The sequence below is a fragment of the Rhodococcus sp. GA1 genome, from assembly GCF_024321955.1.
Lineage (GTDB): Bacteria > Actinomycetota > Actinomycetes > Mycobacteriales > Mycobacteriaceae > Rhodococcus > Rhodococcus pyridinivorans.
On record NZ_CP097186.1, the window covers coordinates 1,895,703 to 2,357,075 of the forward strand.

410 protein-coding genes, 7 tRNA genes, 6 rRNA genes, 1 other RNA gene, 11 pseudogenes and 1 riboswitch (1 of these 436 cut by a window edge) are annotated in these 461,373 nt (G+C 67.5%); of the genes and pseudogenes, 179 read left to right on the forward strand and 256 right to left on the reverse strand.

Annotated elements, in window-relative coordinates:
- On the reverse strand, positions 1-686 hold the 5' portion of the coding sequence (locus M3330_RS08855) for an SDR family oxidoreductase (RefSeq protein ID WP_006551924.1). Its footprint begins 91 nt before the window's first position; the window shows 686 of its 777 coding nt (coding positions 1-686); the start codon lies at positions 684-686; its stop codon lies off the left edge, out of view.
- Positions 687-880: 194 nt separating this feature from the next.
- Between M3330_RS08855 and M3330_RS08860 the strand changes: the two genes are divergently transcribed.
- The 6 genes from M3330_RS08860 to M3330_RS08885 are packed head-to-tail and all read left to right on the forward strand — an operon-like array spanning position 881 to position 5,831.
- Complete coding sequence (locus tag M3330_RS08860; protein WP_255028539.1) at positions 881-1,435, forward strand: MaoC family dehydratase N-terminal domain-containing protein; 555 nt, start codon at positions 881-883, stop codon at positions 1,433-1,435.
- On the forward strand, positions 1,432-1,839 hold the full coding sequence (locus M3330_RS08865) for a Zn-ribbon domain-containing OB-fold protein (RefSeq protein WP_024102932.1): 408 nt from the start codon (positions 1,432-1,434) through the stop codon (positions 1,837-1,839). Before M3330_RS08860 ends, M3330_RS08865 begins: the two co-directional genes overlap by 4 nt.
- A complete protein-coding gene (locus tag M3330_RS08870) occupies positions 1,836-2,246 on the forward strand; it encodes a MaoC/PaaZ C-terminal domain-containing protein (protein ID WP_200359366.1) in 411 nt (136 codons plus the stop codon). Before M3330_RS08865 ends, M3330_RS08870 begins: the two co-directional genes overlap by 4 nt.
- Entirely contained in the window at positions 2,243-3,427 is a 1,185-nt protein-coding gene (locus M3330_RS08875) for a lipid-transfer protein (RefSeq protein ID WP_033096887.1), read from the forward strand. Before M3330_RS08870 ends, M3330_RS08875 begins: the two co-directional genes overlap by 4 nt.
- A gap of 39 nt (positions 3,428-3,466) precedes the next feature.
- Positions 3,467-4,699 carry an acyl-CoA dehydrogenase family protein gene (locus tag M3330_RS08880; protein WP_033096888.1) on the forward strand — a complete coding sequence of 411 codons (1,233 nt, stop codon included), beginning with the start codon at positions 3,467-3,469 and terminating at the stop codon, positions 4,697-4,699.
- 1 nt (position 4,700) lies between these two features.
- The gene (locus M3330_RS08885; protein WP_039585801.1) at positions 4,701-5,831 is read left to right on the forward strand and encodes an acyl-CoA dehydrogenase family protein; all 1,131 of its coding nucleotides are present in this window, start codon (positions 4,701-4,703) and stop codon (positions 5,829-5,831) included.
- Between the two features lie 70 nt (positions 5,832-5,901).
- On the opposite strand, the gene M3330_RS08890 is transcribed toward M3330_RS08885, so the two are convergent.
- Positions 5,902-6,507 (reverse strand): TetR family transcriptional regulator, encoded by a 606-nt coding sequence (locus tag M3330_RS08890; protein WP_039585798.1) that lies wholly within the window; start codon positions 6,505-6,507, stop codon positions 5,902-5,904.
- A 247-nt stretch (positions 6,508-6,754) separates the two neighbouring features.
- Here M3330_RS08890 and M3330_RS08895 point away from each other — a divergent pair, with 247 nt between their 5' ends.
- The gene (locus M3330_RS08895) at positions 6,755-7,273 is read left to right on the forward strand and encodes a flavin reductase family protein (protein ID WP_006551933.1); all 519 of its coding nucleotides are present in this window, start codon (positions 6,755-6,757) and stop codon (positions 7,271-7,273) included.
- Positions 7,274-7,326: 53 nt separating this feature from the next.
- On the opposite strand, the pseudogene M3330_RS08900 reads toward M3330_RS08895, so the two are convergent.
- The 8 genes and pseudogenes from M3330_RS08900 to M3330_RS08935 form a co-directional block, all read right to left on the reverse strand.
- Positions 7,327-8,013: pseudogene (locus tag M3330_RS08900) on the reverse strand (MFS transporter); the annotation flags it as partial.
- Positions 8,014-8,249: 236 nt separating this feature from the next.
- Complete coding sequence (locus tag M3330_RS08905) at positions 8,250-10,145, reverse strand: ATP-binding protein (protein WP_230809649.1); 1,896 nt, start codon at positions 10,143-10,145, stop codon at positions 8,250-8,252.
- 681 nt (positions 10,146-10,826) lie between these two features.
- Positions 10,827-11,336 (reverse strand): annotated as a pseudogene (locus M3330_RS08910) (FAD-binding protein); the annotation flags it as partial.
- Between the two features lie 138 nt (positions 11,337-11,474).
- Positions 11,475-11,873 (reverse strand): MmgE/PrpD family protein, encoded by a 399-nt coding sequence (locus M3330_RS08915; protein ID WP_006551937.1) that lies wholly within the window; start codon positions 11,871-11,873, stop codon positions 11,475-11,477.
- Between the two features lie 233 nt (positions 11,874-12,106).
- The gene (locus M3330_RS08920; protein ID WP_019290121.1) at positions 12,107-13,030 is read right to left on the reverse strand and encodes a VOC family protein; all 924 of its coding nucleotides are present in this window, start codon (positions 13,028-13,030) and stop codon (positions 12,107-12,109) included.
- A gap of 34 nt (positions 13,031-13,064) precedes the next feature.
- Positions 13,065-14,243, reverse strand: a complete 1,179-nt coding sequence (locus M3330_RS08925; protein WP_006551939.1) for an acyl-CoA dehydrogenase family protein — start codon at positions 14,241-14,243, stop codon at positions 13,065-13,067.
- A 192-nt stretch (positions 14,244-14,435) separates the two neighbouring features.
- A complete protein-coding gene (locus M3330_RS08930; protein ID WP_247848458.1) occupies positions 14,436-15,302 on the reverse strand; it encodes an alpha/beta fold hydrolase in 867 nt (288 codons plus the stop codon).
- Between the two features lie 105 nt (positions 15,303-15,407).
- On the reverse strand, positions 15,408-16,295 hold the full coding sequence (locus tag M3330_RS08935; RefSeq protein ID WP_039958031.1) for an IclR family transcriptional regulator: 888 nt from the start codon (positions 16,293-16,295) through the stop codon (positions 15,408-15,410).
- 280 nt (positions 16,296-16,575) lie between these two features.
- On the opposite strand from M3330_RS08935, the gene M3330_RS08940 reads away from it, so the two are divergent.
- The 3 genes from M3330_RS08940 (at position 16,576) to M3330_RS08950 (ending at position 20,463) form a co-directional block, all read left to right on the forward strand.
- On the forward strand, positions 16,576-17,721 hold the full coding sequence (locus tag M3330_RS08940) for a 12-oxophytodienoate reductase (protein ID WP_019290124.1): 1,146 nt from the start codon (positions 16,576-16,578) through the stop codon (positions 17,719-17,721).
- 226 nt (positions 17,722-17,947) lie between these two features.
- Positions 17,948-19,294: an MFS transporter gene (locus M3330_RS08945; protein WP_219130426.1), complete on the forward strand. Its 1,347-nt coding sequence runs from the start codon at positions 17,948-17,950 to the stop codon at positions 19,292-19,294.
- A 116-nt stretch (positions 19,295-19,410) separates the two neighbouring features.
- A complete protein-coding gene (locus M3330_RS08950) occupies positions 19,411-20,463 on the forward strand; it encodes a ferredoxin--NADP reductase (protein ID WP_255028540.1) in 1,053 nt (350 codons plus the stop codon).
- Positions 20,464-20,533: 70 nt separating this feature from the next.
- Here M3330_RS08950 and M3330_RS08955 read toward each other — a convergent pair whose 3' ends face one another.
- The 5 genes from M3330_RS08955 to M3330_RS08975 form a co-directional block, all read right to left on the reverse strand.
- Positions 20,534-21,337: an SDR family oxidoreductase gene (locus M3330_RS08955; protein ID WP_255028541.1), complete on the reverse strand. Its 804-nt coding sequence runs from the start codon at positions 21,335-21,337 to the stop codon at positions 20,534-20,536.
- 37 nt (positions 21,338-21,374) lie between these two features.
- Positions 21,375-21,644, reverse strand: a complete 270-nt coding sequence (locus M3330_RS08960) for a hypothetical protein (protein WP_006551945.1) — start codon at positions 21,642-21,644, stop codon at positions 21,375-21,377.
- A gap of 11 nt (positions 21,645-21,655) precedes the next feature.
- Positions 21,656-22,834, reverse strand: coding sequence for a Rieske 2Fe-2S domain-containing protein (locus tag M3330_RS08965; protein WP_255028542.1), 1,179 nt, complete (start codon positions 22,832-22,834; stop codon positions 21,656-21,658).
- A 167-nt stretch (positions 22,835-23,001) separates the two neighbouring features.
- Positions 23,002-24,681: an AMP-binding protein gene (locus M3330_RS08970; protein WP_255028543.1), complete on the reverse strand. Its 1,680-nt coding sequence runs from the start codon at positions 24,679-24,681 to the stop codon at positions 23,002-23,004.
- 26 nt (positions 24,682-24,707) lie between these two features.
- The gene (locus tag M3330_RS08975) at positions 24,708-25,517 is read right to left on the reverse strand and encodes a MaoC/PaaZ C-terminal domain-containing protein (RefSeq protein ID WP_024102911.1); all 810 of its coding nucleotides are present in this window, start codon (positions 25,515-25,517) and stop codon (positions 24,708-24,710) included.
- Between the two features lie 236 nt (positions 25,518-25,753).
- Here M3330_RS08975 and M3330_RS08980 point away from each other — a divergent pair, with 236 nt between their 5' ends.
- On the forward strand, positions 25,754-27,433 hold the full coding sequence (locus M3330_RS08980) for a class I adenylate-forming enzyme family protein (RefSeq protein WP_006550411.1): 1,680 nt from the start codon (positions 25,754-25,756) through the stop codon (positions 27,431-27,433).
- Between the two features lie 16 nt (positions 27,434-27,449).
- Here M3330_RS08980 and M3330_RS08985 read toward each other — a convergent pair whose 3' ends face one another.
- Complete coding sequence (locus M3330_RS08985; RefSeq protein ID WP_255028544.1) at positions 27,450-28,043, reverse strand: TetR/AcrR family transcriptional regulator; 594 nt, start codon at positions 28,041-28,043, stop codon at positions 27,450-27,452.
- A gap of 52 nt (positions 28,044-28,095) precedes the next feature.
- On the opposite strand from M3330_RS08985, the gene M3330_RS08990 reads away from it, so the two are divergent.
- Positions 28,096-28,803 (forward strand): hypothetical protein, encoded by a 708-nt coding sequence (locus M3330_RS08990; RefSeq protein WP_024102908.1) that lies wholly within the window; start codon positions 28,096-28,098, stop codon positions 28,801-28,803.
- 2 nt (positions 28,804-28,805) lie between these two features.
- Here the strand turns inward: M3330_RS08990 and M3330_RS08995 are convergent, their stop codons facing one another.
- On the reverse strand, positions 28,806-30,023 hold the full coding sequence (locus tag M3330_RS08995; protein WP_219129894.1) for an acetyl-CoA C-acetyltransferase: 1,218 nt from the start codon (positions 30,021-30,023) through the stop codon (positions 28,806-28,808).
- Positions 30,024-30,147: 124 nt separating this feature from the next.
- Between M3330_RS08995 and echA20 the strand changes: the two genes are divergently transcribed.
- Genes echA20 through M3330_RS09015 form a run of 4 tightly spaced genes read left to right on the forward strand, consistent with a single transcriptional unit; the run spans position 30,148 to position 33,649 of the window.
- Positions 30,148-30,909, forward strand: a complete 762-nt coding sequence (echA20, locus tag M3330_RS09000; RefSeq protein ID WP_024102907.1) for a (7aS)-7a-methyl-1,5-dioxo-2,3,5,6,7,7a-hexahydro-1H-indene-carboxyl-CoA hydrolase — start codon at positions 30,148-30,150, stop codon at positions 30,907-30,909.
- Between the two features lie 30 nt (positions 30,910-30,939).
- Entirely contained in the window at positions 30,940-31,818 is an 879-nt protein-coding gene (locus M3330_RS09005; protein WP_024102906.1) for a CoA transferase subunit A, read from the forward strand.
- A complete protein-coding gene (gene ipdB / locus M3330_RS09010) occupies positions 31,815-32,573 on the forward strand; it encodes a cholesterol ring-cleaving hydrolase subunit IpdB (protein ID WP_024102905.1) in 759 nt (252 codons plus the stop codon). Before M3330_RS09005 ends, ipdB begins: the two co-directional genes overlap by 4 nt.
- Complete coding sequence (locus M3330_RS09015; protein WP_006550419.1) at positions 32,570-33,649, forward strand: nitronate monooxygenase family protein; 1,080 nt, start codon at positions 32,570-32,572, stop codon at positions 33,647-33,649. Before ipdB ends, M3330_RS09015 begins: the two co-directional genes overlap by 4 nt.
- 240 nt (positions 33,650-33,889) lie before the next feature.
- Here M3330_RS09015 and M3330_RS09020 read toward each other — a convergent pair whose 3' ends face one another.
- Complete coding sequence (locus M3330_RS09020) at positions 33,890-34,588, reverse strand: ABC transporter ATP-binding protein (protein WP_019290135.1); 699 nt, start codon at positions 34,586-34,588, stop codon at positions 33,890-33,892.
- Positions 34,589-34,617: 29 nt separating this feature from the next.
- The gene (locus M3330_RS09025) at positions 34,618-35,685 is read right to left on the reverse strand and encodes an ABC transporter permease (protein ID WP_255028867.1); all 1,068 of its coding nucleotides are present in this window, start codon (positions 35,683-35,685) and stop codon (positions 34,618-34,620) included.
- A 126-nt stretch (positions 35,686-35,811) separates the two neighbouring features.
- On the opposite strand from M3330_RS09025, the gene M3330_RS09030 reads away from it, so the two are divergent.
- Both M3330_RS09030 and M3330_RS09035 read left to right on the forward strand, forming a co-directional pair.
- Positions 35,812-37,026 carry a sensor histidine kinase gene (locus M3330_RS09030; RefSeq protein ID WP_200359349.1) on the forward strand — a complete coding sequence of 405 codons (1,215 nt, stop codon included), beginning with the start codon at positions 35,812-35,814 and terminating at the stop codon, positions 37,024-37,026.
- Entirely contained in the window at positions 37,023-37,649 is a 627-nt protein-coding gene (locus M3330_RS09035; RefSeq protein WP_039583869.1) for a response regulator transcription factor, read from the forward strand. Before M3330_RS09030 ends, M3330_RS09035 begins: the two co-directional genes overlap by 4 nt.
- Positions 37,650-37,743: 94 nt before the next feature.
- On the opposite strand, the gene M3330_RS09040 is transcribed toward M3330_RS09035, so the two are convergent.
- The 7 genes from M3330_RS09040 to M3330_RS09070 all read right to left on the reverse strand — a co-directional run bounded on the left by M3330_RS09040 (position 37,744) and on the right by M3330_RS09070 (position 44,578).
- Entirely contained in the window at positions 37,744-37,926 is a 183-nt protein-coding gene (locus M3330_RS09040) for a YbdD/YjiX family protein (protein WP_019290138.1), read from the reverse strand.
- Positions 37,923-40,241, reverse strand: a complete 2,319-nt coding sequence (locus tag M3330_RS09045) for a carbon starvation CstA family protein (protein WP_024102900.1) — start codon at positions 40,239-40,241, stop codon at positions 37,923-37,925. Before M3330_RS09045 ends, M3330_RS09040 begins: the two co-directional genes overlap by 4 nt.
- A 118-nt stretch (positions 40,242-40,359) precedes the next feature.
- On the reverse strand, positions 40,360-40,629 hold the full coding sequence (locus M3330_RS09050; protein ID WP_006550426.1) for a DUF2277 domain-containing protein: 270 nt from the start codon (positions 40,627-40,629) through the stop codon (positions 40,360-40,362).
- Positions 40,630-40,753: 124 nt separating this feature from the next.
- A complete protein-coding gene (locus tag M3330_RS09055; RefSeq protein ID WP_033096893.1) occupies positions 40,754-41,902 on the reverse strand; it encodes an acetyl-CoA C-acetyltransferase in 1,149 nt (382 codons plus the stop codon).
- Between the two features lie 9 nt (positions 41,903-41,911).
- Positions 41,912-42,523, reverse strand: coding sequence for a TetR/AcrR family transcriptional regulator (locus tag M3330_RS09060; protein ID WP_006550428.1), 612 nt, complete (start codon positions 42,521-42,523; stop codon positions 41,912-41,914).
- A gap of 34 nt (positions 42,524-42,557) precedes the next feature.
- Positions 42,558-43,373 (reverse strand): SDR family oxidoreductase, encoded by an 816-nt coding sequence (locus tag M3330_RS09065; RefSeq protein ID WP_255028545.1) that lies wholly within the window; start codon positions 43,371-43,373, stop codon positions 42,558-42,560.
- A complete protein-coding gene (locus tag M3330_RS09070; RefSeq protein WP_219129892.1) occupies positions 43,370-44,578 on the reverse strand; it encodes an acyl-CoA dehydrogenase family protein in 1,209 nt (402 codons plus the stop codon). Before M3330_RS09070 ends, M3330_RS09065 begins: the two co-directional genes overlap by 4 nt.
- A 44-nt stretch (positions 44,579-44,622) precedes the next feature.
- Here M3330_RS09070 and M3330_RS09075 point away from each other — a divergent pair, with 44 nt between their 5' ends.
- From M3330_RS09075 to M3330_RS09110, 8 genes are all read left to right on the forward strand, one after another.
- Positions 44,623-46,170: a FadD3 family acyl-CoA ligase gene (locus M3330_RS09075; protein ID WP_219129891.1), complete on the forward strand. Its 1,548-nt coding sequence runs from the start codon at positions 44,623-44,625 to the stop codon at positions 46,168-46,170.
- Positions 46,167-47,036, forward strand: a complete 870-nt coding sequence (locus M3330_RS09080) for an enoyl-CoA hydratase (RefSeq protein ID WP_019290144.1) — start codon at positions 46,167-46,169, stop codon at positions 47,034-47,036. The genes M3330_RS09075 and M3330_RS09080 overlap by 4 nt, the downstream gene beginning before the upstream one ends.
- The gene (locus M3330_RS09085) at positions 47,036-48,196 is read left to right on the forward strand and encodes an acyl-CoA dehydrogenase family protein (RefSeq protein WP_006550432.1); all 1,161 of its coding nucleotides are present in this window, start codon (positions 47,036-47,038) and stop codon (positions 48,194-48,196) included. The genes M3330_RS09080 and M3330_RS09085 overlap by 1 nt, the downstream gene beginning before the upstream one ends.
- Positions 48,193-49,164 (forward strand): acyl-CoA dehydrogenase family protein, encoded by a 972-nt coding sequence (locus M3330_RS09090; RefSeq protein WP_064061674.1) that lies wholly within the window; start codon positions 48,193-48,195, stop codon positions 49,162-49,164. Before M3330_RS09085 ends, M3330_RS09090 begins: the two co-directional genes overlap by 4 nt.
- The gene (locus M3330_RS09095) at positions 49,161-50,210 is read left to right on the forward strand and encodes an acyl-CoA dehydrogenase family protein (RefSeq protein WP_255028546.1); all 1,050 of its coding nucleotides are present in this window, start codon (positions 49,161-49,163) and stop codon (positions 50,208-50,210) included. Before M3330_RS09090 ends, M3330_RS09095 begins: the two co-directional genes overlap by 4 nt.
- Before the next feature lie 38 nt (positions 50,211-50,248).
- Positions 50,249-50,473: a hypothetical protein gene (locus M3330_RS09100; protein ID WP_138841562.1), complete on the forward strand. Its 225-nt coding sequence runs from the start codon at positions 50,249-50,251 to the stop codon at positions 50,471-50,473.
- 94 nt (positions 50,474-50,567) lie between these two features.
- Complete coding sequence (locus M3330_RS09105; RefSeq protein ID WP_024102892.1) at positions 50,568-51,443, forward strand: aldo/keto reductase; 876 nt, start codon at positions 50,568-50,570, stop codon at positions 51,441-51,443.
- A 70-nt stretch (positions 51,444-51,513) separates the two neighbouring features.
- Positions 51,514-52,251, forward strand: coding sequence for an acetoacetate decarboxylase family protein (locus M3330_RS09110; protein WP_006550436.1), 738 nt, complete (start codon positions 51,514-51,516; stop codon positions 52,249-52,251).
- 13 nt (positions 52,252-52,264) lie between these two features.
- Here the strand turns inward: M3330_RS09110 and M3330_RS09115 are convergent, their stop codons facing one another.
- A complete protein-coding gene (locus tag M3330_RS09115; RefSeq protein WP_006550437.1) occupies positions 52,265-52,888 on the reverse strand; it encodes a hypothetical protein in 624 nt (207 codons plus the stop codon).
- 83 nt (positions 52,889-52,971) lie between these two features.
- Here M3330_RS09115 and M3330_RS09120 point away from each other — a divergent pair, with 83 nt between their 5' ends.
- Positions 52,972-53,577, forward strand: a complete 606-nt coding sequence (locus M3330_RS09120) for a TetR/AcrR family transcriptional regulator (RefSeq protein ID WP_033096904.1) — start codon at positions 52,972-52,974, stop codon at positions 53,575-53,577.
- A 6-nt stretch (positions 53,578-53,583) separates the two neighbouring features.
- Here the strand turns inward: M3330_RS09120 and M3330_RS09125 are convergent, their stop codons facing one another.
- The 3 genes from M3330_RS09125 to M3330_RS09135 are packed head-to-tail and all read right to left on the reverse strand — an operon-like array spanning position 53,584 to position 55,747.
- Positions 53,584-54,279, reverse strand: a complete 696-nt coding sequence (locus M3330_RS09125) for a GntR family transcriptional regulator (RefSeq protein ID WP_033096905.1) — start codon at positions 54,277-54,279, stop codon at positions 53,584-53,586.
- Positions 54,266-55,006, reverse strand: a complete 741-nt coding sequence (locus tag M3330_RS09130; RefSeq protein ID WP_255028547.1) for a maleate cis-trans isomerase — start codon at positions 55,004-55,006, stop codon at positions 54,266-54,268. Before M3330_RS09130 ends, M3330_RS09125 begins: the two co-directional genes overlap by 14 nt.
- The gene (locus tag M3330_RS09135) at positions 55,007-55,747 is read right to left on the reverse strand and encodes an Asp/Glu/hydantoin racemase (RefSeq protein ID WP_006550441.1); all 741 of its coding nucleotides are present in this window, start codon (positions 55,745-55,747) and stop codon (positions 55,007-55,009) included. It lies immediately after the preceding gene.
- Positions 55,748-55,828: 81 nt separating this feature from the next.
- On the opposite strand from M3330_RS09135, the gene M3330_RS09140 reads away from it, so the two are divergent.
- On the forward strand, positions 55,829-56,803 hold the full coding sequence (locus M3330_RS09140) for a D-2-hydroxyacid dehydrogenase (RefSeq protein WP_200359329.1): 975 nt from the start codon (positions 55,829-55,831) through the stop codon (positions 56,801-56,803).
- A gap of 32 nt (positions 56,804-56,835) precedes the next feature.
- Complete coding sequence (locus tag M3330_RS09145; RefSeq protein ID WP_033096908.1) at positions 56,836-58,206, forward strand: amidase; 1,371 nt, start codon at positions 56,836-56,838, stop codon at positions 58,204-58,206.
- A gap of 65 nt (positions 58,207-58,271) precedes the next feature.
- On the opposite strand, the gene M3330_RS09150 is transcribed toward M3330_RS09145, so the two are convergent.
- Both M3330_RS09150 and M3330_RS09155 read right to left on the reverse strand, forming a co-directional pair.
- Positions 58,272-58,766, reverse strand: coding sequence for a DUF3830 family protein (locus M3330_RS09150; protein WP_255028548.1), 495 nt, complete (start codon positions 58,764-58,766; stop codon positions 58,272-58,274).
- 22 nt (positions 58,767-58,788) lie between these two features.
- A complete protein-coding gene (locus M3330_RS09155; RefSeq protein WP_200359327.1) occupies positions 58,789-60,030 on the reverse strand; it encodes an aspartate aminotransferase family protein in 1,242 nt (413 codons plus the stop codon).
- Between the two features lie 181 nt (positions 60,031-60,211).
- Here M3330_RS09155 and M3330_RS09160 point away from each other — a divergent pair, with 181 nt between their 5' ends.
- Positions 60,212-61,219 carry a PRC-barrel domain-containing protein gene (locus M3330_RS09160; protein WP_255028549.1) on the forward strand — a complete coding sequence of 336 codons (1,008 nt, stop codon included), beginning with the start codon at positions 60,212-60,214 and terminating at the stop codon, positions 61,217-61,219.
- 90 nt (positions 61,220-61,309) lie between these two features.
- Here the strand turns inward: M3330_RS09160 and hsaB are convergent, their stop codons facing one another.
- Genes hsaB through hsaA form a run of 4 tightly spaced genes read right to left on the reverse strand, consistent with a single transcriptional unit; the run spans position 61,310 to position 64,856 of the window.
- Positions 61,310-61,897: a 3-hydroxy-9,10-secoandrosta-1,3,5(10)-triene-9,17-dione monooxygenase reductase subunit gene (hsaB, locus tag M3330_RS09165; protein WP_019290157.1), complete on the reverse strand. Its 588-nt coding sequence runs from the start codon at positions 61,895-61,897 to the stop codon at positions 61,310-61,312.
- Entirely contained in the window at positions 61,897-62,796 is a 900-nt protein-coding gene (gene hsaC, locus M3330_RS09170) for an iron-dependent extradiol dioxygenase HsaC (RefSeq protein ID WP_019290158.1), read from the reverse strand. The genes hsaB and hsaC overlap by 1 nt, the downstream gene beginning before the upstream one ends.
- On the reverse strand, positions 62,797-63,672 hold the full coding sequence (gene hsaD / locus M3330_RS09175) for a 4,5:9,10-diseco-3-hydroxy-5,9,17-trioxoandrosta-1(10),2-diene-4-oate hydrolase (RefSeq protein ID WP_006550449.1): 876 nt from the start codon (positions 63,670-63,672) through the stop codon (positions 62,797-62,799).
- Between the two features lie 8 nt (positions 63,673-63,680).
- Positions 63,681-64,856 (reverse strand): 3-hydroxy-9,10-secoandrosta-1,3,5(10)-triene-9,17-dione monooxygenase oxygenase subunit, encoded by a 1,176-nt coding sequence (hsaA, locus tag M3330_RS09180; RefSeq protein WP_006550450.1) that lies wholly within the window; start codon positions 64,854-64,856, stop codon positions 63,681-63,683.
- Positions 64,857-65,047: 191 nt separating this feature from the next.
- Here hsaA and M3330_RS09185 point away from each other — a divergent pair, with 191 nt between their 5' ends.
- From M3330_RS09185 to M3330_RS09215, 7 genes are all read left to right on the forward strand, one after another.
- On the forward strand, positions 65,048-66,196 hold the full coding sequence (locus tag M3330_RS09185) for a Rieske 2Fe-2S domain-containing protein (protein WP_006550451.1): 1,149 nt from the start codon (positions 65,048-65,050) through the stop codon (positions 66,194-66,196).
- Between the two features lie 2 nt (positions 66,197-66,198).
- Positions 66,199-66,561 (forward strand): hypothetical protein, encoded by a 363-nt coding sequence (locus M3330_RS09190; RefSeq protein WP_033096911.1) that lies wholly within the window; start codon positions 66,199-66,201, stop codon positions 66,559-66,561.
- Positions 66,562-66,739: 178 nt separating this feature from the next.
- Positions 66,740-68,452: a 3-oxosteroid 1-dehydrogenase gene (gene kstD / locus M3330_RS09195; protein ID WP_255028550.1), complete on the forward strand. Its 1,713-nt coding sequence runs from the start codon at positions 66,740-66,742 to the stop codon at positions 68,450-68,452.
- 40 nt (positions 68,453-68,492) lie between these two features.
- The gene (locus M3330_RS09200; protein ID WP_255028551.1) at positions 68,493-69,353 is read left to right on the forward strand and encodes a MaoC/PaaZ C-terminal domain-containing protein; all 861 of its coding nucleotides are present in this window, start codon (positions 68,493-68,495) and stop codon (positions 69,351-69,353) included.
- A 34-nt stretch (positions 69,354-69,387) separates the two neighbouring features.
- The gene (locus M3330_RS09205; RefSeq protein WP_255028552.1) at positions 69,388-71,133 is read left to right on the forward strand and encodes a cholesterol oxidase substrate-binding domain-containing protein; all 1,746 of its coding nucleotides are present in this window, start codon (positions 69,388-69,390) and stop codon (positions 71,131-71,133) included.
- A gap of 61 nt (positions 71,134-71,194) precedes the next feature.
- Positions 71,195-72,253 carry a S9 family peptidase gene (locus M3330_RS09210; RefSeq protein ID WP_228044839.1) on the forward strand — a complete coding sequence of 353 codons (1,059 nt, stop codon included), beginning with the start codon at positions 71,195-71,197 and terminating at the stop codon, positions 72,251-72,253.
- Positions 72,254-72,303: 50 nt separating this feature from the next.
- The gene (locus M3330_RS09215; RefSeq protein WP_019290163.1) at positions 72,304-72,918 is read left to right on the forward strand and encodes a flavodoxin family protein; all 615 of its coding nucleotides are present in this window, start codon (positions 72,304-72,306) and stop codon (positions 72,916-72,918) included.
- A gap of 27 nt (positions 72,919-72,945) precedes the next feature.
- Here the strand turns inward: M3330_RS09215 and M3330_RS09220 are convergent, their stop codons facing one another.
- From M3330_RS09220 to M3330_RS09265, 10 genes are all read right to left on the reverse strand, one after another.
- Positions 72,946-73,734: an ABC transporter permease gene (locus tag M3330_RS09220; protein ID WP_170318477.1), complete on the reverse strand. Its 789-nt coding sequence runs from the start codon at positions 73,732-73,734 to the stop codon at positions 72,946-72,948.
- 11 nt (positions 73,735-73,745) lie between these two features.
- Positions 73,746-74,723 carry a daunorubicin resistance protein DrrA family ABC transporter ATP-binding protein gene (locus tag M3330_RS09225; RefSeq protein WP_024102877.1) on the reverse strand — a complete coding sequence of 326 codons (978 nt, stop codon included), beginning with the start codon at positions 74,721-74,723 and terminating at the stop codon, positions 73,746-73,748.
- A gap of 94 nt (positions 74,724-74,817) precedes the next feature.
- Entirely contained in the window at positions 74,818-75,654 is an 837-nt protein-coding gene (locus M3330_RS09230; RefSeq protein ID WP_197481867.1) for a mycofactocin-coupled SDR family oxidoreductase, read from the reverse strand.
- 115 nt (positions 75,655-75,769) lie between these two features.
- Complete coding sequence (locus M3330_RS09235) at positions 75,770-77,176, reverse strand: DUF2252 domain-containing protein (RefSeq protein ID WP_064256763.1); 1,407 nt, start codon at positions 77,174-77,176, stop codon at positions 75,770-75,772.
- A 79-nt stretch (positions 77,177-77,255) separates the two neighbouring features.
- Positions 77,256-78,425, reverse strand: a complete 1,170-nt coding sequence (locus tag M3330_RS09240; RefSeq protein ID WP_019290166.1) for a lipid-transfer protein — start codon at positions 78,423-78,425, stop codon at positions 77,256-77,258.
- On the reverse strand, positions 78,422-78,826 hold the full coding sequence (locus M3330_RS09245) for a MaoC family dehydratase (RefSeq protein WP_255028553.1): 405 nt from the start codon (positions 78,824-78,826) through the stop codon (positions 78,422-78,424). Before M3330_RS09245 ends, M3330_RS09240 begins: the two co-directional genes overlap by 4 nt.
- A complete protein-coding gene (locus M3330_RS09250) occupies positions 78,823-79,842 on the reverse strand; it encodes a bifunctional MaoC family dehydratase N-terminal/OB-fold nucleic acid binding domain-containing protein (RefSeq protein ID WP_006550464.1) in 1,020 nt (339 codons plus the stop codon). Before M3330_RS09250 ends, M3330_RS09245 begins: the two co-directional genes overlap by 4 nt.
- Before the next feature lie 44 nt (positions 79,843-79,886).
- A complete protein-coding gene (locus tag M3330_RS09255; protein ID WP_006550465.1) occupies positions 79,887-81,038 on the reverse strand; it encodes an acyl-CoA dehydrogenase family protein in 1,152 nt (383 codons plus the stop codon).
- On the reverse strand, positions 81,023-82,066 hold the full coding sequence (locus tag M3330_RS09260; RefSeq protein WP_255028554.1) for an acyl-CoA dehydrogenase family protein: 1,044 nt from the start codon (positions 82,064-82,066) through the stop codon (positions 81,023-81,025). Before M3330_RS09260 ends, M3330_RS09255 begins: the two co-directional genes overlap by 16 nt.
- 67 nt (positions 82,067-82,133) lie before the next feature.
- Positions 82,134-84,281, reverse strand: coding sequence for an acyl-CoA dehydrogenase (locus M3330_RS09265; protein ID WP_255028555.1), 2,148 nt, complete (start codon positions 84,279-84,281; stop codon positions 82,134-82,136).
- A gap of 89 nt (positions 84,282-84,370) precedes the next feature.
- Between M3330_RS09265 and kstR the strand changes: the two genes are divergently transcribed.
- Both kstR and otsB read left to right on the forward strand, forming a co-directional pair.
- On the forward strand, positions 84,371-85,030 hold the full coding sequence (kstR, locus tag M3330_RS09270; RefSeq protein ID WP_006550468.1) for a cholesterol catabolism transcriptional regulator KstR: 660 nt from the start codon (positions 84,371-84,373) through the stop codon (positions 85,028-85,030).
- A 161-nt stretch (positions 85,031-85,191) separates the two neighbouring features.
- Positions 85,192-87,768 (forward strand): trehalose-phosphatase, encoded by a 2,577-nt coding sequence (gene otsB / locus M3330_RS09275; RefSeq protein WP_255028556.1) that lies wholly within the window; start codon positions 85,192-85,194, stop codon positions 87,766-87,768.
- A 21-nt stretch (positions 87,769-87,789) separates the two neighbouring features.
- Here otsB and M3330_RS09280 read toward each other — a convergent pair whose 3' ends face one another.
- Positions 87,790-88,896, reverse strand: coding sequence for a LacI family DNA-binding transcriptional regulator (locus M3330_RS09280; RefSeq protein WP_033096920.1), 1,107 nt, complete (start codon positions 88,894-88,896; stop codon positions 87,790-87,792).
- 169 nt (positions 88,897-89,065) lie between these two features.
- On the opposite strand from M3330_RS09280, the gene M3330_RS09285 reads away from it, so the two are divergent.
- From M3330_RS09285 to M3330_RS09310, 6 genes and pseudogenes are all read left to right on the forward strand, one after another.
- Positions 89,066-90,127, forward strand: coding sequence for a metal ABC transporter solute-binding protein, Zn/Mn family (locus M3330_RS09285; RefSeq protein ID WP_255028557.1), 1,062 nt, complete (start codon positions 89,066-89,068; stop codon positions 90,125-90,127).
- 26 nt (positions 90,128-90,153) lie between these two features.
- The gene (locus tag M3330_RS09290) at positions 90,154-91,017 is read left to right on the forward strand and encodes a metal ABC transporter ATP-binding protein (protein WP_006550472.1); all 864 of its coding nucleotides are present in this window, start codon (positions 90,154-90,156) and stop codon (positions 91,015-91,017) included.
- A complete protein-coding gene (locus M3330_RS09295) occupies positions 91,014-91,898 on the forward strand; it encodes a metal ABC transporter permease (RefSeq protein WP_006550474.1) in 885 nt (294 codons plus the stop codon). The genes M3330_RS09290 and M3330_RS09295 overlap by 4 nt, the downstream gene beginning before the upstream one ends.
- A 137-nt stretch (positions 91,899-92,035) precedes the next feature.
- Positions 92,036-92,838: pseudogene (locus M3330_RS09300) on the forward strand (hypothetical protein); the annotation flags it as partial.
- Between the two features lie 19 nt (positions 92,839-92,857).
- A complete protein-coding gene (locus tag M3330_RS09305) occupies positions 92,858-93,616 on the forward strand; it encodes a LamB/YcsF family protein (RefSeq protein WP_019290174.1) in 759 nt (252 codons plus the stop codon).
- A 25-nt stretch (positions 93,617-93,641) separates the two neighbouring features.
- Entirely contained in the window at positions 93,642-94,250 is a 609-nt protein-coding gene (locus tag M3330_RS09310) for an allophanate hydrolase subunit 1 (protein WP_006550478.1), read from the forward strand.
- A 30-nt stretch (positions 94,251-94,280) separates the two neighbouring features.
- Here the strand turns inward: M3330_RS09310 and mgtE are convergent, their stop codons facing one another.
- Positions 94,281-95,633 (reverse strand): magnesium transporter, encoded by a 1,353-nt coding sequence (mgtE, locus tag M3330_RS09315; protein ID WP_024102862.1) that lies wholly within the window; start codon positions 95,631-95,633, stop codon positions 94,281-94,283.
- A gap of 86 nt (positions 95,634-95,719) precedes the next feature.
- Between mgtE and M3330_RS09320 the strand changes: the two genes are divergently transcribed.
- Positions 95,720-96,592: a biotin-dependent carboxyltransferase family protein gene (locus M3330_RS09320; protein WP_039583836.1), complete on the forward strand. Its 873-nt coding sequence runs from the start codon at positions 95,720-95,722 to the stop codon at positions 96,590-96,592.
- Positions 96,593-96,609: 17 nt separating this feature from the next.
- On the opposite strand, the gene M3330_RS09325 is transcribed toward M3330_RS09320, so the two are convergent.
- The 6 genes from M3330_RS09325 to carD are packed head-to-tail and all read right to left on the reverse strand — an operon-like array spanning position 96,610 to position 101,775.
- Positions 96,610-97,653: an alpha/beta hydrolase gene (locus tag M3330_RS09325; protein WP_006550481.1), complete on the reverse strand. Its 1,044-nt coding sequence runs from the start codon at positions 97,651-97,653 to the stop codon at positions 96,610-96,612.
- Positions 97,654-97,697: 44 nt separating this feature from the next.
- Complete coding sequence (gene rlmB / locus M3330_RS09330; RefSeq protein ID WP_006550482.1) at positions 97,698-98,666, reverse strand: 23S rRNA (guanosine(2251)-2'-O)-methyltransferase RlmB; 969 nt, start codon at positions 98,664-98,666, stop codon at positions 97,698-97,700.
- Positions 98,666-100,060 carry a cysteine--tRNA ligase gene (gene cysS, locus M3330_RS09335; protein WP_006550483.1) on the reverse strand — a complete coding sequence of 465 codons (1,395 nt, stop codon included), beginning with the start codon at positions 100,058-100,060 and terminating at the stop codon, positions 98,666-98,668. Before cysS ends, rlmB begins: the two co-directional genes overlap by 1 nt.
- 11 nt (positions 100,061-100,071) lie before the next feature.
- Positions 100,072-100,548, reverse strand: a complete 477-nt coding sequence (ispF, locus tag M3330_RS09340) for a 2-C-methyl-D-erythritol 2,4-cyclodiphosphate synthase (protein ID WP_024102859.1) — start codon at positions 100,546-100,548, stop codon at positions 100,072-100,074.
- 5 nt (positions 100,549-100,553) lie between these two features.
- Positions 100,554-101,261, reverse strand: a complete 708-nt coding sequence (gene ispD, locus M3330_RS09345) for a 2-C-methyl-D-erythritol 4-phosphate cytidylyltransferase (RefSeq protein WP_039583832.1) — start codon at positions 101,259-101,261, stop codon at positions 100,554-100,556.
- A gap of 25 nt (positions 101,262-101,286) precedes the next feature.
- A complete protein-coding gene (carD, locus tag M3330_RS09350; RefSeq protein WP_006550486.1) occupies positions 101,287-101,775 on the reverse strand; it encodes an RNA polymerase-binding transcription factor CarD in 489 nt (162 codons plus the stop codon).
- Positions 101,776-102,051: 276 nt separating this feature from the next.
- On the opposite strand from carD, the gene M3330_RS09355 reads away from it, so the two are divergent.
- From M3330_RS09355 to dinB, 3 genes are all read left to right on the forward strand, one after another.
- On the forward strand, positions 102,052-102,684 hold the full coding sequence (locus M3330_RS09355) for a hypothetical protein (RefSeq protein WP_247848439.1): 633 nt from the start codon (positions 102,052-102,054) through the stop codon (positions 102,682-102,684).
- 91 nt (positions 102,685-102,775) lie between these two features.
- Positions 102,776-104,167, forward strand: coding sequence for a DNA repair protein RadA (gene radA, locus M3330_RS09360; protein WP_006550487.1), 1,392 nt, complete (start codon positions 102,776-102,778; stop codon positions 104,165-104,167).
- A 57-nt stretch (positions 104,168-104,224) separates the two neighbouring features.
- Positions 104,225-105,481: a DNA polymerase IV gene (dinB, locus tag M3330_RS09365; RefSeq protein ID WP_247849674.1), complete on the forward strand. Its 1,257-nt coding sequence runs from the start codon at positions 104,225-104,227 to the stop codon at positions 105,479-105,481.
- Between the two features lie 26 nt (positions 105,482-105,507).
- On the opposite strand, the gene M3330_RS09370 is transcribed toward dinB, so the two are convergent.
- A complete protein-coding gene (locus tag M3330_RS09370) occupies positions 105,508-106,071 on the reverse strand; it encodes a PaaI family thioesterase (RefSeq protein ID WP_006550489.1) in 564 nt (187 codons plus the stop codon).
- A 93-nt stretch (positions 106,072-106,164) separates the two neighbouring features.
- On the opposite strand from M3330_RS09370, the gene disA reads away from it, so the two are divergent.
- The gene (disA, locus tag M3330_RS09375) at positions 106,165-107,247 is read left to right on the forward strand and encodes a DNA integrity scanning diadenylate cyclase DisA (RefSeq protein ID WP_006550490.1); all 1,083 of its coding nucleotides are present in this window, start codon (positions 106,165-106,167) and stop codon (positions 107,245-107,247) included.
- Between the two features lie 23 nt (positions 107,248-107,270).
- Here disA and M3330_RS09380 read toward each other — a convergent pair whose 3' ends face one another.
- Positions 107,271-108,017 (reverse strand): hypothetical protein, encoded by a 747-nt coding sequence (locus M3330_RS09380; RefSeq protein ID WP_006550491.1) that lies wholly within the window; start codon positions 108,015-108,017, stop codon positions 107,271-107,273.
- 101 nt (positions 108,018-108,118) lie between these two features.
- On the reverse strand, positions 108,119-108,748 hold the full coding sequence (locus M3330_RS09385) for a carbonic anhydrase (RefSeq protein WP_019290184.1): 630 nt from the start codon (positions 108,746-108,748) through the stop codon (positions 108,119-108,121).
- A gap of 93 nt (positions 108,749-108,841) precedes the next feature.
- Here M3330_RS09385 and M3330_RS09390 point away from each other — a divergent pair, with 93 nt between their 5' ends.
- Positions 108,842-109,726 carry an A/G-specific adenine glycosylase gene (locus tag M3330_RS09390; protein WP_019290185.1) on the forward strand — a complete coding sequence of 295 codons (885 nt, stop codon included), beginning with the start codon at positions 108,842-108,844 and terminating at the stop codon, positions 109,724-109,726.
- 97 nt (positions 109,727-109,823) lie between these two features.
- Here M3330_RS09390 and M3330_RS09395 read toward each other — a convergent pair whose 3' ends face one another.
- A complete protein-coding gene (locus M3330_RS09395) occupies positions 109,824-110,582 on the reverse strand; it encodes an alpha/beta fold hydrolase (protein ID WP_006550494.1) in 759 nt (252 codons plus the stop codon).
- 33 nt (positions 110,583-110,615) lie between these two features.
- On the opposite strand from M3330_RS09395, the gene M3330_RS09400 reads away from it, so the two are divergent.
- Together M3330_RS09400 and M3330_RS09405 are read left to right on the forward strand one after the other, a co-directional pair.
- The gene (locus tag M3330_RS09400; RefSeq protein WP_006550495.1) at positions 110,616-110,921 is read left to right on the forward strand and encodes an antibiotic biosynthesis monooxygenase; all 306 of its coding nucleotides are present in this window, start codon (positions 110,616-110,618) and stop codon (positions 110,919-110,921) included.
- A 1-nt stretch (position 110,922) separates the two neighbouring features.
- Positions 110,923-111,453, forward strand: a complete 531-nt coding sequence (locus M3330_RS09405; RefSeq protein ID WP_219129873.1) for a DUF1990 family protein — start codon at positions 110,923-110,925, stop codon at positions 111,451-111,453.
- Here the strand turns inward: M3330_RS09405 and M3330_RS09410 are convergent.
- The 3 genes from M3330_RS09410 to M3330_RS09420 form a co-directional block, all read right to left on the reverse strand.
- Entirely contained in the window at positions 111,443-112,129 is a 687-nt protein-coding gene (locus M3330_RS09410) for a DsbA family protein (RefSeq protein ID WP_024102852.1), read from the reverse strand. The genes M3330_RS09405 and M3330_RS09410 overlap by 11 nt on opposite strands.
- 59 nt (positions 112,130-112,188) lie before the next feature.
- Positions 112,189-112,629 (reverse strand): OsmC family protein, encoded by a 441-nt coding sequence (locus M3330_RS09415; RefSeq protein ID WP_006550498.1) that lies wholly within the window; start codon positions 112,627-112,629, stop codon positions 112,189-112,191.
- Between the two features lie 132 nt (positions 112,630-112,761).
- Positions 112,762-113,106: a hypothetical protein gene (locus M3330_RS09420; RefSeq protein WP_219129872.1), complete on the reverse strand. Its 345-nt coding sequence runs from the start codon at positions 113,104-113,106 to the stop codon at positions 112,762-112,764.
- Positions 113,107-113,296: 190 nt separating this feature from the next.
- On the opposite strand from M3330_RS09420, the gene M3330_RS09425 reads away from it, so the two are divergent.
- On the forward strand, positions 113,297-113,923 hold the full coding sequence (locus M3330_RS09425) for a TetR/AcrR family transcriptional regulator (RefSeq protein WP_024102849.1): 627 nt from the start codon (positions 113,297-113,299) through the stop codon (positions 113,921-113,923).
- 62 nt (positions 113,924-113,985) lie between these two features.
- Here the strand turns inward: M3330_RS09425 and M3330_RS09430 are convergent, their stop codons facing one another.
- From M3330_RS09430 to dacB, 21 genes are all read right to left on the reverse strand, one after another.
- Positions 113,986-114,630 (reverse strand): MBL fold metallo-hydrolase, encoded by a 645-nt coding sequence (locus tag M3330_RS09430; RefSeq protein ID WP_006550501.1) that lies wholly within the window; start codon positions 114,628-114,630, stop codon positions 113,986-113,988.
- 178 nt (positions 114,631-114,808) lie between these two features.
- Entirely contained in the window at positions 114,809-117,352 is a 2,544-nt protein-coding gene (locus tag M3330_RS09435) for an ATP-dependent Clp protease ATP-binding subunit (protein ID WP_006550502.1), read from the reverse strand.
- A gap of 269 nt (positions 117,353-117,621) precedes the next feature.
- Positions 117,622-119,052: a phospholipase D-like domain-containing protein gene (locus M3330_RS09440; RefSeq protein WP_255028558.1), complete on the reverse strand. Its 1,431-nt coding sequence runs from the start codon at positions 119,050-119,052 to the stop codon at positions 117,622-117,624.
- Between the two features lie 149 nt (positions 119,053-119,201).
- Complete coding sequence (locus M3330_RS09445) at positions 119,202-119,561, reverse strand: Lsr2 family protein (RefSeq protein ID WP_006550504.1); 360 nt, start codon at positions 119,559-119,561, stop codon at positions 119,202-119,204.
- A gap of 95 nt (positions 119,562-119,656) precedes the next feature.
- Positions 119,657-121,123, reverse strand: coding sequence for a lysine--tRNA ligase (lysS, locus tag M3330_RS09450; protein WP_232333457.1), 1,467 nt, complete (start codon positions 121,121-121,123; stop codon positions 119,657-119,659).
- A 98-nt stretch (positions 121,124-121,221) separates the two neighbouring features.
- Complete coding sequence (locus M3330_RS09455) at positions 121,222-121,707, reverse strand: rhodanese-like domain-containing protein (protein WP_247848434.1); 486 nt, start codon at positions 121,705-121,707, stop codon at positions 121,222-121,224.
- A gap of 93 nt (positions 121,708-121,800) precedes the next feature.
- Positions 121,801-122,634 (reverse strand): type III pantothenate kinase, encoded by an 834-nt coding sequence (locus M3330_RS09460; protein WP_255028559.1) that lies wholly within the window; start codon positions 122,632-122,634, stop codon positions 121,801-121,803.
- Between the two features lie 2 nt (positions 122,635-122,636).
- Positions 122,637-123,074: an aspartate 1-decarboxylase gene (gene panD, locus M3330_RS09465; RefSeq protein WP_006550510.1), complete on the reverse strand. Its 438-nt coding sequence runs from the start codon at positions 123,072-123,074 to the stop codon at positions 122,637-122,639.
- A gap of 44 nt (positions 123,075-123,118) precedes the next feature.
- The gene (gene panC / locus M3330_RS09470) at positions 123,119-124,057 is read right to left on the reverse strand and encodes a pantoate--beta-alanine ligase (protein WP_006550511.1); all 939 of its coding nucleotides are present in this window, start codon (positions 124,055-124,057) and stop codon (positions 123,119-123,121) included.
- Positions 124,050-124,985: a Rossmann-like and DUF2520 domain-containing protein gene (locus M3330_RS09475; protein ID WP_024102843.1), complete on the reverse strand. Its 936-nt coding sequence runs from the start codon at positions 124,983-124,985 to the stop codon at positions 124,050-124,052. The genes panC and M3330_RS09475 overlap by 8 nt, the downstream gene beginning before the upstream one ends.
- A 159-nt stretch (positions 124,986-125,144) precedes the next feature.
- Positions 125,145-126,266 carry a DUF6779 domain-containing protein gene (locus M3330_RS09480; RefSeq protein ID WP_255028560.1) on the reverse strand — a complete coding sequence of 374 codons (1,122 nt, stop codon included), beginning with the start codon at positions 126,264-126,266 and terminating at the stop codon, positions 125,145-125,147.
- A gap of 74 nt (positions 126,267-126,340) precedes the next feature.
- Entirely contained in the window at positions 126,341-126,817 is a 477-nt protein-coding gene (locus M3330_RS09485; protein WP_019290198.1) for a DUF3180 domain-containing protein, read from the reverse strand.
- Positions 126,811-127,353: a 2-amino-4-hydroxy-6-hydroxymethyldihydropteridine diphosphokinase gene (gene folK, locus M3330_RS09490; RefSeq protein ID WP_006550515.1), complete on the reverse strand. Its 543-nt coding sequence runs from the start codon at positions 127,351-127,353 to the stop codon at positions 126,811-126,813. Before folK ends, M3330_RS09485 begins: the two co-directional genes overlap by 7 nt.
- Entirely contained in the window at positions 127,353-127,733 is a 381-nt protein-coding gene (gene folB, locus M3330_RS09495; RefSeq protein WP_006550516.1) for a dihydroneopterin aldolase, read from the reverse strand. Before folB ends, folK begins: the two co-directional genes overlap by 1 nt.
- A complete protein-coding gene (gene folP, locus M3330_RS09500) occupies positions 127,730-128,551 on the reverse strand; it encodes a dihydropteroate synthase (protein WP_170318478.1) in 822 nt (273 codons plus the stop codon). The genes folB and folP overlap by 4 nt, the downstream gene beginning before the upstream one ends.
- Before the next feature lie 32 nt (positions 128,552-128,583).
- Positions 128,584-129,249 (reverse strand): GTP cyclohydrolase I FolE, encoded by a 666-nt coding sequence (folE, locus tag M3330_RS09505; RefSeq protein WP_006550518.1) that lies wholly within the window; start codon positions 129,247-129,249, stop codon positions 128,584-128,586.
- A 70-nt stretch (positions 129,250-129,319) separates the two neighbouring features.
- Positions 129,320-131,878, reverse strand: coding sequence for an ATP-dependent zinc metalloprotease FtsH (gene ftsH / locus M3330_RS09510; RefSeq protein ID WP_019290199.1), 2,559 nt, complete (start codon positions 131,876-131,878; stop codon positions 129,320-129,322).
- 251 nt (positions 131,879-132,129) lie between these two features.
- Positions 132,130-132,684 (reverse strand): hypoxanthine phosphoribosyltransferase, encoded by a 555-nt coding sequence (gene hpt, locus M3330_RS09515; protein ID WP_255028561.1) that lies wholly within the window; start codon positions 132,682-132,684, stop codon positions 132,130-132,132.
- Between the two features lie 12 nt (positions 132,685-132,696).
- A complete protein-coding gene (tilS, locus tag M3330_RS09520) occupies positions 132,697-133,746 on the reverse strand; it encodes a tRNA lysidine(34) synthetase TilS (RefSeq protein ID WP_051424879.1) in 1,050 nt (349 codons plus the stop codon).
- Positions 133,722-134,771 carry a zinc-dependent metalloprotease gene (locus tag M3330_RS09525; RefSeq protein ID WP_033096982.1) on the reverse strand — a complete coding sequence of 350 codons (1,050 nt, stop codon included), beginning with the start codon at positions 134,769-134,771 and terminating at the stop codon, positions 133,722-133,724. The genes tilS and M3330_RS09525 overlap by 25 nt, the downstream gene beginning before the upstream one ends.
- Positions 134,768-136,111 (reverse strand): D-alanyl-D-alanine carboxypeptidase/D-alanyl-D-alanine-endopeptidase, encoded by a 1,344-nt coding sequence (gene dacB, locus M3330_RS09530; protein WP_052227210.1) that lies wholly within the window; start codon positions 136,109-136,111, stop codon positions 134,768-134,770. The genes M3330_RS09525 and dacB overlap by 4 nt, the downstream gene beginning before the upstream one ends.
- Before the next feature lie 262 nt (positions 136,112-136,373).
- On the opposite strand from dacB, the gene M3330_RS09535 reads away from it, so the two are divergent.
- Positions 136,374-136,865: an inorganic diphosphatase gene (locus M3330_RS09535; RefSeq protein WP_006550524.1), complete on the forward strand. Its 492-nt coding sequence runs from the start codon at positions 136,374-136,376 to the stop codon at positions 136,863-136,865.
- A 68-nt stretch (positions 136,866-136,933) separates the two neighbouring features.
- Here the strand turns inward: M3330_RS09535 and M3330_RS09540 are convergent, their stop codons facing one another.
- On the reverse strand, positions 136,934-137,764 hold the full coding sequence (locus M3330_RS09540; RefSeq protein WP_255028562.1) for a crotonase/enoyl-CoA hydratase family protein: 831 nt from the start codon (positions 137,762-137,764) through the stop codon (positions 136,934-136,936).
- A gap of 113 nt (positions 137,765-137,877) precedes the next feature.
- Here M3330_RS09540 and M3330_RS09545 point away from each other — a divergent pair, with 113 nt between their 5' ends.
- Positions 137,878-138,351, forward strand: coding sequence for a YbaK/EbsC family protein (locus M3330_RS09545; RefSeq protein WP_006550527.1), 474 nt, complete (start codon positions 137,878-137,880; stop codon positions 138,349-138,351).
- 219 nt (positions 138,352-138,570) lie between these two features.
- Positions 138,571-139,101: a winged helix-turn-helix domain-containing protein gene (locus M3330_RS09550; protein ID WP_006550528.1), complete on the forward strand. Its 531-nt coding sequence runs from the start codon at positions 138,571-138,573 to the stop codon at positions 139,099-139,101.
- A gap of 62 nt (positions 139,102-139,163) precedes the next feature.
- Here the strand turns inward: M3330_RS09550 and M3330_RS09555 are convergent, their stop codons facing one another.
- Positions 139,164-139,781 carry an LLM class flavin-dependent oxidoreductase gene (locus M3330_RS09555; protein WP_083543709.1) on the reverse strand — a complete coding sequence of 206 codons (618 nt, stop codon included), beginning with the start codon at positions 139,779-139,781 and terminating at the stop codon, positions 139,164-139,166.
- Positions 139,782-139,989: 208 nt separating this feature from the next.
- Positions 139,990-141,303, reverse strand: a complete 1,314-nt coding sequence (locus tag M3330_RS09560) for an aminotransferase class V-fold PLP-dependent enzyme (protein ID WP_039957820.1) — start codon at positions 141,301-141,303, stop codon at positions 139,990-139,992.
- A gap of 68 nt (positions 141,304-141,371) precedes the next feature.
- Positions 141,372-141,489: riboswitch (SAM riboswitch) on the reverse strand.
- Positions 141,490-141,654: 165 nt separating this feature from the next.
- Between M3330_RS09560 and M3330_RS09565 the strand changes: the two genes are divergently transcribed.
- From M3330_RS09565 to M3330_RS09575, 3 genes and pseudogenes are all read left to right on the forward strand, one after another.
- A complete protein-coding gene (locus M3330_RS09565) occupies positions 141,655-145,560 on the forward strand; it encodes a Pls/PosA family non-ribosomal peptide synthetase (protein WP_255028563.1) in 3,906 nt (1,301 codons plus the stop codon).
- Positions 145,545-146,906, forward strand: coding sequence for a M1 family metallopeptidase (locus tag M3330_RS09570; RefSeq protein WP_170318479.1), 1,362 nt, complete (start codon positions 145,545-145,547; stop codon positions 146,904-146,906). The genes M3330_RS09565 and M3330_RS09570 overlap by 16 nt, the downstream gene beginning before the upstream one ends.
- A 158-nt stretch (positions 146,907-147,064) precedes the next feature.
- Positions 147,065-148,433: pseudogene (locus tag M3330_RS09575) on the forward strand (ISL3 family transposase).
- On the opposite strand, the gene M3330_RS09580 reads toward M3330_RS09575, so the two are convergent.
- The 11 genes from M3330_RS09580 to M3330_RS09630 all read right to left on the reverse strand — a co-directional run bounded on the left by M3330_RS09580 (position 148,430) and on the right by M3330_RS09630 (position 161,261).
- Entirely contained in the window at positions 148,430-148,876 is a 447-nt protein-coding gene (locus M3330_RS09580) for a putative immunity protein (RefSeq protein ID WP_255028877.1), read from the reverse strand. The pseudogene M3330_RS09575 and the gene M3330_RS09580 overlap by 4 nt on opposite strands.
- A 167-nt stretch (positions 148,877-149,043) precedes the next feature.
- Positions 149,044-149,160 (reverse strand): 5S ribosomal RNA (gene rrf, locus M3330_RS09585).
- A gap of 109 nt (positions 149,161-149,269) precedes the next feature.
- A 23S ribosomal RNA gene (locus M3330_RS09590) occupies positions 149,270-152,404 on the reverse strand.
- Positions 152,405-152,702: 298 nt separating this feature from the next.
- Positions 152,703-154,224: ribosomal RNA gene (locus M3330_RS09595) — 16S ribosomal RNA — on the reverse strand.
- The 16S, 23S and 5S rRNA genes sit together here, the layout of an rRNA operon.
- Positions 154,225-154,716: 492 nt before the next feature.
- Positions 154,717-154,914, reverse strand: a complete 198-nt coding sequence (locus tag M3330_RS09600) for a hypothetical protein (RefSeq protein ID WP_006552400.1) — start codon at positions 154,912-154,914, stop codon at positions 154,717-154,719.
- A 265-nt stretch (positions 154,915-155,179) separates the two neighbouring features.
- Positions 155,180-155,255 (reverse strand) — tRNA-Thr (locus tag M3330_RS09605).
- Positions 155,256-155,317: 62 nt separating this feature from the next.
- Positions 155,318-156,505: a DNA polymerase III subunit delta' gene (locus M3330_RS09610; protein WP_255028564.1), complete on the reverse strand. Its 1,188-nt coding sequence runs from the start codon at positions 156,503-156,505 to the stop codon at positions 155,318-155,320.
- Positions 156,506-156,558: 53 nt separating this feature from the next.
- Positions 156,559-157,191, reverse strand: a complete 633-nt coding sequence (locus M3330_RS09615; RefSeq protein WP_255028565.1) for a DUF6597 domain-containing transcriptional factor — start codon at positions 157,189-157,191, stop codon at positions 156,559-156,561.
- A 35-nt stretch (positions 157,192-157,226) separates the two neighbouring features.
- On the reverse strand, positions 157,227-160,172 hold the full coding sequence (gene topA / locus M3330_RS09620) for a type I DNA topoisomerase (RefSeq protein WP_255028566.1): 2,946 nt from the start codon (positions 160,170-160,172) through the stop codon (positions 157,227-157,229).
- 117 nt (positions 160,173-160,289) lie between these two features.
- Positions 160,290-160,895 (reverse strand): hypothetical protein, encoded by a 606-nt coding sequence (locus M3330_RS09625; protein WP_255028567.1) that lies wholly within the window; start codon positions 160,893-160,895, stop codon positions 160,290-160,292.
- 162 nt (positions 160,896-161,057) lie between these two features.
- Positions 161,058-161,261, reverse strand: coding sequence for a cold-shock protein (locus M3330_RS09630; RefSeq protein ID WP_003935252.1), 204 nt, complete (start codon positions 161,259-161,261; stop codon positions 161,058-161,060).
- A 435-nt stretch (positions 161,262-161,696) separates the two neighbouring features.
- Between M3330_RS09630 and M3330_RS09635 the strand changes: the two genes are divergently transcribed.
- Positions 161,697-164,045 (forward strand): DEAD/DEAH box helicase, encoded by a 2,349-nt coding sequence (locus M3330_RS09635; protein ID WP_255028568.1) that lies wholly within the window; start codon positions 161,697-161,699, stop codon positions 164,043-164,045.
- 164 nt (positions 164,046-164,209) lie between these two features.
- On the opposite strand, the gene M3330_RS09640 is transcribed toward M3330_RS09635, so the two are convergent.
- The 8 genes from M3330_RS09640 to ssd form a co-directional block, all read right to left on the reverse strand.
- Positions 164,210-164,569: an Rv3654c family TadE-like protein gene (locus M3330_RS09640; RefSeq protein WP_039586570.1), complete on the reverse strand. Its 360-nt coding sequence runs from the start codon at positions 164,567-164,569 to the stop codon at positions 164,210-164,212.
- Entirely contained in the window at positions 164,566-164,940 is a 375-nt protein-coding gene (locus M3330_RS09645; RefSeq protein ID WP_100167921.1) for a TadE family type IV pilus minor pilin, read from the reverse strand. The genes M3330_RS09640 and M3330_RS09645 overlap by 4 nt, the downstream gene beginning before the upstream one ends.
- Positions 164,941-164,949: 9 nt before the next feature.
- Positions 164,950-165,168, reverse strand: a complete 219-nt coding sequence (locus M3330_RS09650) for a DUF4244 domain-containing protein (protein WP_051424877.1) — start codon at positions 165,166-165,168, stop codon at positions 164,950-164,952.
- Positions 165,169-165,214: 46 nt separating this feature from the next.
- Entirely contained in the window at positions 165,215-165,790 is a 576-nt protein-coding gene (locus M3330_RS09655; RefSeq protein ID WP_037217247.1) for a type II secretion system F family protein, read from the reverse strand.
- The gene (locus M3330_RS09660) at positions 165,787-166,443 is read right to left on the reverse strand and encodes a type II secretion system F family protein (RefSeq protein WP_255028569.1); all 657 of its coding nucleotides are present in this window, start codon (positions 166,441-166,443) and stop codon (positions 165,787-165,789) included. The genes M3330_RS09655 and M3330_RS09660 overlap by 4 nt, the downstream gene beginning before the upstream one ends.
- A gap of 123 nt (positions 166,444-166,566) precedes the next feature.
- A complete protein-coding gene (locus M3330_RS09665; protein WP_006554210.1) occupies positions 166,567-167,823 on the reverse strand; it encodes an IS701 family transposase in 1,257 nt (418 codons plus the stop codon).
- A gap of 191 nt (positions 167,824-168,014) precedes the next feature.
- Complete coding sequence (locus tag M3330_RS09670; protein ID WP_019290219.1) at positions 168,015-169,187, reverse strand: TadA family conjugal transfer-associated ATPase; 1,173 nt, start codon at positions 169,185-169,187, stop codon at positions 168,015-168,017.
- Positions 169,184-170,254 carry a septum site-determining protein Ssd gene (ssd, locus tag M3330_RS09675; protein WP_019290220.1) on the reverse strand — a complete coding sequence of 357 codons (1,071 nt, stop codon included), beginning with the start codon at positions 170,252-170,254 and terminating at the stop codon, positions 169,184-169,186. The genes M3330_RS09670 and ssd overlap by 4 nt, the downstream gene beginning before the upstream one ends.
- 363 nt (positions 170,255-170,617) lie before the next feature.
- Between ssd and M3330_RS09680 the strand changes: the two genes are divergently transcribed.
- Positions 170,618-171,451 carry an HAD family phosphatase gene (locus M3330_RS09680; protein WP_039586756.1) on the forward strand — a complete coding sequence of 278 codons (834 nt, stop codon included), beginning with the start codon at positions 170,618-170,620 and terminating at the stop codon, positions 171,449-171,451.
- Between the two features lie 448 nt (positions 171,452-171,899).
- Here the strand turns inward: M3330_RS09680 and M3330_RS09685 are convergent, their stop codons facing one another.
- Complete coding sequence (locus M3330_RS09685) at positions 171,900-172,649, reverse strand: hypothetical protein (RefSeq protein WP_033097956.1); 750 nt, start codon at positions 172,647-172,649, stop codon at positions 171,900-171,902.
- Positions 172,650-172,847: 198 nt separating this feature from the next.
- On the opposite strand from M3330_RS09685, the gene acs reads away from it, so the two are divergent.
- On the forward strand, positions 172,848-174,779 hold the full coding sequence (acs, locus tag M3330_RS09690) for an acetate--CoA ligase (protein WP_006552416.1): 1,932 nt from the start codon (positions 172,848-172,850) through the stop codon (positions 174,777-174,779).
- Positions 174,780-174,839: 60 nt separating this feature from the next.
- Here the strand turns inward: acs and M3330_RS09695 are convergent, their stop codons facing one another.
- Positions 174,840-176,210, reverse strand: a complete 1,371-nt coding sequence (locus M3330_RS09695) for an MFS transporter (RefSeq protein ID WP_006552417.1) — start codon at positions 176,208-176,210, stop codon at positions 174,840-174,842.
- A gap of 200 nt (positions 176,211-176,410) precedes the next feature.
- On the opposite strand from M3330_RS09695, the gene nhaA reads away from it, so the two are divergent.
- The 3 genes from nhaA to M3330_RS09710 are packed head-to-tail and all read left to right on the forward strand — an operon-like array spanning position 176,411 to position 179,104.
- Positions 176,411-177,637 (forward strand): Na+/H+ antiporter NhaA, encoded by a 1,227-nt coding sequence (gene nhaA, locus M3330_RS09700; protein WP_006552418.1) that lies wholly within the window; start codon positions 176,411-176,413, stop codon positions 177,635-177,637.
- Positions 177,637-178,152 carry a phage holin family protein gene (locus M3330_RS09705; protein ID WP_006552419.1) on the forward strand — a complete coding sequence of 172 codons (516 nt, stop codon included), beginning with the start codon at positions 177,637-177,639 and terminating at the stop codon, positions 178,150-178,152. Before nhaA ends, M3330_RS09705 begins: the two co-directional genes overlap by 1 nt.
- Before the next feature lie 16 nt (positions 178,153-178,168).
- Positions 178,169-179,104, forward strand: coding sequence for an alpha/beta fold hydrolase (locus M3330_RS09710; protein WP_024102813.1), 936 nt, complete (start codon positions 178,169-178,171; stop codon positions 179,102-179,104).
- A gap of 27 nt (positions 179,105-179,131) precedes the next feature.
- Here M3330_RS09710 and M3330_RS09715 read toward each other — a convergent pair whose 3' ends face one another.
- The 4 genes from M3330_RS09715 to nth are packed head-to-tail and all read right to left on the reverse strand — an operon-like array spanning position 179,132 to position 182,481.
- On the reverse strand, positions 179,132-180,319 hold the full coding sequence (locus M3330_RS09715; RefSeq protein ID WP_255028573.1) for a MarP family serine protease: 1,188 nt from the start codon (positions 180,317-180,319) through the stop codon (positions 179,132-179,134).
- Complete coding sequence (locus M3330_RS09720; protein ID WP_039586635.1) at positions 180,316-181,014, reverse strand: CoA pyrophosphatase; 699 nt, start codon at positions 181,012-181,014, stop codon at positions 180,316-180,318. The genes M3330_RS09715 and M3330_RS09720 overlap by 4 nt, the downstream gene beginning before the upstream one ends.
- Positions 181,011-181,682, reverse strand: a complete 672-nt coding sequence (locus M3330_RS09725; protein ID WP_255028574.1) for a TlpA disulfide reductase family protein — start codon at positions 181,680-181,682, stop codon at positions 181,011-181,013. Before M3330_RS09725 ends, M3330_RS09720 begins: the two co-directional genes overlap by 4 nt.
- Positions 181,683-181,686: 4 nt before the next feature.
- Complete coding sequence (nth, locus tag M3330_RS09730) at positions 181,687-182,481, reverse strand: endonuclease III (RefSeq protein WP_006552424.1); 795 nt, start codon at positions 182,479-182,481, stop codon at positions 181,687-181,689.
- A 72-nt stretch (positions 182,482-182,553) separates the two neighbouring features.
- Between nth and M3330_RS09735 the strand changes: the two genes are divergently transcribed.
- Both M3330_RS09735 and M3330_RS09740 read left to right on the forward strand, forming a co-directional pair.
- Complete coding sequence (locus M3330_RS09735) at positions 182,554-182,826, forward strand: hypothetical protein (RefSeq protein ID WP_033097906.1); 273 nt, start codon at positions 182,554-182,556, stop codon at positions 182,824-182,826.
- A 191-nt stretch (positions 182,827-183,017) separates the two neighbouring features.
- The gene (locus M3330_RS09740; RefSeq protein WP_006552426.1) at positions 183,018-183,692 is read left to right on the forward strand and encodes a Crp/Fnr family transcriptional regulator; all 675 of its coding nucleotides are present in this window, start codon (positions 183,018-183,020) and stop codon (positions 183,690-183,692) included.
- 103 nt (positions 183,693-183,795) lie between these two features.
- On the opposite strand, the gene M3330_RS09745 is transcribed toward M3330_RS09740, so the two are convergent.
- The 3 genes from M3330_RS09745 to M3330_RS09755 are packed head-to-tail and all read right to left on the reverse strand — an operon-like array spanning position 183,796 to position 185,274.
- A complete protein-coding gene (locus tag M3330_RS09745) occupies positions 183,796-184,584 on the reverse strand; it encodes an MBL fold metallo-hydrolase (protein ID WP_019290225.1) in 789 nt (262 codons plus the stop codon).
- Positions 184,585-184,641: 57 nt separating this feature from the next.
- Positions 184,642-185,106: a RidA family protein gene (locus M3330_RS09750; RefSeq protein WP_006552428.1), complete on the reverse strand. Its 465-nt coding sequence runs from the start codon at positions 185,104-185,106 to the stop codon at positions 184,642-184,644.
- A gap of 3 nt (positions 185,107-185,109) precedes the next feature.
- On the reverse strand, positions 185,110-185,274 hold the full coding sequence (locus M3330_RS09755; RefSeq protein WP_006552429.1) for a DUF4177 domain-containing protein: 165 nt from the start codon (positions 185,272-185,274) through the stop codon (positions 185,110-185,112).
- Between the two features lie 53 nt (positions 185,275-185,327).
- Between M3330_RS09755 and M3330_RS09760 the strand changes: the two genes are divergently transcribed.
- Both M3330_RS09760 and M3330_RS09765 read left to right on the forward strand, forming a co-directional pair.
- On the forward strand, positions 185,328-186,341 hold the full coding sequence (locus tag M3330_RS09760; protein ID WP_037217256.1) for an ArsA-related P-loop ATPase: 1,014 nt from the start codon (positions 185,328-185,330) through the stop codon (positions 186,339-186,341).
- The gene (locus M3330_RS09765) at positions 186,338-187,468 is read left to right on the forward strand and encodes an ArsA family ATPase (protein ID WP_006552431.1); all 1,131 of its coding nucleotides are present in this window, start codon (positions 186,338-186,340) and stop codon (positions 187,466-187,468) included. The genes M3330_RS09760 and M3330_RS09765 overlap by 4 nt, the downstream gene beginning before the upstream one ends.
- Positions 187,469-187,517: 49 nt before the next feature.
- Here M3330_RS09765 and M3330_RS09770 read toward each other — a convergent pair whose 3' ends face one another.
- Positions 187,518-187,841, reverse strand: a complete 324-nt coding sequence (locus M3330_RS09770; protein WP_006552432.1) for a WhiB family transcriptional regulator — start codon at positions 187,839-187,841, stop codon at positions 187,518-187,520.
- 293 nt (positions 187,842-188,134) lie between these two features.
- Here M3330_RS09770 and M3330_RS09775 point away from each other — a divergent pair, with 293 nt between their 5' ends.
- Positions 188,135-190,564: a transglycosylase domain-containing protein gene (locus tag M3330_RS09775; RefSeq protein ID WP_303627230.1), complete on the forward strand. Its 2,430-nt coding sequence runs from the start codon at positions 188,135-188,137 to the stop codon at positions 190,562-190,564.
- A 23-nt stretch (positions 190,565-190,587) separates the two neighbouring features.
- On the opposite strand, the gene M3330_RS09780 is transcribed toward M3330_RS09775, so the two are convergent.
- Positions 190,588-191,064 carry a GatB/YqeY domain-containing protein gene (locus tag M3330_RS09780; RefSeq protein ID WP_255028587.1) on the reverse strand — a complete coding sequence of 159 codons (477 nt, stop codon included), beginning with the start codon at positions 191,062-191,064 and terminating at the stop codon, positions 190,588-190,590.
- Positions 191,065-191,130: 66 nt separating this feature from the next.
- On the opposite strand from M3330_RS09780, the gene M3330_RS24435 reads away from it, so the two are divergent.
- The 3 genes from M3330_RS24435 (at position 191,131) to M3330_RS09795 (ending at position 193,065) form a co-directional block, all read left to right on the forward strand.
- Complete coding sequence (locus M3330_RS24435; protein ID WP_064852438.1) at positions 191,131-192,084, forward strand: metallophosphoesterase; 954 nt, start codon at positions 191,131-191,133, stop codon at positions 192,082-192,084.
- A 54-nt stretch (positions 192,085-192,138) separates the two neighbouring features.
- Positions 192,139-192,212: transfer RNA gene (locus tag M3330_RS09790), tRNA-Pro, on the forward strand.
- A 331-nt stretch (positions 192,213-192,543) separates the two neighbouring features.
- The gene (locus M3330_RS09795; protein WP_006552436.1) at positions 192,544-193,065 is read left to right on the forward strand and encodes a YdcF family protein; all 522 of its coding nucleotides are present in this window, start codon (positions 192,544-192,546) and stop codon (positions 193,063-193,065) included.
- Positions 193,066-193,074: 9 nt separating this feature from the next.
- Here M3330_RS09795 and M3330_RS09800 read toward each other — a convergent pair whose 3' ends face one another.
- Positions 193,075-194,823 (reverse strand): cholesterol oxidase substrate-binding domain-containing protein, encoded by a 1,749-nt coding sequence (locus M3330_RS09800; RefSeq protein ID WP_255028589.1) that lies wholly within the window; start codon positions 194,821-194,823, stop codon positions 193,075-193,077.
- 76 nt (positions 194,824-194,899) lie between these two features.
- Positions 194,900-195,733 (reverse strand): metal-dependent hydrolase, encoded by an 834-nt coding sequence (locus M3330_RS09805; protein WP_024102807.1) that lies wholly within the window; start codon positions 195,731-195,733, stop codon positions 194,900-194,902.
- 160 nt (positions 195,734-195,893) lie between these two features.
- Here M3330_RS09805 and M3330_RS09810 point away from each other — a divergent pair, with 160 nt between their 5' ends.
- Positions 195,894-196,037, forward strand: a complete 144-nt coding sequence (locus M3330_RS09810; protein ID WP_019290230.1) for a hypothetical protein — start codon at positions 195,894-195,896, stop codon at positions 196,035-196,037.
- Positions 196,038-196,064: 27 nt separating this feature from the next.
- Here M3330_RS09810 and M3330_RS09815 read toward each other — a convergent pair whose 3' ends face one another.
- The 10 genes from M3330_RS09815 to M3330_RS09860 form a co-directional block, all read right to left on the reverse strand.
- Positions 196,065-197,525, reverse strand: a complete 1,461-nt coding sequence (locus M3330_RS09815) for a catalase (RefSeq protein WP_019290231.1) — start codon at positions 197,523-197,525, stop codon at positions 196,065-196,067.
- A 94-nt stretch (positions 197,526-197,619) separates the two neighbouring features.
- A complete protein-coding gene (locus tag M3330_RS09820; RefSeq protein WP_024102806.1) occupies positions 197,620-198,054 on the reverse strand; it encodes a Fur family transcriptional regulator in 435 nt (144 codons plus the stop codon).
- Between the two features lie 186 nt (positions 198,055-198,240).
- Positions 198,241-198,450 carry an SDR family NAD(P)-dependent oxidoreductase gene (locus M3330_RS09825; protein ID WP_255028600.1) on the reverse strand — a complete coding sequence of 70 codons (210 nt, stop codon included), beginning with the start codon at positions 198,448-198,450 and terminating at the stop codon, positions 198,241-198,243.
- Between the two features lie 105 nt (positions 198,451-198,555).
- Positions 198,556-199,188: a hypothetical protein gene (locus tag M3330_RS09830; protein ID WP_024102804.1), complete on the reverse strand. Its 633-nt coding sequence runs from the start codon at positions 199,186-199,188 to the stop codon at positions 198,556-198,558.
- Positions 199,181-200,893: an FAD-dependent oxidoreductase gene (locus M3330_RS09835; RefSeq protein WP_064256730.1), complete on the reverse strand. Its 1,713-nt coding sequence runs from the start codon at positions 200,891-200,893 to the stop codon at positions 199,181-199,183. Before M3330_RS09835 ends, M3330_RS09830 begins: the two co-directional genes overlap by 8 nt.
- Positions 200,894-200,919: 26 nt before the next feature.
- Positions 200,920-202,425 (reverse strand): NAD(P)/FAD-dependent oxidoreductase, encoded by a 1,506-nt coding sequence (locus tag M3330_RS09840; protein ID WP_024102802.1) that lies wholly within the window; start codon positions 202,423-202,425, stop codon positions 200,920-200,922.
- The gene (locus tag M3330_RS09845) at positions 202,422-203,000 is read right to left on the reverse strand and encodes a TetR/AcrR family transcriptional regulator (RefSeq protein ID WP_064061142.1); all 579 of its coding nucleotides are present in this window, start codon (positions 202,998-203,000) and stop codon (positions 202,422-202,424) included. Before M3330_RS09845 ends, M3330_RS09840 begins: the two co-directional genes overlap by 4 nt.
- A 143-nt stretch (positions 203,001-203,143) precedes the next feature.
- Positions 203,144-204,127 carry an aspartate-semialdehyde dehydrogenase gene (locus M3330_RS09850; protein WP_016693204.1) on the reverse strand — a complete coding sequence of 328 codons (984 nt, stop codon included), beginning with the start codon at positions 204,125-204,127 and terminating at the stop codon, positions 203,144-203,146.
- 80 nt (positions 204,128-204,207) lie between these two features.
- The gene (locus M3330_RS09855) at positions 204,208-205,473 is read right to left on the reverse strand and encodes an aspartate kinase (RefSeq protein ID WP_255028602.1); all 1,266 of its coding nucleotides are present in this window, start codon (positions 205,471-205,473) and stop codon (positions 204,208-204,210) included.
- Between the two features lie 78 nt (positions 205,474-205,551).
- Entirely contained in the window at positions 205,552-206,820 is a 1,269-nt protein-coding gene (locus M3330_RS09860) for a DUF4185 domain-containing protein (protein ID WP_019290242.1), read from the reverse strand.
- A 345-nt stretch (positions 206,821-207,165) separates the two neighbouring features.
- Between M3330_RS09860 and leuA the strand changes: the two genes are divergently transcribed.
- Both leuA and M3330_RS09870 read left to right on the forward strand, forming a co-directional pair.
- Positions 207,166-208,977, forward strand: a complete 1,812-nt coding sequence (leuA, locus tag M3330_RS09865) for a 2-isopropylmalate synthase (RefSeq protein WP_255028604.1) — start codon at positions 207,166-207,168, stop codon at positions 208,975-208,977.
- A gap of 233 nt (positions 208,978-209,210) precedes the next feature.
- Complete coding sequence (locus tag M3330_RS09870; RefSeq protein ID WP_006552449.1) at positions 209,211-209,585, forward strand: SHOCT domain-containing protein; 375 nt, start codon at positions 209,211-209,213, stop codon at positions 209,583-209,585.
- Positions 209,586-209,607: 22 nt separating this feature from the next.
- Here the strand turns inward: M3330_RS09870 and M3330_RS09875 are convergent, their stop codons facing one another.
- Positions 209,608-210,504 (reverse strand): LysR family transcriptional regulator, encoded by an 897-nt coding sequence (locus M3330_RS09875; protein ID WP_255028605.1) that lies wholly within the window; start codon positions 210,502-210,504, stop codon positions 209,608-209,610.
- 72 nt (positions 210,505-210,576) lie between these two features.
- Between M3330_RS09875 and M3330_RS09880 the strand changes: the two genes are divergently transcribed.
- The 3 genes from M3330_RS09880 to M3330_RS09890 are packed head-to-tail and all read left to right on the forward strand — an operon-like array spanning position 210,577 to position 213,465.
- A complete protein-coding gene (locus M3330_RS09880) occupies positions 210,577-211,614 on the forward strand; it encodes an EamA family transporter (RefSeq protein ID WP_255028607.1) in 1,038 nt (345 codons plus the stop codon).
- Positions 211,509-212,762: a Mur ligase family protein gene (locus M3330_RS09885; protein ID WP_024102795.1), complete on the forward strand. Its 1,254-nt coding sequence runs from the start codon at positions 211,509-211,511 to the stop codon at positions 212,760-212,762. Before M3330_RS09880 ends, M3330_RS09885 begins: the two co-directional genes overlap by 106 nt.
- Positions 212,755-213,465: a type 1 glutamine amidotransferase gene (locus tag M3330_RS09890; protein ID WP_006552453.1), complete on the forward strand. Its 711-nt coding sequence runs from the start codon at positions 212,755-212,757 to the stop codon at positions 213,463-213,465. The genes M3330_RS09885 and M3330_RS09890 overlap by 8 nt, the downstream gene beginning before the upstream one ends.
- 4 nt (positions 213,466-213,469) lie before the next feature.
- On the opposite strand, the gene M3330_RS24475 is transcribed toward M3330_RS09890, so the two are convergent.
- From M3330_RS24475 to M3330_RS09905, 4 genes and pseudogenes are all read right to left on the reverse strand, one after another.
- Positions 213,470-213,721, reverse strand: a complete 252-nt coding sequence (locus M3330_RS24475) for a hypothetical protein (RefSeq protein WP_369683113.1) — start codon at positions 213,719-213,721, stop codon at positions 213,470-213,472.
- Positions 213,613-213,984: pseudogene (locus tag M3330_RS09895) on the reverse strand (alpha/beta fold hydrolase); the annotation flags it as partial. The gene M3330_RS24475 and the pseudogene M3330_RS09895, both read right to left, overlap by 109 nt.
- A 143-nt stretch (positions 213,985-214,127) precedes the next feature.
- A complete protein-coding gene (locus M3330_RS09900; protein ID WP_006552455.1) occupies positions 214,128-214,607 on the reverse strand; it encodes a rhodanese-like domain-containing protein in 480 nt (159 codons plus the stop codon).
- Positions 214,604-215,263: a TetR/AcrR family transcriptional regulator gene (locus tag M3330_RS09905; RefSeq protein WP_033097919.1), complete on the reverse strand. Its 660-nt coding sequence runs from the start codon at positions 215,261-215,263 to the stop codon at positions 214,604-214,606. The genes M3330_RS09900 and M3330_RS09905 overlap by 4 nt, the downstream gene beginning before the upstream one ends.
- Before the next feature lie 233 nt (positions 215,264-215,496).
- On the opposite strand from M3330_RS09905, the gene M3330_RS09910 reads away from it, so the two are divergent.
- Both M3330_RS09910 and M3330_RS09915 read left to right on the forward strand, forming a co-directional pair.
- Positions 215,497-216,432 carry a metal-dependent hydrolase gene (locus tag M3330_RS09910; protein WP_255028609.1) on the forward strand — a complete coding sequence of 312 codons (936 nt, stop codon included), beginning with the start codon at positions 215,497-215,499 and terminating at the stop codon, positions 216,430-216,432.
- Entirely contained in the window at positions 216,432-217,580 is a 1,149-nt protein-coding gene (locus tag M3330_RS09915; protein WP_006552458.1) for a hypothetical protein, read from the forward strand. Before M3330_RS09910 ends, M3330_RS09915 begins: the two co-directional genes overlap by 1 nt.
- Positions 217,581-217,790: 210 nt before the next feature.
- On the opposite strand, the gene fadD5 is transcribed toward M3330_RS09915, so the two are convergent.
- From fadD5 to M3330_RS09930, 3 genes are all read right to left on the reverse strand, one after another.
- The gene (gene fadD5, locus M3330_RS09920; protein ID WP_255028610.1) at positions 217,791-219,389 is read right to left on the reverse strand and encodes a fatty-acid--CoA ligase FadD5; all 1,599 of its coding nucleotides are present in this window, start codon (positions 219,387-219,389) and stop codon (positions 217,791-217,793) included.
- Positions 219,390-219,695: 306 nt separating this feature from the next.
- Complete coding sequence (locus M3330_RS09925) at positions 219,696-220,475, reverse strand: enoyl-CoA hydratase (protein ID WP_039586665.1); 780 nt, start codon at positions 220,473-220,475, stop codon at positions 219,696-219,698.
- Positions 220,472-221,461 (reverse strand): nitronate monooxygenase family protein, encoded by a 990-nt coding sequence (locus M3330_RS09930; protein ID WP_006552461.1) that lies wholly within the window; start codon positions 221,459-221,461, stop codon positions 220,472-220,474. The genes M3330_RS09925 and M3330_RS09930 overlap by 4 nt, the downstream gene beginning before the upstream one ends.
- Before the next feature lie 255 nt (positions 221,462-221,716).
- Here M3330_RS09930 and M3330_RS09935 point away from each other — a divergent pair, with 255 nt between their 5' ends.
- The 3 genes from M3330_RS09935 to M3330_RS09945 all read left to right on the forward strand — a co-directional run bounded on the left by M3330_RS09935 (position 221,717) and on the right by M3330_RS09945 (position 224,124).
- The gene (locus M3330_RS09935) at positions 221,717-222,994 is read left to right on the forward strand and encodes a TetR/AcrR family transcriptional regulator (protein ID WP_039586666.1); all 1,278 of its coding nucleotides are present in this window, start codon (positions 221,717-221,719) and stop codon (positions 222,992-222,994) included.
- Entirely contained in the window at positions 222,991-223,452 is a 462-nt protein-coding gene (locus tag M3330_RS09940; RefSeq protein ID WP_037217266.1) for an alcohol dehydrogenase catalytic domain-containing protein, read from the forward strand. Before M3330_RS09935 ends, M3330_RS09940 begins: the two co-directional genes overlap by 4 nt.
- 195 nt (positions 223,453-223,647) lie before the next feature.
- The gene (locus tag M3330_RS09945; protein WP_255028613.1) at positions 223,648-224,124 is read left to right on the forward strand and encodes a DUF4334 domain-containing protein; all 477 of its coding nucleotides are present in this window, start codon (positions 223,648-223,650) and stop codon (positions 224,122-224,124) included.
- A 66-nt stretch (positions 224,125-224,190) separates the two neighbouring features.
- Here M3330_RS09945 and M3330_RS09950 read toward each other — a convergent pair whose 3' ends face one another.
- Both M3330_RS09950 and M3330_RS09955 read right to left on the reverse strand, forming a co-directional pair.
- Positions 224,191-225,048 carry an oxygenase MpaB family protein gene (locus M3330_RS09950; RefSeq protein WP_255028614.1) on the reverse strand — a complete coding sequence of 286 codons (858 nt, stop codon included), beginning with the start codon at positions 225,046-225,048 and terminating at the stop codon, positions 224,191-224,193.
- An 81-nt stretch (positions 225,049-225,129) separates the two neighbouring features.
- Positions 225,130-225,750, reverse strand: a complete 621-nt coding sequence (locus M3330_RS09955; protein ID WP_235367235.1) for a GntR family transcriptional regulator — start codon at positions 225,748-225,750, stop codon at positions 225,130-225,132.
- A 259-nt stretch (positions 225,751-226,009) separates the two neighbouring features.
- Here M3330_RS09955 and M3330_RS09960 point away from each other — a divergent pair, with 259 nt between their 5' ends.
- Positions 226,010-227,545 carry an aldehyde dehydrogenase family protein gene (locus M3330_RS09960; RefSeq protein ID WP_064061161.1) on the forward strand — a complete coding sequence of 512 codons (1,536 nt, stop codon included), beginning with the start codon at positions 226,010-226,012 and terminating at the stop codon, positions 227,543-227,545.
- A gap of 4 nt (positions 227,546-227,549) precedes the next feature.
- Positions 227,550-228,515, forward strand: a complete 966-nt coding sequence (locus M3330_RS09965; RefSeq protein ID WP_006552468.1) for an oxygenase MpaB family protein — start codon at positions 227,550-227,552, stop codon at positions 228,513-228,515.
- A 97-nt stretch (positions 228,516-228,612) separates the two neighbouring features.
- Here the strand turns inward: M3330_RS09965 and M3330_RS09970 are convergent, their stop codons facing one another.
- From M3330_RS09970 to M3330_RS09990, 5 genes are all read right to left on the reverse strand, one after another.
- Positions 228,613-230,025, reverse strand: a complete 1,413-nt coding sequence (locus M3330_RS09970; protein WP_033097962.1) for an MFS transporter — start codon at positions 230,023-230,025, stop codon at positions 228,613-228,615.
- Between the two features lie 180 nt (positions 230,026-230,205).
- The gene (locus tag M3330_RS09975; protein WP_006552470.1) at positions 230,206-230,805 is read right to left on the reverse strand and encodes a TetR family transcriptional regulator; all 600 of its coding nucleotides are present in this window, start codon (positions 230,803-230,805) and stop codon (positions 230,206-230,208) included.
- Positions 230,802-231,410 (reverse strand): recombination mediator RecR, encoded by a 609-nt coding sequence (recR, locus tag M3330_RS09980; protein WP_019290261.1) that lies wholly within the window; start codon positions 231,408-231,410, stop codon positions 230,802-230,804. Before recR ends, M3330_RS09975 begins: the two co-directional genes overlap by 4 nt.
- Before the next feature lie 9 nt (positions 231,411-231,419).
- Positions 231,420-231,743 carry a YbaB/EbfC family nucleoid-associated protein gene (locus M3330_RS09985; protein ID WP_019290262.1) on the reverse strand — a complete coding sequence of 108 codons (324 nt, stop codon included), beginning with the start codon at positions 231,741-231,743 and terminating at the stop codon, positions 231,420-231,422.
- 104 nt (positions 231,744-231,847) lie between these two features.
- Complete coding sequence (locus M3330_RS09990; RefSeq protein ID WP_006552473.1) at positions 231,848-232,282, reverse strand: SRPBCC family protein; 435 nt, start codon at positions 232,280-232,282, stop codon at positions 231,848-231,850.
- 148 nt (positions 232,283-232,430) lie between these two features.
- Here M3330_RS09990 and M3330_RS09995 point away from each other — a divergent pair, with 148 nt between their 5' ends.
- Complete coding sequence (locus tag M3330_RS09995; protein ID WP_033097925.1) at positions 232,431-233,891, forward strand: FAD-binding oxidoreductase; 1,461 nt, start codon at positions 232,431-232,433, stop codon at positions 233,889-233,891.
- On the forward strand, positions 233,888-235,195 hold the full coding sequence (locus M3330_RS10000; protein ID WP_019290265.1) for a class I SAM-dependent methyltransferase: 1,308 nt from the start codon (positions 233,888-233,890) through the stop codon (positions 235,193-235,195). The genes M3330_RS09995 and M3330_RS10000 overlap by 4 nt, the downstream gene beginning before the upstream one ends.
- A gap of 93 nt (positions 235,196-235,288) precedes the next feature.
- Here M3330_RS10000 and M3330_RS10005 read toward each other — a convergent pair whose 3' ends face one another.
- From M3330_RS10005 to M3330_RS10020, 4 genes and pseudogenes are all read right to left on the reverse strand, one after another.
- Positions 235,289-237,424 carry a 3-hydroxyacyl-CoA dehydrogenase NAD-binding domain-containing protein gene (locus M3330_RS10005; protein ID WP_033097963.1) on the reverse strand — a complete coding sequence of 712 codons (2,136 nt, stop codon included), beginning with the start codon at positions 237,422-237,424 and terminating at the stop codon, positions 235,289-235,291.
- A 35-nt stretch (positions 237,425-237,459) separates the two neighbouring features.
- The gene (locus M3330_RS10010) at positions 237,460-238,674 is read right to left on the reverse strand and encodes an acetyl-CoA C-acetyltransferase (protein WP_006552477.1); all 1,215 of its coding nucleotides are present in this window, start codon (positions 238,672-238,674) and stop codon (positions 237,460-237,462) included.
- Positions 238,675-238,996: 322 nt separating this feature from the next.
- Positions 238,997-239,203: pseudogene (locus M3330_RS10015) on the reverse strand (HAD family hydrolase); the annotation flags it as partial.
- A 71-nt stretch (positions 239,204-239,274) separates the two neighbouring features.
- Positions 239,275-240,226 (reverse strand): annotated as a pseudogene (locus M3330_RS10020) (FAD-dependent oxidoreductase); the annotation flags it as partial.
- 64 nt (positions 240,227-240,290) lie between these two features.
- On the opposite strand from M3330_RS10020, the gene M3330_RS10025 reads away from it, so the two are divergent.
- The gene (locus M3330_RS10025) at positions 240,291-241,007 is read left to right on the forward strand and encodes a GntR family transcriptional regulator (RefSeq protein ID WP_006552480.1); all 717 of its coding nucleotides are present in this window, start codon (positions 240,291-240,293) and stop codon (positions 241,005-241,007) included.
- Between the two features lie 8 nt (positions 241,008-241,015).
- Here the strand turns inward: M3330_RS10025 and M3330_RS10030 are convergent, their stop codons facing one another.
- From M3330_RS10030 to M3330_RS10040, 3 genes are all read right to left on the reverse strand, one after another.
- Entirely contained in the window at positions 241,016-241,666 is a 651-nt protein-coding gene (locus M3330_RS10030) for a response regulator transcription factor (RefSeq protein ID WP_033097928.1), read from the reverse strand.
- Positions 241,663-243,594 (reverse strand): histidine kinase, encoded by a 1,932-nt coding sequence (locus M3330_RS10035; RefSeq protein WP_255028619.1) that lies wholly within the window; start codon positions 243,592-243,594, stop codon positions 241,663-241,665. Before M3330_RS10035 ends, M3330_RS10030 begins: the two co-directional genes overlap by 4 nt.
- A 70-nt stretch (positions 243,595-243,664) precedes the next feature.
- On the reverse strand, positions 243,665-244,360 hold the full coding sequence (locus M3330_RS10040) for a hypothetical protein (protein ID WP_217579246.1): 696 nt from the start codon (positions 244,358-244,360) through the stop codon (positions 243,665-243,667).
- A gap of 623 nt (positions 244,361-244,983) precedes the next feature.
- Between M3330_RS10040 and M3330_RS10045 the strand changes: the two genes are divergently transcribed.
- Positions 244,984-246,582, forward strand: coding sequence for an FUSC family protein (locus M3330_RS10045; protein ID WP_033097930.1), 1,599 nt, complete (start codon positions 244,984-244,986; stop codon positions 246,580-246,582).
- A 40-nt stretch (positions 246,583-246,622) separates the two neighbouring features.
- Here M3330_RS10045 and M3330_RS10050 read toward each other — a convergent pair whose 3' ends face one another.
- Entirely contained in the window at positions 246,623-248,221 is a 1,599-nt protein-coding gene (locus tag M3330_RS10050; RefSeq protein WP_064852193.1) for a hypothetical protein, read from the reverse strand.
- A 326-nt stretch (positions 248,222-248,547) separates the two neighbouring features.
- Between M3330_RS10050 and M3330_RS10055 the strand changes: the two genes are divergently transcribed.
- Entirely contained in the window at positions 248,548-250,020 is a 1,473-nt protein-coding gene (locus M3330_RS10055; protein WP_006552486.1) for an MFS transporter, read from the forward strand.
- Here M3330_RS10055 and M3330_RS10060 read toward each other — a convergent pair.
- On the reverse strand, positions 250,007-251,659 hold the full coding sequence (locus tag M3330_RS10060) for a CdaR family transcriptional regulator (protein WP_033097932.1): 1,653 nt from the start codon (positions 251,657-251,659) through the stop codon (positions 250,007-250,009). The genes M3330_RS10055 and M3330_RS10060 overlap by 14 nt on opposite strands.
- A gap of 329 nt (positions 251,660-251,988) precedes the next feature.
- Here M3330_RS10060 and M3330_RS10065 point away from each other — a divergent pair, with 329 nt between their 5' ends.
- From M3330_RS10065 to M3330_RS10100, 8 genes are all read left to right on the forward strand, one after another.
- On the forward strand, positions 251,989-252,438 hold the full coding sequence (locus M3330_RS10065; protein WP_006552488.1) for a heme-binding protein: 450 nt from the start codon (positions 251,989-251,991) through the stop codon (positions 252,436-252,438).
- A gap of 41 nt (positions 252,439-252,479) precedes the next feature.
- Positions 252,480-253,199: a TenA family transcriptional regulator gene (locus M3330_RS10070; RefSeq protein WP_006552489.1), complete on the forward strand. Its 720-nt coding sequence runs from the start codon at positions 252,480-252,482 to the stop codon at positions 253,197-253,199.
- Between the two features lie 84 nt (positions 253,200-253,283).
- Entirely contained in the window at positions 253,284-253,670 is a 387-nt protein-coding gene (locus M3330_RS10075; RefSeq protein WP_051121625.1) for a Rieske 2Fe-2S domain-containing protein, read from the forward strand.
- Positions 253,667-254,890, forward strand: coding sequence for an NAD(P)/FAD-dependent oxidoreductase (locus M3330_RS10080; RefSeq protein ID WP_219129845.1), 1,224 nt, complete (start codon positions 253,667-253,669; stop codon positions 254,888-254,890). The genes M3330_RS10075 and M3330_RS10080 overlap by 4 nt, the downstream gene beginning before the upstream one ends.
- The gene (locus M3330_RS10085; RefSeq protein ID WP_019290277.1) at positions 254,887-256,341 is read left to right on the forward strand and encodes an aldehyde dehydrogenase family protein; all 1,455 of its coding nucleotides are present in this window, start codon (positions 254,887-254,889) and stop codon (positions 256,339-256,341) included. The genes M3330_RS10080 and M3330_RS10085 overlap by 4 nt, the downstream gene beginning before the upstream one ends.
- 39 nt (positions 256,342-256,380) lie before the next feature.
- Positions 256,381-256,737, forward strand: a complete 357-nt coding sequence (locus M3330_RS10090; protein ID WP_006552493.1) for a non-heme iron oxygenase ferredoxin subunit — start codon at positions 256,381-256,383, stop codon at positions 256,735-256,737.
- Positions 256,734-258,332, forward strand: coding sequence for a gamma-glutamyltransferase family protein (locus M3330_RS10095; protein WP_219129844.1), 1,599 nt, complete (start codon positions 256,734-256,736; stop codon positions 258,330-258,332). Before M3330_RS10090 ends, M3330_RS10095 begins: the two co-directional genes overlap by 4 nt.
- Positions 258,333-258,360: 28 nt before the next feature.
- Positions 258,361-258,780, forward strand: a complete 420-nt coding sequence (locus M3330_RS10100) for a RidA family protein (RefSeq protein WP_084222369.1) — start codon at positions 258,361-258,363, stop codon at positions 258,778-258,780.
- 79 nt (positions 258,781-258,859) lie between these two features.
- Here M3330_RS10100 and M3330_RS10105 read toward each other — a convergent pair whose 3' ends face one another.
- Together M3330_RS10105 and M3330_RS10110 are read right to left on the reverse strand one after the other, a co-directional pair.
- Positions 258,860-259,438, reverse strand: a complete 579-nt coding sequence (locus tag M3330_RS10105; RefSeq protein ID WP_019290281.1) for a DUF2231 domain-containing protein — start codon at positions 259,436-259,438, stop codon at positions 258,860-258,862.
- A gap of 233 nt (positions 259,439-259,671) precedes the next feature.
- Positions 259,672-261,930, reverse strand: coding sequence for a DNA polymerase III subunit gamma and tau (locus tag M3330_RS10110; RefSeq protein ID WP_219129843.1), 2,259 nt, complete (start codon positions 261,928-261,930; stop codon positions 259,672-259,674).
- 131 nt (positions 261,931-262,061) lie between these two features.
- Between M3330_RS10110 and M3330_RS10115 the strand changes: the two genes are divergently transcribed.
- On the forward strand, positions 262,062-262,706 hold the full coding sequence (locus tag M3330_RS10115) for a PadR family transcriptional regulator (RefSeq protein ID WP_219129842.1): 645 nt from the start codon (positions 262,062-262,064) through the stop codon (positions 262,704-262,706).
- A 4-nt stretch (positions 262,707-262,710) separates the two neighbouring features.
- Here M3330_RS10115 and M3330_RS10120 read toward each other — a convergent pair whose 3' ends face one another.
- Positions 262,711-263,400: a GntR family transcriptional regulator gene (locus tag M3330_RS10120; RefSeq protein WP_006552499.1), complete on the reverse strand. Its 690-nt coding sequence runs from the start codon at positions 263,398-263,400 to the stop codon at positions 262,711-262,713.
- A gap of 124 nt (positions 263,401-263,524) precedes the next feature.
- Between M3330_RS10120 and M3330_RS10125 the strand changes: the two genes are divergently transcribed.
- From M3330_RS10125 to M3330_RS10135, 3 genes are read left to right on the forward strand one after another with little or no spacing between them, the layout of a single operon-like run.
- Positions 263,525-264,421 carry a sulfurtransferase gene (locus M3330_RS10125; RefSeq protein ID WP_033097937.1) on the forward strand — a complete coding sequence of 299 codons (897 nt, stop codon included), beginning with the start codon at positions 263,525-263,527 and terminating at the stop codon, positions 264,419-264,421.
- Between the two features lie 59 nt (positions 264,422-264,480).
- Complete coding sequence (thiM, locus tag M3330_RS10130; protein ID WP_006552501.1) at positions 264,481-265,326, forward strand: hydroxyethylthiazole kinase; 846 nt, start codon at positions 264,481-264,483, stop codon at positions 265,324-265,326.
- Positions 265,326-266,432, forward strand: coding sequence for an LLM class flavin-dependent oxidoreductase (locus tag M3330_RS10135; RefSeq protein ID WP_255028631.1), 1,107 nt, complete (start codon positions 265,326-265,328; stop codon positions 266,430-266,432). Before thiM ends, M3330_RS10135 begins: the two co-directional genes overlap by 1 nt.
- A gap of 21 nt (positions 266,433-266,453) precedes the next feature.
- Here the strand turns inward: M3330_RS10135 and M3330_RS10140 are convergent, their stop codons facing one another.
- The 5 genes from M3330_RS10140 to ffs form a co-directional block, all read right to left on the reverse strand.
- Positions 266,454-267,230, reverse strand: coding sequence for a trypsin-like peptidase domain-containing protein (locus M3330_RS10140; RefSeq protein WP_255028632.1), 777 nt, complete (start codon positions 267,228-267,230; stop codon positions 266,454-266,456).
- The gene (locus tag M3330_RS10145; RefSeq protein WP_006552504.1) at positions 267,227-267,799 is read right to left on the reverse strand and encodes an HhH-GPD-type base excision DNA repair protein; all 573 of its coding nucleotides are present in this window, start codon (positions 267,797-267,799) and stop codon (positions 267,227-267,229) included. The genes M3330_RS10140 and M3330_RS10145 overlap by 4 nt, the downstream gene beginning before the upstream one ends.
- A gap of 22 nt (positions 267,800-267,821) precedes the next feature.
- Positions 267,822-269,171: a hypothetical protein gene (locus M3330_RS10150; RefSeq protein ID WP_231912051.1), complete on the reverse strand. Its 1,350-nt coding sequence runs from the start codon at positions 269,169-269,171 to the stop codon at positions 267,822-267,824.
- 389 nt (positions 269,172-269,560) lie between these two features.
- On the reverse strand, positions 269,561-270,853 hold the full coding sequence (locus M3330_RS10155; protein ID WP_303627227.1) for an aminotransferase class I/II-fold pyridoxal phosphate-dependent enzyme: 1,293 nt from the start codon (positions 270,851-270,853) through the stop codon (positions 269,561-269,563).
- A 47-nt stretch (positions 270,854-270,900) separates the two neighbouring features.
- Positions 270,901-270,995, reverse strand: an RNA gene (ffs, locus tag M3330_RS10160) — signal recognition particle sRNA small type.
- Positions 270,996-271,112: 117 nt separating this feature from the next.
- Here ffs and M3330_RS10165 point away from each other — a divergent pair.
- A tRNA-Ser gene (locus M3330_RS10165) sits at positions 271,113-271,200 on the forward strand.
- An 85-nt stretch (positions 271,201-271,285) separates the two neighbouring features.
- The gene (locus M3330_RS10170; protein WP_255028635.1) at positions 271,286-271,549 is read left to right on the forward strand and encodes a hypothetical protein; all 264 of its coding nucleotides are present in this window, start codon (positions 271,286-271,288) and stop codon (positions 271,547-271,549) included.
- 44 nt (positions 271,550-271,593) lie between these two features.
- Here M3330_RS10170 and M3330_RS10175 read toward each other — a convergent pair whose 3' ends face one another.
- On the reverse strand, positions 271,594-272,643 hold the full coding sequence (locus M3330_RS10175; protein WP_041803950.1) for a DUF1524 domain-containing protein: 1,050 nt from the start codon (positions 272,641-272,643) through the stop codon (positions 271,594-271,596).
- A 139-nt stretch (positions 272,644-272,782) separates the two neighbouring features.
- Between M3330_RS10175 and M3330_RS10180 the strand changes: the two genes are divergently transcribed.
- Together M3330_RS10180 and M3330_RS10185 are read left to right on the forward strand one after the other, a co-directional pair.
- On the forward strand, positions 272,783-273,448 hold the full coding sequence (locus tag M3330_RS10180) for a YoaK family protein (protein ID WP_019290292.1): 666 nt from the start codon (positions 272,783-272,785) through the stop codon (positions 273,446-273,448).
- 53 nt (positions 273,449-273,501) lie between these two features.
- A complete protein-coding gene (locus M3330_RS10185) occupies positions 273,502-274,086 on the forward strand; it encodes a TetR/AcrR family transcriptional regulator (RefSeq protein WP_024102753.1) in 585 nt (194 codons plus the stop codon).
- Between the two features lie 53 nt (positions 274,087-274,139).
- Here the strand turns inward: M3330_RS10185 and M3330_RS10190 are convergent, their stop codons facing one another.
- Together M3330_RS10190 and M3330_RS10195 are read right to left on the reverse strand one after the other, a co-directional pair.
- Positions 274,140-274,877 (reverse strand): 3-hydroxybutyrate dehydrogenase, encoded by a 738-nt coding sequence (locus tag M3330_RS10190; RefSeq protein ID WP_006552511.1) that lies wholly within the window; start codon positions 274,875-274,877, stop codon positions 274,140-274,142.
- Positions 274,874-276,262, reverse strand: a complete 1,389-nt coding sequence (locus M3330_RS10195; protein ID WP_255028638.1) for an MFS transporter — start codon at positions 276,260-276,262, stop codon at positions 274,874-274,876. Before M3330_RS10195 ends, M3330_RS10190 begins: the two co-directional genes overlap by 4 nt.
- Before the next feature lie 123 nt (positions 276,263-276,385).
- Between M3330_RS10195 and M3330_RS10200 the strand changes: the two genes are divergently transcribed.
- The 5 genes from M3330_RS10200 (at position 276,386) to M3330_RS10220 (ending at position 280,960) form a co-directional block, all read left to right on the forward strand.
- Positions 276,386-277,285: a LysR family transcriptional regulator gene (locus M3330_RS10200; protein WP_006552513.1), complete on the forward strand. Its 900-nt coding sequence runs from the start codon at positions 276,386-276,388 to the stop codon at positions 277,283-277,285.
- A 9-nt stretch (positions 277,286-277,294) separates the two neighbouring features.
- Positions 277,295-278,227, forward strand: a complete 933-nt coding sequence (gluQRS, locus tag M3330_RS10205; protein ID WP_033097942.1) for a tRNA glutamyl-Q(34) synthetase GluQRS — start codon at positions 277,295-277,297, stop codon at positions 278,225-278,227.
- A gap of 86 nt (positions 278,228-278,313) precedes the next feature.
- Positions 278,314-279,240, forward strand: a complete 927-nt coding sequence (locus M3330_RS10210; RefSeq protein WP_006552514.1) for a hypothetical protein — start codon at positions 278,314-278,316, stop codon at positions 279,238-279,240.
- A 110-nt stretch (positions 279,241-279,350) separates the two neighbouring features.
- Entirely contained in the window at positions 279,351-280,103 is a 753-nt protein-coding gene (locus M3330_RS10215) for an RDD family protein (RefSeq protein WP_019290297.1), read from the forward strand.
- Between the two features lie 185 nt (positions 280,104-280,288).
- A complete protein-coding gene (locus tag M3330_RS10220) occupies positions 280,289-280,960 on the forward strand; it encodes a queuosine precursor transporter (RefSeq protein WP_230810485.1) in 672 nt (223 codons plus the stop codon).
- Positions 280,961-280,979: 19 nt separating this feature from the next.
- Here the strand turns inward: M3330_RS10220 and tgt are convergent, their stop codons facing one another.
- The 3 genes from tgt to M3330_RS10235 all read right to left on the reverse strand — a co-directional run bounded on the left by tgt (position 280,980) and on the right by M3330_RS10235 (position 286,378).
- On the reverse strand, positions 280,980-282,239 hold the full coding sequence (gene tgt, locus M3330_RS10225; protein WP_006552517.1) for a tRNA guanosine(34) transglycosylase Tgt: 1,260 nt from the start codon (positions 282,237-282,239) through the stop codon (positions 280,980-280,982).
- The gene (locus M3330_RS10230; RefSeq protein WP_255028892.1) at positions 282,236-283,396 is read right to left on the reverse strand and encodes an MFS transporter; all 1,161 of its coding nucleotides are present in this window, start codon (positions 283,394-283,396) and stop codon (positions 282,236-282,238) included. Before M3330_RS10230 ends, tgt begins: the two co-directional genes overlap by 4 nt.
- Positions 283,397-283,636: 240 nt before the next feature.
- Positions 283,637-286,378: a calcium-translocating P-type ATPase, PMCA-type gene (locus M3330_RS10235; protein ID WP_064061111.1), complete on the reverse strand. Its 2,742-nt coding sequence runs from the start codon at positions 286,376-286,378 to the stop codon at positions 283,637-283,639.
- Positions 286,379-286,526: 148 nt separating this feature from the next.
- Here M3330_RS10235 and M3330_RS10240 point away from each other — a divergent pair, with 148 nt between their 5' ends.
- Together M3330_RS10240 and M3330_RS10245 are read left to right on the forward strand one after the other, a co-directional pair.
- Positions 286,527-286,946: a pyridoxamine 5'-phosphate oxidase family protein gene (locus tag M3330_RS10240; RefSeq protein WP_006552520.1), complete on the forward strand. Its 420-nt coding sequence runs from the start codon at positions 286,527-286,529 to the stop codon at positions 286,944-286,946.
- Between the two features lie 36 nt (positions 286,947-286,982).
- The gene (locus M3330_RS10245) at positions 286,983-287,849 is read left to right on the forward strand and encodes a cation diffusion facilitator family transporter (protein WP_170318520.1); all 867 of its coding nucleotides are present in this window, start codon (positions 286,983-286,985) and stop codon (positions 287,847-287,849) included.
- Between the two features lie 4 nt (positions 287,850-287,853).
- On the opposite strand, the gene M3330_RS10250 is transcribed toward M3330_RS10245, so the two are convergent.
- Positions 287,854-288,456, reverse strand: coding sequence for a LysE/ArgO family amino acid transporter (locus tag M3330_RS10250; RefSeq protein WP_006552522.1), 603 nt, complete (start codon positions 288,454-288,456; stop codon positions 287,854-287,856).
- Positions 288,457-288,528: 72 nt separating this feature from the next.
- Here M3330_RS10250 and M3330_RS10255 point away from each other — a divergent pair, with 72 nt between their 5' ends.
- Positions 288,529-289,410 (forward strand): LysR family transcriptional regulator ArgP, encoded by an 882-nt coding sequence (locus M3330_RS10255; protein WP_024102747.1) that lies wholly within the window; start codon positions 288,529-288,531, stop codon positions 289,408-289,410.
- An 80-nt stretch (positions 289,411-289,490) separates the two neighbouring features.
- On the opposite strand, the gene M3330_RS10260 is transcribed toward M3330_RS10255, so the two are convergent.
- The 6 genes from M3330_RS10260 to M3330_RS10285 all read right to left on the reverse strand — a co-directional run bounded on the left by M3330_RS10260 (position 289,491) and on the right by M3330_RS10285 (position 297,938).
- Complete coding sequence (locus M3330_RS10260) at positions 289,491-290,528, reverse strand: helix-turn-helix domain-containing protein (protein WP_039958153.1); 1,038 nt, start codon at positions 290,526-290,528, stop codon at positions 289,491-289,493.
- A gap of 143 nt (positions 290,529-290,671) precedes the next feature.
- Positions 290,672-292,561, reverse strand: coding sequence for an ABC transporter ATP-binding protein (locus M3330_RS10265; RefSeq protein WP_255028663.1), 1,890 nt, complete (start codon positions 292,559-292,561; stop codon positions 290,672-290,674).
- A complete protein-coding gene (locus tag M3330_RS10270; protein WP_006552526.1) occupies positions 292,558-294,285 on the reverse strand; it encodes an ABC transporter ATP-binding protein in 1,728 nt (575 codons plus the stop codon). The genes M3330_RS10265 and M3330_RS10270 overlap by 4 nt, the downstream gene beginning before the upstream one ends.
- Before the next feature lie 94 nt (positions 294,286-294,379).
- Positions 294,380-296,716 carry an MMPL family transporter gene (locus tag M3330_RS10275; RefSeq protein ID WP_006552527.1) on the reverse strand — a complete coding sequence of 779 codons (2,337 nt, stop codon included), beginning with the start codon at positions 296,714-296,716 and terminating at the stop codon, positions 294,380-294,382.
- A gap of 67 nt (positions 296,717-296,783) precedes the next feature.
- On the reverse strand, positions 296,784-297,377 hold the full coding sequence (locus M3330_RS10280) for a TetR family transcriptional regulator (protein ID WP_006552528.1): 594 nt from the start codon (positions 297,375-297,377) through the stop codon (positions 296,784-296,786).
- 96 nt (positions 297,378-297,473) lie between these two features.
- The gene (locus tag M3330_RS10285) at positions 297,474-297,938 is read right to left on the reverse strand and encodes an Rrf2 family transcriptional regulator (protein ID WP_024102742.1); all 465 of its coding nucleotides are present in this window, start codon (positions 297,936-297,938) and stop codon (positions 297,474-297,476) included.
- Between the two features lie 197 nt (positions 297,939-298,135).
- On the opposite strand from M3330_RS10285, the gene M3330_RS10290 reads away from it, so the two are divergent.
- Positions 298,136-299,083, forward strand: coding sequence for a sterol desaturase family protein (locus M3330_RS10290; protein WP_006552530.1), 948 nt, complete (start codon positions 298,136-298,138; stop codon positions 299,081-299,083).
- Here the strand turns inward: M3330_RS10290 and M3330_RS10295 are convergent.
- Both M3330_RS10295 and M3330_RS10300 read right to left on the reverse strand, forming a co-directional pair.
- Positions 299,064-299,750 (reverse strand): YceI family protein, encoded by a 687-nt coding sequence (locus M3330_RS10295; protein ID WP_200359234.1) that lies wholly within the window; start codon positions 299,748-299,750, stop codon positions 299,064-299,066. The two genes, M3330_RS10290 and M3330_RS10295, sit on opposite strands and share 20 nt — an antisense overlap.
- Before the next feature lie 9 nt (positions 299,751-299,759).
- A complete protein-coding gene (locus tag M3330_RS10300) occupies positions 299,760-301,304 on the reverse strand; it encodes an MFS transporter (protein ID WP_219130420.1) in 1,545 nt (514 codons plus the stop codon).
- A gap of 98 nt (positions 301,305-301,402) precedes the next feature.
- Here M3330_RS10300 and M3330_RS10305 point away from each other — a divergent pair, with 98 nt between their 5' ends.
- On the forward strand, positions 301,403-301,945 hold the full coding sequence (locus tag M3330_RS10305) for a TetR/AcrR family transcriptional regulator (protein WP_219129831.1): 543 nt from the start codon (positions 301,403-301,405) through the stop codon (positions 301,943-301,945).
- 63 nt (positions 301,946-302,008) lie between these two features.
- On the opposite strand, the gene M3330_RS10310 is transcribed toward M3330_RS10305, so the two are convergent.
- A complete protein-coding gene (locus M3330_RS10310; protein ID WP_006552534.1) occupies positions 302,009-302,503 on the reverse strand; it encodes a metallophosphoesterase in 495 nt (164 codons plus the stop codon).
- A 77-nt stretch (positions 302,504-302,580) separates the two neighbouring features.
- Here M3330_RS10310 and M3330_RS10315 point away from each other — a divergent pair, with 77 nt between their 5' ends.
- Entirely contained in the window at positions 302,581-303,378 is a 798-nt protein-coding gene (locus tag M3330_RS10315; RefSeq protein ID WP_255028673.1) for an SDR family oxidoreductase, read from the forward strand.
- Positions 303,379-303,446: 68 nt separating this feature from the next.
- The gene (locus M3330_RS10320; protein ID WP_235367229.1) at positions 303,447-304,067 is read left to right on the forward strand and encodes a hypothetical protein; all 621 of its coding nucleotides are present in this window, start codon (positions 303,447-303,449) and stop codon (positions 304,065-304,067) included.
- Here M3330_RS10320 and M3330_RS10325 read toward each other — a convergent pair.
- The 4 genes from M3330_RS10325 to M3330_RS10340 all read right to left on the reverse strand — a co-directional run bounded on the left by M3330_RS10325 (position 304,021) and on the right by M3330_RS10340 (position 306,249).
- Complete coding sequence (locus M3330_RS10325; protein ID WP_041803945.1) at positions 304,021-304,824, reverse strand: alpha/beta fold hydrolase; 804 nt, start codon at positions 304,822-304,824, stop codon at positions 304,021-304,023. The two genes, M3330_RS10320 and M3330_RS10325, sit on opposite strands and share 47 nt — an antisense overlap.
- A gap of 250 nt (positions 304,825-305,074) precedes the next feature.
- Positions 305,075-305,165 (reverse strand) — tRNA-Ser (locus tag M3330_RS10330).
- A gap of 46 nt (positions 305,166-305,211) precedes the next feature.
- Entirely contained in the window at positions 305,212-305,688 is a 477-nt protein-coding gene (locus M3330_RS10335) for a nucleoside deaminase (RefSeq protein WP_019290311.1), read from the reverse strand.
- Positions 305,689-306,249 (reverse strand): tRNA adenosine deaminase-associated protein, encoded by a 561-nt coding sequence (locus M3330_RS10340; protein WP_255028676.1) that lies wholly within the window; start codon positions 306,247-306,249, stop codon positions 305,689-305,691.
- 66 nt (positions 306,250-306,315) lie between these two features.
- Here M3330_RS10340 and M3330_RS10345 point away from each other — a divergent pair, with 66 nt between their 5' ends.
- Both M3330_RS10345 and M3330_RS10350 read left to right on the forward strand, forming a co-directional pair.
- The gene (locus M3330_RS10345; RefSeq protein ID WP_019290313.1) at positions 306,316-307,260 is read left to right on the forward strand and encodes a prephenate dehydrogenase; all 945 of its coding nucleotides are present in this window, start codon (positions 306,316-306,318) and stop codon (positions 307,258-307,260) included.
- Positions 307,248-308,594, forward strand: a complete 1,347-nt coding sequence (locus M3330_RS10350; protein ID WP_255028677.1) for an amidase — start codon at positions 307,248-307,250, stop codon at positions 308,592-308,594. Before M3330_RS10345 ends, M3330_RS10350 begins: the two co-directional genes overlap by 13 nt.
- Here M3330_RS10350 and M3330_RS10355 read toward each other — a convergent pair.
- Both M3330_RS10355 and M3330_RS10360 read right to left on the reverse strand, forming a co-directional pair.
- Positions 308,591-309,106 (reverse strand): putative glycolipid-binding domain-containing protein, encoded by a 516-nt coding sequence (locus M3330_RS10355; protein ID WP_006552542.1) that lies wholly within the window; start codon positions 309,104-309,106, stop codon positions 308,591-308,593. The two genes, M3330_RS10350 and M3330_RS10355, sit on opposite strands and share 4 nt — an antisense overlap.
- A 169-nt stretch (positions 309,107-309,275) precedes the next feature.
- The gene (locus tag M3330_RS10360) at positions 309,276-310,295 is read right to left on the reverse strand and encodes a hypothetical protein (protein WP_033097952.1); all 1,020 of its coding nucleotides are present in this window, start codon (positions 310,293-310,295) and stop codon (positions 309,276-309,278) included.
- Positions 310,296-310,452: 157 nt separating this feature from the next.
- Here M3330_RS10360 and M3330_RS10365 point away from each other — a divergent pair, with 157 nt between their 5' ends.
- Positions 310,453-311,568, forward strand: coding sequence for a GIY-YIG nuclease family protein (locus M3330_RS10365; protein ID WP_231413647.1), 1,116 nt, complete (start codon positions 310,453-310,455; stop codon positions 311,566-311,568).
- 138 nt (positions 311,569-311,706) lie between these two features.
- On the opposite strand, the gene rrf (M3330_RS10370) is transcribed toward M3330_RS10365, so the two are convergent.
- From rrf (M3330_RS10370) to M3330_RS10380, 3 genes are all read right to left on the reverse strand, one after another.
- Positions 311,707-311,823 (reverse strand): 5S ribosomal RNA (rrf, locus tag M3330_RS10370).
- A 109-nt stretch (positions 311,824-311,932) separates the two neighbouring features.
- Positions 311,933-315,067: ribosomal RNA gene (locus tag M3330_RS10375) — 23S ribosomal RNA — on the reverse strand.
- 298 nt (positions 315,068-315,365) lie between these two features.
- A 16S ribosomal RNA gene (locus tag M3330_RS10380) occupies positions 315,366-316,887 on the reverse strand.
- Between the two features lie 618 nt (positions 316,888-317,505).
- Between M3330_RS10380 and M3330_RS10385 the strand changes: the two genes are divergently transcribed.
- Positions 317,506-318,669, forward strand: a complete 1,164-nt coding sequence (locus M3330_RS10385) for a DNA cytosine methyltransferase (protein WP_226950046.1) — start codon at positions 317,506-317,508, stop codon at positions 318,667-318,669.
- A 10-nt stretch (positions 318,670-318,679) separates the two neighbouring features.
- Entirely contained in the window at positions 318,680-319,129 is a 450-nt protein-coding gene (locus M3330_RS10390; protein ID WP_255028680.1) for a very short patch repair endonuclease, read from the forward strand.
- Positions 319,130-319,159: 30 nt separating this feature from the next.
- Here M3330_RS10390 and M3330_RS10395 read toward each other — a convergent pair whose 3' ends face one another.
- Positions 319,160-320,308 (reverse strand): acyl-CoA dehydrogenase family protein, encoded by a 1,149-nt coding sequence (locus M3330_RS10395; protein ID WP_255028682.1) that lies wholly within the window; start codon positions 320,306-320,308, stop codon positions 319,160-319,162.
- A complete protein-coding gene (locus M3330_RS10400) occupies positions 320,308-321,540 on the reverse strand; it encodes an acyl-CoA dehydrogenase family protein (protein ID WP_064853103.1) in 1,233 nt (410 codons plus the stop codon). Before M3330_RS10400 ends, M3330_RS10395 begins: the two co-directional genes overlap by 1 nt.
- A 753-nt stretch (positions 321,541-322,293) precedes the next feature.
- On the opposite strand from M3330_RS10400, the gene M3330_RS10405 reads away from it, so the two are divergent.
- Positions 322,294-322,422: a hypothetical protein gene (locus M3330_RS10405; protein ID WP_255028685.1), complete on the forward strand. Its 129-nt coding sequence runs from the start codon at positions 322,294-322,296 to the stop codon at positions 322,420-322,422.
- Positions 322,423-322,846: 424 nt separating this feature from the next.
- On the opposite strand, the gene M3330_RS10410 is transcribed toward M3330_RS10405, so the two are convergent.
- Both M3330_RS10410 and M3330_RS10415 read right to left on the reverse strand, forming a co-directional pair.
- Positions 322,847-322,919, reverse strand: a tRNA-Arg gene (locus M3330_RS10410).
- A 37-nt stretch (positions 322,920-322,956) separates the two neighbouring features.
- A tRNA-Ser gene (locus M3330_RS10415) sits at positions 322,957-323,048 on the reverse strand.
- 148 nt (positions 323,049-323,196) lie between these two features.
- Between M3330_RS10415 and hisC the strand changes: the two genes are divergently transcribed.
- Together hisC and M3330_RS10425 are read left to right on the forward strand one after the other, a co-directional pair.
- The gene (hisC, locus tag M3330_RS10420; protein ID WP_255028686.1) at positions 323,197-324,276 is read left to right on the forward strand and encodes a histidinol-phosphate transaminase; all 1,080 of its coding nucleotides are present in this window, start codon (positions 323,197-323,199) and stop codon (positions 324,274-324,276) included.
- A 100-nt stretch (positions 324,277-324,376) separates the two neighbouring features.
- Positions 324,377-326,074: a bifunctional UDP-sugar hydrolase/5'-nucleotidase gene (locus tag M3330_RS10425; protein ID WP_255028688.1), complete on the forward strand. Its 1,698-nt coding sequence runs from the start codon at positions 324,377-324,379 to the stop codon at positions 326,072-326,074.
- A gap of 21 nt (positions 326,075-326,095) precedes the next feature.
- On the opposite strand, the gene M3330_RS10430 is transcribed toward M3330_RS10425, so the two are convergent.
- The gene (locus M3330_RS10430) at positions 326,096-327,094 is read right to left on the reverse strand and encodes an alpha/beta hydrolase family protein (RefSeq protein ID WP_039584726.1); all 999 of its coding nucleotides are present in this window, start codon (positions 327,092-327,094) and stop codon (positions 326,096-326,098) included.
- A gap of 175 nt (positions 327,095-327,269) precedes the next feature.
- Positions 327,270-329,111: an NAD(P)/FAD-dependent oxidoreductase gene (locus M3330_RS10435; RefSeq protein ID WP_039584725.1), complete on the reverse strand. Its 1,842-nt coding sequence runs from the start codon at positions 329,109-329,111 to the stop codon at positions 327,270-327,272.
- A gap of 147 nt (positions 329,112-329,258) precedes the next feature.
- On the opposite strand from M3330_RS10435, the gene M3330_RS10440 reads away from it, so the two are divergent.
- The 5 genes from M3330_RS10440 to M3330_RS24480 all read left to right on the forward strand — a co-directional run bounded on the left by M3330_RS10440 (position 329,259) and on the right by M3330_RS24480 (position 333,276).
- Positions 329,259-330,521, forward strand: coding sequence for a GAF domain-containing protein (locus M3330_RS10440; RefSeq protein ID WP_019290322.1), 1,263 nt, complete (start codon positions 329,259-329,261; stop codon positions 330,519-330,521).
- A gap of 81 nt (positions 330,522-330,602) precedes the next feature.
- Positions 330,603-331,001 (forward strand): flavodoxin domain-containing protein, encoded by a 399-nt coding sequence (locus tag M3330_RS10445; protein WP_255028691.1) that lies wholly within the window; start codon positions 330,603-330,605, stop codon positions 330,999-331,001.
- A 31-nt stretch (positions 331,002-331,032) separates the two neighbouring features.
- Positions 331,033-331,776, forward strand: coding sequence for an MBL fold metallo-hydrolase (locus M3330_RS10450; protein WP_006553497.1), 744 nt, complete (start codon positions 331,033-331,035; stop codon positions 331,774-331,776).
- Positions 331,777-332,575: 799 nt separating this feature from the next.
- Complete coding sequence (locus tag M3330_RS10455) at positions 332,576-332,938, forward strand: hypothetical protein (protein ID WP_147430347.1); 363 nt, start codon at positions 332,576-332,578, stop codon at positions 332,936-332,938.
- 191 nt (positions 332,939-333,129) lie between these two features.
- A complete protein-coding gene (locus M3330_RS24480; protein WP_369683114.1) occupies positions 333,130-333,276 on the forward strand; it encodes a hypothetical protein in 147 nt (48 codons plus the stop codon).
- A 380-nt stretch (positions 333,277-333,656) separates the two neighbouring features.
- On the opposite strand, the pseudogene M3330_RS10460 reads toward M3330_RS24480, so the two are convergent.
- Positions 333,657-335,026: pseudogene (locus M3330_RS10460) on the reverse strand (ISL3 family transposase).
- 282 nt (positions 335,027-335,308) lie between these two features.
- Here M3330_RS10460 and M3330_RS10465 point away from each other — a divergent pair.
- Together M3330_RS10465 and M3330_RS10470 are read left to right on the forward strand one after the other, a co-directional pair.
- Positions 335,309-336,172 carry a hypothetical protein gene (locus tag M3330_RS10465; RefSeq protein ID WP_147430350.1) on the forward strand — a complete coding sequence of 288 codons (864 nt, stop codon included), beginning with the start codon at positions 335,309-335,311 and terminating at the stop codon, positions 336,170-336,172.
- Positions 336,173-336,179: 7 nt separating this feature from the next.
- Entirely contained in the window at positions 336,180-336,617 is a 438-nt protein-coding gene (locus M3330_RS10470) for a hypothetical protein (RefSeq protein ID WP_157741767.1), read from the forward strand.
- 444 nt (positions 336,618-337,061) lie between these two features.
- Here M3330_RS10470 and M3330_RS10475 read toward each other — a convergent pair whose 3' ends face one another.
- Positions 337,062-337,346 carry a hypothetical protein gene (locus M3330_RS10475; RefSeq protein WP_232512439.1) on the reverse strand — a complete coding sequence of 95 codons (285 nt, stop codon included), beginning with the start codon at positions 337,344-337,346 and terminating at the stop codon, positions 337,062-337,064.
- A gap of 258 nt (positions 337,347-337,604) precedes the next feature.
- Between M3330_RS10475 and M3330_RS10480 the strand changes: the two are divergent.
- From M3330_RS10480 to M3330_RS10490, 3 genes and pseudogenes are all read left to right on the forward strand, one after another.
- Positions 337,605-339,254, forward strand: a pseudogene (locus M3330_RS10480) (IS1634 family transposase).
- Positions 339,255-339,281: 27 nt separating this feature from the next.
- Positions 339,282-339,575 carry a transposase gene (locus tag M3330_RS10485; protein WP_006898371.1) on the forward strand — a complete coding sequence of 98 codons (294 nt, stop codon included), beginning with the start codon at positions 339,282-339,284 and terminating at the stop codon, positions 339,573-339,575.
- A complete protein-coding gene (locus tag M3330_RS10490; RefSeq protein ID WP_204650704.1) occupies positions 339,572-340,456 on the forward strand; it encodes an IS3 family transposase in 885 nt (294 codons plus the stop codon). The genes M3330_RS10485 and M3330_RS10490 overlap by 4 nt, the downstream gene beginning before the upstream one ends.
- A gap of 170 nt (positions 340,457-340,626) precedes the next feature.
- Here the strand turns inward: M3330_RS10490 and M3330_RS10495 are convergent, their stop codons facing one another.
- Together M3330_RS10495 and M3330_RS10500 are read right to left on the reverse strand one after the other, a co-directional pair.
- Positions 340,627-340,992 (reverse strand): hypothetical protein, encoded by a 366-nt coding sequence (locus tag M3330_RS10495; RefSeq protein ID WP_094979577.1) that lies wholly within the window; start codon positions 340,990-340,992, stop codon positions 340,627-340,629.
- Positions 340,993-340,996: 4 nt separating this feature from the next.
- Entirely contained in the window at positions 340,997-341,161 is a 165-nt protein-coding gene (locus tag M3330_RS10500; RefSeq protein WP_157741768.1) for a hypothetical protein, read from the reverse strand.
- A gap of 379 nt (positions 341,162-341,540) precedes the next feature.
- Between M3330_RS10500 and M3330_RS10505 the strand changes: the two genes are divergently transcribed.
- Entirely contained in the window at positions 341,541-342,761 is a 1,221-nt protein-coding gene (locus tag M3330_RS10505; protein WP_255028893.1) for a tyrosine-type recombinase/integrase, read from the forward strand.
- Here M3330_RS10505 and M3330_RS10510 read toward each other — a convergent pair.
- A tRNA-Ser gene (locus tag M3330_RS10510) sits at positions 342,743-342,827 on the reverse strand. The two genes, M3330_RS10505 and M3330_RS10510, sit on opposite strands and share 19 nt — an antisense overlap.
- 51 nt (positions 342,828-342,878) lie before the next feature.
- Positions 342,879-343,349 carry a MarR family winged helix-turn-helix transcriptional regulator gene (locus M3330_RS10515; protein WP_006553483.1) on the reverse strand — a complete coding sequence of 157 codons (471 nt, stop codon included), beginning with the start codon at positions 343,347-343,349 and terminating at the stop codon, positions 342,879-342,881.
- 119 nt (positions 343,350-343,468) lie between these two features.
- On the opposite strand from M3330_RS10515, the gene M3330_RS10520 reads away from it, so the two are divergent.
- Positions 343,469-344,455: an NAD(P)H-quinone oxidoreductase gene (locus M3330_RS10520; protein WP_255028698.1), complete on the forward strand. Its 987-nt coding sequence runs from the start codon at positions 343,469-343,471 to the stop codon at positions 344,453-344,455.
- Here the strand turns inward: M3330_RS10520 and M3330_RS10525 are convergent.
- On the reverse strand, positions 344,452-345,651 hold the full coding sequence (locus tag M3330_RS10525; protein WP_006553481.1) for a cysteine desulfurase-like protein: 1,200 nt from the start codon (positions 345,649-345,651) through the stop codon (positions 344,452-344,454). The two genes, M3330_RS10520 and M3330_RS10525, sit on opposite strands and share 4 nt — an antisense overlap.
- 146 nt (positions 345,652-345,797) lie before the next feature.
- Between M3330_RS10525 and M3330_RS10530 the strand changes: the two genes are divergently transcribed.
- From M3330_RS10530 to M3330_RS10540, 3 genes are all read left to right on the forward strand, one after another.
- The gene (locus tag M3330_RS10530) at positions 345,798-346,382 is read left to right on the forward strand and encodes a bacterial proteasome activator family protein (RefSeq protein ID WP_006553480.1); all 585 of its coding nucleotides are present in this window, start codon (positions 345,798-345,800) and stop codon (positions 346,380-346,382) included.
- A 77-nt stretch (positions 346,383-346,459) separates the two neighbouring features.
- Positions 346,460-347,311, forward strand: a complete 852-nt coding sequence (locus tag M3330_RS10535) for an ABC transporter ATP-binding protein (RefSeq protein WP_085989319.1) — start codon at positions 346,460-346,462, stop codon at positions 347,309-347,311.
- The gene (locus tag M3330_RS10540; protein ID WP_016692663.1) at positions 347,304-348,194 is read left to right on the forward strand and encodes a glycosyltransferase; all 891 of its coding nucleotides are present in this window, start codon (positions 347,304-347,306) and stop codon (positions 348,192-348,194) included. Before M3330_RS10535 ends, M3330_RS10540 begins: the two co-directional genes overlap by 8 nt.
- Positions 348,195-348,206: 12 nt before the next feature.
- Here M3330_RS10540 and M3330_RS10545 read toward each other — a convergent pair whose 3' ends face one another.
- Positions 348,207-348,695 (reverse strand): hypothetical protein, encoded by a 489-nt coding sequence (locus tag M3330_RS10545; protein ID WP_064257192.1) that lies wholly within the window; start codon positions 348,693-348,695, stop codon positions 348,207-348,209.
- Positions 348,692-351,151 carry a molybdopterin oxidoreductase family protein gene (locus tag M3330_RS10550; RefSeq protein ID WP_255028700.1) on the reverse strand — a complete coding sequence of 820 codons (2,460 nt, stop codon included), beginning with the start codon at positions 351,149-351,151 and terminating at the stop codon, positions 348,692-348,694. Before M3330_RS10550 ends, M3330_RS10545 begins: the two co-directional genes overlap by 4 nt.
- Before the next feature lie 143 nt (positions 351,152-351,294).
- Between M3330_RS10550 and M3330_RS10555 the strand changes: the two genes are divergently transcribed.
- Positions 351,295-353,073 carry a long-chain fatty acid--CoA ligase gene (locus M3330_RS10555; RefSeq protein WP_255028702.1) on the forward strand — a complete coding sequence of 593 codons (1,779 nt, stop codon included), beginning with the start codon at positions 351,295-351,297 and terminating at the stop codon, positions 353,071-353,073.
- Between the two features lie 6 nt (positions 353,074-353,079).
- Here the strand turns inward: M3330_RS10555 and M3330_RS10560 are convergent, their stop codons facing one another.
- Positions 353,080-355,572: a response regulator gene (locus tag M3330_RS10560; protein WP_255028703.1), complete on the reverse strand. Its 2,493-nt coding sequence runs from the start codon at positions 355,570-355,572 to the stop codon at positions 353,080-353,082.
- 176 nt (positions 355,573-355,748) lie between these two features.
- Between M3330_RS10560 and M3330_RS10565 the strand changes: the two genes are divergently transcribed.
- The gene (locus M3330_RS10565) at positions 355,749-356,093 is read left to right on the forward strand and encodes a spore germination protein GerW family protein (protein ID WP_255028705.1); all 345 of its coding nucleotides are present in this window, start codon (positions 355,749-355,751) and stop codon (positions 356,091-356,093) included.
- 4 nt (positions 356,094-356,097) lie between these two features.
- On the opposite strand, the gene M3330_RS10570 is transcribed toward M3330_RS10565, so the two are convergent.
- Together M3330_RS10570 and M3330_RS10575 are read right to left on the reverse strand one after the other, a co-directional pair.
- Entirely contained in the window at positions 356,098-357,387 is a 1,290-nt protein-coding gene (locus tag M3330_RS10570; protein ID WP_039584699.1) for a TerD family protein, read from the reverse strand.
- A gap of 195 nt (positions 357,388-357,582) precedes the next feature.
- Entirely contained in the window at positions 357,583-361,023 is a 3,441-nt protein-coding gene (locus tag M3330_RS10575) for a DEAD/DEAH box helicase family protein (RefSeq protein WP_255028707.1), read from the reverse strand.
- A 460-nt stretch (positions 361,024-361,483) separates the two neighbouring features.
- On the opposite strand from M3330_RS10575, the gene M3330_RS10580 reads away from it, so the two are divergent.
- A complete protein-coding gene (locus M3330_RS10580) occupies positions 361,484-362,533 on the forward strand; it encodes a Fic family protein (RefSeq protein ID WP_255028711.1) in 1,050 nt (349 codons plus the stop codon).
- Here M3330_RS10580 and M3330_RS10585 read toward each other — a convergent pair.
- From M3330_RS10585 to M3330_RS10595, 3 genes are all read right to left on the reverse strand, one after another.
- A complete protein-coding gene (locus M3330_RS10585; protein WP_255028712.1) occupies positions 362,506-363,681 on the reverse strand; it encodes an ATP-binding protein in 1,176 nt (391 codons plus the stop codon). The two genes, M3330_RS10580 and M3330_RS10585, sit on opposite strands and share 28 nt — an antisense overlap.
- Before the next feature lie 734 nt (positions 363,682-364,415).
- Positions 364,416-364,787, reverse strand: coding sequence for a hypothetical protein (locus M3330_RS10590; RefSeq protein WP_255028713.1), 372 nt, complete (start codon positions 364,785-364,787; stop codon positions 364,416-364,418).
- Between the two features lie 225 nt (positions 364,788-365,012).
- Positions 365,013-365,906, reverse strand: a complete 894-nt coding sequence (locus tag M3330_RS10595; RefSeq protein WP_369683115.1) for a restriction endonuclease — start codon at positions 365,904-365,906, stop codon at positions 365,013-365,015.
- A gap of 126 nt (positions 365,907-366,032) precedes the next feature.
- Between M3330_RS10595 and M3330_RS10600 the strand changes: the two genes are divergently transcribed.
- Positions 366,033-367,661 carry an IS1634 family transposase gene (locus tag M3330_RS10600; RefSeq protein WP_255027154.1) on the forward strand — a complete coding sequence of 543 codons (1,629 nt, stop codon included), beginning with the start codon at positions 366,033-366,035 and terminating at the stop codon, positions 367,659-367,661.
- 134 nt (positions 367,662-367,795) lie between these two features.
- Here the strand turns inward: M3330_RS10600 and M3330_RS10605 are convergent, their stop codons facing one another.
- Complete coding sequence (locus M3330_RS10605) at positions 367,796-369,010, reverse strand: restriction endonuclease subunit S (protein ID WP_369683116.1); 1,215 nt, start codon at positions 369,008-369,010, stop codon at positions 367,796-367,798.
- Complete coding sequence (locus M3330_RS10610) at positions 369,007-370,554, reverse strand: class I SAM-dependent DNA methyltransferase (RefSeq protein ID WP_255028715.1); 1,548 nt, start codon at positions 370,552-370,554, stop codon at positions 369,007-369,009. Before M3330_RS10610 ends, M3330_RS10605 begins: the two co-directional genes overlap by 4 nt.
- 313 nt (positions 370,555-370,867) lie before the next feature.
- Here M3330_RS10610 and M3330_RS10615 point away from each other — a divergent pair, with 313 nt between their 5' ends.
- Complete coding sequence (locus tag M3330_RS10615) at positions 370,868-371,281, forward strand: DUF2628 domain-containing protein (protein WP_255028717.1); 414 nt, start codon at positions 370,868-370,870, stop codon at positions 371,279-371,281.
- A 129-nt stretch (positions 371,282-371,410) separates the two neighbouring features.
- Positions 371,411-372,259, forward strand: a complete 849-nt coding sequence (locus tag M3330_RS10620; RefSeq protein WP_006553471.1) for an ABC transporter permease — start codon at positions 371,411-371,413, stop codon at positions 372,257-372,259.
- On the opposite strand, the gene M3330_RS10625 is transcribed toward M3330_RS10620, so the two are convergent.
- The 3 genes from M3330_RS10625 to rfbB all read right to left on the reverse strand — a co-directional run bounded on the left by M3330_RS10625 (position 372,247) and on the right by rfbB (position 376,811).
- Positions 372,247-373,752 carry a glycosyltransferase family 39 protein gene (locus tag M3330_RS10625; RefSeq protein WP_006553470.1) on the reverse strand — a complete coding sequence of 502 codons (1,506 nt, stop codon included), beginning with the start codon at positions 373,750-373,752 and terminating at the stop codon, positions 372,247-372,249. The genes M3330_RS10620 and M3330_RS10625 overlap by 13 nt on opposite strands.
- A gap of 3 nt (positions 373,753-373,755) precedes the next feature.
- A complete protein-coding gene (locus tag M3330_RS10630) occupies positions 373,756-375,660 on the reverse strand; it encodes a glycosyltransferase (RefSeq protein ID WP_006553469.1) in 1,905 nt (634 codons plus the stop codon).
- A 143-nt stretch (positions 375,661-375,803) separates the two neighbouring features.
- Entirely contained in the window at positions 375,804-376,811 is a 1,008-nt protein-coding gene (gene rfbB, locus M3330_RS10635; RefSeq protein ID WP_247848290.1) for a dTDP-glucose 4,6-dehydratase, read from the reverse strand.
- A 33-nt stretch (positions 376,812-376,844) separates the two neighbouring features.
- Here rfbB and rfbA point away from each other — a divergent pair, with 33 nt between their 5' ends.
- The 3 genes from rfbA (at position 376,845) to M3330_RS10650 (ending at position 379,278) form a co-directional block, all read left to right on the forward strand.
- Entirely contained in the window at positions 376,845-377,720 is an 876-nt protein-coding gene (gene rfbA, locus M3330_RS10640) for a glucose-1-phosphate thymidylyltransferase RfbA (RefSeq protein ID WP_019290334.1), read from the forward strand.
- Positions 377,721-378,302, forward strand: coding sequence for a dTDP-4-dehydrorhamnose 3,5-epimerase (gene rfbC / locus M3330_RS10645; protein ID WP_255028723.1), 582 nt, complete (start codon positions 377,721-377,723; stop codon positions 378,300-378,302).
- 94 nt (positions 378,303-378,396) lie between these two features.
- Positions 378,397-379,278 (forward strand): type IV toxin-antitoxin system AbiEi family antitoxin domain-containing protein, encoded by an 882-nt coding sequence (locus M3330_RS10650; protein ID WP_039583431.1) that lies wholly within the window; start codon positions 378,397-378,399, stop codon positions 379,276-379,278.
- A 31-nt stretch (positions 379,279-379,309) separates the two neighbouring features.
- Here M3330_RS10650 and M3330_RS10655 read toward each other — a convergent pair whose 3' ends face one another.
- A complete protein-coding gene (locus M3330_RS10655) occupies positions 379,310-379,843 on the reverse strand; it encodes a GtrA family protein (RefSeq protein WP_248846260.1) in 534 nt (177 codons plus the stop codon).
- 19 nt (positions 379,844-379,862) lie between these two features.
- Between M3330_RS10655 and M3330_RS10660 the strand changes: the two genes are divergently transcribed.
- Together M3330_RS10660 and M3330_RS10665 are read left to right on the forward strand one after the other, a co-directional pair.
- Positions 379,863-381,287: an FAD-binding oxidoreductase gene (locus M3330_RS10660; protein WP_019290337.1), complete on the forward strand. Its 1,425-nt coding sequence runs from the start codon at positions 379,863-379,865 to the stop codon at positions 381,285-381,287.
- Positions 381,287-382,048 (forward strand): decaprenylphospho-beta-D-erythro-pentofuranosid-2-ulose 2-reductase, encoded by a 762-nt coding sequence (locus M3330_RS10665; RefSeq protein WP_006553461.1) that lies wholly within the window; start codon positions 381,287-381,289, stop codon positions 382,046-382,048. The genes M3330_RS10660 and M3330_RS10665 overlap by 1 nt, the downstream gene beginning before the upstream one ends.
- A gap of 60 nt (positions 382,049-382,108) precedes the next feature.
- Here M3330_RS10665 and M3330_RS10670 read toward each other — a convergent pair whose 3' ends face one another.
- Positions 382,109-382,429, reverse strand: coding sequence for a hypothetical protein (locus M3330_RS10670; protein ID WP_024102694.1), 321 nt, complete (start codon positions 382,427-382,429; stop codon positions 382,109-382,111).
- A gap of 156 nt (positions 382,430-382,585) precedes the next feature.
- On the opposite strand from M3330_RS10670, the gene M3330_RS10675 reads away from it, so the two are divergent.
- Positions 382,586-384,514: an arabinofuranosyltransferase gene (locus M3330_RS10675; protein ID WP_255028724.1), complete on the forward strand. Its 1,929-nt coding sequence runs from the start codon at positions 382,586-382,588 to the stop codon at positions 384,512-384,514.
- On the opposite strand, the gene M3330_RS10680 is transcribed toward M3330_RS10675, so the two are convergent.
- The gene (locus M3330_RS10680) at positions 384,489-384,929 is read right to left on the reverse strand and encodes a DoxX family protein (RefSeq protein WP_033097834.1); all 441 of its coding nucleotides are present in this window, start codon (positions 384,927-384,929) and stop codon (positions 384,489-384,491) included. The two genes, M3330_RS10675 and M3330_RS10680, sit on opposite strands and share 26 nt — an antisense overlap.
- A gap of 128 nt (positions 384,930-385,057) precedes the next feature.
- Here M3330_RS10680 and M3330_RS10685 point away from each other — a divergent pair, with 128 nt between their 5' ends.
- The 6 genes from M3330_RS10685 to M3330_RS10710 are packed head-to-tail and all read left to right on the forward strand — an operon-like array spanning position 385,058 to position 388,769.
- On the forward strand, positions 385,058-385,360 hold the full coding sequence (locus M3330_RS10685; protein WP_255028725.1) for an SAV_915 family protein: 303 nt from the start codon (positions 385,058-385,060) through the stop codon (positions 385,358-385,360).
- Entirely contained in the window at positions 385,357-385,632 is a 276-nt protein-coding gene (locus tag M3330_RS10690; RefSeq protein WP_006553456.1) for a hypothetical protein, read from the forward strand. Before M3330_RS10685 ends, M3330_RS10690 begins: the two co-directional genes overlap by 4 nt.
- A complete protein-coding gene (locus tag M3330_RS10695) occupies positions 385,629-386,789 on the forward strand; it encodes a hypothetical protein (protein WP_255028726.1) in 1,161 nt (386 codons plus the stop codon). The genes M3330_RS10690 and M3330_RS10695 overlap by 4 nt, the downstream gene beginning before the upstream one ends.
- 8 nt (positions 386,790-386,797) lie before the next feature.
- A complete protein-coding gene (locus M3330_RS10700; protein WP_024102688.1) occupies positions 386,798-387,457 on the forward strand; it encodes a hypothetical protein in 660 nt (219 codons plus the stop codon).
- Positions 387,451-388,113, forward strand: a complete 663-nt coding sequence (locus tag M3330_RS10705) for a hypothetical protein (protein ID WP_006553453.1) — start codon at positions 387,451-387,453, stop codon at positions 388,111-388,113. The genes M3330_RS10700 and M3330_RS10705 overlap by 7 nt, the downstream gene beginning before the upstream one ends.
- Positions 388,110-388,769: a hypothetical protein gene (locus M3330_RS10710; protein WP_006553452.1), complete on the forward strand. Its 660-nt coding sequence runs from the start codon at positions 388,110-388,112 to the stop codon at positions 388,767-388,769. The genes M3330_RS10705 and M3330_RS10710 overlap by 4 nt, the downstream gene beginning before the upstream one ends.
- 14 nt (positions 388,770-388,783) lie before the next feature.
- Here the strand turns inward: M3330_RS10710 and M3330_RS10715 are convergent, their stop codons facing one another.
- Positions 388,784-391,561 (reverse strand): FAD-binding and (Fe-S)-binding domain-containing protein, encoded by a 2,778-nt coding sequence (locus tag M3330_RS10715; RefSeq protein WP_255028727.1) that lies wholly within the window; start codon positions 391,559-391,561, stop codon positions 388,784-388,786.
- Positions 391,562-391,691: 130 nt separating this feature from the next.
- Here M3330_RS10715 and M3330_RS10720 point away from each other — a divergent pair, with 130 nt between their 5' ends.
- From M3330_RS10720 to M3330_RS10730, 3 genes are read left to right on the forward strand one after another with little or no spacing between them, the layout of a single operon-like run.
- Positions 391,692-394,988, forward strand: a complete 3,297-nt coding sequence (locus M3330_RS10720) for an arabinosyltransferase domain-containing protein (RefSeq protein WP_033097839.1) — start codon at positions 391,692-391,694, stop codon at positions 394,986-394,988.
- Positions 394,989-395,032: 44 nt separating this feature from the next.
- Positions 395,033-398,341 (forward strand): arabinosyltransferase domain-containing protein, encoded by a 3,309-nt coding sequence (locus M3330_RS10725; protein ID WP_039583415.1) that lies wholly within the window; start codon positions 395,033-395,035, stop codon positions 398,339-398,341.
- A gap of 50 nt (positions 398,342-398,391) precedes the next feature.
- Positions 398,392-398,826, forward strand: a complete 435-nt coding sequence (locus tag M3330_RS10730) for a hypothetical protein (protein ID WP_033097841.1) — start codon at positions 398,392-398,394, stop codon at positions 398,824-398,826.
- 82 nt (positions 398,827-398,908) lie between these two features.
- Here M3330_RS10730 and M3330_RS10735 read toward each other — a convergent pair whose 3' ends face one another.
- The 14 genes from M3330_RS10735 to M3330_RS10800 form a co-directional block, all read right to left on the reverse strand.
- Positions 398,909-400,450, reverse strand: a complete 1,542-nt coding sequence (locus M3330_RS10735) for an acyl-CoA carboxylase subunit beta (protein WP_219129796.1) — start codon at positions 400,448-400,450, stop codon at positions 398,909-398,911.
- A gap of 8 nt (positions 400,451-400,458) precedes the next feature.
- Complete coding sequence (pks13, locus tag M3330_RS10740; RefSeq protein WP_303627231.1) at positions 400,459-405,375, reverse strand: polyketide synthase Pks13; 4,917 nt, start codon at positions 405,373-405,375, stop codon at positions 400,459-400,461.
- A gap of 53 nt (positions 405,376-405,428) precedes the next feature.
- Positions 405,429-407,318: a long-chain-fatty-acid--AMP ligase FadD32 gene (fadD32, locus tag M3330_RS10745; RefSeq protein ID WP_006553446.1), complete on the reverse strand. Its 1,890-nt coding sequence runs from the start codon at positions 407,316-407,318 to the stop codon at positions 405,429-405,431.
- A gap of 683 nt (positions 407,319-408,001) precedes the next feature.
- Positions 408,002-408,961 (reverse strand): cutinase family protein, encoded by a 960-nt coding sequence (locus tag M3330_RS10750; RefSeq protein WP_006553445.1) that lies wholly within the window; start codon positions 408,959-408,961, stop codon positions 408,002-408,004.
- 20 nt (positions 408,962-408,981) lie between these two features.
- Positions 408,982-409,542: a DUF732 domain-containing protein gene (locus M3330_RS10755; protein ID WP_033097843.1), complete on the reverse strand. Its 561-nt coding sequence runs from the start codon at positions 409,540-409,542 to the stop codon at positions 408,982-408,984.
- Positions 409,543-409,675: 133 nt separating this feature from the next.
- The gene (locus M3330_RS10760; RefSeq protein ID WP_039583649.1) at positions 409,676-411,592 is read right to left on the reverse strand and encodes an alpha/beta hydrolase-fold protein; all 1,917 of its coding nucleotides are present in this window, start codon (positions 411,590-411,592) and stop codon (positions 409,676-409,678) included.
- A gap of 258 nt (positions 411,593-411,850) precedes the next feature.
- Positions 411,851-412,861 (reverse strand): alpha/beta hydrolase family protein, encoded by a 1,011-nt coding sequence (locus M3330_RS10765; RefSeq protein WP_039583648.1) that lies wholly within the window; start codon positions 412,859-412,861, stop codon positions 411,851-411,853.
- 267 nt (positions 412,862-413,128) lie between these two features.
- Positions 413,129-415,075, reverse strand: coding sequence for a flagellar motor control protein ZomB (zomB, locus tag M3330_RS10770; RefSeq protein ID WP_282189489.1), 1,947 nt, complete (start codon positions 415,073-415,075; stop codon positions 413,129-413,131).
- A 4-nt stretch (positions 415,076-415,079) separates the two neighbouring features.
- Positions 415,080-415,985, reverse strand: a complete 906-nt coding sequence (locus M3330_RS10775; protein ID WP_019290355.1) for a decaprenyl-phosphate phosphoribosyltransferase — start codon at positions 415,983-415,985, stop codon at positions 415,080-415,082.
- Positions 415,982-416,479, reverse strand: coding sequence for a phosphatase PAP2 family protein (locus tag M3330_RS10780; RefSeq protein ID WP_024102673.1), 498 nt, complete (start codon positions 416,477-416,479; stop codon positions 415,982-415,984). Before M3330_RS10780 ends, M3330_RS10775 begins: the two co-directional genes overlap by 4 nt.
- Before the next feature lie 46 nt (positions 416,480-416,525).
- Positions 416,526-418,463, reverse strand: a complete 1,938-nt coding sequence (locus M3330_RS10785; protein WP_006553438.1) for a glycosyltransferase — start codon at positions 418,461-418,463, stop codon at positions 416,526-416,528.
- On the reverse strand, positions 418,460-419,680 hold the full coding sequence (gene glf / locus M3330_RS10790) for a UDP-galactopyranose mutase (RefSeq protein ID WP_006553437.1): 1,221 nt from the start codon (positions 419,678-419,680) through the stop codon (positions 418,460-418,462). Before glf ends, M3330_RS10785 begins: the two co-directional genes overlap by 4 nt.
- 72 nt (positions 419,681-419,752) lie before the next feature.
- The gene (locus M3330_RS10795; RefSeq protein ID WP_255028729.1) at positions 419,753-420,505 is read right to left on the reverse strand and encodes a MerR family transcriptional regulator; all 753 of its coding nucleotides are present in this window, start codon (positions 420,503-420,505) and stop codon (positions 419,753-419,755) included.
- A 141-nt stretch (positions 420,506-420,646) separates the two neighbouring features.
- Positions 420,647-422,206: a SpoIID/LytB domain-containing protein gene (locus M3330_RS10800; protein ID WP_024102671.1), complete on the reverse strand. Its 1,560-nt coding sequence runs from the start codon at positions 422,204-422,206 to the stop codon at positions 420,647-420,649.
- Between the two features lie 273 nt (positions 422,207-422,479).
- Between M3330_RS10800 and M3330_RS10805 the strand changes: the two genes are divergently transcribed.
- A complete protein-coding gene (locus M3330_RS10805) occupies positions 422,480-424,639 on the forward strand; it encodes an N-acetylmuramoyl-L-alanine amidase (protein WP_064853080.1) in 2,160 nt (719 codons plus the stop codon).
- A 25-nt stretch (positions 424,640-424,664) separates the two neighbouring features.
- Here the strand turns inward: M3330_RS10805 and M3330_RS10810 are convergent, their stop codons facing one another.
- The gene (locus tag M3330_RS10810; protein ID WP_255028896.1) at positions 424,665-425,618 is read right to left on the reverse strand and encodes an HAD family hydrolase; all 954 of its coding nucleotides are present in this window, start codon (positions 425,616-425,618) and stop codon (positions 424,665-424,667) included.
- Positions 425,581-426,396, reverse strand: a complete 816-nt coding sequence (locus tag M3330_RS10815; RefSeq protein WP_006553432.1) for a 1-acyl-sn-glycerol-3-phosphate acyltransferase — start codon at positions 426,394-426,396, stop codon at positions 425,581-425,583. Before M3330_RS10815 ends, M3330_RS10810 begins: the two co-directional genes overlap by 38 nt.
- Before the next feature lie 63 nt (positions 426,397-426,459).
- On the opposite strand from M3330_RS10815, the gene M3330_RS10820 reads away from it, so the two are divergent.
- A complete protein-coding gene (locus M3330_RS10820) occupies positions 426,460-427,272 on the forward strand; it encodes a hypothetical protein (protein ID WP_006553431.1) in 813 nt (270 codons plus the stop codon).
- Between the two features lie 52 nt (positions 427,273-427,324).
- Positions 427,325-428,908, forward strand: coding sequence for a Rieske 2Fe-2S domain-containing protein (locus tag M3330_RS10825; protein WP_255028730.1), 1,584 nt, complete (start codon positions 427,325-427,327; stop codon positions 428,906-428,908).
- A 14-nt stretch (positions 428,909-428,922) separates the two neighbouring features.
- Here M3330_RS10825 and M3330_RS10830 read toward each other — a convergent pair whose 3' ends face one another.
- The gene (locus M3330_RS10830) at positions 428,923-430,140 is read right to left on the reverse strand and encodes an MFS transporter (RefSeq protein ID WP_255028731.1); all 1,218 of its coding nucleotides are present in this window, start codon (positions 430,138-430,140) and stop codon (positions 428,923-428,925) included.
- Positions 430,141-430,233: 93 nt separating this feature from the next.
- Here M3330_RS10830 and M3330_RS10835 point away from each other — a divergent pair, with 93 nt between their 5' ends.
- Complete coding sequence (locus M3330_RS10835) at positions 430,234-430,734, forward strand: PaaI family thioesterase (RefSeq protein ID WP_006553428.1); 501 nt, start codon at positions 430,234-430,236, stop codon at positions 430,732-430,734.
- Positions 430,735-430,740: 6 nt separating this feature from the next.
- On the opposite strand, the gene serS is transcribed toward M3330_RS10835, so the two are convergent.
- Complete coding sequence (gene serS, locus M3330_RS10840; protein WP_255028732.1) at positions 430,741-432,003, reverse strand: serine--tRNA ligase; 1,263 nt, start codon at positions 432,001-432,003, stop codon at positions 430,741-430,743.
- Positions 432,004-432,014: 11 nt separating this feature from the next.
- Positions 432,015-432,407 carry an ankyrin repeat domain-containing protein gene (locus M3330_RS10845; RefSeq protein ID WP_006553426.1) on the reverse strand — a complete coding sequence of 131 codons (393 nt, stop codon included), beginning with the start codon at positions 432,405-432,407 and terminating at the stop codon, positions 432,015-432,017.
- Positions 432,408-432,452: 45 nt separating this feature from the next.
- Here M3330_RS10845 and M3330_RS10850 point away from each other — a divergent pair, with 45 nt between their 5' ends.
- Positions 432,453-433,502 carry a septum formation family protein gene (locus M3330_RS10850; protein WP_006553425.1) on the forward strand — a complete coding sequence of 350 codons (1,050 nt, stop codon included), beginning with the start codon at positions 432,453-432,455 and terminating at the stop codon, positions 433,500-433,502.
- A gap of 13 nt (positions 433,503-433,515) precedes the next feature.
- Positions 433,516-433,854: a metallopeptidase family protein gene (locus M3330_RS10855; RefSeq protein ID WP_033097890.1), complete on the forward strand. Its 339-nt coding sequence runs from the start codon at positions 433,516-433,518 to the stop codon at positions 433,852-433,854.
- A 27-nt stretch (positions 433,855-433,881) separates the two neighbouring features.
- Here the strand turns inward: M3330_RS10855 and M3330_RS10860 are convergent, their stop codons facing one another.
- The 10 genes and pseudogenes from M3330_RS10860 to M3330_RS10905 all read right to left on the reverse strand — a co-directional run bounded on the left by M3330_RS10860 (position 433,882) and on the right by M3330_RS10905 (position 441,982).
- A complete protein-coding gene (locus M3330_RS10860; protein ID WP_016933301.1) occupies positions 433,882-434,043 on the reverse strand; it encodes a hypothetical protein in 162 nt (53 codons plus the stop codon).
- Positions 434,044-434,166: 123 nt separating this feature from the next.
- Positions 434,167-434,454 carry a putative quinol monooxygenase gene (locus M3330_RS10865; protein ID WP_006553423.1) on the reverse strand — a complete coding sequence of 96 codons (288 nt, stop codon included), beginning with the start codon at positions 434,452-434,454 and terminating at the stop codon, positions 434,167-434,169.
- 85 nt (positions 434,455-434,539) lie between these two features.
- The gene (locus tag M3330_RS10870) at positions 434,540-434,938 is read right to left on the reverse strand and encodes an NUDIX domain-containing protein (protein ID WP_170318549.1); all 399 of its coding nucleotides are present in this window, start codon (positions 434,936-434,938) and stop codon (positions 434,540-434,542) included.
- 183 nt (positions 434,939-435,121) lie between these two features.
- Entirely contained in the window at positions 435,122-436,528 is a 1,407-nt protein-coding gene (locus tag M3330_RS10875) for an IS1380 family transposase (RefSeq protein WP_082908796.1), read from the reverse strand.
- Positions 436,529-436,659: 131 nt separating this feature from the next.
- Positions 436,660-437,342: pseudogene (locus M3330_RS10880) on the reverse strand (SDR family NAD(P)-dependent oxidoreductase).
- An 86-nt stretch (positions 437,343-437,428) separates the two neighbouring features.
- Entirely contained in the window at positions 437,429-438,259 is an 831-nt protein-coding gene (locus tag M3330_RS10885; protein WP_019290365.1) for an acyl-CoA dehydrogenase family protein, read from the reverse strand.
- A 6-nt stretch (positions 438,260-438,265) separates the two neighbouring features.
- On the reverse strand, positions 438,266-439,249 hold the full coding sequence (locus M3330_RS10890) for a nitronate monooxygenase family protein (RefSeq protein WP_019290366.1): 984 nt from the start codon (positions 439,247-439,249) through the stop codon (positions 438,266-438,268).
- Positions 439,250-439,287: 38 nt separating this feature from the next.
- Complete coding sequence (locus tag M3330_RS10895; RefSeq protein WP_006553419.1) at positions 439,288-439,941, reverse strand: TetR/AcrR family transcriptional regulator; 654 nt, start codon at positions 439,939-439,941, stop codon at positions 439,288-439,290.
- 31 nt (positions 439,942-439,972) lie between these two features.
- Complete coding sequence (locus M3330_RS10900) at positions 439,973-440,734, reverse strand: 3-hydroxyacyl-CoA dehydrogenase (protein ID WP_019290368.1); 762 nt, start codon at positions 440,732-440,734, stop codon at positions 439,973-439,975.
- 54 nt (positions 440,735-440,788) lie between these two features.
- Complete coding sequence (locus M3330_RS10905; protein WP_033097853.1) at positions 440,789-441,982, reverse strand: thiolase family protein; 1,194 nt, start codon at positions 441,980-441,982, stop codon at positions 440,789-440,791.
- 172 nt (positions 441,983-442,154) lie between these two features.
- Here M3330_RS10905 and M3330_RS10910 point away from each other — a divergent pair.
- Both M3330_RS10910 and M3330_RS10915 read left to right on the forward strand, forming a co-directional pair.
- Positions 442,155-442,890 (forward strand): annotated as a pseudogene (locus tag M3330_RS10910) (alcohol dehydrogenase catalytic domain-containing protein).
- 10 nt (positions 442,891-442,900) lie between these two features.
- Entirely contained in the window at positions 442,901-443,680 is a 780-nt protein-coding gene (locus M3330_RS10915; RefSeq protein ID WP_247848266.1) for an enoyl-CoA hydratase, read from the forward strand.
- Positions 443,681-443,741: 61 nt separating this feature from the next.
- Here M3330_RS10915 and M3330_RS10920 read toward each other — a convergent pair whose 3' ends face one another.
- Entirely contained in the window at positions 443,742-444,317 is a 576-nt protein-coding gene (locus M3330_RS10920) for a TetR/AcrR family transcriptional regulator (protein ID WP_033097855.1), read from the reverse strand.
- A 70-nt stretch (positions 444,318-444,387) separates the two neighbouring features.
- Here M3330_RS10920 and M3330_RS10925 point away from each other — a divergent pair, with 70 nt between their 5' ends.
- Positions 444,388-444,963: a dihydrofolate reductase family protein gene (locus M3330_RS10925; RefSeq protein ID WP_247848265.1), complete on the forward strand. Its 576-nt coding sequence runs from the start codon at positions 444,388-444,390 to the stop codon at positions 444,961-444,963.
- Positions 444,964-445,003: 40 nt separating this feature from the next.
- Here M3330_RS10925 and M3330_RS10930 read toward each other — a convergent pair whose 3' ends face one another.
- The 4 genes from M3330_RS10930 to M3330_RS10945 all read right to left on the reverse strand — a co-directional run bounded on the left by M3330_RS10930 (position 445,004) and on the right by M3330_RS10945 (position 448,059).
- Positions 445,004-445,639, reverse strand: a complete 636-nt coding sequence (locus tag M3330_RS10930; protein WP_006553412.1) for a TetR/AcrR family transcriptional regulator — start codon at positions 445,637-445,639, stop codon at positions 445,004-445,006.
- A gap of 92 nt (positions 445,640-445,731) precedes the next feature.
- The gene (locus tag M3330_RS10935) at positions 445,732-446,394 is read right to left on the reverse strand and encodes a histidine phosphatase family protein (protein WP_039583635.1); all 663 of its coding nucleotides are present in this window, start codon (positions 446,392-446,394) and stop codon (positions 445,732-445,734) included.
- 2 nt (positions 446,395-446,396) lie between these two features.
- Positions 446,397-447,323, reverse strand: a complete 927-nt coding sequence (pheA, locus tag M3330_RS10940) for a prephenate dehydratase (protein ID WP_006553410.1) — start codon at positions 447,321-447,323, stop codon at positions 446,397-446,399.
- A 73-nt stretch (positions 447,324-447,396) separates the two neighbouring features.
- Positions 447,397-448,059 carry a hypothetical protein gene (locus M3330_RS10945; RefSeq protein WP_019290373.1) on the reverse strand — a complete coding sequence of 221 codons (663 nt, stop codon included), beginning with the start codon at positions 448,057-448,059 and terminating at the stop codon, positions 447,397-447,399.
- A 108-nt stretch (positions 448,060-448,167) separates the two neighbouring features.
- On the opposite strand from M3330_RS10945, the gene M3330_RS10950 reads away from it, so the two are divergent.
- Positions 448,168-448,935, forward strand: a complete 768-nt coding sequence (locus M3330_RS10950) for a DUF2470 domain-containing protein (RefSeq protein ID WP_024102653.1) — start codon at positions 448,168-448,170, stop codon at positions 448,933-448,935.
- A gap of 32 nt (positions 448,936-448,967) precedes the next feature.
- Here the strand turns inward: M3330_RS10950 and M3330_RS10955 are convergent, their stop codons facing one another.
- Positions 448,968-450,269, reverse strand: a complete 1,302-nt coding sequence (locus M3330_RS10955) for an MFS transporter (protein WP_037217341.1) — start codon at positions 450,267-450,269, stop codon at positions 448,968-448,970.
- A 194-nt stretch (positions 450,270-450,463) separates the two neighbouring features.
- Here M3330_RS10955 and M3330_RS10960 point away from each other — a divergent pair, with 194 nt between their 5' ends.
- From M3330_RS10960 to M3330_RS10970, 3 genes are all read left to right on the forward strand, one after another.
- Positions 450,464-451,270 (forward strand): CPBP family intramembrane glutamic endopeptidase, encoded by an 807-nt coding sequence (locus M3330_RS10960; RefSeq protein ID WP_006553406.1) that lies wholly within the window; start codon positions 450,464-450,466, stop codon positions 451,268-451,270.
- 199 nt (positions 451,271-451,469) lie between these two features.
- Positions 451,470-452,699, forward strand: a complete 1,230-nt coding sequence (locus tag M3330_RS10965; protein ID WP_255028733.1) for an LCP family protein — start codon at positions 451,470-451,472, stop codon at positions 452,697-452,699.
- A 131-nt stretch (positions 452,700-452,830) separates the two neighbouring features.
- Positions 452,831-453,385 (forward strand): ferritin, encoded by a 555-nt coding sequence (locus M3330_RS10970; RefSeq protein ID WP_024102650.1) that lies wholly within the window; start codon positions 452,831-452,833, stop codon positions 453,383-453,385.
- Between the two features lie 84 nt (positions 453,386-453,469).
- Here the strand turns inward: M3330_RS10970 and M3330_RS10975 are convergent, their stop codons facing one another.
- The 4 genes from M3330_RS10975 to M3330_RS10990 all read right to left on the reverse strand — a co-directional run bounded on the left by M3330_RS10975 (position 453,470) and on the right by M3330_RS10990 (position 456,601).
- On the reverse strand, positions 453,470-454,387 hold the full coding sequence (locus tag M3330_RS10975) for a DUF5926 family protein (protein WP_033097860.1): 918 nt from the start codon (positions 454,385-454,387) through the stop codon (positions 453,470-453,472).
- A 62-nt stretch (positions 454,388-454,449) separates the two neighbouring features.
- Positions 454,450-455,223 (reverse strand): glycerophosphodiester phosphodiesterase, encoded by a 774-nt coding sequence (locus M3330_RS10980; protein WP_016694581.1) that lies wholly within the window; start codon positions 455,221-455,223, stop codon positions 454,450-454,452.
- On the reverse strand, positions 455,220-456,275 hold the full coding sequence (locus M3330_RS10985; protein WP_200359171.1) for a DUF4328 domain-containing protein: 1,056 nt from the start codon (positions 456,273-456,275) through the stop codon (positions 455,220-455,222). The genes M3330_RS10980 and M3330_RS10985 overlap by 4 nt, the downstream gene beginning before the upstream one ends.
- A complete protein-coding gene (locus M3330_RS10990; RefSeq protein WP_006553400.1) occupies positions 456,275-456,601 on the reverse strand; it encodes a rhodanese-like domain-containing protein in 327 nt (108 codons plus the stop codon). The genes M3330_RS10985 and M3330_RS10990 overlap by 1 nt, the downstream gene beginning before the upstream one ends.
- A 258-nt stretch (positions 456,602-456,859) precedes the next feature.
- Here M3330_RS10990 and M3330_RS10995 point away from each other — a divergent pair, with 258 nt between their 5' ends.
- Complete coding sequence (locus M3330_RS10995; protein WP_006553399.1) at positions 456,860-457,795, forward strand: LLM class F420-dependent oxidoreductase; 936 nt, start codon at positions 456,860-456,862, stop codon at positions 457,793-457,795.
- A 31-nt stretch (positions 457,796-457,826) separates the two neighbouring features.
- Here M3330_RS10995 and M3330_RS11000 read toward each other — a convergent pair whose 3' ends face one another.
- The 3 genes from M3330_RS11000 to M3330_RS11010 form a co-directional block, all read right to left on the reverse strand.
- Positions 457,827-458,354 carry a hypothetical protein gene (locus M3330_RS11000; protein WP_024102646.1) on the reverse strand — a complete coding sequence of 176 codons (528 nt, stop codon included), beginning with the start codon at positions 458,352-458,354 and terminating at the stop codon, positions 457,827-457,829.
- Between the two features lie 219 nt (positions 458,355-458,573).
- Positions 458,574-459,242 (reverse strand): peptide-methionine (S)-S-oxide reductase MsrA, encoded by a 669-nt coding sequence (gene msrA / locus M3330_RS11005; RefSeq protein WP_006553397.1) that lies wholly within the window; start codon positions 459,240-459,242, stop codon positions 458,574-458,576.
- A gap of 9 nt (positions 459,243-459,251) precedes the next feature.
- Positions 459,252-460,346, reverse strand: a complete 1,095-nt coding sequence (locus tag M3330_RS11010; protein WP_033097862.1) for an acyltransferase — start codon at positions 460,344-460,346, stop codon at positions 459,252-459,254.
- A 297-nt stretch (positions 460,347-460,643) separates the two neighbouring features.
- On the opposite strand from M3330_RS11010, the gene M3330_RS11015 reads away from it, so the two are divergent.
- Complete coding sequence (locus M3330_RS11015) at positions 460,644-461,267, forward strand: superoxide dismutase (protein WP_006553395.1); 624 nt, start codon at positions 460,644-460,646, stop codon at positions 461,265-461,267.
- Positions 461,268-461,373: the final 106 nt, after the last annotated feature.

Below are 461,373 nucleotides of genomic sequence, written 5' to 3' on the forward strand. Positions count from 1 at the left end.
GACAGCGGAGAGGCCAGGAATGCGGCGCAGTGGCCGATATCTTCGGGCTGGGCCAGCCGTCCCAGCGGAACGGTCTCGCCGACTGCGGCGACGCCGGCCTTGTCTCCGTAGAACAGGTGCGACTGTTCGGTTTCGACCAGGCCGACCACCACCGAGTTCACCCGTACCTTCGGGGCCCACTCGACGGCGAGCGACTGTGCGAGGCTGTCGACGCCTGCCTTGGCCGCACCATATGCCGCGGTGCCCGGCGAGGGGCGGGATCCGCTCACGCTCGAGATGTTGACGATCGAGCCGCCGGTGTCCTGCTTCTGCATCACCGCGTTGGCGGCCTGCGCGACCAGCAGCGGGGACAGCAGGTTCAGTTCCACGATCTTGGCGTGGAACTTCGGGCTGGCATCGGCTGCCAGCGCGTACGGTGACCCGCCGGCATTGTTCACCACGGCGTCGAGCCGCCCGTGGCGGTCGACGATGGTCTCGATCAGCGCGGCCACCTGATCGGCATCGCGGACGTCGCACGTCAGGAACTCCGCGGTCCGCCCGTCCACCTCGAGAGGCTGTTCGGGCTCGTTGCGAGCGCACGTCACGACGGTCGCACCGGCACGCAGGAACACCCTGGTGATGCCTGCACCGACTCCCCGTATTCCCCCGGTGACGAGCACGACCGCGCCGTCGAGTCCCAGATCCATTCGCTGCCTCCACGTCATTCATCCCGCGGGATGCGCGGGTCTCACGTCGACAACTTACCAAGCAATCGCTTGGTTTGGTACCGGCTCCCCCTCACCCCGCCACTGCTCCTGCTCAGTGGGAATCACGGGAACTCGCTTGTCGGCCCCACTTAGCGTGACGACGAACGCGCGCGTCGAAGAGGAGTGACTGGGCCATGCAGACCGTCGAGCAGGATTACGAGAAGTACGTCGGGCAGGTGGCCGAACCACCCCGCGTGGCCCGATACGCCGTCAACGACGCCATGATCCGCAACTGGGTCGAGGCCCACGACGACTTCAACCCGATCTACGTCGACGCCGAGGCCGCGCGCGAGACCGGACGCGACTCCGTCGTGTGCCCGCCCGCCATGATCTCCACCTGGATCATGGCCGGCTACCGCCGCTGGCGTGACGTGCAGCGCAAGCGCGCCGAGGACGTCGTGGAGGACTTCGCATACTCCCGGATGCTTGCCGACCTCGATCGGGAGGGTTTCACCTCCGTCGTCGCGACGAACGTCGAGCAGGACTACCACCGCGAACTCGTCCCGGGCGACCACATCACCGCCCACTACACGATCGAGTCCGTATCCGAGGTCAAGCGAACGGGTCTCGGCGACGGCCGATTCTTCACGCTGTACAAGCGCTACGAGGACCAGAACGGCGAAGTCGTCGCCGAGGAACGCTTCCGGATGCTCCGGTTCAACCCGAACACCGACAAGGAGACGCGATGACCGCCGTCCCCCGGCTCACCATCACCCAGGACAACCAGTTCTGGTTCGACGCCGTCCGTGAGGGCCGACTCGAGATCCAGCAGTGCAGCGAGTGCGGCACTCTGCGCCATCCTCCGGGCCCGGCATGCCCCGCGTGCCGCTCGTTCGAATGGAAGACCGTCGAATCCTCACGGCGCGGAACGCTTCACAGCTGGACGGTCATTCACCACCCGCAGGATCCGGCCTTCGAGTACCCGCTCGCCGTCGGACTGATCGACCTCGACGAGGGGATCCGCATCGTCGCCGACATCGCGGGCGTCGACCACGACACCCTCGAGATCGGCATGGAACTCGAGGTGGGATTCGCCGAGCACGCACACGGCGAGATCCTGCCTCAGCTGCGCAAGCCCGGAGGAGACGCATGAACCTCGCCGAATGCACTGTCGGACAGGAACTTCCCCAACTCGCCCTGCCTATGGATCGCACCACCATCGTGGCTACCGCGATCGCGTCGCAGGATTTCGAGGATGTGCACCACGACCCGGACGCCGCACTCGGACGCGGCACACCGGACGTCTTCATGAGTATCAATGCCACCAACGGTTTCGTCGACCGGTACGTCACCGACTGGACCGGACCGTCGGCGCGGGTGCGCCGCGCGTCGCTGCGCCTGGGCGTGCCCTGCTTCCCCGGCGACCCCATGCACATGAACGGTGAGGTGACCGCCGTCGACGGCGCGACCGTCACCCTGAAGGTGCAGGGCCGCAACAGCAGAGGCGTCCACGTCACCGCGGAGGTCGTGGTGGAGCCGTACGAGAGGAAGAGCCGATGACCGTCAAGGGCTTCTCCGGAGCCGCCGCCATCGCCGGTATCGGAGCCACCGAGTTCTCCAAGAACTCCGGCCGCAGCGAATGGCAACTCGCGTGCGAGTCGGTCCTCGCCGCTCTCGATGACGCGCAGATCGGCGTCGAAGAGGTCGACGGCTTCGCGCTGTTCACCATGGAGACCAACCCCGAGATCGCCGTCGCCCGCGCGCTCGGCATCCCGGAATTGAAGTTCTTCAGCCGGATCCCGCACGGCGGTGGCGGCGCCTGCGCACCCGTGCAGCAAGCCGCACTGGCCGTCTCGAGCGGTGTCGCCGACGTCGTGGTCGTCTACCGCGCCTTCAACGAGCGCTCGGGTCACCGTTTCGGCGCCGGGCCGCCGCCCTTCGCATACAACTCGAACACCGACCAGGAATACCGGAACTGGATCAACCCGTACGGCCTGCTCACTCCCGCTCAGCAGGAGGCCTTCCTGGCCCGCACCTACATGCACAAGTACGGGGCGACCAGCGCGGACTTCGGGCAGATCTCGGTGCTCTCGCGCAAGCACGCGGCGAACAACCCCAAGGCCTGGTTCTACGAGCGGCCCATCACTCTCGACGACCACCAGAACTCGCGGATGCTCGCCGACCCGCTGCGTCTGCTGGACTGCTGCCAGGAGAGCGACGGCGGACAGGCACTGGTCATCGTGAGTGCCGGACGCGCACGGGATCTTCCGCACCCGCCGGCGATCATCACCGCTGCAGCGCAGGGTGTCGGTCCTCAGCAGATCTCGATGAGCAGCTACTACCGCGAGGACATCGACGCGATGCCCGAGGTCGAACTCGTCGCCCGGCAGATGTGGGCACAGGCCGGCTTCGGTCCCGAAGGTATCGACGCCGCGATCCTGTACGACGCCTTCACCCCGATGGTCCTGCTCCAGCTCGAGGAGTACGGCTTCTGCGGTCACGGTGAGGCGAAGGACTTCATCGCCGACGGCAACCTCGAGGTGGACGGGCGACTGCCGATCAACACCCACGGCGGTCAGCTCGGCGAAGGCTACATCCACGGCGTCAACGGCATCGCCGAAGGCGTCCGGCTCATCCGCGGCACCTCCGTGAACCAGCCGGCGAAGACACTCGACAACGTGCTCGTCACGGGCGGATCGCCGGTGCCGCACAGCGCGATCGTCCTCTCGGCCGACCGTTAGGCCCGCAACCCGGGCCCCGACCACCTCTCAGGAGACCACATGCATCCCGAGCTGTCCGACAAGTCACGGCGGCTGCGCACCGAACTGCGGGAGTATTTCGCCCGCATCATCGACGACGACGATCGACGCGCCCTGGTCGATCAGACCGAGGGTGGACCGGTCTTCGACAAGATCTACCGGCAGATGGGCGCCGACGGCTGGCTCGGTCTGGGGTGGCCCGAGGAGTACGGCGGACGAGGGGAGGATCCCGAGGCGCTGTACGTCTTCTACGACGAGACGATCCGCGCCGGCGCGCCGGTCTCGCTGGTCACGCTCAACACCGTCGCCCCCGCACTGATGAAGTACGGCACGCAGGAGCAGAAGGACTTCTTCCTTCCCAAGATCCTCACGGGTGAACTGAAGTTCGCAATCGGGTACACCGAGCCCGGTGCCGGCACCGACCTCGCTGCACTTCAGACGCGGGCACGCATCTACGGTGACGAACTCGTCATCGACGGCAACAAGCTGTTCACGAGTTCGGCCATCTTCGCCGACTGGATCTGGCTCGCCGTGCGCACCGATCCGGACGCGCCTCGCCACAAGGGGATCTCGGTCGTGCTCGTGCCGACCTCGTCGCCGGGCTTCTCCGCCACCGAGATCCAGACCGTCGGCGGAATCAGCACAGCGGTCACGTACTACGAGAACATCCGCGTTCCGCTGAGCAACGTCGTCGGCGAGCTCAACGGCGGCTGGACCCTCATCACGAGCCAGCTCAACCACGAGCGTGTCGCGCTGGCCGCCCGCGGTGGCATCGCCAACGAGATGTACGACGAGGTCCTCGCCTGGGCGAAGCAGGAGCCCTTCGGCCCCGGTGTGCTGTTCGACGTCCCGTGGGTGCGTTCGACTCTCGCCGAGGTCTACGCGCTGCTGTCGGCAGCCGACCTCGTGAACCTGCGCCTGGTGTCGGACATCGCGGCCAACACCCTCGACGGTGGCGACTCCGCCGCAGCGAAGGTGTTCGGAACCGAGGGTGTCGTCGCGGCCTACGGAATGTTGCAGGAGGTGCTCGGCGCCCGCGGTCTGCTGCGTCCCGGTAGCCACGGCGCCGTGATCGAAGGCCGCGTCGAAGCGCTCGGTCGACGCGCGCAGAACAACACCTTCGGTGGTGGCAGCAACGAGGTGATGCGCGAGATCGTGGCGGCGAAGACCCTCGGAATGACCCTGGGCGCCCGTAGGCGCCCCGACGCGACGGCACAGGCTGCGGTGAAGACGCCGGCCGAGACGAGGAGCTGACATGGAATTCGAACTCGATGACGACCTGATCGCGGTCGAGGACCTCGCGTCGCAGGTCTTCGGTTCGCTGGCCAAGGTCGAGCGTGTGGTCGAGGTGGAGCGCAAGGAGGGCGGTTTCGACGCCACCCTGTGGCAGGCACTCGCCGACGCCGGGATCCTCGGACTCGCTCTGCCCGAGTCCGTCGGCGGCGCCGGCATGGGCATGCTCGGGCTCACGACGATCCTGCAGCAGCAGGGCCGCCGCGTCGCACCCGTTCCCGTGTGGTCCACCGTGGCCGGTGCGGCTCTTCCGCTCGCACAGTTCGGCACGGAAACCCAGGTCGAGCGTTACGTTCCGAAGCTCATCGACGGGTCGGTCGTCCTGACCGGCGCATTCGACGACACCCCCGGCGCGAGCCCCACGGTGACAGCGATCCGCAAGGGCGACGATCTCGTCATCAGCGGTGAGATTCCGTCCGTTCCGTGGGCTCCCATCATCGCCGGCGTCGTCGTCCCGGTCCGCTGCGACGACGACTCGGTCGCCGTGGTGGTCGCACCGGTGGACGCGACCGGCGTCGAGGCCGTCCCGGTCGCCGTGACCGGACGTGGCGCCGAAGCCGCGGTGCGCTTCACGGACGTGCACATCGGAGCCGAGGACGTCCTGCCCGGTGACGGTGAGGAGATCGCGACCTGGACCCGTCGTCGTATCCGCATCGCTCTGGCAGCCGTTCAGCTCGGGGTGTGCGAGGAGACGCTGCGGGCAACGGCGAAGTACACGTCCGCGCGCGTACAGTTCGGCCGCCCGCTGTCGACGAATCAGGCTGTCGCATTGCGCGCGGCCGATGCCTACCTCGACACCGAAGCGATCCGACTCACGGTGCGGAAGGCCGCGTGGTTGATCGACGTCGGACGCGAGGACGAAGCCGACTCCGCGGCCCTGGTCGCCAAGTGGTGGGCGTCCCGCGGCGGTGTGCGGGTGGGCTTGACCGGCCAGCACCTGCACGGCGGCATCGGCGCCGACATCGACTACCCCATCCACCGCTACTTCCTGTGGGGCCGGCAGCTTGCGTTCACCTTCGGCGGCGCCGACGCGACGGCAGCTGCCCTCGGGGACGTCCTGGACACCGCACCCCCGATCGGTGCGGCCGGATAGTCTTCTCGCACCGATGACGTGAGTCCTTCTCCGCAGACCGCGGAGGGGGACTCGCGTCGTTTCCGGTGCCCTACTCCGACAGGTGCGCGAGCAGCAGGTCGCAGCTCCTCCGCACATCGGCCTCGGTCTCCTCGAGGGTCGCTCCGCCGTTGAGATAGGTCACCAGCAGTCCGGACCACAACATCGACAGCAGCCGCACGGCGTTGCGATCCTCCTCTGTCGGCTCGTCGAGGCCTGCCCTCTCGAACAGGATTCGGTGGAACGTCCGCCTCACCTCGGTGGAGTCCGGAACCACCGAGGCCGGGGCGGTGCTGTTGGACAGCAACATCGCGGAGGCCAGGCGTGGTCGGTCGACGAACCGGCGGGTCATCTCGACGAGCGTCTCGGTGATCGCCTCGCGCGCGCTCGTCCCCGGTTTCCGTTCGGGCAACCGGTCGGCGCCGAGCTCGAGCCGGTGGAGCAGCAACGCCACGAACAGGTGCGTCTTCGACGGAAAGTACCGGTACAGGGTGCCGATCGCGACCTCGGCGTTCTTCGCCACCTCGGTCATCTGCACGCGGGCCAATTCGTGCTCGGACCCCAGCCGCGCTGCAGCCTCGAGGATCCGCACATGGCGTCGCCGTTGTTCGACCGAGGTCGGCTCGGCTCCGTCCCGCGCCTTACCGATTCTGGGCACCGGTCCCCCTTTCCACGATGACGACCCGTCGATTCTGCACCGAACCGCCCGGCAGATTGTCGCATCGCGGATCGTCCACGGTCCCGAACGGTGGGAGCACGGGCACCGGACGTCGTGCTGGGACGGCATCGGATCCGAGCGTCCACTGAGCGAGAAGCCGGTCCGTCCCGACTTTCTCGGGCCGTAACGTCGGAGTCGGAGAAGGACGGTCGGAGTCGACCTCCACGATCGAATCGGAGTGAGCCACATGCAGACCCGGATACCGACCCGCGACACCGACCACAGGATCGAACTGCCGGGCCCCGACGAGATGCGACGTGCCATGGGACGGTTCGCGAGCGGCGTCACCGTCGTGACCGGTCTCGACGAGGACGGGCCCACCGGCTTCGCATGCCAGTCGTTCGCGTCGGTCTCGCTCGAACCGCCCCTCGTGTTGTTCTGCGCGGATCACCGCGGGCGCGCGTGGCCGCGGATCCGCCGCGTCGGCCGGTTCACCGTCAACGTGCTCGGTGCCGACCAGAGTGATCTGTGCGCGCGTTTCGGGTCGAGCCGCGGTCCGAAGTTCGACGGTCTCCACTGGGAATTGTCCCGCTGGGACACTCCGTCGCTGCCGGATGTCCTGCTGCGGGTGCACGCATCGGTGGAGGACGTGCACGTCGCGGGTGATCACGACGTCGTCATCGGCCGGGTCGCCGAACTGGAGTGCGTCGGCGACCGGAGTCCGATGGTGTTCTACCGCGGGGCGTTCGGGCTCGACGCGCGGTAACTCCGCGGATACTTCCTCCGTCCGCCGCTACCGACGGGCGGAGGAAGTCGTCGTCACACCCTCACGGAGGGCGTCGCGCCGGCGGCAACCTTCGCGAGACGGGCCCGGCGCGACTGCGGACCGGCGACGGTGAGGACAGCCGCGAGAAGCGCGACGCCTGCGCCCGTCAGCAGGACGACCCGGAAGCCGGACTCCGTGGGAATGGTATGACCGGCGAACGGCACGCTCATCTGTGCGAGGACGACACCGACGACGGCGGAAGCGGAGGACGTGCCGACCGACCGCATGAGACTGTTCACGCTTTTGGCGGATGCCGTCTCCGTGGCAGGGACCTCCCCCATGATCAGGGCGGGCATCGCACCGTATGCGAACCCGACTCCCGTTCTGCAGATCGTGGCGACGACTGCCAGGCCCAGGACCGATCCCATCAACAGCAGCCCTGCCGTGTACCCCAGAGCGATGATCAAGCAGCCCACCAGCAGCGTGGTCTTCGGGCCGTGGCCAGCCGAGAGCTTTCCTCCGATGGGAGAGACCGCCATCATCATCAGACCACCCGGTGCCATGCACAGACCCATCATGATCATGGACTGGCCGAGTCCGTGACCGGTCTCTTCCGGCAGCTGCAGGATCTGCGGAAGAATCAGCGACTGGGCGTACATCGCGAAACCCACCACGATCGAAGCACTGTTGGTGAGCAGCACGGGCCGGCGGGCGGTGACGCGCAGATCCACCAACGGATCGCGAACCCCGGCTCGAACGCTTCAACAACGACATCGAACGCTTGACGGGGCATCCGTGGCCGCGCCCCCGGGTCCGCAGTGCATCTTCCCGACGGGTCCGTCGGGGGGATGTGAGCCGGGGGTACCGTGCGAACACGGTTCGGTGGCCGGCCGAGACCACCGGCAGACCGGAACACCCGCGGTACGAGTGATGCCACCGCCGTCGAGACGGCGGTGGCATCACTTCCGGTCACACGTCAACCACGATGCTTTCCGGGGGCAATACCTCCGGCAGGCGTCGTCGACGGCACCAAGGACGGAAGTTCCTCGGTCCTGAGCCGGCGGGGGCGTTCCGTCATCACGGTGGGCTGGACCGTGTGCACCTCGCTGAGGAGAGCGGCCGGGAAGTAGACCGACGCCGTGACACCGGCGTTCGTCTCGGTGTCGAAGGTCGGCCTCAGACGCACGCTCATGCCGTTGCGGGCCGCCAGACGCCCGATCACGAACAATCCCAGTTGACGCGGGGCGTCGACATCGGCATTCTCACCCGCCGCGAGACGGATATTGATCTCCTCCATGGTATCTCGGGGAATACCGATTCCGCGATCGGCGATATCGAGAAGCAGGCCACCCTCCACGGCGGAGGAGAACTCGAACCTGACGGGAGTGGTGGGCGGGGAAGCCCGCAGCGCGTTGTCGACGAGTTCGGCCACCAGATGCACCACGTCGTTCACCACCTTACCGACGAGATATCCGCGCGGGGTGTTCCCGATCTGCACCCGCTGGTAGTTCTCCACCTGGGACACCGCACCGCGGAGCACGTCGCCGAGCGGTGCGGGCCCGCTGCGAGTACGCGGGCGCGTGCCCGCGAGAACCAACAGGGATTCGCCGGTACGCCGCATGCGCGTCGCCAGATGATCGAGAGCGAACATGCTCTGCAACCGGGCGGGATCCTTCTCCTCGTATTCGAGAGATTCGATCAGCGAGAGTTGCTGTTCGACGAGAGTCTTGTTGCGGCGTGCCAGCGTCTCGAGCATCACGTTCACCTGTTTCCTCAGGTGGGCCTGCTCGCCGGCGAGACGCAGCGCCTGCGTGTTCATCGAATCCACCGCTCGGGAGAGTTCGCCGATCTCCTCGTCCGTATCGGTGCCGACGGGAGCGAGACGGACGGTGTCGATGTCGGCCCCGTCCTTGACCGCCGCGATGGCGGCGGGAAGCTCGGTGTTCGCCGCTGCGAGAGTGTTGTCTCGCAGACGTCCCAGGGGCACCGACAGGGAACGGATGACTGCTATCGCGAGGAGCAGGGCGAGTACGAGTGCTGCCGTGACGAAGAGCGCGTCGCGGGTGGCCGCGGTACGTGTCTCGTCCGCCAGTTCTTCGAGCGTCCCGATGATACGCGCGCTGGCGCTGTCGATCCCTTCCGCATAAGACCGGGACGCCGAAAGTACAGCGTTGCGAAGGTCTTCCCCGAATTGCCTGCTCGGCGTGAAGTTCTCGATCAACCTACGGCGCGCTTCGATACCGCCGAGCATCCCGTCGATCTGCCCGGTATCGAGCCCCGATCCTCGAAGGAGCCGCAGCGTCGACTCTTCGGTGTTCATGGCGCCGGTCGCCAGGATCCGGGCGGCTTCGGGGTTGGTGGCCAGCAGCCGGAAGGACTCCATCTGGTCGAGGAGGTTGAGCTGCGCGTCCCACATCAGGAGCAGGTTCGTGGCGTCGACGAGAGCGTCGTGGTTCTCGAACTGATCGAACAGATCTCGGAAGATATCCCTGCACCGCACCAGGAAGTCGGTGGTCATGCGACCGAACTCCTCGGCTCCGAGGGAGGAGTTCATGACCGCGGCGTAGAGCTGGTCGCCCTGCGCGAGCAGCGCATCGAGTTCTACGGCGACATCGGAGCTGAGATCGCTTCCTGCGGCGAGTTCCCTCAGAGTGTCCATGGACTGCGTCACATCGTCCGCGGCCACGCTCTTGGGCGTGAATCCGAGGCTCGTGGCGGCGGTAATGCTGATCACAGCGATGGAGAAGTCGAGCAGCGCCGGCGCGACAACGGTCTGCTCGGACAATGCGGCCGACCGCTGCGCCTCGTCGAGCTGAGTCGTGACGCGCACGGCACCGAGAGCGACAGCGAGGACGAGGGGAATCGACAGCACGGCCGCGAGTCTGTATTTGAGACGCCAGCGACCGATCTGCAGCGCACCTGTTCGGCTCGGCTCCAATTCTCGGATCTCCCTTTCACGGTGAAGAGAACGTGCTTTTCGGACATAAGTTTCATCTTTCCGAAACGTTCTACACCAGATCCTCGTTCGGGCACATACTTCGTCCCGGGCACGGAGACGAATTCCGTGCCGGTCGTCCTCGCCCGAGGACCGGCTCCCTACGAACCGGTCGGCCGAACCGTCGATCGCCGCAGGACGAACACCGCCGTCGAGGGCTGGACCGCACACTTCCGCACCGGAGACGACGAGGAATCCCGGCGGCAGCCCGCCCCCGCCGGCCCCCGACAACCGTGCCCAGTCCTGTGTTCGTTCATCGATGCCCCCTGTTCGCGGCGTCGAACATACACAATGCGTGCGGAGGACGGTGAGGAGGTCCGCCCTTTTCGCCTACGGCGACAACGCTCCTCGCGTGCTCGAATACCCGATCAGGCCGCGCACCCGGCACCGAGGTCCGGTCGCCGACCGCCGGCGCGAATTGCAGAGCCGGCGCACGGCAGGGGTCGCGAACCCGGCATCGCCCCGTGGCACGCTCGCACGACACGAGACGCGGAGCCCTCCTGGACCCGGATCCGGAATGCTCCGCTCATCGCATCCGAGGGGACATCCCGGTGCCACTCACTTCGCCGCCGCACGCATTCCCGCGCGCCGGCCGAAGAAGCTACCGTCACCGAGGGAGATGCCGCTGCAGTAGCCCCACGCCGAGAGGCCGGACGTACAACGGCCCGCCGCATACAGACCGGGAATCGGATCTCCGCCCACGTGAAGAACTTCCGAGTCCACCGAGGTCTGCAGTCCCCCAGGGTGAAACCTTCGGTCATGCCACGCAGATCGATCGCGGCGATCGGCGATCGGAGGGGCCGCACCCACTCCGCCTTCATTCCGAGGACCGGATCCGTCCCCGATTCGGCGTGCCGATTGTAGAGCCCCACCGTCGATCCGAGAGTTCCTGCGGGAAGACCCATTTCGGACTCGAGCTCCGACACCGTCTCACACCCAGGTCGGCTGGTGACGGAGTTGCGGACTCGAAGTTGGTGTGGCCATTCCTTCCTCGTAGGCCTGTTCGTCGATGACCAGGAACGCCTGATTGTCGTTCTGGTACATGGTGAGCTGGCCGGTCCGCCCGGGAGGTTGAAGGCTCCGTGGATCGCGGCACGATGGTCGGGTTCGATACTCGTTGCCGGCGTGTGGAACACCCGCTGGCTGTAGGCGCCGGGGTTGAGCCGAACCTCGATGTGTTCGATATCGTCCGGCCCCCGGCCGTGTTCACGGACGAGCGCGCGCAACGCATCGATGGAGGCACCCGTGTAGCAGCAAGGCCGGGCAGTACTTCACGGCACTGTCGAGTATCCACCACTTCATCTTTCCGTCGACGACCTCCATGAACGAGCATGCGAGGTTGAGCCGCGCGGTCATGTCGTAGCCGACAGCGACGGCACGGAGCAGGCTGTCGCCGGACGCATCGACGCGTTCGGCCTCGGCGCGGGCCGAGGAGACCACGATCGTCGCGAAGTGCGCCGAGTCGAAGAGTGTGTCGTCCGCGTCGAGCGCGTAGGTGATATCGGAGTTGAACGCAGCAGCAACGGCAGCAGGCGCTTTGGTCGAACGGCCGAACACCGTGGCCTCCTCGACCCCACCGAGGCGGTTGATCACCTTGTGTGCCATGCGAGTACGTTCCATGCGTAGGGACGGCCCGCGTCGAGATGCGTGAGGATCCGGCACGATCTGTAATCCACATCACTCTCCCCGAAGCCTGTGACGCACCGCCTTCCGGTCCCGCTCACCGGGAGCCGCCCTCCCGGGTGTACCGAGGCGATCGGACAGGGCCACCGACGCGACGATGCCACGGCGTCGTACGCCGTGGCATCGTCGGAAGGCATCCGGGTGGACGAACTCGATCAGCCCACCGGAGGCGAGAACGCCGCGAGCGGCTCGGAGCCCGACCAGTCGTGACCCCAGTAACTGTCCGCGGTGATTTCTTCTGCGGTGTAGAAGGTTTCGTCGACGAGCATGCCTTCGGTACCGAACTCGAGGTCCCATCCGCCGGGGGCACGCACGTAGAAGGAGACCATCTTGTCGTTGGTGTGCCGGCCCAGGGTCGACGAGATCGAGAAGCCCAACTTGTTCACCCGGTCCAGGGCCTGACCGACCGCGTCGAGCGTCTCGACCTCGAGCATCAGGTGCACGAGGCCGGGTTCGGCGGTGGGGGGAGCCGGGCACAACGCGAGGCTGTGGTGGCGGCGGTTGACGCCCAGGAACCGCACGCGTCGCACGGGCGGCGGTGCCGACAGGCCACCGAGCCGCGTCGCTCCGCGCGGCAGGAACCCGAGTACCTCGGTGTAGAACTCGTAGGACTCCGCGAACGCGGCGGTGGGCAGGACGACGTGGCCGAGTCCCTCCTCACCGGTGTGGAAGACACCGGCGAACGGCGTCACGAGGGGGCTGTGGTCGAGCACCGGACCGAAGAACACCTCGGTGCGGGTGCCGCCCGGATCGTCGAATGCGATGACCTGCTCGGCGTCGCGGTAGGTCGACTCCTCCTCGGAGAGGACCTCGACGGCGATGCCGGCCTTCTCGACCGCTTCGCGCACGCTACGCAGCGCGAACTCGTCGCGCACCTCCCAGCCCACGGCGAGTGCCTTGTCGACCTCACCGGGCAGCACGATCAGGCGTGCCCGCCGCTCGTCGACACGCAGGTACAGGCCGTCGGGTTCCGGGCCGGTACCGATCGCCATGCCGAGTCCGTCGACGACGAGTTCGCGCCATCGTGCGATGTCTGTGGTCTGGATCCTGAGATAACCCAGGCCCCGAATATCCGTCATATCCGAATGTTCCTTCGCCGTAATGGATGTGATGTCAGATCATCGACCGCATCATGCCCTGCGGCTCTTCGCCGAGCTGGGTGAGCGTCGCGGCGTGGAAGATCGAACCGGGGACGTGGATGGCGTGGCTCAGACCGGCGTGGGCGTCGCGCCAGAAGCGCTGCAGCGGATTGCTCAGCTGCAGCGCGCCGCCGCCGGCCCGCGAGAAGATCTCGTCGACGGCGCGCACGGCCCGCCATGCCGCGGCGACCTGGGTCCGGCGTCCGATCGCGCGTTGCTCGAAGGTGACCTCGATGCCCCGCTCGGTCAGATCCCAGAAGCGGTCGACGGTTTCGAGCAGGGCGGCGCGCGACGCGGCGATCTCCGCTGCGGCGTCACCGAGGTTCGACAGCACGTACGGGTCCTGCTTGATCGCGGTGCCGGACACCGTGACCCGCTCGCGCTGGGACTCGATGTAGCAGTTCAGCGCACCCTCGGCGATGCCGATGAGCGACGAGGTGATGCCGAGCGGGAAGATGCACGAGAAGGGGAACTTGTAGAGCGTCTCGTCGCGTCCGGCGTCCTGCCACGCCACCCCGCCCATGACGCGCTCGGCGCGCAGGGTCCGGTACTCGGGGAGGAAGGCGTTCTCGACGATGAGATCCTTCGAACCCGTGCCGCGCAGGCCGACGACGTTCCAGCTGTCGTGGTCGATCCGGTAGTCCGACCGCGGCAGCAACACGTGCAGGCTCTGTGGCGGGTTCAGGCGGTTGCCGTCCTTGTCGCCCACGGCCGCACCGATCATCACCCAGTCGCAGTGGTCGGTGCCCGACGAGAACGACCAGCGGCCGTTGAGGATGTATCCGCCGTCGACGGGGGTCGCCACACCCATCGGTGCGTACGGGGAGGCGATCCAGGTGTCGGGGTTCTCGCCCCACACCTCCTCCTGGGCCTTCGGGTCGAAGAAGGCCATCTCCCACGGGTGGACACCGACGATGCCGCTGACCCAGCCGGTCGCGCCGTCCATGGCTCCGATGGCCATGGCGGTCTCCGCGAACTCGCGCGGGTGCGCCTCGAGGCCCCCGAATTCCTTCGGTTGCAGGAGACGGATGACGCCGGCGTCGCGGAGCCTCTTCGCGCTGCGGTCGGTCAGCCGCATCAGCGTGTCGCCTTCGGCGCCGTCCGCGCGGATCTCGTCTGCGAACTCCGAAACGGAGTCGAGCACCTGTCCCATGATCTCTCCAGCTCTGTGAGGGTGACGCCCCCGATACGGCGTGGTGAGCGTCGGTTCCGTTGACGCCTACGGTCTCAGGTGGACCGCTCCCGTATCGTCGTTTTTCCACTGAGCGGGAGCGGTCGATGGGGCTGAGCGGGAGCGGTCGATGGGGCTGAGCGGGAGCAGGTTACGAGTCCGCGCGGACGGGGCCTACGCGTCGTCGCGGCGAAGGAACGCGAGCACCGCCGACAGCCACGCCTCGCGCGCCTCGATCATCGTCCAGTGGCCGCAGTTGGGGAAGACGTGGAGCTCGCCGCGGCGCAGTTCGCGCATGGGAAGCATCGCCATGTCGACGGGGCTGACACGGTCGTCGCGACCCCAGGTCAGCAGCACCGGCGCGGTGATCTTGTGGAGCTGCGCCCAGTACGGGGTGGCGTCGGAGGCGGCAGCGGCCTTCGCGCCCGCAGCGAAGGCCGCGGTGCTGTACATGCGTCGGGCGATCTCGAGGGTCTTCGGTTCGGTGGCCAGTGCCCACCGCTCCTCGATGAGTTCCTCGGTGACGATCGCGGGGTCGTAGACCATCGACCGCAGCCAACGGACGAGCTTGTCGCGCGTGGGGTCGTCCGTGAACTCCATGAGCAGCCGGATGCCCTCGCCCGGCGACGGCGCGAAGACCGAACGGCCGGCGCCTCCGATGGTGACGAGCTTCTTCACCCGCTCGGGCTGCGCGATCGCGAACTGCGTCCCGACGATGCCGCCCATCGAGTTCCCGATGATCGACACGCGGTCGAAGCCGAGTCCGTCGAGGAAGTCGGTCACCGCGACCGAGGCCATCGCCATCGGGTGTCCTTCGCACGGGTCGCTCACGCCGAAGCCGGGGAACTCCAGGACGAGGCACCGGTAGTGCTCGGCGAGATCGGCGAGCACACCGCGGTAGTTCCGCCAGCCGGTGACGCCCGGTCCGGAGCCGTGGAGCAGCAGGAGTGGTTCACCCTGACCGGCTTCGTGGTAGCGGAGGGTGCCGCGGTCGGTCGCGAGTTCTCTCGCCGTGTTCTCGAAAGTCGATTCCGTCGTCATGACGAGAAGGTTTCCAGTGATCCACCTCACGCGGCTCGAACGTTCCCGATCACCGGGATGTTCCGCCCGCCGCGGGGCGATGCGTGATGTTGCCGGCTCCGGCCGTCAGATCCAGCCGTTCGACTGCGTGGCGAGCATTCGCTCCATGACCTGCGGCGACCACGACGCTCCGGACGTGCGTGCGGCGCGATTGCGTCGAGGGGTGTCGAGTTCGGGATAGAGCGCGCGCGAGATCGTGCGGACCGCATCGGCGACCAGCGGCGCGATGCGTTCGAGGTGGCCGGGGCGGGTGGGACCGCACAGGGAGATCGCGGCGACCGGCGATGCAGGGCTGCGGATCGCGGCGCCCGCACAGGACATACCGGCGGTGGCCTCTCCGGTCTCGAAGGCCAGACCGTGGCGACGGCGGATACGGTTGAGTTCGAGGTGCAGGGTCGACAGATCGGTGATGGTCCGCTCGGTGCGACGCGGCAGTTGCGGGCCGGGGTAGAGGGCATCGACCTGCTCCGGCTCGAGTCCGGCGAGCAGCGCCTTGCCGCCGGCGGTGGCGTAGGCGGGGACACGTCCGCCGACCCGCGACGGCAGTGCCGCGGCGAGCTGGCCGCCGATCTTGTCGAGGTAGACGCAGTCGGGCCCGTCGAGCACGGACAGGTGCGCGACCATCCCGGTGGTCATGTGCAGTTCGTGGAGGAGCGGTGCCGCGGCCTCACGGACGCGGATGTGCCCACTGTCGCCCTCTCCCATGGACTTCGCACGACGGCCGAGGCAATACCCGAACGACGCGTGGTCGATCCAGTCGAGTCGCACCATCTGGTCGAGGATGCGGTGGACCGTCGAGCGCGGAAGCCGGGTGCGGCACGCGACTTCTTCCAGGGTGAGCCGCGACGAGAGATCGTCGAAGGCATCGAGGATGAGGGTCATTCGCTCGACCATCGATGCAGGCAGTTCGCGCTTCGGTGCCTGGGAGACCTGTGTACGTTGCGCCTCGGACATCGCCACCCTTTCTCCGGAATCCGATCACCCACGAAAGCAAGAATTGAAATTGATTCTTGTGAGTGATGCCCAGAGTACAAGGCGAGTGACCTGTCGCACAATTCCCGATCAGCGGACTCGATGCTCCCGCGATCTACGTCCCTCCCCTCGCGCTTCCGCCGGAACGTCTCACTGAGCAGGAGGTCCCTGTCCCGCGGACCGGGCGGTGGGTACAACCTCGGATGTGGGCCGAACCCGCCTGCACCCGTCGCCCGCACGAGCCGAAAGAGTCGAGACCACGATGCCGGATACCGAGTCCCCCCTCTTCCGTCCCCTGACGGTCCGTTCCCTCGAGCTCCGCAACCGCATCGTGATGTCGCCGATGACCCGCTCGCACTCGCCGGGTGGCGTGCCCGGCCCGGATGTCGTGGAGTACTACCGGCGACGCGCCGCGGGCGGCACCGCCCTGATCCTCACCGAGGGCGTCGCGATCGATCACCCGACAGCAGTCGACAATCCCCGCGTGCCACACATGCACGGCGAAGAAGCCCTCGACGGCTGGCGTCGCGTCGTCGACGCGGTTCACGCCGAGGGTGGACGCATCGTCCCCCAGCTCTGGCACGTCGGCCCCCTCTGGGGCGCGATGACCGCAGATGTCGACCCCGACCTCGTCCCCATGCGGCCGTCGGGAGTCTGGGGCGAGCTCGGCGTGACGTCCTACGGCGAGGACTACATCTCCCGGGCCTCAGCGCCCACGCGGGCCATGACCGTGGAGGACATCGAGCAGGTCGTCGCGGCCTATACCGACGCGGCGGCCGCCGCTGCCCGAGTCGGATTCGACGGCATCGCACTGCACGGTGGGCACGGCTATCTGCTCGACGCGTTCCTCTGGGAGGGAACGAATCTCCGCGACGACGAATGGGGCGGCGACCTCGAGCGCCGCACCCGTTTCCCCGCCGCGGTGGTCGCCGCCATCCGCGCGCGCATCGGCGACGACCTGCCGATTTTCTACCGGTTCTCGCAGCACAAGCAACAGAACTACGAAGCCCGGATCGCCCACACCCCGGACGAACTGAAAGCCGTCCTCACCCCATTGAAGGAAGCCGGCGTCGACGTCTTCGACGCGAGCATCCGCCGCTTCGACATGCCGGCCTTCGAAGACAGCGACCTGACACTCGCAGGCTGGGCCAAGAAGGTCACCGGCGCACATTCGATGGCCGTAGGCAGCGTCGGAATCGCAACGACGTTGCGGGAGAGCCGCCTCCAGGGCAGCGCACCTGTGCGCAACAACGTTCCCGAACTCGAACGACGCCTGGGCGACGACGAGTTCGATCTGATCGCCATCGGTCGGCTCCATCTCGCCGACCCGTCGCTCGCGACGACCCTTCGCAACGGCGCGGAACTGCCCGAGTTCGACCGCGCAGTACACGAGGCCGCGCTCATCTGACGCACCGAAATCGTTCTCGCTCAGCGAGATAGAACAGCGTGCCAGCCCTCACCTGCGATACCAAGTGATCCGAGCCACTCCCATTCGTGGGGCAGGAAACACGGCCCGCGATCGGGCCGCCGAGAGTCTGGAATGCGCTTTGACGTCCTACGCCAATGACCTCTCCCAGCCGGAATCCGCAACGCCGAAGGGGCGGAGCCGGTTCGACCGGCAGCAGCCGGTATGGGTGATCGTGTCGGTCCTGATCGCCGTCGAGATCATCAGTGCGTTCGAAACATCGATGATGTTCGCCGCGATCCCGACGTTGATCGTCGAATTCGACAGCAACGCATCGACGGTCGGATGGGCGGTGACGGCCTTCCTCCTCGTCTCGGCCGCCTCGGCCGCCGTGTGCGGCCGGCTCGGCGACATGTACGGCCGGGAACGGATCCTGATGGTCCTGCTCGCCGTCGCGGCGCTCGGCTCGATGGTCAGCGCCCTCGGTGACAGCCTCACCAGCATCATCATCGGCCGCGCGATCCAAGGTGTGGCCGGTGCGATCCTGCCGCTGTGCATCGGGCTGGCGCGCGAGCATCTTCCCGCTTCCCGCGTTCCCGTTGCCGTCGCACTGATCTCCGGCTCGGCGGTCGCCGCCGGTTCGGCGTCGCTGCTCGTCGCCGGTCTGCTGATCGACAACGCCAGCTGGCACATGATCTTCGTCGTCGCCGCCGTGTACGCGATCTTCGCCCTGCTGCTCGTCTGGTTCGTCCTCCCGTGGCGCCGGCCCACCGGGACCTCCGAGAAGATCGACTACATTGGTGCGGTCACCTTCGCCGGCGCGGTCGCCGCGATCCTGCTCGGCGTCAACAAGTCCCAGTCATGGGGCTGGTCGGACCCGCCGACCCTCGGTCTCATCCTGGGCGGGGCCGTCGCTCTGGTCCTGCTCGTGCGGTGGGAACTGCGCACACCCTCCCCCATCATCAACGTGCGCCTGTTCGCCGACCGCAAATTCTCGCTCACGATGCTGGCCACCGTCGCGATCGCGGTGGGACCGCTGGGCGTGGTCACCATGATCATTCCGATCATCATGCAGACGCCGTCCACCGGCGACTTCGGCCTGGGCCTGAGCGCGACGCACGCGGGTTGGCTCTCGTTCATCGGCTCCCTGTTCGGATTCGTCTGCACTCCGCTGAGCGGCCGGATCTCCGCCGCGGTGGGTTCACGCGCGTCGATGCTGCTCGGTACCGCCCTGTTCATCGTCGGCGTCGTCGTCATGCTCACCGCGCACCACTCCGTGGTGGCCATGACCGCGATGGTCGTCGTGGTGTCGGTCGCGACCGCCTTCGCCTACACGGCGATTCCGAACCTGATCGTCGAGTCCGTGCCCGAGCACAACACCAGCGAGACGACCGGCACGAACGCCGTGCTGCGTACCGCGGGTCAGGGTGTCGGAACGTCGATCGCGACCATGCTGCTCGCGTTCGCTGCGACCCCACTCGCGGGAATCAACATGGTCGGCGGCATGCTCATCGCGCTCTCCGTGGTGACCATCGGGATCACCTTGCTGATCCCACGCAGCGTGCGCACCGCCTGATCCGAACGCCCGTCTCCTCCCGTGTCCCGATTACCGGGAGGAGACGGGCGTCGGCGTCCGTCGGCGTTCTACGGTGATCCGATCGAGAAGTATTCGTATCGAAGGGAACCACTGCGATGACAGCCGTTGAGACACCGGTCGGTTCACGCTCCGTCGTACTGACCGTCGGTGCAGTCGTCCAGGAAACCGCCGACGCCGTTTCGCTGGTTTTCGACGTGCCAGAAGAGCGCCGCGCGGGCTTCGCCTACAAACCGGGACAGTTCCTCACCCTGCGCATCCCGAGCGATCGGACCGGTTCCGTGGCACGGTGCTACTCGCTCGCGAGCTCCCCCCACACCGGCGAGCCTCTCAAGGTCACCGTCAAGCGCACCGCCGACGGATACGGATCGAACTGGCTGTGCGACAACATCACTGCAGGGCAAACCCTCGAGGTGCTGCCCCCGGCGGGCGTGTTCACTCCGGTCGATCTCACCGAGAAACTCGCACTGTTCGCCGGAGGCAGCGGTATCACGCCGGTGTTGTCCATCCTCGAGTCGGCTCTCCACAGCGGCAATCGCAACGTGGTGCTCGTCTACGGCAACCGCGACGAGAAGTCCGTCATCTTCGCCGAGAGGCTGCGCGAACTCGCCGCCCGGCACGCCACTGCCCTCACCGTCGTGCACTGGCTCGAGAGCGTGCAGGGCCTGCCGACGCCGCAGCAGCTCGCGACCCTGGTCTCTACCTTCGCCGATCACCGCGCGTACATGTGCGGACCCGGGCCGTTCATGGATACCGTCCGCGAAGGCCTGCTGCTGGCCGGCGTCCCGAAGGACCGCATCCACGCCGAGGTCTTCACCTCCCTGTCCGGCGATCCGTTCGCCGACGTACCTGCCGTCGAGATCGACGAGTCGGACACCGACGCCGCCTCCGTGACGGTGCAGCTCGACGGCGAGGAACACGACCTCGTCTGGCCGCGCAGCGCGACTCTCGTGGACATCATGCTCTCGAAGGGCCTGGACGTGCCCTACTCGTGCCGGGAAGGCGAGTGCGGGTCGTGCGCGTGCACCGTCGTCGAAGGCGACGTCGACACCCCGCCGTCCGCGATCCTCGACGAGGAGGACGTCGCCAAGGGATACGTCCTCGCGTGCCAGGCCAAGCCGAAAAGCAAGCACGTGCGCATCGACTTCTGACCCCCGACAATGAAGCGTCCCCGGCTGCCGTTCCGCAGCCGGGGACGAGTCGTAGAGGAAGCGGCAGAGCTCAGCGGTTCAGGAGCGCTCGCATCGCGGCAGCCGCGCCTCGGACGAGCTTGCCGCGCGGGAATCCGCTGCGCTTGACCGCAGCCTCGTAGTTGCCGCCGGCGACCCACACGGGACCGTCCTGGAGGCGTTCGAGACCTTCACGCGCAACGTCTTCCGGCTCGGCGACGAGCATCCCCGGGATGTCGAAGTTCAGGCCCGCGCGCACCATCGCCGGGGTGCGGGTGACACCGAGTACCAGTTCGACCACGTGCACGCCGTGCGGTGCGAGCTCGAGCCACAGACTTTCGGCGAAGACGCGGCTGAACGCCTTCGAGGCCGCGTAGATGCTCTGGTGTTCGGCACCCATGTAGCCGGAGAGCGACCCGAGCAGCATGATGCCACCGCGCCCGCGCTCTTTCATCGGTCCACCGAACAGGTGCGACAACTCGATCTGCCGGTGGACGTTGAGTTCGATCACGCCGCGGAACCCATCGAGGTCGCCGGTGACGAACTCGTGGCCGTAGCTGTTCGCGCCGGCGTTGAAGATGAACAGGCCGACCTCGATGTCCTCGGTCGCCTTGCGGATCTCTTCCACGGCATCGTCGTCGAGCAGATCCAGCGCGAGGGTGCGCACCTGCACCCCGTTGCTCCGTGCCTTGTCCGCCGTCTCCTGCAGTGGGCCCGGCTTACGCGCGATGAGCACGAGATCGAAACCCGCGCGGCTCAATTCGTCGGCGAATGCCGCGCCGACGCCTTCGGAGCCACCGGCGATGACGGCCCACGGGCCATAGTACGAGCGGTCGAGATCGAGGGTTTCGGCCATCACTGGTCCTTCGGGAGGTAGTCGGAAGCTGAAGAGGTCACTGCACGATGGGGGCTCGGATCGGAGTGTCGTCGAAGACCTCGATGACCCCGGAAGCAGCCGCCTTGGCGATCGCGGCGTCGAGATGCGAACACGACATCCAGGGCGCGCCGGGTCGCCCGTCGCGCCCGTCGTCGTCCTGCACGACAGGGCAACGACGGCGCGCATCGGTGTTCCACTGGATGGACGTATGCTCCCAGCTGTTCTTCTGGACGAGCACCTGCGCGGCGCATTCGCCGCAGCGCAACGGTTCCATCCGGTTCTGCATGTCTTTGGCTCCTAGCCCGTCGTGGTGGACTGCTGCGCGCCTGCCTGCTCGTCGAGGGCTGCCTTGCGGGCAAGGTTCTCCTCGACCTGCTTCATCCACGCGGCCACCGGGCGAGTGGTGTCCATCTCGAACTCGAAGCGGTCGGTCATCTCCTGCGCAACGTCCTCGACATCGACATAGAACTGCTCGTACCAGCGCCGCAGCTGGTAGACGGGGCCGTCCTCCTCGCACAGGAGCGGGTTGTCGATGCGGGTCTTGTTGCGCCAGATTTCGATGTCCTGCTCGAAGCCCTTCGCGATGAAGTTCCCGAACTGCTGGGCGGTCTGCAGCGCCTCCTCCCCCTCGAGGCGGTCGGACTTCTTGACGATCATGCCGTACATCAGGACGAACTTGTCCTGGGACACCGGGTAGTGGCAGTTGATGAGGACCGACTCGACGTCGTAACCCTCGTACTGGTAAACGAGATCGTCGATCATGAAGGACGGTCCGAAGTAGCTCGCGTCGGAGCGGCTTCCGAGCATCTTCGGCTGTCCGTCCGCGTGCGGACGAGCGTCCATACGAGCCTGACCCCGCATGAACTGGCTGGCCACGTGGCCTTCGAAGACGTTCTTGAAGTAGACCGGGAAGGAGTAGTGCACGTAGAAGAAGTGCGCCATGTCGACGATGTTGTCGATGATCTCGCGGCAGTTCGTATCGACCTCGGTGGTGTACCAGACCCAGTCGGTCCACTCGTCGCTCGTGGCGCCCTCGATGTGCGGGATGGTCACGTCCGCGGGCGGCGGGTTCCGCTGGGGGTCGTGCCACACGAAGAGCATGCCGTCCTGGTCGAGAGTGTGCCACGCGCGGGTCTTGGCGATCGGAGGAACACGCCGCGCGTACGGGATGTTCTTGCAGCGCCCGTTGCCGCCCCAGCGCCAGTCGTGGAACGGACACGCGATCTCGTCGCCCTTGACCGTGCCCTGGCTGAGATCCCCACCCATGTGCCGGCAGTACGCGTCGAGGATCTTGATCTCGTCGTTGCTGTCGGCCCACACCACGAGCTTGGTCCCGAATGCCTCGATCGAGTGCGGCTTGCCGTCCTTGAAGTCCTTCGACAGGCCGAGGCAGTGCCAGCCCCGGGCGAAGCGGGCGGGAGCCGACCCGGCGACGATCTCGCGGATCTCGGATTGTTCGGAAGTGCCGATGCTCACGGTCGTCCGTCCTTTCGGGAGGGAAGCGTTGAGGAGGTCAGGCGGCGGAGTCCGCTGGAGCATTCCGTCGCGATACGACCGAAACGCTAGGTGATCGGTATCACCCCTGATGAGGCCATCTCACTGGTCGAGACCTTCCGATGTCGTGAGACCGGGCCGGACCGCGATCATGCGACCGGCGCAGGTTCGGGGGTCGGCAACAGGGCCGCCCGGCCGTTGGCCACGAACTCCCGCTCGATGCGTGTGCGTTCCGCGTCGCCGAGCAGGACGTACTCGGAGGTCCGTCGGACACGCACGTAGACCGTGTCTGGGGTGTTCCACGCGACCGCCCGCAGCGGGGCTTTGTTCACCTTGTTGCTGCCCGTCAGCGGGATCTGCGCGGTGACGCGCACGAATCGCGGCCACCACTTGTCTCCCATGTCGGGCTGCTCGGCGAGGGTCGCCCCGAACACCGCCGGGTCGAACTCCGCGCCGGGCTCGAGTTCGACGGCGCACATGACCTGATCCCCGGTCGTGGGATCGGGCACGGCGAAGACCGGGGCGGACAGGATGCCCGGCACCCGCAGGATGATGCGCTCGACGGGAGTGGCGGAGAAGTTCTCGCTGTCGACGCGAAGCCAGTCGGAGGATCTTCCGGCGAAGTAGAAGAAGCCGTTCTCGTCGCGGTACCCGAGGTCCCCCGACCAGAAGTCGTCGCCCTTGACCCGATCGGCCATCGCCTCGGGATTCTTGTAGTAGCCCTCGAAGGTGTGGGCGGCACCGCACGCGACGATCTGTCCGACGGCGTCACTGTTGAGGAGGCGACCGGTCTCGTCGAAACGGGCGCGGGGGCACTCCTGCCCGGTGTCCTCGTCGAAGATCCGGACATCGACGCCTCCGACGGCGACCCCGAGCGATCCGGTCGGGGTGTCGGGGGTGCGGTTGATGCGGAAGACGCCTTCGCTCATCCCGTAGCCTTCGACGACCGTGCAGCCGAAGCGTTCGGAAAAGCGGGCCACGTCGGCTTCGGATGCCTCGGTGCCGAACGCGAGTTCGAGGGTGCTCGCGCGGTCGCGGGGGTCTTCCGGCCGGCTGAGGATGTACGACAGGGCCCGGCCCACGTAGTTGACGAAAGTGGCGCCGTAGCGGTGGATGTCGTCGGAGAACCGGCTCGCGGAGAACCTCCGGATCATGCAGACGGTCGCGCCGGCCCGCATGGCCGTGCCGAGGTTGAGCATGAGTGCGTTTCCGTGGAAGAGCGGCATGCACAGATAGGCGACCGAATCCTCGCGCATGCCAACACGTTCGGTGAGCGGACCGAGGAGGCGCGCGAGCCGGCCCTGGCCGACGATCACGGCCTTCGGAGCGCCGGTCGAACCGGAACTGAACAGCAACAATGCGATGTCGTCGGTGGACGGGATCGTCTCCGGCAGATCCGCACCGCGGAACGGCGCGAGGAACTCCGCGTAGCGATCGTCGTCGATATCGAGGATGCGGTCGGCCGTCAGTCCGTGGCCGGTGTCCTCGAGCAGATGGGCGAGGCGGGATTCGGTGACGACGAGGTCGATGTCCGCGTGCGCGATGTCGCGGGCGATCTCGGGGCCGCTGCGGCTGGCGTTGATGCCCACGACGGCTGCTCCGGCCAGGGCACCGGCGCCGATCCAGAAGACGAAGTCCGGGACGTTCTCGAGCAGCACCCCGATGTGGCGCTGCCGATCTGCGGGAGCAGGCACGGTCGCGACGATCGCGGCGGCACGATCGGCGCTTTCCTGAACCACCTCGCCCCAGGTCCACTGCTGGTCCTCGAAACGCAACCCCACCTTCGGGTCACCGTGACGAGCGCGCACTACTTCTGCGAACGTGTCCAAGTCTTTCCTCCAGACGGTTGTGGCGATCAAGCGAAAACGGCGCGACCGCCGGACAGGACGGCGCCGGTCTCCGTGACGACGTCGAACCGAACATCCGCTGCGTCACCCCAGGCGCGGACCTGTGCCGCATCGCCGGGGAAGACGGGGGCCGCGAAGCGCCCGAACAGCGTCTTCAGGTCGGCGGGGTGCCCTCCGAGCATGTCGGCCAGAGGCAGGGTCGCGGCCGCCAGCGTGCACAGGCCGTGCAGGATGGGGCGGGGTTGTCCGATGCGCGCCGCAGCCTCGGGATCGATGTGGATGTGGTGCCGGTCGCCGGTCAGCCGGTAAAGCGCCGCCTGGTCGGCGCGTGTGGCGAGCGTGCCGACCACGTCGGCATCCCCCTCCGGCGCGGACGGCGCCGACGGTCCGCGCTCGCCGCCGAAACCTCCCGCTCCCGGTGCGAACAACGACCACGTCGCGATGAAGAACTCGCTCTCGACGACGACCTCGAACACCGCTGCCCGGCCCTTGTCCCAGACCTCACCGACGCGCGCCGACATCGCGATCTCCCCGGAGCGTGGCAACGGTGCGAGCACCTCGAGGCTCTGGGAACCGTGGAGCGCGGTGGCAGTGTCGAAGGCACCGAGCGCACCGAGCGCATCCGGTGCCCACTGGGCCAGCGTCAGGGCGAACGTCGGCAACACCCGCAGCCGGTCCTCGAACACGAGATCGAGGTCCGCCGCGCCGGCGCCCACCGCGAGCGCGTACAGGATCGCGTCCCGCTCGTCGTAGCGGATCGTGCGGGCACCCAGGTCGTGGCCTCGCCACTGCGCGGGCGTCGGCGTCGTTGCGGTCATTCGTCTTCGGTCCTTTCTCACAGGGGCGCCGGGCGGCGGCCCGACGGAGACAGGACCTCGCTTTTCCACAGACGCCCAGGTCACAGGCTAGGGAGAGCGATGGTGACCGTCACCGCCCGTCCCACTCACCGGTACATTCGAAGTCGGGGTGACCCGTCGTGAGATTCTGGCGGTACGCACTCGATGGAGGAGGGGACGTCCGTGAAGCGTGCAGGGGCACCGGTGGGATACAGGCGATGACCATCCCCTCCGATCCCTCCCATTTCCTCGATCAGCTGGTATCGCGACTCACCGGTCCGGGTGGCGAGTTCGAGATCGTCGTGCAGGACGTCCTGGGCACCGAGATACCCGTCATGCGCAGACGCGACGTCGCCGTGGCGGATCTGCTCTCGCAGTCCCTCGCCTGGGGCGACCGCGAGTATCTGGTCACGACCGATCAGCGGATCACCTTCGCCCGGAACGCGCGTATGTCGTACGCCCTCGCCGCGGCGCTCCACGAGCGGTACGGGGTGGGCGTGGGCGACCGGGTCGCGATCCTGTCGGCGAACCGGCCCGAGTGGGTCACCGCCTTCTGGGCGACGCAGGCCCTCGGTGCGATCTCGGTGGGCCTGAACGCGTGGTGGGTGCAACCGGAACTCGAATTCGGTATCCGTCATTCGCGACCCCGGGTGCTCTTCGTCGACGGTCCGCGCGCTGCGGCCGTGGCCGGCATCGACCGTGCGCAGACGGTGGTGCTGTCGATCGAGGAGGATCTACCGCGCCTCATCGCCGAATTCGACGGCGCGCAGCCGCCGCCCCCGAGAGTCGCCGAGGACGATCCGGCCGTCCTCCTGTACACCTCGGGCACGAGCGGGGATCCGAAGGGTGCGTTGCACTCGCAGCGGAATCTGCTGGCAGTGGTCGACTACCACCGGTACCTCGACGCGATCGCGACGATCTGGACCGGCGGCACATACGACCGGTCCGCACCATCGGACTCCCGCTATCTGCTGACCTCCTCACTGTTCCACATCACGAGCCTGCACAACACGATCGTGCCGCGCCTGGCCACCGGCAGCACCGTGGTGATGAACCAGGGCTGGTACGGCGTGCGTCCCGTGCTCGAACTCATCGAGGCGGAACAGGTCACCCACTGGATGGCCGTGCCGTCGATGGCGGCGCGGATGCTCGAGGACGAAGATCTCGACAGATACGACCTCACCTCGCTGAGCCGGTTCACCCTGTCCTCGGAACCTTCGACGCCGGAATTCAAACAACTTCTGCGCGAAGGGCTTCCGTTCGGCAAGCACGCCATGGTCGACAGTTACACCATCACCGAGTGCAGCACGTCGATCGCTGTGGCCTCCGCCGCCGAACTCGAGGAGTTCCCCGGCACGGTGGGCGCGCCGATCATCACGGTGAGCCTCGAGATCCGGGATCAGAGCGGCGCCTGGCTGCCCGACGGCCGCGTGGGCGAGGTGTGTGTGCGCAGCCCCTTCGTCATGCTCGGCTACTGGGACGACGAGGCGGCGACCGCCGAGGCGATCACTCCCGACCGCTGGTTGCGCACAGGTGATTTCGGCGTGGTCGAGAACGGCCGTCTGCGTCTGGTGGGCCGGCGCGCCGACCTCATCCACCAGAACGGCGAGAACGTCTACCCGTCGGAGGTCGAGCGCGTCCTGGCCCTGCACCCGGCGGTCCGCGAATGCATGGTGACCGGCGCGCCCCACCCGGAATGGGGCCAGGAGGTGGCTGCGGTGGTCGTGCTCGTCGAAGGCTCCACGGTCACCGTCGAGGAATTGACGACCTTCGCATCCGAGCGTCTCGCCTACTTCAAGGTGCCGACGCAATGGACGCTGACGTGCAACCTGTTGCCGCGCAACGCCACCGGGAAGATCATCCGCAAGGGCTGGCGCGACACCCACGGCCACTGGTGACGACGGATCTGCACACCTACGGCCGGAGCAGGCGCTGCAGGGCGTCGCGGAGCGTTTCCTGTTCGAGCACGGGGTCGAAGGACGTCTCGGCGGCGACGACGCCGAGGTAGCCGTCGAGCAAAGCCTGTAGCCAGGTGACGAGCCGATCCGCGGGCAGGTCGGTCCGGATCTCTCCGGCCTGCTGCGCGAGCCGCACCCAGGGAAACAATCCGTCGCGCAGCGCGCGGGCGTCGCGGTCGAGAGCAGCCGCGATCTCCGGCCGGGTCATCACAGCCCCGACCGCTCGGACGAAGCCGGCCGTACGGGGATCCGACGCATCCTCTGCTGCCCGAACGGCGTATTCGTCGAGTACACGGGTGGCGTCGGTTCGCCCGCTCTGCGCCTCGAACCACGCCACGCTTTCGGTTGTGCCCAGTTCGAGAACGGCCACCATCAGCGACAGTTTCGTGGGGAAGTAGTGGAAGAAGGTTCCGGACCCGATGCGGGCCTCGCGGCAGATCGCGGCCGTGGTCGTGCCGTCGTAGCCGTGTCGGGCGAAGCAGGTCAGAGCTGCGTCGATGATCCCGAGGCGGCGCGCCTCGTGCCGGACCGGATCGACCGTACGTGCCAAGTCCTCGGCTCCCTGGATGCCATTGATGGAGTGTCCGCTCTATTATTACTGTATGCCGAAGACTCCGGAGCGCTGGCTGCTCACCTGGGAGAGCGCCGAGCACGCCGTGGAAATCGACGATGCCGGGCTGGGCCGCAGGATCACCTGGACGATCGACGGCGAGGAGATCGCCACGAAGAAGACCTCCGACGACAAGGTCGTCCTCGACGGGCACGAACGCGGCGCGATCGCCGTCAGGCTCCCCACCTTCATCGGACCGGCCCGACGAGTCACCTGGTGGGACGGCGACACCGAACTCGGTGCGGCAGCAGCCGCCCTCACCGGCATCGGCGGGGTCGACCTCGACCCCGAGCCTGGATCCAAGGCGGCTGTTCGCGAGGAATGGATCCGGGCGCACCCCCGGAAATACGCCGCTCAGCGCACGGCGGTCGCCGTAGCCGGGGTCGCCGTGCCGCTGATCGTGCTCTGGCTGCTCGCACAGATCCCGATCCCCGAAATCGATTGGCCAGACTGGGATATCAACATTCCCTGGCCGGACATTCCGTGGCCCGACATTCCGTGGCCGACCATCTCCCTGCCGGAATTCTCCCTGTTCGACTTCACCGTGCCCGAGTGGGTGAAGGCCGTCGCAGACAAGGCGAAGTACGTCTGGCCGGTCGTGCTCGCGGCCGTCCTCGCGAACCGGGAGGTCGCGCGCCGCCGGCGCCAGGACGAGCGCAAGCGGCAGACCGACGACCCCCCGACCGACTCGGAGGACTGAGCTCAGCTGAGGCGTTCGAGCACCATCGCCATGCCCTGACCCCCACCGACGCACATCGTCTCGACGCCGAACTGCTTGTCGTGGGTCTGCAGGTTGTTGATGAGTGTCGCGGTGATGCGGGCACCGGTCATCCCGAAGGGGTGACCGAGCGCGATCGCACCGCCCGAGACGTTGAGCTTGTCCTCGTCGATCTTCAGCTCACGCGCCGAACCGAGCACCTGCACGGCGAACGCCTCGTTGATCTCGAACAGGTCGATGTCGTCGATGCCCATGTTCGCGTTGGCGAGAGCCTTGCGGGTCGCGTCGATCGGTCCGAGACCCATGATCTCCGGCGACAAGCCCGAGACACCGGTGGAGACGATGCGCGCGAGCGGGGTCAGTCCGAGTTCCTTCGCCTTCGTGTCGGACATGATCACCAGAGCGGCCGCACCGTCGTTGAGCGGGCACGCGTTGCCGGCGGTCACCGTGCCGTCCGGGCGGAAGACCGGCTTGAGCTGACTGACGGCCTCGTAGTTGGTGCCCGGACGCGGACCGTCGTCGGTGCTGACGACCGTGCCGTCGGCGAGGGTCACCGGAGTGATCTCCCGCTCGAAGAAGCCGCTCTTGATGGCTTCCTCGGCGCGGTTGTGCGAGCGCACGCCCCAGCGGTCCTGGTCCTCGCGCGAGATGCCGGTGTGGGACGCGACGTTCTCGGCGGTCTGTCCCATCGCGACGTAGACGTCGGGGAGCAGACCCTCGGTGCGCGGGTCGGTCCACGACACTCCGCCTTCGGCGAGCTTGGCGGTACGCGCCTGGGCGTCGTCGAACAGCGGGTTCTTGGTGTCGGGCAGACCGTCGGCGTTGCCGGTCACGAAGCTCGACACCGATTCGACGCCGGCGGAGACGAACACGTCGCCCTCGCCGGCCTTGATGGCGTGCAGCGCCATGCGGGTGGTCTGCAGCGACGACGAGCAGTACCGGTTGACGGTCACGCCGGGAAGGAAGTCGTAGCCGAGTTGCACCGCGACCACGCGGGCGATGTTGAAGCCGGACTGTCCGGCGGGCTGGCCGCAGCCGAGCATGAGGTCGTCGATCTCGGTGGGATCGAGATCGGGGACCTTCGCGAGCGCTGCAGCGACCATCTGGGTCGCCAGGTCGTCCGGGCGGATCGACGCGAGCGAGCCCTTGCGTGCTCGCCCGATCGGCGACCGTACTGCGGACACGATTACTGCTTCGGGCATCTTCTCTCCTCGATGATCGGTCGTACTTCAACCCTACGGCCCTTCGACCCTCTGGGTCCGGCGGCTATCCTGTGCTAACTTACCAAGCAATCGCTTGGTTCGGTACAGACGTTAGGAACATGCCATGGGCATCACCTCGACCTCCGACAGCGCCGGTATCACCACGGTCACCGTCGACTTCCCGCCCGTGAACGCTCTCCCCTCACAGGCCTGGTTCGACCTGGCCGAGGCCGTGACCACGGCCGGGCGCAGTCTCGACACCCACGCGGTGATCCTGCGCGCCGAGGGCAGAGGCTTCAACGCGGGTGTGGACATCAAGGAAATGCAGGCCACCGAAGGGTTCGACGCCCTGATCGCCGCCAACCACGGGTGTGCCGCGGCATTCGCCGCCGTCTACGACTGCGAGGTACCGGTCATCGTCGCCGTCAACGGCTTCTGCGTCGGAGGCGGCATCGGCCTCGTCGGCAACGCGGACGTCATCGTCGCCTCCGACGACGCCGTCTTCGGCCTGCCCGAGGTCGACCGCGGTGCACTGGGCGCCGCAACGCATCTCGCGCGCCTCGTCCCCCAGCACATGATGCGCACCCTCTACTACACGGCGCAGAACGTCACCGCGCAGCAGCTCGAGCACTTCGGCTCGGTGTACAAGGTCGTGCCGCGCAGCGAACTCGACGCCGCCGCACGCGAGGTCGCCGAGATGATCGCCGCGAAGGACACCCGCGTCATCCGCCGTGCGAAGGAAGCCATCAACCGCATCGACCCCGTCGACGTGAAGACGAGCTACCGCCTCGAGCAGGGCTTCACCTTCGAGTTGAATCTCGCCGGCATCGCCGACGAGCACCGCGACGAGTTCGTCGCAACAGGAAAGCCGCGCAGCAACAGCTGACGCCTCACACCACCAGGAGTTCGGAACACCATGCGTGACAAGAGAATGTCGCTCGACGACGTGGTCGGCGAGCTGCGCAGCGGAATGACCATCGGCCTCGGCGGCTGGGGATCGCGCCGCAAGCCCATGGCCCTCGTGCGGGCCATCCTCCGTTCGGACGTGAAGGATCTGACCGTCGTCACCTACGGCGGTCCCGATCTGGGCCTGCTGTGTTCGGCGGGCAAGGTGAAGAAGGCGTACTACGGATTCGTCTCGCTCGACTCGGCACCGTTCTACGACCCGTGGTTCTCCAAGGCCCGCACGGGCGGCGAGATCATCGCCCGTGAAATGGACGAGGGCATGATCAAGTGCGGCCTGGAAGCCGCCGCCGCGCGCCTGCCGTTCCTGCCCCTCCGCGCGGGCCTGGGTTCGGCCGTGGTCGACTTCTGGGAGGGTGAACTGAAGACCGTCACCTCGCCGTATCCCGGACCGGACGGCACCGAGACCCTCATCGCCATGCCGGCGCTGAACCTCGACGCGTCGTTCGTGCACCTCAACATCGGCGACAAGCACGGCAACTCCGGTTACCAGGGCGTGGACCCCTACTTCGACGACCTCTACTGCATGGCCGCCGAACGTCGCTACGTCTCCGTCGAGAAGATCGTCGAGACCGAGCAGCTCGTGAAAGAGGTTCCGCTGCAGCAGCTCCTGCTCAACCGCATGATGGTCGACGGAATCGTCGAAGCACCGAACGGGGCGCACTTCACCCTCGCGGGCGACAGCTACGGCCGCGACGAGAAGTTCCAGCGCCACTACGCCGAGTCCGCCAAGGACCCCGAGGCATGGCAGGCATTCGTCGACCGCTTCCTCTCGGGCAGCGAGGACGACTACCAGGCCGCAGTCCAGAAGTTCGCACAGGAGCAGGCATGACCACCACCGAGACCGTGACCCGCGCCGAGTACTGCGCGATCGCATGCGCCGACATCTTCTCGGGTGCCGGCGAGATCATGGCGAGCCCGATGGCGACACTGCCGCAGATCGGTGCACGCCTGGCCAAGCTCACCACCGAGCCCGACCTGCTGATCACCGACGGTGAAGCACTCATCCTCGCCGACGTCCCGGCCCTCGGCGCGAAGGCACCGATCGAAGGCTGGATGCCTTTCCGCAAGGTGTTCGACGTCGTCGCCTCGGGCCGCCGCCACGTGGTGATGGGCGCCAACCAGATCGACCGGTACGGCAACCAGAACCTGTCGGCCTTCGGCCCACTCCAGCAGCCGACACGCCAGATGTTCGGTGTGCGCGGCGCTCCCGGCAACACGATCAACCACGCGACCAGCTACTGGGTCGGCAAGCACTCCTCGCGCGTCTTCGTCGACACGGTCGATATCGTCTCGGGTGTCGGATACGACAAGGTCGATCCCGAGAACCCGGCGTACCGCTTCCTGGACATCGCGCGGGTCGTCACCAACCTCGGTGTCTTCGACTTCGGCGGTCCCGACCACACCTTCCGGGCGCTCTCGTTGCACCCGGGTGTCGAGGCGTCCACCGTCGCGGAGAACACCTCCTTCGAGGTCGCCGGCCTGGACGAGGCGGGCGTGACCCGCGAGCCGACCTTCGAGGAACTGCGTCTGATCCGCGAGGTGATCGACCCCAAGGGTCTGCGCGACCGCGAGGTCTCGCTGTGACCGTCCTGCGCACCGCTCTGACCGACCTGGTGGGGATCGAGCACCCGATCGTTCAGACGGGCATGGGATGGGTCTCCGGTCCCCGCCTGACCGCCGCGACGTCGAACGCCGGTGGTCTCGGCATCCTCGCCTCGGCGACGATGACCTACGCCGAACTCGAAGCGGCGGTCGCGAAGACCAAGTCGCTGACCGGCAAGCCGTTCGGCGTCAACATCCGCGCCGACGCCTCGGACGCCGGTGAGCGCATCGACCTGCTGATCCGCGAGAAGGTCAAGGTCGCGTCGTTCGCCCTCGCACCGAAGAAGGAGCTGATCGCCAAGCTCAAGGATCACGGCATCGTCGTCGTGCCGTCGATCGGTGCTGCCAAGCACGCCGTGAAGGTCGCCTCGTGGGGCGCCGACGCGGTGATCGTGCAGGGCGGCGAGGGCGGTGGCCACACCGGTCCCGTCGCGACAACCCTGCTGCTGCCGAGCGTCCTCGACGCCGTCGACATCCCCGTCGTCGCCGCCGGTGGCTTCTTCGACGGTCGTGGGCTCGCCGCCGCGCTGTCCTACGGCGCGGCCGGCATCGCGATGGGCACTCGGTTCCTGCTCACGAGCGACAGTGCTGTTCCCGATTCGGTGAAGCAGCAGTACCTTTCGCGGGGACTGCAGGACACCACGGTGTCACTCAAGGTCGACGGCATGCCGCACCGGGTCCTGAACACCGACCTGGTGAACAGCCTCGAGAAGTCCACCTACGCGAAGGGACTGCTCGCGGCCGCGCGGAACGCGACGAAGTTCAAGTCGATGACGGGCATGAAGTGGTCGACCATCGTCAAGGACGGCCTCGCCATGAAGAAGGCGAGCGACCGCACCTGGCAGCAGATCATCATGGCCGCCAACACCCCCATGCTCCTCAAGGCCGGTCTCGTGGAAGGCAACACCGAAGCCGGTGTGCTCGCCTCGGGCCAGGTCGTCGGCATGCTCGACGACCTGCCGAGCTGCCAGGAACTGATCGACCGCATCGTCGCCGAGGCAGTCGAGCGCATCGACGCCCTCTCCGCCCTGCGCGATCAGGGGCGTCCCGCCGCCTGATTCCGATTCCCAGCAGATCGAGACCGGTGTTGTTGTCGAGTTTCCGCGAGAAATCGACAACAACACCGGTCTCGATCGGTTCCGACGTGCGCAGACTCCGCCGCGCGTCGCCGGACACAGGCGCTGGGTCGTTCACGATGCCTCCCGCGGTCCGGAAAATCGACCCCACTCCGCCGAAGCCCAAGCCACGGCCCGGTCAGGAAGATTCCCGATACCGCGTGACAACAGTTCGCCGCTGTTTCAGTGAATTGCGCTCGGCACGGAGCCAGGCAGGGGTATCAGTGTCCCGTTGCGCACGGCACAGGCGCGGTCGACGAGAGTCAGCCGGCTCAGGTCGTGAGTGACCATCACGATCGCCACATCCCGATCCCGGCTCAGATCGGCGAGCAGGGCCACGACCTCGCGGCTGCGGTTCTCGTCGAGGGCCGAGGTGGGCTCGTCGACGAGCAACACCGAGGGGTCGTTCATCAGTCCTCGCGCGATCGCAACCCGTTGCCGTTGCCCTCCCGACAGTTGGTGGGGACGCCGGTCCAGGTGCCCGTCGAGACCCAATGAACACAACAGGTCCGTGGCACGGGCACGACTCTCGCGGACCGAGTCGCCCGCGAGATGGGACATCATCTGCAGTTGTTCGACTGCGGTCAACGAGGGCAGCAGGTTCGACTGCTGGAACACGAATCCGAGCTTCTCGCGTCGCACGGTCGTGCGCTCGTCACGGTCCAGTCCCGTCATGTCGCTGCCGTCGATAACGACACGACCCGAATCGGGGGTGATGAGAAGGCCGGCGACAGCGAGCAGGCTCGATTTGCCGGACCCGGACGGACCGGTCACAGCCACGAATTCGCCGCGTCTGACCTCGAAATCCACGTCGTCGAGGACGCGTCGATGCCCGTCACCGTCGGGATAGCTGAGGACGATGTTGCGTAAGCAGATACTCATGTCGAAGTCCTTCGTTCTCGGTAGATGACTCATCGAGCGGCTGCAAGGGCAGCGAGCGGGTCGACCTTGGCGATACGGACCAGGGAAACAGCCGCGCCGATCATGCCCGTCGCAACGAGGGCGAGGAACGGAACCACGGTGGTGGACATCGTGAGCGAGAACGGAACCGACTGCGAGGCTGCCGTTCCGAGACCGGCTGCGGCCAGGGTTCCAAGTCCGGATCCGAGTACCAGCACGATCGAGCTCTGCCCGAGTGCGTCCTGGAGCAGATAGCGGGTGGAGGCACCGACAGCCTTGAGCACAGCGAGGTCCTGGCCGCGCTGGATGGTCCATACCGTGAAGAAGGCCCCGACGACCAAGGCGCTGACGATCATCAGCATCGTCTGCATCAACAGCAGCGATCCACGCTCGGAGGTGTACGACCCGATCGCGTTCAGCGCGCCGCGGCCGTCGGTGACGGCCGTCCCGGTCGCCTCACCGACAGAATCGGCGTCGAACCCTGCGGAGGTACGCAATGCAACGACGGTGCCGTCACTGCCCCCGGCCGACGGCAGTGACATCCATGCGTCGTGGTCCATCCAGACCACGGGCTGATGACTGTAGAACGAGTCGTCGACCAGAGCGGTGATGGTGAATACCTTTCCGCTCATCGAAATCCGGGTTCCGTTCGTCCATCCGTTGTCATTGGCGAGGTCGGCGTCCACGGCTACCGAGCCGGCACCGAGCACGACCGGAGCGGCGAAAGAATGCCCGTCGACGCCGAACGCAGAAGCGGCGACTTCTCGACCGTCGACGCTGATCCGAGCGGGCGCCACCCCGATGATCGACGCAGCATCGACACCGTCGGCCTTTGCAAGTTCCGCATACTGCCGCGTCGTCACGGTCGACTCGGCGAACGAGACCGAGCGGCCATCGGGGGGAGCACCGAAGGCGAAGTGGTCGGCGCCGATGTTCTCGATCGCAGCGATGGACCGATTACCCAGTCCGGAGGTCAGCCCCGACAGCATGACCACCATCAGCGAAATGAGGAACAGGGCCGAGGTCATCAGCGTGAAGCGACCTTTGGCGAATCGGAGATCACGGAAAGCGAGGAACATGCATCTCAGCGTCGTGCAAGGGAGCATTCCCGGCATCGCGCATTGGTTGGGTTCGCTGATCCATCGAAAGTTGGAGATCTTCGATCGGTGCGGTCGACGGCATAGTGCGGTATTAGAGTGGGCGAAATGCGGAATTCCGATGGGTCTCACTCGGGCGGGGCCGTGCCGGTGCTACGCGCCATGCAATTCGGCGCCCATCTGCTGTTCTTCCTGCTCCTCGCGGTGGGTGTCGTGCGCACGGTTACCGACAGTGCTCATCCCGTTCCGATCGTCGCGTTCGCTGTCGTGGTAGCCGGGTGGTATCTCTTCGGGATCTGGTTCGCGCGGCGTGAGGGCTTCGAGAACGGGGAGCCGGTACAGCGCCGATCGGGGCAGATCTGGTTCGCGGCGCTCGGGCTGGGCTGGCTGGCTCTCGTGGTGGCGGATGTCAACTTCGTCTGGTTAGCGTTCGCCCTGTTTTTCTTGTGCTTTCCCCTGTTCTCCACTCCGGTCGCGTTGACGGTGACGATCATGCTGACCGCGATAGCGATCGCAGCGACGCTGTGGCACGGCACCACGAACACGGTTGCCTCGATTCTCGGACCGGTGTTCGGGGCGGCAGCTGCCGCCGGAATGGCCGTCGTCTATCAACAGTTGGTGCGGCAGTCCGCGCAGCGACAGCAGTTGGTGGACGAACTCACCGAGGCGCACCGAGAGTTGCTCGGGGCGCAGGACGAATTGGTCGCGCTGCAACGGGAAGCGGGCGCACTGACCGAACGTTCCCGCCTCGCGCGTGACATCCACGACACTCTGGCGCAAGGATTTTCGTCCATTCTGCTGCTCTCTCGAGCCGGGCAGCGCGCTCCCGACAATTCCGCGGCGATCTTCGCGCAGATCGCGGACACCGCGCAGCAGAATCTGATCGAGGCCCGCCGGGTGGTCGACGCGCTCGCGCCGGTTGCGCTCGAGTCCGCACCGCTCGAATCCGCGTTGCGGCGCCTGCTCGACCAACTCGAACAGCAGACCGGGATCACCGGTGACCTACTCACCGACAGCGATCCGATCCCGCTGGTGACGGACTGCGACGTCGCCTTGCTCCGCGTCGCCCAGAGTGCTCTCGCCAACGTGCGGTTGCATTCGCGGGCGCGTCGGGTACGGGTGACATTGAGCTACGCATCCGACGAAGTACGGCTCGATATCGTCGACGACGGTATCGGCTTCGATCAACGTCAGGACGGTGGATTCGGCTTACGGTCGATGAGGGAACGACTGGCCGAACTGGGTGGCACACTCGTCGTGGAATCGGCACCCGGAGACGGAACCGCGGTTGCCGCAACCCTTCCGGTCGGGCGGGTCGCATGAGTGCGGTACGTGTACTGCTCGTCGACGATCACCCGGTGGTACGGGCGGGACTACGCGCGTTGCTGGCGTCGCACGATGACATCGTGGTGGTGGCCGAAGCATCGTCGGGTGAGGAAGCCGTGGCTTCGGCGGCGGCCGCGAAACCCGATGTGGTGCTGATGGATCTGCGTCTGGGATCGGGGATCGACGGGGCGCAGGCGACCGCCCGGATCCTGACGGCGGCCGATCCGCCGAGGGTCGTCGTACTCACCACCTACGACACGGACGCGGACATTCTGCGCGCGGTCGAAGCCGGTGCGGCAGGCTACCTCCTCAAGGACACCGACCCGAAAGTGCTGATCGAATCGGTGTTCGCGGCGGCCCGTGGGGAGACCGTCCTGGACCCGGACGTGGCCCAGCGCCTTTACCGCCGCATGCAGCAGCCCCGCACCGACCTCAGCGCCCGCGAAATCGAAGTGCTGTCGCTGGTCGCCGAAGGGTTGTCCAATCGCGCGATCGCCAAACAGCTCTTCGTCAGCGAGGCAACCGTGAAATCCCATCTGGTGCACGCTTTCACCAAGTTGGACGTGGACAATCGCACCGCCGCAGTGGTCGCGGCGCGCGAGCGGGGCCTGATCGCGTGATCGGTGTCGAGGATCGGGCCATGATCACAGTCGTTACCCGATCGCGCGTCTCGACGCGGATCGATTCGTACGGCGTCATGCCCGACCTCCCCGCTCAACAGCATCGGCTTCCCGGGTTCGCATCCGCTGCAGCGTGCCGCTCACGCCAGTAGTCGCGTTCGCTCAGCGGTGGTCGATCCGGATGCTGCCGGCGGTGCAGTTCGACGTACCTCGCGTAGTCGTGGTCGCCCATGACGGCACCGATCCACCACCACGCCCGACGCAGTGCTGTGATCACGACCCACCTCCGTCCCCGTCGCGATGCCGCGAGGCATGGGTGTGTGCGGCGCCCGGGGCGCGGACCTTGCCCGATGCGATCAGTTCGTCCCACTCCTTCTGCAGTTCCCTCTCGGCCGGGGTCGGCACGAAGCCCGCGGGCGCGAATATCTTCGACGGCACGTCGGGTGTTTCGGTGGTGGGCATACCTCCGGCCCGGACCGATCTGGTACACACCACTACTCCTGCGGCGACCACGATGAGCACGAGCACTGCGAACACGATCGACAACGTGCCCTGGATGAATGTGTTGCGGATGACGGCATCGATCTCGTCGGCAGTCTTCGCCGAACCGAATGTGGTTGCGCCGGAGTTCTTCGCGTCGACGAAAGCTCGGTGCTGGGCCCAGTACCCCACCGCGCGGTCGCCGGAGAAGATCTTCTGCCACGACGCCGTCATGGTCACGATCAGATCCCACACCAACGGCACGCCGGGGATCCACGCCCACTTCACCAGTCCCTTCTTCACGACGACGGTGAGCACGACGGTCAGAGCGATCGCGGCGAGCAACTGGTTGGCGATGCCGAACAGTGGGAAGAGCGTGTTGATGCCGCCCAGCGGGTCGGTGACGCCCATCAGCAGGATCGCACCCCACAGGCCGACGACGACCGCGGAGCACAACCAGGCGCCGGGACGCCAGGACGGATCCTTGAAGCGACGAGCGGGACCGCCGAAGTTGCCGAGCGAGTCCGAAAGCATGAACCGCGCGACACGCGTTCCCGCGTCGACGGTGGTGAGGATGAACAGCGCCTCGAACATGATCGCGAAGTGGTACCAGAACGATTTGAGGCTGTCGCCGCCGAACAGGTCGCTGAGCACCTGGGACATGCCGAACGCGAGCGTCGGGGCACCACCGGTACGGGAGATGATCGACTCCTCCCCGACGGATTCGGCTGCCGCCGAGATCTGTTCGGGAGTGATGTCGGGCGACCCCAGCCCGAGACCGTTGACGTAGGCGGCGGCGGTCTCCGGGGTGCCGCCGGTGAGGGCGGCCGGAGCGTTGAGCGTGAAGTACAGGTGCTGGTCGATGATGCAGGCGGTGACCAGCGCCATGATCGCGACGAACGACTCGGTGAGCATGCCGCCGTAGCCGATCAGCCGGATCTGTTTCTCCTTCTCGAGCAGTTTCGGGGTGGTGCCCGAGGAGATGAGCGCGTGGAATCCAGACAGTGCGCCACATGCGATGGTGATGAACAGGAACGGGAACAGCGACCCCGCGAAGGCCGGGCCGTCACCGTCGATGGCGAACGACGTGATGTCGGGCATCTCCAGGTTCGGTCGTGCGACGAGGATCCCGATCGCGAGCAGGACGATCGTGCCGACCTTCATGAAGGTCGACAGATAGTCGCGCGGGGCGAGCAGCAACCACACCGGCAGCACCGACGCCGCGAATCCGTAGGCGATCATCAGCCACGAAATCGTCACCGGGGACAGGGTGAACCAGTTCGTTCCCCAGTCGGTCTCGGCGACCCAGCCACCCGCGATGATCGCGACGAGCAGCAGAACGACGCCGATCAGCGACACCTCCGCGACCCTGCCGGGTCGCAGGTAGCGCAGATAGACGCCCATGAACAGTGCGATGGGAATGGTCATCGCGATGGAGAACAGGCCCCACGGGCTGTCGGCGAGCGCGTTCACGACCACCAATGCCAGCACCGCGATCAGGATGATCATGATGACGAAGACCGCGATGAGCGCCGCGACGCCGCCGATCGGCCCGAGTTCCTCGCGGGCCATCTGGCCGAGGCTGCGTCCGCGGCGGCGCGAGGAGATCCACAGGACGAGGAAGTCCTGGACCGCACCGGCGAAGACGACGCCGACGATGATCCAGATCGTGCCGGGCAGATAACCCATCTGGGCGGCGAGCACCGGGCCGACGAGCGGGCCCGCGCCGGCAATGGCGGCGAAGTGGTGGCCGAACAACACCCGACGGTCCGTCGGCATGTAGTCCTTGCCGTTCTCGAGTTCCTCGGCAGGTGTCGCACGGTCGTCGCGTGGCTGCACGATCTTGCGTTCGATGAACTTCGCGTAGAAGCGATAGGCGACGAGATAGGTGCACACGGCGGCAATGACGAACCAGACCGCGTTGATCTCCTCGCCGCGGACCAGCGCGATGATCGACCAGGCGACCGCCCCCAGAATCGCGAGCACGAGAAAGACGATCCTCGCGGTGGGTGATATCGGTGTCCGGTCGACGACACCGACCGGTGGAAGATCGGGGTCGGTCCGGAGATATTCCACCTCGCTGCTGGTCGGCGGCGCCGGGTCCACAGCCATATCGGCTCCTCACCAGGCTCGCCCGCAGACCCGCGGAGGTCGCGACGGGCCTCGAACGTGCTCGAATCTCGACCAGCGTCACGCTACCCGCGCGCGTCGACGAACGAACCGGAATCGATCAGCCGCGTGCGGCGATCCGGGCTTGCACCTCGGGCCGACGTAGCGGCGGCACCGACGGCGGTGGTTGCCGCCGCTCGGGAAGGGCCGCGAGCAATCTCGTCGTCGTCGCGGTCACTTCGGCGACGGCCTGTTCGAACGGCTCCCGGGTGGCGTCGGAGAGTTTGTGGATCCCGCTGACCTTACGGACGTACTGCCGTGCGGCCGCTTCGATCTCCTCGGCGGTCGCAGCCGGCTCGAGCCCCCGCAGCTCCGTGATGTTCCGGCACATGCTTCGAGGGTAGACGTCACCTCCGGACCGGACCATACGTTCGCTTCCGCGCGCCCGCTGTCCGTCCGCTGCGGCGATCGCAGCAGCGGATGACGAACGGGCGCGCGGATGTGAAGGGGGTGGGTCAGACGCGTTCGATGATGGTCGCGTTGGCGGTCCCGCCACCCTCGCAGATGGTGAGCAGGCCGTAGCGACCACCGGTGCGCTCGAGCTCGTTGAGCAGCGTCGCCATCAGCTTGGTGCCGGTCGCGCCGAGCGGGTGGCCGAGGGCGATCGCGCCGCCGTTGACGTTGACCTTCGACGGGTCTGCGCCGATCTCCTTGATCCACGCCAGGACGACGGGCGCGAAGGCCTCGTTGATCTCGATGAGGTCGATGTCGTCGATCGTCAGGCCGGCCTTCTCGAGGGCGTACTGCGTGGCGGGGATCGGGGCGGTGAGCATGAAGATCGGGTCGTCGCCGCGGGCGCTGAGGTGGTGGATGCGCGCGCGGGGCTTCAGGCCGTACTTCTTCACGGCCTCGTCGGAGGCGAGCAGCACCGCGGATGCGCCGTCGGAGATCTGGCTGGCGACGGCGGCGGTCAGGCGTCCGCCCTCGACGAGGGTCTGCAGCGACGCCATCTTCTCGAGGCTGGTCTCGCGCGGGCCTTCGTCGACGGTGGCGTCACCGAAGGGGACGATCTCGTTCTCGAAGCGTCCCTCGGCGATGGCGGCCTTGGCGCGCTCGTGGCTCTGCAGCGCCCACTTCTCGAGTTCCTCGCGGCTGAGGTCCCACTTCTCGGCGATCATCTCGGCACCCTTGAACTGCGACACCTCGTCGCTGCCGTAGCGCTCCGTCCAGCCCTTCGACCCACCGAAGGGGGTGTCGAAGCCGTACTGCTGCCCGACGATCATGGCCGCGGAGATCGGGATCTGCGTCATGTTCTGCACGCCACCGGCGACGATGAGATCCGCGGTGTCGCTGAGGATCGCCTGGGCACCGAAGTGCAGGGCCTGCTGGCTCGACCCGCACTGACGGTCGACGGTCACGCCGGGCACGTGCTGCGGGTAGCCGGCGGCCAGCCACGCGGTGCGGGCGATGTTGCCGGCCTGGCCGCCGATGGCGTCGACGCAACCGAACACCACGTCGTCGACGTCGGCGGGGTCGATGCCCGTGCGCTCGACGAGCGCCTTGATCACGTGCGCGCCCAGGTCGGCCGGGTGCACGTCCGCGAGCCCACCCTTCTTCTTGCCGATGGGGGTGCGCACCGCGTCGACGATGTAGGCCTCGGTCATGATGTCTCCTTACGAAGAATTCTGGTTCGACAGTCCGTCGAGAACGATGGAAAGGTATTGCTGGGCAACCTGATCGATACTGAGGGAGCCTCCGGGCCGGTACCAGCGCACGGCCACCCACACGGTGTCGCGCAGGAACCGGAAGACCAGTTCGACGTCGACGTCGGGCCGGAACGAACCGTCCGCGACGCCGCGTTCGATCACGCCCACCCACAGGTCGCGGAACTCGGTGTTGAGTTCGCCGATGTAGGCGAAGCGGTCGCCCTCGAGATGCTTGGCCTCACCCTGGTAGATCGCCACCGCGGCGTGCGACCGGTCGATCGCCTCGTAGGAGGTGGTGACGAGTGCCGCGAGGGTTTTGCGGGACGGCAGACCCGACGCGACGATCTTGCGGTACCGGTCGAACAGGTCGTCGAGGAAGGCCCGCAGGATCTCGTCCACCATCGACTCCTTGGAATCGAAGTGGTGGTAGAGGCTGCCGGAGAGGATTCCCGCCGCGTCGGCGATGTCGCGCACGGTCGTGGCCCGCACACCGCGCGACGCGAACAGGTCGGCTGCGATGTCGAGCAGTTCCGCGCGGCGTCCGGACTTGCTGGAGGTGTCGTCGCGTGAGGGAGTCATGACGGACATCCTTTCAAGCCGACCGAGAGCGGGTTCATGCGCGCTGGGAGGAGACCGACACGACCTCGCCGGTCAGATAGGTCGTGTAGTCGCTCGCGAGCATCGCGATGGTCGCCGCGACCTCCCAGACCTCGGCGGCGCGGCCGTAGGCCTCACCGGCGGCGAGGTTGTCGAGCAGTTCCTCGCTGGTGACCTTCGCGAGGAAGGGGTGTCGGGCGATGGACGGGGCGACGGCGTTGATGCGCACGCCGTATTCGGCGGCCTCGATCGCGGAGCAGCGGGTCAGGGCCATGACGCCGGCCTTCGCCGCCGCGTAGTGCGCCTGCGAGTGCTGGGCGCGCCAGCCGAGTACCGACGCGTTGTTGACGAGCACGCCGTTGTGGTCGACCGAGCGGAAGTAGCGCAGTGCCGCGCGGGTCGCGCGGAAGGTGCTGGTGAGGGTGATGTCGAGGACGCGATCCCATTCCTCGTCGGTCATCTCGACGACGGGCGTCTCCCCACCGAGTCCGGCATTGTTGACGAGCACGTCGATGCGCCCTAGCCGGTCGGCGGCGCCGGTGATGAGGGCGTCGACCTGTTCGGTGGACGACACGTCGCACACGATCGTCGCGACCTGCTGTTCGGGGAACTCGGCCGCGAGCTTCTCCGCGGACTCGCCGAGCCGGCGCTCGTGGAAGTCGGAGACGAGCACGTCGGCGCCCTCGAGCAGCACGCGACGCGCGGTGGCGAATCCGATGCCGGTACCGGCGGCGGCGGTGACCACGACCTTCTTGTCGCGGAGCAGTCCGTGGCCGGGGGTCTCGACCGGCGGGGTCGCGAGTGGGGATGCGGGACGGGGTGTTGCGGTCACGGACGTGCCTCCCGGGGAAGGCCGAGCACGCGCTCGGCGATGATGTTGCGCTGGATCTCGTTGGATCCGCCGTAGATGGTGTCGGCGCGGGTGAACAGGAACAGCCGCTGCCATTCCGCGAGCTCGAGATGTTCGGGATCGGTGATGTCGGAGGGATTTCCGGCATGGTCGTGCTCGGGGCCGACGAGCGATGACGATCCCTGCACGTCCATGGCGAGTTGCCCCAGGTCGCGATGCCAGTTCGCCCACAGCAGTTTCGCGACCGAGGCCTGACCCGGGTCGGCGTCGCCGAGGGTGCGCAGGGCGTGGGCACGCATGACCCGCAGTTCGATCCGCGCGCGGGCGATGCGTTCGCGGAGGTGCGGATCGTCGATCGCACCGTTGCTCTCGGCGACGGAGACGATGCCGTCGAGTTCGCGGGCGAAGCCGATCTGCTGCCCGAGGGTGGAGACGCCGCGTTCGAAGGTCAGCAGACCCATCGCGACCTTCCACCCGTCGCCGGGGGCACCGACGACGAGGTCGGCGTCGGTGACGGCGTCGTCGAAGAAGACCTCGTTGAACTCGGAGGTGCCCGTGAGCTGCTGAATGGGCCGCACCGTGACGCCGGGCTGGTCGAGGGGCACGAGCAGGAAGCTCAGGCCGTGATGGCGGGTCGAACCGGGTTCCGTCCGCGCGACGACGAAGGCCCATTGTGCGACGTGTGCGAGCGACGTCCAGACCTTCTGACCGTTGATCACCCACTTGTCGCCCTCGAGGCGGGCGGTGGTGGAGACGTTGGCGAGGTCGGAGCCGGCTCCCGGTTCCGAGTAGCCCTGCGCCCACAGTTCGGTGACGTTACGGATCCCGGGCAGGAAGCGCTGCTTCTGTTCCTCGGTCCCGAACGCGATGAGGGTGGGGCCGAGCAGTTCCTCACCGAGGTGGTTGACGCGCGCGGGCGCGTTCGCCTTCGCGTACTCCTCGTGGAAGATCACGCGCTGATCCATGCTCGCGCCGCGCCCGCCGTACTCGGTGGGCCAGCCGATGCAGGTCCATCCGGCAGCGGCCAGATGCCGGTCCCACGCGAGTCGCTGTTCGAAGAACTCGTGTTCGCTTCCGGGTCCGCCCTTGCCTCTGAGCTCGGCGAATTCGCCGGTCAGGTTGTCTCCGAGCCACTGTCGGACGGTGGCTGCGAACTCCGCATTTTCCTGGCTCTCGCTCTCGTGCACATCCGTACGATAACCTACCAAGCAATTGCTAGGTAGGGAGCTCTGTGAACACACGACCGAGAACCACTCCGGCCGCACTCGTACGTGCCGCCGACACCTGGCCGGACCTGCTCGCGATCGCCGATGGCGACACCCGGCTGACCTTCGCACAACTGCGCGACCACGTCCGCGATGTCGCCGCGGCGCTCGTCTCCCGCGGCGTCGAACGCGGTGCGCGCGTCGTCATCTGGTCGCCCAACACGTTCCACTGGGTGATCGCTGCCCTGGGTACACATTGGGCCGGCGGGGTCGTCGTACCCCTCAACACCCGCTACACCGGAAACGAGGCCGCCGACGTCGTCGAGCGCGTCCGCCCCGAGGCCCTCGTCGTGGTCGGCGACTTCCTCGGTACCGACCGCTACACCGAACTGTGCAAGGTCGCTCCGGAACTGTCGATCCCGACGACCGTGCGGGTCCCGCTGGGCGGGAACGACGCGCCGATCGACGGGGTCGTCGAGTGGGCGGACTTCCTGTCCTCCGCCACCGACGCCGCCCGCACCGAGGCCGACGCGCGCGCCGCGGCCGTGACCCCCGACGACGTCTCCGACATCCTGTTCACCTCGGGCACGACCGGCCGCAGCAAGGGCGTGCTCAGCGCCCACCGTCAGTGCATCGGTGTCGCGCAGGCGTGGGCCGAGTGCGCCGAACTGACGATCGACGACAACTACCTGATCATCAACCCGTTCTTCCACAGCTTCGGGTACAAGGCCGGCTTCGTCGCCGCACTGCTCGAGGGCTCCACCGTCATCCCCCTCGCGACCTTCGACGTAGAGAAGGTCATGGCGATGGTCGCGGCCGAGCGCATCAGCGTCCTCCCGGGCGCCCCGACGATCTACCAGTCCATCCTCGACCACCCGCGGCGCGGCGAGTACGACCTGAGCAACCTGCGCATCGCCGTCACCGGCGCCGCACCCGTGCCCGTCTCCCTCGTCGAGCGCATGCAGAACGAACTGAGCTTCGACGCGGTGCTCACCGCCTACGGGCAGACCGAGGCGGTCGTCGCGACGATGTGCCGCACCGACGACGATCCCGTCACCGTCTCCACCTCGTCCGGACGCGCCACCGCGGAGTTCGAGGTGCGCATCGGCGACAAGGGCGAGATCCTGCTGCGCGGCCCGAACGTCATGCTCGGTTATCTCGACGATCCCGAGGCCACGGCCAAGACGATCGACGAGGACGGGTGGCTGCACACCGGCGATGTCGGGACCGTCGACGAACGCGGCTATCTCGACATCACCGATCGTCTCAAGGACATGTACATCAGCGGCGGATTCAACGTCTATCCGGCGGAGGTCGAAGCGGCACTGCTGCGCCTGCCTGGAGTCCACGAGGTCGGGGTGATCGGTGTCCCCGACGAGCGCATGGGTGAGGTCGGCCGGGCGTTCGTGGTCCCGCTGGACGGACATCCGCTCACCGAGGACGACGTGATCGCGTACGCCCGAGAGAAACTCGCCAACTTCAAAGCGCCGCGATCGGTTCGGTTCATCGATGCGCTGCCCCGAAACCCGTCCGGCAAGGTACTGAAGAACGTTCTGCGTGAGGAGAAGTCATGACCGTCCCGTTCGAGCCCGATGTCGTCACCTACGAGGTGCGCGACGGCGTCGCGATCGTCACTCTCAACCGACCCGATTACCGCAACGCCCAGAACTCGGTCATGACCTACGCGCTCGACGCCGCCTTCGAGAGGGCCGTCGAGGACGACGAGGTCAAGGTGATCGTGCTGGCCGGCAACGGCAAGCACTTCTCCGCCGGCCACGATCTGGGCACCCCGGGCCGCGACCACCACGTCCACTACGACAACAAGGCCGTGATGTGGTGGGATCACGTCGACAAGCCCGGCGGCGACCAGCGCTACGCCCGTGAGATGGAGGTCTACCTGGGGATGTGCCGCCGCTGGCGCGAGATCCCCAAGCCCACCATCGCGTCGGTGCAGGGCGCCTGCATCGCCGGTGGTCTCATGCTGGCGTGGGTGTGCGACCTGATCGTCGCGTCCGAGGATGCCTTCTTCTCCGATCCCGTGGTCCGCATGGGCATCCCGGGTGTCGAGTACTTCGCGCACCCGTGGATCCTCGGAACGCGCTTCGCGAAGGAGATCCTCTACACCGGTGATCGTTTCAGTGCCCAGCGCGCCTACGAGGTGGGCATGGTCAGCCGCGTCGTGCCGCGTGAGGAACTCGAGAACGAGACCCTCGCCCTCGCCGCCCGCATCGCGGAGATGCCCCGCTTCGGGCTCGCGCTCACCAAGCGCGCCGTCAACCAGTGCGAGGACCAGATGGGCATGCGCAACGGCATGGACTCGGTCTTCGGCCTGCACCACTTCGCGCACGCGCACAACGCCGAGGTCGGCGCCGACTCGCTCGGCGGCATGAACGCCAAGTCGATGGCCGCGAGCGCTCGTCCGGTGGAAGGAGCGAAGTAGTGGATCTGCAGCTCGACGACGCCACCCTCGCGTTCCGCGACGAGGTACGCGCCTTCCTCGCCGAGAACGTCCCCACGACGCCGCTCGAGTCGATGGACACGGCCGAGGGCTTCGAGGAACACCGGCAGTGGGAACGGACCCTCGCCGATGCACGCCTGTCGGTCGTCTCCTGGCCCGAGGAACTCGGCGGCCGCGACGCGACCCTCGAGCAGTGGGTCGTGTTCGAGGAGGAGTACTACCGCGCCGGTGCGCCCGGCCGGGTGAGCCAGAACGGCATCTTCCTGCTCGCCCCCACCCTGTTCGAGCACGCCCACCCCGAGCAGCTCGCCCGCATCATGCCGCGCATGGCCCGGGCCGACGACATCTGGGCCCAGGCCTGGTCGGAACCCGAGTCCGGCTCCGACCTCGCGTCGCTGCGCTCGACCGCCACGAAAGTCGACGGCGGCTGGCTGCTCAACGGCCAGAAGACATGGAGCTCGCGGGCGTCCTACGCCGACATGGGTTTCGGTCTGTTCCGCTCCGACCCGGAGGCCCAGCGGCACAAGGGCATCACCTACTTCATGTTCGACCTGCGGGCCGAGGGCGTCACCGTGCGACCGATCCCGCAGCTCGACGGTGAGCCGGGCTTCGCGGAGATCTTCCTCGAGGATGTCTTCGTCCCCGACGACCCGGAGCGTCCCGGTGAGTCCGGTGTGATCGGTGCGGTGAACGAAGGATGGCGGGTCGCGATGAGCACCGCCTCCAACGAGCGCGGTCTGTCGCTGCGTGCGCCGGGCCGATTCCTCGCGGCCACCGACCGGTTGCTGCGCGCCTACGGCGAATCCGACCTCCACGGCGACACCGCGCTCCGCAACCGCGTCGCCGACGCGTGGATCGGGGCCCGCGCCTACGAGCTGTCGACCTGGGCCACCGTCACGCGCCTGACCGCGGGCGGGCAGCTCGGCGCCGAATCGTCGATCAACAAGGTGTTCTGGTCCGAGTGGGACATCGCCGCGCACGAGACGGCGCTCGACCTGCAGGGTGCGGACGCCGAACTCGTCGACGGCTGGACCGACGGTTATCTGTTCTCGCTGTCGGGCCCGATCTACGCCGGTACCAACGAAATCCAGAAGAACGTCATTGCCGAGCGGCTGCTCGGCCTTCCGAGGGGTGATCGATGAGATTCGCACTCGACGAGTCCCATGAGGACTTCGCGTCCAGTATCGACGCCCTGCTCACCAAGTCGGATATGCCGCAGGTGATCCGTGCGTGGAACAGCGGCGACACGGCACCGGGTCTGCAGGTGTGGGAGCGACTGGCCGAGACCGGCGTCAACGGTCTGCTCGTTGCCGAGGAGCACGACGGCCTCGGGGCCGACGCGGTCGATCTCGTCGTCGCCGTCGAACAGCTCGGTCGCCACGCTGTGCCCGGTCCGGTGGTCGAAACCGTCGCGGTGGCACCGGTTCTTCTCGCCGCCGTGGCACCCGAGCGTCTCGGCCCGCTTGCCGCCGGATCGCTCGCCACCGTCGCGATGCTCCCCCACGCGCCGTACGCGGTCGACGCGCACGTCGCCGACCTCGCGCTGCACGTCGCCGACGGCACCGTCTCGATGGGCACCGCCGGGGACACGCGCGAGTCGGTCGACCGGTCGCGCACGCTCGCCTCGCTCACCGTCGGCGAGTCGCTCGGATCCACAGATACCGCTGCGGCTTTCGACATCGGTGTCCTCGCGTCTGCAGCTCAGCTCCAAGGCCTGGGCCGGACTCTGCTCGACACCACCGTCGAGTACGCGCAGCAGCGCAAGCAGTTCGGCCGCGCGATCGGCTCCTTCCAGGCGGTCAAGCACCACCTCGCCGAGGTGGCGGTCGCGCTGGAGATGGCACGTCCGCTGCTGCACGGTGCGGCCATCGCCGTCCGCGACGAGCTGTCCACCGCGTCCCGGGACGTCTCGGCGGCCAAGGTCGCGTGCGGCGACGCCGCCTATCTCGCCGCGCGCACGGCACTGCAGGTGCACGGCGCCATCGGCTACACCCAGGAATACGATCTGTCGCTGTGGATCACGAAGGTCCGCGCGCTCGTCACCGCGTGGGGCACCCCCGACGAGCACCGGGCACGCGTGGTCGCGGCACTCGAGAGCGAGGCGTCATGACGTTCGAGACGGAAGATCGTGCCGCACTGCGGGACTCGGTGCGTACCCTGCTCGCCAAGCACTCCGATTCGGCTGCCGTCCGGCGGGCGATCACGACCGGCAGCGGGTACGACGACGAACTGTGGACGATGCTCGTCGAACAGGTCGGGGTCGCAGCCCTCGCCGTTCCGGAGGAGTACGACGGTGTGGGCGCCTCGTGGGTCGAGACCCACGTGGTCCTCGAGGAACTCGGCCGCACGCTCACCCCGTCACCGTTCCTGGGGTCGGCGGTACTCGCGGCGCAGACCGTGCTGCTGTCCGGTGATGCCGACGCGGCGGCGCGTCTGCTCCCCGGCATCGCGGCCGGCGAGGTCGTCGCGGTGTGCTGGGCGTCGGCCACCGGCTGGCAGCGTCCCGGCGTGAGCGCCGAGGGCAACGTGCTGACCGGAACCGCGCACTACGTGCTCGGCGGCGACATCGCGTCCACCCTGCTCGTGCTCGCCACCGACGGCGACACGGTCGGCCTGTTCGAAATCGACCCGGAGACCGACGGGGTGTCGCGGCGCCGCGTGCCCACGATGGATCCCACGCGTTCCCTCGCGGAGGTGTCGTTCTCGGCGGTGACCGGTCGTCGCCTGTCATCGTCCGACGATCTCGTCGACCGGTTGCGGGCGTCCGCGGCGATCGCCCTGTCGGCCGAGCAGGTGGGTGCCGCGCAGGCCGTGCTCGACCTGACCGTCGACTATGCGAAGAACCGCAAGCAGTTCGGTCGCGCAATCGGGTCGTTCCAGGCGCTCAAGCACCGCATGGCCGACATGTACGCGCTCGTGGAGACGGCGCGGTCGATGTCGTATGCGGCTGCGTTGTCGCAGGATCCGCAGGACGCGTACGCAGCGAAGATCTACTGTTCGGAGGCCTTCCAGCAGGTCGCCTCGGAGGCCGTGCAGTTGCACGGCGGGATCGCGATCACCTGGGAGCACGACGCGCAATTGTTCTTCAAGCGGGCGCACGGCAGCGCCCAGTTGTTCGGGCAACCGCGCGAATACCTGAGCGCGGTCTCCGCCTGAGCAATATCGTCGGCGGCGATCCCTGCGAAAGATCGGTGATGCGCCTCCTCGATTCCTCGGTTCCACTCCCCGTGCGTCCCCGCCGCGTCCTCGTGGCGGGGACGTCGAGGAGTTCACCGCGCACCCACGGTGGGTACCGCGACCGCGTCCTCACCGCGCTCGCACAACGTCCCGATCTGCCGGTCGTGCGGCTGACGGGCCGACGGGAGGTCGATACGTGGGCGGCGCTGCTCGCCTGCCGTCCCCCGGCGTCCGGCGGATGAACTCGACACCCGTCCTCGGAGCCCGCGGGCCGGAGAGCACCCGATCGTCCGGGATCACTCGCGCCCGCCGCGGCGGCTCGCTAACGTCGGAGAGATGACACCTCCCACGATCACGCTGAATTCCGGAACGACGATCCCGCAGCTGGGCCTGGGAGTCTGGCAGGCCACCAACGACGAGACCGAACACGCGGTCCGATACGCGATCGACGAGGCCGGTTACCGGCACATCGACACGGCCGCGGCCTACGGCAACGAGGAAGGCGTCGGCCGCGCGCTCACCGCGTCGTCGGTGCCGCGCGAGGACATCTTCGTCACCACCAAGCTGTGGAACGCCGATCAGGGTTACGAGCCGGCACTGAAGGCATTCGACACGAGCCTGAAGAAGCTGGGCACCGAGTACGTCGACCTCTACCTGATCCACTGGCCGCTGCAGGACCGCGAACGGATCCTGCGCACCTGGGACGCCCTCGAGAAGATCGCCGAGTCCGGGCGCGCGAAGGCGGTCGGGGTGTGCAACTTCGAACCGCACCACCTGCAGTTGCTCGTCGATCGTGGCGGGTTGTTGCCTGCGGTGGATCAGGTGGAGTTGCATCCGCACCTGCCGCAGCAGGAGATCCGCCGGTTCGCGTCCGAGCACGGCATCGCCGTCGAGTCGTGGAGCCCGCTCGGTGGCACGAGCAACTCGGGGTGGGGTCCGAACTCGAAGCCGAACACCCTGCTCGTCGACCCGATCGTCACCCGCATCGCCGATCGTCACAGCAAGTCGGCCGCGCAGGTGCTGATCCGCTGGCATCTGCAGAACGGGCTGATCGTCATCCCGAAGTCGGTGCACGAGCAGCGCATCTCCCAGAACATCGACGTCTTCGACTTCGAACTCGACGAGCTCGACCTCAGCGAACTCGACACGCTCGACGACGGCACGCGGGTGGGCGCGCATCCCGACGAGATGAACATCGGCGCTCCTTCCTAGTCCCTTCCCCCCGGAACTGGAACGTGTTCTCATTGTCGGGGTACGCACGTCCGACTTCCGGAAGGCAGCGATGAGCGAGACGACGACGCATGTGGTGCTGGGCAAGCCGGTCACCATGCCCGTGCAGGTCCGAACGGCCACGGCGTTCATGGGGATGTTCTCGGTTCCCGTGCGCCCCGCGCAGGAACTCGTCGCCCGCACCGGGCTCGAGATCCTGCAGTACCGCCCGGGCCACGGGATCTGCACGCTCGTCTTCGTGGACTACGTCGACGGGGACCTCGGCCCGTACAACGAGTTCGGGGTGTGCTTCCTCGTCCGCAACCATCACAACCGCGGCGACGGCATCGTCGGCGACTGGCGGAGCCTGGTCGGCGGGCAGGCCGGTGCGCTCATCCACCATCTGCCCGTCGACGGCGACTTCACTCTTGCGGCGGGACGCGGCATTTGGGGTTTCCCGAAGACCCTCGCCGACTTCGACGCCGACCACGACAGCAGCACCAAGCGCGGTTCGGTCTCCGCCGACGGAGTGCTGATCGCCGAACTGGCGGTGGCGCCCGGATTTCCGGTGCCGGGCAACGGCCTTGCAGCCTCGCTCGCCGCCTACTCGCACATCGACGACGTCACCCGTTGCACGACCTGGGAGATGAATCCGAGCGGCGTGCGCACCCGGCTCGGCGGCGCGACCCTACGGTTGGGGACGCATCCGATCGCCGACGAACTGCGGTCGCTCGGTCTGCCCCGACGCGCACTGACCTCGTCGTCGATCGCCGATCTGCGGATGATCTTCGGCAACGCGACCGTCGTCTGAGGCTCTCCCGGACTCAGGAGAGCGCGCCCGAGACGGCGAGGACGATCACCGCGACACCCAGCAGGGTGTCGAGCACACCGCAGAACTCCGCGAGCGAGCGGGCGACCACGGTGTTCCGGCGGAAATGAAGGTAGTCCCACGCGGCGTGACCGAGCAGTCCGAGCCCGACGATCACGCCCGCCGGGACGGGGGTGACCGTCACCGCGGCCACCGCGACGGCACCGAAACCCAGCATGGCCACGGTCGACGGCCCGACGAGCATCGCCCGGCCGGCCGGGGTGCGCGCGAGTCCGTAGACGGCGCCCGCGGCACCGAGCGCAACCATCACCACGGTGATCTCGACCGGCACCCCGAACGCGACGACGGCGACCTTGCCGACGCCGATCAGCGCGACGGCGCCGAGGAACAGCGGCCAAGCCGCGCTGCGACGACCCAGCACGGCGGCACCGAGATAGACCAGTGCCGCGCCGGTGAGGATCGCCGGGAAGTCGGTGCCCCCGTCCGCGAGGACGAACGCGGCGAGGGCGACTGCGACGAGGCTCGGCCACCGGCGCAGCACCCCTCGTAGCAGCGCCTTCGGGTCGATGCCGGTCGCAGGTCGATCGACGGGGACGATGGTGATGTCGGAGCTCGTCATGAGGATCCGCCTAAGTTGAACAGTGATGTTCGAGTTGATGGTCAGCGTAACCTGAACATCAGTGTTCGACAAGAGGAGGATCCGTGACCACCCACGAGACATCCCGCCGTCCCGTATCGCTTCACACCAGGAAACGTGCGGACGCCGAGCGGAACATCGAGGCGATCCTCGACGCCGCGCGCATCGCACTGAGTCGTGACCCCGACGCGAGCATCGGGGAGATCGCCAAGGCGGCCGGCGTCGGGCGTGTCACCCTCTACGGCCACTTCCCCACTCGCGCAGAACTCGTCACCGCCGTGGTGCAGCGCGCGCTCGCCGAGGCGGAACAGACCGTGGACCGGATCGACCTCACGGGCGACCCCCGCGACGCCCTTCACCGCCTCATCGCGGGCTCGTGGTCGCTGACCGCCGACGCGGGGGCACTGCTCGCGGCGGCCGAACAAGCACTTCCCGCCGAGGACGTACGCGCCGCACACGACGGCCTGCTCGCCCGCGCGACCGCCCTCATCGAGCGCGGTCGCGCCGAAGGGGCGTTCCGCACCGACCTGTCGTCGTCCTGGCTGGCGTCGGTCCTGCACAGCCTGGTCCATTGTGCCGCAACCGAAGTCGCGGCAGGACGGTTGGCGTCGGAGGACGCCGGCGGCAACATCGCCGCAACGGCCCTGTCGTCGTTCACCCCTCCCGGCTGAGCCGTATCAGCCGGACGCGATCACGCCGTCGACGTTCTGACGCTCGCGGAGCCGGGTGACCGTGTCGTGCAGGTGCTCGTCGAGCAGACGCCGCACCTCCTCCCGGTCGGCGGTGCGGATCGCCTCCCGCAGCACGACGTGCTCGTCCACCTGCACGTGCAGGTCGGGATAGGTGGTCTGCAACGCGCCGAGGCACATCCGCGTCTCGACGAGCAGCGTGCGGGCTGCCCGCACGAGCCGCGGACTGTCGGCACTGGCCACGAGGATCTCGTGGAAACGCCGGTCGCCGTCCGAGACACCGGTGGCGTCCTCGCGTTCGGCGGCGGTGCGCATCTCCTCGATCGCCGGTTCGAGGGCCTTCCACGTCTGTTCGCGACGGCCCTCCAGCACCAGGTCGAGGGCACCGCCCTCGATGACCCAGCGGCTGCGGTAGATGTCGACGACGTCGTCGAAGGTGAGCTCGGTGACGAAGATGCCCCGGTTGCGGATGCTGTAGAGCAGACCTTCGGACAGCAACCGCTGCATGGCTTCTCGCAGCGGGCCCCGGGAGACCTGGAAGTGCGCCGCGAGTTCGGCCTCCCCCAGCTGTTCCCCGGGACCGAGCGCACCCCGGACGATGGCCGACCGGATCTGTTCGGCGATGAGCTCGGCCGTGGACGGCCGGGTGACAGGACGTAGATCTTCCAGATCACCGAGCACCATGATCGGTATCCTCCTCGAACAGTGAGCCCAGCTCCGGGCATTCCACTGTATATCCGGCCAGTTCCAGGCCGTGCCACACGGTGACCTGATTGGCGGTCAGCACCGGCTTGCCGGTCTCCTTCCCGAGTTCCCGCATGATCCGCAGCGTGTGCATCGCGGTGTCGGGCACGAGGACCGCCTGTGCGTCGGGATGATCGTTGGTCCTCACGAATTCGAGGACGGCCTCGTCGGTCAGGGTGCCGACCTCGGCGGCGGTGTCGATGCCGGCGTCGGCGAGCGAGACGACCTCGACATCGGCGTCCGCGAGGAAGGCGACGAACAGTTCGGCGACGTCCCGCGGATAACTCGCCGACACGGCCACCCGGCCGACTCCGAGCGCCCGTAGTGCGGCGACGAACGCGATGCTCGTGCTGGTCGTGGGCACGCCTCCCGCGTCCCGGGAGAGCTGCTCGACCTGGGTGCGTGCCCCCTCGGGTCCGTACACGAAGCTGCCCGACGTGCACGCCCACACGAGAGCGTCGAGGGGCTCGTCCGCGAACTGCGCCGCTCCCCCGGCGAGCTTGGCCGGGCTCCCGAGGTCGAGGAGTTCGGGAACGGCGTGCAGATCGGTTCCGTAGATGTGGGCGACGGGCAGATTCACCCCCAGGAGTTCGGTGGCGAACGGGTAGTCGTCCTCGGCGGCATGATCCGGGTAGACGATCCCGATGGTCGGACGGTCACGATGCATTCAGAACACTCCTCTCAACCACTTTCCCGGCCCGGTCATGGGCAACTTCATCCGTCCCAGGCACGCCCAGATGGTGAGCTGGTTGGCCGTGAGGACCGGCTTGCCGAGTTCCCGTTCGAGCGGCGCGATCAGGTCGTAGGTCGGCAGGTTGGTGCAACTGACGAAGATCGCCTGCGACTCGGGGGTATCGGCCCCGATGATGTGTTCGGCGATGGTGCGGTAGTTGACCTTCCAGATGCCGCCGCCGAGCCCGAGATGCGACGACCGGACGACATCGGTTCCGGCCTCGTTCAGGAAGTCGCGCAGTAGGTCGGTGAGCTCCCGGTCGTAGGGGGTGATCACCGAGATGCGGGTCAGGTCGAGTGCGCGGAGAGCTTCGAGCAGCGCTCCGGAGGTCGTGACCGCGCACGGTGCGCCCGCCCCGCAGATCGCGTCGCACAGGGCCTTCTCGTAGGCCACCCCGTTGACGAAACTGCCCGAGGTACACAGATACGCAACGACTTCCGGTTCCACCGACAGCACGTCGCGGGTCGCGACCATCAGGTGCCGCCGGTCGGAGACCATCTCGGCCATGGCACGGCTGACCGGCACCGGCTCGTAGGGGGTTCGAGCGAGGTGCAGACTGACCTCGAGCGGCGCCCATCGCCACAGTTCTCGTTCCAAGGCGAGATCGAAGGGTGCGATCACACCGATGCCCCGCTGAGCCAGAGGACCTTCGAACTCGGGAATGTTCAGTTCCATACGGTCCCTCGGCTTCGTCAAAGAGTTCCCTCAGCCTTGAGGATTGTTGACAATAATACGAGGCGCTCTTACGGTGTCAACGTGGATGCCCAGCCGGTCGTTGCAGTGCTTCATGCCGAAGCCGTGCCGGATCGTGCGTGGATGGCCCCGGTGGCCGAACACGCCACGGTGCGCTACACCGACGCCGCCGGTCTGGCCGACGCACTCGACGGCGCCGACATCCTCTTCGCGTACGACTTCCTCACCGACGCCCTGCCCGCGGCCTGGCACGCCGCGACCTCCTTGAAGTGGATCCATGTCGCCGCGGCCGGGGTCGACGCCCTCATGTTCCCCGACCTGCGCGACAGCGACGTGGTCGTCACCAATTCCCGCGGAGTCTTCGACGGGGCGATCGCCGAATACGTGCTCGCCCAGATACTTTCCTTCGCCAAGGACATCCCCGAATCCCTGCGGCTCCAGCGCGAGCACATCTGGAAGCACCGCGAGTCCGAACGCATCGCCGGTCGCTCCGTGCTCGTCGTCGGCACCGGTCCGATCGGCCGCGCGATCGCACGCCTGCTCTCGGCCGTGGGGATGACGGTCCGAGGCTCGGGCCGGCGCGCTCGCGACGACGACCCCGATTTCGGCACCGTCACCACGACCGCGGATCTACCCGGCGCCCTCGCCGACGCCGATTTCGTCGTCGTGGCCGCGCCTCTCACCGAGCAGACCCGGCACCTGTTCGACGCCCGGATGTTCGCCGCGATGAAGTCGCAGGCCCGCTTCGTCAACGTCGGGCGGGGCGAACTCGTGCGCACCGACGACCTCGTCGAGGCACTGCGGTCGGGCGCCATCGCCGGTGCCGCACTGGATGTGCTCGACGTCGAGCCGCTCCCCGAGGACCATCTGCTCTGGGACATGCCGAACGTCTCGATCACCCCGCACAATTCGGGGGATTTCGTGGGCTGGCGCGATGCGCTGGTGGACGTCTTCATCGACAATTTCCACCGTCACCGCAGTGGCGAACCTCTTCGGAACGTGGTGGACAAGAAGCTGGGTTACGTGCCCGGCGCGTGAGAGTCGGCATCGTCCGACGAGAAGGAGGCACGATGGAGCCCACAGACATGACCGCCGTCGAACTCGTGTCGGCGTTCTCCTCGGGCGAGTTGTCTCCCGTCGAGGTGACACGGGCCGTGCTCGATCGGATCGCGGCGCACGATCGCGAGATCAACTCGTTCTGCCTCGTCGACGAGGAGAAGGCCCTCGACCAGGCACGCCGCTCCGAGGAGCGGTGGCGGACCGGCTATTCGAAGGGTCTGCTCGACGGGGTCCCCATCTCGATCAAGGACGTCTTCCTCACCGACGGATGGCCGACCCTGCGGGGCTCGCAGGCCATCGACGAGAACCAGGACTGGAACGTCGACAGCCCGGTCGCGGCCCGGCTGCGCGAGGACGGAATGGTGCTGGTGGGCAAGACCACCACCCCGGAGATCGCGTGGAAGGCGGTGACCGATTCGGCCCTGTACGGGGTGACCACGAATCCCGTCGATACGACGAAGACTGCCGGTGGCTCGTCCGGTGGCAGCGCGGCGGCGGTCGCGGCCGGCTTCGGTCCGTGCTCCGTCGGCACCGACGGTGGGGGCAGTATCCGCATCCCCGCATCGTTCTGCGGCGTGGTGGGTTTCAAGCCCACTCACGGCCGGATCCCGATCTTCCCCGCCAGCCCGTTCGGGCCGCTCGCGCACGCCGGGCCGATCACCCGGACGGTCGAGGACGCGGCGCTGCTCACCGACATCCTCGCGCTGCCCGATCCCCGGGACCCGACGGCCCTTGCGCCGCCGCTGACGACCTTCCGCGGTGGCCTCAACCGCGAGGTGGTGGGGATGGACGTCGCCTATTCCAAGACCCTCGGCTACGTCGACGTTGACCCCGAGGTCGGTGAGATCGTCGACCGGGCGGTCCGCGTCCTCGACGAAACCGGGCTGCGCGTGACCGCCGCCGATCCCGGTTTCCCCGATCCGCTCGATGCCTTCGAGAACCTTTGGGCGGCAGGCGCAGCGACGATGCTGAAGACCTTCCCCGAGGGCACGCGCGACAAGGTGGATCCCGGTCTCGGACGCGTGTGGTCCCACGGCGAACAACTCGGTGCCGTGGACTATCTCGAGGCCCGTGCGGTCGCGGCGGCGGTCGGCATCACGATGGGGATCTTCCACCAGAAGTACAACGTGCTGATCACCCCGACGATGCCGATCCCCGCCTTCGAGGCCGGCCACGACGTGCCTCCGGATTCGTCGCTGACCTCGTGGCCGCAGTGGACCCCGTTCACCTATCCCTTCAATCTCACGCAGCAGCCGGCCATCAGCATCCCTGTGGGCACCACCTCGGCGGGTCTGCCCGTGGGTCTGCAGATCGTCGGGCCGCGGCACTCGGACGACCTGCTGCTCGCCGTCGCGCGATTCGCCGAGTACGCGTTGAGCTGAAGAAGCGGTCTGCACGGGAACGGCACCGCACAGACTGTGCGGTGCCGTTCCCGTGCGGTGCCCGTCTATGCGCGTGCGAAGCTCAGCGTCTCCCCCACGACCCCCTGGATCCACAGGTCGTTGCACGCGACGGCGAGTTCGGGCAGGCCATCCTCGATCGTCGCGAAGACGTTGCCCGGCACCCAGCCCACATCGCCGTTGAGCAACAGATTGTTCCGGCCGTAGAACAACGCGAGATCGGTCGCTCCCTGCTGCGCATGGGCCTGCGAGCCGGGTTCGTAACCGTATGCGGGATTACCGATCTCCCACGGTTCGAAGTCGAACAGGCACACATCCCCCGGGATCGGTGTCACCGTCGGGTTCTCCCGGTGCGGTGCCGCGGTGATCCTCGGGACGAGGGTGTAGAGCTCGTTGCGGGCGTACTTGGCGTGGAACGCCGAGCCGCTCTGCGGCAGGGCGTCCCACACCGCCGTGCAGGTGAGCGGTGCCTCGTCGTCGAGAAGCCTTGCTCTGCACGTGATGTCGCGCTTGTCGAGAGTGATCGTGATGTATCGGGTCACGCGGACTCCCTCGTTCGACGGATTATCGGACCTCGGCGAGGACCTCGGACCAGATCCCGAGCGCATCCTCGATCTGCCGGGTGGTGACGATCAGCGGCGGGATCATGCGCACCACGTTCATGTGCGCACCGCAGGTCAACAGCAGCACCCCCTTCTGCGCGGCGAGCTGCTGCGCTGCGGACGCCCGCTCCCGGTCGGGTGCTCCGTCGGTGGTGAACTCGAGGCCCACCATGAGGCCGAGGCCGCGCACGTCGCCGATGGCGTCGATCGTGTTCTCCCGTGCACCGGAGAGCAGTTCACGTCCACGTGCGGCGGCGTTGTCGACGAGCCCCTCCTTCTCGATCACGTCGAGAGTGGCCACGGCCGCCGCGCAGGAGACCGCATTAGCTCCGTACGTGCCGCCCTGCGATCCCGGACGGGCGCGCTCCATGAGTTCCTCGGAGGCGGCGATACCCGACAGCGGGAAACCGCTCGCGAGGCCCTTGGCGATGGTGATGATGTCGGGTCGCACGTCGAAGTGCTGATGCCCGAAGAACTTTCCGGTCCGCCCGAATCCGGTCTGGATCTCGTCGAAGACGAGCAGGATGCCGTGTTCGTCGGCCCGCTGCCGCAGTCCCTGGAAGAACCTGGTGTTGCCGGGGACGTAACCGCCCTCGCCCAGGACCGGTTCGACGACGAAGGCTGCGATCTCGTCCGGCGCCACGAGGGTCGCGAACAGGTAGTCCAGTTCCTGCAGGGCGAAATCGGTCGCTTCCTCCTCCGACCAGCCGTAGCGATAGGCCGTGGGGAAGGGAGCGACGTGTACACCGCCCATGAGCGGCGAGAACCCTGCGGAGAAACGGGTTCCGGAGGTGGTCATCGTGGCGGCGGCGACGGTACGGCCGTGGAAACCGCCGTGGAAGACGACGATTCCGGGTCGTCCTGTCGCCTGGCGGGCCAGACGCAGCGCCGCCTCGACTGCCTCGCTGCCCGAATTGGCGAAGAACAGCGAGTCGAGTCCTTCGGGGAGCACCGTGCCCAGACGTTCGGTGAGTTCGAGCAGGGGCCGGTGCATCACGGTCGTGTACTGCCCGTGGATCAGCGAGCCGATCTGCCGGCGGGCGGCCTCGACGACGTGCGGGTGACAGTGGCCGGTACTCGTGACGCCGATGCCGGCGGTGAAGTCGAGATACCGACGTCCGTCGGTGCCGTGGATGTAGCACCCCTCGGCGTGGTCGACGGTGACGGGCGTTGCCTGCAGCAGGCGGGGTGAAAGACGGGTCATGACGATCCCTCCGAACAGCCGAGGGCGCGAACCCTCGTGCCGGTTGTCGGATTGTTGACAATATGGATAACACGCGGGGATGGTCGACGCAACGGCGAGCGGTGTAACGGCAGCGTTTCGTCACTCGCACCGGAGGGCATCCGCACAGCAGGAAGCCGCATCGCCCACGGATGAGGACATCATGATCAGCAACGACGACATCGACACCCTCGCTCGCGCCACCGCGTACGGGCCGGACGGTGACAAGCTCGGACGCGTCGGAGAGGTCTACCTGGACAACGACACGGGCCGACCCGCCTGGATCACCGTCGTCACGGGTCTGTTCGGAACGCGCCGGCACTTCGCCCCGATCGACGAAGCCGTGCTCGACAGCACCGGAGTGCGCCTGCCCTTCGACAAGGACACGATCACCGGCGCCCCGAACATCGACGAGAACGGTGAGCTGACCCCGCTCGAGGAGGACGAGCTGTACCGCTACTACCGCCGGTTCGGGGACACCCCTGCAGGGGGTGGATCAACCGGCGATCAGGGCGGATTCACGGACGATCGGGCCGGGTTCACCGACGACCGCAGCGGCCTCGGCGAGCGGAGCGCAGCCGGTGGTGGCCTCGTCGGTGGCGCGGCCGGCGGACCGGGAGGCACCGGGACGCCGCACACCGGCGAGACGTACGGCACCACCACGTCGGCGGGAACCGGGCCCTCACCGACACCGCCCGACGTCGCGCGTGAGGAGATCGCCGGCAACTACCGGCCGAGCGAGGGCCAGCGGGACGAATCGCTCGAGCACTCGATGCCGGGGCATACCGCGTCGACGCCGTCCACACCGTCCGGGACCGCGGACTCGTCCACACCGTCCGGGACCGCGGACTCGTCCACACCGTCCGGGACCGCGGACTCGTCCACACCGTCCGGGACCGCGGACTCGGCGGCGGACACCGCCCGCCACGCAGCTCCCGGCAGCGACAGCGGCAGCGGCAGCGATCAGGAGATCGTCGGTCCGGGACCGACGGGGCCGGCGCACTTCACGCCGCCGCCGTCGGCCGACACGAGCACGGCCGATGCGAAGACGGACACGGCAGGCGGCGAGGACGCCGACCGGCCGCGCAAGCCGCGCCTGGTGCGCCGCGTCGTGACCACGGAGTACTACGAGGAGGAACCGGACGACGCGACCGGCGCCGACCGTTCCTGATCCACACACGAAGCCGGGACGACCACAATCGATGTGGTCGTCCCGGCTTCGTCGTGCGGTACCACGTGTCGCGCGGTACGGTCCTGCGATCTACAACCAGGTGTCCTCCGTGACAGAGGTGAGGAACGCTTCGAGGTCGTCGCGCCAGGGCGCCGGCGTCGTCTTCTCCGGTTCGATCCCGGTGTACTGCCCGCGGTAGAAGAGCAGCGGGCGTTCCTTCTCGTCGCGCACCTCGCTCAGCGACGACACGCGACCGAAGACCACCCAGTGGTCTCCCCCGTCGTGCACCGTCTCGACCGTGCAATCGATGTGCGCAAGCGATCCCGTCAGGACGGGTGAGCCCAACGGGGAGGGCGTCCAGTCGAGTCCGGCGAACTTGTCGGGTTCGCGAGAACCGAACCGCGCGCAGGTCTCCTGCTGTTCCTCGGCAAGGACGTTGACGCAGAAGCGGCCCGCTCGTTCGATGGCCGCCCACGACCGCGACTGCTTCGTGGGGCAGAACAATACGAGCGGCGGGTCGAGCGACAACGCTGCGAACGACTGGCACGCGAATCCTACAGGCGTTCCGTCGTCCTCGGTGGTGGTGATGACGGTGACGCCGGTGCAGAACTGCCCGAGCACGGTGCGGAAGGCCTGTGGGTCGATCGCACCGTTCTCTCCGGCCTCCGGCGCGGTCATTACTGCATTCCCACCGAGAAGTCGTGGCCCCACAGGCTCACGGCCGTGGATTCACGGGCGATCCAGTCGTCGTCCTCGACCTGCAGCCCCTCGCAACCGAATTCGACGTCGAATCCGCCGGGGGTCTTCATGTAGAAGGACAGCATCTTGTCGTTGACGTGGCGTCCGAGCGTCGCCGACATCTTGACCTTCTTCCGCAGTGCGCGGTCGAGGGCGAGACCGACGTCGTCGGAGTTCTCCACCTCGATCATCAGGTGCACGATGCCCGACGGGGTGGGCATGGGCAGGAAGGCGAGGCTGTGGTGGCGCGGGTTGCATCCGAAGAACCTCAGCCAGGCCGGTTTTCCGTCGGCGGGCCGGCCGACCATCTGCGGAGGCATCCGCATGGAGTCGCGCAGGCGGAAACCGAGCACGTCGCGGTAGAAGCGCAGCGATTCCTCGTCGTCGCGGGTCGAGAGCACCACGTGCCCGAGACCCTGCTCGCCGGTGACGAACTTGTGCCCGTACGGGCTGACGACGCGGCGGTGTTCGAGGGCGGCACCGTGGAACGCCTCGAGGGTGTTGCCCGACGGATCCTGGAAGACGATCAGTTCGTCGACGCGACGATCGGCGAGTTGCTCGGCGGTGCCCTCCTTGAACGGGACGCCTGCCGCGGAGAGACTGTCGCGAACCGACTGGAGATCGGCGGCGTTCGCGGTCTCCCAGCCCGAGACGAGCAGCGTGTCGGACTCGTGCGGCTCGATGACGAGCCGGGCCGGGAAGTCGTCCATCCGCAGGTACAACGCGTCGGCGTGGGTGCCCTTGCCCTCGATCATGCCGAGGACCTTGAGTCCGTACTCGCGCCAGGCCGGGACGTCGGTGGCGCCGATCCGGAGATATGCCAGCGACCGGATACTCATCTATTCGACTCCATCCGTGAGGAAATCCGCTGTCAGGCGGTTGAATTCGTCGAACTTCTCGAGCTGGGCCCAGTGGCCGCATCCACCGAACACGTGCAACTGTGCACGCGGGATCATCTTCAGCGCGACGAGTGCACCGTCGAGCGGGTTGACGCGGTCCTCGCGACCCCAGATCAGCAGTACCCGCTGACGGAGTTTGTAGGCGTCGCGCCAGAGCATCCCCTTCTCGAATTCGGCGCTGGAGAACGACTTCCCCATCGCCTTCGCCGCAGCGAGCGACTCGGGGGTGCTCGCCGACGCGAACCGCTCCTCGACTAGCTCGGGGGTGATCAGCGACTGGTCGAACACCATGATCCGCAGGAACGCCTCGAGATTTTCGCGGGTGGGCTCGTACGAGAACCGACCGAGATTCTTGACGCCCTCGGTGGGGTCGGGTGCGAACAGGTTGACGCTCAGCCCACCCGGCCCCATGAGGACGAGTCGCCCTGCGCGCTCGGGGTAGTCGAGCGCGAACCGCACGGCGGCACCACCACCGAGCGAGTTGCCGAGGAGGTGGACGCGGTCGGTGATCCCGAGCGTGTCGAGCAGGTCCTTCAGCGCGGACGCGCTGTGCACGAAGTACTGCGGATGCTCGGTCGGCTTGTCGGACCTGCCGTAGCCGGGCTGGTCGACGGCGAGCACGTGGAACCGTTGTGCCAGCACCGGAATGTTCCTGGCGAAGTTCGACCACGACGACGCGCCCGGGCCACCGCCGTGGAGCAGGACGATCGTGGTGTCGTTGCCGACGCCGGCCTCGTGGTAGTGCAGGCGAAGGTCGTCGCGGACCTGCGCGAAACGGGAGGTCGACTCGTAGGTGATCTCGTCGATTGCGGTCACATCCACCCCTAGACCATCGTGTCGGTGATCGGCAGACCGAACTCGGCGGCACCGAACATCACGTAGGCGCGCTCGGCGTCATTGGCGGCGTGCACACGACCGGCGTGCGCGTCGCGCCAGAAACGCTGGATGGGTGTGCCGTCCGCGAGTGCGGTGGCACCCGAGTTCTCGAAGAGACGGTCGATCGACGTGATTGCACGGCCGGTCGCGCGGACCTGGTCGCGACGCGCCCGCAGCCGCAGTTCCATCGGAACCTCCTCGCCGGCGAGGAGGTGGGCGTACTCGTCGGCGACGTTGCCCGACAGCTGACGCCAGGCCGCGTCGATGTCGCTGGAGGCCTCGGCGATGCGCACCTTGGCGAACGGATCGTCCTTGGCCTTCTCGCCGGCGTACGCCGCACGGACACGCTTGCCCTGGTGTTCGACGTGCGCCTCGTACGCGCCGTAGGCCATGCCGACGATGGGCGTCGAGATGGTCGTGGGATGGATGGTGCCCCACGGCATCTTGTAGACGGGTGCGGTGTTGCGCTCGAGCCCGGGCGAGGCGAGGTCGTTCATGGCCTTGAAGCTGAGGAAGCGGTGGCGCGGGACGAAGACGTCCTTCACCTTGATCGTGTTGGATCCGGTGCCGCGCAGGCCGACCACGTGCCACACGTCGTCGATCTCGTACTCGGAACGAGGGATCAGGAAGCTGCCGAAGTCGACGGGGCGGCCGTCCTTGATGACCGGGCCACCGACGACGACCCAGCTCGCGTGGTCGCATCCGGACGACCAGGCCCACGCACCGTTGACCTTGTATCCGCCGTCGACGACCTCACCGGCACCCATGGGCGCGTAGGACGAGGAGATGCGGACGTCGGTGTCGTCGCCCCAGACCTCTTCCTGGGCCTGCTGGTCGAAGAGTGCGAGGTGCCAGTTGTGGACGCCGATGATGCCGGAGACCCATCCGGTCGAGCCGCACGCGCTCGCGATGTTGCGCACCGCGGTGAAGAAGGTGACGGGATCGGCCTCGTATCCACCCCACTGGGCCGGTTGCAGAAGTTTGAAGAAGCCGGCCTCCTGGAGTTCCTTGATCGAGTCGTCGGGCACCCGGCGCAGATTCTCGGCCTCCTGCGCACGTTCTCGCAGCGTGGGCAGCAGAGCGTCGATCCGCTGCAGTACCTCGTGGCTGTCGTGGTCACCCACTGGACGCTCCCGTCTGTTCAGGAATTGATCGCTTGTACCGAGACTAGAACATGTTCTTATTCGTGTCGAGACGCGCCGCACCCGCAGGTAGACAATCCCTATGGCGGGACCAAAGTCCCCGAACCCTTCCCCTCGGGACGCGACTTCTATAACGTGTTCTAGAAGAGATTTCCGGAAGGAAGTGAGCGGACATGGCACAGATTCGCGAGATCGACGTCGGAGAGGTCCGGACGCGTTTCGCGCGAGGCTGGCACTGCCTCGGCCTCAGTCGCACGTTCAAGGACGGCAAGCCTCACGCCGTCGAGGCCTTCGGCACGAAACTCGTGGTGTGGGCCGACAGCAACGGCGACGCGAAGGTGCTCGACGCGTACTGCCGCCACATGGGCGGCGACCTGTCACAGGGCGAGATCAAGGGCGATTCGGTTGCGTGCCCGTTCCACGACTGGCGCTGGGGCGGCAACGGCAAGTGCACGGACATCCCGTACGCCAAGCGTGTTCCCCCGCTGGCCCGCACCCGTTCGTGGATCACGATGGAGAAGCACGGCCAGCTGTTCGTGTGGAACGACCCCGAGGGCAACACCCCGCCTCCGGAGGTCACCATCCCCGAGATCGAGCAGTACGGCTCGGACGAGTGGACGGACTGGACCTGGAACCAGATCCGGATCGAAGGTTCCAACTGTCGCGAGATCATCGACAACGTCGTCGACATGGCGCACTTCTTCTACATCCACTACGCCTTCCCCACGTTCTTCAAGAACGTCTTCGAGGGGCACATCGCGGAGCAGTACCTCAACACCCGCGGCCGGCCGGACAAGGGTATGGCGACGCAGTACGGGCTGGAGTCGACGCTCGAGTCGTACGCGGCCTATTACGGCCCCTCCTACATGATCAATCCGCTGAAGAACAACTACGGTGGGTACCAGACCGAATCCGTGCTGATCAACTGCCACTACCCGATCACGCACGATTCGTTCATGCTGCAGTACGGCATCATCGTCAAGAAGCCGCAGGGCATGTCACCCGAGCAGTCCGACGTGCTGGCCGCCAAGCTCACCGAGGGTGTCGGCGAGGGCTTCCTGCAGGACGTCGAGATCTGGAAGAACAAGACAAAGATCGACAATCCCCTGCTGTGCGATGAGGACGGTCCGGTCTACCAGCTCCGCCGCTGGTACGAGCAGTTCTACGTCGACGTCGCCGACGTGACGGAGAAGATGACGGGCCGCTTCGAGTTCGAGGTCGACACCGCCAAGGCCAACGAGGCCTGGGAGAAGGAGGTCGCCGAGAATCTCGAACGTAAGAAGCGCGAGGAAGAACAGGGCAAGCAGGAAGCGGAGGTGTGACGATGAGTGCCTCGACCCGGCGGAGCAGATGGGCGAAGTCCCCGGACTTCTCCCAGTGGCCCGAGCGGGCCGAGGCCGTCGCCGCCCAGACCGCGATCGACAAGATCAACTATCTGGATTCGGGTCAGCACGAGGTGCAGTGCCGCGAGTGCGGCACCTGCGTGCTGGTGCGCAAGAACAGCCTGTCGCACACGAGCGTGCAGTGGCAGGAGGATCCGGACACCGTGTGCCCGACCTTCCGCGAGACCGCCTCGCTCCGAGGCTCGTCCATCACACCGCGCGAAGGGTGTCCGCGGCTCCGGGAGAGCATCGACCGGGCCGTGCTCGACGGCACCCTTCCCGTACCGGACGGATCACCCACCTGACCGATTCCGACCCCGATCGACCCCGCGACGGCACCGTCCCTATCGGACGGTGCCGTCGCTCGTCGTCGGCCGGCGATATCGCGTTCCAGTGTCGGCGTCACCGCGTCTTCGCTTCACGTCCAGGACTCTTCACATTCGGGGATGGACTCGGCACCGCCATTTCTATAACGTGTTCTACATGACGAAGCAGGAGTACGACATCGTTGTCGTCGGCAGCGGTGCCGGCGGAATGACCGCCGCCCTCACCGCAGCCCGCAAGGGCGCCGACGTGGTCCTGATCGAGAAGGCGTCGCGCTACGGCGGGTCGAGCGCCCGATCGGGCGGCGGTGTGTGGATTCCCAACAACGAGGCGCTGAAGTCCGCCGGGGTGGACGACACCCCCGAAGAAGCCCGGAAGTACCTCCACAGCATCATCGGCGACGGCGTACCTGCCGAGAAGATCGACACCTACATCGATCGCGGACCGGAGATGCTCTCCTTCGTCCTGAAGAACAGCGCCCTCGAACTGCAATGGGTACCGAGCTATTCCGACTACTACCCCGAGGCGCCGGGCGGACGTCCCAGTGGCCGTTCGGTCGAACCGACGCCCTTCGACGGCCGCCGTCTCGGCGAGGATCTCGCTCTCCTCGAACCCGACTACGCCCGAGCTCCCAAGAACTTCGTCATCACCCAGGCCGACTACAAGTGGCTGAACCTGCTCATGCGGAATCCGCGCGGACCGGTTCGCGCCATGCGGGTCGGCGCTCGGTTCGTCTGGGCGAACATCACCAAGAAGCACCTGCTCGTCCGAGGCCAGGCACTCATGGCCGGGCTGCGGATCGGTCTGCGCGACGCCGGTGTGCCCCTGCTACTGGAGACGGCGCTCACCGACCTCGTCGTCGAGGACGGGGTCGTGCGCGGCGTCGAGGTGGTCGCGAACGGCGAGAAGTGCGTCATCCGTGCCCGCAAGGGCGTGATCCTCGCAAGCGGCGGTTTCGAGCACAACGCCGAGATGCGGGCGCAGTACCAGCGTCAGCCGATCGGCACCGAGTGGACCGTGGGCGCGAAGGCGAACACCGGAGACGGCATCCGCGCCGGACAGAAGCTGGGCGCCGCAGTCGATTTCATGGACGATGCCTGGTGGGGACCGTCCTTCACTCTCACCGGCGGCCCGTGGTTCGCACTGTCGGAACGCAGCCTCCCCGGGTGCCTCATGGTCAACGCCGCAGGCAAGCGTTTCGTCAACGAGTCGGCGCCCTACGTCGAAGCGACGCATGCGATGTACGGCGGCAAGCACGGCCGCGGCGAGGGACCGGGCGAGAACATCCCCAGCTGGCTGATCCTCGATCAGCGCTACCGCGACCGCTACACCTTCGCCGGCATCACCCCCCGCACTCCCTTCCCCCGCCGGTGGCTCGAGGCCGGGGTGCTCGTCAAGGCCGGTTCCGTCGCCGAACTCGCCGAGAAGATCGGGGTACCGGCCGACGCCCTCACCGAGACGGTGCAGCGGTTCAACGGCTTCGCCCGGGCCGGCAAGGACGAGGACTTCGGCCGCGGCGAATCCCACTACGACCACTACTACGGGGATCCGCGCAACAAGCCGAATCCGAGCCTCGGCGTGGTCGACAAGGCCCCGTTCTACGCGTTCAAGGTGGTCCCCGGCGATCTCGGCACCAAGGGCGGGCTCGTCACCGATGTCCATGGCCGGGTGGTGCGCGAGGACGGCAGCGTGATCGACGGCCTGTACGCGACCGGTAACGCCAGCTCCCCGGTCATGGGTCACACCTACGCCGGGCCCGGCGCCACCATCGGACCGGCGATGACCTTCGGCTATCTCGCGGCCCTGGACATCCTGGACCGCACGCGTGACGAACGTGCCGAAGAGCTGCGAGAATCCGCCGACACCGTGTGACCCGATCGACTCGCGTTCGAGCCGTAGAAAGGAAGTACCCGTGCCCATCGATCCCTCGGTTGCCGTCGGAGCCGAACTGCCCGCTCAGGAGTTCGAGTGGAGCAGCACCGATGTCCAGCTCTACAACCTCGGCATCGGTGCCGGGTCCCATCCCACCGACGCGGGTGAACTGCGTTACCTCCGGGACAGGGGTCCCCAGGTACTCCCCACCTTCGCGACCGTCGCCGCGACCTTCCACCAGGTCGAGCCGCCGAAGGTCTCGTTCCCCGGGATCGAGATCGATCTCGCCAAGGTCGTCCACGGCAGCCAGGAGGTGACCGTGCACGCGCCCATCCCCGCTTCGGGCAAGGGCCGCACGGTCACCCGCGTCGCCGAGGTGTGGGACAAGGGCAAGGCCGCGGTCGTCGTGCAGGAATCGGTGACCGAAGATCTCGACGGCAATCCCCTGTGGACCGCGCGGTCGTCGATCTTCGCCCGCGGTGAGGGTGGTTTCGGCGGCGAGCGCGGCCCGTCGGAGTCGGTGGAGTATCCCGATCGTGAACCGGACGCCGAGTTCGACGTGCCGACCCTTCCACAGCAGGCGCTGCTCTACCGCCTGTGCGGCGACCGCAATCCCCTCCACTCCGATCCCGAGTTCGCATCCGCGGCGGGCTTCCCGGCACCAATTCTGCACGGGCTGTGCACCTACGGCATCGTATGCAAGGCGGTGACCGACGGTCTGCTCGACGCCGACGCATCGCGCGTGAAGGGATTCCGCGCCCGGTTCGCCGGTGTGGTCTTCCCCGGCGAGACCCTCCGGGTGCGCGTGTGGAACGACGGCGACCGCAAACTCGTGACCGTCTCCGTCATCGAACGCGATCTCGCCCCTGCCCTGGCCGACGTGGTACTCACCGTGGCGTGATCGCCACGCCCTCCCGAAAGAGCGACATTCGAACATGACACTTCGTGATTCGTCGCCGCGCCTGTCGCGGCGCGGTTTCCTCGCGGCCGGCGCCGGTGCGTTGGCGGTCTCCGCCATCGGTGGATGGACCCCGGTACATGCCGTCCCCTCCGGGTCCGCGGCCTCGACGCTCCCCACTCCCCCGGTGTTCCCCGACGGCATCGATCTCTACCAGCAGGCGTACCAGAACTGGTCCAAGGAGATCATGCTGGACGCCATCTGGACCTGCGCGCCTCGCACCCCCGACGACGTGGTGCGCCTGGTGAACTGGGCGCACGAGAACGGATACACCATCCGTCCGCGCGGGGCCATGCACGGCTGGACACCGCTGACGATCGTCAACGGCGCACCCGTCGACCGGGTGATCCTCGCCGACACCATGCTCCATCTCGACTGGGTCCAGGTGAACCCCGGAGGCTCCCCCGCGACCGTCACGGCAGGTCCCGGCGCGACGCTCGACGTCATCACCACTGCATTGCAGGACCACGGTCTCGGACTCGCGAATCTTCCTGCGCCCGGCGTGTTGTCGATCGCCGGGGCGCTCGCCGTCAACGCGCACGGCGCCGCCCTGCCCGCCAACGGTGAATCCACCCTCCCCGGTCACACCTTCGGGTCGCTGAGCAATCTCGTGACCGAACTGACCGCCGTCGTGTGGGACGGCAGCGCCTACGCACTGCGTACCTTCACCCGCGCCGATCCCGAGATCACCCCGCTGCTCACGCATCTCGGCCGGACGTTCATCACGTCCGTCACGTTGCAGGCCGGACCGAACTATCGCATGCGCTGCCAGTCCTTCACCGACATCACCTGGCAGGAGCTGTTCTCCCCCGCCGGTTCGCCGGGTCGGACCTTCGAGTCGTTCGTCGATTCGGCGGGGCGGGCCGAGGCGATCTGGTATCCGTTCACGGAACGTCCGTGGATGAAGGTGTGGTCGCTCGCACCGGAGAAGCCGGCCACCTCGCGGGAGGTCACCGGGCCGTACAACTACCCGTTCTCCGACAACGTGCCCGAACCGATCACCGACCTGCTGGGGCACATCACGGCCGGGAACACTTCGATCGCACCGGCTTTCGGTCAGACCTATTACGGCGTGACCGTGGCCGGTCTCGCAGCGACGGGATCGTCCGACATCTGGGGCTGGTCGAAGGATCTGCAGTTCTACATCAAGGCGACCACCCTGCGACTGACCGAGGGTGGCGGTGCGGTGCTCACGAACCGCACCAACATCGCCAACGTGATCCACGACTTCGCGCACTGGTTCTCCGAGCGCATCGAGCACTACCGCAGCCTGGGACAGTTCCCTCTCAACGGTCCGGTCGAAATCCGGTGCTGCGGACTGGATCGGCCGGAGGACGTCCTCGTCCCGTCGGCGGGACCGCCGACGATCGCGTCGACCCGCCCGCGTCCCGACCACCCGGAATGGGACACCGCCATCTGGCTCAACGTTCTCGGTGTCCCGGGAACTCCCGGCATGTTCGCCTTCTACCGGGAGATGGAGCAGTGGATGCGGCAGCGGTACAACGGAAGCGACTCGACCTTCCGGCCGGAATGGTCGAAGGGCTGGGCGTTCGGTCCCGACCTGCCGTACACCGACGAGCAGATCCTGACGCAGGGCCTGCCCGACACCTACCGGGAAGGTGTTCCCTCGGACGAGAACTGGGATTCGGCTCGCGCGGTCTACAACCGTCTCGATCCGCATCGGGTCTTCAGCAACACCTTCATCGACACCCTGCTCCCCTGATCTCCCACGGGCGTCCTCGCTCACCACGGGCACAGCGCAGTCCTTTGCTAGGGTTCGCATCATGCGGAACGTGCGAAGGTGGATCGGTGCTGCTGCTGTGCCCGTGCTGGTTCTCGCGGGAGGTGTGACACTCGCGGGAACCGCGGTGGCCCTTCCCGACACGGGTTCGGTCGCCGTGTCGAACGGCACCGACGCCCCGGTGACCTTCGAGGCCGACGGCACCACCTTCCACGGCAGCCTCCGCAACCCGGACGGAGCCGCGGTGGCCGCCGCACTGCTGCTCCCGGGCAGCGGCACCACCGATCGCAACGGCAACCAGCCCGGCTGGGCGGCCGACACCCTGGTGCGCACCGCGGACGCACTCGCCGCCCACGGCATCGCGAGCCTGCGCTTCGACAAGATCGGGGCCGGTGAGACGGGCCTCGGGTCCTACACGGTCGAGACCATCGGCGAGTACGGCTTCACCGAGCAGGTCGACCACGCCGAAGCCGCGGTGCGTCTGCTCGCTGAACACACCGGAGTCTCCCCCGAGGAGATCCTCGTCCTCGGACACAGCGAGGGTGCACTGACCGCGCTCGCACTCGCCGATCGCGGTATCGGAAGCGGCTTCGCACTTCTCGCTCCGCTGCCGATGCGCTACCTGGACCTGCTGACCGCCCAGCTGAATGCCGTGGTGGATTCCGGACAGCTCGGCCCCGACGGCGAGGCGGTCCGGGCCGACCTGCCGCGTGCCGTCGAGTCGCTGCGGACGACCGGGGCCTTCCCCACCGATCTGCACCCGATCCTCGCGCAGTTCGGCATGAACCCCGCGAACGCGAAGTTCCTCTTCGAGTCCGACCAGCTCGACCCGGTTGAGCTCGCCGCGGAGCTGGCGGCCGACACCCCGGTGCTGCTCACCTGTTCCGACAAGGACCTGAACATCAACTGCGCGCAGGTCGAGCCGCTGCGAAACGCCCTCGCCCACACCGACCTGCAGTTCGAGCACTTCACCACCGCCAACCACAGTCTCGAGGAACTCGGCCCGCTGCAGCCCGGCCCGGCCGACCAGGTGGCGCTGCTGCCCACCTCGTTCGAGTTCTCGGCGGCGATCGACAGTTGGGCGGCCGCACGCGGTCGCTGACTGTCGTGTTGTAGGTGATTGTCGTGGTGTAGCTCGGGTATCCCGGGCACATGACAGCACTGCACGCCGTGGCCCTGAACTGCACGCTCAAGCCGTCCCCCGCCGAGTCCAGCACCGACAAGATGGTGGCGCACGTGTTCGACGCACTGTCGAAGCACGACGTCAGCGTCGAAACCGTCCGGGTCGTCGACTTCGACGTCAAGCCCGGTGTCGAAGCCGACATGGGCGATGGGGATCAATGGCCGGAGATCGTCGAGCGCATCGTCTCGGCCGACATCCTGCTCGTCGCCACACCGACCTGGGTGGGACACATGTCGAGCGTCGCCCAGCGCGTCCTCGAGCGGCTCGATGCCGAACTGTCGAACACCGACGACGAGAACCGTCCACGCATGGTGGGCAAGGTCGGGATCGCCGCAGTCGTCGGCAACGAGGACGGCGCGCACAAGATCGTCGCCGACCTGTTCCAGAGCCTCAACGACATCGGTTTCTCGATCCCTGCGCAGGGCTCGACCTACTGGAACGGCGAGGCGATGTCGGGCACCGACTTCAAGGATCTCGACGAGATCCCCGAAGCGGTGCGCTCGACCACCGAATCCGTCGCCCGCAACGCCGTGCACCTGGCGACGCTGTTGCGTCAGCGCCAGTACGCGCCCTACCCGGGATGAACCCACCCGCCGGCCGGACGCCGACGGTCAGCGGCTGACGGCCTTTTGGTACCTGCGGATCGCGAACGGCACGAACACGATCAGCATCAACGCTGTCCACATCAGCGACGCGAGGACCGGATTCTGCAGGGGCCACACGTCGGGGGGCGGCACCATGGGATTGGTGTTGCCGAACAGTTCGCGGACCGCCTGCGTGACGGCCGAGATGGGATTCCACTCGGCGATGACGCGCAGCACCGTCGGCATCGACGACGGGTCGACGAACGTGTTGGCGATGAACGACAGCGGGAAGATCACCATGAAGCTCGCGTTGTTGAAGACCTCGGGCGTGCGGATCCACATGCCGATCACGGCCATCACCCACGACAGGGCGTAGGCGAACAACAACAGCAACAGGTAGCCGGCGAGCGCCTCACCGACCGAGGTGTTGATCCGCCACCCCACGAGAAGACCGGTCAACGACATCACCACGAGGCTGAGCACATTGATCAGCACGTCGGTGCTGGTGCGTCCGATGAGCACCGCGGACGGGGCCATCGGCAGCGACCGGAACCGGTCGATGATGCCCTTCTGCAGGTCTTCGACCATCCCGAGGCCCGTCCAGGTGGATCCGAAGATGACCGTCTGGGTGAAGATGCCTGCGATGAGGAACTCCCGGTACGAGACGCCGGGAACGTCGATCGCGCTGCCGAAGACGTATGCGAAGAGCAGCACGAACATGATCGGCGACAGCGTCGTGAAGACCAGCAGATCCGGCACACGCTTGATCTTGATCATGTTGCGCTTGGCAATGGTCAGGCCGTCGGATGCGACCATCTCGAGTGTGTTCACGACACCGCCTCCTCGACCTTCTCGTCCGTGCCGCGACCGGTGAGCGTGAGGAACACGTCGTCGAGGGTCGGTTTCCGCAGTGCGACGTCGGAGACCCGGATGCCCGCGGCCGACAGCTTCCCGAGCGCCGTCACGAGCCCGTCGGTTCCGCCGCCCGAGTCGCCGCTGACCGGCACGGTGATGCGGCCGGTACTGCGCTCGACCCTGACCTCCCCGGACGCCACCGATTCGAGCTCGCGAACCGCGCGGTCGCGCTGATCGGAGTCGGTCACGGCGAGTTCGATGCGTTCGCCACCGACGCGGCTCTTGAGCTCGTCGGCCGTGCCGCGGGCGATGACCGTGCCCCGATCGATCACGACGATGTCGTCGGCGAGGCGTTCGGCCTCGTCCATGTACTGCGTCGTCAGCAGCAGCGTCGTGCCGCGTTGCACGAGGGTGTCGATGACGTCCCACAACCCGAGGCGGGCCCGCGGATCGAGACCCGTCGTGGGTTCGTCGAGGAACAGCACCGGAGGATCGGCGACGAGCGCACCGGCGAGGTCGAGGCGGCGTCGCATACCGCCCGAATAACCCTTGACCGGGCGATCGCCCGCTTCTTCGAGATCGAACTGTTCGAGCAACTCGCGTGCCCGGAGGCGACTGCGTTTGGCGCCGAGGTGGTACAGCCGGCCGACCATCTCGAGGTTCTCGAAGCCTGTGAGATATTCGTCGACCGCCGCGTACTGCCCCGATGCTCCGATCCTGGAGCGGAGCTTTCGCGCCTCGGTGAGGACGTCGTATCCCGCCACTTCGGCGCGACCGGCATCGGGGACGAGCAGTGTCGTCAACACCCGCACCGTGGTGGTCTTTCCGGCCCCATTGGGCCCGAGGAGCGCGGTGACCGTCCCCTCCGGCACTCGCAGATCTACCCCGTCGAGCGCTCTGAGCTGCCCGTATGTCTTGATCAGTCCTTCTGCAACTATGGCGTCGGCCATCAGTTTCTCCCCTGACTGTGGTGGTGAGCACAGTGTGCACGAAGAGACCGACACGGTTCGACGGGTTTTCTCATCGCTCCGCCGGGAGGATCGCTCAGCCCGTCACCCGGGCGGCGTTGCCGGCGTCGATCGGCAGCACGGTGCCGGAGATGTGTGCGGACGCCTCGTCGGCGAAGAACAGAACCGCACGGGTGACCTCGGCCGGGTCGAGCCACGGCACCGGTTGTGCGTGCAGGGAGGTGAACACCGGAGCGACATCGTCGGCGGTCGGATGTTCGAGGTCGGGCCGCAGCATCCCGTAGAGCGCGTCGTTGTGGATCATCGGCGTGGAGATGTTGCCCGGGGCGACGGCGTTGACGGTGATGCCGTTCTGCGCGAGGTCCAGGGCCGCGCTCTTCGTCAGGCCGATCACGCCCCACTTCGACGCCGCATACGCGGCCATGTTGGTGTTGCCCGCTCGGCCGAGCATCGACGACACCGTGACGATACGACCGTAGCCGCGTTCGATCATCCCCGGCGTGACCGCGGCGACGGTGTTGAACACCCCGGTGAGATTGGACGCGATCGCTTCGTCCCACATCTCCTGCGGCATGCGGTACACCGGTGCCGCGACCGACACCCCGGCATTGGCGACCGCGATGTCGATCCGCCCGAGTTCGGCGTGGGCACGAGCCACCAGCGCGTCCATCGCCGGACGGTCGGCGGTGTCGAGTGTCGCAGAGACGGCGCGGCGACCGGTCGCCTCGACGAGTTGCACCGTCTCCGCGAGGTCCTCCTCGGTCGCCAGCGGATATCCCACCACCGGTGAGTCGGAACACCGGTCGCAGACGACCACGTCGGCGCCTGCCTCGGCGAATGCGACGGCGTGCGAGCGTCCTTGGCCCCGCGCCGCTCCCGTCACGAATGCGACCCTGCCCTCGAAACCCATCATGACGTCCTTCCGTCGGCGCGTGATCGCCTCCCTTGTACCGCGCCGAGCGAAAGGACGGATGGGTGATTCCCGGACAGCGGACATGCCCGGGGAGCAGGCACGAATCAGACGGGGATCAGAGCCCGGTCCGGGCCTTCACCCGTCCCTGTTCGATGGCGTCGTGCAGCGCCTGCAGGTCGCGTTCGTTGCGGTCCGCGTAGGCCACCGCGAACGACGAGACCGCCTCGTCGAACTCCTCGTCCGTGCCGAGATAGGCCGCCAGTGCGATCCGGTCGCCGGCCCGCGCATGGGCGAAGGCGAGGACTCGGCCGCAGAGTCGGCCGTAGAGCTTCAGGCCCTTGGGCACCATCTCCTCGATCACCGCCGAACCCTTGCCGTCGCGGAGCTGACGGATATAGAAATCCCGGTTCACCCCGTCGGCCCCGGCGCCCTGCTGCCAGCCGAGGAAGATGTCGCTCGCCGACTGCATCAGCCGCTGACCGTTGACGACCCGTTCGCCCTCGTTCCGGAAGGTCGGACCGTCGACGTAGTACGACAGCACCGAACGCTGGGCCTCCTTCGCCTGCAGGAACAACGGATCGTCGTCGTCCGCACCGCGCAGCAGGAGGATCCACGCCCGCGTGCCGACACTGCCCACTCCGACGACCTTCCGCGCGGCCTGGACCAGTTCGAACTGTTCGAGGAGGACTCGGCGGTCCCACTGTAGTGTCGCCCGGTACGAACGGACACGGCCGTACAACTCGTCGTAGATCGCCTCGGCGTCGAGGTCGGCGAAGACCTCTTCGACGGGCACGATGAGCGGCGGATCGCTGATGATCCGGCGGTGACCGTCGATGATGGTGGTCAGCTTCTCCAGTGCCTGGAGGCTGTCGCGGCGCGAGGCCTTGTCGAGCGCTTTCCGCGTGCGTTTTCCCATCTTCGCATCCAGCAGGCCGCCCAACTCCGCTATCTCGGTCGTGGGATCGAGGTGGGAGTACCGCACGGCCAGATTTCCGAGTTGCGCTTGCCTACAGATCGTCTCGCGGTACTCTGCGGCACATGCCCGGGTGATCTTCCGGCGTTCCTTCGCGGTGAACCCGTTGTCGCGACCGGCGATCTCGAGGCTTGCGACCAGGCGCTTGACGTCCCATTCGAACGGCCCCGGATAGGTTTCGTCGAAGTCGTTGACGTCGAAGGCCGTTCTCCGTTCCGGAGTCGCGAACAGGCCGAAATTGCTCGCGTGGGCGTCGCCGCACAGCTGTGTGTGCAGACCACTGTCGGATGTGCGCGACAGATCGTCGGCCATCACCAGTGCAGCACCGCGGAAGAACGCGAACGCCGACGTCGCCATGCGGCCGTACCGGACCGGAACGAGCTGGGGGACGCGCGACTGCGCCTGACTCTCGAGCAACGCGATCGGATCCCGGGACGACTCCCCGAGATCGGCCAGCGACTCGACGGGAGTGCCCCTCCGAGCGGCGAGACCGTTCTGGACCCGCTGTTCGCGAGTCGGATGCACGACATGTCCGTCCGTGACCGACATGGGTCCTCCCACGGGGATATCACCGGAGTGTGGGCCTTCATAGTAGGCAGGCCTGCGGTCCCCTGGGAGGGAAACGGCGTCAGGACCGCGACAGCACCAGCCCTGAGGTCGGAACTCCTGTTCCTGCCGTGACCAGGACGTGGTCGACGTCGTCGACCTGGTTGACGGCCGTGCCGCGGATCTGCCGTACGCCCTCCGCGATGCCGTTCATGCCGTGGATGTAGGCCTCGCCCAGCTGACCGCCGTGCGTGTTGATCGGTAGCCGTCCGCCCACCTGGATGCCGTCGGCGACGAAGTCCTTGGCCTCACCGCGGCCGCAGAAACCGAGTTCTTCGAGCTGCATGAGCACGTACGGGGTGAAGTGGTCGTAGAGCACGGCCGTGGCGATGTCCTGCGGCCCGATGCCCGCCTGCTCCCACAACTGGTCGCCGACGATGCCCATCTCCGGCAGGCCTGTGAGCCCGTCCCGGTAGTAGCTGGTCATGATGTACTGATCGGGTCCGCTCCCCTGCGCCGCGGCCGCGATCATCGCTGGGGTCTGCTTCAGGTCCTTCGCCCGCGCGGCGCTGGTGACGACGATCGCGACGCCGCCGTCCGACTCCTGGCAGCAGTCGAGCAGGTGCAGCGGCTCGGCGATCCACCGCGAGTTCTGGTGGTCCTCGAGCGTGATCGGCTTGCCGTGGAAGAACGCCTTCGGGTTCGTGGCGGCGTGCGCCCGATCCGCGACCGCCACGGCGCCGAAGTCGGCGCTCGTCGCACCGGAGACGTGCATGTAGCGTTGCGCGACCATCGCGACGAACGAGGCCGGTGTACTCAGCCCGTGCGGGTAGGAGAACGCGTTGTCGGTTCCCGACGAATTCACCTGTGCGGCAAGGTCAATGTTGACCTGCCCGTACCGCGCGCCGGACCGCTCGTTGAACGCCCGGTACGCGACCACCACGTCGGCCACGCCGGTCGCGACGGCCATCGCCGCCTGCTGCACCGTCGCGCACGCCGCACCGCCGCCGTAGTGGATGCGGGAGAAGAACTTCAGGTGCGGAATGCCCACCGAACGGGCCACGGCCACTTCGGTGTTGGTGTCCATCGTGAACGAGACCAGACCGTCGACGTCGGCCGGGGTCAGTCCCGCGTCGTCGAGGGCGGCGCACACCGCTTCGGCCGCGAGGCGGAGTTCGCTGCGGCCGGAGTCCTTCGAGAAGTCGGTCGCGCCGATGCCGACGATCGCCGCTGCACCCGACAGGCCGCTCATGCGGTGCCTCCGATCACGAAAGTAGCTGTGGCCGTGATGTGTTTGCCCAGACTGTTGGTGCCGGTGATGTCGACGGTGACCAGTCCGTCCTCGACGGACGCGACGGTGCCCGAGAGGGTCAGGGTGTCGTAGGCGTACCAGGGCACACCCAGTCTCAGCGAGATCGACTTCACCACCGCGCGGGGGCCGGCCCAGTCGGTGACGTAGCGCTGCACGAGGCCGGTGTCGGTGAGGATGTTGACGAAGATGTCCTTCGATCCGCGCTGCTGTGCCTTGTCGCGGTCGTGGTGCACGTCCTGGAAGTCGCGTGTGGCCAGGGCCGTCGACACGATGAAGGTGGGATCGGCGTGGATCTCGAGGGAGGGCAGGCTCACGCCCGTCGTGACGGTCGGGGTGCTCACACGTCCTCCTCGAGGGGCTTCCAGGCGTACAGCGTCCACGGCTGCCCGCCGGTCTCGTCGTCGCCGGGGAAGTCGAGGAAGGTGACCTCGACCGGCATCCCGATGCGTACCTGTCCAGGGTCGACGTCGCGGAGTTCACCGAGCATCCGGACACCCTCGTCGAGTTCGACGAGCGCGACGACGAAGGGCACCTGCCGCCCCGGCACCTTGGGAGCGTGGTGGACGACGAAGCTGAACACCGTTCCGCGACCGGAGGATACGACGTAGTCGGTGGTTTCCGACTTGTCGAGCCAGAGCGCCGGGACGGGTGGGTGCTGCAGGGTGCCGTCGGGGCGTCGCTGGATGCGCAGTTCGTGGGTGGCCACGCCGTCCCAGAAGAATTGCGTGTCGCGGGAGACGGACGGGCGGAGCATCCGCGTGGGGTCGAGATCGTCGGGTACCGCGGATGTGGGCCGGTCTTCCGACGTCTCCGCGCGCTCGTCCTTCGACGGCGGTGCGAACTTCAGGATGCGGAAGAGCATCTCGGCGACGACCTCGTCGCCGACCTTCCACAGGTTGCGGGTGGTGAAGAACCATCCCTCTCCGAGCCCGGTCCGCTTCGGGCCGACGACGTCCTCGAGGGTGGATTCGATCGTCACCTGCTCGCCGTGGCGCAGGTAGCGGTGGTAGATCTGGTCGCAGTTGGTGGCGACCACCGAGGTGTAGCCGGCGTCGTCGAGGATCTGCGTCATCCGGCCGAGCGGGTCGTCCTTCTCGCGTTCGGCGCCGAGGCCGCGCATCGTCCACACCTGCGCCATCGCGGGCGGGGCCACGAGACCACCGTGACCGGCTGCGATCGCCGCGGTCTCGTCGGTGTAGATCGGGTTGTCGTCGCCGATCGCCTCGAGCCAGTTGCGGATCATCGGCATGTTCACCGGATCGCGGCCGGGTCGCGGCGCGGACGGGCCGTCGCCGCGGACCTTCTCGGCCGCCTGCCGGATCTCCTCGGGGATCCTCCCCCGAGCATCTCGTGTCACCGAACCTTGTGTCACCGAATCTCGTGTCACCGAATTCTCCTGCCTCACCGCGGGACCCGCGGCATGCCCAGACCGGCGGTGGCGATCAGTTCGCGCATCACCTCGTTGACGCCACCGCCGAAGGTGATGACGACATTGCGTTTGGCCATCATGTCGAGCCAGCGGAGCAGATCGGCGGTGTCGTCGTCGGCCGGATCGCCGAAGGCACCGACGATCTCCTCGGCGAGGCGCCCGACGCGCTGGATCCGCTCGGTGGCGAACACCTTGGTCGCCGAGGCATCGGCGATGTCGACGGCGTCGTTGCTGCTCGCCGCGACCTGCCAGTTGAGCAGTTCGTTGAGTCGCCAGGTCGCGTGGATCTCGCCGAGTGCGCGTCGCACCTCGGGGCGGTCCCGGAGTTCGTGGGCGCGGACCCATTCGACGAGCCGGTCGTAGATGCCGGCGACGCGACCGGCCGGGCCGAGCATGACGCGTTCGTGGTTGAGTTGGGTGGTGATGAGCTTCCAGCCCTTGTTCTCCTCGCCGACGAGCATCTCGACGGGAACGCGTACGTCGCTGTAGTAGGTGGCGTTGACGTGGTGGGCACCGTCGCACGTGATGATCGGCGTCCAGCTGAAGCCGGGATCCTTGGTGTCGACGATGAGCACGGAGATGCCGCGGTGACGCGAGTCGGCGGGGCCGGTGCGGACGGCGAGCCAGATGTAGTCGGCGTCGTGCCCGCCGGTGGTGAAGATCTTCTGTCCGTTGACGATGTAGTGGTCGCCGTCGCGGACGGCGGTGGTGCGCAGGGCGGCGAGGTCGGTACCGGCCTCGGGTTCGGAGTAGCCGATGGCGAAGTGCACCTCGCCGGCGAGGATGGCGGGCAGGAACTTTCGCTTCTGTTCGTCGGTCCCGTAGACCTGCAGGGTCGGGCCGACGGTCTGCAGGGTGACGCTCGGCAACGGCACGTCGGCGCGGACGGCCTCGTTGGCGAAGATCTGCTGTTCCACGTCGCCGAAGCCGCGGCCGCCGAACTCGACGGGCCAGCCTACGCCGAGCCAACCGTCCTTGCCCATGCGACGCACGACCTCGCGATAGGTGGGGCCGTGCCGCTCCGTGCGCATGATCGCAGCCTCCTCGGGTGAGACGAGGCTGCTGAAGTAGCGCCGCAGTTCGGCTTGCAGTGCGCGCTGGTCGTCGGTCAGATCGATGAACACCGGGCCCCCACGAGGTCGAGTCGGTACGAGGCGCCGCCGAGCAACCGGGCGAGGTCCTTGGCGGTCGACGAGTACTTGTGCAGCGGATAGGTCTCGTCCACACCCACGCCGCCGTGCAGGTGGTGCAGCACCCGCATGGCCGGCGGCAGTTCGGCGGCGATCCAGTAGGCGGTGATGTCGAGATCGTCCGCGGCGTCGAGACCTTCGGCCAGGCGCCAGACCGACGACAGCGCCGCGACGTGCAGGGTGCGGGCGGTGACGTAGACGTCGGCGATCTGCTGTGCGACGGCCTGGAAGGTCGCGAGCGGCTTGCCGAACTGGTGCCGCTCGCTGACGTGCTTCGCCGTGAGTTCGGTTGCCCCGGAGAGCAGTCCGTCGGCGAATGCCGCCACGGCGGCGAGCGCGATCCGGTGGAGTGTCGCCACGGCGTCGGTGCCGGATTCGGCGAGCAGGACACCCACGGCGCCGTCGGCGCGCACCGAGAACTCGGGAGAGCCGGTCGAGGTGGGGCTCGAACGCAGGGTCATGCCCACGGCGTCGGGAGCCACCGCGACCACGCCTGCGTCGGTGGGCAGCAGCACCACGCGTGCCCGGTCGGCGTAGGGCACGGCGACGAACGAACCGGTGACCGCGTGGCCCCCGTCGGTGGCGACCGCCGTGGCGGCCGGTTGCTCCGGGAAGGCGCGTCCCGGTTCGCCGAGCGCGGCTGTGAGCACGGCTCCTTGGGCGACGCCTGCGAGCAGGTCGTCCTGTTGCTGTTCGGAGGCGAGCGCGAGGATCGGCAGCACGCCCAGGCCGAGGGTGGCCAGGGCCGGGGTCTGCGCGGCTCCGCGTCCGATCTCGGTGAGCACGGTGGCGACCTCGCCGAGCCCGAGGCCCGACCCGCCGAGACGCTCCGGCAGAGCGAGCGAGAGCAGGTCGGCGTCGGCCAGCGCGGCCCACAACGCGTCGTCGGTGAGGCCGCGTTTCAGGAGACCGGCCGCCACACCGGCGATTTCCTCCTGTGTCTCGTCACGTGCGAAGTCCACGGTCACCCACCTTCGAATAGAACGTGTTCTAGTTGTAGCACTCCCCGGCGCCCTGCGGAAGGACCGCTCAATCGCGCGGCAGGCCCAGGAGCCGCTCGGCCGCCATGGTGAGCAGGATCTGCTCGGTTCCGCCGGCGATCGTCAGGCACCGGGTGTTGAGGAACTCCCGGGTGAACGGACCTTCCACCCAGCCGGCCTCGCCCGCGAGATCCATGGCGAGCTCGGCGGTGTCCTGCCGCTGCCGCACACCGATGAGCTTGCGGACGCTGGACGCGGCGCCCGGATCCTGCCCTTCGAGCTGCGCGAGGGTCGCCCGCAGATCGAGGAGCGAACCGACCGTCGCCTCCCCGATCTGCGTCGCGATGCGGTCCTCGGCGACGGGATCGCCGGGGGTCGACAGTTCGAGCAGTTCCTCGATGCGCGGCCCCAGCGACGACTTGCCCCCCATTGCGACGCGTTCGTTGGCGAGGGTCGTGCGGGCCAGCTTCCAGCCGTCGCCGAGATTGCCCACCACGCAGTCGTCCGGCACGAAGACCGAATCGAGGAAGACCTCGTTGAACAACGCGTCGCCGGTGATCTCGCGCAGCGGCGAGATCGTGATGCCCGCCGACTTCATGTCGACGAGGAAGTAGGTGATGCCCTTGTGCTTGGGGACGTCGCGGTCGGTGCGGGCGAGACAGATCGCCCAGTCCGCCTGCTGTGCGAGCGAGGTCCACACCTTCTGCCCGCGCAGCACCCATCCGCCGTCGGCCTTCTCGGCACTCGTGCGCAGCGCCGCGAGGTCCGAGCCGGCGCCGGGTTCGGAGAACAGCTGACACCAGACCACATCGCCGCGCAGGGTGGGCATCACGAAACGCTCGATCTGCTCGAGTGTTCCGTGTGCGAGGACGGTCGGAATCGCCCACCAGCCGATCACGAGGTCGGGACGTTCGATGCCGGCGGCGGCGAGCTCCTCCTGGACGACGAGCTGTTCGGCGGCGCCGGCTCCGCGACCGTAGGGCGGCGGCCAGTGCGGCGCGAGCAGGCCCGATTCGGCGAGGGCGACACGGCGCTCGGATTCGGGTGCGGCGGTAATCTTCTCGACCTCCGCGCGGATCCGCGCGCGTTTCTCCTCGTGATCGGACAGGTCGATACCGAGGTGACGGCGCGCGCCGTCGCGGACCAGGGTCGTCAGCCGCGAGCGCCACGCGGTGGAACCGCCGAGCACCTGGCGGGTGGCGACCGCACGGCGGAGATAGAAGTGTGCGTCGTGTTCCCATGTGAACCCGATGCCGCCGAGCACCTGGATCGCGTCCTTGGCGGTCTGCACCGCGGCATCGAGTGCGATCGCTGCGGCGGCCGCCGCCGCGATCGGCAGTTCGTCGGGCTGCGCGTCGACGGTGACCGCCGCATCCCAGGCCACGGCCCGGATCTTCTCGGTGCGGCAGAGCATTTCGGCGCAGATGTGTTTGACGGCCTGGAACGAACCGATCGGTTTTCCGAACTGTTCGCGGATCTTCGCGTACTCGACGGCGGTGGTCAGCGCCCAGCCGGCGAGACCGGCCAGCTCCGCGGCGGCGAGGCCGGCGGTCAGGTCGCGCACGAAGCCGGCCGGGACGGTCGCGACCCGATCGACCGGGACCGTCGCGTCGTCGAGGCGGACGCGGGCCACCGCGCGGGAGGCGTCGATGGTCTCGAGCGGTTCGACGTGCAGACCCGGATCATCGGCCTCGACGAGCGCCCAGCTCTCGACGGCCGGATCACCTTCACCCGCGACACGGACGAGCACGGCGACCCCGGCTTCGGCACCCACGGCCGGTCCGGCCTCACCGCGCAGCAGGACTCCGTCACCCGCCGGCTCCGCGGTCACGGGCGAGTCGAGAGCGAGCGCGGTGGGGACCTCACCCTCGGCGAGCCGTTCCGTCGTCTTGGCGACGGTCTCACCGGCACGGCCGAACACGAGGGCGGCCACGACGGTGGTCAGGATCGGGCCCGGTGCGAGTTCGTAGGCGGCCTGCTCGAGCATGACGGCCAGGTCCACGGTGGTCGCGCCGAGGCCGCCCGCCTCCTCCGGGACGGCGACGCCGAAGACTCCGAGTTCTGCGAGGGAGGACCAGCCGTCGCGCCACGTCGCGTCGCTTGCGCGACGTATCGTCGACATGGGGTCTACGGCACGTGACCAGGCCTGGACAGATGCCTGAACGGCCCGCTGCTCCTCGGTCGTGGCGATACTCACAGCGGTTTCCGCCCTTCCGAATGACATCATTGCTAGAACGTGTTCTAATATGGCACCGATTCAGAGTCAAGGCGTGAGGAAACGAATCTATGGCCACCCCGTCCCGCTCCCGTGCCAACGGACACGGAACTCTGACCGCCCTCACCGAGGACGATCTCAGTTCCAATGCCCAGAAGGAACGGCGCAAGCGGATTCTCGACGCCACCCTGGCGCTCGCGTCGAAGGGTGGTTACGAGGCCGTGCAGATGCGGGCGGTGGCAGAACGCGCGGACGTCGCGGTCGGCACCCTCTACCGATACTTCCCGTCCAAGGTCCACCTGCTGGTCTCCGCCCTCGGCCGTGAATTCGCCCGCATCGAAGGCAAGGGCCGGATCCCACCCGGCCACAGCCCCCTCGAGCGCATGCACCTCATCCTGGGCCTGATCACCAAGGCCATGCAGCGCGATCCCCTGCTCACCGAGGCCATGACACGGGCGTTCATGTTCGCCGACGCTTCCGCCGCCGCCGAGGTCGACCAGGTGGGCACCCTCATGGACCGACTGTTCGCACGGGCCATGAACGACGGCGAGCCCACCGAGGAAGAACTCGCCATCGCACGCGTCATCAGCGACGTGTGGCTGTCGAATCTCGTCGCCTGGCTCACGCGCCGTTCGTCGGCCACCGATGTCGCCCGCCGGCTCGAACTGACGGTGGAGCTGCTGCTCGGCGACGGCTCGCGCGTGCCGAAGACGGTCGCGTCGGAAGCCTGACGGCGCTCGCGTCCGAAGCCCCGCGGCGCTCGCGCCGGAAGCCCCGCGGCGCTCGCGCCGGAAGCCCGACGTCCGATCCGCCGCTTCCTGTAACCGGAAACACGTGGTCGCAATACCCAGCGGGTCGGATTCGTGCCCCACTCTGACCTAACGTGGAGCAGGTGAGTGCCCACGATCTTCCGATTGACCTTCGACGTGCTCTGGTGGCTGTCGCGCGGACGCCCCGCCTGCTCGTGGCGACCGACTACGACGGCACCATCTCCCCCATCGTGAGCGATCCCGAGAAGGCCTACCCGCACGACGATGCGGTGCGGGCGCTGCGGGGCCTCGCCGCTCTGCCGTCGACGGCCGCTGCCGTCATCTCGGGACGCGCTCTCAAGGATCTCGCCGCCCTGTCGCGCCTGCCGGTCGAGGTCAAACTCGTCGGCAGCCACGGCTCCGAGTTCGACATCGGATTCGTCCACGAGATCGATCCCGACGCGAGGGACCTCCTCGCCACGATCGTCGAGGGACTGCACTCGGTGGCATCCCGGTTCGACGGCGTGCAGGTGGAGGCCAAGCCCGCGAGCGCCGCGCTGCACGTGCGCAACGCCTCTCCCGCCGATGCCGAGCAGGCCCTCGATCTCGTGCGCAGCGGCCTCGCGCTCCGGCCCGGTGTGCAGGTCACCGAGGGCAAGGCAGTCATCGAGTTGTCCGTGGTGCCCACCGACAAGGGCAAGGCGCTCGACGTCATCCGCCACCAGGAAGCCGCCAGCGCGGCGGTCTTCTTCGGCGACGACGTGACCGACGAGAAGGCCTTCCGTTCGCTGCAGGGCCCGGACGTCGGGGTGAAGATCGGCGACGGCGACACCGCCGCCGAGTACCGCGTCCGCACCAGCGAAGAGGTCATCGCCGCACTCGCGTTCCTGCTCGAGGAACGTCGCACCTGGTTGTCCGGCGCCCACGTCGCGCCGATCGAACGCCTGACCATGCTCGCGAGCCCCCGCTCGAAGGCACTCGTCACCCCCGACGGCACGATCACCTGGCTGTGCCACCCCGAACCCGATTCCGCGGCGGTGTTCGCCCATCTCCTCGGCGGTGACGCAGCCGGTCACTTCACCATCGGCCCGACCCGCCAGGCACTGCCGCTCAGCCAGCGCTACGTCGACTCGACGATGACGGTGGTGACCCGGTGGGCGTCGCTCGCGGTGATCGACTACCTCCCGCACGACGTCGAGGCCGGCCGTACCGACCTCACGCGCGTGATCACCGGGCGCGCGAGCGCGGTGGTGACCTTCGCCCCGCGACCGGAGTTCGGACAGGGACAGGTCACCCTCGAGGTCGAGGACGACGGCATCCGCGTCATGGGCTTCAACGAGCCCTACGTCCTGCGCTCCCCCGGCGTGCGGTGGGACATCACCACGGACGGCGTGCACCAGACGGCCCACGCCGTGGTCGACCCCACCGAGAACGACATCATCCTCGAACTCCGCTGCGGCACCGACGATCTCGATGAGCACCCGGTGCCGGAGGTCGAGCGTCGGGCACAGTCCGAGGCCTACTGGCACACGTGGGCGTCCCAGCTCGAGCTGCCGCCGCTCAAGCCCGATCTCATGAAGCGTTCGGCGCTCACCCTGCGGGGGCTGGTCCACGGTCCGACGGGCTCGATCCTCGCCGCGGCGACCACCTCGCTCCCCGAGGAGATCGGCGGTGTCCGCAACTGGGACTACCGCTACTGCTGGCTGCGCGACGCCGCGCTCACGGCGCAGGCGCTCGTGCGGGTCGGATCCCTCGAGGAGGCCGAGAACTATCTCGACTGGGTCCACCGCGTCCTCGAGACCGTGCCGGGCCCCGAACGTCTGCACCCGCTGTACACGCTCGCCGGCGGACCGCTGCCGCCCGAGGCCGTGATCGACTCGCTTCCCGGATACGCCGGTTCGCGGCCCGTGCGGGTCGGCAACGCGGCGAACCAGCAGGTGCAACTCGACGTCTTCGGCCCGATCGTCGACCTGATCGCCGACCTCGCGCACAGCCGCGAGTCGCGCGGCGTGTCCCACGACCGTGCCCTCACCGACCGGGACTGGGAACTCGTCTGCTCGATGGTCACCGCGGTCGAACGGCGCTGGTTCGAACCGGACCACGGCATCTGGGAGATCCGCCACGCACCCCGCCACCATGTGTACTCGGAGGTCATGGGGTGGCTGACCGTCGACCGGGCACTGACGCTCGCCGAGAAGTTCGGCCGGACCGCCGGCGAGGGCTGGGCGGCGCTGCGCGACGAGATCGCCGAGGAGGTCACCGAGAAGGGCTGGAACGACGAGGTCCAGTCGTTCACCTCGGCCTACGACGGCACCGATCTCGACGCGGCCACCCTGTTCATCGGCCTCACCGGACTCGTCGACCCGCAGGACGAGCGGTTCCGGGCGACCGTGCAGGCCACCGAACGGGAGTTGCGCAGCGGCGCGACCGTCTACCGCTATCACAGCGACGACGGCCTGCCGGGCGCCGAAGGCGGCTTCCACCTGTGCGCGGCGTGGCTGGTCGCGGCCTACCTGCTGGTCGGGCAGCGCAACGACGCCGAGGCGCTGTTCGCGCAGCTGGTCGCGGCGGCCGGACCGACCGGGCTGCTCAGCGAGGAGTACGACCCCGTCGCGGAGCGTGCGCTGGGCAACCACCCGCAGGCGTACAGTCACATCGGTCTGCTGCGCTGCGCCCAGCTGCTGTCGGGCGCGAAGGCCACGGGCGACCGGCAGCACTGAGCTACGAGCGGGGCCGCTCGGTCACTCGGCGTACCACTCGCTCTCGACCCGACCCGAGGTGGCACCGAACCACAGCTGGGTCCCCAGGGTCTCGAGCGCGGGCACACCGGAGTGCGAGGGGGCGGCGAGGAGCAGTTCGCCTGCGCGCCGCCCCTTGTCCTTCTGCGGTTGCCTCACGGTCGTGAGGCCTTCGCGGATCGCTTCGTCGATGCCGTCGAAGCCGGTGATCGACAGGTGGCCGGGCACGTCGAGACCCATCTGATTGGCCCAGGCGAGAGCGCCGAGCGCGAGCACGTCGGTGGTGCACACGAGCGCGGTGATCCGCGGGTTCATGCGCATGATCTGCGCCGCGGCGGACAGGCCGTCCTCCGCGGTGTGGGTGTAGCGCTCGACGACGGTGAGCGATTCGGGGGCCAGCCCTGCGGCGCTCATGGCGTCCTGGACGCCGCGGATGCGTTCGCGCTGCACGTGGAAGGCGCCGGATTCGAGGGTCGACAGGTCGACGACCCCGTCGTGCCGTTCGCGGCCGAGGCGCATCGACAACATGCCGATCTGGCGGTGGCCGAGTTCGATGAGGTGGGCGGCGAGATCGCGCATCGCCCGCCGGTCGTCGATGCCCACCACCGGGGTGCTCTCGAGCCCGCGCGGCTGGTCGCACGCGACGATCGGGAGGTGCCGTTCGAGCACGGCAGCGAGATAGGGGTCCTCGGCGGGGACCGAGTAGACGACGAAGCCGTCGACGGACGAGCGGTGCACGACCTGTGCGGCCTCGTCGTCGGTCCGGCCCGGTCCGGCGGGGATGAGCAGTAGTCCCTGTCCGGCCGCTTCGCAGGCCTCGGACAGTCCCGACAGGAAACTCATGGCGGCGGGATCCCGGAAGGAATAGCTCAACGCTTCGGTGAGCAGGACCCCCACCGCTCCTGCCTTGCGGGTGCGCAGCGACCGCGCCATCGGATCCGGGCCGGCATATCCGCGTCGTTTGGCGACTTCGAGGACACGTTCGCGTAGCTCGGCGGACAACTGGTCGGGGCGGTTGTACGCGTTCGAGACCGTGGTGCGGGAGATCTTCAACTCGGCGGCAATCGACGCCAGGGTCGCCTGTCGGCGCGGCTGACGAGACCTGGACATGAGAGGACCGTAGTCCTGTGTCCGTGGTCACGACCACCCAGGGATGGTAGGAGGGCTCGGTGTCGTCCGCTAAAGTGGAACGGTAACGGTTACCAATAACGTTTGGGTCGGTCGCTCGGTCGTTCCGGACCCCGTTCGTCGAAGACCGCCGATCCTCAGGAGAAGAACTGTGCGACTGTCCTCCCGCACGGCCCTCGCAGCCGCCGCCGTAGCCTGCGCGACCGCCCTCGCCGCGTGCGGCACCGATAGCTCCGGCGCCGACGACGACGAGATCAGCGTCGTCGCCTCCACGAACGTGTGGGGGTCGATCGCGCAGGCGGTGGCCGGAGACCGCATCGAGGTCCGCTCGCTCATCACCGAACCGAACGCCGACCCGCACTCCTACGAGGCCAGCCCCCTCGACGCCGCGGCGATCTCCGACGCCTCGCTCGTCGTCTACAACGGCGGTGGCTACGACCAATTCGTCGACGACATCCTCGGCGCCACCGGGGACAAGCCTGCAGGCGTGGAGGCCTTCGCCCTGTTCGAATCCGGCGCGTACTCGGATCTGCACGCCGGACACGATCACGGCGACGAGGACGGCACCGACGACGCCATCGAGAGCGACTCGGAGACAACCGTTTCCGAGGACCACTCGCACGAGAGCGGTGAGGTGTCCGACGCCGGCGACGGGCACTCGCACGAGGGTCACGACCACGGCGGCATCAACGAGCACGTCTGGTACGACCTCGCGACCGCCGACGCCGTCGCGCACGCCGTCGCCGAGCAGCTCGCCGAACTCGACCCCGACGGCGCCGCCGTCTACGAGGCCAACGCCGCGGGCTTCCACGAGAACCTGCACTACGTCGCGGATGTTGTCGACAAGCTCGCCGACACACACGGCGACGCACCCGTCGCCCAGACCGAGACGATCGGCCACTACCTCGTCTCGGCCGCGACGCTCGACGACATCACTCCCCCGGACTTCACCAATGCCATCGAGAACGGCACCGATCCGTCCCCGGCGGCGATCGCGGCGACACGGCAGTTGTTGGTCGACAAGCAGGTTCGCGTCCTGATCTACAACCCGCAGACCGAGGACCGGATCAGCCGCGAGATGCGCACGGCAGCAGAGTCGTCGGGCGTCCCCGTGGTCGAGGTTTTCGAAACCCTGCCCGAAGGTGTCGACTACATTCAGTGGCAGGCCCGGACCGCCGAGACCCTCGCCGCCGCGCTCGAGACCGCCTCCTGACCATCCGATCGAGAACACGGACTCCGGTGACACCTCCTCCATCCGACCGCACGCCCACAGTCGAACTCCGCGATGCCCGGCTGGCATTCGGCGATCGGGTCCTCTGGGACGGACTCGACCTCGTCGTCGAACCCGGCGAGTTCCTGGCGGTGCTCGGACCGAACGGTGCCGGCAAGACATCGCTGCTCAAGGTGCTGCTCGGCCAGCTCCCGCTCACCTCCGGAACCGCGACCATCGCCGGGCAGGCCGTCCGGACCGGGAACTCGCACGTCGGATACGTGCCGCAGCAGAAGTCTCTCGACGAGGGCGTCCCGCTGCGGGGACGCGATCTCGTGGGCCTCGGCATGGACGGACATCGCTGGGGCACCGGCCTGCGCACGCGCCGGCGGCGCCGCGTCGCGGTCGACGACGCGATCGCTCAGGTCGGCGCAGAGACCTATGCCGGAGCCCCGATCGGCACGCTCTCCGGTGGTGAGCAGCAGCGGCTGCGTATCGCGCAGGCGCTCGTGGGAGATCCGCGCGTACTCCTGTGCGACGAGCCGCTGCTCAGTCTCGATCTCGCCAACCAGCACCTGGTGTCGGCGCTCATCGACCGCCGCCGCCGCGACCACGACACCTCCGTCCTGTTCGTCACCCACGAGATCAATCCGATCCTGCCGCTGGTGGATCGCGTGCTGTACCTCGTCGACGGCCAGTTCCGCATCGGCACCCCCGCCGAGGTGATGACCTCGCAGGTGCTTTCCGAGCTCTACCGCACCGACGTCGAAGTGCTCGAGATGCGCGGCCGCCTGGTGGTCGTCGGCACCGGCGACGCCATCGACGCGCTCGGCAGCGCCGGCGGACTGCGCCCCGGGGAAGGCGTCCACCACGATCACGAGGATCACGAATGAGCAGCAAGTTCACCGACGCCCTCGGGCGGATGTTCGACGTGGAGACCACCGTCGAACTCCTGCAGTACGACTTCGTGCAGCAGGCGCTCGTCGCCGGTGCGATCCTCGGTCTGCTCGCCGGCGTGATCGGCCCGCTGATCATCAGCCGTCAGATGGCGTTCTCCGTCCACGGCACCTCCGAACTGTCGCTCACCGGTGCCGCGGCGGCGCTCATCATCGGGGTCTCCGTCGGGATCGGTGCGGTCGCGGGTGCCGTGATCGCCGCGATCCTCTTCGGGGTCCTGGGGACACGTGCCCGCGAACGCGACTCCGTCATCGGCGTGGTGATGGCCTTCGGACTCGGTCTCGCCGTCCTGCTGCTGTGGGCCTACGACGGACGCACCGGCGCCGCCTTCTCGCTGCTCACCGGTCAGATCGTGGCGCCCGGCGGTACCGGCATCGCCCTGCTCGCCGCGTGCGCTGCCGTCGTGATCCTCACGCTGCTGGTGATCTACCGTCCGCTATTGTTCGCCAGCACCGACCCGGAGGTCGCGGCTGCACGCGGCGTCCCGGTGCGCGCATTGTCGATCGTGTTCGCGGTGCTCGTCGGTGTCACCGCCGCACTCGGTGTGCAGATTGTCGGCGCGCTGCTGGTGATGGCACTGCTCATCACCCCGGCCGCCGCGGCGGCCCGGGTGGTCAGCGGGCCGCTCGCCGCCACGGTGCTGTCTGTGGTCTTCGCGGAGATCTCGGCGGTCGGCGGCATCCTACTCGCGCTGGCGCCGGGCGTGCCGGTCTCGGCGTTCATCACGACGATCGCGTTCGTCATCTACATGATCTGCCGCGTGATCGGCACCGCCCGCAACCGACGTGGTTCCGGGCGGGTCGCCGCAACTGCCTGATTCACGGCCCGTCGGGACGTGATCTTGACGCGCTCCTCGACGTCCGCCCAGTTTCCCGAGGTTGCTCCAGTAACGGGACGTCACAGACATCGGGGGTGGAGAGTGCAGCACGTCACGCGTCGTTCCTTCGCATCGACAACCCCGACAAGCGGTTCCTGTGGCACCGGTCGAACCCCGAGGTGTTCGGTCGTCACCTCGCCTTCGAGCTCTACACCGGTCTGGTCGAGGCGTGCGTCGGCGAGAACATGACGGCCCTGTGCGCCGCCGGTGTCGGCGGCGGGTCGCTCGTCTACCAGGGCATGACGCTGCAACCCGACGAAGCGGTGTTCAACGCCCACTTCCCGAACGAACTCGACTGGGCGCGCATGGACCGCGTCCACTACCCGCGCGTCGCGCAGATGCTGCACCTGGCCGTGGCGCCCGACGAACTCGTCGACAGCCCCAACTACGCGACCTCGCGCATCTTCGCCGACCGTGCGCGGAAGGCCGGCTTCCCGATCGACAAGATCCCGATGCCGATCGACTGGGACTACGCGCTCGCCGAACTCCGCGGCGAGATGGCCCCGGCTACACCGACGGTTCGGGTGCGATGGGTGTCAACAACGGCGGCAAGCACTCCGTCGACGTCACCTACATCGCGGAGGCCGAGGCGACCGGTCTGGTCACCGTCGCGACGCAACACGAGGTCACCGACATCCAGGCCTCCATTCCCGGCTTCTACGGGATCGACATGCGCAGCACCGTACTGGTGGGCTACGGCGTCAGTGAGGGTCGCGGGCACTTCGTCTACGACGCCGCTCGCGACGACGCCGGCCTGCGCTGGCCGCACGAAGGGGACGCGGTGCTGCAGACGGGTCACATCGACCCCACCGTGCGCCGCATCGCCGGCGAACGCGCCCTCGACGACATCGTCGTCCGCGACGTCGGAACGGTCTTCTGAGCGGGCATAGACTCGGGTCGTGACCCGCATCGACCTCAACAGCGACCTCGGCGAGAGCTACGGCCGGTGGCGTCTCGGCGACGACGAGACCATGCTCGACATCGTCACCAGCGCCAACGTGGCGTGCGGATTTCACGCCGGCGACCCGGCGACACTGCTGCATACGTGCCACGGCGCCGCGAAGCGCGCGGTAAGGATCGGTGCCCAGGTCGGCTACAACGACATCGGCGGTTTCGGCCGCCGCTTCATCGAGGTGCCGTCGGCGGATCTCACCGCCGAGATCATCTACCAGATCGGCGCGCTCGACGGTCTCGCCCGGGCGGCCGGTTCGTCGGCGAGCTACGTCAAACCCCACGGCGCGCTGTACAACGCGATCGTCCATCACCGCGAACAGGCCCGTGCGGTCGTGGATGCGGTACGCGCCTACGACGCCTCGCTGCCCGTCCTCGGACTGCCCGGCTCCGTCTTCCTCGAGGAGGCCGAACGGGCCGGACTGAAGGTGGTCGCCGAGGCGTTCGCCGACCGCGCCTACACCCCCGAGGGCACGCTCGTCTCCCGACGCGAACCCGGTGCGGTACTGCACGATCCGGAGGAGGTCGCCGAGCGGGTCCTGCGCATGGTCACCGAGGGGGTTGTCACCGCCGTCGACGGCAGCGACATACGCGTGAACGCGCAGTCGGTGTGCATCCACGGCGACTCCCCCGACGCCACGGCGATGGCCGTCGCCGTGCGCCGCCGCCTCGACGCCGAGAAGATCGACATCCGGGCGTTCGTGTGAACGCCCGACACCGCGAGGTCCACCGATGAAAATCCTTCGTGCCGGAGACAGCGCCCTGCTCGCCGAATTCGATTCCCTCGACGAGGTTCTCGCCCACTTCCGGGCACTCGACCGCGAGCGGCCGCGTGGCGTCGTCGATCTCGTGCCGGCGGCGCGGACACTGCTGGTGTGCTTCGATCCGTCGGAGACCGGCGCGCAGGTCGTGCACAAGTGGGTCACCACCACCCCACCGGTGTCCGGGGACGACGTCGACATCGAGGAGGTGACGCTCGAAGTCCGGTACGACGGCGTCGATCTCGAAGAGGTCGGCGAGTTGACCGGCCTCGGCGCGGACGGCGTGATCGCCGCCCACACCGGCAGCCTCTGGACGGTCGCCTTCGGCGGGTTCGCGCCCGGCTTCGCGTATCTCACCGGCGGGGATTCTCGATTGCACGTGCCGCGTCGCAGTTCACCGCGCACCTCCGTCCCGTCCGGCGCCGTGGGACTGGCGGGTGAGTTCTCGGGCGTCTACCCGCGGAAGTCGCCCGGAGGATGGCAACTCATCGGAACCTCCGATGCCCCGCTGTGGCAACCGGACCGGACTCCTGCGGCGCTGCTGCGACCGGGATGTGCGGTGCGCTTCGTCGCGATCTGAACCGTCCCCGGATCCACTGCGCCGCTGCGCTCAGATACCGAGCACGGCCTTCGCGACGAGGAAATAGATCACCAGGCCGGTCGCGTCGACGAAGGTCGTGATGAACGGATTGGAGAAGACCGCGGGGTCGGCGCGGATCGATTTGGCCACCAACGGCATCGCACCACCGACGGTGGCGGCGAGGGTGCAGATGCTCACCAGCGTCAGCCCGATCACCGCGCCCACCGACGAGTCGTAGACCAGGGACGTCAGGACGAACGCGACCGAGCCCAGCAGGACACCGAGGGACAGACCCACCCGGAGCTCGCGGGCGATCACCCCGCCGATGTCGCGTGGCGTCACGTCGTCGAGCGCCAATGCGCGGGTGACCGTGGTGGCGGCCTGGTTTCCGGTGTTGCCTCCGGTGCCGATGATCAGCGGCACGAACAGCGCCAGGGTGACCACCTGATCGAGGGTCGACTCGAACACCTCGAGGACCTGGACCGTGAGGGTCGCGCCGAGTGCCAGGAAGAGCAACCACACCACCCGCGAGCGCACCAACTGCCCGACGGGTGTCGCGAGATAGGGCCGGCGCAGCGGCTCGGTACCGCCGATGCGCGCCTGGTCCTCGCTGTCGGCGGCTTCGAGGATCCGCAGGGCGTCGTCGACGGTCAGGATGCCCACCAACCTGGTCTCGCTGTCGACGACGATCAACGCCAGCAGTTTGAGTTCGGCGCAGCGGCGCGCGGACTCCTCGGCGTCGTCGGTCACGCGCGCCCAGTAGGGCTCGTTCATGATGTCGGCGAGCACCGTTCCCGGCGCCGCAGTCATCAGCTCGCGCAGACCGACCACCCCGACGAGCACACGACCGTCGTCCACCACCGGCAGCGTGTACACCGTCTCCGCGTCGTCGAGCCGACGACGCACGGCGTCCATCGCCTGCTCGACGGTCATGTCCTGCCGCAGCGACACGAAGGCCGGGCTCATCCGCCGGCCGATCGACCGCTGCGGATAGCCGAGGATCGTGGCGGTCACCTCGCGGTCGGCGGGCGGCAGGCCGCGCATGAGGGTCGACGCGACCGTCGCGGGCAGTTCGTCGAGCAGTTCCACCCGGTCGTCGGGTTCGAGGTCGGCGAAGATTGCGGCCACCTGATCGTCGCGCAACCCGCGGAGCAGTTCGCTCTGCATGCTCGGGTCGAGCTGTTCGAAGACGTCGATCGCCCGGTCCTTGGGCAGCAACCGGTAGAGCACTGCGCGATCCGTCCGACCGAGCCGTTCGAGCACGTCGACGACCTGTTCGACGCTCAGTTCCGCGACAGCGTCGTGCGCGGCCTGAAGGTCGTCGGCCTCGACGGCCTTCTCGATCAGTCGCGTCGTCGCCGCCCGGACGTCTGCTTCATCCATGATCGTCACCTCCTTCCTCATGATCTTCAACCTAACGCGATCGTTCGGCCGGAGTGCGGACGTGCAATCGAAGCCGGTGAGTGAGAATGAACATCGTGGCGTGGTTCGAGGTGCTCTCCGGCGGAATGCTCACGACGGTCCAGGATCGCGGACGTCCCGGTTACGGTTCCTCGGGCCTCACCCGGTCCGGTGCCGCCGACCGGCGCGCACACGACGCCGCGAACCGGCTCGTGGGGAACCAGCCGGACGCGGCGACACTCGAGGTGACCGGCGGCGGTCTCGCCGTCCGCAGCGTCGGCGAGACGATCGTGGCCGTGACCGGTGCCCGCGCCGACGTGACCGTGTGCGACCGGCCGGTCGGCGACTGGGCGCGCATCACCCTCCGCAACGACGACGTGCTGCGGATCGGCGTCTCGAACGAAGGCCTGCGGATTTACCTCGCGGTACGCGGCGGCATCGACGTGCGGGAGGTGCTCGGCAGTAGATCCACCGACATCCTGTCGCACACCGGACCGTCACCCGTTCGCGCCGGCGACAGTCTGCTGGTCGGGGCGATGTCGGGTCACCTGCCCGACGAGGAGCAGTTCCCACCACCACCGCCGATGGACGACCCCGTGGAGATCCGGGTACGGCCCGGCCCGCGCGACGACTGGTTCACGCCCGGATCACTGCGGGCGCTGTTCCACGAGACGTGGACGGTGACACCGGAACTCGACCGGGTGGGTATCAGGTTCCACGGTCCCGGCCGACTGCACCGGGCACGGCACGAGGAGATGCCCAGCGAGGGCATGGTTCCCGGGTCGCTGCAGATACCGCCGGACGGGCATCCGGTGCTGTTCCTCGTCGACCATCCCGTCACGGGCGGTTATCCGGTGGCCGCGGTGGCGGTCGCCGCCGATCTGCCGGTCGCGGCGCAACTGCGTCCCGGACAGCGGGTGCGGTTCGTGCCGGTACGGTGATCGCTGCTGGGTGACCGTCAGGCGCGTGACGGCACGGAGGTGTCGTCCTCGTCGGTCGGGTCGGTAGCCGTCACCCGACGTACGAAGGTGATCGCCTCGTCGAGTGCGTGTGTCGCGGGCGGAGAGATGCCGGGCAGGCTGAGATAGCCGTGCACGGTGTCGGGATAATCGGTCTCCGCGACGTCGCCGCCCTTGGCCCGCAATGCTTCGGCGTATCGAACGGCGTTGTCGCGCAACGGGTCGTGCCCGGCGATCTGGACGAGGGCCGGTACGGCGGCACCGGCGAGCGTGCCGCGCAGGGGAGCCGCGGTCGGCGCATACGGATCGGCTCCGGCCAGATACAGGCGCACGAACGCCCGCATACCGCGGGAGGTGAGCACGGGAGCGTTCGCGAACTGCCGCTCCGACGGGAACTCCTCCTCCATCTCCGTCGCCGGATAGATCAGCACCTGACCGGCCGGCAGCGGACCACCCGAGCGGCCGGCCACGTCGGCGACGACCGCGGCGAGATTGCCTCCGGCACTGTCACCGGCGACCACGACGCGGGACGGATCACCGTCGAGTTCCGCAGCGTGTGCGACGACCCACCGGAACGCCGCCCAGCAGTCCAGCACCGCTGCGGGATAGGGATGTTCGGGGGCGAGCCGGTAGTCCACCGACACCACGACGCTCGGGGTCCGCGCGGCGGTGTGGCTCGCCCACCACTCGTTCTGCTCCGGATTGCCGAGCACCCACCCGCCGCCGTGGAACAGCAGCACGACCGGCAGCGGACCGCTCGTTCGCGCCGAGGGCCGATAGATCCGCAGACGGGTCCGGACCGGGGAGTCCTCGGGGGCGAGATCGTCGATCACCTCGTGCTCGAGATCGACCCATCGGTCCTCGATCCGCACGCCGGGATGCGTCCGGCCCGAGATCAGCCGTCCGACCGGGGACGACAGGAGCTTCGTGCGCGCAGCACGACGTGCCGGGATCTCGTCGACGGACGCGTCGGCAATGGACTTGTCGGCGAAGCGTTCGAGGAAGGCGAACACCTTCGTACGGAACGGCAGGGATGCGACCACGAGGACAGACTAGGCCCTCGCGACCGCAGCTCGGGCAGACTCGATCAGACCCGACGCTGCCGCGCGATGTCCGCGAGCACCACGCCCGCCGCGACGGAGGCGTTGAGCGACTCGACGTCTCCGGCCATCGGGATGGAGAGAACGGCGTCGCAGGTCTCCCGCACCAGGCGCGAGAGTCCCTTGCCCTCCGACCCCACGACCACGACGACGGGATCGGTGCCGTCGAAATCGTCGAGGTTGGTGTCGCCACCGGCATCGAGACCGACGACGCGGACACCGCGGGACTGCCAGTCCTTGAGCGTGCGCGTGAGGTTGGTGGCACGCGCGACGGGCAGTCGCGCTGCGGCACCGGCGCTCGTGCGCCATGCCACGGCCGTCACCGACGCCGAACGGCGCTGCGGGATGACCACACCGTGGCCGCCGAAGGCCGCGACCGAACGGATCACCGCGCCGAGATTGCGCGGATCGGAGATGTTGTCGAGGGCCACGAGCAGCGGACGCTCGTGGTTCTCCGCGGCGCGGGCCAGCAGGTCGTCGGGGTGCGCGTAGCGGTACGGCGGCACCTGCAGGCCGATGCCCTGGTGCATCCCGTTCGACGACAGACGGTCGAGTTCGGAACGCGAGACCTCGAGGATCGAGATGCCCATCTCGGCCGAGCGCTGCACGGCTTCCTTGAGCCGCTCGTCGGCCTCGGCGCCGAGGGCGACGTACAGAGCGGTCGCGGGCACACCGGCACGTAGGCACTCGACGACCGGATTGCGGCCGAGCACCATCTCGGGCCCGTCCTCGGCCTTGCGACCGGCCGCGGGACGACGACCGCCACCGCGCGGGTCGGCGGCCTTGGCCGCGGCCCGGGCACGCCGTGCGGCGGGGTGGTAGGGCCGGTCCTCGGCCTTGGGGGTGGCGCCACGCGCTTCGAGCCCGCGTCGCCGCTGCCCGCCGGACCCGACGACCTGCCCCTTCTTCGTGCCGCCCTTACGAATAGCGCCGCGACGCTGGGAATTGCCTGCCATCACTGTCCTGCTTTCAGAGACCACTCGGGTCCGTTGGGCGTATCGGTCACTTCGACCCCCGCGGCTGTGAGGCGGTCCCGCACCTCGTCGGCCACCGCCCAGTTCTTCTCGGCCCGGGCGGTCGTGCGGCGTTCGAGATCCGCGCCGACCAGCACGTCGAGTGCCGCGAGTGCGGCCGACCCTGAATCGTCGGTGGAGCACCAGTGCTCGTCGAGCGGGTCGACACCGAGGATGCCGAGCATGCTCCGGACCTGCGAGGCGATCTGCACGGCCGTGTCGAGATCGCCGTTGTCGAGCGCCTTGTTGCCCTTGCTGCGCTTGCGGTGTATTTCCGCGAGCGCCTTGGGCACACCGAGATCGTCGTCGAGAGCCTCGGCGAAGGCCTCGGTCCACTCGCCCACGGGCACCTCGCCCGCGCGGTCGCGGGTCTTGAGCACGAACGACTCGAGTCCCCGGTACGCTGCGGCCGCTTCGGCGAGCGCGTCGTCGGAGTATTCGAGCATCGAACGGTAGTGGGCGCTGCCCAGGTAGTAGCGCAGTTCCTGTGGCCGGACGCGGGCGAGCACGTTGGGGATCGACAGCACGTTACCGAGCGACTTCGACATCTTCTCGCCGCCCATCGTCACCCAGCCGTTGTGCAACCAGTAGCGGGCGAAGCCGTCGCCGGCGGCGCGGGACTGCGCCATCTCGTTCTCGTGGTGCGGGAAGACGAGGTCCATGCCTCCGCAGTGGATGTCGAAGGTGCCGCCGAGATAGAAGCCGGCCATCGCGGAGCACTCGAGATGCCAGCCGGGGCGACCACGTCCCCACGGGGTGGGCCAGGACGGCTCACCGGGCTTCTCGGCCTTCCACAGCGTGAAGTCGCGGGGGTCGCGCTTGCCGAGTCCGGCGCTCTCACCCTGGTGGACGTCCTCGATGCGGTGTCCGGAGAGGGCACCGTATTCGGGGTAGCTCAGCACGTCGAAGTAGACGTCGCCGTCGGCCGCGTAGGCGTGCCCGGCGTCGATGAGGCGCTGGATGAGTTCGACCATCTGCGTGATGTGGCCGGTCGCGCGAGGTTCCACCGAGGGAGGAAGCACACCGAGCGCATCGTAGGCGCGGTTGAAGGCCCGCTCGTAGGTCGCGGCCCACTCCCACCACGGCCGACCTGCCTCTGCCGCCTTGCGGAGGATCTTATCCTCGATGTCTGTGACATTTCTCACAAACAAGACATCGAGACTCTTGGTAGCGAGCCACCGGCGGAGCACGTCGAACGCAACGCCGCTGCGTACGTGCCCGATATGGGGTTCGCCTTGGACGGTGGCCCCACACAGGTACACCGAGGCCTGGCCGGGGACCAGCGGTTCGAAATCCCGCACGGCCCGCGATTCGGTGTCGTATAAGCGCAAGGTCACGACCGTCTATCCTACCGCTCGTCCTGCTGGGCCAGGACCAGTGCGGTCGCAACCGCCGCCACACCTTCTCCCCGGCCGGTGAGCCCGAGTCCGTCCGTGGTGGTCGCCGACACGGAGACCGGACCGCCGAGCGCCTCGGACAGCACCGCCTGTGCCTCCTCGCGCCGCGGCCCGATCTTCGGGCGGTTCCCGATCACCTGGACGGCGGCATTGCCCACCACCCAGCCGGCGTCGTCGAGCAGGCGACGTACCTCGCCGAGCATCGCGACACCGGAGGCGCCGGCCATCTCCGGTCGGCCCGTGCCGAAGACCGATCCGAGGTCGCCGAGACCGGCGGCCGAGAGCACCGCATCGCACAGCGCGTGCGCAGCGACGTCCCCGTCGGAGTGACCCGCGCACCCGTCGGCGTCCTCGAACAGCAGACCGGCCATCCAGCACGGCCGTCCGGCCTCCACGGGATGCACGTCCGTTCCGATGCCGACACGCACGATGCTCACATCTCCTTCTCGGTGCGGACGCCGGACGCGAGCACGGTCCGTGCCAGCACCAGGTCCAGTGGGGTGGTGATCTTGAAAGCGAGAGGGTCTCCCACGACGGTGGTGATCCGCTCCCCCAACCGCTCGACGAGTCCCGCGTCGTCGGTCGCGTCGGCGGCGTCGCGGTTGGCCCGCTCGAGCAATTCGACGTCGAATCCCTGCGGCGTCTGCACCGCGCGGAGGGTCGACCGGTCGGGAGTCCCGGTGACGACTCCGTCCTTGTCGACACTCTTGATGGTGTCGACGACGGGCAGGACGGGGATCACCGCGTCGCTGCCGGCCCGCAACGCGTCGACGACCCGGACGAACAGCTCGGCCGGGGTGAGCGCACGCGCGGCGTCGTGGACGAGCACGAACCGCGCGCCCGATGCCGCCGCAAGACCGGCGCGCACCGAGTCGGCGCGTTCGGCGCCACCCGCGACGACGGTGACCCGGTCGGCGAACGACTCGCCGACGAGCCGGTCCGCGGGCGTCGCAGCCAGTTCGGGCGGCGCGACGATCACCACTCGATCGATGACCGCTGAAGCGAGCATCGCCTCGACCGAGCGGTCGAGCATCGTGCGGCCGTCCAGTTCCACGAACGCCTTGGGCAGTGGTTCTCCCAGGCGAACACCGCGGCCGGCCGCCGGAAGGATTCCGACGACCGGCCCGTTGCGATCGCTCATGTGCAGTTTGCCGATGTCTCGCGCGTCAGGAAGCGGCGGCGAGAACCTCGTCGAGCATGGTCTCCGCCTTGACGTCGTCGGTGCCCTCGGCGAGCGCGAGCTCACCGACGAGGATCTGACGTGCCTTGGCGAGCATCCGCTTCTCACCTGCGGACAGGCCGCGGTCCTGCTCCCGGCGCCACAGGTCGCGCACAACTTCTGCGACCTTGTTGACATCGCCGGAGGCCAGCTTCTCGAGGTTGGCCTTGTACCGCCGTGACCAGTTGGTGGGTTCTTCCGTGTGGGGTGCGCGCAGCACCTGGAAAACCTTGTCGAGGCCTTCCTGCCCGACGACGTCGCGCACTCCGACGTACTCCGCGTTCTCTGCAGGTACCCGGACCGTCAGGTCGCCCTGCGCGACTTTCAGAACCAGATATTCCTTCTGCTCACCCTTGATGGTGCGTGTTTCGATTGCTTCGATCAGCGCCGCACCGTGGTGGGGGTATACGACGGTGTCTCCGACCTTGAAAATCATGTGTCCCGTGCCCCTTTCGATTCTCCCAGTTTAACACGTGACCACATCACCCTCCCGTCAACGATGCAGGTCAGGGGCACCGAGCACTGAGCGTAGGGCTTGACAGGCAGTTGCTTCCGTGTATCGGGTGACCTCCGACACACCCGCCCGTGGGCGCCTGTCGATCTCGTCTTCCGCGCGCGAATCCGCACGAGATCCGGCCCCGACGTACACAGCGCACACGGGAACTACTACTCTGCCTAGTGGATTGCGAGCCTTACTCGAGTGGAGGAACCCGTGACTGCTCTCAAAGCGCCGACTCGCCGAGTCGTGACCGCTCTCGCCCTTGCCGCGGGAGCGGCGCTCACGATGTCCGCGTGCAGCGCCGGTCAGATCACCCAGACCTCGACCCAGGTCGCGGCCATCAACGGTTCCAACGTGGACGCCGGCAGCCTCGCGCTGCGCAACGTGCACGTGATCTACCCGAACTCCGAGGAGTACAGCATCGAGCCCGGCGGCACCGCCCAGCTCGGCTTCACGATCGTCAACCTCGACCCGTACGTCGGCGATCAGCTCACCGGTATCTCCACCGATTTCGCAGCCTCGGTCACCGGTGCCCGCTTCGAGATTCCGCCGCAGTCCTCCGTGGTCGCCGGTGTCTCCGAGGAGAACGCCGCCCTCGTCGAGGAGGTCGACGAGTCGCCGCGTCCGAACAGCACCGAGGAGACCCCCTCCCCGGCCCCGGCAGGCGTCGTCAACAACGTCGAGCTCGTGAACCTCTCCGAGGGTGTCCGCCCGGGCCTGACCATCCCCGTGACCTTCACGTTCGCCGAGGCCGGCGACGTGACCCTGTCCGTGCCGATCGACGCCGGCCCGGAGCTCCCCCGCGACGAGTCGGAGCTCTCGCCGATCGTGGGCGAAGCACACTAGGACTTCCTGCTGGAGGGCCCGGTCGAGCACAGCTCGGCCGGGCCCTCCTCGCATCCGCTCCGGTGTCGGTGCGACCGACTATCCTCCGGCCGTGGCAAAGACCAAGACCCTCTACCGCTGTTCCGACTGCTCGCACACCGTCGCGAAGTGGGTCGGGCGCTGTCCCGAATGCGGAACGTGGGGGTCGATGGACGAAGCACCCGTCCAACCGGTCGCGGTCGCCTCGCGGTCGGGTACCTCGCTCGCCCGCGCCGGTGCCGCCGCCGTGCTGCCGAGCACCCCGGCCACCCCGCTGTCGCAGATCGACGGCAAGGCCACCCACGCGAAGCCCACGGGCATCCCCGAGCTCGACCGCGTCCTCGGCGGCGGTGTCGTACCCGGTTCGGTCGTCCTGCTCGCCGGCGAACCCGGTGTCGGCAAGTCCACGCTGCTCCTCGAGGTGGTGCACCGCTGGGCGTTGCGCGGCGAAGCCGATCGCGCGCTCTACGTCACCGGCGAGGAGTCGGCCGGTCAGGTGCGCCTGCGCGCCGACCGCACCGGCGCCGTGCACGACCGGGTCTATCTTGCCGCCGAGAACGACCTCGCGACGATCTTCGGGCACGTGGAGCAGGTCAAGCCCACGCTGCTGGTCGTCGACTCCGTCCAGACGATGCTCGCCGCCGACGTCGACGGCGTGACCGGCGGTGTCACGCAGGTCCGCGCAGTCACCAGCGCCCTGACCTCCCTCGCGAAGTCCAGCGGCATCCCGGTGCTGCTCATCGGCCACGTCACCAAGGACGGCGCGGTCGCCGGTCCGCGTTCCCTCGAGCACCTCGTCGACGTGGTGCTGCACTTCGAAGGCGACAAGCACTCCACGCTGCGCATGGTGCGCGGGGTGAAGAACCGGTTCGGAGCCGCCGACGAGGTGGGCTGCTTCGAACTTGCCGAGGACGGGATCGTCGGCGTCAGCGACCCGTCGGGATTGTTCCTGCAGCACCGCGACGAGGCCGTGCCCGGCACTGCCGTCACGGTCACGATGGACGGCAAACGCCCGCTCCTCGGTGAGGTCCAGGCGCTCGTGGTGCCCACGCACAATCCTTCACCGCGACGCGCCGTGAGCGGTCTCGACTCGGCGCGGGTGGCGATGGTGCTCGCGGTGCTCGAGCGTCGCTGCGGGCTCGGCCGGCTCGGTAACTGCGACGTCTACGCCTCCACCGTCGGCGGTATGCGGATCACCGATCCGTCCGCCGACCTCGCGCTCGCACTCGCCGTCGCCTCAGCCGTACGCGACCAGCCCGTCCCGGCCGGCACCGTGCTCCTCGGCGAGGTCGGTCTCGCCGGGGAGGTCCGTCGTGTCGTCGGTGCGGGTCGCCGACTCGCGGAGGCGAACCGGCTCGGCTTCGACCGCGGGGTGGTTCCGCGCGATGTCGAGGGTGTCCCGAAGGGCATGAAGAAGTTCGAGGTGTCCAACGTGGCGCAGGCACTGTCGACCCTCACACGCTGACCTGCGGACATGTCGGCAGCGCCGATCTGCCGAGGTGTCGGCGGCCGGTGCGAACATGTGTTCGTGTCCGATGCGACGGTGCTGCATGCCGATCTCGACGCGTTCTACGCGTCGGTGGAGCAGCGCGACGATCCGTGGCTGCGCGCCAAACCGATCGTCGTGGGCGGGGGCGTCGTACTCGCGGCGAGCTATGAGGCCAAGGCTCACGGCATCGTCACCGCGATGTCGGGCCGAGCCGCCCGCGCCCTGTGCCCGGGACTGATCTCGGTGCCTCCCCGCATGGAGGCCTATGCGCAGGCCTCGCGCGACGTCTTCGCGATCTTCGATCGCACCACACCGATCGTGGAGGGGATCTCCATCGACGAGGCGTTCCTCGACGTCTCCGGTCTCGGGCGCATCGCAGGCAGACCCGTCGACATCGCCGCACGCCTGCGCCGCACGGTCGCCGAGGAGGTGGGGCTGCCGATCACCGTCGGTGTCGCGCGCACCAAGTTCCTCGCCAAGGTCGCGAGCGGGGTGGCCAAGCCCGACGGACTGCTCCTCGTCCCTCCGCACGCCGAACTCGAGTTCCTCCATCCGTTGCCGGTGGAGCGGTTGTGGGGCGTCGGCAAGGTGACGGCGGCGAAGTTGCACGCGCACGGTCTGCGGACCGTGGCCGATGTCGCCGCCTACTCCGAGTCCGATCTCGTCTCGCTGCTCGGACGCACGGCGGGACGCCACCTGCACGCGCTCGCGATCGGTCACGATCCGCGTCCGGTCCGGCATCGGCGGCGCAGTTCGATGGGCGCGCAGCACGCGCTCGGCCGCGGACCCCACAGCCTCGAGTCGGTCGGCGAGACGCTGCAACTGCTCGTCGACCGCGTGGGCCGGCGGATGCGCCGGGCCGGACGCCTCGGCCGCACGGTGGTCCTGCGGATGCGCTTCGCCGACTACACCCGCGCGACACGCTCTCACACGCTGCCCGGGGCCACCGCACGCACCGATCTGCTGTCGGCGGCGGCGCACGACCTGCTCGAGCAGACCCGACCGCTCATCGCCGAGCGCGGTCTCACGCTCATCGGGATCGCGGTGACGAATCTCGTCGGTGAAGGCGTCGAGCAACTCGAGCTGCCGTTCGACGAGCCGGTCGAGGCCGCCGGGGACAGTACTGCAGACACGCGAACGCAGCACCGCGCCGTCGACCGGCATGCCCTCGATGCCGTCCTGGACGATCTGCACTCCCGCTACGGCGCGGGCGCGGTCACTTCCGCGGCGTTGCTCGGACGCGACCACCGGCCGGGTGTTCCGCTGCTCCCCGACGGACCGGAGACCTGAACGCGATAACCCGGAGGGCGGAGATGTCAGACGGCGGAGATGTCGTGTTCACTCTGCGGGATGCCGTCGGCGTAGTCGCGGCCCTTCGCGAAGTGCTCGTGCCCGACGACGACGAACAACCCGACCGACGACGCCACCACGACGTCCGGATCGGCCGGCGGACCGGCGACGATGCGCGCCTCCGCACTGGTGTAGACCTTGCGCCGCACCAAGCCGTCGACGCGGGCGCGGAACTCGAGCACCGAGCCCAGGGGGATGGGACGGGCGAAGTCCGTCTCGAAGTGCCCGGTGACGACGGCGGTCCGCAGGGCGGCGTTGCACGCCATTCCCTGGACCTCGTCGAAGGCCGTCATGAGGATGCCGCCGTGGATGAATCCCGGTCCGCCCTGGTAGCGCGTGGCGACGTCGAGACGGCCGAGCACCTCGAGGCCCTCGCCGATCGTGAACTCCATCGCGAGGCCGGAGGGCTGGTCGTCACCACACCCGAAGCACTTGTTCCAATGCTGCGGTACCGGCGCACCCGGGCCGGGATGATCTTCCGGCAGATCGGGAACGACGAGGTCGTCGGGCAAAGTCCAGGTGCTGCGCATAAGCAAGTAATGTAGTTGCGCGGTCGGGGCGCCGATCCACGAGTCCGCGCATTGTGACGACGACCGCAGACCGCACAGGGGAAGGAAGTCCAGATGACCGAGTCGGCGCCGGCATCGACGCTGAGCGACACCATCGCTCGTCTGGCGCCCGGCACCGCGCTACGCGACGGTCTCGAACGCATCCTCCGCGGCCGCACGGGCGGCCTGATCGTCCTCGGTTTCGACGACAAGGTCGCCGAGCTGTGCGACGGCGGTTTCGAACTCGACGTCGAGTTCGCCCCCACCCGACTTCGGGAGCTGTCGAAGATGGACGGCGCCGTGGTCGTGTCCACCGACGGTTCGCGCATCGTGCGTGCCAACGTGCAACTCGTGCCCGATCCGAGCATCCCCACCGTGGAGTCCGGCACCCGGCACCGCGCCGCGGAACGCACCGCAATCCAGACCGGATATCCGGTGGTTTCGGTCAGCCAGTCGATGAGCATCGTCAGCGTGTACGTCGACGGTCGCCGCCACGTCATCAACGACTCCGCGACCATCCTGTCCCGGGCCAACCAGGCCGTCGCGACACTCGAGCGCTACAAGGCCCGACTCGACGAGGTGACCCGGCAGTTGTCCGTGGTCGAGATCGAGGACATCGTCACGCTGCGCGACGCGCTCACCGTGGCGCAGCGGCTCGAGATGATGCACCGCCTGTCCGTGGAGATCGAGCAGGACGTGCTCGAACTCGGGACCGACGGTCGCCAGCTGGCCCTCCAGCTCGAAGAACTCGTCGGCGACAACCAGCTCGCCCGGCAGCTCATCGTGCGGGACTATCTTGCGGGCGAGCACGTCCCCACCCAGCAGGAGGTCGAGCAGGCGCTCGAGCGTCTCGCACACCTGACCGACGTCGACCTGCTCGACCTGACGAGCCTCGCCCGCGCCTTCGGCTATTCGGGCACCATCGAGGCCCTCGACACCTCGATGAGTCCCCGCGGTTATCGCGTGCTCCATCGGGTGCCGCGCCTGCAGGCCCGGCAGATCAACCGGCTCGTAGGTGCGTTCGGCACACTGCAGGGCCTGCTCGCGGCCACCGCTGCCGATCTGCAGGCGGTCGACGGGGTCGGCGCCCTGTGGGCCCGGTACATCCGCGAGGGACTGTCGCGGCTCGCCGAAGCCGCGATCAACCACTACGACTGAACAACTACCGGACGAGCAGCAGGTCAGGGCGTGATGTTGAACGGCTCGGGCGCGCTGCGCAGGCCGCCGAGCTGCCCGACCACGGTGTACGCGCCGGGACCGACCGGTTCGCGCGGCGCCTGGCAGCCGGGCTCGGAGGTCGTCGCCGACCACTTGACGGAATAGGCGGCCTGGTCGCCCGGAGCGAGCGACCGGATGTCGGCGGTCGATTCGGGGAAGCAGTCGGTGTTCGCCCAGAGTCGCTCGTTGCCGTCGAGGCTGTAGACGAGCACCTGCTGAAGGCCCGCACCGAGGTCGCGTTCGCACTGCGACGTGCCGATGTTGGTGATGACGATCGTGAAATCGGGTTCGGAACCGACCCTGTAGTTCGGCTCGTCCGCCGTCACCCGCACGGCGAGCGACTGATCGGAGCACTGCCCCGGCGGAACCGGAGCAGCGGAGGTGGTGGCGGACGTGGACGTGTTGTCCTCGTCGTCCGCGTCCTCCGAGGCCGAATCCCCTGCACTACGCGTCCCGGACGAACCCGAGGATCCACCGCTCCGGGTGGTGCTCGCGGACGCCGCGTCGGCGGACGCATCGGCCGCCGTCGTGGTGGCGGAGGTCGTCACCTCCGCTGCTGCGGGTTCGGGATTCTGATCGGGGTCGTCGCCGCCGGTCAGCGCCACTACGAGCCAGATGACCAGAGCCAGCACGACCACCGAGACTCCGATCGCGAGAATGCGTCGTCGCCAGTAGATCTCGGGGGGCAGAGGACCGGTCGGTTCAAGCACGCCCCCCACGGTATGTGCCACAGGCTGCGCACGGCTACACCGCCGTCGGCGTGTCGCTGTGACCTGCAGTCACATCGTTGTGACCGCAGGTGCACCCGTCTTCAGTTGTCGGAGACCTCGCCGATGTCTCCGAAGTGGCCCCGCAGACTCACCTTGCCGTCCTCGAGCTTGTAGGTGACGCCCACGATGGCGCAGCGGCCGTCGGCGATGCGGTCGGCGATGATCCGCGAACGATCCGTGAGCAGCTTGCCCGTCTCGACGACGTGGCGCCCCTCGAGTTCGTCGACGGTGGACAGACCCTCGGCCCTGCCCATCAGGATCGAGGGAGCGACACGCTCGACGAGGCTGCGGATGTGGCCGCCCGGCACCGTGCCCTTGTCGAGGGCATCGATGGTCGCCGCCACGGCACCACAGCTGTCGTGACCGAGGATGACGATGAGCGGAACGTTGAGGATGTCGACTGCGTACTCGATGGAACCGAGGACGGAACTGTCGATGACGTGACCCGCGGTACGGACCACGAACATGTCGCCGAGCCCCTGGTCGAAGATGATCTCTGCGGCGACGCGGGAGTCTCCGCAGCCGAACAGCACGGCGGTGGGGTGCTGGCCGTTGACGAGTTCGGCGCGACGATCGATTCCCTGGCTCGGGTGCAGCGGCGTGTCGCTGACGAAACGATGATTACCCTCGGTCAGGGCTTTCCAGGCGGAGATGGGATTGGAGTTCGGCATGCGTACATTATTCACCTGCGCACATGTCCGATTTCGTTCGACATCTCCTCAGCGGATCCCCACACCCGACCCCGTGACCGGAGGAGACCCGAGATGTCCGTGGACGCACCGTCGTTGCTGCGCTGGTATGCCGCGCAGGCGCGCGACCTGCCGTGGCGCCGCGACGGGGTGACGGGCTGGCAGATCCTCATGTCCGAGGTCATGCTGCAGCAGACGCCGGTCGCCCGGGTCGCTCCGATCTGGGAGGAGTGGGTGCGGCGCTGGCCCGTGCCGTCCGCGATGGCCGCCTCGAGCCAGGCCGAGGTGCTGCGGGCGTGGGGCAAGCTCGGCTATCCGCGCCGCGCGCTGCGCCTGCACGAGTGCGCCGGCGTACTCGCCGCCGAGCACGACGACCGGGTTCCCGAGGACGTCGACGTCCTGCTGACCCTGCCCGGCGTCGGCGCTTACACCGCCCGCGCCGTGGCGTGCTTCGCATACGGGCAGCGTGTGCCGGTGGTGGACACGAACGTGCGTCGTGTCGTCGCCCGCGCCGTCCACGGTCGGGCGGAGCCAGGAAACCCTTCGACCACAAGGGATCTCGCCGACGTCGAGGCTATCCTTCCGCGTCAGCGTTCACGTGCGGCGACCTTCTCCGCGGCGCTGATGGAACTCGGTGCGACCGTGTGCACCGCTCGCACGCCCGACTGCGGACGCTGCCCGCTGCCCGAGTGCGCATGGGTACAGGCCGGGCGGCCCGCCCACGACGGACCACCCCGGAAGGTGCAGAAGTTCGCCGGCACCGACCGGCAGGTGCGCGGCCGGTTGATGGCGGTGCTGCGCGAGAGCAGCGTCCCGGTGGAGCGTCCCGTCCTCGACAGCGTATGGACCACGGATCCGGGCCAGCGCGACCGCGCCCTGCACTCACTGCTCGTGGACGGTCTCGTCGAGCAGACCGACGACGGCCGTTTCGCGCTCGCCGGCGAGGGATCGACCTCCTAGATCCGGCTTACCGACAGTGCTACTCGAGTCGGCTCGCCGACAGTGCTACTCGAGTCGGCTCGCCGACAGTGCTACTCGAGTCGGCTCGCCGACAGTGCTACTCGAGTCGGCTCGCCGACAGTGCGTGCGCGGTGAGGAAGTGTTCCACTGCGGTGCGGAACTCGTCGGGCCGGTCGTCGTGCACGAGATGCCCGGCGCCGTCGACGAGGACGTGGTCGGTGCCGGGTCGCGTCACCATCCGCCGCATCTGCCCCTCGGGGGTGATGGTGAACTCGCCTTCGAGCAGCAGCGCGGGCACGCGGATCGAGTTCCACTCGTCCCAGAAGTGCCGCGACCCCCACTCTTCCGAGATGTCGCGGAAGGTCTCGACCTCGCCGTGCAGATACCAGCCGTCATCGCGGCGGACGAACGAGTCGAGGAAGTAGCGACCCGCGACGGGCCCGAAGAAGTCGAACACCGCATCCCCGGTGGGGAACGGTTGCGGCCACTGCGCGATCATCGCCGCCCAGTTCGCGGCCGTGCGTCCCCGGAAGTCGGGCGCCATGTCCTCGAGCACCAGCGCGGTGACCCGCTCGGGATGGGTCGCAGCGAAGCACCACGCGTGCAGGGCACCCATCGAATGCCCGATCACGACGAGCGGTTCGGTGATCCCGGTGAGATGGGTTTCGAGATCGGCGACGAACGCCTCGGTGGTGAGTTCGTCGGGAGCGGGACGACCGTGACCAGCGGCGTCGAAGGTGTACACGTGTCCGTGTTCGCGCAGCCACGGCACGTGACGACGCCACGTGCGGGCGCTGCCCATGAGACCGTGCAACAGCAGGATGGGTCGTCCGGTTCCGCCCTCGTCGTGCAACACAATCGACCAAGTTAGCGGAGTAGGCTCTCGCGCATGGCAGTCGTGAAGATCAACGCAATCGAAGTTCCCGAAGGCGCCGGCCCCGAGCTGGAGAAGCGATTCGCCAATCGGGCGCACACCGTCGACAACTCCCCCGGCTTCCTGGGCTTCCAGCTGCTCCGCCCCACCGCGGGCGAGAACCGGTACTTCGTGGTGACTCAGTGGGAGTCCGAGGAGGACTTCGCCGCGTGGCGCGACGGCGACGCACGTGCTGCCCACGCGGGTGAGGCGAAGAAGCCCGTCGCGACCGGCGCATCGCTGCTCGAGTTCGAGGTCGTCCTCGACGTCAAGAAGTCCTGAGATGTCCGCGTCCGGCGGGTCCGGGCGTGAGTTCACCTATACGGAGGTGGGAGCGAGCCTGCGTGCCTTCCGGGACGAGGCACCGCTCCCCTCCGGTTATCGACATCTGAGGGTCGAGAGCGAACTGGGCCGCGGCGACACCGTGTTCGAGGTCGCCGCTGCCCAGTTGTTCTCGTGGGACATGCACCGCGGCGCGGGCATACGGATCCCGCCCGGCACGCCCCTCGCAGTACCCGGCGTCGAAGTGGATCTCGGCTTCGGTCTCGGACCGGTGCGCGCGTCGGCGCGGTGCCGCGTGATCGAGATCGTCGACACCCCGGACATACGCGGGTTCACCTACGGCACACTCCCCGGTCATCCCGCCAGCGGCGAGGAGACCTTCGTCGTCGAGCGCACCGTGGACGGACGGGTGCGGGGAACGGTGCTCGCGTTCTCCCGCCCCGCTCGCTGGTACACGAAGCTGGCCGGTCCCGTCGGGCACCTGCTCCAGCAGCAGATCGCGCGACGTTATCTCGCGGCACTCACAGCTTGACCGTCACATCGTCGACGGCCCTGCGCAGGAACTGACGGAAGACGTCCACAGGCTGCGCACCCGACACCGCGACGGCGCGGTTGGCCACGAAGAACGGCACCCCCTGCACGCCGATCCGTCGCGCGTCGAAGAGATCGGCGGTCACGGCGTCGGCCGCCGCTTCACCGGCGGGATCGTCGCCGTCGAGCGCCGCGCGCGTCGACTCCGGATCGAGCCCGACCTCGGCGGCGACCTTCACGAGGACATCCACATCGTCGATCACCTCGCCGTCGACGAAATGCGCACGGAACAACGCTTCGAGCACCTCGTCGCGCTTGTCGCCCGCCAGATGCACGAGTCGGTGCGCATCGAAGGTGTTGGCGGCGACGACGTTGTCGAAGTCGATCTCGAGTCCAACGTCGGCAGCGGTGTCCGAGACCTGCGCGAACATCTGCCTGACCTGCTCGGCCGGCATCCCCTTCATCGCGACGAGCGCCTCCACCTCGGGGACCCGTCGCCCGACCGGCGTGTCGGGCGAGAGCTGGTACGACCTCCAGGTGACCTCGATCCGGTCGCGGTCGTCGAAGGACTCGAGGGCCTCCGCGAAGCGCCGCTTGCCGATGTAGCACCAGGGGCAGGCGATGTCGGACCAGATCTCGATGTGAGCGGTGGGGAGAAGTACGTCAGGCATGCTCATATTCGATTACAACCCGGCCCTGACGTGCTCTGTTCCCGGCCGATCGGTCCACGAACCCGTCAGCTCTCGAGCGCGGCGTCCAGGGAGATCTCGACGCCGGTGAGTGCCTTGCTCACAGGGCATCCGGCCTTCGCGTCCTCCGCGGCCTTGACGAAGCCGTCGGCGTCGAGGCCGTCGACCTCGCCCCGCACCTTCAACCGGATTCCGGTGAGTCGAAATCCGCCCGCCGGATCGGGCCCCAGCGAGACGTCGGCGGTGACCTCGAGGCTCTGCGGCGTGCCGCCCGCCTCCGCGATCAGCGCGGACAACTGCATCGCGAAGCACGACGAGTGTGCGGCGGCGATGAGCTCCTCGGGGCTGGTGGTGCCGTCCGCGTTCTCCGCCGAGCGTTTCGGGAACGACACGTCGAACGTGCCACGGCCCGAGCTGGTGAGCTCCACCTGACCGGAGCCCTTCTGCAGATCCCCGTTCCATGCGGTCCGTGCGGTACGAGTGGGCATGACCTCTCCTTCTCTGGGTGCGACAGCACTGCATGCGACAGTGCTTCACGAAGACAGTGCTTCACGAACCACACTTGCAGAGTCGTCGTGCTGGCGAGGGCCGTTCGCGCCAGAGCGTTCCTGATGTCCGGATCAGGCCGATCGCGCCCTGAGTTCGCGGTCGCGCTCACGGATCGACTGCACGGCTCCGTCCCGTTCGTGAGGCCGCACCTCGAGCCGCCGCTTCACCTCTGCGATCTCCCGCATACGCTCGGCGTGACCCCGCCGGGCGGCGCGTCCGGCGCCTCCGGGCACCAGGACATTCAGGCGGTCGCGTAGGAGGTTGCGCGCGAACCACACCGGGTACAGCGCGGCCTCGGTGAGAGCGGCGGACGAGTCGTCGGGGTCGACCGCCGACCAGACCGCCAGCCAGATCAGACGCAGAGGGTAGCTGGCCGGGAAAGCGATGGCGGTGGTGAACGCCATGAGGGTGCTCACAGGATCGGCTTCGGTGCGAGTCGATCGGTTCGGTCGTGCAGGTGGGCAGTCGACGATGCATCGATCGTCACGTTTCCTCCTCGTCCGGATTCGGGGACCGACCATGACGAGGATTCCACAATTAGTACACACTTAATTCCGGAATTGTTCGATTCCTGAAGTCTGGTCGTGTTGTGCCACACTCGACGATGTGTCCGAGCCCGAAGCCACCCGCGCGTATCGCGGCGTCGCCCCGGCCGACCGGCGCGCCGAACGCCGCAAGCGTCTCCAGAACGCGGTGATAGACGTCGTCGCCGACGAGGGCTGGTCGGCGACGACGGTACGGAAGGTCGCGGCCACCGCGGGAGTCGGCCCGCGCTTCTTCTACGAAAGCTTCACCGACATGACCGACCTCGTCACCACCGCCTACGACGAGCTCGGCGCGACCCTGCTCGAACGCGCCGTCGACGCCATCGCGGCGGCCCCCGACGAGCTGCACGCCAAGGCACGCGCCGCGGTGGGAGCGATCGTCGGCGCCGTCGAACGCAACCCCCAGCAGGGTCGCTTCCTCATCTCCGACGCGCCCCCGCTCGCCGAGCGGAAGAGCGCGTTCATCCGGTCCGCCGCCGACGAACTCGCCAAGCAGAGCGACGCGGTGGGCACCCGCCTCGACTCCCGGCAGGCCGAACTGCGTGCGGTGGTCGTCATGGCCGGCGCCGTCGAGCTCGTCCGCGGCTGGCTCGACGGCACGCTCGACATCCGTCCCGACGAACTCACCGAGATCGTCGCCAGCACCCTGTCGACACTCACCGCGCACATGCCGACCATCGGCAGATAAGCAGGCGGCAAGGTCGGCCGCGACCCGCGGCAGGGCAGATCGGCCGGAAAGAAGATCTCTGCTCAGCCCTGCACCGCGGCAGACAACCCGCTCAGAGCCTGGTCGACGTGGGCGGGCCACTCCCGGGCGTCGATCCGATGCACGCCCGCCTCCCCCGCGAACGCACTCGAGACCACCACATCGGGTTCCGTCTTCGCCAGCAGGCGCAGACTGTCGGCGAGCACACGGGCGTCGCTCATCCCCTCGATGTAGCCGGCCCGCCACGTCCCCGAAGCACCGCGATACAGCGTGTCGCCGGTGAACAGGTAGCGGGTCCCGTCCGCGCCGGGCACCAGATAGCAGGTGCTGCCCACCGTGTGCCCGGGTGTCGGAACGATCTCCACCCCGTTGTCGTCCACATGACGTTCCGTCAGCGGGACGTCGATGCGGGCGTGCCGGCCGACCACGTCGGCCTCCGCCGCTGCCGCGTGGAGTCTCGGCCCGAAGCGCTCGGCGATCCTGCCGAGCATCGGACCGGCCTCGTCCTGGTGGGACAGGTACTGATCGGTGATCCCCCCGAGGCGGTCCAGTTCGTCGAAATCGGCCTCACCCGCGACCGAGTAGAAGAGCACGTTGTTCGTCCCGGTCCACAGATAGGCGTGCGTCCTCAGCCCCGGGAACGGATTGTCCTCCTGCGTCTCCCACAGATCGGGCAGTACTTGCCGCATCGCGGTACCTCCTGGTCGTCGTCCGGTCACCACCACCGTGCAACCTCGAGCCGACTGAAGGTCAAGTGCGTCGGACGACGGGAGGGGCGACACCCTCTCGGGTGCCGCCCCTCTCGGTACAGCAGGTGCCTGCTCTCACAGGCAGCAACACGTGCCCGCTCCCACAGGCAGCGGACGCTTATCCGGCTTCGGACTCGCCCTCGCTGGACTTGGCCAGCGCGACCGCCGGGGTGTCCGGGACCTCGGCCGGCTTCTCGCTCGGCGTGAACGTGAACTTCGCGTTCTCGCCGGCGCCCTCGCCGTCCCAGCCCTCGACGTCGACGAGGACGATCTGGCCTGCGCCGATCTCGCCGAACAGGATCTTCTCGGAGAGCTGATCCTCGATCTCGCGCTGGATCGTGCGACGCAGCGGACGTGCGCCGAGCACCGGGTCGAAGCCGCGCTTGGCGAGCAGCGACTTCGCCTTCTCGGTGAGCTCGATACCCATGTCCTTGTTCTTCAGCTGCGTCTCCACACGTCCGACCATCAGGTCGACCATCTGGATGATCTGATCCTGCGTGAGCTGGTGGAAGACGATGATGTCGTCGATACGGTTGAGGAACTCGGGCCGGAAGTGCTTCTTCAGCTCGTCGTGGACCTTGTTCTTCATCCGCTCGTAGTTCGACGCCTCGCCCGTTCCGGCCGAGAAGCCGAGCCCCACGGCCTTCGAGATGTCGGCGGTGCCCAGGTTCGACGTGAAGATCAGCACGGTGTTCTTGAAGTCGACCGTGCGTCCCTGGCCATCGGTGAGGCGACCGTCCTCGAGGACCTGCAGGAGGGTGTTGTAGATCTCCTGGTGGGCCTTCTCGATCTCGTCGAACAGAACCACGGAGAACGGCTTGCGGCGCACCTTCTCGGTGAGCTGGCCGCCCTCTTCGTAGCCGACGTAGCCGGGAGGAGCACCGAACAGGCGCGACGCGGTGAAGCGGTCGTGGAACTCGCCCATGTCGATCTGGATGAGCGCGTCGTCCTCGCCGAACAGGAAGTTCGCGAGCGCCTTGGACAGCTCCGTCTTACCCACACCGGACGGGCCGGCGAAGATGAACGAACCGGACGGACGCTTCGGGTCCTTCAGGCCGGCACGCGTACGACGGATCGCCTTGGCGACGGCCTTGACGGCGTCCTCCTGGCCGATGATCCGCTTGTGCAGCTCGTCCTCCATGCGGAGCAGACGCGTGGTCTCCTCCTCGGTGAGCTTGAACACCGGGATACCGGTCCAGTTGGCGAGGACCTCGGCGATCTGCTCCTCGTCGACCTCGGCGATGACGTCGAGATCGCCCGCACGCCACTGCTTCTCGCGCTCGGCACGCTGCGCGACGAGCTGCTTCTCCTTGTCGCGCAGGCTCGCGGCCTTCTCGAAGTCCTGCGCGTCGATCGCCGATTCCTTCTCGCGACGGGCGTCGGCGATCTTGTCGTCGAACTCGCGCAGGTCCGGCGGCGCGGTCATGCGACGGATGCGCATGCGGGCACCGGCCTCGTCGATGAGGTCGATCGCCTTGTCCGGCAGGAAGCGGTCGTTGATGTAGCGGTCGGCGAGAGTGGCCGACGCGACGAGCGCCTTGTCGGTGATCGAGACGCGGTGGTGCGCCTCGTAGCGGTCGCGCAGACCCTTCAGGATCTCGATGGTGTGCTCCACCGTCGGCTCCCCGACCTGCACCGGCTGGAAGCGGCGCTCGAGAGCGGCGTCCTTCTCGATGTACTTGCGGTACTCGTCGAGGGTCGTCGCGCCGATGGTCTGCAGCTCACCGCGGGCGAGCTTGGGCTTGAGGATCGACGCAGCGTCGATCGCGCCCTCGGCAGCACCGGCACCGACGAGCGTATGCAGCTCGTCGATGAACAGGATGATGTCGCCGCGGCTGTTGATCTCCTTGAGGACCTTCTTCAGGCGTTCCTCGAAATCGCCGCGGTAACGGCTGCCGGCGACGAGCGAGCCCAGGTCGAGCGTGTAGAGCTGCTTGTCCTTGAGGGTCTCGGGGACTTCACCGTTGACGATGGCCTGCGCGAGGCCCTCGACGACGGCGGTCTTGCCGACACCCGGCTCGCCGATGAGCACCGGGTTGTTCTTCGTACGACGCGACAGCACCTGCATGACGCGCTCGATCTCCTTCGCCCGGCCGATGACCGGGTCGAGCTTGCCTTCGAGAGCTGCCTGCGTGAGGTTGCGGCCGAACTGGTCCAGGACGAGCGACGTGGACGGAGTGCCGGTCTCGCCACGGCTCGTGCCGGATTCTGCGGGCTCCTTGCCCTGGTAACCGGACAGCAGCTGGATGACCTGCTGACGCACCCGGTTGAGGTCGGCGCCGAGCTTGACGAGCACCTGCGCCGCCACGCCCTCACCCTCGCGGATGAGACCGAGCAGGATGTGTTCGGTACCGATGTAGTTGTGTCCGAGCTGGAGCGCTTCGCGAAGGCTCAGCTCGAGGACCTTCTTGGCACGAGGAGTGAAGGGAATGTGCCCCGAGGGCGCCTGCTGACCCTGGCCGATGATCTCTTCGACCTGGCTGCGCACACCTTCGAGGGAGATACCCAACGACTCGAGCGACTTCGCCGCCACACCCTCACCCTCGTGGATGAGGCCGAGGAGGATGTGCTCCGTGCCGATGTAGTTGTGGTTGAGCATCCTGGCCTCTTCTTGAGCCAGGACAACGACGCGCCGCGCGCGATCGGTGAACCTTTCGAACATCGCACTCCCTCACACTCTCCGGCCGCCGGTCCGGTACGCCGATCGTCCCGCACCCTGCTGCCGCTCTTAAGCTCCGGCACTCGAGTCGTTCGTCGGAACCTTTCAGAGGTTCCAAGCTCCCACTCCACACTCTAGTGGCCGTGGTATCGACTCGCTTTCCCTCTACCCTTCGGAAGGCGGCGAGAAAACCCGGTTTCAGAAGTCAACGCTGCACGTGGCGGATACGTTTCCGCAAGCTGTACGCCACAAGCGAACAGAGGCTGTGGGGATCAACGGGCGAAGAATCGCTCGATCCTGCGTCCGAAGCTCCGCGAGGCGCGTTCGGGATCGGCCAGAGCACTTTCTGCGAGGACACTGTCCTCGTCCGACACCGTACCCGGTTCGAACGGCCGCAGCGAACGTCCCGGACCGCGCAACCGTTCGATGACGGAGATGAGCGAACCACCGTCCTTCGTGGCCTCCGCGATCACCTCGGGGTCGACGTCGAGATGTTCCGCCACCAGGATGTTGCGCAGCTCGACGGCGGCGCGGCCGACCGCGTCCCCGGGTTCGGCGGACTCGATGGCCAGGTCGCATTCGGTGTCGAAGCCCATCGAACGGTTGTTCAGGTTCGACGACCCGATCCGCAGCAACGTCTCGTCCATGACGACGACCTTCGCGTGCACGTAGATCGACTCCCCGCCGGCGGTGACGGGATAGTAGGCGGCGAAACGGCCGTGCACGTCGGCCTCCCACAGCATGTGCAGCAGGGCCCGCCGGGCACCGTCCATGGCCTTGCGTTCGAGCCAGCCGTCGGCGTTGCGTGGGATCACCACCACGATCTCGGGGCCGTCCGGTTCCTGCAGTCGCTCGGCGAGAGCCTCCGCGATCCTGCGCGAAGCGAGGTACTGGCTCTCGAGGTAGAGAGTGTGCCGCGCCTTCTCGATCACCGACAGGTACAGCGCCTCGATCTCGTGGACGCCGTCCTTCCCGTCGTAGGCGGGCAGCGTGCGCGCGATGCCCACGTCCACACCGCGGAGGGTCGGCTCGAGATCGTCGGGCCAGATCGGCTCCGGCTCCGGCACGGGATCGAGCTCCTCCCCCGTGGCCGCCTTCCACCGGGCGCGGGCCTGGTCACCGAGGGCCCGCGCGGCGTCGCCGTCGACGGCGGTCGTCACGTCGTGCCACGGTCCGTAGCGTTTACCGCTCGGCTCCCGCCGGTATTTGCTCCGGTCCGGATGATCCGGGGTGTCCCAGCGGTCGACGGTCATATCGATACCGCCACAGAAAGCGATGCTGTCGTCGACGACGAGAATTTTCTGATGGTGCGCCGCGCCCACGGGATGCGCCCCGTCGATTTCGAAGTGCAGGCTCGGGTCGGTGAGCCAATCGAGCACGAACACCGGCGTCATTCCGCGTGCGAGGGCACTGAACGCACCGATGTTCCACTTGAGCAGATAAATATCGAGACCGGGTCGACGTTCGGGAAGCCATTCGAGGAATTCACCGAGTTTGTTCGGTCCCTCGAGAGTTGCACCCTCGGGTTCGAACTTGATCCGGGTGTCGAAATCCCACCCGATCAGCATGATGCGTTTTTCCGCCCGGAGCATCGCCGCCTTGGCGTGACGGAAATAGTCGGCGGCGTCGACTATGCAGGTCAACCTCTCCGCTCGCGCAATTCGCCAGCAGGTGGAACCTGGTTCGAGCACGGTCTCGGCCATGAGCGGATGCTACTCCCCGACCGCATCGTGCCGGGTCGTCCGCACGATCGACGTGTGTGACAGGCGCCACTGTGCCACAACCCAACCCGTCCACCGACGACTGTGGGGCGCCGTCCACGGATGGACGACGCCCCACGGACGAGGATTCGTCAGTGCGCTTTGTTGTACGCTTCGACGATCTCCGCAGAGATTCGGCCACGGGCCGACACCGGCAGATCGTTGTTCCGTGCCCATTCACGGATAGCGGCCGTCTGTTCGCGACCGGCACTTCCGGATCCGCTCTTGCGCGCAGCCGGCGCAGTTCCGGCAGCGGTCTTGCTCCGCTTGCGGCCGCCGACCTTACGAGCGTGTTCGATCCAGAATTCCAACTGCTCGCGCAGCCGTGCCGCATTGTCCTCGGAAAGGTCGATCTCGTACGTCACTCCGTCGAGACCGAACTCCACCGATTCGTCCGCCGCCGACTCCTGATCCACATCGTCGATCAGGGTGACAGTGACTTTTTTCGCCATGTGGTGTAAATCCTCTCAAATGCGCTTCCCCCCGCGGGACGGGCACCACACTACCCGCCGATTAACGCATCGCAATATGGAGCGGCGAAATCCGATTAACGGGTGTTCGGTCGAACAATCGGGAACAGGATTGTTTCGCGGATTCCCAGACCGGTAAGTGCCATCAACAGACGGTCGATTCCCATTCCGGTACCGGTGGTCGGCGGCATTCCCTGTTCCATCGCGGCGAGGAAGTCCTCGTCGAGAGCCATTGCCTCGTCGTCCCCTTCCGAGGCCAGACGCGCCTGGTCGACGAAACGCTCGCGCTGGATCACCGGATCGACGAGTTCCGAGTAACCCGTGGCGAGTTCGAAACCTCGGACGTACAGATCCCATTTCTCGGTGACCCCGCGCACCGTGCGGTGATCGCGTGTCAACGGCGACGTCTCCACGGGGAAATCACGCACGAAGGTCGGCTCGTGCAGCTGGTCGCCGCACATGTGCTCCCAGAGCTCCTCGACGAGCTTGCCGTGACCCCAGCCCTTGCCCTCGGGAATCTCCAGACCGACACGATCCGCGAGAGCCGTCAATTCCTCCAGTGTGGTGTCGGGGGTCACGTCCGTGCCGATCGCCTCGGACAGCGAGGGATACATTTCGAGAGTTTTCCATTCACCCCCGAAGTCGTATTCCGTACCGTCGGCGAGCGTCACCACATGGGTGCCGAAGACCCCGAACGCGACCTCCTGGATGATCTCGCGGATCATCCGCGCCGAATCATCGTAGGTTCCGTACGCCTCGTACGTTTCGAGCATCGAGAATTCCGGCGAGTGCGTCGAGTCGGCACCCTCGTTACGGAAATTGCGGTTGATCTCGAAGACCTTCTCGATACCGCCGACGACGCAGCGCTTGAGGAACAGTTCCGGCGCGATACGCAGGTACAGATCGATGTCGAGTGCGTTCGAGTGCGTCACGAACGGGCGGGCCGCCGCACCGCCGTGCAGGGTCTGCAGCATGGGCGTCTCGACCTCGAGGAAGCCGCGACGCTCGAGCGCGTTGCGCAGCTCGCGCACCACCGCGACACGCATGCGTGCATTGCGACGTGCTTCGGGACGCACGATGAGGTCGACGTAGCGCTGACGCACCCGCGCCTCTTCGTTCATCTCCTTGTGCGCGACCGGCAGCGGACGCAGCGCCTTCGACGCCATGGTCCACGAGTCGGCCATGACGCTGAGCTCACCGCGACGGGAGCTGATGACCTCGCCGTGCACGAACACGATGTCGCCGAGGTCGACCTCGGACTTCCAGGCGGCGAGCGCCTCCTCGCCGACGCCGGCGAGGCTGAGCATGACCTGCAGCTGGGTGCCGTCGCCCTCCTGCAACGTCGCGAAGCACAGCTTGCCGGTGTTGCGCGAGAACATCACGCGGCCGGCAACGCCCACGACGGTGCCGGTGGCGGTGTCGGGCTCGAGGTCGGGATACTCGGCGCGGATCTCCGCGAGCGTATGGGTGCGCGGGATCTCGACGGGATAGGCCTCCGAACCCTGTGCCAGGAGCCGTTCGCGCTTCTCGCGGCGAACCCGCATCTGCTCGGGGGTGTCGTCGGGCTGCTGAACGGTGGCATCACTCACGGGTAACCAGACTATCGGACACCCGAGGTCACTATTCCTGCAGATGCGCGCTTTCAGTGAGCGGTGACCCGCGCCACGTCCTGCGCGACGTGCTGGGCCTCGGCGACTGCGCCGATCAGGCGGGCCGCGCGGATGGCGTCGTAGCCTCCGACGAGGTGGGTGACCCGGCGCAGACCCTGCGCGTGCAGTTCGGTGACCACACCGTGCGAGCTCGCGCCGTCGGACGAGACGAGGATCCACTCGACGTCGCGGTCGACGGCGAGGGCGAGACGGCCCGGGCCGCTCGGATCGAGTCGCTCGGCGACGAGATCGGCGGAGATGGCCAGTGCACCGGGAAGTGTTCCCTGAGCGGCACGTTCGGCGTTCGAGCGGATGTCGACGACGACGGCGCCGCGGGCGACCGCTGCGGACAGTTCGGTGGGGTACGTGCGCTCGACGGCGAGCCGGTGGAAGGCGACCGGAGCAGTAGCGGTAACCGTAGAAGCGGCAACCGGAGCAGCGGTGGAAACAGAAGTGGTGGAAAGAAGCGCAGCGCGCATGAGAAAACTCCCAGGAATGTGTTATCGGTCGAGGCGGCGGTCAGCCTCGACAACACTCCTGGGTGCTCATGCAACGGATCACGAGGAACATCTTTACACAGAATGACGCTCAGCGGAACCCGCAGTTCCGCGTGCCGCTCGTCTCACCTGGTTCCGCTCGTACACCAGACGCAGTCCCTCGAGGGTCAGATCCGGCTCGTGGTGCTCGAGAGTGCGCGACTCCGGCATGATCAGCGGCGCACTGTCGCCGGTGCCGATGACGGCCACGTCGTCACCGTCGAAACCGGGCACCTCGGCGCAGATCCGCCGCACGATGCCGTCGACCATCCCGGCGAACCCGAAGACGGCTCCCGACTGCATGCACTCGACGGTGTTCTTTCCCAGAGCACCTCGGGGACGGAGCAATTCGACCTTCCTCAGCGCCGCCGACCGCGACGCCAGCGCATCCATCGAGATCTCCACACCCGGAGCGATGGACCCGCCGAGGAACTCCCCCTTGCCCGACACGACGTCGACGCACGTGGAGGTCCCGAAATCCACGACGATGCACGGGGATCCGTAGAAGTGGTAGGCCGCCAGACTGTTGACGATGCGGTCGGCGCCGACCTCCTTCGGGTTGTCCACGAGCAGCGGCACTCCCGTGCGCACCCCCGGCTCCACCACCACGTGCGGCACCGACGACCAGTAGCGGTCGAGCATGACGCGCAGCTCACGTAGCACCGACGGCACGGTCGACAACGCCGCCACCCCGGTGACCTGCTCGGCGGATTCGCCGAGCAGACCGCGGAACAGCAGGGCGATCTCGTCGGCGGTCATCCTGGGGTCGGTACGGACGCGCCAGTCGCGCAGCAGCCGCGCGTGCGAGCCGCTGCCCGCGAACACCCCCAGGACGATATTGGTGTTGCGGACGTCGACGGTGAGGAGCACCTCTAGACCAGGGACGGGGAGTCGAGAGTCGACAGCATCCGCGGCGTGATCAGGCCCGAGCCCTCGGGAGCGTGAGCGGGATCGTTGCCGAGCTCGACCTGGCGGTTGTCGGCGTCGACGAACACCACGCGCGGGTCGTAGTCCTTGCACTCCTGCTCGTTCATCACGCCGTAGGCGATGAGGATGACGAGATCGCCGGGGCTGACGAGACGTGCTGCGGCACCGTTGATCCCGATGACGCCCGATCCACGCTCACCGGCGATGACGTACGTCTCGAGCCGGGCGCCGTTGTCGATGTCGACGATGCAGACCTGCTCGCCCTCGAGCAGATCCGCGGCGTCCATCAGATCCTGGTCGACGGTCACCGAACCGACATAATGCAGATCCGCGTGGGTGACGGTGGCGCGGTGGATCTTCGACTTCATCATGGTGCGGAACATGCTCGTCCTCGGTTTCTTTCTCGTTTCCGAATTCGATCGGTGGGTCAGCGGTTCGTCAGGTTGTCTTCGGCGTCGGGATCCACCGGACCGGTGGCTCGTTCGAGGAAGCCGGTGCCGACGGCGACCCCGACGTTGTCGATGAGGCGTGTGGAGCCGAGTCGTGCGGCGACGAGCAGTCGGCCGTCGCCGCGTTCGGGTGCCGGCCCCAGATCGGCGCCGCGCACCTCGAGATAGTCCACCTCGATCTGCGGACTCTGCGCGAGCACGTCGCGTGCCGTGGACAAGATCGCCTCGGCTCCGCCCGCTGCGGCGTGTGCGCCGGCGACGAGCGCCGCAGACAGCGTGGTCGCGATCTCGCGCTGCTCGGGGTCGAGATAGCGGTTGCGGGAGGACAGCGCGAGCCCGTCCTGTTCGCGCACGGTGGGAACGCCGAGGATGCGGATGTCGAGATTCAGGTCGGCGACCATCTGACGGATCAGGGTGAGCTGCTGGTAGTCCTTCTCACCGAAGAACGCCGTGTTGGGACCGACGATGTTGAACAGCTTCGCGACGACCGTCAGCATGCCCGCGAAATGACCGGGACGCGCAGCACCTTCGAGCTCCGACCCGAGTGGACCCGGGTGGATCGTGGTGCGCGGGCCCTGCGGGTACATCGCCGAGACCGTCGGCACGAAGGCGAGTTCGACGCCCGCTTCGCGGAGCAGTTCGAAGTCGGCGTCGAGAGTACGCGGGTAGGCGTCGAGATCTTCGTTCTTCCCGAACTGCAGCGGGTTGACGAAGATCGACACGACCACGACGGCCCCGGTGAGCTTGGCCTGGCGCACGAGTTCGAGGTGACCGGTGTGCAGCGCACCCATCGTCGGTACGAGTGCGACGGTGCGGCCGACGCCGCGCAGAGCCCGGGTGACCTTGGTCAGGCCTGCGGGATCGTGGTGAACGGTCAGTTCACCTCGCACGTATCCGCGCTGTCCTGCTTCACTCACCGTATTCAGCTCCTTCGAGAATTGCCATCAGTTCCGGCTTCGACCCGGTCCGTTGCGCCGATCGCAGCGACAGCGCGCGGTACCCGGCGGCGATCAGCGGGTCGACGGCCTCGAGCGCACGCAGGTGCGCGGCCACGGCGTCGGCATCGCCGCGCGCGACCGGCCCGGTGAGGGCCGAGGGCCCGCGCCGCAGCACGTTGTCGAGCGCTGCGGAGAGCAACGGCTGCAACACCCGTTCGGCGACTCCACCGGGGGCGTCGTCGACGAGTTGCTGGCCGAGCAGTTCCTCCCCCTGCAGGGCGCTGCGCAGGGCCTCGACGGCGTCGGCGACCAGCGTGACCAGGTGGTTGCTGCCGTGCGCGAGCGCAGCGTGGTAGGTCATGCGCATGGACTCGGGGACGCGGACCGGCTCGCCGCCGATCTCGAGGACGAGGGACTGCGCGATGGCGTAGCCGATCTCGTCGGCGGCCGTGATGCCGAAGCACGCGGAGGAGAGCCGGTCGATGTCCTCGTCGTGGCCGGTGAAGGTCATCGCGGGATGGATCGCGAGCGGCACGGCGCCCTGCTCGGTCAGCGGCTCGAGGATCGCGGTGCCGTGAGCACCGGAGACGTGGACGACGATCGTGCCGGCGGCGACCGAACCGGTGGCTGCGAGGCCCTTGACCAGGGACGACAGTTCGGTGTCGGGAACGGCGAGAAGAAGGAGATTGCAGCGGCCGGCAACCTCGTCGACCGGCAGGATCTGCGAATCCGGCAGGCGCGTGGCGGCACGGTGCCGCGAGACGTCGGAGACGGCCGAGCAGGCCACGACGACATGACCAACGCGTTCGAAAGCTGCGCCGAGTGCAGTGCCGACCCGTCCGGCGGACACGATTCCTACCGACAGGCGCGCAGGCGCGGGTGCGTTGGTGATCCCGAAGGAATTCACGGGAGTCCTCTCGTTCGTTCCAGTCCCGCTCAGCGGGTACCGGACGTTCCGCTCGACAATAGCGCGCGTTTTCCGGGGCTCGCCACGGTCGGGCCGAGTGATCTGCGCCTCATCGTCCGAGGTGGGGCGGGTGCGACCTGCCGCGCGATCGCCCCGCGATCAGCGCTCGGCCGACAACGACGCGAGGATCTCCGCGACCGTCCGGCCCTCACCGTCGGCGCGACGGCGCCGGGAGCGACGTCCGGACGATTCGTGGTCGTCCTCGTCGTCCTTCTGGGTCGTTTCCGCAGCTCCATCGGCCTTCGCGGCGGTGTCCTTCCCCTCCGCGGGGTCATCGCCCTTCGTCTTCGCTCCGGCCCCGTCTGCGTCCGTCTGCGGGTCGGGATCGGATCCGGGCTCGTGCTTGCCGGGCTTCTGCGGCTCCGGCTTCCCGTCCGCCGCCTTCTCGGCGCTCGCGACCTTCGCGTCCCCGGTCTTCGGGTCCCCCGTCTTCCTGTCTCCGACCTTCTGATCCTCGACTTCCGCGTCCTCGATCTCGGCGTCCTCGACGTCCGGTCCTGCGGCCGCTTTTCCAGCCGTCGCCTTCTCGACCGTGACCTTCCCGGTAGCGGACTTCCCCGTCGCAGAATCAACCTTCGCCTGTTTCTCGGCACGCGGTTCTTCGACATCACCCTTCGCGGACGTCTTCTCCGACGCCTCCGCCGCCCGCATGGCCGCCTCGACCGACTCGGTCTCCGCGGTGACCGGCTCGTCGTCGGGAGAGGCGAAGGCCGGTCCCGACGGACGCGGAGCGGACACCCGCGCCGCCTCGCTCAGTCCACGCAGCTTCTCCGCCTGGCCCTCGAGGGCGACGACATCGTCGGGGAGCCGGCCGTCGAACAACATCTCGAGCGTGCGGCGCAGGGTGGCCAGCTCGGTGCGCAGGGCCGCCATCTCCCCGGCGTCGAGCTTCAGATCGGCACGGACCTTCTCCTCGACGGTCAGCTCGTACTCGCGCCGCGCCGCGATCTCCCGTTGCAACTGCAGTTCGTAGACCGTCTTCAGGTCGTCGGCCTTCGCCCGATCGAGCGCCGATTCCCGGCGGTACTTGTTCATCGCGATGGCTCCGACAGTGGCAGCCCACAGGGCGACGACCACCGCGACACGCAGCAATTGCACGCTCTCACTGAAGATCAACAGCAGCGAGGCGATCATCGCCAGAGCGAGCAGACCGGCCACGATCATCGAGCCGGTACTGCGCCACGGACGGCGATTCCTGTCTGGTCGCGCCGAGGTTGCCATGACCATCAGGGTACTTGGGTGGGTCCTCGGATCCGAGCCGGACGACACGCCCTTCCCCACCCCGAAATCCGATGTCAGAGCGCCGGTTCGTTCGGTTCGTCGGGGTCTTCCGGTGTCCGGCAACAGTATTCGAGCCACAACGCGGCCGCCGCCAGCGCTATGCCGGCGAGGGCTCCGACGAGCACCCCCGACGTGTCGTCGGTGGCGGCCTGCACGACGCCGCGTTGCGGTACGAGATACAGCAGGAAACCGGCCCACACTCCGGCGCTCGCGGCACCCACCAGTGCGGACGCCTTGGCGAGCGCGACCGCGCGGGCGGCGGTGATGGGATGCAACCTGCCGGGGCCCTCACCGATCTCGTGCTTGCCGACCCGCGACCGGATCATGAACGCCAGGATCACCTCGATGACCGCGACGGGATACAGCGAGGCTCCCGCGTAGACGGGGATGGGCGGCAGCGAACCGTACATTGTGCGGACGAGCAACCACGCGACGATCGCTGCCAGCACGGCCAGCGCCAGCAGATCTCGGATCCGGGTCTGTTTCAGCACTCGGCGTGTCCCTGGGTCTTCGGCCCGGCCAGCGTCAGGTCGGTGCGGTGCACACCTTCCCGTTCGGCGGCGTCGAGTTCGTCTAGCCAGTCGCCGATGCCCAGCCGCCGGCCCTCGGCGGTGAGCACGGCCTCGGGTTCGACGTCGAGCCACGGGACGAGCACGAACGCCCGCTGGTGTGCGCGCGGGTGCGGCAGGATCAGTTCCCGATCGTCGCTGCGCACCTCACCCTCGCCGCTGACGCAGGTCACGACGTCGACGTCGAGGCTGCGCGGACCCCAGCGCTGGATCCGGACGCGTTCGGCGGCCTCCTCGAGTTCCTGGCCGAACCGCAGCCAGTCGCGCGGACCGAAGGCGGCATCCTCCGCGACGACGACCGCGTTCAGGAAATCCTCCTGTTCGACGCCGCCCCACGGTGCCGTCGAGTACACCGCCGAGACGGCGACGGCCCGCTCGCCCAATGCGTCGACGACCGACCGCAGGTGCGCGAGCCGGTCGCCGATGTTCGATCCGATGGACAGCACGGCACGACTCATCAGGCGCTCCCCGTCGCATCGCTGCGGGAGCGGTCGATCACCACGGCGACGTCGCCGAAGGTCAGCGGGATCGGCGCCGACGGCTTGTGGAGCGTGACCTCCACCCGGGCGACACGCGGGTCGGTGAGCACCTCGTCGGCGATCTCCCCCGCGACCGTCTCGATGAGATCGCGGCCCGGACCGGCGATGATCGCCGCGGCTCGCTCGGCGAGTTCGCCGTAGTGCAGCGTGTCGGCCAGCTCGTCGGATGCCGCGGCCGGCGCGAGATCGAGCCACACGACGATGTCGACGACGAAGTCCTGACCGTCCCGCTTCTCGTGCTCGAAGACGCCGTGGTTGCCGCGGACCGTCAGTCCCCGTAGTTCGATGCGGTCGCTCACGCGTGCACTCCTTCCGCGCTGCCGCGCTGCCAGGCACGCACCACCGCGAGCGCGTCGCGGGATGCCTGCACGTCGTGGACGCGTACGCCCCATGCGCCGTGTGTGGCGGCGAGCGCCGAGACGACGGCCGTGGCGACCTCACGACCCGAGGGCGGGCGGACCGTGCCGTCGGGCGCCGCGAGCAGCGATCCGAGGAATCGCTTCCGGGACGCCCCGATGAGCACCGGGAAACCCAGTTCGGTGAGTTCGGGCAGGCGCTGCAGCAACTGCCAGTTGTGGTCGGGTTCCTTCACGAAACCCAAACCGGGATCGAGCACGATCTTGTCGGAGTCCACGCCTGCGGCCACCGCGATGTCGACCTGCGTGAGCAGCTCGTCGCGGACCTCGCGGACGACGTCCTCGTAGTGCGTCGAACCGCCCGCGTGGACGAACTCGCCGAGGGGACGCCAGTGCATGAGGATCCACGGCACCCCTGCCTCGGCGACCACCGCGGCCATGTCGGCATCGGCGCGCCCACCCGACACGTCGTTGATCATGGTCACCCCGGCCTCCACGGCCGCCTCGGCGACCGAGGCGCGCATCGTGTCGACGCTCGTGGGGATGCCTGCCTCCGCCAGAGCGGCGATGACCGGCGCCACGCGGGACGCCTCGACCTCCGGGTCGACGCGCACGGCCCCGGGCCGGGTGGACTCGCCTCCCACGTCGACGATGTCGACGCCGAGCTCGCGCAGCTCGAAGCCGCGGGCTATCGCGGTCTCGCAGTCCAGATATCGACCGCCGTCGGAGAAGGAATCACTGGTGACGTTCAGTACGCCCATCACGACAGGCCACTGTTCGGCGGGGAAGACGGTCACCGGCGCAGGATCAGGTCCAGGGCCTCGGCACGCGACGCCGAACTGGTCTGGAACAGCCCGCGCACGGCGGAGGTGGTGGTGCTGGCACCGGGCTTGCGGATGCCGCGCATCGCCATGCACAGGTGCTCCGCCTCGACCACGACGATCACGCCGCGCGGCTGCAGCTTGCGCATCATGGCGTCGGCGATCTGGCGGGTGAGGCGTTCCTGGACCTGCGGACGCTTGGCGTAGAGGTCGACGACACGCGCCAGCTTCGACAGACCCGTGACGCGGCCCGTGGGGCCCGGGATGTATCCGACGTGGGCGACGCCGTGGAACGACACGAGGTGATGTTCGCACGTCGAGTACATCGGGATGTCTCGCACGAGGACGAGTTCCTGATGACCTTCGTCGAAGGTCGTGTCGAGGACCTCGTCCGGGTCGGTGAACAGTCCCCCGAACACCTCGCGGTAGGCACGGGCCACCCGGGCGGGAGTGTCGCGCAGGCCCTCGCGGTCCGGATCCTCACCCACCGCGATCAGCAGTTCACGCACGGCCGCTTCGGCTCGGGCCTGGTCGAACGTACGACCCGCGTCCACGCTCAATTCGTGGGTCGTCACATCCTCCGGGTCGGAACCCGTATCCGACTTCAGGTGGTTCACCGACACCCGCTCGCCCTCCACTCTTCGCTCACTCGTCTCCATCGGAACCGACGGCCCCGATGCGCGCCCCGTACCGACTCACCGACACGGATCAGTGCCGGCCGGCCGGGCCTTCCCACCGCTGTGTGGGAGGGGGTTCGGGAGCGCCGTAACCATCGCGCGGTTGCGAGTCTCCCACGTGGTTCTCACCACGGTGCGCATCTGCCGCACCGTCTTCGCCGGAGTCCGACGGACGGTCGGCGTCCTGCGGCTCCTGCGGACGCCCGAAACTCTGCGTTTCCTGGGCCTGTTGTCCGTAGCTGGGCTGTCCGTAGCTCTGGGGGTTCTGCCCCTGATGGCCCTGCGGATATCCGTATCCCTGAGGCTGTCCGGGGCCCTGCGGCCCGTGACCCTGCTGTTCCTGCGGGGTCTGCTCGCGCGGTGGCCAGCCGGGAGCCGACCATCCGGCGGGAGCACCGTAGTCCGGACGCGTCGCGTGCCGCGGACCACCCGGATACGGAGCCGTCGGCTGGAAGCCCGGAAGCGGCTCGGAGGCCGGGACCGGCTGCGACTGCTGTTGGGGTTGCGGCTGCTGTTGGGGCTGGGGGTAGCCGTTCGCCGGCTGGTACTGCGGCTGCGCGCCGGGCTGGTAGCCGGCGGGAGCGGGCGCCTCGCCCTGGCCCGGATACTGCGGGTGCTGATGCGCCGGCTTCGTCAGCGACGGCGGTTCCGGCGGCCACGGCTCGCCACGCTCGGCCGCGAGCTCGGCGGGCGTCTTGATCGGCGGCTTGTCGGACGGGACCCGATCACCGAAATCGTTGAAGGTCGTGATCCGCGGACGCTTCTTCACGTCGGCCAGGATCCGGTCGAGATCCTTGCGGGTCAGCGTCTCGTGCTCGAGCAGCTCGCCCGCCAACACGTCGAGGGCGTCGCGGTACTCGTTGAGGATCGCCCACGCCTCGGTGTGCGCGGCCTCGATGAGGTTGCGGACCTCCTCGTCGATCTCGCGTGCCACTTCGTGCGAGTAGTCGGACTGCACACCCATCGACCGGCCGAGGAAGGGGTCGCCCTGCTCCTGGCCGTAGCGGACGGCGCCGAGCTTCGCGCTCATGCCGTACTCGGTGACCATCGCGCGCGCGATCTTCGTGGCCTGGTCGATGTCGGACGAGGCGCCGGTGGTGGGCTCGCGGAAGACGAGTTCCTCCGCGGCACGACCGCCCATCGCCATGACGAGGCGCGCGATCATCTCCGAACGCGTCATCAGGCCCTTGTCGTCCTCGGGCACCGTCATCGCGTGACCGCCGGTGCGGCCGCGGGCGAGGATGGTGACCTTGTAAACCGGCTCGATGTCGGGCATCGCCCACGCGGCGAGGGTGTGACCACCCTCGTGGTAGGCCGTGATCTTCTTCTCGTGCTCGCTGATGATGCGGCTCTTGCGGCGGGGACCGCCGATGACACGGTCGACCGATTCCTCGAGGATCGCCTCGGTGATCACCGTGCCGTTCTCACGGGCGGTGAGCAGCGCGGCCTCGTTGACGACGTTCGCGAGGTCGGCACCGGACATGCCCACCGTGCGCTTGGCGAGCGCACCGAGATCCGCGTTGGGATCGATCGGCTTGCCCTTCGAGTGCACGGCGAGGATCGCCCGGCGACCGGCGAGGTCGGGGTTCGTCACCGGGATCTGACGGTCGAAACGGCCGGGACGCAGCAGTGCCGGGTCGAGGATGTCGGGGCGGTTCGTCGCGGCCATCACGATGATGCCGGAGCGGTCGCCGAAGCCGTCCATCTCGACGAGCAGCTGGTTGAGGGTCTGCTCACGCTCGTCGTGACCACCGCCGAGGCCGGCGCCGCGCTGGCGGCCGACCGCGTCGATCTCATCGACGAAGATGATGCAGGGAGCGCTCTGCTTGGCCTGCTCGAACAGATCGCGCACGCGGGAGGCGCCGACACCGACGAACATCTCGACGAAGTCCGAACCGGAGATCGTGAAGAACGGGACGCCCGCCTCGCCGGCGACGGCACGCGCGAGGAGGGTCTTACCGGTGCCGGGAGGACCGTAGAGCAGTACGCCCTTGGGGATCTTCGCGCCGAGCGCCTGGTAGCGCGCCGGGTTCTGCAGGAAGTCCTTGATCTCGTAGAGCTCCTCGACGGCCTCGTTGGCGCCGGCGACATCGGCGAAGGTCGTCTTGGGCATGTCCTTCGACAGCTGCTTGGCCTTCGACTTGCCGAAGCCCATCATGCCGCCGCGACCACCGCCCTGCATGCGGCTCATCACGAAGAAGAACACGCCGAGCAGGATGATCATCGGCAGGACGAAGATGAGGATCGAGGTCAGCCAGCTCTCCTGGGTGACGCTCGTGTCGTACTTCTGCGCGCCCGACGCGGCGACCAGGTCGAAGATCTGTTCGGAGGCCGACGCGGGGTACTTCGCGATGATCTCGGTGCTGCCCTCGGTCGCGTCGTTGCCGTTCTCGAGCCACAGACGCACCTGCTGTTCGCGGTCGTCGATGCGGGCTTCGCTGACGTTCTGCGATTCGAGTTGGGACACCGCGACGGACGTGTCCACCTGGGTGAAACCGCGCGTGTCGTCGCCGAAGTAACTGAAGGCGTAGATCACCAGCAGAATGCCGGCGACGATCGCCAGATTACGGAACACTGTCTTGCGGTTCATACAGGTTCGGCCCGAGCGGCCGGTCCTTTCGATCGAGTTCGTCGGGGTCTCGCAGTCGCGGCGCTTCGCGCCCGGGGTGGCCGCACGCCGCGACGGTCACTGACCAGGCAACGCAAGGTTACCGCGTAGCAACGAGCGGTCGCCCCGGCACCGGCCGGAGCCGACACCGGGAAGACGTCGTAATCGACAACGATCGGGACGGAACCGGAGTTCCCCGAGCCGGGGACCTCACGACGCGGCTCGACCGGAGGTCAGCTGCTGTAGACCTTGGGATCCAGCGTGCCGATGTAGGGCAGGTCGCGGTAGCGCTCGTCGTAGTCGAGTCCGTAGCCGACGACGAACTCGTCCGGGATGTCGAATCCGACGTCCTTGACCTCGACGTCGATCTTCACGGCCTCCGGCTTGCGGAGCAGCGTGACGACCTCGAGCGACGCGGGGTTGCGCGTCGAGAGGTTCTTGAGCAGCCACGACAGCGTCAGACCCGAGTCGATGATGTCCTCGACGATGAGGACGTTGCGACCGGCGATGTCCTTGTCGAGGTCCTTGAGGATGCGCACGACACCCGAGGACGAGGTCGACGACCCGTACGAACTTACGGCCATGAACTCCATCTGCGTCGGGATCGGCAGAGCGCGCGCGAAGTCGGTCATGAAGAAGATGGCGCCCTTGAGCACCCCGATGAGCAGCAGATCGCCTTCCTGCGCACCCACCGGGTAACGCTCGGCGACCGACTGCGCCAGCTCTGCGGTCCGCTCCTTGATCTGTTCTTCGGAGATCAGCACCGACGCTATGTCGTTCTCGTACACCGGGGTCCTTCCCTACCTTCTGCTGCCGGTCGCCCGGACCTTCGCCCGGTCGACGTACTCCACGGCAAGCGTGCCACGCCGACGCGACACCACCAACCTCGTCCCCGTCCGCGGGCCCCGTCCGACCGCGACCGGGCCCTGTCCGCGCCACGCCGCTACCAGATCGTCGACCGTCCGCAGCATCGTCTCGTTCGGCGTGACGGTGTGATCGATCAGCCACGATCGGAGGGCTCTGCGTCGTACTGCGGCGGGAGCCGCCGCGAGAGTGTCGGTGTCGAGCAGGTCGTCCTCGCGCCGCGCTGTCGCGAGCAGGTCGCCGGCCCAGACATCGAGGGCGTGGCCGTCGTCCTGCAGTTGCCCGGCCGTGCGCGCGAGGGCTTCGGCGACGCCCCCACCGAGCACGTCCTCGAGCAGCGGCAGTACCTCACGGCGCAGACGCACCCGCGTGAACCGGTCGTCGGTGTTGTGCGGATCCTCGTACGGGCGGTAGCCGAGTTCGTCGCACGCCCGGCGGGTCGTGTCGCGGCGCACGCCGAGCAGCGGCCGGCCCCACGGCGGGTCGAAGAGTGCCATCCCGCGGATCGAACGCAGCCCCGATCCGCGGCCGAGACCGAGCAGCACCGTCTCGGCCTGGTCGTCGAGGGTGTGCCCGAGCAACACGGTCCGGTCGTCGCGGTTCTCGTCGAGCGCCCGGTAGCGGGCCGCGCGCGCGGCGGCCTCGAGGCCTCCCCCACCGGTGACGTCCACACCGACCACCATGACGGTCGCGCAGCCGCGGGCCCGGGCGAACTCCGCGGCCCGCGCGGCGACGACCTCGGAACCGGACTGGAGGCGATGATCGACGACGACGGCGTGCACCGCCTCGGTCTCCGCGACGGCGGCGGCGGTCAGGGCGGCGGAATCGGCCCCGCCCGACAACGCGACGGTCACCGCGTCGGCCGGGTGCGCGCCCAGCCAGGCCCGCACGGCGAGGCGCACCTCGTGGATCGCCGGGGCTTCGGGCAGCAGCGGACGATCGTTGGACGGTGAAGCCACGATCAGCTCAGCACCCGCGCGATCCACGCATCGGGATGGTCGATCTCCGTCAGGGTGGGCAGGGCGTCCGGACCGGACCACACGGCGTTGAAGTCGTCCGTGCCGACCTTCGCGACGACGGCGTCGACGAACTTCTTGCCGTGCACGTACTGGGCCATCTTGGCGTCCATGCCGAGGACGAGCCGGATGAGGCGATGCACCGGGCTGCTGTTGCGGTGCCGCCGGTTGTCGAACGCCCGCCGGATCCGCGCGACCGACGGAACCACGGCCGGGCCGACACCGTCCATTACATGATCGGCGTGGCCTTCGAGCAGCGTTCCGAGCGCGAGGATCCGATCGAACGACTCGCGCTGAGACTGTGCCTGCAGCGCCCGCACGACACCGAGCATGCCCCGCTCCGACATCGCCTTGTCGCCGGGAGTACGCAGGTCCTTCACCGCCGACACCACGCGGGTCGCGACGTCGCCCATCGGTTCGTCGACCGCGGTGGCGAGGTCGGCGGCGGCCTCGCGCATCAGCTCGGCCATCCACGGTGCCTGTGCGAACTGCACGCGGTGGGTCACCTCGTGCAGGCACACCCACAGCCGGAAGTCGGCGGGCGGCACCTTCAGGGCGCGTTCGACCGCGACGACGTTGGGCGCGACGAGCAGCAGCGAACGAGAGAACGGGTCGTACTGTCCGAGCACCGCGGACGACAGGTAGGCGAGCATCGCGCCGGCCTGCGCGCCCGCCGGTTTGCCCACCCAGCGGAGGGAGGAGCCGGCCGGATCCTCGCCCGAGGTCGCGGTGAGGTCGGCCATCGACGCCGCGGCCGCACGTACCCAGCCCGGCCGGTCGACGACCTGCGCGGGCGGCGGCTCGGTTCCGTCGTCGAGACGCGTGTGCTCGCGCACCGGTCCCTCGGCGCGCGCGGCGGCCGAGAACAACTCGTCCTGCACCGCATCGCGGGTGTACCGCGACATCGCGGGTTCGGAGCGGGTGAGGCGCACGCCGACCCCGGCCGCGAACGACCAGTCGATCGCGTCGCCGAGTGCCCGCTCCTTGCCGGTCATCGGCAACCGCACTCACGCAGTACCGACGCCACGGCGTCGAGGGCGGGCCGAGCCTCGCTCGGGGACCGGCCGTTGGACAGCAGAGCGAACGACAGCACGCGGCCGTCGGAGTCGACGGTGTATCCCGTGAGTCCGTTGACCTCGGTCAGAGTGCCGGTCTTCGCCCGCACCCATCCGGCTCCGGCACGGGTCGTGGTGCCGTAGCGGTCGGCGAGCGTGCCGGTCGCTCCGGCGACGGGAAGATAGTCGAGCATGGGCCGCAGCTCCGTCCTGTTCGGTCCGGCCGCCTCGGAGATCACGCGATCGAGCGTACGAGCAGGGATCCGGTTCTCGACCGAGAGCCCGCTGACGTCGCGCAACGTCACACCGGTGACGTCCAGACCCGCTTGCTGCAGGGTACCGGTCACCGCCTTCGTCGTGCCCTCGAACGAGTGCTCGTTGCCCGTCGCGACGGCGACCTCCCGTCCGATGGTCTCCGCGAGGACGTTGTCGGATCGGCGCAGCATCTGACCGAGACGCACAGTGAGTGGCGCCGACTGGACCGACGCCATGGGCGCCGCACCGGGTGAGGCGGATCCGAGCGCTACCCGCGCGGGGTCGGCACCGAGCGCCGTCGCCAGTGCACGACCGGCGTCCAGGGCAGGCGTAGCGCTGCGAGGCGATTCGTCCTCGAGTGGGTTCGACCGGGCGCCGTCGAGCATCACCGGTTCGATGGGTGCGACGTAACCGTCGCCGACGTCCTCGGGAAACCAGCCCGGCGCGAGCGGATCCCCGCTGTACAGACTCGTGTCGACGAGGACCGTCTCGACCGTCGTGCCGCTGCGCCGGATCTGTTCGGCGAGGTCGGCGATGCGGGGACCACCGGGGTAGAAGCTCTCCTCGCCGGGCGGCATCGCCGAGAGGGTGGGGTCGCCACCCGCGATGAGGACGATCTCCCCCGGCTTCGAACCCTCGACGACACGCGTGGTGATCCGATGATCGGAGGGCAGCACGAGCATGGCGGCCGCGGCGGTGAGGATCTTCGTGGTGGAGGCCGGGATCAGCGCGCGATCGGCGTCCTTCGACCACAGCACCGTGCCGGTCGTGGGGTCGGTGATCGACCCGGCGAAGTCACCGAGGCCGGGATTGTTCACCGCCTGGTCGAGTGCCGCCGCCAGCGAGGTCGGGTCGGGCGTCGGAGCGTCGGGCGAGACCGCGGCGACCGCGGGGGTCGCGATCACCGGTGCCGGTGCGGGGAGCACGACCGCGCCGGCGGACGCCCGCACGTCGTAGATCGCGAAGGCTCCGCCCACGACGAGAGCGAGGAAACCCGCTCCCCAGATCCCGAAGAGGATCTTCATGTTCCGTCGTCGCCTGGTTGCCAGTGAACCCTGCTTCTTGTTGCCGCCCTGCCCCGTCAACACGCCTCCGCTGCATCCTGCACACACTGGTCGACCAGCTACCCGCACTTCCCGCTGCCGGCCGCACACTGCTGTGACGCACTCGGGGCCCCGGTACCTGCACCTCCAGCCTAGCGCCGCGACCGTTATCCTCTCTGCGGACCATCACCGCAGATACGGATGTCGTATCCGCCGGAAAAACACCGACGAAGTGAGGCAAGGCGTGGAGTTCGAGGTCACCATCGAGATCCCCAAGGGACAGCGGAACAAGTACGAGGTCGATCACGAGACCGGACGCGTCAAGCTCGATCGTTACCTGTACACCTCGTTCGGCTACCCGGCCGACTACGGCTACATCGAGAACACCCTCGGTGAGGACGGCGATCCGCTCGACTGCATGGTCCTGCTGCCCGAGTCGGTCTTCCCCGGCGTGATCGTCGAGGCCCGCCCCGTCGGCATGTTCAAGATGGTCGACGAGGCCGGTGGCGACGACAAGATCCTGGCCGTCCCGGCCGGCGACCCGCGGTGGGATCACGTCCAGGACATCAGCGACGTCTCGCAGTTCGAGCTCGACGCCATCAAGCACTTCTTCGTGCACTACAAGGATCTCGAGCCGGGCAAGCACGTCGAGGCCGCCGACTGGGTCGGTCGCGCCGAGGCCGAGGCCGAGGTGACCGCGTCGGTCGAGCGCCTGAAGAACAACGGCGGGCACTGACACCGAGCCTGTACAACGCGGATCCCCCGGACGATGCGATCGTCCGGGGGATCCGTCGTCTGCGGGGTCTATTCGCCCTTGAACTGCGGCGGGCGCTTCTCGAAGACGGCGGTGATCGCCTCGGTGAGGTCCTCCGACGGCAGGAACGCCGCGTTCCACGCCGCGACGTAGCGGAGGCTGTCGTCGACCTGCGGCGAGCGCGTGTGGTCGAGGACGTTCTTGATGCCCTGGACGACGAGCGGCGGGTTGGCGGCGATCTCCGCGGCGGTCGCGTGAGCGGCGGCCAGCACTGCATCGGCGTCGTCGTGGACGTCGTTGACGAGACCGATCTTCTCGGCGCGGGCGGCGTCGATGTCCTTGCCCGTGAGCGCGAGCTCGCGGACGTGACCGTCGCCGATGATGAGCGGGAGCCGGGCGAGGGTGCCGACGTCGGCGACCATTCCGACCTTGACCTCGCGGACGCTGAACTTCGCGTCGGCGCTCGCGTAGCGGATGTCGGCGGCGGAGATGAGGTCGACCGCTCCGCCGATGCACCAGCCCTGGACCGCGGCGACGACCGGCTTGCGGCAGTCGGCGACGGCCGTGATGGCCGCCTGCATGTTCTTGATCAACGTGTGGAAGTCCGTGCGCGGCTTCGCGAGCGCCTTGCCGGAGACGACGGCGCCGAGGCTGCCGCCCATGGCGACGAGGTCGAGGCCGTAGGAGAAGTTCCGGCCGGAACCGGCGAGGACGACGGCGCGGACCTCGGGGTCGGCGTCGAGCTCACCGAACAGGACGGGCAATTCCGCCCAGAAGTCGGGGCCCATGGCGTTGCCCTTGCCGGGGCCGATGAGCGTGACCTGTGCGACGTGATCCTTGCGTTCGACGGTGAACGCTTTCCAGGGCGAGTGATCGGACATTACTGAAGAGTAACTTGTGGATCTTCGTTTCGCACCGACCGCACCCCACGACACGACGACGATGCGTCCTCGGAACCGCGCCCATAGCGCGGCGATTTTCCTACTCTTGATCCATGACCAGGTCGCTGCATCCGAATGCCCACCGCGTCTCGGACACGCTCATCGCCCGCGGCCATCACGGTCTGATCGTCCAGCAGCCGGAGACCGTGCACACCGCTGAGCAGGCCGCCGCCGCGGTCGGTGTCGAGGTGGGCGCGATCGTGAAGTCGCTCGTCTTCCTGCTCGATGACGACCCGATCCTGCTGTTGGTGTCCGGGGCGCATCGCGTGTCGGTCGAGCGGACCGGCGAGCGGCTCGGTGGCGAACTCGTGCCGGCCTCCTCCGACCTGGTCACGGAGGTCACCGGCCAGCCGCTCGGTGGCGTCGCACCGCTCGGTCATCCCACGAACCTGCCCACCTACATCGACCGTGCGCTGCAGCTCCACCCGGATCTGTGGGCGTCGGGTGGATGCCCGAACACACTGTTCCGGACCGTCTATTCGGAGCTCATGCGCATCACCGCGGCGATCGACGTCGACGTGGACTGAGACCGTCCACCTACCGGTACACCGGCATCTCCATTCGGGGTACACTCACCGTCGTGACAGTCCGAGCGTGGAGCCGCAGGCATGTCGACCTGTGTCGTACCCGCTCGTGCCTCTGTGCGTTCTGAGATCCGCACCATCCCTTCCTCTTTTCCGGCGCCGCACTGCTGCGGGTAGTTGCCTGCCCGGCGCCGTTCACCTTCCGACCAGCGGAGCCCTTCCATGACCACGTCCTCCATCGAGAACCCGGCCGGCAGCTCGGTCGATTCCCCCGAACTCGTTCTCATCGTGCAGATCTCGGACACGAACGCCGGGTCGGCGGGCGATCTCGCCGCCCTCGCCGATGCTCTGCGGGAGACCGCGCTCGATCTGCTCCCGGGTGCGCGCACCCACACTCTTCTCAGCCCCGGCCCGACCCCTCTGGTCATCGATCTGCCGGCCCGCGGGCTGGTGCTCGACAATCAGCGGGTCGAGTTGAGTCACAGCGAATTCGAGATCCTCGCGCACTTGGTGCGTCGGCCCCGCGTCGTGGTGTCCCGCGCGGCATTGAGGCCGCTCGGCGCCGGATACTCGGAGAACGACGACTTCGACACCGACCGCGGCAACCGCAGTGTCGACGTCCATGTCTCCCGGATCCGTTCCAAACTGGGACGTTTCGGCAACATCATCACCACTGTCCGCGGGTCGGGCTACCGGTTCGATCCCGATCCGCGCGTACACGTCGTCGAATCACTCGACCGCCGTACGGCGTGAACGCATGCGAAGGAGGGGCAGGAGTCGAAACTCCTGCCCCTCCTTCGCAATACCGATGCGTGTCAGGAAGCGCGCACGGATGTCCGAGCGCCCTCACCGAACCGGCGCAGGACCTCGACGACGGTCGGCGAGACCTCGACGAGGCCGCGCGACTCCAGCCACGGCAGCGTTCCGTCGACGAGATGCTCGACGGTGAACGGCGCGGCGAGCGGGATCAGCGTGACGCCGTCGGCGACCTGCACGGCATGGATGTCCGCGATCAGCCCGGCGAGACCGTGCGGCGTTCCGACATAGGACAGCGTGCCGGCCTCCCCGCGAGTCGATTCCGGGCGGGTGCGCCGGGTGCGGGCGGTGCGGGCATCGGAGGCGAGGACGATCTCGACGTCGACGAGCACCGTGACCGAATCGGGATCGCGGCCCTCCTCGGCGGCCTCTGCGCGGATGCGGTCGCGCAGTTTCCCGGCTTCACGCAGGTCGGCGGCACGCACCCGCACGACGTTGGATACATCGGCGCTGAGGTCGAGCGGCGGGTCGCCGACACGTCCCAGGGTCAGGTCGGCCCAGTAGTCGGGCCCGGAGTGACCGGTGAGTTCGACGGCGACGCGCAACGGCCGGATCGCGGCGGACTCGACGACGGCCGGGTCTGCGGATACAGGGGTGACGGTGGATGCGACGGACATGGGATACCTCTCGGTACGGGCCGCGGAGCGGCACGGAGGGATCGGCCTGTGAGCCGGAAGACTGTGAGGGAGAAGACCTTCAGTCCGGACAGATTCCCGATGCCGTACGGCAGAGGTCGACATGGCGACGGCACCAGCGTGCCGCAGCGATCGTCCTCGTCCGTCCCATGCGAATTACCCTACTGATCCTATGGGGAATTGTCGACCGCTAGACGCACGGAGATGCGTCGCCGTCGGTCGCTCCGAGGCCGGGACGCGTCTCCGGCGAGGGGTTCCACACGCCGGCGGTCTTCGCGTGCACCCACGTCGGCCCGTTCTCGACCAGCAACCGGAGCGCTCCGAGGAGCCGCTCGACATCGTCGGACGAGCTGCCGAGTCCGAGCGACGCCCGGACGGCTCCGCCGGCACGACCGACCCGCGCGAGCAGCGGGTGGGCGCAGAAGCGTCCGTCACGGACGCCGATGCCGTACTCGGCGGACAGATAGGAGGCGACGTGGCCGGGCTCGTAGCCGTCGACCGTGAAGGTGACGATCCCGACACTGTCGGCCGAATCGTTCCACAGCCGAAGCACTTCCACGCCGTCGATGGCCTGCAGACCGTCGACGAGCAGGGCGCACAGGGCCTCCTCGTGACGGATCACCGCGTCGGCGTCGAAACCGGCGAGCGCATCGCACGCGGCGGCAAGGGCGGCGACGCCGAGCACGTTGGGGGTGCCGGCCTCGTGACGCGCAGGGGCGCAGGACCATTCGGTGTGATCGAGGCGCACCTCGCGCACCGCGCCGCCACCGGCGAGGTACGGCTCGGCGGCGTCGAGCCAGTCTCGGCGGCCGACGAGCACTCCCGCACCGAACGGCGCGTACAGCTTGTGGCCGGAGAAGGCGAGGTAGTCCACACCGAGCTCGACGAGATCGACACGGCGATGGGGCACGAGCTGCGCACCGTCGACGAGGATCCGGGCACCGGAAGCGTGTGCGAGCTCGGCGAGTTCGGCGATCGGCAGGACCTCACCGGTGACGTTGGAAGCACCGGTGACGGCGAGCAGGGCCGCGGGTGCGCGCTGCAGTTCGACCGCGAGACGCCATACCGTCTCGGAGACGGTGTCCGCAGCCTCGACGATACGAGAGTTCTTCCAGGGCAGCAGATTCGCATGGTGCTCGATGTCGAGCACCACGACATCGCCGGGCACCGCACTCGCGAGCAGGTTCAGCGAATCGGTGGTGTTGCGCGTGAAGACAACGACCTGGTCGTCGGCCGCGCCGACGAAGCGCGACACGGAGGAGCGGGCGTCCTCGTATGCGGTGGTGCTGATCCGCGAAGCGTATCCGGCGCCGCGGTGCACGCTCGCATAGAAGGGCAGCAGCTCGGTGATGCGGTCGGTGACGGCGGACAGCGCCGGTGCGCTCGCCGCGTAGTCGAAGTTCGCATAGGTGCAGGTACCCCCCTGGACGAGCGGAACCTGCACGTCACAGCCGGAAACGGTGGCAAAGGGAGCGATGCAGGTGGTGGTGGCTACAGCAGTCATGACAAATCCCTTGTGTACTCGGGGACCCGCCGGTGACGCCTACGACGGAGAATTCTCGTCGCCGGCGGAGTCCGCGCTTGCCGTGTCCGGTAGTGGATTCACGGCCCGGTCGTCACCCGGAGCACCCCACCGCGGTTGGAGGGTTGCCGACCAGCTAGCCGGGGCTTGACGCTGGTACTCATGACCTGGCGAAGAGAATGGCAGGACGACCGGGCCGTGTCAACCCCGCACAGCTCCGCGTCGCCCGGCACCGCACGACGCCGACACGCGTTCTGCGCGCCGAACGTTCACCTGCCGTCCACCCGGACGTGAGATAACCGGAAGCACCATCGAGCAGAAGGACCCGCGGAATTGCCAGCCATAACCTCGACCCCCGTCGGCCGGTCCCCCATCCCCGACGAGTTCCTCCGCGCGTCGCACGCTCCACCCGCCCGCACCCTCGTCGACCTGCTGCGGAGCACTGCCGAAGCACATCCCGACGCCCCCGCGATCGACGACGGCGCGACGGTCCTCGAATACGCCGAACTGGTCGAGGCGGTGATCGCCGGTGCGTATGCGCTGAACGACGCGGGCGTCGGGGCCGGCGACAGGGTCGGGGTCCGCATGACCTCCGGGCGCAGCGACCTGTATGTGACGATTCTCTCCATTCTCGCCGCGGGCGCCGCGTACGTCCCCGTCGACGCCGACGATCCCGACGAGCGGGCCGAACTCGTGTTCTCGGAAGCGCAGGTCACCGCCATCGTCACGGACGAGGGCATCGGACCGGGCACGGCCGCGCCGTCGGGCACCCCGGTGGTGCGGGGCCCGAACCTCGATGACGACGCGTGGATCATCTTCACCTCCGGTTCAACCGGAACACCGAAGGGTGTCGCCGTCACCCACCGCAATGCGGCGGCCTTCGTCGACGCGGAAGCGCGAATGTTCTGCCAAGGGGAGCCGCTCGGTCCCGGCGACCGGGTCCTGGCCGGGCTGTCCGTGGCGTTCGACGCCTCGTGCGAGGAGATGTGGCTCGCCTGGCGGCACGGCGCCTGCCTGGTTCCGGCGCCCCGCGCGCTCGTCCGCTCCGGCATGGACCTCGGGCCGTGGCTCGTCTCGCGCAACATCAACGTCGTCTCCACGGTGCCCACCCTCGCGGCGATGTGGCCGGCCGAAGCCCTCGAGGCGGTGCGTTTGCTCATCTTCGGTGGCGAGGCCTGCCCACCCGATCTCGTCGAACGTCTCGCGGTTCCGGGACGCGAGGTGTGGAACACCTACGGCCCCACCGAGGCGACGGTCGTGGCCTGCGCGTCGCTGATGGACGGCACCGGACCGGTCCGCATCGGCCTGCCCCTCGACGGATGGGATCTCGCCGTCGTGGACGCCGACGGCAACCCCGTCGAGGAGGGCGCGACCGGTGAACTCGTCATCGGTGGTGTCGGCCTCGCGCGCTACCTCGATCCGGCGAAGGACGCCGAGAAGTACGCTCCGATGCCCACGCTCGGCTGGGACCGCGCCTACCGCAGCGGTGATCTCGTGACGCTCGACCGCGCCGGTCTGCTGTTCCAGGGACGCGCCGACGACCAGGTCAAGATCGGTGGCCGCCGCATCGAACTCGGCGAGGTCGACAACGCACTGCAGAACCTGCCCGGCGTGGCGGGCGGTGCGTGCGCGGTCCGCAAGACGGCCGCGGGACATTCGATCCTCGTGGGATACCTCGCCTCCACCGATCCGGACTTCGACATCGCGTCGGCCCACGACCTGCTGTCCGAACAACTCCCGGCCGCGCTCGTCCCCCGACTCGCGCTCGTCGACGAACTGCCCACCCGCACGTCCGGCAAGGTCGACCGCAACGCTCTGCCGTGGCCGCTGCCCGGCGCCGATGCCGACTCGGTGGAAGCACTCGGTCTCGATCCCACCGCCGAATGGGTCGCCGAACTGTGGACCGACATCCTCGGCGCCCGGATCGAGGGCGTCGACGACGACTTCTTCGAACTCGGCGGTGGTTCCCTCGCGGCGGCGCAACTCGTCACGGCGCTGCGGAGCCGGTATCCGGAGATGACCGTCGCAGAACTGTACGACCACCCGAGGCTCGGATCGCTCGCCGTCTACCTCGACGAACTCGCGCCGACGGAAGCGGCGACACCGCGAGAGGTGACCCCGGTGCCGCGGCTCGCCCAGCTCGGGCAGATCGCCGTGACCGCCGTCCTCACCACCCTCACCGGACTGCAGTGGGTGACCTGGCTGGCGATCCTGAACAACGTCGTCGCGCTCGTCGTGGACGTGCCGTGGACCGTCACCCTGTCGTGGTGGTGGGTCGCGCTCGGTGTCCTGCTGTTCCTCACGCCCGCCGGGCGCATGGCGATCTCCGTCGCGGGTTCGCGTCTGCTCCTGCGCGGCATAGAGCCCGGAAGCTACCCACGCGGTGGGAGCGTCCATCTCCGGCTGTGGACGGCTCTGCGACTGTCCGAGGCCGTGGGTGCCGTGAACATCTCGAGCGCTCCCTGGATGCGGCAGTACGCGCGGGCGCTGGGAGCGAAGGTCGGCCGCGACGTCGACCTGCACAGTCTTCCACCGGTCACCGGTCTCCTCGAACTCGGCGACGGGTGTGCCGTCGAGCCGGAGGTGGACCTCGGCGGCTACTGGGTGGACGGCGACGTCGTCCACATCGGAAGCATCCGGATCGGTGCCGGCGCCACGGTGGGCGCCCGCTCGTTCCTGGCCCCCGGCGCGCGGATCGGTAAGGACGCCGAAGTGGAGGCCGGATCCGCGGTGTTCGGTCGCGTGAAGGCCGGGCAGAACTGGTCGGGCTCCCCCGCCCGCAAGGCCGGCAAGGCCGACCGGCCGTGGCCCGCCGCGACACCGCCGCGGGGCGGCAGGTGGGTGCCGGTCTACGCGCTGTCGTCGATCCTGCTCGGCGGCCTGCCCGTCGTCTCGATCGCCGCCGGGGTCGCGCTGCTCGTGTGGTGGGTGCACGACACCCCCACCGTCTCCGACGCCGTGGTGCACTCCCTGGCGATGCTGCCCGTCGCGGCGCTGCTGACGATGTTCGTCTTCGCCCTGCTCACCCTGACGGCCGTGCGACTGCTTGCCGTCGGGATGACCGAGGGCTGGCATCCCGTGCGCAGCCGCGTGGGCTGGCAGGTGTGGTTCACCGAGCGCCTCATGGACTCCTCGCGCACCTTCCTGTTCCCGCTCTACGCGTCGATGCTCACCCCGATCTGGCTCCGATTGCTCGGCGCCGACATCGGTAAGGACGTCGAGGCGTCGACCGTGCTGATGGTTCCCAAGTTCACCAAGGTCGCCGATGGAGCGTTCCTCGCCGACGACACGATGGTCGCCTCCTACGAACTCGGCGGCGGGTGGCTGTACATCTCGCATGCGAAGGTCGGCAAGCGTGCCTTCCTCGGCAACTCGGGTATGGCGGCGCCGGGTCGGCGCGTCCCGAAGCACGGGCTCGTCGCGGTGCTCTCCGCGGCTCCGGAGAAGGCGAAATCCGGCTCGTCGTGGCTGGGCAGTCCCCCGGTGCGCCTGCGGCGCGCAAGCGGTGACAGCGACGCGAGCCGCACCTTCGCACCGCCGCTGAAACTGAAGATCGCGCGCGGCGCGGTGGAGACCTTCCGGCTCGTGCCCATGGTCGTCACCTACGGCATCGGGCTCGGTGTGCTCTTCGCACTCAACACCCTCGCCGTGCACTGGGGCTATCTCGCCGCTGCGCTGCTGGGCGGTCTCGTGCTCATGGTGGCCGGAGCGGTGGCGTGCCTCGTGACCGTGATCGCGAAATGGCTCGTCGTCGGTCGGATCGGACGCGTCGAGCACCCGCTGTGGAGTTCGTTCGTGTGGCGCAACGAGGTCTCCGACACCTTCGTGGAGACCGTGGCGGCACCGTGGTTCGCCCGGGCCGCGGCGGGCACCGCCGTGATGAACCTGTGGCTGCGCGCACTGGGGTCGAGGATCGGGCGCGGTGTGTGGTGCGAGAGCTACTGGCTGCCCGAGGCCGACCTGGTGTCCCTGGGCGACGGTGCGACCGTCGAACGCGGTTGCGTTGTACAGACCCACCTGTTCCATGATCGGATCATGTCCATGGACACCGTGACCCTCGGCGCCGGCGCCACGCTCGGCCCCCAATGCGTCGCGTTGCCCGCCTCGGGCATCGGCGACGGTGCCACCGTCGGCCCGGCCTCGCTGGTGATGCGCGGCGACGTCGTCCCGCCGTCCACTCGCTGGCAGGGCAATCCGATCACGCCGTGGACCACGCCGAACGACTGGTCGCCGCGGTGAAGCCCATCAAGGCCGCCAAGCCCGTCGCGCCGGTCGCCGCGGACCGGCCGCTCGACCCTTATCTGCCCGAGAGCGGGAACCGCGGCTACCGGGCCTCCCGCTACGAACTCGAACTCACCTACAAGGTCGTGTCCAATCGGCTCGACGGCCGGGCGAAGATCATCGCCACGACTACGGACGTGCGCGCCAAGTATTCGCTCGATCTCGCGCAGTCGATGCGAGTCACGAAGGTGACCGTCAACGGGCGACGTCCCGCCAAGTTCGCGCATCGTGGCGGCAAGCTCACCGTCACCCCCGCCGAGAAACTCCCTGCCGGGGCGGTCCTCGTCTTCGGTGTGCAGTACTCGGGAACCCCCACCCCACTGCGGACCATGTGGGGTGAGGTCGGTTGGGAAGAACTCGACGAGGGTTCGCTCGTCGCGAGTCAGCCCAACGGCGCACCCACCTGGTTCCCCTGCGACGACCATCCCGGTTCGAAAGCCACCTACCGCATCGCGGTCACCACCGACGCTCCGTTCGTCGCGATCGCGAACGGCACCCTCGTGCACAAGACCACGAAGGCGAGTCGCACCACCCGCGTCTACGAGCAACCCGAACCCATGGCGACCTATCTCGCCACGGTCCAGACCGGGCACTACGAGATACGCACCCTCTCAAACGAACCCGTGCCCCAGTACGGCATCCATCCGCCTCGGTTGCGCGCGGCGTTCGATCGGGACTTCGCTCGCCAGACCGAGATGCTCGAGTTGTTCACGCGCCTGTTCGGCCCGTACCCGTTCGCGCACTACACCGCTCTGGTGACCGACGACGACCTCGAGATCCCCCTCGAAGCACAGGGATTGTCGATCTTCGGCGCGAACTTCTGCGACGGCACCGGCCGCGAGGAACGGCTCGTCGCACACGAGTTGGCGCACCAGTGGTTCGGCAACAGCCTCACGCTGAACCGTTGGTGCGACATCTGGCTCCACGAAGGATTCGCGTGCTACGCGGAGTGGTTGTGGTCGGAGAACTCGGGCGGCAGGTCGGCGCATGCACATGCGCTCGACGCCCACCGGGGTCTGGCCCACAAGCCGCAGGACATCCTGCTCGAGGATCCGGGCCCGAAGGACATGTTCGACGACCGCATCTACAAGCGCGGAGCACTGACTTTGCACGCCCTGCGAGTGCAGCTCGGCGATGAGCCGTTCTTCACCCTCCTACGGACGTGGACCGCGGAACACCGGCACGGCAACGTGACGACGGCGCAGTTCAAGGATCTCGCCGCACGTTTCTCGGACGTCTCGCTCCGGCCGCTGTGGGAGGCGTGGTTGAGCACGCGAGAGCTTCCCCCGGCACCGACCGCCTAGTTCCGAGGGCGCAGAGATGCATCCAGTGCGCTCATCAACTGTCCGACACGACTTCTCGAGGTAGGGGCGATCGGATATCTGGCTCTTCGCACTTGGTAGGGGCTGGTGCCGATCGACCCCGTTGCCGTGTCGGTGATTGAAAAAGGGCCCGCGCCCTTGTGAGCTGGGTGTTCTCAGGCATCCAGGACAGCAAGGAACGCGGGCATGCACCACGGTAGTTCATTGCTGCTCGATCTCGACGGCCTCGTCGTCGAATCGGTGCAGCGCACGGTCGAGGGCAGCCGGATCGTGCAGATCGCGACGGCACCCGAATGGGTCGGGGTCTGTCCGGAGTGCGGGCAGAAGTCCACGCGTTCGAAGGGTTGGGTCACCACCAGACCGCGGGATGTGCAGGTCGGACCCGACCGTCCGCTGTTGGTGTGGCGGAAACGGAAATGGTTGTGCACCAATACCTCCTGTGACCGTAAGGTGTTCACCGAGTCGACGCCGGGGGTGCCGTCCCGGGCGCGGGTCACGCCCCGAGCGAAGGCGCTGCTGGTCGAGGCGGTCCTCGACGGGGACCGGTCGGTGTCCGCGGTCGCGGGCGACTACGGGTGCGCCTGGCACACCGTCCACGAGCACCTCGTCGTGGTCGCCGACGCCGCCCTTGGCGACGAACCCGAACCGGTGGTCGTCCTCGGGATCGATGAGACCCGACGCGGGAAGGCGAAATGGGAAACTTGCCCCGAGACCGGGGAACGGAGATGGGTGGACCGGTGGGACACCGGACTGGTCGACCTGACCGGCGATCAAGGGTTGCTGGCGCAGGTCAACGGACGCACCTCGGCGGTGGTGATCGACTGGTTCGACGCCCGCGACGAGACGTGGAAGGCACAGATCACCCATGTCGCGATCGACATGTCGTCGGTGTATGCGAAGGCGGTGCGCGAGGCACTGCCGCACGCACAACTGGTGGTGGACCGGTTCCACCTGGTCAAGAAGGCCAACGAGATGGTCGATACCGTCCGGCGCAGGGTCACCCAGGCCGAGCGGGGTCGGCGCGGCCGCAAGAGCGATGTCGAATGGATCAATCGACGACGGTTGTTGCGGGCCGCGGAGCGCCTAACCGATGAGCAACGATCGGCCCTGTTCGAGAAGCTGACCTCCGCCGACCCGCACGGGGACATCGCTGCGGCATGGATCGCGAAGGAACTGCTGCGCGATGTGTTGCGCTGCACCGATCGTGGTGGCCTTCGCCATGAGATCCGGGACAGACTGTATCGGTTCTACACGTTCTGCGCGGCATGCCGTGTCCCGGAGATCGGCAAGCTGGCGACGACCGTCTCGGCGTGGCAGGAACCGATGATCCTGGCGATCACCACCGGCCTGTCGAATGCGCGCAGTGAAGGCTACAACCGCATCGTCAAGCACGTCGGCCGTATCGCGTTCGGGTTCCGTACCCCGGAGAACCAACGCCGCCGGGTACGGTGGGCCTGCACTCGTCGATCACGTCGGGTCGCACCCAGCCGGCGCCAATGCCACTGCTAACTGCGAAGAGCCGGATATCTGGACAGGACGTCGACCACCACGGGGGTCGCACGGCGCCGGGCGTCGTCGAGCGAGTCCTCAGCTGCCGTCGGGTCTCCGCCCGCACGGAGTTCGGCGATGCGCGCGACACTCGCAGCGGTACGCAGGATGTGCCCGACCTGAGTGGCCTTCGCGATCGGGTGCAGATAGGCAGCCGCGGCGGCATCGCCGGCACACCGCGCGGCGAGGGAAGCCGCTTCCGTCGGTGCATCCTTCGCAGCTCGGTGCGCATCCAGGGCGGCGACGCGCTGGAGTCTCGTTCGTCGCGCACCGTCAACGAATTCTCGCGCCGCATCGAGTGCTGAACGTGGACGACGGTCCTCGGGCACGGATTCCTCGAAGACGGGAAGCACGTCCTGTGCACTCTCCGTCACGTATCGGACGACCGCCCGCAGTTCGTCCATGGTGAGTTCGAAATCACCGGTCACGCTTGTCGCCGGTCCGTTCCGTCCCACGTATCCGAGCATAGCCCGACCGAATGTCCGCGTACGAGAAAAGGGGACCCGCGAAAGCGGTTCCCCTCCTCAAAGCCGAAGACCCCCAACAATGTTGGGGGTCTTCGGTAACGGGTGTTCGGCGGTGTCCTACTCTCCCACACCCTGTCGAGTGCAGTACCATCGGCGCAGACAGGCTTAGCTTCCGGGTTCGGAATGGGACCGGGCGTTTCCCTGTCGCTATGACCGCCGTAACTCTATGAAACAATAGTCCACGCAGATTCCTCGAATCACCTGCTGCTGCAGGATTTTCGGATCTGTGTGTGTTGTTTCAGATACCGCACAGTGGACGCGTAACATCTTCGTGGTAAGTCCTCGGCCTATTAGTACCGGTCACCTCCACCCATTGCTGGGCTTCCAGTTCCGGCCTATCAACCCGGTGGTCTGCCGGGGGCCTTACCCCCTCGAGGGGGTGAGAAACCTCATCTTGGAACAGGCTTCCCGCTTAGATGCTTTCAGCGGTTATCCCTTCCGAACGTAGCCAACCAGCCATGCCCCTGGCGGGACAACTGGCACACCAGAGGTTCGTCCGTCCCGGTCCTCTCGTACTAGGGACAGCCTTCCTCAAGTTTCTAACGCGCGCGGCGGATAGAGACCGAACTGTCTCACGACGTTCTAAACCCAGCTCGCGTGCCGCTTTAATGGGCGAACAGCCCAACCCTTGGGACCTACTCCAGCCCCAGGATGCGACGAGCCGACATCGAGGTGCCAAACCATCCCGTCGATATGGACTCTTGGGGAAGATCAGCCTGTTATCCCCGGGGTACCTTTTATCCGTTGAGCGACACCGCTTCCACATGCCGGTGCCGGATCACTAGTCCCGACTTTCGTCCCTGCTCGACCTGTCAGTCTCACAGTCAAGCTCCCTTGTGCACTTGCACTCGACACCTGATTGCCAACCAGGCTGAGGGAACCTTTGGGCGCCTCCGTTACATTTTGGGAGGCAACCGCCCCAGTTAAACTACCCACCAGGCACTGTCCCTGAACCAGATCATGGTCCGAGGTTAGAGGTCCAATACGATCAGAGTGGTATTTCAACAACGACTCCACCCATACTGGCGTATGAGCTTCACAGTCTCCCACCTATCCTACACAAACCGAACCGAACACCAATACCAAGCTATAGTGAAGGTCCCGGGGTCTTTTCGTCCTGCCGCGCGTAACGAGCATCTTTACTCGTAATGCAATTTCGCCGAGTCTGTGGTCGAGACAGCAGAGAAGTCGTTACGCCATTCGTGCAGGTCGGAACTTACCCGACAAGGAATTTCGCTACCTTAGGATGGTTATAGTTACCACCGCCGTTTACTGGGGCTTAAATTCTCAGCTTCGCGGATTGCTCCGCTAACCGGTCCTCTTAACCTTCCAGCACCGGGCAGGCGTCAGTCCGTATACATCGTCTTACGACTTCGCACGGACCTGTGTTTTTAGTAAACAGTCGCTTCTCTCTGGTCTCTGCGACCACCCCCAGCTCGGACCGCAAGGGCCGTCACCGAGCGTGGTCCCCCTTCTCCCGAAGTTACGGGGGCATTTTGCCGAGTTCCTTAACCACAGTTCTCTCGATCGCCTCGGTATTCTCTACCTGACCACCTGTGTCGGTTTGGGGTACGGGCCGTGTACCAACTCACTAGAGGCTTTTCTCGGCAGCATAGGATCACTGAATTCCCCTCAACGGGTACGCATCACCTCTCAGGCTGCATGAACGGCGGATTTGCCTACCATTCGCCCTACCGGCTTACACCAGGTACTCCATCACCTGGCCCAGCTACCTTCCTGCGTCACCCCATCGCTTGACTACTACAATCAGGGTCCCGTGCAGCCATCCCCACAGTTCCCGAAGGAACAGCGGAAACTTTTGGACGGTTAGCACAACTGATTCGCCATTGGGCGCGGATACACGGGTACGGGAATATCAACCCGTTGTCCATCGACTACGCCTGTCGGCCTCGCCTTAGGTCCCGACTCACCCTGGGCGGATTAACCTGGCCCAGGAACCCTTGGTCATCCGGCGGACGAGTTTCTCACTCGTCTTTCGCTACTCATGCCTGCATTCTCACTCGCGCAGCCTCCACACCTGGATCACTCCGGCGCTTCCACGGCTGCACGACGCTCCCCTACCCACCCACACCACTGCACACGTTCCCGCAGGAACGAATGGGTGTTGTGTGAGTGCCGCGGCTTCGGCGGTGTACTTGAGCCCCGCTACATTGTCGGCGCAGAACCACTTGACCAGTGAGCTATTACGCACTCTTTCAAGGGTGGCTGCTTCTAAGCCAACCTCCTGGTTGTCTCAGCGATCCCACATCCTTTTCCACTTAGTACACGCTTAGGGGCCTTAGCCGGCGATCTGGGCTGTTTCCCTCTCGACTACGAAGCTTATCCCCCGCAGTCTCACTGCCGCGCTCTCACTCACCGGCATTCGGAGTTTGGCTGATTTCGGTAAGCTTGTGGGCCCCCTAGACCATCCAGTAGCTCTACCTCCGGTGAGAAACACGCGACGCTGCACCTAAATGCATTTCGGGGAGAACCAGCTATCACGGAGTTTGATTGGCCTTTCACCCCTACCCACAACTCATCCCCTCAGTTTTCAACCTAAGTGGGTTCGGGCCTCCACGACGTCTTACCATCGCTTCACCCTGGCCATGGGTAGATCACTCCGCTTCGGGTCTAGAACATGCCACTACATACGCCCTATTCGGACTCGCTTTCGCTACGACTACCCCACACGGGTTAACCTCGCGACATGCCACTAACTCGCAGGCTCATTCTTCAAAAGGCACGCCATCACCCACCACGAACTGAATCGTGCATCGGCTCTGACGGATTGTAAGCGCACGGTTTCAGGTACTATTTCACTCCCCTCCCGGGGTACTTTTCACCTTTCCCTCACGGTACTAGTCCGCTATCGGTCACCAGGGAGTATTCAGGCTTATCGGGTGGTCCCGACAGATTCACACCGGATTTCACGGGCCCGGTGCTACTCGGGTACTTCTCACGAGAGCCGGCAAGTTTTCGTCTACGGGATTCTCACCCTCTACGACAGGCCGTTCCAGACCACTTCGACTAACCAACCGGTTTCTTACTCTCGCCCGTCATGACAGTGACGGGAAGAAAAGCCCCACAACCCCGAATACACAACCCCTGCCAGGTATCACATGTACTCGGTTTAGCCTCATCCGCTTTCGCTCGCCACTACTCACGGAATCACATGTTGTTTTCTCTTCCTGTGGGTACTGAGATGTTTCACTTCCCCACGTTCCCTCCACACACCCTATATATTCAGATGCGGGTAACACGACATCACTCGTGCTGGGTTTCCCCATTCGGAAATCCTCGGATCACAGCTCGGTTGACAGCTCCCCGAGGCATATCGCAGCCTCCCACGTCCTTCATCGGCTCCTGGTGCCAAGGCATCCACCGTACGCTCATAAACACTTACAACAAAGATGCTCGCGTCCACTGTGCAGTTCTCAAACAACACACAACAACCCCTACCGCAAGAAAACCGATTTCCTTGTTTCGCGGATCATCGTCGCTGATCAAACACATTGCGTGTTCTCTCAGGACCCAACAGTGCACCGATATAACCACCGCACACCACCACTATCGGATGATGCATACGCGGTGATGATTGTCAGCGTTCCACCCATGAGCAACCGTGTCCCACGATCGGGGACAATCGGTCTCTGGCCGCACACCACACCCGACTGTTCGGGGTGTGTGGGCAGATGCTCCTTAGAAAGGAGGTGATCCAGCCGCACCTTCCGGTACGGCTACCTTGTTACGACTTCGTCCCAATCGCCGATCCCACCTTCGACGGCTCCCTCCCACAAGGGGTTAGGCCACCGGCTTCGGGTGTTACCGACTTTCATGACGTGACGGGCGGTGTGTACAAGGCCCGGGAACGTATTCACCGCAGCGTTGCTGATCTGCGATTACTAGCGACTCCGACTTCACGGGGTCGAGTTGCAGACCCCGATCCGAACTGAGACCGGCTTTAAGGGATTCGCTCCACCTCACGGTATCGCAGCCCTCTGTACCGACCATTGTAGCATGTGTGAAGCCCTGGACATAAGGGGCATGATGACTTGACGTCGTCCCCACCTTCCTCCGAGTTGACCCCGGCAGTCTCCTGCGAGTCCCCACCATCACGTGCTGGCAACACAGGACAAGGGTTGCGCTCGTTGCGGGACTTAACCCAACATCTCACGACACGAGCTGACGACAGCCATGCACCACCTGTCTACCGGCCACAAGGGAAACCACATCTCTGCAGTCGTCCGGTACATGTCAAACCCAGGTAAGGTTCTTCGCGTTGCATCGAATTAATCCACATGCTCCGCCGCTTGTGCGGGCCCCCGTCAATTCCTTTGAGTTTTAGCCTTGCGGCCGTACTCCCCAGGCGGGGCGCTTAATGCGTTGGCTACGGCACGGATCCCGTGGAAGGAAACCCACACCTAGCGCCCACCGTTTACGGCGTGGACTACCAGGGTATCTAATCCTGTTCGCTACCCACGCTTTCGCTCCTCAGCGTCAGTTACTGCCCAGAGACCCGCCTTCGCCACCGGTGTTCCTCCTGATATCTGCGCATTTCACCGCTACACCAGGAATTCCAGTCTCCCCTGCAGTACTCGAGTCTGCCCGTATCGCCTGCAAGCCCGCAGTTGAGCTGCGGGATTTCACAGACGACGCGACAAACCGCCTACGAGCTCTTTACGCCCAGTAATTCCGGACAACGCTCGCACCCTACGTATTACCGCGGCTGCTGGCACGTAGTTGGCCGGTGCTTCTTCTCCCACTACCGTCACTTGCGCTTCGTCATGGGTGAAAGAGGTTTACAACCCGAAGGCCGTCATCCCTCACGCGGCGTCGCTGCATCAGGCTTGCGCCCATTGTGCAATATTCCCCACTGCTGCCTCCCGTAGGAGTCTGGGCCGTGTCTCAGTCCCAGTGTGGCCGGTCGCCCTCTCAGGCCGGCTACCCGTCGTCGCCTTGGTAGGCCATTACCCCACCAACAAGCTGATAGGCCGCGGGCTCATCCTGCACCGAAAAACTTTCCACCCCTCGCCATGCAGCAAGAGGTCATATCCGGTATTAGACCCAGTTTCCCAGGCTTATCCCAGAGTGCAGGGCAGATCACCCACGTGTTACTCACCCGTTCGCCACTAATCCACCCAGCAAGCTGGGCTTCATCGTTCGACTTGCATGTGTTAAGCACGCCGCCAGCGTTCGTCCTGAGCCAGGATCAAACTCTCCGTTGAAGACTCACAATCACCCCCAAAAAAGGGGCAATCAGTCAAAGACAAAAGAGTCAAATCACTAGCAAAAAACTCAAACTAGCTCAAACACTGGACCACCGCAGACGGAAGAATGCGATGTCCAGCAACAACCACCCACAAAAGTGAAGTGGCCGCACCAAAATTATTTGGCACTGACATTCATCGGCACACTGTTGAGTTCTCAAAGAACACGCACACACCATCGTTTCCGAACCTTCCGGTTCGTTCACTCCGGGGTGACTGTTCATCCGAGGGCCTTCCGGCTCTCGGGCACGGCTCCAAACCTTACCAGAAGGTTTCGAACCAGTGAAATCTGCAGGCGCCTTCGTCCAACCTCGTTGTCCCGTTCCTCTCGGCCCGGGTCGGTGTCCGTGTCGCTCTGACCTGGAATAAGTTACGCGAACATCTCCGAGAACACCAAATCGCCAGGTCAAAGCTGGTTTATCGACTTACGAAGCGTCGTTGTGAGGGTGTTCAGGGGACCCAGTACTTCGCCGCGAGGTGCTGGACGATCGGATCGTCCTCGCCGGCCTGCTCCAGCATCGCGAGGTCGCTGCGGAGATCCATGAGGCGAGGGTCGTCCCCTTCGGCGTCGCCGATCGGCCGGCCTCCGTCCTCGGCGCGCTGCCGCAGGATCTTCTCCCGAACCCGGTCCTTCAACGACTCAGCCATGAGAGAAGCATGCTGCGCGGTGACGGGGTTGTCGAGGATTTCGGCGCCGTGTCCGAGACCGCTCTCGTGCGCGCCGATAGTCGCGGTCGCTTCGCGTCAACGGTCCTTGTCCCGGAAGACCCGGACGGCCATGGGCAGCACCACGGCGAGAGCACCGATGATCAGGACCAAGGAGAACAGTTCCATCAACATGTCTCCATCATCCGTGCGAATCGCACAGCGCGCAGAAACGTCGAAGGCCCCTCACCGTGGTGAGGGGCCTTCGTGGAGCTGCCTGTCGGAATCGAACCGACGACCTTTTCATTACGAGTGAAATGCTCTACCGACTGAGCTAAGGCAGCGAGCCTTTCGGCGTCCGAAGTCTAGCGGACTACCCCCACCCCGACGCAAACCGGCACTTCGGCTACCGGAACGCCGAGCTCAACCGGGCTGCGAGCGCCGCGAGAGCGAAGCGGGGTTTGACGTTCTGGGCGAGCGCCTCCCGGCAGTCGAGGGTGGCCTCGATGCACTCGAGCAGCGACTCCGGCCGGGTCCTCGACGCGAGGTCGACCGCACGATCCGACATGTCCGGATGGTTGAGCGTGACCCGCGATCCGAAGGCGTGCACCAGCGCGTCCCGATACAGACCGGCGAGATCGATAAGCGCTCTGTCCATGATGTCGCGCTCGGTTCGCGTCTTCCGCGACTTCTGAGTGCGTTCGAGTTCCTTGAGGACCCCGGCCGAACCGCGAAGCGCACCCGCAGCCCCCTTGCCGGTACCGCCGGCACCGAGAGCGGTCCTGAGCTCTTCGGTCTCGTGCTCGTCGCGCTCCGCACTGATCTCCTTCGCCTCGGTCTCGGCACTGCGTCCGAGATCGTCGGCTGCGGAGTAGGTGGTGGCGGGGCGCAGGACCGCGCCGGCGACAGCGAGGGCACGTGTCCGGTTGTCGCGGGCGCCCTCGTCGGTGGCCAGCCGTCGGGCCCGACCGACGTGGCCTGCACTGACGGATGCAGCCCACTGCGCCGTCTTCGGATCGATGCCGTCGGTGGCCTCGAGGACGCGCGCGATGGCGTCGGCGCTGGGAGTGACCAACCCGACGTGACGGCAGCGCGAGCGCAGCGTCACCGAGATGTCCTCGGGATCGATCGACGGCGCGCACAGGAGGAAGACCGTTCGCTGCGGCGGTTCCTCGACCACCTTCAGCAGCGCGTTCGCGGCTCCCTCGGTGAGGCGGTCGGCATCCTCGATCACCACGACCTGCCATCGTCCTGTGCTGGGACGCCGCGAGGCGACCTGCACGATGTCGCGCATCGACTTGACGCTGATCGTCAGTCCCTCGGGCACGACCCGCCGTACGTCGCCGTGGGTGCCTGCCATAGTGGTGGTGCAGGCGTGGCATCGCCCGCAACCGGGAGGCTCCTCGTCGGTGCACTGCAGAGCGGCTGCGAAACACAGCGCCGCGACCGAGCGACCGGACCCGGGAGGACCGGTGAACAGCCACGAGTGCGTCATCGCCGACCCGGTGTCGCCCCGACGGGCAGCTACCGCGGCCGCGACGAGTTCGGTCTCGACATCGCGTTGACCGACGAGACGATCGAAGACCCCGGACATGCGCTCAGCCTAACGACCGGGTCCGACGGGTCCGGATCACGTGTCCGAAACGTTCAGGACGGCTGCACGTCCTCGGTCCCATCGTCGGGCCATGACCATTCATTTCTCCGCCGTGGGGCTCGCCGTCGCCGATCTCGATCGGTCCTTCGCGTGCTATCGCATGCTCGGCCTCGACCTGCCCATCGAAGCACCCGAGGTACCGCCGAGCGACGACGCAGTGTCCTGTCGCTCCAGCCGAGGGTCGCGGCGACTTCCGAGACGGCCGTGCCGGAGGCCAGCGCCAGCGCGAGGGCGGCCATCGGATCGTGTTCGTCGACCGCGCCCCGCACGGCGTCGACCAGTGCAGCGACGGGATCGTCCTCGGCTCGAACCGCGAGGAGACGCACACGCCGTGACGGCCACAGATCGTCGAGCGGAACCCGTCGATCGGTCAGCTCGCTCGCGTCGACACCGAAGAACCGCGGCCCCAGGCCGGGTTCGAACCGGACGGCCGTCAGCGGTCGATCCGCCATCAGATCGGAGAACTGGGACGTCGTGTCCGGGCCGGCGACGAGGAAGCCGTCGGCGTGCCGAATGAGGTCCATGTAGCCGTCCGGCAGCACGTGGGTTCCGCCCACGCGGGCACCGGACGGCCCGGACCGCCACAGTGTGACGCCGAGGATTCCCGACGGCAGTTCGCGGTACACACCGTGAGGCTATCCGCGTACCCCGACGGGAACCGTCAGTCCGTCGTCTTCTTCGCGGCAGCCTTCTTCGTCGTCTTCTTCGCCGCCGTCTTCTTGGCGGTGGTCTTCTTGGCGGTGGTCTTCTTGGCGGCAGTCTTCTTCGCCGCTGTCTTCTTCGCGGTCTTCTTGGCCGGACCGCGTGCCCGACGGTCGGCGAGCAGTTCGGACGCCCGCTCGTCGGTGATGGACTCGACCTCGTCGCCCTTGCGCAGGCTCGCGTTCGTCTCACCGTCGGTGACGTACGGGCCGAACCGGCCGTCCTTGATCACCATCTGCTTGCCGCTGACCGGGTCGGTGCCCAGCTCGCGCAGCGGCGGCGTGGCGGCGGCCTGCCGGCCGCGGCGCTTCGGCTCCGCGTAGATCTTCAGCGCCTCGTCGAGCGTGATCGTGAAGATCTGCTCCTCGTTGGCGAGCGACCGCGAGTCGCTGCCCTTCTTCAGGTACGGACCGTAGCGGCCGTTCTGGGCGGTGATCTCGTCGCCGGACTCCGGATCGACACCCACCACGCGCGGCAGCGACAGCAGTTTCAGGGCGTCTTCCAGGGTGACCGTGGACAGGTCCATCGTCTTGAACAGCGAACCCGTGCGCGGCTTCGGACCGGTCTTCTTCGCGGGAGCCTTCTTCGCCGCCTTCTTGGCGACGGCCTTCTTGGTGGCGGTCTTCGTGCCGCCCTCTCCCTCCGAGCCGAGTTCATCGACGGGGATGGGCGTGACGTCCGGCTCCGGTTCGGGCTCGGGTTCCGGATCGGGGATCAGCTCGGTCACGTAGGGACCGAAGCGACCCTCCCGCGCGACGATCTCGTAGCCGGTCGACGGATCGACACCGAGGACACGTCCCTCCTGCGGCGTCGAGAAGAGTTTCTCGGCGTATTCGAGGGTGAGCTCGTCCGGCGGCAGGTCGTCGGGCAGGTTCGCGCGCTGCGAGGTCGGCTCGGCGTCGGGGTTGTTCGGGTCGGTGACCATCCGTTCGAGGTACGGACCGAAGCGGCCCACACGCACGTGGATCTCGCGACCCTCGGAGTCGTCGAACAGGCGGATGGAGTTGATCTCGCGGGCGTCGATGTCCTCGAGGTTCTCCCCCACCAGCTTCTTCAGGCCGCCCTTGCGCGCGACCGACTCCTCGTGACCGTCGTCGCTGCCGAAGTAGAACCGCGTCAGCCAGTCGGTGCGCTGCCGGTGACCGGAGGCGATCTCGTCGAGATCGTCCTCCATCCCGGCCGTGAAGTCGTAGTCGACGAGCTGGGCGAAGTGCGCCTCGAGCAGGCCGATGACGGCGAACGCCACCCACGACGGGACGAGCGCGCTGCCACGCTTGTAGACGTAGCCGCGGTCGAGGATGGTCTTGATGATCGACGCGTAGGTCGAGGGCCGGCCGATCCCGAGCTCTTCGAGCGTCTTGATCAGGCTCGCCTCGGTGTACCGGGCCGGCGGGTTGGTGGAGTGACCGTCCGGATCGAGCTTCGTCGCGGTGACCGAGGCACCCTCGGACAGGTTCGGCAGGCGCGACTCCGCGTCGTCCGACTGACCACCGGCTTCCTCGTCGACACTCTCGACGTATGCCTTGAGGAAGCCCGGGAACGTGATGGTGCGGCCCGACGACGAGAAGGTGCACTCCTCGCCGGTGCCCGCGGTGCCGGTGATGCGCAGCGTCAGCGTGGTGCCCCGCGCGTCGGCCATCTGGGAGGCGACGGTGCGCTGCCAGATGAGCTCGTAGAGCTTGAACTCGTCGCCGTCGAGGCGCGCGTGCAGCTCGCCGGGGGTCGCGAAGACGTCGCCGGCGGGACGGATCGCCTCGTGTGCTTCCTGCGCGTTCTTGACCTTGCGGGTGTACTGGCGCGGCGTCGGATGGACGAACTCGGCACCGTACAGCTGGGTGGCCTGTGCGCGGGCCGCCGCGATCGCCGACTCGGACAGCGTCGTCGAGTCGGTACGCATGTAGGTGATGTAGCCGTTCTCGTACAGACGCTGCGCGGTGCGCATGGTGCGCTCGGACGAGAACCGCAGCTTGCGGCCCGCCTCCTGCTGCAGCGTCGACGTCATGAACGGCGCGTAGGGCTTGCGGGTGTACGGCTTGCTCTCGGCCGACGACACCGTCAACGCGACACCGGCGAGTGCCTCCGCGAGGCGGCGGGCGCGGTCCTCGTCGAGGACGACGACACCGTTCGACTTCAGGTTCCCGTCGGGCCCGAAGTCGCGACCCGAGGCGACACGGGAACCGTCGACGTTGACCAGGCGGGCACCGAACGACCGGGGGCTCGCGTCGGCGCCGGCGTCCATCGTGGCCGCGATGTCCCAGTACTCGGCGGACTTGAACGCCATGCGCTCGCGTTCGCGCTGCACGATCACGCGGGTCGCCACCGACTGCACACGACCCGCCGACAGACGGGGCATGACCTTCTTCCACAGCACGGGACTGACCTCGTAGCCGTAGAGACGGTCGAGGATGCGGCGGGTCTCCTGCGCGTCGACCAGGTCGTTGTCGAGGTCGCGGGTGTTCTCGGCGGCCGCGCGGATAGCGGGCTCGGTGATCTCGTGGAAGACCATGCGCCGGACCGGCACCTTGGGCTTCAGGGTCTCGAGCAGGTGCCAGGCGATGGCCTCGCCCTCGCGGTCGGGGTCGGTGGCGAGGTAGAGCTCGTCGGCGTCCTTGAGCAGGCTCTTCAGCTCCGAGACCTTGGTCTTCTTGTCGGCGCTGACGACGTAGAGGGGTTCGAAGTCGTGATCGACGTCGACACCGAGGCGCGCCCACGACTCGCCCTTGTACTTGGCGGGGACGTCCGCGGCACCGCGCGGCAGGTCGCGGATGTGACCGACCGATGCCTCGACGACGTAGTCGCGGCCGAGGTAGGGGGCGATCTTCCTCGCCTTGGTCGGGGACTCGACGATCACGAGCCGACGCGTGCCCGACGAACCGCCCGCAGTGCTCTTCTCCCGTGCTGCCACCGTGCCGCCCGCACCTTCCCTCATTGCCGACATGTCGCCTTGTTCGAAGACATGTATACCGACCCGTTCCCCAGACGCGGCCACACACAGGGTCGCACATCCTCGGGGAACGGCTCTTCACAAGTGATGATCACCCGGTTCCACGTGCGGCCAGATCCGTCGTGCCGCGTCGGCGTCCGGAGGTGCACCGATGTTCTCGACGAGCCTCGTCAGACGCCTCCGGCCGGAGATCCTCAACCCCGGTCCACCGGTGCCGTGCGTACCGATCAGGGTCGGTGCGATGCCGGCGCGCATGAGCGCCTGCGCCAGAACTGCATGAGTGTCGGGAGCCGTCGCATCCAGACCGAGAACATACTGTGCTCCCTCGACCTCCATGCGACCGGACGCGAGGAACCACGCCCGCTGGGCCCGCGAGGACGGGACCCAGCCGGTCGGGACCGTCTTGCCGTCGGCGCTGCTCCACTGGGTCGCGAGCGGGACGAGAGCGGGGTCGACGGATGTGCTGACGGTGAACAGCTCGCCGTCGACGGCGATGTCCGCCTCGACTCCCGTGTCGGTCACGAGCTGCCCGATCGCACGGGCGCGCCATTCGGCGTCGACCTCCACGGTCAGCACCGCGCCGTCGTCGGTGAGACGCGCACGTCCGTGTGCCGCGAGCAGGCCGCTCAGGTCGGCCAGGGCCGGCGGCATCGTGTCGGCCCCGAAGAAGGACAGTTGACTCACGGGTCCTCCTCTCCCGGCTCCATGAGCGCGACGAGGCGGTGAGGTCCCACGACCGGTTCGCGCACACGTCCCGGAAATGCATCGTCCCCCATCACCTGAGGCGACGGGGGACGATCGGGCGAGGTGGTTGACCTTGCCCGGTTGCTCGCTCGAGCGGGTGGATCAGAGTGCGCGCACGCCGGTGGCCTGCGGGCCCTTGGTGCCCTGACCGACCTCGAACTCGACTCGCTGGTTCTCCTCGAGGGTGCGGAAGCCGGAACCCTGGATCTCGGAGTAGTGAACGAACACGTCGGCGGAGCCGTCCTCAGGAGCGATGAAGCCGAAGCCCTTCTCCGCGTTGAACCACTTCACAGTGCCCTGTGCCATGCTTTTCCTTCTCTTTCTAACACCGGATTCGACGAACCGCCGGGTACGCGATCCGCCAGGTCCCGGTTCCGACCGCTGTACTTCTCGAGTCCCCCGTTGGAAGAGCTAAAGCACCGCGCTCGCAACCATCGATCCTGCGAGCGTGCACTTTTCCAAGTCTACGAACACAGAAGCTGCGACCGGGTGTCAGTCAACCACGTTCTGGGCACGCGCAACAGTAGGAATGGGCACAAACGTGCCAATTCCCTGATCTTGTTCATGTCTCGGTAGCATTACCCACGGGTAGCTGTTGCTCCCATGTTACGGGAGGCCACTGTGGCCCCACTCGTCCCGGACCCGGGTCTCCCGCATCCGACACAGCCTCGCCGTATCCGACACATTCCTATCCGACAGACGTTTTCGACAGACACCTCGTCCGACCCAGCGGAGTACTGCGTGACCGGCTCGCCCTTCCTCCACAACGGCGACGCCACCGCCCCCACCTACGGTCGCGAGCTGCTCGACCGGCTGCTCGCCGGCACCCCGACGGGCGAGTCACCGCTGACCCACGTCGCAGAGATCCCGGCCCGGCCCGCCCACCACAGCGACTGGCCGCAGTGGGCGCACGAGGACGTCGTCCGGGCCTTCCGCGACCAGGGCGTCGAGCGTCCCTGGCACCACCAGGCGAGCGCCGCCGACATCGCGGCCGGCGGGGAGAACGTGGTGGTGTCCACCGGCACCGCGTCGGGCAAGTCGGTCGCCTACCAGCTGCCCGTCCTGAGCGCGCTCGCCGACGACCCGCAGGCCACCGCTCTCTACCTGTCGCCCACCAAGGCCCTCGGCGCCGACCAGCTGCGCGCGGTCACCGAACTGACCTCCGACATCGACGGCCTGTCGACCGTGTGCGCGTGTGCCTACGACGGCGACACCTCCACCGAGATCCGGCAGTGGACGCGCCGGCACTCGCACTGGATCTTCACCAATCCCGACATGCTGCACCTGTCGCTGTTGCCCGCCCACGCACGATGGGCCCGACTGTGGCGCCGCCTGCGGTACGTCGTCGTCGACGAATGCCACTCCTACCGGGGTGTGTTCGGCTCGCACGTCGCCCTGATCCTGCGTCGGCTCCGGCGCGTGGCCCGCCGGTACGGCGCCGATCCCGTCTTCGTCCTCGCCTCCGCGACGACCGCGGAACCGGGGGCAGCGGCGTCCCGGCTCATCGGAGCACCCTGCCGCGAGATCACCGAGGACGGCTCGCCGCACGGACCCCGCACGGTCGCGATGTGGGAGCCGCCCCTGCTGCGCGAACTCACGGGCGAACACGGCGCCCCGGTGCGGCGGGCCGCCGGGACCGAGGCCGCGCGCCTTCTCGCCGACCTCGTCGTCGAGGGTGCCCGCACCCTGGCGTTCGTCCGGTCGCGTCACGGCGCCGAGCTCACGGCCATGGGTGCACGTCGGCTTCTCGCCGAGGCGGCACCGGATCTCGTCGACCGGGTGGCGGCCTACCGGGCGGGCTACCTCGCCGAGGACCGGCGCGACCTCGAGGCCGCGCTCTCCGACGGCCGTCTGCTCGGCGTCGCCAGCACCAACGCCCTCGAACTCGGCGTGGACATCGCCGGTCTGGACGCGGTGATCGTCGCCGGATTCCCGGGCACGGTCGCGTCCTTCCGTCAGCAGGGCGGTCGCGCCGGTCGCCGCGGGCAGGGTTCGCTCGTCGTGCTGGTCGCGCGGGACGATCCGCTCGACACCTATCTCGTGCACCATCCGCAGGCACTGCTCGACCGACCGGTCGAGGCGACGGTCACCGATCCGAACAATCCGTACGTGCTCGGGCCCCAACTTCTCTGCGCCGCATCGGAACTGCCGATCAGCGATGCCGAGGTCGAGGAGTTCGGCGCGCTCGACGTCCTCACGGACCTCGCGGAGCAGGGACTGATCCGCCGCCGCCCGCACGGCTGGTTCGTCACCCCGGGAACGCAACCGCACGGTGATGTCGAGATCCGCGGCGGGATCGGCCGCCAGGTCTCGATCGTCGAGGGCGACACCGGTCGCATGCTCGGCACCGTCGACGCCGCCCGCGCCCCCGCGACCGTCCATCCCGGAGCTGTGCACCTGCACCAGGGTGAGACCGTCGTCGTCGACGAGTTGTATCTCGAGGACGGCATCGCCCTCGTGCACGCCGAGGACCCGGAATGGTCGACGAGCGCACGCGAGATCACCGACATCTGTTGCATCTCCGTCGACGAACACCGCGAGTTCGGACCCGTCACCGTCGCGTCCGTGGGGGTCGAGGTGACGCACCGGGTGGTCGGCTATCTGCGCCGCCTGCCGTCCGGAGAGGTGCTCGACCAGATTCCCCTCGACATGCCCGAGCACACGCTCGACACCCGCGCGGTGATGTACACGATCGACCCCGACCTGCTCGACCGGATCGGGGTGACCCCCGATCGCGTGCCCGGGGCACTCCACGCCGCCGAGCACGCCGCTATCGGCCTGCTCCCCCTGCTCGCGACGTGCGATCGGGGCGACATCGGCGGCGTCTCCACCGATCTGCACCCCGACACCGGGCTGCCCACCGTCTTCGTCTACGACGGACAGCCCGGCGGCGCCGGATTCGCCGAACGCGGATACCACCGGATCACCAAGTGGCTCAGCGCGACCCGCGATGCGGTCGCGGCCTGCGAATGTGCCGCCGGATGCCCGTCGTGCGTGTACTCCCCCAAGTGCGGGAACGGCAACGATCCGCTCGACAAGTCCGGGGCGGTCGCCGTCCTCGATGCCGTCCTCGCTGCGATCGAGGGGTGACGGCGATTCAGGCCACCGGCGCGCCTACTCGGCCGGATCCGGGACGGGAACGGCTGCCAGCAGCCGCTTCGTGTACGGGTCGGGCGGCAACCGCTGGATGCGAGCACAGGCAAGCAACGAGCGCGAATGCGCTGGATACGGCCGCGAGCGACCGCCGACGGGCCTCATCGGGCAGGACCGGCTCGCGCGACGGCCGTCGCCTTCTTCCCGCCGAGGAGAGCCGACACCTCAGCGGTGACCTCGACGAGCGCATCCCACTCTTCGATCTCGCAGCGCCGCAATCGTACTCGCATCCGTGTGGTGATCGCCTCGCTCGCCTCGCAAGCCTCCACGACCCCGCGGTCCAGTGCCGAGGCGACCGCCACCGCCGCCAGGTCGGCCGCCGCCTGCGCACGATGACGTGCGACGACGACCGACCCGACGTGCAGCAACGTGGCCGTGATCGCGATGAGTCCGGCCATCACGGCGCAGCCGATCACACTCGCGCTCCCGTCGTCGCCGAGGAGGGACGGGCCCGACCTCATCGCGTTCCTTCCGGCTCGCGCACCGCCACCGCCTCGGCCGTGAGGGTCAGCAACGGGAGCAGCGGACTCTCCGCAGTCACGACCGCCACGATCAGATCTCCTTCCTCGCGTACCGCCACGCGTGCGTCCGGAGGCGCGACTCGCGTGGCCACATCGACCGCCCTCGCTTGATCTCCCCGCGCGGCGAGGCGGGCGGCTTCACGGGCGGCGTCATGGCACCGCACCTGGTACGCGATGCCCAGCACCGCGCCGAGGCACAGCACGAGCACCGTGACCAGGCTTGCGACGGCGAGAGCCGCTTCGACGGTGACCCCGCCTTCGTCCTCACGAACGAAAGCGCGTAACCAGCGTCGTCCGAGCATCTTTCGCATGCGTCGGTATCACACCGCCGTGTTCAGGGCACGCTCGACGATGCCCGTCAGCGCGGACACGATCGAATCGCCGGTCACCACGGTGTACAGCACCGCCCCGAAAGCCGCCGCCGCAATGGTCCCGATCGCATATTCCGCCGTCGACATGCCGTCGTCCTGCACGACGAGCCCGCCGAGGCGACCGCGCAGACTGTGTGCGAACGCTTCGGTCACTGTTCGTTTCCCCATCTTCCGTCCCTCCCATCCGAGCGGCGCGGACCGTCCGCGCCGACGTTCACATCAGCCCCGCACCCAGGACGTCCCGCGCCAGGCCGACGACGACCGGCACGATGCCCAGGCACACGAAGGCAGGCAGAAAGCACAGACCGAGCGGCCCGCTCACGAGTACTCCGGCCCGATCGATCTCGGCGGCGACCCGGTCCTCCGTCTCGGCGCGATGCCGGACCGCGAGTTCGGCGACGGTGTCCGACAGGGGCGCACCGGATTTCGCGGATCGTCGTGCCGCGCGGGCGAAATCGTCCAGCGCGTCGACCGCTCCCGAACCTCCCCACGCATCGGCCGGATCGGCTCCGAGCGCCAATCGGTCGGCACCTCTCCGCAACGCCGCCGCGAGGTCGGGTGGAGCGGATTCCGCGACGACCCGCGCCGCAGAACCGGCGGGCATCCCTGCGCGCAGGCACGCCGCGAAGAGATCGAAGGCAGCGGGAAACGCGTGCGGGTCGGTCTCGGGTTTAGTTGTATCCGACGCGGCAGCAAGGGTTCTCGTGGAGAACAAGCGGGTGGTTCCACGAGGGGTCGGTGCGACGACGAGAGAGGCCGCTCCCAGCAACACCGCCCACGTCGCGCTCATGCCCTCACCCGTGCCGCGATCCGGTCCGTCCACAGCAGACCCGCACAGACCAGCGCAGTGCCGACCACGAGCATCACGCCGCCGAGCCCACCGGCGAGGAGGATGCCGAGCGGAGCAGCGCCCATGAGTTGCCCGAGACCCACCCCGAGCACCGGCAGTCCCGCCAGAACCGTCGCCGTGGCCCGAGCACCGGCAAGTCCGGCCTCCGTACGGGCACGGATCCGCATACGCGCGGCCAGATCGATACGCGCGGCCCCGAGCAGTTCGGCGAGGGCGAGACCGTGGCGGTCGGAGACGGCCCACGCATCGGCGACACGACCCAGACTGTCGGCGACACCATTCGAGGATGCTGTGGCCGAACGTAGTCCGTGTGCCGCCGACCCGCCGAGTCGCGCCCGGGCCGCAGCGACCCGGAAGGCATCGGCGACGGACCCGGCCGTCTCCCGGGCCGCCGTCTCGCACGCGTCGGCGGGATGCGTCCCCACCCGCAGATCGGCGATCACGGTGTCGAGTCCCGACAGCAACATCCGTCGTTGCCGATCGAGCTCAGCAGCGCGGCGCCGGGCTCGGCGACGCCACACCGCGGTCGTCGCGACGGTCGCGCCGGCCACAGCCGGTGTGATTCCCGCCCACACCACAACCGTCGCGAGCACGACGACCATCACCCCGACGACTAGTAGTACTTTGTTAGGTTGGGAAGGTGTGATGGCAGGTCGGGCAGGTACCGATCCAATAGGCCAGTGTGCGTTGGAGTTCGCGCACAATGCCGTAGAGGGTCAGTCCCGCCCGATCGCTTTTGGGTCGGTCAGCCGCAGGGTGGTGAGAAACAGGTGTGCGGCGGTGACGAGGATGACGTGGTGGTGCCAGCCGAGCCAGGAGCGGCCCTCGAAGTGGTCGAGTCCGAGACCGGTTTTCAGTTCCCGGTAGTCGTGTTCGATGCGCCAGCGGATCTTGGCCAGGCGCACCAACTCTGACAGCGGGGTGTCCTCGGGCAGGGTGGCCAGCCAGAAGTCGGTGGGCTGCGCCGCGCCCGCCGGCCATTCGGCGAGCAGCCACGCCTGCGGCAGGGTTCCATCCTCGTCGCGGGGAATGGTGCGGTTCGCGGGGCGGATCCGCAGCGCCACGAACCGTGAGCGCATCACCGCGGTCGGGTTGCCCGGACCGGTCTTGGTTCCGCGGCGCCAGGTGACCTCGGTCAGCGCGCCTACTCCGGCCGCCAGAACGAGATCCCTGCAGGTCACGGCCGGTGGGTAGCGTCGGGTCGGAGGCCGCCCGCGCCCGGAGTACGCGGCGGCGGCCGGGACTGCATCGGCGGGGTGCGCGAGGGTGGCGCCCTTGACCGCCACGACATAGACCAGATCGCGGTCGGTCAGGCCCTGCCGGAAGGTCGCCGAGTCGCCGTAGCCGGCGTCGGCGACGATCACCGGCGGGATCCGGCCCCACGCGATCAGCTCGTCGAGCATCTCGAGAGCCATCACCGCCTTGGTGCGATAGCGCTCCTCGGTCGGGATCGCGTTGCGTCGCCGGCGAGCGGTGATCGCCGAGGCCGTCTCCGGATCGTCGCACCGCTGATCGTCCCAGCTCTCAGGCAGATACAGCCGCCAATCCAAGGGTGCGGACGCGGTATCGGTGGCGGCGTGCACACTGACCGCGACCTGGCAGTTTCCGACCTTGCCGAGGGTGCCCGAATACTGCCGGGCCACACACGGCGAGGCGTCACCGTCCTTGGCGAATCCGGTGTCGTCGATCACCCACGCATCCGGGGAGATCAAATCACACGCTTTGCGGGACAGTGTTTTCCGGACCGGTACCGGATCCCACGGTGAGGTGGTGACGAACTGCTGCAGGCGTTGGTGATCGATCCCGAGGCGGTCGGCCATCGGCTGCATCGACTTGCGGCGCCCGTCGAGCATCAACCCTCGCGCATATACCCCGGCCGTTGCTCGCTGGTCCTTGCGTTTGAGCGAGGAGAACACCTCGCCGATGAACGCATCGAGACGTTCACCGACATCGGTCAGGGCTGCGGCATCCACCTGGTTATCGTCTCGGACATCTCGCCGAATCTCGAGGCCTCACACCAGGAAGTGGTGAACCTAACAAAGTCCTACTAGGGCGCGCGGTATCGGGCGCGGCGCCGCGTCGGGCACCCCGCGTCGCAGTCGACGGCGGGCCGAGGACGACGGCAGGACGAACAGCGCCGCCGCGAGGCACAGGATCGTCGCGTTCACGGCGCATCCCGTCGACGCAGGATCCGCTCGAGGGCGTCCATGCCGTGCTCGTCGCCCCTGTCGTGGGTCCATGCCGGTGTGACGATCACGCCTGCGACGGGGTCCCGCTCGACCACGCCGATCCCCACGAGACGTCGCGCTCCGTCGCTGCCGCGGTGGACGTGCAGGATCACCTGCACCGCGGCGACGAGCTGGCTGTGCAGCGCCGCTCGATCGAGGCCGCCGAGTGCGGCGAGAGCCTCGAGTCGCGCGGGCACCTCGTCGGGCGAATTGGCGTGCACGGTCCCTGCGCCGCCGTCGTGACCCGTGTTCAGCGCGGTCAGAAGATCGACGACCTCGGCGCCTCTCACCTCGCCGATGACGATGCGGTCCGGTCGCATCCGCAGCGCCTGCCGCACGAGATCGCGGACGGTGACCTCGCCGACGCCCTCCACGTTGGGTGCCCGTGCCACGAGGCGCACCACGTGCGGGTGGGCCGGGACCAGTTCGGCGGCGTCCTCGACACAGACGATGCGTTCGGCCGGATCCACCGCGCCGAGCAGCGCCGCGAGCATCGTCGTCTTGCCCGCACCCGTGCCGCCGACGACGAGGAAGGCCAGGCGCGCGCGGACGATGCGCAGCAGCAACCGATAGGCGACCTCGGAGACCGCACCGCGATCCCGCAGTGCTTCGAGTCCCTGGGTCGTGGGCCGCAGGACCCGCAGTGACAGGCACGTCCCGGCCTGCGCGACCGGGGAGAGCACCGCGTGCAGCCGGACACCGAACTCACCGTGCCCGGGCAACCTGCCGTCGACCCACATCTGGGCGTCGTCGAGCCGACGCCCGGCGAACAGCGCCAATCGCTGCGCGAGTCGTCTGACCGCGGCCTCGTCGGGGAAGGTGACCTCGGTCAGGTGCAGCCCGTTGCCACGATCCACCCAGACGCGATCGGGCGCGGTGACGAGCACGTCGGTCACGGCCGGGTCTGCCAGCAGATCCTCGAGCGGGCCCGCACCGGTCAGTTCGGTCTGCAGATGCCGCAGTGCCGCAAGCAGATCGGAGTCTCCGAGTACTCCACCGGATTCCGCGCGCAGGGCTGCGGCGACGCGGGTCGGAGTGAGCTCCCCGGTCTCGTCGGCCAGCCGGTCGCGGACCCGCGAAAGGAGGTCGTCCCCGAGGGTCCCGGTCATGCCGCACGTCCCGGGCCGGCGCGGTCGGCCCCGACGGCCGCCAGCACGTCGTGCGCCGCACCGAGCAACGGCGAGCGTGACCGCAGCCGCAGGCCCCCGCGTTCGAGCATCTCGCTCAAGCCCGGCTCGGGACGCATCGAGGTGAGCACGTCCAGGCCCACCGCGTCGGACACGTCGACGGCTCGCAAGCCACCGGGTGCGGGCCCGCGGACGACGACTCCGGCCGGTTCACCCCGCGCCGCGAGCGTGCGGGCGACCCGGGTAGCGGAGAGCACCGCACCGATCCGGGCCGGCACGACGACGACAGTGAGGTCGGCCAGTGCGATCACCGCGTCGGCGACCGGGTCGAAGCTGCGCCCCACATCGCAGACGACGGTTGCTCCCGCTCCGCGCACCCCGTCGACGACCGACTCTGCGGCGACGGCGGTGAGCCGATCGGTGTTCTCGCGGTCGGTGGACAGGACGCCCACCCCGGATGCCCATACGGGTACGGCGTCGCGCAGGGCACGCGCCGAGACCCGTCCACCGTCGACGGTGAGACCGGACCACCGCACTCCCGGACACTCCTCGAGACCGGTCAGGACGTCGAGTCCCGCGCCGAACGGATCGGCGTCGACGAGCAGGGTGTCGCGTCGTTCGTCGTTCCCCGCGGCCCAGGCGAGTGCGGCGGCGAAGGTCGACGCGCCCGCTCCCCCGCATCCTCCGACGACCGCGAGGACGGTGCCGGCACCCGTCGAGGGCTCGTCAGCGGCCGCGACGATCGAGAGCAGTTCCACCTCCTCGGACGGGAGGGCGAGGACGTGTTCGGCGCCGACGGTCGCGGCGGCCTGCCAGTCCGCCAGGCCGGCCGTCCCGCTGCACACGAGGATCACGCCGGGGCGGCGGGGATATCCGGCCGCGCATGCCGCTGCGGCGGACGCATCGAGGACGACGATCGCCGCGTCGGTCCACGCCCTGCGGGGCACCGGCACGGACATCTCGTGCAGTGTGCGGTCGGCCGCCGCGACCACACGATGGAGGTCGGCGACCAGCGCGGGATCGTCGACCAGTCCGAGGATGTCGTTCATGCCCGACAGGCTGCCCCGCTACGGGGTCGTGAGTGTCGCGGAAACGGCCTCGGAAGCCCCGCCTGTGGATGGATCAGGGGCCTGTGGACAACCCGGCCGTGCGCACCCTCGTCGCACCTGTGCGCAGGTCGGCGGGTGTAGAAGACAGTACGGAGACGTGTGGAAAAGGCCTCGGACAAAGCGACAGCCCTCGCCAGGGGGAGGAGGCGAGGGCCGTCTGCGTTCAGCCCCGGGGGGTCGGGCTGAACACAACCCGAGTATCGACCCGGGCATTCGCGATAGTACACCGCTAGGCGTGACTGCTTGCAACTTCAAACACCGGCGCGGCGCGCCCCTATTGTGGTGGTCGTGACCGATACGTCCGTGAATCCGTCCCGACCGGCCCCGTCGACGGGGGGCTCACCGGACTCGGCTCGCATCGCAGCGTTCTTCGATCTCGACAAGACCGTCATCGCCAAGTCGAGCGTGCTGGCGTTCACCCGGCCGTTCTTCGAGGAGGGTCTCCTCAGCCGCCGGGCCGTGCTGCAGAGCACCTACGCCCAGCTCCTCTACCTGTTGTCGGCGGCCGATCAGGCCCGGGTGGACCGGATGCGAGAACACATCGCGCACATGTGCAAAGGATGGGATGTCGAGCAGGTCGGATCGATCGTCGAGAAGACCCTGCAGGACGTCGTGACACCGCTCGTCTACGCGGAGGCGAAGGATCTGATCGCCGATCACCGGGCCCGCGGTCACGACGTGATCATCGTGTCCGCATCCGGCCAGGAAGTGGTGACTCCGATCGCCCGGACACTCGGTGCCTCCCACAGCACGGGGAGCCGGATGCGGATCGTCGACGGCCGCTACGCCGGCGAGCTCGAGTTCTACTGCTTCGGGGAGGCGAAGGCGGTCGCGATCCGCGAGCTCGCCGAGCAGTACGGTTACGATCTCTCCCGCAGCTACGCGTACTCCGATTCGGCCACCGACCTGCCGATGTTGCTGGAGGTCGGCAATCCGCGCGCGGTCAACCCCGACCGCCCGCTGCGCCGGGAAGCAAACGAAAACGGTTGGCCTGTTCTCACTTTCGCCCGGCCCGTACCGCTCGGACGTCGTGCCCGTCCGTCGCCGCGCGCCCTGGCGACGCTCGCCGCGACCCTCGGAGCGACCGCACTGATACTGGGTGCCACCCGCCGACTGGCCAAGCGCCGGATGCGTTGACACTCAGGGTCACTCGCCGCGAAATCGAGAACAAACATTGCCGTCGGGGGCTTGCCGACATCTCGCGGACGGGGTAGAAAGGAGTTACGGAAGGACGGAAGGCCAAGACCGAATCGGAAGAGAAGATTCGATCTCCCGACTGTTCTTCCCAGCACGGACACCGAGTACCCACGCGAAGCCGATGCCACTATAAGGGCACGAGTGTTGTGGGCCTGCGAGTTCCGGATTTTCGAAGACGAGTACCCCGCACCCGTTGCGAGGACGAATCGACGATACCCGGATCATCGCCGAGGCCGTTGAATCACAACCCATTTCAGCACGCATGGTAACTCGGACCGCCCGTGCTAGCGGGTGGCGGAATCGATCTCGATCGATATGCCACCCGCTTTCGCGTGCAGGGGGTTTCGCGTACAGGCCGCGATTCGGCCGGCGAAGCCCCGCCCGGCACTCAGCCGGCGAACGCCTCGGCGATCGAACCGGCCTCACGAGCCCCGGCCTCGAGCGACCCACAGCAGAAGAGCACCCAGCCGCCGACGCCCTCCACGGTTCCCGCCCCGAATCCGGCGACCCCGTCGCGGTAGGCCTGCAACCGGCGCATCCAGTGGACCTCCGGTACGCCCAGATTGCGCGTATCGAGTCCGGACGCGACGCACACGAGCCGGGACGCGGCCCGCGCCACGATGCCGTCGGCGACCCCGAAGGGCTTCAGGACGGACAGTTCACCGTGCACGACCGCAGCGAGAACGGGCGCCGGGGCGTTCGTCCCCCCGGTGACGAGTTGCGCGAGCCCGTCGAGACGCTCGGCGACCCCCGGCTCCGTCCGCGGACGACCCAGCTCCTCGGCGTCCTCCACGAGATCCGCGGCAGCGAGAAGGTGCAGGCGGGCCAGTGCCTGAAGCGGGGCACGTCGCCACGTCGCGACCATGTTGTCGAGCGCGTCGCCGTCGAGCGACTGCGCGACCCGCAGCGCTCCGGCCAGGATCGGATCGCCACTCTCCCCCGGCTGCGGAAGTTCCATCGACCCGCCGTCGATCGACGCCGAGGCGCGGGCGGCCCGCACCGATGCCTCCGCGGCGGTGTTCGCCCAACCACGCCGATTGGTTCGATGACGATGCACCTCCGCGAGCGCGTCGCGGGCACGGTCGGCGGCGTCGCGTACGCCCGGAAGGTCGACGAGAGGCTGAAGAGGGTCGGTCACGCCGACGACGGTACCGGCGCGCACGCGGTGGACGGACGAGAGGTTCACCGGTCGTGCCCGAATGCCGTTCGTCGCGCGAATTCGACCGATGAGCGAAAGTGACGGGGTTGCATATCGATGCAACGGTGCGGCGCCGGTCACAGATGATTACGCTCACAAGAGCCCGAATGGAACCATCCCGGAAAGAGGCCCTGCACCATGACGAGCGCAGCCCAGGAGCACGAATCGAAGGCGTACCCGCCGAGCCCGGAGTTCACCGCCACGGCCAACGCCGGTCCGGAACTGCAGGCCGCGGCCGACGCCGATCGGCTCGGATTCTGGGACGAACAGGCGAAACGACTCGACTGGGCGGAGCCCTGGACGGAAGTGCTCGACTGGTCGAACGCTCCGTTCGCGAAGTGGTTCGTCGGCGGCAAGCTCAACGTCGCCTACAACTGCGTCGACCGGCACGTCGAGGCCGGTAACGGCGATCGGGTCGCCATCCACTTCGAGGGCGAGCCCGGCGACAGCCGGTCGCTGACCTACAACGACCTCCTCGCCGAGGTCTCCCGCGCCGCGAACACCTTCACCGAGCTCGGCCTGGTCGCCGGCGATCGCGTCGCGATCTACATGCCGATGATCCCCGAGGCCATCGTCACCATGCTCGCGTGCGCGCGCCTCGGCCTGACCCACTCGGTGGTCTTCGGCGGCTTCTCGTCGTCGGCGCTGCGCTCGCGCATCGACGATGCGCAGGCCAAGCTGCTCGTCACCGTGGACGGGCAGTGGCGGCGCGGCCAGGCCGCGCCGCTCAAGAACGCCGCCGACGAGGCCGTCGCCGACGCAAAATCGATCGAGCACGTGCTGGTCGTCGCGCGCACCGGCATCGACGTGGAGTGGACCGAGGGACGAGACCTGTGGTGGCACGAGACCGTCGAGAAGGCCTCCCCCGAGCACGAAGCGCAGCCGTTCGACTCCGAGCACCCGCTGTTCATCCTGTACACCTCGGGCACCACGGGTAAGCCCAAGGGCATCATCCACAGCTCGGGTGGCTACCTGACGCAGGCGTCGTACACCCACCACTACGTCTTCGACCACAAGCCGGGCAAGGACGTCTACTGGTGCACCGCCGACATCGGCTGGGTCACCGGCCACAGCTACATCGTCTACGGCCCGCTGAGCAACGGTGTCACCCAGGTCGTCTACGAGGGCACCCCCAACTCGCCGAACGAGCACCGGCACTTCGAGATCATCGAGAAGTACGGGGTGTCGATCTACTACACCGCCCCGACGCTGATCCGCACGTTCATGAAGTGGGGTCGCGAGATTCCCGACGCCCACGACCTGTCGTCGATCCGTCTGCTCGGCAGCGTCGGCGAGCCGATCAACCCGGAGGCGTGGCGCTGGTACCGCGAGGTCATCGGCGCGGATTCGGCCCCGATCGTCGACACCTGGTGGCAGACCGAGACCGGCGCGATCATGATCTCGCCGCTGCCCGGCATCACCGCCACCAAGCCCGGCTCGGCGATGGCGCCGCTGCCCGGTATCTCGGCGAAGATCGTCGACGACGAGGCCACCCCGCTCGGCGCGGGCGGTAACGGCTACCTGGTGCTCGATCAGCCGTGGCCGGCGATGCTGCGCGGCATCTGGGGCGACGAGCAGCGTTACCGCGAGACCTACTGGTCGCGCTACGCCGAGCAGGGCTGGTACTTCGCCGGCGACGGTGCGCGTTACGACGACGACGGAGCGCTGTGGGTGCTCGGCCGCGTCGACGATGTCATGAACGTCTCCGGTCACCGCATCTCCACCTCGGAGGTCGAGTCGGCGCTCGTGTCGCACCCGTCCATCGCCGAGGCCGCGGTCGTCGGCGCGGCGGACGAGACCACCGGTCAGGGCATCGTCGCGTTCGTGATCCTGCGCGAGCACGTCGAGAACACCGGCGACACGCTCATCAAGGAACTGCGCGATCACGTGGCGGTGGAGATCTCCCCGATCGCCAAGCCCCGTCAGATCACCGTTGTGCCGGAACTGCCGAAGACCCGGTCGGGCAAGATCATGCGCCGCCTGCTGCGCGACGTCGCCGAGGGCCGCGAGCTCGGCGACACCTCGACGCTCGTCGATCCGGCCGTCTTCGACGCGATCCGCGGCAAGTAGCCGAACGACGAAGGCCTCTTCCGGATCGGATCCGGAAGGGGCCTTTCGCGGTCGGTACGACTACACCTCGTCGAGCGACCGGTCGCGGGTCTCCTTGACGACGAGCAGCGCGACGAAGGTCGTCGCCGCGGCGATCAGCAGGTAGATGCCCACCCAGCCGACGCCGTAGCTCGTGGCCAGCCACGTCGCGATGAAGGGGGCCACCGCGGCACCGAGGATGCTCGACACGTTGTACGAGATTCCGGAACCCGTGTAGCGGACGTTGGTCGGGAACAGCTCGGGCAGGATCGCACTCTGCGGCCCGAAGGTCAGACCCATGAGCAGCATGCCGACGATGAGGAAGAACAGCATGCGTCCGGAGCTCATGCCGTCGCTCGACAGCAGGAACTGGAAGCACAGGCCGAACACCATGATCGCGCCCGTGACGACCAGCAGGGTCGAGCGGCGACCGTAGCGGTCGGCGAGCCACCCGGCGACGGGAACCGCCGCGGCGAAGAACAGCACCGCGACCAGCTGCAGCACGAGGAAGTCCGCGTACTGGAAACCGGCACCGTGGCCACCTTCCTCGGGGGTCTTGCCCGTTCCGAAGCTCAGAACCCAGGTGGTCATGATGTAAAAGAGCGTGTACGTCGCGAGCATGACGAAGGTGCCGATGATCAGCTCACGCCAGCTGTTCTTGAACACCTCGGCGAGAGGCGTCTTGACCTTCTTGCCCTCGGCGACGGCCTTGGCGAAGACCGGCGTCTCTTCGAGCTTGAGCCGCACGTACAGCCCGATGATCACCATGATCGCGCTGAGCAGGAACGGAATGCGCCAGCCCCATTCGAGGAAGGCGCTCGACAGGTCGGGGTCGCCGTTGTCGTGGCCGAGCGCCAGCGTGATGATCAGGAACAGGCCGTTGGCGCCGATGAAGCCGATGGGTGCGCCGAGCTGCGGCCACATCGCCGCCCAGGCGCGCTTGCCGGGTTCGGCCGTCTCGGTGGCGAGCAGCGCCGCACCCGACCACTCCCCACCGAGACCCAGGCCCTGGCAGAAGCGCATGAGCGCCAGCAACGCCGGTGCGATGAGCCCGGCCTGGTGATAGGTCGGCAGCAGGCCGATGAGGAAGGTCGCGATGCCCATCGTCAGGAGCGAGCCGACGAGCGTGACCTTGCGGCCGATGCGGTCGCCGAAGTGCCCGAAGACGACGGATCCGACCGGGCGGGCGACGAAAGCGATACCGAAGGTCGCGAGGGAGGCGAGCAGCGCGGTCGTGCTGTTGCCCTGCGGGAAGAACAGGTGCGGGAAGACCGAGACGGCGGCTGTCGCATAGATGTAGAAGTCGTAGAACTCGATGGACGTGCCGACCATGCTGGCGACGACGATGCGCCGGCGCGGAACGCCTGCGACGAGCGAGGAACCCCCGTCCTCGACTCCGACCGATGTGCTCACTGAACCATCCCCACTACTCCACTCACATTCTGAGACCAGATCCCACTTACTAGGAAAGTGAACACCCGAGTTTCCGCCCACCGCAAATCGGACACCCCTACGGACGCCCTCCGTCCGGCGTTAGACTCTTCCCCGGTGTGCCGGGAAGTCTGGTCGGCGACGGTTCGCCCGTGCCCGTATCCGCCCAGCGAAAGACGCCCGTGTCCGACACCTCCTCACCCACCTGGACCGCACCTCTGGGTCGCTTCCTCCGCACCGAGACGGTCGGCGGTTCACTGCTGCTCATCGCCGCAGCGATAGCGCTGATCTGGGTCAACTCCCCCTTCGGCGACTCCTATGTCGCTCTGCGGGACTTCGAGATCGGCCCGGAGTTCCTGCACCTGCACCTCTCGGTCGGCGACTGGGCCAAGGACGGCCTGCTCGCCGTCTTCTTCTTCGTCGCGGGCCTCGAACTCAAGCGCGAACTCGTCACAGGCGAACTCGCCGATCGCAGGAAGGCGATCCTGCCCGTGATCGCCGCATGCGGCGGCGTGATCCTTCCTGCCGTCATCGCAGCCGTCGTGGGCTGGGGTGCGCCGGGAATGGACCGGGGTTGGGCGATCCCCGTCGCGACCGACATCGCCTTCGCTCTCGGCGTGCTCGCCCTCACCGGTTCGCGCATCCCCACCAGCGCCCGGGTGTTCCTGTTGAGCCTGGCGGTCGTCGACGACCTCATCGGCATCGCGCTCATCGCGATCCTGTTCACCTCGGGACTCGCCGTCGCGTGGCTGCTCGCCACAGTGGCCGCAGCGGCGGCGTACTGGTTCGCGCAGCAGAAGCGCATCACCACGCCGTGGTTGTATGTGCCGCTCGCACTGTTCACCTGGTACGCCATGCACAACGCAGGCATCCACGCGACCGTCGCCGGGGTCCTCCTCGGCCTGCTCACCCGTGTCCGCACCGATCCCGGGGAGGACTACGCACCCGCCGAGCGGCTGGTCCACCACATCCAACCGTGGTCCGCCGGTCTGTGCGTCCCGCTGTTCGCCCTGTTCGCATCCGGTGTACCCATCGGTGCGGAGATGCTCGGCCAGGTGTTCACCGATCCTGTCGGCCAGTCCGTCGTCCTCGGACTGCTCCTCGGCAAGACCGTCGGGATCTTCGGCGCCACCTGGATCTCGATCCGGCTCGGTCTCGCCACCCGCCCGACCGGGCTGATGTGGGGAGACGTGCTCGCGCTCGCCGTGATCGGCGGCATCGGGTTCACGGTGAGCCTGCTCATCGCCGAACTTTCGCTCGGCGACATCCACGGTGGCGAGCCCGCCGAGATCGCCAAGGCCGCCGTGCTGGTGACATCATTGATCGCCTCTGTCCTCGGGTCGGCGCTACTGTTACGGCGTGGGCGCGCCCACCGCCAACGGAACGAACCAACCGAAGGGGTCGAGTAGTGAGCGTGACGAACGCGAATCGTCCGGAGAACGGAGTCCCGTCGAGCATTTCGGGCATCCCGTTGACGAAGGTGGACGCTCCGACACCCCGCGATGCCAGTGTGGGCGAACTGGTACGCGACGCAGCGACACAGCTGTCCACACTGTTCCGCGCCGAAGTCCAGCTCGCCAAGGCCGAGGTGACCGGCGAGGTCAAGAAGGGCGTGCAGGGCAGCCTGTTCTTCATCCTCGCGCTCGCCGTGCTGACCTTCAGTTCGTTCTTCTTCTTCTTCTTTCTCGCCGAACTCCTCGATGTCTGGGTGGCGCGCTGGCTCGCCTTCCTCATCGTCTTCCTGATCATGCTGGTGGTGACGGGCCTGCTGGCCCTGATCGGCTATATGCGGGTCCGGAAGCTGCGCGCACCGAACAAGACCATCGACTCGCTCAAGCAGACCGCGTCGATCCTCCCGAGCAGCCAGGACGGACACGATGCGGACGGCCCGCGCCACGCCGCGCCGCGCCGCGTCACCCGCTGACGAACCGGAACAGCCAGTGCCCGTCCCCGACCCGTCCACGGTCCGGTATCCCGGACCGTGGACGCATCGAGACATTCACGCCAACGGCATCCGCTTCCATGCCGTCGAAGCCGGTCCGCACGACCCGGACACACCTCTCGTGGTGTTCGTGCACGGCTTCGCCGACCTGTGGTGGTCGTGGCGTCACCAGCTCACCGCCTTCGCCGATCTCGGCTACCGGGCGGTCGCGGTGGACCTGCGTGGTTACGGCGACACGGACAAGCCGCCCCGCGGATACGACGGCTGGACGCTCTCGAACGACATCGCGGGACTGATCCGCGCGCTCGGGCACACCGAGGCGGTCCTCGTGGGCCATGCCGACGGGGGCCTCGTGTGCTGGGCGACCGCGGTGATCCATCCGCATGTCGTGCGGGCCATCGCGGTCGTCGACTCCCCGCACCCCATCTCGCTGCGCGACGCGACCCTGCGCGACCGCGCGCAACGCAAGGCTCTGGTGCCGACCTTCCTCGCCTACCAGCTGCCGTGGCGTCCCGAACGGAAGCTGGTTCGCGACAACGGCCTGGAGATCGAACGGCTGATGCGTGTGCGGTGCGGCCCGGACTGGCGACGCACCGACGAGTTCGCCGATGTCGTCGACCGGCTGCGCACCGCGATCCGCATCCCGGGCACGGCGCACCTGACCCTCGAATACCAGCGCTGGGCGTTCCGCAGCCAGTGGCGTCCCGACGGTCGCCGCTTCATGAAGGCCATGGACGTCGAGCTCACCCTGCCGATCCTGCAGCTGCACGGCGCGCTGGATCCCTACGTGCTCGCCGCGACCCTCCGACGCTGCGTGCGGCACGCCCCCGGACGGATCCTGAAATTCGTCGACGGGGCCGGCCACTACGCCCATCAGGAGAAACCCGAAGCGGTGACGGCGTTGCTCGCCGACTTCGTCCGCGGACTCGACTGACCTGCCCGTCTTCCGGACGGGCCGGCGTCAGACGATGCAGGCGCCGGTCGCGACCGGCTGATTCACTCCGGCCATCTCCAACTGCCGGCTCACCTCCGCACCGGTGAGAACGAAACCGGTGTCGGTGTCGTCGACCGCCGCGCCGAAGACCATCCCGAGGACGCTGCCGGACGGATCGACCAGCGGACCACCCGAGTTGCCCTGCCGGATCGTGCCGCGCACCGTGTACACCTCGCGTTCGACGGTGCCGCCGCGGTAGATGTCCGGGCCCTGCAGGTCGAGCGTCTCGCGGATGCGCGCCGCGCTCGCCGTGTACGGACCGCCGCCCGGGTAGCCGAGCACGATCGCGTCGTCACCCGACTCCGCCGGCTCCGAGGCGAACCCCAGCGGCTGCGCGGTCAGTCCCGGCACCGCGAGGATCGCGACGTCCACCTCCGGATCGAAGAGCACGACGGTCGCTTCGAGCGGGCCGCTCTCCGTATCCACGGTCACCGCCGCGGTTCCGGCCACGACGTGCGCGTTCGTCATCACCCGTTCAGGGGCCACGACGAAACCGGATCCTTCCAGTGCCTTCTGGCAGCTGGGTGCGACACCGTTGATGCGCAGCACGCTCGTCTGCAGCCGGGCCGGGACCGATCCTTCGAGGAGACCGCCGTCGGGTGCCTCCACCTCGGCGATCGGGGTACGCCCGAACGGCCCGATCACCTCGGGCAGACCCGAGGTGTCGAGCAACGCCGAGAACTCGTTGGGGATCGCACGCATCCAGTCGGGGGCGACGTCGTCGACGGTCCCGAGCACCTGGGATCCCCGCACGGCTGCGGAGACGGCGGGCTGGGTCGTGGCGGTCAGCGGGATGGCGAGCAGCCACGCGGCGACGAGCACCGCGACCGATTGCAGACCGGCACCGACGACGCTGTCGACCGCCCGCGCACCCGGACTGTGGATGCCGCTGCGCGCGGCACGTCCGAGCACCATGCCGGCCACCTCGCCGATCACCACCAGCACCACGATCAGAGCGATGCCGGCGAGGATGCGCATGCGCGCATCGTCGATGTGCACGAGCACGTGCGGGGCGATGAGGATGCCCGCGACCGCACCGAGCAGCACACCCAGGAAGGCCAGCGCCGAGGCGACGGCGCCCTGCCGGAGCCCGGAGGACGCGGCGATCAGGACGATCACCACGATGATCAGATCGATCCAGCCCGATCCGGTCATGATTCGACCACCCCCGTCTCCAGTTCGGCGAGTACGACGTCGAGATCACGGACGTCGTGGTGATCCCACTCGATCTCCCACCCCGATACCGCGAACAGACCCGCGAGCACACCCGCGGTGAAACCCCAGACCAGCATCCCGTCCACCTGGAAGGCCGGGCCCTGATAACCCAGACGGTGCCGGACCTGGAAACGGTTGTCGGGGTCGAGCAACTCGTGCAGCGACACCCGGACCACGCGGGTCGCCTCCTTCGGATCGACCACTCCGACCGGGCTCGGGGTCTCCCAGTAGGCGACCACGGGAGTCACGTCGAAGCCGGAAGGCGGGATGAACAGTTCGGGGAGCACGGCGAGCGGCCGGATCCCGGACGGATCCAGGCCGGTCTCCTCCTCCGCTTCACGAAGTGCGGTGTGGATGGCGCCGTAGTCCTCGGGATCGGCGGCGCCTCCGGGAAAGGCCACCTGCCCGCTGTGCTGCCGCAGCGTCGCGGCGCGCTGGGTGAGCAGGACGTCGGCGTCGGCGGGAAGTCCGCCGCGGGCCATCGGATCGGCCTCCGGCGACCCGCCGAACAACACCAGCACCGAGGCCTGCCGCACCCGCGCGACGCGCGGGGCGCGACGGTTCAGGATCGGGTTGAGACCGTGCGGGTCGGTCGGCGACACCGAGGCGACACGCCGGAGCCATTCGGGGATCATGCGGCCACCCCCAGATGCTCCTCGACGACCGAGGCGACCTCGTCGGCCGACCGGAACGGGATGGGGAGCACGGCGGCGACCGACCCGTCGGCGCGGAGCAGCACCGTCACGGGAAGGACGGCGGGCGCGCCGACCGCGGCCTGTACGCGACCCGAGCCGTCCTGCACACCCGGCAGGTGCACGTCGTAGTCGGCGAGCCTGCCGAGGGCGTTCGACTCGTTCGGGTCGGTGTGGACGGTGACGACGGTGACCTCCTCGCCCACCCGGGCGGCGTAGTCCTGGAGGACCGGCAGTTCCTCGGCGCAGGGAGCGCACCACCAGGCCCACAGGTTCACCACGGCGGGCTTTCCGGCGAGGGCGGCCGCGAGGTCGACGAAGGATCCGTCGCTCACGCACTCGAAGACCAGACCGGCGAGCGGACCGGCGGGAGCGGGCGTGGACCCGCCCGGCTGCGGGCACGGATCGAGTGCGGCGGTCTCCCGCAGCGGAGCGAGGGCCTGCGCGCCGTCCTGGGGCCGGCGGTCCACGGGTGCGGTCGAGGGTGCGGCCGGTCCCGGGCCGGTGGCCGGCGGAGGGTCGCTGCGGTCGCGCGGCCAGATGGCGACGATCAATGCGATGACGACGACGAGAGCTGCCAGGCTCCAGCGGCCTGCTGTGGAAGGACGCACTCCGTCACCGCCCGGCCAGCTCGAGCAGGTGCTCGGTCTCCGGTCCCTTCACCAGCGTGGCCGCGGTCTGCGGATCGGTGGGCCCGGTCCCGTAGGAGGGGCAGTCCTTCGCGAGGACACACACCCCGCATGCCGGCTTGCGTGCGTGGCACACGCGCCGACCGTGGAAGATCACGCGATGGGACAGCAGCGTCCATTCCTTGCGCTCGATGAGCACACCCACCGCGTGCTCGATCTTGACCGGGTCGGTCTCGTCGGTCCATTCCCAGCGACGCACGAGCCGCTGGAAGTGGGTGTCGACCGTGATACCCGGCACATCGAAGGCGTTACCGAGGATGACGTTGGCGGTCTTGCGGCCGATGCCGGGCAGCGCGACGAGATCCTTCAGCCGGGCCGGAACCTCGCCGTCGTGCCGCTCGAGCAGGGCCTGGCCGAGACCGATGAGCGAGTTGGCCTTGTTGCGGTAGAAGCCGGTCGAGCGGATGTACTCCTCGAGCTCGGCGCGGTCCGCCTCCGCGTACGCGCGGGCGTCGGGATACCGGGCGAACAGAGCGGGGGTCACCTGGTTGACCCGCACATCCGTGCACTGCGCCGACAGGATCGTGGCGACGGCGAGCTCGAGCGGATTCGTGAAGTCCAGTTCGCAGTAGACGTGCGGAAAAGCCTCGGCGAGGCGCCGGTTCATCCGTCGCGCGCGACGGACGAGGGCCAGTCGCGACTCCGGTCCGCGAGCCTTTCCGTTCACTCGGCGCGGGGCCGTCTCGGGGCTCTCGGACTGGGAGGCATGCACCTGATCCACTCTACGTAAACACTCTCCCCAAGATCCGGCCCCGTGTCTCTTCCGAGACCTTGCGGGTGTTTACTTCCGGGTATGCAAGCTCTTGCTGTCGTCCTCTTCCCGGTGCTGCTCATGTTGTTCGCACTGTCCATGGAACGTGTCGAAGCGCGCTTGAGCCGGTTGTCCGTCCGTGAGCAGGAAGTGGAAGAGTTCCTCGACAAAGCGGACCAGGCCGATGTCGCGGCACTCGCTCGTGAAGGTTTCCCCGGGGCTTTGGCCCGCTTCCAGCGTCGCCGCCGCCGCGGACCGAGCACCGACGGAGCGGACGATTCGGACGGTCATCTGCGCGCGCGCCGCGCCAGCTGAACGACTACTTGCCGGTAGCCTCGAGGTACCGATGATCGGGTTCGTCGATCGTTTCCGTGGTATCGGTCACTCACTCGTGCAGCGCGCACGATAGACTGGGCGCTCGTACGCCTGACAGGTGACCTGCCCAGGAAGTCCGTCGACGTGCAGACCCGGCAGTAGATGACGAATCATTCCCAAAAGGAGCGCACGTGGACGAGGTCCTGGCCAGAGCAGGCATCTTCCAAGGAGTCGAGCCCTCGGCGGTTGCGGCGCTGATCAAAGAGCTTCAGCCTGTAGATTTCCCGCGCGGCCATGTCATCTTCAACGAGGGTGAGCCCGGCGACCGGCTGTACATCATCGTTTCCGGCAAGGTGAAGCTCGGACGTCGTTCGCCCGACGGTCGCGAGAACCTCCTGACGATCATGGGCCCGTCCGACATGTTCGGCGAGCTGTCGATCTTCGACCCGGGTCCGCGCACCTCCACCGCCACCACCGTCACCGAGGTGCGAGCCGTGAGCATGGACCGCGATGCGCTCAAGGCGTGGATCGACCAGCGCCCCGAGATCGCCGAGCAGCTCCTCCGCGTGCTGGCCCGTCGTCTGCGTCGCACCAACAACAGCCTCGCCGACCTGATCTTCACCGACGTCCCCGGTCGTGTCGCCAAGGCACTGCTCCAGCTCGCCCAGCGTTTCGGCACCCAGGAGGCCGGCGCCCTGCGTGTCACGCACGACCTGACGCAGGAAGAGATCGCGCAGCTCGTCGGCGCGTCCCGCGAGACCGTGAACAAGGCCCTCGCCGACTTCGCGCACCGCGGCTGGCTGCGTCTCGAGGGCAAGAGCGTGCTGATCTCCGACTCGGAGCGTCTGGCGCGTCGCGCTCGCTGACCCACGCACATACGAAAGGCCGGGACGCTCGCCGCGTCCCGGCCTTTCGTATGTGCGTATCCCAGCCGTAGCTGCTTCGACCCAGCCGTCCGGCTGCTTCGACTCAACCGTGGCTGCGCAGGTACTCCAACTGCACGTTGACGGACTTCTCCGCCGCACCCCACAACGAGGGGTCGACGTCGGCGTAGACGTGCTCGACGACCTGCCGTGCGGTGGCTTCGGCGCCGAGGGTGCGCAGCGCACCGCGCACCTGCTCGAGCCGACCCTCCCGGTGCGCGAGGTACTCCCGCGCGATCGTCTCGAGGTCGGGCAGCTCGGGGCCGTGCCCGGGCAGCACCGTGTAGCCACCGCCGAGACCGATGAGCGACCTCAACGACCGCAGGTAGTCGCCGAGGTCGCCGTCGGAGTCGTCGAGCACGGTCGTGCCGCGGCCGAGGATGGTGTCGGCAGTGAGAACACTGCGGTCCTGCTCGATCACGAACGACAGCGAATCGGCGGTGTGCCCCGGGGTCGCGACGACCCGGATGCGCAGACCCGCCGCCTCGACGACGTCACCGCCGGACAGTTGCTGCCCACCGCCGTGGCGGTGTTCCGGCAGCACTGCGTGCACCGGGCATTCCGCGAGCTGCGAGAAACGCTCGGCACCCTCGGTGTGGTCGAAGTGGCGGTGACTGATGAGGGTCGCCGCCACCGGCACCTGCGCGATCCGCTCGAGATGGCCTTCGTCCAGGGGACCCGGATCGACCACGACGCACTCGTCGCTGCCGGGTGCCCGGAGGATCCAGGTGTTCGTTCCCTCGAGGGACATGATCGAGGGGTTCTCGGCCAGGATCACCGCGGCGTTCTCGGTGACCTGGCGCAGCTGCGCGTAGGCTGGGTGGACCAGCGCCATCACATGTGCCTCTCGTGTCGGATCCGTCGGGAGCCGCCTCCGATCGGGGAGGTGGCGTCAGCGTACTTCCACCATCAGCTCGACCTCGACGGGAGCGCCGAGGGGCAGTTCGGCGACGCCGACGGCCGAGCGGGCGTGCGCGCCGACCTCACCGAAGATCTCCCCGAGCAGTTCCGACGCGCCGTTGATGACGCCGGGCTGTCCGGTGAAGCCCTCGGCGGACGCCACGAAGCCGACGACCTTCACGACGCTCGCGATGTTGTCGAGTCCGACGAGACCGTCGACTGCGGCGAGCGCGTTGAGCGCGGCGGTGCGGGCCGCGGTCTTCGCCTCCTCCGCTGACACCTCGGCACCCACCTTGCCGGTGTGCGTCAGCTTCCCGTCGGCCAGCGGCAGCTGACCGGAGGTGTAGACGACGTCGCCATTGCGGACGGCGGGTACGTAGGCCGCCACCGGGGCGGCGACCGGCGGCAGGGTGATGCCGAGTTCGGTCAGGCGTTCGCTCCAGGTGTTGTGCGACACCGATCAGCCCTTCGGACGCTTGAGGTAGGCGACGTGCTGCTCACCGGTGGGGCCGGGCAGGACGGTGACGAGCTCCCAGCCGTCGGCACCCCACTGGTCGAGGATCTGCTTGGTCGCGTGCGTGAGCAGCGGCACGGTTGCGTATTCCCATGTGGTGGTTTCACTCATATCCTGACCTTATCCGGCACCGTTCACCGTCCACGACTTATAGGCTCGTGATCGTGGCATCTCCGACATCACATTCCGGCGAATGGCCGGCAGGCGCCGCCCAGGCGCGACTGCACTTCGTGTCCGGCAAGGGTGGCACCGGGAAGTCCACCGTGGCCGCGGCGCTCGCACTGGCGCTCGCCGCCGGAGGTCGCAAGGTTCTGCTCGTCGAGACCGAGGGACGTCAGGGCATTGCGCAGCTGTTCGACGTGCCGCCGCTCCCGCCGGTCGAGACGAAAATCGCGACCGCACCGGGTGGCGGTGAGGTCTCGGCTCTCGCGATCGACATCGAGGCGGCCTTCCTCGAATACCTCGACATGTTCTACAACCTCGGATTCGCAGGTCGCGCGATGCGACGGATGGGAGCGATCGAGTTCGTGACCACGCTCGCGCCGGGTCTGCGCGACGTCATCCTCACCGGCAAGATCAAGGAGACCGTGGTACGGACCGACGCGTCGGGCGCACCCGTCTACGACGCGGTCGTCGTCGACTCCCCGCCCACCGGCCGCATCGGCAGCTTCCTCGACGTCACCAAGGCCATGGCCGATCTCGCGAAGTCCGGTCCGATCCGGTCACAGAGCGAGGGTGTGGTCCGGCTGCTGCACTCCGACCAGACCGTCGTCCATCTGGTGACCCTGCTCGAGGCTCTGCCCGTGCAGGAGACGGCCGACGCGGTGGAGGAGCTCGAGGCCGCCGATCTCCGGATGGGGACGGTCATCGTCAACCGCACCGCTCCCGAGCACCTGCCCGAGGAACTCGTCGACGACGTCGCCGCCGGCCGCATCGCCGGGCCCGCGATCCGGACGACGCTGGAGAAGGTGTCCATCAAGCTCTCCGACGACGATTTCGCCGGCCTGCTGACCGAGACCATCGAGCACGCCGCGGTACTCCAGGCGCAACAGGTGAGCGCCGCTCAACTCGACGAAGTGAAGGTGGCACGCATGTCCCTACCGGCCCTCGCCGACGGTGTCGATCTCGGTGGCCTCTACGAACTCGCCGACGTTCTCGCCGAGCAGGGTGTCCGATGAACGCACCGATCCGGAAGGTCCTCGACGTCGCCCGCATCCTGGACGACCGCTCGTCCCGGGTGATCGTGTGCTGCGGGTCGGGAGGTGTCGGCAAGACGACCACCGCCGCGGCGCTCGCGTTGCGCGCGGCCGAGCGGGGCCGTAGCGTCGTGGTGCTCACGATCGACCCGGCGCGGCGACTGGCACAGGCCCTCGGGGTCGCCTCGCTCGACAATTCACCGCAGAAGGTGGAGCTCGGGCCGGAGGCGAAGGGCGAGCTGCACGCGATGATGCTCAACATGCGTCGCACCTTCGACGACATGGTGCTCGAGCACTCGACGCCGGAGAAGGCCCAGCAGATCCTCGACAACCCCTTCTATCAGACCGTGGCGTCGTCTTTCTCCGGCACGCAGGAGTACATGGCGATGGAGAAGCTCGGTCAGCTCGCGCAGAGCGACGAGTGGGATCTCATCATTGTCGACACTCCGCCGTCCCGGAACGCGCTCGACTTCCTCGACGCTCCCCAGCGGCTCGGGGCCTTCCTCGACGGGCGGATGATCCGGATCTTCACGGCACCCGGGCGTGGCTTCGGCCGCCTGGTGACCGGCGCGATGGGGCTCGCGCTCAAGGCGGTCTCGACGATCGTCGGGAGCCAGATGCTGTCGGATGCGTCGGCCTTCGTGCAGTCGCTGGACTCGATGTTCGGGGGCTTCCGCGAGCGCGCCAACCGCACCTACCGGTTGCTGCAGCAGCCGGGAACCCACTTCATGGTGGTCGCGGCACCCGAACCCGATGCCCTGCGCGAGGCGTCGTTCTTCGTCGAACGACTGTCGGGCGATCGCATGCCGCTGTCGGGCCTGGTGCTCAACCGCACCCATCCGACACTGTCGGCGTTGCCGTCCGATCACGCCCTCGCCGCGGCGGACCAGCTCGCCGAGGAGGAGGGCGTGGACGCGAAGGCCGCTGAGGCCGTTCTCCGCATCCACGCGCACCGGGCCGTGATCGCCAAGCGGGAGCTGCGGTTGCTACGCAACTTCACCGCGGCGAACCCTGCCGTCCCCGTGGTCGGGGTGCCCTCGCTGCCCTTCGAGGTCTCGGATCTCGAGGCGCTGCGGGCGGTGGGCGAGCAATTGACCCGCGAGGCGTGATGTCTCGCGGGTCATGATCTCGGCGGTTCGTGTACCGGTGAGGTGGTGACTAGACCGCGCTCTGGTGCTGTCTCTGCGCCTGGAAGAAATCGGCCCAGGACTCGACCTCGGGATGCTGCTTGAGGAGAGCACGACGCTGCCGCTCCGTCATGCCTCCCCACACGCCGAACTCGACACGGTTGTCGAGGGCGTCCGCCCCGCACTCGAGCATCACCGGGCAGTGCCGGCAGATCACCGCAGCCTTGCGCTGCGCTGCGCCACGCACGAACAGTTCATCTGGATCGACTTCGCGGCAGCGAGCCTTGGAGACCCAAGCGATACGCGCTTCGGCCTGGTCGACGTCGAGTCGGGTCGTCGGGGTGGTCATGTGCATTCAGTTGCCCCTTTACTTTCCGAACGCCGGTTCGCGGTGTTCGAGGTCTGCGCCGTCCGTGTGCCGCAACGGCGCAAAACCTGCCCGTCAAGGTGTTATCTGCGTCACACTGATGTCTCAATCTAGGTAAACTGATGCCCACGCGCAAGGCGAACGAAACCTTTTCTGGTACGCACGTACAAAGTCCCACGTCGGAGGCGTTTTCACCTCGCCCGTCGTGCCACGCCCGCTCCCTGGAAACGGCCGGCCGGTCCCTCGCCACGTAGTGTGTAGGCGTGTCGATCCGAAGAACGGTGGCGAAGCTCGCTGGTTGCACGGCCCTCGGCGGCGTTCTCGTAGCAGGGATGCTCTTCCCGGCCGCGGGTGGTTTCGGGTACGTCTCGAACCGAGCCGCGGACACCGTCGACAACAGTTCCGCAGAGCTCGTCGAAGGTGTCGTCCCAGCCGTGACGACCATGGTCGACAAGGCGGGCGAGCCGATCGCGTGGCTCTACGACCAGCGTCGCTTCGAGGTGCCCAGCGACCAGATCTCCAACGAGATGAAACTGGCGATCGTCTCGATCGAGGACAAGCGGTTCCCCGAGCACCAGGGCGTCGACTGGCAGGGCACCATCCGCGCGTTCCTCACCAACACCACGAGCGGTCAGGTCGAGCAGGGCGCCTCCACGATCGACCAGCAGTACGTCAAGAACTACCTGCTCCACGTGATCGCGAAGACCGACGCCGAACGCCGCGCGGCGATCGAGACGACGCCGGCCCGCAAGATCCGTGAGATCCGCATGGCGCTGACCCTCGACGATCAGCTCACCAAGGACGAGATCCTCACCCGCTATCTGAACCTCGTCCCCTTCGGCAACGGTTCGTTCGGTATCCAGGACGCCGCCCAGACCTACTTCGGCATCGACGCCAAGGACCTGAACATCCCGCAGGCCGCGATGCTCGCGGGCATGGTGCAGTCCAGCTCGGCGCTGAACCCGTACACCAATCCCGACGGCGTGCTCGCCCGTCGCAACATCGTGCTCGACACGATGATCGACAACATCCCGGAGCGCGCCGACGAGATCCGCGCCGCGAAGGAACTGCCGCTCGGCGTGCTGCCCGAGCCCAACACGCTCCCCCGCGGCTGCATCGCTGCCGACGACCGCGGTTACTTCTGCGAGTACGCGCTGCAGTATCTCGAGAACTCGGGCCTGTCGCGCGAGCAGATCGACCGGGGCGGATATCTCATCCGCACGACCCTCGACCCCGAGGTCCAGAACTCCGTCAAAGAGTCGCTCGACCGGTTCACCAGCCCCACCGTCGACGACGTGGCCTCGGTGATGAACGTGATCGAGCCGGGCCAGGATTCGCACAAGGTCCTCGCCATGGGGTCGAGCCGCAAGTTCGGTCTCGACGCCGAGGCCAAGGAGACGGTCCAGCCGCAGCCCTACTCGCTGGCCGGTCACGGCGCCGGGTCGATCTTCAAGATCTTCACCGTCGCCGCCGCCATGGAACAGGGTCTCGGCACCTCTGCCGTGCTCGACGTCCCGTCCCGCTACAACGCCCGCGGTCTGGGCGACGGCGGTGCCCGCGGCTGCCCGGCCAACTACTACTGCGTCGAGAACGCCGCGCCGTATCCGTCGCGACTGTCGGTGACCGACGCGCTGGCACAGTCACCGAACACGGCGTTCGTCAAGCTCATCGAGGCGACCGGCGTCGACGCGGTTGTCGACATGTCGGTGCGCCTGGGTCTGCGGTCGTACCTGCAGCCCCGCACCTCCGGCTTCGGCGACCAGTCGATGGCCGAGATGCAGAAGAACCAGCACCTCGGCTCGTACACGCTCGGCCCGACGTGGATCAACGCGCTGGAGCTGTCGAACGTCGCGGCAACCCTCGCCTCGCACGGCAAGTGGTGCCCGCCCAGCCCGATCGAGGGGGTGTTCGACCGCGAGGGCAAGCCCGTGCCGATCACGCAGCAGGCGTGCGAGCAGGCCGTCGAGCCCGGTCTGGCCGACACCCTGACGACGGCGATGAGCAAGGACACCGCCGCCGGCGGTACCGCTTCGGGTGCCGCGGGGTCGGTGGGCTGGAACCTGCCGGTCGCGGCGAAGACCGGTACTACCGAGTCGCACATGTCCTCGGCATTCCTCGGCTTCACCAACCGGTTCGCCGGCGTGGTCTACACCTACGGCGACTCCCCCACTCCCGGCCAGATCTGCTCGGGTCCGGTCCGCCCCTGCTACGACGGCAACCTCTTCGGCGGTACCGAACCGGCGCGGACATGGTTCTCAGCGATGCTGCCGGTGGCGAACAAGTTCGGCTCCATCGAACTGCCCGCCCCCGATCCCCGGTACGTCCGCGGCGCGGGCAACGCCCAGGTTCCGGACGTGACGGGCCTGTCGAAGGACCGCGCGGTCCAGCGACTGCAGGACGCCGGATTCTCGGTCTCGGAGGCGACGATCGCCGGTGAGGAACGCGCCGGAACGGTGACGGGTACGTCCCCGAGCGGCTCGGCCGTCCCGGGATCGACGGTCACGCTGTTCATCAGCGACGGATCGGTCCGCGTGGCTCCCACCACGAGCGCCACCCCGGCCCGCCCGCGCGACCGCGAGGTGCCCGACACGACCCGGCGGTCGACGCCCGCGCCCATCCCGGGACGGGAGCTCGAGCAGAGCGAGTCGAGTCCGCCGGCGGAGGAGGAGGAGTCCACTCCCACGACGACACCGAGCCGCCCCGACAACTGAGCCGCAGGGCTTCCACGGTCGGTTTACAGGCGTGAACGCACGGCTGCGGACAGGCGCTTGCCGTCGGCCTTGCCTGCCGCGATCTCGGTGGCGGCCTTCATCACCTGGCCCATGTTCTTCGGACCCGGCCGCGTGCCGAGTTCCTCCGCAACGCGCGCGAGGGCGGTGTCGACGACGTCGACTAGTTCGGCATCGGTGAGCGGGGTGGGCAGGTACTCGTCGATGATCCGCGCCTCGGCGTGCTCCTTGGCCGCGAGCTCTCCGCGTCCGTTCTCGGTGTAGACCTCGGCGGCCTCGCCGCGCTTCTTCGATTCCTTCGCGAGGACCTGGAGCACCTCGTCGTCGGACAGCTCACGCGCCTCCTTGCCGGACACCGTCTCGTTCCGGATCGCCGCGAGCAGCATCCTGAGGGTCTCGGTCCGCAGCTTGTCCTTGTCCTTCATCGCTGCGGTCAGGTCGGTCCGCAGCCTGGATTCGAGGGAGGATGTGGTGTCGCTCATGCCGGAAACGCTACGCGGGGCAGGCGAACCACGTGCGAGGACCACGCACGGCGGTACGCTGGAGAAGTGCCTGACCTGTCTGCAATTCGCCGCGTAACCCTCGGTGCTGCCGGCGCCGCCGCTCTCGGCCTCGGTTACGCCACGCTGATCGAACGGAACGCGTTCACCCTTCGCGAGGTCACGGTGCCGGTGCTCGCGCCCGGCGCGTCGACACTGCGGGTCCTGCACATCAGCGACCTGCACATGACTCCCAATCAGAAGCTGAAACAGAACTGGTTGCGCGAACTCGACGGCCTCGAGCCCGATCTCGTCGTGAACACGGGCGACAACCTGTCGCACCCGAAGGCCGTTCCGGCCGTCGTCCAGGCCCTCGGCGGACTCCTCGCCCGCCCGGGTCTGTTCGTCTTCGGGAGCAACGACTACTTCGCTCCCGTGCTGAAGAATCCGCTGGCCTACTTCGACAAGGACCACGACCGCGTCTACGGGCCTCCGCTCCCGTGGGGCGACCTGCGTGCGGCGTTCACCGAACGTGGCTGGCAGGACATGACGCACGTGCGCCGCGACATCGAGATCGGCGGCGTGCGCATCGCCGTCGGCGGTGTCGACGACCCGCATCTCGACCGCGACCGGTACGAGACGATCGCAGGTGCGGCCGATCCCTCGGCCGATCTGCGACTGGGCATGACTCACTCCCCCGAGCCGCGGGTGCTCGATCGCTTCGCCGAGGACGGCTACGACCTCGTTCTGGCGGGCCACACCCACGGCGGCCAGCTGTGCCTGCCGTTCTACGGCGCGCTGGTGACCAACTGCGGGATCGACCGGTCGCGGGTGAAGGGCGCGTCGCGCTGGGGTGCCCACATGCGACTGCACGTCTCCGCGGGTATCGGCACGTCGCCGTTCGCTCCCGCCCGGTTCCTCTGCCGTCCGGAGGCCACCCTGCTGACCCTCGTTCCGGCCTCGCGCGACACCGCGCAGCAGGCCAGCGGTGATTCGGCAGAGCGCGCCGGGTTACGTCGCTGACCAGCCGATTTAATCTTCTGCGGACTCGTGTTGTAAGCTGACCGAGGTTCAATACGGGGTGTGGCGCAGCTTGGTAGCGCGCTTCGTTCGGGACGAAGAGGTCGTGGGTTCGAATCCCGCCACCCCGACTCGTGGAAGAACTTGTCAGGGCACTTTCTCCTCACGGAGAAGGTGCCCTGACCGCATTCCGGGGCACCTTGTTCACCTCTCCGGAAAAGGACGTCCCCTCCCGTCACAAAAGATTCTCCAAGTCTGTTTTTAGGGATTAAAACAGACTTGAATACCCTAAACTGAAAGGCGGCACCGCACTCGCGAGACGCCTCGGCTCTGGTCGGGCGGGAACGGACTCGGCGGATGACGCGACGACACAGGGCCTCCCGGCAGGACGCACCGGAGAATTCCGGAGGTTCCACACTCACCAGACCACGCCCCCGGCGACGACGGTGGCTCGCCGTCCTCGTGCTCGTCGCGTGCGCGATCATCGCCGCGGGCCTTCCCGTCTACGTGGCCCCGCAGATCGAGATCGAGAACCTCAGCCCGTATCGCCGGGCGGACGCGATCTTCGTCCTCGGCGGTGCGATCTACGAGCGCTATCCCTACGCGCTCGAACTCGCACTCGAAGGCTTCGCACCCGAGGTCGTGGTGTCGAATCCCAACGGCGCGAAGGACGTCTGGCTGACGGACCTGTGCGACCACCCGCGCTACGAATTCCCCGTCACGTGCTTCGAACCGGACCCGCCGACCACGCGCGGTGAGGCCATGGAACTGCGTCGTCTCGCGGAACAGCGCGGCTGGAACAGCGTCATCGTCGTGACGTTCGTACCGCACGTCTCCCGCGCGCGCTTCATCCTCGACCGATGCTTCGACGGCGAACTCATCATGGCCTCCAGCCCGGCCGACATCGCCCTGTCGTACTGGGCATGGGCGTACGCCTATCAGACCGCCGGCTACATGCGGGCCTTCTCGCACACGGGGTGCTGAAGCGGAACGTCAGGGCAGCAACCGGTCGAGGAACCGGTTGCTGAACACCCGGTGCGGGTCGTACTGCTCGAAAGCCGCGAGCGCGGCGTCCCAACCCTGCCCGGACGGTAGGCCGGTGCGGTACATGGCCGGCACCGTCTCACCGAGGAAACCGGGGTCGCGGTAGCCGCCCTCGTCGTCGAACGCCCAACCCTTCGACCACTCGGACCGGAAGGTCGCGTAATCGCCCGAGTAGTGGGCGGCCATCCACTGCTCCATCTCGCGGAAGAAGGCCGGCATCCCGGCCGTTCCGGGGATGGAGACGACGTTCATCCAGATCGCGCTGTCCCAGTCGGGCCGGTCGGGGCGGGGACGCACCGGCGACAGGTCGGGCACACCGGCGGCGTCGACGAGCACCTCGTCGGCGTCGTCGACCTTGCACAGACGTACCTCGAACGGCATGTTCACGGGGTACTGCCCGAGCGAGGCGTAGTGCGTCATCCGCTCGTGCAGCCACGTCGTGAACTCGTTGATGACGCGGGCGATGTTGTCGCGTCTCGTCACGACGACACCGCCACCGGCGACCACGCGCAGGGTCGCGGCGCGCAGGTAGAACAGCAGGTCCTTGGACCAGCCCCACAGATCTTTCGTGCCGGTCGCTGCGAGTCCCGCTGCCACCGCACCGAACTGCGACGCACCGAAGGTCGGTGTGACGCCCTGGGCGCCACGCACGACCTGTCCCAGCAGGTCGGTGAGTTCCTCGGGCAGACTGTCCGAGAAGTAGTAGTTGTACGGATCCTGCACCTCGCGGGAGGCGGCGGGCTTCTCCGGGGAGACCGACCAGATCTTGAGCCAGGGTGTCTCGGTGAAGGGGAACCAGATCGCCTCGACCCGCCCGTGCTCCTCGACGTAGCGCTCGAAAGTGCGCCCCGGCGAGCCGGGCGGGGCGAACAGTTCGCGCCACGGGATGTCGGTGAAGCTCTGGCAGCGCACCCGGTAGTTCGCTCCGGCCTGCAGCGTCACCGAAGTGACGAAGGTGCGTCCGAGGTGGGCGAGCAGGGGTCTGATCTCCGGTTCGGCGCGGCGGAACTCGCGGAGTTCGTAGGCACCGGCCGACGGGTTCCACACCACGGCGGTCAGAGCCAGGACGAGATTGGACAGGGAGCCGAACGACTGGCCGGGGATCACCGTCTCCCCCGCCGCCGGGTAGGTGGCTCCGTGGGCACCGATCGACAGTGCCCCCGCGATGGAGATGTCGCCGATGGCGGGCGAGTTGGCCCAGCCCAGTCCGTTCGCTTCGAGCGTGGTGAGGATGGATTCGATGCTCGCGCCCCCTCCGGCCGTCACGCGCGGAGGTGCGGCGTCCGCGTCGACGACGACCTGGTTCAGCTGCGACATGGTGTCGACCAGCACGACGTTCTCGATGTCCTGCCCGGCCTCGAGGGTGAGCGGACTCCAGCTGTGCATCGATCCGCGGGGACGGATGCGGAAGCCGTGGGCGTGCGCCCAGTTCGCGAGGCGGACGACGTCGTCGGCGGTGCGCGCGGTCGCGGTCCACACCGCGTCGAACCGGATGGTCTTCGCCCAGTTGACGAACTGTTGCTGCGAGAGCGGGATGTCGGCCGGGAAGTCCGGCGGCGCCGGGATCGTGGCTGCCGGGTCGCCGAGCGGTACCGCACCCGCGAGCGTCCATCCCGTGCCTGCAAGGACGGCTGCTCCGGCGGCTGCTCCGAGAAGACCGCGACGGCTGAGGGTGGGACCAGAGGCTCGAGCGCTCACGAGGGCGGGTTCCGTTCTGTTCTGCGGGCGCGGACTCCGCGAAAATAGAACAAGTTCTCTCTATTCTCCAGTACCGCTACCGGTGTGCGGCACCCTCGCTCCAGAACGACAGACCCGACGCCTCCAACGTGCCGAGGATGTGTTCGGGAGCGCCGTCGACCGACCAGACCGCCATCGCGACCGCCGCCACGGTGAGGGCCGGACCGAGGATGCCGAGCTCGAACGGGCCACCCGCACGGATGGACAACGCCGACGGCAGCTTGATCTCCCACCAGCGCGACCCGCGCCAGGGCACGAACGGAGCGAGGAAGGGGATTCCCTCCTTGGTGATGGCGTCGCCGAGACAGTGCGTCGCGCATCCGAGGGCCACCGCGACCCCCAGGCCCGTCGACGCAACCTCCTGCGGGAACCACGTCCACGACAGGATCGACAGCACTGCCGCGCTCAGGGTGACGACCACCCACCCGCGCTTCTTCGCCCACGACCCGAACAACCCGCGCAGTGCGAGACCGAGAGTGACGAACAGGACCCCGATGATCGCTTCCCTGCCGAAGCTCGCGACGAGTGCCGAGACTCCGGCTCCGAGCAGTGCCGCGAACAGCGCGGTGTGCGTCATGGTGCGGTGCCCGCCGCGCCGCTTCCGGTCGCGGCTGCCCTTGGTGAGCGAGTAGTAGCCGAGCGAGACCGCGTCGATGCCCCTGGCGAAGGTCTGGCTCACGGGCCCGAACGACCTCGCGACCGTCGACTGTGCCGTGTCGAGATCCGGAAGCAGGGCCGCCCCCGAACACACCGCCGCGAAGGCGAAGGTCTCCGCGGTGGACGCGGGTGCACCCCAGTCGGTAGGAAGCAGATCTGCGACGACGAGCCCCACCAGCGCCCCGGATACTGCATGGGTAGGACCCATCACCATGTCGGACAACACCTTTCGACGAACGAGCGCGAACCCGACCCGGCGTGACGACGCCGGCCCCGGATCTCCAACCTAACAACCACAGCCGACACACCTGTCACACGCGTGTTCGAACAGCCGATATGCTCGGCAGACGCCGGCAGGGCCGCCCACCGGAGAGGTGGACGGCCCTGGCGTCTGTGCCGGATTCCTCGTTTGCGAGGAAGATGGAGTTGTCGTCGTCGGATGGAGGGAGAGCGACATGGACACCACGCTGATCGTGCTGGCGCTGGCAGCCCTGATCTACTGGTGGGGACTGCTCTGATCCCGCCGCATCTCCCCCGGTGACGGGTCAGGCTCCGGCGCGCACGCCCGCCTCGACCCGCTTGCCGAGCTCCTCGTCGACGTTGCGCCAGTACTCGAAGATCCGCTCGTAGAGCGCCTCCGAGGTACCGCCGAGGACGTGTCCGACGATGTTGTTCACGAGGCGTTCGCGCTCCGCGTCGTCCATCACGTCGCGGACGAGGGTGCCCGCCTGACCGAAATCGTCGTCCTCTGGGTGCTGCACGTAGCCCGCGCGCACGGCCTCGGTTCCGAAGTTCCACAGACCTTCGTCGCCGGCCCGCTCGGGATCGGCATGCGGACCACCGAAGCTGTTCGGTGCGTAGACCGGGGTCTGCGGATCGTTGAAGGTGAAGGCCATGTTGCCCTCCTTGCTGTAGGAGTCGACACGGGCGGCCTTCGCGGAGTTCACCGGCAGCTGTGCGTGGTTGACGCCGATGCGGTAGCGGTGGGCGTCGGCGTAGGAGAACACGCGGCCGAGCAGCATCTTGTCGGGCGAGAAACCGATGCCCGGCACGACGTTCGACGGGGCGAACGCGGCCTGCTCGATCTCTGCGAAGAAGTTGCGCGGGTTGCGGTTCAGGGTCATCGTGCCGACCTTGATCAACGGGTAGTCCTTTTGCGACCACACCTTGGTCAGGTCGAACGGGTTGAACCGGTAGTTCTCCGCCTCCGCGACCGGCATGATCTGCACGTGGAGCGTCCAGCTCGGGAACTCGCCACGCTCGATCGCCTTGTAGAGGTCGGCGCGGTGGTAGTCGGGATCCGAGCCGGCGAGGCGGTCGGCCTCGTCCTGGGTGAGGAACTCGATGCCCTGGTCGGTCTTGAAGTGGTATTTCACCCAGAAGCGCTCACCGTCGGCGTTGATCCATTGGTAGGTATGCGAACCGAAGCCGTCCATGTGGCGCCACGTGCGCGGCAGGCCACGGTCGCCCATCAGCCAGGTGACCTGGTGTGCGGTCTCGGGGCGCAGGGTCCAGAAGTCCCACTGCATCGTGTGGTCGCGCAGGCCGGAGCCGGGCAGGCGCTTCTGCGAGTGGATGAAGTCGGGGAACTTGATCGGGTCCTTGATGAAGAAGATCGGCGTGTTGTTGCCGACCAGGTCGTAGTTCCCGTCCTCGGTGTAGAACTTCAAAGCGAAACCGCGCGGGTCGCGCCAGGTGTCGGGGCTGCCCTGTTCACCGGCGACCGTCGAGAAGCGTGCCAGCATCTCGGTTTTCACGCCCGGCCGGAACAGCTTGGCCTTCGTGTAGGCGGAGACGTCCTCGGTGACGACGAGCTCACCGAACGCGCCGGCGCCCTTGGCGTGCACGACGCGCTCGGGCACCCGCTCGCGGTTGAAGTGCGCGAGCTTCTCGACCAGGTAGTGGTCGTGGAGCAGGATCGGCCCCTGGGTGCCCGCGGTGAGCGACTCGTTGTCGCTGGCGACGGGGATACCGACGTTGTTCGTGGTGTAACGGGCATTCGTCATGGTGACCTCCGTATACGGATGTTCCGGGTCTCGGGACACGAAGCCGGTGGTTCGGCCCGCGGAGGGGCCGGACCACCGGTGAAGCGAGTGGGCGCTAGTCGGCGCGGCAATCGGGGCACAGGCCCCAGAAGGTGACCTCTGCTTCGTCGATGACGAAGCCGTGGTCGTCGGACGGCGTCAGGCAGGGCGCGGCCCCGACCACGCAATCGATGTCGACGACCGTGCCGCATGCGCGGCACACGAGGTGGTGGTGGTTGTCGCCGATGCGGGTCTCGTACCGTGCGGGTGATCCGGCCGGTTCGATCCGGCGGAGCAACCCGTTCCCCACGCATGCCTTGAGTACGTCGTACACGGCCTGCGTCGACACCGAGCCGAGTTCGTCGCGCACGTGGGCGGCAATTCCGTCCGCATCGGAATGCGGATGCTCGGCAACGGTTCTCAGTACGGCAACGCGGGGAGCGGTCACCCGCAGACCCACGGAGCGCAGTTGCTCCTTGGGGTCGAAGTGATGCTCGTGTCCTTGTTGCATGACACCAAGTATGCCCCTTTTCTGGAATAAGTCAAGAAAAGGATCGGTGCGGTGCCCGTCACGCCCACTTCGGGTCTCCGATCGGATCAGGGGTCGGTGTGGTCGGCGCCCGCCGGCGCCCGGCGCGCCTCGGTCGTCTCTCCGCACGGCCGGATACTCACCGAGTGTCGAATCGGAAAGTGCGAGCTAGTCTTTCGTCAGGAAATCGGTCCGCACGTATCCCGGTTCGATCAGATTCACCCCGATACCGAGATCGGCGACCTCCGCGGCGAGCGCTTCCGTCAGGGCCTCGAGCGCGAACTTGCCCGCACTGTAGAGCCCCCGGCCCGGGAAGGTCGTGAGCCCCAGGATCGACGAGACGTTGACGATGTGCCCGCGACGGTTGCTCCTGAACACCGGAAACGCCGCCCCATCACGTTCAGCACCCCGAAGATCTGCACGTCGAACATCGCGTGTGCGTCGGCATCGGCGATCTCCTCGACGGCGGAGAGACCGGCTGACCTACATACGCGACACGACTCGCGACGCGCCCGTGGACATCCGTCCGGAGGTGATGACGATGCCGTGGTGGGTGCCGGGGCGAAGCCAGCGGCTCAGCGTCGGTCCCTCCGCCGCGACGGTCACCCGCGCGTAACGGAACTTCCCCCGCAGCCGGGCGGTGGCGCGTTCGACGGCGCCGCCGGGGATCGGCTGGGCGAAGGTCAGTCCACCTGCGATCGGCAGTTCCGGGCCCTTCGGCGCGGCCGAGGTGGCCACGCTCCATCGGGCGCCGGTCGCGGAGAAATCGCCGAGGACGTCGCCGTCGAACTTCGCGAGCACCTTCGGCAGCTTCCAGTGTTCGCGACCACCGTGCACCGACGGCTCGGAGTCGACGGCGATGAACGGCACCGCCATCGCCGGGATCAGGTCGCGGCGCAGCACCGGGCTGGCCAGCACCTCGCGGTACGGCCCGACCGGCGAGTCGAGGTAGTCGACCATCATCGCGAGGGTGATGGGCAGGGTCGCGCCGGTCGGCCCGTACTGGGAGGCGTCCGGGGTGCTGCGATGCCACCACAGGGTGGCCCGCACGGAGGCCGGCCATGGCGGTGGCGGCGAGACCGGATAGTCGGTGCGTTCGTCCTCGCTCTCAGGCACTGTCCAGAGCACGGGCGCTCTCCTTCCGAACGGGGGTGATGGGCAGTCGCAGCGCCGCCGGGGCCTCGACGGGCACGGCCGGACGCACGGGCTGCACGGGCTGCACGGGTTCGTAGGCCGACCCGAGCGGAGGCCGGTTGTCCTTCTCCCCCTTGTTCGGCCACAGCGCCAGCGCACGTTCGGCCTGCGCGGTGATCGTGAGGGACGGGTTCACGCCGAGGTTGGCGCTCACCGCGGAGCCGTCGACGACGTGCAGACCCTTGTGCCCGTAGACACGCAGGTACGGGTCGACGGTGCCGGTACGCGGCGAATCGCCGATCGCGCACCCGCCGAGGAAGTGCGCGGTCATCGGGATGTCGAACAGGTCGGCGATCGAACCACCGGCGTCGCCGTCGATCTTGTCGGCGACGCGGCGGACCGCTTCGTGGCCCACCGGAATCCACTCGGGCGGCGGAGTGCCCGGCCCCTGCTTGCTGGTCAGGCCCCGGCCGATCGGCGTGCGCCGGGTCGCGAGCTCGAGAGAGTTGTCGTCGGTCTGCATCACGAGAGCGATGACCGTGCGCTCGGACCAGTTCCGGACCGACAGCGAGCGGAGGAAGGCGGCGGGATTCTTCGCGGCGACACCGAAGAACTTCAGCAGTCGCGGCATCCGCGTGCCACCGTCGATGAGCAGCGCCTGGAGCAGACCGATCAGGTTGCTGCCCTTGCCGTACCGCACCGGTTCGATGTGGGTGTGGTCGTCCGGGTGGAAGGACGACGTGATGGCCACGCCCTTCGTGTAGTCGACGACGCGATCCTGCGCGGTCGCGGCGAGCACCGCCTCGGAGTTGGTGCGCACCACGGTGCCGAGGGCCGGAGACAGGTTCGGCAGGTCGCCGGTCTCGCGGCTCGCGAGCAGCAGGCGCGCCGTACCGTAGGTACCGGCCGCGATCACCACCTGGTCGGCGGTGAAGACCTTGCGGCGCTTCCTGATGCCGTTCGTGCTGCGGGTGTGGACCTCATACCCACCACCGGTACGGGGCACCACACGGGTCACCGTCGTGAGGGCGTGGATGTGCGCGCCGGCCTTCTCCGCGAGGTAGAGGTAGTTCTTGACGAGCGTGTTCTTCGCTCCCACACGGCAACCTGTCATGCAGCTGCCGCACTCCGTGCAGCCGGTGCGGTCGGGGCCGGCTCCACCGAAGAACGGGTCGGGCACCGTCCTGCCGGGCTCGTCGAAGAACACACCGACCGGGGTGGTCGTGTAGGTGTGGCCGACACCCATCTCGTCGGCGACCTGGCGCATCACCTCGTCCGCGGGCGTGATGCTGGGATTGGGGCGGACGCCGAGCATCCGTGCCGCCTGGTCGTAGTACGGCGTCAGTTCCGCTTCCCAATCGGTGATGTGACCCCACTGCGGGTCGCGGAAGAAGGGCGTCGGCGGCTTGTACAGGGTGTTGGCGTAGTTCAGCGACCCGCCGCCCACACCGGCTCCCGCCATGACGAGCACGTTGGGCAGCAGGTGCATGCGCTGCACCCCGTAGCATCCCACCTGCGGCGCCCACAGGTACTTGCGCAGCCGCCAGCTCGTCTCGGGCAGCTCGTCGTCCTCGAAACGCCGTCCGGCCTCGAGAACTCCTATTTTGTATCCCTTCTCGGTGGCGCGCAGTGCTGCGACGCTGCCGCCGAATCCGGATCCGATGACGAGGACGTCGTAATGGGTCATGCGCCCGCTCCTGCCGTCGCTCTGCTTCATGCGCCCGCTCCTGCCGTCGCTCGGTGTTCCGTGTAGCTCTCCGGGTCGAACTGCTTGGTCCGCGCCCGGTACTGCCACGTGAAGGTCGGCCACATCACGGAATTGCGGCCCTTCTCGTCGATGTACCAGCTGCTGCAGCCACCCTGGTTCCAGACCGTGTTGTTCAGCGCCGGGTCGAGATCGGCGGTGTAGCGGCGCACCGCGTCGTCGCGCACCTCCACGGCCGAGATGCCGTGACGCTCCATCGTGCGCAGCGCGTCGGAGATGTAGTTGGCCTGGGATTCGAGCATGTACACGATCGAGCTGTGGCCGAGATTGGTGTTGGGGCCGTACATGAGGAACAGATTGGGGAAGCCGGGCACGGTGATGCCGAGATAGGCCGAGGGGCTGCCGTCCCAGGTCTCGGCGAGGGTGCGGCCGTCGCCACCGCGGATATGGTGCGCGACCGGCGGTTCCGTCGGCGTGAAACCGGTACCGAAGACGATGGTGTCGACCGGGTACTCGGTGCCCTTGTCGTCGACGACACCGTTCTCGGTGACCGCTGCCAGACCGGAGGACACCACGTCCACCTTCGGGCGGGTGATGGCCGGGAACCAGTCGTTGGACAACAGGATCCGCTTGCAGGTGATCGCGAAATCGGGGGTCAGGCGCTTGCGCAGCTCAGGATCGCGCACGTTCTTGCGCAGCACCTGGCGTGCCCGGACCTCGAACAGCGGCAGGAGGTACTTGCGGGCGAAGGGCTTCGTCATGCCGACGACGTAGATCTCCCTCTGCCCGTACACGAATCCGCGCATGAGCTTCTGGGCCAGGGAGAAGCGCCGGTAGAGCGTGCGGACCGACCGCGCGATGACGTGGTCGTGCTTGGGCATCACCCAGGAGGCGGTGCGCTGGAACAGCGTGAGATGTTCGACGCGGTCGACGATCGCCGGCACGAACTGGATGGCCGACGCGCCGGTACCGATGACGGCGACACGCTCACCCGTGAGGTCGTGGTCGTGATCCCACTCGGCCGAATGGAACTTCTTGCCGCGGAACAACTCCAGGCCGGAAACCTTCGGATAGGTGGGTGTGGAGAGGGCGCCGGTCGCGGCGACGAGCACGTCGGCCGTCAGGTCGCCACGGGAGGTGGAGATCCGCCACACGGCACGCTCGGCGTCCCACTGCGCCGCGCGCAGTTCGCACCCGAACATCGTCCGGTCGGTCACGCCCTGCTCACGTGCAACACGGCGGAGGTACGCGTAGATCTCTTCCTGGGTGCCGTACGCTCGCGACCAGTCGGGTTCGGGCGCGAAGGAGAACGAGTACAGCGCGCTCGGAACATCGCATGCGGCACCGGGATAGGTGTTCACGCGCCAGGTTCCGCCGACGTCGTCACCGCGCTCGAGGACGAGGACGTCGGCGTCGGGGTTCTCGCGCAACAGCGTTGCGGTCATACCGATGCCACCGAAGCCCGCGCCGACGACGAGCGTGTGCACGTGATCGGGAAGCAGTGCGAGACTCATTTCATCACCAGCGCCTTCCAGACCGGGAGCAGGCGCTCCCGGAATTCTCGATCGGATTCGGGGGTACGCATCAGGGCCGAGACGGCGAAGCCCCGGGCGATTTCGATGCTGAGGTCGATGTGGTCGGGCGAGACCCGGTCGCCCATGATCTCCAGGCAACCCGTGCGGAGCGCGTCCGACACCTTGCGTTCGAGCGGGATCATCGCCTCGTGCAGGGACGGATCGGTCCGCGCCGCGACCCACAGTTCGAGCGCTGCGGCGAAGAGCGGGCCGGAGAAGGCATCCATGAGCGTTTCGAAGCCGTGCTCCGGATCGGGTCGTGTCTCGAGGATCTCCTGCAGCCGCCTGTCGACGAGGTGCCCGACCGCCGCGACGACAAGGCTCTCCTTCGTCGGGAAGTGGTGGAGCTGGGCGCCTCGCGAGACTCCGGCACGTTTGGCGATGCCCTGCGTGCTGGTTCCCGAATAGCCATGCTCGACGAGCGAGTCGACCGCGGCGTCGAGCAGCTTGGCTCGCGTCGCGGCTGTGCGTTGCGCCTGGGTGCGACCACCGTTCGGCGCAGTGTCCTGGATCACGCATCGCAGCGTAACGGGAAAACAACAAACAGTCCAGACTGCTTGTAAATATTTCTCGGGTATACCGGATCAGGCCCGAAACGCGACGGAGCGGGTGGACCCGAAGAGGTCCACCCGCTCCGTCGAGAAGGTCGGAAGGTCGCCTAGACGAGCAGCTCAGCGATCTGGATGGTGTTGAGAGCAGCACCCTTGCGCAGATTGTCGCCCGAGACGAAGAGCGCGAGACCGCGGCCCTCAGGAGCACCCGGATCCTGACGGATGCGGCCCACGAGCGAGACGTCGTCGCCCGCTGCGGCGAGCGGGGTCGGCACGTCGACGAGGCGGACGCCCGGAGCGTTCGCGAGCAGCTCCTGCGCACGCTCGACCGACAGCGGCCGCTCGAACTCGGCGTTGATCGACAGCGAGTGGCCGGTCACGACGGGAACGCGCACGCACGTGCCCGACACGAGCAGGTCCGGCAGGCCGAGGATCTTGCGCGACTCGTTGCGCAGCTTCTGGTCCTCGTCGGTCTCACCCGTCCCGTCGTCGACGATCGAGCCGGCGAGCGGCACGACGTTGAACGCGATGGGCGCGACGTACTTGTTCGGGGCCGGGAAGTCGACGGCGTCGCCCGCGTGGACGAGCTTGTCGGCCTCGTCGGCGACGGCACGCACCTGGCCGACGAGTTCCTCGACGCCCGCCAGTCCGCTACCGGAGACCGCCTGGTAGCTCGACACGATCAGGCGCTGGAGTCCGGCCTCGTCGTGCAGTGCCTTGAGCACCGGCATCGCGGCCATCGTGGTGCAGTTCGGGTTGGCGATGATGCCCTTCGGTGGGTTCTTCACCTGCTCCGGGTTGACCTCGCTGACGACGAGCGGAACCTCGGGGTCCTTGCGCCATGCCGACGAGTTGTCGACGACGATCGCACCGGCGGCCGCGAAGCGCGGAGCCTGTTCCTTGGAGAGGGTGCCACCGGCCGAGAACAGCGCGATGTCGATGCCCTTCAGATCCTCGTCGGAGGTCGCCGCGACGTCCTCGACCACGATCTCCTCACCGCGGAACGGTAGCTTCTTGCCGGCCGAGCGGGCCGACGCGAAGAACCGAACCGTGTCGGCCGGGAAGTTGCGCTCCTCGAGCAGGGTGCGCATGACGATACCGACCTGCCCCGTGGCGCCTACGACCGCAATGGTCTTGCCCGTCGCTTCGCTCGCCTGATTGGTGGTCACGATTACCGCCCCGTTCCTGCGTGCACGACGGCCTCTTCTTCGCCGCCGAGCTCGAATGCCGCGTGCAGAGCGCGCACGGCGTCGTCGAGTTCGTTGTCATCCACGAGCACGGAGATGCGGATCTCCGACGTCGAGATCAGGTCGATGTTGATGCCGGCGTCGGCGAGAGCCTCGCAGAACTTGGCCGTGACGCCGGGGTGGCTCTTCATGCCGGCACCGACGAGGGAGACCTTGCCGATGTGGTCGTCGAAGAGGACCTGGGTGAAGCCGATATCGCCCTGCTGCTTGGTGAGGAGCTCGACCGCGCGCGGGCCGTCACTCTTCGGGCAGGTGAAGGTGATGTCGGTCTTGCCGGTCTCGACCTTCGAGATGTTCTGCAGCACCATGTCGATGTTGATCTCGGCGTCGGCGACGGCGCGGAACACCTTGGCGGCGTAACCGGGGGTGTCGGGGATACCGACGACGGTGATCTTCGCTTCGCTGCGATCGTGCGCAACGCCGGTGATCAGGGCCTCTTCCACAGGGATGTCCTCCATCGATCCGGACACGATGGTGCCGGGCTTGGTGGTGTACGACGAACGAACGTGCACGGGCACGTTGTAGCGGCGGGCGTACTCCACGCACCGCAGCATGAGAACCTTCGCGCCGCACGCGGCGAGCTCGAGCATCTCCTCGAAGGAGACCTTCTCGAGGCGCTGCGCGTCCTTGACGATGCGCGGGTCCGCGGAGAACACGCCGTCGACGTCGGTGTAGATCTCGCAGACGTCCGCGTTCAACGCGGCGGCGAGTGCGACGGCGGTCGTGTCCGAACCGCCACGACCGAGAGTCGTGATGTCCTTGCTGTCCTGGCTCACACCCTGGAAGCCGGCGACCAGCACGATGCTGCCCTCGTCGAGGGCGGTGCGCACGCGGCCGGGGGTGACGTCGATGATCTTCGCCTTGCCGTGGCTGCCCGTGGTGATCACGCCGGCCTGGGAACCGGTGAACGACCGGGCCTCGGCGCCGAGCGAGTGGATCGCCATCGCGACGAGGGAGTTGGAGATGCGCTCACCGGAGGTGAGGAGCATGTCCATCTCGCGGGCCGGCGGGGCCGGGCACACCTGCTGTGCGAGATCGAGGAGTTCGTCGGTCGTGTCTCCCATGGCCGAGACGACGACCACGACGTCGTTGCCCGCCTTCTTGGTCTCGACGATCCTTTCAGCGACGCGCCGGATCCGCTCGGCCGTCGCGACCGAGGATCCTCCGTACTTCTGGACGACGAGTGCCACGCTGGCCAACCTCCGGGTCTCGGGAACAAGTCCAGTGGCCCAGCTTACCGACCGCGGCTTCCATCGACCCGGGGCGTCTCAGGAAAGTGTCGTGCGCAACAGCATGACGTTGTAGTCGCCCCACCGCGAGGCGGTGAAGTAGAGGTCCGTATCCGTGGACCACGGGTGGATGAACGGAGCGTAGAGACCACCGATCTCACGGTGGGTGACCAGCACGCGAGCCTCGCTCCACGGCCCCTCGGGTCTCGCGGACGTCCTCATCTCGATCGTGCCGTTCGCCTCGTTCCCGTAGAGCATGACGAACTCGTCGCCCAGGAACTGCACCGACATCTCCCCGACTGCGGGCGGCACGACCGGGGTGGCCGCGGCGGCGTCGCCGGACACCCAGTCGTCGCCGCTCCAGTACTCGTAGGCGGCCAGGTCCAGCAGAGCGGTCTCGGGGACGCGCGAGACGAAGGCCGCGCCGAACCGGCCCTGCGGTGTGCCGAAGTCGTAGACGTATCCCTCGTGGCGGACGTAGGCGTGCTGCTGAAAGTTCTCGTTCCCGGTGGACAGCTGCTGCACCGTGGGTACGTCGAGGGGCAGGTTGATCCGCGCCGTCGCCGGGTCGAGCTGCCAGGTCTCCCCGTTGTCGGTCGAGGTCGCGATCATCGACGCGTTGGTCCACCACTCGCCGTGGTCGCCCCACGACCGCACCGACATGAAGTTGACGTACTGGATGCCGTCGACGGCGATGCCGGCCGTGGGGATCACGGTGATCTCGACGCCGTCGAGTGCGAGGCTGCCCACGAGTTCGCGGGAGATGTCGGGCGCGGAGGGCAGGACGGGCGAACCCGCACGCGGGTCGCCGGGCACCGGATCGGGCACGTCGATGCCGTCGGAGAGGTCGGCGTCGGTGGTGCGCATGAGGACGTTGTGGCGCCACTGCTGGTCGGGCAGCGAGCAGTCGCCGAAGGTGTCGCCGAAGGCCATGAGGACCTGACGGTCCTCGCCCTGCGCACCGTTGTCCCACATGATGCCGAGGTCGGTTCCCGAGATGGAGAACCTGTCGTAGGTCCTGTTGGGGCTGCGCGGGCCGGTCACCCAGGCGACGGTGCTGGTGGGGCCCGGGCCGAGTGCCGGTAGCGGTCCCTGCGGGCCTTCGGGTGCGAGTCCTCCACTCCCCGATCCGCTGCTTCCGAGCCGCGGTCCTGATGATCCCGTGCCGAAGGATCCGGAGCCCGAACCCGAGCCGGGGAGTCCCGAGTCGCAGGGTTCGCCGTGCGCGGCGGGGGCGGAGACCGCCATGAGTCCGAGTGCGAGCAGTGCACTGCACGATCCGGCAATCGCCGTGCGCAACGATCCCATCGATACGCCCTTCACCCATCGTGTTACCGGAGATACCGGTGTTACTGATGTTGCGGGAGTTACGTTCGGTAACGCTAGGGGCGCAAGTACCGCTCTGTCAGGCGCGTTCGTATCGATCGGGTCACGACATCACCGCTGCCCGGTCACACGGAACGCATGCGTGTGGGAGGTGCCACTTGGTCGAGGTGGGGTATGGCGCGATACACTGCTGGGCATGCAGCGCGTGCTTCTCCTCGGCCGCCGCGGCGGGATCTGACCAGACCGGCTTCCCGTCGCGGGGTTTCGACGCGCCGGTCGATATTCGATCTGGGCCCACAGGTCCCCTTTTCTCTTTGGAGTTACGTCATGTCACCCGCCGACGCTTTCACCTCCGGCTCGCGCACCATCACGCCGCCGAGCAAGCCGGCCCCGGCCGACCAGCCGTCGTGGAACAAGCAGAAGAACTCGTCGATGCCGACCTACCGGTACCGGCCGTTCGCCGAGGAAGTCGAGTCGATCTCGCTGCCCGACCGCACCTGGCCCGACAAGATCATCGATCGCGCCCCGGCGTGGTGCGCCGTGGACCTGCGCGACGGCAACCAGGCGCTGATCGACCCGATGAGCCCCGCCCGTAAGCGGCGCATGTTCGATTTGCTCGTACGCATGGGCTACAAGGAGATCGAGGTCGGTTTCCCGTCCGCGAGCCAGACCGATTTCGATTTCGTCCGCGAGATCATCGAGGACGGCGCGATTCCCGACGATGTCACCATCCAGGTGCTGACGCAGTCCCGCCCCGAACTGATCAAGCGCACCTTCGAGGCGTGCGCCGGGGCGCAGAACGTGATCGTGCACTTCTACAACTCGACGTCGATCCTGCAGCGGCGCGTGGTGTTCCGCGCCGACAAGGAGACCGTCGAGAAGATCGCGACCGACGCCGCGGAGCTGGTGCTCGAAGAGGCGAAGAACCACCCCGACACCAACTGGCGCTGGGAGTACTCCCCCGAGTCGTACACCGGAACCGAGCTGTCGTACGCCAAGGATGTCTGCGACGCGGTCGTCGAGACCTTGGGCGCGACCCCCGAGAACCCGGTGATCATCAACCTGCCTGCCACCGTCGAGATGGCCACCCCCAACGTCTACGCCGACTCGATCGAGTGGATGCACCGCAACCTGGCGAAGCGCGACTCGATCATCCTGTCGCTGCACCCGCACAACGACCGCGGCACGGGTGTCGCCGCGGCCGAGCTGGGCTACCAGGCCGGTGCCGACCGCATCGAGGGCTGCCTGTTCGGCAACGGTGAGCGCACCGGCAACGTCTGCCTGGTGACCCTGGGCATGAATATGTTCAGCCGTGGCGTCGACGCGCAGATCGACTTCTCGAACATCGACGAGATCCGCCGCACGGTCGAGTACTGCAACCAGCTGCCCGTCCACGAGCGCCACCCCTACGGTGGCGACCTGGTCTACACCGCCTTCTCCGGCAGCCACCAGGACGCGATCAACAAGGGCATCGACGCGATGAAGGTCGACGCCGAAGCCGCCGGTGTCGACGTCGACGACCACACCTGGGCCGTGCCCTACCTGCCGATCGACCCGAAGGACGTCGGCCGCACCTACGAGGCCGTGATCCGCGTGAACTCGCAGTCCGGCAAGGGCGGCATCGCGTACATCATGAAGCACGACCACGGCCTGAACCTGCCGCGTCGCCTGCAGATCGAGTTCTCGCAGGCCGTCCAGAAGGTCACCGACGGTGATGGTGGCGAGGTCAGCCCCAAGGAGATGTGGGACATCTTCCACGAGGAGTACCTGGCCCCGGTCTCGCCGCTCGAGCGCATCCGGCAGAAGGTCACCGCGGCCGAGACCGACGACGGTGAGGACAGCATCGTCGCCGTGCTGAAGGTCGACGGCGTGGAGAAGGAGATCTCCGGCAGCGGCAACGGCCCGCTGGCGGCCTTCGTGGACGCCCTCGAGTCGCTGGGTTACCAGGTGGCCGTTCGCGGTTACGCCGAGCACGCCATGTCCGCCGGCGACGACGCCAACGCCGCGGCCTACGTCGAGGCCGACGTCACGCGTCCCGACGGCACGACCGTCCTGGTGTGGGGCGTGGGCATCGCCCCGTCGATCACCACGGCGTCGCTGCGCGCGATGGTCTCCGCGGTGAACCGCTCGCACCGCTGATCCGTCTCCGAACCGAATGCGGTGGACCCATGAGGGTCCACCGCATTCGTCGTTTTCGGGGATTTTCACCCCGACAATTCATCTCGCAAATACCGTTTCGGGCAATTACCGCACTCTCCGGAAAGATACAGTTCCGAATGTTCGACGAGAACGAACCCGTTCACGGGTGATATCCGTCGAATTCCGCAATTCTCGTCCCGCAGAGTCGTTCTGCTCGAACCCGGAGTGTGCGTATGGAATTCATGGACATCATCTGGTACATCATCGTCTGCTTCGCATTCATCGCGTACCTCATCATGCTGTGGATGATCATCGGGGATCTGTTCCGCAACCGCGAACAGTCCGGCTGGGTCAAGGCGATCTGGATCGTCTTCCTGTTCGTCTTCCCGTGGCTCACGGGCCTGATCTATCTGATCGTCCACGGCACCGGAATGGCAGAGCGCTCCGCGAAGGAGGCCGCGCAGTACAAGGCCGTGCAGGACGACTACATCCGCTCGGTCGCCGGCAAGTCGCCCGCCGAACACATCGCCGACGCGAAGAAGCTGCTCGACGAGGGTGTCATCGACCAGGCCGAGTTCGACGCACTGAAGGCCAAGGCACTCGCCTGATCCCGCGCGACCACCCGTTCGTTCACATCGACAGCTTCCGTGCCGCTGCGGTCCGGAAGCTGTCGAGCACGGCACCCACGGCTGGCCGTCGCGACGCTCCCGGGCGGGTGACGAGCTCGTAGATCCGCGCCGCACGTACACCGGCCAGCGGCAGGCGCACCAAGGCGGGATGCAGAACCGAGTACCGCGGCAGCAGGGCCACCCCGTGCCCCGCCGCGACGAGTTCCTCGATGACACGGAAGTCGTTGATGCGGTGCACAACCCGAGCACGGATGCCCGTCACCGCCGCGATGGAGAGCAACACGTCGTCGACGGGGAATCCACCCCGCACGCTGATCCAGCGCTCCCCCACCAGTTCGTCGACCTGCACGCGGTCCTGCGCCGCGAGCCGGTGCCCGGGAGGGAGGACGACATCGATCGGTTCGCGCATGAGCGTCTCGACGTGGACACGCGGACCGGACAGCGGAGCCGAACGCTCGTCGCGGTGGGTGAGCACCACGTCGTAGTCGGCGAGCAGTGCGGGCGCGGCCGAGGCCGGGACGTCCTCGTCGCTCACGTCCAACTCGACGCCGATCGCCCCGGCCGCCTCGAGCACGGCCGGCAGCAGGAGTGCTGCCCCGGAGGGGAACGACGCCACGCGCACCCGTCCGCGGGGCGACCGCGCATAGGCGGTCATCTCGTCGGCGGCCCGGTCGAGGGCGTCGAGCACCTCGTCGGTGCGCACCACGAGCGCACGACCCGCGTCGGTGAACCGCAGGCGTCGGCCGTCGGGTTCGAGCAGGGGCACTCCCGCCTCCCGGGCGAGCACCTTGAGCTGCTGCGAGACGGCTGACGGTGTCATCGACAACGCTGCGGCTGTCGCAGCCACGGTTCCGCGGTCGGCGAGTTCGCGCAGTATTCGCAATCGCACGACATCCATGTAGTAAAACTACACACTTTCTTCAGGAACATTCGCTTGTCCTGATTGTTTCCTGCGCAAAGAATTGACGGCATGTCGTTCCGGGACCGTCTGCTCGCGTTCACCGTCGTGGTGCTCTGGGGATGCAACTTCCTCGCGATCAGACTGGGCCTCGACCATTTCCCGCCGTTCTTCTTCGCCGGACTGCGCTTCGCGATCATCGCCGTCCCGGTCCTGCTGTTCGTCCCGCGACCCGCCGTTCCCCTGCGCTGGCTCCTGCTCTACGGCGCGGGGTTCGGCTTCGCCCAGTTCGCCTTCCTGTTCTGGGCGATGGAGGCCGGTCTACCCACGGGCCTCGCGTCGCTCGTACTGCAGTCGTCCGCGCCCTTCACGGTCCTGCTCGCCGTACTGTTCCTGCGCGAACGGCTCGACGGTGTCCGCCTCGCCGGTCTCGTCGTCGCCGTGTCCGGCATGGTGATCGTCGCCGTGGGGCAGGGCGTCGCGGACGCGAGCCTGCTCCCCATGACCCTCGCCGTGCTCGCCGGTCTGTCGTGGGCGGTCGGCAACATCGCGACCCGCAAAGAGGGCGCCGCCGACCCCATGCGCCTGATGCTGTGGATGTGCGTCGTGCCCGTGCTCCCCTTCTTCGGGATCTCCTGGTTCGCCGAGGGCCCGCATGTCTGGTCCACCCTCGGCACCGCCGTCACCACCGTGGACGGGGGCCTGGCGCTGGCCGGACTCATCTACGTCGTCCTGGCGGGCACGATCGCCGGCACCGGCATCTACGCCTCGCTGCTGTCGCGCTATCCCGCCGGGGCCGTCGCGCCGCTCTCCCTCATGGTGCCGGTCGTCGGGTTCACCGTCGCGTGGATCACGCTCGGCGAGCGACCGGCACCGTCCTCCCTGATCGGCGGTGTGATCGTCATCGTCGGAGCCCTCGCCTCCCAGGGCGGACACCGCAGTGTGACGAGCAGGACGCTCCTCCGGCGACACAACGCTCCCGCGCCTGTGGAACACTCGCCGACGTGGGAACCAGCACAGGAATCACCGCACGTGGACGGCTCGCATTGCGCGCAGCCCGAGCCGCCGCGTGGGCGTCCCAGAAGGCCGGACGCGGTAAGGGCTCGATGATCGGAGGGCTCGTCGCCCTGAAGATCGACCCGGCACTGATGAAGCAGCTCGGCCACGGCCGGCAGACCGTGCTCGTCACCGGGACGAACGGCAAGTCCACAACGACCCGTATGACGGCCGCCGCGCTCGAGACGATCGATTCGGTCGTCACCCAGGCGGACGGCGCGAACATGGACGCCGGGATCGTCGCCGCGCTCGCCACCGATCTCCGGGCGCCGCTCGCCGCGATCGAGGTCGACGAACTCCACACCCCGCACGTCGCCGACGCCCTCGAGCCTCGCGCGATCGTGCTGCTCAACCTCACCCGCGACCAGCTCGACCGGGTCGGCGAGATCAACATGATCGAGCGGAAGCTGCGTGAGGGCCTGAAGCGGCATCCCGACGCCGTGATCGTCGCGAACTGCGACGACGTGCTCGTCACGTCCGCCGCCTACGACAACCCGAACGTCGTGTGGGTCGCCGCCGGCGCCGGCTGGGCCAACGACTCGGTGAGCTGCCCGCGCACGGGCGAGCCGATCGCCCGCGAAGGCGACCACTGGTACAGCACCGGCTCCGACTTCGCCCGGCCGACACCGGACTGGTGGGTCGACGACGAGAACCTGTACGGACCGGACGGCCTCGTCCTCCCGCTGAAGCTGACCCTCCCCGGTCGCGCCAACCGGGGCAACGCCGCCCAGGCGGTCGCGGCCGCCGTCGCCCTCGGTGCCGATCCAGCGAAGGCCGTCGCTGCCGCCTCGGTCGTCGAAGAGGTCGCCGGTCGCTACAAGACGGTGCAGGTCGGACCGCATTCGGTGCACATGCTGCTCGCGAAGAACCCCGCCGGCTGGCAGGAGGCCCTGTCGATGATCGACCCGACCGTCGACGGCCTGGTGATCGCCGTCAACGGTCAGGTGCCCGACGGTGAGGACCTGTCGTGGCTGTGGGACGTCCGCTTCGAACACTTCGAAGGTGTGCAGGTGGTGGCAGCCGGAGAACGCGGCACCGATCTCGCCGTCCGCCTGACCTACGCGGGTGTCGAGCACACGCTGGTGCCGGATCCGCTGAAGGCCATCGCCTCGTGCCCTCCCGGCCGCGTGGAGGTGCTCGCCAACTACACCGCGTTCCGCGATCTCAACACCGCCATCGCCAGGAGAGCTGCCCATGTCTGAGTCGACCGTCCGCATCGGACTCGTCCTGCCCGACGTGATGGGCACCTACGGCGACGGAGGCAACGCCCTGGTGCTGCGCCAGCGCCTGCGGATGCGCGGTCACGACGCCGAGATCGTCGAGATCGGACTGAACGATCCCGTCCCCGAGTCCCTCGATCTCTACACCCTCGGTGGTGCCGAGGACGCCGCGCAGCGACTGGCCACGCGGCACCTGCAGCGTTATCCGGGTCTGCAGCGCGCCGCCGAGCGCGGAGCGCCCGTGCTGGCCATCTGTGCCGCGATCCAGGTGCTCGGCCACTGGTACGAGACGTCCTCGGGCGAACGCGTCGACGGTGTCGGCATCCTCGACGCGACCACCTCGCCGCAGCAGACCCGCGCGATCGGCGAGATCGTCATCCGCCCCACCCTCTCCGGCCTCACCCAGCCGCTGACGGGATTCGAGAACCACCGCGGTGGAACGACTCTCGGGTCCGATGCCACCGGACTCGGCCGCGTCGACCGCGGTGTCGGCAACGGCGTGGGCGACGGACTCGAAGGTGCCGTGCAGGGTTCGGTGATCGGCACCTATCTGCACGGTCCCGTGCTCGCCCGCAATCCCGAGCTCGCCGATCATCTCCTGATGCGCGCTCTGGGAGTCGACTCGCTGCCGCCGCTGGATCTGCCCGAGGTCGATCTGCTGCGGCAGGAACGGTTGCGCGCCTGAGTGATCAACCGTGCGCGGCGATGTGTTCGAGGACCAGCCGCGCGAGCTTCTCCGGCTCCTCGTCGGGAATCCAGTGGCTCGTACCGACGAGCGTTTCCCGTCGGTACGGCCCACTGACGTAGTGGGCCGTCGCGTCGACCCCGGCGGATCCGATCGCCCGCTGGTGAAGAACGAGCGCATGAACGCCGTCGGATGCGGAACGGACACCGCCGTCACGGTGCTGACGAGATCGGGACGATGCGCCGCGAGCACCCACGCGACGGCGACTCCCCAGTCGTGGCCGACAACGTGCGCGCGACCACCGGGTACCGACTCGATGAGCGCCGCGACGTCGCCGACGAGCAGGTCGAGGCCGTAGTCACGGCGGCGGGGTGGTGGGGCGCCGGGCGAGTAGCCGCGCTGATCCGGGGGGAAGGTGCGAACCCCGCGGCGTGCAAGTGGGGCGCGACCGCCTCCCAGACGCCCTGTGCAACCCCTGCTGCAGTCGCGGCGATCGGCCCCGAAACCTCCCCTGAACAGGGGTTCGGCCCGGTGATTCGCTTTACGCGTTCTCCGGGCCGGATCTCTGCTTCACGAGCTTCTCTCTGTCGTCCGCGGACGTCTCATAAGCTCGATTCGCACCTTCGATGTTAGCTACATCACAGTGCGAACGCAAGCCCTTTTCACGACGCCGGCCGGACCGGGGCGAGGGGGAATCCCAGAGTCGCCCAGTCGTGCAGTCCCCCGCGGTAATAGGCGAGCGCGGACGAGGGATATCCGGCATCGATCAGCTTCCGGATCGCATCGGGCGACTGAGGGCACTGGGGACCGTTGCAGAAGACGATCGTCGTCCGGGCGGGGTCGAGCTCACCCCTCCTCTCGACGATATCCTCGTGCGGGATGTTCACGGCACCGGGGAGGCTCACCCCGCTCCGGGAATCGGGCACCCGCGTGTCCACCAGCGCAGCGCCCCGGTCGAGCAGTTCGATCACCTCGAGTTCACCGACGGTCGCCACGCCCGCCGCCACCTGCATCGGCTGCACCTCGCCCCAGGTCGTCTCCACCACCGTGCGGTCGGCTTCACCCTCCAGCGGGCGGGGAACGTTCTGGGGATCGCCGTCGCGCGTACGATCGGCACGCCTGATCTGCTGCTCGTTCGTCACGAGCCGGACTCTACGGGAGAGCAGTCGCGCTTCGCGAGATTGCCGGAATCCCACTCCCGCTGGGCGAGCATCGCCGTACCCATCCATCGTCGCAGGTAGCGGCGCAGATCGTCGTCGGAGCGTGGCGGGGTTCCCGGCGAGACGAAGAACGACTGCATCGTGCGCAGCACGTACTCGACCAGCTCCGCGAGGGAGTCGTCGTCGTAGCCGTGCTCCTCCCAGTCGACGTCGAACCGCTTGATCATCGCCATGCCGAACATCCACGCCTCCTCGGAGGCGATCGCTTCGGGATGCGGGTTCGAATAGGTGCTCGACAGCAGGATGCCGAGATGCGGGGTGCGACGCACCTCCGCGAGCGTGTAGACCACACCTTCGGTCATGGCCTCGACCGGATCGTCGAGTCCCGCGACCTGCCGGGTGAGTCGTTCCAGGAATCCTTCGACCGAGGCGATGGCGGCCGCACGCATGAGGGCGTCCGCGCTGGGGAAGTAGCGGTAGACCGTCTGGCGGATCACCCCGAGGGACTGGGCCACATCGGCGATGTTGATCTCCGCGCCGGTCCGGTCGATCAGGTCGACGGCAGCGGCAACGATCCGCTGCGACGCCTCTTCGTCGTCGGCGGGAGGACTCCCACCCCACCCACGTCTACGTGCCACTTCGCGCTTCCTCGAGCCGTCGCCTGGAGAAGGCCCGACGGTAACACAGCCGACCTCGGTGGATGTGGTGCGAAACGGGCTCCCGCGAGCGAATGGGACACCTATCATACACATGACGCATTTCGTGTATGGTCACGCCGATCGGGGCCTCCCGGCTCGTTAGAGGTCCTCCCGACCGTGTCCCGAAACAGGTCCACAGCCAGCCCGGCGTCGACGAGACGAGGTACCGCCCCATGACGAACCTGCAGGTCCGCAAGATGCGTTTCGCATTCGCGGATTACGACGTGCCGTTCCTGTGGAACGAGGAGAACCCGGCCTTCTCGAGCATGGCCAACGCCGTCTCGTTCCTCGCGATCGGCTTCGAGAAGATGATCGTCAACATGATCCGCGAGATCACCCCGCGCATCACCGATCCCGAGGTCCTCGAAGAGGCCAACGCCTTCATGTACCAGGAGGGGCAGCACTCCACCGCCCACCGGCAGCACGTGAAGGGACTGATCAAGAGCTATCCGGGGTTGCAGGAGACGCTCGACGACGTCATCGGCGCCTTCGACAAGCTCACCGCCGAGACTTCCCCCGAATACCGCCTCGCGTACACCGCCGATCTCGAGGCGACCTTCACTCCCGTCTTCAAGCTCATGCTCGACAACGACGCGGCGCTCTTCCGCCCCGGCGACGACCGGGTCGCCTCGTTGTTCATCTGGCATTTCGTCGAGGAGGTCGAACACCGCAGTTCGGCGCTCATCATCTTCGACGCGGTGGTCGGCAGCGATCTGTACCGCATGCGGCAGGCCCCCTCGGTGTTCAAGCACGTGCTCGACGTCATCGCCATCGCGTGCGAGGGCTTCAACAAGCATGTGCCGCTGGAGGAACGGAAGATCGACACGATGTCGATGTTCGCGTCGCACCGCCGTAAGCAGAACCTGCGGCGCCGGTTGCCGTTCCTCCAGTACCAGGATCACGGCCCGATGCCGCGCGCCTTCGACGTCCTGCCGCTCGGCGAACAGCTCGTCGCGCTGGTGGGCATCATCCGCAGCCAGATGCCCAAGCACAATCCCGACCACGAGAAGCTGCCGGCCCTCGCCGACGTGTGGTTCCGTCGATTCGACGAAGGCTACGACGTCTCGCACTGGTACACGGCGGAAACCGTGGGCGGGAGGAACAACTGATGTCGGACCTGTGCTCGCCCACCTTCGAGGACCTCTCGACCCGCCTCGGATTCTCGTGCGACGAAGCCGGGGGGATCTTCGAACTGCGCAGTCCGTTCGCGCTGGAGAACTGGACGCTGCCCGTCCTCGAGCTGACCATCGTGCTCGGGGCGGTGCTGATGCTCGTGTACGCGATCGTCCGGTTGCGGCGCACCGGTGACGCCACGAACCTCGTCGTCTGGCTCGGCACCCTCGCGTTCCTGTTCATCATCGAACCGCTGCTGTACTTCCCCGACGCCTTCGGCGTGGAGGACTACCTCGACACGATGTTCGCGCACAACGTGTTCACCGTCGAGTTCCTGTGGGGACGCCTGCCGCTGTACATCATCGCGATCTACCCGATGATGGCGACGATCGCGTTCGACATCGTTCGGATGCTCGGGGTGTTCCGGCAGTACGGCACCGTCGTCGGCGCCGTCTGCGTGGGCTTCGTCCACCACGCCTTCTACGAGATCTTCGATCACCTCGGACCGCAGCTGCGGTGGTGGGAGTGGTCGCTCGACAACCCGATCAACCAGCCCTTCTTCGACTCCGTTCCGCTCCCGAGCGTCGTGGTCTTCGCTGCCCTATGGCCGATGTCGCTGGCATTCTGCGCGCAGTTCTTCGTCGGCCGGCACATCGACGCCGGTCGCACCTTCGGCGGGCTCGAACTGACCTGGCGCACGGTCACCGTCGGACTACTCGCGTCCGTGGGTGTGGTGATCCTCCCTGCGCCGGCGACCGTCATCGGCATGGGCAGCACGACGGTTCGGGCAACGATCTACGCGGCCGAACTCGTGATCCTGTCGATCGTGGCGATCTACGTGCTCTCACGCCAGTGGTCCCGGCTGCGGAGTACACCCACGGATCGGCCCTATTCGAACGACCTCGTCCGCTGGTACGCCGTCGCCTATCTCGTCGTGATGACCGTGCTGTGGATCGGTGCTCTGCCCGACTGGTTCTCCGCCGTCGACGGGGTCACCGAGGCAGGCGACCCGATCGGTAGCCTGTGGTACACAGTCGCATGCTTTGCGGTCGCAATCGCCTGTGTCGCTGCGACCTTCACCGTCCCGCGCAGGGCCGATACGAGCCCGGACGACACCGCGTCGAAGACGCTCACCGAGGCCTGACGAATTCGGTGGTGCCCGACGTTCCGCTACGACGGAAGCCGGCCCGCGCCACCGCGCGTCGGCTCCGTCGAGCAACCACCGGTCGTCGACCCTCTTCAACGTGATGACGAAGCGGGTCGCGTCGGTGCGTCCCTCCGGCACGACGACGAACGAGGACACGGACCGCAGTGGTCCGGTCCCCGTTCGTTCGTACGAGGAGTGAGCCGGGGATCAGCCCTGGGCGACGGCGGGGAGACCGCCGCGGAGTTCACCCTTGACGACCTTACCGCTCGCGTTGCGCGGCAGGGCGTCGACGATCACGACCTCCTTGGGGTGCTTGTACCGTGCGAGGTGCTCGTCCAGGTACGGCTGGAGCTCGTCGGGGGTGAGGTCGTCGTTGCCGGGCTTCAGCGCGACGACGGCGACGGGCACCTCGCCCCACTTCGCGTCGGGGCGACCGATGACCGCGGCCTCGAGCACCTTGGGGTGCCCGAACAGGACGTTCTCCACCTCGGCGCAGTAGATGTTCTCGCCACCCGAGATGATCATGTCCTTCTTGCGGTCGACGACGTAGACGAAGCCCTCCTCGTCGACGCGCACGAGGTCGCCGGAATGGAACCATCCGCCGTAGAATGCCTCGCTGGTAGCGGTGGGGTTGTTCCAGTACTCGCGCATCATGGTGGGACCGCGGTAGACGATCTCGCCGACCTCACCGGGAGCGACGTCGTTCATCTCGTCGTCGACCACACGCGCCTGGATTGTGGGGATGACCCGGCCCACGGAGCCGAGTTTGCGGATGGCGTCGTCGCCGTCGAGCACGCAGGTGATGGGCGACATCTCGGTCTGGCCGAAGACCGCCACGTTGAAGGCATCGGGGAAGGTCTCCGCCATGGCCCGCAGGATCGTGTCGGAGCTCGGCGCCGCACCCCAGGAGATGTTGCGCAGCTTCAACTTCCGCGGCTCGGCCTGCTGCGCGGCGCACATCGCCTGCCACTGCACCGGCACGAGGAACAGGCTGGTGACGTTCTCGGCCTCGAGCACGTCGAGCAGTTCCTCCGGGTCGAAGGCGCCGACCGGGTGGATGACGGTGGGCGTGCCGAGCATCAGGCTCGGCGCGATCGAGCCGAGGGCCGCGATGTGGAACATCGGCGACGCGCAGAAACCGATGCCCGATTCGTCGAACAGACGGAAGGCCCGGATGCAGGTGAGCGACTGCGCTTCGAGATTGGAGTGGGTGAGCACGGCGCCCTTGGGCCGGCCCGTCGTGCCCGAGGTGTACATGATGAGCGCGGGCGTGTCGTTCGGGATCTCCACCGGCGGGTGGGGTTCGCCCTCTTCGGCGACGAGTGCCTCGTAGGAGAGCGAGTCGCCTTCCGGCTCGACTCCGACCGTGATGGACAGTTCGATGCCCTCCGCCTGGCCACGCGCGGCGGCGGCGAGCGGGACGAGCGGCCCCTCCGCGACGATCGCCGTGGCGCCGGAATCGCCCACGAGGAAGGCGACCTCGGGTGCGGTGAGGCGGAAGTTCACCGGCACGGCGATGGCACCGAGGGCGTTGGCCGCGAGCACGATCTCGACGTACTCCGGACGGTTGAGCATGAGGATGATGATGCGGTCGCCGAAGCCGATGCCGCGACGCGAGAGTGCATCGGCGAGCTTCTCGACACGCGTGTCCAGCTGCGACCAGGTGATGGTCTCGCCGCGGAATCGGAAGGCCGTGCGATGGGGAATCATCAGGGCGTGGCGCGCCACCTGATTGTTCCAGTTGTTGCTACGGAAGCGGGTGGCGTCGGAGCCGACCGCTTCGGAAACGACAGAGGGGGGAACCATCGATGATCCTCTCGTGACGTGGCGGGGGTGCGGGCACGGCCTGTTCCGAGCCGTCGATGTGTGAGGCACATTACAGACCCGGAACGGTTTGGGCCAGAGCTTTTGTTAACGGAGATTCCACGAATGCGGACCGCCTCGCTCCAGGCGTCGTCGCCGAGCGAGAACGGGTGAAAGAGGCAGAAAACACTGGTAGAGCGTTGGTTTCACCGGACGGGAGCGGGTGTTCGACGAGCACGTCGGTTCCTGCTCCCGTCCGGAAAGTTCCTTGTCGATCCTCCTAGAACCATGCCGGGAAGGATCGTCCCGTCAGGCGAAGCGAGCGGGACGCTTGTCCAGCATCGCCATGGCACCCTCCGCGAAGTCGGCTGAGCCGAGGAGCTCGACCTGACCGTCCTTCTCCCGCGCGAGCGCCGTGTCGAGCTCGCCGAGCGTCGAGGCGTTGAGGGCCCGCTTCGTCAGTTCCAGGGCACGTCGCGGACCGGATGCGGTCCGCGAGGCGACGGCGTCGACGTGCGCGGCGAGTTCGGCGTCGGGCAGGGTGCGGGCGACCAACCCGAACCGGTCGGCGTCCTGCGCGGACACCCGCTCGCCGAGCAGTGCCATCTCGGCGGCCCGGGCCCGCCCGATCGCGGCCGGAACCAGCAGGCTCGCGCCGCCGTCGGGCATCAGTCCGATGTTGACGAAGGCGAGCAGGAAGTACGCGCTCTCGGCCGCGTAGGTGAGATCGGCCGCGAGGGCGATCGAGACACCGACGCCCGCCGCGGGACCGTTGACCGCCGCGACGACGGGCACCGGGACGGATGCGATCGTCCGGACCAGTTCGTTGGCGGTGTCCATGACGACACCGGGGTCCTGCGGATCCGCCGCTCCCGCAGCCAGGTCCGCGCCCGTGCAGAACGCCGATCCCTCACCGGTGACGACGATCGTACGGACGCGTTCGTCGTCGCCGGCCGCCTTCACCGCGTCGCTCAGCGTCTTCATCGTGGTCAGGTCGATCGCGTTCATCCGGCGCGGACGCGTGATGGTCAGTCGCAGGATGCCGTCGGCGAGTTCGGACCGCAGGCTCTCGGTGGTGGTCGAGGTCATGCGCGCACCGCCCGATCTGCACCGGCGATGTCGTTCAGGCGACCCGTGATGATGGCCTCCGCCTCGGCGACCATGCGGTCGACCAGTTCTCCGACGGTGGGGATGTCGTGGATGAGCCCCTGGCTCTGCCCGGCCGTCCAGATGCCGGCGTCGAGTTCGCCGTCCTCGAAGACCTTGCGGCCTCGGGCGCCGGCGACCAGGTGGGCGATGTCGCCGAATTCGGCTCCGCGCGATTCGATCTCGACAACCTCTTCGCTCACCGCGTTGGTGGCGACACGAGCGGTGTTGCGCAGCGTGCGGAAGATGAGCTTCGTGTCGAGTTCGGTGTTGCGGACGATCTGCTCCTTGACCTCGTGGGCCACGGGCGATTCGACCGTGCACATGAAGCGGGTGCCCATGTTGACACCGTCGGCGCCGAGCGCGAGTGCCGCCACGAGCCCGCGGGAATCGGCGATGCCGCCCGACGCGATCACGGGAATGCTGAGCTTGCTCGTCGCGGCGGGGATGAGGATCAGGCCCGGAACGTCGTCCTCGCCCGGGTGCCCGGCGCACTCGAAGCCGTCGATGCTCACGGCGTCCACGCCGATGCGCTCGGCCTTGACCGCGTGCCGCACGCTCGTGCACTTGTGGATCACCTTGATGCCGGCATCCTTGAAGTGCGGCAGGTGGTCGGCCGGGTTGAAGCCGGCGGTCTCGACGATCTTCACGCCCGAGTCGATGATCGCCTGGCGGTACTCGGCGTACGGCGGCGGATCGATCGACGGCAGGATGGTGAGGTTGACGCCGAACGGCTTGTCGGTGAGTTCGCGTGTCCGTTCGATCTCGCGGACGAGATCCTCCGGGGTGGGCTGGGTCAGTGCAGTGATGAAGCCGAGCGCTCCCGCCTCCGCCACGGCGGCCACGAGTTCGGCGCGGCCGACCCACATCATGCCTCCCTGGACGATGGGATGCTCCACCCCGAAAATCTCGGTGAATCGGGTTCTCACGAGTCCTCCTCGGTCCTTCGAAAAGTGCCGCTGTCGTGACGGTTCCGTATGCGCCCAGCGGTGACGCAGCTGGAGAATTGGTGCTAACTTTGCGGTCTGGGTGCTGGTTTGTCAATACGTTCTGCCCTGCAGTTTTGGCAATTCTTACCCAAAAGTAGTGTTTCTCCGCAGGGGGGTTCGACTGTTACCTTTGAGGCCGACGAACATTCACCGCGACATCGCGGCCGGCAACAGGATCCACGACGAGGAGGCAGGGTGCCCGAACAAGCGCAGGGCGGGGCACGCACAGCCGCCAAGACCGGCACCCCGACCCCCACCGTGCGGCGCCGGCCGAAGAACCGCAAGGCACAGATCGCCACGGTCGCGGCCGAGGCGTTCAGCGAACGCGGCTACCACGGCGTGAGCATCGACGAGATCGCCACTGCCGTCGGCATCTCCGGCCCCGCCCTGTACCGGCACTTCCCGAACAAGTACGCCCTGTTCCACCACGCCGTGGTCACCCTCGCCGACGCCCTCGGCGCCGCCCTCGCGGAGTTCGACGAGCAGAGCGGAGCGAACGCCACCGGACTCGCCGCCGCCGAGGAGCTCGAACGCAAACTCCTCGCGCTCATCCGCACCACGATCGAGAACCGCCGGACGGGCGGGTTGTACCGCTGGGAACGCCGCTACCTCACGGGTGAGGACCACAGCGAGATCCGCTCGAAGACGCGGGCACTCAACCGCCATCTCGCCCGCACGGCCGCGCGGCTGCGGCCCGATCTCACCGACGACGACTACGTGCTGCTCAGCAGCGCGATGCTCAGCGTCATCGGCTCCATCACCACTCACCGCGTTCCGCTGTCCAACCGGCGCCTGCAGCAGCTGCTGCTCGACGCGTGCACAGCGGTCGCGGCAACCGACCTGGTGCCCGACATCGACGAACCCGCACCGACTCCCGAGCCGGGCGGGTTGTCCGTGGCGAACAAGCGCGAGGTCCTCCTGCACGAGGCCGTGCTGCTCTTCGACGCCCGGGGCTATCACGAGGTGAGCATCGAGGAGATCGGTGCTGCGGCAGGTATCAACGCGTCCGGCGTCTACCGTCACTTCGCGAGCAAGGCCGATCTGCTCGCCGCCGCCTTCCACCGGGCCGGTGATCGCGTCGCGATGATCATCGGCGAAACGCTCACCGACTCGACGACCTCCGCGCAGGCCCTCGACGTCCTCACCGAGGCGTACGTCCGGATGTCGTTCGAGAACAGCGAACTGATGTCGGTGTACTTCGCCGAGATCGGCAACCTGCCCGCGCACCATCGCAGCGACCTGCGGAACATCCAGCGGCTCAACATCGAGGAATGGGCCCGTCTGGTCGGGGAGCTCCGCCCCGAGCTGCCCGCCGTCGAATGCCGTTTCCTCGTGCACGCCGCGCTCAACCTCGTGCTCGACACCGGCAACCTCGTGCACTTCCTGCCCACCCCCTCCCGGCAGCGCAGGGTGCAGCAACTGATGCTCTCGGTACTGCTCGGCGACACCGGTTCGCCGGAGGCGGTGGGATGACCCGCACCAGGGCCGCAGCGGTACTCCGCGAGTACGGTGCACCGCTGAGGCTCGAGACCGTGACCGTGCCCGAACTGCGCGACGACGAAGTGCTCGTACAGATCCACGGGGTCGGGATCTGCCACACCGACCTCACCGCCGCCGCGGGAGGCGTTCCCGTCCCGAGGCCCGTCGTACCGGGACACGAGGGTGCCGGAGTCGTCACGGAACAGGGTTCGACGATCGTCGTCTTCGATCTCGGCGCCGTCGGCACGGCCGCGGTGATGACAGAACGGATTTCCTTGTGCGAGAACATCATCGTCGTCGCCCCCGATCCACGACGGCACGGGCTCCGCGATCGTTCGGGGCCACCGAGGTCCTCTCCCCCGACGATCACGACGACCTCGGACGCCATCTGCGTCGCCTCACCGGCGGTGGTGCCGGCGATGCGGTGGAGTCCGTGGGCGCCGAATCCGTGATCCGGCAGGCACTGTCGTCGCTGACCAGCCCCGGTGTCTCCTTCACGAGCTGGCCGCGCCGTGGCGCGACGGGCACTTTCCGCTCGACGAACTCGTGCAGACCTTCGATTTCACGAAACTCGACGACGCTCTCGCCGCTGTCGACTCCGGCGAGATCATCAGAGCCGTACTCACCTTCGACATCCGGGGGAACACATGAACGTCGTCCAGCGACTCGAGGAACTGCGCGCCCGCACCGACCGGATCGATCCTCGCGAACTCGATGCCCTCTGGGAGCATCTCGCTCCGGCACGCCTCGACGATCTCGTCGGATACCGGTGGAAGGGTTACAGTTTCGACACCGGGCACCGCACCCACACACTGCTCGGCAGGTCGCGGTGGTACGGAAAGACGTTCGCGTCGGTGTCCGAGGTCCAGCCGCTCGTGTGCTACGGCGAGGACGGCGAGTTGTTCTCCGACACGAAGACCGGACGCGGCGAAGCGAGCCTGTGGGAGATCGTCTTCCGCGGTGAGATGACGGCGACGATGGTCTACGACGGCATGCCGGTCTTCGACCACTTCAAGAAGGTCCACGACGACACCGTCGTCGGGGTGATGAACGGCAAGGGCTCGCTGGTGTTCGACGACGGCGAGCACTACTGGTTCGGTCTCGAACGCGACACCGCCGTGTGACCGTCGGACGGGAAACGCACAGTGGCCGGACGCGCGTCCGGCCACTCGACGTTCTCGGCGGAGAGCTCAGATGACGTGTCCGTGCGCCTTCATCCGGCGGCGCATGTCGTTGAGGTAGTAGGTGGCCGACAGCTGTCGGATCGGCCTGGGCACCGCGCGGTAGATCGGCGGGACCACCTTCCAGAACAGGTCGAAGCGCCGCTGGTCGCGCGGGCTCCACGGCAGCGCGAATTCGTCGCGCATGCGTTGCGGGAGAAGACCGATCGTCATGAAGCGCTGCAGCGGCACGAGGGCGCGAACGGGAAGCGGGGCGTCACCGCCGGTGAGGAGATCGCGGGTGAACGAACGCACCTTCCGGTCGACCTCGAAGGTCGCGATCATCTCGTCCCAGTACCTGTCGAACTCCTCCCGCGTCTTCGGCCACATGTCGTCCTCGACCTGCAGGGCCGTGCCGTAGACCGCGGACTGGCGGTAGATGTATTCGATGTCGGCATCGGTGACAGGCCCGAACATCCGCCGGTACATGTCGACACCGTTACGGTACAGCGTTGCGGCGACCCACAACTGGAGTTCGGGATCGAAGGCGTTGTAGGTCTCCGAGCGCACCGGGACGTGCGCCTTGTTGACCATCCGGACGATCTGCTTCTTCTCCTCGGGAGTACCGAGCGTGACCGCGTAGACGTAGGTCATCGTGGTGCGCAACCGGTCGAGCGGCCGCTGCAGGGTGGTGCTGTGATCGGCGACGCCGTGCCCGACACCGCGCGATGCCAGCTGCAGGAGGACCGTCGCGCCGGCGCCGAGCAGGAGCATCGACTCTCCGACGAAGTCGGCCAGTTCGAACGAGCCCGCCGGAAGCGGAGCGGGGGTCGCCACCGGTTCGTCGGTGGTGACGGTGGGGACGCGCTCTTCGGCGTGGGTCGTCATCGGAGGTCTCCTGACGGTGAAAGCACTGGTGCAGCACTGTCATACAAATTTGTTCACACCCGTACTCAGATATGCAAGTGCCTATCCGGGAGGCGAATCGACACCCGCTCGCTCGCGGTGGACGACCAGACGCGCGGCCGCGTCCTCGAACTGCACCAGCGTCTGCGTGATCACCTCGCTGTGGTCCTGCGCGGCGATCGCCTCGATCAGCTTCGTGTGCGATCGGATGGCGAGCGTTCCCCACTCGGCGTCGCGCGCGTAGAGGCGGTACGGAATCGTGCGCGCGGCGGTGTTGAGGAACCACGCGAGCTTGGGGCTGTCGGCGATGCGGTTGAGCTCGCGATGGAAGTCGAACTCCGCGTCGGCGATCCGCTCGATGTCGGGTGTCACTCCTTCCGGGGCAACGACGAGCCTGCGCAGCCTCTCGTTGAGTTCGGCCAGACGCTCGAGGTCGGCCGGCGTGGCACGGTCGGCCGCTCGGAGCGCGAGCTCGACGGCGATCTGCCCCTGCAGCCAGAAGATGTCGTCGATGTCGCCGCGCGTGAGGGGCGAGACCCGGTAGCCGCGATTCGGGGCGGATTCGACCATCCCCTCCCCGCGCAGCGTCAGCAGCGCCTCCCGGACCGGGGTGACGCTGACGCCGAGTTCGACGGCGGTCTCGTCGAGCCGGATGAAGTCGCCCGGACGCAACACGCCGGACATGATCGAGCCGCGGAGGTGACCGGCCACCTCGTCGGAAAGCTGCGGACGGCGCCGTACGGCCCCCTCCGAACGTCGGGATGCCGCAGCGTGATCCGCCGCTGTCCCGGGGCTACGTGTCGGTGCCGCCATCGTGTCTCCTGTAGGAATCCGGACAACTGCGCACGGGGGTTGTCCAATTGTCCCGCGAACGCCTAATGTGATGTCCACTACAGCTATCACATCAAATATATGTGATGTGGTTCACCAGGAAGTGTCGAACATGACCCAGAACCTCACCAGTCCGAAGAACGCGAAGAGCAGCTCGGACAAGGCATCCACGGCAGCAAGCACCGACACCTTCGCCAGCCTCGACCCCCGGAACGGCGAGGTGATCGCCGAGTATCCGGTCGCCGACGAGGCCGCCGTGGGCGCGGCCGTCGAGCGCGCCCGCGTCGCCGCGCGCTGGTGGGAGGCGCAGGGCTTCCGCGGCCGCCGCGACTGGCTCCTCGAGTTCAAGAAGGCCATCGCATCCGACGCGACCTCGCTCGCATCGGTGGTGGCGAAGGAGACCGGTAAGCCCTTCGGCGACGCCTTCCTCGAAGTCATGCTGGCGGTCGAGCACCTCGACTGGGCGGCCAAGAACGCCAAGAAGGTGCTCAGGCCCCGCAAGGTGCCCTCGGGCGTCGCGAGCTTCAACCAGGCCGCAACCCTCGAGTACAAGCCCCTCGGTGTCATCGGCGTGATCGGCCCCTGGAACTACCCCGTGTACACCCCGATGGGTTCGATCGCCTACTCGCTGGCCGCCGGCAACGCCGTCGTCTTCAAGCCGAGCGAGCTCACCCCCGGTGTTGCGAAGTGGCTCGAGGACAAGTGGAACTCGATCGCCCCCACCCAGCCGGTCTTCCAGGTCATCACCGGTCTCGGTGAGACGGGTTCGGCGCTCGTGCGTTCGGGTGTCGACAAGGTCGCCTTCACCGGCTCCGGCCCCACCGCCCGCAAGGTCATGGCGGTGTGCGCCGAGTCGCTCACCCCGCTCGTCGCCGAATGCGGCGGCAAGGACGCGATGATCGTCGCGGCCGACGCGAACATCGACGAGGCCGTCGAGTTCGCCGCCTTCGGCGCCTTCGGCAACGCCGGCCAGACCTGCGCGGGCGTCGAGCGCATCTACGTCGAGGAGCCTGTCTACCGCGAGTTCCTCGACAAGCTCACCGCCACCGTCCGGCGCGCGAAGCCGGGCGGCGACGAGGACTCCACCTACGGCCCTATGACGCTTCCGCGCCAGGTCGACATCGTGCGCAGTCACATCGAGGACGCCCTGAAGTCCGGTGGCAAGGCCGTCCTCGGCGGACTCGATTCGGTGCAGGAGCGCATCGTCGAGCCCGTCATCCTCACCGACGTGCCCGAGACCTCGGCCGCGGTGTGCGAGGAGACCTTCGGCCCGACGGTCGTCGTCAACAAGGTTCGCGACCTCGACGAGGCCGTCGAACGCGCGAACGGCACGAACTACGGTCTCGGTGCGTCGATCTTCACGCGCAACAAGAAGAAAGGCCGTCAGCTCGCCGAGCGCCTGCGCAACGGCATGGTGTCGGTCAACTCGGTGCTCGGCTTCGCCGCCATCGCCTCGTTGCCCTTCGGCGGCATCGGCGAGTCCGGCTTCGGCCGCATCCACGGCGCCGACGGCCTGCGCGAGTTCAGCCGTCCCAAGTCGGTCACGGTGGCGAAGTTCAGCTCGCCGCTCAAACTCATGAGCCTCGAGCGTCCGGAGCGCGATCTGAAAATCTCGCGAGCGATGCTCCAGTTCATGCACGGAAGGTGAGCCGATGACGACCACTCCCCCGCGCACTCGCAGCCGAAAGGCCGCCGTCGTCGCGAAGCCCGAGGCACGCATCGAGAAGGCCGGTACGTTCCCACCCCCGAACAGGGACCCGCACCCGAAGCGTGGGCGGATGGGCTGGGTCGAGGTGATCGAGGAGCTCGACCCGGTCACGCAGCACCAGGACATCGTGCGGATCACCGCCGGTTACGAGTTCCCGTGGGACTACCAGCGGTCGCTCGAGTTCGCCCTCTTCCGCACGTACTGTGTGCCCAGCATCTCGGAGTTGCTCGCCCGCACCGGCGAGTTCGAGAAGCGGCCGCAGAAGCGGTACGACGACACGGCGCTGCTGATGGCCGAGCTGGTCGAGCACGGCTACGACGCCGAGCGGGGACGCGAGTCGCTGCGCAACATCAACCGGATGCACGGCAAGTACTCGATCGACAACGACGACATGCTGTACGTCCTGTCGACCTTCGTGTACGACCCGCTCGACTGGATCGACCGCTACGGGTGGCGTCGCCTGCACCCGAAGGAGCGGCTGGCGTCGTTCTACTTCTACCGCCAGGTGGGCATCCGGATGGGCATCAAGGACATCCCGGAGTCGTTCCAGGAGTTCCACCGGTTCAAGCTCGAATACGAGCGCGAGAAGTTCACCTACAGCGACGACAACCACGCCATCGGCACCTACACGCTGCGCCTGTTCCAGTCGTGGTACCCGAAGGTGCTGAACAAGGGCATCGAGAAGGTCGTTTTCGCGCTGATCGACGACCGCATGGCGTCGGCGTTCGGTTTCCCGAAGAGCTCACCGCAGGTGACGGAGATCGTCGAGGGCGCGCTGCGGGCACGGTCGGCGTTCGTGCGGCGACTGCCGAAGCGACGCGTGTCGCTGTCGGCGGGCAACGCCACCAACCGGACGTATCCGGGTTACCCCCTCGGTTACCGTCCGAACGATCTGGGCGTCGAACACTGACGCACCGACAGACCTGGGGGACAGGAGGGGCGGCCCCGCATTCCGGTTTCACCACCGGGGTGCAGGGCCGTAACTGTTCCGGGAGGGCGGGCCGGGGTCAGTTCTCGACGGGCCGCAGGGCCTGCTTCGACGGGAGTGCGAAGCCCGAGACGAAGACGACCACGGCGCAACCGGCGCACACGAGGTAGGCGATCACGAAGCCCGCGGTGCCGATGCCGAGCCCGCCCCCGAGGGTGTGAGCCGCGAGCACCGAGGCGACGACCGCGCTGCAGACGGTGCTGCCCACGGTGCGGAGCAGGACGTTGACGCCGTTCGCCGCGGCGTTCTGCGACAGCGGCACCGCGCCGAGGAGGAGCACCGGCAGCGTGCAGTACACGAGCGACGTGCCGATCGCCGCGACGAAGATGGCGGCGACGACGAGCCACAGCGGCTTGCCGGGCACCGCGTGGACGCTGTAGCCGGCGAGCAGGAAGACCGCTCCGGTCATGATCGTGATCTTGGGTCCGAAACGTTCGGTGATCCGGGAGGCCACGATCGCGAAGATCATCATCGCGAAGCTCGCGGCGAGCTGGCAGGCCGCGGCCTGGAGGATGGTCAGGTCGTATCCGGCTCCGTGCCCGGACGGCGCCTGCAGCAACTGTGTGGTGATGAGGGTGTTGCCGTAGAAGGCGAACCCGACGAGCAGTGCCGACAGGTGCGGCGCGAGGACGGAACGGCGGGCCGAGACACGCAGGTCGACGAGCGGGTTGCGGTTGCGCAGCTGCTGCACTCCCCAGAGCACGAACAGCAGCACCGACGCGGCGAACGAGAGCAGCACTGCGGGGCTCGTCCAGCCCCACGTGCTGCCCTGGGTGATGGGCACGAGCAGGCACACCAGGGCGGCGGACAGGCCGGCGGCGCCCACGGCGTCGAAGCGACCGCCGGTGCGGGTGTCCGATTCCGGGATGACGATCCACGCCGCGAGGGCGACACCGGCGCCGATGGCGGCGGTGGTCCAGAAGAGCAGGTGCCAATCGGCGAACTGGACGATGGCGGCAGCGAACGGGATACCGACCGCGGTGCCGATGCCGAGGGTGGAACTGAGCATCGCGATCGAGCGCTCCACGTGCTCACGGGGCAGGACCTCGCGAAGGATCGCCATGCCGATCGGCAGCACCGCCGCGCCGGCGCCCTGCAGGCCACGGGCGACGATGAGCAGTCCGATGTCCGAGGTCAGCGCGCAGATCAACGAGCCGAGTGTCATAAGCGAGAACGCGATGAGGAGCATCCGCTTCTTGCCGATCATGTCGGCGAGACGGCCGAAGATGGGCGTCATCACCGCACCGACCAGCAGGGTGCTCGTCACCAGCCACGAGACGGCGGTGGTTCCGGCGCCGGTGAAGCCCGGCATGCTCGGCAGGAGCGGCACCATAACGGTCTGCATGATGGCCTGGAAGACGGCGCCGACCGCGAGAACCGGGAAGACGAAATGCCGCAGGTTGCGCGTCTTCTTCTCCGCCGGTCCGCTCACCTTCGTCGTTCCGGACGCTGAGCGCGTCGGCGCGGAGGCGGACCTACCCGCCACGTGCAGGCGCAGGGGGAGCGAGATCGACATCGACACCCCCTCTCGCCAAACAGGTAAATAGCCGTTCACCACATTAGGTGAACGGCTATTTACCCTCAAGAGTAGTGACCAAGGTCATTCGTGCCGCTAAGAACCGTCTCCGTCGAGCAACCGCTGGACCAGCGGCGCGTACATGGCCACAACTTCCTCGACCGTGCCGGTCGCGCGCTCCTGCATCATGCGGCGCCGCATGATCGCCAACCCCATCACCGCCGACATCGCCAGCTCGGCCCGGAGACGGGCATCCGACCCCGGCAGCCGCGCGGCGAGCGCATCGACCATCTGCGCGGAGTAGTTGTCGCGGAGCATGCGGTTGCTCTCCTCGCTGCCCCCGCTCATGAACAGGATGTTCATCGACAATGGCTTGTAGGGTTCGAGCGGGCGGGCGAGCATCGCGACCATCCGCTCCCCCAGGCTCTCGAGCGGCCCGTCGAACAGCACCTGCGCGCCGTACTGGAAGTCGACGAGCTCCTCGTACAACTGCTCCTTCGAGCCGAAGTACTTGATGATCAGCGGGGCGCTGACCCCCGCTTCCTCCGCGATGTCCTTGAGCGTGATGTCGCGGTAGGGGCGCGTCGCAAACGCCTTCCCCGCAGCCTCGATGATCAGCTTCCGGGTCTCGTCGGAAGTCCGGCGACGCTTCTCGGGCTCACCCCGGTGCGATGCCTCCGTGCTGCGCACGGTCACATCGCCCGCCTCCCCGACAACGCTCGCCCGAGCGTCAGCTCGTCGGCGAACTCGAGATCGCCGCCCATCGGCAGACCCGACGCGAGGCGGGTGACGCTCAGCCCCGGGAAGTCGCGCAGCATACGCACCAGATAGGTGGCCGTCGCCTCGCCCTCCGTATTGGGGTCGGTCGCGATGATCACCTCGGAGACGTCGACGCCGTCCTCCTGGTTGCCGATACGGGTGAGCAGTTCGCGGATGTGCAGCTGGTCGGGGCCGACGCCATTGAGCGGGTCGAGCGCACCACCGAGGACGTGATAGCGCCCCCGGAACTCCCGGGTGCGTTCGATCGCCTGCACGTCCTTCGGTTCCTCGACCACGCAGATCACCGTGCGGTCGCGGCGAGGATCGGAGCAGATGCGGCAACGCCGCTGGTCGGAGACCGTTCCGCAGACCTCGCAGAACTGCACGCCGTCGCGGATCCGCTGCAGCGCCGCCTGCAGGCGGTCGATCTCGGGCGGCTCGACCGAGAGCAGATGGAACGCGATGCGCTGGGCACTCTTCGGGCCGACGCCCGGAAGCTTGCCCAGCTCGTCGATGAGGTCCTGTACCGGTCCTTCGTACAACGCCGACCTCTAGAAACCGGGCAGGCCGGGGATTCCGCCGCCGAGCCCACCCGCGAGCGGACCGAGCTTCTCGGCCGCGATCTCCTGGGCCTTCGCCGAGGCGTCGGCGATCGCACCGACCACCAGATCCTGCAGGGTCTCGACGTCCTCGGGGTCGACGACCTTCGGATCGATCTTCACGGACACGACCTCGCCCGTGCCCTTCACCGTCGCCGTCACGAGGCCACCGCCGGCCTGGCCGGTGACCTCCGCCTGCGCCATCTCGTTCTGCGCAGCGACGAGTTGCTGCTGCATCTGCTGGGCCTGAGCGAGGAGTTGCTGCATGTCGGGCATTCCACCACCGGGTTGCACGGCACGTCCTTTCTGCACGTTTGTGATGCCAGCCTAGTCGCCGCGCATCGGGGTGGACACAGACGCCGAGGTCGACCGAACCGGGCTCAGTCGACTTCCTTCTTCAGGTTCTCGAGCACCTGCTGCTGGATCTTCTTCAGGCCGAGCGGCGCGAACGTCTTCTCGAAGAAGCCCTTGACGCCACCGGCACCCTTCCACTGAGTGAGCACGACGACTGTCGAACCCGTCCCGTTCGGCACGACGCTGTAGGTCGTCACGAGCGTCGAGTTCGCGTCCGTCTCCGTGACGGTACTGCCCTTCACCGACACGGTGGCCTGCACGTCGCGCTGACGCTTCTCCGTGGCCTGGAGGATCCAGTGCACGACGGTGCCGTCGCCGCGACCACCGGAGATCACGCGGTAGTCGCGGTAGTGCTCGGTGAGGATGCGCGGGCGCACGGTCTCGTAGTCGGCCAGGGCGGTGAGCACCACCTCGGGAGCTGCCGCCAACTGGATCGAACTGCTTGCGCTGACCTGTGCCATGAACGACTCCTTCTGCTTCTTCCGCGCTGATGCGGGCTCGAATGTGCCTGTGACGACAGCATCCATCCTGCCCTGCGCGTTCCGGGACGGATGCGACCGCCGGGTCTATTGTGGACGTGCCACTGATGCGCCGCTCCGGAGGAGTCGAATGCAGATGCCGAGATCGTCAGGTGTGAAGGTCCCGTACGGGGAGGCGGTACACCGCCAGGGTGTAGACCGCCTGCTGCGCTCGTACAGCGCGATTCCGGCCGACGCGCCCGTGCGACTCGCGAAGAAGACGTCGAACCTCTTCCGGGCACGCGCCGCGGCGAACGCGCCGGGGCTCGACGTCTCCGGTCTCGGCGGTGTCATCTCCGTCGACCCGCAGGCCCGCACCGCCGACGTCGCCGGCATGTGCACCTACGAGGACCTCGTCGACGCGACCCTGCCCTACGGCCTCGCACCGTTGGTCGTCCCACAGCTGAAGACGATCACGCTCGGCGGCGCCGTCACCGGGCTCGGCATCGAGTCGACGTCCTTCCGCAACGGCCTCCCCCACGAGTCCGTGCTCGAGATGGACATCCTGACCGGGTCCGGCGAGATCATCACGGCCCGTCCGGAGGGTGAGCACGCCGATCTGTTCCACGGCTTCCCCAACTCGTACGGTTCGCTCGGGTACGCCACGCGCCTGCGCATCGCACTCGAACCGGTGAAACGTTTCGTCGCACTGCGTCACCTGCGTTTCGACACGATCGCCGATCTGCAGTCCGCCCTCGCGCGGATCGTCGACGAACGGACCTGGGACGGCACACCGGTCGACTATCTCGACGGTGTCGTCTTCTCCGCGACCGAGAGCTACCTGACGCTCGGCACACAGACCGACGAGCCGGGTCCCGTCAGCGATTACACCGGGCAGGACATCTACTACCGGTCGATCCAGCACGTCTCCGTCAACCGCCCCAAGGAGGATCGGCTCACGATCCGCGACTATCTGTGGCGGTGGGACACCGACTGGTTCTGGTGCTCCCGGGCTTTCGGCGCCCAGAACCCGAAGATCCGCCGGATGTGGCCGAAGCAGTTGCTGCGCAGCAGTTTCTACTGGAAGCTCATCGCGCTCGACCACAAGTATTCGGTGGCCGACCGGATCGAGGCACGCAAGGGCAATCCACCCCGCGAGCGCGTCGTGCAGGACATCGAGGTCCCGCTCGAACGCACGCAGGAGTTCGTCGAGTGGTTCCTCGACGAGATTCCCATCGAGCCGATCTGGTTGTGCCCCTTGAAGTTGCGCGACATCGAGTCGTCCCCGGACGCCGGCCGGCCAAGCACCTCGGACGCCCAGCGTCCCTGGCCGCTGTACCCGCTCGAGCCGAAGCGCGCCTATGTGAACGTCGGGTTCTGGTCGTCCGTTCCCATCGTGCCCGGCGCCGAGGAGGGCGCCGCCAACCGGCTGATCGAGAAGAAGGTCGCCGAACTCGACGGGCACAAATCGCTCTACTCGGACTCCTACTACTCGAAGGACGAGTTCGAGAAGCTCTATTACGGCGGCGGTGAATACCCCGCTCTCAAGCAGAAATACGACCCTCGGTCCCGTCTACTGGACCTGTTTTCGAAGGCGGTGCAACGAAAGTGACCATATTCAGGACCGAGAACGATCGGTCCACCGAGGACAAGCTCGCACTCGCCCAGATCGTGGAGATCGTGACCGGCGGCGACATGCCGTTGCGCTTCACGGCCTACGACGGATCGGCGGCCGGTCCCGAGGACTCTCCCTACGGTCTACATCTGGCGTCGCCCAAGGGCGCGACGTACATCGCCACGGCCCCCGGCGATCTGGGTATGGCACGGGCGTACATCTCGGGCGATCTCCAGGCGAAGGGAGTGCATCCCGGCAACCCCTACGAGTTGCTCGCCTCGCTCGGCGACCTGCACTTCGAGCGTCCCCCGGCACGTATCCTCGCGCAGATCGCCCGGTCGCTCGGCACCGAACTGCTCAAGCCGATCGCACCGCCGCCGCAGGAGCACCTGCCGCGCTGGCGCCGCATCGCCGAGGGTCTGCGGCACTCGAAATCGCGCGACGCCGAGGTCATCCATCACCACTACGACGTGTCCAACGAGTTCTACGAGTACGTTCTCGGCCCCTCGATGACGTACACCTGCGCCGTCTTCGAATCCGAGAATCAGAGCCTCGAGGACGCCCAGGAGAACAAGTACCGTCTGGTCTTCGAGAAGCTGCGGTTGAAGCCGGGCGACCGCCTGCTCGACATCGGTTGCGGCTGGGGCGGGATGGTGCGTTACGCCGCTCGGCGCGGTGTGAAGGCCCTCGGCGTGACGCTCTCCAAGGAACAGGCCGAATGGGCGCAGAAGGCCATCGTCGAGGAGGGCCTGAGCGACCTGGCGGAGGTCCGGCACTCCGACTACCGCGACGTGCCCGAGGAAGGATTCGACGCCATCTCGTCGATCGGCCTGACCGAGCACATCGGTGTCGCCAACTATCCGGCCTACTTCCGGTTCCTCCACGGCAAACTGCGGGTGGGCGGTCTGCTGCTCAACCACTGCATCACCCGGCCGACCAACAACACCCGCGCCAAGGCCGGCGGGTTCATCGACCGGTACGTCTTCCCCGACGGGGAGCTCACCGGTTCGGGTCGCATCATCACCGAGGCGCAGAACATCGGCTTCGAGGTGATGCACGAGGAGAACCTGCGCGAGCACTACGCCCTGACGCTGAAGGGCTGGTGCGAGTACCTCGAGAAGCACTGGCAGGCCTGCGTCGCCGAGGTCGGTGAGGGCACGGCCCGCCTGTGGGGCCTGTACATGGCAGGCTCGCGCCTCGGCTTCGAACGCAACGTGGTCCAGCTGCACCAGGTGCTCGCGGTCAAGCTCGGCGACGACAAGAAGCCGCAGACGCCGCTGCGCCCCTGGTGGGTCGCCTAGCCGACCCCATCGGCACGAAAACAGAAGAGCGCGAACGGGAAGGGCTCCCGACGCCGTGGCGTCGGGAGCCCTTCCGTGCAACCGTCGTGTGCGTCAGCTGCGCAGCGACGCCGGCGGGTTGAAGCGCTCGCCGTACTTGGCGGCGAGTTCCTCGGCGCGCTTGACGAAGCCTTCCTTGCCACCCGGGTAGCCGACGATGTACTGAGCGACACCACCGGTCCAGGCCGGGAAGCCGATGCCGAAGATCGAGCCGATGTTGGCGTCGGCGGTGGTCTCGAGAACACCCTCGTCGAAGCACTTCTGGGTCTCGATCGCCTCGGCGAAGAGCATGCGGTCGATCAGATCCTGCAGCGGCACATCGAGGGTCGCCTCGGTCTTGAAGTGATCGCGCACACCCTGCCAGATGCCCTGACGCTTGCCGTTCTCGTCGTACTCGTAGAAGCCGGCCTTCTCGAGACGACCCGGACGACCCTGCTCGACCATCCAGTCGACCACGTCGAGTGCGGGATGACGCGTGGTGCCGAGCTTGGTGTCGCCCTGCTTGGCGGCCTCCTCGGATTCCTTCGCGATCTTCTGCATGAGCTTCATGTTCAGCTCGTCGGTCAGCTGCAGCGGCGGAGCCGGGTAACCCGCCTGCGAACCGGCCTGCTCGATGGTCGCGGGCTCGATGCCCTCGCCGAGCATGGCGATGGCCTCGTTGACGAACGTGCCGATCACGCGCGAGGTGAAGAAGCCGCGGCTGTCGTTGACGACGATCGGGGTCTTGCGGATCGCGAGCGTGTAGTCGAACACGCGGGCCAGGGCCTCGTCGGAGGTCTTCTCACCCTTGATGATCTCGACCAGAGGCATCTTGTCGACCGGCGAGAAGAAGTGGATACCGATGAAGTCCTCGGGACGCTTGACGCCGGTCGCGAGACCGGTGATGGGCAGCGTCGAGGTGTTCGAGCCGAGCAGCGCGTCGGGATCGACGATGTCTTCGATCTCCTGGAACACCTTGTGCTTGAGCTCGGTGTTCTCGAACACTGCCTCGATGACGAAGTCGACGCCCGCGAAGTCGGCGGGGTCGGCCGTCGGCGTGATGCGGTCGAGCAGAGCCTTCGACTTCTCCTCGGTGGTCTTGCCACGCGAGAGAGCCTTGGCCTCGATCTTCTCCGAGTAGTTCTTGCCACGCTCGGCGGCCTCGAGGGTGACGTCCTTGAGGACGACCTCGTAACCGGCCTTGGCGGAGACGTAGGCGATGCCGGCGCCCATCATGCCCGCACCGAGAACGCCGATCTTCTTGATCTCGCGCTTCGGCACGTCCTTCGGACGCGAAGCGCCCGAGTTGATGGACTGCATGTCGAAGAAGAACGCCTGGATCATGTTCTTCGCGACCTGGCCGGTGGCGAGTTCGACGAAGTACCGCGACTCGATGGTCGACGCATTGTCGAAGTCCACCTGCGAGCCCTCGACGGCGGCGGCCATGATGGCGCGCGGAGCCGGCATCGGGGCGCCCTTGATCTGCTTGCGCAGGTTCGCGGGGAAGGCCGGAAGGTTCGCGGCGAAGGCCGGGCTGGAAGGGGTGCCGCCGGGGATCTTGTAGCCCTTGACATCCCACGGCTGGATGCCGCCCTCGGGGTTGGCCTTGATCCATTCCTTGGCGGCCGGAACGAGTTCCTCGACGCTACCCACGACGTCGTGGACCAGGCCGATCTCCTTGGCCTTGACCGCGTTGTACTTGTTGCCCTGCAGCAGAACCGAGAGCAGCGCCGTCTGGATGCCGAGCAGGCGCACGGTGCGGGTGATGCCACCGCCACCGGGGAGCAGGCCGAGGCTGACCTCGGGCAGACCGATCTGCACGCCCTTGACATCGGCAGCGATGCGGCGATGCGTCGCGAGGGCGATTTCGAGGCCGCCACCGAGAGCCGCGCCGTTGATGGCGGCGACGACGGGCTTACCGAGGGTCTCGAGACGACGCAGGTCGGCCTTGATGCCCTGAACCTCGTCGAACGCGACCTGCGCGTCGTCGGGGCCGATCGCGATGATGTTGCGCAGGTCGCCGCCGGCGAAGAAGGTCTTCTTCGCGGAGGTGATCACCACACCGGTGATGGAGTCCTGCTCCTCGTACAGACGGTCGACGGTGGCCTTCATCGACGCCTTGTACAGCTCGTTCATCGTGTTGGCGCCCTGGTTCGGATCGTCGAGTGTCAGCACAACGATGCCGTCGGCGTCCTTATCCCAGGAAATCATGTTGTCGCTCACTGTTTTTCGAATTCCTTCCGGTGTCAGACGCGCTCGATGATGGTGGCCACACCCATGCCGCCACCGATGCACAGGGTGACGAGGGCGCGCTTGGCTCCGCGGCGCTCGAGCTCGTCGATCATGGTGCCGGTGATCATGGCGCCGGTGGCGCCGAGCGGGTGGCCCATCGCGATGGCGCCGCCGTTGACGTTGAGCTTCTCGTCCGGGATGTTCAGGTCCTTCTGGAACTTCAGGACGACGGAGGCGAACGCCTCGTTGATCTCGAACAGGTCGATGTCGTCGACCGTCAGGCCCGCCGAAGCGAGAACCTTGTGCGCGGCCGGCGTGGGGCCGGTGAGCATGATCGTCGAGTCGGCACCGGAGGTGGCCGTGGCGACGACGCGGGCACGCGGGGTCAGACCGAGGTCCTTGCCGGCCTGCTCGGAACCGACGAGCACGAGTGCCGCGCCGTCGACGATGCCCGAGCTGTTGCCGCCGTGGTGGACGTGATCGATCTTCTCGACGAAGTGGTACTTCTGCTGCGCCACGGCGTCGAAGCCGCCCATCTCACCGATGGTCGCGAACGACGGCTGCAGCTTGGCCAGACCCTCGAGGGTCGTGTCCGGACGCATGTGCTCGTCCTGATCGAGGATGGTCAGGCCGTTCTGGTCCTTGACCGGCACGACCGACTTGGAGAAGTAGCCGCCCGACCAGGCTGCCGCCGCGAGCTGCTGCGAACGCAGTGCGTAGGCGTCGACGTCCTCGCGGGTGAAGCCCTCGATGGTCGCGATGAGATCGGCGGAGATGCCCTGGGGAACCAGGTAGCTGTCGTAGTTGGTGGCGGGATCGAGCATCCACGCGCCACCGTCGGAGCCCATGGAGACACGCGACATGGACTCGACGCCGCCGGCGAGAACGAGCTCGTCCCAGCCGGAGCGGACCTTCTGCGCAGCCATGTTGACGGCCTCGAGGCCCGACGCGCAGAACCGGTTGATCTGCACGCCGCCCGTGGTGGCCGGCAGGTTCGCGATGGTGACAGCGGTGCGGGCGATGTCGGCACCCTGATCGCCGACGGGGCTGACGACACCGAGGATCAGGTCGGAGATACGGTTCTCGTCGAGATCGGGGAATCGAACACGCAGCTCGTCGATCAGGCCCGTAACCAGGGAGATCGGCTTGACGGAGTGCAAAGAGCCCGTCTTCTTGCCTCGGCCGCGTGGTGTTCGGATGGCTTCATAGATGAATGCCTCGGTGGTCACAGTGCGCAGGTTCCTTCCCGTGCTTGCGGAGCGACAGCACCCACGGCCCTGCAGAGGGCCGCCGTGCCCAACCTCTCCTACGATAGAAGCGGGCACCCCTCGGCCGTAAGGACCGAAGCGATCGGTGTCCGTGACCGAACCGAACGTCCGCAAACCCCTTACGGGACCACCGCCGCCCGCAGGCGCGGCGCCGCATACAGGACTTCTCGCAGCGCATCGAGGGGGACAGGGGTGCCGACGAGCCCGCGAGCACGAGGCGCCCGCCCACATCGAGGCGCGACACCAGCGACGCGATCGCATCCGCCGAACCCGAGAAGTCGAGACGGACGTCGTCGGTACCCGTGCGCAGCAGGGCGGTGAGGATCATGTCGGGGTAGGGGCATCCGCGACCGGCGCCGGCGGGTGTGAGAGCGAGGTCGGCGAGGTCGTGCCAGCCGAGTACATCGAGCAGCCTGACCTGGGTGGATCGGCTGAATCCTGTGGTGAGTACGACTTTCACGCCGGCCTCACGCAGCTGCGTGATCGCCTTGCCGGTGCCCGTGCCGGGGGCGGCGGCGACGTCGCCCTGGTCGACGAATCGGGGCGTCCGGTTCCGGGATGTCAGAGGCCGAGCAGGTCGGCGGTCTCCTCGCCGAGATAGAGGCCGAGGGTCATACCGCGGCCACCCGGGCCGGCGACGACCCATACGTCTTCGTCGGCCTCCGCGCGGTGCACGAGCGCGTGGGGTCGATGCACTGGCTGTACACCCCGGCCCAGCGCCGGACGACGCGCGGCAGTCGGCGGCCGAGGAACTCCTCCGTCACTGCGACGAGGTGGTCGTAGGGTTCTTCGTCGACGTCGAAGTCGAACGGTTCGTCGTAGGCGTGGGTGTCGCCGGCGGTGAGGCCGCCGTGCAGACGCTGGACGCACGGCAACTGCATGCGATGCTGCGCGGCGACGGGTCGTTGCTCCTCGGAGGCGGTGAGCTCGTCGAGGGCGGTACCGGCGAATCCCGGGTAGTAGCGCAGGCTGTCGCCGTCGGCGATCGACGTGGTGAGGTCTTCGCCGAGCGGTGCGGTCTGCATCATCTGCAGCCGGACCCTGCGCAATGGCAGGTCGCGGGCGAGGCCACCGAGTGTCGCGCCGGGACAGACGAGAACGAGGTCGGTCTCGTGCACGGTGCCGTGGTCGTCGCGCACTGCACGGTCCCGCGGGCCGTGCGGGAGACGTCCCGGGCCTCTGTGGACAGCAGGAACCGGTAGCGGCCCGAGATGGCGAGATGTTGCCGGATCGCCGGGAGCGCGATGCGGGATTCGACGGCAGCGTCCGTGCTGCAGTGCAGTGCCGCGAGGAAGTTACCGCGTAGCGCGGGGTTACGGCGGCGCGTCTCGTCCGCATCGAGCAGGGCGAATCCCCGTCGCTGCGCGTCGTCGCGTGCGACCGCTTCCTCCGCGACGGCGACCTCGGCGGCGGTGCGCGGCAGCGTCAGCGTCAGCGAACCGTTCGCGCGGAAACCGACGTCGGGAACGCGGGCGCCGAGGTCCTCCCACAGCTCGCGGGACCGCAGGGTTAGGGCCGGTTCGTCGAACTCCCGGTGAAACAGTTGGTGTAGACCGGAATTCGGTTACGCTGGATGTGTGGCCACCGTCGTTCGCGAAGCGCGCACCCTCAAGCACCAGATCGTGCGCCGCCAGGTCGAGTGCCTCCTCGACCAGCTCAGCGTGGGAGATCAGGTCCCCTCCGAACGCGATCTCGCCACCCGGTTCGACGTCGCCCGCGAAACCGTCCGCCAGGCACTGCGAGAACTGCTCGTCGACGGCCGCATCGAACGGCGGGGCCGCAGCACCGTCGTCGCCGGCCCGAAGATCGTCCAGCCCCTCGTCATCGGTTCCTATACCGAAGCCGCCCTGCTCGAAGGGCGCAGCGCTGGGCGTGTGCTCGTCGCGTGGACCGACCTCGTCGCCGACGACGAACTGGCCTGCCGCCTCGGTCTCGAACCCGGCGATCCCGTCCTCGAACTCGAACGTGTCCTGCTCACCGACGGAGTGCATGTCGGACTCGAACGCACGCGCCTTCCCGCACACCGCTTTCCGGATCTGCGCCGGACGCTCGATCCGTCGTCGTCGCTGTACGCCGCGATCCGTTCCTACGGGATCACGTTCGCGCGGGCGGTCGAGCGGATCGAGACCACGCTGCCGGATGCGCGCGAGGCGGCGCTGCTCGACGCCGACACCCGCACACCGATGCTGCTGCTCGAGCGGATCTCCTACGACGAGAACGACGTCCCGATCGAGCATCGCCGGTCGCTCTACCGCGGCGACCGGATGTCGTTCGTCACGACCGTCACTCCCTGAGCAGCAGGTCAGTCGACGCCCAGGCCTGCTTCCCGCGCACGGACGATCGCGCTCGCCCGGTCGGCTGCGCCGATCTTGCCGAGGATGTTGGACACGTGGTTGCGCACCGTCTTCTGGCTGAGCACGAGTCGGCGGGAGATCGCGGCGTTGTCGAGTCCGCGGGCCACGAGGTCGAGGATCTCCCGCTCCCGTCCGGTCAGATACGGGAAAACTGCCGACGTGTTGCGGGAGTTCGCTACCGCCGCAAGGGCTTTCGCCGCGACCGCCGCACCGACGATCATCTCACCGTCGGCCACGGCCCGGATCGCCCGTTCGACCCCCGACGGATCGGCCCCTTTGACGAGATAACCCGAGGCACCGGCACGGATGGAGGCGATGAGGATGTCCTCGTCCTCGTGCATCGTGACCATCAGGATGCGGGTGCCCGGCGACTTCCGGAGGATGCTGCGGGCCGCGTCGATCCCCGATCCGTCGCCGAGTTCGATGTCCATGAGCACGACGTCGACATCGCCGATCACGACCTCGAGGGCCTCCCCCACCGAACTCGCCTGGCACACGACATCGATCCCGTCGAGAGTGCCCAGCAGTGCCGCCATACCGAGGCGGAAGACGGGATGGTCGTCGACGACCGCAACGCGTATCGCTCCGTTGTCGCTCATGATTCGGACCAGGGTAGCCGCGCCCGCACCACGACACCGCGCGGGTCGCCGGGTTCGATGCCCACCGTTCCGCCGACCTCCCGGGCCCGTTCCCGCATGCTCTGCGTCCCCACACCGATTCGTGCGTCGGTCGCGAGTCCTCGCCCGTCGTCGACGATGTCGAGGGCCAGCACGTCGCCCTCCGCCGCGACCCGCACCGTGCATTCGTCGGCACCGGAATGCCGTCGCGCGTTGATGACCGCCTCGGAGGCGATGCCGTAGGCGGCCCACGCGATCGGCCCGGACATCCCGGCGGGGAGGTCGGACCGCAGGTCGACGCGGAATCCCGCGCGGGCGTGGGTGATCACGAGTTCATCGAGTGCGGCGGTGAGGCCGAGTTCGTCGAGAACCGGGGGCAGCAGACTGCGCGAGAGCTCGCGGACACCGTCGACTTGCCGATCGAGTTCGCGGAGCAGTTCGTCGACGAGTCCGGCCGCGGCGTCCGGGTCGGTGGTGACGAGATTGCGTGCGCCCTGCAGGCCGAGCCGCACCCCGGCGAGCGACGGGCCGAGACCGTCGTGCAGTTCGCGGCGGATGGTGCGGCGTTCCTCGAGTCTCACCTCGGTGAGGCGGCGACGTGCGTCTTCGAGGTCCTCCGCCGACCGCAGGACGACGAGCCCGGCGTCGACGACGGTCGCGAGTTCGGTGAGCGCCCGCCGGCTGCGTGCCCCGAGCGATTCGCCCGGAGGTGCGGTGACGGCGAGGGTGGCGTCGCCGTTACCGACCGGAACCTCCTCGACGGGTCCGGTCGCGGTCCCCCAGCGTGCGATCACGTCGCCGCCGCGGCGCACCTCGACCGATTCGAGACGCAGTGCGGTACCGATTCCGGCGACGAGTTCGCCCAACAGCAGGTCGGGCGAATCGGCACCGGCGAAGTGCCGCCCGAGGATCCGGACGGCGCGTGCCGGGTCGACGCCGTCGCCGTAGACGAGGCGGTGCACCTTCCGGCCGAGCCACATCCGCACCGGCTGCACGGCCAGGGCGACGGCGGTGGCGGCGACCGCCTGGGCGAAGACCGATTCGTTCGGGAGCACCAGCGACACCGCGACCGTCACCGCGAGATAGGAGGTGACGAGCACGGCGGTGAGACTGCCGGCGAGCGCGGCGCGACCCACCGCGAGGTCGATGCCCCAGAGTCGTTGGCGCAGCACGACGGCGAGGATCGCGACGGGATAGAAGGCCTGCGTCGCGAGGTGGAGCAGCGGTGTGAGCATCCACGGCACGTCCGGGACCGCCAACGGGATGTACGAGGCTGTCATCAGGGCACTGCCGAGCGCGAGCCATCCCGTCCCGGATCGTTCGCCCGCCGAGGCGTGACGGCGACGCCACTCGACGTGCCCGGCGGTCAGGAAACCCACGGCCACAACGGGTCCGACGAACCAGATGTCGGCGATGTCGGTGAAGGTGCGCGCCCAGAAGAACCAGGCGATCGTCAGGACGCCGACGCCGATCCCGGCCCGCACCACGGGATCGGCCGGACGGTCGCGGACGAGCCACGGCACCACCAGGAACAACGCGAGTGTCCCGGGGATCCAGGTGGTGTTCTGCAGCGGACCGAGGAATCCGACGGGCAGTTCGGGGCGGACGAGGGCGAGCTGGGTCCAGCTGTAGGACATCGCTGCCACACCGACGCCGATCGACGCGACGGCCAGCAGGATCGGCACGGCGTGGACCCGGCGGGCGAGGATCACCCCGGCGACCGTCCCGTAGACGGCGGCTCCGACGACGTCGACGAGGAAGAACAGCTGGTCGGAATCGAGCGCGGGTCGTGCCGCGACGAACACGACGACGGCCGCAACGGCGAGCAGCCAGGAGGCGACGGCCACGACGGCGGCGGGTACCGGAGCCCCGGTACCCGCCGATCCGTTCGTCGTGACTGTGTCCTTCATGGTGCGGTGAGTATGCACCACTGTGTCCTTGATGCGGCAGGTATACGCCGCTGGGCCGCTCGCAGTGGCACTAACGTGCACGCCGGTCCGCGAGGGCGAAGCCGACTCCGGCCACCAGCACCCACACCGGGCCGGTGAAGCCGGCCATGTACTGCAGTGGGGAGATGCCGAGGAGCAGTGTCAGACCACCGAGAACGATGCTCGCCCAACCGATCCACCGGGGCGCCGCGCGGTGACGCAGGACCGCGACCGCGACCGCGACGCCGCTGACACCGGCACCGACCCACAGCCATGGGATGGTGCCCATCCAATGCGAGGCGAAGACCGCCACCTCGGGCACCATCTGATCGGTGTTGCCGAGGCCGAACAGCAACTCGGTGTCGAGTCCGGTGCCCATGAGGGTCGCGACCGAGGTGAGCACGAGACCGAATGCCGCGACCGTCGGCACGAGGCTGAATTCCGGAGTGCCTGCGCGCAGCCGGCGCTGCAGTCCGGCGGCAAAGACGAGCAGCAGCGTCGTCGACACCATCAGCGTCAGGTGCATGACGAGCATGGCCGTGCGCTGCCCGGCGAACTCGGTCATGATCGCCACCGCGTTGCCGGCGGTGCGCTCGTTGTATGCCGCGCTCATCGCCATGCTCGCCTGGATGCCCACGACGCCGGCGAGGCCGGCGACCGCACCCGTCCACGCCCAGAGCGAACCGGGGCCACGACGATCGGGAGCGATCGGCGCGAGGGGTTCGGTCTCGGTGCCGAGAGTGTTCATGAAGGTCCCTTCGGATCGGTGCGACGCCCTGCGCGTCGTAAAGGAACGATCCGGTGCCCGGTGTCCCGGGTGGAAGGGACGACTGTCCCGACCTTCCGGGATCGCCGCCGGCGTCCCTCGTCGGGCAGACGTCGTGCGCCTACCACAACCGAGGGGAGGTTGTGTGCGATTCTCCCGACGGAAACGCACACAACCTCCCCCACGACCGAGGATGCCGACGCGGATATTTCCGCGGGCTGCCGGATCCGCGTCGCCCCGAATTCACTCAGGGATTTCGGGTGCGGCGCTCGTCCGCCGAATGAAGAGCGGCGACGGACGCGAAGGCCGCAGCCAGTACCAGTAACAACAACACAACATTGAGTGCCATCGAATGTCCTTTCACGGGGCCGGGCGAATTTCTCCCGACTTCGAAACAGGCGCTCCCCTCTTCTATCCTATTTACGAGAAATATGCGAGTCGACGCATTTTCCACCGGCGAATTCGATACGTTCGCAATTCGCACGCCGCGGAATTCCGGGGCGGATATTCCGTGGGGAAATGCGGCGGATCAGCCCAGTGACCTGCGCCTCATGCGCGCCTGCCGGCGGTAAGCAGTGCCCCGTCGGTTCCTAGGGTGGTACGACGTGGCGGAAGCGAGCGGAGATCATCGGGTCGTCGACCTTCCGCTGCCCACCCCCGCCCCGTTGCGGACGGCGATGCTGTCGGTTCCCCGGCAAGGACGCCGGTGGCCCGGCGCCGCGCGCGCAGCCGCCACGGTCGCGGTGCCCGGTCTCGTGGGCGTCGCTCTCGGATTCGGCGCCGTCTCCGCCATCGCCACACTCGGCGCTTTCGCCGTCGTCTACGGCGAGCAACGCCCCTATCGCGTCCGTGCCCGAGCGGTCGCCGTCATCGGGACGGTGCTCGTGACACTGGCGACGATCGGTGCCCTCGCAGGTTCGGTCGTCCACCACGAACTGGCCGCGGGCGGGTCGGCGTGGTGGTACCTGGTGGTCGTCGCGGCGATGACCGCGACCGTCGCGGTGTGCGCCTTCGTCGTCGACGCCCTGCGGATGGGTGCGCCCGGCGCCTTCCTGATGTTGCTGTCCCTCGAGATCGCATCCGCTCTCCCCGCGCTGGGAGTGTCCGTCCCGACGGTCTCGGCGTGGACCGCGATCGGCGCCGGAACGGCCGTCGTGGCCTCCATGTCCGGTGCCCCGTTCCGGCCGCGAACCCCGGAACGCACCGCCGTGGCCGCGGCGGTCGCTGCCGTCGACGCGGTCTTCGAGGAGAACTCACCCGGCAATCGCCGCGCCGCGGTCCACGATCTGCACGCGGCCTGGCAGTGCCTGCACGACGCCGGACTCATCGATTCGGGGCATCCGCTGGAGCAGACGCTGCGCGCGGCGCACCTCCGATGCGCGGAGACACTGGACGAGCGTCCGCGGGACGAGGCAGTTCCCGAGGACGATCTGCGACTGCGGACCCCGCTGCGACGCCCCTCCGTGCGGTACCGCCTCGCGCGCGCCGCGCACCTGCGCAGCCGGTCGGCGACGATCGCGGTGCGCCTGCTCGTCGCGGGACCTCTCGCCGGGACGATCGCCATCGCGCTGGGCGTCGGACGTCCCGACTGGGCGGTCATCACGGCCGCGATGATCCTGCATCAGGGACCGGATCGGATCCTCGGCTCCTACCGGGCGGCGCACCGCTTCCTCGGCACCGTGCTCGGACTCGTCCTGGTGGCCTGCCTGACGCCTTTCCATCCCGGTGGTGTCGCCCTCGTCGTGGTGCTGGCCGCGGTGATGGCCGGCACGGAAATGTTCCTGGTGCGGAACTACGGCCTGGCGATGGTCTTCATCACCCCACTCGTCGTCGTCCTCGGCGGGTTGGGTGCCCCCGGCGATCTGGTGACGGTCGCGCGCGACCGCTTCCTCGAGACCGTTGTCGGCGTCCTCGTCGCGCTCGCGGTGCTGTGGGGCGTACTTCCCCGGGCCCACCGTCGCGTCCTCGACTTCGCCGACGGCCGCGTCCGCGACGCCGTCACGAGAATCGCCGCGTCGACGGACGTCCGCGAGCTGCCCGAACTGCGCCGCGACCTCGAGTTCGACCTCCACGCATCCACCACCGCGGCCGTCATCGCCGCGCACACCGAGCCGGCGTGGACCCGGGAACGCTGGATCGAGCACCGCCGTCTCCACGAACTCGGCTACCGGATCCTGACCCTCCCGGAACGACCGGGCCCCTGAAGCAGGGACCCGGTCGCTTCCGTCGGAATACGCGCCGTCGTCAGAACACCAGGACTGCGAAGACGGTCGAGAGGATCAGCCCCGCCATCACCGGCAGGAAGCACTTGCGGGCGAGATCGAGCACGGGCACCCGGGCGAAACCGGCCACCGCGACCAGCGAGGACCAGGCGATGATGACGCCGCCACCGGCCCAGATGTTGCCCATCTGACCGATCGCCGCGAGCGTCGAGGGGTCGACGTCGACGGCCGGTCCGAGAGCACCCGACAGCGCACCGGTGAGGGGCAGTCCGCTGAATCCGGACCCGTCGAGCCCGGCGACGAGGCCGATGAGCAGGATGCCGAAGGACGTGATGAAGGCGTTCTGCGGAAGGTGCGACTGCACCGTGGTCACGAGGTCGAACAGGATAGCCGGGCCTGCGGCGTCGGCGGAGATGCCGAGGATCGGTCCCGCGAACTCCGGATTGCCGATGAAGAAGAAGCCGGCGATCGGGAGGACGCAGCCCATGGCCTTGAAGGCGAAGACCAGGCCGTCGACGAGATGGTCCGAGGTGGTCTCGAGGAAACCTCCGCGGTCGGTCGACGCTGCGGCGGCGAACAGGATCAGCGCTGCGATCCCACCCACGATCGCGGCGGCGTCACCACCCTGCAGTGGCGGCACGACCTCGGTGAACTTGCCCAGCATCAAGTAGACGATGAACGCGAGGTAGGCGAGCGGCACGAGCATCGCGAACGCCTTCGCGGTACCGCGGCGTTCCTTCTCCGCCGCGGAGTCGGGGTCGGCGATCGGGTCGGACGGCGCCACGAGCACCGCCGTGGCCGTCGCCGCCTGCTCTCCGCCGCCGCTGGGGCCACCGGCGGGTTCCGGCCGACGCGGAGGACGGGAGCCACCCCCGTCGCCCGAGGAGTCGTCACGGGTCTCGCCGATGCCGCGGTCGGCTGTGTCACCGATGCCGCGGTCGGCTGCGGCCTCCCACTCGACGAGGAGGTCGGGGGACGGTGCACGCCAATGCCGCTTCTGCACGAGGTAGGTGATCAGCAGAGCCGTGCCGCCGACGATCAGGGACAGGACCATGGCTTTGTCCGCCACGGCGTCGGCCTCGACGCCGGCCGCCGATGCGGAGATACCGGGCGCCACCTTGATGATGTAGTCCGAGGACAGCGCCATGCCCTGGCCGCAGATCGCGATGACCATGCCCACCGACAGCGGGGACATGCCCGCGCGGATCGCGACGGGGATGAGCACCGCGCCGACGAGGGGCACGGCCGGGGTGGGCCAGAAGAACAGGGAGATCACGTAGGTGACCGCGGCGAGGACGAGGAAGCTGCTGGTGCCCGCACGCATGACCCGCCGGAACGGCGCGACCATCATCCGGTCGGCGCCGAGCTGGCGCAGCGCGCCGAGCATGGCCGTGACCATCGCGATGATGAGGAAGATGTTGAACAGTTCCTTCGCCGCGACGAGGCTCGCATTGAAGATGGCCGACAGTCCCGTGACGATGCTGCCGGAGAACGTCAGTGCGGTCAGGAAGGTTGCGACGACTGCAGGAACGACGATGTTCTTCCGCAGGGCCATGGTGGCCAGGATGACGAGGATGCCGGCCAGGTAGACCCAGTGCGCGGCGGTGAGTTGTACGTCCAAGGCGATTCCTTCGACAGGGGGTGGAACGAGTCGGGCTGTGTTCGTGGACGGTGAATGGGAACTCGATGTATTGGGGGAACTTTCCGCTACGGCCCGTGCTCGGTCAACGAGAACGGTGCACAGTGCCCGCCACGCTAGTTGTGCACTGTGTTCCACTTTTGCGATTTCGTGACGACGAAGCGCTCCGGTGTGAAATATTGCTACGAACATGTGTCGCGCGCCCCGCGCCGCCCTCACGACGTCGTCGAATATGCACCCTGCACCGGCTTACGCGGATCCGATGTGCACCTTCACTCCGCGATGGCGATGCATCCGACGGTAGCGCAGTGCGAAAGTGGTTCGACGGTACGAACCGTGCCGCGCAGTTCCCCGAGGTTCCGGAGAGTTCGATGACCACTCGCACCGATACACCGGCAGCGCCGGCAGCCGAGACGGATACGGGCACTCCCCTGGCCCTGTCCGCCCTGCTCGCCGGAACCCTCGTCGGGACATTGAGCAACAACATCATCAATGTCCCACTGCCACAGATACTTTCCGACTTCGACGCGAGCCTCGAAGACGGCGCACTCCTGGCCGTCGGCTTCCTTCTCACTTTTGCTGCGACAATGCCCCTTGCAGGGTACATCGGTGACCGATACGGTCGGCGTCGCGTCTACTGCGGTGCCCTGCTCGGCACCGCGATCTGTGCTGCCGGAGCGGCGACGGCGCCGACCCTCGAGATCCTCGTGGTCTGGCGCGCCCTCGGCGGAGTCGCGGCGGCTGCATTCGCGCCTGCTGTCATGGGGTTGATCGCGTGGCTGTTCGGCGCGCATCGACGCGCACGCGCGGTGGGCGCGTGGGCCACCGTGAACGGACTCGGTCAGGCCATCGGCCCCACCCTCGGCGGTTTCGTTGCGGGACATTGGGGTTGGCGATGGGTATTCGTCCCGATGATCCCGATTGCACTGATCGGTCTTGCCGGGACGTTGCGCTGGATCCCGATCTTCCCCGGCCGCCGGATGACCCTCGACGTGCCCGGTGCGATCGCACTGACCCTCGGTTCCGCCGGAGTCGTGCTGGGACTGAGCATGTTCGGACAAGCAGGTGTTCCCACGTCCGTCGCGGGGATCGCCCTGGCGGTCTCGATCGTCGTACTGGTCGGTTTCGTCGTGCACTGCCTACGCGCGGACGTGCCGTTCGTCGACGTCCGACTGTTGGTCGAGAGCAGATTCGCGCGGAGCGCGGCCGCCGCCTTCGCGCAGATGTTCTGCCTGGGCGCCGCTCTGCTGGCGGTGCCGCTGCGGTTGCACGCGACGGGCGCGTCGACGGCCACGGCCGGGGCGATCCTGTTCGCACTGCCCGCAGTCATGGCGGTCCTCGCACCGGTGGTCGGCCGCACTGTCGATCGCGTCGGCGGACGGCACATGTTGCGGGCGGGACTGGTGGTGCTGCTCGTCGGTCAGATCGCGCTTGCCGTCGTCCTCTCGGCGGACGAACCGCGGCTGTGGCTCGTCGCGACCGTCCTGGCGATCACCGGTGCCGGCATCGCCGCCGTGCAGACCCCCGCGGCGGCCGGCTCGACGCGGTCCCCGGCGGGCGAGCGCGGGACGGGCCTGGGGGTGTTCAACCTGATCCGCTTCGGCGGCTCCGCCGTCGGGGCCGCGTGGGTGACCGTCGCGCTCGGTTCGTGGACGGTCGGACCGCTCTTCGCGGTGTGCGCCGTGGTCGTGTGCGCGGGGTTCGCCGCGTCGTTCCTGGGGGCCGACCCCGAGGATCACGCACCGACCGGCTCCGAGTCGACCGCTCTCAGCGGTAGTTGATCTCGTTCTCGACCGAGGTGCGCAACCGGTCGAGAAGCTCGAGGCGGACGGCGAGCCAGGCCGTGAACTGGTTCTCCGGCAGCCGGACGTCCATCCCCATCGCACGGGAGATCCGGTCCAGCTTCGACAGCATCGTGTTGCGGTGGACCGACAGCTCCCGCGCCGCCGCGTTGACGTTCCCGCCGGCCGCGAGATAGGCCAGCAGGGTGTCGTACAGGTCGGTGCCGGGCTTGAGCGTCCCGAATACGTCGCCGACGAATCTGCGGCTGCGATCGGTCTCGGCGACCAGCTCGAGCACACCGTAACCCCGCAGGTCGCGGTAGGCCACCGAACCCGACATCCCGAGCCGCTGCCCGATGCCGAGCGCCACGCGGGCCTGCCGGTAGCTCTCCCGGATCTGGTCCACGCCGACGGCCGGAGCGCCGTGGGCGACGGGCACCGGACGCACGCGCCGGCGGGACAGGTCCTGCGACACCGCGTCGGCGTATTCGGCGATCTCGAGTTCGACGTCGCTCGGGTCGCGGTAGCGGAGCGACCGCACCACCACCAGGACGTCGCCGATCACCGTGACATACGAGCGCACCGACGGGTGGGGCAGGACGCTCGCCGCGTACCGGGCCAACCGCAACAGTCCACCGGATTCGTCGCCACCCGGACCGGCCGGGTTCTCCCCGTAACCGGGCGCGACGAAGACCGCGAACGACGAGGTGAGATCGATGTCGTGGTACTCGGCGCGCGCCTGCATGTCGTGCTGGCTGGTGAAACTGCCGTGCACCAGCGCCTGCACGAAATCGCCGCGGGCCCGTTCCTCGGCCTCGTCGACACTGCGTTGCCGCAGCATCTCCGATCCGATGATCGCCGTCGCCTGTTCGGTGACGACCGCGTGCTGGGCCAGCTCGTGCGGTCCGGGAGACGCGCCCGAGGCGAGCACGACCACCCAGCCCTCGAACCGTTTGCCGAGCCGGATGGTGCTGGCCGTGCACGTCCAGGGTGTGCCTCCGACGACCTCCTCCAGCACGCGGGTGTCGTGGGGGGCGTGACGTTCCGCGGCCGTCACCGTCGACAGCTGCTTGTGCAGTATCGCCGAGATCTCTTCCGCCCGAACGGCATCCACGCCGTGGAAGGCGACGGCCTGACCACGTGCATCGAGTGCGATCGCCGGATGCTGTGCGAGCGCCGAGACCTCCTTGACGAGCAGGGTCAGTCCCGCGCCGCGGTGCAGCAGACCGGCGAGCGTCGAGTGCACGTGCGCGGAATAGCGCATGACGTGCACTTCCTGCATCAGCGACCGCTCGGCGAGCAACCGGTTGAGTGCCGCGAATCCGACGGGCAGGTCGAGTTCGATCACCACCAGTCCTGCCGGCCAGGACATTCCGGCGGGCACCGCGCCGTCGACGACCAAGGCCGCCGCGTCGCGGGCCGCGAGCGCGGACAGGGCGTGCGCGCTGTCGGCCAGTGCCTCCGGCCGCATGTACACGGCGACGCCGGTGAGATCATCGAATCGGCCGACGACCTCGCCGAACGGCAGCACCCAGGTGAGCGCCCGGTCGAGATCGGCCTCCCGATCCACGACCCGGGCGCCCTCCATGAGCGGTTCGTCGAGCAGCCCTCGGACTGTCAGACGCGGGCTCGATTCCATGGGGACCTGCTTCCATCGGGAGCATCGGCGGGCTGTGAGGGGGGTGGGCCCGTCGACACCGTGGCGGTGTGCACTTTCTACACCAGATACCAGAGTCATGCGCCCCAGACGCATGTGCACTGTGTACACCGAATCCCGAAAACGACGGTGATCCTGACCGTCCCCATCGGCGCACGGCCCTGTTAGAAATGAGCCACGCCGGACACACCGCTCCACCGCTCCGGCACCCGCCGACACTTCAGCGACGCGACATCGGCGGGACGCACACGGATCCCGACGCGGACCAGGAATCGTCCGACTCTCCGACCCGACTCCGAAAGTGGAGACCAATGCATCGAATCCACCGCATCACCCTCGACGACGCACTCCCCCTGCTGGCCGCCGGCCGCGCGAAGGCCGAGGAGATCGGCGTGAAGCAGACCCTCTGCGTCTGCGACGAGAGCGCGAACGTCATTGCTCTGCACCGGCTTCCCGGCGCCCGCCTCACCGGCGTCGAGATCGCCATGGCGAAGGCGTTCACCGCCGCCGGCCACGAGCGCGCCACCCACCTGTTCAACGAGGGTCCCAACGGACCCGCACTCCCCGGCAACGAAGCGTTCGGCATCAGCCACATGCTCCCCGGGAAGTTCGCGATCTTCGTCGGCGGCTTCCCCCTCGTCTACGACGGACAGATCGTCGGCGCCGTCGGCATCAGCGGCGGCAACGGCGAGCAGGACAAAGCGGTCGGCGCCGCCATGATCGCCGAATTCGAAGCCCTGACCTCCGCGATCAACGCCTGATCGCATCCCCCCGCACGACCTCCTCATCGAAAGGCATCATCATGACCGAACTGCTCGGACGCGACGAATTCCGCGCCGCACTCGAAGACGCCATCAAGGGACGCGAAGCGAAGAACGCATCGTTCAGCAAGGCGTGGGCCGAGGGCAAGCTCGAGAAGCACCACTTCGCCCGGTGGGCCGAGAACCACTACCACTACGTCGGCCCCTTCGCCGACTACCTGGCGAACATCTACTCCAACACCCCCGATCACTTCACCGACGCCAAGGACTTCACCCTCCAGAACATGTACGAGGAGGAGCTGGCCGACATCCGGCACACCGACCTGCTCATCAAGTTCGCCGAGGCGTGCGGCACCACCAAGGAGCGCGTCGAGGATCCGAACAACATGAACGCGGTCACCCGCGGACTGCAGGCCTGGTGCTACGCGGTGTCGCAGCGCGAACACTTCGTCGTCGCCACCGCGGCCCTGGTCGTGGGCCTCGAATCGCAGGTGCCGAGCATCTACAAGAAGCAGATCGTCCCGCTCCGCGAGGTGTACGGCTTCACCGAGGACGAGATCGAGTTCTTCGACCTGCACATCACCTCGGACGTGGTGCACGGTGAGCGCGGCTACCAGATCGTCCTCGACTGCGCCGACACCCCGCAGCTGCAGCAGCGCTGCCTGCAGCTCGTTCGCTGGGGAGCGGAGATGCGTTTCTCGTACACGAAGGGCCTGTACGACACGTACGTCGCCCCCGATCTGGAGCTGGCGTCCGCCTGATCCGATGCGCGGGAGCGGAAGTCGCTCGCGGCTTCCGCTCCCGGTCTCGCACACGAGCGAAGGAGAAGCATGTCCACCGAAATCATGGGCAGCGGGACCGCCGGCACCGACACCGCCGCGGAGTCCCCGACCTGGGTCGCCGTCGCCACGGTGAAAGAGGTGACCCGCCGCCGCAAACTCCGCGTGGAGGTCGACGGCCTCGCGATCGCACTGTTCCATGCGAACGACCGCATCTACGCCTTCGCCGACCTGTGCATCCACCAGGACCGTTCGCTCGCGAAGGGCACGCTTCTGCACGGCCGGGTCATCTGCCCCGGCCACCAGTGGCGCTTCGATCTCGAGACCGGATACGAAGAGGACCAGGACCTCTGCCAGCCGGTCTATCCCGTCCTCGTGCGCGACGAGACCGTCCTCGTCGACCCCACCCCGCGTCCGGCACCGGCCGCATCCGGAAAGGAGTGCTCGGCATGACCGTTCGCACCGTAGTCACAGTGGGCGCCGGCCAGGTCGCCGCCGTCGCCGCACGCACCCTGCGCCGCCGCGGCTTCGACGGACGTATCGTGCTGCTCGGCGACGAGCAGCACGCCCCCTACCAGCGCCCACCCCTGTCGAAGGAATTCCTCGCAGGCCGCGAAGGAGTCGACTCACTCGCACTGCTGACCCGGAAATGGCTCGACGCCAACGACATCGACATCCGAAAGGGTGTGTCGGTTCAGCGCATCGACACCGCGACCCGCACCGTCGAGTTCGACGGCGGCGAGATCGCCGCCGACGCGATCGTCCTCGCCACGGGCGGACGCCCCCGCACCCTCACCACCACCGGATCCCGGCCCGATCTCGTCCACTACCTGCGCACCCTCGACGACGCGACCGCCCTCGCAGCCCGCCTGACCCCGGGCTCGAGTCTCGCGATCGTCGGCGGGGGCTTCATCGGACTCGAGATCGCAGCGACCGCAAGATCTCTCGGCGTGACGGTGACGGTCCTCGAACAGGCCGAACACCTCCTCGGAGGCATCCTCGGCGAGCAGGTCGGCCGGCACTGCGCCGAACTGCACCACCGCAACGGTGTCGACCTGCGCGCCGGCACGGGCGTCGCCTCGGTGACCACCTCCGATGATGGCGTGCGGATCGAGACCACCACCGGGATCGTCGAGGCCGACGCCGTGGTCGTCGGCATCGGCATCGTCCCCAACACCGACATCGCGGCGGCGAGCGGACTCGCCGTCGACGGCGGGATCGTGGTCGACGCCACCGGGCGCACCTCGGTCGAGAACATCTATGCGGCAGGCGATGTCGCGAAGCGGTTCTTTCCGCGCGAAGGCCGGCACGTGCGCGTCGAACACTTCGACAACGCGAACCGCCAGGCCGCGGTGGTCGCCGACACGATCGTCGGGCGGCAGTCGCTCTCCGACGACCCGCACTGGTTCTGGTCCGATCAGTACGACACCAACATCCAGTTCGCCGGATCAGCTTCCGGAACAACCGAACTCGTCGTCCGCGGTGACACCGACAGCGGAGAGTTCTCGGTCTTCTACCTCGCCGGCGACGTTCTGACCGCTGCCTTCGCGATGGACCGCGGCGAGGACATCATGGCGGCCCGCGAACTCATCGGCCGCAGGGTCGACGCAGCGCTGCTCGCCGACGAGGACACCGATCTGTGGGAGATGTACGAGGAGGTCGAACCCGCATGACGATCACCGGACTGAACCACATCGACGGCAACTGGGTACCGGCCGCCTCCGGCGCGGTCTTCGAACGCCGCAACCCCGCCGACGAGACCGATCTGATCGGCACCTTCCCGGACTCCGACGCCATCGACGTCCGCAACGCGGTCGATGCTCTCGACAAGGCCGCGCCCGAATGGGCCGCCGCCCCGCCCGAACGCCGCGCCGCGATCCTCGAAGCAGCCGCCGACCACCTCGCCGCACACTCGGCCGAACTCGTCGACGAACTGATCCGCGAAGAGGGCAAGACCCGCGCCGAGGCGTCGATGGAGGTGACTCGCACCCCCATGAACCTGCGCTTCTACGCAGGTGAGGCACTGCGCGCCACCGGTGCGACCTTCCCGGCCCCCGGATCCACGACGATCTACACCGTGCGCGAACCGATCGGGATCGTCGGTGCCATCACACCGTGGAACTTCCCGCTCAACATCCCCTCCCGCAAGCTCGGTCCGGCGCTCGCCGCCGGCAACACGGTGCTGTTCAAGCCGTCCGAGATCACCCCGCTGATGGGGCAGCGACTCGTCGAGGCCCTGCTCGCCGGTGGTCTGCCGCCCGGCGCGATCGCACTCGTCCAGGGCGACGGCAAGGCAGGCGCGGCCGTGTCCGGCGACGAACGGGTCGCGGCCGTGACCTTCACCGGCTCCACCGAGGTCGGACGCGCCATCCACCGCAGCGTCGGCCCCGACCGGCGCGTGCAGCTGGAGATGGGCGGCAAGAACCCCGTCGTCGTGCTGGCCGACGCCGACCTCGACGCCGCAGCCGCACTGATCGTCAAGGGCGCCTTCGGATTGTCGGGCCAGGCGTGCACCGGCACCAGCCGTGTCGTCGCCGTCGACGCGATCCACGACGAACTGCTCGAGAAGGTCGCCGAACGCACCCTCGCACTGCGGGTGGGACCGGGTTCGGGTGCCGCCGTCGATGTCGGCCCGCTCGCGGGTCGCGGTCAGCTCGACAAGTTCCTCGAGTACGTCACCATCGGCACGGACGAAGGCGCACGGCTCGTGTGCGGCGGCGTGCGATGCGAGGACGACGCGCTGCGAGACGGATTCTTCGTGCGGCCCACAGTGTTCGCAGACACCGCCCCGGGGATGCGCCTGCTCACCGACGAGATCTTCGGCCCGGTCCTGGCCTTCCAGCGCGCCGGCTCCTTCGACGAGGCCCTGGCTCTGGCGAATGACACCGCCTTCGGGCTCAGCGCCTCGGTCGTCACCCGGAGTCTGTCCGCTGCACAGCGTTTCATCGCCGGGTCGCGGACCGGGCTCGTGAAGGTCAACCAGCCCACGACGGGAATGGCCATGAACGCGCCGTTCGGCGGCTACAAGCAGTCGAGCACGCAGACCTTCAAGGAACAGGCCGGCCCCACGCTCATGCAGTTCTACCAGTCCGAGAAGACCGTCTATCTGTCCCCCGACGCCTGACCGGCGACACCGACCCTCGACAAGCCTGGAGGAAAGACCATGGAGTTCAAGCGAGTGGCCCGATCCGGGCAGGTGCCCGAAGGCATCGTCCGCCGGTTCTACGCCGAGGACTACGAGTTCGCCATCTCCCGACTGGACGGCAAGGCGTACGCGACGTCCAACTACTGCTCACACCTCGACTGCCTGCTGTCGTCCGGCAAGCTCGTCCAGGACGGCATCGGATGCTCCTGCCACGGAAGCGCATTCGACCTCGAGACCGGTGAGCCGATCTGCCCGCCGGCCACCGAGCCCATCAAGACCTATCCGTGCGAGGAGCGCGACGGCGAGATCTTCGTCGGGATCGACCCCGCCGAGCCGCCGGAAGGACCCCGTCGACGTCGGATGCGATCGGCATGAGTCGGCGCGCGACACGACCGGCGACGGTCGCGACCGGAGGCATGGTCGCGTCGAGTCATCCGCTCGCGAGCCTCGCCGGGGTCCGCGTCCTCGAGGACGGTGGCAACGCCGTCGACGCGGCCCTGGCGATGGCAGCGGTCACGTGGCTGACCCTGCCCGGGCAGTGCGGCATCGGCGGCGACGCGTTCGCCGTGGTCCGCGAGCCCGACGGGTCGGTGTGGACCGTCAACGGCAGCGGTTACGGACCCGACGGCGGTACACCGGATTTCTACCGGGCACGGGGACTCGACACGATCCCGCTCGACGGGGCGCTCGCCGTCGCCGTTCCCGGCGCACCCGCCGCGCTGGCGGCACTGCACCGGCGGGGAGCGAGCAGGTCGCTGCCCGAACTGTGGGCGCCGGCAGCCCGGATCGCCGAGAGCGGCCTGCCGTGCTCGGCGAAGACCCGAACCGACGTGCAGACCGCTCTGCATGCGATCCGCGGCGACGCCGGACTCGCCTCGGTGTACGCACCGGGCGACCGGGTCCCGCGCCTCGGCGACGTGCTTCCCCAGCCCGATCTGGCCCGCACGATCCGTGCCCTGGCCGAGGATCCGGCATCGTTCTACACCGGCACGCTCGCCGAACGCTGCGTGGCTGCGCTGCAGGGGGGCGGAGCACCGTTCAGCGGCGACGAATGGCAGGCCGGGGCGTCAGTGGACGCGGAGGCGGCGCTCACCGGCAGCTATGCCGGTCACGTCGTGCACCAGACCCCGCTCCCCACACCGGGATGGATGGTGCTGCACCAGGCCGCCCTGTGCGACGACGCGCTCGGCACCCACCCTGTGCTCGGCGCGGCATCGATCGACCGGATGGCCCGCGCGGCCACCGTCGCCTTCGAAGACAGGCTCCGCTGGTGCTCGTCGGACAACGACGGGGTCGCACGGGTGCTCGATCCCGCGAACATCGCAGCCGGTCGCGCACGGATCGACGGGCGTGCACCGGCCGAGGCGTTCGCCGTCTCCGCCGGGGACACGACGTCGTTCGTCGCCGTGGACTCCGAGGGGCGGGCGGTGTCGTTCATCCACTCGCTGGCGTTCACCTTCGGAGCGAAGCTCACCGTGCCCGGCACCGGCATCGTGCTCAACAACCGGCTCGGTCGCGGTGCCTACCTGATCGACGGGCATCCGAACGAGGTGGCGCCGCGCCGCAAGCCCCTGCACACACTCAACGCGTGGATCGTCACCGACTCGGCGGGTGAGCTGCGGCATGTGGGCAACACGCCCGGTGGCGACGGCCAGGTGCAGTGGAACATGCAGTTGCTGTCGCACCTGCTCGACCACGGTCTCGACCCCCAGGAGGCGGTCTCGGCGCCGCGCTTCACCGTCTTCCCGGGATCGGACGCCAACGTGCTCGGCGAACCGACCGCATTGCGGATCGAAGGCGACGTCGCCGACGGCGTGTGCGACGAACTGCGCGAACTCGGCCACCTGGTGGAAGTGCTCGAACCACTCGACGCCGAGGGCAGCGCGCAGGTGATCTCGATCGACGACCGCGGGGTGCTCTCCGGCGGCAGCGATCCACGACAGGAGGGGGTGGCTCTGGGTGTCCTCTGACATTGCTTCGCCATGGGTGTCCACTGATGTGACCGCTGTCGCACCGCGTCCGCAGGGGCGATACGTCCCGGCCGTGTTGGCCGGCGACACCGTCCGCACGGCGGGCATGACCCCACGGCGAGACGGCGAGCTGATCCTCACCGGACGGGTCGGCGCGGAGGTCACCGTCGAACAGGCCCGGGCCGCCGCGGTCGTCGCGGTGGGCAACGCGTTGGCAGCGATCCGCGCGACGCTGCCGGAGGCCACGTCGTTCCGGCCGGTCGAGATGGTCGTCTACGTCGCGAGCGCGCCCGGTTTCGTCGATCTGTCGGTGGTCGCGGACGGCGCGTCGGACCTGATCGAACGCGAACTCGGTGTGGATGCGCTACCGGCGCGCACCGCCGTCGGCGTCCACACCCTGCCCGGCGGGGCACCGCTCGAGATCGCGCTGACCGCCGTGTGCGGATAGACGGAGGTTCACAATCCTGGTGGTCGACCATCAGGGTTGTGAGCCTCGTTTCTCGGTTGTGAACCTCGGGGACTAGTGCTCAGCGCTTGGCGCCGATGTCCTCGAGTTCGGCTGCAAGATCGACACTCTCGGACGGTCGCTGCCACCGATACACTCCGCCACCCTGGGCGTAGGAGAGGTGACCGCCGAGAGCGCCACCGACTCCGACCGCGCCGAGACCGATCAAAGTCCACATCGTCCCCGCCCGGTCGTGGCGGGCACGTCGCGCGCGATAGGACGTCGCCATGCAGATCACCCCGATCGCGTTGGACACGGCGTGCACCGCACCGACCCTGCGCTGAGGGGCATCCTCCAGGGTGGAGAAGTCGGTGTAGCCGGTGACGATCGTCGGGACCGCCGCGCCCAGTCCCAACGCGACGAGTCGCCGGGACGCGGTGCGCTGCCCGGGCAGCGCGTCCAACGCCGCCGCGGACACCCACGACCCGATCGGGACGGTGACGAGAAGCGGATGGACGGGGTGTCCGAGCCAGGAACCTCGGAGCAGGTCGTCGACGACGGAGCCGTCGAGGACTCGCCGCATGCGCTGCGCGATGCGCTCGGCGGGCCGATCCACAGCGTCGAACGATTCGACGGCGCGCAGGAGTTCGTGCAGGTTCATGATGAGGCGATACCCGTCGGCAACAGATACGAATCGCCGGGTGAGCGCGATGCGACGGCACCCTTCGATCGCTGGACCTGAACGTCCGGCGTCAGGAAATAGTGCAACGGCCGGTTGCACAGTTGGCTCGCGACGCGGTCGATGCGACCTGGAACGAGCTCACGACGGACCGCACCGACGGAGACAACCTGCAGACCTGACACCGTTCGTCGGCAACTCCAGGCCCGGTACGACTACTTCTCGTCGAGCGGTTTCGCTCCCAGCACGTCCTTGAGCAGTTCGATCGCGACTTCCTCCGGATCGCGGCGCGTCGACGGGTCGCGGGGCGTGGCGGCCTCGGCGAACATCTCCTCGACGTCCGCCTCCGTCATCTGCGACGGGTCGGGCGGCGGCGCGTCGTAGCCGGGGCCCGGGTCGTCGGGAAGATCGGGGGCTTCGGGCGGCGGGATGTCGTCGACGCTCTCCACGGACGGACGCGTGAACGTCGGGGCAGCCGACGGTGCGGCCGCCGGTCGCTGCGGCGCGGCGGGGGCTTCGGCGGGTGCGGGCGGCGCGGCATTCTTCGCCTGGCTCGGCCGGGAGAAACGCGGTTGACCCGCCGGACGCGAATTCTTTTCGGGTGCCGGGGTTCTGGCAGGCGCCTCCGCAGCAGCGGATCCGTGGACGCAGGTGACCTCGAACTCTCCACCGAAGACCGCCTTCAGCGCATCGGCGATGACCGTGGCGTTGCGCGCGTCGGCGAGTCGCTTCGCGAGCGGAGCGGAGTCGTGCACGAGAACGACGCGGGTGCCGTCGACCGATCGGACCGTGGCGCCCGAGAGCATCACCTCGACGGTGCGGCTGCGTTCGCGGACCTTCGCGCGCACCTCCGACCACACGCCCCGCATCTGGGCTGCGTCGGGACCGCCTGCCGCGCGGGCGGGTTCGGGCTCGGGTTCGGGAGCAACCGGCTCCTCGGGGGCGGGCGTCGGAACCTCCTGCGCGGCAACCTCGTCGGGCACACTCTGCGGCTGTGGAGCCTCCGGGACGACGGGAGGTTGCGCGGCGGCGGGAGGCGGTGTCGGGGCAGGTGTCGGCTGGGCCGGTTCGGGCTGCACCGGTGCCTGCTGGGCAGGGGGTTGCTGGGCAGCTTCCGGCTGCGGCTGAGCGGCCTCGCGGGGCTGAGCAGTCTCGCGGGGCTGAGCAGTCTCGTTGGACGGTGCGGCAGGCGCCGCCTCCGCTGCCCGGCGCTGGGAGGGACGCTGGAAACGTGCCGCGGGTTCGTCGGGCGAGATGGGCGGTGCGGCAGGCGCGGCGGGTACTGCCACCGGCTTCGGCGCGACACTTCCCGCCGGGGCTGCGACGATGCCCTGCTCGAGTCGTTCGAGGCGTTGCAGGACAGCGGTTTCCGCGTCGGACGCCGCGGGGAGCAGCATGCGCGCGCACATCACCTCGAGCAGCAGACGCGGCGACGTCGCACCGCGCATCTCGCCGAGCCCGGCGTGCACGATCTCGGCGTAGCGGGTGAGGGTGGCCGGGCCCAGGCGGGTCGCTTCGTCGCGCATCCGCTCGAGGACGTCGCCGGGTGCGTCGACGAGTCCGCGCTCGGCGGCGTCGGGGACGGACTTCATGAGGATGAGATCGCGGAGCCGTTCGAGAAGGTCGACGGCGAAGCGACGCGGGTCGTGCCCGGCGTCCATGACCTTCTCGACGGTGCCGAACAGCGCCGCGCCGTCGCCGGCCGCGAGCGAATCGACGGCCTCGTCGATGAGAGCGACGTCGGTGACGCCGAGCAGCGACAGGGCGCGCTCGTAGGTGACGCCCTCGGGGCCGGCACCGGCGAGGAGCTGGTCCATCACCGACAGCGAGTCGCGGGGGGATCCACCGCCGGCGCGGATGACCAGCGGATAGACCGCGTCCTCGACCGGCACGTTCTCCTGGCCACAGATCTGCTCGAGCAGACCCCGCATCGCCGTGGGAGCGAGGAGCCGGAAGGGATAGTGATGCGTGCGCGACCGGATGGTGGGCAGCACCTTCTCGGGCTCGGTGGTCGCGAAGACGAAGATGAGGTGCTCCGGCGGCTCCTCCACGATCTTGAGCAGGGCGTTGAAGCCCTGCGTGGTGACCATGTGCGCCTCGTCGATGATGAAGATGCGGTAGCGCGATTCGGCTGGAGCGTAGAACGCGCGGTCGCGGAGTTCGCGGGTGTCGTCGACACCGCCGTGGCTCGCGGCGTCGAGTTCGGTGACGTCGAGGTTGCCTCCACCGCCCGGGCCGAGCGACACGCACGACCGGCACGTTCCGCACGGCGTGGACGTGGGGCCGGTCTCGCAGTTGAGCGAGCGGGCGAGGATGCGCGCCGAGGACGTCTTGCCGCATCCACGAGGACCCGAGAACAGGTAGGCGTGGTTGATGCGGCCCGTGTCGAGCGCCGTGCTGAGGGGCACGGTGACGTGCTCCTGCCCCACCACCTCCGCGAAGGTCGCAGGTCGATACTTCCGGTACAGAGCCACGCGCCGAGCGTACCGGCGGCTCCCGACATGCACGGAGGTCGGTCCGTCGACATCTGTGGCCGAGACCACTGTTGCGTTAACGATATATCGAGATCTATCGTGACCGTATCGACATAGAAGGAGACGCACAGATGCGAACCCACGAACATCCCCGCGGCCGTCGCCGCGCCATGCACGATCGAGATCTTCCCGGCGGCCCGTTCCGCGCCGACGGCCCCCGCCGTCGCGGACACCACCCGCACGACGAACCCGGCTTCCGCCCGCACCGCGGTGGCGGCGGACGGGGACACGGCGGCCCGCGAGGAGGACGACGCGGCCGAGCACAGCGAGGCGACGTCCGCGCGGCCGTGCTGCGCCTGCTCGGCACCGAACCGATGCACGGCTACCAGCTCATGGAAGCGATCGCCGGACGGACAGGCGGCGCCTGGCGCCCCAGCCCCGGCGCGATCTACCCGACGATCTCCCAGCTCGAGGACGAAGGACTCGTCACCGTCGAGAAGGAGGGCGGACGCAAGCTCGTCTCACTGACGGATGCGGGCCGCACGTACATCGACGATCCGGAAAACGAGCTCCTCGACCCCTTCGCCGCTCACGATCCCGATTCCGACGCCCCCGACCTGCGACTCGCACTGCGCGAACTGCAGGTCGCGACGCGGTCGGTCGCGATGAGCGGTTCCGACGCCGAGGTCGCCGCGGCACACGCGGTCCTCACCGGAGCCAAGAAGTCGCTGTACCGGATCCTCGCCGGCGACATCGACACGTCCGATCAGGAGTGAAGGCTCAGCCGCGGGCGAAGAGGCGGATGCGCTGCTCGCGGCTGCGCTCGAGATGAGCACGCATGTGTTCGCGGGCCGCGGACTCGTTCCGCGCCCGCAAGGCGTCGAGGATCTGCGCGTGCTCCCGGTTGAGCAGATCGGGCTCGCCGTAGTTGGACGGCGGCCCGGAGTCGTAGATCCGCAGCTGGGTGGTCAGACGCACGAGCAATGTCGTGATCGTCGTGTTGTGCGCGGCCTGCCACAGCGCCTCGTGGAACCGGAAGTTCCCGATGCGCACCGCGCCGTCGTCGGTGGCTGAGCAGCACGAATCGTGCAGTCGCTCGAGCCGGGCCATGTCGAGATCGGTGTGCCGGATCGCCGCGGCGCCGGCCGCCTCGGATTCGAGCGCGACGCGCGCCGCATAGATCTCGATGACGTCCTCGGGGGTGCCCGAACGCACCCGGAAGCCGCGACTGGCCCGTTCGAGCAGACCGTCGTGCGCGAGCCAGTTGAGCGCCTCGCGGATGGGGGTGCGGGACGCCCCGTAGGTCTCGCTGAGCTGGGTCTCGTGCAGAGCGGCGCCGCGTGGGAACTTCCCCGCCAGGATGTCCGAGCGCAGGCGCAGGTACTGCTTGGAGGTCTGGTCGTCGCGCCCGGTGGGCGATTCGACGAGAAGAGAGCTCTCCAGCTCGGCCGTCGCGTCCTGCTCGGTCATCTACACCCTCCGTAGGCATGCCGTTTACGTGCGCCGATTATGCCACCGTGGACTTACGAATACTTGCGTATACGTTATTCGTCGTTTAGCGTCGCTCCTCGAACACGACGAGAGGACCCAACGCGTGACCGAGGCGGCTTTCCGGGACGAACAGGTGCTGATCAGCGCCGAAGAGCTCGCGAGCGACCCCGGCGCCCACACGGTCCTGCACGCCACGGTCACCTTTCCGAAGCCCCGTTTCGACGGCGACTACCGTCCGGAATCCGGCTACGCGACCTGGCGCGCTGCGCACATCCCGGGCTCCGTGCACGCCGACCTGCTCGGCGGATTCAGCGCCCCCGGCACCGACCTGCACTTCTCCCGCCCCGCCCCGGACGACCTCGCGGCCGCCCTGACCGAACTCGGCGTGACCCCCGACACCGACCTCGTGATCTACGACGACGGCGGCATGACCTGGGCGTCCCGGCTGTGGTGGATGCTGCGCAACATCGGTGTCTCCGCCCGCGTCCTCGACGGCGGCTTCGCCCGCTGGACCGCGCTCGACCTGCCCGTGGAAACCGGCGACGCCGCCGAGCGCACTGCCACCACATCCCGGACCGGGCTGCCCGACCACGGCCTGTGGCGCGATCGCGACGACGTGCTCGCCGTGGTGTCCGGTGACGCACCGGGCACCCTCGTCTGTGCGCTCGACGCCGAGCAGTTCGCAGGCACCGCCACCACTCGTTACGCGCGCCGCGGGCACATCGGCGGGAGCCGGAACCTGCCGGCCAAGAGCCTGCTCGCCGACGGCGTCCTGCGGAGCACCGATCGGATCGCCGAGCTGGCCGAGCAGGCCCTCGCCGATACCTCCCGGCCCCTGATCCTCTACTGCGGTGGCGGCGTCTCGGCCTGCCTGGTGGCGCTCGCACTGGTCCGGACGGGCCACGACGACATCGCCGTCTACGACGGATCCCTCGAGGAGTGGACCGCCGACCCCGCACTCCCCGTGCGGACACTCGGAGAAGGGAAGGGCGACGCATGATGCGATGTCCGCGATCCTGACCCGCTTCGTCCCCTCCCCTCCTCCCGACAGGATCTCCCGTGACCACGACCCCCACCGTCGATGATCTCGCCGTCACCCTCGACGCCCTGCGCGCGCAGACGCCGCTGGTGCACTCGCTGACCAACATCGTCTCGGCCAACTTCCTCACCAACGTACTGCTCGCCGCAGGCGCCAGTAACGCGCACATCGACAACGCCCACGAGGCAGGCGATTTCGCGCGCATCGCCGGTGGAGTGCTCGTCAACCTCGGCACGCCCTTCGACGAGACCTCGGTGGCCTTCACCCGCGCGGCCGAGGCCGCGCACGACGCCGGCACCCCGTGGGTCCTCGATCCCGTGGGCGTGGGCGGACTGGCGTGGCGCACCTCTCTCGCCGCCGACCTGCTGAAGTTCCGTCCCACCGCGATCCGCGGCAACGCCTCCGAGATCATCGCGCTGGCCGGTCTGGGCGGTGACACGCGCGGCGTCGACAGCGCCGACGAGGCCGCTGCTGCCGTGCCTGCCGCGCTCGCGCTGCTCGACCGCGCGGACGCCGTGTCGGCCTCCGGTCCCGTCGACTACCTCGTCGGCCGCGACCGCGACGGCGGGATCGTCGGATTGCGCATCGCCGGTGGCAGCGCCATGTTGCCGCGCGTGACCTCCACCGGATGCTCCCTCGGTGGACTCGTCGCGGCCTATCTCGCGGTCGCGGAGACCCCTCTCGTCGGCCTCGCGGCCGCCCACACGCACGTCGCCGTGGCGTCCGAGATCGCCGAGGAGAACTCCACCGGCCCCGGCTCCTTCGCCGTCGCCTACCTCGACGCCCTGTTCGCCGTGGACGCCGGCACGCTGCGCGCCCGCGCCCGCGTCGAACCGTTCGAACTCCCCTCGAAGGACACGAAGTAATGCCCATCAAGACCTTCTGGTATCTCACCCAGGCCGACGGCGACTACCCCTGGAGCCCCGGCGGGTTGTACCCGGTGGACGGGCAGCGGCAGATCGAACTCGCGAAGACCATCGACGACGGCGGCTTCGAAGGTGCGCTCGTCGCGACCTGGCCGAACGACCCCTTCATCTCGGCGACCTGGGCTGCGGCGCACACCAGCCGGATGAAGTTCCTCGTCGCGATCTACGCGAACATGACGCCCGCGCGACTGCTCGCCGAGAAGGCCCTGACCTTCGACGCGTTCAGCGGCGGTCGCCTGATGATCAACTCGGTCAACGGCCGGGAGAACATCCTCACCAAGTACTACATGAACGTCGAGCACGACCGTCGGTACGAGCTCGGTGAGAAGTACTGGGCGGAGTTCCGGCGCATCTATGCCGAGGGCACCGCGTCGAACTTCCCCAACACCCCGCTGCGCATCGATGCTCCTGCGGACCACTCGGTCCCGCTGTGGGGAACGGGCGACTCCCCCGCCGGTCTGCAGAACGCCGGCAAGGTGCTCGACGCCTACCTGATCATGCTGCGCGAGACCTCGTTCGTCACGGAGAAGTTCACCGCTGCACGCGAATCCGCTGCAACGGAGGGGCGCGAGTACACCGATTTCGGCGCTCTGTCCGGCGTCATCGTGCGTCCGAATCGGGACGAGGCACTCGAACGGTTCCGGTCGCTGTTCGAGAAGGCCGGCATCGAGCAGATCCAGGACGTGCTCGACCGGGCGGTGCGCCGCCGCACGCACGGCAAGCAGGATCTGAAGACCTTCACCGCGCGCGACGCGCAGCGGCAGGGCTGGGTCGACACCATCAACGCCGGCAAGCTGCCCGAACCCGAGGACCTGTATCTCGGCGACGGCCTCTACGCGGGCATCACCGCGTGGTCACCGCTGGACATCTTCGCCACGGGATCGTCGGCCGTCTACTACGTCGGCGACCCGGACGAGATCACCGGCCACGTGCGCACCCTGCGCGACGCGACCGGACCGACCTCCCTCATCCTCGCCGGATGGCCGCTCATCGACGAGGCGAAAAACGTTGCTGAACACCTGATTCCACGTTTCGAGAAGCTCTGACGGTAACGCGGGCGGGATCGGTCAGGGGGTGTCGACGAGACGGAACCCCGAGCCGATCCCGTCGCGCGCGTCGATCTCGGCGAGGATCCGGTCGGCCCGCTGGTAGGCGGCGAACCTCGTGTCGGGAACCTGCCGGTCGTCGGAGACCGCGGTCTCCGGGAACCGGTAACCCACCGACAGTCCCATCCATTCGCCCGTCTCGGTACGCACGAGCGGCCCGCCGGAATCGCCCGGTCGCATGAGCAGCGGCGAGGACATCAGGTTCCCGTCCACCCGCACATCGCCGGTCGCGCAGGCCACCGACGTGCTCCGCCCTGCCGCGCAATGTGTTCCGGCCGGCAGCTCGCCTTCGCCGAACGCCGCGACCGATTCGAGCACGACTCGCTCTCCCCGGTCGTTGGGCACCGACGTGTTCGATCCCCGCACGCGGGTCTCGTCGAGCAGGACCACCGCGTAGTCGGCAATCTCGTCGGTGGGGAATCCCAGCTGATCGACCGAACCCGTACTCGCGACGTCCGTTTCGGTTCCGATCGGCCCTCGGTGCTGCTCCTCGACCTTCCAGACGGGCGACGATCCCGTCTGATAGCAGTGCCCCGCCGTGATCGCGACGAGCCGACCCGCGTCGTCGTGACCGACCGCCGCCACGGAACACCAACCCGGTGTCGGCTCCGCGGAGAACACGATCCCGTCGCCGGGCCGGAGGACGACCCGGTCGTCTCCCCCGCCGGCCGAGGCCACGCCCACGGTTCCCCCGGCGAAGGCGACGGCGGCGCCGCACACCGCTGCGACGCGTCTCATGACTTCTTCGCTACCTTCATCGACTTCTTGAACTCGCGCACCTCGCGCAGCGACTGCTCGTCGACGACGTCGGCGATCGACCGGCGCGCATCCTCGTGCCCATAGTCGCCGGCGGCCTCGCGCCATCCCTCGGGCCGCACACCCATCTGCTTGCCGAGCAGCGCCAGAAAGATACGTGCCTTCTGGTCGCCGTAGCCCGGCAGCTTCTTCAGCCGCCGCAGCACTTCCTTGCCGTCCGGGTCGCCGGACGTCCACAGTGCGGAGGCGTCGCCGTCGTAGTCCTCGACGATCGCCGCGCACAGCGCCTGGATCCGCTGTCCCATCGACTTGGGGAACCGGTGGACGGCCGGTTGCTGCGCGCACACCGCGACGAACTCGTCGGGGTCGGCCGACGCGATGCGGTACACGTCGAGACCGCCGAGACGGTCGGCGAGCTTCTTCGGTCCCGCGAACGCGACCTCCATCGCCACCTGCTGGTCGAGCAGCATGCCGATGAGAAGCGCCAGCGGGTTCTCGGCCAGCAGTGCGTCGGCGTCGGGATCTCCGACCAGGTTCAGCGTCGAGGACATGCAGACGATCATGCCCTGCGCGTCACGGGCGGCGCCACACGACCACCGCGATCACGATGCCCAGGGTGAGCGCGATCGACGTGGTCAGAGCATGCAGCCAGTGCGGGAACAGCGTCGGTTGCGAGGTGTCCGGAACGGCGGCCAGGGCGGCGAACAACGCCACGACGGCGATGACCGACGCCGCCGCGGACCAGCCCTTGGCCAAGCGGGTATGCCTCGCACCGCGCAACTCGGCACTGCGCAGCAGGGCGTGCTCGACGATGTCCACGGCCTCGGACAGTTCCGCGTCGAGTTCGGCCAACTCGTCGGCGACCCGGCCGGCCATGAGTGCTCGCAGCTGGGTGGGTTGCGTCCACGAGTGGAACCGGTCGTCGTGGATCGATTCCTTGCGCAGCAGGGCCCGTTCCATCCGGCGCGCCTGCATGATCGCGATGTCGTCGAGGACCGTGGCCAGCCGATCGCCGCCGAGCCCGTCGGGGTGGCGCAGATGCTCCATGGTCGTCCAGTAGTCGGCGGAGGCCCGGGCCCGCACCGCCACCCACGGGATGAGCCCGTAGATCATCTCGCGGGTGCCGTGCCCGACATAGTCGCTGCCGAGAGCGGTGGCCTCGAGGTCGAACAGCACCGCACCGGAGTCCTCCCGCACGGCGATGGTGGCTCCCGGCTGCACGGGCCGGTCCACCAGCGGAACCCGGTCCCACTTCCACAACACACCCCAGGACCGTGCCGCCGTGCGGGCCTCCGGTCCGATGCGCGGGCCGTCGACGAGCGAGCGGACGCGTTCGCCGCCGCTCGAGACCACTTCCACGACCATGCCCTCGGCGACCTCGCGATCGCCGACTCCCCGGTGGCGGTGGACGACGAGTTCGTGCAGGGGCTGATAGGTCGTCGGCGCACACAACCGCCTGTTCAGTCCGGGAAACACGTCGTTCAGGCAGGCGTCGGCGGTCAGTTCGAAGGGCGCGAGGAACTCGCCGAGCACCGGGCGCAGACCGGCGCCGTCGCGGTCCTGCAGCGGGTCGCTGCGCCAGTCGACGAGCGGCGACCCGTGGTCCGACAGCGATTCCAACGCCAGGACGAGACCGTGGCCGGGGACGTCCCACAGCGACACGCACGTCGCGGGGTGTCCCACATACGGTCGGGTCGTGTCCGGCGCCTCACGCAGCGACCCCGTCGACGCACCGAACGAGATCTCCGGTCGTGTCGGGTCGACGACGTGCCGGAACGCGAGCAGGCACGGCGGACGCACACCGTGGTCCGTCTCGGGCTGCTCGGCGATGCGTGCCGGCAGGAAGGGCTCCACCTTCTCGACGGGTGGGACCCGCGGGGGCGTCTCGGGCGCCGCCTCGATGTCGAGCGCCAGTAGGAACACCTTCAGTACACCGAGACACCCCGTGACAGATCCGACGGCCGATACGCCGACTCCGGAATTCACGAGAGCGCGGTTTTCCATCACACTCACCACTTCCGAACCCGCCGCACGGTATGCGGCGACCCTGACCAGCGAGTATGTCAGGTCGGTAGGGGAAAGCAAGTCGCGGTGACGGCGGGCACCGAGAATGCCCGACCAGGGCCGATCCGAGTTGTCCACCGCCCGTCCACGTGTTGTGCACAACTTTATCCACAGGCTGGGAACAAACTCACACCCGGAGTGCAGATTCTTGTCGACGGAGGTACGCAACAAAGAATCGAGGCTCGCAACGCCGGCAGTGACTGCCGATGTTGCGAGCCTCGTCCTCGCGTTGCGTACCTACCCACGCACTACTTGTCGGCGAGCGCCTTCTCCGCTGCGGCCAGCAGCACGCAGGTCGCGACACCGTCCATGGCCTTCTCGAGCTCACCGAGCGAAGGGAAGCTCGGTGCGAGGCGGATGTTCTTGTCCTCGGGGTCCTTCTTGTACGGGAACGCCGAACCGGCACCCGTCAGCGCGATACCCGCCTCCTTCGCCAGGGCGATGACGCGGGCCGCCGTGCCCTCGACGACATCGAGGCTGATGAAGTAGCCGCCCTCGGGCTCGGTCCACGACGCGACCTTCGACGTGCCGAGACGCTCCTCGAGGATGCGGCGCACGAGCGCGAACTTCGGCGCGAGGATCTCGCGGTGCGTGGCCATGTGGGCACGCACACCCTCGGCGTCGCGGAAGAAGCGCAGGTGACGCAGCTGGTTGACCTTGTCGGGACCGATGGTCTTGATGCCCAGGTACTTCTGGTACCAGGCGAGGTTCTCGGTGGAGCTGCCGAAGAAGCTCACGCCCGAACCGGCGAAGGTGATCTTCGAGGTGGACGCCAGCGCGAACACGCGGTTCGGGTGACCGGCCTGCGCGGCCAGACCGAGGATGTCGATCGCGGGCGCGAGGTGCTCGGTGAGCGGGTGCACCGCGTAGGCATTGTCCCAGAAGATGCGGAAGTCGGGAGCGGCCGTCGGTATCGACACCAACTCGCGGGCGACCTCCTCGGAGTACACCGCGCCGGTGGGGTTCGAGTAGGTCGGCACAGCCCACATGCCCTTGATCTGCGGGTCGTTCGCGACGAGATCGGCGATGAACCGCACGTCGGGGCCGTCCTCGCGCAGCGGCACGGGGATCATCTCGATGCCGAGCGACTCGGTGATCGCGAAGTGCCGGTCGTAGCCGGGCGTCGGGCACAGGAACTTGACGACCGACTCCTGCGACCACGGGCGCGGCGAGTCGACGGTGCCGTGCAGCAACGACCAGACGACGAGATCGTGCATGATCTCGAGGCTCGCGTTATTTCCTGCGACGAGGTTCTCGACCGGGATGTTCAGCAGCTCGGCGAAGATCGCGCGCAGCTCGGGCAGGCCGGTGAGGCCGCCGTAGTTGCGGGTGTCGGTGCCGCTGCCGTCGCGGAAGTCGTCGGCACCCGGCAGCGACAGCAACTCCGCGGAGAGGTCGAGCTGCTCGGGCGAGGGCTTGCCGCGGGTCAGGTCCAGCGTCAGCTTCTCCGACTTCAACCGTTCGTAGTTGGCGGACTGGCGCTCGTGCTCTGCAACGAGTTCCTCATGGCTCATCAACCCGTACTGGGTCTGCGTAGGCATGCGGAGGGACCTTTCACCGTGCACGGTGACACGGGCATCGGCGGAAATTAAGAGGACCCCGCGCACCCGGCAGAGCCCGTTGACCCTTGCTGCCTTCCGGCCCTGGGGGAGTTCACAGGATGCGCGCCGCGCGGGATCCATCGGCAAGTGTAGAGGAACGAGCGCCTCGGCGGCGAACCCGCCCCCGCAGCACCCCTGGAATCAGGGTGCGACGTGCCCGTTTGGCAAGTTGGGGTCTCCATTCGGTATGCTTCCCCACGGAGGATTCGCCTAGTGGCCTATGGCGCTCGCCTGGAACGCGGGTTGGGTTAACGCCCTCAGGGGTTCAAATCCCCTATCCTCCGCCACGGAACCCCGTGGGGCGCACAGCGTCCCACGGGGTTTCTGCTTTTCCGGTCCCCCTGTTCGCGTACCGGGCCGATCTCGGGCACGATGCGTCTCGTGACCGCGGACGACAATTTCCCGCTCGGCGACGACGCCGACCACGAGCAGGCTTCGGTCTGGGTGGAGATGCTGGACCGGGAGATCGACGAGGTGTCCGCAGCCATCGAGAAGACCGAACAGAAGGCCCTCGCCGAACACCGGGTGGGGGCCGTGGACCGGGCGCGCCGGTTCGACGCCGAGGTCCAGCGGCTGGGCGCCCAGCTCCGCGAGCTGCACCGCATGCGCCGCAATCTCACCCACCGCTTCAGCTGACCGAGAGATCACGGCGGTGCGCTACTCGCAGGCGCTGCAGTGTGCTACTCGCAGGCGACGCCGTCCCCGTCACCGTCCATCTTCGGCCGGTAGCCGGGCTCTCCCACATACAGCGGTGCGGCTCCCGCGGCCCGGGCCGCCGCGCAGTTCTTGTAATACACCTCCGCCGGAGCAGGGGCCGGCTCGGCGGGTGCGGGCGCAGGTGCAGGTGCAGGAGCCGGCGAGGGTGCCGGCGCAGGTGCGGGCGCCTGGCGCGTCGTCGTGGTGGGCGCGGGTGCAGCTGCGGGAGCCCCACCTCCGCATTCGGTGAGGACCCGCGCCATCGCGTCGTGCTCGGCCTGCGTCACCCACAGGCCGTAGATCGCCTTGACCTCGATCTGCCGCGCGACATACGTGCAGCGGTACGCGCGGTTCGGCGGCAGCCAGGTGGCGGCGTCGCCGTCGCTCTTCTGCTGGTTGGTCGGCCCGTCCACGGCCTGGAGGTTGCGCGGGTCGTTGGCGAAATCGGCCCGGGTGCCCGCGTCGAGTTGCTGCGCGCCCTTCTGCCACGCGTCCGACAACGCGACGACGTGGTCGATCTGCACCGCGGTCGAGGTGTCCTGCCCGCGGGTGAACGCGATCGTCGTACCGGTGTACAAGTCGTTCAGGGTTCCCGACGCGACGACGCAGTCGCGGGTACCGGGCCGGTAGACGATATCGACGAGGTCGCGTCGCAGGATGTCGTTGCGGGTGTCGCAGCCGTTGCCCCCGAACTCCACCGACACGTCGTCGCTCCACGCCTGGCCGAACAGGTCGCGGCTGTACCCGGTCTTGGGCGCGCGCCCCTTGATCGGCAGGGTCGCCAGCCGGGCCAGGGCCTCCGACGAATCCGCCGACGCTGCCGGGTTCGGTGCGGTCGTCGAGGTGGAGCGCGTCGTGGTGGGGGACGGTGTCGTCGTGGGGGTTTCGGAGCTCGGCACCGGGGACTGTTCGGAAGTCGCCGCCGGAGCGACGGAAGTGTCCTCGGTGGTCGAATCACAACCGGTGAGGGTCAGACCCGCGACCGTCGCGACGACGAGCAGGGACAGCCGGGACGACAAGCGGGGCAAGGACATCGAGGGAACTCCTGAGAACGACGGCGCCGGACGGCTCCCCTTGTCCATCGCGCCCACAAAGCCCGGTCGTTACACCGCGTAAGTATCCGGGAGCCGACGTGGTCGGCATCCCGGAGGGAACGGTTCCTACTATCGTCTGGTGGTCGGTTACGGCAGGCAGTTGCAGGGACTCGCGATCGCGCTGTCCTCTCTCGCAGGGTTCATCGATGCCCTCGGGTTCATCACCCTGGGCGGTGTGTTCGTGTCGTTCATGAGCGGCAACTCCACGCGCTTCGCGGTCGGCACGGCCGACGGTGCGTGGCAGACGGTGGCGCTCATCGGCGGTGTGCTCGCGCTGTTCGTGCTCGGAGTGATTCTCGGCAGCGTAGTGGCGGAACTGACCGACCGAGACCGGCGGACCCGCAAGATCGCGGTCCTCGCAACCGTGACGGTGTTGCTGACGGTCGCCGCCGCGGCCGTCCTGGTGGACTGGACGCCGGTCGCCGTGATCGCGATGACCTTGGCCATGGGAACGGAGAACTCGGTGTTCCGGCGGCTCGGGGAGACGACCGTCGCCCTGACCTACATGACGGGTGCGCTGGTCAAGATCGGGCAGCGGATCGCGGCGGCGTTCTTCGGTGGTCCGCGCTGGAGCTGGCTGCCCTATCTGGGCCTGTGGGGCGGCCTGGTGACGGGCGCCGTTCTCGGCGCGCTCGCCCACCGGGTGCTGGGGCTGCACGCCCTGTGGATCGCAGCGGCGTTCGCAGCCGCGCTCACGGTGTCGGTCCGTTTCCTCTCAGATCGCGAGCTCACCGACGGGGTGTGATTCCCGCCTCCCCGTACGTTCGTATGGTGGAGAGCTCGGCTACGGTGCTCCCCATGCGCACGCGCCCCTACATCACCACCAGCCCCACCAGGCTTGCTGCGGCCCTGCTCGACGTGGCCGCACGCAACGGTCTCGACGCGGCGAGTGTGCGGGAGGTGGCCAACGAGGCAGGGGTCTCGATCGGGGCGGTGCAGCACCATTTCCCAACCAAGGACGAGATGCTCGCGTACTCGTTCCGCACGCTCTCGGACCGGGTGCTGAACCGGCTGACGAACGTCGATCCCGACATCGATCCGGCGCGCACCCTGTTCTCCGCGCTCAGCCAGCTGCTCCCCCTCGACGAGGAACGTGGCAGCGAGGTGCACGTGATGTCGGCGTTCGCCGTGCGGGCGGTCACCTCCCCCACGCTGAGCGCCATCCGCACCGCCACCCTGTTCACGATCCGCACGGGCATAGCGCGCGTATTGATCCGCGCCGGTACACCCGACCCGGAGACCCGGGCCGCTCTGCTGCTCTCGGCCGCGAACGGGCTCGCACTCGACGCGGCGGCGAGCCCCGAGCTCTACCCGCGCGAGTATCTGACCCACGCTCTGCACGCCCAGGTCCAGCTCGTCCTCGACGGCGCCGACGCGCACTGACCCGCGCCCCGGAATCCGGGACGCGGGTCGGTGATTGCAGTCGGACCGTCCTGTCAGTGGGCCGACCAGCCGCCGTCCATCGTGTACGACGCGCCGGTGACCATCCCGGCTTCGTCGGAGGCCAGCCACGACACGAGCGAGGCCACCTCCTCCGGCTCGACCAGCCGGGTCACCGCCTGATCGGTGAGCAACACATCCGAGAGCACGCGATCCTCCGGGATGTCGTGCGCGCGGGCCTGTTCCGAGATCTGCTTCTCCACCAGCGGGGTGCGGACGTAACCCGGATTGACGCAGTTGCTCGTCACGCCACGGGGACCGCCTTCGAGCGCGACGACCTTGGAGAACCCCTCGAGGCCGTGCTTGGCGGTGACGTACCCGGCCTTGAACGCCGACGCCCGCAGCCCATGGACCGACGAGATGTTCACGATCCGGCCGAAGCCCCGCTCGTACATGCCGGGCAGCGCGGCCTTCACGAGCAGGAAGGGCGCCTCGACCATGAGCGTCTGGATGCGGCGGAAGTCGGCGAGGGCGAAGTCCTCCACCGGCCGCACCACCTGGATGCCGGCGTTGTTGACGAGGATGTCGACGTCGAGGCGGAGACCGTCGAGGCCGTCGGTGTCGAGCAGGTCGACACCCCACGCCTCTCCCCCGATCTCGTGGGCGAGCGTCTTCGCGGCGACCTCGTCGACGTCGGCGACGGTCACGCGGACTCCCTGCCGGGCGAGGGCGCGGGCGCAGGCCGCCCCGATCCCGCCGACACCACCGGTCACGAGTGCGGTGCGGGCCCTCATGCCGAGATCCTGGCGTTCTCGGCGGCCTTCTTCTGGGCGACCGTTTCCGCGTCCGCGGCGTCGATGTCGCGCAGCGAGATGCCCTTCGTCTCCCGGGCCACGATCACCGCGACGATCGTGATCAGCGACGAGCCGAGCAGATAGAAGGAGATCGGGACCGACGACTCGAAGCGGCTGAGCAGACTCGCGGCGATGATCGGGGCGAGCGACCCTGCGACGATCGAGGTGACCTGGTAGCCGAGGGAGACGCCCGAGTAGCGCATGCGGGTCGGGAACATCTCCGCCATGATCGCCGGCTGCCCCGCATACATGAACGAGTGGAAGACGAGTCCGATGACGATCGCCGAGATGATCCACGCACTGTTGCCGGTGTCCATCATCGGGAAGGCGAGGAAGCCCCAGGCACCGGCGGTGACGGCACCGATCATGTAGACGGGACGGCGTCCCAGCGTGTCCGACAGTCGTCCGACCATCGGGATGATCACGAAGTGCACGGCGTGCGCGGCGAGCATCCACCACAGGATGTGGCTGGTGTCGGCACCGACGACGATCTTCAGATAGGTGATCGAGAAGGTGACGACGAGGTAGTACATGACGTTCTCGGCGAACCGCAGGCCCATGGCCGTGAACACGCCGCGCGGGTAGCGCTCGAGCACCTCGAAGACGTTGAACGACGTCTCCTTCAGCTTGTCGGCCTCCTGCTGCGCCTCGAGGAAGATCGGGGCGTCGGTGACCTTGGTGCGGATGTAGTAGCCGATCAGCACGATGACGGCCGAGAGCCAGAACGCGACTCGCCAGCCCCACGACAGGAAGGCCGATTCGGGCAACGTGGTGGTGAGGACGAGCAGGACGATCGTCGCGAGGAGATTGCCCATCGGCACACCGGCCTGCGGCCACGACGACCAGAATCCGCGCGAGCGATCGGGGCTGTGTTCGGCGACCAGCAGTACCGCGCCGCCCCACTCGCCGCCGACCGCGAAGCCCTGGATGAACCGGAGCGTCACGAGCAGTGCCGGCGCCCAGTACCCGATGGCACCGAAGGTCGGCAGGCAGCCCATCAGGAAGGTCGCGACGCCGACCATGATGATGCTGGTCTGCAGCAGCTGCTTGCGTCCGAACCGGTCACCGAAGTGGCCGAAGACGATCCCACCGAGCGGCCGGGCGACGAAGCCCACGGCGTAGGTGACGAACGCCGCGATGATCGCGTCGAGTTCGTTGCCGCCGTCGGGGAAGAAGACTTTGGCGAAGACGAGGGTCGCGGCGGTGCCGTAGAGGAAGAACTCGTACCACTCGACGACGGTGCCCGCCATGGACGCACCGACGACCCTGCGCAATGCCGACGGTGAACCCTCCGGTCCATCCGTTCGTGCCTGTTCGACGCTCATGCCTGCACCCTCCCGGGACGCTGTGTGACGGGGAACACTTCCAAACACATATGCCGAGTATCGGTACGCACATTTGCATCCACAATGACGCGATTCGCAGATGCGATCTGCAAAACTGCACACATGAGCGTGCCCTCGGCCGATGACCTCCTCGTCCTGCTCGCCGTCGGGCGCAGTGGCAGGTTCACCAGCGCCGCCGACGACCTGGGCGTCAACCACACCACGATCTCCCGGCGGATCGCTGCGCTCGAGCGCAGCCTCGGCGGTCGCGTGCTCACGCGGTCGGCGGCGGGATGGGAACTGACCGACCGCGGTCGCGAGGCGCTCGAGGCCGCCGAACGCATCGAGGCCGCGGTCGGAAGTCTGCGGAACCCCCGGGGTGAGCGCCGCCTCGAGGGCGTCGTGCGTATCTCCGCCACCGACGGCTTCAGCGCCTACATCGCCGCCCCGGCCGGCGCGCTCGTGCGGCAACGCCATCCGGGTATCTCCGTCGAGATCGTCGCGACCACCCGTCGCGCCTCACAGCAGCGGTCCGGCATGGACATCGAGGTGGTCGTGGGACGCCCGCAGGTGCATCGGGCCGAAGCGCACCGTCTCGCCGACTACAACCTGGGCCTGTATGCCTCGCGCGATTATCTCGCCACGCACGGCTCCCCGTCGTCGGTCCGCGACCTGCGTGAGCACACCCTCGTGTACTTCATCGATTCGATGCTGCAGGTCGACGATCTCGACGTCGCGCGACGCATCGCCCCCGACATGCAGGATTCGATCAGCTCGACGAACGTGTTCGTGCACGTCGAAGCGACCCGCGCCGCCGGAGGACTCGGTCTGCTGCCGTGCTTCATGGCCGATCGGCACCCCGATCTCGTCCGGGTCCTGCCCGGCGAGGTCGAGGCGCGTCTGGCCTACTGGCTCGTCGCACGCTCGGAGACGCTGCGGCAGCCGGAGGTCGCGGCCGCGGTCGCGGCGATCCGGGAGGTCGTGCACGCCCAGCGAGCGGTACTCCTGGGGGTCGCTCGATAGAGTGCACGGGTGTCACTTTCGGACGAGGACGAAGCAGGAGCGGGTCGCTTCGCACCGAGTCCCTCCGGCGACCTGCACTTGGGCAATCTGCGCACCGCCGTCCTGGCGTGGTTGTTCGCGCGGTCGACCAACCGTCGGTTCCTGGTCCGCGTCGAGGATCTCGACCGGGTGCGTCCCGGCGCGGAGCAACGCCAGCTCGCGGATCTCGCGGCGATCGGTCTCGACTGGGACGGCCGGGTGGTCCACCAGTCCCGCCGCCGGCGCCTGTACGACGAGGCGATCGCGCGGCTCGAGCAGGCCGGTCTGACCTACGAGTGCTACTGCACCCGACGCGAGATCCTCGAGGCCACCTCCGCACCCCACGCCCCTGCGGGCGCCTATCCGGGCACCTGCCGCAACCTCACCGACGAGCAGCGGGCCGAGCGCCGGGCCTCCGGCCGCGCCCCGGCGATCCGGTTGCGGGCGACCGAGGAGTGGTTCACCGTCCACGACCTGCTGCACGGAGATTTCACGGGCATCGTCGACGATCTCGTGTTGCGCCGCAACGACGGAACCCCCGCGTACAACCTCGCAGTGGTGGTGGACGACGCCGACCAGGGCATCGATCAGGTGGTACGCGGAGACGACCTGCTCACTTCCGCGCCCCGGCAGGCCTGTCTCGCACACCTTCTCGGACTGTCGGAACCCGTCTACGCGCACGTGCCGCTCGCGCTCGGCAAGGAGGGTAAGCGACTGGCCAAACGGGACGGCGCGGTGACACTGGCCGATCAGCTCGCGCTCGGTCACACGGCCGCCGACGTGCTGGGCACGATCGCCGTGTCGCTGCGACTCGCCGACCCCGGCGAGCCCGTGTCGCCGGAACTGTTGCTGGACCGCTGGAATCCCGTGAGACTCCCCCGCGATCCGTGGGTGTTCACCCCGTCGGAGGAAGGCATCCGATAGGACACGATGCGGACATAGCGGATGCGGACCCGAGGTGATGTCCGTACTCTCTCGGAAGTGTCCGATCCCGGAGACGAGAGGCAGCCATGACCACCGGTGGTTACGACCCGAATCAGGATCCGAAGAACCCGGGTGGTTATCCGCCACCCGGAAGCTATCCGCCGCCCTCGGGCGGTGGCACTCCCCCGCCGGGTGGGAACTATCCGCCGCCCGGCAACTACCCCCCTCCGGGGAACTACCCCCCGCCCTCGGGTGGCAACTACCCGCCGCCGGGTGGGTCCTACCCGCCGCCGGGGAACTATCCGCCTCCCCCGTCGGGTGGTGACTACCCGCCCCCGCCGGGTGCGTACGGCGCCGGGAGCTTCGGTGGTCCGCCTCCGAATCAGCTGAATGTCGGCGACGCGATCTCCTACGGCTGGTCGAAGTTCAGCGGTAACGCCGGCGTGTGGATCGTCTTCATGCTCGCCGCGTTCGTCATCCAGGGCCTGATCAGCGGCATCTTCAACGGGTTCGACTTCACCGGTGAGGCGACGGACTTCACCTTCCTGAGCGCCATCGGCAGCATCGTCTCGGCGATCGTCGGATACCTGATCCAGGCCGCCTTCGTGCGCGGTGCGCTGGCCGAAACCGACGGGCAGCGCCCCGCTTTCGGGACGTTCCTCCAGATCGGCCCGATCGGTGCGGTCATCCTCGCAGGTCTGCTCGTGGGCATCGGCACGTCGATCGGTCTCGTGCTGTGCATCCTCCCGGGCCTGGTGTTCGCGTTCTTCGCGTGGTGGACGATGCAGTTCGTCATCGATCGCAATCAGGATGCCGTCACCGCGATCAAGTCGAGCTTCAATGCCGTCAAATCGAATGCGGGAACGCTGGTGTTGCTCGCCCTCGCACTGCTCGGCATCAATCTCCTCGGTGCCCTGTTGTGCCTGATCGGCCTGCTGGTCACCGTGCCGGTGTCGATCATCGCCGTCACGTACGCCTACCGGGTCACCACGGGTGGTCCCGTAGCGGCCTGACACAACCCCGGCGGGACCCTCCCGTCGCATCCGTAGGCATATCTACCGACGCGCCACGGCACGCTGTACCGTGGCGCGTTGCCATGCCGATCGCGACAAGGGAGACATAAGTGACCACTGGTGGCTATCCACCCCCTCAGCAGGATCCTCGGGCGACGGGCGGTCATCCCGGCGCCCCCTCGTACGGCGCCACCCCGCCCGATTACACCCAGCAGTTCCCGCAGTACGGCGCGCCCCAGAACGGTGGCCCCCAGTACGGCGCTCCTCAGTACGGAACCCCGCAGAACGGAACGCCCCAATTCGGTGCGCCCCAGTTCGGCGCTCCTCAGTACGGTGCACCCCCGTACGGGGCGCCGCAGGACGGTGGGTTCGGCGGCCCGGGATTCCCCGGCCCGGATCCGAATTTCGGTGCCGGCACCCCGGGGGAATTGCTCCCGCGTCTCGGCGCCCGCATCATCGACGGCCTCATCGTTGGTATCCCCATGGGGATCCTGAGCGCGATCATGATCCTCGCGAGCGGTGGAAGCGGTTTCGTGGACTTCTTCATGACGGTCGTCAGCGGTGTCGTCGCCTTCGGCTACTGGACGTACATGGAGTCCGCTCGGGGCGCGACGATCGGCAAGAAGCTCCTCGGCTTGTCGGTCGCCGGCCCTGCCGGTGGTAACCCCACCCTCGAGCAGGCCGCCAAGCGCAACGCCTTCGTCGCGCTGCAGATCCTCACCGGCGTCCCGCTGCTGGGCTTCCTCGCCGGTCTGCTGTCGCTCGCCGCATACATCGGTATCGCGGTCACCATCGAGCAGGACGGCAACAAGCAGGGTTTCCACGACAAGTTCGCCGGCGGCACCCGGGTACGTAAGTCCTGATCTCCCGTGCGCTCCGGGTCCCGTCCTCGTCAGGACGGGACCCGTTCGTCGCATATGGGGTGCTCGCGCACGTACAGACGGTCCGCAACTTCGTGATCACCCCGCGGAGATGCTTGGATGTCCGGGTGACCGAGCACGGATCGAACACCTCCCCCGCCCTCTTCGACCACGCCGCCTTCGCGCGCGTGGGACGCAGCCCGTACACGGGGATCGTCGTGCTGTTCACCGCGGTGCTGATGATCTCCAACATCTCCGCGACGAAGGGCATCGCGTTCTTCACCGGCTCCGAACTCACCGTCGGGCCGCTGCAGATCCTGCCGATCATCACCGACGGCGGGTTCTTCCTGTTCCCTCTCGCCTACATCCTCGGCGACGTGCTCAGCGAGGTGTACGGCTTCGCGGCCACCCGCCGCGCCGTCTTCTACGGCTTCGGGGCGGTCGCGCTGTCCGCGCTGTGCTTCTGGATCACGCAGCAGCTGCCCCCGGCCGACTTCTACGCCGGTCAGGAGTCCTTCGAGAACGTCCTCGGTGTGGTGCCCCGGATGTTAATCGCCGGGCTCGCCGGGTACGCGGTCGGGCAGTTGCTCAACTCGTACGTGCTCGTCCGCATCAAGGAACGCACCCGGGAGAAGCACCTGTGGGCGCGGCTGATCGGGTCGACCGTCGTCGGCGAGTTCGCCGACACCCTCATCTTCTGCTCGATCGCCGCAGGGGCCATCGGCATCACGACCTGGGCCGACTTCGTCAACTTCGTGATCGTCGGGTTCCTGTGGAAGACGCTGGTCGAGATCGTCGTGCTCCCGGTGACCTACCGCGTGATCGCGTACGTCAAGGAGCGCGAACCCTCCTACGCCTGACGACTCACGCCCTGACGACTCAGGCCCGACGCCGGCTCGCGTAGAACCGGCCGAGCGTCTCGGCCTTGAACTCGGCAAGCGTGCCGTTCTCCATGTTCGCCCGGATGTCGTCGACGAGGCGCACCGTGAACCGTTCGTTGTGGATCGTGCACAACGTCGAGGCGAGCATCTCCTTCGCCTTGAACAGGTGGTGGATGTACGCGCGCGTGTAGTTCCGGCAGGTGTAGCAGTCGCAGTTCTCGTCGATCGGCGTGAAGTCGCGCCGGTGACGGCTGGTGTTGATGTTGAACCGGCCGTCGGGGTGGTAGATCGCGGCGTTGCGCGCGACCCGCGACGGATTGACGCAGTCGAAGGTGTCGACGCCGTGCTCGACCGCGACGAAGATGTCGTCGGGTTCGCTGATGCCCAACAGGTGTCGCGGCTTGTGCTCGGGCAGCTCCTCGGTGCACCACCGCACGATCGTGCCGAGATTGTGCTTCTCGAGCGCACCGCCGATGCCGTAGCCGTCGAATCCGCGGCCGGTCTCGCCGACGATGGACTCGAGGCCCCGGCAGGCCTGTCGTCGCAGGTCCTCGTACTGCGCGCCCTGCACGACGCCGAACAACGCCTGGTAGGGGCGGCGAGCGCGTTCGGCGGTGAGCTTCTCGTGCTCGGCGATGCACCGCACCGCCCACGCCTGGGTCCGTTCGAGGGAGCGTTCCTGGTAGCCGCGGGTGTTCATGAGGGTCGTGAGCTCATCGAAGGCGAACATGATGTCGGCGCCGAGCTCGTGCTGGATACGCATCGACACCTCGGGGGTGAACCGGTGCCGCGACCCGTCGAGGTGCGATTTGAAGGTCACCCCGTCGTCGTCGACGTGGGCGAGCCGCTCCTTGCCCTTGGCGATGACGTCGTCGTTCTGGACACCGACGGACTCCATCGCGATGACCTTCTTGAACCCGGCTCCGAGCGACATGACCTGGAAGCCGCCGCTGTCGGTGAAGGTCGGACCGGGCCAGTTCATGAACTTCCCGAGCCCGCCGGCCTCGTCGACGATGTCGGAGCCGGGCTGCAGGTAGAGGTGGTAGGCGTTGGCGAGCAACGCCTGCGAGCCGAGCTCGGCCATCGTCTCGGGCAGCACCGCCTTGACGGTCGCCTTCGTGCCCACCGGGACGAAGGCCGGGGTGCGGATGTCTCCGTGCGGGGTGTGGATCGTGCCCGTGCGGCCGAGTCCGTTGTCGAGACGCGCTCCGACCGTGAAGAAGGGATCGGGCGGGGTCGGAATGCTGGAATCGGTCACTTCCGTATCCAATCACGTCGGGAAGGTGCGGCCTTCTCGCGGCGGCGGACGGAGATCGCGAACACGGCGACACCGGCGAGCGCCAGCAGCACACCGACCGCGGCGGGAGCGGTGTAGCCGAACCCGGCCGCGATCACGACCCCGCCGATCCACGCACCGAACGCGTTGGCCAGGTTGAACGCGGCGTGGTGCAGCGACGCCGCGAGCGTCTGGGCGTCCTCGGCGACGTCCATCAACCGCACCTGCAGGGCCGGGCCCACCGCGGCGCATCCGACACCCAGGCCGAAGACCATCACGAAGGCGGTCCACGGGTTGTGGGCTGCGGCGACGAACAGCGCGAGCAGCACCGCGAGCGAGGTGATCGACGCGTAGACGCCGGGGATCACACCGCGGTCGGCGACGCGACCACCGATGGCATTGCCGACGACCATGCCCACGCCGAAGAGCATCAGCGCGACCGGCACCAGCGATCTCGACACTCCGGCGACGTCGGTCAGCGTGGTGCTGATGTAGGTGTACACCGCGAACACACCACCGAAGCCGATGACGGCCACGGCGAGCGTGAGCCAGACGGTGCTGCTCTTCAACGCCCCGAGTTCGACCCGCACGCTGGTCGTCGGTATCGACAGTGTCGGCACCCAGGCGGCGAGAGCGACGATGGTGGCCACTCCGATCACCGCGACCAGCACGAACGCCGCGCGCCAGCCCAGCGCCATGCCGAGCCACGAGGCAGCGGGCACCCCGACGACGTTCGCCACCGACAGCCCCATCATCACCAGCGACACCGCCCGCGCGCGGCGACCGGGTCCGGCGAGGTGCGCCGCGACCAGTGCGGCGACCCCGAAGTACGCGCCGTGCGGCAGGCCGGCGACGAAGCGGGAGACGACGAGCAGACCGTAGTTCGGGGCCAGCACCGTGGCGGCGTTCCCGAGGGTGAACGCGACCATCAGCGCGACCAGCAGTGTCTTGCGCGGCACGCGGGCGGCGATCGTCGCGATGAGCGGGGCACCGACGACGACACAGGCCGCGTAGGCGGAGACGACGTGGCCCGCGGTGGGTTCGGAGACCCCGATGCTCGTCGCGATCTCGGGGAGCAACCCCATGGCGACGAACTCGGTGGTTCCGATCCCGAACCCACCGAGGGCGAGCGCCCACATCACGAGCGTGCGCGCGGGATGTCCGGAGTCGGTGTGGGCAGGATCGTCGAGTGGGCGGCCGGAAGCCGTGGTGGTCATCGGTGAGGAAACCTTCGATCTGTCGAGGGTCCCGGAGCCGGAGGTCGTGCGGGCCGGGACGCGGGCGCGCTGGGGGAGCGACGCGGGGGCAGCCTCCATTCTGGGGCAGTCCGGCCTCACACTTCTCCCCGCGGCGACGTGAGTTCCGCCATCTCCCGATCGTCAGGTGAGGAAGGTCGTATCCGCCCGCTCGGCCCTGCGCGCCTCGATCCTCCTGGCGACGAACTTGCCGATCTCGTCCACCCACAGCACGGACGAGCCGACGGCGACCGCGAGCAGCCACTGCTCGGAGGTGAGAGAGGTGGTGTCCATGAATCCCTGCAGGGCGCCGAGTTGCACGACGCAGATCTGAAGGACGACGACGGCGCCGATCGCGATCCAGATGGTGTGGTTGGTGAACGTCTGCGCCGAGAACACCGATCCGAGATCCGAGCGCACGTTGAACAGGTTGAACACCTGGTAGAAGACGAATGTCGTGAACGCGAGGGTGGTGGCGAACAACGGGTCGGATGCACTGTCGGGGAACAGTTCCGGCCCGAAGTGCAGGACCGCGATCGTGCCCACCGTCATCACGATGCCGAGGCCGAGGATGCGCTGGACCCGGGAGCGTTCGAGCAGCGCCTCGTTCGCGGGCCGCGGTCGTCGCCGCATCGCGTCGGGGGCGGTCGGGTCGACACCGAGCGCGAGCGCCGGCGGTCCGTCCATGATGATGTTCACCCACAGGATCTGCAGTGCGCTGAAGGGTGCGCCACCCGCGAGGCCGAGCACACCGGCCGTCAGGAAGATCAGGACGAAGCCCCACGCCGTGGTGAGCTGGAACTTCACGAATTTGATGATGTTGTCGTAGATTCCGCGTCCCTCGGCCACGGCGGCGACGATGGTCGCGAAGTTGTCGTCGGTGAGGATCATGTCCGCGGCGCCCTTGGAGACGTCGGTTCCCGTGATGCCCATGGCCACACCGATGTCGGATTGTTCGAGCGCGGGAGCGTCGTTGACGCCGTCGCCCGTCATCGCGACGATCTGCCCGTCGGCCTGCAGCGCTTCGACGAACCTGATCTTGTGTTGGGGCGCCACGCGGGCGAGGACACCGAATTCCTTTGCCCTCCGGCGCAGTTCGTCGTCGGTGAGTTTGTCGAGATCCGCACCGGAGGCAGCCGACCCGCGGATTCCGAGTTCCTCGGCGATCGCGGAGGCCGTCACCAGATGGTCGCCGGTGATCATGTGCACCGAGATGCCCGCCTCGTGGGCGACGGCGATCGCATCCTCGGCTTCGGTCCGCGGCGGGTCGACGATGCCGACGATCGCGTGGATCGTCAGGTCGGCCACCTTCTCCTGCAGGGCATCGGTGTCGCCGCGGGGAACGGCGTCGAGGTCGCGCCCGGCGATCATGAGAGTTCGCAGACCTTCCGACGCGAGCGCCTCCACGGCCCGGTGGATCCTCGCGCGACCGTCGTCGTCGAGTGGAATCGGACCGTCGGGACCGGCGATCGAGGTGGCACGGTCGAGGAGCACACCCGGTGCACCTTTCACGAAACAGCGGTATCCGCCGTTCGGCAGGGTGTGGAAGGTGGCCATGTACTTGTAGTCCGAGTCGAACGGCACCTCCGCGATGCGGTTCAGCGCGGCCCGCGCACCCTCGACGTCGATGCCGCCCTTCTCGGCGAGCACCACGAGGGCGCCCTCGGTGGGATCGCCGACCAGTATTCCGTTGCGCACGGTCGCGTCGTTGCACAGTCCCATCCCGAGCAGTGCGTCCGTGAAGTCCGGTGCGGGCAGGCCGTCGCCGACAAGGATCTTGCCGTCGGTTCCGTACCCGGTGCCGGTGACGCGGAAGGCACGACCCGCGACGAGCAGTCGCTGCACCGTCATCTCGTTGAGGGTGAGGGTGCCGGTCTTGTCGGTGCAGATGTGGGTGGTGCTGCCGAGTGTCTCGACCGCGGCGAGTCGTTTGACGATCGCGCCGCGGGCCGCGAGGCGTGAGGCTCCCATCGCCAGGGTGAAGGCGACGACGGCCGTGAGCCCTTCGGGGATCGTCGCGACCGCCAGCGACACCGCGGTGACGAGGAGATCCGACCAGGTCTGCCCCCGCAGCAGTCCGAGGACGAACACCAGCGCCACCGTCACGATCGCGATGATCGTCAGGGCCTGGGCGAGCTGGCCGATGCGTCGTTGCAGCGGCGTCTGTTCGACACCTGCCGCTCCGAGAAGGGTTGCGATGGCTCCCATCTCGGTGCGCATGCCCGTTCCGGTGACGATCATCGCGGCACGTCCGCGTGTGACCTCGGTGTTCATGAACAGCATGTCGGTGCGGTCGCCGAGCGGTGCGTCGGGATCGTCGACGACGTCGACCTGTTTGTCGACGGGCTGGGATTCGCCGGTGAGGGCGGCCTCGGCGACCTGCAGCCGGACGGCGGTGACGAGTCGGCCGTCGGCCGGGACGGTGTCGCCGGCCTCGAGGAGCACCACGTCTCCGGGGACGAGTTCGGCGCGCGGCACCTCCGTCCCGCGACCGTCGCGCAGCACCCGGCTGGTGGACACCGACATCTTCTTCAACGCAGCGAGGCTGCTCTCGGCCCGGGATTCCTGCACGTAGTTCAGCACGGTGTTGAGCGCGATCACCGCGAAGATGACGACGGGGGTCTCCCACTCACGGGAGACGGTGGCGCTGACCACCGCCGCGACGACCAGAACGAGGGTCATCCTGTCGGCCAGCAGCGACAGCACGCGTCGCCAGGTCGGCACCTTCTTCGCCTCGTCGAGCAGGTTCGGGCCGTACTCGCCGCGGCGTCGTTCGACCTCGTCCGCGCTCAGTCCTCGTTGCGGATCGACCTCGAACGCCTCGGCGACGTCGGTCGCGGCGCGGGTGTGCCAACTCGAGGTGGTCGCGGGAGCCTGTGCGGACATCGGCACTCCTCGTTCGGGCTGCTCTCGGCGGATCGGGCGAACACGGTCCTGACGGCCGGTTTCACCGTAACCGGCGGAGCGTTCCACTGCGCCGGAAGCCGGTTCGTGATGTGCTGGATACGGCAGCGGAACCGGAGGAGTGAACGCGATGCGCGACAACCCGAACACCGACGATCCTGTCGTCCCCCTCGACGAGGACCAGTGCTGGGACCTGCTCGCGACGGGCAAGGTGGGCCGCCTCGTCACCGTCGTCGGCGGACGACCGGAGATCTATCCCGTCAACTACGTCACCGACGATCGCACGGTGTACTTCCGCAGCGGTGAGGGCAGCAAGCTCTCCGAACTGGCGGTGCACCCGCAGGTGGCCTTCGAGGTGGACGAGATCCGCGAGGACTCCGCATGGAGCGTCGTGCTGCACGGACACGCCCGGATCCTGCGGAGCTTCGACGACGCGGCGCGGATCGACGCCCTCGGACTGTCGCCGTGGGTTCCCACCCCGAAGTACGACTACGTCGCACTGACGGCCACCGACCTCACCGGGATGCAACTCACGCTCGTCAAGCGCTGACCGGTGGTGCCCTCTGCGCAGCAGCACCGCCTGTTGATGCGGTTCATGCTGCTGTCGGTGGCGACCGCGCTCGCGACGATGCTGCTGAAGGCATCGGCGGCGTGGATCACCGGATCCGTGGGTCTGTTGTCGGACGCACTCGAATCCGGGGTCAACCTCGTCGCGGCGCTCGTCGGTCTCGCGGCGCTACGTCTCGCCGCGAAGCCGGCCGATGCGAACCACGATTTCGGGCACGGGAAGGCCGAGTACCTCTCCGCCGCGGTCGAGGGCACCATGGTCTTCGCCGCCGCGACGGTGATCCTGTGGACCTCGGTCGAGCGCCTGATCTCACCGCAGCCGGTGACCGAGGTCGGACTCGGTCTCCTCCTGTCGGCCGGATCGTCGGCGCTCAATCTCGTGGTCGGTCTGCTGCTCATCCGGCAGGGTCGGGCACACCGGTCGATCACGCTGGTCGCCGACGGGAAACACCTGCTGACGGACGTGTGGACGTCGGCGGGCGTGCTCGTCGGCGTCGCGCTGGTCGCGCTGTCCGGGTGGGACGTGCTCGACCCGATCGTGGCGATCCTCGTCGCCCTGAACATCCTGCGGATCGGTTTCGGCCTCGTGCGGCAGGCGGTCGTCGGCATGCTCGACGCGGTTCTTCCCCCGGAGGACGTGACGGCGGTGAACGCCGTCCTCGACCGCTATCGGGAACCGGGGGTGGTGACGATCCTGCCGCCGCGCACCCGCGAGTCGGGACGTCAGCGCTTCGTCTACCTCGTCGTGCGGGTGCCGGGCGACTGGACGGTGCGGGCCGGGCACGACCTGCTCGACCGCATCGAGGCCGATCTCGCCGAGGCGCTGCCCGGTGTCGTGGTGTTCAGCCATCTCGAGCCCGACCGCGCCCCCACGGGACGCAGATGAGTGATCAGGACGAGGCGACGAGTCCGGCACCGAGGCCGAGCATCAGGACCGCGACGCCACCGTCGAGGATGCGCCACGAGGACGGCTTGGCGAACCAGGCGCGCAGATAGCGGGCCCCGTACCCGAGGGCGGCGAACCACACGACGCTCGCGGTGATCGCCCCGGCACCGAACCACCACCGGCCGGGGTTGCCGTAGTGGTTGGCCACCGAACCGAGCATGAGCACGGTGTCGAGATAGGTGTGCGGGTTGAGCCAGGTCAGCGCCAGACAGGTCAGCAGAGCCGCGCCGATGGTGACGGCACCGCCCGGGGCAGCGGACAGTGCCGACGGCTTCAGCGCGCGACGTGCCGCGAAGAGTCCGTAGCAGATGAGGAAAGCGGCACCCGCCCAACGGATCACGTCGATCGCGCCGGGAGCGCGGTCGAGGATCGTCGCGATCCCGGCGATGCCCGCGGTGATGAGCACGGCGTCGGAGATCACGCAGATCGCGATCACAGGCAGCACGAATCGTCGCGCGATCGCCATGCGCAGGACGAAGGCATTCTGCGCACCGATGGCGGCGATGAGGGACAGACCTGTGACGAATCCGGCGACGACGAGTGACATGGCATCGACGCTAGGAATCCTGTCGAGATAAGAACAGTTGATTTTGCTGTACCTGCATTAGAGTTTCTTAATGTGGATCTCGACTTCGCTCAACTTCGCACTTTTGCAACGGTATTGGACGAGGGCACTTTCGAGGGTGCGGCGGCTGTTCTTCGCGTCACACCGTCCGCGGTGAGCCAACGCATCAAGTCGCTCGAACAACACGTCGGTCAGGTACTGCTGCGACGGACCCGGCCCGTCAGCGCGACCGCGGCCGGCGAAGTGGTGATGCGGCTCGCCCGGCAGGTCGCGCGGCTGGAGCAGGACGCCTCCGAGGAACTCGGTCTCGGCGCCGACACCGGGAGTTACGCCACGATCCCGCTCGTCGTCAACGCCGACTCGATGTCCACCTGGATGCTGCGCGCCCTGGCCCGGATGCCCGTGCGCTACCGAGCCCTGTTCGAACTGCACCGCGAGGACGAGTTCCACTCCACGGATCTGTTGCGCGACGGAACCGCCATGGCAGCGGTCACCTCCGTCCCCGAACCCGTGCAGGGCTGCACGTCCGAGAAGCTCGGCGCCATGCGCTATCACGCGATGGCGAGCGTGGACTTCGCCGAACGCTGGTTCCCCGAGGGCATGACCCCCACCGAACTGCGGGAGGCCCCGATGCTCACCTTCGACCGCAAGGACGACATGCAGGATCGCTTCGTCCGCAAGCGGACCCGGCGGCGGCTGAATCCGCCGCGCAACTACGTTCCCGGCGCCCTCGAGTTCGTCGAGGCCGCGCGGCTGGGGTTGGGCTGGGCCATGCTCCCCGACGCGATGGTCGCCGACACGACCGATCTCGTGAGCCTGGCCCCGGACGACCCGATCGCCGTGCCGCTGTACTGGCAGCGGTGGCGGCTGGACTCCCCCGTGCTCGACGCGCTGACCGATGCGGTCCGTCGCACCGCGCGCGAAGTGCTGCACTGACCTCCCGGAATCCGACCTTCCGAAACGGGAGCGGCCTGACGCCCCACCTCGGTCAGCGGCATGCGCCAGACCTTGTCGTCTCACCGCGCCTGCATCGCGCCGATCGGGTCGACATACATCACCCGCGACGCCGCACCGAGCGCCGCCGCCGACCGCAGATCGTCATCGGCTTCCGAGAACCGCAGCGGCACATCGTTGTACGACGACTGCTGCCGGTAACCGTCGGACACGTCCTCGCGCTCCCGTCCATGTCGGGTGAACAGCTCACCACCGACGGTCACCACGTCGGGATTGACGACGTCGCGCACCAGCGCGACCGCACGGCCGAGGAGCACCGCCTGGTTCGGCGACGGGTCGGTGCCATCGGCACTCCCCGGTTCGAGTACAGCACAGAACGATTCGATGTCGTCGGCCGAGGACCGTGCGAGGCCGTCCACGAGCCACGCCATCGAGATCGATTCCTCCGCACACAGATACAGCCAGCTCTCGGGTCGTCGCCGGAAGGCGCTCTCGCACCGGCGGTATTCGACCTCCGCGACCGCCTCCACGTACGGAACGACCGTGTACGGCGTGGGCACGATCGCCCGGAACAACACGTCCACGGGCGCTTCGCACCAGCCCAGTCGCGGGTGGTCGAGCGCCCCTCGGTGCTCGTCGTACAGACCACCCACCGCGAGCCCTGCCCACAGCGGCTGCCTGCCTCGCTGGTGGGACTCGTGCACCCGCAGCGCCGCACCGATCGCGGCGAAGACGTCGAACACCGACGCCGGTGTCGCGAAGGTCGTCCGGTGCAGTTCCCGTCCGAGCAGGTCGCCGGAAACCACCCGGGTCTCCCGCTCCCCCAGATGGATACCGGCGAGGAAACCCCGTTCGGTGTCCACCTCCACCGGCACGTGCGGCCGTCCCACCCGTCCCCGCGGAGCGAGATCGGGGCGGTCGCGCAGCAACCCGTGCTCGAGCAACGACGTCACCGCCCGGTTGACCGTCGACGCCGACAGGCCCGTGAAATCGGCGAGCATCGTGCGCGTCGCCGGTCCCCCACGTCGCAGATGCTGCATGATCCGCCCCGCCGGTGTGGTCTCGTCGACCCGGAAGACCCCCGGCCGTCCAGATCGCACGGAGACCCCCGGTCGCGCAGAGCGCAGGAGATCGAGAGGTGACCGTACCGCTGTTGTCCGCACCTCCGTCATGGCCAGAAGTGTCCCGTCCCGCCCGCGAGGACGGAATGTTTTGTATCAGGCCGCGCCGAAGTCTCCCGCGTTCACTCCACGAGTGCCTTGAACTGCGCGTCGTACAGCCTCGCGTACGCACCGGCCGCCTCGAGCAGCCCCTCGTGGGTGCCCTGTTCGACGATCCGTCCGTCCTCCATCACCACGATGCGGTCGGCGTTCCGGATGGTCGACAGGCGGTGAGCGATGACGAAGCTGGTGCGGTCGTCGCGCAATCGCACGGTGGCCTGCTGGACGAGCAGTTCGGTGCGGGTGTCGACCGAGCTCGTCGCCTCGTCGAGGATGAGGATCGACGGCTTGGACACGAACGCCCGCGCGATCGTGATGAGCTGACGCTCACCGGCGCTGAGGTTGCCGTCGTTCTCCTCGTCGATGATCGTGTCGTAGCCGTCGGGCAGGGCCCGCACGAAACGGTCGACGTAACTCATCCTGGCCGCGGACATGATCTGGTTCTCGGTGGCGTACGGATTGCCGTAGGCGATGTTCTCGCGGATGGTGCCGCCGAACAGCCAGGTGTCCTGCAGGACGATGCCGATGCGCGAGCGCAGTTCGTCGCGGGACATCGAACGGATGTCCACGCCGTCGACGAGGATCCGGCCCGCGTCGACCTCGTAGAAGCGCAGGATCAGGTTGATGAGGGTGGTCTTGCCGGCGCCCGTGGGTCCGACGATCGCGATCATCTGACCCGGTTCGGCCCGCAACGACAGGTTCTCGATGAGCGGCCGATCGGGGGTGTACGAGAAGGCGACGTTCTCGAACTCGACGAGTCCGTGCCGGCTCCACGGCATCGTCGGCGCCGCGACCTCCGGTTCCTCCTCCGGTTCGTCGAGCACCGCGAACACCCGCTCGGCCGACGCCGACGCCGACTGCAGGAGGTTGACCATCGCGCCGATCTGCGCGAGCGGCTGCACGAGCTGACGCGAGTACTGGATCATCGCCTGGATCTCACCGAGCGTCGCGGTGCCCGACGCGATCCGCAGACCACCGAGCACGGCGATGACGACATAGCCGACGTTGCCGAGGAAGGTCACGAACGGCATCACCAGTCCGGACACGAACTGCGCGCGGTAGGAGGCCTGGTACAGCGACTCGTTGGTGTCGGTGAAGCGTCGCTGCACCTCCGCGGTCCGGCTGTAGGCGGTGATGAGCTCGTGCCCGGTGAAGGCTTCCTCGATCTGCCCGTTGAGCTTGCCGGTCGTCTCCCACTGCGCGAGGAAGTGCTTGCGCGAGCGACGCGCGATCACTGCCGTCGCCACGACCGACGCCGGGACGGTCAGGATCGCGACGAGCGCGAGCATCGGCGAGATGAACAGCATCATCACCACGAGACCGAGCAGCGTCAGCACCGCGAGGACGAGCTGGGAGATGGACTCCTGCATGCCCGCCGCGACGTTGTCGATGTCGTTGGTGACGCGGCTGAGCAGGTCGCCGCGCGAATGCGTGTCGAAGTACCGCAGCGGCAACCGGTGGATCTTGCGTTCGATCCGCGACCGCATGTCGCGCACGACGCGCTGCACGATCTCGTTGAGGCCGTAGGCGGCGACCCAGATCAGACCGGACGAGAGCAGGTACAGCGCCAGGACGATGACGAGGATCCGGCCGAGGGCCGAGAAGTCGATGCCGAGTCCGGGCACCACGTCCATCCCCGAGACCATGTCGGCGAACTGGTCGCGGCCCTCGGCGCGCAGACCGGCGACGGCTTCTTCCTTGGTCTGTCCGGCGGGGAACTGCATGCCCACCACCCCGTCGAAGATGACGTCGGTGCCGCGGCCGAGCACGAAGGGCGCCACCGACATGCTCACGACGCCGAGGAAGGCGGAGAGCAGCACCGAGTAGACGGCGTAGCGGTGCGGGTGGAGCAGGCCGAGCACCCGGCGGACGGTGCGCAGACGCGACGGTGCCGCCGCTTCCGGAGTCGTCATATCGTGGCCATCCTCTGCGACTCGACGATCTCCGAGTACGTCCGGCACCGGCCGAGCAGACCGAGATGCGTCCCGGAATCGACCATGACGCCGTTGTCGAGGACGACGATGCGGTCGGCGTCCTGCACGGTGGAGACCCGCTGCGCGACGATGAGCACGCACGCGTCGCGCGTCTCGGGTTCGAGCGCCGCGCGCAGGCGGGCGTCGGTCGCCGGGTCGAGTGCGGAGAAGGCGTCGTCGAACAGGTAGATGGCGGGCCGGCGGACGAGGGCGCGAGCGATCGCGAGGCGCTGCCGCTGCCCGCCGGAGACCGTGGTGCCGCCCTGGGAGAGGACCGTGTTCAGTCCGTCCTCGGTCTTGTGGACGAAGTCCGCCGCTTGCGCGACCTCGAGGGCGTGCCACAGTTCGTCGTCGGTGGCGTCGGCGCGTCCGTACCGGAGGTTGTCGGCGATGGTGCCGGAGAACAGGTAGGCCTTTTGCGGCACGACGGCGATGCGCGAGCGCAGCACGTCGGTGTCGAGCGCCCGGACGTCGACACCCGCGACGAGCACCTGCCCGGCGGTGACGTCGATGAGCCGCGGCACGAGGCGCATCATGGTGCTCTTGCCCGATCCGGTGCCGCCGATGATCGCGGTGGTGGAACCGGGGTCGGCGCGGAACGACACCCCGCTGAGCACGGGAGCGTCGGCACCGGGATACGAGAAACCGGCATTGCGGAGTTCGAGGGTGACGCGGGTCGGGAGTTCGCGGACCGGTTCGGCGGGCGAAGACACCGTCGGTTCGGTGTCGAGCACGTCGAGGATGCGCTCGGCGCAGACCGCGGCGCGCGGAGCCATGATCGCGACGAACGACGTCATGAGCACGGCCATGAGGATCTGGGCGATGTAGGTGATCATCGCGGTGATGGAGCCGACCTGCATCGCACCGGAGTCGATACGGTGGGCGCCCACCCACAGGACGCCGACGGTGCTCACATTCGAGATCAGCAGCACCGCCGGGTACAGCACGGAGTTCACGCGGCCGACGCGTAAGGCGGTGGCGGTGAGGTCGTCGTTGGCGCCGTCGAAGCGGGCCTTCTCGGTTTCGTCGCGCACGAATGCCCTGATCACGCGGATGCCGGTGATCTGCTCGCGCAACACCCGATTCACAGAGTCGATGCGCTTCTGCATGACCCGGAAGCCGGGCAGCATGAGCGCGATGAGCGCGGCCATGGTGAAGATCAGCACCGGGACGGCGACGACCAGCACGAGCGAGGTGCCGGGGTCCTGGCGGATCGCCATGATGACGCCACCGATCCCCATGATCGGGGAGGTCACGACGATGGTGCAGGTCATCAGCACGAGCATCTGAACCTGCTGCACGTCGTTGGTGTTGCGGGTGATCAGCGACGGGGCACCGAACGTCCCGAACTCGCGCGCCGAGAACCGCCCCACATTCCGGACGAGCGCGAGCCGCACGTCGCGGCCGAAGCCCATCGCGGCGCGCGCCGCGAAGTAGACGGCACCGGTCGCGGCGCCGACCTCGACGGCGCTGATGACGAGCATCAGCAGACCGGTCCGGACGATGTAATCGATGTCCCCGGTCGCCACGCCGTTGTCGATGATGTCGGCGTTGAGACTCGGGAGCAGCAACATGCCCCCGGTCGCGACCAGCTGCAGGAGTACGACCCCCGCGAGGGCACCCCGATAGGGCGCCATGAAGCGGCGCAACAGCCGTAGCAACATGGGCATTACGCTACCTGCGACTCCCTGCAGCAATCTTCACGATCCATCCGGGCGGCCACGCACCGCGTCGGGTACGTGGCCGCCCGGGGGTTCGTCACACGCGTGCGGATTCCGGTGCGGGCTCGGTGGCACCGAGCTCGCGGGTGAGCTTCTCGCCCTCGACGTCGACGTTCGGAAGGATCCGGTCGAGCCACTTCGGCAGCCACCACGCCTTGTCACCGAGTAGCGCCATCACCGACGGGATGATGACCATGCGGACGATGAAGGCGTCGAAGAAGACCGCCGCGGCGAGTGCGAAACCGATCGACTTGATCAGCGAGTCCGGTTCGGCGATGAACGCCGCGAACACCGAGATCATGATGATCGCCGCTGCGCTCACCACGCGCGCGCCGTGTGCGAAGCCGCTGCGGACGGCCTCGAGTGCGCTCGCGCCGTGGACGTAGTCCTCACGCATACGCGTCACCAGGAACACTTGGTAGTCCATCGCAAGACCGAAGACGACGCCGATGAGGATGATCGGCATGAAGCTCACGATGGGCTGCGGGTTGGCGATCAGGCCGCCCCAGCCCTCCTGGAAGACCGCGACGGTGGCACCGAAGGTCGCCAGGACGCTGAGCAGGAAGCCGAGAGTTGCGGTGAGCGGCACCAGGATCGAGCGGAACACCAGCATCAGCAGGATGAAGGCGAGGCCGACGACGACCGCGAGGTACGGAGCCAGTGCACTCTGGAGGCTGTCGGAGACGTCGCCCTCGAGCGCGGTCTGGCCGGTCACGCCGTAGGACAGGCCGAACTCCTCGTTCAGCTCGGTCTCGCCGTCGCGGATGCTCTGGACGAGGTCCATCGTCGCGGGATCGGTCGGGCCGCTGCGCGGAGTGACGAGGATCTGGGCGGTGTCTCCCGCCTCGTTCACCGCGACGATCTGGGCGTTGACGACCTCGTCGTTCTCGTACAGCTTGCCGACGACGGCACCGAACGCGACTGGGGCCTCCACGTCGGCGTTCTGGGTGTCGACGACGACGACCAGCGGGCCGTTGCGTCCGGGACCGAATCCCTCGTCGACCAGGTCGTAGGCCTTGCGGGCGCTGGTCGCCGGGTCGGCGGTGGCCTCCGACGGCAGGGCGAGGTTCAGTCCGGTGGCGGGCAGCGCGAGCGCACCGAGGAGGACCACACCGGCGATGAGCGGGATGGCCGGGCGTCGCGTGATCAGGCCGACGAACTTGGCGCCCGCCTTGGGGGTGTCGTCGTCGGAACCGCGCTTGTTCAGGAACGGGATGCGGCCGGCGAAGGCCTTCTCCCCGAACAGTCCGAGCACGGCGGGCAGCAGCGACACGGCGATGAGCACGGCCATGAGCACCGTGAACGCGGCAGCGTAACCCATGACCGACAGGAACGGGATGCCGACGACGCTCAGCGCCATGAGGGCGATGATGACCGTCAGGCCGGCGAAGACGACCGCGGAACCGGCGGTGCCCACGGCACGGCCGGCGGCCTCGGTGCGATCAGAGGTGATGGTGAGTTCGTGCCGGAAGCGCGAGACGATGAACAGCGAGTAGTCGATCGCCACGGCCAGACCGATCATGACCGCCAGCGTCGGGGTCATCGAGCTGAGGTCGGCGAAGCCGGAGGCGATGGTGATGCCGAGGCTGCCGATGCCGACGCCGACGAGTGCGGTGACCAGCGGAAGTCCGGCGGCGACGAGCGAGCCGAAGGTCAGGGTGAGCACGATCGCGGCGATGCCGATGCCGATGAGTTCGGCGGTGCCACCGGGCATGCCCATCTCGGCGGCAGCCGTACCGCTGACCTCGACGGTCAGGCCGGCGTCACGGCCGATCTCGGCGGCGTCGAAGATCTGGTCGCGCAGGGCCTGGTCGACGTCGGTGATCTCGCCCTCGAACGGGACGGTGACGAAGCCGACGGTGCGGTCGGCGCTCAGCGGCGACAGGGCCTGGGCGTCGGACAGCGCAGCCTCTTCGGAGGTGCCCTGCTGCGCGGCGACGGCCTTCATCTGCTCGACGAGACCGGCGTCGGCGAGGACCGGGTTGACCAGCGCGCCGGCCTGTTCCTCCGGCGAGGCGGTGGCGGGGTCGACCTTGGCGGGCGGCGAGACGCGGTCGATGCCGCGGACCGCGGCGAGGACCTCGTCGACGGCGGCCAGGTTCTCGGGGTCGTCGAGCGTCTGCCCGTCGGGCGCGGCGAAGACGTAACGCGCGCTGAGCCCGTTCATCGGATCTTCGGTCGACGGGAACCGCTCCGCCATGAGGTCCTGGGTCTTCTGCGCGGGGGTGCCCGGAAGCGTGAACGCGTCCGTGGTGGGCCCGGACAGGGTTGCTGCACCGACCCCGAAGAGCACGAGCAGCGCGATCCAGAAGGACAGCACTGCGCCCTTCCGTCGGTGGGCGAACTTGCCCAGCCGGTACAGGTAGGTCGCCACGGGGCACCCTTTCTATGTCGGAAGATCCTGGTGGGGTCGGATGGTCGGAACGGGCAGAGGTCCGGAATCAGGAGAATCCGCGTCGGAGCTGGTCGAACGCCTCGCGGATGAGCTCTTCGACCGACCGGTCCGTCGTCCCGGTCGCGTGTGTCTCCATGGCCGCGCGCACGGCGCCCATGGCGGCGTAGTTCAGCAGCGAGGGGTACAGGTCGGCATCGGGGTCGGTGCCGGTGCGTTCGGCGATGATCTCGACGAGCAACTGCGACGAACGCCGCTCGACCTCGATCTGCCGGGACAACAGCACGTTGCTCTCCTCGAGCAGGGTGATGCACGCGACGATCTCGCCGAACGGCCAGTCGGGGTTCTGCACGACGTCCAGGGCCACCGTGAGCAGCGAATCCATGATGTCCTCGTCGGCGGGACGATCGCGCAGCAGGTCGATCCACTCCTCGACCCGAGTCTCGAGATACGCGAGGACGGCGTCTTCCTTGCTCGCGAAGTAGTTGTGGAAGGTGCGGGTCGAGACACCCGCGCGCGCTGCGATCGCATCGGCCGTCACGGCGGCCAGACCGTGTTCACGAGCGAGTTCGGCCGCGGCGGTCGCGAGAGCCGCACGAGTGGCCGCCTTCTTGCGGTCGCGCAGGCCGGGAGTGATGGTCACTCCATCCAGGTTACTGATTTTGCAGAGTTCTGTAAGTTTGCAGAGTCATGCAAATTTATGACATCGCCCACAGGCGTTCCCGGCCTATCGCGGGCTTCACACCCGGCGACGCTCCCAGGCGCCCGGATCCTTCGTAAGATCCTCCACGAAACCGGGGAGGTCTCCCGTGACGACATCCGCGAGCGATACCTCTTCGAGCACGGCGCGCAGGTTCACACGCACCGCGATCCACACGTCCTGCAGCCGTTCGGCCGCCCCGCTGTAGACGACGTCCTCGGGCCGCTCGCCACGCACCGACGCCAGCGGGCCCTCGACCGTGCGGATGATGTCGGCAATGGAGATCTCGGCCGCGGGTCGCGCGAGCCAGTAACCGCCCTCCGGTCCCCGCCGGCTGTTCACCAACCCACCGCGACGCAGGTCGGCGAGAACGGCCTCGAGGAACTTGTGCGGGATGGTCTGCGCCGTCGCGAGGGTCTCCGCCTTCGTCAGGCGACCGTCCTCGATCGCCGCGAGTTCGAGCAGGGTCCGCACGGCGTAGTCGACCCTCGCGGTGATGTGCATGCCATGCCTCTCGCGCTGCCTGATGTCGTCGGCCGGCCCGTCTCGACGGGACGGGTCAATTCCTACCAGCAATACCGAACCACCCGGAATCGTGAGGACGCGAGTCGCCACCCGGGTCCCGATTCGAGGGCCCTGGTGATGCAAGCCACACCAGCGGTAATGTGGACGGTTGTTCACAGCTATCGGAGGTCGTTGCGATGTGGGAAACCCTGCAGGAATCGTGGGGGTCGCTGCTCGACCCCCTCCACGATCCGGTGACCCTGGCGATTCCCGCCTTCCTCACCTTCCTGATCCTCGAATGGATCGCGGCCCGCACCCTCGAACACGTCGAGCCGGGCCCCGACGGACGCACCCGCCCCCCGCGCGGCGGCTACGAGAAGCGGGACGCACGCGCGAGCATCTCGATGGGTCTGGTCTCCATCGTCACGAGCGCCGCATGGAAGGTGCTGGCCCTCGTCGGATATTCGGCACTGTGGGTCTACGTCGCACCCTGGCACCTGCCCGCCGACGCCTGGTACACGTGGGTGATCCTGCTCGTCGGCATCGACGTCCTCTGGTACTGGTACCACCGGATGGCGCACCGCGTCCGCCTGGTCTGGGCGACCCACCAGGCGCACCACTCGAGCGAGTACTTCAACTACGCGACCGCGCTGCGCCAGAAGTGGAACAACAGCGGCGAGATCATCATGTGGCTGCCGCTCCCCCTGATCGGCATCCCACCGTGGATGGTTTTCGTCGGCTTCTCCGTCAGCCTCGTCTACCAGTTCTTCGTGCACACCGAGCGGGTCGGCACGCTCCCCCGCCCGATCGAATTCGTGTTCAACACGCCCTCGCACCATCGGGTGCACCACGGCTCCGATCCCGACTACCTCGACCGCAACTACGCGGGCATCCTCATCATCTGGGACCGGATGTTCGGCACCTTCAAGGCCGAGGACCACCGGCCCACCTACGGGCTCACCAAGCCCGTCGGCACGTACAACATCTGGGACCTGCAGACGCACGAGTACCGGGCGATCGCCCGCGACTGGCGTACGGCCGGGACGTTCCGCGACAAGCTCGGTTACGCCTTCGGCCCGCCCGGCTGGGCGCCGAAACAGACCCACGAGGAGGAGACCGAGAACGTCAGTTCTGCTCGAACGTGACGAGGAAGTCGACGCTGCCCGCGCCGTCGACCGTCACGAATCCGAGGTTCGGCGGCTCCACGCCGTAATCGGTCCAGGTGGTGGGGATGCTCCCCGACGCCACGAGACGCTCACCCGTGCGCAGGACGTCGACGTCGACGGTCACGGGCCGTTCGGCGCCGCGCAGGGTGAGCGTGCCGGTCGCGGTGACGGAACCGATGCTGCCGTCGTCGGGCAGGGACGTCAGATCCACGGGCTCGGTGAGGGCGAACGTCGCCGTCGGGTGCGCCGCGGTGTCCATCACCCGAGTGCGAAACTGGCCGTCGCGCTGGCCACTGTCGGTGGTGATGCCCTCGACCTGCACGACGACCTCGGCGGCCTCGAGGGTGCCGTCGGTGATGGTCGCCGAACCGGAGACCTGATCGGTGCTGCCCACCACGGTGACGTCGGCCCCGCGCAGGATCTCGTGCACCGTGTAGCCGGCGGCGGTGCGGTTGGGTTCGGCACCCTCGACGACGGTCCACTCCCCGTCGAGCTCACCGGTCGCGGCTTCGGCACCTTCGGTCGAGACGGACGCGGCGGGCGCGTCGTCCTCGGCGATGAACGTCCCGTATACCCATGGGGCGACGAAGAAGCCGAGCAGCGCCACGACCACGACGGCGACGAGCACCCACACCAGTTTCCGCATCCTGCAAATTTAAACGATGTCGGATTCCGTGTGGGGTGCTACGTCACTGCGGGGGCGCAACGTGAGCCACGCGATTCCGGCGGAGGCGATCATGAGGACCACCCCGATCCCGGAGGTGATCGTGACGCCGCTGTCGAACGCCGATCCTGCTGCGGCGAGCAACGCGTCGGCCCGGTCGGCGGGCAGGTTCCCGGCCACGGCGTGGGCGCCGCCGAGCGTCTCCCGAGCAACCTCCGACTGTTCCGTGCTCAGCCCGGCAGGGAGCAGGAGATGCGCAGTGTAGGACGCGGAGAGCACCGACCCGAGGATCGCCGTACCGAGCACGGCACCCATCTCGTAGGCCGTCTCCGACACCGCCGACGCGGCACCGGCCTTCGCGGGCGGGACACTCGACACGATGAGGTCGTTCGACAGCGTCTCCGCCGCACCGATACCCGCGCCGAGGACCGCGAACGCCACGATGATCGGGGTGAGCGCCGACGGTGAGGCGAGCAGGAACACCAGCGCGTAGCCGGTCGCCGAGAGCAGGAGCGCGCAGACGATGATCGACGACGGCTGCACCCACCGCACGAGCGCGACGACCGACATCCCGGCCACGACCATCACCGCCAGTCCCGGGACCAGGCTCAGTCCGGCCTCCATCGGGCTCTGTCCGATCACGAGTTGCAGATGCTGGGACACGAAGAACAGGAAGCCCACGAGGGAGACGACGGACAGCAGGTTCACCGCGACGGCACCGGAGAAGGTGGGCACGCGGAACAGACGGACGTCGAGCATGGGGTTCGGGCGCTGCAACTGCCGGCGCACGAACGCGACGAGCGCGACCACACCGACCACGGCCGGAACGACGGCGACGGCACCGAGGCCACTGTCCGCGATCTTCTTGATCGCGAAGACGATCGGCGCAAGGGCCAGCAGTGACAGCGCGATGCTCACGATGTCGATGCGGCCCGGATTCGGGTCCTTCGACTCGGGGACGAACATCGGCGCGAGCACGAGCAGCGGGATCAGCACCGGCACGGCCAACAGGAAGACCGAGCCCCACCAGGCATGTTCGAGCAGGAATCCGCCCATGATCGGCCCGAGTGCAGCGCCCGCCGCGAAACACGAGGCCCAGATCGCGATGGCGAGACGGCGCTGGGTGGCATCGAGAAAGATGTTGCGCAGCAACGACAGCGTGGACGGCATGAGCATGGCCCCGAAGAAGCCGAGTGCACCGCGGGCGGTCACGAGCAGTTCCGCGGAAGGTGCGTAGGCCGCAGCGACCGAGACGGCGGCGAATCCGGTCGCGCCGATGATCAACAGGCGGCGTCGCCCGATGCGGTCGCCGAGGCTGCCCATCGCCACCAGCAGACCTGCGAGCACCAGCGGGTAGATGTCGATGATCCACAACTGTTGCGCAGCGGTGGGCTGCAGCGCGGAGGAGATCCCGGGCAGCGCGAAGGCCAGGACGGTGTTGTCGACCGACACGAGCAGCACCGGAAGCATCAGTACCGCGAGCGCGACCCAGTCCCGAGGAGCCGCCTTCGTCACGGTGGGTTCCGAAACAGGCACAGATGTCGCCACGGATATCGAACTTTCGCGAGAGAGGAATCGAACCGTCGTTACTGTACCAGCTGGACGGTACAGTAACCACGTCGTACGATCGGGCCGTGCCACCTGCCCCTGCCGCCCGCGCCAAACTTCTCGACGCCTTCGTGACGATCCTGCTCGAGCAGGGCGAGCGCGCCGCGACACTCGAGTCCGTCGCCGCGGCGGCGAACGTGTCCAAAGGTGGTCTGCTCTATCACTTCCCGTCCAAGGACGCCCTCGTCGCGGCTCTCGCCGAACACCTCGAGACACTCGCAGCCGACGACGCCGAACTGATGCGCACGGCTCCCGAAGGACCGGCGACCTACTACATCCGCACCTCGGTCTTCGCCGACACCCCGCTCGACCGGGCCATCGTCGCCCTGACCCGCCTGAGCCAGACCGCGAACCCGCGCGCCCAGCAGGCGCTGCGCCGCATCCATCAGGGCTGGTTCGAGGCACTGTCCGACGAGGTCACCGATCCCGCTGCGGCACGAGCGGTGATGCTCATCGGCGACGGGCTCTACTACGGCGCCGCCATGTCGGGCGAGACAAGCACGACGCCGCCCGAGGACGTCGACGAACTCCTGAAAGTCGTGCGGAAACTGATCGGCCCGAGCGACTGAGTTCGGGGAGGTTGCGTGCGTCCGTTCGCGAAAATACGCACACAACCTCCCCTTCGATCGCCCTCACCCGAGCCGATGCAGTTCGACGTCGCGGAGCACGCCGTCGTCGATGGTCGCGGTCATGTAGGTGCAGTACGGCTGCCGACGCCGGTCGGTGGGTGAACCCGGGTTGAGCAGGCGCAATCCGCTCGGCGCGGTCGTGTCCCAGGGGATGTGCGAGTGGCCGAAGACGAGGACGTCGGTGTCGGGATAGGCCGCGGCCATCCGATTGTCGCGCCCGGTCGACGCCCCGGTCTCGTGCACCACCGCGACGCGCACACCGTCGAGGGTCACCCGCGCGACCTCCGGCAGCCGTTCCCGCAGGAGCGGACCGTCGTTGTTGCCCCAACACGCGACCAGCTGCCGGGACCGCTCTTCCAGCGCGTCGAGCAGTGTCACGTCCATCCAGTCGCCCGCGTGGATCACCACGTCCGCGCGGGCCACCTCGTCCCACACCTGCGACGGCAGGTCGCGGGCGCGCGTCGGTACGTGGGTGTCGGCGAGCAGCAGCAGTCGCATGGCCCCAGTCTGCCGTGGGGTCACGGTCTGCCGTGGGTTCGCAGTGTGCCGCGGGCGCTCATGGGTAACCACGACGCATGACCACTCCAGCTCACGACAGACTCGCCATCGTCACCGGCGCCGACTCCGGCATGGGCAAGGCGACCGCCGAACTGCTCGCCACCGAGGGGTTCGACGTCGGCATCACCTTCCACACCGACGAGGCCGGGGCCGAGGACACCCGCGCCGGGGTCGAACAGCGCGGACAGCGGTGCTTCGTGGCCCGACAGGACCTGACCAGCCCGGACACCGCCGATGTGATCGACGAACTCACCGGAAAGCTCGGCGGTCTCGGGGTGCTGGTGAACAACGCCGGCACCGGACACCGCGACGAGGTGCTCGACCTGTCCTTCGAACGGTGGCGGGAGATGCTCTCCACCGACCTCGACGGCCCGTTCCTGTGCTCCCAACGCGCCGCGCGACACATGATCGACTCCGGGGGCGGCGGCCGCATCGTCAACATCACGAGCGTCCACGAGCACATCCCCCGCTACGGCGCCTCCGCCTACTGCACGGCGAAGGCCGGCCTCGGCATGCTCACGCAGTGCCTCGCCCTCGAATGGGCCCGCTACGGCATCACGGTCAACTCGGTGGCTCCCGGTGAGATCTCCACGCCCATGACCGGCATGGACGAATCCGAGGCCTTCCACGAGGAGCGACCGGGCAACCCCACCGGACGTCCCGGGCACGTCGACGAGGTCGCCTCCGTCGTCGCCTTCCTCGCGTCCCCACGCTCGTCGTACCTGACGGGGCGCTCGATCCCCGTCGACGGCGGCCTCATGTTGATGGCCGCGCACGGACACGACATGAACGACGGGAGTTGGCGCGAACTCTGACGACGACCGGCCGCCCATCCGCTAGCGTCCACCGGCGGATCGGTGGTCGACTCGGAATGGGGAACTGGATGCGCACGACACCGCCTGCGGAGCGATTCGGGCCGGGAACGGCGAGGGGTTACCGAGCGACCCATCGTCCCGAGGTGTGGGGAGCGCTGATCGGCGCGGGTGGCGCGTCGGCCTTCATGCTCGTGAACGGTGCCGCTCTGGGATCACCGTGGACCTGGATCGTCGTTGTCGGATGGTTCTGCGCCATCGCTGTTTTCGTCTGGGCCGTGCTCATACGACCGCGGAGTTTCGAGCAGTTGGAGCCGCCCTCGAAGCAGGCATCGACGATCTACCTCGTGTCGGTCGCGGCCATGGTCGTGCTGATCGTCGGTGGCGCAAGGCTTCTCGCGTTGTTCGATCGTTCGGAACTGACGGTCGCGTGGGTGGTCTGCGTCGTCGGTGCGCACTTCGTTCCCTTCGCACGGGCCTTCGGCCGCGCGATGTTCCGGGTCATGGGCTGGGGAATGCTGGTGATCGGAATCGTCGGTCTGGCAGGAGGTCTCGCATCGCCTGCCGTGGCAGCCGTCGCCGGTGTCGCGGCGGGGCTGTGGATGTTCGCCGTGATGGCCGCCGACGCCGTCGGCCGACCTCTCGTCACCGGGCGTCGGCCCGACTCCACAGTTCCTCGAGCGCCTCGTTGACTCGTTCCGGCTGCTGGACGTGCGGGTAGAAACCGGGAACTTCGAGCAGTTCTCCCCCGATCCGGTCGGCGACGACCCGCGCCGTGACCGTCAGCGGATCTCCCGCCAGCCGCTTGTACTCGTCGGGTGCGCCCGCCCAGTCACCGACGACGACGAGCTTCGGCCACGGCGCCGCCGCGAGCGACTCGAGGGGGATGTCGGCGTCCCAGCACGGTCTCTCCCGCATCGACGTCGCCGCTGCGCGTAGTCGCTTCGGGGTGGGTTCCGCCGGCGGCATGCCGACGCTCTCCGTGATGAGACGCAGATAGTCCTCCGCAGTGAGCTCGGGCGGGAGCGTCACCTGGGACGCGCGAGCGCGGGCGAGGTTCTCGGCGACCACCGGTTCGCTCTCCGCAACCTTCAGGCACCCGGGCTGGATCAGGCACAGCGACCGCACCAGGTCCGGCCGTTCCACCGCCGCGAGCATCGCTGCGACCGCACCGTACGAATGTCCGACGAGATGGGCGCCGTCACCGAGCAGTTCGACGATGTCGGCGGCGTCCACCTCGTAGTCGGTGCGATGGGCCCCGTCGAGATCCGGCGAGTCGCCGTGCCCGCGGCGGTCCATCAGGATCAGCCGACGTGACGCCCCCAAGGGCCGCTGCCGACCGAATCCGTAGGTCTCGTCGTCTCCCCAGGCCAGCACCCCGTGCACGAGAACGGCCGGCGGGACGTCGGATTCGGCGGGTCCGACGATCGTCGAGCAGACGCGATTCACAGTTCCCCTTCCGATTGCGAGCATGCAGGCGCGAACCTATCGGAAGACCTGGGCGGATGCAGGTAGCCCGACCCACACTCCCTCGGGCGCTTCGTCGACTCCGCAGTCCACTCGCAATCAAGTTCGCTATCCGCCACAGCAATTGCCGCGGCGGATAGCAAAAGCCGTAGCGGATGCTTCGGACCCCGGCCTTGGCGACCTGCAGGCATGAGAAAAGCCCCTCACCTGCACTAACAGGTAAGGGGCTCTCTGGCGGTGGCGGTGGGATTTGAACCCACGGACGGGGGTTACCCGTCACGCGCTTTCGAGGCGCGCTCCTTCGGCCGCTCGGTCACGCCACCGCTGACGACTCTAGCGGATTGCAGGCCTCATCCTGAAATCGCCTGGTCACAGCTCCGAAGCCGGCCCTCGATGTTCCCGGAAGAACGCCTCGAGCACGGCCGCGCACTCGGCTTCGAGCACACCACCGCGCACTTCCGGACGGTGCGTGAGGCGCCGATCGCGCACCACGTCCCACAGCGACCCGACGGCGCCCGTCTTCGGCTCCCACGCCCCGAAGACCACCCGCGATACCCGGGAGAGCACCGACGCTCCCGCGCACATCGTGCAGGGTTCGAGGGTCACGGCAAGGGTTGCGCCCTCGAGACGCCATCCGTCGCCGTAGACCTGCGCTGCCGCGCGCAGAGCGAGCACCTCGGCGTGCGCTGTGGGGTCGCCGGTGGCCTCGCGGGAGTTCGCCGCTCGCGCGATCTCGGTGCCGTCCGGCCCGAACACCACCGCGCCCACCGGTACGTCACCGGCGGGCGCGGCAGCGGCGGCCTCCAGCGCGACCCGGATCAATGCCTCGTCGTCGCGCAGCCCCATCTAACGGAGCTTGTCCAGGGTGTTACCCAGGACGTCGTCGAAACCGAGTCGCTGGGCGATCTCGTCGAGTTGCTCGTCGGGATACAGGTCGGTCTCCGACAGGATCACCGAGAGCACCGGCTCGGGCAGACCCATGTCGGCCAGGATGCCGAGGTCGCCTTCCTCCCACGGCTCGATGTCGTCGAGCTCGTCGGGCTCGATATCGGGGATCTCGATGTTCAGCGCATCGAGGACGTCGGCGGCGATGTCGTAGTCGACGGCCATCGTCGCGTCGGACAGCAGCAACCTCGTTCCCGCAGGTGCGGGACGCACGATGATGAAGAATTCGTCGTCCACATTCAGCAGACCGAAGACTGCGCCGGAACTTCTCAGCTCCCGCAACTCGGTCACTGCGGTATCGAGACTCGTCAGTGCGGCACCGGACAACACCCGGCACTTCCAACGACCTTCCTCCCGCGTCACGGCGACGGCGAAGCCGTCGAGGTCGTCGCTCGAATTCCCGGCGGGGTTCCCGCTCTGGGTCACGGAAGGGCTTTTGTTCCCTACACGCTGTGCAGCCATGGGCGCAACGGTAGTCGGCCACGTCCGGTGAATGAAGCCCAGCACGGGATATGCCAACCTGATGAGGTGTCCTCAGCCGTCTCTTCCCCGCCCGTCTGTGTCCTCGGCCTCGGTCTGATCGGTGGTTCTCTGCTGCGCGCCGCCGCGGCCACCGGAAGGCAGGCGTGGGGTTACAACAGGTCGTCGCAGGCCGTGGAGGCCGCCGTCGCCGACGGCTTCGACGCGTCCACCGACCTCACGGCCACGCTGCGTCGCGCAGCCGACACCAGCGCCCTGGTGGTGATCGCGGTGCCGATGCCGGCAGTGGGCAGCATCCTCGAGGCGGTGGCCGAGCACGCCCCCGAGGTCGCGCTCACCGACGTGGTGAGCATCAAGGCGGAAGTGGCCGCTGCCGTCGCCGCTCACGGCCTGTCGCGGCGTTTCGTGGGTGGACACCCCATGGCAGGTACGGCGGAGTCCGGCTGGACCGCTGGGACCGCCGACCTGTTCCGCGACGCGGTGTGGGTGGTGACCGTCGACGACGGCACCGATCCCGAGGTGTGGCGGCAGGTCGCCGACCTCGCGCTCGACTGCGGCTCCGTCGTCGTGCCCGCCGAATCCCGGGAGCACGACGCGGCGGTCGCGCGAGTCTCCCATCTCCCCCATCTCCTCGCCGAAGCGCTGGCCCTCTCGGGCGCCGGAGGCGGCGATCTCGCACTCGGTCTCGCCGCCGGCTCCTTCCGGGACGGCACGCGGGTCGCCGCGACGGCCCCGGCCCTGGTCGACGCGATGTGCGAAGGCAACGCGGAAGCCCTGCTGGTCGCGCTGGACGAGACACTCGAGGTGCTGAGAACGGCCCGGGAGCAACTGGCCGACCGCAGCACCTCCGAACTCACCCGCGCCGGTCACGCGGCTCGGACCCGCTACGAACAGCGCCGTCGCGACCCCATCGTCGGCACGCAGCCCGGCGACGAGGGCTGGATCGCAGCGTTCCGCGAGGCCGGACGACGCGGTGGAGTGTGGACACGATGAACCTCCGCGACATCGCCTCGGCGCTGACCACCGGCAAGACGACCCCCACCGAACACGTCCGCTCGGTTCTCGCCGAACTCGACGCCCTCGTCGGGACCCCCTGGGGGAACACCGTCGCCGCCCGCAACGACGAGGCGGCGCTCGAAGCCGCAGCCCTCGCCGACGAGCAGATCGCCGCCGGGAACTGGATCGGCCCGTTGCACGGCGTCGCGGTCGCGGTGAAGGACAACATCGACGTCGCCGGGTTCCCTACCCGCTGCGGCAGCGCGGTCCTCGCCGATGCGCCTCCCGCGCGGCGCGACGCTCGCGTCATCGAGAAGCTCCGCGAAGCCGGAGCCATCGTGGTGGCGAAGACCCATCTCCACGAGTTCGCCTACGGGCCCACCGGGTTGATCAATGTGTCCGGCGCGGCCCCCCACCCCCGCAACCCGGACCTGATCAGCGGTGGTTCGTCGTCGGGCTCCGCAGTGCTGGTCGCGAGGGGCGTCGTGCCCGTCGCGCTGGGAACCGACACCGGCTGCAGCGTCCGTACCCCGGCGGCGCTGTGCGGGATCGTCGGATTCAAGCCGGGCTTCGGTGCCCTGCCCGAGCAGGGCGTGTTCCCGCTGTCGACGACCTTCGACCACGTCGGTCTGCTCGCCGCCGACGCTCTGGACGCCTCACTCGCGTGGGGCGCCCTTCCGGGCATCGCGCACCTGCGCACCCCGGTCTCCGAACTGCGCATCGGACGCCTGCGGGGCGGCATCTGGGATCTGTCACCCGTCTTCGACGAGGCCGTCGAGACGGCGTGCCGGACCCTCACGGATCTGGGCGCCCGCGTCGTCGACGTGGAACTGCCCGAGACCGACGAGATGCTCGAGCTGTATCCCGTGGTCACCGGCTCGGAAGCATACGAGACGCATCGCGCGTGGTTCGAAGCCGATCCCGACCGCTACCAGCCTCCGACGGCCGCTCTGCTCGCCGCGCAACGCGACCGGCCGGCCTACGAATACATCCACGCGGCCCGGGCGGTGGCGCGACTACGTCACGACGTCGTGCACCGCCTCCGCACCGTGGACAAGCTCGACGCGCTGATCACCGTCACTACCGGCGTGCGTTCGGCGCCGCTGACGAGCGATCCCGTCGAGCTGCGCGCACCGCTGCTGCAGATGTGTATCCCGTTCAGCGTCCTCGGTGTCCCGGCCCTGTCGGTGCCGGCTCCTGACGGCGGGTCGTCGCCGGTCGGACTCCAGATCGTCGGCCTCACCGGCGGCACGCACGGGCACGGCAGCCACCCCGCCGAATCGGCCGCGTTCGCCGTGGCGATGGCGGTGGAGGCGTCGGGACAGCCCTAGATGCGGGAGGCGAGTCCTCGGTACTCGAGGACGAAGCCGTCCTCGTCGACGGTCACCGACGACGACGAGCGCGGCGACAGCACATGGATGCCGTCGGACGCACTGCTGTAGACGACCGTCGCCTCCTCGATGCTGAGATCGATGAGGTTGACGTAGACGACGGGCACCTCCACGTCGTCGGCTCCGGCCTGCAGGTCGTGCCGGCGGATGGGCAGGGCGTTGAAGAACGGGCTGAACACCACATCGACGTCCAACGCCCCGCCGAAAGTGGACCGCTGATGGTCGATGCCGTTGTCGGACATCCAGATGCCCTCTTCGGACCGGGTGAGGGACATGTGCCGTTCGCCCGAAGCGAGGGTGGTGCGCACCGACAATCGGCGGGTGACACCGTTCTCATCCGTCACCAGGTCGTACGACGCGCTGAAGGCCGGATGGTCGGTGCACTCCGCACCCACGATGCGACCGGACGCCTTGATGCGGCGGCCGGAGAGCTGTACTCGTACCGACTCCATCCGAGACGCATCGGCCGCACGCCACGTGAGTAGCGCGGGCCACGTCGACGCGGAACCGGTGGCGTCAGAGGCTGGGGTGCTCACGGTCTATACGGTATGCGACGAAGCGCACACGGTGGGCAGCGGTGCCGTGATTCGTCCACAACACGGTTGCGGCGGGCCCACCTGCTCACGCCGTGTCCGGCAACGCCTCGTGCCGGGACATCTGACGCAGGTGGTGTGAGAACACCGACAGCGCCGCGGCGCCCACGGCGACGTTGAGCAGCGCCCCGAACTCCTGGACGGCGAACTCCAGCACGTCGACGAAGAAGACGGTGATCAACGCGGCCGTCCGGAGCGCACGGATCGCCCACCTCCGCCTGCGCCACAAACCCACCGATCCCACCACGCACAGCAGGACGGTGACGCCGGAGCCGACGAGCTGGATCACGGTCACCACGTTGCTCGTCCGCGCGGCGAGATCCTCCTCCAAGGTCGCAGCGGCATTGAGGAGAATGCCGACGGAGAAAACGGTGAGCAGGGCTGCCGCGACGCGGACGCTGCGCTCACCTCGCAGTCGCTCCGGCAGCCGGAGCGACACCCACGAGAAGCGCGATGGTACCTCCCGGCACCGGGCGAGCAGGAGATCGATCTGTTCGACGACCTCGGGATCGACTCCACCCTCACGTGCGCGTTCGAGCTGCACTCGCGCCTGGTCGCGATCGGTCGGGGTCAGGCCGTGGGCGAGCCCGTCCGTCGCCGTGAGCGCGGCGTTGGCGAGATACTCGTCGGGCGACGGCCCGCGACGGAGGTGCACCGCTCGATTGACGACGAGCAGCAACACGACCACCACGTACATGATCGCCACCGAGGGTCGGTAGAAGTAGTCGTTGGTCTTCGTGACGAACTTGCCGACCTCGTCGAGGAAGAGACCGAACCCGATACCGCCGAGCAGCACCGCGATGCGGTCGGGCGCCCTGCCGATGAAGGTCAACGAGACCATCAGCGCGGCGACCATGAGCAGACCGCCCCACAGCACGTGAGCGATGTGCAGGACCGACCCGCCGACCTGCGGATAGCCCGTCAGATGCAGGTACAGACGGGTGACGAGGATGGTCGCGACCGTGATGATCAGAAGTGCTTCGACCTGCGCGGACGACGCGGTGTCCCGCAACAACCGAGAACGGGAACGGGTCCGCACCGCTGTCATGGCACGCGAGCTTATCCGGCTCGGGTTCTCCTCGGGTTCTTCCTCCGGATTCGGCGGCGCGGCGCCTGCGCGGAGCGACTCCCCAATCTTGTGTGTGGCCTAGAGTCGCTCTATGCGCACAGTGTGGACAGTTCCTCCGAACATTGCCCAAACTCTGTTGGAATCTCCCGAGATCCAGATGTTCCTGACCAGCAACGAGTTGCCGGATACAGCGGACGATCCACGCCAGAGACTTGCGGAGTTCACCCACGCGCTCGGCGCCCTCAGCCGTCACATCGGACGCACCTTCGGTTCCGTGGACGCAGCCAACCGCGAACTGTTCGGCGGCTCCGCCGGCAAGGTCCCCGTGGCACTGCGCCTGACCGTCCTGCGGGCTCTCGTGAACCATGTCGAAGACCGCGCCCCCAGCCCGAAACTGCTTCCGAAGAACATCTGCGACCAGCTCGGCGCCTACGTCTACGCCCTGCTCGACCCTCGCGACCGGAGCATCTTCTACGTCGGCGCCGGACGCGGAAATCGCATCTTCACCCTCGTCTGGACGGCGCTCGGAGAGACCTCGAAGCTGACCGAGGCCGGCGAGAAGACACCGCTGGCCACCCCCGAGACCGAGGCGGCTCTGCGGCGCATCCGAACCGTCTACGAGTCCGGCTACGCGGTGGAGCATTTCGTCGTGGCCGACGCGCTGAACCCGAAGACCGACGCCGACCACACCGCCGCAGTGACGGCCGAAGCGGTCATCGCGGCGCTCGGACTGACCGAACCGCACCGCGGCGAATGCGTACTCACCAACCTGGCGGGCGCAACCGAGGAGTCCGAAGCCGATCGCACGGCGATCCCGATCGCGGAGCTCGTCCGTCAGTACTCGGCCTCGCCTGCTCCCGAGCTGCCGACGCCATGTGTGGTGCTGCGGGTCAACGAAGCGAAGAAGGCGTCGCCGGCTGCGGTGCGCGAACTCGCGTCCAAGCCGTGGCCGGCAGGATCGGCGGCGCGTGGAATCGACGGACTGCCGATCATCGTCGTCGCCGACAACATCGTCCGCGCGGTCTACCGCGCTACCGGGTGGGAGGCAGCCGCTCGCACGGAGGAGAACGGCGGCACGATCCTCTACCGGTTCGTTGGGGAGGCCGACGAAGAGCTCGAGGGCAAGTTCGTGAACACTCGCGTCACGCCGGACCGGCTGGGTCTCAAGCGTTGGCCGTCGCACGGTTGGGCTCCGCGTCTGACGCGTGCACTGCCGCGGCCGGTCGCGCGTCCGAAGGCACCGCGCCCCTGATTCTCCGGCTGCTTCCCGGTTCGTCTGCGGACCGGGAAGCAGCTCGTGCCGGTTCTCGAAAACCGTTGGGCCGGCACATTTTCTGCATAAGAAAACACGAAAGGGGACCCACAGTGTGGGTCCCCTTTCGGAACGGGTGTTCGGCGGTGTCCTACTCTCCCACACCCTGTCGAGTGCAGTACCATCGGCGCAGACAGGCTTAGCTTCCGGGTTCGGAATGGGACCGGGCGTTTCCCTGTCGCTATGACCGCCGTAACTCTATGAAACAATAGTCCACGCAGATTCCTCGAATCACCTGCTGCTGCAGGATTTTCGGATCTGTGTGTGTTGTTTCAGATACCGCACAGTGGACGCGTAACATCTTCGTGGTAAGTCCTCGGCCTATTAGTACCGGTCACCTCCACCCATTGCTGGGCTTCCAGTTCCGGCCTATCAACCCGGTGGTCTGCCGGGGGCCTTACCCCCTCGAGGGGGTGAGAAACCTCATCTTGGAACAGGCTTCCCGCTTAGATGCTTTCAGCGGTTATCCCTTCCGAACGTAGCCAACCAGCCATGCCCCTGGCGGGACAACTGGCACACCAGAGGTTCGTCCGTCCCGGTCCTCTCGTACTAGGGACAGCCTTCCTCAAGTTTCTAACGCGCGCGGCGGATAGAGACCGAACTGTCTCACGACGTTCTAAACCCAGCTCGCGTGCCGCTTTAATGGGCGAACAGCCCAACCCTTGGGACCTACTCCAGCCCCAGGATGCGACGAGCCGACATCGAGGTGCCAAACCATCCCGTCGATATGGACTCTTGGGGAAGATCAGCCTGTTATCCCCGGGGTACCTTTTATCCGTTGAGCGACACCGCTTCCACATGCCGGTGCCGGATCACTAGTCCCGACTTTCGTCCCTGCTCGACCTGTCAGTCTCACAGTCAAGCTCCCTTGTGCACTTGCACTCGACACCTGATTGCCAACCAGGCTGAGGGAACCTTTGGGCGCCTCCGTTACATTTTGGGAGGCAACCGCCCCAGTTAAACTACCCACCAGGCACTGTCCCTGAACCAGATCATGGTCCGAGGTTAGAGGTCCAATACGATCAGAGTGGTATTTCAACAACGACTCCACCCATACTGGCGTATGAGCTTCACAGTCTCCCACCTATCCTACACAAACCGAACCGAACACCAATACCAAGCTATAGTGAAGGTCCCGGGGTCTTTTCGTCCTGCCGCGCGTAACGAGCATCTTTACTCGTAATGCAATTTCGCCGAGTCTGTGGTCGAGACAGCAGAGAAGTCGTTACGCCATTCGTGCAGGTCGGAACTTACCCGACAAGGAATTTCGCTACCTTAGGATGGTTATAGTTACCACCGCCGTTTACTGGGGCTTAAATTCTCAGCTTCGCGGATTGCTCCGCTAACCGGTCCTCTTAACCTTCCAGCACCGGGCAGGCGTCAGTCCGTATACATCGTCTTACGACTTCGCACGGACCTGTGTTTTTAGTAAACAGTCGCTTCTCTCTGGTCTCTGCGACCACCCCCAGCTCGGACCGCAAGGGCCGTCACCGAGCGTGGTCCCCCTTCTCCCGAAGTTACGGGGGCATTTTGCCGAGTTCCTTAACCACAGTTCTCTCGATCGCCTCGGTATTCTCTACCTGACCACCTGTGTCGGTTTGGGGTACGGGCCGTGTACCAACTCACTAGAGGCTTTTCTCGGCAGCATAGGATCACTGAATTCCCCTCAACGGGTACGCATCACCTCTCAGGCTGCATGAACGGCGGATTTGCCTACCATTCGCCCTACCGGCTTACACCAGGTACTCCATCACCTGGCCCAGCTACCTTCCTGCGTCACCCCATCGCTTGACTACTACAATCAGGGTCCCGTGCAGCCATCCCCACAGTTCCCGAAGGAACAGCGGAAACTTTTGGACGGTTAGCACAACTGATTCGCCATTGGGCGCGGATACACGGGTACGGGAATATCAACCCGTTGTCCATCGACTACGCCTGTCGGCCTCGCCTTAGGTCCCGACTCACCCTGGGCGGATTAACCTGGCCCAGGAACCCTTGGTCATCCGGCGGACGAGTTTCTCACTCGTCTTTCGCTACTCATGCCTGCATTCTCACTCGCGCAGCCTCCACACCTGGATCACTCCGGCGCTTCCACGGCTGCACGACGCTCCCCTACCCACCCACACCACTGCACACGTTCCCGCAGGAACGAATGGGTGTTGTGTGAGTGCCGCGGCTTCGGCGGTGTACTTGAGCCCCGCTACATTGTCGGCGCAGAACCACTTGACCAGTGAGCTATTACGCACTCTTTCAAGGGTGGCTGCTTCTAAGCCAACCTCCTGGTTGTCTCAGCGATCCCACATCCTTTTCCACTTAGTACACGCTTAGGGGCCTTAGCCGGCGATCTGGGCTGTTTCCCTCTCGACTACGAAGCTTATCCCCCGCAGTCTCACTGCCGCGCTCTCACTCACCGGCATTCGGAGTTTGGCTGATTTCGGTAAGCTTGTGGGCCCCCTAGACCATCCAGTAGCTCTACCTCCGGTGAGAAACACGCGACGCTGCACCTAAATGCATTTCGGGGAGAACCAGCTATCACGGAGTTTGATTGGCCTTTCACCCCTACCCACAACTCATCCCCTCAGTTTTCAACCTAAGTGGGTTCGGGCCTCCACGACGTCTTACCATCGCTTCACCCTGGCCATGGGTAGATCACTCCGCTTCGGGTCTAGAACATGCCACTACATACGCCCTATTCGGACTCGCTTTCGCTACGACTACCCCACACGGGTTAACCTCGCGACATGCCACTAACTCGCAGGCTCATTCTTCAAAAGGCACGCCATCACCCACCACGAACTGAATCGTGCATCGGCTCTGACGGATTGTAAGCGCACGGTTTCAGGTACTATTTCACTCCCCTCCCGGGGTACTTTTCACCTTTCCCTCACGGTACTAGTCCGCTATCGGTCACCAGGGAGTATTCAGGCTTATCGGGTGGTCCCGACAGATTCACACCGGATTTCACGGGCCCGGTGCTACTCGGGTACTTCTCACGAGAGCCGGCAAGTTTTCGTCTACGGGATTCTCACCCTCTACGACAGGCCGTTCCAGACCACTTCGACTAACCAACCGGTTTCTTACTCTCGCCCGTCATGACAGTGACGGGAAGAAAAGCCCCACAACCCCGAATACACAACCCCTGCCAGGTATCACATGTACTCGGTTTAGCCTCATCCGCTTTCGCTCGCCACTACTCACGGAATCACATGTTGTTTTCTCTTCCTGTGGGTACTGAGATGTTTCACTTCCCCACGTTCCCTCCACACACCCTATATATTCAGATGCGGGTAACACGACATCACTCGTGCTGGGTTTCCCCATTCGGAAATCCTCGGATCACAGCTCGGTTGACAGCTCCCCGAGGCATATCGCAGCCTCCCACGTCCTTCATCGGCTCCTGGTGCCAAGGCATCCACCGTACGCTCATAAACACTTACAACAAAGATGCTCGCGTCCACTGTGCAGTTCTCAAACAACACACAACAACCCCTACCGCAAGAAAACCGATTTCCTTGTTTCGCGGATCATCGTCGCTGATCAAACACATTGCGTGTTCTCTCAGGACCCAACAGTGCACCGATATAACCACCGCACACCACCACTATCGGATGATGCATACGCGGTGATGATTGTCAGCGTTCCACCCATGAGCAACCGTGTCCCACGATCGGGGACAATCGGTCTCTGGCCGCACACCACACCCGACTGTTCGGGGTGTGTGGGCAGATGCTCCTTAGAAAGGAGGTGATCCAGCCGCACCTTCCGGTACGGCTACCTTGTTACGACTTCGTCCCAATCGCCGATCCCACCTTCGACGGCTCCCTCCCACAAGGGGTTAGGCCACCGGCTTCGGGTGTTACCGACTTTCATGACGTGACGGGCGGTGTGTACAAGGCCCGGGAACGTATTCACCGCAGCGTTGCTGATCTGCGATTACTAGCGACTCCGACTTCACGGGGTCGAGTTGCAGACCCCGATCCGAACTGAGACCGGCTTTAAGGGATTCGCTCCACCTCACGGTATCGCAGCCCTCTGTACCGACCATTGTAGCATGTGTGAAGCCCTGGACATAAGGGGCATGATGACTTGACGTCGTCCCCACCTTCCTCCGAGTTGACCCCGGCAGTCTCCTGCGAGTCCCCACCATCACGTGCTGGCAACACAGGACAAGGGTTGCGCTCGTTGCGGGACTTAACCCAACATCTCACGACACGAGCTGACGACAGCCATGCACCACCTGTCTACCGGCCACAAGGGAAACCACATCTCTGCAGTCGTCCGGTACATGTCAAACCCAGGTAAGGTTCTTCGCGTTGCATCGAATTAATCCACATGCTCCGCCGCTTGTGCGGGCCCCCGTCAATTCCTTTGAGTTTTAGCCTTGCGGCCGTACTCCCCAGGCGGGGCGCTTAATGCGTTGGCTACGGCACGGATCCCGTGGAAGGAAACCCACACCTAGCGCCCACCGTTTACGGCGTGGACTACCAGGGTATCTAATCCTGTTCGCTACCCACGCTTTCGCTCCTCAGCGTCAGTTACTGCCCAGAGACCCGCCTTCGCCACCGGTGTTCCTCCTGATATCTGCGCATTTCACCGCTACACCAGGAATTCCAGTCTCCCCTGCAGTACTCGAGTCTGCCCGTATCGCCTGCAAGCCCGCAGTTGAGCTGCGGGATTTCACAGACGACGCGACAAACCGCCTACGAGCTCTTTACGCCCAGTAATTCCGGACAACGCTCGCACCCTACGTATTACCGCGGCTGCTGGCACGTAGTTGGCCGGTGCTTCTTCTCCCACTACCGTCACTTGCGCTTCGTCATGGGTGAAAGAGGTTTACAACCCGAAGGCCGTCATCCCTCACGCGGCGTCGCTGCATCAGGCTTGCGCCCATTGTGCAATATTCCCCACTGCTGCCTCCCGTAGGAGTCTGGGCCGTGTCTCAGTCCCAGTGTGGCCGGTCGCCCTCTCAGGCCGGCTACCCGTCGTCGCCTTGGTAGGCCATTACCCCACCAACAAGCTGATAGGCCGCGGGCTCATCCTGCACCGAAAAACTTTCCACCCCTCGCCATGCAGCAAGAGGTCATATCCGGTATTAGACCCAGTTTCCCAGGCTTATCCCAGAGTGCAGGGCAGATCACCCACGTGTTACTCACCCGTTCGCCACTAATCCACCCAGCAAGCTGGGCTTCATCGTTCGACTTGCATGTGTTAAGCACGCCGCCAGCGTTCGTCCTGAGCCAGGATCAAACTCTCCGTTGAAGACTCACAATCACCCCGAAGGGGCAATCAGTCAAAGACAAAAGAGTCAAATCACTAGCATAAAAACTCAAACTAGCTCAAAAACACTGACCATCCCAGACGGAAGAATGAGACGATCAGCAAATACCCACCCCATCGAAACGATGGAGCGGAGTACCAAATAATATTGGCACTGACATTCATCGGCACACTGTTGAGTTCTCAAAGAACACGCGCACATCATCACGCTTCGGACTGACGTCCGAAGCGCTCTGAGGCAACTGTTCCAGCCTACTTCCTCATCCTCACGAACGCAAGTCCGTGTGGTTTTCGGAACCAGGGGCGGCTCGAAACCTTACCAGAAGATTCGTGGCCATCAAATTCGCAGGCGCCTTCGTCCAACCTCGTTGTCCCGTTCCTCTCGGCCCGGGTCGGTGTCCGTGTCGTTCTGACCTGGAATAAGTTACGCGAACATGTCCGAGAACACCAAATCGCCAGGTCAAGGACTGTTTTGGTCACCTGGTGCCCGTCACGAGAGGGGTAGGTCCACCCCTCCATCGTGGTGCTCGTCGCGTCCGCTCACGGATCCCCCTACTTCTCGAGTAACGTTCACCGTTGAGCTGAGCGAGGAAGGGTGCCGTGACGTCGACGGGGAACATGGTGGGGTTGTTCGCCGGTATCGGCGGACTGGAGCTCGGACTCGGGCGACACGGGTGGAACACCGAACTCCTCTGCGAGATCGAGCCGGGTGCTCAGGCAGTACTACGCACGCGCTTCCCCGACGTTCCGCTCCATCCGGACGTCACGCGTCTCCGCTCTCTTCCCCGCGATACGGAACTGGTCGCCGCAGGTTTCCCGTGCCAGGACCTCTCCCAGGCCGGACGCACGGCCGGCATCACGGGATCGAAGTCCGGGCTGGTCGACGAAGTGTTCCGTCTCGTGAAGCGTAAGAACGGCCCGCGCTGGCTCGTCGTCGAGAACGTTCCCTTCATGCTGCAGCTCGGCCGCGGTGCGGCGATGCGCCACATCACCGACGCGCTCGAGGAGCTCGGCTACATGTGGGCCTATCGCGTCGTCGATGCCCGCGCGTTCGGTCTCCCCCAGCGTCGGCACCGCGTCCTGATGGTCGCCTCACGCACGGACGATCCCCGCACGGTGTTGTTCGGCGAGGACGCCGGCATGCCCATGGAGGGCAATCCCGATCTGTTCCCGTGCGGCTTCTACTGGACCGAGGGTGTGCGCGGTCTCGGATGGGCCGTCAACGCCGTGCCCACGCTCAAGGGCGGTTCGACTCTCGGTATCGCAAGCCCTCCGGCCGTGCGGCTGCCGTCCGGCGAGATCGTCACCCCCGGCCTGACCGATGCGGAGAGGCTCCAAGGATTCGACGCCGACTGGACCGCACCTGCCGTCGAGGCGCCCGGTGTCCGTGCCGGGCATCGGTGGCGTCTGGTCGGCAATGCCGTCAGCGTGCGGATGGCGTCGTGGGTGGGCCACCGTCTGAACAACCCGATCGCGTACAGCTCCGACCACGAGACCCCGCTGCATCCGGGCGACACCTGGCCGACCGCAGCGTGGGGTGCCCGCGGACAGGCGTTCCGCGTGCACGAGTCGCAGTGGCCCGTCCAGGCTCCCTACGAGGATCTCGGCGGTTTCCTCCTCGACGCTCGTCTGCTGTCGGCGCGGGCGACCGCAGGTTTCCTCCGACGTGCACGCTCCGGCAACCTGCGTTTCCTGCCCGGATTCCTCGAGGATGTCGAGAACCACCTCGAACGCATGGGTGGCTTCCCGCGAGTGGCGGCCTGAAGGAGCGGTGATGGCGTCGTCCGATCGGCCCGGGACGGATCCGCGTACGAGTGCGCGGATGAGCCGGCAGCGCCGACGCGACACCGTTCCGGAAGTGGCGTTACGCAAGGCACTGCATCGCCGTGGACGGCGGTTCTTCGTCGACCGCGCTCCCCTGCCCGGCATGCGGCGCCGGGCCGACCTCCTCTTCCCCCGTCGTCGGGTCGCGGTCTACGTGGACGGCTGCTTCTGGCACAGCTGCCCGCAGCACGCGACCTCCCCGAAGAACAACGCCGAGTGGTGGGCGGCCAAGCTCGCCGCCAACGTGCAGCGCGACCGGGACACCGACGCGCGCCTGCAGGCTGCGGGCTGGACGGTGGTGCGCGTGTGGGAGCACGAGGACCCTGTCGTCGCCGCGACGCGCGTGGAGGATGCCCTGTCGCCTCCTCCGGACACGGATACAGGGCCGGCGCCGGGGTGATCCCCCGCACCGGCCCCGGAACCGATCCGATCAGCCCTTCGTGAGCTGTGCGTACCGCGCGACGTGCTGTTCGGCGGTGCCGAACTCGTACTCGATCGCGGTCAGTCGCTTGAAGTAGTGCCCGACGGCGAGTTCCTCCGTCATGCCCATGCCGCCGTGGAGCTGGACGGCGTTCTGGCCGACGAAGCGTGCCGCACGGCTGATCGTCGCCTTCGCGGCCGAGACCGCGCGTGCCCGCGTGGCGTCGTCGCTGTCGAGATGAAGAACGGCCAGGTAGACGGCGGACACCGCCTGCTCGACCTCCATGTACATGTCGACCATGCGGTGCTGGAGTGCCTGGAAGCTGCCGATGGGCTGACCGAACTGCTGACGTTGCTTGGCGTACTCGACGGTGTCGGCGAGCACCTTGCGCATCAGACCCACGGCTTCGGAGGACGCGGCGGCGGTCGCCTCGTCGATGCCGCGCGAGACGGACGGCCATGCGCTGCCCTCCTCGCCGAGCAACGAGTCGGCGGGCAGTCGCAGACCCGAGAAGACGATGTCGGAGGCGCGTCGGTCGTCGATCGTGCGGTAGGAGTGGATCTCCACACCGGTCGGCGGGTTCGCGGGGTCGAAGTCGACGAGGAACAGCGAGATGCCGTCGGTGTCGGTGCGCTCGCCCGACGTGCGGGCGGTGACGAGCAGGTGCGTTGCGAGCGGAGCGCTGGTGACGACGGTCTTCTCCCCGTCGACGACCCACTCGTCGCCCTCGCGACGCGCGGTGGTGGACACGTCGTGGAAGACGTATCCGGAGGTGGGTTCGATCGCGGCGAACGCCGTGACGGCCTCACCGGCAGCGATCGCCTCGAGGACGGACCTGGCTCGATCGGCCCCTGCGCGACCGAGCAGCCCGCCCCCGAGGACGACCGTGTCGACGTACGGTTCGATGACGAGTGCGTGCCCGAGTGCCTCGGACACCACCATCAACTCGACCGGTCCGCCGCCCATCCCCCCCACCTCTTCCGGAAGCGTGGCCCCGAGGATTCCGAGATCCTCGGCGAATGCCCGCCACACCTCCGGTTGCCAACCTTCGCCGGTGGTCGCGACCTTCCGGCTTTGCGCCAGGTCGTAGCGACCGGCGAGGAACTTGGTGACCGAATCGCGAAGGAGCTCCTGCTCCTTGCTCAAACCGAAGTCCATCAGAGCCCCAATGCTGCTTTGGCGAGGATGTTTCGCTGGATCTCGTTGCTGCCGGCGTAGATCGACCCGGCGCGGTCGTTGAAGTAACGCAGCGGCGCGACAGCCTGCCACTCCTCACCGCTGACGTAACCGTCGGCGGGCGGCACGTAGTCGGCCACCGGACCACCGGGCGCGGTGATGTGCGGCTGGTAGACCCGACCGCGCGGACCGGCCGCCTCGAGGGTCAGCCGGGTGATCGTCTGGCTGAGTTCGGTGCCCAGGATCTTGAGCATCGACGACGCGGGGCCGGGGTTCTTGCCCGCGGATAACGCTGCAAGAGTGCGGTATTCGAGGATCTCGAGTACGTCGGTGCGGATACGTGCCTCGGCGAGCTTGGCGGAGAACGCCGGATCGTCGATGAGCCTGCCACCCGACGGACCGGGCTGTTCGGCGGCCTCCTCGGCGATTCGTTCGGCCATGACCTGCAGGGCCGGCGCTGCCGCCGCTCCCCCGCGTTCGAAGACGAGCAGGTATTTCGCGACGGTCCAGCCGTCGTCGATTTTCCCGAGCACGTTCTTCTTCGGGACGCGCACACCGTCGAAGAAGACCTGGTTCTGCACTTCCTCACCGGACGTCATGACCAGAGGGCGGATCTCGATGCCGGGCGAGGTCATGTCGATGAGCAGGAAGGTGATGCCCTGCTGCTTGCGACCGGTCTTCGACGTGCGCACGAGCGCGAACATCCAGTTCGCCTCGGTGGCGTGCGTGGTCCAGATCTTGCTGCCGGTGACGATCAGGTCGTCGCCGTCGTCGACCGCCGCCATGCTGAGCGACGCGAGGTCGGAGCCGGCCTCGGGCTCGGAGTAGCCCTGACAGAAGAAGACCTCACCTGTGAGGATCCGGGGCAGGAAGTAGCTCTTCTGTTCTTCGGTGCCGTAGGCGACGATCGCGTGCGCGACCATGCGGATGCCCATCGGCGACAGGTTCGGGGCGCCCGCGAGGATCGACTCGCGGCTGAAGATGTAGTGCTGCGTTTGCGTCCAGTCGCATCCGCCGTACTCGACCGGCCAGGCCGGCGCCGCCCAACCACGCTCATGGAGGATGCGCTGCCACTCCATGCTCGCTTCGTGGTCGGAGTACACGCTCGTCGCGAGTCGGCCGGCCCGCCGCAGTTCGGGCGTCAGCTTCTCCTCGAGAAACGATCGCACCTCGTCTCTGAAGGCGGCGTCGGCCTCTGACCACGCAAGTTCCATGTCTTCTCCCCGCAGAGCGCGACCGCCGTTGCCGGACCATCGTGCGAATTCTCGCTAACTTTTTGAGAGTGGTACGAAATCTACTTCCGCCCCAGCGGGCTCGTCAATAGACGGATTCCACCTGCGGTACCGGCAGGATCTCCGACCGGGGACACGAACGATCGAGTCCCCGACTCCAGGTGGAGGGTCAGCTCGACACGAAGACGGAACGTTCACTCGTAGCGCAGGACCGGGGAGGGTGGCGTTTCACCTCATGACTGCGGTCACACACTCTGATGGAACCTTGTTCTTGATAATGTAAACGTCACTCTTTCATCGTCGGCGCGCATCGAAAAATCCGGAGGGCATTCGAGTGAAGTTCCGGAGCGGGACCGCATTCATGAAGGCCACGGAGATGCCGGCCGCCGCCCGCATGCTCGACGACGCCGGATTCCACGGCCTGCTCGTCTCGGACCACCTCATCTACCCGAAGGAGTTGAAGACGGTCTACCCCGGGCACGAGAGCGGCAAGCCGTTCTGGTCGCCGGAGACCGGGTCTCCATCGGACTGTCCGCGGGATGGATGCGCGAGGAGTTCGAACTGCTCGGCCAGGACTTCGACAACCACAGGGACCTCGACCGAACGAAATGATCCAGGCGCTGCGCGAACTGTGGAAGGGAGGATGGATCGCGTTCCGGGGCGAGTACTACGATATCCCCGAGATGACCATCGAACCCCACCCGCCGAGCCCGGTACCGATCCTGTGCCGGCGTCATGGTGTCGCCGTGGGCCAACTGGGAGGCCAGCCACTCGGGCGACCACGATCACCTCCTCGGCACCGCCGAGCAGTACCGCGCGCCGATCGAGGACTTCGCCGAGAGGATCATCGCGAAGCTCACGTGAGCGCAACCGGAAACAGTAATCCTCGAACGAGAAAACCCTCACCGACAGGATCGATGAGGGTTTGGTCTGTGTGCCCGAAGGGGTCGAACCTAGCCTGTCAGGCGGACGTAACCGTCCGGTCGGCACCTCTGCCGCCAACTCGTCGTACCAGATCATGACGTCGTCGTAGTCGGGAGCGCCCTCCGGTGTCGCGACATTGTCACGGAGGCACTGGGCAAGAATCTCCATCTGTTTGTTGGACCAGGACCGATCTTGCACACCCTCCTGTAGTCCGGGGAAGTCACGTGACGCCCCTTGCGGAGTGAAGATAGCCACAAGATGTCGCTGAAGCCGGTCAGCAAGCCGTGTCGATTCTGTGTCGTGGCGACTCCGTAACCAGATACGAGAAAACCCTCACCGGAGTACCGGTGAGGGTTTTCGTGTGTGCGCCCGAAGGGATTCGAACCCCTAACCTTCTGATCCGTAGTCAGATGCTCTATCCGTTGAGCTACGGGCGCATGTGTATTCAATTGTCGTTGGTGACGCTACACCAACTGGCGGAGGCGAGAGGATTTGAACCTCCGGTCCCCGGTAAGGGGGACAACTCATTAGCAGTGAGTCCCATTCGGCCGCTCTGGCACGCCTCCTCGGGGATTCGATGCTCTCGAACCGCCGGATCGAAACATTACACATGCCCCCAGGGGAAACGCAAAACGCCTGGTCAGAGGCGTGTAGATGGACGGTCTCCCCCATCCTGCCGACCGGCGGTCACACGACGAGGCGCATAATCGGCTCGTGACTCCACAGACCCGCCCCGACCTCGAATCGATCCCCGCCTACGTTCCGGGCCGCTCGTTCCCCGGTGCGGTGAAGCTCGCCAGCAACGAGACGACCATCGGTCCGCTCCCCAGCGTCCGGGAGGCGATCGCCGACGCTGCCGCCGGCCTCAACCGCTACCCCGACAACAGCGCGACGGAGCTCATCGCGGCACTGTCGGAACGACTCGGCGTCCCGACCGAGCAGATCGCCGTGGGCTGCGGATCGGTGAGCCTGTGCCAGGAGCTCGTGCAGATCACGTGCGATGCGGGCGACGAGGTGATCTTCGCGTGGCGGTCGTTCGAGGCGTACCCGATCATCGCGGCCGTCGCCGGCGCGACCGCCGCGCGCGTCCCGAACACCGCGGACCACGGTCACGACCTGAAGGCCATGCTCGCCGCGATCACCGACCGCACGCGGCTGATCTTCGTGTGCAATCCCAACAATCCCACCGGGTCGCTGCTGGGCAAGGAGGAGCTCGCGCAGTTCCTCGACGCCGTCCCCGAGCACATCGTCGTCGCCCTCGACGAGGCGTACTTCGAGTACGTCCGCCCCGAGCCCGGTGAGGATCTGGCCGACGGTCTCGAGCTCGCGGAGGGTCGCCGCAACGTCGTCGTGCTCCGCACCTTCTCCAAGGCCTACGGTCTCGCCGGTATCCGCGTCGGATACGCGGTCGCCGACCCGTCCGTCGTGACGGCGCTGAGCAAGGTCCACACCCCGTTCTCCGTGAACTCGCTCGCCCAGACGGCTGCCGTGGCCTCGCTCGCCGCCGCGACCGAGTTGCTCGCGCGCACCGAGGGCGTCGTCGCCGAGCGGGAACGGGTCCACGCGGCACTCGTCGAGGCCGGCTACGAGGTGCCCACGAGTGCCGCGAACTTCCTCTGGCTGCCGCTGGGTGAACGCTCCGCCGCGTTCTTCGAAGCCGCAGCGGAGGCAGGCGTGGTGCTCCGCAACTTCACGGGCGAGGGCACCCGGGTGACGATCGGCGACCCGCACGAGAACGACCTCTTCCTCGACTTCGCGACCGGGCAGGGACGGGCACTCGCCGGCATCGGCTGATCCTGTGACGAGACCCAACCGTTATAGCTGGGTATCGGTGGCGTGATCCGGCCCTGACAGACTCGGGCGGTCGGATCGGGTCGGGTGGCGGAGGAACTGCATGGGGGCAGGCAAGGTGCGGCGCGCCCTGTCGGCCTGCGCAGTCGTCGGCGCACTGGTCGCCTTCGGTGGTGCGGCACCTGCCGGAGCCGCGCCGACGAGCACAATCCCCTCGAACGCCGTCCCGCTCCGGGTGATCGCATTCGGCGACCTGCACGGAAATCTGCTGCCCCCGCAGGGACTGCACGGCGAGGTCGTCCGGTCGGACGGCGTCTCGGTCCCCGCGGGGGGTGCGGCCTATCTCGCCGCCTACGTCCGGCAGCTCAGGGAACAGGCCGACAACTCCGTGCTCTACGCCGTGGGCGACACGTGGGGTTCGTCGCCGCTCGAGTCGGGCCTGTTCCACGACGAGCCGACCATCGCCCTGCTCGACGAACTCGATCTCACCGCCGCGACCCTCGGCAACCACGAACTCGACCGCGGCTACGCCGAACTCGAGCGACTGCGGGACGGCGGTTGCCACCCGAAGGAAGGGTGCATCTACACCGAACCGTTCGAGGGCGCGAACTTCCCGATCCTCGGCGCCAACCTCACCACGACGGACGGCACACCGGCCGCACTCCCTTACAGCATCGACTACGTCGACGGACTGCCCGTGGGCGTCATCGGTGTCGTGCCGAGCAACACCCCCGACATCATCCGGCCCGACGCGATCGCGGGACTGCAGTTCGAGGACGAGATCGCCGCTGTCAACCGCACCGCCGACATCCTCGGTGCGCTCGGCGTGCGTTCGATCGTGGTGCTCTACAAGGGCGACATCGGGGCCATCGACGGCGACGATCCGTGTCCGAGCGGGGACGACGGAGCGGCGGCGATCGCGACGTCCGTCTCCCCCGACGTGGACCTCATCGTCACCTCCGACGGCGACCGGCACTTCAACTGCACCTACACCGACCCGGCGGGCAGGCCGCGCACCGTCGTGCAGGGTGCTTCGCACGGGCGCATCCTGTCGGTCGCCGACCTCGTCATCGACCGGCAGAGCCGGGAGGTGCTGCGCGACCGAACCGTCGTGTTCACGCAGGTCGTCACGCACGACATCGATCCGGATCCGACCACTCTCGAGTTCGTCGACCGGGCAGTCGAGAAGTCGGCGGAGGTCGCGAACCGGTCCATCGCGCGCATCGGCGCCGACGTCACGCGCAGCGAGAGCCCGAGCGGAGAGTCGGCGCTGGGCAATCTGGTGGCCGACGCACAACTCGCGGCGACGCGGCATCTCGGCGCGCAGATCGCGCTGATGAACCCCGGCGGACTCCGCGGCGACCTCCTCGCCGGCGACGGCACCGTCTCGTACCGGGAGACCTACGCCGTGCAGCCCTTCGGGAGCATGCTGCAGGTGCTCGACCTCACCGGAGCCCAACTCGACGTGCTGCTCGAGCAGCAGTTTCAGAACAGCCCGGTCGGCTCGGAGGTCGAACGCATCCTGGCGCCCTCGCACAATCTGACCTACACGCTCGACCGCCTGGCGCCGCGCGGCGAACGGATCCGTTCGATCACGATCGACGGCGAGGCCGTCGACCCCGAGCGTGTGTACAAGGTCGTGATGAACAACTTCCTGGCCGGCGGCGGAGACGGTTTCACCGTGTGTACGGAAGCGCACGGACTGGTCGGCGCGGGCAAGGATCTCGACGCCCTCAACAACTATCTGGCGACCCGCTCACGCGTGGAGCCGCCGGCCGTCGACCGCATCCGCCTCCACTGAGACGGTGCCGTCGACGCGCGATCAGCGGAGTCGGAGTGCGTCGGCGAGGGTCGGCCACGCGGCCTTGATGTCGTCCTGCCAGTAGCCCCACGAATGCGTGCCCCACGGGCGGTAGACGACCTGCGCGGGGATACCGAGTTCGCGGAGGCGACGGTCGTAGGTGACGGTGCACACGAAGGTGCCGATCTCGAGCGGCGCGCCGACGGTGAGCACGTCCTGACCGGCGCCGAGATCGTGCGGGCCGAGCAGGCCGTTGCCGGTGCTGAGGAAGACCTCCTTGCCGCGCAGCTTCTCGGCGTGCAGGTAGGAGTCGTGCTCCTCCCATCGGGCGTCGTCGGGCGGTCCCCACATGTTGTCGGGGTTGCCGCCCTTGTACGCGACGGTTCCGCGGACGGTGTCGCGGGAGCGGTCGCTGGAGGTGTCGTAGCAACCGCTGAGCGCCGCGACTCCCTGGTAGAGGTCGGGATTGCGGGTGATCAGGGACATCGCCCCGGTGGCGCCCATCGACAGGCCCGCGACGGCGTTGGTGCCGTTGCCGTCGAACTCGGCGTCGATCAGCGGGGGTAGTTCCTCGGTCAGGAAGGTCTCCCACTTGTTGATCCCGAGCACGGGGTCGGGGTTGTTCCAGTCGGTGTAGTAGCTCGCGGTGCCACCCACGGGAAGGACGACGTTGGTGTTCTTGTCGGCGAAGAACTCCGCGATGTCGGTGCGTTGGGTCCACGTGCTCTCGCGGAATTCGGACTCCTCGCCGGCGCTGACGCCGTCGAGCAGGTAGAGGGTGGGGCGCGGCCCCGCCGAGGCCGGGTGCAGCACCTGCACCGGCACGACCCGGTTCATCGCGGCCGAGTGGACGAACAGCTTCGTCTGCCTGTCGCCGACCCGCTCGACATGGTCGATCCTGGCCGACACCGGCTGCACGTGCGCCGGTTGTGCATGGATCGGTTGGGCATGGGCGATCGTCGTGCCGGAGACCGGCACCATCAGGGCCACCGCTACAGCCGCCGCGCGTCTCTTCACCATCGAACTCCCCGTCCCCCGACGACCTGCAGTGATCTCACAGTCACTATCTGTACCCGGTCAAGCGGACCTGCACGCGACCCTAATATTCACGCTCCTATTCGTGACGAATCGGAGGATCCACGGCCGCGTCGCCCCCGCCGGGCGGCGGGAGCGACGCGTGGGAGAGCTGTGTCGGTCAGCGGAGGTGGTGCACCTCCTGCAACCCGTAGACCGGGGTCGGGAGGCCCTCGTAACGCGCCTTGAGTTGCAGCGCCAAGTAGAGCGAGTAGTGCCGCGACTGGTGCAGGTTGCCGCCGTGGAACCACAGGCCCTCCTGCTGCGTGGGCTTCCACATGTTGCGCTGCTCACCCTCCCAGGGGCCGGGGTCCTTGGTGGTGTCGGAGCCCAGGCCCCAGCACTTGCCCACCTTGTCGGCGACCTCCTGCGAGATCAGGTCGGCGACCCAGCCGTTCATCGAGCCGTAGCCGGTCGCGTAGACGACGAGATCGGCCTCGAGTTCGGTGCCGTCCTCGAGGATCACCGACGTCTCGGTGAGTTCGCGGACGTTGCCGTGGGCGAGCTTGATGTCGCCGTTCGCGACGAGTTCCGAGGCACCGACATCGATGTAGTAGCCGGATGCGCGACGCAGGTACTTCATGAACAGGCCCGAACCGTCGTCACCCCAGTCGTGCTGGAAGCCCGCCTTCTCGAGCCGGTCGTAGAACTCGGCGTCGCGTTCGCGGATCTTCTCGTAGATGGGGATCTGGAACTCGTGCATGATCCGGTACGGCAGGGACGCGAAGGTCAGGTCGGCCTTCTGGGTGGTGACGCCGGCGGCGAGGGCCCGCTCGGAGTACAGGTCGCCGAGACCGAGATCCATCAGCGAATCGGACCGGACGATGTGCGTCGACGAGCGCTGCACCATGGTGACGTCGGCGCCCACCTCCCACAGGGCACCGCAGATGTCGTGGGCACTGTTGTTGGCACCGATCACGACGGCCTTCTTGCCGGCGTAGGCGTCCGGACCCGGGTGGGCGCTGGAGTGGTGCTGCTCGCCGCGGAACAGGTCCATGCCGGGGAAGTCGGGGATGTTCGGCTTACCCGACATGCCGGTCGCGATGACGAGCTGCTTCGGCCGGAGGACCACCGGTTCGCCGTCGCGCAGGACGTTGACGGTCCATTCGCCCGTTGCCTCGTCGTAGCTCGCGGAGGTGCACTCCGACTTCGACCAGTAGGGGACCTCCATCACCTTCGTGTACATCTCGAGCCAGTCCGCGATCTTGTCCTTGGGCGCGAAGACCGGCCAGTTGTCGGGGAACGGCATGTACGGCAGGTGGTCGTACCAGACGGGGTCGTGCAGACACAGCGACTTGTAGCGGCTGCGCCACTGGTCGCCGGGACGGTCGTGCTTGTCGAGCACGATTGCGGGAACACCGAGCTGACGCAGGCGCGCACCGAGCGCGATACCGCCCTGACCACCACCGATGATCACGATGTAGGGCTGACGCGTGTAACCGAGTTCGCGTTCCTCGATCTCGCGCTGCTCCGACCACGTGACCCTCTGCTTGTCGGCGCCGTGCTTCGTGCCGCGGGGACGACGCGTGCCCTTGTTCTCCTCGTATCCCTTCAGCTCCTGCATCGTGGTCAGCAGCGTGAAGGCGCGGTCCTGGCCGCTCTCCTCGTCGCGCTTGAGACGCAGGTGGCCGACGCCGCGACCGACCGCGGTCTCGAACGCGATCCAGGCGCTGAGTACGCCGTCGTCGTCGCTTGCTGGTTCGGTGGTGCGGAAGCCGCTGGGATCGGTGTCGGCGAGTCGCGCGTGCAGCATGTCCGAGACGCCCTCGCGTCCCTCGACGGTCTTGAGGTTCCAGGTGAAGGCGACCAGGTCGCGCCAGAAGGAATCGGTGCCGAACAGGCCCGCAGCGGCGTCGACATCGCGCTGTGCGAGGGCGGTTTCGAAAGCTCGCAACCAGGCGTCGACGCGTTCGTCGGGCGTCGCGGTGCCGGAGGTCGTGGGCTTGTCGAGGGTGTCGGTCATGGTGAGTCCTTTCCCGTGGTGATGTGATCCAGGACACTCCCCGCGGCCGGTCCCCCGCAAGCGTTGCGTCACGTTGCACGGCGCCCCACTTGTGGCGCAGCACACATTTGCCACCTATGCTCCGAGGACGACGACGAAGAGGAGACCGTGACCACGTTCAGCGCGATCGCGCCCGGCACCGACCTGTCGCGCTACGCGCGCGAGTTGACGCGGATGCACGACGCGGTCATCGGCGGCGCCCGGTCACCCATGCGACCCCGTCCGCTCGTGTCCCGTTCGTGGCAGCGCGTGCTCGACGCGGGCCTCGATCCCACCGGCACCAACGAACGCAGCCGGCTGCCCGTCGCGGAGATCGAGCGACGTCGCCGCGCGTCCGCCCTCTCCGCGGTGATCGGCGATCTCGAGCAGGTCATCACACCCGTCGCCGACGCCTCGCATCTGCTGCTGGTGGTGACCGACGCCGACGGCGTGATCCTCTGGCGCAGCGGTTCGGCACCGATCCGGTCACGCGCCGACGCCCTCGGTTTCCAGGAGGGAACTGTGTGGACCGAGTCGACCGTCGGCACGAACGCCATCGGCACGGCGCTCGCGGAGGCCGCGCCCGTGCAGTTGTTCTCGGGTGAACACTTCGAGACGACCCAGCATCCCTGGTACTGCACCGCTGCGCCGATCCACGATCCGATCCGCGGCGACCTGCTGGGCATCGTCGACGTCAGCGGTCCCGCGCTGACCCTGCACCCGGCCATCATCGCCCTCGTCGACACCGCCGTCCGGCTCGCCGAAGCACAACTGTGGCGACGGCACGAGGTGCGACTCGAACGGCTGCGCACCGAGGCTGCTCCGTTGCTGTCGTCGACGCGGGGACCGGTGCTGCTCGTCGACGAGGACGGTTGGGTCGCGCACGCCTCCGGTATCGCCGCCGAGCGGGTCGCGGTTCCGCGGCACGCACGCCCACTGACAGTTCCCGGTATGGGACTGTGTGTGCCCGAGCGGCTTTCGCACGGCTGGCTGATCCGCGGCGCGGCCTCGTCGTCGCGCATGCGGATGGTGCTGCACGTGTCGTCGTCGCCCACAGTGGAGGTCTTCGGGGACGACGACTCGTGGCACAGCATCGTCACCGCACGCCAGGCCGAGATCCTGCTGTTGCTGCACGAGCGCGGCCCGGACGGCATGACGGTCGCAGCGCTCAGCCGGGCCCTCTACGGGGACGACGACCATGCCGTGTCGGTCCGCGCCGAGGTGTCGCGACTGCGACGCGCGATCGGGGACGTGATCGAGAGCAAGCCCTACCGGCTCGCCACCACCGTCGACCTGTCGCTGGATCTCGGTGCGGACGAACGCCTCGCCGACTCCGAGTTCGTCCGCCGGTCGGGGGCGCCGGGGGTGCGGGCACTCGGCGTCTACCGCTGACACGGCCGGGGGCATGTTTCCGCCCCTCGGGGACCGGGAACGCACCAGTGAACCCAAGTCGCCGAACATGCTGGAGACACAATGACCGTTCTCGTCGTCACGGACAGCCCCGAAGGTCCGGCACAGAAGATCGCCCGGCTCGTCGCCGACGCGCTGGGAGAGCGGGACATCGACGTCACCGTCGGTGACACCTCCGATCTCGAGCGGCCGGAAGAGTTCGAGGGCGTCGTCTTCGGAGGCGAGGTCGACGCCGGCGAGTACTCGCCCGACACCGTCGAACTGTTGTCGTCGCGGGCCTCCGGGCTGAGTCAGCAGCTCGTGTGGTTGTTCGCGGTGGGCGACGAAAGCACCGAGGACACAACGGATCTGGTGTCCGAACTCGCCGCGCTCGACTACCGGTCGTTCAGTCCGTCCGCAGGCGAGGACGAGGTGCGGTCGTGGGCCGCCTTCATCGCCGACGAGATCGACGGACACAGCTGAACCCGCACGTTCACCCGAGCGAAGGGCCACCATGCTCCACACGGATGTCGCACCGGGCGTGCATCGCCTCGCGCACGCCGACGTCAACGTCTACCTGATCGAGGACGACGCCGGAGTGACCGTCGTCGACACGGGACTACCCGCGACCGCTGGTCGCATCGAAGAGGCGATCTCACGCATCGGTCGCCGGATCGACGACGTGCAGGGAGTCGTCCTCACGCACGCCCACTTCGATCACGTCGGGTCGGCGAAGCGGCTGCGTGAACGGTGGCGGGTTCCGGTATGGGCGCATCGCGACGAGAAGTTCCTCGCCGCCCACCCCTATCGCTACCAGCACGAACGCAACCGGCTGCTCTATCCCGTTCGATATCCCGCCTGCATCCCCGTTCTCGCCCGGATGACCGTGGCCGGTGCGCTGTGGGTGCGCGGGGTCCACGACGTGACGCTCTTCCAGGACTCCCAACCGCTCGACCTGCCGGGCCGCCCCGTCCCCCTGCACACACCCGGCCACACCTACGGGCACTGTGCGCTGCATCTCCCGGACCGCGACACCGTGATCGTCGGCGACGCCATCGTCACCCTCGATCCGTACACGGGCAGGCACGGTCCGCAGATCGTCTCGGGTGCGGCGACCGCCGACAGCAGGACGGCCCTCGCCTCGCTGGCGGCCATCGCCGGCACCGGCGCGAAGCACGTCCTCGTCGGCCACGGTGAGCCCTGGCACGACGGTGCGGCCGCGGCCGTGGAACGAGCGGTGGCCGCCGGACCGAGCTGACAGATGTGATCGGTCCACGGGAACCGGGGACATGCCCGCACGGCGCGGGCACACCGGCCGCATGAATGCTCTCGGTGCCACTCTTCTGACCGGCGTCGCCGACCCGAAGCTCGAGGCTTTCTCACGGTTCGACGGAAGCTGGGGACGAGGGGCGCACCTGGATCCTCGAGGAGAAGATGGTCGCCACCCGGCGGTAGAAACGAGAAGAGGCTCCGACTCCCTGACGGGTGCCGGAACCTCTTCCGTGGCGGAAGCGGAGGGATTTGAACTCTCCCTGACCCCCAGGCCAGAGACCCGAAAATGCGACTGCCTGCGCTTTTACTACTCATAAGATCACACCGAGTCACACCGAATCGACGACATGTGTGCCCAAAATGTGCCCACGTCCGGGACCGCTCCCTGATGCACTGCGTCCAGCTAGACATGACCAAGGATGAAGGTCGCGTACTCCTTCGCGCTTTGGGAATGCTCGAGCATGCTGCACTTCGGGATGCTGGGTGTCTCGAACGGGGGCAAGGTGGTGGACACCACCGGACGCTCTCTGGAAAAAGACTCCTACTCATGGGAGTCTGGAGGGACACTCTGCTACGTTCCTTCAGATGGGGAACCGGCCAAAGCACCCTAAGAAGGAGCTTGAGGAAGTACTGTCGGCGCTGGAGAGCCAGGGGTGGTTCGTCTACAAAGACAAGAAGTACTACAAGGCTAAATGCGGGTGTGGACAACACATGAAGACGATTCACATCTCCCCATCCACAAGTAGCTATAAGCGGAACCTTGAGGGGCAGTTGAGGAGGACAGGATGCTATCAGTGACGAGTCGGCAGTACTTTGTAGAGCTCGCGCTGGGCGTACATCCGGCTCCCCCATTTAAGTCTCTCGACGATGTCGAGGAACGGATCATCGACCCGCTTCTCGACGCGTTTGAGGGCGTGGAAGGTCCCGAGGATGTCGATCTCGGATTCGACCTATCGACTGGCACGCTTTCCATCTCAATGGTTGTAGAGGCAGACTCCCAGGCCCACGCACTTGAGGATGCTGTTGCCGCTGCACGGACGGCGATTCATGCCACCGGCGGTCACACCCCAGAATGGGATGAAATCGCCGACCTCTCAGAAGACCACTTTGCTTCGACGGTTCGTCCTGCTGAGCTGGTCGACTGCTGACCTACGGAGATAGAGGGCCTGTCCAAGTTGGGTAGACCCTCTACTTGTGCGTGGCGATGTGCGCCGTGGCCGCGCTACGGTCGTGGAGCATGGACAAAATCACAGACACCCCATGGCTGACCACGAAGTAAGCCGCCGAGTATGCGCGTGTCAACCCGCACACCATCTATGACGCACTCCGCGCCGGCGACTTGGAGGGCTACCAGATCAACGGCAAGCCCACTAACCCGTGGCGGACAACCACCGAAGCACTGGACCGTTGGATTCGCGGCGAACCGCAGCCGCTAAAGAAGCGAACCCCGCAGCTGACTCCGCGCCGGGAGTTTCGTCCGTTGTAACAGAAAACGGACTCTATGGGATGTTTCCGACATGAGCATCCGCGCAGCCCTTGCCTTGCCGGCCCTTGCCGTCCTGCTCGTCGCATGCAGCGACGCCAGCGAACCGGCCGGCCCCGAACCTTTGTCGGGAATGCAGGAGTACACGAGCGCTGAAGAGATCTCCACAGACCTCGCCGACCGCGGACACGAATGCCGGTACGAGAAGCGACAGGGCTCGAAGTTCGCCACCAGCTCGGGCAGCTGCTGGATCGATGAACACGAGCTGGTCCTGTCCGTTTACACGACACAGGACCTTGCGGAAGAAGCACTGTCGGTCAACCAACTCTTCGAAGATGCCGGGATCGAATACGGAATCATCGTTGGAAACCGGCTCTTCGCAGTTAGCAGTGGTACTGGCGCCGGCTGGGTGCGACCCGACGTGATCGACGAGTGCAGGCCCACCGTACCCGGCGGCGTTGGTTCTCCGGGGTACGGAACCCGAACGCGATGCGGCCGACGTGCTTGACGATGCGGTTGTAGCCTTCACTGCGCGCATTCGACAGGCCGGTGGTGATCGCCAGGATCATCGGTTCCTGCCACGCCGAGACGGTCGTCGCCAGCTTGCCGATCTCCGGGACACGGCACGCCGCGCAGAACGTGTAGAACCGATACAGTCTGTCCCGGATCTCATGGCGAAGGCCACCACGATCGGTGCAGCGCAACACATCGCGCAGCAGTTCCTTCGCGATCCATGCCGCAGCGATGTCCCCGTGCGGGTCGGCGGAGGTCAGCTTCTCGAACAGGGCCGATCGTTGCTCATCGGTTAGGCGCTCCGCGGCCCGCAACAACCGTCGTCGATTGATCCATTCGACATCGCTCTTGCGGCCGCGCCGACCCCGCTCGGCCTGGGTGACCCTGCGCCGGACGGTATCGACCATCTCGTTGGCCTTCTTGACCAGGTGGAACCGGTCCACCACCAGCTGCGCGTGCGGCAATGCCTCGCGCACCGCCTTCGCATACACCGACGACATATCGATCGCGACATGGGTGATCTGCGCCTTCCACGTCTCGTCGCGGGCGTCGAACCAGTCGATCACCACCGCCGAGGTGCGTCCGTTGACCTGCGCCAGCAACCCTTGATCGCCGGTCAAATCGACCAGTCCGGTGTCCCACCGATCCACCCACGACCGCACACCGGTGTCCGGATCGGTTTCCCATTTCGCCTTCCCGCGTCGGGTTTCATCGATCCCGAGCACCATCACCGGCTCAGGCTCGCCGGCCAGGGCGGCGTCGGCGACCACGACGAGGTAGCCGTGGACGGTGTGCCAGGCGCACCCGTAGTCGCCCGCGACCGCGGCGACCGACCGGTCCCCGTCGAGGACCGCCTCGACCAGCAGCGCCTTCGCTCGGGGCGTGACCCGCGCCCGGGACGGCACCCCCGGCGTCGACTCGGTGAACACCTTACGGCCACAGGAGATATTGGTGCACAACCATTTCCGTTTCCGCCACACCAACAGTGGACGGTCGGGTCCGACCTGCACATCCCGCGGTCTGGTGGTGACCCAACCCTTCGAACGCGTGGACTTCTGCCCGCACTGCGGACAGACCCCGACCCATTCGGGTGCCGTCGCGATCTGCACGATCCGGCTGCCCTCGACCGTGCGCTGCACCGACTCGACGATGACGCCGTCGAGATCGAGCAGCAATGAACTACCGTGGTGCATGCCCGCGTTCCTTGCTGTCCTGGATGCCTGAGAACACCCCAGCTCACAAGGGCGCGGGCCCTTTTTCAATCACCGACACGGCAACGGGGTCGATCGGCACCAGCCCCTACCAAGTGCGAAGAGCCTGGAAACCGCTGGACCGTGAACTGCGGGTCGCGGGAGGAATGCTTACCACTGCAAGATTCACTCGGCGGCCGGCTCGAAGCACCACTGAAGGTCGGCTGACGTCTACGGCACTTTTAAAGTGACAGTGTTCAGTATTGCCTCATGCACTGTGATCAGTGCGAGCAGGTACAACCAGCCCATTGTGTTGCAACAGGAAGTGCAAGTTGGCTAAACGTCCCTCTCGAAAGCCTTGGAGTGCGACCGAAGTTGTCGAAGGCTTCATTCTTCGTGCCCGCCGGATCGTCTCTCACTCTCTGCTCGTTGAAAAGCGCGAGCTGATGGGCAACATTGCATCCGGAAAATGGACAGTCATGGTGACCGAGCATCTCAAGTCTGGCGAAGCAACGTATGAATTGAAGGCGGATTTTCCGCCCGAAGAGTCCATCGAGTCCCTTACGGCTCGCGTGCGTCCAGTGATTGAAAGCGGAGAGCCCATCTACTATGAGAAGGTTCTCTCAGCGCTTGCCGAGCTCGTACCGCCAGAGAAATGGAATGAGTCGCTAGAGCCCATCGACTGGTGGCGGTCCTGGTGGGACAGTGTCGCAAAACGTACTGACGATGCTCAGGCATATCTCGTAATCAACGCAGCGGGCTCCGCAACCGACACCGCGATGATGTACCGATGGTTGTACAGTGACACGATCCATGCTGATCAACTCAACGAAGCGATGAACTCGGCTGGAGTCGATGAACGTTTCAGAGCCGCATGTACCGTGCTTGCACGCGTCTGCAGTCGTGTCGAGGACATGCTATTCGCGATTAGCTTTCTTGTTGAAGAAGGGCTCTTGACTGTACGACCAGAAGCCTTTAGTAGAGAAGTAGTTGTAAGTGATCCCAATGTCCGGAATACCGTTCAAGCCTACGCGTCAAGTGACTTGACTGGAGACATACCTACAGACCTTTCGGAACTCGATCCTGAGATTTGGCAGCCGATGCATAAAGCAGTTCGAGAAGCAGGATTGGCGCCCAATCCTTGCCCAATGGGAAAACCGAGTACCCGGAGTCCGTTGATTCGCTTCGCGAAGTAGAGGAAAAATGTTCGAAATCGTGACAGCTCACTACGACGATATTCCAACGCCGGATCCTGCAGATCCCCAACTCTTATGGAAATACGCATGGGTCGGAGTAGAGGACGGTGAAGCCGTAGCAATCTTGACACTGAACGAACGACGTGTCATCAACATCATCCACTCACGGCGAAACAAGACCGCAGAGGAACTCCTCAATCGCGCAGAAGCTGACCTAGCTGGAGAAGAGATCTTCAGAAGTGGCACATCTACCGAAAAAGGGCGCGACGCAACTAAGCGTTTTTCACTCGACCCTCATCGCGAACAGTCCACTCTCTACAGGCACAGCCCAACCAAAGAAGATTCCATGACCACTACTCGGGCCAAGAAGATCGGCGATGAGAAGCTTCGGGCAGCTGCGAAGTTCCTTGGCCTCCCAGTACGCCCTCTCCGGAATGAGGCATGAACTGCCGGCTCACACAAAGCGCTCAGAACGGAGCGACCTCGCTATTAGATTTGTGAACGGACGCCGTAGTTGCGGACCACATCGAAGATCCAACCAGGCGCAGCCGCTCTTTTCGCCACTGCATCAGTGGCACCCCTTCAGCAACTAGACGACCTCGGTCGACAAGCGGCACTTCTGAGTTTCTCGTCGCAAGAACCCAGCCTCGTTCGACCGCGAACCGATCTGCGGCCGCGATCAGTCGCTTCCACCTCCCCAGACGGCACACGGCAACTTCGATATCGACCGGCAACGAGCTGTACCACTCCCGGAACGGTGCGAGATCCCCATGGTCGTCACACCAGCGAGGGTCGTCCGGATTCTGAAACTCAGTCGGCAGTCCTGACGGGACGATTGCGGCAGAGCTTTCCGGATTGGACGCCGCCTTGCGGGCCCGCCGGCGAACGCTCACGAACCCACCACCCAACCAAGAGCCGCCATCGACCGCGGGGTCAGTCCGAGCGCGTCGGCGGCGTGCCGAGCCTCCTGCGCGATCCACGCCGCGCCCTCGTCGGCGAGCAATTTCGACTCGTAGGTGACCAGCAACGCCACCGTTCCGGCCGCGGTTTCGTCCCATTGCGTGGCCTGCGGGGACTGCCACAGCTCCTTCCAGCGGGCTTTTTCGATCGTCGACCACTGCCGGCCCCGCGGGATCTTCGGCACCGGAAGCTCGCAGCCCTCCGGCGGCAACACGACTAAAGCCGCACGTTGAGACGAGGACGACGGCCGGCGATGCGCCCGCGAGTTCGGAGTCAGGTGGTTCTTCTGGGGTGGCACGGAGGCCTCCTTCCTGGACAGTCGTTCGAGTTTTTCGGTACACGCACCACCGACCGTCCTCATCCACCCGAGTTAGGACATTACCGACGGGTAGATAGATGCTCGGCCCCGTGACCTGCATGTTCGCCGTTCCTGTCGGGTGGATCGGGGTACTAATCAGGTAGCGTCCCGGCGGTGACATACGTGCGGAAGGTGCGGACCGCGTCGGGAGCGGTCGCAGTTCAGGTCGCCCGCAAAAACCGTGGCCGGGTCGAGATCATCGAACACGTCGGGTCGGCGCACACCGATGCCGAGCTGGGTGTGCTGCTCGCCCGAGCCCGCCGCATCGTCGACGGCGAGCAGGGCGTACTCGACTTCGAGGTCTCCACCCGCATCGCCTGGGTCGACGAGGTCGCCGACTGGCGGTCCGAACCCGAGCGGACTGCCGCCGCGACGGTGGCGCCGGCCGGACGCACACTGGGCACGAGTTCGCGGTTGCTCTACGACGTGCTCGGCGCCGTCTACGACCGACTCGGGTTCGACGAGGTGGGCGACACCGTGTTCTGAGATCTGGTCATCGCCCGGATCGTCGAACCCACCTCGAAAGCCGACTCCGCACGAGTCCTCGACGATCTCGGTGCAGATACAGTCTCGTACAAAACAATCCAACGGCACCTCGCAGCGGAGGTCACTCACGACTACCGCAACATCGTCGCGACGCGATGCTTCGCTCGTGCCGCCACCAGCGGGGACTTGTCCCTGATTTTGTACGACGTGACGACCCTGTACTTCGAAGCGGAGAAGGAAGACGACCTGCGCAAAGTCGGGTACTCGAAGGAGCGTCGCGTCGATCCCCAGATCGTGGTCGGCCTGCTCGTCGATCGCACCGGATTCCCATTGGAAATCGGCTGTTTCGAAGGCAACACCGCCGAGACCACCACCATCGTTCCGATCGTGCGCCAGTTCCAGCAACGGCACGGCCTGGACGACACCGCGATGGTCGTCGCCGCCGATGCGGGCATGCTGTCGGCATCGAACCTGACCGATCTCGATGCCGCCGGCGTGAAGTTCATCGTCGGCTCCCGTGTCACCAAAGCACCCGGCGATCTCGCCTCGCATTTTCACTGGCACGGCGACCTGTTGACCGACGGGCAGACCATCGACACCATTACCCCACGTCACGGACGCAGCACCGTCAACAACGTGCGCACCAGGGCCGAGCCTGTGTGGGACCCGGCGACACATCCGAACGCATGGCGAGCAGTCTGGCAGTACTCACGCAAACGTGCGGTGCGCGATGCGCAGACCCTCAACCTGCAGGAAGCTCGTGCCCGCGCTGTCATCGACGGCACCAAGCCCGCGAAAGCGACCCGGTTCGTCACCGTCACCACGAAGGGCCGGCGCCTGGACACTGCGAGTATCGAACGGGCCCGTTCCCTCATCGGTTTGAAGGGGTATGTTTCGAATCTGCCTGTCACTGTGATGGATTCACGTGACAGTATCGCGAAGTATCATGATCTGTGGCATGTGGAGCAGTCGTTCCGGATGTCGAAAACCGATCTGCGAGCTCGACCGATGTTCCATCGCACCCGCGATGCGATCGAGGCACACCTGACCATCGTGTTCGCCGCGCTGGCCGTCGCCCGTGAAGTCCAGGACCGCACCGGCCTGGCGATCGGCAATGTCGTCAAGCAGCTACGGCCCCTGCGGACCTCCACGATCGTCATCAACGGGGCCACCGAGTCGTTCCCGCCGCACGTCCCAGCCGCTCAGCAGAAAATTCTTGCGGATCTCGGCTTCGCTGGACCGTTCCCGCTCTGGTGGACACCCGGAGATGAGCGGTGAGTTCCCCCAAGATAGAGGGAGCGGATTATGGGATCTACTCGTCGGAGCTTCACTGCCGAGTACAAGGCCAACGCGGTAAGTTTGGTCATCGATGATGGCCGTGCGATCGCCGAAGTTGCACGCAGTATCGGCGTTCACGAGATGACGTTGGGGAAATGGGTGAAGAAGACTCGAGACGAGGGAAACGGTGAGTCTGACCGCCCGTTGAATGAGGACGAGCGGGCGGAACTCGAGCGCCTTCGCGAAGAAGTGAAGCACGCCCGGATGGAGGTGGAGTTCGCAAAAAAAGTAGCGACCTGGTTCGCGAAAGACCCGCGGTGAAATTCGCGGCTATCGCGGACTGGGCTGAATCCGATTCATATCCGGTCACGTTCATGTGTGCTCAACTCGGCGTATCGACTTCTGGCTACTACAAGTGGCGCGGCAAGTCGCGCTCAGCTCGAGACCTCCGAGACGACGAGTTAACAGCGCTGATCGAGTACCACTACGAGCACCTCAACGGCCGTCCCGGCGTTCGGCGCATGCGTGCGGAACTCGCCGCCGGCGGCCACCGGGTCTCGCACAAGCGGGTGTGGCGGCTCATGAAGGTCGCAGGTCTGGAAGGCCGCCACCCGAAGGCGTGGAAACGCACCACCGTCGCCGGAGACAGCCCCGTTGGGGCACCTGACCTCATCGGCCGCGACTTCACGGCGGCCGAGGCGAACACCAAATGGTGCGGCGATATTACTTACGTACGGACCTGGAACGGCTGGGCGTACCTGGCCACCGTCATCGATCTGCACTCCCGGATGGTCGTCGGATGGGCCGTGGCCGACCACATGCGAACCGAGCTGGTCACCGACGCACTGGACATGGCCATCGCTCGTCGTCGACCACCCGGAAAAGTCATATTCCACAGCGATCGCGGAACTCAATACACGTCCACCGACTTCGATAAGTACTGCACGAAAAACAATATCCGACGATCATTGGGGCGCACTGGCATTTGTTTCGACAACGCGGTCGCAGAATCATTCTTCGCGAGCTACAAGAAGGAACTCATTCACACGCGCCCGTGGCCCACTCTAAAAGCACTCAAAAAGAGCACATTCACCTGGATTGAGGAGTACTACAATAGGGCCCGACGACATTCCACACTGGGCTATTTGACACCAGCCGAGTTTGAACTAGGATTCAGAGACATATACGAACTCGCCGCTTAATTGCAGTGGCCACTTTAGCGGGAACACTCCACGCGGGGTACTAAAAATGTCCTAAGTCGGGACGGAGGCCTCCTTCCTGGACAGTCGTTCGAGTTTTTCGGTACACGCACCACCGACCGTCCTCATCCAAGGTCGGGGTGTGCCCCTGGTTGGGGGTCTCCCCCTGGGGGTCAGCGGGTGTCGGTGCCGCGTTGTACGCGGCTGCCTTTGCGGGCGTTGCAGGAGATGCAGAGGACTCCGAGGGGCCCGTCTTGGGCGCCGCCGAGACCGACTGGGGTGAGGTGGTCGGCGGTCAGTCGGTCACTGGGGTGGGCCGGCACCTCGTAGCCGGGGCACCAGTCGCCGTGCTCTTCGCGCCAGGCGTCGACGGTGGCCTTGCGCCGTTTCTGCTCGGCGTAGGTGTAGGTGGCCTTGGTGGGGACGGTTGCTCGTTGGTATGCGTCTCGTTCTCGCTGGTGTTGTGGGCAGCGATTGTTGTCTCGGACGATCTGCGGGCATCCGGGTTGTGCGCATACTCGTGCGGTTGCTCGTGGCATGGCGTTATCCCCTCTTGAGGTAGGTCTGGGCTGCGAGTCCTCGTTCGACGCGGTCGCGGCGGAATGCTTCGTTGAGGTCGTAGCCGTGGAACTCGCTCTTGTACTGCATCGGCGGGTTGTCGACGAGTTGCTGCATGCGGTTGTTGGTGGACTCGAGGCGGCTGACCATGGCGTCGAGTCGCGGGTTGCGTCCCTTTCTGCTCGCAGTGCTGCGAGCTCTGTTCAGGTGAACGACCGCGTCATGCTGGACGGCTCGGTCCTTGCCGACGCTTTGCGTGGTGAACCCGCGGATTTTCGGAGTGACAGCCTCAGCGATATGTGGCACGCCATGGCGGTGAAGCAAGCAGGCGGTGAGACCGAACAGCGAGCAGCGCAATCTCTCGGGATCTCGGGCAGGCGATTCAAGGCGCTCGCTCTTGAGTTGTGGGGCCGGCCGTTCGCGGAGGAACGCGATGCACGAGCCGGTGAAGGCGCAAACGCACAGAAACGTGGCCGGGTCGCACGGCAACTCAAGGACGAAATGCGAATCGCACTCGAGGGGCGTCGCAATGGCGACGATTGAGTCGTACGACACCGCGGCCGGCAAGCGGTACATGGTCCGCTTCCGTACGCCCGACCGCGTCCAGTCGAAGAAACGTGGCTTCAGGACGAAGCGGGACGCCGAGCGATTCGCGGCCACCGTGGAGGTCGAGAAGATGCGCGGCGAGTACGTGCCGCCGTCCCTCGGCCGCATCACGGTCGGCGAGCTGGCACCGGAGTGGCTGGCGCGCAAGAAGGTCGACACGAAAGCCTCGACGTACAACGCAATCGATTCATCGTGGCGTACGCATGTCGAACCGCGGTGGTCGTCCACACGGATCGCTGACATCAAGCTCGGCACGGTCGAGCGGTGGATCGCCGACATGGGGCGCGACGATCTCGACGAAGACGGAGAGATCGTCGCGAAGGGATCCGGGGCCACCGTGGTGATCCGTGCGTACGGGATCCTCGCGGGCATTCTGGACGACGCGGTGAAGAACGGGCGGATCGTGAAGAACCCGGCCCGCGGAGTCGAGAACCTGCCACGGAAGTCGAAGCGTCGACACAAGTACCTCACGGCCGACGACGTGGCGTCGCTGGCACACGAGGCCGGCCGAAACGGTGCGCTTGTCCTGGTGCTCGCCTACTGCGGACTTCGGTGGGGTGAGGCGATCGGGCTACGGGTACGGGACATCGACTTCCTGCGGCGGCGTCTCACGGTGCACGAGAACGCGGTCCAGGTCAGAACGAAGCACGTCGTCGGCACCACGAAGGGTGACAAGGTCCGATCCGTGCCGGTGCCGGCCTTCGTCCTCGACGAGCTGGCGAAGCAGTGCGAGGGACGCGGCCGCGACGATCTCGTCTTCCCGGGCCGTGACGGAAAGCACATGCGTCGACCGGTCAGCCATAGCGGATGGTTCGAGCTGGCAGTGAAGCGCGCGGGAATCGAACGCGTGACTCCGCACGATCTACGGCACACAGCGGCATCTCTGGCTGTCGCGGCCGGAGTGAATGTGAAGGCGCTACAGCGGATGCTTGGGCACGCGTCGGCGGCGATGACACTCGACACGTACAGCGACCTGTTCGACGAAGATCTGGACGCCGTTGCGGTCGTGCTCGATCACGCCTACTCGACAGCCGGTGTGCCCAAATGTGCCCACCAGGCACTGACGAGCACGCCCCTCGGACACAAAAAAGCTCCTCACCTGCGTGAACAAGTGAGGAGCTTCGGCGGAAGCGGAGGGATTTGAACCCCCGTTGGTGTTACCCAAGCTCGCTTTCAAGGCGAGTGCATTCGGCCGCTCTGCCACGCTTCCGTGGCAGATCCTAACCGCTCCGCGCAAGCAGGGCATAACTGATTCGCGACCTCAGCGGTCGGCCAGAGTGTGCTCGACGCGCGCGAAGACCCGCGCCAGCATGTCGAGCTCGTCGGCCGACAGCAGGTCGATGAGGTAGTTGCGCACGTCGTCGACGTGGGTGGGGGCGGCCTCCGCCAGACGCCGCCTGCCTTCGTCGGTGATGGTGGCGAGCACACCGCGACCGTCGTCGGGGCACGAGCTGCGCACGACCATCTTCTCCTGCTCCATCCGCCGGATCTGATGGGTGAGCCGGCTGCGTGAGGAGAGCACGCCGTCGGCGAGATCGCTCATGCGCAGGGCGCCCTCGGGGGCTTCGGAGAGCATGACCAGGATCCGATATTCCGCCAGCGACAGGTCGTGTCGGTCGTTGAGAGACCGACTGAGGGCGCTCATGAGACGGTTGTTGCCGTCCATGTAGAGACGCCAGGCCTCCTGCTCCTTTGCGGTCAGCCACTTGGGTTCGTCTCGTTCGCTGGTCACGCCGGGAGTGTAATGCCGACGGCCCGATCCGGTTACCGCACGGTAGCTTCGAGCAGGTGAGCGCGCGGCGAGCGGCGTGATCGTCTCCTCACTGCCCCGCACGCGATAGCGTCGAACACATGTATGCAATCGTCGCCACCGAACCCGGTGGTCCAGAAGTTCTCCGGTGGACCGAGCAGCCCGACCCGGACCTGCCTCCCGGGCACGTACTTCTCGATGTCGCGGCGACCGCGGTCAACCGCGCCGACCTGCTGCAACGGCGCGGCCTCTACCCGCCGCCCCCGGGGGCGAGCGACATCCTGGGCCTCGAATGCTCCGGAGTGATCTCCGAACTCGGCGAGGGTGTGACGGGCTGGAACATCGGCGACAAGGTCTGTGCCCTCCTCACCGGTGGCGGTTACGCCGAGAAGGTCGCGGTCCCTGCCTCCCAGCTGCTGCCCGTCCCGAAGGGCATGGACATCGCGGTCGCCGCGTCGCTTCCCGAGATCGCGTGCACGGTGTGGTCGAACGTCGTGATGACCGCCGGCCTGAAGCGCGGCGACGTCCTGCTCGTCCACGGTGGCGGCGGAGGCATCGGCACACATGCCATCCAGGTGGGCAAGGCGCTCGGAGCGAAGGTGACGGTGACGGCCTCGGCCGGCAAACTCGACCGCTGCCGCGAACTCGGCGCCGACCTGGCGATCGACTACCGCGAACAGGACTTCGTCTCCGAGGTGCGCACTGCCTTCGGTGGCGCCGACGTGGTGCTCGACAACATGGGTGCGAAGTACCTGTCCCGGAACATCGACGTCCTCGCTCCGGACGGACGGCTCGTCGTCATCGGCATGCAGGGTGGCACGAAGGGTGAACTGCACCTCGGCAAGTTGCTCGCCAAGCGCGGTCACGTCATCGCGACCGGTCTGCGCGGCCGTCCGGACTCGGGGCCGTCGGGCAAGAGCGCGATCATCGACTCCGTGCGCGCCGATCTGTGGCCGCTCATCGAGGAGGCGAAGGTCCATCCCGTCGTGCACGCCGAGCTGCCGATCACCGAGGCGGCACAGGCGCACGAACTGCTCGACAGCCCCGAGACCGTCGGGAAGGTCGTGCTGCGGATCGAACGGAACTAGAGGTTGCGGAGCTCACGGACGAGCTGATCGACCTCGAAGCTCGTGGTGTAGGGGGCGAGGCCGATGCTCACCGCTCCCCCTTCGTCGCTGACGCCGAGGGAGTCGAGGAGCCGGCTCGATCCGCGGGTGCTCGCCACCGTCGCGATGCGGCGGTCGGCAAGATGCGCGGCGACCTTCTCGGCCGGGACCCCGTCGACGGTGAAGCTGAGGGTGGGGACGCGGCTCGACGCGCGGCCGAGCACGATCACGCCGGTGAGACTGTCGAGCTGTCGCATCAGACGGTCGAACAGCACGTCCTGGTAGTTCTGCATCGAGCTGATCGAGATGTCGAGACGCTCGCGGCGCGAGCCGGTGGCGTCGTCGTCCAGTGAGGCCATGAAGTCGATGGACGCGGGGATACCGGCGAGCAGACCGAACTGGTGACCGCCCACCTCGAGGCGTTCGGCGCCGCGCGCGTGCGGGTTCAGCGACATGGCCGGAACCCGTTCGAGATGCGCGGGGTCGGAGAAGACGAGCGCACCGATCTGCGGGCCGCCCCACGAGGCGATGTCGACGGTGATGACGTCGGCGCCGAGATCGTCGATGTCGACGTGGGCGTAGGGGGCAGCGCCCGCGGCGTCGACGACCATGAGCCCACCGACCTCGTGGACGAGATCCGCGACGACCCGCACGTCGGGCGCGGTGCCGACGATCGACGACGCCGCGGTGAGCGCGACGAGCCGGGTGGTGGGCGTGACGAGTTCCTCGTACTGCCAGGTGGGCAGCTCGCACGTCTCGATCTCGACCTCGGCCCAGCGCACCTGCGCGCCGTAGCGGCTCGCGACCCGCAACCAGGGAGCGATGTTCGCCTCGTCGTCGAGCCGTGAGAGCACCATGCCGGTGCCGAGCCCGAGGCGGGAACTGAGTGCTTCGGCGAGCCAGGCGAGCAACACCGCGTGGCTCGGGCCCAGGACGACCCCGTCCGGATCGGCACCCACGAGTTCCGCGACCGCGACGCGCGCCTCCTGGAGGATCGCGGCGCTGCGACGTGACGACAGGTGCCGTCCGGTCGACGACGCGGCCGAGTTGCGGAAGGCAGTGGACACGGTGCGCGACACCACATCGGGGATCTGCATACCGGCCCGTGGATCGAGATGGATCCACCCGTCCCCGAGCGAGGGGATCAACCCCCGGATCCGGGCAACGTCGTAAGCCATGGCAGACACTCTAGGTCCCGATGTCAATGGGACGCGCCGTACCTGCACTCGGCGTTGCCCTCTCGGTAGGCTCGATCGGGGTACCCGGCACTCCGGGTCCCTCGGGTAACCGGGCACCCCCGAGGTGGGAAAGGGAGAATGGAGCCATGACGCATCCGGACAACGACCAGGTTCTCGTGATCGGCCCCGACGGCCGGCCCATCCGTGTCTCCCGCGAGGAGGCGGCCCGCGTGGAGGCCGACGGCCGGCCGGAGGAGGAGAAGACCGAGAACGGCGGCGAATCCCTGGCCGACATGGTCGAGCAGCCGGCGAAGGTCATGCGGATCGGCACCATGATCAAACAGCTCCTCGAAGAGGTGAAGGCCGCGCCGCTCGACGACGCCAGCCGCACCCGGCTCAAGGACATCCACCTGTCGTCCATCCGCGAACTCGGTCAGGGCCTCGCCCCCGATCTGCGGGAGGAACTCGAGCGGCTCGCGCTGCCCTTCGGTGAGGACGCGGTGCCCTCCGACGCCGAGCTGCGCATCGCGCAGGCTCAGCTCGTCGGTTGGCTCGAAGGTCTGTTCCACGGCATCCAGACAGCGCTGTTCGCTCAGCAGATGGCGGCTCGTGCCCAGCTCGAGCAGATGCGTCAGGGAGCGCTTCCTCCCGGCGTCGCGCAGGGCGGTCGCGGCCAGAACGATCAATCGTTTCCCGGTCAGACCCACCCCGGAACCGGCCAGTACCTGTAGTCCCACCGGGTACGCCCCGGGACTCGGGTATCGGCGCGACGGGTACGCTCGGGTCCCGTGTCAGCGTCTGGAGCAGCATCGTGAGTCGGGTCAGCATCGAAACGCGCGGCGCGTGCGTCGACTTTCCCATCTTCGACGCCAAGACCCGGTCCTTGAAGAAGGCCTTCCTGGGTAAGGCGGGCGGGGCGATCGGCCGCAACGACTCCGATGTCGTGGTCGTCGAGGCTCTGCGCGACATCACGATGTCGTTGAAGGAAGGCGACCGCGTCGGGCTCGTCGGCCACAACGGTGCCGGCAAGTCCACGCTGCTGCGTCTGCTCTCCGGGATCTACGAGCCCACGCGCGGCCACGCTCGGGTGAAGGGTCGCGTCGCGCCGGTGTTCGACCTCGGCGTCGGCATGGACCCGGAGATCTCCGGCTACGAGAACATCATCATCCGCGGCATGTTCCTCGGGATGAGCCGCAAGCAGATGCTGGCCAAGGTCGACGAGATCGCGGACTTCACCGAGCTCGGCGACTACCTCAACATGCCGCTGCGCACCTACTCGACCGGTATGCGGGTGCGTGTCGCGCTCGGCGTGGTAACCAGCATCGATCCCGAGATCCTGCTGCTCGACGAGGGCATCGGCGCGGTCGACGCGGAGTTCATGAAGAAGGCGCGGGTGCGTCTGCAGGATCTCGTCGCGCGCTCGGGCATCCTCGTGTTCGCCAGCCATTCGAACGAGTTCCTCGCCCAACTGTGCGACCAGGCGATGTGGATCGACCACGGCCAGATCCGCGAGCAGGGCGACATCGAGCACGTGGTGCGCGCCTACGAGGGCGACGAGGCCGGCGATCACGTGCGCACGATCCTCCACGAGCTCGAGCGTGAGCGGATCGCGAAGTCCGCCCCCGACGCCGCGGCCTCGACGGGTTCGAACGGTGGCTGACGAACGGATCATCGGCGTCGTCGTCACACACCGCCGACGCGAACTGCTGGCGGATTCGCTGAAAGTTCTTGCCTCGCAGTCCCGTCCGCTCGACCATCTCGTGGTGGTCGACAACGGCGACGAGGACGCGGTGCGTGAGCTCGTCGACGCGGTGGACCTGCCCACGAGTTATCTCGGCTCGAAGCACAATCTCGGTGGAGCAGGCGGCTTCGCCCTCGGCATCCTGTACGCGCTGTCGCTGGGAGCCGACCGGGTGTGGCTCGCCGACGACGACGGCCGCCCAGAGGGACCGGACGTGCTCGCGACGCTGCTCGACTGCGCGCAACGCAACGGCCTGGCCGAGGTGTCGCCGGTCGTGTGCGACATCGCGCAACCCGACCGCCTCGCCTTCCCGCTGCGTCGCGGTGTGGTGTGGCGGCGGTGGCGGCACGAACTCGGCGACGAGGACCTGTTGCCCGGCATCGCCTCGCTGTTCAACGGTGCGCTCTTCACCGCCGCGGCGATCGACGCGGTGGGTGTGCCCGACCTGCGCCTGTTCGTCCGTGGCGATGAGGTCGAGGTGCACCGGCGTCTCGTCCGCTCGGGACTGCCGTTCGGCACCTGCCTGCAGACGGCCTATCTGCACCCGGACGGTGCCGACGAGTTCAAGCCGATTCTCGGCGGCCGGATGCACACGCAGTATCCGGACAACGACACCAAGCGCTTCTTCACCTACCGCAACCGCGGCTACCTGCTGTCGCAGCCGGGACTGCGCCGGTTGCTGCCCCAGGAATGGGTGCGGTTCGGCTGGTACTTCCTGATCACGCGCCGCGACCCGGCCGGTCTGCGCGAGTGGATCCGGTTGCGCAGACTCGGGCGCGAGGAGAGATTCGAACGCCCCTGACGGTGCCGTCGCTCAGTCGGTGATGACCGTCTGCGCTGCGATCTCCTTGAGTTTCGCGTTCGCCCAGCGCAGTTGGCGCAGGGTCTGCGGATGGCAGCGTTCGGAGAGGGCGAGCAGTTCGCGGTCGCTCAGGGCCTGCGCCGTCTGGGCGAGGATCTCCCAGTCGAGTGAGACACCCGCCGCCATGCGGTGCACGGTGCGCAGGTCCCGCAGCAGCAGGACACTCGGGGTGTGTCGGCGTCCGAGCATCTCGCTTCCCTTCCGCCGCACCTCAGCGAGCACCTCGTGGACGCCCTGAGGCTCGTCGTCGAGGTCGAGGTCGTAGTCGTGGCCGGCGCGGGCGAGTTCGCGCACATGCTGCTGCGACCAGCCGGCGATGTCACGCGCAACGTGGAAGATCTCGTGGTCGACCTTGTGCCGGTCCGCCGTGCGCAGCAGTTCGGTCGCCAGGTCGTTCTCCGAGCGGTGCAGTTCGCGGATCGCCAGGGAGACCTTGTTCATCGCGGTCCTCCGTCGTCGAGCGTCTCGGCGATCTCGGCGTCCGGCCCACCCGAGGTGGCGGGCACGCTGCCGGAGACCGGTGCCGAGGCGGTGGTGGTCGGTGCCGCGGACGGCCCGCCCTCGGCGACGGCGACCCGTTCGACGCGCGCGGCGCCCGACTTGAACAGGGGTTGCTTCGACGCCGGGTCCCAGTCGGTGAAGGTCAGTTCGTTGGCCGCGCGCCCCTCGAGCGCCGGTTCGTGGCCCGCCGGGGTGTCCCAGTAGCCGTAGTGGAACGGCAGGAACAGCACCCCGTTCCGGATCCCGCTGATCCGCAACCGCGCGGTGACGTGCCCGCGCGGGGTGTCGATCCGCAGCAGGTCGCCCTCCGACCAGCCGTGCCGCTCGGCGTCGCCCGCCGACATCTCCACCCACACCTCCGGTGCCGCGCGTTGCAGTTGCGGGGCGCGGCCGGTCTTCGTGCGGGTGTGGAAGTGGTAGAGCGTGCGGCCGGTGGTGAGTAGATAGGGATACTCGTCGGAGACCGTCTCGTGCGGGGGAAGATACTCACCCGCCTTGATGATCGCCTTGCCGAAGGGGTTCAGCGCCCGGTACTCGGTGGGTTCGACCGGCGCTCCGGTGACCATGTCCCGTCCGTAGTTCTCGCAGTAGTCCGGTGCGGCCCAGAACTTTCCGCCCTCGTAGAGACGTTCGGTCCCGTCGGGTGCGTCGGCGTTGCACGGCCACTGGATTCCGCTTCCGCCACGTAGTTTTTCGTAGGTGATGCCCGTGTAGTCACAGGGCCGCCCGGCCGTGCACTCCTTCCACGCCTCGAATGCCTCCTCGGGCGTGGACCACTTCACGAGCGGGTCTCCGTCCTTGTCACGCAGATCGATCCGGCGCGCGTAGTCGACGAAGATGTCGAGATCGGGTCTGGCCTGTCCGGGTGGTTCGACGGCCTTCTCCGACAGGTGCACGGTCCGGTCGGTGTTGGTGAACGTCCCGGTCTTCTCACCCCAGGTCGCAGCGGGCAGGACGACGTCGGCCAGCTGCGCGGTCTCCGACAGGAAGATGTCCTGCACAACGAGGAAAAGCCTGTCCTGGGAGAGGATCTCACGCACCCGGCGCAGTTCCGGCAGGGACACCGCCGGGTTCGTCCCGCTCACGTAGAGGAAGCGGATCGAGCCGTCCTCGACGTACCGCATCATCTGCATGAGGTGGGTGGGCGCGGTGTAGTGCGGGATCCGCATCGGATCGATGTTCCACACCCGGGCGAGGTCCTCGACGTGCGATTCGTTGGCCCAGTTGCGGAAGGCCGGCAGGTCGCCGTCGGCGCCGCATTCGCGGGTGTTCTGCGCGGTGGGCTGCCCATTCATCTGGAGGACTCCGCAACCGGGCCTACCGAGCATGCCGCGCACGAGATGGATGTTGTTCACCTGCACGGCAGCCGCGGTGGCCTGATGGGACTGGTAGAAGCCCTGCAGGACCGGCGAGAGCAGCCGCTCCGCCGTGCCGAGCAGTCGAGCGGCCTCCCGCAGATCCTCGATGGGGACGTCGCAAATCTCGGCGGCCTTCTCGAGGGGATAGTCGTCGAGTTGGGTGCGCAGTTCGTCGAATCCGACGGTGTGGTCCTCGATGTATTTCTCATCGATCCACCCGCGTCGCAGGATCTCGTGCAACAGCCCGTTCATGAGGACGACGTTGGTGCCCGGGCGCGGGGCGAGGTGCACCGTCGCGGCCCGCGCGACCGGCGTCCGCCGCGGATCCACACAGATCACGGCCGGCGGATTCGGTCCGGCGAGCCGATCGAGGACCCGCGTCCATGTCACCGTCTGCGTCTCGGCCATGTTGTGTCCGTAGAGCGCGATGACGTCGGCATGATCGATGTCGGTGTAGGAGCCGGGCTGGCCGTCGCACCCGAAGGACTGTTTGAGGGCGGCAGCCGCCGTCGCTGTGCACAGCCTCGTGTTGCCGTCCATGTGGTTGGTGCCGATGCCACCGTGACCGATGAGCGCGAGGGTGTAGTACTCCTCCAGGAACAGCTGCCCGGTGGTGTAGAAGCCGACCGAACTGGGGCCGCGCTCGTCGAGCAGTTGTTTCGTGCGACCGGCAACGGCATCCATCGCGGTGTCCCAGTCGGTCTCGACGAGTTTGCCGTCGCGGCGGATCAACGGCACGGTGAGCCGGTCCTCCGAGTGGTTCGCCTGCCAGCCGAACAGATCCTTGGGGTCGAGCCGCCCGTGGTTGACCCGGTCGACGGCGCGTCCGCGCACCCCCACCATGCGTCCGTCCTTGACGGCGATGTCGAGGCCGTCGCCGTTGGAATGCAGGATGGTCGCCGACTGCACCCATCTGTCGACATCGTCCTCGGTCAGTCCGTCGGCGAGATAGGTGTCGACGCGGGTGGGCCAGCGTTGCCCGGGTCCGTAGGGTGTGCGCGAACCCCACGGATCCGCGATGCGATCCACGGTGGTCATGCTCCCGGCGGTACCCGGGGCGAGCAGGAACAAACACTTGCCTGCATCGCCTGTCGATTCCGGCGCAACAATCCGGCAAATCCGACCACGGATGTACGCACTTCGTCCTACACTTTCGCCACACTCGACCTCGGGAGCCAGTGATGACCCCTCGTGCCACCTCACCGTCGACCCTCTGCGAAGCCTTCCAGACCACCGCCGCGGCGTACCCCGACAAGGTCGCGCTGCGCACCCCCGACGACTCCGTCTCCTACACCTGGCGTCAGTACGCGCAGCGCGTCGAACGCCTCGCCGCCGGACTCGCCGGGCTCGGCGTGAAGCGCGGGCACACCGTCGGCCTCATGCTCACCAACCGGCCCGAATTCCACCTTCTCGACACCGCTGCGATCCACCTCGGCGCGGCGCCGTTCTCGATCTACAACTCGCTGACCGCCGAACAGATCTCGTACGTGCTCGGCAACGCCGGCAACCACGTGATGATCGCCGAGGAACAGTTCGTCCCCGTCCTGCGGCAGGCGATCGGCGACACGAAGGTCGAGCACCTGGTGTGCATCGACGGCAAACCGGAAGGCACCATCTCCCTCGACGGCCTCGAGGCCGCCATCGATCCGTCCTTCGACTTCGAGGCCTCGTGGAAGGCCGTGCAACCGCCCGACCTGCTGACCCTCATCTACACCTCGGGCACCACAGGCCCGCCGAAGGGTGTCGAACTCACCCACGCCAACCTGCTCGCCGAACTCGAAGCGACGAGCTCGTATCTGCCCATCGGTCCGGACGACCGGATCCTGTCGTATCTGCCCGACGCGCACATCGCCAACCGCTGGGGCTCGCACTACTCGAGCCTGTACAGCGGCATGCAGATCACCACGCTCGACGACCTCAAGCAGGCCATCACCGTGCTACCGAGCCTGCGGCCGACGCTCTTCGGCGCCGTCCCCCAGGTCTGGTACAAGCTCAAGGCCGCGATCGACAAGACCCTCGCCGAGGAGTCGAGCCCGATCAAGAAGAAGCTCGCACTGTGGGCGATCGACGTCGGACGCAAGCGCGCCCGGCTGCATTCCGACGGCAAACCGGTCCCCCGGTCCCTCGAGGTGCAGCACGCGGTGGCCGACAGGCTGGTGCTGTCCGCGATCCGCGGCAAGCTCGGTCTCGACCAGGTCCGCGCCGCCGTCACCGGCGCCGCGGCGATCTCGCCGGAGGTCCTCGAGTTCGTTCTCGCCCTCGGCATTCCGTGCTCCGAGGTGTGGGGCATGTCGGAGACCTCGTGCGTGGTCACGATGAACCGGCCGGGCGCCATCCGCATCGGTACCGTCGGCCAGGCCGTGCCGTGCGCGCAGATCAGGATCGCCGAAGACGGCGAACTGCTCGTCTCCGGCCCGCTGCTCATGAAGGGCTACCGCAACGACCCCGAGAAGACTGCCGACGCAATTGATTCCGACGGCTGGTTGCACACCGGCGACATCGGCGAGATCGACGCGGACGGTTACCTACGGTTGATCGACCGGAAGAAGGAGATCATCGTCAACGCGGCGGGGAAGAACATGTCGCCCACCAACATCGAAGGCGCCCTGCGTGCCGCGTGCCCGATGCTCGGTGGCGCCGTCGCCATCGGCAACGACCGCCCCTACAACGTCGCCCTGCTCGCACTCGACCCCGACGCCCTGGCCGTCTTCGCCGAACAGCACGGTCTCAGCGGCACCCACGAGGAACTCACCCGGCATCGGGTGGTCCTCGAATCGATCGCGAAGTCGGTCGAGGAGGCGAACAGCAAGCTGTCGCGGGTCGAGCAGATCAAGAAGTACACGGTGCTGCCGACGATCTGGGAACCCTCGGGCGACGAGCTGACCCCGACGATGAAGCTCAAGCGCAAGCCCATCGACGCGAAGTACGCGGAGGAGATCGACAAGCTGTACGCGGGCTGATCACGACTATCTCGACGAATTGCTGAGCGAGGCGGTGTAGTCGCCGACGATCTGCTCGGCGATCTCCCGCACCTTGACGTTGCGGTGCTGGGAGAAGGCGACGAGCTTGTCGAAGGCCGCGTCGGCATCGCACTTGAACGTGGCCATCATCAATCCGACGGCCTTGCTCAGCGTCGAACGGGTCTCCAACGCCGTCTTCAACTGGTCGGATTCACGTTCCCGCGCGACGAGCATCTGCTCACGCAGCCACGACAATTCGAGGTTCACGCGAACGCGGGCGACGAGTTCATCGGGGTGGAACGGTTTGGTGATGTAGTCGTCGGCGCCGGTGCGCAGACCACCGATCGTGGCCTCCGCGCCGGCACGTGCCGTCAGGAGGATGACCGGCAGACGGGAGGTCGCCGGGTCGCGGCGGATCTCCTCGAGCAGCTCCACCCCGTCCCGCCCGGGGAGCATGATATCGCTCAGCACGAGATGCGGCGGTCGCGATCGGATTCGCTCGAGTGCGGTATCGCTGTCGTCCACCGCATCCACGTGCCAACTCTGGCGACGCAACAATTGCGTCAGATAGTCACGCATGTCCGCGTTGTCCTCGATCACGAGGATCCGCGGTAACGAATCCACATCCTCTCCCTGCGCGAATGATTCGTCCTCGTCGAGAGTGACCCTGTCCCACTGTTGCGCTTCGCCGACGTACATGGCGCCCAGATCCCCCGGAACGGTTCCGGCCGGAGACTCCGACGTCGGGTCGAGGACGCGGGGAACGGACACGGTGAAGGTGCTGCCGCGTCCGAGTTCACTGGACACGGTTACCTCTCCCCCGAGCGCGTGGACCCAGTCCGAGACGAGGGACAGACCCAGCCCGATCCCTTCCCGGCTGCGTCCGCCGGCGCTCTCGACGCGATGGAACCGTTCGAAGACGCGGGCGAGTTCCGACTCCGGAATGCCGAGACCCGTATCGGCGACCTTCAGGACCAGTCGATCGCCCTCGACGTCCAGATCCACCTCGACCGACCCCGAAGGGGTGTACTTGATCGCGTTCGAGAGCAGGTTCAGCACGATGTGGGCCCACGTCTGGGGATCGAGCCGGGTTTGCTCGGCCGCCGCGTCGGCGATCCGGCTGCGCAGGTCCAGGCCCGCGCGGTGCGCCACGTCGGCGAACAGGTCCACACATTCGGCTGTGAGCGCCGCCGGATCGGTCGGTTCCAGGGACTTCCTCGACGGGTCGGTCTCGGCACGCGTCGCTTCGAGCAGTGCGTCGACAAGTCGCCGCAATCGGATCGCGGCGCGCTGGGAGGCCTCCAGCGATTGCCGCTGCGCCTCCGTCAACGTCGTGGCCTCGTCGAGCACACTCTGCAACGGGCCGAGGAGCAGCGTGAGCGGCGTGCGGAACTCGTGGCTGATCGATTCGAAGAACCGCGTCTTGGCGGCGTCCAGCGCCGCGAACGCATCGGCCCGGCGACGCTCGGCATCCATCGCCGACGCATCGCGCAGCAGCCCCGAAATCTTCGTGACCACGAGGTCGACGAAGGTCGAGTACGCGGCGTCGAACACCCGGTACGGACTCAGTCCGACGGCGAGGACACCGAGCGGGAAGTCGTGTCCCGGCGCCGTCAACGGCACGAGGAGGAGGGTGCCGATCGGATGGTCGCCGAGGGCCCGCTGCGGGTCGAGCAGATCCGGGGAACGCTCGGCGACGCCGGAGACAACGCAGGGTTCGGAGGCCCTGGCGGCCTTCGACAGCAGCTGGTCCTCATCCGGTCCGAGCAGGGCACCCGAGAAGCCGGGCTTCGTCCCCATTACGGCGAGCTGCTTCCAGTTCGGTTGCGGATCATCGGGATCCACCACCCGACTGTCGAGGAACAGCGCGGCCAGGGGAATGTCCTGATGGCTCGGAGCGAGCGCGTCCAGCGCGTTCCGGCACGTGTCGATCACCGACAGGCCCGAATCGGTGATCGCCACCGTACCCAGGCGGCTCAGAGCCTCCAGACGACGCTCACCGAGTACCCGTGAGGTGACGTCGGTGGTCGCGACGAAGACCCCCGCGACCTCGCCGGACTCGTCGCGGATCGGGCTGTAGGAGAAGGTCCAGTAGGTTTCTTCCTCGTAGCCGTGGCGCTGCATGAACAGCAGTTCTTCCTCGGCGAAGGTGGCGGTGCCCGCCATCGCCCGTTCGACGCGCGCGCCCACCTCGTCCCACACCTCGTGCCAGCATTCCGGCGCCGGTTGCGCGACCGCCGCGGGGTACTTGTCGCCGAGGACGGGGATGATCGCGTCGTTGAAGATCTGCGCCAGCTGCGGCCCCCACCACAGGAGCATCGGCACCTCGGACGGCAATACCGTCCGCACTGCCATGCGCAGTTCCGCCGGCCAGGACTCCACCGGCCCCAGAGGGGTGGCCGACCAGTCGGTCTTCCGAAACCGTTCCAGGCATTCTCCCGGCCCCTCGAACAGGCGTTCCGCCGACCACGCCTCTCCCGACTCGGCTGTCGCCCTCATGCCCCGTCACTCCCATCTCCGGTACTTCTCGCCGCCATTCTCCCCCGATACCGCGTAGAAAGACGCCACATGGAGGACATACGTCCTCCTTTCCCCGGTGTGCGCCCTGGTCTCATCCACCGTGGTCGCCGACAATGGGTTCGACCCGCTGACACGATCGAGCAGGGAGGCCCGGGATGAAACTCGCAGAACTCATGAGCATCGCCAGGGACACGGTGACCGTCGAACGAGTGTTCTCGACACCCTTCGAGAAGGACGGGGTCACGGTGATCACCGCCGCGACGATCACCGGCGGCGTGGGCGGAGGCGGTGGTTCGTCCGCGGACGGCGAGAACGGCGAGGGCGGCGGCTTCGGTGTCGGGGCGCGACCGGCCGGCGCCTATGTCGTCAAGGACGGGAAGGTGTCGTGGCGACCGGCCGTCGATGTGAACCGGTTGGTGCGGTCGGTCGCCGGTGTGGTGATCACCTTCCTGATCGCGCGCGCTGTCGTCGAACGCGGGCGGGCCGGCCGACGCCGGTGATCGGCTACGTCGGGCACGCCCCGGCGTAGCGATCCAGACCCAGGCCGTTGTTCCGCTTCTTGCTGCGACCGGTCGGGCCGCCCTTCGGGGAGCGCACCCAGTTGCCGGACGAGTCGAGTCCGGGCATGCGTTCGCTCCCGAACCTGCTGTACCGGGTCTCGCCGTCGACAGTCAGCACACCGTCCTGCACGTCGATGTGGGCGACGGTCGCCCAGTACGAGTTCTTCCCGTTGCCGACGTACACGAGGATCTCGTCGGCGTCGGGCCCGGGCAGACCGTCGTGCCCGGCACGACCGTATCGGATTGCCACACGCGGCTTTCCGAACTTGTCGATCGCGCCCGCGCCGTTGTCGATGCTCTGGTAGATGTTGACGAGAAGATCGCCGTTCTCGTTCGGCAGTACCCGAACCTGTTCGACCGCAGGCCTCTTCCCGTTGCCCGGACCCTTGCTGTCGCCGTAGTGGTGGATATGCGGCCACGTGTCGAGACTTCCGCGATGACCGGGATCTCCACTGACGACGATGTAGTCGTTCGTGTGTTCGTTGCGGCAGTAGAAGTAGACGTCGAGATCTCCGGTGCCGTACTTCTTCACGTTGCCGTTCCGGTCGTATGTCGCGCCGCGACCGTCCCATTCGAGTCCGACGGTGAGCACCCAGTTCGGATCGCCCTGTGACTTGCGCAGGTCGATCCGGGCGGTCTGCGTGGGCGAATCCTTCGTGAGCGAGATCCGCACCTTCTCGAACGAGATCGGGCTCGCGGCAGGAGGCACCTTCGGAGCGGAAACGGCCGGTTCGGATTCGTCGTCCGCATCGTCGACGACGATCCCGTGATCGGTCGCGAATGCCGCGAGTCCGTCCTGGTAACCCTGGCCTACCGCGTCGAGGCGCCACCCACCTCCACGCCGGTACAGCGCGACCACCTGCAGGACGGTTTCGGTGGCCAGCCCGGGCGGCAAGAACTCCAGCACCTGGCCCGGCCCACGGATCTCGACGCGCACACCCGGAACGTCACCGAAGGTGCGTCCCTGCGCTTCGGTGCTCGCGGCGACGAGCACCCGCTGCACATCCGACGGCACCGCGGACAGATCGACCGTGACGGAGGTGTCGGAGGTGAGGTGGACACCCGGCGCCTTCGGATTGTTGAAGAACACGAAGTCGTCGTCGTTGCGCACGCGGCCGTCGTCGGCGAGGAGGACGGCCATCAGGTCGACAGCTCCGTCCACTGCGGCGCCGAGCGTCACCTCGTATCGAAGATCGGTGAGATCGGTCTTCGACCCCTTCGCCACCTCGGCCATACGGTCCTCCTGTCCGTGCGGGCGTCCACGAGGAGTTTTCCTCGTTCGCTCGTCCACCATCGCATCCCTTACATTCGAGACAGTCGGCAACAGGAGTCCCGCGGATGCGACAGGGACAGTGGTGGTCGCGCGGCCGTTCGGGATACCCAGCCGTGGTGGGTGGTCCCGGCAACCGCGCCGGTGGGATCGCGGGTTCTATGCGCTCCGTACGTCCGCCGAGTCGTTGACCGCGCGGATGGTCTGGACGAGCCGCAGAGCCTGCTCGGGTTCGAAGACCTGATCCGGCCCCTGCGGCGCGTAGTCGGTGAACGGCGCCTCGTACAGCAGACCCGGATCCATGGCACCGTGCTTCGTGAGGTGCGCGACGATCAGGTTGACGAAGTCGATCTGGCTGGCCGTGGCCGTCCGGCCTTCCAGGAAGTCGACGAAGGCCTGTTGCACGGCTTGCTTGTCGAGTCCCACCAGCGACCGCACGAACCGTCCGAGGCCTTTCGCGTTCTCCACCGCACGTTCGAAGTCTTCGCGCTCCCCGGCGCCGCTGCGGACGAGGAGTTCCTCGAGGGACGTCAGGTCCGCTTCGGTGAGGGGCTTGCCCGATCGGAGTTTCTGCAAAGCCAGATTGTCGGGCTGGTAGCGAAGGTAGTCGCGCACCTTGGCGTTGAACCGGTCGGTGTCGGTCCCCGATCGCAGCTCGGGCATGGCGCGCTCGACGACCTCACCGAGCGTGTCCTGGAAGTCGGTGTAGACGATCGTGCGCTTCTTCTTCTCCAGGAGACCGACGAGCGACCGCAGTTCCTTACGGGCGTATTCGAGCATCGGAGGCGTGATGTCCTGCCACCATTCGTCGGACGCCACTTCGCGGAGCAACGTCTCCTTGGCAGCTACCTTCGGGATGGACAGCTGCTCGAGCAATCCGTCGGCGATCTCACGGATGGGCGTCTCGTACTTCGGCAGCGCACCGTCGCCGTAGAGCACCGATAGTTGCCCTCGCAGGATGACGAGGTCGAACCGCTTGGCCATCTCGTCGCTGTCACGAACTGCGGTGGGGAGATCGGCCAGTGATTCGACGATCTCCGCCGCCTTCTGCTCGTTCAGCGAATCCCACGCGCTGCGATCCGAGTACTTCTCGACCTCGCGGCGCCGCGGCCGCACCAGGAAGTTCTCGGTGTTCATCCCGAGGACGGTGCGGTGGAGTCGGTCGGCCGTCTCGGTCCGCAGAACCGGATAGTCGGCAGCCTTCTCGAGCGCGACGAGCATTTCCGTTCGTGCTTCGAACAGCCGCGCCGACAAAGGACGCGCAAGGGCGCCTTCGGAGGCGTCGGGATACTGATCGAAGAACTCGAAGTTGCCGCACAGATCGAAGATGAAGAAGTCTTCCTTGTCCTGTCCCGGGCCGTAGAGGTCCGAGCACAGACGCGTGCCACGACCGACCATCTGCCAGAACTTCGACTTCGACCGGACCGGTTTGAAGAAGACCAGGTTCACCACTTCAGGGACGTCGATGCCGGTGTCGAGCATGTCGACCGAGATGGCGATGTGGGGTTCATGGTCGGGCTGCGAGAACTTGTCGATGAGGTCCTGGCCGTGGGAGACGGCGTGGGTGATCACCCGCGCGAAGCTGCCCTTGTACTGCGGGTAGTTGTGGTCGAACCGGTCGGCGATGAACTGTGCGTGCTTCTGGTTCTTCGCGAAGATGATGGTCTTTCCCAGACGGTCTCCACCGGCAACCTTGTGCCCGCGGGTCATCAGCACTTCGAGTGCCTTGTCGACGGTGTCGGTGTTGAACAGCCATTTGTTGACGGCTTCGGCGGCTACCGCGTCGGGCAGTTCGTCCTCGTCGGCGTCGTCGCCCCAGTCGGTCGACTCCCAGCGCTGTCGTTCTTCTTCGGACAGTTCGCTGCGTTTGATTCCCTTCAGCGGGAACGCCAGCGGTACCGTGACAGCGCGCGGCGGCACCAGGTATCCGTCGGCAATTGCGTCGCCCAGATCGTAGTTACCTGTGGGAACACCGGTTTCGAGGTTGAACAACTTGTAGGTGTTGTAGTCCACTTCGTCCTTGGGCGTCGCGGTGAGGCCGAGGAGAAGTGAGTCGAAGTACTCGAAGATGCGGCGGTATTTCTGATACACCGAGCGGTGCGCCTCGTCGATGACGACGAGGTCGAAATGGCCGGGACCGAAACGTCTCTTGCCGTCGTCCATCTCGTTGATCAGGCCCATCATGGTCGGATAAGTCGCTACGTAGACGCGACCTTCGGTGTTCCGATCGGTAAGCAGGTTGACGGGTGCCGAATCGGGCAGGTGGGTCTTGAATGTGTTGACGGCCTGCTTGACCAGCGCGACACGGTCGGCAAGGAAGAGTACGCGCTTGACCCAGTTGGCTCGCATGAGCATGTCGGTGAGCGCGATGACGGTGCGGGTCTTACCGGACCCTGTCGCCATGACCAGCAATGCTGCGCGTTCGCGGTCGGTCTCGAAGTGCTCGGTGACCCGGCGCAACGCCTCTTCCTGGTACAGACGGCCGGCGATGTGCTGGGGAATATCGATGGACGCGAGCGGTTTGCGGGTGCGTCGGCGCTGCATCTCGAGTGTCAACTCGTCGCGCGTGTGAAAACCCTCGATCGTGCGTGGTGCGTAGTGCAGGTCGTCCCAGATGTAGGTTTCGAAACCGTTGGTGTAGTAGATGATCGGGCGCTGGCCGTACTGCACTTCGAGCCTGTCGGCATACAGCCTGGCCTGCTGCTGCCCCGCGACAGCGTCCATCGACGTGCGCTTGGCTTCCACGACAGCCACGGGCAGGCCGTCCGCGCTCCACAGCACGTAGTCGACGAATCCGTTCTTGCCGTCGGGCATGCCGGTGACGGGCACTTCCTTTCCCACCTTGTCGTCCGACCATCCGGCTTCGGCCAGGAGGAGGTCGATGATGTCGCGGCGGGTCTGTGCTTCGTCGTAGTCGTGGGTGTCGGGTACAGCACGGGCCGCCGCCTGCGCTTCGGCGACCTGCTGCTGAAGCTGCGCGACGAGCTCTTCGAGGTTCTTGGTGACGAGTTCTCTCGCCTCGATCTCGGCGTTGCGCCCTTCGAGCTGCTCGATGAGCAGGCAACGCTGCTCTTCGGCGTCCTCGAGCTGCTGATCCTTCTCGGCCAGCTGGTCTTCGAGTTTCTTGAGCTGAGCCAGCGACTTCGCCACCACTGCCCCACCGCCGGGCTTGGGAAGTCGTGCCGGGTCGAACTGCGCGGTCGGGGTCGGCTTGCTGCTGAGCTGGGTCGCATACGTGCGCGCAAGCCACGACAGGATGTGGAAGAGTTCGGCGAGCACCCGCCGGCCGACCTCCTGGGAGACCGGCCTCGCCTCATGAACCGCGTGGTTCCCGTGCTCCCGGATGAGATGCATCTTGGGGAGCAGCTGAGGAGGCACCACGGCTTTGAAGGCGGGTTCATGGAGGCGGGCAGCGAGGTCGCTCCTGTAGGGAACCTGAATGCCTTCGACCCGGTAGAGCCACTTGACGACGTGCTCGACGGTGCGGCGTGCGTAGAAACAGGTGGTGCGCGGATCGAAGAGGGCGTCGCGTTCGGCTTTCTTCGCCTCGGCGTGCAGCTGCGGCCACTCGGCCTGAAGGAAGTCGAAGTTCCCCACCATGCCCTCTGGTCCTCCTCGCGCTCGGGTCGTGCCTGTTCGACCCATCGTGCCTGTATCGGTGTCGAGCCGGGTGACGCTACACGGCAGATCCGACGATGCTCTGTGGGACCGTCACCGTTCACAACCTTCAACAAACTCTCACGCTGTTGAACTTTGATACATCAAACTTTTATAGCTCGCGTCACGATGTAGGGATCTCACCGCCATGGCCGACGTCCGAAGGCGCTTTTGGGAGCCCGACCTCGCATCGGGTTTGGTAGCGCGCGATCGCCGCGGCGGTACCTACGAGACCTACCAGCCGGACCTCCTCGTCACCCGCGCGGTGGTGTTGCCCCCGGAAGTGACCGCACGAGCCGCGGTCACAGAGCGAGAGATCCGCAGTCTCAGCACCGGGCCGGGCGCAGCCGGCTTGGCAGCTCTGTCTCGTTTGCTCCTGCGGTCCGAGGCGATCGCAAGTTCGATGATCGAAGGAATCGCTCCGTCACCCCAGCAAGTGGCATTGGCCGAATTGGCCCAGAGCGAAGACGTGCGCGGATTCAGCGCGCAAGCACGGCTCGTCGCAAACAACATCACGATCCTTCGCCGCGCCTCGAACGAACTCGTCTCCACAGAGGCAGTGACAGTCGGCGACATCGAATCACTCCACGCCGCAATGCTACCCGACGAACGGCATCACGGATTGCGTCGAGTCCAGAACTGGATCGGCGGCTCGAACTGGCATCCGCTGGATGCCGAGTTCGTTCCTCCGGCTCCCGAACTGGTGCCGAGCCACATGGAGGATCTCGTCGCGTATCTGAACGGTGGGCTTCACGGACCGCTGGTGCAGGCGGGATTGATCCATGCCCAGTTCGAAACGATCCACCCGTTCACCGACGGCAACGGCCGGGTCGGTCGAGCGTTGATCCACACCGTTCTCGCGCGGCGCGGACTTTCACCCGACGCGGTGCTTCCGATCAGTTCGGTGCTGGCCACCCTCAGCGAGCGATACGTCGACGGCCTCACCGCGTACCGATACCTCGGTGACGCCACCGCCTCCGAGTCGATCGAGGGCGTCTCCGCGTGGTTGAGCCTTTTCATCGAGGCCGCACACATCGCCACCGAGCAGGCGCGGAAGCTGGCGGACGACGTGGCAGAGCTTCGATCGTCGTGGTCCGAGCGGTTGACCGCATTCCGCACCGGACGGGGATTGCGTCCCGAACCACGTGCAGGTTCCGCTACATCGCGACTGCTGGATCGCCTCCCCGAGGCCCCAGTTCTGACGGCGAGAACGGTGGAGAGGATTCTCGAAGTCTCGTTTCCGGCGGCACGGGCTTCCTTGGAGGAACTCGCCGAAGCCGGCATTCTCTCCCGCAAGAGCGTCGAGCGCGGTACCACCGGGTACATCGCGCGGGAGATTCTGGACCTCCGGCTCTCGTACAGGACGCGCGCACTCCGCGAGGTGCCCGTCGAAGGGCGGGGTCCCGAAGTTCGAGGACAAGACGGTCAATCCTGGCGAAGGATGAAGTCGTGAAATCCTGGGACGGTAAAAGCCAGTACTCCTCGTTCCGGAGCGTAGACAAGGCCCTTCTTGATCAGTTCGTCCCGTGGCACCGACAGAGCCGATGCGCTCGATTTACCCATTGCCGAGGCAAGCTGACGGACTGCGACTCCCTCGCCTCCCCCTTCCTGCGCCAGCGCACGCAACAGGTCCTTCTGTGCGGGCGTCGCTCGATCCCACCGTGATTGATACAGGCCGGCATTCACCTCACGTCTGGCGTCGTCGGTACCGTACTCGGCATCCTCAACCGTGAAAACCGGTCCTCGCGCGTTGTTCCATACAGCCTTTCCCACTTCCTGCAGGAAGTATGGGTAGCCGGTAGCGGCATCGAGCGCGATCCGGAGAGCGTCTTCATCCCAGGAGACGTCCCGTTCGATGACGGGCTGAACCAGGGCAGCTCGTGCATCCTCGTCCACGAGGACGGACAGCGTGCGGAACTGGTAGAGCCGTTCGGCGTAACTGTTCGCCGATGCCAATTGGGAAGGCAGGGACGGGAGACCTGCACCGACCAAGAACACGGGCAGCACCGGCGATGTCTGGTTGATCTGGTGCATGGCGGTACTCAATGCTGCCATCTCGGAACCTTCGGCTTCCTGCAACTCGTCGACGAGGATCAGGACACCGATGCCGACAGATCGCGTTGCTTCGCCGAGTTCGACGAGCAGGTCGGTCAGGTCTGTCGAGAGGCGCCCGGAGGCTGCATAGCCCGCAGCGGGTTCGAGCTCCGCCTCGAACGCGAATACACCCAGATTCATCGACAGAGTGAACGACTTGAACACCCGCAGCGCGTTGTGCAGCTTCCCCTCTTTGTCTTGTCGTCTCGCAGTCCGCAAGCTGCTGAACAGAGCGGTAGCCAACTCTTCGGCGAAAGAATGTTCACGTCGGACCTCGAACTTGGCAACGATCCATCCCTCGTTGAGAGCGATCCGCTGGAGCTCGCCAAGGAGCACGGTCTTGCCGACACCACGGAGACCCGTGAGGATCCAGCTTCGATCTCCCTCGCCCAGCTCTGCGATCTTCCGCCGAACCACGTCGAAGTCGGCGAAAAGAGAATCTCTACCTGCGAGAATCGGAGGGCGGAGACCCGCGCCGGGCTTGAACGGATTGAGCACCGGATCCATGTATCAGAATTTATCAGCCTTTATAAGGACCGACCATATAAAAGTTGATAACGCTCTCGGGACGAACGCGTGTTCGAGTTGACCTTGGAGTCAACCCGTGCGAACATCCCTCCACCGGCCTGAATACAGGTCGACCCCGGAAGGTGCTACCAACACCACTCCGGGGTCTAGGCACACGACAGAAGGAACCTGTCATGCACCGTGGGGTGGATTCTATCCACACGCCTGTCACAGGCGTGCACCAGCAATCGTCCGTCGCCAGCCCCTACTTCACCTGGCCACCAGGTTCCCTGACGCTCTGACTGTCCAGCCCTCCGACCATGCAGGTCGGCGGGCTCGAGCCGTTTCTTCTGCATCTGCGTGCACGAGGGCCGTTCCGGTAACCGAGGCACGTCGAGGCACCTTCGTCGCTCGTCTCCCACAGTCCGACGTCAGCGCTCGACGCTGCGAACCGGGGTGCCATTCCTTGAGTTCGAAACCGACTGGGCACCAGTATCCTTCGTCTCCGCAGCTGGTGGTGGAGCACCCGATCGTGAGGGTCGACACGAACGACCGGGTCCAGTACAAGCCACGCGTCCTCTGCGACGTGGGGCCAGAAGTGCTGGCCGAGATGGTCTATCGGGGCATGGCGACCGGGCAACCTTGGGGAAGGGGACGACATGCTCAGGGACCCGTAGGGTCTCCGATCGGTCATGCGCAGCCGCCCGCAGGGCGTCCTGTTCTTTTCGTTCTTCTCAGACCGCAGCGCTTCGTTCGATCTCGTCGAGCACGGCAGCAGCGAGCCACCGGTTGTGGTACTGCTCGTACGGTCCTTTCCCTTTTGCCACCAGTTTCTCGGCCAACCGGCGGATGGGGAGCCCGCTACCGATGAGCACGTCGAGTTCCTCGGCAGCAGCTTCATCTGCGAGATCGACAACCAATCGGACCGCGTCCCCGTCGGCCGATGCGAGTCGACTCGGAATCAACTCGACCGCCGTCGCCGCTTGTGTCAGCGCTTCGATCGACGCACCGGCTTCTTCTTCGAGCGCGGAACGAGACACGTACAGCGATATGAGTCCTGCGGTGAGATCGTCGCCCGAAGCGTCGGCCCGATCGACGAACAGCACTTCCATCGGGCCGATATTGAGGGTGAACAGTCGCGATCCTCGGTTCGTGGACGGCAGGCAGCTCAGCGTCCACCGCTCAGCCTCTTCGGACGCCGGAGCAGGAAAAGCGCGTTCGAGGTAGGCCGAGATCAGACCGATGGACCCCGCGAACATCTCTTCGTCTCGTTCGAGCCTGCGAAAGTTCTCTTCCGAGGACGCCGGGTTCAAAGCCATTGCTCTTCCTTGCTATTCGAAGTAATCCTCGTCGACCGCGACGACCGTGAATGTCCGGACGCTCTGCACTCCGACGCCATATTTGATCATCAGTCGGGCGAGGCGTTCTCCGTCGATGAGCACGATTCGGGTGTTTCCCGCCGAGTCGGAAATGTTCTTCGCGAACTGGATCGCACCTTGGGAAAAGGAACTGGTGGTAATGAAGATGCCACGATTGGCACCGACCCCTTGGAGCGCGCCGGCGAACCCCTGGACATCGGGTCGCTGCACCACATTGCCTTGGGCGTATCGCTTGGCTTGGACGTAGACACGGTCGAGACCGAGTGCATCCTGATCGATGACGCCGTCGACACCACCGTCTCCGATACCGCCGAGTCTCTGCGCAAACTTCTCCGTGCCTCCGTATCCCATCTTCACGAGTAGGTCGAGGACAGAGTGTTCAAGAAACTCGGGTGCTTGTGCGCGGAGTCGCTTGATGAGTTCGACGCCGACATCAGCGTGCAGTCGTCGTTCGCCGGCTTCCATCTGTTCAACTGGATCGAGGTCCGATTCGGCGACCTCCGCCGAAGAGACCAGGGACGCCGGGGTTCTCGTCTGCGGTTCGTATGCCTGATAGGCAGGAAGCGCCTGCAGGTCTTTCTCTGTGAAGCCGTTCGGATATTGCTCGATGAGCGCACGACCGACATCGGTGATCTGAAAATGCGCCCTCTCCGGCTTCGAAACCGCCTCGGCGCGAGCGAGCGCAGACGTTGCCCATCCCATGCGGTTGTTCGCACGCGATTGTCCGCTCGGGAGCTGTTCCGCGAGCTGTGTTTCGGTCAACTGCATGTACTCGAACACCGCGGCGCGCAGCGGACGGCGAGCCCAGACTGTGCCATCGGACAGCACCTTCAGCACCGGCAACATGAACTGTTGCCACCCGAGTTGGCTCACATCTTCGGGATGAACGATGGCTTACGTCTGTGAACTGCAGTTTCTCGTCGGGATCGGTCTGATTTCACGCACTAACGACGCTGGTTCTAGGCTCGGCGGGTGGCGTTTGTCAGGAAGGTGCGCACCAAGTCCGGGGCCACGGCTGTGCAGGTCGCCCGATACGTGGGCGGCCGGCAGGAGATCGTCAAACACATCGGTTCCGCCCACACCGACGTCGAACTCGGCATGCTTCTCGAACGCGCCCGTGCCTGGCTCGACCCCGACCAGCAGGCCCTCGACCTGGACGTCACCCCGCAGGTTCCGGTCGACAAGGCCCTGGTGGGCGGGCAGAGTGCTCTGTTCGAGCCGGCGCCCGGACCTGCGCAGGTCGATGCGCCGGGACGGACCGAATCGACCGGGTCGGTGCTCCTGCGGCAGGTGCTGACCGATGTCTACGACCAACTCGGATTCGGAGTCGTCAACGATACGGTGTTCCGCGATCTGGTGATCGCTCGCATCGTCGAGCCCGGCTCGAAACTCGACGCCGGTCGGGTCCTGCAGGATCTCGGGGCGGACCCGCCGAGTTACGCCACGATCAAACGCCACCTGAAGCAGATCATCACCGGCAAGTACCGGGACAAGGTCGCCGAGCAGTGCTTCGAGTATGCCGCCGAAACCGGTGGTCTGAGCCTGTTGTTGTACGACGTGACCACCTTGTACTTCGAGGCCGAGAAGGAAGACGACCTGCGCAAGGTCGGGTACTCGAAGGAACGTCGGGTGGACCCGCAGATCGTCGTGGGACTGCTGGTAGACAGAACCGGGTTTCCGCTGGAGATCGGTTGCTACGAAGGGAACTCGGCCGAAACCCGCACGATCGTGCCGATCGTGCGGCAGTTCCAGGCCCGCCACGACCTCGACGGGGTTGAGATGGTCGTCGCCGCCGACGCCGGGATGCTGTCGGCCGCCAACCTCGCAGCGTTGGACGAGGCCGGGCTGAAGTTCATCGTCGGCTCCCGCACCACGAAGGCACCCGGTGATCTCGCCTCGCATTTCCATTGGAACGGCAATGTTTTCACCGACGGGCAGATCATCGACACCATCACGCCGCGGCATGGCCGCTCCGTGGTCAACAATCCCCGGCGACGGGCCGAGCCCATCTGGAACGAGACGGACCATCCGAATGCGTGGCGGGCGATCTGGCAGTACTCGCGCAGCCGCGCCGCCCGGGACGAGAAGACCCTCAACGCCCAGGAAGCCCGTGCCCGAGCGGTGGTCGACGGGGACACGGTCCCGAAATCGACACGGTTCGTGACGGTCACCGCGAAAGGCCGGCGTCTGGACACCGCCTCGCTCGAACGAGCCAGGATGCTCGTCGGCCTGAAAGGCTACGTCACCAATCTCCCTGTCTCGTTGATGGATCCAGGAGAGGTGATCGGCAAGTATCACGAGTTGTGGCATGTCGAGCAGTCGTTTCGAATGTCGAAAACGGATCTGCGGGCCCGGCCGATTTTCCACCGCACCAAGGACGCGATCGAGGCGCACCTGACCGTGGTGTTTACGGCGTTGGCCGTCTCTCGGGTGGTCCAGGAACGAAGTGGGCTCGCGATCGGCAAGGTGGTGAAACTGCTGCGGCCGCTGCGGTCGGCGACCATCGCGATCAACGGAACCCGACACACCTTTCCACCGCAGGTCGACGCCGACCTACAAGCCCTGCTCGACCGGATTTCAGGACCTGGACTCACGCACTAACGAAATGAGCCAACTCGGGTCGAACACCGCGGCGCGCAGCGGACGGCGAGCCCAGACTGTGCCATCGGACAGCACCTTCAGCACCGGCAACATGAACTGTTGCCAAACAGGGACGGTGATTGACTGCGGCAGGGTCACAGCTCACCTAGGAAAGCGCGGGATTGGATTGACACGAACGCCGCGTCGAGATCCTCCAGCTGACGCATCTGCTGGCTCTTCAGAAGTTTTACGTGCTCAACTCTCTGAATGAAAATACGTTGAAGATCGAGCGGCACCAGTGGAACGGGAAGCTTCTTGATGATCCCCATATTCAATCCCGACATGATCGCACCCTTTGCAGTCCTCCTCAAGTAGGATTGAGCCTCGGGATCATGCAGGAAGTATGAGTGCAAGAACTCGGGAAGCGCCTTTTCGCGATCTAACGTAACACAACACAAGTGTTTAGTATTGATAGCAAGCGGGATATCTTGCGGAACAATAGCACAGCGACCACAGGTACCCATGATGGTTATCAAAACATCACCGGGGTGAACAGTGTACCGCTCAAGAGCGCGGTACTTTTCTTCCGAAATGTATCGCCTCTTTCCCCACTCGAACTCGTTCGAAACTGCGTTATCGATCCCTAACACAGGTATACCCGAGTCTGTGAACTCCTCGTGCAACAATTGACTCCCGAACGGGCCGGTGCGGATAGATCCCTTATGCGGAGCGGCAATCTCTTCGACTGTGGACAGTTCCCACGTATCCCACGCTTCACCGAACATGTCGATGAAGATCGACCGGGTCAGTTCGTCGAGGCGGGCGATCGCTTCGCGGCGCTTGGCGCAGAGAGTCTCGGCATGGTCGAGGATGGAGGCGATACGGCGCTGTTCTTCAAGCGGGGGCACCGGAATAGGAAGTTCTGCACAGCGTTTTAGGTCAAGGTTCGAGATGTTCGTTGTTTGGCGCGCATATGATCGCACCACTGCTTGAGTTCTGGCCGATGAAAAGAAGCGATACAGATAGCGGGGGTCCACCTTCGCCCTGTCAGGCCGCAGAGCGGACACAAAGCCACCGAAAGTACTCCTACCGTCCAGTTCGGGAACCCATGAGCACTTACCGACGAGGTTCCAGCTGTTGGCAGATGAAATAAGCAAGTCGCCTGCGTGAAGGAACTGCTCGGGTCGCTTCACAAACGAAGAATCGATATGCCATACGTCTGATAGATCAAGTTCTTCCTGAACGTTCTTCGTTCGCATACACGCGACAGTGTTCGGAGTCCCCGGTTCAACGACGTCGGTGGGTTTAAAGGTCACACCTCGTACGAACGAAGCAACGTCACCAAGTTTGGCCAGCGCGAACCTACTCACTCAGCACCCCCAGCCAGCATCCCCCGCAGTTGCGTCATCCCGTCCACGATTTCCTTCTCGAGCCGATCCAGCTCATCCAGAATCTCCTCGGGCGCACGATGTTCCACTTCTTCGTGGACAATTTCCTTGTAGCGGTTCAGCGACAGGTCGTAGTCCTGCGCCGCGATATCGTCCTTGGGTACGCAGAACGACTGCTCCGTACGCTCACGGCTCAGTTCACCGTCGTTGCGATCGAACCAGCGCTTCAGCACATCCGGCAGGTTGTTCTTCGCGTGCTCGTCGTCGGACAGTTCTCCCGCAAGCACACCGAGCTTGCTCTCGTCGAGCAGTGGGGTGCGCTTGTCGTCCAGCGAATAACCATCGGACTGCACGTCGTAGAACCACACGTTATCGGTGCCGCCCGAATCCGTCTTCGTGAAGAACAAGATCGCCGTCGATACACCCGCATACGGCTTGAACACGCCCGACGGCAACTTCACCACCGCGTCGAGCTTGTGATCCTCGACCAGGATCTTCCGTAACGTCTTGTGTGCCTTCGACGAACCGAACAGAACGCCGTCAGGCACGATCACCGCGGCACGGCCGCCCGGCTGCAGCAAGCGCAGGAACAACGCCATGAACAGCAGTTCGGTCTTCTTCGTCTTGACGATCTGCTGCAGATCCTTCGCGGTGCTCTCGTAGTCGAGGTTCCCCGCGAACGGCGGATTCGCGAGGATCAACGAATAGGCACCCGCGTCATCGGTATTGGCTTCTGCCAGCGAATCGCGGTAGCGAACGTCGGGCTGTTCGATGCCGTGCAACAGCATGTTCATCGAGCCGATGCGCAGCATCGTGTTGTCGAAGTCGAAGCCGTGGAACATGTCGTGGTGAAACTGCTCGCGGCCCGCGCCCGAGTTGATCTCGTCGGCATGGTTCTCGCGCATGTACTCCGACGCAGCCACGAGGAAGCCGCACGTACCCGAAGCGGGGTCGACGATGCGGTCGCCCGGCTTGGGCTGCGTCATCTCCACCATCAACCGGATGATGTGGCGCGGCGTGCGGAACTGCCCGTTCTGGCCGGCACTGGCGATCTTCGCGAGCAGGTACTCGTAGATGTCGCCCTTGGTGTCGCGGTTCTCCATCGGCACCTTGTCGAGCCGATCCACCACCCGCACCAGCATCGCGGCGTTCGGGATTGTCAGGCGCGCGTCCTTCATGACGTGCGCGTACGTCGACTCCTCGCCACGCATGTTCTTGATGAAGGGGAACACGCGCTCGCCGACGGTGTAGAACATGTCGTCGGCCTGCATGTTCTTGAACACCGACCAGCGCAGGTCGTTGTAGTCGCGGCCCTCTTCGTCGGTGCCGATCGGGAACGGGTTGCCCTCCGGATCACGTCCGAGCATGTTGGCCTTGTTCAGCGCACGAGTCTGCTCGTCATCGAGACGCCTGATGAACAGCAGATAGGTGATCTGCTCCATCACCTCGAGCGGGTTGGAGATGCCACCCGTCCAGAAGGCGTCCCAGACCGCGTCGACCTTGCTCTTGACGTCACCGGTAATCACTCGGCGCTACCACCTTGTCCTGCTCGAAGGAGACCAACAGAACTGTATAGACGAGGTGACCGACACGTCCCCACCGGGAGGTGCAGCAAACAAGTACGTGATCACCTCCGGTGCGCTCGTCGCCAGTGCGCGGCTGGGCGACTCCGATCTATGGACGACGGGGAGGCATCGAGTCCGATGTTGTGTGAGGGGAAACGCCGAGAACTCGACAACAACGTCGGACTCGATTGCACCCGATCGTGTTTCCCGCGTGACAGATGTGCATACTGTTGCGGGTCGTTCAGGGGGAACGACCGCGACGATCGGGGGGATCATGACCGACCTCAGCATGCCCGCAGCCGGCTCCGACAGGTTCGAGGGTCTGAGCGAGACGTGGCGGTTCCGCTTCGAATTCTTCGCCGCATACGGCGTCCCGGGATCGCTGAAGACGTCTCCCGAATACACCGCGGCCTTCCGCGCCCTGCCGCTGCGGCAGCGCATGAAGCTGAACATGAATCTGCTCGGGTTCCTGTTCGGCATCTTTTATCTGCTGTATCTACGGTTGTGGAAGAAGGCGCTGGTGGTGTTCGGCGTCGGTATCGTACTCGGCGTCCTCACAGCCGCGCTGGCGCTGCCCTCGACCGTCGACACCGCTCTCACACTCGGCCTGTGGCTCTACGCCGCGAGTCGCGTGAACGTCTACCACTACGAGAACCGGGTACTCGGCCGTCAGACGTGGGGCCTGTAGCCCCGGCTCCGGCGTGCACTTCTCGTCGTGAATACCGCGCACGATCGACAGGACCTGCACACGCACGGCGGTCCCGTCGACCCCGCGCCCCGGCAGGTCACATTTACGCCGCGGGTAGGCTCGGGACCCGTGTCTGATGCCCTCACCGTCGACGACGAACCCATCGAGTCGTCCTCACGTTCGTTCCGGCGCGCGTTCCAGGATCTGCGCGAAGGCTTCAACCACCGCGAACTGTGGTTGCTGCTCGGCTGGCAGGACATCAAGCAGCGCTACCGCCGATCGGTGCTCGGCCCGTTCTGGATCACGATCGCCACGGGTGTGTCGGCGATCGCGATGGGTGTGCTCTACGGCACGCTGTTCAACCTCGATGTCCCGGAGTTCCTGCCGTACGTCGCGCTCGGCTTCATCATCTGGAACCTGATCCAGGGGTCCATCCTCGAGGGCGCGGACGTGTTCATGTCCAACGAGGGCCTGATCAAACAGCTGCCGACGCCGCTCAGTGTGCACGTCTACCGGCTGGTGTGGCGGCAGATGATCCTGTTCGCGCACAACATCGTCATCTACATCGGCATCTTCATCTTCTTCCCACGTCAGCTGTACTGGACGGCCTTCCTCGCCATCCCGGCGCTGGCGTTGATCGCGATCAACGCGGTGTGGGTGTCGCTGGTGTTCGGCATCCTCGCCACGCGCTACCGCGACATCGCGCCGCTGCTCGGCAGCATCGTCCAGCTGCTGTTCTTCATGACACCGATCATCTGGACGGAGAAGACGCTCGAGGGCACCGGCAACGAGGGGCGGGCGCGGATCGCGGAGATCAACCCGCTCTACCACTTCCTCGACATCGTGCGGACCCCACTGCTCGGCGGCGACCAGCAGCTCTACCACTGGGTCATCGTCCTGATCATCACCGTCGTCGGCTGGGGTATCGCCCTGCTCGCGCTGCGCAACTACCGCTCGCGCGTCGCCTACTGGGTCTGAGCCGGTTCGAGCCGGACCAGCTGTGAACGGTGGATCGGCTCCCGGTCGGTGATCCGGAAACCGACGGCCTCGAGCTCCCGGTAGGTGTCGGTCTCGGTGAACCGGTGGGGTTCGAACCGCCACCACACGTTGTTCGGGTGCCACACCCGGAAGCCGGTCTCGCGCTCGCCGTCGGCGACCACCCACAGCACCTCGCATCGAGCCGCCGCGCGTCGGGCGAGTTCCGGCGGCGGAGCGTCGGTCGACCACAGGTTCACGCGGTCGACGGCGTCGTAGCCGAGCCCCACGTCGTCGAGTCCTGCCACCGCGTCGGGCCGGGCGTCAACGACCGCGCGCAGTGAGGTCGGTGCCCACGAGACGCGCGGTTCGAAAGCGACACAGTCGCCGGGTTCGGAGCGTTCGACCAGCCGGTCGGCGATCACGCTGTAGTCCATCCCGCCGGCCTTGCCGAACGGCTGTCGCTGCTGCACGTAGGCCGGCGCAACGCTGACGGCGACCGCAGTCAGCACCACGAGCATCGACCACCAGCGGGTTGCGATGCGGGCCGCCGCCCAGCCCACGAGCAGCACCATCGCGGGAACCGTGAACGACAGATAGCGCTCGAGGTACATGTTGTCCTCGAGCAGCGAGTAGCCGAGCAACAGCACCATGGGCACGGCGAAACCCGGCACAGCGAGCCACAGCAGGGTCCGCTCCCCAAGCTCCGCGCCACGACGGCACGCGACGATCACCCCGGCGACGACGATCGCGGCGAACAAGGCGGCCGTCCACGGGGCCTGCGGGAACCACTGATCGAGAGCGATCGTGCGGACGATCGTCGAGTCGAGCGGAGGAATCCAGGCGACCTGCTTGGCCTGCGAATAGGCGAGCAGGACGAACGGTGTCGACAAGGCCGCGCCCACCCCTGCGGACAACAGGAACGCACCGCGCCCACGACCACGGACCAGCACGGTGAGGAGATGCGCGACAACGACCGTCGCGGAGTACACGAACATCACCGTCGCGACCGGCAGGACGACGGCGTACAGCGCCCACCACCGTCTACGGCCGGTCGCGCAGCCGAGCGCGACCAGCAGCGACAACACCGCGACCAGCGCCGCAGCGAAGGCATAGGACCGCGCTTCGGTGGCCGCCCAGGTCACCCGCGGCGACAGCGCGAACAGCACCCCGGCGGCGATCCCCACGCGACGACCCGCCAGCACCTGGCCGGTCGCCGTGACGGCTGCGGCACCCACCCCGAGCGCGAGCACACCGGGCAGGCGGGCGGTGAACTCGTCGACGCCCACGAGGGAGAACCAGTAGTGCAGCAGCAGATTGTGCAGGCCGTGGACGGCGTCGATCCGGGTGTGGACGCGGAGCATCCCCTCGACCGACCGGTCGGCACTCGAGATGGTGGCGGCCTCGTCCCACCACAGCGAGGGGACCCACGAGAACGCCCCTGCGACGAGCACGGTCGCAACCCCGATCAGCAGGGGAAACGACCATGCCCTCACGGTCTACCCGTCGATGCCGTACAGGCGCGCCCAGTTCTCGCGGCTCGTGAGCTTGGGGAGCGCTTCCTGCCAGACCGTCTTCATCCGGGGCGCTTCCTTGCGAAGCTGCCAGCACACCTTCGCGGCCTGCTTCGCGAGGTCGACGGCGGTGTCCTTGTCGCGGTGACGCACCCGCACGGCGTTCTGCGAGGCGTCGGTGACGACGGCCTTGTCGAACAACGACACGTGCCACCACGATGCGAAGTGAGCGGGAACGGTGACCGTCCGGCGGTCGACCTTGCCGGCGAACTGCTGCACGGCACGCTTGAGCAGCACCAGGCCCTCGCGCTTCTTGTCGGGCTCGAACTGCCAGACCGACATCTGCGTGTGCGGATCGGATTCCTTGCCCACCTGCGCGGCCGGAAGCGGCTTCGTCTCGGGATAGCGGTCGCGCAGTTCGCGCAGTTCCTTCAGCACGGACTGGCCGCCGTCGTAAAGGAAGTCCGGTCCGGCGAGGAAGTCCTCCGCAGCCTTGATGAAGGTCGCGGCGAGACCGTACTGCATCGAGACGATGAGCTCACTGATCTTGCGGAACAGGTACTTCGACATGTCGTTACCGTCGAAGCGCCCGTAGATGGACGAGACGATCAGGCCGTTGCGGATGCTGAAATAGCGCGCCCAGTCGTCGTAGTCCTTGAGATAGAAGTCGGCATGCCACACACCCGCATTGGGCAGGGTGACCGTCGGATGCCCCGCGTACCGGGCACGGATGCCGTATTCGATGTCGTCCCACTGGAAGAACAGCGGGATGGGCAGACCGCAGTCGGCGATGATCTCGGCGGGCAGCAGGCAGGTCCACCAGCCGTTCCAGCCGGCGTCGAAACGCATGTCCTGCTTCTTCTTCACGAGGTCGATGCCCATGCGCGCACCCGGAGTCAGTGCGCCGGCGGTGATCTCGTCGAGCACCTCACGCTCGGCCGAGACGTGCAGGACCTGGGGATTGCTCAGCGACAGCATCTGGGCACCGACGATCGTCGGCTGCACCGTCATGTTCGCGAAAGCGTTGAGACGCAACACCGATTCGGGTTCGCACAGGATGTCGTCGTCCATGACGATGACGTTGGCGTGCTCGGCCTTGGCGGAACCGGTGATCTCGTACATTCCGCGCGAGAAGCCACCCGCACCACCGAGATTCGGCTGGGTCAGGTAGATGAGCTTGTCGCCGAGCTTGTCGGCGACCTCGGCGAACGCCGAGCGCGAGCGCACCTGGTCGGTGCCCTGGTCGACGATGCACACCGCTTCGATGTCGGCCATCGCCCCGTCGTCCGAGGCGAGAGTGCCGACGGTGACGGTGCAGTCGTCGGCGCGGTTGAACGTGCAGATGACCACAGCCGCGGGACGCAGGTGCTCGGGAGCGGCGACCGTCCAGCGCGCGTCGGAGACGAGCACCGATCCGTTGCCGGCATCGATGGAGAACCACATCGCACCGCCGTCGACGAACCGTTCGATCGGCAGCTCGAGGTCGAGCTCGCCCGAACCCGACACCGTCTCGACCGTCACGATCCGCTCGCGTCCGCGTGCATCGGACGCCCACACGGTGAACTCAGCCGTACCGGAGCAGCCGTAGGTGAGCTGCAGGTTCACGGTCTTGACGTCGGTCCAGCGCTGCCAGAACGTCGCGGGAAAGCGGCCGAAATAGGTGTTGGTGTGGGCGGTCGCGCCGTCGGCGAGCTGCAGCCCGTAGCGGTCGGACGCCGCGCCACCCTTCGTGTGGACGTACATCTTCTCCGGCACGCGCGGCGACAGAGATGCGAAGACACCGCGCTGGACGATCAGCCGGTCGCGACGCACCGGTTCGGTGAGAACCTCGTCCAGTGTGTCCGCCTCATGTCCGATCGTGCTTGTGTCGCCGGCAGCTGCCTGCTCCATCGGGCTACTCCCCGCTCGTGGTCGATCCGCTGTTTTCGATGCGACAGTAGCAGCGGAAACAGGAGCTCCATGGTTGTGTGCGTCGACTACCGGTGTTTCGACCCATTCGCGAATTGTGCCGGGACTACCCCGAACGGCGCGGGTTATCGGCCCAGAACGCGCTCGACGCGCCTGTAGGCGGCCTCGGTGGCCTGTTTCTGTGGCGTCCACCACTGCTCGTGGGCGCGGTACCAGTCGATGGTCGCGGCCAGCCCCTCACGGAAGTCGCGGTAGCGGGGCTGCCAGCCCAGTTCGGTGCGCAGTCGGGTCGCGTCGATGGCGTACCGCAGGTCGTGGCCGGGGCGGTCGGTGACGAAATCGAACTCGTCACGGCCCTTGCCGCACAGCTCGAGGACGGTTTCGACGACGGTGCGGTTGTCGGTCTCCCCGTCCGCGCCGATCAGATAGGTCTCCCCGAGTTGCCCGTGTTCGATGATCGTCCACACGGCGCTGTTGTGGTCGTCGACGTGGATCCAATCCCGCACGTTGGTGCCGGTGCCGTAGAGCTTCGGGCGCACACCGGTGAGCACGTTGGTGATCTGGCGGGGGATGAACTTCTCCACGTGCTGATAGGGGCCGTAGTTGTTCGAGCAGTTGGAGATGGTCGCGCGGACGCCGAACGAACGCACCCAGGCGCGCACCAGCAGATCCGAGCCGGCCTTCGTCGACGAATAGGGGCTCGACGGATTGTAGGCGGTGGTCTCGGTGAACTTGATCGGATCGTTCAGCGGCAGGTCGCCATAGACCTCGTCGGTGGAGATGTGGTGATAACGCACGTCGTACTTGCGGACGGCCTCGAGCAGGGTGAAGGTGCCCACGAGATTGGTCTGCACGAACGGTGCGGGGTTCGCCAGGGAGTTGTCGTTGTGGGATTCGGCGGCGAAATGCACCACCAGATCGGTGTCGGCGACGAGCCGGTCGACCAGCTCGGCGTCGGCGATGTCACCTTCGACGAAGGTGATCGTGTCGGCGACGGGGTCGAGGGAGGCGCGGTTGCCGGCGTAGGTGAGCTTGTCGAGCACGGTGACCTGCGTGTCGGGTCGTTCCGCGACGGTCTGATGGACGAAGTTCGCGCCGATGAAACCGGCACCACCGGTGACGAGCAGCCTCATTGGCGCAAGCCTACTCATGCGAGACTGTCCGACATGCGCGGAATCATCCTCGCGGGTGGGACGGGCTCGCGTCTGCATCCGATCACCCAGGGCGTGAGCAAGCAACTCGTGCCCGTCTACGACAAGCCGATGATCTACTACCCGCTCTCGACGCTCATGCTCGCCGGGATCCGCGACATCCTCATGATCACCACCCCGCACGACGCCGGACAGTTCCGCTGGTTGCTCGGCGACGGTTCGCAGTTCGGCGTGAACATCACCTACGCGATCCAACCCTCACCCGACGGCCTGGCACAGGCCTTCGTGCTCGGCGCCGACCACATCGGAACCGAGCCGGTCGCATTGATCCTCGGCGACAACATCTTCTACGGCCCCGGCCTCGGCACCCAGCTCAAGCGCTTCGCTCACATCGACGGTGGTGCGGTGTTCGCGTACCGGGTGTCCGATCCGTCGGCCTACGGGGTGATCGAGTTCGACTCCACCGGCCGCGCCCTGTCGCTCGAGGAGAAACCCGACGACCCGAAGTCGAACTTCGCGGTGCCCGGGCTGTACTTCTACGACAACGACGTCGTCGAGATCGCCCGGTCGCTGAAGCCGTCGGCGCGCGGCGAACTGGAGATCACCGACGTCAACCGCACCTATCTCGAAGCGGGGAAACTGCAGGTCGAGGTGTTGCCGCGCGGTACCGCCTGGCTCGACACCGGCACCTTCGACTCGCTGCTCGACGCGTCGAACTACGTGCGCACCATCGAACAACGCCAGGGATTGAAGATCGGTGCGCCCGAGGAGGTCGCGTGGCGTCTCGGGTTCATCGACGACGAGCAACTGCGCGCCGCGGCCGAGCCGCTGGTGAAGTCGGGCTACGGCAGCTACCTGCTGGATCTGCTCGAACGAGGAAAGGACCGCTAGGTGCACTACCGCGAACTGAAGGTCGCCGGGGCGTGGGAGATTACGCCGAAACAGTTCGGCGACGACCGGGGCGTGTTCCTCGAATGGTTCAAGCAGGAGACCTTCGTCGACGCTGCCGGCCGACCCCTGGAGTTGGCGCAGGCGAACTGCTCGGTCTCCGCCGCCGGAGTACTGCGCGGCATCCACTACGCGGATGTGCCTCCCGGACAGGCGAAGTACGTCACGTGCGTGTCGGGGTCGGTGCTCGACGTTGTCGTCGACCTGAGGGTGGGGTCGCCGACCTTCGGGCAGTGGGATTCGGTGCTGCTCGACACGAAGGACCGACGCGCGATCTTCCTGTCCGAGGGCCTCGGCCACGGTTTCCTTGCCCTCGAGGACAACTCGACCGTCGTCTACCTGTGCTCGACGGGCTACAACCCCGACCGCGAGCACGAGGTGCACCCCCTCGATCCGGAGATCGGGATCGACTGGCCCACAACAGGTGCCGACGGCCGACCGCTCGAGTACGAGTTGTCCGCCAAGGATCGGGTGGCACCCACCCTGGCCGACGCCCGCGAAGCGGATCGTCTCCCGAGCTTCTGACGATTTGTGTGGATTCGACCCCGGTTTCCGGGGTTGGATCCACACAAATCGATCGGTACGGAACCGGAACCGCGGTCACTGCGTCGAACCGGATATGAACCTGCGAAACGCGTACCGCATCATGGCCGCTCAGGACGGCGTCATCACTCGCGTGCAAGCACTGGACTGCGGAATGAGCGCTTCCGCTGTCGACCGACGAGTCGAGAACGGCGACTGGCTCGCGCTCGCACGCGGCGTCTACCTTCGTGCCGATCGGGAACGCACGCCGGCCGTGGCGCTACGGGCAGCCGTCTATGCCGCAGGTCCGGAAGCGGCAGCCTGGGGACCGAGCGCGGCATGGTGGCACGGACTGCTCGACCGCGCTCCTTCTCTCCGCTACGTGACCGTGCCGCAGAAGCGCACCCTCGCCCGACGCCACGGGGTGCGGGTACGCCGACGCGACCTCCAGCGACGCGACGTCGTCGTAGTGCGCGGTGTACCGGTCACCGCGCTGCCACTCACAGTGCTCGAAGCCGCCGTCGAACTGCCGACGGGTTCGGTGCTCATGGACCGTGCGCTGCAGCGTCACACCTCGCTACCCGCACTCGAGCAGGCACATCGAAGGAATCTCGGGCGTCACGGCGCACCCCGCGCCGCTCATCTGTTGTGCTCGGCTCGCGAAGGCGGCCACTCCCAGGCCGAACGCATCTTCCACCGACTACTCCGTGGTGCGGGGTTCACCGGGTGGCGGGCACACGCGATGAGCTGCGGCTTCGAGATCGACGTGGTGTTCGACGCCGAGCGGGTCGCGATCGAGATCGACGGGTGGGCCTGGCACCGCGACGCCGAGCGACACCGCCGCGACGCCGAGAGGCAGAACGTCCTGATCAACGCCGGCTGGCACGTGCTGCGCTTCACCTGGCACGCGATCACCCAGGAACCCGACGAGGTGGTGCGGCAGATCCGTCAGGCCCTGAATCGGACTTCGGTGGGTTGAACCCCGCTGAGCGGGGTCGGATCCACCCGAATCAGCGGAGGCGGAAGATCACGACGCGCTGGACGACGAAGTTGATCACCGTCGCGACGCCTTGGGCGACGACGAAGGCGAAGGGCGTGACCCACCACTCGTCGCCGAGGGCTTCGTTGAGTACGCGGTTGATGCCGACCTGTGCGGCGAACGTCACTGCGTAGAGGACCACCACGGCTGCGAAACGGACGCGGCTCGGCGGGGCTTTGAAGGTCCAGCGGCGGTTGATCAGGTAGGCGGTGGTGGTGCCGGCCACGAACGACAGCGCCTTCGCGACGTCGCGCGTGACGCCCAGTGCCATGAGCAGGACGTACAGGCCGTAGTCGACGATCGCCGAGAACCCACCGGTCAGGACGAACCGTGTGAGCTGCGTCTTCAGGTCCAGCGCTTCGTCGGCCGTCGAATCGGTCAACGGCAGTTCGGGAGCCAGTGGGGCGTGATGCTCCGGCAGCGGCTGCACATGGTCGTGGGATTCCGGCACGCAGACGAGGGTAACGCCCGTGAGCAACAGCATCTTGCCGGGTGACCAGGACACACGGGTAGCCTTTATCCCGATGTCCACGACAGCTACGGAGCAGGCGAGCGAGCCGCTCCCCACCCAGACCCGCACCCTGACCGGCTGGGGGCGCACTGCGCCGACCACCGCAGAGGTGCTGTCCACCCCCGACGTCGAAGTGATCGCCAAGGCGGTCGCGCGGGTCGCGGAAGACAACGAGTCGAAGCCGTCGCACCTGCGGCGCGGCGTGATCGCACGCGGGCTCGGACGCTCCTACGGCGACCCCGCGCAGAACGCGGGCGGGCTCGTCGTCGATATGACGGCGCTGAACAAGATCCACAGCATCGACCGTGACTCCCGCAAGGTCGTGGTGGACGGTGGTGTGAGCCTCGACCAGCTCATGCGCGCCGCGCTGCCGTTCGGTCTGTGGGTGCCCGTCCTGCCGGGCACGCGCCAGGTCACCATCGGTGGTGCGATCGGTGCCGACATCCACGGCAAGAACCACCACAGCGCGGGCAGCTTCGGCAACCACGTCAAGTCCATCGACCTGCTCACCGCCGACGGCCAGGTCCGCACGTGCACCCCCACCGGGCGCAACGCCAAGCTGTTCTGGGCGACCGTGGGCGGAATGGGTCTGACAGGCATCATCCTGCGCGCGACCATCGAGATGACCCCCACGGAGACGGCGTACTTCATCGCCGACAGCCGCCGCACCGAGTCTCTCGACGAGACGATCGCCCTGCACAGCGACGGTTCGGAAGCGAACTACGACTACTCCAGCGCATGGTTCGACGCCATCTCGCCGGAGCCGAAGCTCGGCCGCGCCGCAGTCTCCCGAGGCAACCTCGCGAAGCTCGACCAGCTGCCGAAGAAGCTGCAGAAGGACCCGCTCAAGTTCGACGCGCCGACCCTGCTGACCCTGCCCGACGTATTCCCCAACGGGCTGGCCAACAAGTTCAACTTCTCGGTGATCGGTGAGCTGTACTACCGGAAGACGAAGAACGCCGACAACCAGGTCCAGAATCTGACGGCGTTCTACCACCCCCTCGACCTGTTCGGGGAGTGGAACCGCGGCTACGGACCCAACGGCTTCCTGCAGTACCAGTTCGTGGTGCCGCCGGAAGCGGTCGAGGAGTTCAAGAAGATCATCCGCGACATCCAGGCGTCGGGACATCACTCGTTCCTCAACGTGTTCAAGCTGTTCGGTGAAGGGAACAAGGCTCCGCTCAGCTTCCCCATCCCCGGCTGGAACATCTGCGTCGACTTCCGGATCAAGCCGGGCCTGAACGAGTTCGTGCGCGAACTCGACAAGCGGGTCCTCGAGTTCGGTGGTCGCCTCTACACCGCGAAGGATTCGCGGACCGACGCGGAGACCTTCCACGCCATGTACCCGCGGATCGACGAGTGGCTGAAGGTGCGCCGCTCCGTCGACCCCACGAACGTCTTCGCCTCCGATATGTCCAGAAGGTTGGAACTCCACTGATGATCAACGCCGTCGGCAATCCCCAGACCCTGCTGCTGCTCGGTGGCACCTCCGAGATCGGCCTGGCCATCGTCGAGGAGTACCTCCGCAAGGCACCGGCCCGCGTGATCCTCGCGGCCCTGCCCGGCGACCCGCGTCGTGAGGACGCCGTCGCCCAGGCGAAGTCCGCGGGTGCGACGCAGGTCGACCTGATCGACTTCGACGCGCTCGACACGGCGAGCCACCCGGCCGTCATCGACCAGGCGTGGAAGGACGGCGACGTCGACATCGCGATCGTCGCCTTCGGTCTGGACGCCGACGCCGAGGAGCTGTGGCAGAACCAGAGCAAGGCCGTGCGGGTCGCGGAGGTCAACTACACGGCCGCGGTCTCCGTGGGTGTGCTGGTGGGCGAGAAGATGAAGGCGCAGGGCTTCGGGCGCATCATCGCGATGTCGTCGGTTGCCGGCGAGCGCGTCAAGCGCGCCAACTTCGTCTACGGTTCCACCAAGGCCGGCCTCGACGGCTTCTTCCTCGGACTCGGTGAGGCGCTGCGCCCGTTCGGGCCGCGCGTGACCGTCGTGCGCCCCGGCCAGGTGCGCACGCAGTTCAGCGCGCATGTCGACGAGGCCCCGCTCACCGTGAACAAGGAAGATGTCGCGAAGCTCGCTGTCGCGGCCTCCGATCGCGGCAAGGAGATCGTCTGGGCGCCGGGCACCTTCCGGTTCGTGATGATCGTGCTGCGTCACCTGCCGCGCGCGATCTTCCGCAAGCTGCCGATCTGACAGACGTGCACCCTCTGCCTCGCCGGACCCGTTTCGGCGGGGCAGTCGTCTTTTCGGGGTCTACCGGACGTAGCCGGTTCCGCTGTGGATCATCCCGGGCGGCCCGTAGCACCAGTGGTTGATCGACCCTTCGTTCACGAAGACACCGTTCACGATGCCGTCCTGCCCCGCCTCGTTCGTCGCGTAGCCGACACCCGGCGCCCCGACGACGATGCACTGGTAGGGATCGACGCCGTGGTGGTCGTACAACCGGCCGTCGATGGGACCGCCGGGCGCACCCGGTTCGATCACCGGATACGCCGAGGCCTGCGCCGCCCCGAAGACGAGGAGAGGTGCCGTCGCGAGCGTTGCAAGGGCCGCACGAACCGCTTTACCTGTCATGATCTGAGCCTTCCGTTCGGATTCCCCGGGCCGTACCGACAGCCCGGTTTCCCGACGCAACTTCCAGGATGAAGGTCCCGACCGGTGGACGGCGGCGTTTTTGCGGCGCGGATCGGGCCACCACTCGTCTCGCGGACGCATCTCTATGCTCGTGGGGTGCTCGCCGACACTCCTGTAGCAGTAGCCCCGTTACGCCGTGCCGTCTCGACGCTCGTGCAGTTCGTCTGCGCAGCGCTCGTCGCAGCACTCGTCGCCGCGGTGGGGCTGTTCGCTTTCGACCGTGTGCAGTGGCCGGCGTTCAATTCGTCGAACGTGACGCAGGCCGTCACCACCGTGATGCAGTTCGCGGCACTCGCCGTGCTCGGCCTGTCGATCTATCTGTTGCGTCGCCGCAGATGGGTGACGGGGGCGCGGGTGCTGTCGTGGGCGGCGCTGTCCGGCCTGGTCACCGCGACCCTCGGGATGCCGCTCGCCGCGACCCGCCTCTACCTGCACGGCATCTCCGTCGACCAGGAGTTCCGCACCCAGTTCCTCACGCGACTGACGGACAGCGCGGCGTTGCGCGACATGAACTACGCCGACCTGCCGTCGTTCTATCCGGCCGGGTGGTTCTGGATCGGTGGCCGTGTCGCGAATCTGCTGGGTATGGACGGCTGGGAAGCGTTCAAGCCGTATGCGATCGGCTCGCTGGCGGTCGCGGCGGTCGTCGCGCTGGTGCTGTGGTCCGAATTGGTCCGCTCCGATCTGGCGGTGCTCGCCGCCACCGCGACGACGCTGGTCGTGCTGGCCTACGGTTCGCCGGAACCCTACGGAGCGGTGATCGCCGTGCTGGTCGCGCCGGCGTTGGTGCTGGCCTGGGGTGGTTTCCTACCCGCTACACGCGGTGGCCGGGGACGACAGGGTTGGGGTGCCGTCGTGGGGACGGGCCTGTTCCTCGGTCTCGCCGCGACCTTCTACACCCTCTATCTCGGTATCGCGGCGTTCGCGGTGACGGTGATGGCCGTCGTCGCGGCGTACCTCGCGCGTCGCGCCACCGGGTCGTGGCGGGCGGTCCTCCCGGTGCTCGTCCGTCTCGTGGTGATGGCGTCGATCGCGGTGCTCGTCGCGTTGATCGTGTGGGCGCCGTTCGTGTTCGACGTGCTGGGCGGTAATCCCCCGTCCGAGTCCGGGACAGCGACCCACTATCTCCCCGATGCCGGTGCGCGACTGCCGTTTCCGATGTTCCACATGTCCCTGATCGGACTGTTGTCGTTGCTGGGCACCGTGTGGCTCGTGGGCCGGGCGTCGTCGTCGCATCGGGCGCAGGCGCTCGGCCTCGGGGTGATCGCGGTCTACCTCTGGTACCTCGCGTCGATGGCGTCGACCGCTGTGGGCAACACCCTGCTCGCGTTCCGGCTCGAGGTGATCCTGCTCGTACTGCTCGCTGCGGCAGGCGCATTCGCCTTCGTCGACTTCTCGCGGTGGATCAGCCTGGCTACCAGCGAGAATCCGCGCGTGCGCAGGGTGCTCGTGGCAGTGGGGGCTCTGGGTGCGCTGGCGTTCGCGCAGAACATTCCGCAGGTACTCGCCGGCGAGATCACCGTCGCCTACACCGATACCGACGGGTCGGGCGAACGCGCCGATCAGCGACCCGCTGGTGCCGCGTCCTATTACGCCGAGGTGGACGACGTCCTGCTGTCGCAGTTGGGCGGCGAGCGTGACGACCACGTGGTCCTCACGGCCGACACGTCTTTCCTCGCCTACTACCCGTACTTCGGTTTCCAGGCCCTGACCTCGCACTACGCCAACCCGCTGGCGGACTTCTCCGCGCGGGCCGCAGCGATCGAGGAGTGGTCGGAACTCTCCTCCCCCGGCGAACTGCTCGCCGCCTGGGAGGAGCTGCCGTGGAGAGCCCCCGACGCCGTCGTCTTCCGACAGGGCGCCGAGGGCTACACGCTGCGTCTGGCCGAGGACGTCTACCCGAACGATCCCAATGTGCGGCGGTACACGGTGACCTTCCCCAAGGAACTGTTCGACGATCCCCGATTCACCGTGACCGAGGTGGGGCCGTTCGTCATCGTCACCGCGACGGGCGAACCGGCATGATGCGACGAACTCCGGTGTCGCGCAACCACAATCCACCCCATACCAGAATTCCGGTGTAGATCGGGAAGAGAGTCGTGCTGACGATCGGCTGTTCGGTGAGCAGATTCGTCGCGACAGCACCACCGAGATAGCCGGTGAGGAGTACGGCGCCAAGGATCGCGGTGGGCGGCAGGACGTAGGCGATCAGGCAGATCAGCAGGACCACGCCGAACACCCGGTTGAGGCTCGGGTCGAACCCGAGATCGGCCATCGCTTCCTGCACCTGCGAAACGTTGGCGATGTGGATGATCGAGTCCCACAGCAGAAACAGGACGACGAGACCGCTGACGATCAGGCCTGCGATGCGAGCGGCGCGTGAGGGTGCCGCGGTGATGTCGTCGCGGGTGCCGGTGGTGGATGCGGTGAAGGTGTTCATGACGGCCTCCTGGTAGGTGGGCAGCGGTGCTGTCGCAGATACCGACCGGGCAGGAGCCGGAAACTCATCGCCGCTGCGGTAAGGTCGCGGCGAGTCGTACGGGGGGTACGACGGAATCGGGGGATTCGATGAGCGACTTTCTGTATGTGCCGATCCGACGCCGCGACAGTTCCGGGCACGTTCGGCTCGAGATGCGCACACTGCCCGACGGCCGGCTGGCGTTGCCCGCCTACACCTCACCGAAGGAACTGGCCCGCTGCTGCGGACCGCAGCAGCCGTGGATGGGCGTCGACAGCACAGGGCTGCAGGAGATCCACCGGACCACCGGGTACGACGTGGTCCTGCTCGACGGCCGACAACCACCGCCACCCCCGATCGCGGACGACGACCGTCCGTTCGAGGACCCGCTCGGCAGGAGAGCGACCCGGTGAGCATCGACATCGGTGACCTCGACACGGTCGCGAAGCTCCTGGCGACCGGAGCAATGGGAATCGACGAGCTCGGATCCGATCCCGCACCGATACCCGACGCGGGTGCCGCCACCGCACTGCTCGTCGACGCTCTCGGGTCGATTGCTTCCGCGCTGGACGCGGCGGTCCGGTCGCTGGCCAACGCAGCGGACGCCACCCAGGACAGTCTGCGCGCCTACCAGGACGCCGAGTCGCACACTGCTCAGGAGATGGCGAAGGCCGGTGAGGGATGAGCCTCGACACCCGAGTCTTCGGCGACCCCACCTCCTGCTACGCATGCGCGGATTCGCTCACTGCCCTCGCCACGGGTGTGCACGACCGACTGAAGGTCGCGCGCGACGGACGCACCGAGTCCGAGTACGAATTCAGAAGCCCTGCGGGAGATGCGTTCCGCACGACGCTCGACCGCGTCATCACGGGGACGACCGAGGCCGCAGACCAGATCGACGTGATCGCCGCTGCCCTGCGCGCATTCGCCGACGGACTCGTCACCGCCCGGTCACGCATGTCGCAGGCCGAGGCGACAGCGGCGGAAGCCGGTATTCCCGTGGAGTTCGGCGTCGGGATCGGTGAGCCACTCAACGTCGATCCGAACTCGTACGACATTGCACCCCAGGTTTTTCGGACGAAGCAGATCGCAGCCTACGAGGCGGCTGCGGGGCTCGTTGCGGAAGGTCGCGCGGCCGAAACCGGGGCGCACAGCGCGCTCGCGGAAGCCTTGCGCGGCCCGACGACAATTCTGAAGGACGCAGAAGCCCAGTGGGGATGGCTCTTGGCCCATTCCGTGGGCGGATACATAGCGACGACAGTCTCCGAGCTGTCGAAATGGGGCGACGAAGCCGCTACGCGAGGTGCGACGCTCGCCCGGCTGCGTGAGCTTGCCGCGGAAGCGGCGCGGTTGGGTGATCCGTACCCAGAAGCTACTGCGGCCAGGGCTGTTCGGGCCTTCCAAGGGGGTGCGGACGATGCTGCACGATTCGCTGCGGAGAACTCTCGACTGCTTGCCGGGCTCGGTGACAACAAGGTCATCCGATTTCTTGGCAGCAGTTTCGGCGAACATATCCCTAAAGGGACCGAACTGGCGCATTTCGGGTCGAAAGTTCCTGTCGTGGGTGGAATTTTGACCGCCGCCCAGACATATGGCGACGTCATGAATGCCGAAACAACGGGAGATGCCGTAAAGGCGGTCGCAAAGGATGTCGGTGGATTCGTCGCTGGAACGGTTGCAACCGAGTTGATTCTTGCAAGTGCGGCCGGTGGTCCCGTCACTTTGCTTGCGGTCGGCGCCGGGGTCGGTGTCGCGTTTGGTGTGGGCGAAGTAATCGAACACTGGGACGACATATCCGGTGCCGTCGGTTCGGCGGCGCGCTGGGCTGGAAACCTGTTCTGAGGACGAGAATGAACGAGGACAATCTCCCTCCCATGCCTGACACGATCACCGGTGTACCTCGCCCGCCTCACGCACCACGCATTCATAACGGCATCGAGTACACACCGACCGACCGACAACCACGAAAACCACCGGAAGCACCGGACCATCTCGGTCCCACTCTCGAATGGTTCCAACCTCACGTCCGCGAAAAATACATCAGCGCATTTACCCTGATGACCATTACGGTCGCGTTCTTCACAATCTCCAACGGGGATCTTCGCTGGATTCACTGGTGGGGTGCGTGGCTCATCATCACTGCGGGTGGCTGGCTGATGTTTCGCGGGATCAGGAACCATTGGACGGCAGCAGGATCCACATGGGTGCAATGTCGCGACAGCTGGGTCGACACCTACCACCTCACCCGTATACGTTTCTCCGCAGACGGGCCGAACCGCGTTCTTCGTTTGAAAGACGCTCACGGCAACGAGATCCACTCGTTCAAGATCAGCGACATTCAAGGAAACCCTGACCTGTGGGATCTGGTCTACAACGGCATCCTCCACTCCGTCGCGTCGGACAACTGCGACATCGACGCCAAGACCCGCCACATCCTGAAGATCCCCTACGAACTCGGGCCGCGCCCAACCAGAAGCGAACGCATCAGAGGACGACGCCGCAGATGGTGAACCCCATCGATCTACCACCGATGCCGGATTCGATCACAGGCGAACCCCGCCCACCCCGGGCGCCCCGCATCTACCACGGCACGGAATACACACCAGTCAAGCGCTCCCCACGAAACCCACCGAAGGCACCGGATCACCTCGGACCCACCCTCGAATGGCTCCAGCCCAGCCTTCGCGACCAGTACGGCGATGCCGCGATGCTCGCCGGACTACTCTCGGTATTCGGGACGATCAGCGCAGGGGGATTCAGCTGGGTCCTCGAATGGTGGGCATGGGGTCTGCTCGCGCTCTTCCCATGGATGATGTTCCGGACCTCCGGAAACCACTGGACAGCAGCCGGTGTCAGTTGGGTGCAGTGGCGCGGCAGTTGGGTCGACACATACAAACTCACCCGCATCCAATTCTCCGCTGACGGCTACAGCCGTGTTCTTCGGTTGAAAGATGCCCACGGCAACGAAATCCATTCGTTCAAGATCAGCGAGATCCAGCGCAACCCCGACCTGTGGGACCTCGTCTACAACGGCATCCTCCACTCCGTCGCGTCCGGCAACTGCGACATCGACGCCAAAACCCGCCACATCCTGAAGATCCCCTACGAACTCGGGCCGCGCCCAACCCGTAGCGAGCGCATCAGAGGACGGGGGCGTAGAGGGTGAACGCTGCCGACCTACCACCGATGCCGGATTCGATCACAGGCGAACCCCGCCCACCCCGGGCGCCCCGCATCTACCACGGCACGGAATACACACCGCTCGAACGTAACCCACGGAACCCACCAGATGCACCGGAGCATCTCGGCCCCGTTCTCGAATGGCTCCAGCCCACCGTGCGCGACCGATACATCGGCGCATTCCTCATAGCGGCAATCTTGGTCGTGTACCTCACCGTCATCAATGGAGACTTTCGCTGGATCCACTGGTGGATCATGTGGGTCATCATCCCTGGAAGTTCACTATTGTTGTTCTTCGGCAAGGGAAACCACTGGACCGCAGCCGGTGCCACCTGGGTCCAATGGCACGACAGCTGGGTCGATACCTACCATCTCACTCGCATCCGCTTCTCCGCTGATGGGCCCAGTCGTGTCCTGCGACTGAAAGACGCCCACGGCAACAAAATCCACTCGTTCAAGATCAGCGAGATCCAACGCAACCCCGACTTGTGGGACCTCGTCTACAACGGCATCCTCCACTCCGTCGCGTCCGGCAACTGCGACATCGACGCCAAGACCCGCCACATCCTGAAGATCCCCTACGAACTCGGACCGCGCCCCACCCGAAGCGAACGCACCAGAGGACGGCGGCGTAGAGGGTGAGGACGTCTCCGGGCCTACGGCAGTCGTGAGGCCAGCAACTCCGCCAGATGCGTGCCGCGCCGCGTCGTGAGGTCGCTCAGCTGGGTACGGCACGAGTAGCCGTCGGCGAGGATCACCGCGTCGTCGGATGCCGCCTCGACGGCCGGCAGCAGTTGGGTTCGCGCGACCGCCACCGACACGTCGTAGTGCCCGCGTTCGACTCCGAAATTCCCGGCCAGGCCGCAGCAGCCGGCGAGGCGCTGCACGTCGGCACCCGCGCGTCGCAACAGTGCGGCGTCGGCGCCCCATCCCATGACGGCGTGGTGGTGGCAGTGGGGTTGTGCGACGATCCGTGTGCCGTCCAGCGACGGCGGTTCCCAGTCGGCGAGGAGTTCGGCGAGGGTCGTGGTGCTGTCGGCCACGAGGCGAGCAGGTGCGGACCCGAGCAGTTCGACCGCGTCGGAACGCAGGACGGCGGTACACGACGGTTCGAGACCGACGATCGGCATGCCGCTGCGGAAGAGTTCGGCGACGGTGCGGCCCAGGATCTTCCGGGCCTGGTCGAGCTGGCCGGTGGTGATCCACGTCAGGCCGCAGCAGCGGGGTTCGTCGGTGAGGTGCACGCTGTAACCGGCGGCGGCGAGGACACGCACGGCGGCGGCCCCGATCTCCGGGGTGAAGTACTCGGTGAAGGTGTCGACGAACAGCAGCACCGGGTCGCCCGTGCGGGATCGTTGCGGGAGGGTGTCGGCGAACCATTTCCGGAAGGTGCGGGGAGCGAACGCCGGAACGTGGCGGCGTCGATCGAGGCCGGCGACGGTCAAGCCGAGCGGGGCGACGCCCGGGATCCGGGTCAGAGCGTTGACGGCACGCGGCGCGCGGGAGGCGATCGCTGCCCACTGCGGCAGTCTGCCGAGACCGTAGTGGCTGGCGGGCCGTCGCCGTCCCCGGTAGGTCTGGTGCAGCACTTCGGATTTGAGGGTCGCCATGTCGACCCCGGTCGGGCAGTCCGACAGGCATCCTTTGCACGACAGGCACAGCTCGAGCGCTTCGTGCACTTCCGGCGACTGCCACGACTCGTCGACGAGGTGACCGTTGAGCATCTCCTGCAGTGCCCGGGCTCGTCCGCGGGTGGAGTCCTTCTCCTCGCGGGTCGCGAGGAAGGACGGGCACATCACCCCGCCGGTGCCGGTGTTGTCGGCGCGGCACTTGCCGATCCCGGTGCACCGGTGGACTGCCTGCGTGAAGTCGCCGCCGTCCTCGAGGTAACGGAAGGCCAGACCCTCACGAACCTTCCGCGCGGCCGGGACGCGGAGGTCGACGTCGACGGGTCGCGGGTCGACGAGCACTCCGGGGTTGAGGATGTTCTCCGGGTCGAAGACCGACTTCAAGGCGCCGAACAGCGCGAGCGCGTCGGGCGAGTACATCAGGGGCAGCAGTTCGCTCCGGGCCCGGCCGTCGCCGTGCTCCCCCGACATCGACCCGCCGTACTCGGCGACGAGTTTGCCTGCCTCGAAGAGGAATTCGCGGAACAGGCCGGGAACCTCGAGCGGGATGTCGAGGCGGATGTGGATGCATCCGTCGGCGAAGTGCCCGTAGGGATAGCCGGTGACGTCGTATCCGGCGAGCAGTTCCTCGAAGTCGCGGAGATAGTCGCCGACGCGGTGGGCAGGGACGGCGGCGTCCTCCCATCCCGCGTGCGCGGGCAGTCCCTTCGGACTTCTCGCCGACAGGCCTGCCCCCTCCTCCCGGATGCGCCACAGCGCGGCGGCCCGCGCCTGGTCCTCGACGTGCAGGACGTCGGTCGCGGCGGCGGCCTGCGCGAGTGCCTTCGCCCGGCCGCGCACCTCGTCGGCGTCGTCACCGGCCAGTTCGACGAACAGCCAGGCCGCACCCGACGGCAGGGGCGGTACCGCCTGCGGTCCGCGCCGGTGCCGGACGATGTCGACGATCCGCGAGTCGAGCCCTTCGCACGCCGTGGGCCGGAAACCCAGTAGTCCGTGCGCGGCGTTGCCGGCGGCGACGATGTCTGGATAGCCGAGCACGACCATCGTGCGGACGGCAGGGTCGGCGACCAGCTGCACCGTCGCCTCGGTCGTGATCCCGAGTGTGCCCTCGCTACCGACGAACAGCTTCCGGACGTCGAAACCGTTCTCCGGCAACAGATGCTCGAGTGCATAACCCGACACCTGCCGGCCGAAGCGACCGAATTCGGTGCGGATGGTCGCGAGGTCGCGGGCGACGATCTCCCGCAACGGTTCCAGCACCGGATCCTCGCCGGGCAGCGTCAGCGGGTGCCCGGTGCCGGTGAGCACTTCGAGCGCGACGACGTTGTCGGACGTGCGGCCGTAGCCGAGCGCCCGCGCCCCGCACGCGTTGTTACCGATCATCCCGCCGATCGTGCACCGGTTGTGGGTGGACGGATCGGGGCCGAAGCGCAGACCGTGCGGTGCCGCGGCGCGCTGCAGTTCGGCCTGCACGACACCCGGTTGCACCCGCGCGGTCCGGGTCTCTGAGTCGACGGAGAGCACCCGGTTCAGGTGACGCGAGAAGTCGATGACCACGCCAGGCCCGACAGCGTTGCCCGCGAGCGAGGTGCCGGTGCCGCGGGAGGTGAGGGGGACACCTTCCCGGCGGCACACGTCGAGGGTCGTGGCGACGTCGTCGATCGATCGGGCGCGCACCACGGCCTGTGGCGGGACGCGATAGAGAGAAGCGTCGGACGAGTACAGCGCGCGCGTGGTCGAGTCGTCGCAGACCTCCCCGATGCCCGCCGCGCGCAGAGCGCGCCCGATCGGGGTGGAAGTCCTCATAGACAGCGATGCTAGTGGCGGGAGGCATCGCTCCGGACGTGGTCGGACAGAACCGCGGAGTACCCGCGAGTGGTGCGAGCGGAGCGGCACGCGCCGGCCCCGTGACGGGACTCGCCTAGCATCGACGCTTGTGCCAGCCGATACCGCTTCGCCCGGGAAAACCGATTCGCCCGACCCGACATCGCGCGTCCGCACAGCTCGGATCGTCGCGATCGTGTCGGGACTGCTCGGGTTCGTGCTGGCTCTGACCCTTCCGTTCCTGCCGGTCCGGCAGGAAACCGGCGAACTGCAATGGCCGCAGAACGGCAGCATCGACAGTGTCGAGGCGCCGCTCGTCACCTACGCCCCGCTCACGCTGCGGGCCAGCGTGCCGTGCGCGGCAGCAGCGCAGCTCGGTTCCGACGGCGGCACCCTCGTCTCGACCATCCCGTCCGGCTCCCCCGACGCCACGGCGGAGGGCCTGGTGATCCGCGCGATACCCGGTGAGGACGGCGCTCCCGGCACCGTCGAGGCCGTCCTGCGCAACTCGGTGCTCGTCTCGGCGCCGCTCGACGAGCCGTGTACGGCCGTGACGGTCGCATCGAACTCCGAACGCACCGCCGCCGAGATCGTGGGCGCCGACCCGCCGGTGGCGATCGAGCTCGAGGGCGACGAGCGGCCGCAGATGGTCGGTGTCTTCAGCGACCTCGGCGGCCCGGCCGGCGCCTTCGAACCCGACGGTGACGACTCCACCGAGCGGTTGTCGGTGCGCGCCGAGCTCGACTCGCGGTTCACCTCGACCCCCACGGTGCTCAAGCTCCTCGCGATGATCGTGTGCGCGCTCGCGACGCTGGTCTCCCTCGTCGCTCTGCATCGACTCGACGGGATCGACGGGCGCCGCGCGCGCCGGTTCCTGCCGGCCCGCTGGTGGCGGTTCACCCTCGTGGACGCGGTGGTCGTGAGCACTCTGCTGCTCTGGCACATCATCGGCGCGAACACCTCGGACGACGGCTACATCCTCAACATGGCGCGGGTGTCCGGCGACGCCGGATACATGGCCAACTACTTCCGCTGGTTCGGTGTGCCCGAGGCGCCGTTCGGCTGGTTCTACGACGTGCTCGTCGTGTTCGCACAGGTCTCGACGTCGAGCGTGTGGATGCGCCTGCCCACGCTCATCGCGGCGATCCTGTGCTGGATGGTCATCAGCCGCGAGGTCATCCCCCGGCTCGGCGTCGCTGTCCGGCACAGCCGGGTGTCGCTGTGGACGGCCGGGCTGGTCTTCCTCGCCTTCTGGCTCCCCTACAACAACGGTCTGCGCCCGGAGCCGATCATCGCGGTCGGTGCGCTGCTGACCTGGTGTTCGATCGAACGCGCCATCGCGACCGGGCGCATGCTGCCCGCCGCGATCGCGGTCCTCATCGCGGCCTTCTCTCTCGCCGCCGGCCCGACCGGCCTGATCGCGGTGGCCGCACTCGTCGCCGGGATGCGCCCGCTGGTGAAGGTTCTTATCGCGCGCCGGCATCTCGTCGGTGTCGTCGCGCCCCTCGCGCCGATCCTGGCGTCGGGCACCGTCGTGCTCATCGCCGTCTTCGCCGACCAGACGCTCGCGTCGGTCCTCGAAGCGACCCGCGTGCGTTCGGCCGTGGGACCGAACGTGCCGTGGTTCGACGAGCGACTGCGGTGGGACGCACTGCTCACCGTCTCCCCCGACGGTTCGCTGGCCCGCCGGTTCGGCGTGTTCGTGATGCTGTTGTGCCTGGTCGTGTGCGTCATGCTGATCCTGCGCAAGGGCCGCATCCCGGGCACCGCTATCGGACCCTCGCGCCGCATCCTCGGCATCGTCTTCGCGTCGTTGCTGCTCATGATGCTCACGCCGACGAAGTGGACACACCACTTCGGTGTGTACGCGGGCCTGGCCGCGTCGGTGGCTGCGCTCGCCGCGATCGGAGTGGGCTCGGTCGGCATCCGATCGGCCCGCAACCGGGCGCTGTTCACCGCCGGGGTGCTGTTCGTCCTGGCGATGGCCTTCACCGGTTCGAACGGCTGGTGGTACGTCTCGAGCTACGGCATCCCGTGGTGGGACAAGCCGCCGTCGATCTCCGGTTACGCCTTCTCCACGGCACTGCTCGGCCTCACGGTGCTCGCCCTGCTCCTCGCCGCGTGGTTCCACCTGCGCGAGCCGTTCACCACGCCGCGACCCGACCGCAACGGCAGGGTGCGGGCCCTGGCGTCGGCGCCGCTCACGCTGGTCGCGGCGGCGGTGGTGGTGTTCGAGGTGCTGTCGCTGCTCAAGGGCGCGGTCTCGCAGTACCCGGCCTATTCGATCGCCAAGTCGAACGCGGCGGCCCTCACAGGCAACTCCTGCGGACTCGCCGACGAGGTGCTCGTCGAGTCCGAACCGAACGCGACCATGCTTCAGCCCCTCGACGGTGATGCGGGCGAGGCCCTGGGTGCGGGCACGGCCGTCGGTTTCACCCCGAACGGCGTGGCCCTCGACCTCACCGCCGACGCGGAAACCACCACGACCGGTGGCGCCAACACCGTCGACAGCGAGGAGGGCGGCACCACCACATCCACCAGCGCCGGCACCGAGGGCGGTCGCACCAGCGACGAGGGCATCAACGGCAGCACCGTGAAGCTGCCCTTCGGCCTCGACCCGCAGACCACGCCCGTCCTCGGCAGCTACCGCTCCGGCGTGCAGCAGTCCGCCGAACTCGAATCCGGCTGGTACGCGCTGCCGGAGCGCACCGACGAGACACCGCTGCTGGTCGTGACCGCGGCGGGACGCATCCGCTACGTCGACCCCGACGGTGTCATCACCCCCGGTCAGGACGTGCTGCTGGAGTTCGGTTCGTCATCCGGGGACGACGTGACGCCGCTGGCCACGCTCGCCCCGATCGACATCGGCCCGTCGCCGTCCTGGCGCAACCTGCGCGTGCCGAGCGACGCGATCCCGGCCGACGCCGACGCCGTGCGGATCGTCGTCGACGACGGTGACCTCTCCCCCGACCAGTGGGTCGCGGTCACGCCGCCGCGGATGCCGCGCATGCAGACCCTGCAGGAGGTCGTCGGATCCGACGCCCCGGTCCTCATCGACTGGTCGGTGGGTCTCGCCTTCCCGTGCCAGCGACCCTTCGGGCACCGCAACGGTGTCGCCGAGGTCCCCGAGTACCGCATCCTCCCGGACCGGGTCGGGGCCGACGCGACGAACGGCTGGCAGGACGACATCGGCGGCGGACCGCTCGGCTGGATCCCGCTTCTGCTGAACGCCGAGGCCGTCCCCACCTATCTGAACCACGACTGGGATCGCGACTGGGGATCGCTCGAGCAGTACCGTCCGATCGACCCGGATGCCTCCCCCGCGGAGGTCACCACCGACGTGACGACCCGCTCCGGCCTGTGGTCGCCGGGCCGCATCCGTGACGGGGTCCCCGTCCTGCTGGAGTAAGGGCGAGTGCCGTCACACCACGTCGCCGGATACCATCGACTCCCGTGCCCGACGACGTGACGACCTCACCCGCGCCCGCTCCGACCGCCCCCCGGTCGATGGGCGAGGACCTTCGCACTCGGTACCGGACTGCGCGACTCGTCGCCGTCGTCGCCGGGTTGCTCGGCATGATCTTGGCGCTGGCCACACCGTTTCTCCCGGTCCGCGTGACCGAGGCGACGATGTCGTGGCCGCAGGACGCGGCGGCGACCGACGTCGAACTGCCGCTGATGTCGCAGGTCCCCCTCCAGCTCCGCGCCACCGTGCCGTGCAGCGCCGTCGCGGAGATGCCCGGCGACGGCGGGATGCTGCTCGCGACCGCCCCCACCAACGGGCAGGACGCCGCCCTCAACGCGATGTTCGTGCGGGTCGGCGCCGAGAACGTCGACGTGCTCGACCGCAACGTGGTGGTCGCGACCGCGCCGCGCGCCGACGTCGAGTCGGGTGCGTGCAGCGAACTGCAGATCTTCTCCGACTCCGAACGCACCACCGCCGAGTTCGTCGGCCTCTCGGACGAGAACGGCAACCCGCGGTCGGGTGAGCTCACCGGCGACCTGCGGCCGCTCGTCGTGGGCGTGTTCAGCGACCTGCCGACCGCGGTTCCCGGCCTCGACGTCACCGTCGATGTCGATTCCCGGTTCACGTCGTCGCCGACGCTGGTCAAGTCCCTCGCGATGGTCCTCGCGGTGCTGTCGACGGCACTCGCGCTCGGCGCGCTGGCCAAGCTCGACGGCACGGACGGTCGCGGTCACCGCCGCTTCCTGCCGTCCCGCTGGTGGAAGTTCACCGGCGTCGACGTCGTCGTGGTCCTCACGCTCGTCGGCTGGCACTTCTTCGGCGCGAACACCTCGGACGACGGCTACCTGTTGACCATGGCCCGGGCGGCGGAGAACTCCGGCTACATGGCCAACTACTTCCGCTGGTTCGGTGTCCCCGAAGCTCCCTTCGGCTGGTACTACGACGTGCTGGCGGCGTTCGCGAAGATCTCCACGGCCAGCCCATGGATGCGCATCCCGGCACTGATCGCCGGAATCCTGTGCTGGATGGTCATCAGCCGTGAGGTGGTGCCGCGTCTCGGCCGGGCCGTGCGGCACAACCGCATCGCACTGTGGACCGGCGGACTGGTCTTCCTCGCCTTCTGGCTGCCCTACAACAACGGTCTGCGGCCCGAGCCGATCGTCGCGCTCGGTGCGCTGCTGACCTGGTGCTCGATCGAACGCGCCATCGCGACCGGTCGTCTGCTGCCCGCCGCGACGGCGGTGTTCATCGGCGCCTTCACCCTCGCCGCTGCACCGACGGGCCTGATGTGTATCGCCGCGCTCATCGCCGGCATCCGGCCGATGACGCGGATCATCGTGCGCCGCCACCGCGAGGTCGGCACCCTGCCACTGCTCGCCCCGATCGGCGCCGCCGGGATGCTCGTGCTCGTCGTGGTGTTCTCCGACCAGACCCTCGCCGCGGTCCTCGAGGCGACCCGCGTGCGCACCATCATCGGCCCCAACGAGGAGTGGTGGAACGACTTCCTCCGCTACTACTACCTGATGGTGCAGACCGTCGACGGTTCACTGCCGCGCCGCTTCGCGTTCCTCACGATGCTGCTGTGCCTGTTCACGACGCTGTTCGTGCTGCTGCGCCGCCGCCGGATCCCCGGCGTCGCCGTGAGCCCGACCTGGCGTCTGCTCGGCATCGTCTTCGGCACGATCTTCTTCATGATGTTCAACCCCACGAAGTGGACCCACCACTTCGGGGCGTACGCAGGCATCGCCGGATCGCTCGCGACGGTCACCGCCGTCGTGGTCTCCGCGAGCGCATTGCGGTCGCGGCGCAACCGCACGATTTTCCTCGCCGGAGTGCTGTTCGTCCTGGCGGTGTCGTTCGCCGGCATCAACGGCTGGTGGTACGTCTCGAGCTACGGCGTGCCGTGGTTCGACAAGACCGTCTCGCTGAGCGGCTACCAGTCGAGCTCGCTGTTCCTGGTCCTGTTCGGTCTCGCCCTGGTGCTCGTCGCGTGGCAGTACCTCCGCGAGGGCTACGCACCGCCGCCGGAGTCGGCCGAGACGAAGAAGGGCCGGCGGATCCGCGCCCTCGCGGCTGCGCCGCTCACGGTCGTCGCCGCGGTGATGGTGCTGTTCGAGGTGCTGTCGCTGCTCAAGGGCGCGGTGTCGCAATACCCGGCGTACTCGCTCGCTCGCTCCAACATCGGGGCGGTCGCCGGGCAGACCTGCGGTCTCGCGAACGACGTGCTCGTCGAGGCCGACCCCAACGAGGGACGCCTCGAACCGATCATCGACCCCGCCGATCCGCCGGCAAACGACGACCCGCTCGCCGGTGCGGCGCCGCGCGGTTTCACTCCCGACGGCGTGCCGTCCGACCTGACCGCCGACTACGTCGAGGTCAAGCCGGGCCAGGGCAACACCGACAACCAGAGCGTCGGCCCGACCTTCGAGACGGGCGCGGGCGGCGGCACCACGGGTGGTTCCGGTGAGCAGACCGTCAACGGCAGCACCGTGCGTCTGCCCTTCGGGCTCGACCCGTCCGTCACCCCGGTGCTCGGCAGCTACCAGGAGGGTGTGCAGGAACCCGCCGCGCTCACCTCCAGCTGGTACGCCCTTCCCGGGATCACCGACGAGACGCCGCTGGTGATCATCTCCGCGGCCGGTCGCATCTGGTCGTACGACGACACCGGTGCACTGACCTACGGCCAGTCGCTGCTCGTCGAGTACGGCACCCGCCAGGCCGACGGCAGCGTCGAGGCGAAGGGCACCTACCTGCCGCGCGACATCGGCCCCGCACCGTCGTGGCGGAACCTGCGTGTGCCGCTCGCCGACCTGCCCGACGACGTCGACGCCGTCCGCATCGTCGCCAACGACCCCAACCTCACCGGCGACCAGTGGCTGGCGTTCACGCCGCCGCGCGTCCCCATCCTCGAGCGGCTCGACGCCCAGCTCGGTTCCGAGCAGCCGCTCCTGCTGGACTGGGCCGTGGGTCTGCAGTTCCCGTGCCAGCGGCCGTTCGACCACTGGGCCGGTGTGGCCGAGATGCCGAACTACCGGGTCCTCCCCGACCGTCCGCTCGCGGTGTCGTCGACCGACACCTGGCAGTCGGCCGACAACGGTGGCCCGCTCGGCTTCGCGGAGGTCCTGGCGCGACCCGAGCAGGTGCCCACCTACCTCGAGAACGACTGGGGGCGCGACTGGGGTTCGGTGGAGCGGTACGTGCGCTTCTACCCGAATGCGCAGCCGGCCGAACTGACCACCACCGAGGTGACGAGGTCCGGGTTGTGGAAACCCGCGCCGATGCGCGTCTACGAGTGACGGATGAGGCGCGAGTAACGGAAGTGACGCCGACGGGCGACACACAGGGCATGACGACCTCGAGAAAGATCGCATTCACGGCAGCCCTGGGCGCGGCGCTCGCGCTCGGTGTGGTCACCGCTCCCGCAGCGTCCGCGGAGCCTGTGGCGGCTACGACCCTGAGCCCTGTGATCGGCGCGGTCGGTGGCACCGGTTCCGCAGGGTGGGGAGGTCTCCTCGTCAACGAGGGCGTGACCGTCGGTGTGGACCCCGAGCGTCCCGGCTTCTCGCGATTCGGCAGCAGCTTCCAGTGCCCGTGCCTCGTGAACTGGACGAACGTCACCACCGGACAGCGTGGCACCGTCACCCTGCCGATCTACCCGCCCATCCCCTCCGCAGGATGGGAATACCCCTGGTTCGAGACCGGCTCCGGACGTATCGAGGCGGTCGTGACGACCACCGACATCACCTTCCTGCCGGGCCGGGGTTCCTGGACCGTGCCCTGACCCCCGGCCCGGTGGGGCGGCGTCGGATATACACGACGGGGCCTGTGCACGCACTGGTGCACAGGCCCCGTCGGCAACGGCTCTACAGCGGCAGCAGGTGATGCTTCCGCGGGTTCTTGAACACTTCCTTGTCGCGAAGAAGGTTCAGCGCCTTGCGGATCTCGAGACGGGTGGTCGACGGCTCGATCACCGCGTCGACGTATCCGCGCTCGGCCGCGATGTACGGCGTGGCCACGTGCTCGTTGTAGAAGTTGATGAGCTGCTGGCGCACCGCGGGAGCGTTCTCGCCCGCGGCCTCGATCTGCCGGCGACCGATCACCGCGACAGCCGATTCGGCACCCATCACGGCGATACGCGCGGTGGGCCACGCGAAGTTGATGTCGGCGCCGAGCTGCTTCGACCCCATCACGGCGTAACCGCCGCCGTAGGCCTTGCGGACCACGACGGTCACCTTCGGGACCGACGCCTCGACATATGAGAACAAGAAGCGGCCACCACGCTTGATGACGCCGATCTTCTCCTGCTCGACACCGGGCAGGAAGCCGGGGGTGTCGACGACGAACACGAGCGGGATGTCGTAGGCGTCGCACACGCGCACGAAGTGCGCGGCCTTGTCGGCAGCAGCCGCATCGAGGGCACCCGACAGGTACAGAGGCTGGTTCGCCACCACGCCCACCGCCCGGCCGTCGACGCGGGCGTAGCCGGTGATGATGTTCGGCGCGGTCTGTGAGCGGACCTCGAGGAACTCGCCGTCGTCGAAGATCTTCAGCAGGATGTCCTGCATGTCGTAGCCGGAGTTGTCGGCGTCGGGCATGAACGTGTCGAGTTCGAGATCGTCGGGCGTGATCTCCGGTTCGAGACCGGGATTGATGATCGGAGGCTTCTCCTGCGCGTTGGACGGCATGTAGCTCAGGTACTGCCGCACCCACTCGAAAGCGGCCTTCTCATCCGGCGCGACGTGGTGCACGTTGCCGTACTCGGCCTGCTGACGGGCACCGCCGAGCTCCTCGAGGCTCACGTTCTCACCGGTGACCGCCTTGATGACGTCCGGGCCGGTGACGAACATGTGCGAACCCTCGGTGGCGACCACGACGTCGGTGTTGATCGGCGCGTAGACCGCACCACCGGCGCAGTTGCCGACGATCACCGAGATCTGCGGGCACAGACCCGACAGCGGCTCGTGACGCTTGCCGATCTCGCCGTACCAGGCGAGCGAGGTGACGGCGTCCTGCACGCGGGCACCACCGGAGTCGTTGATGCCGACGACGGGGCAACCGATCTTGAGGGCGAAGTCGAGGACCGCGGCGACCTTGCGGCCGAACATCTCACCGACGCTGCCGCCGAAGACGGTCTGGTCGTGGGAGAACACCGCGACGGGGCGGCCGTCGACCGTGCCGTGCCCGACGACGACGGCGTCGCCGTACATCGCATCGTCGCGGCCCGGCATCTTCATCAGCGCGCCGATCTCGACGAAGCTGCCCCTGTCGAGCAGCATGTCGATGCGCTCACGAGCGCTCGGGATGCCCTTCTTCGCGCGCTTGGCGATCGCGAGTTCGCCGGCCGGCTCCTTCGCGATCTCCAGCTTCTCGCGCAACTCGGCCAGCTTCTGTGCCGTGGTGCTCACTTCTTCGTTCAGCTCCTCGAGGCCTCGATGTCGGCCAGCTTGCGGGTCAGGTCTTCCCCCACCTTCGAGATGTACGGCTCGTCGACGATCTGCAGGTGATCGCCGCCGACGTGCACGACCTCGAGATCCGCGACGACCTCGCCCCACCCACCGTCGGGCTGCCGGGTCCCGAAGGCCGGCTCGAGATCGATCGCGTCGTCGTGATACTTGTCGGCCATGTACAGCACGACCTTGCCGTCGTAGGGCAGCAGATCCGCGGTCTGGATGGCGCGGTTGTCGAGCCACGACGTGCGCTGGTGCTCGATGATGCCGCCGGGGATCTGCGCCCCGCTCAGCTCGAGCAGACCCATCAGGATGCCGATCTGCTCCTCGTCGCTGCCGGCCTCGGCCAGCAGGTCGTAGGGCAGCGGCGCGTCGACCCCGTAGGTCTTCTTCGCGAACGCCGAGTAACGCTGCCAGCGCTTGCGGATCTCGTCGGGCGTGTCCTCGACCTTCTCACCGGCCATGACGGTGTCGATGAGGCCGACGAGACGCACGTCCTTGCCCTCCTCGCGGAGCAGACGGGCCACCGCGTAGGCCAGGACACCGCCGAGCGACCAGCCGCACAGCACGTACGGGCCGTCGCCCTGGATCTCCTTGATGAGCGGCAGGTACGCCTGTGCGCGGGTGTCGATCGGGCCCTCGGTGCGCTCGAAACCGAACACCGGGGTGTGCGCGGGCAGGCGGCGCAGCAGCGGCTCGTACGCGACCGTCGAACCACCCGCGGGGTGGAAGACGAAGACCGGCACGGTGTCCGATCCCTCGGCGCGGGGCCGCAGGGTGCGCACGAGTCCGTCGATGCGATCGGCGGATTCGAGATGCTGACGGACGGTCTCGGCGAGCTGCTCGACGGTCGGGGCGGAGAGCACGTCGTCGACGGTGATCTCACCCTCGGCCCGCTCGGTCAGCCGTGCCGCGAGCTTCTCGGCGACATCGCGGTCGAGCTTCGGCAACGGGTTGAAGATGCCCTTGGCCGACTTGCCCGTGACCACGGCCCACGAGGCGAAGGTCAACCGTTCCGCGGCGTCGCGCGGCGGCACGTCGACACCGCTCGACTCCTGCTCGGGCTCGGCCGTCTCGGGCGCGGTCTGTGCTTCGGCTTCGGCTTCGGCTTCGGCGAGAATCTGCTCGGCCTCGCCCACCGCGGTGGTGTCCTCGACCTCGGGAAGATCGTCCTGCTCCGCAGCGGCGGCGCGTTCGGCTGCCTTCTCGGCGGCCTGCTGCTCGGCGAGCTGCGCGACCTCCTCGCGGTTCTCGACGGCGTATCGCAGGTACTTCGCGACGTCGCGCAGGCTCGCGTCCTTGACCGCCGACAGCTGCAGCTGCGGGATGTCGAACTCGTACTCGACGCGGTTCTTGATGCGGACCGCCATGAGCGAGTCGAGGCCCAGCTCGATGAGCGGGATCTCGGCGGGCAGATCCTCGGGCGCATAACCCATGGACTCGGCGACGATCAGCGTCAGGCGGTCGTCGAGGCTCTGCGATCCGTTGGGATCCCACTGGTCGCCGAACGACTCGACGACCTCGGGAAGCTCCTCGGCCTGCGCGGCCGGCTTCGCGGCCACCGCGACGGGCTCGGGCAGCGGCTCACCGGAGGTGACGACACCCTCGTGGACGAGCGTGAAACCGTCGCCGGTGTTCGCGTGCACCTGCAGTGACGCGCCACCCGGGTGCCGGGTGAGCGTCGTGGTGAGGGTGCCGGTCGCGGGAACGTCGGTGTGCGGGATGGACGCGGTGAGCGTGACATCGGACAGCACCTGCGAGGCCGCCGCGACGACCAGCTCGGCCGCATCGGTGACGGCGGATGCCTGCACCTCCCACACGTAGCGGCCGTCGGGCAGTGCGACCCGGGCGCCGGGCGCGCGGCCGTTGCCGGAGGTGCCGATGCTGGCGTCGACCCAGTACGGCTTGCGCAGGAAGGCGGTGCGCGGCAGGTCGGCGTAGTCGCCTTCCGGCAGCAGCGTCCTCAGATCGACGGACTGCCCGTGCACGTACAACTGCGCGAGCGCGGTCAGCACACCGAGGGACTCGTCCTCCTTGCGCTTGAGCGTCTGGATGAACTGGCCGTCCTGCACACCGGCGTCGAAGGCCGTCGCCGCGACCGACATGAGCGTCGCGGGGTTGGCGTTGAGCTCGACGAAGGTGGTGTGCCCGTCGGACAGCGCCTGCCGGATCGCCTGCGTGAAGTACACGCTGTGGCGCATGCCCTTGGTCCAGTACTCCACGTCGTGGATGCCGTCGTGACCTGCACGGTAGAGGGTCTCCTGGTCGACCGACGAGTACAGGTCGACCTTCAGACGGTGCGGTTCGATGCCGGCGAGCTCGGCCGCGAGCTCGCCGAGGATCGGATCGACCTGCGAGGTGTGGCTCGCGCCCTTGGTCTGCAGGACCCGGGCGAATTTCTCCTCGGCCTCGGCACGCGTGACGATCGCGTTGACCTGCTCCTGCGGGCCACCGATGACGGTGTGCGTCGGCGCCGCGTAGACGCAGACCTCGAGCTGCGGGAAGTCGGGCAGCACGTCGGTGATCTCGGCGGCGCTGTACTCGACGAGCGCCATGAGGCGGATGTCGTCGCCGGTCAGGCCGGATTCGGCCTCACCCATCAGACGCGAACGCGAGCAGATGACGCGCACGGCGTCCTCGAGCGAGAGTCCGCCCGAGATGTAGGCGCCGGCGGCCTCACCCATCGAGTGGCCGACGACCGCGGCGGGCTCGGCACCGTGGTGGCGCAGCAGCGCGGCGAGACCGATCTGGATCGTGAAGATGCCGACCTGCGCCGTCTCGACGTCGTAGTCCTGCGCGTCGTCGAGGAACTTCTCCTTCATGGAGTAGCCCGACTCGTCGTAGATCAGCTCGTCGACCTCGTCGACGGCCGCCGCGAAGACAGGGTTCTCCAGGTACAGCTGCTTGGCCATTTTGCGGTGCTGGGCACCGAAGCCGGAGAGCACCCACACCGCGCCCTTGGAGGCGGGAGCGTCGGCGGTGAACACGCCCTGCGCGGGCTTGCCGGCGGCGACGGCACGCAGACCGGCGATCGCCTCACCGTGGTTGCTCGCCACGACGATCGCGCGGGACCGGCCGTGATTGCGACGAGCGAGCGTGCGGGCGACGTCGGCGAGCGGCGTCGTGCTGCCCTTCTCGGTCTCGAGCCAGTCGGCGAGATCGGCGGCGGCACGGCGGCGACGCGACGGCATCGCAGCGGAGACGGCGAGCAGGACGGGCAGCTCGCGGGCCTGCTCGGTGGTCTCCGCGGCGGGGATCTCCTCCGGCAGGACCTCGACCTCGGCCTCGGACGCTTCGAGCCCCTCGGGGCCGGTGTACTCGCGCACGACGACGTGCGCGTTCGTGCCACCGAAACCGAAGCCGGACACACCGGCGACGGCGCGACCGGTGTAGCGCGGCCACTTCGCGCCCTCGGGGATGACCTTCAGGTGCGCGCTGTCGAACGGGATGTACGGGTTGGGCGCCGTGTAGTTGAGCGTCGGGGGCAGCTGATCGTTCTGCATCGCGAGAACGACCTTGATGAGACCGGCCGCACCCGCGGCGGACTCGAGGTGACCGAAGTTGGTCTTGGCCGAACCGAGCAGGACCGGCTTGTCGTCCTCGCGGCCACGACCGACGACGCGGCCGAGCGCGTCGGCCTCGATCGGGTCGCCGAGCACCGTGCCGGTGCCGTGCGCCTCGATGTAGTCGACACCGGACGGCAGGATCTGCGCGTCGCGGTAGGCGCGGCGCAGCACGTCGACCTGCGCTTCGGGGTTGGGAGCGGCCAGGCCGTTGGAGCGGCCGTCCTGGTTGACGGCCGAACCGGCGATCACCGCGAGGATGTCGTCGCCGTCGCGCTCGGCGTCCTCGAGACGCTTGAGCACGACGAGACCCCCGCCCTCGGCGCGGATCATGCCGTCGGCGTCGGCGGAGAACGCCTTGATGCGGCCGTCGGGTGCCATGACGCCGAGTTCGTCGAAGCCGAGGGTGCCGGCCGGGGCGAGCAGCATGTTGACGCCACCGGCGAGGGCGACGTCGGCTTCGCCGTTACGCAGCGCACGTACGGCCTGGTGCACGGCGACCAGCGACGACGAGCACGCCGTGTCGAGCGTGACCGACGGGCCGTGGAAGTCGTAGAAGTACGACACGCGGTTCGCGATGACCGCGGTGGAGGTGCCCGTGAGCGCGTAGGGATGCGCTGCGGACGGATCGCCGACCGCGAGGAGCATGTAGTCGCTCGCCGAGCTGCCGATGAACACACCGACCGAGCCGCCCTTGAGGTCGCTCGGCGGGATGTGCGCGTGCTCGAGTGCTTCCCAGGTCAGCTCCAGCGCGAGGCGCTGTTGCGGGTCGACCATCTCGACCTCGCGCGGCGACATCGCGAAGAACTCGGCGTCGAAGCCCTTGACGTCGTCGAGGTAGCCGCCCCTGGTGTTGGCGTTGCGGATCGACTCCCACACGGCGGGATCGTTCTCGAACTCCGACCAGCGGCCCTCGGGCAGATCGGAGATGCCGTCGCGTCCGGACGCGAGCAGCTCCCACATCTGTTCGGGGGTGTCGACGTGGCCCGGCAAACGGGTGGACAGACCGACGATGGCGACGTCCTTCGAACCCGCCGCGGCACCGACCGTGTACAGGGCGGAGTCGTCCTCGGCGGGTGCCTCGGGCTCACCTTCGATGATGCGCGTCGCGAGCGACGCGATCGTCGGGTGCTGGTAGGCGATCGTCGCGTTGAGGGTGACACCGAGGAGTTCCTCGATCTCACCCGCCATGGCGACGGCGTCCCGGGAGGACAGCCCGAACTCCTCCATCGGACGATCGTCCGAGATCTGGGAGACCGGCTGCCCGGTCGCGTCGGCGATCCAGTTGCGCAGCCATTCGCGCAGCTGCGCAACCGTCATTTCAGTGTCAGACATCAACCCACCACGCTACCCGGGAAAGAGGACATTCGTTCTTACACGCTGTCCGGGAAGGCCTGCTGCTGGTAACCACCACGCAGCGTTCCCTCGACATATGCGGTCTTGCACGCCCGACGCGCGATCTTTCCGCTGGACGTACGGGGGATCGAACCGGCCGGCACGAGCAGCACGTCGCGGGCGGTGACACCGTGCCGGGACGAGATCGCGGCACGTACCGCGTCGGCGATCGGCTGCGGATCGGCCTTGCCGGCGCCGGGAGCGCGCTCGGCGACGATCACGAGCTGCTCCGACGAATCGTCGGCATCGAACTGCAGGCCGGAGGCGTCGTTGTCGAACACCTCGCGCGGCAGCTGGTTGGCCGGCACCGCGAACGCCGCGACGAAGCCGGGACGCAGCGCGGAGCTGGCCTCCTGCGCCGAGAACTCGAGGTCCTGCGGGTAGTGGTTGCGGCCGTCGACGATCACGAGGTCCTTGACGCGACCGGTGATGTAGAGCTCGCCGTCGATGTAGACGCCGTAGTCGCCGGTGCGCAGCCACTTGCTGTCGTCCGGGGTGCCCTCGGCGTGGCTGCCCTCGGCCAGACGCTTGGTGATGCGGTTGTGGAAGGTGTTGTCGGTCTCTTCCTTGCGACCCCAGTAGCCGATGCCCATGTTCTCGCCGTGCAGCCAGATCTCGCCGACCTGCTCGTCGGGCATCTCGGTGCCGGTCTCGGCGTCGACGATCGCGGCCCACTGGCTGCGTGCGACGTAACCGCAGGAGACCTGCGGGATGGCGTTCTCGGCATCGGGCTCGACGCGCATGACCCGGCCCGCGTTGAGTGCGGTGCGGTCGACGTAGATGACCTTCGCCTCGTCGCTGTGACGGGTGGAGGAGACGAACAGGGTGGCCTCGGCCATGCCGTAGGACGGCTTGATCGCCGTGCGGGGCAGACCGTAGGGCCCGAATGCCTCGTTGAACTTGCGCATCGACGACGTGGTGACCGGCTCGCTGCCGTTGATCAGGCCGATGACGTTGCTCAGGTCGAGTTCTTCGCCCGGCTTGGGGACCGCGCGTGCCGCAGCGTGCTCGAACGCGAAGTTCGGGGCGGCGGCGAAGGTGCCGGCACCGTCGGAGACGGCGGCGAGCTCGCGGATCCAGCGGCTCGGCCGGGCCACGAAGGCACGCGGGCTCATGATGGTGATGTACTTGCCGCCGACCGCGGGCAGGATCACCGTGAGCAGGCCCATGTCGTGGAACAGCGGCAGCCAGGTCACGCCGCGCGACGACTCGTCGAGCTCGATGGAGTCGGCCATCTGGATGACGTTGGTGAGCACCGAGCGGTGAGTGATCTCGACGCCGGCGGGAACGCGGGTCGAGCCGGAGGTGTACTGCAGGTACGCGATGTCGTCGGTGCCGATGGGCGGCCGGTTCCAGGACTCGGCGACCGAGTCGGGGATGGCGTCGACGGCGATCACGCGGGGACGCTGCGCAGCGGGGAGCGGGCGGAAGAACTGCCGCACGCCGGCCGCGGACGAGGTGGCGGTGAGGATCGCGCTGGGGGTGCAGTCGCCGAGAACGGCGTGCAGGCGATCGGTGTGGCCGGGCTCGTCGGGATCGAACAGCGGCACGGCGATGGTGCCGGCGTAGATCGCGGCGAAGAAGGACACGACGTAGTCGAGGCCCTGCGGAGCGAGGATCGCGACGCGGTCGCCGGGAGCGGTGACCTGTTGCAGGCGCGCGGCGATGGCCTTGATGCGCACGCCGAACTGATCCCAGGTCAGCTCGTGCACCTCGCCGTCGCGTTCCCGCGAGTAGTCGATGTACCGGTAGGCGAGGTCGTCACCGTTTGAAGCGAAGTTCCCCTCGAGGTGATCGAGCAGGGTCTGCCCTTCAGGCAGCCTGATCCGCCCGTTCTCATCGATGAACTCTTCGAACCCGACGCTCAATTCCTTCTCCCTGTCGAAGCGATCCCACAACCACTCGACATGGTTGCGCCACTAACTTTTCCTCCGCGCCGGCGGATCGTCGTACCGATACCGCCCCCCACGGCTTCCGGCGGTCCGTTCCTCGAACGTGTCCATCGACCCCAGATCACGAATATGTTACAGATCGGCATCACGCGCACCCACGCAAAGTGCGGTCGCCGGGAAGAACGCTTCCCCTCGCACACGGGAAACACAAAGATACGACATGGTCGTCTTCACACACACATTCCGCGCCCGTCGAACGAGACGAGCACACGATCCGATTGTGTGCGAGGGTTTTTCGACGCCGACACCGACCGACGGTGCAACCCGCCGCCCTCTGCTGCCCAGGATCGGCGCCCCGGTACGTACGCCCGACCGAGGCGAGAGCTCGTGACAAGGATCATTCCCGGTCGCGGGCCGTCGCTACGCCCCCGGAGGGGGCCGGCCGTTCGCCGTGCCGTCACTGGCACCATGAACCTCTTCTCCTGTGGCAGTCGTCGTGCGCCACGATCCCGGACGGCCGGGCCGCAGCCGAGGGATGAGTCTAAAGGCAGCCCGTCTTTCGAGTGTACCGGGTGGTGAGATCGGACACTACCGGCGAGTAATATGTGGGAGGGTTCACTCGGACCCGAACCTCCCCCGCGTGCAGCGACGGCCGCACCTCATTCTTCTGCGGGTTCCGGTGCGGCATCGATCTTCTCCGCCGCCCAGTTCGCGATCCACTGCGTCGCGGTCGTGCCGTTCTCGTCCACGACGTAGGTGTTGTACATCGCGTGGATCGGGTTGTTGACGTACTCGAGCAGGCGCGGAGCGGCCGACATCCAGTTGGCGGGATTCAGCGCGTTCGGTGGTGCGTCACAGATACTGTCCGTGGGCGCGCAGATTTGGATCGTGCGGTCGTCGAGCTCCCCGAAGCCACCGGGACGCGCGCCGGTCATCGTGATCCCCGGCAGCCGCAGGCCGTCGAGCGACAATTCGGCGCCCACTCCGGCGACGGGCGCACCGATGTCGGTGCCCGAGACCCCGTCGCGGCGACCGTCGGCAACGAGTGCGACACCGAGCACCCGGTCGGCGGGGACCGGGCCGTTGCCGGCACCGATCTGCGCGGCGACGTCGCCCACGATCACGGCGCCCTGCGAGAAACCGGTGAGCACGTAGGTGGTCAGCGGGCACTCGGCCGAGCGTCGCGCGAGGATGTCGGTGGTGGCCGCGAATCCCTCACTGCGGCTGTTGTTGTAGGACTGCTGGCCGTCCGGCGGGATCGCGATGGGGTTCGAGAACTGCGCGACGTACGGCACCGTGTAGACATCGGCGCGTTGGGCGTCGAAACGCTCCTGCAGCGGCCTCGTCACGTTGAGCATGAGCGAGTACGGGTTCGCGGCCGGAGCGTACGGATCGTCGCCCACCGCGGACTCCCAGGTGCCCGGCACCGCGACGACCTGCACGTCGGGGCACGAGGCCGGCTGCGACTGCGGCTCCTCCGGCCCGGGCGGGGTAGGAATCGGCGACGGGATGTCCAGCCGCCCCGCGAGCATGTACCAGAGCACCAGCACGATCGCCAGGACGAGCAGCGCCCCCACGACCACGATCCTGCGTCCGCGACGCTGCTTCGTCCTGACCATTCGTGCTGTCCCCGCGTTCCCTAGTTGCAGTACGTCTCGCCGGCGACGGCGATGTACGTGTCGGCCGTCGAGGAGGCCTGATCCTCCGACAACTCGACACCACCGGCTGCAGCATCACTACCCACGAGCGCGGTCACGAACACCTTGATCTCCTCCGGCGACCCGCCCTGCGCCTGGGCGCTGCAGATGTAGTCGGCGATGTTCACCGCGCCGGTCTCGTCGCTGGGCTCGACGCCCTCGGCGCGGAGACCGTCGAGGAAGGCCTGTGCGCCGGGCGTGGGAGCGGGTGCCGCGCCCGTGTCCTCTCCGGCATCGTCGTCTCCGGCAGCGGGCGAGGACGGAGCCGGGGACGCCTCGCTCGTCTCGGTCTCGCCCGTGGTCTCGGCCCCGGCTGCGCCGGGGGATGTCTCGGCCGCGGAGGTCGATGTCGACGCTGAGGTTTCCGTGGCGGCAGACGTCGTCGGCGTGTTCGTCGCGGTGGAGTCGTCGCTTCCGCACGCGGAGAGAACGGCCGTGGCGGTCAGTGCCGCAGCGAGGGCGCCGAGGACTCGGGTCGAGCGTGAGCGGGTCCGTGCAGGCATGTGGTGGGGTCCTCACATCCGGGATGTCGGTCGAACTTGGTCAGATGCGCCCCAGGCTACAGAGCGGCCCGTGCGGCCGGTAGGAGCGTCCCTCCTCCCCCCGGTTACACGGGCCGACCCTGCTGTCGTTCGGTTACGGCTGCAGCTTCACTTCGTCGCCGTCGAGGGTGATGAAGCCGTTCTGAAAGTTCTGCTGGACACCCTTGCCGTCCACGGCCGGGAACTCGTCGCTGATCGGCAGGCCCAGACGTCCTTCGGCACCCTTCTCGGCGAGCCACGCCTCGAGGATCTTGCCGCGGACCGGCCAGGCACCGGTGAGCGGGCTCCAGTAGATGTTGCCGTGCTGAAACTCGTTGAAGCGACCGTCACCCCCTGCGGGCTGCTCGCTGGCCGTCGGGTAGCCCAGGACTCCCGTCTCGTAGCCGAGCTGGGAGTACTTGTCGAGGATCATGCCCTGCACGCCGTGGGCGCCGGTGTCCTCGCTCCAGTACATGGCGCCGATCTCGAAGCCCTGGACCGCGCCGCGGCCGTCGGGGGTCGCCGCCTCGTCGAGGATCGGGTAGCCGAGCGGTCCGCCCTCCCAGCCCTGGTTCTTCCATTCCTCGAAGATCTTTCCGCGGACCGCGTGGGCGCCGTGCTCGGGCGTCCAGTAGATCGCGCCGTTCCGGAAATGGTTGAACCGTCCGCGTCCGTCGGGTGCGACGCGTTCCTCGGTGGTCGGATAGCCGAGCTGCCCGGCCGGACCGCCGACACCCTGGTAGGCGCCGCCGATCGCACCCGCGACCGGCACCGTCGTGCCGTCGGACGAGAAGACGCGGCCGAAGCGGAAGTCCTGCACCTTGCCACCGGCGACGTCGTATTCACCGGTGAGGCAGTCGCCGAGCCAACCGTTCACGTTCGCCACATCGCCGAAGGCGCCGGTGGGGTTGCACTCGGGCTTGTCGACCTCGACCCCGAGGGTGTTGGCGAGCTGCGGCCACAGCTGGTGCAGTTCGAACTCCCAGTACTTCCACGTGTGGGTGCCCGACGGCCGGTACACGATCTGGGCGGGGATGCCCTGCTTCTCGAGCTTCGTCGCGAACGCCTGCGAGGTGAGGCGCGAGAGGATCTCGAGGCCCATGCCGGCGTAGTTGGTGCTGACCCCGGGGATGCCCGACGGATCGTCGTGGGGGCCGGTGGTGCCGCTGCCGCTCGAGACGTACAGGCTCACGCCCTCGAGCTTGTCGGCGAGCAGGTAGGGATCGTGCGACTCCCAGCCCTCGGAGCCGGGCGCACCCCACATCGCCTCGGAGTCGAAACCACCGGCGTCCTGCATCGCGTAGTGGATGGCCTCGGGCATGCCGAGGGTGGTCGTGGTGAGGATGCCGGACAACGACGCCGCGAACTGCGCGAAGCCCGGGTTGCGGGCGGGTAGGAACATCGCGGCGGTACCGCCCATCGACAGGCCGACGACGCCACGCTTGTCGGTGGTACGCCAGTCGCGTTCGAGCAGCGGAGGGAGCTCCTTCGTCAGGAAGGTCTCCCACTTGTAGTTCTGTCCGTTGTTCTGATCGATCCAGTCGGAGTAGAAGCTCGACTGGCCGCCCACCGGCAGCACGACGTTGACGTTCTTGTCGGCGAAGAATGCCTCCGCATCGGTCTCGAGCGTCCACCCGTTCTCGTCGTCGCGCGCGCGCATGCCGTCGAGCATGAACACCGACGGGAACTTCGCGTCGGGCTTGCTGTTCCAGTCGCGCGCGAGCAGCAGCTGCACCTGGATCGGCGTCCCCATCGACGGCGAGTCGATCCACAGGGCGACGCGGCGATCGGTGAGCCAGTCGACAGAGCGGACGGTCGCACCGGAAGTGCTCGTCGGGCCGGACTGGGCGATGAGCGGATCGGCGGTAGCCACCGAGACGGTGGTCAGACCTGCGGCGACGGGCGCGACGAGAGCTGCGGCGATCAGTGCGAGCGCACGGGATCTTCTGCGCCGCGCACCCGCGACGCGAGCCACTCTCCTGCTCGGCCCCGTCCGTCGCTCACCGTGCTCGAGCTCAGTTCGCATCTGCATCGCTCACTTTCTGCGTTGCCGGATTTCCTGCCGAAGTGCGGCTTCGGGTGGACCGCGACGGCGGCAGTGGCAGGGCGCCCGGCTGGGTATGCCGACTCGGGATACCGGAGTCCCGGATGTTGTTTCTACACCGGCGGCGCCCGGAATCGCGGGTGCCGCGCTGTGACAGGTGAGAAAATTGTTGCAGAAAGTTACGACGCCGCCCACTCACCGGATCGGTGAGCGGGCGGCGTCGTTGCTAGCAGTGCGTACCGGAGATCAGAACGCGTTCAGCGCCTCGAGGATCTGCGGGCGTGCCTTCCACAGCTGATCCTCCCAGTACTTCCATGCGTGCGTGCCGCGCGCCGGGAAGTCGAAGGTAGCCGGGATGCCGAGCGTCGCCAGCTTGAGCTGGAACGCGCGGGTCTGGGCGAGGGACAGCGCCTCGAGCGCCATGCCGTTGGCGGTGTTGTAGTAGCCGACGAAGCCCTGCGGGTTGTCGTGCTCACCGGGCAGACCGCTGGCGGCCGAGATGTACAGCGACAGACCCTCGAGCTTCGGAGCGAAGACGAACGGGTCGTTGCGCAGCCACGCCGGGCTCCACGGCGGGCCCCACATCGAGTCGACGTTGAAGCGGCCGGCGTCGAGCATCGCCACGCGGATGGCCTCACGCATGCCGGGAGCCGACAGGTTCAGGTAGCCGGACAACGACGACGCGAACTTGAACTGGTCGCGGTGGTAGGCGGCCAGGGTCAGGGCGGCGGAACCGCCCATCGACAGGCCGAGAATGCCGTTGTTGTTGCGCGACACGCCACGGGTGGCGAGATAGTCGGGCAGCTGCTCCGTCAGGAACGTCTCCCACTTGTAGGTGATGTCCTGGCCGTTCAGGTTGGACGGCGCGTACCAGTCGGTGTAGAAGCTCGACTGTCCGCCGACCGGCATGATCAGGCTGACGTTGTCGTTCGCGAACTGCTGCAGGGCGTTCGTCTCGAACGTCCAGGCGTTCACGTCGTCCCGAGCGCGCAGGCCGTCGAGCATGTAGAGCGCCGCGTCGCCACCGCGCGCGGCCCACTGGATCTGAACCTTGATCGGGCCCATGTCGGACTCGACGAAGACCTCTTCGAAGCCCCCTGCAGGCGCGCGGTGCGAGACCGGCGCTCCCTGCGCCGGCGCGGCGACGGCGGCGGTGGTTCCGACGAGGCCGGCAGCCACGGGGAGGACCAGAGCTGCGGCGGCGGTGCCGAGCAGTCGCCGTCGAAGGCCCTGCCTCAACCTCGGGACAAAACGCATGAACAATGCTCTCTTTCTCGTCTGCGGCGTCCGCGTTCGCGTCCCCCGGATTCCGGCGATGACGACCGCGGAAGGCCGCCCCAAGTCACACTGCGGTCAAAACTGTAAAGGACCGCGTGATCTCTGACAAACCCTGGTTTCAACAGCTCTTGGGCACCTCTTGACCTATAGGTCAAGCACGCGCTGCCGGAATGTTACCTATCCGTGATGCGTCGTGATCCTATCGAGACAGTCGAAGGGGGCCAAGTTGATCTCGGTGTCCGGCCGTCACCCCCGCGGCGGTGGCATCGGCAGGTCACAGCGCTGGATCTCGTACTTCGGCACCCGTTCGATCCGGTACGAGGCGTAGTCGAACGCGTTGCGCAGGTTCCTCTTGAACAGTGCCCACGTGAGTTCGGCGCTCGAGGAATCGATCATCTCCCGGGTCTCGGGACAGGTCAGCGCGGTCTTCGCCATCGCGACCCAATCCTCGTCGAGATAGCCCGGCATCCACGGATGGACGTCGACCATGCCCGAATCGGCGACCACCCAGTCGGGGAACAGGATCTTGTCATGGCCGATCCGGCCGTCCTCGAGACGCTCGGTGTGCGCGGCGAGCGGGTAGGCCAGGCCCATCTGGTCGACGACCCGCACGTCCAGACCGGTGTTCATGCTGGTCATGCCCAGGTTCAGGAAGAACACCGTGTGCCCGGCACCGCCCGGTGGGATGGGCTCGGGTGGCGGCACGACGTCCCACGCGTCGAAGGAGGGGGTCGGCAGCAGCAGCCCGCCGTTCGGGGTGTTCGCGATGGCCTCGACCATGGCCCGCATACGTGGGTAGTCGAGATAGTCCTCGGCCAGGATGGGATGCAGATGCCCGGTGTTGAGGGCGTAGAAGGCGCGCTCGTCGACGATGCCGGATCGGCCCACCACGGCGCCCTCGGTCATGCCGGTCGTGTTGGCCGCGGCGGCCGTCCACACGACGGTGCCCAGCCACAGCACGGCCAACGCACCCGCGACCTGCGTCGGCCGGTTGTTGCCGAGCTCCGCCCGGTCCGGGATCCGCAGCGGGACGACGGCGACGGGCAGGAGCAGGCAGAACAGCGGCGGCAGGAGGACGCGGCCGTGCATGAAGTCGCCGCCCACACGCAGCGAGTACAGCGCGAGCAGCACACCGGAGCCGAGGAACAGCACGACGACGGCGGTCGGTGTGCGCAACAGCTTCTGCGCCCAGGTCAGCGTGGCCCGCACGTCGCGCGGATCGGGACGCGCCGCCGCTGCGGTGAGGCCCACCACCTCACGGCTGGTCGCGAGGACGAGCGCGGCGAGGACCGCGAGGACCAGCAGCGGCAGCCACAGCAGGTACGGCGAGACGAGGTTGCCGAGATATTCGAGGCCCTGCGACCACTTGGCACCACCGGCGTCCTTGGCGACCGCGGTGTTGGGATAGGGCAGTCCGTAATAGCCCATGCGCCAGATCTGGTAACCGATCGGGATCATCCCGGCGACCGCGACCATCGCGACCCGGATGCGCAGGTCGAGGCCGGGCGCGAGGAACAGCATCGCGAGTGCGAGCACCGCGACCAGCGCGAGTTCGGGTCGCACGAGCGGGCCGAGTCCGGCGACGAACGCCGTGGCGAGGATCTGCCCGGTACCCGGGAGCGATCCGTCCCCTCCCGGCGTGGGGGTCGCCCACCGGGCCATGAGCAGCCACAGCAGGCCGAGCCAGCAGATCACCAGGCAGGACTCGAGGCCCGAGGTGGCGAAGTCGCGGGCCGGGGGCACCGCGATGTAGACGAGGACACCGGCGGGCAGGAGCAGCACGGTGCCCGTGGTGGCGCGCAGTCGCCACCGGTACAGGCGTGCGGCGCCGAGCATGGCGAGGACGATCGCGCCCGTCGACAACACGAGCGCGATCGTGAGCACCACGTATTCGAGGCGGAGGCCGGTGAGCCATCCGCCCGCGTAGACGATGTACGTCCACGCGGTGGAGGTGTTGGCCTCCACGCGCTCCCCCGCGTTGAACACCGGCCCGTTGCCGGCGAGGAGGTTGCGCACGGTTCGCAGGACGATGAGACCGTCGTCGGCGATCCAGCGCCGCTCCCACGCTCCCCAGAACATCAGGAACGCGGAGACGACCACACCCGCGGCGAACACACCGCCGGTGAGGCGGTCACGCCGAACGGGCCCGACCGTACTGGACGGTCCGGCCTCGGTGTCGTGGACGCCGTGCACGACGTCAGAAGAGGTAGACAGCACCGCCGACCACCAGGATCCACACCACTGCGAGCAACTGCAGCACCCGGTCCTTCAGGGCGATCTCCTCGGGTTCGCCGGCTTCACCGCCGTCGACGTCGACCGCGTAGCGCAGGATGGCGACGACGAACGGGACCATCGAGATGGCGTACCAGTTGGAACCGGCCACGTTGTCCTGTTCGAACGCCCACAGGCCGTAGCAGAGCACGACCGCCGTCGCCGCGACGGTCCACACGAACCGCAGGTAGGTCTCGGTGTAGTACTCGAGCGACTTGCGGATCTTCGCGCCGGTGCGGGTCGCGAGGCGCAACTCGGCGTACCGTTTGCCGGCCGCCATGAACAGCGACCCGAACGCCATGATCAGCAGGAACCACTGCGACAGCGGGATCTCGGCGGCCACGCCACCGGCGATGGCACGGATCAAGAAGCCCGACGAGACGATGCAGATGTCGAGCACGGCCTGGTGCTTGAGCCCGAAGCAGTACGCGAGCTGGATGCCGATGTACACCGCCATGACGACGGCGAGCTGCCAGTTCGCGATGAACGACAGCACGATCGAGCCGACGAGCAGCACCGTCGCGAGGATGTACGCGAGTCGCACCGGGAGCACGCCGGCCGCGATGGGCCGGAACCGCTTGGTGGGGTGTGCACGGTCGGCTTCGACGTCCATCGCGTCGTTGACGAGGTAGATGCCCGAGGCGGCCATACAGAAGACGACGAAGGCGAGCGCGACGGGCAGCAGCACGTCGACCTGGGTGACCGAGCCGGCCGCCATCGGGGCCGCGAGCACCAGGACGTTCTTCACCCACTGTCGGGGACGGACCGCCTTGACGATCCCGGCGCCCAGGCTCTTGGGCGCCTCCTTGACGGGCGCCGGTTCCTCGCTCATCGATCTCCCCACTTCGTCTCTGCCCGCGCCACGACGGCCGCGGACGCCGCACCGAGTGCCGCACCCGCCAGTACATCCGTCGGATAGTGCACGCCCAGCACCAGGCGGGACAGCATCATGGGCGGCACGAGCACCGCGGGAAAGGGTAGCCCGGTGGTGCGGGCGAGTAGCACGGCCGCCGCAGTCGTGGACGTCACATGCGACGACGGGAAGCTCAGCCGGCTCGGCGTGGACACGTTGACCTGCACCGTCGGGTCCACCGGCCGCGGACGGCGCACGACCCGCTTGATGACGACGGACGCCGCGTGGGCACCGAACGCGCCGACCGCCACGCTCGCCCACTTGCGGCGACGGGGACGGTCGACGAGGGCGCCGGCGGCGCCGATCGCGATCCAGCCGAGAGCGTGCTCACCGAAGTGCGACATGCCGCGGGCGATCGTCGTCGCTGCGGGTACGGCACCAGCGGTGGCCTGGACGGTCTGCAGCACCCGCACCTCGGTGTCGGTGCTCTTCCAGTGACGTGCAGCCGCAGTGCCGGGGTCAGTTGCCGATTCCGAAGACACGCTCCCACTCCTCCTTGCTGGTCAGGGCGGGAACCGCGTCCCGGTACCGCTTCTTCATCTCGGGGAACCGGCGCGCGAGTTCGCGTCGCAGCCTGAGCGCCTCGGTGAGCAGGGCCTGGGCCTGAGCACGGTCGCGCTTACGGTAGACGACACCCCGACCGTCCGCCGTGGTGACCGTCACGCCGTCGACCTGCGAGAGCAGGAACCACCGCGCGTCGATGGTGGGCACGTTCAGCTGCGGCCGCTCGTGGTGCTCGCGGTTCTCGGGGCGCACGTTGTGCAGCACACCCTTCGCGAGACGCCTGACCTTCGCGACCGCACCCTCGGGCAGTCCGACGGCCCCGACCTCGGCGCCGGATGCCATCGGCAGTTCGGTCGACGACGGCAGCACCACGGCGTCGGGGAAGTTCTTCCGGAGCGCGTGCACCTCGCCGAGGGCACGCGGCAGCAGCTCGAACAGGTTCTCCGGACCGGCGAGGAAGTCCTCGATGGCCTTGTTCTGGATCGCGACCGTCGAGTACTCGAGACACACGAGGTGCTTGATCGTGGCCTTGATCGTGTCGAGCACCATCGGCTTGGCGTCGCCGTGCTGGTGCAGCGCGGCCACGACGAGCCGGTTGCGCAGATGGAAGTACGCCTGCCAGTCGATGGCGTCGTCCTTGTCGCTCCACGCCATGTGCCAGATCGCGGCGCCGGGCATCGTCACCGTGGGGTAGCCGGCGTCCCGTGCCCGCAGGCCGTACTCGGCGTCGTCCCATTTGATGAACAGCGGCAGGGGCTGGCCGATCTCCTCCGCGACGACACGCGGGATCATGCACATCCACCAGCCGTTGAAGTCGACGTCGATGCGTCGGTGCAGGAGCTTCGAGTTCTCCCGGTCGCGCAGCGGCTTGGTGGAGAAGTCGTGGTCGTACTCGACGTTCGGCGCGGCACCCCACATGAAGTTCGAGCGGTGGATGACCTCGCCCATGGTGTGCAGGTGGCTGCGTTCCTGCAGGTTGAGCATCTGCCCGCCGACGAGCATGGGCTTCTTCGCGAATCGCGACAGGGCGAGCGCGCGCAGGATCGAGTCGGGTTCGATCTCGATGTCGTCGTCCATGAACAGGATGTACGGGCTGGAAGTGGTCTTCAGCGCCTCGTACATGATGCGGCTGTAGCCGCCGGAGCCACCGAGGTTGCCCTGGTCGTGGATGACGAGACGGTCGCCGAAGGGTTCGGCGGCCTCCGCGAAGTCGGCCTCGTCGCGAACCTTGCGGGTGCCCTGGTCGGGGATGATGACGGCGTCGACGACGTCCATCACCAGCGGGTCGGACGCGAGCGCACGCAGCGCCTTCACGCAGTCGGCAGGGCGGTTGAAGGTCGGGATGCCCACTGCGACCGAGGCGTGTCCGGGCGCCTCGACAGGTGCGTACCAGCCGGCGGCGTGCAGCGTGACCTCGCTGTCGGTGGTCACGTCGAACCACAGCCAGCCGCCGTCCTCGAACGGCCCCAGGTCGGCTTCGATCTCGACGACCGTGTCGGACCCGCGGAACTCGCGGCCGGTGACGTGGATGCGGCTCGAGTCGGCCTTGCTGCGGTACAGGTCGACGCGGCCGTGGCCGGTGAGTTCGAGTCGCAGCACCACCGAGCCGAGCGTGCTCCAGCGACGCCAGTAGCTCGCCGGGAAGGCGTTGAAGTAGGTGCACAGCGACACCTCGGACTCGGCGCCGATCGCCAGCGTCGTCCGGCTCGTCGCGTGGGCGCGACGCGCGTTGGTGGGCGACTCCTCGAGGTAGAGCGTGCGCACGTCGAGGGGCTCGCCCGGGCGCGGCAGGATGATGCGCTGCAGCAGCGACCGGCCGAGCAGTTCGTCCTCCGTGGCGGGGGTACTCGCCGCCTCGTGCTTCGCGACGGCCGCGTGCTTCGCGGCGCTCACGAGGCGTCCCCGGCGATGGGCGCTCCCGAGTCGAAATGCGGGGCGAGGACGTTGTCGAACATCGAGAGCGCGCTCGCGATCGCCATGTGCATGTCGAGGTACTGGTAGGTGCCGAGCCGGCCACCGAAGAGCACCTTGTTGTCCGCGGCTTCCTTCTTCGCGAGGGAGCGATAGGCGTTGAGTTTCTCGCGATCCTCGGGGGTGTTGATCGGGTAGTACGGCTCGTCGTCGTTCTCGGCGAAACGCGAGTACTCACGCATGATGACCGTCTTGTCGGTCGGGTAGGTGTCGCGCTCGGGGTGGAAGTGCCGGAACTCGTGGATGCGGGTGTAGGGCACGTCGGCGTCGTTGTAGTTCATGACCGGGGTGCCCTGGAAGTCGCCGGTGGGCAGCACCTCGGTCTCGAAGTCGAGGGTGCGCCATCCGAGCCGGCCCTCGGAGTAGTCGAAGTAGCGGTCGAGCGGGCCGGTGTAGACGACGGGGGCTTCCGGGCTCGCGGCACGGACCTCATCGCGCACCTCGAACCAGTCGGTGTCGAGCCGGACCTCGATCCGCTCGTTCTCCGCCATGTTCTCCAGCCACGCCGTGTACCCGTCGACCGGCAGGCCCTCGTAGGTGTCGTTGAAGTAGCGGTTGTCGAAGGTGTAGCGGACGGGCAGCCGGGCGATGTTGCCGGCGGGCAGTTCCTTCGGGTCGGTCTGCCACTGCTTGGCCGTGTAGTCGCGGACGAACGCCTCGTACAGGGGGCGGCCGATCAGGGAGATCGCCTTCTCCTCGAGGTTCTTCGCCTCGGCGGTGTCGATCTCGGCGGCCTGCTCCTTGATGAGGGCGCGTGCCTCGTCGGGGCTGAAGTACCGGCCGAAGAACTGCGACACCAGTCCGAGACCCATCGGGAACTGGTAGGCCTGGCCCTTGTGCATCGCGAACACGCGATGCTGGTAGCCGGTGAAATCGGTGAACTGGTTCACGTAGTCCCACACCCTCTTGTTGGAGGTGTGGAACAGGTGGGCACCGTACTTGTGGATCTCGATTCCGGTTTCCGGTTCGGGCTCGGAGTATGCGTTGCCACCGAGGTGGTGGCGACGCTCGATCACGAGCACTCGCTTGCCGAGCTGCGTGGCCGCGCGCTCGGCGATCGTCAGTCCGAAGAATCCGGAGCCGACGACGATCAGGTCGTACTCACCGGTGGAGGGCTGGGGCGCTGATGCAGCAGTCACGGGAGACCAGGGTATGCGACTCCGTCGCGGAGGTGCCCTCTCGGTCCGGGCGGACCGAGAGGGCCGTCACACTCACACGTAGTAGGTGAGCGCGTCACGGACGAATTCGGCGCCCTCCCGTCCTCCGTAGTTCGCCGCGAAACGCTCGTCCTCGACGTACATGTCGGCGAGACCGAGCACGTACTCCCGCGGACTGCCCGCCGCAGTGCCGCCTCCCGGGGTGCCCGGAATCGACGACAGCCAGGCGACGTGCCGCCGCGCGAGGTCCTGCGCTTCGGGGCCCGCCGGGTCGAGACCGGCCCGGGCCGCCGCGATCCAGTCATGGTTCAGCTGCTCGACCTGCTTCATCCAGTCGTGCCTGGCGGCGTCGTCCATGCCCCGCCACCAACGATCGCCCGAGTCGTAGGCGTCCTTGCCCCACAGTTCGATGACCTCGTCCCGGTACTGCGTGTGGTCGAACCCGTCGAACACTTCGTCTGCCACGAGTTCCTCCCCTCTCTCCGTCTTCGCCAAGGTGGTGCGCACCGCCGCGATACGGCGGTCCAACTGCCGGCGCTCGTGTTCGAGCAGGTCGAGGTGGGTGCGCAGTGCGCTCGCGGTGTCGTCGTGACCGGCGAGCACGTCGCGGATGGCGGGCAGGGCCAGTCCCAGATCGCGGAGCAGCAGGATGCGCTGGAGACGCACGAGTGCGTCCTCGTCGTAGAACCGCATGCCGTTGCTGCCGGTGCGGCTCGGATGCAGCACCCCCACGTCGCCGTAGTGCCGCAGTGTGCGGCTGGTGACACCGGCGGCGCGTGCCAGTTGCTGGATCGACCATTCCCGCACGTGCCCACCTTCTTCTTTCCGGCTACGCCCAGCGTGCATCTTGACGTTGCGTCAATGTCAACCATCGTCGTCGCGGTGCCGGAACGCCACCGGCCGCCCGCCCTGTTCGGGGCGACCGGCCGGTCGAGATGTGCCGTCGGGTTACTCGGCGCTACCCGTGCTCGGGAACCAGTCCTTCAGGAAGCTCGCGTCGATGACCTGAGCACCGAGGTCCGGTGTCCACACGATCGCGCCGCCGGTGAAGATCCGGAACTTGCCGATCTCGTCGGGCAGCATCAGCTCGGGGCCGATGGGCGAGCCGAGCACGCTGTCGACGCCGCCGAGGTCCAGATAGGCCTGCTCGATGGGCGAGGTGCCGGTGCCGCTGCCGAAGGGATCGGTGCCGGTTTCGGGGCCGGGTTCGGGTGCCGGAGTGATCTCCGGGGCGTCCTCGTCGATGCCTTCCTTGACGGTGAACCAGTCGGAACGCAGTCCCAGCTTGGTCCGTGCCTCGGCGCCCGTCGTTTCGATGGTGCGGTCGGAGCCGACCACGCGGACCCGGGTCACGCGACCGCCTTCGGGTCCGAGATTGTTGCGGGAGAGCACCTCGAATGCCTGGAGGTCGCCGACGCCGAACTTGCTGCCGATCTCGGCCGCGGTGAAGGTCTTGGCCCATTCGCGGTTCGGGGCGACCTTGTCACCCTCGTCCTCGACGGGCGGGAAGGTGCCGCCGGCCGAGTAGCCGCCGGTGGAGGCGGAGAACTCGCTGCGCACGACCTCGCCGTCCTTCATCAGGACGGTTCCGCGGGTGGTGCGCACACCGTCGTCCGTGCGCGGATCCTCGACGCCCGACCCGCCGTAGACCTGACAGTCCGTGGTGTCGCAGGTCTGCCACTTCTCGTGGCGCTTCTCGGCGAGGGCGTAGGACCGCGCGGCGATGGCCTGCGCCCGCAGCGCCTCGGCACCACCGGTGTCGGCCCAGGCGGGCAGCGCCTCGGCGGGGACCACGCTGCGCAGGTAGTCCTCGACGTGGAGGCGGTTGACGGTGCGCGGGGCGGTGCCGTCGAGCACCACACCGAGGGCACCGCGGTAGGTCTTGTCGTCCGAGCACATCGTGAGGTGCTCGTTCGCGGGACGGTCCTCGGCGAGGTCGATCGGGTCCACCCACGGCAGGTCGGTGGCTGCCTGCCACAGCACGTCGCCGCTGCAGCCCTCGGTGACGACGACGTTCGCGCCGCCGTCCGGGGTGGGTGTCAGGTGCGCGGCCTCGCCGGGCGCGAGTTGCTTACCGGCGACGATCATGCCGGTGTCGGAGTAGACGTCGAGGGTGTGGTCGTCGCGCGCCATGAGACGGACCGCGATCATCGCGTCGTCGACCGTGCCGAGTTCGGTGCCGCCGTAGTAGTGGCCGATGATCCGCTCGGCGGTCCACCCGTCCTGGGCGTAGCCGTAGGCACCCCACTGCCCCATGCCACGACCGTGGCCGTGACCGAAGCCACTGAACGTGAAGGGCGTGTCGGCCGAAACCGCTTGCACGACACCTGGTGCCGCCTGGTTGCTCTGGACGAGCGCGCCCACGCCGGCTCCGACGAGCAGCGCGGGAGCGACCCCGATCGCGGCGGCACGGGCGACGGAGGGACGCCATCCGTTGCGCAGCGGCCTGCCGAGGATGATGCGCCGCCTCCGGATCTTGCCTCTGCGCCCGATGGACTGTCGTGACATGACGTTGCTCCCTCGTTGTCGCTGTAGGCGCGAACTCGTGATCCGCGATATCGGACAATTTCGACCGATCCTCAAGCTCAGGTTGAGGCTTAAGGTTTGCTGCGTCTAGTGTGACAAGAGTGACGGAGCTAGGCAACAAATGTCACAGAAGCAACACAAGAATCACGAGTTACAGAACTTTCGTGTCCGAACCGGGCCACGGAAGCGACACGTAAGGGACGATCCGAAGTCGGAACCGTCCGCTGGAGCACCAACGACAGGGAGTAGCAAACAGTGCCGCATCGCCGCCCCAAGCCGTCGATCGTCCTGGGTGCCGTCGCCGCCCTGGCCGTCGCGACGCCCTTCGCCGTCACCGGGCTGACCAGCACCGCTCCCGAGATCCGGAATGCCAACGACACCGTCGAGGCAGTGGCACCCGATATCGCGGAAGTCGTGCTCGCCTCGGTGCCCGACCTGATCATCCCGCTCGAGGAGCTCACCGGTCTCAACCTGCCGGACCTCAGCCTGAAGGAGATCGTCGACGGGCTCCCGCAGATCACGACTGCTCCCGACCCGAACGGCGGACTCGTCCAGCGCGTCGGTGCGACCGTCAAGGAACTCACCCGCGACACCCCGTTCAGCCTCGTCGCGCTCGCCGCCGAGGACGTCGCCGCCACCGACGCGCTCATCCGCGCGCAGCAGGACGACGGCAGCTGGGGTCCCTGGACCGCGACCGAGCCGATCGAGACGCGCGCCGACGACGCCACCAGCGAGGGACGCACGGGCACGGAGCCGATCTACGTCGGTGCCACCCGTGCGGTGCAGGTGCTGCTGACGCCGCGTCCCGGCCCCGAACCGAATCTCGCCGGCGCGGAGGCCCCGCCGGCACCCGAAGCCCCCGCTCCCACTCCCGAGGCACCCGCCCCGGAGGCACCGGCGCCCGAAGCTCCTGCTCCTGCAGCCCCGGCGGAGGCCCCGGTCCCCGCCGACGAGGCACCCGCGCCGGTCCCTGCACCCGCAGCCGATGCACCCGACCTCGGATACGTGCCCGCGTCCTCGTCCAAGCCGCTGCGCGAGAACCCGCTGCAGGCGGCCGCCGAAGCGGTCAGTGCCGTGCTCATCTCGCCCGGCAGCAGCGAAGCGGACGCGCGACTCGAGGACATCGCGAGCCCGCTCGGTAACTCCGGCCTGAAGGTGATCACCCGCCAGCAGTGGGGCGCCGACGAGTCGATGCGCTGCCAGACCCCGACCTACGACGACTCCCTCGGTGGCGCGACCGTGCACCACACCGCGGGCAGCAACAACTACTCGAAGGCCGAATCGGCCGAGATCGTGCGCGCGATCTACGCGTACCACGCACGCACGCTCGGCTGGTGCGACATCGGATACAACACCCTCGTCGACAAGTACGGCCAGATCTTCGAGGGTCGCGCCGGTGGTCTCGACCGCAACGTCCAGGGCGCACACGCGGGTGGATTCAACGAGAACACCCACGGCATCGCGATGATGGGCGACTTCTCGACCCAGGCCCCGCCGCAGGCCGCGGTGGAGTCGGTCGGCAAGTTCCTCGGCTGGCGTCTGGCCCGCGCGGGACTGAACCCCAAGGGCCGCACCACGATGTACTCCGAGGGCACATCGTTCACCCCCTACCCGCAGGGTGCGGCGGTGGATCTGCCGATCATCTTCGCGCACCGCGACGTGGGCAACACCAGCTGCCCGGGTGATGCCGGCTACTCGCAGATGGGCAAGATCCGCGATATCGCCGTCGCTGCGGCAAAGGGCGGTGGCGGTGGCACTGCCCCGCAGCCCTCGAACCCGTCGCCGTCGAACCCGCAACCCTCGAACCCGCAACCCTCGAACCCGTCGCCGTCCAATCCGTCGCCGTCCAATCCGTCGCCGAACGTGCCGGACATCAACGTCGGAGCGCTCGCCTCGGGCTCGGCCGGCACCGCCGAAGGTGTCGTCGACGAGCTGATCCGCCTCAGCGGTCACCCGCTGGTCCAGAAGTGGCTCGCCGAGGGCGGCGAACTCGGACGGCTCGGACAGGCGGTGACCTCGATCCTTCCCGCGGTCAAGAGCGGTTTCGAACGAGTGAATTTCGTCAACGGGGCCATCTACACGTCACCGAACGGCGGCACGTGGACGGTACTCGGCGAGATCTACAAGGCGTGGGAGAAGAACGGACTCGACGCTGGTGAGCTGGGGTTGCCCACCAGCGACGAGTACCGGGTGCCGGACGGTTGGCGTTCGGACTTCGAGTTCGGCTCGCTGATCTTCAACGAGGTCACGGGTGTCGTCACCAAGGTGCTGCGCGCCTACGACGACGCCTACGACCAGGCGATGCAGGATCAGCCGGCCGACGTCGCAGGACCCGCACCCGAGGGTGCTCCTGCGCCCGGACCCGAACCGGCACCTGCGCCGGAACCGGCACCCGAACCGGCGCCCGCGGGCTGACCCGCAGCGCACCGGTAGGAACGAGTCACCGCCACCACCGTTCGAGAACGCGGGCCACCCCGTCCTCGACGTTGGTGGCGGTGACTTCGTCTGCGACCGACTTCGCGTCCGGATGCGCGTTCTCCATCGCCACACCGTGACGCGCTACCGACAGCATCGGAATGTCGTTGGGCATGTCGCCGAAGGCCACGAGATTCTCGTGGGAGACACCCAGTAGCCGGGCCATCTCCTGGAGACCGGAAGCCTTCGTGACCCCCGCCGCGGAGATCTCGATGAGCCCGTGGGTCGTCGAATAGGTCACGTCGACCAGCCCGTGCAGTTTCGGCACGAGAGCCTCCGCCATCTCCCGGCTGGTCGCGCCGGGGAGCCGGACGAGCAACTTGATGGCGGGCTCACTGATCACCTCGTGCTCGGCGAGTTCGGTGTTGTCCGGATTCAGCCAGGCATGTTCGTAACCGGGAGCGCTGACGAACTGCGGCGTCGCCGCGTCGTGGGCCCGATCCCCCACCCGCTCCGCGGCCAGACCGCAACCGGGAAGCACCGACGAGGCCACCTCGGCGAGCCACGCCAGTTCGTCGACCTCGAGCACCGCGGCGCTGAGCACACGGTCGGTGGAACTGTCGTAGAGCACGGCACCGTTCGCGCACACCGCCATGGGCGCGTAGCCCAGCTCGTCGACGACCGGCGCGATCCAGCGCGGCGGGCGGCCGGTGGCCAGGACGAACGGAACACCGGAGTCGACCACCGCATGTACCGCGGCGCGGGTCCGATCGGACACCTTCTCGGTGTCGTCGATCAGGGTGCCGTCCACGTCCGTAGCCACCAATCCGGGACGCACCGCGTCCGTGGAAGCAGGACGCACCGCGTCCGTGGAAGCAGGACGCACCGCGTCCGTGATGTGGTCCCGATACGGCTCTCGACTCGACTGTGCGTTCACTCCGTCATTGTGCCGAAGTACCGCGGTCGCCGCCTGCGTCATCGTTGCCGCTACCGGCAGCACCTTCACGGGCGGCACGTTCCCGGGCCTTCCGGGCGCGACGCTCGGCGGCCGCGGCCTCGTCCAGGGCGGTCGCCTCCTCGAGGGTCGGCGCGGATCCGCCCAGGCGGCGGGGCACCCAGTAGGCACCGTCCTCGTGGATGTAACCGTCCTGGACCCGGTGAAGCATCTTCTCCATGGTCGCGTGGAGCTGCGCGGTCATCTCCGCTGCCGGCTCGAACGGATGGATGGGGGCGCCCACCTCGATGGTGATCGGGGTGTTCGTACGTCCGAGCCGCTTCGGGTGGCCCTTCGTCCACACCCGCTGCGACCCCCAGATGACCATGGGGACCACCGGGACACCGGCTTCGTTCGCCATCCGTGCCGCGCCGGACCGGAACGCCTTGAGTTCGAAGCTGCGGCTGATCGTCTCCTCCGGGAAGACACCCACGAGCTGACCGGCACGCAGCGCCTCCACGGCGAGTCGGTAGGACTCGCCGGCGTCGCCGCGGTCGACGGGGATGTGCTTCATCGCGCGCATCATGGGGCCGGAGATCTTGTGGTCGAAGACTTCCTTCTTCGCCATGAAGCGGATGTACCGCTTGGTGACCCGGGCGGGGATCCCGGCGTAGGTGAAGTCCATGTAGCCGGTGTGGTTGATCGCGATGACCGCACCACCCGTCGCCGGGATGTTCTCCGCCCCGGTGATCGCGAACTTCAGCCCTTGCGCTGCGAAGAGCGTGCGGGCGACACCGATGATGGTCCGATAGAAGGGTTCCACGCCGGTCAGCCTAGCGGGGGCCGGTGGAGGAACGACCGTGATCATCGTCGAAAGGCCACTACTGTGCGCACCCTCGCCCGAAAGCCCGACGTACTCGCATTCGCCGGCCTCGCCGTCGCCGTGGTCCTCACCGTCGCCGGTTGCGAGGGCGACGGGCAGTCCGGCATCCCGACCGAGAGCCCGGAACCGACCGCGGCGGAAACCGTCGAGGAGACCACCCCCGCCGCGACGCCCGCGGTGGTCGTCGGGGACGTCCCCGGTAATCCCGCCGCCACCGCGGCGCTGCAGGCATGGACGAACGACCTCGTCGGCGGCATCGATGTGGTGGACAAGTGCTGGACGATCGCCCCGGAACGGGCCCGGCAGATGTACGCCGACGTCGACGCGATCACCGCCGCGGTGCAGCAGCCGGGCAGGGACGGCCAGTACGCGGTGACGTGGTCGGCCGGTGGCATCGACCTGTCCGTCCTGCGCAGCGAGATCGCGTCCGGCTACGCGTGCCCGTACGTGAACCCGACCGGCGCGCCGGGCTACACCGACGAGGACGCCCGCTATGCCGTCGAACGATTCCTCGGACGGGCGATCGGCGCGCCGGTGGATCCGGACGACACCGAGGAGCGGTACCCACTGGTGTGCGAGGCGCGGGGCACGTGGGATCCCTGGGGCACCGGGAACCCCGGAGTGCCGCCGCTGGCCACCGATCCCGACGTCGTCGGTGACCTCGAATCCTTCGACGCCGCGGCCGCTTCCGTCACCCCGGTCTCGGAGGTGTACACGAATGTGACGATTCCGATCGTCGAGGCCGGTACACCCCGTGACCTGGTGGTCCTGCTCACCACGGGCAGCAACGGGTACTGCCTGGGCGCAGTGGACTGACGGGCGGCGCCTACTCTGGTAGGCGTCGGTCAGCACGTCAGGAGGGTACGAAGTGCAGATCACCAGCGTCGGACACGCCGGTTTCCACATCCAGACCGAAGCGGGGTCCATCCTGTGCGATCCGTGGGTCACGCCCGCGTACTTCGCCTCGTGGGTGCCCTTCCCGGACAACACCGGTCTCGACTGGGACGCTCTCGGCAACGTCGACTACCTGTACGTCTCGCATCTGCACAAGGATCACTTCGATCCCGACACGCTGAGCAAGCACGTCAACAAGGACGCGACCGTCCTGCTGCCCGACTATCCGGTACCGGACCTGCGTCGCGAGCTCGAGAAGCTCGGTTTCTCGAAATTCTTCGAGACCACCGACTCCGTCAAGCACCGGCTGCGGCACGGCACTATCGAGGTCGCTCCGCAGGCTCCGCTCTCGCCGGGCGATCTCGACATCATGATCATCGCGCTGCGTGCGCCGGCCGACGGACCGATCGGCGACTCGGGCCTGATCGTCTCCGACGGTGAGTCGACCGTGTTCAACATGAACGACGCGCGGCCGATCGACATGGACGTCATGCACGAGGCGTTCGGGAAGATCGACATCCACCTGCTGCAGTACTCGGGCGCCATCTGGTACCCGATGGTCTACGACATCCCGAAGAAGACCAAGGCCAACTTCGGCAGGCAGAAGCGCCAGCGCGGCATGGACCGTTGCCGCAGCTACATCGACCAGGTCGACGCGACGTGGATCGTGCCGTCGGCCGGTCCGCCGGTCTTCCTCGACGACGACCTGCGCGACCTCAACGACGACCACGGCGACGAGGGCAACATCTTCCCCGACCAGCAGGTCTTCCTCGAGCAACTGCGCATCCACGGCCGCGAGGGCGGTCTGCTCATGATCCCGGGTTCGGTGGTGGACCTGAAGGGCAGCGAGCACATGACGATCACGCACCCGATCCCCGACGAGCAGGTCGAGGCGATCTTCACGAACAAGGCCGCCTACATCGAGGACATGGCGCAGCGCTTCGCTCCGGTGATCGCGGCGCAGAAGGCGGCCTGGGCTCCCGCCGAGGGCGAGCCGCTGCTGCCCGCACTCAAGGCGAAGTTCGAGCCGATCATGGCGCAGTCCGATCTCATCTGCGACGGCATCGGTTACCCGGTGGGTCTGGTGATGGGCGACGAGACCGTGGTGCTCGACTTCCCCAAGCGCGTCGTGCGCGAACCCATCGAGGGAGAAGGCAAGTACCGCTACGGTTTCCGTATCGCTCCCGAGCTCGTGCGCACGGTTCTGCGCGACGACGAGCCCGACTGGGTCAACACGATCTTCCTGTCCACCCGGTTCACGGCCTGGCGCATCGGCGGATACAACGAGTTCCTCTACACCTTCTTCAAGTGCCTGACCGACGAGCGCATCGCGTACGCCGACGGCTGGTTCGCCGAGGCGCACGACGACTCGGCGTCGATCGAGTTGGGCGGCTACGAGATCCAGCGTCGCTGCCCGCACCTGAAGGCCGACCTGTCGAAGTTCGGTGTCGTCGACGGCACCACGCTGACCTGCAACCTGCACGGCTGGCAGTGGGATCTCGAATCGGGCCGCTGCAAGACCTCGAAGGGTCACGAACTGCGCAGCACCAAGCTGTGATCCGCATCCGGTAGTCACCGCTCCCGTTCGGTCCCGGCGGGTCGCGCCGCGGGCAACAGCCTCGGCACGACCACGCCCAACCCGACCAGCGGGAGCACCGTCACCGCGACCAGCGCCGCCATCGGCAACCACAGCGAGCCGATCGCGTAGGCGGCGAAGACCGCCACCGACAGCACCTCGCTCGTCAGGCCGACGACGGACGAGACGGTCGCGCGGGCACGACCGGACATCGTGTCCTGTAGGCGCGCCTCGGCGACGATCGCCGTGTTGTGCAGCGCGCCGTAGCCCACACCGATCGCCGTGAATCCGGCGATCCCCCCGGCGAGTGCACCACCGGCGAGTGCACCACCGGCGATCAGTGCCGATCCGACGATCACGACGGCACCCATGGTGCGGCCGCTCATCGTCGCAGTCCGTCCGGCGGTCGCGGCACCGACCACCTGTCCGACGGCCGTCAGCGCGACCAGCACCGGCACGAATCCGGTCTCCGCTCCCGATTCGCGTGCGAGGAGAGCGAAGTACTCGTCGAAGGCGAGGCAGGCGAGCAGGGCGGCCGCGAGGACGACCGATCGTCGCACCACCCGGTCGGTGCGGATCTCGGACGTTCCCGCGCGCAGCGACGACATGTAGCGGACGAGGACGGTGTCGCCTCTGCCGGCGATCTCATCGGCCTCCTCCACCTTCGGTGCGGCGGGAAGCGTTCCCACGAGCGCGATGTCGACGACGGTGATCGCGACCGACACCCAGCCCACGAGCGCGTAGCCGCCGAGTTCGAACAGCGGTGCCGCCGTGAGGATCGCGACGAAGACACACGTCATCTCACCCGCGTTGGCGTATCCCATGATCGCCGCGTACCGGTGTTCGCACCCGCGCGCGGCGAGTTCGTCGTACACGAGGGCCTCGAAGGTGCCGGATTTCATCGACTCGCTGATGCCCCATAGGACGAAACCGAGCGCGAATCCCCAGTAACCGGGCCACACCAGCCACATCGTGAACGCTGCCGTGAGCAGGGCTCCGCTGCCGAACAGCAGACCGCGACGGGAGACGGTGTCGGCCCACGCACCCGACGGCACTTCGGAGACGAAGGCGACCACCGACCACAGGACGAACAGCGAGGAGATGGAACGGGTGTCGAGACCGTGATCCTCGAACAGCAACGCGTACAGGCCGTAGAGCGGCACGAACTCACGGACGGACGCGTACGCGACCACCCGCGCGGACAGCGAGGTCACCGGATCGGATCAACATCGACGGCGCATGCAACGAGAATGGCACGCCCGGCTCCACATGTCACCCCTCCAAAAGGTGGGATACGGTCGGTCATCGTGAGCACGGACGAGCAACAGCAGCGGCAGCGTACCTACACGTGGGAGGACCCGGCACCGACGTCGGCGGCCAACCGCGACATGCACGGACTCGACTTCCTGCGCGGGCTGATGGACGGGACGATCCCGCACCACCCCACCTCCCGCACGCTCGGCTTCACCGTCACCGATGCCGGCGAGGGCTTCGCCGAGGTCACCCTCGAGCCGCAGGAGTTCCACGCCAACGCGGTGGGCAGCATCCACGGCGGCGTGCTCGCTACCCTCTTCGACACCGCGATGGGCTTCTGCGTGTCGAGCACCCTCGAGGCCGGGGTCGGGTACACGACCCTCGACCTGCAGGTCCGCTACGTGCGTCCGGTGCAGACCGGCAAGGGCGTCATCCGTGTGCAGGGCTTCTGCGAGCACACCGGACGTCGCACGGCGACGGCGCGCGGCGAGGCCCGTGACTCCGAGGGCCGCCTGCTCGCGACGGGTTCGACCACCTGCCTTATCCTGCGCTGACAGTTCTCAGGCGCCGGGTTCGAGCACCTCGCGTCCCACGAACGGGACGAGAGCCTCGGGCACCTTGACCGAACCGTCGACCTGCTGGTGGTTCTCGAGCAGCGCGACGAGCCAGCGGGTGGTCGCGAGCGTGCCATTGAGGGTCGCGGCGGTCTGCGGCTTGCCGTTCTCGTCGCGGTAGCGGATGTTGAGGCGACGCGCCTGGAAGGTCGTGCAGTTCGACGTCGACGTGAGCTCGCGGTAGCGCTCCTGCGTGGGCACCCAGGCCTCGCAGTCGAACTTGCGGGACGCCGACGACCCGAGATCGCCGGCGGCGACGTCGATGACGCGGTACGGCACGTCGATGGCGGCGAGCATGTCGCGCTCCCAGGCCAGCAGACGCTCGTGCTCCGCCGCGGCCTCCTCGGGGCGGCAGTAGACGAACATCTCGACCTTGTCGAACTGGTGCACGCGGATGATGCCGCGGGTGTCCTTGCCGTAGCTGCCCGCCTCGCGACGGAAGCACGACGACCAGCCCGCGTAGCGCTTCGGCCCCTTCGACAGGTCGAGGATCTCGCCCGAGTGGTAGCCCGCGAGCGGCACCTCGGAGGTGCCCACGAGGTAGAGGTCGTCCTCCTCGAGTCGGTACACCTCGTCGGCGTGCCGGCCGAGGAAGCCGGTGCCCTGCATCACCTCGGGGCGCACGAGCACGGGCGGAATCATCATGGTGAACCCGTTCGCGGTGGCCTTCTGGGCGGCCAGCTGCAGCAAACCCAGCTGGAGCAGCGCGCCGTAACCGGTGAGGAAGTAGAACCGGGCACCGGAGACCTTCGCGCCGCGCTCCATGTCGATGAGCCCGAGCGACTCGCCGAGCGCGAGGTGGTCCTTGGGTTCGAAGTCGAAGGTGGGCAGCTCGCCGACGGTCTCGAGCGTGACGAAGTCGTCCTCGCCGCCGGCGGGCACGCCGTCCTGCACGACGTTGGAGATCGCGAGGTGCGCGCGATCGAAGGCCTCCTGCGCGGCGTGCTGCTCGGCCTCGAGTTCCTTGACCTTCGCCGCCAGCTCCTTGGCGCCGTCGAGCAGCGCGGGGCGCTCCTCGGGAGACGCCTTGCCGACCTTCTTGCCCAGGGCCTTCTGCTCGGCGCGTGCGTTGTCGCCGGCGAGGACAGCGGCGCGACGGGAGGCGTCGGCCTCGAGCAGCACGTCGACGAGGCCCGGGTCCTCTCCCCGCATGCGCTGCGACTCGCGGACGGCGTCGGGATTCTCGCGGAGGAACTTGAGGTCGATCACGGAATCGAAGCCTACCGCTGCCAGAGTTCCAGGTAGTCGTCGCGCCCGAACATCTTCGCTGTGTCCTCCGCGGTGGGGTGCCCGTGACGCGGGTCGGCACCGGCCTCGGCGAGCACCCGCACCACTGCCTCGACGCCCTTGAAGACCGCCCCCGAGAGAGGCGACTGGCCGCGGTCGTTGAGCCGGTTCACGTCGGCTCCCCGCTCGACCAAGACCTGTACGGCCTCGGCATGACCGTGGTAGGACGCCAGCATGAGCAGCGTGTCGCCGGTCTCGTTGGTGAGGTTCACCGGTACTCCGGCGTCGACGTACGCGGTGAGGGTCTCGACGTCTCCCTGGCGGGCGGCGTCGAAGGTCTGCTTGGCGATCTCGAGAATCTCGGGATCGATCGGGTCGTCGGCCATGAGCCGAAACTACCTGCGTCCACTCGAACAGGCATGATGGAAGTGATGGCCGAAGACAACAAGCCCAAGCCCGACCGGCGCCCGCCCTCGGCGCGGTTGACCCGACGCGCCCTCGTGCTCGTTGCGGCCGGTGCCGTCCTGGCGGCGATCGCGACGTTCGTCGTCGCGGGGTTCCAGGGCGCCGGCAGCGGGGACGACAGCGCCGGCGCCAACATCAGCACGACCGGCGCGGTCGCGGGGGAAGCGTTCGGTACCGCCACCACCGGCGATTGCCTGACCTGGAGTGCTCTCGACGCGAGCGACCTCGCGAAGGTCGACTGCGCCGAGACGCATCTGTTCGAGGTGGTCGCCGACATCGACCTGAGCCTGTATCCCGGCACCGAATGGGGACCGGGATCACGCTTCCCGTCGGTCACGCGCTTCACCGAGCTGCGCGACGAGCAGTGCGCACCCGCCGCGATGGACTATCTCGACGGCCGGTTCGACCCGCACGGCAAGTTCAGCATCGGCCTCATCAACCCCGGCGAGGCGGGCTGGGCGGCCGGCGAACGCACGCTGCGGTGCGGTCTGCAGTTCTCGTCGACCACCGGCAACCTGCTCCCCATCAAGGGCCGGGTCGCCGATCAGGACCAGTCGCGGGCCTGGGACGTCGGCGTCTGCATCGGCATCAACAACGGTGTGCCTGCCGACCCGGTGGAGTGTTCCAAGCCGCACGCCTTCGAGGTCGTCGCGGTCGTCGACCTCGGTGGGCAGTTCCCGGGCGGTCTGCCGAGCATCGAAGACCAGGACGGCTATCTCGAGGAGACCTGCACGCGCCTGGTGAACGAGTACCTCGGCGACCCCGAGGCTCTGCGCAACAAAACCCTCACGTTGTTCTGGGACAACCTCGACTACGACAGCTGGCTCGCCGGCAGCCGCAAGGTGAACTGCTCGATCGGCAAGCAGGTCGAGGGGGGCGGATTCTCGTCGATCACCGGCAGCGCCAAGGGCGACATCCTCATCGACGGCCAGCCGCCCGTGCCGCCGCCGCCCGTGCCGGAAGGCCGGTCGCTGCCGACGCCGCTGCCGGGTGCCGTTCCCCTGCCGGGGTCGTGACGTGCCGGTGCACCTGGAGGACGAGCACTTCGAGGAGCTCGTCTCGGAAGCGCTCGACGAGATTCCCCGCGAACTCGCGCGGGCGATCGACAACGTCGTGGTCCTCGTCGAGCCCCGCCACGAGGAAGAACCCGACCTGCTGGGTCTGTATCAGGGCGTCGCGCTGACCGAGCGCGACAGCCACTACGCGGGATCGCTACCGGACACGATCACGATCTACCGCGACGCGATCCTCGACATCTGCGAGAGCGACGACGACGTCGTGCACGAGGTACTGGTCACTGTCGTCCACGAGATCGCGCACTATTTCGGAATCGACGAAGAGCGCCTCCACCAGCTGGGCTGGGGCTGAGGCGCTCTTCGCGATCGGTACCGGGTGCTACTTGTTGCGGGCCGCGGTCGCCTTGTCGAGGCGGGGTCCCTTGGCCTTGCGCTGACCGAAGTGCGGGCTGAGCGTCGACACGACGAACATGATGACGGTTCCGACAGCGACGACGGCCACGGTGAGCCACACGACGATGACGCCGAAGAGTTCCAACATGCCCGGTTACCTCCACAGTCGATGTCACTTCGAGGCAAACGGCACACGTCCGCCCCGGGGGTCACCCTACCGTCCGCGTTCCGCCGGGTGACGACCGACTCCGCCCGCGCTCCGGTGGGGGACTCAGAGGGTGGTGAAGTGCTCGAGCTTCGGCGCTCCCGCCAGGAGGGGTCCGAGTTCGGTGATGGCACCCTCGCCGGCGCGGAACTTGCGGTAGGCGGCGTCGTGCTCGGCCGAGCGCCACTTCTCCACGACCACCCAACGGGCCTCGTTCTTCTGATCCACAAGGATCTCGATGCCGTCGCATCCGTCGAACTGTCGCGTCTCGTCGAGCGCGCGGGTCATGACCTTCTTCGCGTCGTCGAGGGAGTCGGCCTTGAATTCGAGTTCGATCAGAGCGGTGAGCGCCATGGGAGACCTTCCGTGATGTGCGAGGTGACTGCTCATCACATTTCCCCATGGATGAGAACTGCGCAATACCTCTGCGGAAACGGGACTATCGGGAGGCCGAGGCGAGAGCGGGAAGGACGTGGTGCTCGAGCAGCGGCGCGAGATCGTCGGGCAGCGGAAGGGCCGCCGGGTCGAGCCAGCGCGTCTCCGCGATCTCCGCGGCGGCGCCGGCGACCTCCACGAGCGGGTGTTCGTAGACGGTTCCTTCGAGCCGGTAACCGGGCTCGTTGGCGGCCTCGGCGTCGAAGACCCCGACGAGACGCAACGACGACAGATCCAGTTCGGCGCCCAGTTCCTCGGCGCACTCGCGCACGGCGGTCTCGGCGGGGGTCTCCCCCGGATCCGGCTTTCCTCCGGGCAGCATGAACCGCGACGTGTTCCGCTTCCGCACGGTGAGCACCTCACCGGCGGCGTTGCGGAGAACGACGGCGCTCACTCTGATCACACGGTCACGAATCGCGGGGTGCTGGTTCACCGGACCAGCTTAGCCTCGATGCACCGATCCGCTTGAGCGTGGTGGGGCCGGCCTGATCGTGGCGGGCTGACGACTCGTGGGCAGGGGTGAGTTCCGGGCGTCTCATCCCGGTCGTCCACTTCGTTCTCGGTCGTGCCGCAGTCGCGGCGATGGTCAGCTGGCCGTTGCCGGTGGTGGTGTGTGCGTGGTCGTGAACAGGCGATCGAACGCGGTCTGCCAGGGCCAGGCCTCGGGCAGGTGAAGAGTGATGCGACGCGCGGACCGGGCGAGGCGTGCCGGCACCTGGATGAGGGTGCGGCGGATCGTCGCGGTCGTCGCCCTGGCGAGCCGACCCGCTCGGTCGGCGATCAGCCCGGCAGCGCGGGTGAGGTTGAACGCGATCACCGCGAGAACGAGCCAGGCGCTGTTCGCGGTGAACACCCCGGAGGGCAAGTGCGCGAGCGGCCCGCCCTTCAGATCGGCGTGGACCTGTTCGATGATCGCGTGCCCCCGATGGGTCTTGTCCGCCGCGACGGTGCCCATCGACTGCTTGTCGGTGGTGGTGAAGAACGCGTGGTGCCGGTAGACGTCGAACAGTGTCGGCTGCTCCACCTTGTTCGGGTTCAGGTCCGGGATCCGTCGCACCACCAGTCGCCCGTCGACCCGCTCGGCGATCTTCCGGGACCGGAACGCGGTGAAGGGCACTTCGGCGACCTCTGCCTTCGAGATCCACCGCCCGGTGGTCTCGTCGCGGATCGCGTTCGGGTACTCGATCATCTCCCACGCATCATCCGGAATGGTCGCGATCGCGGCTTTCACCGCAGGGTCCATCCGCACGGTCACCGACACGTCCGCGCCGGCCCCCAGCGCGGTGCCGATGGTGCCGTGCCCGTAGAACGCGGAGTCCGCCCGCAGCAACGGCCGAACACTGCTTCCGGGGTGCATGCGGCGGAGGGTGGCGAGAGCGTCGCCGACGATCCTGGCGGCGCCTTTCGGGGACCCGGTCTTCCCCTGCCGCAACCGCTGGCCGACGATCACCGGCGCCGAGGTGGAGGTGCTGGCGGTGGCGATGAGGGCGTTCAGACCGCGGACCCCGGAGTACCCGAACGACGCACCCTGCTTCTTGTATCCGTGGACCTCGATGATCGTGTCGTCCAGATCCACCATCACCCGCTCACCGCCCCGCGTCTGCAGTAGCGGCGCCCGGGCGGCCAGGCTCACATTCACTCGGGAGGCGACGGCGTCGAGCTGGCGGACGTGCCCGAACCGGAACTCCCGCAGGAACGAGCCGAGCGTCGACGGGGCGAACGTCCGGTCGAACAACCGGCCCATCCCGCCATGGCGCAGCACGTTCATGTCGCTGATCGAATCGGCGCCGGCCAGCATCCCCGCAACCAGCGCCATCACCTTGCTGCCGGCGTTCGAGCCCTTGTCGGTCGGGACGGTCAACCGACCCTGCGCCAGCTCGTCAAGCCCCGCATGCTGGGCGAGACGGAGCATCGGCACCAGGCCCGCGACCGACACGAGATTCGGATCATCGAACACCGCAGACACAGCGGCAGGAGCGTGCTTGAATTGCATCTACGAGATGCCTCTCGGATCGGAACAGTAGAACCCTTAGCAAGCTCTATTCTTCCTGGTCAGAGAGGCATTTCTGCGTCACGACGCCCGACCAAACCCCACCCCATCGGTGCATCGAGGCTTAGGACCGGTCAGAACATGCTGTAGCCACCGTCGATGAGCGTCGTGCTGCCGGTCTGGAAGGACGACGCATCGCTCGCGAGATAGACGGCGATGCCTTCGAAATCCTCCGGGGTGCCCCACCGGCCGAGCGGCACACGGCCGATGACGTTCGAGTTGAAGACGTCGGACTCCTGCAGCGGACCGGTCATGTCGGTGGCGATCCGGCCCTGACCCGGATCCGGTGACGCGCGAACTCGACGGCACAGCCGTTCGCGAGCGCGAGCACCGCGGCCTTACTCGCCACGTACGGCTGGTTGCGTCCGGCGCCCTGCAGCGCACCGAGACTCGACGTGACGATCATCGAACCCCCGGTGCCCTGCTCGACGAGCACACGCGAGGTCTCCCGCATCGTGAAGAACGCGCCGTCGACGTTCGTCGCCATGACGGCGCGGTACCGCTCGGTCGTCGACTCGTGGAACTTCTGCAGCGACGACCCGATGCCGGCGTTGACCACCACGATGTCGAGCCCACCGAAGTCGTCGACGAGCGCCGCGACACCGTCGGTCACGGCCTGCTCGTCGGAGACGTCGACCGTGCGGGTCGCCACACGGCCGGCGAACCTCCCGATGTCGGCCGCGGCCTTCGCGAGCTTGTCCTCGCTCCGGCCCCACAGGGTGACATCGGCGCCGGCACGGGCGAGACCCCGGGCCATGCCGAGACCGATCCCCGCGGAAGCACCCGTGACGAGAGCGCGCTTGCCTGTGAGGTCGAAGATCGAATCCCTCTTCCCTGAAACGATTACGCGTACCCGGCAGCGATGTCGCGGCCGATGATCTCCTTCATGATCTCGGTGGTGCCACCGTAGATCGTCTGGATGCGTGCATCGACGTAGGCGCGCCCGATCGGGTACTCCATCAGATGCACGAAGCCGCGACCCTCGGTGCCGAGGAGGTTCCCGGCGGGGACGCGGGCGTCCTCGAAGACGAGCTCGGCGGTGTCCTGTGCGGCGAGACCGACCTTGTGGAGTTTGCGGCCCCTGCCGAAACCGGGGGTGTCGCGCTCGACGACGATGAGCGAGAAGCCCTTCGACCCCGCGTTCGGATCCGTGCGGCACACCACGATGACGAGATCGGAGTGGATTCCGTTGGTGATGAACGTCTTCTGTCCGTTGATCACCCACTCGTCACCCTCGCGTACGGCGGTGGTCTTCACGCCCTGCAGGTCGGATCCGGCGCCCGGTTCGGTCATGGCGATCGCGCCGATTCGTTCGCCGGTGGCGAGTGCCGGCAGCCAGCGCGCCTTCTGGTCCTCGGTGCCGAGGTGGAGGATGTACGGGATCGCGATGTCGTCCTGCAGTGCGAGTCCGGCGCCGAAGGAGGTCGTTCCGGTGCGCGCGATCTCCTCCTGCACGATGTGCCGGAAGCGGTAGTCGGTCACGCCCGAACCGCCGAACTCCTCGGGTACCCCGAGGCCGACGATGCCGGACTTGCCCGCGGCGATCCACGCCGACCGGTCGACGAGGCGCTCCTCCTCCCACCGCTCGTAGTTCGGTTCGATCTCGCGGGCGAGGAACTCGCGCACGGTCTCCCGGTACGCCTCGTGATCGTCGTCGAAATGGGTGCGTTTCATGGCTTCCTAGGCGTTCACGCGCGACATCATGCCGCTCAGACGCTCCGCGATGAGACTCTCGGCGTCGGCGACGATGCGCTCGACCAATTCCCCCGCGGTGGGGATGTCGTGGATGATTCCCTGGACGGTACCGACCGTCCAGATGCCGGCCTCGGGATCGCCGTTCTCGTAGACGAGGCGGCCGCGGGCACCGGCGACGAGTTCGCGCACGTCCTCGAACTGTCCTCCGCGGTCGAGGATCTCGACGACCTCGCGACTGACGGTGTTGCTCGCGACGCGGGCGGTGTTGCGCAGCGGACGGAAGATGAGCTCGGTGTCGGTCTCACTCGCCGCGACGATGGCTTCCTTGATGGTGCGGTGGATCGGCGATTCCTCGGTGCACATGAAGCGGGTGCCCATGTTGATGCCGTCGGCGCCGAGCGCGAGGGCCGCGACCAGACCACGACCGTCACCGAAGCCGCCGGAGGCGATCATCGGGATGGTGATCTTCTCGGCCGCGGCGGCGATGAGCACGAGGCCGGGGACGTCGTCTTCCCCGGGGTGCCCGGCGCATTCGAAACCGTCGATGCTGATGCCGTCGACACCGATGTCCTGCGCCTTGACGGCGTGCCGGACGCTGGTGCACTTGTGCAGCACCTTGATTCCGGCAGCGTGGAAGTCGGGCAGGTGCGGCGCGGGATTCGATCCGGCCGTCTCGACGATCTTCACACCGGAGTCGATGATGACCTGGCGGTACTCCTCGTAGGGCGGCGGGGTGATCGCCGGCAGGATCGTGAGGTTGACGCCGAACGGCTGGTCGGTGAGCTCGCGGGTGCGTTCGATCTCCTTAGCGAGATCCTCGGGGGTCGGCTGCGTCAGAGCGGTGATCATGCCGAGCGCGCCGGCATTGGCGACCGCTGCGACGAGTTCGGCACGGCCGACCCACTGCATCCCTCCCTGCACGATGGGATGGCGGACGCCGAAGGTTTCGGTGAAGGCGGTGGTCAGCACGGCATGGACTCCTTGCGTGGAGGTGGTTGGAAAGACTCTCAGGCGGCCGGGTGGTGACCCACGACCCGCAGTGCGATCACGATGTACCGCTGGGCAATCCGAGCGGGAGTGAGGGGACCGCCGAGCTGGTACCAGCGGACAATGGACTGGAACATCCCGAGGAGGGCGCGCACGGCCTCCTCGACGTCGTCTACGTCGAACACCTGCTGTTCGACGCCCTCGCGCACCAGGTCGAGCATCATCAGCTCGAGACGCTTGCGGGTCGCGGCGTAGGTCCGGCGGTTCTCCGGGGAAATGTGGCGCACTTCGGAATCCAGGCCCGAACGCTGTGCACGGTGGGTCATGTTCAGCACGATCGCCTCGACGGCGTTGACGAAGCGGGCGACCGGGTCGTCGCCGCCGTCCGCGACCGCGGCCGACACACGGTCGATGAGGTCGAGGACGGCGGCGTCGAGCAGCGTGACGAGAACGGCTTCCTTGTTCTCGTAGTGGTAGTACAGCGCGGGCACCGTCACGCCGACCCGGCCGGCCAGGTCGCGGACGGTGGTGCCGTGGAAGCCGTTCTCGCTGAATGCTTCCAGGGCGTGTTCGAGGATGGGGTCGAGCCCCAGAGGCTGGAACTCACGCCAGTCCGCGCACGGCACGTCCGCGTGGGGCGTGTCGGATTCCTCGGCCTCGTATGCCGGGGTCATCGACCCCCTCCTCTCACAGTCGGTGCTCGGGTCAGCGCGGAGCCATGCGGATCGCGCCGTCGAGGCGGATGACCTCGCCGTTGAGCATCGGGTTCGAGACGATGTGCGCGGCGAGGGCACCGTACTCGGACGGATCGCCGAGGCGGGCCGGGTGCGGCACCTGTGCGCCGAGCGAGGCCTGGGCCTCCTCCGGCAGCGAGCCGAGCAGCGGGGTCTTGAACAGGCCCGGTGCGATGGTGACGACGCGGATGAGCAGCGACGCGAGGTCGCGGGCGATCGGCAGCGTCATGCCGACGACACCGCCCTTGGACGCCGAGTAGGCGGCCTGTCCGATCTGGCCGTCGAAAGCGGCGACGGAAGCGGTGTTGATGATGACGCCGCGCTCGCCGTCGATCGGCTCGGTCTTCGCGATGCGCTCGGCGGCGAGACGGATGACGTTGAACGTGCCGAAGAGGTTGACGTCGACGACCTTCTTGAACGCGTCGAGCGGGAAGGCACCCTTCTTGCTGACGGTCTTGATCGCGTTGCCGATGCCGGCGCAGTTCACCGCGACACGCACGGGTCCGAGCGACTCGGCGACGTCGAGGGCCTCGGTGACGGCGGCCTCGTCGGTGACGTCGGCGGCGACGAAGCGGACGCGGTCGCCGAGTTCCTTGGCGATGGTCTCACCGTTGGACGACGGCAGATCGATGATGACGACCTGGGCACCGTCGTTCAGCAGGGCCTTGACGGTGGCGAGACCGAGGCCGGAGGCACCACCGGTGACGACGGCGACGCTGTCGTTGACGATCATTGATTACCCTTTCGAGAGTGGTTGCGGTTCGGAGATCTTCGAGACTTCGAGAAGTCAGAGACGTTCGATGATGGTGGCGTTGGCCATGCCCGCGCCCTCGCACATCGTCTGCAGGCCGTAACGACCGCCGGTGGCCTCGAGGTGGTTGACGAGGGTCGACAACAGACGGGTGCCCGACGAGCCGAGTGCGTGGCCGAGCGCGATCGCGCCACCCCACGGGTTGAGCTTGGCCGGATCGGCACCGAGTTCGTGCGCCCAGGCGAGCGGCACGGGCGCGAACGCCTCGTTGACCTCGTAGGCGTCGATGTCGTCGATGCCCAGACCCGCGCGGGCGAGCACCTTCTGCGTGGCCGGGATCGGGGCGGTGAGCATGAAGACCGGGTCGTCGCCGGCGACGGAGAACGAGTGGAAGCGGGCGCGCGGGGTCAGGCCCAGCTTGTTCGCCATCTCCTCGCTCATGATGAGCGCGGCCGACGCACCGTCGGTGAGCGGCGACGAGTTGCCGGGGGTGATGACCCACTGCGCCTCGGGGAACCTGGCGGCGTACTCCTCGGTGTAGAAGGACGGCTTCAGGCCGGCGAGGCCCTCGGCGGTGGTGGAGGCGCGCAGCGTCTCGTCGACGGTGTGCTCGACCTGCTCACCGGCTGCGTTCTCCACGGTGATCGGGACGATCTCCTTGTCGAACCGGCCGGCCTCGTGGGCGGCGGCGGCGCGCTGGTGCGACTGCGCGGAGTAGGCGTCGAGCGCGTCGCGGTCGAACTTCCACTTCGCAGCGATGAGCTCGGCCGAGATGCCCTGGTTGACCAGGCCCTCGGGGTAGCGGGCACGGATGCTCGGGCCGTGGGTGTCCTTGCCGAGGGTGGCGGTGCCCATCGGGATGCGGCTCATCGACTCGACACCGCACGCGATGACCATGTCGTAGGCACCGGCGATGATGCCCTGCGCGGCGAAGTGCGCGGCCTGCTGGCTCGATCCGCACTGGCGGTCGATGGTGGTCGCGGGCACCGACTCGGGGAAACCGGCGGCGAGGAGCGCGGTGCGCGAGATGTTGAGGGACTGCTCGCCGACCTGGGCGACGCAGCCGCCGATCACGTCGTCGACCTGCGCGGGGTCGATGTCGTTACGCTCGACGAGCGAGCGCAGGACGTGGGCGAGGAGTTCGACGGGGTGGGTGCCGGACAGGGCACCACCCGGCTTGCCCTTACCGACAGCGGTACGGACGACGTCGACGATGACAGCGTTGGTCATGACGATCCTTTCGAAAGTGCAGCGTGCGGGCCGGAGACGTTCCCAGCGGTGTACTTATCGATCGCTAAAAGCTCTACCACGGACTTAGCGCTCGGTCAATGATCTCTGAGAGCTAGCGCACGCTAAGCCACTCTGATAGTGATGGATCACGACCCGAGTCGAGGAGACGCCCGTGCGCGCAGCGCAATTGACCGAACACGCCGGCCCCGACGCCGTCCGCGTGACCGACATCCCCGAACCCGAGGCAGGCGATTCGCTCGTCCTCGTCGACCTACACGCCGCCGGCGTGCCCTTTCCCGATCTGTTGCAGACGACCGGCGGCTACCAGATGGTCCGGTGCCGTGCGTGCTCGGCGCCGAAGCAGCGGGCATCGTCCGCAGCGCACCCGAGGGCAGCGGCCTCACCGCCGGACAACGCGTCGCCGTGCTGTCCATCGACGGATCGTGGCAGCAGACCGTCGCACTGCCGCGCGAGCTGGTCTTCCCGCTGCCCGACAGCGTGTCGCTGACCGGGGGCGCCGGGATGCTCATGAACTACTTCACCGCGCACTTCGCGCTCGACGAGCGCGCCCGGTACCGGGCGGGTGAGATCGTCCTCGTCCACGGTGCGCCGGGTGGACGGGCCGTCGTTCTCGGATTCACGGCGGCAGCATTCCCACCGTGAAGGTCAATCGCCTTCTGCTGAAGAACATTTCGGTCGTCGGCGCGGGGTGGGGCGAGTACCTCCGCACCGACCCCGGCTACCCGGCGCGGCAGTGGGCCGCACTCGAACCGCTGCTGCGCGACGGGACGCTCGTCGTCCCCGAACCCACCCTCCATCCCCTCGACGAAGCTCCGGCAGCACTGCGTTCGCTCGAGAACCGTTCCGCGACCGGCAAGGTCGCGCTCGACCTGACGTCCCGACCCTAGGAGAACAGCCATGACCGACGACCTGCCCGGTGTCGACACGACCGTCGACGACGGCGTCCTGCGCGTCACCCTGAACCGTCCCTCGCGGATGAACGCCGTGAAGACCGAGACGCTCGAGGCGATCGCCGATGCGTTCGAGAAGTACGCCGACGATACCTCCGTCCGGGTCGCGGTGCTCACCGGCGTCGGTCGCGCGTTCTGTTCCGGCGCCGACCTTTCCGGTCGTGATCTGAGCGCTCCGCCCTCCGCCGACACGATCGACGCCGCCAACCGCGCGGTTGCCGCGATCCGGGTGTTCCCCCGGCCGGTCGTCGGAGCGATCAACGGCGCGGCCGCGGGTGTCGGCGTATCGCTCGCTCTGGCATGCGATCTCACCGTCGCAAAGGAGTCGGGATACTTCCTGCTGGCCTTCACCCGGGTCGGTCTGATGCCGGACGGGGGTGCGTCCGCGCTCGTCGCCGCGTCGATCGGTCGCGCGCGGGCGCTGAAGATGGCCCTGCTGGCCGAGCGACTTCCGGCCGGTGAAGCGCTGGCCTCCGGACTCATCTCGGACGTCTACGCGGACGACGAATTCGACAGTGCGGTGGAGACTCTCGTGCATCGGCTCGCCGACGGCCCGTCGACCGCCTTCGCTTCGACGAAGAATGCGATCAACGACGCGACGCTCACCGAACTCGACCACGCCTTCGCCCGCGAGCGCGAAGGGCAGCTCGTCCTGCTCCGCAGCGCCGACTTCACCGAGGGTGTGACGGCCTTCCAGGAGAAGCGCACCGCGAACTTCCGTCGTTGAACCGTCGACGATTTCGGTGGATCCGGCCTCGCTGAGCGGGGTCGGATCCACCGAAGTCGTTTCAGGCGTCGGGGATCACGCGTTCGACGGCCGCCCGCACCAGTTCGGCGACACGGTCCTCGTCGATGATCCCGGGGAGGGTGAGTCGGTCGAGCACGAGCCAGTTCAACGCGAGATAGAGCAGCACGACGGCGTTCTCACCGCCCGGCAGGCCGGAGTGCCGGTAGTTGGCGATGTTGAAATCCAGGTCGGCGCGCACCCGCTCGGTGAGCAGGGCCTGCAGTTCGGGCCGTCGGGTGGCTTCGAGGCGTAGTTCGAGGAGCGCGAGATAGCCGGCGCGGAACCGGATGAGCCGGTCGACCACCTCCGTCATCAGCTCGATCATGGATTCGCGGGTCTGCGGCGCCTGCGACTGTGCCATGACCTCGTCGGCGGGCAGGAGCCGCTCGTAGTAGCGGTGACCCACCTGGACGAGCAGGTCGTCGCGGTTGGCGAAGTAGTTCGACGCCGTCCCCGTCGGGACCCCTGCCTCCTTGTCCACCGCGCGGAAGGTCAGCCCGCGCGCACCGTCGCGCGCCAGCACCTCGATCGAGGCATCCAACAAGGCCTGTCGTCGTTCCGGATTCGTCCGAACCACTTGACACCACTCCATATGTAGTACTACCTTCAAACCACTTCATCCATAGTACTACGAATGGCGGTCCACCATGCGAAAGCTCGTCTACTACGTGGCAGTGACCCTCGACGGCTATATCGCCGGGCCGAACGGGGAGTACGACTTCTATCCGATCTGCGACGACATGGCAGCGGCGATGAGCGCGAGATATCCGGAAGCCGTCCCCACCGCGCTCCGCGAACAGGTCGGCATGCCGGTCGACACGCCGAACAAGGAATGGGACACGGTGATCATGGGGCGCGGCGCCTACGAACCCGGTCTCTCGCTGGGACTCGCGAGCCCGTACAGCCACATGCAGCAGTACGTCGTGTCCCGCACTCTCGCGCCGGTCGACGATCCGCAGGTTCGGATCGTCGACACCGACCCGGTCGAGCTGATCCGAAAGCTGAAGGCGGAAGAGGGGCTCGACATCTGGCTCTGCGGTGGCGGCAACATCGCGGGGCAACTGTTCGCCGAGATCGACCGGCTGATCTTCAAGAGCTATCCGGTGATCGCGGGCGACGGCATCCCGGCACTGTCGGGCAACTTCGTCCCCACGCGATTCGACGTCACCGCGCGCGAGGAGTTCAGCAACGGCACGCAGGTCACCTGGTTCGACCGACGCTGAACTTCGACCGCCGAAGTTCGATCGACACCGGATCCGGCCGTCAGACCCCGACGGTCTTGAGGGCGATACCGACGTACTTCTGCGCGACGGCCTCGGGGCTGAGCGTGCCCTCCGCGTGGTACCAGCGCGGGATCGACTGGCACATGCCGAGCAGGGCACGCGTGGTCTCGGCGGGATCGTCCACGTCGAACACGCCCGCGGCGACGCCCTCCTCGACGATCTGGCGCACCAGCTGCTCGACGCCCTTGCGCACCGCACGGTAGCGCTGGCGGTTCTCGGGGCTCAGGTAGCGGGCCTCACCCTCGAGCGCGGCGAGGCGGGCCCGCAGGGTCATGCGCAGCACAATCGCCTCGATGACGTTGGACAGCCTGCGCACCGGGTCGCCGTCGGCGTCCTCGGCGGCGGCGTGGGCTCGGGAGAGCACGTCGCTGGTCGAGAGCTCGAGAAGGGCGATGAGCAGCCCTTCCTTGTTCTCGTGGTGGTAGTAGAGCGCCGGGACGGTGACGCCGACGCGGCGCGCGATCTCCCGCACCGAGGTGCCGTGGAAGCCGGTCTCGTAGAAGGCGTCGAGGGCAGCGGTGAGGATGGGACTGAGCTGCATCGGTTCGAGGATGCGCCAGTCCGGGATCGCCTCACCGTTGGTGAGGGTGTCGGCCCCGTCGCTCGAAGCACCCATGAAACCGCACCTACCTACCGATCGCTACTTCATACGGACGCCCCGAGGATACCCGTACGTTTTACGCTCGAAGGATCGAAAGGTGGGCGGTATCACCCCATCGGGTCGTCGGCACCACCGCGCGCGGTGTCGTGGAAGGGCGCGAAGAAGGTTCCCCAGCGCGCGCACTCCCAGCCACCGCCGGCCACCGGCACCAGCTCGACCGTCTCGGTGTTGGCCAGGTGGTTGGTGATGGCGAAGCCGGACGGCACCTTCCCCAGATAGGCGGCGACGAGCCGGATCGCGGCACCGTGACTGACGACCACGACGTCACCCGAACCGGCATCGAGATAGTCGCTGCGCAGCGACTCCAGGACGGGCAGGTACCGGTCGAGCACGTCGAGCGCCGACTCACCGCCCGGGACCCGCGCCCGCAGGTCGCCGTTGTGCCACTCCTCGTAGACCTTCATGAACAACTTGTGCGACTCCTCGTCGCTGCGGTCCTCGAGCTCGCCGACCTGCACCTCGTGCACGCCCTCGCGGACGACCGTCTCGAGCGACACCACCGATGCCGCGTGCTCGGCCGTCTGCCGAGCGCGGAGCGCCTGCGACGCGACGAGCAGCGACGGCGTCTGCTCGACGAGGTTCTTCCCGAGCGTGCGGGCCTGTTCGACGCCGAGCTCGGTGAGCTCCGCGCCCGGGAGTTTCGTATCGAGCCTCCGGGCGACGTTCGCCACCGTCTGGCCGTGCCGGGCCAGGATCAATCTGCCGCTCACAGTCAGTCCTCTCCGCGCCGCAGTCGGTCGAGCCACCGCGCATCCTCGTCGTCCGACACGGGTGGGACACCGTGTTCGGACACAGCGGGCCACGATCCGAGGAACCGCACCTGTGCGAAGCGGTGCAATCCCTGCAGCGCCTCGGCGACCAGCGCGTCGTCGATGTGACCCACACAGTCCAAGTGGAAGAAGTAGGTGCCGTATTCCCTGCGAGTCGGCCGGGACTCGATACGCGACAGATCGATTCCGCGCGTGGAGAACTCGGTGATGGCGCGCACCAGCGAGCCGGGCTCGTTGGGGAGTTGCAGCACCACCGAGGTGCGGTCGACACCGGTGCGCTTCGGCACGGGCCGCGGCCGCGTGATGAGCACGAAGCGGGTGCGGGCGCCCTCGAAGTCGGCGACCTTGTCGGCGAGGACGGACAGGCCGAGCCGCTGTCCGGCGAGCGCCGTGGACACCGCCGCGTCGACCTTGCCGGACGCGACGTCCTCGGCGGCTCCCGCGTTGGAGGCCGCGGTCACGACCTCGGCGTCGGGCAGGTGGTCCTCGATCCAGCGACGCACCTGCGCTGCGGCCACCGGATAGGCACCGATAGTGCGGACACGATCGCGGGTGATCCCTTCGCGGGTGACCACCGTGAACGCGATGTCGAGTTCGACCTCGGACACGATCTGCAGGCGCGGCCCGAGCGCGAGGGCGTCCATGGTGGGCGGCACCGAACCCTCGACGGAGCTCTCGATGGGGACGACGGCACCGTCGGCCTTCCCGTCGCGCAGGAGTTGCAGGGCAGCGGGCGGGCCGGCGGCCGAGACGCGCTCGACGTCGGCGGATCCGTCGCCGAGCACGTCGAGTGCACCGAGGCTCTCGAAGCGGTCGAGGGCCATCTCGGTGAACGTTCCCGAGGGTCCGAAATAGGCGATACGTGGCACGTGTACGAGGTTACGCATCGGTCGTGACGGGAAGGCGGCCTCTGCGTGAACCGCACCCGAGCGGTGGCCCGTGTCAGTCGGTGGTGAGGTCGAGCGCCTCGAGCTCCCGAACGACGGCGTCTGTGTCGTCGACCTCGACGACCAGCAGGATCTCCCGCACCGCCGCGGCGGCCTCCGGTACGAGTCGCCGGAGCCGGGCCACGTCGGGAGTCCCGAGGGCTTCGCGGACGTCGAAACCGCTCAGCGCCGCGACGGTGGCGGAGAGTAGGGCGACGACGTCGTCGGTGCCGGTCGCGCGGGCGGCGTAACCGGTGTCGGCGTGGGCGAGGACGGAGAGGAAGTCGGCGACGGCGTCGCCCCCGCGACCTGCGGTCAGGCCGGGGATGTGACCGGCCTCGGTGAGCGCGCGGGCGGCGTCGGCGAGCGCGGCGTCGGGCACGTGCGGGTAGACGACCAGCGGTGCCGGCGCGGTGATCGCGAGAACGTCCTCGAGGTCCTCGGCCGTGCAGTCGACCTGATACCGGACCGGACGCCACCCGGCGGGCGAGGGGAGTTCGGCCGAGGCGTCGAGCTCGACGACAAGTTCGCGGGTGGGTGATCCGGTGACGGCAGCGGCCGGGACGATCGGCGGGGCGAGCGTGCGGCCGGTCGCGGCGAGGGCGTCGGTGAGGCTGTCGTGCCGGTGTGTGAGCAGCGCGTCGAGCAGTCCGCGGGGCTCGTCGCGGGACGGCGGCATTCCGAGGGGAAGTGGGATCGGCACCGATCCAGGCTACCGACGGACCACTTGCGACCGCGATCACAATGACTTAGGTTTGCCTCACCTACATCGAGAAGGAGGGTTGGCATGCAGACCACCACATCCGTCATCCCCGCGCCGACCACGGCCGAACGCGTACGCACCGCCCTCATCCGCGCCGACACGACGCAGCTCGCGATCGACGGCTGCGATCCACTCCCCACCTCGGTTCATCATCTCCTCGACGACGGACAGGTCGCGGTGGTCGTCGCCGAGGACAGCCTCCCCGTCGCACTCGCCTGGCAGTCCGGCAGCGCAGGCATCCCCGCCATGCTCGAGCTCACCGACCACTCCCCGATCGCCCTGCGCAATCCGGTCCGGTCGCTCATCTGGCTCAGCGGCACCCTGCGTCCCGTGGAGCATCCGCGCCGGGTCGCCGCCGAGATCGCGGAGATCCTGCCGCATCCCGAACTCCTCGACGTCGGACACCGCTCCGAACTGCTGTGCCTGACGCTCGACTCCGTCGTCGCCGCCGACACCACCGGGGCCGAGGCCGTCGACGTCGCCGACGTCCTCGACGCCGCTCCCGACCCGTTCGCCGCACTCGAGACCGGGTGGCTCCAGCACCTCGAAGAGGACCACGCCGACATCGTGCGGCAGATCGCGCGACGCATCCCGCCCGCGCACCGCGGCGGACGAATCCGCCCCCTGGGCCTCGACCGCTACGGACTGCGGCTACGCGTCGAGTCCGAAGGCGACGACCACGACGTGCGGATCCCCTTCCACGAACCGGTCGACGATCCCGCCGCCCTGAGCCGCGCGCTGCGCCTGCTCGTCGGCTGCCCCTTCCGAAACGGACTGCCGCCGCGCACCTGAGCGGTACGCGGCGGCAGGGATCATCCGAACGATCAGACCTTCTGCAGGTCGATACCCTTCGTCTCCTTCATGATCAGCGCAGCGATGCCGGTCGCGACGCACAGCACCATGATGTAGACCCCGAAGACCCAGCCGATGTCCCAGCCGGTGAGCAGCTGGTTCAAGTAGGGCGCGGTGCCACCGAAGACCGCCACCGAGAAGGAGTAGGCGAAGCCGATGGCCTGGGTACGCAGGCGGGTCGGGAAGCTCTCCGACAGGGTGCACGACAGGATCGCGCCCGGGATCGACACGATGAGCAGGGCGAGAGTGGTCGACACGAGCAACGTCCACCCGGCCGACGTGATCATCGACGTCAGCGGGATCTGCAGCGCGAACATGAGGACCGCGAAGCCGCCGAGCATCGGGCGCCGGCCGATCCGGTCGGAGAGCAGACCCCAGAAGGGCAGCGAGACCAGCGCGATGACCTGGGCGATGACGAGCATCCAGTAGGCGGTGTCGGCGTCCATGCCCTTCTGCGTGATCGCGTACGTCGAGACGTACGAGGTCCACGTGTAGTGCGCCGCCGTGACACCCGAGGTCATGCCGATCATCAGCAGGATCGCACGCACGACCACCTTGCGCGGGATACGCGGTTCGTCGACCCGGGTCTCCTGCTGGTCGAAGACCTCGCTCTCCTCCATGCTGCGTCGCAGGTAGAGGGCGAACAGCGCCAGGAAGAAGCCGAGGAGGAACGGCACGCGCCATCCCCACTCGCCCACGGCGCTCTCGGAGAGCGTCGAGGTGACCGCTCCGCCGATCGTGTACGCGAGCACGGAACCGCCGAAGATCGCGACGAAGGCGACGCTGCCCCACATGCCGCGGCGATGCGGCGGCGCGATCTCGCTGACGTACGAGTAGGCGGTCGCCGACTCGCCACCGTGCGCGAAGCCCTGCACCACGCGGGCGAGCAGCAGGAGCACCGACGCCCACACGCCGATCGACGAGTAGGTGGGCATGAGCCCGATGACGAGGCTGCCACCGGCCATCATGAGCATGGTCGTGACGAGCACGAACTTGCGGCCGCGCTTGTCGGCGATGCGGCCGAACACGATGCCACCGAGCGGTCGCATCAGGAATCCGACGGCGAAGACCGCGAGTGTGGACAGCAATGCCGAGACCGGATTGTCGCTGTTGAACATCGCTGCGGCGATGAACGGAGCGAACACAGCGTAGGCGCTCCACTCGTACCACTCGAGGATGTTGCCCACGGAGCTGGCGAGAAGAGACTTCTTCTTCGATGCGAGAGTCACCGAAGTTGTTGCAACAGAATTCTTCTCAGATGTTTCGATGTTCATGTCCCTACTTCCGGGTCGCAGATTCCCCTCGGCCCCCAAGGCCCCTATCCGCACCCGAGCGATCGATCGGTCGGGCGATGTGAAGTGTGATGGGTCACATGGACCGCTGTCAAATTGGACACATCACCGCGAACCGGTGGGCGCCTCTCCGCGGCGAAAGGACCGGCCACGCAGGGTCCGGCACAATCGCTCCGGTGACGACCCTTCGCGACTGGCTGCGGCCCGCATCCCGCAACCCCGAGCCGCCCCTCGACCCCACCGAGCGCCGCGCGCTGTGGATCGAGATCACCATCGTCCTGCTCGTCACCTTCGGCCTGAGCGGGATCTCGTCGATCCTGTCGCTGGCCGAGGCGGCGCTGGCACCAGAACCGCTGTCGGATCAGACCGTCGCCCTCAACACGCCACGCTCGTCGCAGGGGTTCATCGATCTCGCCCGCCAACTCCTCGGCATCGTGCGCCTGCTCGCCTGGGGTGCCCTCGGCCTGTACCTGCTCTGGCGCAGCGGTGTCGGACCGCGACTCGCGGGCCTCGCCCGACCCGGTCTGCGCCGGGACCTGCTGCCCGGCCTGGGGCTGGCCGCCCTGATCGGACTCCCCGGACTGGTGCTGTACCTGGTGGCGCGGGCCGCCGGCCTGAACCTGACGGTCGCGCCGAGCCTGCTCGAGGACTACTGGTGGCGACTGCCCACCGAGGTGCTGTGGGCGATCGCCAACTCCGGGGCGGAGGAGATCCTGGTCGTCGCCTATCTCCTCACCCGCCTGCGGCAGCTCGGCTGGTCGGAGAATTCGTCGTTGCTCGCCTCCGCCCTGCTGCGCGGCAGCTACCACCTCTACCAGGGCGTCGGCGGCGGGTTCGGCAACGTCGTCATGGGCCTGGTCTTCGGGCGCTACTGGCAGCGCACCGGCCGGTTGTGGCCGCTCGTGATCGCCCACGCGCTCATCGACACCATCGCCTTCGTGGGCTACCAAGCACTGAGAGGCCACGTCTCCTGGCTGCCCTGAACGTAGAGTTGTCCGGGTGAACGGCGACCCTCGCGACCCTCGGAACCGGCCACGGCCTCCGCAGGGACTTCCCCCGCAGGGCCCTCCTGCCCGGCGGGCAGTACCGCCGAACCCGCAGCGCGGGGTGCCACCGCAGCGACGGGGCGCTCCTCCGTCACAGCGTCGCGGCGGCCCCCCGCCGTCCCCCGAGGGCACCCAGGTGCTCCGGCGCGACGGACGACCGCAGTCACCGCAGGCGTGGTCGCAGGCACCCGCCCCGAACTACCGGCCCGCTCCGCGGCAGGACCCGCAGCAACCGCCCCCGCAGCAACGACGCGACTGGGCACCGACGCAGCGACCCGAACGGATCGCCGAACCCGCCCCGAACCGTCGCCCGCCGCGCGGGAACACACCACCGCCCGCACCCCCGCGACGCCCTGCGGCACCGCCTTCACGACCGGGCCCGCCCTCACGACCGGCACCACGCCGCCCGCTCGGTGCCCGGCGCATCCTGCGGCGACTCGCGATCGTCCTGGTGGTGCTCGTCGTCGCGATGGGCGCGAGCATGGTCTACCTCGACGGCACACTCGCGCGCGTCGATGCGCTCGCCGATTACGACGGCCGGGTCGGCGACACCCCCGGCACGAACTGGCTGCTCGTCGGCTCCGACAGCCGCGTGGGCCTCACCCCCGAGCAGGAACAGGAACTCGCGACCGGCGGGGAGGTCGGCGCCGACCGCACCGACACGGTGCTGCTCGTCCACATCCCGCCCGGTGGGGGCGCCACGACGATGGTCTCGCTGCCCCGCGATTCCTACGTGAGCGTCCCGGGCTTCGGCCAGGACAAGCTCAACGCGTCGTTCGCGTTGGGCGGACCGCAACTGCTCGTGCAGACGGTCGAGGGCGCCACGGGCGTGCACATCGATCACTACGCCGAGATCGGCTTCGGCGGGTTCGCGTCGATCGTCGACGCGGTCGGCGGGGTCGACATCTGCGTGCCCTATCCGATCGACGACCCCCTCGCCGGACTCAGGCTCGAACCGGGATGCCAGGAGCTCAACGGAGCGCAGGCCCTGGGCTTCGTGCGCACCCGCGCCACCCCGCTCGCCGACCTGGACCGGATGAACAACCAGCGCCTGTTCCTGTCGGCGCTGCTGAGCAAGGCCACCAGTCCCGGCACCTTCCTGAACCCCTTCCGGGCATGGTCGCTGATGTCGGGTGCGGCCGGGTCGCTGCGGGTCGACGACGGCGACCACCTGTGGAACCTCGCACGACTCGCGTGGGCGATGCGCGGCGAGACGGTCACCACGACGGTTCCGGTGGGCGGATTCGACGACGTCTACGGCATCGGCAACGTCTTGCTGTGGGATCGTGAGCGCGCCGTGCCGTTCTTCGGAGCCATCTCGGAGGGCGACCCGATCCCGCCGGAACTGCTCGCTCCGGCCCCCTGACGGACGCCGCGAATCGTCGTCGATCTTGGGGAAGGCTGTCCGAATTTTCCGTAGGGTAGCCGATGCTGCGTTGCCCAAGGGTAGCCAAGGCTTGGATGAAAAGCGTGTTGACCTGCACTAACGTCGTGATCATGACGACGATGGGCGACATGACCAAGACCAAGTTCCACACGCTGCTGCACGACCAGATCCGCCACGAGTTCACGGCGTCGCATCAGTACATCGCCATCGCGGTCTTCTACGACAACACCGATCTCCCGCAGCTGGCGAAGCACTTCTACGCGCAGGCCGTCGAGGAGCGCAACCACGCCATGATGATCGTCCAGTACTTCCTGGACCGCGACATGGCCGTCGACCTCACCGGCGTCGACGCGGTGCAGTCGATGTTCGAGGATGCCCGCGAGCCGATCGCGCTGGCCCTCGCCCAGGAGAAGAAGGTCACCGACCAGATCGTCGAGCTCGCCCGCACCGCGCGCGACGAGGGCGACTACCTCGGCGAGCAGTTCATGCAGTGGTTCCTGCAGGAACAGGTCGAGGAGGTTGCGACGATGACGACCCTGTTGACCGTGGCCGACCGTGCCGGTTCCAACCTCTTCAACCTCGAGGACTTCGTGGCCCGCGAGCTCAACTCGAAGGTGCGCGAGCCGCGCGGCAATGCCCCGCTCGCCGCCGGCGGTGCCATCTGATCGTTCCTCCATCCGGGGACAGCCCACCCGGAACGACGAAGGCCACCTCCCGCAGGAGGTGGCCTTCGTGCTGTCGTGAGCGGGTCAGCGCAGGGTGACCTGGCGGCTGCGCAGGCCGTCGCGCGACCGGCGCTCGGCGGCGGTGAGCGGTTCGTCCACGGCGAGGGCCTCGTCGAGGCGCTGCCCGAACTCGATGGTCGGGGTGACCCATTCGTCGGGGTGCTTCTCGCGGTCGAGGTCGAAGACCGGCACCAGCAGACCGTGGGTGCGGAACGAACCAGCGAACCGCGATCCCTCACCGAGGTGCAGACCGCCCGCCGCGTGCACGCGCGACAGCGCCGCCATCAGCGCGTCCTCGTCCTCGGGGCGCACCCAGCGCAGGTGCGCCTTCTCGCCCGGATCGACCCACCACGCGCCGCGGAGACCGTCGCCTTCGAGACGCGCGGACGGCAGCACGGCTTCGTTCGCGTGCTTGACGGTGTGCGCGATCTCGGCGCTCGGTTCGACACCGGCCGGGATCCACCAGTCGAAGTCGTTGTGGACGGTGATCGCCGGCACGGCTGCCGGGTCGATCAGCTCGGCCAACGGCGGGGTGTCGTCGTCGACACTCGCGACCTGCAGCGACGAGCCCGGCTCGGCCGTGTGCGCCCAGTGCAGGGCCGCGGCCAGTTCACCCGCCGGGTCCGGGCCGAAGCCGGTGGCGAGCTGCAGGCCGACGTACGCGACCGGCTCACCGTTCTCCTCGCGGACCAGGGCCGCTACCCCGCCGGGGAGGATGGTCGCACCCACGACGCGACGGCCGTCCTCGGCCGCGGGCAGCTCCGCGAGGGCCGACGGCACGAACTCGCGCAGTGCCACGAGATCGCATTCGAAGGCGAGTCCTTCGAAGGGCCGGGACGTCGCGGCGGCCGCTGTTTCCCGCTCGAGTCGGCGCTGCTCGAGCTTCGCGGCGCGGTTGCTGCCGGGCTTGGGTCCGCTGTTTCTCTTGCTCTTCTTGGCCACGGCGTCAAACTACACGGCGACCCGTGTCGCGATGTCGAGGTCGCGGGACCGGGTGGGGGTGCTCACCGATCGAAGGCGGCGTCGAGCTGCAGCTTGGTGCGCCCGGGATGGTTGGTGGCGACCCACTCGACGCCCAGCTCGCGGCACAGTTCGACGTCGGCGGGGTCGTCGACGGTCCAGCAGTAGGTGGCCCGGCCCGACAGCGCAGCCCGGTCGACGAGATCGCGGTGCTCGCGCAGCGTCGCGATCGAGGGACCGACAGCGGTCGCGCCGACGGTGGTCGCGGCACTGCCGCGCAGGTAGCGCGAGGTCTCCCCCAGCAACACGGTGGGCAGCAGCGGCGCGGCCCGGCGGATGCGCCAGACGGCCCCCGCCGCGAACGACATCACCACCACCCGGGAGAAATCGGCCGATGCCGGGGTCGCGAGACCGAAGCGGGCCAGTTCGGCGAGCAGTTTGCTCTCCACGAGACCGCCGTAGCGGACGGGATGCTTGGTCTCGACGAAGACCTTCACCGGGACACTCGTGAAGTCCATGACGAGTTCGAGCAGTTGCCGCAGCGTGAGCAGGTCGGCGGGCTCGCCGGGGCGTCCGTAGTCGTACTGCGCGAGCTCGTCGAGGGTCATCTCGCTGACGACACCGGTGCCGTTCGAGGTGCGGTCGATCGTGCGGTCGTGCACGCACACGAGGTGACCGTCGCGGGTGAGCCGCACGTCGCATTCGACGCCGTCGGCACCTTCCTTCAACGCGAGCTCGTAGGCGCCGATCGTGTGTTCCGGGAGGGCGGCGGACGCACCGCGATGCGCGACGACCCGGGGATGCGCGCTGCGGGTCACGGCGCCACCGCCTCAACGCGCTCCTCGTCGTCCGCTCGTTCTCCGGCCGATTCCGGAGCGTCGTCCTGTTCTTCGCGGGCCTGTTCCTGCTCGCGCACGGCGGCGGGGACGATGGGCGCGATCGGCGACGAGGCCGGACCTGCCGCGTGGGTGAAGCGGCGACGGCGCAGCGGCCGTCCCCACAGGTCGGCGTCGTCGAACAGGCGCAGGACGTGCAGGGTCGACAGCGCGACGACCGTCCCGAGCGCCGCGAGGACGGCGGTGAGCAGGACGCCGTCGGCGCGGGCCTGCAGGGTGTCGCGCTGACGCCACGCGAGCAGCGCCATCATGAGCACACCGTTGACCACCCACAGCACCCACCAGGTGCGGATCGCGCGGAGCAACCGCGGGTCGCGGTCGGCGATCTCGGTGAGGAAGACACCGGGCATCGCGAGGTTGAGGCCCGGAACGACCAGCCCCGCGAGGATGGACAGCGGCGACCGCGACTCGGCGAGACCACGCTCGGCGTAGATGCGCCGGCGTAGGTCGATCAACCGCAATCCGGATGCGACCGCCGCGGCCAGCGCCACGACCGGCCCGACCACCTGGGTCGCCCACACCGCGGCATCCGACAACGCGAGCACGAGCGGGTCGACGAGACGGGTGCGGTTGTACAGCAACACTCCGTACCGGACGGCCTCGGCGACCGCCGCGAGACCGAAGACGACGGCGGCGCCGACGAGCAGCGTCGGCGCGAGGTCGGCGGCGGTCTCGGCGCGATCGGGTTCGACGTCCTCGTCCGGGAGCGGATCGAGCAGTCCCCAGCGGGGCATCTCACGATAGGACGGGGTCTCTGGAGCCGGACACCCGTGCGCAGGCGACGTCGGTTCGGTCGTCGGAGCACCACCCGCGGGTCGCGCGACCCAGCGGAAGTTACGGCGCGACGGAGGAACCGTCCCGTCGGGGGCGACGGGTGAGAGCAGCACACCGCGGCAGGCCGGGCACCACTGCCGCGGCTGATATGTCACCGGCCAGCGATTCTCACAGCGCACACAGATCTGATAGGCCGACATCAATAGATCTTTGCCGGTTCGTCGCGCTCGGAGACGAGCGGGAGTCCGTGCTTCTGCCACGCCACCATGCCGCCCGCGACCTGGAAGGTCTCGTACCCGATGCGGGCCAGGTACTCGACCGCTCCGAGGGAGCGGCCGCCCTGCCTGCAGATCACGTAGATCTCGGCGTCGGGGTCGAGTTCCTCGATGTGGGCGGGCACGTCGGCGAGCGGAATGTGCAGCGCGCCGGGGGCGTGTCCGAGTTCCCATTCGTCGTCCTCGCGGACGTCGAGGAGGACGACCTCGTCGCCGAGTTCGGGTACCAGGTCGACCGACACGGTGGGCACGTCGGAAAAGCTCACGTCTCAATAGTGGCACGCGGCGTGAACGGATGTGGGTGTGGTCGTACCGATACTGTTCCGCAGGTGGGGCAGGTGGGTCTTCCACAACACTCCCCATCAACCCCATCCGCTGGAGTTATCCACAGTTTCCACAGGTTCATCAACAGGCCTATCCACGCATGGGGAATCACGCTCGAGACATCTCACAGTGGACAAGCACCCGCCGATGGCCCGCGCCGGTTCCGTCGCTGAAATGATCGGGTCATGGAATTACGCATCTTCACCGAACCCCAGCAGGGCGCCACCTACGACGACCTCCTCGCCGTCGCACAGACCGCGGAACGACTCGGCTACGGCGCGTTCTTCCGCTCCGACCACTACCTGGCCATGAACGCCGAGGGCCTGCCCGGACCGACGGACGCATGGATCACGCTGGCCGGTCTCGCCCGCGACACGTCGACGATCCGCCTCGGCACGCTCGTCACCTCGGCGACCTTCCGGTACCCCGGCCCGCTCGCGATCTCCGTCGCGCAGGTCGACGCCATGAGCGGCGGACGCGTCGACTTCGGATTCGGAGCCGGCTGGTTCGAGGAGGAGCACCTCGCCTACGGCATCCCCTTCCCCACGCTGAAGGAGCGGTTCGACCGCTTCGAGGAGTCCCTCGCGGTCATCACCGGCCTGTGGGACACCCCCGAGGGCGAGACGTTCTCGTACGAGGGCGAGCACGTGCGGATCGAGAACTCCCCGGCGCTGCCGAAGCCGTACCAGCGTCCCCACCCACCGATCGTCATGGGCGGCGCAGGCAAGAAGCGCACGCCGGCACTGGCGGCGCGCTACGCCGACGAGTTCAACGTGCCGTTCAAGTCGCTGGACGAGACGAAGGTCCTGTTCGAGCGGGTGCGCTCGGCCTGCCGGGATGCCGGACGCGACCCCGAGGAACTGACCTACTCGAACGCACTCGTGCTGTGCTGCGGCCGGGACGAGGACGAGATCGCGCGTCGCGCGGCACGGATCGGCCGTGAGGTCGACGAACTGCGGGAGAACGGACTCGCGGGCACGCCGCAGGAGTTGATCGAAAAGATCCGCACCTTCGCCGAGGCCGGGACGCAGCGCATCTACCTGCAGGTCCTCGATCTCGCCGATCTCGAGCACCTCGAACTGGTGGCGAACGAGGTCATGCCCGCCGTCGCGGATCTCTGACGCACAGGCGGTGCCTGCAGTCCTAGCCGGGTCAGTGGCTGCTGGTGGAGCCGAGGAACGCTTCGATGTCCCGGCTCCACTCGCGGCTGCGCCGCACCTCGAGACGCCAGTGCGCGAGGGCGAACAGCCCGGCCGCGGCGGCGGCGGAGAACGTCCACAACCACACCCCGGACAGCACGGCGGTGAACTTCGCGGCGGAGGTGGTCAGCGGGGGCTGCGTGTATTCGCCGGTGCTCCCCTCGACCCAGACCTGCACCTCGCTGCCCGCGGTCGCGAGACTGTCCACCTGGACGAGCGCGTGACGCGTCTCGTCGCCCCAACCCCAGGTCGCGGGGGCCGAGGAGATCTTCACGGTCTCGCCCCATCCGGAGGAGTCGCTCAGGGCATCGGCGTCGAGGACGGCCGTGACGCTGACACGTTCGGCATTCTGCTTCTCGGAGAGTTCGAGCTGGGAGCTCCACATGGTGGCGGACACCCACACCGCGACGGGGATCAGGATCGCCATCACGGCGATCATGAGGGTGAAGCAGCGCGCCTCGAGCTTGTCGGTGCGACGCACGAGCGGATCCCGCCTGCGCAGACTTCGCCGTGTACGCCGCAGATACCCCGCTCTGGTCGTCATGTCGGCAAGCCGTCCCTTTCCCCCTCTGGAATGATCCCTTCTTCCAGAATGCGTCCGCCTTCGGGGAAGTTCAAGGAACGCCAACGCATCTCACACTCGCACTGCGAGCGGAGATGTGGTGCGCGACACCGTCGAACCCTGAGGCCCGACGCTCTCTCAGGCGCCGAGGCCCACCGGGCAACTCACGCCGGTGGCGTGGACGGGGCAGTAGCCGTTGGGATTCTTCGCGAGGTACTGCTGGTGGTAGTCCTCCGCGTAGTAGAACTGCGTGAGCGGGGCGATCTCCGTGGTGATCTGCCCGTATCCGGCGTCGGCCAGTCGCTTGCCGAACGCTTCGGCCGTGGCCTCGGCGACCTCGATCTGCGTCTCGTCGTGGGTGTAGATCGCCGAGCGGTACTGGGTGCCGTGGTCGTTGCCCTGCCGCATGCCCTGGGTGGGGTCGTGGTTCTCCCAGAACTGCTGCAGGATGTGTTCGTAGCCGATCACCTTCGGGTCGAAGACGACGAGCACCACCTCGGTGTGCCCGGTCCGGCCGGAACACACCTCCTCGTAGGTGGGGTTGGGGGTGTAGCCGCCGGAATAGCCGACCGCGGTCGAGTAGACGCCGTCGAGCTGCCAGAACTCCTTCTCGGCGCCCCAGAAGCAACCCATGCCGACGACTGCGGCCTGCAGGCCCTCGGGGAAGGGGGGAACGATGCGGTTGCCGTTGACGTAGTGGGTCTCGGGGACGGGCAGCGGTTCGGCGCGACCGGGGAGCGCGTCCTCGCGCGTCACCATCTGCGACTTCGAACCTGCACGGGCGAGGATCTCGTCGAACCAGGACATGACCCGATGCTACGCGCGGGTCGGAGCGACAGTCCGTTCGTCGGAAGCGACCTGCTTCGGCGCGAGCCAGCGGCTCTTGATCCAGTGCGCAGCCGGAACCTCGACGCTGCGGTACAGCACCTCGGCGACGAGACCGCAGCCGATCAGCAGCAGCACGATCGCCGCGGTCGTGCCGACGATGCCCACGGTGTTCTCGTAGATCCGGTACATCACGAGGGTGTGGGTCAGGTAGATGCAGTAGCTGCGAGTCGCGACCCAGGAGACGACGGTCGAGCGCGCGAGGCGCCCGTCGTACCGCGCGACCAGCACGATCGCCGCGAAGACCACCGTCACCGTCCACAGATAGCGGCTGCCCGACCAGTAGACGTTGATGTCCGTGGCCATCACGATCACCGCGATCTGCGCGAACATCGCCGCCAGCAGGGCGCGCAGCGAAATCAGGCCGGCCCAGCCGAAGTACACGATCTGCCCCAGGAACAAGGTCGGCAGCGTCGACGCGATCTTCGACAGGAACGGCACCGTGTACGGCTCGGGCACGTACAGGTTGTAGAGGAGCACCAGCATGCACAGCACGGCGCCGAGCATCGGCACCGCCACCGGCGCCGTCCGCAGCAGCGACCGTCCCGCCACGCACCACAGGTAGAACGAGATCTGTGCGGCGAGCGTCCACACCACGCCGAGCACGATCACCTGTGGTTTCAGGAAGAACGCAGCCAGGAAGAAGGACAGGAACGCCTCGGAGACCGACACCGTGGTGTGGCCGCTGAAGGTGCCGTTGATGCCGAGCCACACGAGCACGACCGCGGCGAGGATCGCCACCCAGAAGGCCGGCAGGAGCCGCGCGGCCCGGGCGATGAGGAACTTCCGGCGGTCCTGCCGGATCGCGGACCGGGTGACGAGCATGCCCGTGAGCATCATGAACGCCGTCACCCCGACGGACGACAGGTGCTGGTTGAGGCCGGCGCCCTTGACGAGTACCTCGTAGGTGAGGTCGATGCCCCACCAGCCCGTCCCGAGGTCGTCGATCAGGTAGAAGGCGATGTGGGAGTAGAGCACGGCCGCGACCGCGACGAACCGGACGACATCGACGCCCGGCAGATCCACACGCGGTGCATCGGCCCCGCGTGTCGGTTCGTTCAGGAAGGGCCGAAACACGCGCCAATGTTAAGGTCCCGTTCACGCAGCCGTTGCCGATGGTCCCGATATCCGACTGTTTGCGCTGGTGAGAGCTATTTTCCGGACGCGTGGGCCGTTCCGGGTGCTCTCCGACACAGTCGCGGTCCGATCGTGTCCGCATTACGGGGAATGTTGCGGACGGTGTAGTTATGGACTTGGGTGGAAACCCGAGAAGGTACGGAATAACTGCACGGGCCGGACGGCCCGGTGAAGAAGGGACCCTTCGTGGCTGAATACACACTTCCGGACTTGCCCTACGACTACGCAGCGCTCGAGCCGCACATCTCGGCGAAGATCATGGAGCTGCACCATTCGAAGCACCACGCCACCTACGTCGCCGGTGCGAACACCGCTCTCGAGAAGCTGGCCGAGGCCCGCGAGAACGGCACCATGGCGGCCCAGGCGACCAAGCTCGAGAAGGACCTCGCCTTCCACCTGGGTGGTCACACCAACCACTCCGTCTTCTGGAACAACCTCTCCCCCGAGGGTGGCGACAAGCCCGAGGGTGAGCTCGCTGCTGCGATCGACGATGCCTTCGGTTCGTTCGACAAGTTCCGCGATCACTTCTCCGCGAACGCGAACTCCATCCAGGGCTCCGGCTGGTCGATCCTCGCGTGGGATTCGATCGGACAGCGTCTGATCATCGTCCAGCTGTACGACCAGCAGGGCAACATCCCGATCGGCCTGACCCCGCTGCTCATGCTCGACATGTGGGAGCACGCCTTCTACCTGCAGTACCAGAACGTCAAGGCCGACTACGTCAAGGCCTTCTGGAACATCGTCAACTGGGCGGACGTGCAGGCTCGCTTCGAGCGCGCTCGCACCGCCACCTCGGGCCTGATCGTCTAGTACGGATCGGTCATACAGGTCGCGAGACCGACAGCGAGGGCGCCGGGACACCGGCGCCCTTCGTCGTCTCCGGGCCTGGTCTTTCCTATCCGCTACAGGAATCGCT

Bases quoted from the DNA above. Each gene is read 5' to 3' on its own strand.
- M3330_RS10700 (WP_024102688.1), top strand. From the start codon at position 386,798: ATGAACGAGGACAATCTCCCTCCCATGCCTGACACGATCACCGGTGTA.
- M3330_RS08895 (WP_006551933.1), top strand. From the start codon at position 6,755: ATGCAGACCCGGATACCGACCCGCGACACCGACCACAGGATCGAACTG.
- M3330_RS09805 (WP_024102807.1), bottom strand. From the start codon at position 195,733: ATGGTGATGGGTCCTACCCATGCAGTATCCGGGGCGCTGGTGGGGCTC.
- M3330_RS09295 (WP_006550474.1), top strand. From the start codon at position 91,014: ATGAGCAGCAAGTTCACCGACGCCCTCGGGCGGATGTTCGACGTGGAG.
- M3330_RS08950 (WP_255028540.1), top strand. From the start codon at position 19,411: ATGACAGCCGTTGAGACACCGGTCGGTTCACGCTCCGTCGTACTGACC.
- M3330_RS10560 (WP_255028703.1), bottom strand. From the start codon at position 355,572: ATGAGGGCGACAGCCGAGTCGGGAGAGGCGTGGTCGGCGGAACGCCTG.
- M3330_RS08955 (WP_255028541.1), bottom strand. From the start codon at position 21,337: ATGGCCGAAACCCTCGATCTCGACCGCTCGTACTATGGCCCGTGGGCC.
- M3330_RS09130 (WP_255028547.1), bottom strand. From the start codon at position 55,006: ATGCATCGTGACCGTCCGACCATCGGGATCGTCTACCCGGATCATGCC.
- leuA (WP_255028604.1), top strand. From the start codon at position 207,166: ATGTCACCCGCCGACGCTTTCACCTCCGGCTCGCGCACCATCACGCCG.
- M3330_RS08960 (WP_006551945.1), bottom strand. From the start codon at position 21,644: ATGCAGAACCGGATGGAACCGTTGCGCTGCGGCGAATGCGCCGCGCAG.
- M3330_RS09145 (WP_033096908.1), top strand. From the start codon at position 56,836: ATGGAGCCCACAGACATGACCGCCGTCGAACTCGTGTCGGCGTTCTCC.
- M3330_RS10195 (WP_255028638.1), bottom strand. From the start codon at position 276,262: ATGAGCGTCGAACAGGCACGAACGGATGGACCGGAGGGTTCACCGTCG.
- M3330_RS10500 (WP_157741768.1), bottom strand. From the start codon at position 341,161: ATGGTCAGCCGCCTCGAGTCCACCAACAACCGCATGCAGCAACTCGTC.
- M3330_RS10075 (WP_051121625.1), top strand. From the start codon at position 253,284: ATGGGCAGCGGGACCGCCGGCACCGACACCGCCGCGGAGTCCCCGACC.
- acs (WP_006552416.1), top strand. From the start codon at position 172,848: ATGACGAGCGCAGCCCAGGAGCACGAATCGAAGGCGTACCCGCCGAGC.
- M3330_RS10555 (WP_255028702.1), top strand. From the start codon at position 351,295: ATGACCCCTCGTGCCACCTCACCGTCGACCCTCTGCGAAGCCTTCCAG.
- ssd (WP_019290220.1), bottom strand. From the start codon at position 170,254: ATGAACGACATCCTCGGACTGGTCGACGATCCCGCGCTGGTCGCCGAC.
- M3330_RS09545 (WP_006550527.1), top strand. From the start codon at position 137,878: ATGACCAGGTCGCTGCATCCGAATGCCCACCGCGTCTCGGACACGCTC.
- M3330_RS09215 (WP_019290163.1), top strand. From the start codon at position 72,304: ATGACAGCACTGCACGCCGTGGCCCTGAACTGCACGCTCAAGCCGTCC.
- rfbB (WP_247848290.1), bottom strand. From the start codon at position 376,811: ATGAGGCTGCTCGTCACCGGTGGTGCCGGTTTCATCGGCGCGAACTTC.
- M3330_RS10405 (WP_255028685.1), top strand. From the start codon at position 322,294: ATGGTGTCGCCGTGGGCCAACTGGGAGGCCAGCCACTCGGGCGACCAC.
- disA (WP_006550490.1), top strand. From the start codon at position 106,165: ATGACCGAGTCGGCGCCGGCATCGACGCTGAGCGACACCATCGCTCGT.
- M3330_RS08940 (WP_019290124.1), top strand. From the start codon at position 16,576: ATGCCGGATACCGAGTCCCCCCTCTTCCGTCCCCTGACGGTCCGTTCC.
- M3330_RS09880 (WP_255028607.1), top strand. From the start codon at position 210,577: ATGTCGTTCCGGGACCGTCTGCTCGCGTTCACCGTCGTGGTGCTCTGG.
- M3330_RS09670 (WP_019290219.1), bottom strand. From the start codon at position 169,187: ATGACCGGGACCCTCGGGGACGACCTCCTTTCGCGGGTCCGCGACCGG.
- M3330_RS09630 (WP_003935252.1), bottom strand. From the start codon at position 161,261: ATGGCACAGGGCACTGTGAAGTGGTTCAACGCGGAGAAGGGCTTCGGC.
- M3330_RS09870 (WP_006552449.1), top strand. From the start codon at position 209,211: ATGGAATTCATGGACATCATCTGGTACATCATCGTCTGCTTCGCATTC.
- M3330_RS10155 (WP_303627227.1), bottom strand. From the start codon at position 270,853: ATGCCTACGCAGACCCAGTACGGGTTGATGAGCCATGAGGAACTCGTT.
- M3330_RS09230 (WP_197481867.1), bottom strand. From the start codon at position 75,654: ATGATGGGTTTCGAGGGCAGGGTCGCATTCGTGACGGGAGCGGCGCGG.
- M3330_RS10040 (WP_217579246.1), bottom strand. From the start codon at position 244,360: ATGAACACTCTCGGCACCGAGACCGAACCCCTCGCGCCGATCGCTCCC.
- M3330_RS09185 (WP_006550451.1), top strand. From the start codon at position 65,048: ATGGCACAGATTCGCGAGATCGACGTCGGAGAGGTCCGGACGCGTTTC.
- M3330_RS09955 (WP_235367235.1), bottom strand. From the start codon at position 225,750: ATGTCCGGCGTGTTGCGTCCGGGCGACTTCATCCGGCTCGACGAGACC.
- M3330_RS08875 (WP_033096887.1), top strand. From the start codon at position 2,243: ATGACCGTCAAGGGCTTCTCCGGAGCCGCCGCCATCGCCGGTATCGGA.
- M3330_RS09385 (WP_019290184.1), bottom strand. From the start codon at position 108,748: ATGCCGAACTCCAATCCCATCTCCGCCTGGAAAGCCCTGACCGAGGGT.
- M3330_RS10095 (WP_219129844.1), top strand. From the start codon at position 256,734: ATGAGTCGGCGCGCGACACGACCGGCGACGGTCGCGACCGGAGGCATG.
- M3330_RS10200 (WP_006552513.1), top strand. From the start codon at position 276,386: ATGAGCGTGCCCTCGGCCGATGACCTCCTCGTCCTGCTCGCCGTCGGG.
- M3330_RS09400 (WP_006550495.1), top strand. From the start codon at position 110,616: ATGGCAGTCGTGAAGATCAACGCAATCGAAGTTCCCGAAGGCGCCGGC.
- M3330_RS09850 (WP_016693204.1), bottom strand. From the start codon at position 204,127: ATGCGCACCCTGCTCGAGGAGCGCAACTTCCCGGCCGACACGGTTCGG.
- M3330_RS10175 (WP_041803950.1), bottom strand. From the start codon at position 272,643: ATGTCCTTGCCCCGCTTGTCGTCCCGGCTGTCCCTGCTCGTCGTCGCG.
- M3330_RS10930 (WP_006553412.1), bottom strand. From the start codon at position 445,639: ATGGGTGCTTCGAGCGACGGGGCCGACACCCTCACCAACGGTGAGGCG.
- folK (WP_006550515.1), bottom strand. From the start codon at position 127,353: ATGAGTCGTGCCGTGCTGTCCATCGGATCGAACATCGGCGACCGGCTC.
- M3330_RS09210 (WP_228044839.1), top strand. From the start codon at position 71,195: ATGCGGAACGTGCGAAGGTGGATCGGTGCTGCTGCTGTGCCCGTGCTG.
- M3330_RS10135 (WP_255028631.1), top strand. From the start codon at position 265,326: ATGCCCATCAAGACCTTCTGGTATCTCACCCAGGCCGACGGCGACTAC.
- M3330_RS09025 (WP_255028867.1), bottom strand. From the start codon at position 35,685: ATGTTCCTCGCTTTCCGTGATCTCCGATTCGCCAAAGGTCGCTTCACG.
- M3330_RS09190 (WP_033096911.1), top strand. From the start codon at position 66,199: ATGAGTGCCTCGACCCGGCGGAGCAGATGGGCGAAGTCCCCGGACTTC.
- M3330_RS09550 (WP_006550528.1), top strand. From the start codon at position 138,571: ATGACCACGTCCTCCATCGAGAACCCGGCCGGCAGCTCGGTCGATTCC.
- M3330_RS09030 (WP_200359349.1), top strand. From the start codon at position 35,812: ATGCGGAATTCCGATGGGTCTCACTCGGGCGGGGCCGTGCCGGTGCTA.
- M3330_RS09820 (WP_024102806.1), bottom strand. From the start codon at position 198,054: ATGCAACAAGGACACGAGCATCACTTCGACCCCAAGGAGCAACTGCGC.
- M3330_RS09540 (WP_255028562.1), bottom strand. From the start codon at position 137,764: ATGTCCGATCACTCGCCCTGGAAAGCGTTCACCGTCGAACGCAAGGAT.
- M3330_RS08980 (WP_006550411.1), top strand. From the start codon at position 25,754: ATGACCATCCCCTCCGATCCCTCCCATTTCCTCGATCAGCTGGTATCG.
- M3330_RS10290 (WP_006552530.1), top strand. From the start codon at position 298,136: ATGTGGGAAACCCTGCAGGAATCGTGGGGGTCGCTGCTCGACCCCCTC.
- M3330_RS09555 (WP_083543709.1), bottom strand. From the start codon at position 139,781: ATGTCCGTCGCATCCACCGTCACCCCTGTATCCGCAGACCCGGCCGTC.
- M3330_RS10730 (WP_033097841.1), top strand. From the start codon at position 398,392: ATGACGACCTCGAGAAAGATCGCATTCACGGCAGCCCTGGGCGCGGCG.
- M3330_RS09430 (WP_006550501.1), bottom strand. From the start codon at position 114,630: ATGCGGCAAGTACTGCCCGATCTGTGGGAGACGCAGGAGGACAATCCG.
- M3330_RS09020 (WP_019290135.1), bottom strand. From the start codon at position 34,588: ATGAGTATCTGCTTACGCAACATCGTCCTCAGCTATCCCGACGGTGAC.
- M3330_RS09580 (WP_255028877.1), bottom strand. From the start codon at position 148,876: ATGGACGAACTGCGGGCGGTCGTCCGATACGTGACGGAGAGTGCACAG.
- M3330_RS08885 (WP_039585801.1), top strand. From the start codon at position 4,701: ATGGAATTCGAACTCGATGACGACCTGATCGCGGTCGAGGACCTCGCG.
- M3330_RS09965 (WP_006552468.1), top strand. From the start codon at position 227,550: ATGACGACCACTCCCCCGCGCACTCGCAGCCGAAAGGCCGCCGTCGTC.
- M3330_RS09160 (WP_255028549.1), top strand. From the start codon at position 60,212: ATGATCAGCAACGACGACATCGACACCCTCGCTCGCGCCACCGCGTAC.
- M3330_RS09440 (WP_255028558.1), bottom strand. From the start codon at position 119,052: ATGGCCGAGACCGTGCTCGAACCAGGTTCCACCTGCTGGCGAATTGCG.
- carD (WP_006550486.1), bottom strand. From the start codon at position 101,775: ATGATTTTCAAGGTCGGAGACACCGTCGTATACCCCCACCACGGTGCG.
- M3330_RS09435 (WP_006550502.1), bottom strand. From the start codon at position 117,352: ATGTTCGAAAGGTTCACCGATCGCGCGCGGCGCGTCGTTGTCCTGGCT.
- M3330_RS09410 (WP_024102852.1), bottom strand. From the start codon at position 112,129: ATGAGCATGCCTGACGTACTTCTCCCCACCGCTCACATCGAGATCTGG.
- M3330_RS09645 (WP_100167921.1), bottom strand. From the start codon at position 164,940: ATGCGAAAGATGCTCGGACGACGCTGGTTACGCGCTTTCGTTCGTGAG.
- M3330_RS08870 (WP_200359366.1), top strand. From the start codon at position 1,836: ATGAACCTCGCCGAATGCACTGTCGGACAGGAACTTCCCCAACTCGCC.
- M3330_RS09860 (WP_019290242.1), bottom strand. From the start codon at position 206,820: ATGGGATCGTTGCGCACGGCGATTGCCGGATCGTGCAGTGCACTGCTC.
- M3330_RS10270 (WP_006552526.1), bottom strand. From the start codon at position 294,285: ATGTTGCTACGGCTGTTGCGCCGCTTCATGGCGCCCTATCGGGGTGCC.
- M3330_RS08920 (WP_019290121.1), bottom strand. From the start codon at position 13,030: ATGACGGATATTCGGGGCCTGGGTTATCTCAGGATCCAGACCACAGAC.
- M3330_RS09600 (WP_006552400.1), bottom strand. From the start codon at position 154,914: ATGGCTGAGTCGTTGAAGGACCGGGTTCGGGAGAAGATCCTGCGGCAG.
- M3330_RS09100 (WP_138841562.1), top strand. From the start codon at position 50,249: ATGCGCCTCCTCGATTCCTCGGTTCCACTCCCCGTGCGTCCCCGCCGC.
- M3330_RS10915 (WP_247848266.1), top strand. From the start codon at position 442,901: ATGACCGACGACCTGCCCGGTGTCGACACGACCGTCGACGACGGCGTC.
- M3330_RS10430 (WP_039584726.1), bottom strand. From the start codon at position 327,094: ATGGTGAAGAGACGCGCGGCGGCTGTAGCGGTGGCCCTGATGGTGCCG.
- M3330_RS10695 (WP_255028726.1), top strand. From the start codon at position 385,629: ATGAGCCTCGACACCCGAGTCTTCGGCGACCCCACCTCCTGCTACGCA.
- pks13 (WP_303627231.1), bottom strand. From the start codon at position 405,375: ATGACGGTTGCGCAGCTGCGCGAATGGCTGCGCAACTGGATCGCCGAC.
- M3330_RS09370 (WP_006550489.1), bottom strand. From the start codon at position 106,071: ATGCGCAGCACCTGGACTTTGCCCGACGACCTCGTCGTTCCCGATCTG.
- M3330_RS10240 (WP_006552520.1), top strand. From the start codon at position 286,527: ATGCGCGACAACCCGAACACCGACGATCCTGTCGTCCCCCTCGACGAG.
- kstR (WP_006550468.1), top strand. From the start codon at position 84,371: ATGGCCACCCCGTCCCGCTCCCGTGCCAACGGACACGGAACTCTGACC.
- M3330_RS10580 (WP_255028711.1), top strand. From the start codon at position 361,484: ATGATCGAAGGAATCGCTCCGTCACCCCAGCAAGTGGCATTGGCCGAA.
- M3330_RS10680 (WP_033097834.1), bottom strand. From the start codon at position 384,929: ATGAACACCTTCACCGCATCCACCACCGGCACCCGCGACGACATCACC.
- M3330_RS09720 (WP_039586635.1), bottom strand. From the start codon at position 181,014: ATGATCCCCGAATGGCTCCGGCGTGTCGCCTCGGTGTCGCCGACCGAC.
- M3330_RS10550 (WP_255028700.1), bottom strand. From the start codon at position 351,151: ATGACCACCGTGGATCGCATCGCGGATCCGTGGGGTTCGCGCACACCC.
- hsaC (WP_019290158.1), bottom strand. From the start codon at position 62,796: ATGAGTATCCGGTCGCTGGCATATCTCCGGATCGGCGCCACCGACGTC.
- M3330_RS10850 (WP_006553425.1), top strand. From the start codon at position 432,453: ATGGCCGAAGACAACAAGCCCAAGCCCGACCGGCGCCCGCCCTCGGCG.
- M3330_RS10335 (WP_019290311.1), bottom strand. From the start codon at position 305,688: ATGGGGCTGCGCGACGACGAGGCATTGATCCGGGTCGCGCTGGAGGCC.
- M3330_RS10760 (WP_039583649.1), bottom strand. From the start codon at position 411,592: ATGCAGATGCGAACTGAGCTCGAGCACGGTGAGCGACGGACGGGGCCG.
- M3330_RS09280 (WP_033096920.1), bottom strand. From the start codon at position 88,896: ATGTCCAGGTCTCGTCAGCCGCGCCGACAGGCGACCCTGGCGTCGATT.
- M3330_RS09715 (WP_255028573.1), bottom strand. From the start codon at position 180,319: ATGACCGGATCGGGCTGGATCGATCTGATCATCGTGGTGATCGTCCTG.
- M3330_RS10765 (WP_039583648.1), bottom strand. From the start codon at position 412,861: ATGCGTTTTGTCCCGAGGTTGAGGCAGGGCCTTCGACGGCGACTGCTC.
- M3330_RS09310 (WP_006550478.1), top strand. From the start codon at position 93,642: ATGAAAATCCTTCGTGCCGGAGACAGCGCCCTGCTCGCCGAATTCGAT.
- M3330_RS10525 (WP_006553481.1), bottom strand. From the start codon at position 345,651: ATGGCTTACGACGTTGCCCGGATCCGGGGGTTGATCCCCTCGCTCGGG.
- M3330_RS09945 (WP_255028613.1), top strand. From the start codon at position 223,648: ATGAACGTCGTCCAGCGACTCGAGGAACTGCGCGCCCGCACCGACCGG.
- M3330_RS10320 (WP_235367229.1), top strand. From the start codon at position 303,447: ATGCGCACGACACCGCCTGCGGAGCGATTCGGGCCGGGAACGGCGAGG.
- M3330_RS10650 (WP_039583431.1), top strand. From the start codon at position 378,397: ATGAACCTGCGAAACGCGTACCGCATCATGGCCGCTCAGGACGGCGTC.
- M3330_RS10900 (WP_019290368.1), bottom strand. From the start codon at position 440,734: ATGATCGTCAACGACAGCGTCGCCGTCGTCACCGGTGGTGCCTCCGGC.
- M3330_RS09940 (WP_037217266.1), top strand. From the start codon at position 222,991: ATGACCCGCACCAGGGCCGCAGCGGTACTCCGCGAGTACGGTGCACCG.
- M3330_RS09105 (WP_024102892.1), top strand. From the start codon at position 50,568: ATGACACCTCCCACGATCACGCTGAATTCCGGAACGACGATCCCGCAG.
- M3330_RS08930 (WP_247848458.1), bottom strand. From the start codon at position 15,302: ATGACGACGGAATCGACTTTCGAGAACACGGCGAGAGAACTCGCGACC.
- M3330_RS10995 (WP_006553399.1), top strand. From the start codon at position 456,860: ATGGAATTACGCATCTTCACCGAACCCCAGCAGGGCGCCACCTACGAC.
- M3330_RS09985 (WP_019290262.1), bottom strand. From the start codon at position 231,743: ATGCCCGACATGCAGCAACTCCTCGCTCAGGCCCAGCAGATGCAGCAG.
- M3330_RS09995 (WP_033097925.1), top strand. From the start codon at position 232,431: ATGCAGATGCCGAGATCGTCAGGTGTGAAGGTCCCGTACGGGGAGGCG.
- M3330_RS09225 (WP_024102877.1), bottom strand. From the start codon at position 74,723: ATGGCCGACGCCATAGTTGCAGAAGGACTGATCAAGACATACGGGCAG.
- M3330_RS10800 (WP_024102671.1), bottom strand. From the start codon at position 422,206: ATGTCACGACAGTCCATCGGGCGCAGAGGCAAGATCCGGAGGCGGCGC.
- M3330_RS09240 (WP_019290166.1), bottom strand. From the start codon at position 78,425: ATGAGCGGCCTGTCGGGTGCAGCGGCGATCGTCGGCATCGGCGCGACC.
- M3330_RS09005 (WP_024102906.1), top strand. From the start codon at position 30,940: ATGCGTGACAAGAGAATGTCGCTCGACGACGTGGTCGGCGAGCTGCGC.
- M3330_RS10070 (WP_006552489.1), top strand. From the start codon at position 252,480: ATGACCGAACTGCTCGGACGCGACGAATTCCGCGCCGCACTCGAAGAC.
- M3330_RS10060 (WP_033097932.1), bottom strand. From the start codon at position 251,659: ATGGAATCGAGCCCGCGTCTGACAGTCCGAGGGCTGCTCGACGAACCG.
- M3330_RS09055 (WP_033096893.1), bottom strand. From the start codon at position 41,902: ATGACCGAGGCCTACATCGTCGACGCGGTGCGCACCCCCATCGGCAAG.
- M3330_RS09080 (WP_019290144.1), top strand. From the start codon at position 46,167: ATGACCGTCCCGTTCGAGCCCGATGTCGTCACCTACGAGGTGCGCGAC.
- M3330_RS08915 (WP_006551937.1), bottom strand. From the start codon at position 11,873: ATGGCACACAAGGTGATCAACCGCCTCGGTGGGGTCGAGGAGGCCACG.
- M3330_RS09925 (WP_039586665.1), bottom strand. From the start codon at position 220,475: ATGACCTCGACCACCACCGAGAGCCTGCGGTCCGAACTCGCCGACGGC.
- M3330_RS09050 (WP_006550426.1), bottom strand. From the start codon at position 40,629: ATGTGCCGGAACATCACGGAGCTGCGGGGGCTCGAGCCGGCTGCGACC.
- M3330_RS09090 (WP_064061674.1), top strand. From the start codon at position 48,193: ATGAGATTCGCACTCGACGAGTCCCATGAGGACTTCGCGTCCAGTATC.
- M3330_RS09950 (WP_255028614.1), bottom strand. From the start codon at position 225,048: ATGACGACCCACGCCGAAGAGCGCGTCCCCACCGTCACCACCGACGAA.
- M3330_RS10670 (WP_024102694.1), bottom strand. From the start codon at position 382,429: ATGACAGGTAAAGCGGTTCGTGCGGCCCTTGCAACGCTCGCGACGGCA.
- M3330_RS08925 (WP_006551939.1), bottom strand. From the start codon at position 14,243: ATGGGACAGGTGCTCGACTCCGTTTCGGAGTTCGCAGACGAGATCCGC.
- M3330_RS08865 (WP_024102932.1), top strand. From the start codon at position 1,432: ATGACCGCCGTCCCCCGGCTCACCATCACCCAGGACAACCAGTTCTGG.
- M3330_RS10485 (WP_006898371.1), top strand. From the start codon at position 339,282: ATGGGATCTACTCGTCGGAGCTTCACTGCCGAGTACAAGGCCAACGCG.
- fadD5 (WP_255028610.1), bottom strand. From the start codon at position 219,389: ATGGTTCCCCCCTCTGTCGTTTCCGAAGCGGTCGGCTCCGACGCCACC.
- M3330_RS10170 (WP_255028635.1), top strand. From the start codon at position 271,286: ATGCGTCTCGTGACCGCGGACGACAATTTCCCGCTCGGCGACGACGCC.
- M3330_RS09095 (WP_255028546.1), top strand. From the start codon at position 49,161: ATGACGTTCGAGACGGAAGATCGTGCCGCACTGCGGGACTCGGTGCGT.
- M3330_RS09780 (WP_255028587.1), bottom strand. From the start codon at position 191,064: ATGAGCGACACCACATCCTCCCTCGAATCCAGGCTGCGGACCGACCTG.
- M3330_RS10875 (WP_082908796.1), bottom strand. From the start codon at position 436,528: ATGCAATTCAAGCACGCTCCTGCCGCTGTGTCTGCGGTGTTCGATGAT.
- M3330_RS10390 (WP_255028680.1), top strand. From the start codon at position 318,680: ATGGCGTCGTCCGATCGGCCCGGGACGGATCCGCGTACGAGTGCGCGG.
- M3330_RS09220 (WP_170318477.1), bottom strand. From the start codon at position 73,734: ATGGTCGCATCCGACGGCCTGACCATTGCCAAGCGCAACATGATCAAG.
- M3330_RS09765 (WP_006552431.1), top strand. From the start codon at position 186,338: ATGAACGCACCGATCCGGAAGGTCCTCGACGTCGCCCGCATCCTGGAC.
- M3330_RS10245 (WP_170318520.1), top strand. From the start codon at position 286,983: ATGCGGTTCATGCTGCTGTCGGTGGCGACCGCGCTCGCGACGATGCTG.
- M3330_RS10005 (WP_033097963.1), bottom strand. From the start codon at position 237,424: ATGATTTCCTGGGATAAGGACGCCGACGGCATCGTTGTGCTGACACTC.
- M3330_RS10395 (WP_255028682.1), bottom strand. From the start codon at position 320,308: ATGGACTTCGGTTTGAGCAAGGAGCAGGAGCTCCTTCGCGATTCGGTC.
- M3330_RS09390 (WP_019290185.1), top strand. From the start codon at position 108,842: ATGTCCGTGGACGCACCGTCGTTGCTGCGCTGGTATGCCGCGCAGGCG.
- M3330_RS09610 (WP_255028564.1), bottom strand. From the start codon at position 156,505: ATGTCCGGGGTCTTCGATCGTCTCGTCGGTCAACGCGATGTCGAGACC.
- M3330_RS09045 (WP_024102900.1), bottom strand. From the start codon at position 40,241: ATGGCTGTGGACCCGGCGCCGCCGACCAGCAGCGAGGTGGAATATCTC.
- panD (WP_006550510.1), bottom strand. From the start codon at position 123,074: ATGTTCCGCACCATGATGAAGTCGAAGATCCACCGCGCCACCGTCACC.
- M3330_RS10810 (WP_255028896.1), bottom strand. From the start codon at position 425,618: ATGACGCAGGCGGCGACCGCGGTACTTCGGCACAATGACGGAGTGAAC.
- M3330_RS09060 (WP_006550428.1), bottom strand. From the start codon at position 42,523: ATGACTCCCTCACGCGACGACACCTCCAGCAAGTCCGGACGCCGCGCG.
- M3330_RS08880 (WP_033096888.1), top strand. From the start codon at position 3,467: ATGCATCCCGAGCTGTCCGACAAGTCACGGCGGCTGCGCACCGAACTG.
- M3330_RS09115 (WP_006550437.1), bottom strand. From the start codon at position 52,888: ATGACGAGCTCCGACATCACCATCGTCCCCGTCGATCGACCTGCGACC.
- M3330_RS10250 (WP_006552522.1), bottom strand. From the start codon at position 288,456: ATGTCACTCGTCGTCGCCGGATTCGTCACAGGTCTGTCCCTCATCGCC.
- M3330_RS09910 (WP_255028609.1), top strand. From the start codon at position 215,497: ATGACGAACCTGCAGGTCCGCAAGATGCGTTTCGCATTCGCGGATTAC.
- M3330_RS10085 (WP_019290277.1), top strand. From the start codon at position 254,887: ATGACGATCACCGGACTGAACCACATCGACGGCAACTGGGTACCGGCC.
- M3330_RS10235 (WP_064061111.1), bottom strand. From the start codon at position 286,378: ATGTCCGCACAGGCTCCCGCGACCACCTCGAGTTGGCACACCCGCGCC.
- ftsH (WP_019290199.1), bottom strand. From the start codon at position 131,878: ATGAACCGCAAGACAGTGTTCCGTAATCTGGCGATCGTCGCCGGCATT.
- M3330_RS09875 (WP_255028605.1), bottom strand. From the start codon at position 210,504: ATGGATGTCGTGCGATTGCGAATACTGCGCGAACTCGCCGACCGCGGA.
- folP (WP_170318478.1), bottom strand. From the start codon at position 128,551: ATGGGCGTACTGAACGTCACCAGTGATTCCTTCTCCGACGGCGGTCGA.
- M3330_RS10080 (WP_219129845.1), top strand. From the start codon at position 253,667: ATGACCGTTCGCACCGTAGTCACAGTGGGCGCCGGCCAGGTCGCCGCC.
- M3330_RS09755 (WP_006552429.1), bottom strand. From the start codon at position 185,274: ATGAGTGAAACCACCACATGGGAATACGCAACCGTGCCGCTGCTCACG.
- M3330_RS10570 (WP_039584699.1), bottom strand. From the start codon at position 357,387: ATGGCCGAGGTGGCGAAGGGGTCGAAGACCGATCTCACCGATCTTCGA.
- M3330_RS10950 (WP_024102653.1), top strand. From the start codon at position 448,168: ATGCAGACCACCACATCCGTCATCCCCGCGCCGACCACGGCCGAACGC.
- M3330_RS09770 (WP_006552432.1), bottom strand. From the start codon at position 187,841: ATGCACATGACCACCCCGACGACCCGACTCGACGTCGACCAGGCCGAA.
- M3330_RS09455 (WP_247848434.1), bottom strand. From the start codon at position 121,707: ATGCGCGCTGCGCTTCTTTCCACCACTTCTGTTTCCACCGCTGCTCCG.
- M3330_RS09155 (WP_200359327.1), bottom strand. From the start codon at position 60,030: ATGACCCGTCTTTCACCCCGCCTGCTGCAGGCAACGCCCGTCACCGTC.
- M3330_RS10970 (WP_024102650.1), top strand. From the start codon at position 452,831: ATGACGACGATGGGCGACATGACCAAGACCAAGTTCCACACGCTGCTG.
- M3330_RS08990 (WP_024102908.1), top strand. From the start codon at position 28,096: ATGCCGAAGACTCCGGAGCGCTGGCTGCTCACCTGGGAGAGCGCCGAG.
- M3330_RS10665 (WP_006553461.1), top strand. From the start codon at position 381,287: ATGATCAACGCCGTCGGCAATCCCCAGACCCTGCTGCTGCTCGGTGGC.
- M3330_RS10445 (WP_255028691.1), top strand. From the start codon at position 330,603: ATGACCGTTCTCGTCGTCACGGACAGCCCCGAAGGTCCGGCACAGAAG.
- M3330_RS10265 (WP_255028663.1), bottom strand. From the start codon at position 292,561: ATGACGACTCCGGAAGCGGCGGCACCGTCGCGTCTGCGCACCGTCCGC.
- M3330_RS10705 (WP_006553453.1), top strand. From the start codon at position 387,451: ATGGTGAACCCCATCGATCTACCACCGATGCCGGATTCGATCACAGGC.
- M3330_RS10360 (WP_033097952.1), bottom strand. From the start codon at position 310,295: ATGACAGCGGTGCGGACCCGTTCCCGTTCTCGGTTGTTGCGGGACACC.
- M3330_RS09745 (WP_019290225.1), bottom strand. From the start codon at position 184,584: ATGGCGCTGGTCCACCCAGCCTACGCGCAGCTGCGCCAGGTCACCGAG.
- M3330_RS10120 (WP_006552499.1), bottom strand. From the start codon at position 263,400: ATGACCGAGCAGGACGCGACGGCCGAGCTGGAGAGCTCTCTTCTCGTC.
- M3330_RS10115 (WP_219129842.1), top strand. From the start codon at position 262,062: ATGCGAACCCACGAACATCCCCGCGGCCGTCGCCGCGCCATGCACGAT.
- M3330_RS10585 (WP_255028712.1), bottom strand. From the start codon at position 363,681: ATGGATCCGGTGCTCAATCCGTTCAAGCCCGGCGCGGGTCTCCGCCCT.
- M3330_RS09835 (WP_064256730.1), bottom strand. From the start codon at position 200,893: ATGACCCATTACGACGTCCTCGTCATCGGATCCGGATTCGGCGGCAGC.
- M3330_RS09205 (WP_255028552.1), top strand. From the start codon at position 69,388: ATGACACTTCGTGATTCGTCGCCGCGCCTGTCGCGGCGCGGTTTCCTC.
- M3330_RS10035 (WP_255028619.1), bottom strand. From the start codon at position 243,594: ATGAAGGACACAGTCACGACGAACGGATCGGCGGGTACCGGGGCTCCG.
- M3330_RS08975 (WP_024102911.1), bottom strand. From the start codon at position 25,517: ATGACCGCAACGACGCCGACGCCCGCGCAGTGGCGAGGCCACGACCTG.
- M3330_RS10065 (WP_006552488.1), top strand. From the start codon at position 251,989: ATGCATCGAATCCACCGCATCACCCTCGACGACGCACTCCCCCTGCTG.
- M3330_RS08935 (WP_039958031.1), bottom strand. From the start codon at position 16,295: ATGTCCGAGGCGCAACGTACACAGGTCTCCCAGGCACCGAAGCGCGAA.
- M3330_RS10955 (WP_037217341.1), bottom strand. From the start codon at position 450,269: ATGAACATCGAAACATCTGAGAAGAATTCTGTTGCAACAACTTCGGTG.
- M3330_RS09480 (WP_255028560.1), bottom strand. From the start codon at position 126,266: ATGGCAACCTCGGCGCGACCAGACAGGAATCGCCGTCCGTGGCGCAGT.
- rfbA (WP_019290334.1), top strand. From the start codon at position 376,845: ATGCGCGGAATCATCCTCGCGGGTGGGACGGGCTCGCGTCTGCATCCG.
- echA20 (WP_024102907.1), top strand. From the start codon at position 30,148: ATGGGCATCACCTCGACCTCCGACAGCGCCGGTATCACCACGGTCACC.
- M3330_RS10715 (WP_255028727.1), bottom strand. From the start codon at position 391,561: ATGAGGACTTCCACCCCGATCGGGCGCGCTCTGCGCGCGGCGGGCATC.
- M3330_RS10295 (WP_200359234.1), bottom strand. From the start codon at position 299,750: ATGCGGAAACTGGTGTGGGTGCTCGTCGCCGTCGTGGTCGTGGCGCTG.
- M3330_RS08995 (WP_219129894.1), bottom strand. From the start codon at position 30,023: ATGCCCGAAGCAGTAATCGTGTCCGCAGTACGGTCGCCGATCGGGCGA.
- M3330_RS09655 (WP_037217247.1), bottom strand. From the start codon at position 165,790: ATGAGCGCGACGTGGGCGGTGTTGCTGGGAGCGGCCTCTCTCGTCGTC.
- M3330_RS10750 (WP_006553445.1), bottom strand. From the start codon at position 408,961: ATGGTCAGGACGAAGCAGCGTCGCGGACGCAGGATCGTGGTCGTGGGG.
- M3330_RS10860 (WP_016933301.1), bottom strand. From the start codon at position 434,043: ATGTTGGAACTCTTCGGCGTCATCGTCGTGTGGCTCACCGTGGCCGTC.
- M3330_RS10895 (WP_006553419.1), bottom strand. From the start codon at position 439,941: ATGACCCCGGCATACGAGGCCGAGGAATCCGACACGCCCCACGCGGAC.
- lysS (WP_232333457.1), bottom strand. From the start codon at position 121,123: ATGCGGGTTCGCCGCGAGAAGCGCGAACGGCTCCTGGCACAGGGTTCG.
- M3330_RS09320 (WP_039583836.1), top strand. From the start codon at position 95,720: ATGAACATCGTGGCGTGGTTCGAGGTGCTCTCCGGCGGAATGCTCACG.
- M3330_RS09640 (WP_039586570.1), bottom strand. From the start codon at position 164,569: ATGAGGTCGGGCCCGTCCCTCCTCGGCGACGACGGGAGCGCGAGTGTG.
- M3330_RS10660 (WP_019290337.1), top strand. From the start codon at position 379,863: ATGTCCACGACAGCTACGGAGCAGGCGAGCGAGCCGCTCCCCACCCAG.
- M3330_RS10885 (WP_019290365.1), bottom strand. From the start codon at position 438,259: ATGAAACGCACCCATTTCGACGACGATCACGAGGCGTACCGGGAGACC.
- M3330_RS09405 (WP_219129873.1), top strand. From the start codon at position 110,923: ATGTCCGCGTCCGGCGGGTCCGGGCGTGAGTTCACCTATACGGAGGTG.
- M3330_RS09135 (WP_006550441.1), bottom strand. From the start codon at position 55,747: ATGGAACTGAACATTCCCGAGTTCGAAGGTCCTCTGGCTCAGCGGGGC.
- M3330_RS09735 (WP_033097906.1), top strand. From the start codon at position 182,554: ATGCAAGCTCTTGCTGTCGTCCTCTTCCCGGTGCTGCTCATGTTGTTC.
- M3330_RS09525 (WP_033096982.1), bottom strand. From the start codon at position 134,771: ATGACCGGCAAGGAGCGGGCACTCGGCGACGCGATCGACTGGTCGTTC.
- M3330_RS09125 (WP_033096905.1), bottom strand. From the start codon at position 54,279: ATGGTGCTCGGTGATCTGGAAGATCTACGTCCTGTCACCCGGCCGTCC.
- mgtE (WP_024102862.1), bottom strand. From the start codon at position 95,633: ATGGATGAAGCAGACGTCCGGGCGGCGACGACGCGACTGATCGAGAAG.
- M3330_RS09035 (WP_039583869.1), top strand. From the start codon at position 37,023: ATGAGTGCGGTACGTGTACTGCTCGTCGACGATCACCCGGTGGTACGG.
- hsaB (WP_019290157.1), bottom strand. From the start codon at position 61,897: ATGACCGCGCCGGAGGCCGGAGAGAACGGTGCGATCGACCCACAGGCC.
- M3330_RS10400 (WP_064853103.1), bottom strand. From the start codon at position 321,540: ATGGAACTTGCGTGGTCAGAGGCCGACGCCGCCTTCAGAGACGAGGTG.
- M3330_RS10905 (WP_033097853.1), bottom strand. From the start codon at position 441,982: ATGACCAACGCTGTCATCGTCGACGTCGTCCGTACCGCTGTCGGTAAG.
- M3330_RS10565 (WP_255028705.1), top strand. From the start codon at position 355,749: ATGAAACTCGCAGAACTCATGAGCATCGCCAGGGACACGGTGACCGTC.
- M3330_RS10755 (WP_033097843.1), bottom strand. From the start codon at position 409,542: ATGCCTGCACGGACCCGCTCACGCTCGACCCGAGTCCTCGGCGCCCTC.
- M3330_RS10845 (WP_006553426.1), bottom strand. From the start codon at position 432,407: ATGGCCGACGACCCGATCGATCCCGAGATTCTCGAGATCGCCAAGCAG.
- M3330_RS08860 (WP_255028539.1), top strand. From the start codon at position 881: ATGCAGACCGTCGAGCAGGATTACGAGAAGTACGTCGGGCAGGTGGCC.
- M3330_RS09235 (WP_064256763.1), bottom strand. From the start codon at position 77,176: ATGTCGGTCACGGACGGACATGTCGTGCATCCGACTCGCGAACAGCGG.
- M3330_RS09650 (WP_051424877.1), bottom strand. From the start codon at position 165,168: ATGGGGAAACGAACAGTGACCGAAGCGTTCGCACACAGTCTGCGCGGT.
- M3330_RS10435 (WP_039584725.1), bottom strand. From the start codon at position 329,111: ATGACCGACACCCTCGACAAGCCCACGACCTCCGGCACCGCGACGCCC.
- M3330_RS10230 (WP_255028892.1), bottom strand. From the start codon at position 283,396: ATGTGGGCGCTCGCCCTCGGTGGGTTCGGGATCGGAACCACCGAGTTC.
- M3330_RS10285 (WP_024102742.1), bottom strand. From the start codon at position 297,938: ATGCACATCACCGCGAGGGTCGACTACGCCGTGCGGACCCTGCTCGAA.
- dacB (WP_052227210.1), bottom strand. From the start codon at position 136,111: ATGAAGATCCTCTTCGGGATCTGGGGAGCGGGTTTCCTCGCTCTCGTC.
- M3330_RS10595 (WP_369683115.1), bottom strand. From the start codon at position 365,906: ATGTTGCCGGTGCTGAAGGTGCTGTCCGATGGCACAGTCTGGGCTCGC.
- kstD (WP_255028550.1), top strand. From the start codon at position 66,740: ATGACGAAGCAGGAGTACGACATCGTTGTCGTCGGCAGCGGTGCCGGC.
- M3330_RS10945 (WP_019290373.1), bottom strand. From the start codon at position 448,059: ATGCCGCCGTCCCGCGACGAGCCCCGCGGACTGCTCGACGCGCTGCTC.
- M3330_RS10310 (WP_006552534.1), bottom strand. From the start codon at position 302,503: ATGCGACTGCTGCTGCTCGCCGACACCCACGTACCGACGCGCGCCCGC.
- M3330_RS09915 (WP_006552458.1), top strand. From the start codon at position 216,432: ATGTCGGACCTGTGCTCGCCCACCTTCGAGGACCTCTCGACCCGCCTC.
- M3330_RS09110 (WP_006550436.1), top strand. From the start codon at position 51,514: ATGAGCGAGACGACGACGCATGTGGTGCTGGGCAAGCCGGTCACCATG.
- M3330_RS10355 (WP_006552542.1), bottom strand. From the start codon at position 309,106: ATGGAGTCGGTACGAGTACAGCTCTCCGGCCGCCGCATCAAGGCGTCC.
- M3330_RS10030 (WP_033097928.1), bottom strand. From the start codon at position 241,666: ATGAGCGACAACGGAGCGATACGCGTTGCGGTCGTCGACGACCATCCC.
- M3330_RS09815 (WP_019290231.1), bottom strand. From the start codon at position 197,525: ATGACGAATGCCCGTTACACCACGAACAACGTCGGTATCCCCGTCGCC.
- M3330_RS10545 (WP_064257192.1), bottom strand. From the start codon at position 348,695: ATGAACAAGGTCTCCCTGGCGATCCGCGAACTGCACCGCTCGGAGAAC.
- M3330_RS10105 (WP_019290281.1), bottom strand. From the start codon at position 259,438: ATGAACCTGCACGAACTCCTGCGCGCCGTCGAATCGTTCGACGCTGTG.
- msrA (WP_006553397.1), bottom strand. From the start codon at position 459,242: ATGTCCTGGTTCGACGAGATCCTCGCCCGTGCAGGTTCGAAGTCGCAG.
- M3330_RS09840 (WP_024102802.1), bottom strand. From the start codon at position 202,425: ATGAGTCTCGCACTGCTTCCCGATCACGTGCACACGCTCGTCGTCGGC.
- M3330_RS10185 (WP_024102753.1), top strand. From the start codon at position 273,502: ATGCGCACGCGCCCCTACATCACCACCAGCCCCACCAGGCTTGCTGCG.
- rlmB (WP_006550482.1), bottom strand. From the start codon at position 98,666: ATGGCAGGCAATTCCCAGCGTCGCGGCGCTATTCGTAAGGGCGGCACG.
- M3330_RS10630 (WP_006553469.1), bottom strand. From the start codon at position 375,660: ATGGAGCAGGCAGCTGCCGGCGACACAAGCACGATCGGACATGAGGCG.
- M3330_RS09960 (WP_064061161.1), top strand. From the start codon at position 226,010: ATGACCCAGAACCTCACCAGTCCGAAGAACGCGAAGAGCAGCTCGGAC.
- M3330_RS10495 (WP_094979577.1), bottom strand. From the start codon at position 340,992: ATGCCACGAGCAACCGCACGAGTATGCGCACAACCCGGATGCCCGCAG.
- M3330_RS10575 (WP_255028707.1), bottom strand. From the start codon at position 361,023: ATGGTGGGGAACTTCGACTTCCTTCAGGCCGAGTGGCCGCAGCTGCAC.
- M3330_RS10775 (WP_019290355.1), bottom strand. From the start codon at position 415,985: ATGAGCGAGGAACCGGCGCCCGTCAAGGAGGCGCCCAAGAGCCTGGGC.
- M3330_RS10455 (WP_147430347.1), top strand. From the start codon at position 332,576: ATGCTATCAGTGACGAGTCGGCAGTACTTTGTAGAGCTCGCGCTGGGC.
- M3330_RS10210 (WP_006552514.1), top strand. From the start codon at position 278,314: ATGACCACCGGTGGTTACGACCCGAATCAGGATCCGAAGAACCCGGGT.
- M3330_RS10315 (WP_255028673.1), top strand. From the start codon at position 302,581: ATGACCACTCCAGCTCACGACAGACTCGCCATCGTCACCGGCGCCGAC.
- M3330_RS10470 (WP_157741767.1), top strand. From the start codon at position 336,180: ATGTTCGAAATCGTGACAGCTCACTACGACGATATTCCAACGCCGGAT.
- M3330_RS09415 (WP_006550498.1), bottom strand. From the start codon at position 112,629: ATGCCCACTCGTACCGCACGGACCGCATGGAACGGGGATCTGCAGAAG.
- M3330_RS10530 (WP_006553480.1), top strand. From the start codon at position 345,798: ATGACGCATCCGGACAACGACCAGGTTCTCGTGATCGGCCCCGACGGC.
- M3330_RS10615 (WP_255028717.1), top strand. From the start codon at position 370,868: ATGACCGACCTCAGCATGCCCGCAGCCGGCTCCGACAGGTTCGAGGGT.
- M3330_RS10190 (WP_006552511.1), bottom strand. From the start codon at position 274,877: ATGAGGGCCCGCACCGCACTCGTGACCGGTGGTGTCGGCGGGATCGGG.
- M3330_RS09445 (WP_006550504.1), bottom strand. From the start codon at position 119,561: ATGGCGAAAAAAGTCACTGTCACCCTGATCGACGATGTGGATCAGGAG.
- M3330_RS10340 (WP_255028676.1), bottom strand. From the start codon at position 306,249: ATGGCTGCACAGCGTGTAGGGAACAAAAGCCCTTCCGTGACCCAGAGC.
- M3330_RS10140 (WP_255028632.1), bottom strand. From the start codon at position 267,230: ATGAGACGCGTCGCAGCGGTGTGCGGCGCCGCCGTCGCCTTCGCCGGG.
- M3330_RS10685 (WP_255028725.1), top strand. From the start codon at position 385,058: ATGAGCGACTTTCTGTATGTGCCGATCCGACGCCGCGACAGTTCCGGG.
- M3330_RS10985 (WP_200359171.1), bottom strand. From the start codon at position 456,275: ATGTCGGCCTATCAGATCTGTGTGCGCTGTGAGAATCGCTGGCCGGTG.
- M3330_RS10925 (WP_247848265.1), top strand. From the start codon at position 444,388: ATGCGAAAGCTCGTCTACTACGTGGCAGTGACCCTCGACGGCTATATC.
- M3330_RS10865 (WP_006553423.1), bottom strand. From the start codon at position 434,454: ATGGCGCTCACCGCTCTGATCGAACTCGAATTCAAGGCCGACTCCCTC.
- ipdB (WP_024102905.1), top strand. From the start codon at position 31,815: ATGACCACCACCGAGACCGTGACCCGCGCCGAGTACTGCGCGATCGCA.
- M3330_RS10425 (WP_255028688.1), top strand. From the start codon at position 324,377: ATGGGGGCAGGCAAGGTGCGGCGCGCCCTGTCGGCCTGCGCAGTCGTC.
- M3330_RS10520 (WP_255028698.1), top strand. From the start codon at position 343,469: ATGTATGCAATCGTCGCCACCGAACCCGGTGGTCCAGAAGTTCTCCGG.
- M3330_RS10090 (WP_006552493.1), top strand. From the start codon at position 256,381: ATGGAGTTCAAGCGAGTGGCCCGATCCGGGCAGGTGCCCGAAGGCATC.
- M3330_RS09560 (WP_039957820.1), bottom strand. From the start codon at position 141,303: ATGACTGCTGTAGCCACCACCACCTGCATCGCTCCCTTTGCCACCGTT.
- ispD (WP_039583832.1), bottom strand. From the start codon at position 101,261: ATGAGCGATCGCAACGGGCCGGTCGTCGGAATCCTTCCGGCGGCCGGC.
- M3330_RS10145 (WP_006552504.1), bottom strand. From the start codon at position 267,799: ATGTCCTCGACGCTGAACCTGGTCGGAGATCCCGACGCCGACGCACTG.
- M3330_RS10450 (WP_006553497.1), top strand. From the start codon at position 331,033: ATGCTCCACACGGATGTCGCACCGGGCGTGCATCGCCTCGCGCACGCC.
- M3330_RS09890 (WP_006552453.1), top strand. From the start codon at position 212,755: ATGTCTGAGTCGACCGTCCGCATCGGACTCGTCCTGCCCGACGTGATG.
- M3330_RS09990 (WP_006552473.1), bottom strand. From the start codon at position 232,282: ATGGCACAGGTCAGCGCAAGCAGTTCGATCCAGTTGGCGGCAGCTCCC.
- M3330_RS10505 (WP_255028893.1), top strand. From the start codon at position 341,541: ATGGCGACGATTGAGTCGTACGACACCGCGGCCGGCAAGCGGTACATG.